Raw genomic sequence first — 461,373 nt, 5'->3', positions numbered from 1 at the left:
GAAGATTGATGCGAGAGTGCTGGAATTGGCAGACAGGCACGTTTGAGGGGCGTGTATCTTAGTGATGTGTGGGTTCAAGTCCCATCTCTCGCACCATAGCTTGAATTGTATTAAGATTTAATAAGTATATTTATGAAATCCAACATTTAACGCTATGTAAAACGATAAAAGCTATATATATTGAATTAATTAAAACCTAATAATGGATGAATGAAAAACTTGTTTTATTCAAAATAAGAGCTGTCTAAATTTAGATAGCTCTATTTTTTATAGGATAAATCAAATTTATTGGGTAATATAATAATGTGAAAGGGTGATTTTAATGGTGGGATGAGAAATATTAAAACTGCTATTTCTGTTGTAATTTGTATTATTATATCAAATATACTGAATTTGAATAATCCGATTTTTGTAATTATAGGTGCAATTGTAAGTATGCAAGGAAGTATAAATGAATCATACAAAAGTGGAATAAATAGAATTCTAGGAACAGTTTTTGGTGCAATGGTAGGTATGCTATTTTATCAAATTAGCCCTAACAATACTTTATTAATTGGTCTTGGAACTATATTTATAATTCATATAAATAATAAATTAAAGTGGAATAAATCTATTGTTATTACACTTATTGTTTTCTGCTCAATTATGTTAAATACTGAAGAAAATGTGTTTGTGTATTCAGCTTTTAGGGTTATTGATACAACTATTGGAATTATAGTTGCTTTTACTGTTAATTTATTAGTGTTCAGACCAAAACATAAAGAAAAAATATCAACTATATTAGAACACTTGATTAGCTATCTAGATAAAGAACTCTATGAATATTTTGTGCTTAATATTCCATTTGAACTAAAAGAATATAGTGGTAAGCTTAATGAAATAAATCAATCCTACGAAATTTATAAGTCTGAATTTTTAAGTGGAGAAAAAAATTATAAGGAAGAGGAACTAATTATTAAATCTCTTATGTTGCTCGATGAAATTTATCACAATATTAATATTATTCAAAACTTTGACAAACAAATATCAAAGAGCACAGCAAATATTATAAAAAAGCACCTTGAAATAGATATTTACAATACAATATCGTCTGATGATGATTTATTCATGGTATATAATTACCATATTAAAAACATAATATTTGATTTGGTGAAATTAAAAGAATTACAAGGATACAACTTATAGCGAAAAGTGAAGTTGCAATTTAATTTGATTTATAGTATAATTTAAAAATGTTAACCTTCACAATGATTATTTAGGTATTAATAATTAGTTTTAACATGACAAAACAACTAAAACATATATAACTTACAAAATAGTAATTTCAATAATAACATAACAATTTAAAACGCTTGAGGGTAAATCAAATTTAAATTAGGAGGTATCCGATGAAAAAAGGATGGTTACTATCGTGCTTGTTTACTACAAGTATAATACTTTCATTTCCGGCAATAGCGGATGCAAATCAATACGAAAAAGCAGTAGTGGAATCACCTATAATAGATATTAGACTTGATTCAAACTCAAATTCAGCTGTAATATCTAGAATTTCTAAAGGGCAAGAAATTTTAATTGTAGGTGAAGAGAATGGATGGACTAAGATTAAACTTGGAACAGGAATAGAAGGATTTATTGAATCCTCAGATAGTCAAGTTAAAAAAATAGAAGACGGCTTTATCACTAATAAGGGCGTAAACCTAAGAAGAAATGCTACTACTGAAAGTGAAGCAATTCATATTTTGAATACTGGAGATAAGGTCGAAATAATTGAAAAAAGTGGTCAGTGGACTAAAGTAAGATTAAATTCACTGATAGGATATGTACATAGCGATTATATTTCATCTGATTTAAACAAGTCTGCTACTGTATCAAGAGGAGCTTCAAGAGATATTAATTCTCTGATTGAAGTTGCAAAATCAAAATTAGGAACTCCATACAACTATGGAAGTTCAGGACCAAACAGCTTTGATTGTTCAGGTTTTGTTTCTTATTCATACAAGACATCTTTAGGAATTGACCTACCTAGAACATCTACTTCTCAGAGCAAGCAAGGAACTCAAGTATCTAAAGAGGAGCTACAAACTGGAGATATTGTGTATTTTGACACAGGCGGTGGTCTAGACAGAGTTAATCACGTAGGTATTTATTTGTCAGACGGAGAATTCATTCATGCATCATCAGGGAGGAATATGAAAGTGATGATTTCATCTCTAGATGAAAAGCATTATCGAAACTCTTATATGGGTGCTACAAGGATTATTGAATAACCGCTTAAATAAGCGGTTATTTTTTTTAAAAAAAATATTGTTAATAAAATATTTAAAATTAAATTTTTAAAAAAATGTAGTATACTTTATAAGGACAAGTGTAAATGAATAAAGTATACATTTTATTGCTATTTTATTCATTTATTTTAAATAAATATACGAAAAAGATTAAGGAGGGAACATTTATGAAGCTATTAAGCTTTAAAGGAGGAATTCATCCTCCACATAATAAAGAACTGACAGAACATCTTCCGGTTGAAAAGGCTATAGAAACTAAAATAGTGTACATACCATTGGCCCAGCATATCGGAGCTCCATGTAGCCCAGTTGTAAATGTTGGAGATATTGTGAAGGTTGGTCAAGCTATTGGAGAACCACAGGGTTTTGTTTCTTCTCCAGTTCATTCTTCGGTATCTGGTAAAGTTATAGCTATAAAGCCTATGACTACGCCAGGTGGACAAATGACAACTTGTATAGTTATTGAAAACGATTTTAATGATGAAATCCATGAAAGTATTATGCCGTACGGTGAGGTTAAAGACCTTTCCTCTGAGAAACTTTTAGAGATAGTTAAAAATGCTGGTATAGTAGGTATGGGTGGAGCAACTTTCCCAACGCATGTAAAACTTAGCCCGCCTAAAGAAAAAAATATTGATGTTGTAATATTAAATGGAGCAGAATGCGAACCTTATTTAACAGCGGATCATAGATTGATGCTAGAAACACCCGAGGATGTTGTAAATGGATTATTAGGAATAATGAAGATTTTAGGTGTAGAAAAAGGATACATTGGAATAGAAGACAATAAACCAGATTGTATTGCCAGTGTATCAAAGGCTGCTCAAGGGATTAATAGCATTGAGGTAGTTGGACTTAGGACTAAATATCCTCAAGGAGCTGAAAAACAACTTATATATGCATGTACTAATAGAGAGGTTCCTAGTGGGGGTCTTCCTATGGATGCGGGGGTAGTGGTTAATAACGTTGCTACAGCTGCTCAGCTTGCTAAAACTATAAGAACAGGTATGCCACTTATTGATAGAATATGTACAGTTACGGGTGGGGCAATTTCAAATCCTAAAAATATTCTAATAAAAATAGGAACTTTATACAGTGAAATAATTGATCAAGCAGGTGGATTTAAAACCCAACCAAGCAAAGTTATCAGTGGCGGCCCGATGATGGGAATAGCTCAATTTACTTTAGAAGTACCAGCAACTAAAGGTTCTTCTGGAATATTATGTTTTACATATGATGAAGCAAAGGCAAAAGAAGTTCAAAACTGTATGAGATGTGCAAAGTGTGTAAATATTTGTCCGGCTAATTTACAGCCGTTATTCATAAGCGCATATTCTTTAAAGAATGATTACAAAAAAGCAATGGAATTTAGAGCTCTTGATTGCATTGAATGTGGATCATGTTCATTTGTTTGTCCTTCAGCAAGGCCGTTACTACAATCAATTCGTGTTGCTAAACGTGAAATTTTAGCTCAGAAAAGAAAAGAATCTAAATAAATTAGGAGGGTGATATAAATGGAAATGCCAAAACTAACCTTGTCATCATCTCCTCATATACAGACTAATGAAAATGTTAATACTGTTATGAGAGATGTTATTATTGCACTTTTGCCAGCTACAATTGCAGCGATATATTATTTTAGATTTGGAGCAATTGTTAACATACTAGTTGCTGTTTTAGGAGCTGTAGCTGCAGAATATTTAATTCAAAAATTAATGAAAAAGCCAATTACAATTAAAGATTATAGTGCAGCAGTGACTGGACTTTTATTAGCTTTCAATGTTCCGTCAACTTTACCTTGGTGGATGACTCTTATAGGAGCAGTTTTTGCTATTGCTGTTGTAAAACAGCTATTCGGAGGTCTGGGTCATAACTTTATGAATCCAGCGCTTGCAGCTAGAGCAGTGCTATTAGCTTCTTGGCCAGTAGAAATGACATCTTGGGTTACTACAGGAACTGACGCAGTTGCTACAGCGACACCTTTAGCAGTAATTAAGGGAGCGGAAGCAGGAGCAGCTTCAGCATCTATGTTTGATTTATTAATTGGAAATGTTGGGGGATGTATTGGGGAAACCTCTGCAATACTACTTATAATCGGTGGAATATATCTGATTTATAGAGGAGTAATAACATATGTAATACCAACATACTACATAGGAACTGTTGCTGTTTTAACGTTTATTTTTTCTGGGTTTGATATTTCTATGTTAAGCTACAACATTTTAGCTGGAGGCTTAATTTTAGGAGCATTTTTTATGGCCACTGATTATACAACATCTCCTGTATCAAAAAAAGGTCAAATTATTTATGCTATTGGATGCGGTCTACTAACTGCAGTTATAAGATACTACGGAGGATATCCTGAAGGAGTTTCTTACTCAATTTTATTAATGAATGTAGCAACTCCACTTATAGATAAATATATTTCACCAAGAGTATTTGGGGAGGTGGCAAAATAATGAAAAATGAAATCGTAAAGTTGGGAATTATTTTGTTAATTATTACGGCTATTGCAGCAACATTATTAGGATTTGTAAATCAAATAACATTTCCTGTAATTGAAGCTCAGATAATTGAAGCGAATAATATGGCAAGAAAATCTATACTTTCTGATGCTGATAGCTTTGAGTTAATCCAAGATGACTTTGGAGGAGAGGTTTTAGAAGTATACAAAGGCTTAAAAGGCTCAGACATAGTAGGATATACTATAAAAACTGCTCCAAAAGGATATGCAGGAGCAATAGAAGTAACAACAGGAATTACTGTAGATGGAACGATATCTGGAGTATCTATTGGTACTATGAATGAGACCCCTGGTCTTGGAGCAAAAGCAAAGGACGAGGCTTTTATTAGCCAATATAATACGAAAATGACAAATGAAAATCTAGTTGTTATAAAAAATGGTATGCCAGCTGAGAATGAAATTGTAGCAATATCTGGAGCTACAATAACATCGGCTGCAGTTACAAAAGGTGTAAATACAGCAATTGAATTATTTAAAAATAACATACAATAGGAGGTGCTAAAGTGAATTTATTTAAGATAATTAAAAACGGAATTATAGATGAGAACCCAATTTTTTCACAAGTTCTAGGTATGTGCCCAACTCTTGCTGTTACAACCTCGGCGATGAATGGTTTAGGAATGGGTCTTGCAACAACTGCAGTATTAACAATGTCAAATTTAGCCATATCTCTATTGAGAAAAGTGATTCCTTCAAAAATAAGAATTCCTGCATATGTTGTTGTTATTGCAACATTTGTTACAATTGTAGGAATGTTATTAAAAGCATATGTTCCAGCTCTTGATAAGTCGCTTGGCTTGTTTATACCACTTATAGTTGTAAACTGTATAATCCTAGCTAGAGCCGAGAGCTTTGCTTCTAAAAATTCAGTTGTATCAGCAGCAGCAGATGGTATAGGTATGGGATTGGGATTCGCATTGTCGCTAACTTTGCTAGGATCTGTTAGAGAAATATTAGGAGCAGGCTCTATATTTGGGCTTATGCTTTTTGGTGAGGCTTTTAAGCCAGCAATTATCATGATACTTCCTCCAGGTGCTTTCCTAGCTCTGGGTATGATGCTAGCTATGTTTAAAAAGATTACTAAAGGTAAAAAAAATAAAAAACAAGAAATTCAATCTGCTAGTTAGGAGGAATAACTATGATAAAATCGATTTTGATTATAATGCTTAGTTCAATACTTGTTAATAACTTTGTATTATCAAGATTTTTAGGGATATGTCCATTTTTAGGAGTTTCTAAAAAAGTTGAAACAGCTCTTGGTATGGGGATGGCTGTAACCTTTGTTATGGTTTTAGCGTCAATATTTACATATTTAATTCAAAAATTAATTCTAGTAAATCTTGGGATTGAGTATATGCAGACCATAGCATTTATTCTAGTAATTGCATCACTCGTTCAATTCGTAGAAATGGTAATTCAAAAGACAAGTCCTACTTTATACCAAGCTCTTGGTGTATATTTACCTCTTATAACCACTAACTGTGCAGTTTTGGGGGTAGCGATTCTAAATATTCAAAGTGAGTATAACTTGATTGAGACTATATTTAATGGATTTGCTGCAGCTGTAGGATTTACACTTGCAATTGTTCTGTTCGCTGGAATCAGAGAGAGGTTGGAAATATCCGATATTCCTGAAATTTTTCAAGGATTCCCAATTGCTCTTATTAGTGCAGGTCTTATGTCAATCGCATTCCTAGGCTTTAGTGGCTTAGTAAAATAGGAGGTCAAACTATGAGTTCTATCTTAAATTCAGTATTAAGTCTTTCAGCTATGGGATTGGTTTTCGGAGCAGGTTTAGCTTATGCATCTCAGAAATTTGCTGTAGAAGTTGACCCTAAAGAAGAAGCGATACTAAACGCTTTGCCAGGTGCTAACTGCGGCGGATGTGGATTTCCAGGATGTGGAGGCTTAGCTACCGCTATTGCTAAGGGAGAAGCTGCTACTAATGCTTGTCCTGTAGGTGGAGCAGAGGTTGCAGAAAAAATCTCTGAAATAATGGGTGTAAATGCTTCAGCTGGAACTAAAATGATTGCAAATGTCATATGTAATGGAACTAATTCAAATGCAAAAAATAAATCTCTTTACAGCGGGATATTGGATTGTAAAGCTGCGTCATTGGTTGCAAATGGTCCAAAATCATGTTCATATGGATGTCTTGGGTTTGGTACATGTGAAAATGTATGTCCATTTGATGCTATTCACGTTTATGATGATGGAATAGCTCATGTGGATGAGGAGAAATGTGTAGGTTGTGGGAAATGTATAGAAGCATGTCCAAAAGCTGTTATTCATTGGATTCCATATGGACAGGAAGTATCTATAGATTGTAATAGTAAGGAAAAAGGTAAAGATGTAAAGGAAAAATGCAGTGTTGGTTGTATTGGATGCCAAATATGTGTTAAGAGTTGTCCTTTCCAAGCAATAACTTTTGAAAATAACTTAGCAAAAATAGATTATTCAAAATGTACTCAGTGTATGGTTTGTGTTGAAAAATGTCCGACAAAAGCAATTAGTGGAGATTTATCAAAAAGAAAAACTGCTAGAGTAATCGAAGATCTGTGCATAGGATGTACAATTTGTGCCAAAAATTGCCCAACAAATGCAATCGAGGGTGAACTAAAGGCGATACATAAAGTTGATCCAGATAAATGTATAGGTTGTAAAGTTTGCTATCAAAAATGCCCTAAAAAAGCTATAGAAATGATATAAGATTTAAATTTAAACAATAAGACCTTTGGTTTTATTGTTTTTTTTTTAATTGAATGATACACTAAAAAGAGTGCAATACTATGAAGTAAACAAATTAGGAGGATGAATATTTGGACATAATACTTGCTTCTGCATCTCCAAGAAGAAAAGATATTTTAGATATTTTTAACAAAGATTATATTATAAAGATTCCATGTGCGGATGAAACAATAAATAGTAAATTTCACCCTGCTATAAATGCTATGCATATTGCTTATTTAAAGACTAAGAATATACTAGATAATAATCCAAAAGCAACTATAATATCTGCAGATACTGTGGTAACCGTAGGTGATAAAATTTTTGGTAAGCCAAACAGTGCCAAAGATGCTTTTGATATGCTTACTCAGCTAAGTGGAAAAAAACATTCTGTTATAACTGGATTTTGCATAGCCAATTCTGAAAAGAATATTATCTACACTGACTATGTAAAGACTGATGTTACTTTTAGAAACATATCAAAAAAATCTATTGAAAGCTACTTAAGTTCAAATGAGTATGTAGATAAAGCAGGTGCATATGCTATTCAAGGGAAAGCGAGTGTTTTTATAGATAAAATAGAAGGAGATTATTTTAATATTGTTGGGTTGCCTATTTCAGAGATAAATAAAGTACTGACTGAGTTGTTTTCTTATAACTTGATTTAGAGATTAGGGGGCTAATATGATAGGTGGTAATCTCATAAAAGATATTATAAAAGAAGAAAGACCCAGAGAAACTTTACTTAAAAAGGGAGAAACCTATTTATCTGATTCTGAACTCTTAGCTATTTTGATTAACAATGGCACGAGAGATAAATCTGCGATTACTCTTGCTCGTGAAATCATAGAAACAAGTGATGGAATAAGAAATTTGTCAAATATCACAGTCGAAGAATTATCAAAAATAAAAGGCATTGGTCTAGCCAAGGCTTGTAGAATAATATCAGCACTAGAACTAGGCAGAAGAGTTTCTGTAGCTTCTGAGATGCAAAAATTTAAAATTTCTTCACCACAAGATATAGGTAATGTATATATGGAAGAACTTAGATACAAGAAAAAAGAAATTTTCAGAGTTGTACTCTTAAATACAAAAAATGTAATAATTGGGTCTAAGGATATTTCAGAGGGTAGCTTAAATGCATCGATTGTTCACCCGAGAGAAGTTTTTTTAGAAGCAATCAAAAAAAGTGCAAATAAAATGATTTTGATGCATAATCATCCATCAGGAGATCCTACACCAAGTAGTGAGGATATAAATATTACAAAGCGTCTTATTAGCGCAGGTCAAATTGTAGGGATAGAAATTCTCGACCATGTAATAATTGGAGATGGGAATTTTTACAGTTTTAAAGAGAATGGACAAATATAGTTTAGGAGATTATTTTATGCCTAATAAAAAAAAATATAGCAAAAAATTATACATTTATCTTGTGTTGATTTTTACACTGATAACTAGTCTTAGCTTATCAGTAAAAAAAGGGAATGACAATTTACTAAGTAGAATCGGGTTAGAATTGCTAGCTCCCCCGAATAAAATGATTTCGAGTATAAAAAACTCTTCTGTAAATTTTATGGGGAGTGTAATACCAAAAAACGATAAAGATAAGAAAATAGAAGATTTAGAAATAGAAGTAGAAAAATTAAGAACACAACTTATAAAAAATACAGTTACAGAAAGTGAACTTAAGCAGTTAAGTGACTTAAAACAAAGCTTAAACTTTATTGAAGAGGATTACGAAAAAAACTATGTTACAGCATCTATAGTGGGCAAAAATGATGGGAATTATTATACATCATTTACTATATCAGCTGGTAAAAATCAAAATGTTCAAAAGGATGGTATAGTTTTAACAGGAAAAGGTCTAGTTGGAAGAATTTATGAAGTTTCTGATAATTATTCAAAGGCCATATCTATTTTAGATAGTAAATCTTCTGTGAGTTTTCAGGTTTTAAGAGAAGAAAGATATACTGGAATAGCTAGTCAAAACGTAACTATGGATTATGAATATAAAGATTTTGAAGGGTATATTAAAGGCTATCTATTTGATATAAATTATAAAGTTTTGCCGGGAGATATTATTATAACTTCTGGATTAGGATTATATCCAAAAGGAATTCCAATCGGAAGCATTGATAAAATAATTGAAGATAAAAATAATCTTTTAAAATATGTTAAAATAAAACCTTATGTTAACTTGAAGAAAATTGATAAAGTAATGATTCTAAATCCTAGAGATTTTAATTAAAAGAGGTATAATTGTGAAAAATATTTTATACTTTGTAATTGGTTTACTATTAATAGTTTTTTCGAATACAATTTTAAATGATATAGATTTAATATTCTTTTCTTATAGACCAAATCTTATGTTAATATATTTGGTATTTATATCCATATATATAGGAGCAGAAAAGGCATCAATAATTGGTTTAGCGTTAGGATTGATTATTGATATAAGTGTTGGTAAGTACTTTGCCTACTATGGACTATTATTTATTTCTATAGGTTATTTGTATGGGAGTTTAAAAGAAAAGGTATTTAAAGAGAATATTTTTACAGTTATACTTCTTGTAGTAATTGCAACAATTATAGATAATTTGTTAATTTCAACTATTGTTGGATTTAGAGGTATAGAGTTAGGAATGTTTTTATTAAGAATAGTAGAAGCTGTATTTATAAATGGCATAATCTCAGCTTTTTTATTTTATCCATTAAATATCGTACTCAATAAGGTTGAAGAACAGTGGTGAACAAGATGAAGTTAGATACTAATAATAGATTTCAGATAATGTATGCATTTATATGCATAGTTTTTGTTGGATTATTTGTAAGAATGTCATATATGACAATAATTCAAGGTGACGATTTTTATTCTGTTGCTGAAAATAAAGTTTACAAAAAAATCGAATCTCAAGCTCCTAGAGGTGAAATCAAGGATAGAAATGGGAAACTTTTAGCTGGAAATCGACCAAGCTTTACAGTTTTGATTTCTCAGAATGAATTAGTAAAAGAAAAGATAAATGATACAGCCTTGAAATTAATGGAAATTCTTAGAAATAATAACGAAGCTGTTAGTGATGATTTTCCTATAAAAAATAATGGAACAGAATTATTTTTTGCTTTTGATGAAAAAATAAGCCAATGGAAAGAAAAAAACGATATTGAGACTAACAAGGATGCGAAAGATAGTTTCTTTACTGTAGTTCAGAATGCAAAAGACCAGGGTTTAATTGAAGTCACAGAAGAAGAGCATGCAGTTGATTTGCAAAAAAAACTCAATGACGCAGGGTTTTATCCACCTATTTCAGTTAGTAGATGGGAGTTTACAGAGGAGATTAGAAAGCAGGAATGGTTAGCAAAATATAAAATTAAGGATAAAAATATAGATGCAAGTGCAGCTTATAAATTAATTAAAGAATACTATGAGATACCAGACAATCTAAATGATACAAAAGTAAGGGATATTTTATTAATAAGAGATATGCTCAAATCAAAAGGATATTTTCAATATGAACCTGTGCAAATAGCTGTCGATGTATCTAAAAAAACTGTATCTACAATTGAAGAGCTTTCTATTGATATCCCAGGAGTGACTGTTCAAATCAATCCTATAAGATATTATCCAAATGGAAGTCTTGCATCCCACATACTCGGACAAATTGGAAGGATTTCAACACAGGAAGAAATAGCTAAATACGTCAATGAAAAAAAATACAATAGCTCAGATATAATAGGAAAAACTGGAATAGAAAAAAAATATGAGGAAATTTTAAAGGGTAAAAATGGTTACAGAAGAGTTCAAGTAGATGCTTTTGGAAGGCTTATTAACAGCATAGATTATGAAACGCCATTATCTGGAGATACGGTTTATTTAACCATAGATTCAGATTTGCAAAAAGTTGCGGAGGAATCACTTAAAAAAACTCTGGAATTAATTCAAACTGGAGGAACTTATGAAAGTGAATGGGGAAATGTAAGATTAAGAAAGAATAATAAAATTTATAATAAAGCTGCATCTGGAGCGGTTGTAGCTTTAGATGTAAAATCTGGAGAAGTTCTAGCTATGGCTAGCTACCCAGATTATGATCCAAATATTTTTACTACTGGAGTCTCAGCAAGCGACATGGATAATTTAATGCCAGAAAATTTAAATGATCCTTTATCGCCAAAGCCATTATATAACATTGCTACAATGACTTCAGTACAACCAGGATCAGCTTTTAAAATGATAACTGGACTAGCTGCTCTTGAAAGTGGGCTTGATCCAAACTATAGAATTAAAGATGAAGGCTTTATAGAGATGGGTGGAAGAAGATTCGGTTGTTGGTTTTGGAATGATTATGGTGGGAAACATGGCGAAGAAGATTTAGTCGCTGCACTAAGAGACTCATGTAATTATTATTTCTATAGCATAAGTGTAGGTTATGATTATGCAAAAGAGAAACCTCTGCCTGTTGAGATGAATTCTGGAAAAATCCTTGATATGGCGAAACTATTTGGTCTTGATGATTTTACTGGTATTCAAATTGAAGAGGTTTCTGGTAAGGTTCCAGACCCTAAGCAAAAGCTAGAGGAAACTAGAAAGGCTTTATACTATTCTATTAATGCAAAGATGAGAAATTACTTTACAGATATTACCAGCTCTAGTCCGTTATATGAGGAAAGAATAAACAAAATTGTTTCATGGATGGATGAAAACCCATCTAGAACAGAATTGATAAATAGAATGAAAGAGCTAAAGGTAAAGGAAGATTTAGCAGTTGAAATTGCTGAATACGTTAAATACAGCTATTACAATCAAGGAACCTGGAAAACTGGAGATACCTTTAACCTATCTATTGGACAGGGAGCCCATGCTTATACACCTCTTCAAATTGCCAATTATATTTCAGCTATTGCAAACAATGGATACTTAAACAGAGTAACTGTAGTTGATAGAATAGAGAAATATGATAAATCAGATATTGATAAAATTGAGAGAAAATCTGAAGAAATCCCTGTAAACAAAGATAATCTTGAGTATTTAAGAAGAGGGATGATTGATGTTACGGATGAAGGAACTGCAAAGGAAATCTTTCAGAACTTCCCAATAAAAGTTGCAGCAAAAACAGGCACAGCGCAAAAAAGTGGTAAAATCCCAGCTGTTGACGAAGAAGAGTATTTACTATCACATATGAGAGACTATAGAGTAGATAAGACTCAAGCAGTTAATTTAGCAAACAAACTCAAATCGGAATCAACAGAAAATCTTGCATCACATAGATATCTTAGAAGAGCGATATTGGAATTAAATCCTAGTCTATCAGATGAAGATATAAATAGGTTTAAAGACAACTATGACAATTTTGCGTGGTTTGTATCGTATGCTCCGCATGACAATCCTGAAATAGCTGTAGTTTCCCTGATATTTCAAGGAGGCAGTGGTGGCTATGCAGGTCCGGTAGCAAGAGAAATAATTGCTCAGTATTTTGGAATAAATAATCAAAATGAGGACATTACGACTTCAGAGCAAGAGCAAGTTGATGAGAATAGTACAAATTAACTAAACAATTGATAAAGTTTATAAAGAATAATTTTATAATATAGTATATAATATTTGGAGGACTAGTTGATGAAATCTTTAAAAGATACAATAGAATTTAAGGGTACTAAGGATGGATTCATTATAGTTATAAATAATGAAGCTGACTATGAAGAAGCTAGAAAAAATTTAATTGATAAAATTAATTCTAATTTATTTTTTTTCAAAGGCTCACAATTTTGTGATATTTATGCTACAAATCTAAACGAAAAAGAAAAGCTAGACTTAATCAATTTTTTAAAGGAAAAATATAATATTAATTTTTCAAAAAAAGAAAAAGCCATCATCAACAAGCTCTCTTCAGACACTATGTATTATAATACAAATGGAGAAAAGCCTACAAAATTTATAAAAAATACCATTAGATCTGGAGCTTTTGTAGAATATGAAGGGAATATAGTGGTTTTAGGGGATGTAAACCCAGGAGCGCAATTAATCGCAGATGGGAATATAGTTGTAATGGGAGTGCTTAGAGGGATAGCTCATGCTGGAAGCAAAGGTGATGAATCAGCTTTTGTTTCTGCTATAAAACTTAATCCTATACAACTTAGAATATCTTCAGTAATTGCAATATCTCCAGATGACGATACATATTCTTCAAATAGCTTGCCTCAGATTGCATTTGTACATGATGGACATATAGTTATCGAAAATTACCCTACAAAAATATAAAGATGATTTATTAGAGGAGGCACAAAGTATGTCTAAAGTTATTGTAATAACTTCAGGAAAAGGAGGAGTTGGAAAGACAACTTCTACAGCAAATTTAGGTACAGCTTTAAGTCTAGAAGGCAAAAGAACGATAGTGATTGATGCAGATATTGGACTTAGAAATTTGGATGTAGTTATGGGACTTGAAAATAGAATAGTTTATGATTTAGTTGATATTGTTGAAGAAAGATGCAAATATAAACAAGCAATGATAAAAGATAAAAGATTTGAAAATTTATATTTTAATCCCTGCAGCTCAAACAAGAGACAAGGACTCTGTAAGTCCTGAACAGATGAAAAAACTATGCGATACTTTAAGAGAAGAATTTGATTTCATACTGATTGATTGCCCAGCAGGTATAGAAAATGGATTTAAAAATGCTATTGCAGGTGCTGATGAGGCGATAGTAGTTACAACTCCTGAAGTCTCAGCTGTTAGAGATGCGGATAGAATCATAGGGCTTCTAGAAGCAAGTGAAATACATAATCCTAAACTTATAATTAATAGATTAAAAATTGATATGGTTCAAAGAGGAGATATGATGAATATCGACGATATTCTAGATATTTTGGCCATAGATTTGATTGGTGTAGTTCCTGATGATGAAAATATAGTTATTTCTACAAACAGAGGAGAACCTGCTGTTACAAATCAAAAATCATTAGCGGGGCAAGCATATAGAAATATTGCAAAGAGAATCCAAGGTGAAGAAATACCTTTTATTGACCTAAATTTAAACGAAGGTTTTATGTCAAAATTAAAAAAACTTATTGGACTAAAATAGTGAGGAGGTGCTATCATGCTTGATATCTTTAAGATTTTTTCAAACGACAAAAATTCTAGCAAAAATGTTGCTAAAGAAAGATTAAAGCTTGTCCTGATTCATGATAAGGGAAATTATTCTCCAACTGTTTTAGAAGCATTAAAAGGAGATATTTTACTTGCAATTGAAAAATATATGGAAGTGGACGAGGAACATATCGAAGTTAAGATGATAAAAACTAAGAGCCAAGATAACTCTGAAATGGTTCCAGCTCTTGTTGCAAACATACCTATCAAAAGAATGAAGTAGTCAAGATATTGAATGGAGCATTAATATGGATTTAAAAAAATATAAAGATTTTGACTTTATATTGTTTGTAATTGTTTTATTTCTTTTTAGCATTGGTTTAATTTTAATTTCCAGTGCAACTGGTGTTAATGAAGGTGGAAGCTACAAGAGGCTAATAATTCAAAGCGCATCATATATTATGGGCGTATTCTTTATAGTGTTTTTCATGTTTTTCGATTATAATGATTTTAAAAATTATGAAAAGCAATTGTATATTTTGGGGATAGGACTACTTCTTCTTGTATATATCCCAGGATTAGGAAAAGCACAATTTGGAGCTAGATCTTGGATTGATTTGAAAATAATAGATTTTCAACCTATTGAACTTGTAAAACTCACTTTTATTTTGGGTTATGCAAAATATCTAGAAGAAAGAAAAGATATGTTATATGATTTAAAAGAAATATTTTTAGCTGTTTTATATCCTCTTCCAATTATTATTCTCGTTATGTTGCAACCAGACCTTGGAGGAGCAATAGTTTTTTCTTTTATAATATTTGGGATGCTTTATATCTCAGGATTGAATTTGAAAGTAGTTTTATATGCGATATTGGGTGCGCTTGTCTTCTCTCCAATTATATACAACTATATTCTTAGACCTCATCAAAGAACTAGAATTGATGCTTTTTTAAATCCAGGAGATCCATCTTTTGAAGGAAATTTTCAAGTTATTCAATCGATGATAGCAATCGGTTCAGGAAAAATATTTGGAAAAGGATTATTTAATGGAACTCAAAATCAATATGGATTTTTACCTGTAACAGATAGCGATTTTATTTTTGCTGTTTTAGGTGAAGAATTTGGTTTGATAGGGATGTCAGTTGTTCTAATATTATATTTTGTTTTTTTTAAAAGGCTTTATGCCCTTGCAACTTCAGCTAAAGATTTTTATGGTACTCTTATCATAGTCGGTATTACTTCTATGTTTTTATATCAATTTGTTCAAAATGTAGGAATGACTATGGGAGTAATGCCAGTAACAGGGGTAACATTGCCATTTGTAAGCTATGGAGGGAGTTCTATGCTTACAAGCATGATGGCACTTGCTCTTGTATTTAATGTATCTGTCAAACGAAGGAAAATTAATTTCTAAATTAGGAGTGTATATTATGAACGTAGCATTAATTGCACATGACCATAAAAAAGATATTTTAATTAATTTTGTTCTTGCGTATTCAGAAATATTTAAAAAACATAATTTATTTGCGACAGGAACAACAGGACGATTAATAGAAAAAATGACAGGGTTAAGTGTTCATAAGTTCCTATCAGGTCCTCTTGGAGGAGATCAACAAATAGGTGCTAAAATTGCTGAGAACAATATGGATTTGATTATTTTTTTAAGAGATCCTCTTACAGCTCAGCCGCACGAACCTGATGTACAAGCTTTACTTAGATTATGTGATGTTCACGCAATACCACTTGCTACAAACCTTGCCTCTGCTGAGTTGTTCATAAATGGTTTAAAAAGAGGAGACTTAAATTACAGAGAAATAGATTAATTTTTAAATTTTTTAAATTTTCCTTTATTGACAATTATATAACTAAGGATTATAATCAAAATGAAAATTATAAAAATTCGTAAATAGAGGTGCAACAAGAAGGTAATACAATTATGCTAAGAGTAAGAACACTCGATGAATTGTACTAATGTCTTTGTTGCCGAAGAGACTTATTCGTTCTTGGATATTTCTTTGGTGGTAATGTTCAGCACTTACCATTGCCATGTTAATCATGGAGCGCTATTTACGTCATGCATGTCATGACGTAAATAGCGCTTTTTTAGTTTAATTTATTTTTTAAGGAGGCAATCAAAATGAAATCTGTACTTAAAATTAGAATGAGTGCTCATGACGCTCATTATGGCGGTGGTCTTGTAGATGGGGCGAGAATGCTTCAACTATTCGGAGACGTAGCAACTGAACTACTTATAATGAATGATGGAGACGAAGGACTTTTCAAAGCGTATGACATGGTTGAGTTTATGGCTCCAGTTTTTGCTGGCGATTACATAGAAGTTGAAGGAAGCATCACAGAGCAAGGCAATACATCAAGAAAAATGATTTTTGAAGCAAGAAAAGTAATTGTTCCAAGAACAGATATAAATGATTCAGCATGCGATGTACTTGAGACTCCGATTGTAGTATGTCGTGCTAGTGGTACTTGCGTAGTTCCTAAGGATAAACAAAGAAAGTAGGGATAAAAGAATGGAAAAGTTAATTATAACAGCTGCAATTTGTGGAGCAGAGGTTACAAAAGAACACAACCCAAATGTTCCTTATACAGTGGAGGAAATAGTAAGAGAAGCAAAATCAGCTTATGATGCTGGGGCAAGCGTTATCCACCTTCATGTAAGAGAGGACGATGGTACTCCAACTCAATCAAAAGAAAGATTTAAAATGTGTGTTGATGCGATAAAGGAAGCCTGTCCAGATGCAATAATTCAACCTTCAACTGGTGGAGCTGTAGGAATGACAGATGAAGAAAGGCTTCAACCAGTATTTCTTAAACCAGAGATGGCATCATTAGACTGCGGAACATGTAACTTTGGTGGAGATGAAATCTTTGTAAACACAGAAAATATGATTATAAATTTCTCGAAATATATGATTAAAAATGGTGTAAAACCAGAATGTGAAGTTTTCGATAAGAGTATGATTGATATGGCAATTAGATTAGCTAAAAAAGGTCATATCCAAACTCCAATGCACTTTAATTTCGTTATGGGTGTAAATGGAGGAATAAGCGCAACACCAAGAGATTTAGTATTTTTAATTGGAAGCATTCCAAGTGAATCATCATTTACAGTATCAGCAATGGGAAGAAATCAATTCCCAATGGCAGCGATGGCTATTATTACAGGTGGTCATGTACGAGTTGGATTTGAAGACAACGTTTACATAGAAAAAGGTGTTCCAGCTAAAAGCAACGGCGAGTTAGTTGAAAAAGTCGTAAGATTAGCTAAAGAATTTGGAAGACCAGTAGCTACTCCATCAGAAGCAAGAGAAATACTAGGAATTTCTAAATAGTTTTAAAAATATAAGTATAAAAAGTATAATAAATAAATCTAAATAATATAGTTAATAATAAAATTAATTTATATAACAATTGGAGGGATTTGTAATGAAAGGCTGTAAATATGGAACTCATCGTGTAATTGAACCAAAAGGATCACTACCACAACCTGCACTTAAAATTTCTAATGATATGAACATCTTCAGTAATGAGATACTAATAGATGTACAAGCATTGAATGTTGACTCAGCGAGCTTTACTCAAATTGAAGAAGAAGCTGGTCATGATACAAAGAAAATTGCTGCAAAAATTTTAGAAATCGTTGGAGAAAGAGGTAAAATGCAAAATCCTGTTACTGGTTCAGGAGGAATGCTGATTGGAACTATTGAAAAAATCGGTGAAGATTTAGAAGGCAAAATTGATTTAAAAGTAGGAGATAAAATAGCTACATTAGTATCGCTTTCACTAACTCCACTTCAAATAGACGAAATAATCGATATTAAGCCAGACATAGATAGAGTAGAAATTAAAGGTAAAGCTATATTATTTGAAAGCGGTATATATGCAAAGCTACCAACTGACATGAGCGAAACTTTAGCTCTTGCAGCATTAGATGTAGCTGGAGCACCTGCTCAAACAGCAAAGCTTGTTAAACCTGGAGATTCAGTTCTAATTCTTGGAGCAGCTGGTAAGTCTGGAATGATGTGTTGCTATGAAGCTAAGAAAAGAGTAGGACCAACAGGAAGAGTAGTTGGCCTTGTAAGAAATGAAAAAAGTAAAGCAAAACTATTAGAAATGGGTATAGTTGATGATGTAATAATAGCAAGTGCTCAGCTTCCAGTTGAAGTTTTAGAAACAAGTTTAGCAGCAAATAACGGGAACGAATATGATATATCAATCAACTGCGTAAACGTAGAAAATACAGAAATGTCTTCAATACTTCCAATCAGAAATGGCGGAACAGTATACTTCTTCTCAATGGCAACAAGCTTTACAAAAGCAGCTTTAGGGGCTGAGGGAGTTGGAAAAGACGTTGATATGATAATTGGAAATGGATACACAAAAGGACATGCTGAGATAACTCTTCAAATACTTAGAGAATCAGAAATAGTTAGAACTACATTTGAAAAGATGTATCTATAATTTACTAAGGTATTAGTTTATTGTTTATTATTTATTGTTTATTAACAAGGAGGTCTTGCTATGAGTTTAAAGGATAAGTTTTTTTCACATGTAAGCCAAGAAGATTGGAATGATTGGAAATGGCAAGTAAGAAATCGTATAGAAACTGTTGAAGAACTTAAAAAATATATTCCACTTACTCCAGAAGAAGAAGAAGGGGTAAAAAGATGTCTTGATACATTAAGAATGGCTATTACTCCATACTATCTATCGCTAATTGATGTAGAAAATCCAAATGACCCTGTAAGAAAGCAAGCTGTACCTCTTTCTTTAGAGCTACATAGAGCAGCGTCTGATCAAGAAGACCCACTTCATGAAGATGGAGATTCTCCAGTTCCAGGACTTACACATAGATATCCTGATAGAGTTCTTCTTTTAATGACTGATCAATGTTCAATGTACTGCAGACACTGTACTAGAAGAAGATTCGCTGGTCAAACAGATTCTGCTGTTGATACGAAGCAAATAGATGCTGCGATTGAATATATCAAAAATACTCCACAAGTAAGAGACGTTCTACTTTCAGGAGGAGATGCTCTATTAATCTCAGATGAAAAGCTTGAGTACACAATCAAAAGACTTCGTGAAATACCACACGTTGAGGTTATTCGTATAGGATCAAGAGTACCAGTTGTAATGCCACAAAGAATTACACCAGAACTAGTTTCTATGCTTAAAAAGTATCATCCAGTATGGTTAAATACACACTTCAACCATCCTAATGAAATTACTGAAGAGTCTAAAAGAGCATGTGAGTTACTTGCTGATGCAGGTATTCCTCTTGGAAATCAAAGTGTGCTTCTTGCAGGTGTAAATGATTGCATGCACGTTATGAAAAAACTAGTAAATGATTTAGTTAAAATAAGAGTAAGACCTTACTATATTTATCAATGTGACCTTTCAGTTGGAATTGAGCACTTTAGAACTCCAGTTGCAAAGGGAATAGAAATAATTGAAGGCTTAAGAGGACATACTTCAGGATACTGCGTTCCTACATTTGTTGTGGATGCACCTGGTGGTGGAGGAAAAACTCCAGTTATGCCAAACTATGTTATTTCACAAAATCACAATAAAGTTATTTTACGTAACTTTGAAGGTGTAATTACAACTTACGATGAGCCTGATCATTATACTTTCCACTGTGACTGTGATGTATGCACTGGAAAAACAAATGTTCATAAGGTTGGAGTAGCTGGACTTCTTAATGGAGAGACAGCGACACTTGAACCAGAGGGTTTGGAAAGAAAACAAAGAGGACATCACTAAAAAATGTCAAAAGTAATAAGTAACTCTCGCTCAACAGCAATAATTGGAATGGATAAAAACGTGGGCAAGACTACTGTATTAAATTATATTCTTAGTAAGACTAAGGGCAGTGATGTCCTTGGTCTTACTTCTATTGGAAGAGATGGAGAATCTGTAGATAGAGTTACTCACACGCCTAAGCCTAAGATATATGTAAAAAAGGATACTATACTTGCGACAGCTAAGATATGTATGTTTCAGTCTGATATCACTAAAGAAATTCTTGAATCTACAGGTATAAATACTCCAATGGGAAATATTGTTTTTATTCGTTCTAAAAGTGATGGATATATAGATTTAGCAGGACCATCTACTACTTCACAAATGAAAGAAATCGTAAGTAAGCTAAAAGAATACAAAGCAGATCAAATTTATGTTGATGGTGCTATTTCTAGAATGACTCAATGTTCACCTGCTATTGTTGATTCTGCTGTACTTTGTACTGGAGCTGTACTTGGAAATAATATTAAAACGGTAGTGGAAAAAACTGCTCATGTTGTAAAAATGCTCAGCTTACCAAGACATGAATTAAGTGATGATTTAGGAAAATTAGAATTATTACCAAGTCACAGGGCAGTAATTATAGCTAATGACCAATCCAAAGTGTTCCTTGAAGCGCAGACATCTACTGAGGTTGCTGAAAAAATAGATAGCTTTCTTGATGATAAAATTGAAACAATATATATTAAAGGAGTACTATCTGAAGGTCTTTCTAAAAAACTACTTTCAAAAAAACATAAAAATAAGGCCATAGACGTTGTTGTAGAGGATGGTACTAAAATTTTTATAGGAGTAGATGTTTATAATCAGCTGAAGAGGCACTCAATCAATATATATGTTCAGTACCCTATAAATTTAAAAGAATTATATTATAATCCCACATCTCCTACTGGAGCTAGTTTGGATGATGAAGATTTAAGAAAAGCATTGCAAGAAAGTACGGGACTTAATGCAATTAATGTATTTGGGAGAGATAGTTATGTATAAGCTGAAAAAAGAAGAAATAAGAGATATAGGCTTGAATTTTGTCTTTTCTCAAATGAAAATACTAACTCCTATGGGTAGAAATAGAATTAAAAATCTTGAAATATTTGGAAAAGATAACAAGGAAAAACTATTAGTTGAATTTAGTAATATATCGTATTGTTTAGATAATATAATAAATCGTAAAGAAGTTTACACACAGTTTGCTTCAATTTTAAGCAAAATTAAAGATATTTCTGGAACTATAACCAATTTAAAAAATCAACGAACTTTAGACATTGTTGAACTTTATGAAGTTAAATTATTTTCTTACTATGTAAATTCTTTAATTAAAGCCGTCCATACCAATAATATTTCAATTCAAAATTTTGAACTTGAAAGCCTTAATGATGTATATGCTCTTTTAGATCCTGAAGGTATGAAATTACCAACATTTATGATTTATGACGATTATTGTGAAAATTTAAGTAAAATTAGAAAAGATAAAAAAAGACTTGAGCAGGAAATCAGAAATGAAACAAATAGTGACTTAATTGAAAAAACCTTATCTAAACGACGAGATTTAGTTTATCAAGAAGAGATACGAGAGCAAGAAATAAGAAAAGAGCTTACAAAGAAGCTAGGACACTTTGCTTATATTATTGAAAAAAATATTAATTTAGTTACCTATTTAGATTTGCTTATCGCAAAAGCAAAGCTTGCTAAGGATTATAAGTGTAACTGTCCTAAAATAACGGATACATATGAAATTCATTTGGATAATATGAATAATCCGTATTTTAATAGTATTTTAAAGGAAAAAGGAAGCAGCTATGTTCCCGTTGGTTTAAAGCTTCAAGAAGGAGCGACTGTTATAACTGGAGCAAACATGGGAGGGAAGTCTTTAACACTTAAAACCTTGCTTCTAAATGTTACTTTAGCTCAACTAGGTTTTTTTGTTTTTGCGGATTATGTAAGTCTTCCGGTACTTGACTATATTTATATGATAATGGATGATTTGCAGTCTGTTAATAGAGGCTTAAGTAGTTTTGGCGCTGAAATTAAAGCTTTAGATGAAGCTATAGATTTGTCCCTTAGCGGGAGAGGCCTTATTGTCATGGATGAGCTTGCAAGAGGAACAAATCCACAAGAAGGAAAAGCTATTGTCAATGCAGTAGTGAGATTTTTAAATGATAAAGATACATTTTCCGTGATTAGTACTCACTATGACAGTATTGATTTAAAAGATGTGGTTCAGTATAGAGTACGAGGATTAAAAAATATAGATTTTGATAAGCTATCAGTTAGTAGCATTAGTGAATCATCAAGTAATCATGAGCTACTTCAGCAACTTATGGATTATACTCTAGAAAAATGTGAAGATGAAGCAGTTCCCAAAGATGCTTTAAACATCTGTAAATTTTTGGGTCTTAATCAGGAACTTTATTCTATTATAAAAAAGTATTATGAGGAGTGATATCTGTGGAAAGTAAATTAAATTTGGATTTTAATCTTGTAGAAAAAGCAAGAGCAAAGGCAAAAGCAATTGCAATTGATACACAGGAGTTTATTGAAAAACATACTACAGTTACAGTTGAACGAGCAGTTTGTCGTTTGCTTGGAATAGATGGAGTGGATACTGATGAGGTACCACTTCCTAATATAGTAGTAGATCATATAAAAGAAAACAATGGATTAAATCTTGGGGCAGCAATGTATATAGCAAATGCTGTACTAAATACTGGAAAGACACCTCAAGAAATAGCACAAGCAATATCAGCTGGAGAACTTGATTTAACAAAACTTCCAATGAAGGATTTATTTGAAGTTAAAACTAAAGCTCTTTCTATGGCAAAAGAAACTGTTGAGAAAATAAAAAATAACAGAAGTATAAGAGAATCACGTTTTGAAGAATATGGAGATAAATCAGGACCATTATTATATGTAATAGTTGCAACTGGTAATATATATGAAGATATAACTCAAGCTGTTGCTGCTGCAAAGCAAGGAGCTGATGTTATAGCAGTTATAAGAACTACTGGACAATCTCTGCTTGATTATGTTCCTTATGGAGCAACAACAGAAGGCTTTGGCGGGACTTATGCAACTCAAGAAAACTTTAGACTAATGAGAGAGGCTCTTGATAAGGTTGGAGCTGAGGTTGGAAAATACATTAGACTTTGTAATTACTGTTCTGGTTTATGTATGCCTGAAATTGCTGCTATGGGAGCAATTGAAAGACTAGACGTAATGCTTAATGATGCATTATATGGCATATTATTTAGAGATATTAATATGCAAAGAACTATGATAGACCAAAATTTCTCAAGAATTATAAACGGATTTGCAGGAGTAATAATCAATACGGGAGAAGATAACTACTTAACAACAGCAGATGCTTTTGAAGAAGCTCATACAGTACTAGCTTCTCAATTTATTAATGAGCAATTTGCTTTACTAGCTGGGCTACCAGAAGAGCAAATGGGACTTGGGCATGCTTTTGAAATGGATCCTGAACTAAAAAATGGGTTCCTTTACGAATTATCTCAAGCTCAAATGGCAAGAGAAATTTTCCCAAAAGCTCCTTTAAAATATATGCCTCCTACAAAATTTATGACAGGAAATATATTTAAAGGACATATTCAAGATGCCTTATTTAATATGGTAACAATAATGACTAACCAGAGAATTCATCTTCTTGGAATGCTTACAGAGGCTCTTCATACACCATTTATGTCAGATAGAGCTCTTTCAATTGAAAATGCTCAATATATATTCAATAATATGGAATCTATATCTGAAGAAATTCAGTTTAAAGAAGATGGATTAATACAAAAAAGAGCTGGATTTGTTTTAGAAAAAGCAAATGAACTGCTAGAGGAAATAGAGCAACTTGGCTTGTTTGATACATTAGAAAAAGGTATTTTTGGTGGAGTTAAGAGACCTAAAGACGGTGGAAAAGGTTTAAATGGGGTAGTTAGCAAGGATGAGAATTATTACAACCCATTTGTAGAATTGATGCTTAATAAGTAATTCATTGTATGGGAGGAAATTGAAATGAGCTCAGGTTTATATTCTATGGAAAAAAAGGAATTCGATAAGGTTTTGGATTTAGAAAGAGTTAAGCCTTATGGAGATACTATGAATGATGGAAAGGTGCAGCTTAGCTTTACTTTACCATTAAAAAATAATGAACGTTCGGCAGAAGCGGCAAAGCAAATTGCATTAAAGATGGGACTTGAGGAGCCAAGCGTAGTAATGCAACAGTCTTTAGATGAGGAGTTCACTTTCTTTGTGGTTTATGGAAATTTTGTTCAGTCTGTAAATTACAATGAAATCCATGTTGAAGCTGTAAACTCTGAAATCCTATCTATGGAAGAAACAGATGAATATATAAAAGAAAACATAGGAAGAAAAATTGTTGTTGTAGGTGCAAGTACAGGAACAGATGCGCATACAGTAGGAATAGATGCGATAATGAATATGAAGGGCTACGCAGGACATTACGGGCTTGAAAGATATGAAATGATAGATGCATATAATCTAGGAAGCCAAGTTGCCAATGAAGACTTCATAAAGAAAGCAGTTGAACTTGAAGCCGATGTACTTTTGGTTTCACAAACAGTAACTCAAAAGAATGTACATATTCAAAATATGACACATTTAATTGAACTATTAGAAGCAGAAGGACTTAGAGACAGATTTGTACTTCTTTGCGGAGGGCCTAGAATAAATAATGAAATAGCAAAGGAATTGGGTTATGATGCAGGTTTTGGACCTGGAAGATTTGCTGATGATGTAGCTACTTTTGCAGTAAAGACTTTAAATGATAGAATGAATAGCTAACTCTTTAATTTTAAGCCGATATATCTTTGGGTATATCGGTTTTTACTATCTTACTAGATATTTAGTCTATAGACAGTTTTTATAAAGTTAAGGTATAATGAAAAGCTGTAGTTAAATTATATTTCTTGAATTTAGGAGGGAAAAATGTCTATAAATTATAGAAGATTATTTGATAAGGTTGAAAAACCAGGAAGATATATAGGAAAAGAACTAAATAGTGTAATGAAAAACACTGATGATATAGATGTAAGGTATGTTTTTGCATTTCCGGATTTATATGAAATAGGGATGAGCCATTTAGGAATGCATATTCTTTATGGTGTATTAAATAGCATAGATGGAGTTTGGTGTGAACGTGTATTTTCAGTAGCTACTGATATGGAAGAAAGGCTTAGAGCTAATAATTTACCTTTGTTTTCTTTAGAGTCAAGAACTCCACTTCATGAATTTGATTTCATAGGATTTACTCTTCAGTATGAGCTTTCATATACAAATATACTAAATATTATGCAGCTAGGCAAAATTCCTCTTCGCTCTTCTGACAGAGACGAAAACCATCCAATCGTTATGATGGGGGGGCCATGCGCATATAATCCAGAACCTCTTGCTGATTTTGCTGACATGATTCTTCTTGGTGAAGGCGAAGAAATAATGCAAGAAATTATGGAGCTTTATAAAAAACATAAGAAGGCAAATTACTCTAAAAAAGAATTTCTTTTGGAAGCAGCTAAAAGTATAGATGGGGTATATGTACCAGCATTTTATAGTGTTTCATATAATGATGATAATACTATTAAAACTGTAAGCCCTTTGCATGCTGACATTCCGTCAAAAATAAAAAAGCGTATCATTAAGGATATGGACGGTGCATTTTATCCTGAAAATTTATTAGTACCAAATATTGAGATTGTACATGGAAGAATAATGCTTGAAATATTCAGAGGGTGTACAAGGGGATGTAGATTCTGTCAAGCAGGTATGATTTATAGACCTATTAGAGAGAAAAGTATAGAAAAGCTACTTGAACTTGCTGACAAAATATTTAAAGCTACAGGATATGAAGAAATGTCTTTATCATCACTTAGCAGTAGTGATTATTCTAAGTTAGGAGAACTTCTAGATGAATTGAATGATAAGCATTCTTCAAATATGACTAGTATTTCATTGCCTTCACTAAGACTAGATAATTTTTCTGTGGAGATGGCTGAAAAAGTCCAAAAAGTAAAGAAATCTGGACTAACATTTGCTCCTGAAGCTGGAACACAAAGGCTTAGGGATGTAATTAATAAAGGTGTAACCAATGAAGATTTGATGGAAACAGCCCATAAAGCATTTTCAAACGGGTGGAATAGGATAAAACTGTATTATATGATTGGACTTCCTACTGAAACCTATGAAGATTTAGATGGAATAGTTAAAATGGGCTACGATACGCTTAATGTGCATAAAACTATAAATAATGGGAAAATTCATCCTAGAACTGCCATTACTATGAGTTCAGCTTGTTTTGTACCTAAACCTTTTACACCGTTTCAATGGATGGCTCAAGACGATATAGAAACGTTAAGAGATAAGCAAAGATATCTTAAAGATAAGTTTAGAACTTCAAAAAACATAAGCTTTAACTATCACGCACCATTAACTAGTAGCCTAGAAGGGGTGTTTGCAAGAGGAGATAGAAGACTTGGAGCTGTAATTGAAGCGGCATTTAATAAGGGCTGTAAATTTGACGGATGGGATGAATTTTTCAGCTATAATAAATGGACAGAAGCATTTGATGAATGTAATATAGACATGAATTTCTACTCTACAAGAAAAAGAGAATACGACGAAATATTGCCTTGGGATCACATCGATTGTGGAGTTTCAAAAGAGTTTCTGATAAGAGAAAATGAAAAGGCTTTAAAAGCTGAAACTAGCCATGACTGCAGAAATGGTTGTTTAGCATGTAATATTAATGTTGATATTGCAAGGGGGTTATGCTAATGCTAGTAAGAATAAAATACAGTAAGCTAGGAGATATTAGCTACATATCTCACCTAGATATAATAAAGCTGATGGAAAGAATCGTAAGAAGGACTGGCCTTAAATTATCATATAGTGAAGGTTTTAATCCTCATCCTAAAACTGCATTTTCTCCAGCACTGCAGCTAGGAGTTCAAAGTCATTGTGAATATTTAGATATGGAATTTGACGAGGCTGTAGAAGAAGATTTACTTATTCAAAAATTAAACGAAAAAACAGTTGAAGGAATAAATTTTATTGAAGCTAAAATTTTAACTGATAAAGTAGATTCTTTAGTGGCATTTATAACTCATAGCAGGTATGAGATCGCAGTAGATGAGGAAGATGAAAACAAAATATCAAAAATTATATCTGCTATAAATAAAATAAACAATACAAATGAGATGCTTCTAACTAAAAAGACAAAAAAAGGAAACATAAAAGAATACAATGTAAAAGAATATATTGGAACTATTGATCTTGAAAGAAAATCTGATGGTCTTAGTATCTTTGTTGATATTTGCAGTGGCTCAGTTAAAAGCATTAATCCTAAAAAAATTATCGAACTAGTTGAATCTTTAGAAGACTTAAGTGGAATTGAATATGATTTAATTAAGCTTGAAACATACCATATAGATGAAGACACTGGAAAAAAATCTAATATTATGTAGAGGATATTTTAATGGATTTTATTATAGAAAAAGGAAAAGCATTTGATAAGTTAGCATGCATATCAGATGAAAAGCTTATAAGAGTAGATTTTGTATCTTCATCAGACTCCATTACAGAGGGAAATATATACAGATCAACTGTAAAAAAAATAAACCAGAATTTAAATTCAGCTATTGTTGATTTAGGTATATGTGAAGGATACTTGCAGGACAATTATTCTCTAGTGGGTTTGAAAAAAGGAGACGAGCTACTGCTTCAAGTAAAACGACCTGGAATAAAAAATAAAATGCCTAAATTAACGAGAGAGCTAAGCTTGATGGGAAGATATTGCGTCATGTTTCCTTATGGAAAGGATATCAATTTTTCAAATAGGATAGAGGATGATAGCTGGAAGCTCGAGCTTAAAGCTTATCTCAAGCAGAGCATAGGAACTTCTGTAGGCATAGTGATAAGAACCTTAGCCTATAATGTAAGTGAAAGTGAAATCAAAAGTGATATTGATAAGTTATTCGATATTTGGAATGAAATTGAGAAACAATCCAAGCTAGGATTAAATAATAAACTTATATACACTCAGTATGATCCTATAGAGCAATTCATTTTTAAGTCAAACCCTGAAAGTATTGATAAATTAATATGTAACGATAAACAGCTTTTAAAGCATATTGAAAATTCGCTAAAATCCAAAATTCAGATAATTACTCCAACTTTTATCGATACGGAGTTTTTATTTGATTACTTGAAGCTCACCTCTCAGATTAGAAACTTGTTTCAAAAGAAAGTTGAAGTTAATAATAATATATCTTTATTTGTAGAGAGTACGGAAGCATGCCATATAATAGATGTAAATAGTGGTAATGCTAACTATAAGCTTGGATTTGAGAAAAATGCCCTCGAAATAAATTTGATTGCTGCTGACGAGGCAGTAAGACAAATACTACTAAGAGATTTATCGGGAATTATTTTAATTGATTTCATGGATATGAAAGAGAACCAAAACAAAATTAAACTAATTAATAAGGTAACAGAGCTTTTAAAAAAAGATGGGAAAAAATCCTCAGTAACTTCAATAACAGAGCTTGGGATTATGCAGATTATTAGAAAAAGAGATAAAGAAAATATCTATGAGAGATATACTAAATCTTGTCCATTATGTGATGGACTCGGAAAGGTTTTAACCGATGAACTATATTTTAACCAGTTGTTTATAGAGCTTAGCAACGCTACTAAGCACACAAATCAAAAGCAATTTAAGATTAAGATACCATATATATTAAATGAAACGACAAAACAATATTTAAATGATATAGAAAACGAGCTTAACATAACTATTGAGGCTGAATTTATAGACGTAAAAAAATTGACTTTAAAGGCTCACTTTTAGGTTAATTTTCGTTGACAGCTCTATGGTCTTATGATATCATAAATATTTGTAAGAAGCCGCTCATTTGAGGTATTAATTTTCAATTATGAAAAACCTTACGTGGCGAGACTGGAAATAGGAGGTGCTGTATGTACGCAATCGTTGAGACTGGTGGAAAACAATATATGGTTAAAGAGGGAGATACTCTTTTCGTAGAGAAGCTAAACGCTGCTGAAGGAGATGTTGTAACTCTAGACAAAATTGTTGCTGTTTCTAAAGATGGTCAAATGATGACTGGCTCTGATGCTGCTGCTTATAAAGTGAATGCTAAGGTTTTAGCTCAAGGTAAAGCTAAGAAAATAATTGTATTCAAATATAAAGCTAAAAAAGACTACAGACGTAAGCAAGGTCATAGACAACCATATACTAAAATTACTATTGAATCTATAAACGCTTAATATGGTGAAAATAGTATTAAAGTTTAAAAAAAATGATATTAATGGTGTTGAAATTAGCGGACATGCTAACTCTTCAGAATATGGACAAGATATAGTTTGCGCATCAATATCTGGAATAACTCAAACGATTCTACTTGGGTTAATAGATATACTTGATGGAAACATTGAGTATAAAATTGAAAGCGGATACTTATATTTTAAACTTCCAGATGATTTAGAGCCTAGTATGCTTGAGAAAGTTCAAGTTTTAACTAATACGCTAAGATTAGGGCTAGATAATATTAAGGAAAACTATTCGGATTATATATATATAAGAAAAGAGGAGGTGTAATTCATGTTTAAAATGGATCTCCAGTTATTTGCAAGTAAAAAAGGGGTAGGTTCTTCTAAAAACGGTCGTGATTCTGTATCTAAAAGACTTGGTGTTAAAAGATATGACGGTCAAGAAGTATCTGCTGGTTCTATACTTGTAAGACAAAGAGGAACTAAAGTACATCCTGGAAACAATGTTGGAAAGGGTGGAGATGATACACTTTTCGCTCTAGTTGACGGAGTTGTAAAGTTTGAAAGAAAAGATAAGAAGAGAAAGCAAGTCAGCATATATCCTGCTGTAGCAGAATAAGAAACCAACTAATTTAAGTGATTTTAAATTGCTTACTTGGTTAGGGAACCTTGTTGTATACACATAAGATACTTATAGGAGTGCTTTTAAGCACTCCTAATTTTGTATATAGAAGAAAAAAGGTGAGAAAATGTTTGTAGATAAAGCAAAGTTATATATAAAAGCTGGAAATGGTGGAAACGGCGCTGTTGCTTTTAGAAGAGAAATCTATGTACCAGCAGGTGGACCAGCAGGTGGAGATGGCGGTAAAGGTGGAAATGTAATAATTATTGCAGATTCAAATTTACGTACTCTAATGGATTACAGATATAAAAGTAAATATGTCGCTGAACCAGGAGAAGACGGAAAAGGCTCTAATATGTTTGGAAAACATGGAGAAGATTTATATCTAAGAGTTCCAGTTGGAACAATTATTAAAGATGAAGAAACTGGTCTTGTTATGGCGGATTTGAAAAATGATGGAGATGAGTTTATTGCAGCAAAAGGTGGATATGGCGGAAAAGGAAATACTCATTTTAAGACGTCAGTAAGACAAGCCCCAGGATTTGCAAAAGCAGGCAAGGATGGAGAGGAAAAGAACATTATATTAGAGCTTAGACTTATAGCTGATGTAGGGTTAATTGGTTTTCCTAATGTTGGTAAATCAACATTCCTTTCAATAATATCTAAAGCTAAACCTAAAATAGCCAACTATCATTTTACAACTCTTACACCAAATTTAGGAGTGACAAAATTAAAAAATGGCGATAGTTTTGTGGTTGCAGATATACCTGGAATCATAGAAGGTGCAAACGAAGGGATAGGCTTAGGACATGACTTTTTAAGACATATTGAAAGAACTAAAGTTCTAGTTCATATTGTTGATATATCAGGAATTGAAGGAAGAGATCCTTTAGATGATTTTGAAAAAATCAATACAGAATTAAAAAAATATAATGAAAAATTATCATCTAGACCTCAAATAGTTGTCGCTAATAAGATGGATATTTTAGATGATATTGACATATATAATAATTTTAAGGCAGAATTAGAAAATAGAGGTTACAAGGTTTACAGCATGTCTGCTGCTACTCTAAGCGGAGTAGATGAAATTTTAAATACTATTTCTCAGATGCTAAAAGATGCAGAGGAAGTAGACTTATTTGATGAAGAAGATATTTACGATGAAACAAAGGTTATCTCTCAGAATATTGATGAAATTAAAGTCTATAAAGAAAATGACATTTTTATAGTAGAAGGTAATAGACTTGAAAAACTATTATATTCAGTAGATTTTGAAGACATGGAGTCTATAAGATATTTCCAAAGTATCATGGAAAAAACTGGAGTATTTGATAAGCTTCGTTCTATCGGAGTTCAGGATGGAGATACGGTAAGAATTTATGATTTAGAGTTTGAATATTATGAGTAGGTGATGAAATGCTAAAAGGAAAACAAAGAGCGTATTTAAAATCTTTGGCAAATAACTTAGAAGTAATGTCTCATATTGGAAAAGAAGGCATTACAGATTCTGTCAAGGCTTCTATAGAGGAAGCGCTTGAAAAAAGAGAAATACTAAAAATAAGAATATTAGAAAATTCTGGACTGGATACAAAAGATACAGCCAATACATTAGCACAAGAAATTAATGCTGAGTTTGTACAAGCTATAGGTTTTACATTTACACTCTATAAGAAGTCAAAAAACAATCCTAAAATCAAGTTGCCTAAATAAACTGTAAAGTTTTCGTTAAGAAAAATATATTTGACTTCATTTAAACTACCCGTAAGGGTAGTTTTTATTCTAGCTTGCATTAGAATTCCTTATTCTAGGAGTAAAGGTTGGTAAAATAAGATAATTAATGTATAATATATAGGTTAGTATAGATTATATTGATGAAACAGGAGCAATCAGATGAAAAATAAAAAAATAGGTATTATGGGTGGAACCTTTGATCCTATTCATAATGGACATTTATTTATAGCTGAACAAGTTAGAATTAAGTACAATTTGGATAAAGTATTATTCATCCCTTCTGGACAACCACCACACAAAGATGGGCTAAATGTCTCAGAAGCAATTCATAGATATAATATGGTTAATCTAGCTATCGCAAGCAATGATTATTTTTTTTCATCATTAATAGAAATAGATAGAAAAGGCAATACTTATACCATAGATACATTAAAACAACTTAAAACTGTTTACTTAGATAGCGAGATATATTTTATAGTAGGTTATGATACTATTGAAACCATTCATACGTGGAAAGATTATGAACTGCTCCCTGAATATACAAGATTTGTAGTTGTATCAAGAACTACTCAAAGTGCAGGAAATTTAATCAATTTGACTGAAGATTTTCTTGATAAAGTAGATTTTTTTGAAACTCCTGTTATTGATATCTCATCTACTGAAATAAGACAAAATATATACAATAATAAAAGTATAACTTACATGGTGGACAATCAAGTAGAGAGATATATTTATAAGCACAATCTTTATAGAGCTAGGTGATATATGGAAGATATAATGATAGAGCTAAAAAAGAATGTAAGCGAAAAAAGGTACATACATATATTAGGAGTAATCGATTCTGCAGATGAGTTAGCTGAAAAATTTTCAGTTTCAAAAGAAAGAGCAAGGCTAGCAGCAATATTTCACGATTATGCTAAAGGGATGAGCAAGAAGAATATGCTTGAATTTTCTAAAGCTAATAAATTAGACTTTGATGATATTGAGTATGGCAATAAAGAGCTAATGCATGGTAAAATTGCAAGACATATAGCTCAAAACAATTACAATGTTAATGATAATGATGTGTTAAATGCAATTGAGTTCCATACTACAGGAAGAAAAAAAATGAGCGAGCTTGAAAAATTAATTTGTTTGGCAGACTATATCGAAAAAAATAGAGACTATCCTGGTGTAGATAAAATAAGAAACTTAGTAGATATAGATTATAATTTAGCTTTATATACTGCCTTTAATGGAACAATTATACATCTAATTGACGAAAATAAAATTGTTCATACTAGGACAGTTGAAGCAAGAAATTATCTTTTAAGTATTCTAAATGAGAAAGGAGTCTGTGTGTGAAACATTTTCTAAAGATTTTTATAAGCTTTTTTATGATATTTACCTTAGTATTTGGAGCTGGATTTTACTTCTATTTCGAAAAAGATGAAGTTGATAAAACTATAGAAGCTGCAGTTAAAACTGAAGAATTGGATACAAAAGTAAAAAAGGAAAGAGTAAATATTCTTATGCTGGGAATTGATGCTCTTAACGGTAAGTATGAAGCGAATACTTCAAGAACAGATACTATGATGCTACTAAGTATTGACCCGAAGACTAGCACAGCGTTTATTTTATCGATTCCGCGAGACAGCAGGGTTAAGATTAGAGGAAGACAGGGTATGGATAAAATAAATCACGCTCATGCTTATGGAGGCGTGGATTTAGCTTTAAAAACAACAAAGGATTTGCTTCAGATTCCGATTCATCACTATGTTAGAGTGGACTACCAAGCCTTATTTAAAACGATAGATGATATAGGGGGAGTTGAGATTGATGTTCCTATGAATATGAAATATTCTGACCCTTATGCCACACCACCACTTAAAATAGATTTAAAAAAGGGAAGACAAATATTAGATGGACAAAAATCTATGGAGTATTTACGTTTTAGAAAAGGATATGCGAACCAAGATTTAGGAAGAATTAATGCTCAGCAAGAGTTCATACAAGCCGTACTAGAAAAAGTTATGTCACCTGCATCGATAATTAGAGTTCCTCAGTACATAGAAACTTTGTTTATGTATGTAGATACTGATATGAGCAAAAAAGATATGCTTGATTTAGCGAAAGAAGGTTTGAAAATAAAACCTGCTGAAATTCAAAAATCTGTTGTGCCAGGTGATGCTGCTACAATTAATGGAATTTCTTACTACAAAATAGATGAAGAAACTTTAAAAAGTGATTTGGAATTTCTAATGTCAGGAAATTATCCAGAAATTTTAGATGAAAATAGTACTGAAGAAAATAATTCTGATTCAAGTACGAATTCAAATCAAGCACTAGAAACACCTGTTGTTAATGAAAAAGATGCTCAGATTATTATTTTAAACGGGTCTGGTAAAAATGGAGTTGCTACACGTGCATCTGATCTTTTGAAGATTGAAGATTTTACTATATCAAAAACTGGAAATGCTGATAAATTTTCATATGATGAGACTATAATTTATTATAAGGACAATAAAAAATTAGCTAATACAGTCAAAAAGATTTTAGGCAAAGGTAAAATAGTACAGAAAGCTGAAAAATATCAAAATATAGAGCCAGATGTATTGATTGTAATTGGAAAAGATTTTTAGAGGAGGAATTAAATGAATATTGAGGAAAGCATAAAATTAGTTTACAAGGCAATTGATGATAAGCAAGGTGAAGATATAAAAATATTAAAAATTGGTAATATTTCATCGCTTGCAGATTATTTCATTATTACAAGTGCATCAAATGAAAGACAGGTTAAATCAATAACTGATAACATTGAAAAGGAACTTGAAGAGCATGATATTTTCGTAAGAGCTAAAGAAGGAACTTCTAGCTCGAACTGGATACTTTTAGATTATGGAGATTACATTATACACGTATTTAAAACAGAGGATAGACAGTTTTATAATTTGGAAAGACTATGGAAAGATGCAGAAGAGATTACTGTAGAAGCTATATAGTCGAATAATTAATTAAAATATATTTCAGAGGTGTTTTATGAAAAAAATAAGTGTATTTGATATTATAGGACCTATTATGATAGGACCATCTAGCTCCCATACAGCTGGAGCTTTGAGAATTTCTCTAATTGCCTATAAAATATTTAAAGGAACAATTAAAGAAGTGAAATTTACTCTTTATGGTTCATTTGCAAAAACCTATAAAGGGCATGGTACTGATAGAGCCTTACTAGGTGGAATAATGGGTTTTGATACTGACGATGACAGAATTAGAAATTCATTTGAGATAGCAGATAAAAATAATTTGAAATATTCTTTCGTTGAAGGAGAAACTACACCTGAGATGCATCCAAATACAGTTAGAATTGATATTCTAGGTGAGAACGCTTCTATGAGTTTGGTTGGAGAATCAATTGGAGGAGGCAGTGTATTAGTAAGACAAATAAATGGTATAGATGTTAAATTTACTGGAGAATATGCTACTATAATGGTTCAACAAATTGATAAACCAGGAGTAGTTGCTCATATAACAAAAGTTTTAAGTGAAAATAATATTAATATAGCTTTTATGAGCCTGTTCAGAGAATCTTTGGGAGAAAAAGCTTTTACTATGCTTGAACTTGATGAAAAGGTATCTGAAGATATATTACTTAAATTGAAGGAACATGAGTATATAATTGATACTTTTTTAATTTCTATATAATGTAGTATTTTTTAAAGAGGAGAGATTGTATGAAATTTAATAATGGAAAAGAATTATTGGATTTATGTAGCAAAGAAAATCTAATGATTTCTGATATTATGATTAAGCTTGAAATGAATAACTATAGTAAAACAGAAGATGAAGTCTTTGCTCAAATGCATAAGTCATTTATTATTATGAAGAATGCAGTTCACAAATCTTTAACAGAAGATATAAAATCTATGGGTGGATTAATAGGTGGAGAAGCAAAAAAACTTATTAAGCAAATTGAAAACAATAAAAATATAAGCGGACTTACAACGTCGAAAGCTATGGCATACGCAATGGGAGTGTTAGAAGTAAATGCTTCAATGGGTCTGATAGTAGCGGCACCAACAGCTGGTTCGTGTGGTATTATACCTGGAGTTTTAACTGCAATTCAAGAAGCTCATGGTTTTACTGATGAACAGATGACAAAAGCTCTATTTACAGCTGCTGGAATAGGAATGGTTGTAACTATGAATGCAACTGTTGCTGGGGCCGAAGGAGGTTGCCAAGCTGAAACAGGAAGTGCTGCAGCGATGGCATCTGCTGCAGTTTGTGAACTTATGGGTGGTACACCAAAGCAGTGTCTAGATGCTGCAGCAATATGTATCAAGAATATTATGGGATTAATATGCGACCCAATTGCAGGCTTAGTTGAAGCACCTTGCCAGAAAAGAAATGCTATTGGAGCTACAAATTCTCTTATTAGTGCGGAGATGACTTTAGCAGGTATCGATAGTATAATTCCTTTTGATGAGGTTGTAGAATCTATGTATAAAGTAGGAAGAAGCATGCCGGTAGAACTTAGAGAAACTGCTCTTGGAGGAGTTGCTGCAACAGCTACGGGTTGTACCTTATGTTCGAAAATATTTAATTAAAAAAATATTTAATAACCTTCATAACTAAAAAAGAAAAAATAAAAACACTTCTAATTTGAAGTGTTTTTATTTTTAAAATTATAAACTTACCTTTTCATAGTTATGAGAATATTTTTGAACTTTTTCTAAAACAGCTTGGTCATAAATGCTAGCTGAAATGATAATTTCAAACTCATGTTTATCTGATAATTTATCAATACCGTCAATAAACGATATTAAATCAGCAGACAAAGGATTAATTATCTTATCTAGACCGTCGATAAAGATTTTTTCAATATCGTAATTCTCGCTGACCAAGCCACAAATAAAGCCATAAATTGAAGAAAAAGTATCAAGATTAAAATCTTGAGTGGAGATAAATCGAATATCTCGATGAAGTTGATGCATATGCTTACTGCTTGATTCAATATAAACTAATTCGCCTTTTACTAACTCAATCGATTCATTTGCCATTTGAATCATTGCTTTTGTTTTACCACTACCAGCCTCACCGATTAATAATTTTACCATTGGAATTACCTCCTTGTAAAATTGGTTAAATTTTTTAAATATTGTGCTTATATATATTAAACCAAAAAAACGCAGAAATTAAAAGCCTTAATATAGTTTACGATAAGATTTTCTTTTTAATCTTTTTTTTCTCTTGCAATAAACATAATATCTAAATCCAATAAATAGAACAAATAAGCTTGATAATGAATAACCTAAATATTTTAGTATACTTGAAGAATTATATGTAAATATCTGTTTAATAAAGTTGAAATTAAATATAGACTCGACATTGTTAAGGGCAAAAAGAGTAAGTTCGTTTGTAGATTTATCATTACTAATAACTAGTTTTCCAACAATATCTCCCTTAGAAATAGGTAGTTTTAAATCATTTAACATAATTTTAGTGTTATATACTGGTAAACTAGACTTAAGATAAGGAACCACAAAATTTTCTTTAGTACCATATTCCAAGCTTCCTTGAGAGGAGTAGTTTATAGGCTGACTCCCGAGCACAGTATCCTTTTTTATAAGAGTTTTTTTCTCAAAATTATCAAAGCCATAATCAAGTAAAAGTCTAGAATCTCTGTAAACATCGTATCCGGAAGCTTTAAACACTACAGAAATTACTCTAATATCATTTTTCTTCCCACTTGAAACTAAACAATTGCCAGCTTCTCCTGTATAGCCGGTTTTAATACCGTCAACTACCTCATATTTTATTGGTATGTATTCGTTGTTATAGATTATTTTACTCGTAGACCATAAAAACCTGTTTGTATTTCTAAAATATCTTTTTTCTGGGGTTTGAGGCGTTTCATTAAGAGTTACATTTACTTGTGATACAAGCTCTCTAAAAGTAGCATTTTTCATAGCTTCTCTAGCTATTAAAGCCATATCATGTGCGCTTATTGTATGGCTAGGGTCATGAAGACCATTAGGGTTTGCAAAGCTTGTATTAGCACAGCCGATATCTTTTGCCCTTTGGTTCATCAAAGTTGCAAAGCTTTGAATATCACCTGATATAGTTCTGGCTAAAAGGACTGCAGCATCATTTGCTGATTTAACTAATAAGCCATCTAAGAGTTCTCTAACAGTGAATACTTCTCCAGGGAGCAGATACATAGCGCTTCCATCTGCTGGCCCCATATCTTCAGGGACTGTAATTTTATCTTCTAAATTTAAATGTTCAAGAGCTAAGAGTGCTGTCATTATTTTTGTAGTTGATGCTGGATACATTGGAGCATTAGCATTTTTTTCGTAGAGAATTTCTCCGCTATCTATCTCAATTAATATTGCTGCTTCAGCTGATATATCAGGCTCAATGGGAGATGCGAAGCTAGAGCTAATAAATAAGTTGAGAAATAATATAGTAATAATTCCATAAACAAAGCATAATTTAGTTTTCATTAAATACCTCCAATAACAATTACTAGAATTTAGTATAACATACTATGATAATTTGATTCTAGAACTAGAGAAAAAATTTAAAAAATAAAGGAGTTTTTGATTTTATGAAGAAATGTTTAACTATAAGAATATTAAAAGGGAGATTATTATGAAGAACAAAAATAAATATCTTTTAATAACTATTATTTTAGTATTTACTTTACTTACAGTTATGGTTATAAACCTTAATGCCAATAGCAAGGAATACATCATTGGAGATACTGATAGCTCTATAATGCAAGATGAATCTATAGCTGATGATACTGAAGAAGAAAATTATGAGCAAGAGGAAAACAGCAATGTAACTGTTTTTGTAAGCGGAGAAGTTTTAAATCAAAGAGTTGTTGAAATAGAAAAAGGAAAAAGATTAATAGATGCAGTAGAAATATGTGGAGGCCTTACGGAAAAAGCTGACTTAAATGCTGTAAACCTAGCTCTAGTATTAGAAGAGGAAGGACACTATATAATTCCTGCAATAGGAGATACGAATGTACTTAATGTCACAAATTTAAACCAGATGAATTCATCGTCTAACCTTGTAAATATAAATTCTGCAGATATTGAGTTATTAAAAACACTTCCCGGTGTTGGAGACGTCCTGGGGCAGAGAATATTGGATAAAAGAGATGAACTAGGCAAATTTACTTCAATTAATCAGCTTAATGATGTATCTGGAATCGGAGATAAAAAATTTTCTGATATTAAAGATAAGGTAACAATAGATTAGTAGCTTTTTTACTCTTAAATATAAACTAAAACTTCAATTCGTATTATAAATTTTTACTTTAGTTAATCTATGTAACTTTTATAAGTTTAATATTGATTATTTGGGTATATAAGATTTAGTGTGATAATTTAAGCATTTAATCATATTATCAAAGAAGGGAAGATTATAATGAATAAAAGACAAAATATAGTAACAATGAAAGGCAATCCTATAACTTTACTGGGAAACGAAATAAAAGTGGGAGATAATGCTCCAGATTTTACAGTAGTAGACAATGATTTAAATCCATTTGTTTTTAGTAGTGAGCCAGCTAGTGTAAAAATAATTAGTGTAGTACCATCTCTAGATACTTCAGTATGCGAATTTCAAACTACTCATTTTAATGAAACAGCTTCAGAATTAGGAGATGTAAAAATAATAACTATAAGTGTCGATTTACCATTTGCTCAGAAAAGATTCTGCGTAGGAAAAGGCATAGATAAAGTCAAAGTGTATTCGGATTATAAGGATTTATCATTTGGTTTAAATTACGGGTTTGTTATTGAAGAGCTTAGATTATTAGCAAGAGGAATAGTGGTTATAGATAAAAATAATAAAGTAACATATGTGGAATATGTAAAAGAAGCAACTGACCATCCAAATTATGATAAAGCAATTGAAGAAGCTAGAAAATTAATATAAAATCCAGACACCCCATTTATGGGGTGTTATTTTATATGGAGTTTATGATATATTATAAACGTATAAGTTTGAATATTGTTAAGAAAGTGAGAGAACAATGAAAAGTGTAAAATTGACTCAATTAACAAAATCAGCTGGCTGAGCAGCTAAAATAGGGCCAAAGGATTTGGCAAAAGCATTAGAAAAAATTCCACAAAAATACCATGAAAATTTAATCGTAGGCTATGAGCATTCTGATGATGCAGCTGTTTATAAAATAGATAATGACAAGGCATTAATACAAACTCTGGACTTCTTTACTCCTGTAGTTGATGATCCATATCTTTTTGGGAGTATAGCTGCGGCAAATTCATTATCCGATATTTATGCTATGGGAGGCAAGCCAATCTTAGCTATGAATATTGTTTGCTTCCCAAACTGCTTAGATATGGAGATTCTAGGTGAAATCTTAAGAGGTGGATATGAGAAGGTAGCAGAATCTGGAGCTATTTTAGTGGGAGGTCATTCTGTTGAAGATGATGAACCGAAATATGGTCTTTCTGTTACAGGAATGACAAATCCTAAAAATGTACTTACGAATGCTGGAGCAAAAGAGGGAGACCTACTAGTTTTAACTAAACCTTTAGGAAGCGGTATACTAAATACGGCTATTAAAGGAGATATTATAGAAAAATCTCATTATGAAGAAGTAGTTAAAATAATGAGTTACTTAAATATGTATGCAGCTATACCTTTTGAGAAGCTAAAAGTGCATGCTGTAACAGATATAACAGGATTTGGGCTTATAGGACATCTTGTGGAAATGGCTAAAGGTTCAAATACTACTATTGTTATTGAAACAAAAACTATTCCAGTCATTGATGGTGCCTTTGATTATGCGAAAATGGGAATTATTCCAGCTGGAATGTACAACAACAGAGAATACTTTGAGCATGAGGTTATATATCAAAATGATAAATTTAAGTCATCTATTCTATGTGACATTTTATATGATCCTCAGACATCAGGAGGACTTTTGGTAAGCTTGCCGGAGAGTGAAGCTATAGAGTATATGAAAATTTTAAATTCAACTCAAGCAATAAAATGCGAAATAATAGGTAGAGTAACAAGTAAGAAAGATAAATATATAGTACTGGAGTAGAATAATGAATAAAAGCATAGATAAAAATATTCTTATGAGAAATTTACCATCCATTGATAAATTGCTTCAAAGCTCAATTGCTGTAGATAGCATAAGTATAAATGGACACAATCAAACAGCTATATTGATAAGGAACACTTTATCAGCACTAAGGGATGACGTACTTAATGATAGAATAAAAATGGTGGAAGAGCTTGAACTTGAAAAAATATTATTAAGATTTGAACAACAGTTAAAGCAATATGAAAATAAAAAATTACAAAAAACAATTAATGCAACTGGTGTAATACTGCATACGAACTTAGGAAGAGCTCCTTTGTCAAGATACGTTACTAGATCAGCGCTAGAGACGATTGAAAACTATTCCAATCTGGAATTTGATATTGAGACAGGTAAAAGGGGATCTAGACATGACTATCTAAGAGATATATTATGTAGGCTTACAGGAGCAGAAGATGCTGTTGTTGTTAATAATAATGCTGCTGCTGTTTTGCTTATATTATCAACCTTTGCTAAAAATAAAGAAGTGATTGTTTCAAGAGGAGAGCTTGTTGAAATTGGAGGGTCATTTAGAGTTCCTTCTGTTATGGAGCAAAGTGGAAGTAAACTAGTTGAAGTAGGAACAACCAATAAAACTCATGCTTATGATTATGAAAATGCGATAACTGATGACACTGCACTACTTATGAAGATACATACAAGCAATTTTAAAATAATGGGCTTCACCCAAAGTTTAGAAATCAAACAGATTAAAGCAATAGGGGAGAAATATAATATACCTGTTGTGGAGGATATTGGCAGTGGAGTTTTGATTGATTTAAGAAAATTGAATATGCCTTATGAACCAACAGTTCAAGATTCTATTAATCAGGGGGCAGATATAGTTTCATTCAGTGGAGATAAGCTACTTGGAGGTCCTCAAGCTGGAATTATTGTAGGGAAGAAAGAATATATTCAAAAAATTAAGAAAAACCAGCTTCTAAGAGCGCTTAGAATTGATAAAGTTATGATATCTCTTCTTTACCATACCTTATTAGAATATGATAAGTTTGAACTGCCATACAATTCTATTCCTATACTTGATATGATGTCTAAACCGATAGATGAATTAAAACTAAAAGCCCAAGAACTGTATAATGTTTTATTAGAAGATATTAATTTTGATGGAATAGCAGAAGTAACGATTAATGAAACCAAGGCTCAGGTAGGAGGAGGCTCACTTCCAAATGAATATATAGATAGCTATGCTGTATGCTTGAAGCCATTAAAAATAAGTGTAGCAAAGCTAGAAGAGGATTTGAGAAAAGGGAAATATCATATCATATCTAGAATCCAAAATGATATGCTGATATTAGATGTAAGAACGTTATTTGAAGATGATTTTGAAAAAATATCAGCTGCCCTAAAGCAAATATTGTTATAAGAGGTATAAAAATGAATAATATAATAATTGGAACAGCGGGACATATAGACCATGGAAAAACAACTTTAATAAAAGCTTTGACTGGAGTAGATACCGATAGACTTAAAGAAGAAAAAAAGCGAGGGATTTCTATAGACCTAGGTTTTACAAGCTTTAAAATTAATCCTAATAAAACTGCTGGAATAATTGATGTGCCAGGTCATGAAAAATTTTTAAAAAATATGCTGGCTGGTGTTGCGGGCATGGATATCATTCTACTTGTAGTATCTGCTGAAGAAGGTGTTATGCCTCAAACTAAGGAACACCTAGATATATTAAATTTGATTGGTATAAAAAAAGGAATAATAGTATTAACTAAAGCTGACAAAGTGGATGATGAATTTTTAGAAATGGTAAAAGATGATTTAAGGGCTCATGTAAAATCATCATTTTTAGAAGATGCTGAAATAATTCCAGTAGATTCTATATCGAAAAGAGGAATTGATTTATTAATTAGCAAAATAGATAAGCTAACTGAAGAATTTGAGCCTAAAAACTTGAATGTTGCACCTAGATTGTTTGTAGATAGAATTTTTTCTATTAAAGGTTTTGGAAGCGTAGTAACAGGGACTTTAATTGAAGGCATTTTAAGAGTTGATGATTTGGTGTATCTATATCCTAAAAAAATTGAAAGTAGAGTAAGGGGTTTGCAAGTGCATTCTCAAAAAACAGATATTGCTTATGCGGGACAAAGAGTAGCAGTCAATCTAAGTAATATTTCTTTAGATGATGTACAAAGAGGAGATATTTTATCCTCTAATCAAAATCTTTCTGTCTCAATGATGCTAGATGTAAAAATTACTATGCTAAATGACATATCAAAGGACTTAGAACATTGGGACAGAGTCAGAGTCTATCATGGAGCTAGAGAAATTCTAGCTAGAGTGGTTCCTTTAGAATCTGATGTACTTGCAAAAGGGAAATCTGGGTATGTTCAATTAAGGTTAGAAGAGGAAGTGTCTTGTAAGGAAAAAGACCATATAATATTAAGGTTCTATTCTCCTCTTGAAACTATTGGAGGAGGCATAATCCTAGATTCTGACCCTGAGAAGCACACTATTAATACTTTAAATATAGTTGAAAAACTGAGTTTGAAGGAAAAAGGTACACTTTCAGATAGAATATTACAATTAATTCAAAGTAAATCAGTATTAGTTAACAAGGAAATATTAATTAAGGAGTTAGGAGACGAAGCATCTAAGATAGAAAATGAAATTCATTTAATGCTTGAAAATGAAGAGCTCATAGAAGTTGCTGGTCTTCTTATAGATACAAAAGGCTTAGATACTATAGTTGGCCAAATTCAAAAACAACTTAAGTATTATCACAGCAAATTCCCATTTAGAGCTGGAGCTAGTAAAGAAGAGTTAAGAACTAAAATAACATTTAAATTAAAACCTAAAGAATTCGATGCTCTAATGAACTTTCTGGAGAGCAAAAATATAGTTAGTATGAATGATAAATATGTTTCAAGTTACGGCTTTGAAGTTTGTTTTGATGATAAAGCACTAGCATTAAAAAATGAAATTGAGAGCTACTATATTAATAATAAAACGCCTTTTCAAACGGATAAGGTTATTGGCAATAGTTTAGAAAGTCTTGAAATGATTCATTACCTTATTGGTAAATCACTAATTAAACTAAGTGATGATTTGTTTTATGACAAGCTACTTATTGAAAAATATCAGAGTATAGTTAAAAAATATTTGGATAAAAATGGAGAAGTAAGTATAAAGGATTTAAAAGATGAGACAGAATTAAGCAGGAAATATTTAATAGCTATAATGGAATATTTTGATAGAATAAAATTCACAAAGCGAAGCGGTGAAGTTAGAATATCATATGATAGAAACTAAGAGGTGAGTTCATGGCAAATATCCTTGTCGTTGACGATGAGCCTTTGATAGTAAAAGGGCTGAAGTTTTCACTTGAACAAGGAGGTCATATAATTGATACATCATTTGATGGAAATGATGCGCTTGAAAATATTAAATCAAAGGATTATGACATTATACTTTTGGATTTGATGCTGCCAATTATAGATGGATTTGAAGTATGCAAAAAAGTCAGAGAAACCTCTGATGTTCCAATCATAATTTTAAGCGCTAAAGGAGAAGACATTAGCAAAATCAAAGGTCTAGAAATAGGTGCAGACGACTATATAACAAAACCATTTAACATAATGGAGTTAAAGGCTAGAGTTAATGCAATACTGAGGAGAATGGAAAAATCGAAAAAAATAGTTGCTCAAAAACATTTAGGGGATATTACTTTAAACTATTTAGACAGAAAAGTAACTAGAAACTCTGAGGAAATAAATTTGACCTCGAAGGAATTTGATTTGTTGTTTTTATTAATGGATAATCCTAATAAGGTTTTTTCGAGAGAGGCATTGCTCGAGAAGGTATGGAAGTATGAACATTTTGGGGATTTGAGAACAGTTGATGTGCATATTAGAAAATTAAGAGAAAAAATAGAAGATAACTCCTCGAATCCCGTTCATATTATGACAAAATGGGGTGAAGGATATTATTTCCAATTTAAAAAAGAATAGCATCATCATCAATATAATACTATCTTATATATTAACTTTGTATTTATTGTATACATTTACTAGTCAAAAGCAGTTGATGTATTCAGCGATAATTTTTATAGTTATACTGTTTCTTTCGCTCACTTCATATAATTATTTTATCAATAGAATATATTTAAATGATTTGCTAAGTGTAATGTCAAATATTGCAAATGGAAGATATGAAAAAAAATCTTTGGATGAAAACAAGCATACGGAAATGGATACTCAGCTTAACATGATATCAGCAAGAGTTGAAACCTTGGAAAAGCAGAAAGATTCCTTTATATATGATATATCTCACGAGCTTAGAACGCCACTTAGCACTATCAAGATATTATCTCAGAGTATACAATATTCTCAAAATGATGAAGTGGATATTTATAAGGAATTTTTTTCGGATATCGTAAACGAAATTGATAGAATGGATAATATAATAACTGATATGATGCAGTCTGTTGATTTAGATCCTAACAGCTATATAGTTAAACTAAGGCTTTCATATCTAAATTATTTATGTGAAAGCATAGTTAAACGATTACAGCCAATAGCATTTAAAAAAAATATAACGATAGAGTTTGTAGCTCTTTCTAATTTGCAGATTTATATTGACCCAACGAAAATAGATAGAGCAGTTTCCAATATAATTGAGAATGCTATTAAGTATAGCGAGAACGATTCCAAGATAGAAGTAACCCTATATCAAGAAAGAAACAGAGCATGTATTAGCGTTAGAGATGAAGGAATTGGAATATCTCAAAGTGAAATAAATAGGATCTTTGAGAGATTTTATAGAGTAAAAAAAGATAGAAGTAGAACTACAGGAGGAAGTGGTCTGGGTTTATATATTACTAAAAAAATTATTGATATGCATCAGGGTGAAATTGACATAAAAAGTATAGAAAATATAGGCAGTATATTTACTATAAAGCTTCCAATGAATCTATATTCTCAAACTATTTTTAATAAAAATAACTAAAATTTAAATTTTCTATTTAAATTTGATAAAAATATGATATAATTCAATAGTGTTTGAATGGGAGTAGATGGGTGCTGGTGTGTCCTCTGGTCTTCAAAACCAGTTTGAGGGGTTAGGAGCCTCTTAGGTAGGTTCGATTCCTACATACTCCCGCCAAAAATTATTGATGAATAATTATGTTATAATATAATAAAAAAATAGGGGGAAGAAGCATGAATGTACTTGTTATTAACTGTGGTAGTTCTTCATTAAAGTATCAATTTATTGATATGACATCTGAAGAAGTATTAGCAAAAGGGTTAGTTGAAAGAATTGGTATTGAAGGATCTATATTAAAGCACCAAACTACAGGAAAAGACAAAGTATCAATTGAACAACCTATGCATGACCATAAGATTGCTTTACAATTAGTTTTAGAAGCACTTATGAACTCAGAATACGGCGCAATCAAGGATTTAAAAGAAATAGCAGCAGTTGGACACAGAGTTGTTCACGGCGGAGAAGCTTTCTCGCATTCAGCTCTAATTGATGAGCATGTTAAAAAAGCAATTGAAGATTGTATTGAATTAGCACCACTACATAACCCACCAAATTTAATTGGTATAAATGCATGTCAAGAAATTCTTCCTAATGTACCTATGGTTGCAGTTTTTGATACAGCTTTCCACCAAACTATGCCAAAGTCTTCATATCTATATGGATTACCATATGAGTATTATGAAAAATATAAAGTTAGAAGATACGGTTTCCATGGAACATCTCATAAATATGTAGCTCAAAAAACTGCAGAAATCCTAAATAAGAATCTTGAAGATATCAATATAATTACTTGCCACCTAGGAAATGGAGCAAGTGTTACAGCAGTTGAAAAAGGCCATTCTGTAGATACTTCTATGGGCTTTACACCGCTTGAAGGACTTATCATGGGAACTAGATGTGGAGATATTGATCCAGCGATGGTTACTTTCCTAATGGAAAAAGAAAATTTAAGCACAGCACAAATCAATGATGTAATGAATAAAAAATCTGGTGTTTTAGGAATTTCAAAAGTAAGCTCTGATTTTAGAGATATTGAAACTGAAGCAGAAAAAGGAAATGAAAATGCTAAAATAGCACTAGAAACTTATTATAAAAAAGTTAAAAAATACATTGGAGCTTATATGGCAGAAATGGGAAGCGTTGATGCTATAGTTTTCACTGCAGGATTAGGAGAAAATTCATCTTCTGCTAGATTAGCGATTTGTGGTGGAATGGAAGGCATTGGCATAGAAATAGATGCTAAAGAAAACGATATGCGCGGAGAAGAAAAAGTAGTTTCTAAGCCTTCATCAAAAATATCTGTTTTAGTAGTTCCTACAAATGAAGAATTAATGATAGCTAGAGACACTTTAGAAATAGTAAAATCAATCTAATATGATTTTAATTTTGAAGCAGGGGGCTTTTGTCACCTGCTTCTATCAAGTAATTTTACTTGACAAATTTGCAATGAATTTGTATAATAAGCCTTGTTGATTATTGAGGTGAATGGTTATGATATCAATAAAAGATTTTAGAATGAGTTCTCAAAGAAATAAAGAAATAGATACGACACTTCCAATCTTAAAAAGAGATTTGGGGTATATCGATTTTCAATTTTCAGAGTTTCCTCATATAGTTGGAAAAATATATAAAGATTCTTCTGAAGTTTATGCTGATTTTAATGTCAGTGTATTTATAAAAGAGAATTGTTCTAGATGTTTAAAAGACATGATAGTTCACCACTCTGTTTCTATCAGTGGAGTACTTTCCAACGATGAAATTATGCAAGAAGATGAAGATGTAATTTTAACGCAAGAAGATATGCTTGATTTGGAACATATTTTAGATATGGCTCTAATAGATTACGCTCCTTCTAAGTTGTTATGTAAATCTGACTGCAAAGGCCTTTGCAAGAATTGTGGAGCCGATTTAAATACCACGACTTGCAGTTGTAACATTATGGATGAGAATATAGATCCGAGAATGCAAATACTAAAGGATCTTTTAAAAAAATAATGAAGGAGGTGCACTAAATGGCAGTACCAAAGAGAAAAACGGCTAAGTCAGCTACTCGTTCAAGAAGAGCAGCAAATATGCAGATAACAGCAAATGGTCTAGTTGAATGTCCTCAGTGTCATGAACCAAAATTATCTCATAGAGTATGTCCGGAATGTGGACATTACAAAGGAAAAGAAGTAGTAGCTAAATAAAAGAGGCATGTAGAAAACTACATGCTTTTTTTTTACCATAATAGATTGTATTGCTTGATATAAAAGGATCTTATTTTTCTCTCAAAAGTAGATTATATTCTAAGAGGGGAAATTATTTTGCATAAAAAGGAGTGATAATGGTATGAAAATTGCGTTGGATGTCATGGGTGGAGATAATGCTCCAAAATCAAATATTGATGGTGCAATAGAAGCGATTAAAGAGCTTAATGTTGAGATAATTTTGCTTGGAGATTCAGCTCAAATTCAGGAAATTATGCCTAAGGATGAAGCTGTAAGTTCAAAAATGACAGTAGTTCATTGTGATGAAACTATAACCTTTGATGAAAAACCTGTAAAAGCAGTTAGAACGAAAAAAAAATCATCCATTGTAGTTGGACTTAATATGCTTAAAAATAATGAAGTAGATGCTTTTGTTTCAGCAGGCAGTACAGGAGCAATATTAGCTGGAGGATTGTTTGTAGTTGGGAGAATAAAAGGTATTGATCGACCAGCACTAACAGGAGTTTTTCCAAACGAAAATGGCGGAAGCTTGATTATGGACGTAGGAGCAAATGCAGATTGCAAACCTAAAAATTTAGACGAATTTGCAATGATGGGTTCTATTTATGCACAAAATATACTCGGAAGAAAAAATCCTAAGGTAGCATTAGTAAACATAGGCTCAGAAGAAGGAAAAGGCAACGAACTATATAAAACTGCTTTTGAATTAATGAAAGCGAACGCCGATTATAATTTTGTTGGTAATATTGAAGCTAGAGAAATACCAACTTCTAATGTAGATGTCATTGTTTGTGATGGATTTACAGGTAATATAATTATAAAACTGACAGAAGGAATTGCATCAAGATTTTTTGACATGTTAAAAAAAGTTATGTTTGAAAATATTAAAACAAAGTTTGCAGCTTTGATGCTAAAAAAATCTTTGTATAATATGAAGAAAGAGTTAGATGCGGATGAACAAGGCGGTGTTCCGCTTTTAGGAATAGATGGAATAATAATAAAAGCTCATGGAAGTTCAAAAGCTAAGGCTATAAAGAATGCTATTAAGCAAGCAGTAAAATTTCATGATAGTAATTCTTTAACTACAATAAAAGATTATGCAAAAAAACACGTAAACAATGATATAATTTAAAATATAGATAATCTATTTTTAAGAACATTTTTGGAGGTATAAAATATGAATAGTAAAAATATTGGTCAAGTAAAAATATCTGAAGATGTTATATCGATAATAGCAAGTTTAGCTGCAACAGAAGTTGAAGGCGTAGCGCAAATGAGTGGGAGCATCACTGGAAATATTAGCGAAATTTTAGGCAAAAAAAATCATTCAAAAGGTGTAAAAGTGCAAGTGGCTGAAGATAAAGCAGAGATAGATGTATTTGTACATGTTGAATACGGAAGCGTGATACCAGATATTGCAAAAAAAATTCAGGACAATGTAAAGACAACAGTTGAAACTATGACTGGACTAGAAGTAACATTGGTAAATGTGTATATACAAGGGGTTACAACTAAGCATGAAAAAAATATAGAAACAAAATAAACAACCCTCTATTTTGAGGGTATTTTCTATTTGATAATATAGGAGGAAAAATGAAAAGAAAAGAGCTTAGAGAAGCGGCTGTAAAGCTGTTTTATGAAATGGATATTCAAAAGACTTTTGAACATAAGTTTTATAAAAATTTTTTGGCAGAAAATGAATTAGTTGCTTTAAAGGATAACTACCTGAAGGAAGTGTTTGATAACTTCTTATTAAATAGAGATAATATTGATGATATAATTCAAAAATCTAGTACTTCATGGGATATCAAGAGAATTGCTAAAGTGGATTTAAGTATTTTAAGAGTTGCAATAACTGAAATTTTATATCTTAGTGATATACCAGATAAGGTTTCCATTAATGAAGCAATAGATTTAGCAAAGAAATACGGAGATGAAAATTCATATAAATTTGTCAATGGACTTTTGGGGAAAATTGTCAAAAATGAAAACTAAAGTTTATTTAGGTTTGGATACAAGTTGTTATAGCACCTCAATTGCTGCAGTTGATATGAATAAAAATATAATTTTTAATAAAACTATTTTGCTTGATGTTAAAGCTGGGGAAAAAGGGCTTAGACAATCTGATGCTATATTTAAGCATATAAAAAATTTTACAACTATTGTAGATAAACAAAATATAGAAATTTTGGCTGTATGCGCATCTCAAAAGCCTAGAGATGTAAAAGGCTCCTATATGCCTGTTTTTATGGTTAGTGATTCCATAGGCCTTCTAATTGCCAATTTGGTAGGAGCGAAATATATTCCTTACTCTCATCAAGAAAATCATATTTCTGCGGTTTACAATCATTTGAATTTAAATCAAGATAATTTTTTGGGAGTTCACTTATCGGGTGGAACTACCGAGATACTTAAATGCAGTAAACATGATTATAAATACTCCACGGATATTATTTCTGCTACAATGGACATAAGCGCTGGGCAGCTTCTTGATAGACTTGCTGTTTCTATGGGATATTCATTTCCAGGTGGTAAATATATAGATGACTTAGCCTCGAATGTGTCAAATGTAAAAGAGCTATCTGAGATAAAAAAGAGAATTAATTTAAATATAAGTCTTAAAGAATATGGATTTCATTTTTCAGGGATAGAAACTAAATTAAAAAAATATATTGATATCTATAGTAACGAAGTAATTTCTAAGCTAGCAATAGATATAATAGGAGAAACTTTAGTTCAAGGCATAAAAAAAATGAATTGTTACATAGACAGTAGCATTATTTTTTTTGGTGGTGTAGCATCTAGTAAAGTTTTAAGAGAATATATTTTAAACAATGATACTTTCATTAACACAACTATTCATTTTGCTCCTAGTTATATCTCAAGTGATAATGCATTAGGTTGCGCCTTTGCAGCGAATGAATATATGAAAGGAAATTACAATGAAAATTAAAACTTTGTCAGTTACTGAATTAAACAATTATATATCTAAAATAATAAATTCTAATCCTCTCCTGCATAATTTTTCAGTATCTGGAGAGGTATTTAATTTAAAACAGACACAATATGGATATATATTTTTTTCTTTGAAGGACGAAAATTCAAAAATTAATTGCATTTATTTTTCTGAAAATAAAGTTACAATTTCAGATGGAGATAAATTAGTGGTTGAGGGAAAGTTAAATATTTATGAAAAAAATGGAACATACTCAATAATTGTGAAGAAATTTAATTCGATTGGATTAGGAGATTCTTATCTGGAATTTGAGAAAATAAAAAAAGCGTTAGAGGAAGAAGGCTATTTTGATAAATCAAATAAAAAACCACTTCCCAAACATCCTCAAAAAATAGGTATAGTAACTTCTATTTCAGGAGCAGCGATAAAAGATATTATTAAATTGGCACAAAAGAGATATCCAATAATTGAAATAGTAATATATAATGCAAAAATGCAAGGACAAGAAGCTGTAATAAATATAGTTGAAGGTATAAATATGTTAAATAATATAGAAGATATTGAGTTGATCATTTTGACGCGAGGTGGAGGGTCTTATGATGAATTGAGTATCTTTAATAATGAAATGATAGCAAAAAGTATTTTTGAATCAAAAAAGCCAATTATTTCTGCAATTGGACACGAAATAGATTTTGTAATCTCAGATTTTGTAGCTGATGCTAGAGCATCAACACCATCTTCAGCAATAGAGAACTTTCTACCGGATATAAATCATATTGAAACCTATATAATGCAATTAAAGGAAAAGATAGACTACTCTCTAAACAGAAAGCTTGAGTTTCATAAAATTAATTTGGGGAATATTGTTTCTATTCTTGAAAAATCAAATTTTAGTTATAAACTTGCCAATAATAGGAAAGATATATTTAATATGAAAATTAGATTAGATTATTCAATATATAAATCGGTTAATAAAGAGAAAAATTCAATTGAAAAATTTGGAGACAAGCTGAGTAGTTTAAATCCTATAGAAATAATAAACAAAGGCTATGCTATTATCGATAAGGATAAAGCTATAATAACTACTATTAATCAGATTTCAGTTGATGATATTGTAAATATAAAACTTAGCGATGGAATAGCTACAGCAAAAATCATATCAGTAAGAAATGAGGATAGAAAAAATGAAAAAAAATAAGGACTCCTTAGAAAGTTTAATGAAACAGTTGGAAACTATAACCAAGGAATTAGAAAGTAACTCCCTCAATCTTGAAGAAAGTCTAAAAAAATATGAAGAAGGTATTCGAATATATAAGCAATGTCATGATATAATAAATAGTGCAGAGTTAAAAATTAAAGTACTTAATGACGATAATTGTGATGGAGGCATCTAAGACATGAATTTCAAGGAATTAATGGAATTTGATAAGCAAATTGTAGAAAAGTATATGGATGAACTTTTATCTATAAATGTTATTTACGAAAAAAAATTAATTGAATCAATGAAATATAGTGTACAAGCAGGTGGAAAAAGGTTAAGGCCAATTCTATTTTTGGAAACTATAAAATTATTAAATAAAAATCCTTTTGATTTTATAGAAATAGCATGTGCTATAGAGATGATTCACACCTACTCCTTGATTCACGATGATTTGCCAGCCATGGATAATGATTCGCTTCGAAGAGGAAAGCCGACGAATCATGTGGTATTTGGCGAAGCTACTGCCATATTAGCTGGAGATGGGCTTTTAAATTTAGCTCATGAAATTATGATAGCTTTTGTATCAAAAAAATTGACTAAGAATAATATAAATGGGATAAATATAATTTCAAAAGCTGCAGGGATTAATGGAATGATTGCAGGTCAAGCGGTTGATATAGAGTCTGAAGGAAAAAGTATTGATATTGACACAATGAAATTTATACACAGCAATAAAACAGGTGCTTTAATTGAAGCCTCAATTGTTGCAGCAGCCGTCATGTCAGACGCAGATGATACAAGGATAGCTGCTCTAAAGACTTATGCGAAATATATTGGCTTAGCATTTCAAATTACTGATGACATACTTGATATAGAAGGAAATGAAGCCGAATTAGGGAAAAAAATTGGCAGTGATGAGCTAAATGATAAAGCAACCTATCCTAAATATTTTGGATTAGAGAAATCGAAGGAATATGCTAAAAATACGATAACAAATGCTATTGAAAGCTTAAATGTATTTGAACCTAGAGAAAAAACATTTTTCGTAGAATTAGCGGATTATATAATTTGTAGAAAAAAATAGGAGGTAAATCTTGAATTTTTTTAATGGAATAATTCATAATCAAGTTTTTATAGCTTGTTTTTTAGCTTGGTTTATAGCTCAATTGATTAAGGTTGTACTCACCTATTTTTTTGAAAACAGATTCGATGCTTCTAGATTTGTTGGGTCAGGAGGTATGCCTAGTTCTCATACTTCATTTGTTACTAGCTTAGCAACTGCAGTAGGTTTAGTTTCTGGATACGAATCTTCTGAGTTTGCACTTTCGCTAGTCCTTGCACTTGTAGTAATGTATGATGCTGCGGGAGTAAGACGATCAGTAGGAAAACAAGCTCAAATACTAAATGCAATTATTGATGATTTTCAAAAACATAGAAAAGATCCTCTAAATGAAGAGAGATTAAAAGAACTGATTGGACATACACCGATAGAAGTATTTGCTGGGGCTATCTTAGGTATTTTGATTGCACATTTAGTAGTTTAATTTAAAAGTTATGAAAGAGAGAGTAACTATGTATAAATATCTTGATAATATAAATAAGCCTAGTGATTTAAAGAGATTATCTTTAATTGAAATGGATGAGCTAGCAAAAGAGATACGCAAATTTTTGATAAAATCTGTTTCAAAAACAGGTGGACATTTAGCATCTAACCTAGGTGTAGTTGAGTTGACGCTTGCTCTTCACAGTGTATATGATACAACTAAAGATAAGATAGTATTTGATGTAGGGCACCAATCATATGTCCATAAGTTACTTACTGGGAGAAAAGAAAAATTCTCAACCTTAAGGCAATATGAGGGTCTAAGTGGATTTCCTAAAAGAAAAGAAAGTGTACACGATTGTTTTGAAACTGGCCACAGTTCTACCTCTATTTCAGCTGGACTTGGAATTGCACTAGGAAGAGATTTTTGTAAAGATAAATTTAAAGTAGTTTCAGTAATAGGGGATGGAGCGCTAACAGGCGGGCTAGCTTTAGAGGGGCTAAACCATCTTGGCAGTACAAATACTGATATGTTAGTTATTTTAAATGATAATGATATGTCTATATGTGAGAATGTTGGAGGATTATCAAATTCTCTTTACAATATAAGAATGACAAAAGCTTATAGAAAATTCTCTAAAAACATGATTAATTTTATTAGCTCTGTACCTGTTGTAGGAGTAAAGGCTACAAATGCTGCAGTGAGGATTAAAGATAGCTTGAAGCATATGGTAATGCCAGGAGCTTTCTTTGAGGAAATGGGTATAAAATATTTTGGTCCAGTAGATGGACATGATTATAAATCAATTGTACATGCTTTGAAGGAGTTAAATAATATAGAAGGACCTAAAATTCTTCATGTTTTAACTACGAAAGGAAAAGGGTATAAATATGCACAAGATAATCCAAGTGACTATCATGGTGTAAGCAAATTTGATATAGCAAAGGGAGTAATCTCAAGTTCTCAGCTTACATATTCAAGTGTAGCAGGAAATACACTAAATAGTATTTTTGAAAGAGATTCAAAAAGCGTTGCTATTACAGCGGCTATGATCAGTGGTACTGGACTTGATATATTATTTGAAAAACATTCTAAACGAGTGATTGATGTAGGGATTGCTGAAGAGCATGCTGTGACTTTGGCTGCTGGACTAGCAACCTCTGGGATAAAGCCATATTTTGTAGTTTATTCGACATTTTTGCAAAGGGCCTATGATCAAATTTTACACGATGTGGCTTTGCAAGATTTGCCTGTTACATTATTGATTGATAGAGCAGGATTAGTGGGAGAAGATGGAGAAACTCATCATGGGGTTTTTGATATTGGCTTTCTTTCGACTATACCTAATCTCACAATTATGTCGCCTCGAGATTTAATAGAGCTTCAAGATATGATAGAGTTTTCGCATTCATATAATCATCCTCTTGCTATAAGATATCCAAGAGGCAAAGCTGTGAATCTGAGTAGCCATGTTAGAGATTCAAGATTAATGAAGTGGGAATGGATTTATGAAGAAACCAAAATAGCAATTGTGGCTATTGGTAAAATGGTAGAAACTGCTATAAAAATAAGAGAAAGCATGGCTTTATTAGGAATTAAAATTGCTGTAGTAAATGCTAGATGCATAAAGCCGATGGATGATTTAAGTATTCAAAAATTATCAGAAACGATGGACTATATATTTTCACTTGAAGATCATGTTTATTCAGGTGGTTTTAGCTCAAAGTTAAAACAAAAGCTTTTCGATAGTGGATATATAGGAAAATTTAAGTCTTTTTCATTACCAGATGAGTTTATTGAACATGGGAACACTGAAATATTGCTATCAAAATATGGATTAGACAATAATACTATACACAAAAATATAATTGAGTGCATAAGATATAATGAAGGTTATGAGGAAATTTCATGAAAAAAAGATTAGATATATTATTAGTTGAAAAAAATATATGTTTGACTAGAGAAAAAGCAAAGCGAAATATAATGGCTGGAAATGTATATGTAAATAATTTAGTTTGTGATAAGGCTGGAACTTTAATAGATGAAGATGCAAATATAAATCTAAAATCTGAAGCATTGAAGTATGTAAGCAGAGGTGGATTAAAGCTTGAAAAAGCTATTGCTGATTTTGACATCGACTTAAAAAACAAGGTGTGTATAGATATAGGTGCTTCAACGGGAGGATTTACGGATTGTATGCTTCAAAATGGAGCGCAAAAAGTCTATTCGATTGATGTAGGTTATGGTCAGCTAGATTGGAAACTTAGAAATGACTCTAGAGTAGTTTGTATGGAAAGGACTAATTTTAGATATATAGACACTAATTTATTTGAAAATGAAAATGTTAATTTTGCAAGTATAGATGTATCTTTTATTTCACTAAAAATAATTCTACCTGTCTTAGTGAAGATAATATCAAAAGAACAATTTGATATTATAGCTTTAATAAAACCCCAGTTTGAAGCAGGAAGAGAAGAAGTTAAAAAAAATGGAGTAGTAAAAGATGCTTCAGTCCATAAAAGAGTCATACAAGAAATATTGATGTTCGCTCAAGGGATTGGGCTTGAAGCGCAAAATCTAGCTTACTCACCTATTACTGGACCTAAAGGAAATATTGAGTTTTTAGTACATTTTAAAGCTAGTTGTGAAAATAATAAGGATATTGATATTGATGATGTAGTAGGTATGGCGCATAACCAATTACTATAATTACAATAAAAATAAAGGGGGGAGCAATTTGAAACAACAAAGACATGCAAAAATACTTGAGATTATTGAAAATAATGAAATTGACACTCAAGATGAACTAGTTTTTGAATTAGGAAAAGCAGGTATTCAAGTTACCCAAGCTACTATATCAAGGGACATCAAAGAACCAAAACTTGTTAAGGTTTTAGGAGGAAATGGAGAATACAAATATGCATCACTAAGAGAATCAGATAAAAACTCATTTGATAAGTTAGTTAGATTTGTTAAAGAAGTATTATTATCTATTGACTACTCAGAAAATATAATTTGCCTAAAAACTGTTGATGGAGCGGGAAATTTAGTTGCTAAGGTAATTGATTCTTTAGAGGAAAAAGAAATTTTGGGGACAATAGGCGGAACAGATACAGTGTTTGTGTTAATGAAAAATAGAGAAGATATTCCAGGCTTTGTAGAAAGATTTGGAAAACTTCTTTAATCAGGAGACTATTCATGTTAAAAGAGCTATGTATAAAAGACTTTGCATTAATAGATTATTCTAAAATAAATTTTTTTGAAGGCTTTAATATTTTTACTGGCGAAACTGGTGCAGGAAAATCAATAGTCATAGATGCACTGCTTTTCGCACTAGGAAAGAGAGCTGATAAATCATTTATTCGAAAAAACAAATCAAAGACGACTATTGAAGCTATTTTTTATTTAGAATCAAATAATAAAGATGCTATAAAAAGTCTTTTAATCGAAGAGGGTATCGATTTAGATGAAGATATGATTATTCTAAGGAGAGAGATTTATGAAGATGGAAAAAGCACTTGTAGACTAAATGGCAAATTAGTTACTAGGAGCTTTTTAAGTCTAATTACTTCACTTATGATAACAATTCATAGTCAAAATGAATTTTCCGAGATATTGACAAAAGAGTCTCAGCTCAATATATTGGATGATTTTATTAGCTTAAAATCTGATGATGTTTATAATTCTTATAAAAAAATTTTTTTGTCATATAGACTAAAGCAAGAAGAGCTTAGCCAAATTTTAACTACTTATGATAACGCATTTATGCTAAGAGAGCTAGATATTATAAAATATCAAATAAAGGAAATTGAAGAGGCAAAATTAAATAAAGGGGAATTTGAAGGCCTTGAATCTAAAATAAATTTATTAGAACATTCAGAGGAAATTTCTTTGCTTATAAATAATATTTATAATGATTCTTATTCAAATTCTGATAACATACTCAAAAAGATAGATTTATTTAAAAATTCTTTAAGTAAGTTTTCTAAGTCTGATGAACTTATTAATAACTGGTATGAAGGTTTTAACGAAGTATATTATAAGCTTGAGGATATTACACTTACGATTAGGGATAATCTAGACAAATTCAGTTATGATTATGGAAAACTTGCAGATTTAAAGCAACGTTACAGTGACATTAATAAAATTCTTTTAAAATATGGCAAGGATATCGATTCGGTATTTGATTATCTTGGCGAAATGTACAGTAGAAAGAATTATTTAGAAAATATTGACTCAAATATTATAGATCTTAAAAAAGAAATTTCATCTCTTGAAATAGAACTTGAGAAATATTCAAAAAAAATATCTCAAAAGCGTTTAATTGGAATTTCAGAGCTTAAAAGCGCCATTGTTGATGAGCTAATATCACTCGATATGATAAATTCAAAATTTGATATCAAACTTGAGAATACAACTGAATTTGGAATAAATGGAAGAGATTCAATTTCTTTTTTGATATCATTCAATAAGGGAGAAGACCTAAAACCTTTTAACAAAATTGCATCAGGAGGAGAAATATCTAGATTCATGCTTGCGCTGAAAAAGGTGAGTGCAACATTTGATAATATTTCAACTATTGTATTTGATGAAATTGATACTGGAATTAGCGGAAAAGCTGCCAAGGTAGTGGGAGAAAAGCTAAAAGAAATATCAAAACATAGACAAATCATTTGTATTACACATTTGCCTCAAATTGCTGCAAAAGGAGATTATCATTTTGCAGTACAGAAATTAGAAAGTGGCGATAATACACATTCATTTATTACTCAGCTAAGCAAGGACGAGAGAATATCTGAAATAGCAAAGATGATTAGTGGAGATGATACTTCTACTACTTCCTATAAGTATGCAAAAGAAATGATAGAATTAAATTGAATTACTTATATAAACTCCTTAATAGGAGTTTTATTTGTTATTTTTTCTATGGAGTAATGTGATATAATAAGCTTTGAATGCAATTAATATATGCATAGTTTATTGGAGGCAATACATATGTTGTTTAAAGGAAATATAGCTAAAGATAAGAGAACTAAAGATTTAGCAAAAAGAATAAAGCCTGGTGAAATTGCTATAATTGACCACAAAGACTTAGATGAAATAGCGGCAAACTCGCTTGTAAATTCTAAAATTAAAGCAATAATAAATCAATCTCCTTCAATTAGCGGAAAATACCCTAACAAAGGACCTAGTATTCTTTTAGATAATGGAATATTTATTATAGATGTTGACTTTGATTTGATGGATAGGCTTGATGAGGGTGATTTAATCGAGATTGATGAATATGGGAATATTTTTAAGGATGAAGAAAAAATTTGTAACGGATTGATAATTGATAAAGAAAAAGTTGAGAGTTTGATAAAATTTGCATATGAAAATATTTCAGAGGAACTTGAAAAATTTATAGATAATACTATTGAATATGCAAAAAAAGAAAAAGGAATGATATTAGGTGATGTAGTTATTCCACCACTCAAAACGAAGTTTAATAATAAGCATGTATTAATTGTAGTAAGAGGGCAAAATTACAAAGAGGATTTATCTACAATAAGATCTTACATAGACGAAGTTTCTCCTATATTAGTTGGAGTAGATGGTGGAGCAGATGCTCTACTGGAGTTTGGGTTAATCCCTGACTTAGTTGTTGGTGATATGGATAGTATTAGTGATGAATGTTTAAAAAAGTCAAAGGAAATAGTTGTCCATGCTTATCCTGATGGAAGGGCTCCTGGTCTTTCTAGAATTGAAGAACTTGGATTAGAATCGGTTGTACTTCCTTCGCCTGGAACAAGTGAAGATATTGCAATGCTAATAGCATATGAAAATAATGCAGAGCTGATTGTTGCTGTAGGTACCCATTCAAATATAATTGATTTCTTAGAAAAAGGCAGAAAGGGGATGTCAAGTACATTCCTAGTTAGACTTAAAATAGGATATAAATTAATTGACGCAAAAGGGGTTAGTTTGCTTTATAAGGGCAGTTTAAAACTAAAATACGTTTGGTGGCTTTTTATAGCAGCTATGTTTCCAATATTGATTCTTATATATCTGTCTCAGCCTATGCAGCAGATAATAAAACTGTTGGAAATACAGCTTAAAATTTTATTGAATTTTTAATGGAGGATAAAATATGTTTATCAATATAAAATATTTTATTGTAACTATTGCGGCAGTGTTTTTTTCACTAGGCATAGGTATAATGATAGGCTTTAATCTCAATAATTCAGAAATATTTACTCAACAGCAAATAAAATTAGTAGATGATATGGATAAGAAACTTAATGAGCTTAGAGTAAAAAATGACGAAATGAACAATCAATTAGTAGAAAAGGATAAATCTATAGAAATTTATAATGAGTTTGTAAATTCTTACTATGAAGATTTAATTAAAGATAGATTAGTTGATAAGAACCTTCTAATAATTCAAACAACAGGTGATTATTTCTTTTCTGATATATCACAGTGGGCAGCTATATCCGGAGCAAATATTCATACCTACCTCACTATTAATTCAAATAATTTTAATAGCTTAACTATAGCTCAATACCCAGATTTGTTCACTGAAGACAGTCTAGATACTGAGAAGATTTTTAATTACATAATAAACTTAACTTCAGAGAACAACAGTTTAAAACTAGCTGAACTTGAACAACTGGGGATACTAAAGATAGTTTCAACTTCGAATAATCAAGAACCATTCAATCAAGTTATTTTACTAGGTGGAGAGCTTGAAGAAAGTAAAGAAAAAGTTGAAAAAGTAGATTTAGCTTTAGCAAGAAGCATTTCTTCTAAAAACATTCCAATAGTTTTTGCAGAAGAATCAAATGCAAATTATTCTTCGATTGAACAATTTAAAAACCTTAAAATTTCAACTGTTGATAATGTTGACCAAGCTATAGGAAGAATATCGTTATCTGTGGTTTTATCAGGGGTAGATGGAAACTATGGTATAAAAGATACTGCAAGTAAACTGTTTCCAACATACAAATAAATAAAAAAGGTGAAATTATGAAAATAGCAGTGTTAGTTCCAGCGTATAATGAGGAAAATCAAATTAGAAATACAATAAAAGGAATAATGGACATACCTTATGATATAGATCTATTTGTAATAGATGATGGTTCAACAGATAATACAGTAAAATATGTTCAGGAGTTTAAAAACGTTAACTTGCTTACTTATGAAGCCAATAAAGGAAAAGGGTATGCGCTAAATTTTGGACTTAAAAAAGTAATTGACAATTATGATATAATTGGTTTTTTAGATGGAGATATAGGTGAAACATCGTCTGAGGCTGAAAAGCTCATAAAACCAATTTTGTACGACAATATTGATGTGACTATTGCTCAGTTCCCCTCTGCAAAGAAAAAAGGTGGATTTGGATTTGTAAAGAGATTGTCCTTTTCGGGAATTAAATATTTTACTGGAAAAGAAATTTACAGTGGGTTATCTGGCCAAAGATTTTTTAAAAAAGAAGTGCTTGAAATTATAGAAGAGATTCCGTTTGGCTATGGAGTCGAAGTAGGAATGACTATTGATATTTTAAAGAAGGGCTTTACAATTAAAGAAGTTCCTGTTGTAATGACTCACAATGAAACAGGGAGAAATATTTCCGGTTTTATCCATAGATTTAAACAATTTTATCATATTATATTGATTCTTATAAAAAAATCGCTTAGGAATTAATTAAAGAAGGTTTATAAGGAGAGAGATATGCAATACGCTATTATAGGATTTGTTATAGCAGTGATGACAGGAAAGTTTTTTCTTAGTCAAATTTATAACATACTATTTGATTCAAATATGCTTCAAGAAAATTTCAAGGGAGAAAAAATACCCATCGGAATGGGACTTTTCTTTATACCATCATTAATTATTTTTTCTATGTTTTTTCAATTACATTATAACGATACTGGCATAAATCTGATTTTAGTAGGATGTATTTTGATGGCTTTTGTAGGATATTTGGATGATAGTACAGTAGATAAATCTAACAAAGGATTAAAGGGACATATAAAGCAGCTCTTTAAAAATAAAGTTACTACAGGAATGCTGAAAGCTTTGGCAGGATTTGGCATTTCATTATATATATCTCTTAGCATTTCCAATAGCCTACAAGAGATTATTATAAATACTTTACTAATTTCATTATTTACTAATTTTATGAATTTGTGGGATTTGAGGCCAGGAAGAGCTACTAAAGTGTTTATATTAATTGCAATTATTGGATTCTTTTTATCTATATCTTATACGCAGTACTATTTTGCATTATTTATATGTTTAAGTCTTATATATATAAAAGGAGATTTAACTGCAAAGTATATGCTTGGAGATACGGGCTCAAATTTACTTGGTATATTTTTAGGAATCTGCTTTGCCATTGATTTAGCATTTTATTATAAAATTGCTCTTGTAGTCTTCCTTATTGTGATGCATATATTCGCAGAGAAAGTGTCCTTTTCAAAAATAATTGCAAAAAACAAATTATTAAACAAAATTGATATGATGGGAAGATAGAAATGAATAGTATATCATGGAACGAAGGTATTGTAGTAGATATAATTAAATCATATGAGGATTATCAAGAAATAAATGTAAAAACAGATTTTGGAGTTAGAAAAGCTATTAATTATACTATATTTACGGGAATTGTAAATATAGGAGATCAGATAACAGTAAATACTACAGCGGTAGAACTAAGTCTAGGTACTGGAGGCTATGATTTTGTAGTGTTTAATCATTCTCTCAAAAACAAAGCATTAGATAAAGCTCCTGGGCATATAATGAAGCTTAGATACACTCCGTATCAATTCAAAACATTGTCTGTTGAAGAACAAGATAGTGATTATCATTTAGAAATAGAGAAATTTAATACTTTAAATAAATTTCCAATTGTTGTTGGAACGCTTCACAGTCAAGTATCGGTTTTCTTTGAATCGTATAAACATTTATCGAAGAAGGATACAACTGCAGTTTATATAATGACTGATGGAGCAGCCTTACCTATCCAGCTAAGTAACAATATAAGAGTACTGAAGTCTGAAAAAATAATAGACTATACTATTACAGTTGGCAATGCGTTTGGAGGAGATTATGAAGCTGTTAATATATATTCTGGAATAGTTTTTGCATATGAAGTTTTAAAAGCAGATATAATTATGATATGTATGGGACCTGGGATTGTTGGTACAGGAACGAAATATGGATTTTCTGGGATTGAACAAGGATATATTTTAGATGCAATAGAAAAGCTTGGAGGTACACCTATTGCTCTGCCTAGAATTAGCTTTTCAGATTCTAGAGATAGACATAAAGGACTTAGCCATCATAGTATTACAATTTTAAAAGATATTGTAAATGCGCACTGCATCATACCGTATAGTATTACTGATTTAGATAAAGACAGCTTTATAAATAATCAATTTACAGACAATGGGTTAGATTTAAAACATACTATTATAAATACTAAAGGCTATAACTACAATGAAATTGTTAGTGAATTTATAGTTAAACCAAAATCGATGGGTAGGACTTATACGGATGAACCTTATCTATTTGATGCTTGTATATCTGCATCAGAGTTTGTCTTAGGAGGAGAAGCTAATGCAAAGTATGCCAGAGAAAACTGTCTCGACTAAAGATATTTATACTGGAAAAGTAATTACAGTTAAAGTGTCTACAGTTGAAATTAAGGATCAAAAATATTCTCAGCGAGAAATAGTTACCCATCCAGGGGGAGCTTGTGTTGTTGCAATTAATGAATCTAAAAAAATAATATTGGTGAGGCAGTTTAGGAAACCAATTGAAAATTATACAATTGAACTTCCAGCTGGGAAATTAGAAAGTAATGAAGATCCGAAAAATTGTATAAAAAGAGAACTTCATGAAGAAACAGGGTATATATCACATGACATTAAATTCATACAATCTTTTTATACTTCACCAGGGTTTTCTACAGAGAGAATTTATATTTATTTTTCTAAGGTAAAAGAAAAGAATGAGCCAAATCCTGAAGATGATGAAATGATTGATGTGCTAGAAGTATCCTTAAATGAAGCTCTAGATATGATAAAAAGAAATGAAATTTCAGATGCTAAAACCATTATTGGAATAAACTGGTTAAAGGATAATGAAAATGAGCTTCTCTAATATTAATCAGTTACTAGATGATTACTATCTTTATCTATCTAAACAAAATATTAAGAATAACACTGTTTTAGCTTACTATTTTGATTTTAAAAATTATTTAGAAACATCAGAGCCTGTGGAACTTGATAATCTATTTAGGGTTGACCATCTGATAGAATTTATTAGTCAATCCTCAATTAGTGAATCGACTAAAAAAAGAAGACTAGCTTCAATAAAAAAAGCATATTATTATTTAATTCAAAATAATATTGTAGCTAATGATATAAAGTTTCTTTCGAATTTAAATTCTATTAATATTGAAAAAAAAAGTATAGTATCTAGCGATAACATACTTTCTGAAGAAGAAATTGATATATTACTGAATACGCCTAATGATTCTATTTCACTTAGAGATAAGGCTATTATAGAAACAATATACACATTAGGATTAAGAACATCTGAAATAGTAGAACTGAAAGTGCGGGATATTGATTTGAATCTTAATCTTATTAGTATTTATAGAAATTCAATAAAAAAAACATTCTCTCTCGATAGTGATATTAACTCATCATTAATCAACTATTTGAATTATGAAAGATTAGAATTTAAATTAGAGACGAATTATTTGTTTTTAAATAAGAATAAAGAAAAGCTATCAAGGCAGAGCGTATGGAAAATAATTGCAAAGTATGCAGAAAATCAAAATATTGAAACAAAAGTAAACCCTAAAATACTTAGGAAATCTTTTGCACTACATTTAATAAAAAATGGTGTTTCAATAAATACTGTTTCTGAAATTTTTGGTATTGATAATTTAAACTTTTTATTAAGAGAAGCTGATAATAAACAATCTTATATTGAAATAAAGGATTTTTTTAAAAATAAATAATTCTTTTTATAAAAGAGGTGCTATATGAAGGCTATAGATATTATAAGAAAAAAACGAGATGGACTAGAACTGACTAAATCAGAAATAGATTTCCTAATCGATGGCTACACTAATGATTTGATTCCTGATTATCAAATGTCAGCATTACTGATGGCGATATATTTTCAAAAGATGAGTAAAATTGAGACGGTATATCTAACTCAAGCCATTATAAATTCGGGAGAAAGAATAAACTTAGACCAAATTGATGGAATTAAAGTGGATAAGCATTCTACTGGTGGGGTAGGTGACAAAACTACTATAGCACTTGCACCTATTATTGCTAGTTTAGGGGCTCCTTTGGCAAAGATGTCTGGAAGAGGACTGGGGCATACTGGTGGAACACTAGATAAACTAGAATCTATTCCGGGATTATCTACAGATTTAGAAAAAGAAGATTTTATTAGAAATGTTAATGAGTCCAAAATAGCCATAGCTGGTCAAACTGGAAAAATCACACCTGCGGATAAAAAATTGTATGCGTTAAGAGATGTAACAGCGACTGTAGATAATATTTCATTAATTGCAAGCAGTATTATGAGCAAAAAACTAGCATCTGGTGCAGATGCAATAGTTCTTGATGTAAAAACAGGAAGTGGAGCTTTTATGAAAAGCTTACATGAATCCTTTTCTTTAGCAAAGGAAATGGTTGATATAGGAAATGAAATGGGGAAAAGGACACTAGCTGTAATAACAGATATGGATCAGCCACTTGGAAATGCAGTTGGAAATTCACTAGAAGTTATAGAAGCAATTGAGACTTTAAAAGGCAATGGACCGAGTGATTTTTATGAATTATGTGTTAACTTAGGTGTTCATATGCTAATTTTAGCTGAAATAACTGATAATATTGATGATGCAAAAAAAATGATTGAAAATTCGATTTCTAATGGTTCAGCTTTAAGAAAGCTAGAAGAATTAATTGAAAACCAAGGAGGAAATCCAAAGGTTGTTAATGATTATAGCTTATTTAAGCAAGCAGATTATAAAACGGAGGTTAAATCAATAAAATCAGGTTACATTAAAGGGATAAATGCAGAAATGATAGGAAGAGCAGCATTAGCAGTAGGAGCAGGAAGAGAAACAAAGGAATCGAAAATAGATTTAAGTGCTGGAATAATCCTTAATAAAAAAATTGGAGATATGATAGATTTAGATGAAAGCTTGGCGGTTGTTCATCATAATGATATGAGTAAATATGAAGAAGCTAAAGAGTTAATTCTATCAGCATATATTATTTCGTCAGAGAAAACGGCACCGAAAAAATTAATTCATGGTTTAGTTCTCAAGGATGAGATTATTAGATTTTAGAGGTAAAGGTGACTAAATGAAAAGTATTATTAAATTTTTGTTTTTGGGATTGGTTTTAATTTTTATTATAATTGGAGGTATATTCATTGGATATAAATCCTTGATTTCTCCAGTATCAAATGATACTTCCTTAATTGAAGTCGATATATCTGACGGAAGCAGTTTAAAAAGTGCTGCGAGACTTTTAGAAGAAAAAAATCTTATTAAAAACGAAACAGCATTTTTAATTTATGCAAAAATTAATTCTCTTGAGAATATAAAAAGTGGAAGCTATTCTCTTAATAAGTCCCAAAACGTAGAGGAAATTTTGCAGATTCTGAATAAAGGCTCTAAACCAATAGGGATAAAAATTACAATACCTGAAGGTTATGAAATTAGAAATATAGCTGAAAAACTAGAAAGTGCTGGGATAACTGATTTTGATTCTTTTATTAGTGATACAAGTAATGTAGATTTATATAAGTCGCAGTACCCTTACTTAAACCTTCCAGAAGTAAAATCATTAGAGGGTTTCTTATTTCCGGATACCTACTATATATCTAAAGAGGCTACGAATGAGCAAATAATAAAAATGTTTCTTGATAGATTTAGTGAAGTATATGAAGAGCAGCAGTTAGAATCTAAAATACAAGAAAGTGGTTTGAATATAAATGAATTTATTACCTTGGCATCAATTGTTGAAAGAGAAGCTGTAAAAAAAGAAGAAAGGCCAATTATAGCTGGTATTTTTTATAATAGGCTTAGCATTCAAATGCCACTACAATCTTGTGCTACAGTACAATATATTTTGAAAGAAAGAAAACCGGTACTATCTATTGCGGACACGAAAATTGATTCTCCATACAACACTTATTTAATTAAAGGCTTGCCACCTGCGCCAATTGCATCTCCAGGATTAGATGCTATATTGGCTACTTCAAATCCTCAGCAGACTAAATTTTTATATTTTGTTGCTAAAGGAGATGGGGGACACGAATTTTCTGAAACTTATGAGCAGCATTTACAAGCTAAGAAGAAATATTTAGGTGAATAATTTTTATTCACCTATTTAGATTAACAGGAGAGAATAATGTATATATTAGATACAATAAACCCTAGAATAGTAGACGATTTTATAAATAATTTATCATGTAATAAAAGTAATTTAATTCAAGATTTGCACCAATATGCAATTGAAAATAAGGTTCCAATAATTAAAGATGATGTATCTAGTTTTATTAGAAATATTCTATTGACAAAGAAACCTAAAAGAATTCTAGAACTTGGTACAGCAATTGGATACTCAGCTATATTAATGGCTGAAACTTTATCTGGAAATTGCACCATAGATACTATTGAAAAGAACAATGATATGTATGATATTGCTGTAAAAAATATAAAAACCTCTGGATATAAAATAAATCCGATACATGGGGATGCTTTGGTTGAGATAAAGAAGCTCGAAAATACTTACGATTTTGTATTTATTGACGCAGCAAAGGGTCATTATAAGGAATTTTTTGACCTTATTATTCCGAAGCTAAATAATGAAGCAATAATTATTGGCGACAACATTCTTCATAAGGGGTTAGTCTGTCTTCCACTTAATGAAGTTCCAAGGAGACAGAGGACTATCGTTAGAAACATGAAGGCATTTATTGATTATATTTACGCTAATGACAATATAAGAACAAGCATACTCCCAATTGGAGATGGATTAATGGTTAATAATATTTTAAATACTTTATAAGTTTAATTTGAAAGGTTATAGGTGATTTTTTGAAAAGAGTTGAATTATTAGCACCTGCAGGAGATTTAGAAAAATTAAAAATGGCCATTATTTATGGTGCAGATGCAGTTTATATAGGTGGAGAAAAATTTGGGTTAAGAGCAGCATCAAAAAACTTTACTGAAAGCGAAATGATTGAAGGGATAAATTTTGCGCATGAACATGAGAAAAGGGTTTATGTAACATGCAATATAATTCCACATAATGAGGATTTAGATGGAGCTTCAGAATATTTTAAGTATCTTGAAAGTATAGGGGTAGATGCAATTATTATTTCTGACCCTGGGTTTTTATTAATTGCAAAAGAATCTGTCCCAAGCATGGAGTTACATTTAAGTACTCAGGCAAATACTACTAATTTCAGTAGTGCTAAATTTTGGCATTCACAAGGAATAAAAAGGATTGTAACTGCAAGAGAGTTATCCTTAGGTGAGCTAAAGGATTTCAAAAATAATATTCCTTCAACGCTTGAATTAGAGGCATTTGTTCATGGGGCAATGTGCATTTCATACTCTGGAAGATGCTTAATCAGCAATTATTTTACTTCTAGAGATGCTAATAGAGGCGAATGCGCACAACCTTGCAGATGGAATTACGCTCTAATGGAAGAAAAGCGTCCAGGACAATTTTATCCAGTAGAGCAAGATGATAGAGGAACATATTTCTTTAACTCCAAAGATTTGTGTCTTATAGAATATATCCCTGAACTAATTAAATCAGGGATAGATAGCTTAAAAATTGAGGGAAGAATTAAGACTTCATATTATGTTGCAACTGTAGTTAGGGCATATAGAATGGCCATAGACGCATATTACGAAGATCCTGAAAATTGGAAGTTTAATGAAGCTTGGATGGATGAGCTTATGAAAGTGAGCTATAGGGATTTTACAACAGCATTTTTTGAATCTGACGATACATCTGAATCTCAAAACTATGGTTCAAGTTCATATATAAGGAATTTTGATTTTGTTGGTTTAGTTAAAAGTGGCACTAACCAAGAAGGCTATGCACTTATAGAACAAAGAAATAAGTTTTCAAAAGGAGAAATTGTTGAGATTATAGGACCTGATAGTAACTCGGTTTTGCTTTCTCAAATATTGGAAATTAAAGATATTAAAAATATCACACTTGAATCCTCAAATGTTCCGAAACAAGAGGTCTATGTAAAACTAGAAGCTAATGTGAAAGAAAATTATATTTTAAGAAGAGCAGTTGAGAAAAATGATTAGGACTATAGGAAATGGATTGTTAATGCTTTAAAATAAAAAAATACACTGCTAGATTTATCACTATTGTGAGTAAACTACAGTGTATTTTTTTATAAAACAATTTTGAAATCTATGGATTATCAAATATTGGAACTATATCCTCTCCAGCTGGTGGTGGACTTTGATTATTTTGATTACCATTATTTGAATTTGGATTATTATTCGGATTTCCATTTCCGTTGTTTGAATTTGGGTTATTCAAAGAATCATCATCTTCTTGGTCATCGTCTAAAAGCTCATCATCTGGGAATAAATCTTCATCAGTTAACTCTTCTTCAATAGGGGTATTTTCGTCATTATGGATTTCGCAATATTGTGTAGGAGCACTACCTGATTTAAAGAGCTCTGTTGTAGCAGTTCCAGCTCTACTGCATGCTTCAGTAAGTAAGCCGCCAGACAGCTTGCAGATAGATACTTCTGTGATGCCATTTGGTCTAGAAAATTCTTTATTATTTAAATCCTTATGAACCTGCTCCATAACATTTTTCCAAAGCCGAGCAGACATAGCACTTCCATCGGAGAGTTCTGTTGGCATATCTGTTCCAATCCATGTAGCTGCGGTATAGTAAGGAGTAAAGCCTACAAACCAAGCATCTTTTTTGTCTGATGTGGTTCCTGTTTTTCCAGCAGTAGTAATATTTGAAAGCTTTGCTTGCTTTCCTGAGCCATTTAGTACAGCAGTTCTTAGCATATCAGTTAAAATGTATGCAGTCTGTGAATCTGTAATTTCTTTGTTAATATTTTTGTTCTCAAAAATTATATCTCCGTTAGAATTTTCAATTCTAGTGAAGAATATTGGTCTAGACTGATTACCTTGATTAGCAATAGCAGTATATGCAGAAGTTATTTCAAGAGGGGTAAGTCCTTTTGTCATACCACCAAGAGTAAGAGATAAGTTCTCATCATTGACTCTTGAATTTTGATCTCTAGTAACTATGGTTGTGAACCCCATTTTTTGTAGATAGCTAATCATTGTATTAATTGATTGTTCAGGCGAAGAAGATAAACTCTCTCCTATTTTAACAGCACCTACATTCGAAGAACGTTCAAGTAATTGCCTAACAGTTGAAGGGCCGTAATATGAGCCAACGTTTTTAGGCCAGTATCCACCTTTACCATCTTCTCTTGGAGAATCATCATAGACGTCTGCTGCTGTAATACCTTTTGATAATGCTGGAAGGTATACCGCAAGAGGTTTTATTGAAGAACCTGGTTGTCTAGGATTAAGTGCTCTATTATAAATCCTATTTCCACCAATTCCTCTTCCTCCAACGAGACCTCTAACTTCTCCTGTGTATTGATCCATTATAACCATTGCGCCCTGAGGCTGAATTATGCCATTTTCATCGGTATATGAGCCTGGAAAATTGCTTTTGTTTTCGAATTCTTTTTCTAATATTTTTTGGATGTTAGTATCTAGTGTGGAATAGATTCTTAAACCGCCATTGTATAAAATATCAATTGCTTCATCTTCTGTATATCCTTTTTGCATGAAAGCTGTAATTACATCTTGTTTTAGCTTATCCATGAAGTAAGTCGAAATTCCTTGTTCTTTTTTCTTACCGATTTTTATTACTATTTCATGATTAATTGCTTCTTGGTATTCTGAGTCAGTTATATAACCTAATTCATTCATTTTAAAAAGAACTGTTTCTTGTCTTTTTTTAGACTCAGGATTTAAAACTGCTTTTCTTAAATATACATCGCCTTTTTTTAACAGGTTGTATTCAAAATTATCAATCTTTCCTATATTTAAAGCTTTTTCATATATTAATAAATCATTTTCTGTTGGAAGAGGAGTTTCCTCTGTGCTTGGCAATACTACAATTTCGAAAGCCGATAACTCATCAGTAACATCAATAGTTGAGGTTACGTATGGTGAAAACTTATAAGGATACTTAGTTATACCGGCTACCATAGCACATTCAGCTAAATTTAGTTCAGATACGTCTTTTGAAAAATAAGTTTGAGCTGCAGCTTGAACCCCTATAGCCCCTCTACCTAGAGACATAGTATTTAGATAAGCATGCAAAATTTGATCTTTATTAAGCTGTTTTTCTATTTCTAGAGCATAATATGCATCCTTAATCTTTCTGGTTATATCTTTCTCTGGAGATGTATAAAGATTTTTTGCTAACTGCATAGTTATGGTTGATGCACCTTGAGCTAAGCTTCTAGTTTTAATGTCATATAGAAGTGCCCCACCTATTCTTTTTATATCAACTCCTGGATGCTTATAGAATCTTTCGTCTTCGATTGCTATTACAGCTTCTTGTAAATGTTTAGGGATTTGATCTAAAGGTACAATTGTTCTATAGTTAGAACCATGAACTTTTTCAATCAAGTTGCCACTAGAATCATATATAAATGAACTTTCATCGAGCATATTTTGGATACTAGCAGCATTTATTGGTTGAGCTGTTTTTACGACTGCAAACAGTAATCCAAGGCCAAGTGCTGAGCCAATTATAAAAAAAGATAAAAAAACTAGTATTATTACTCTAAAAATACTAACTCTTTTTTTCTTTTTATTTTTGGAGACATTTTTAGCTTTAGTCTCTGTATTTTTACTACTCATATATTACCTCCTTAATTTCATCCAATATATTATATCATAAGTCTTTTCGTATAATATAAATTTTTATAAACTGTAACATTTAATAACTGTTGACTATAGGTTATAATATAAAAAACACTACTAAAAACGAGGTAAATCAAATGGAAGATAATATGAATAAATTAGAAGAAAGAATGATATTAGTTGGATTAAATGTTACAGACTATAAGAAGAATACATCTTCAACCAAAATTGAAGAATCTATGATTGAGTTAGAAGAACTAGCTAAAGCAGCTGGCGGTAATGTACTTGGGAGTATAATTCAAAATAGAGATAACTACGATGTTGCATATTATCTTGGCAAGGGAAAGGCTGAGGAAATAAAAGAGTATGCAAATAATATGCAAGCAAACTTAATTGTTTTCAATGAAGAGCTATCTGGAGCTCAAATTAGAAATCTTGAAGAAATTATTGGGTTGGATATTATAGACAGAACTGCGCTTATTTTGGATATATTTGCAAAAAGGGCTTTATCTAGAGAGGGAAAACTTCAAGTTGAACTTGCACAGTATAAATATCGACTTCCAAGGTTAATTGGTGTCGGGAAAGAAATGTCAAGGCTAGGAGGGGGAATAGGAACTAAAGGGCCTGGAGAAAAAAAATTAGAAACTGATAAAAGACATATAAGAGAAAGAATTTATGACATTCAAAGGGAATTAAAGGAAATAAAAAAAAATAGAGAGATTCAAAGATCTAAAAGATTAAAGTCAAATTTGCCAATAGTTGCACTGGTTGGATATACAAACTCTGGAAAATCTACCTTATTGAATAAATTGATTCAATCACACAGAGAATATAGCGCGGATAAAGATGTATTTGTTAAAGATATGCTGTTTGCGACTCTAGATGTTTCGCTTAGAAAAGCTATACTCCCTTCTAACAAAGAATATCTTATAACTGATACAGTGGGCTTTGTATCAGATTTGCCACACTATTTGGTAGAAGCATTTAAAGCTACCCTTGAGGAGGTAAGTTATGCAGATTTATTGTTACATGTAGTAGATTCTTCTAATGAGCATTTCAATTTGCAGATCGACACTACATTAGGTGTTTTAAAAGAAATTGGTGCTGCTGACAAGCCTATGATTTATGTATTCAATAAAGCTGATAAAGTAAACTATGAACTTGATTATAAGCCTAAGGATGAATATGTATTTATTTCTGCAAAAACTGGATATAATAATGAGCAATTACTACAAAAAATAGAATGTCATATTAATTCAAATTTAAAAAAAGTTAAGCTTTTGATTCCTTTTTCTAACGGAGAAGTTATAAATTCTTTACACAAGAAATATAATTTTGAAGAAAACTATTCTGAAGAAGGAATACTTGTTCAAATAGATATTACCGAGGAAGATTATGGCCGCTACAAAAAATATATTGTAGAAGAGGTTTTATAAAATGAAATTAGATTGGGAAAATATCGAGAACTTGAGTGATAATGAAATATCCTATCTTTTGTATTTAGAAAATAAAAGTATTTACCAAATATCGAAGATTAGAAACTTGGGCGAAGATATAGTCAAACTTCATATTTATAAAATAAAAAAAGACTTATTGTTGTCTGAAACGAAAATAGCGGATATTAATATACTATCGGAATATCTATCTCTTTCAAAACCAGAAAGAGAACAATATTTAGAATGCATTGATAAAGAAAACGAAAAATGTCTGTTAGATGAATTTAGCAAAACAATGATGGACATAGATAATATTGAAGACCTAATGGTGATAATATGGACTATTGGAGAACTTAAAACAAACTCTTTCAATGATAAACTAAAATTTTACGCTAGTCACCCGCATGGCAATATAAGAAGAATGACATACTCTGCTATGGGGAAAATAGGAAGCATGGAATTTTTACCATATTTATCAAATGGAATGAAGGATATAAAACCTCAAGTTAAGCAATACGCAATTATAGCTTTTGGAAAAATTGCTGATAAGGAATATATATATAAACTAAATGAGATATACACAAACAAAAATGAAAAAGAATATGTAAGAAGAGCAGCAAAACAATCAATTGAATTAATTTTAGACAGAATTAATAATGAGAGGTAATAAAATTGAATGAATATAAAACTGTTTTTGAATCAGGAGAATCAACAATAATTATAGAAAAGTCAAAATTTATTGGTTATAGTAGACATGTTGAAACTGAGGAAGATGCATTGACATTTATTAACGAGATAAAGAAAAAAAATAAAGATGCTACCCATAATGTTTCGGCATACATTCTAGGTGAAAAAATGAATGCACAAAAATATTCAGATGATGGAGAACCATCTGGAACTGCAGGAATACCTATTTTAGAACTTATGAAAAAGGAAGAATTAACTAACTCTGCTATAGTAGTGACAAGATATTTTGGAGGGATAAAATTAGGGGCAGGAGGATTGGTAAGAGCATACTCAAAATCAGCAAAATCCACCCTTGAAAACTCATTAATATCTCAAAAAAAAATATTTATTCCGATTGAAATTTTATTTGATTATAGCTTTTTAGGAAAAATTCAAAATGATATCAGTACAAGAAATATTCTCACTTCAAAGCCTGATTTCGAAGATGTGGTGAAATATACTATTTATGTTGATAAAGAAGAAATCGATTCGAGCATTAATCATATTAATGATTTAACCTCAGGTAATGTTATAATAGATATTAAAGATGAAGTTTTGTTAGATTTTGTAAATGATAACTATATATTACTTTGATTTGAATTCATTTAGGAGGAATTGATATGAATATGAACGAAATTAAAAAAACAATGTTAGAGAGCAAAAATTGGGCAATTTATGGAGCTACTCCTGATAAAAATAAATTTGGATACAAAATACCTACTAGAATGAAAAATCATGGCTACAATGTATTTGGGATTAATCCCAAATATAAGGGCGAAACTGTGAATGATGTTGAAATATACTCATCTTTAGATGAAATCAATGAAAAAATTGATTGTATAGATATTGTAGTAAATCCTAAAATAGCTATGATGGTTATAGATGAAGCAGTAAAAAATGGAATAAAATATCTTTGGTTTCAGCCTGGAACCTGGGATGATGAGGTTATAAAAAAAGCATTGGATAATAATTTAAACATAGTTTATGGACACTGCGTATATGCTATTCTTGGTATGGAGGAATAGTTAATGGAAGCTATGTTTAAAAAAATAGATTTGACTGTGGATTGGTTAAGGGAGAAGGTTAATGAATCAAAATCCAAAGGTTTAGTTGTAGGAATATCTGGAGGAATTGATTCAGCAGTTGTTGCTTATTTAATAAAAAAAGCTTTCCCAGAAAATTCTCTAGGAGTAATTTTGCCAATTAAGAGCAATCCGCAAGATGTAGAGCATGCTAATTTATTAGTTAACAAGTGTAGGATTGAATCTATGAATATCAATTTAACTAAAACTCACGAACTTTTATTTAATGAAATAAAAAATACAATGTCAAGTGACCAATTATGGAATCCAACCTATCAAAAAATATCTGATGCAAATCTAAGAGCAAGACTGAGAATGAGCACATTATATACTATTGCAAATAATTTAGGATATATGGTAGTAGGAACTGACAACAAGGCGGAAGTATATACTGGTTATTTTACGAAATACGGAGATGGCGGAGTAGATTTATTGCCTATAGCAAATCTTCTAAAGAGAGAAGTTTACGAGTGGGCGAAAGTACTTGGAGTTCCAAATGAGATAATTAATAAAGCTCCATCTGCGGGTTTGTGGGATGGCCAAACTGATGAACTTGAAATGGGGACAACTTATGATTATATCGATGCATATATAAGTGGAAATGAAATCCCTGAAAAAGACAGAGTAATTATTGATAAACTTCATATATCATCTGAGCATAAAAGAAGTGCTATTCCTACCCCACCAATCTTTTAGCTACAAAAAAAATCAAACCATTTACTATGAAATTTATTTATGTTAAAATTTTATAGTTAATTTGATTTAGCTTATTCAAGGAGGATTGAATGTGGGACGTATAGGAAACATAATCAACAAAAAGGGAAAACAAGATGCAAAACGAGCTAAGATTTTCACAAAATATGCTAGACTTATTTCGGTAGCTGCTAAAATGGGTGGAGGAGACCCTGAATACAATGCCAATCTAAAAAATGCAATAGAAAAAGCTAAAAGTGAAAATATGCCCAACGACAATATTGAAAGAGCAATAAAAAAAGGAATAGGCTCAGGAGATGGAGAAAGCTATGAGCATATAACCTATGAAGGCTATGGACCTGGTGGTGTAGCAGTTATAATAGAAACTCTTACTGACAATAAAAATAGAACTGCTGGAAACATGAGATACTATCTTGATAAAAATGGCGGAAATCTAGGAACTGCTGGATGCGTTAGCTTTATGTTTGATAGAAAAGGCCAAATTATAATAGAAAAATCTGATGATATATCTGAAGATACGCTTATGGAACAAGCTTTAGAAGCTGGAGCAGAAGATTTTGTTACTGAAGAAGATTGTTTTGTAGTTTTAACTGATATCGAAAGCTTCTTACAAGTTAAAGATGCATTATCTAGTCATGGCTATTCATTTGTTACGGCAGATATTGAAATGATACCTCAAACATATACAGCTATTTCTGATGACCAAAAGAAAAGTATGGATAAGATGATGGATATGTTAGAGGAAGATGATGACGTTCAAAATGTATACCACAATCTTGAAGATTAAATAATTTACTAGACAAAAAGTTTTCTTTGAATTACTATCAAAGAAAACTTTTTTTATTGTTTTGTATAACCAGAAGGGAGTATATAAAATGGGGAAAATTAAAAAAAATGATTTGCTTAAAATGAAATTTTTGTCTAATTTATCAATATCGCCTGATAATAAATATCTAGCAGTTTCTGTCTCTCAAGTAGATAGTGAAACAAAGGGATATGAAAGCAATATTCATATATATGATATTGAACAAAATAAGTGGGGTCAATATACTGGCAGTGGATTAGACAATAGTTTTATTTGGGATATGAATTTACCTATAATATATATAAATTCCTTGAGAGATGTTAAAGACAAAGAAAAGAGAAAAAACGGCTATGAAATATCAACAATTTATCAATTAGATCTGTTTAAGGGTGAAGCTATAAAGAAATATATTATTCCAAAAAATATTAAGTCTTTTAAACAGATTTCTGAATTTAAGTTTATATTTTCAGCAGACTATTTCCTTGGTACAAAAGACTTTTATTTATTATCGGATGAAGAGAAAGAACTAGAAGTAAAAAAAAGAAAAGATAAGGATGGTTTTGAGGTAATTGAAAATTTGCCATTTTGGGAAAATGGATCTGGGTTTATTCACAATTCTATAACTAAAATCTACACTTATGATGCAGAAAACGATAAGATTAAAAATATATCTGATATTTTGGGAGATGATATAGATGTATATGACTTCCAATTAGATCCAACAAAATCTAAAGTAGTTGTAATCTATGGAACTAAATTAGGTAAAATGGATTTAAAAAACAAATTAGCTATAATAGATATAGAAAATAAAAAGGTTATCTTTGATTATTCAGATAAAAAATACAATATAAGCAGTGCATTTATGTTTGATGAAAATAATCTTATAGTATCGGCAACTGCTATGGAAAATTATGGCATTAATGAAAATCCTAAATTTTATAAAGTCAATTTTGATACACTTGATTTTGAATGCTTGAACTCTGATTTTGACATGAGTTTATGGAATTCAGTTGGTACGGACATTAGGCTATATTCTTCTGAAAATTTAAAGCAGACTAATAATAAACTATATTTTATATCCACATTGGGTTATTCATCTAATATATTTGAACTTGATTTAAAAGGTAATTTAAAGCAATTGACGAATAATACAGGGTCGGTCGATGAATATGTAGTAACTGATAAAGGAATATTTTTCATAGGCTTAAGAAATATGGTGCCTCAGGAGATATATAGAGTTTCAAATTCTGAAGAAAAAATAAGTAATTTTAATGATTATATATCTGAAAAAAGAGAAATTATTTATCCAAACCATTTTTGTGTAAAGGATAGTGATAATTATAGTATTGATTACTGGGTTATGAAACCATATAAATTTAAAGCTGATAAGAAATACCCTCTAATCATAGATATTCATGGTGGTCCGAAGACCGTATACGGAGAAGTATATTATCATGAGATGCAGTATTGGGCAGCAGAGGGATTTGCAGTATTATTTTGTAACCCTAGAGGTTCAGATGGAAAAGGAGATGAATTTGCTGATATTAGGGGTGAATATGGTAAGGTTGATTATGATAACATAATGCTATGTTTGAACCAAGCTATAAAAACTAATCCATTTATTGATACTGATAAGATGTATGTAACAGGTGGATCGTATGGCGGATTTATGACAAACTGGATTATTGGACATACTGATATTTTTAAAGCAGCAGCTACTCAAAGAAGTATATCTAGTTGGACAAGCATGTATGGAACGACAGACATAGGTTATTATTTTGCTACTGATCAGACGGCATCTGACCCATGGAATAGCTACGATAAAATGTGGAGTCAGTCTCCAATGAAATTTTATAATAATATAAAAACACCTACTCTTATTGTTCATTCTGATCAGGACTATAGATGTTGGTTATCAGAAGCACTACAATTATTTACATCTTTGAAACACAATGATGTAGATAGTAAATTAATTATTTTCAAAAATGAAAATCATGAATTGACCCGTAGCGGAAGACCTGACAATAGAATTAAAAATCTAGAAGAAATAACTGAGTGGTTCAAAAAATATTTATAAGCATTTTGACTAAGTTTTACTTAAAACATTGTTCATATGAACAATGTTTTTTAGTTGCATTAGCAACTATCATATTGTATAATAGTTCATGCTTATGAATGGAGGAAACTGTAAATGAAGAAAACCTATGATTATCATGAGTTTAATCCGGGAAAATATATATCTATGCTATATAGGCATGGAAGATGCTATATGGATACTGCTATGAGTAAGTTTGAAATTGGAAGTGGACAATATACATTTTTATTTTATTTATATAAGGATAATGGTGCTAGCCAAGACGAAATAAGTAAAGCGCTTGATATAGATAAAGCCACTACAGCAAGAGCTATTACAAAATTAGAAGATAAAGGATTTATAACAAGAGAATCTGACGAGAGTGACAAACGTGTCAATAGGATATATCTTACAGAAAAATCTATCGAGATAAAAGAAGAAATGATAAATTTTTCTAAACAATGGAGTGAAATTATACTAGAGGATATATCTGAAACTGAAAAGGAAAATTTAAGAAGTCTACTGTATAAGATATCAGAGAATGCTTCAAAATATAAAAAAAATAGATGTAGAAAAGGTGAAAAAAATGACTAAACAATTAGAGCTAAAAGACGAAAAGATATGGAAGCTATTGCTTAAGTTCTCTATACCAGCAATAATTGGAATGATGGTTAATGCTTTATATAACGTTGTAGACAGGATGTATATAGGGCGTTTAGGAGCTTTAGCTATGACAGGTATAGGACTTAATTTGCCATTTATGACTATTTTGATGGCTTTCGGTATGCTCGTGGGTATTGGATCTGGAGCAATAATTTCAATCAGATTAGGCCAAAATAAGAAAGAAGAAGCAGAAAAAATTCTTGGAAATGCAGTTACATTGATTTTTATAATAATATCAATTGTTGTAGTGCTTTCTTATATTTTTAAAACAGATTTATTATATTTATTTGGAGCGAGCAGTGAAACTATTGGATATGCCGATGACTATATTTCAATTATCCTAGCGGGAGCACTTTTTCAGGGCTTAGGTTTTGGTATTAATAACATCATTAGAGCCGAGGGAAATCCTAAAATAGCAATGTATACAATGCTTATAGGCGCAATTATAAATATAGTTTTGGATCCTATTTTTATATTTACTTTCAATATGGGGATTAAAGGAGCAGCACTGGCTACTATAATATCTCAGTTTGTATCAATGGTTTGGGTATTTAAACATTTTTTATCTGAAAAAAGTAATTTAAAATTAAAAATTAATAATTTAAAACTAGATATGAGTATAATAAAAAATATTTTTGCAATAGGGATGGCCCCTTTTTTCATGCAAATAGCAGCTAGCCTTGTAACTATTATTTCTAATAATGCATTAAAGACTCACGGTGGAGATATGGCAATAGGAGCAATGACGGTGATAAATGCGATAGCAATATTTTTTCTAATGCCTATTTTTGGCATTAATCAAGGATCACAACCTATAATTGGGTTCAACTATGGTGCTGGAGAATATAAACGAGTTAAAAGCGCACTAAAGCTTGCGGTAGCTGCGGGGACAGCAGTTGCGACCTTAGGATTTATATTAACTCAGTTTTATACTGTAGGCTTGATAAAAATATTTAACGATGATCTTGAGCTTATAAAATTTACAACTACAGGAATGAAAATATTTTTAGCAATGCTTCCGTTAGTAGGTTTTCAAATTGTAAGCTCAAATTATTTTCAAGCAGTGGGAAAAGCTCCAAAATCCATGTTTTTAAGTTTGCTTAGACAAGTTATAGTTTTAATTCCTATGCTTATTATCTTACCTAAGTATTTAGGGCTTACTGGTGTATGGTTAGCTGGACCGATTTCGGATTTTACAGCTTCAATTGTAACTGCAGTTTTTCTTTACAATGAAATGAAGCATTTGAATGATTCTCATGAAAATAAAATTAAATCGGCGAATAGTATGGAAATTCCAAGCATATAGATATATAATATTAGTATATATTGAATAAAAGACTGCCTAGGCAGTCTTTATTTGTTGAATGGAGAATGCTCGATGATTGTTTTAGGAATTGACCCGGGAATAGCAATAGTAGGGTATGGAATTATAGAATATATAGGTAATAAATTCAAAGTTTTAGATTATGGAGTTATAAGAACAAAATCTGATTTATCCTATCCTGAGCGCTTAGAACTTATATTTAATGGACTGAATCAAATTATTTCTTCATATAATATAGATGAAATAGCAGTAGAAGAGTTATTTTTTTGCAAAAATGTCAAAACGGCAATTGATGTAGCTCATGCAAGAGGAGTAATTGTTTTATGTGGTCAGTTGAATAAAAAACCTATATATGAATATACTCCTCTTCAAGTCAAACAAGGAGTATCTGGTTATGGAAAGGCTGATAAAAGACAAGTACAAGAAATGGTAAAACTTTTGCTAAACCTAAAAACTATACCAAAACCCGATGATGCAGCAGATGCTTTAGCAATTGCTATATCACATTGCCATACTTCAAAAATAACAGGTATGTTTAGAGCATAGGAGCTGAAAATGTTAAATTATATAAAAGGAATTTTGGAAGAAAAGGCAGTTGACAAAATTGTCGTAGAAAATAATGGCATAGGCTATGAAATTTTAACTTCACTAAATACAATAGAAGAAATAAACATAGGAGAAAAGATAAAAATTCATACCAAGCTGCTAGTCCGCGAGGATGATATTCAACTAGTTGGATTTACAAGTAAAGAAGAATTATCTATCTTTAATTTACTTACATCGGTTTCTAAAATAGGACCAAAGCTTGCATTATCTTCTCTTTCAGTTTATAAATCCGAAAAAATTAAACTTATGATAGTAGAATCAGATATAAATTCTCTTGTTAAAATTCCTGGGATGGGTAAAAAAACAGCAGAAAGAGTAATATTAGAATTAAAAGATAAAATAGGAGTAGTTTATTTTACAGATTTAGAATCTAATAGTGAACCTCAGCTAAATATAGGACATCAGGCTATAGAGGCTTTAGTTAGTCTCGGATTTTCAAAAAAAGAATCTGAGGATGTAGTTAAAAAAATCATTAAGAGCGTAGGTAATGATACAGAATCTTTACATGTTGAAACATTAATAAAAAATGCGCTTTTTGAGCTGAGATAAAATAAGGATGGTGTATTATCCATGTTTGATATAAATCAAGATAGATTAATCGATTCATCATTAAAAATAGAAGATGAATCAGAGGTATCATTAAGACCACGGAATATAAGTGAATATATTGGTCAGACAAATGCTGTTAACCAATTAAATATTTTTATTGAGGCTGCTAAAAAGAGAAATGAAACTCTAGATCATGTTCTTTTATATGGACCACCAGGACTAGGAAAAACTACTTTGTCTCATATAATTGCTTCAGAAATGGGAGTTGATATTAAAGTTACGTCAGGACCAGCTATAGAAAGAGCTGGAGATTTAGCTGCAATATTAACTAATCTCAAGGATAAAGATATACTTTTCATAGATGAAATTCATAGGATAAACAGAAATGTAGAAGAAGTACTTTATCCTGCTATGGAAGATTATTGCTTAGATATAATAATTGGAAAAGGTCCTTCTGCTAGGTCTATTAGATTGGACATTCCTAAATTCACCCTTATTGGAGCTACAACTAGGACTGGTATGCTTACTTCTCCACTTAGAGATAGATTTGGGGTTATCTTAAATTTGGATTTATATTCTGTAGAGCAGCTACTTGAAATTGTTACTAGGTCCGCTAAAATATTAGATGTTCCTATTAATAATGATGCAGCTATAGAAATTGCTAGGAGATCTAGAGGAACCCCTAGAATTGCTAATAGACTTTTAAAAAGAGTGAGAGATTATGCCCAAGTAATGGGTGATGGGAAAATAACCCTAAAAATTGCTAAAGAATCTTTGCTAGTATTTGAAGTTGACGAAGAAGGACTTGATAAAGTTGACCAGAGACTACTTCAGTCAATAATTAAAAATTTTGCAGGGGGACCAGTAGGTCTAGATACTTTAGCAGCATCGATAGGAGAAGATAAAGAAACTATTGAAGAGGTTTGCGAACCTTTTCTCATTCAAAAGGGGTTTCTAAATAGAACTCCAAGAGGAAGAGTAGCTACGGATTTTGCTTACAAGCATTTTAATTGTAAGAGATAGGAGCTTGGTAATATGAAGTTGATAAATAAAGTATATATCATTATTGCAATTACGCTTGTTTGTTTGACATATTCACAAATTCCTGCCTTCTCAAATCAGTTGGCAAATCAAAATATACGAATTGGATTATTTTTTAATTCTACGGCATTGTCTCAGGCCAACCTTAAAGCATCAAATTTAAACATTTTAAATGAAAATAATTCTGTTTTAGGAACAATATTTGGAGATGCTTCATATACTATTAGTCCTGTAAATAAAGAAATTATATTACTTGATAAAACCTACTATGATTTAAACACAGCTTTAATTGAAATACAGACTTCTGGTGGCTTATTTAATAATAACTTCGTATACTTAACATCTGATGGGTATAAAACGGCTACTTACTCGATTCAAGCGGACAATATTTCTTCTATGATTAATAGCAAAAATATTGGATTGTTTTCCTCAGCTGGTAATCCAATTATAGTTTATGATAATTCAATGAAATTAAAATTTTCAAATTCAGACTATCAAAAGCATATAGAAATTCAAAATAAACCGTATAGAGGAAATATTAGCTTTCAATTAGATAGCTCAAATAAACTTACAGTTATAAATACACTTCCTATTGAGGATTATTTATATGGAGTGGTTGCAAAAAGAAATGCCTGCATCTTGGAATAAAGAAGCTTTAAAAGCTCAAGCTATTTCAGCAAGAAATTATGCAATTAAGAATTTAAATAAATACAAATCTTTAGGATTTGATTTATGTACTACTCAAAATTCTCAAGTTTATGGCGGTGTTGATGCTGAGCATGTTGATACAAATAAAGCTGTAGACGAGACTAGAGGGATTTTAGCGTATCATAGTGGAAATGTTGCAGATTTATTCTATCATTCATCAAGTGGAGGGAAAACTGAGAACTCAGAAAATATTTGGTCGAATGCAGTACCCTACCTTAGAGGAGTTGAAGATCCGTATTCACTAGGTTCTCCGAATGATTACTGGGAATATAAAATTTCAAAATCAGAAATAGAAAACCTTCTAAGAAGTAAAGGTAAAAATATAGGAAATTTTCTAGGAATAAGAATCGATAAAATTTCTGAAAATGAAAGAATTCTAAAACTGACCTTTGTTGGAGATAGCGGTGAAACAACCATTGAAAAGGAAGCGATAAGAGGTTTGTTTGGATATTCCAATTTAAAAAGCAATTGGTTTACAATAAACAGTCAGAACACAAAAAATACTCAAAGTATCGTAAGCGATTCTTATATTGCTGCTCTTAACGATTTACAGCTGTTTTTGAATAAATCAGAATCAAATAAAATAAATGGCTATTCAAATCTAAGTAATAATGATATTATTACTTCTCAAGATTATTTGTTTCAAGGCAAAGGCTATGGACATGGACTAGGTATGAGCCAATATGGAGCAAAAAAAATGGCAGAACAAGGTTACACCTTTGATGAAATTTTAAAATACTATTTTAAAGGAATAGATGTATATTAGAAAGGAAGAAATTATTGAAGACAAATGATTTTTACTTTGACCTACCTGAAGATTTAATAGCTCAGGTTCCACTCAAAAATAGAGATGAATCAAGATTAATGACATTAGATAAAAATACTGGAGAAGTTAAGCATAAAACCTTTAGAGATATTTTAGAATGTTTGAATGATAATGATATTCTTGTTTTAAACAATACACGTGTTATTCCAGCTAGATTATTTGGATTTAAAGCAGAAACCAATGCAGAAATTGAAATTCTTTTACTTTCCAGAAAAGATATAAATACATGGGAAGCTCTAACCAAGCCAGCAAAGAGATTGAAGCTCGGAACGAAGATAATCTTTGGAGATGGGTTACTTATTGGAATAGTAAAAGAATTACAAGAAGATGGTATAAGAACTATAGAGTTTGAATATGAAGGTATTTTTGAAGATGTTTTGGATAGACTTGGTAATATGCCACTACCTCCATATATACATGAAAAACTAGAAGATAAAGAAAGATATCAAACTGTATATTCTAAAGTTACTGGCTCTTCTGCTGCCCCTACCGCAGGGCTTCACTTTACTCCTGAAATTTTGCTGGAGCTAAAAAATAAAGGAGTGCAGATTGAATATGTAACACTTCATGTTGGATTAGGGACATTTAGACCAGTTAAAGCAGAGTCTATTTTCGATCATACAATGCATAAAGAATATTTTGAAATCGCAGAGGATGTTAAAAATAGACTAAATGAAGCTAAGAAAAATGGTAAAAGGATAGTGTGTGTAGGAACAACGAGTGTGAGGACTTTAGAGTCGTCTGCAAATATTTTAAATAATTTAGATAGAAATTCAGGATGGACGGATATTTTTATTTATCCATCATATGAATTTAAATTTGTTGATGCTATGATTACAAACTTCCATTTGCCAGAGTCTACTTTGATTATGATGATAAGTGCTTTTGCAGGGAAGACTTATATTATGGATGCTTATGAAGAAGCAATAAGAGAAAAATATAGATTTTTTAGTTTTGGAGATGCAATGTATATATTCTAATAGAAAGTGTGGTTTTTTAATGTCGGCAATAAGATATGAATTAATTAAAACATGTAAACAGAGTGGTGCTAGGCTGGGTAAAATTTATACTCCTCATGGAGTAATTGATACACCTATTTTTATGCCTGTTGGTACTCAAGCAACTGTAAAATCTATGACTCCAGAAGAATTAAAAGTAATGGATGCCAGAATAATTTTATCCAATACATATCATTTATATATGAGACCTGGTCATGAGCTTATTGAAAAAGCTGGAGGGCTTCATAAATTTATGAACTGGGATAGAGCAATTCTAACAGATAGCGGAGGGTTTCAAGTTTTTAGCTTAGGACCTCTTAGAAAAATAGTAGAAGAAGGTGTACATTTTAGATCTCATCTTGATGGCTCAAAACATTTTATAAGTCCAGAAAAGGCAATAGAGATTCAAAATTCATTAGGTGCAGATATAATTATGTCATTTGATGAATGTGCACCATATCCTTCTGAATATAATTATGTAAAAAAATCTCTAGAAAGAACAACAAGATGGGCAAAAAGAGGAAAAGAAGCTCATAAATATCCAGAAAAGCAAGCTTTATTTGGAATTGTTCAAGGTGGCATGTACAAAGATTTAAGAACTCAATCAGCAAATGAGCTAATGGAAATAGATTTCCCAGGATATTCTATTGGTGGGCTATCTGTAGGTGAACCTAAACCGATAATGTATGATGTTTTAGAGCATACTACGCCTCTACTTCCAAAAGATAAACCTAGATACTTGATGGGTGTAGGAAGCCCAGACGATTTAATTGAAGGAGTAATAAGAGGAGTAGATATGTTTGACTGTGTACTTCCTACTAGAATTGCGAGAAATGGAACGGCAATGACTAGCCAAGGAAAGGTTGTTGTTAGAAATGCTACTTATCAAGAGGACTTTACTCCACTTGACCCTAATTGTAATTGTTATACTTGCAAGAACTATTCTAGAGCGTATATTAGACATCTTGTTAAGGCAAATGAAATTTTAGCTTCTAGATTAATTACTAACCATAATCTACATTTTCTTTTAAATCTAATGCACGAAGTTCGTACAGCAATAAAAGAAGATAGGCTATTAGATTTTAAAAAAGATTTTTATTCTAAGTATGGCTTATAATTTTTTTATTAATAAAAAAGTGGATGAATTATTAAAAATAAGATATTATAATACTTGGAAAACATTCTCCTATTAGGAGGTGAAATGTAAATGAATGTTCAGCAATTAAGCAGTTTAGTTATACCTTTTATTTTTCTAATCATATTTTATTTATTGTTGATAAGACCTCAGCAAAAAAGGGAAAAATCTATTAAAGAAATGAGAAATTCTCTTAAAGTTGGAGACAATGTTGTAACAATAGGCGGTATGGTAGGGAAAATAGTAAAAATCTTTGAAGATGAAGTCACCATAGAAATCGGATCAGACAAAACTAAGATAACTCTTGAAAAATGGGGTATTGCGAGAGTAAAACAATAATTTTGTAGTCTTCCACTTCTAATAGACTAGTGGAAGATTTTTTTTGACATATAATAAATTCAGATATAAAAGTTATAAGAATTTTTATCATGTCAAACCATGCATATAAATATAAAAAGTAAGGAGGATATTATATGAAATTTAAAAATGTAAGTCTTTTTATATTAATAATATTAGTTATAGCTGGTTTTAGCTTTACAGCAATTAATGGACTAAATATTGGAAATATAAAACTTTCGCCAGTAGGAACACAAATTAATCAAGGATTGGACCTTAAGGGAGGAGTTTTTGTTGTATATGAAGCAAAAACTGATGCTAAGGGAGAAGAGTTAAATAAAATTATTGACCAAACAATTGAAGTTTTTAGAAAAAGAGTAGATGGTATGGGATTAACTGAACCTGTAATTGTAAAAGAGGGCGATAATAGAATTAGAATTGAGCTTCCAGGAGTAAATGATGCTCAGCAAGCTATAGAAACTATAGGGAAAACTGCTCAGTTACAGTTTATTTTGCCAGATGGAAATGTAGTAGTTTCAGGTGCGGAAGTTACTAAAGCTGATGTTATGATTGATAGCAGAAATAATCAACCATTTGTATCTTTAGAGTTTAATAGTGAAGGAAGTAAAAAGTTTGCAGAAGCAACTAGAAGCTTAGCTCCTACAAATGAGCCGATTTTCATAGTACTTGATGGTGAAGTTATATCAAGTCCTAGGGTTAACGAAGAAATACCTAATGGACAAGCTCAAGTAACTGGTAATTTTACAATAGAGAGTGCTTCAGAATTAGCCGGATTAATTAGGGCAGGTGCACTACCAGTAGATTTTGAGGAAGTTCAAAGCTCTACTATAACAGCTACTCTTGGTGAGGAAGCTTTAGATAAAAGCATATATGGAGCAAGCATAGGAATTTTATTGGTAATGCTATTCATGATATTTTACTATAGACTTCCTGGACTTGTTGCAGCTATTGCACTTGTAGCATATGTATTAATAGTCATATATACATATATAGGAATAAAGGCAACTTTAACTTTACCAGGTATAGCAGCAATGATTCTATCAGTTGGTATGGCTGTTGATGCGAATGTAATAATTTTCGAAAGAATTAAAGAAGAAATAAGAAGTGGTAAATCTATAAGAGTATCTGTAGATTCTGGTTTTCAAAAAGCTATGTCTACAATCATAGATTCCCAAATAACAACTTTTATTGCTGGTGTAGTGCTGTATAACTTTGGGACAGGAAGTATAAAAGGATTTGCTATAACTTTAATGATTGGTATTATGGCCTCAATGTTTTCTGCTATAATTATCACTAGATTTTTATTAAAATCTGTTATTGGAATTTCAAATATTAAAAATACAAAATTTTTTGGAGTATAGGAGGGAAAGCAAATGAATATCATAAAAAATAAGAAAATTTGGTTTAGCTTATCCCTAATTGTAATTATAGTTGGTATGTTACTTGGAATGATTAGAGGATATAATCTAGGTATAGATTTTACTGGAGGAACACTGATTGAAATTCAGATGAAAGACTATGTTGAATCTACTGAAATAAGAGAAATCACAGATGAAATTGATAAGAATGCTACCATTAATCATATTGGAGAGACAAAAGATATAATTCAAATAAGAACTACCGAAAATTTAAACAATGAAGCCAGAATGGAGCTATTTAAATTATTTAAAGAGAAATATAGTTTGGAAGAGAATCAACCACTTAGGTCTGAGCAATTTGGTCCAGCAATTGGTAAAGAAATTCAAAACAAAGCTATGCTATCAGTTATTATAGCAACTATTGGTATGCTAATATACATAACTTTTAGATTTCAGTTATCATATGGATTATCAGCTATACTAGCACTTGTTCATGATGTTTTATTTGTACTTTCTGTTTATGCTATTTTTAGAATTCCACTTAACAGTCCTTTTGTTGCAGCAATGCTTACTGTTGTGGGTTATTCTATTAATGATACTATAGTAGTATTTGATAGAATTAGAGAAAATATGAAGCATGCAAAGAAAAATGCTTATGAGGAAGTTGCAGAACTATCAATAAGACAAACTGTATCAAGATCAATTAATACTTCCTTAACTACTTTGCTTGCTATTGTTGCATTGTATGTTTTTGGAGTAGAGTCAATAAGAGAATTTACTCTTCCTTTGCTAACAGGTATAATGATTGGTACTTATTCATCAATTTTTATAGCAAGTCCAATATGGGTTTTAATTAAGAGTAAAAAGGGCAATATATAAATATTGCCTTTTTTTTTCGAATATTTTCTATAAATTAGCAAAATATATATTTGAATAAGAACAGTTAATCTATGATTATAAAAGTTTTCTTCAGGAGGTGTATTAATGAAATTTAAGTATTATAATCCTAAATATAATAACTTAAAAAGAACTTCAGAAATACTTCAGATACTTGGGAAGTATGGTTTTACTTTTTTTGCTGAAAAGATAAACCTTGAAGAAGTTTTTGGAAAAATTAAAATACCTGCTAATAGTAATATAATGAATATGTCGACTGGAGAAAGAATTAGATGTGCTTTTGAGGAATTAGGGGTTACTTTTATAAAATTAGGACAAATTTTATCGACAAGAAGTGATTTACTGGATTCATGTATTCTAACAGAATTAAAAAAACTTCAAGATGATGTAAATCCAAATTCTTACGAGGACTTAAATTCTGTATTTTTTAGTCAATTTAATAAAAATATAGAAGATAAAGTTAAGTATATTAATAAAAAACCATTAGCATCAGCATCAATTGGACAAGTTTATTTTGCTATATTAGAAACTGGAGATAAAGTAATAATTAAAATTCAAAGACCTAATATAGAAAATACTATCAGAATGGATTTAGATATTCTTAGAAGCATTGCTAGATTACTTGATGATCATTTAAATTATTCTGGAATAAGCTTTATTCAAATTTATGAGGAATTCTCGAACCAGATATTAAGAGAGCTAGATTATAATTTCGAAGCAAGAAACTGTGATAAATTTAGAGAAATTCATAAAAATGATTATAAAATTTATATTCCAGAAATAAATTGGGAATTAACTTCTCAAAAAGTATTAACTATGGAATGGATTGATGGAATAAAAATTAATGAAATTGAAAATAATGATAAATATTACAATAAAATTGAAATAAGCCAAGTTTGGATTAAAGCAATTATGAAACAAGTTTTTATACATGGATTTTTTCATGCTGACCCTCACCCTGGAAATATATTGATATTAAAAAATAATAAAATTGCTTTAATTGACTTTGGAATGGTTGGATTTATTGATAAAAACACTATAGAATTTATATCTGAAATCTTTATAGCTTTAACTATAAATGATACTCAAAGTATAGTAGATGCTTTGTTTGAAATGGATGCAATATCTATGGATGCTGATGTTCAAAAAATATACCATGATTTAAATATTTTTATTCATTACTATTATTCATTATCTTTAAGCAAAATAAACATTACAGAGCTGTTAACCGAGTTCTTAAGGTTCTGTAGAGAAAACAATCTTAAGTTACCTAGCCAAGTTTCACTACTTTCTAAAACATTAATAACATTAGAAGGTGGAGTAAGAGAAATAAATCCATCGATAAGCATATCTGAAATTTTAACAGAGTTTGCAAAGGATTTTTATAAAGATAAGTTAAGTTTGAAAAATATAGCTTTAGAATCAAAATATTCAATAAAGGGATTTTTATCTGATTTTAAAAGCTTGCCTAGACAGTTAAGAATTTTACTTAAATCAATTGAAAAAAATAATATAAAGATTGCTATTGATGATAGCTCTTTTGTGAAAATAGACAAGACTCTTAATCATGTAACAAACATAATATCTATTAGCTTAATAATAGCAGGTTTAATAGTAGGATCTTCACTGGTAATTACTACCAAAGTAGAACCTACTCTTTGGGGATATCCAGTTCTAGGGATAATTGGATACTTAGCCTCTGCTATCATGGGACTAGTTCTGATTATATCAATAGTAATAGTACAACGTAAGAGGTGAAATAATGAAGAATAAATGGCTGCTTAGAGAAAAAGGCCAAGAAGAAGATTTAAAATCTCATTTATTAAATGTAAGGCAAATAAATATTGAAGAGTCAAAATCATTTTTGAATCCAACAAAAGCGGATTTGATTTCTCCATATCTTTTAAAAGATATGGAGAAGGTTGTAAATAGGATAAATACAGCAAAATACAAAAGTCAACTAATATGTATTTATGGAGATTATGATGTGGATGGAATATCCTCTGTTTCCATTTTACTTAAAACTTTTAATTTCTTAGGTATTAATTCAATATTTTATATACCAAAGCGCATAGAAGAGGGATATGGAATTAACACTCAGGCGATAGATACAATTAAAAAAATGGGAGCAGATTTGATTATTACAGTGGATTGTGGTATTACCTCAGTCGATGAAATTGAGTATGCTAAAACTATTGATTTGGATGTTATAGTTACAGACCATCATGAATGTAAAGAAATACTACCTGATGCAATTGGAATAATTAATCCAAAGCAGGACGAATGTGAATATCCGTACAAACATTTATGTGGTGCGGGGATAGCTTTAAAAATTGCTCAAGCGTTAATTGAGGATAATGATAGCGCATTATTTGATGAACTAATAGAAATTGCTTGTATTGCGACTATTGCTGATATAGTTGAACTAAGCGGAGAAAATAGAGTTATAGTTAAAAACGGACTGTTATCTTTAAAAAAGACTATAAATATTGGATTAAAAGCATTGATGGAAGTTTCAGGAATAAATTCAAGCAATATTAATTCATCAAATATTGCTTTTATATTAGCTCCTAGAATAAATTCTACAGGTAGAATGGGCACTCCTGAATTAGGGGTAAGCTTGATTATAGAAGATGATTTTGAAGAAGCTGTTATTATGGCAAGAAAAATCGAAGAGCTAAATCGCGAAAGACAAACTGTTGAGCTAAAAATTTTTGAAGAAGCTGTAGCTCTTATAGAGCAGAAATCAAAAAATAATAAAATATTAATAGCCTCGTCAAAGAATTGGCATAGTGGAGTAATAGGAATAGTAGCTTCAAAGCTTACGGAAAAATATAATAAACCCACTTTTGTAATAGCTATCGAAGACGAGAATATTGGCAAAGGATCAGCAAGAAGCATTGATGGATTTAATTTATTTGAAAATCTATTAAAATTGGATGAATGCTTAATTAAGTTTGGGGGGCATAATCAAGCAGCTGGAATAACAATCCATGAAGATAGAATTGCCGAGTTCGAATTAATGATAAATGAAATTGCTGAAGAAATTTTAAACAAAAATCATTTCCAAAGAATAATTGAAATTGATTCAAAACTTAAATTGAAAGATATTAATTCTAATACCTTAAAAATATTAAACGAATTAGAACCGTTTGGTATTGGAAATAGAAAGCCTTTATTTTGTCTAACTAATTATAAATTATCAAATTATAAATATATTGGTAAAATGAAAAAGCACTTTAAAAGTGAAATTAATGATGATATAGAAATAATTGGATTTAACAAACATGAGCTTATTAATAATATAGATTTGAATTTTCCAGTAGATTTTGTATTTGAGTTAGAAATTAATTCTTTTAATAATAAAGATAAAATCCAATTATTATTAAGAGATTTAAGAAGCTCTTATAACTATAGTGAGGCACTTAAAATCATGCATGATTATATATTGAAATTCAAGGCTTTGACTCTAGCTAAGAATCAACTAACAAAAACAGATAAAGATAAAAAAATAAATTTTGATGAGATGTTATGTTTGTATGGCAAAAAATTACTGATAGTAAACACCTGTGAGAGTTATTTTAGCTTAATAGAAAGATTACATTTTTATAATATAAAGCCTACTGTAGATTTCGAAAATTCCATAAATGACTATACAATAATACTATCACCAATTATTGATAATTTAGACCTTTCAAGATATAATAATATTGTTATATATCAATCAGATAGTTTCTTATCTTCGATTAATATTGAAAGTCAAAATATTAAGGTTTTAAGTATTACAGATAAAATTATTCATACTAAGGATATAGTACCAAGCAGAGAAACTTTTATAAGCCTATATAAAGTGATAATGAATAAACTTAACATAAAGTTTTATATATTTGAAACCTGCGAATACTTTAGAATTTCTGAGTTAAGTTTTTTCGTAATCCTAGAAGTTTTTAAAGAATTAAGAATTATAGATTTTGAATTAAATTGCTCAGATGGATCTGTTAGTGTAAAAACTATAAATAAGTTGATTGGTAAAAAAAATTTAGATGAAACAAAAACTATTAAATCATTGGATTTTATTAATCTTTATGATAAATAATCTATTTTCTTAGGAGGAAAACAAGTGGATATAAAATCGAGAATTAGAGAAATCGAAAATTTTCCAAAAGAAGGAATTAATTTTAAAGATATAACAACTTTACTTAAAGACAGTGATTATTTTAAATACTCTGTGGATAAAATGGTAGCTGATCTAAAAGATAAAAATATAGATTATGTTGTTGGTCCAGAAGCAAGAGGATTCTTGATGGGAGCAGCTGTGGCTTATGCTCTGGGAGTTGGATTTATTCCAGTAAGAAAACCGGGTAAATTACCAGCAGCAACTGCTAATATAGAATATGAGTTAGAATATGGAGTTGATTCTTTAGAAATACATGTAGATGCAATTGAAGAAGGACATAAAATAGCTATTGTAGATGACCTACTAGCAACAGGTGGTACAGTTCAAGCTGTTGCAAAACTTATAGAACGTCTTGGCGGAAAAGTTGAAGCAATGGAATTTTTAATAGAACTAGAATTTTTAAATGGTAGAGACAAGCTTTCTGAATATCATATTAACTCTTTAGTAAAATATTAGTTATTTTAGAAAATATATATACTAGATATGTTATTATAACTTATCCTAATAAAGGATAAGTTATAATTTTTGTACCTAGGTGATTATGATATAATTATTATATTTAATAAAGCTCAATTTATGACTCTTATGTTAGTGGGTGATTTTATGCTTGAAAATTTATTATTGATGATAGAACAATATAATCCTGATGCAGATTTAGATATAGTTATTAAAGCTTACAACTATGCTTATAATGCTCATGAGGGTCAATATAGAAAATCTGGTGAGAAATATATTATACATCCGTTAGAGGTTGCTAAAATTTTAGCTGAACTCGAACTGGATGTTTTTACGATTGCCGCAGGATTAATGCATGATGTAGTAGAAGATACGGAGGTTTCGTTTTCCGACATAGAAAGACTATTTGGAACTGAAGTTGCAGAGCTTGTTGATGGAGTAACAAAATTAGGGAAAATTGAATATAAATCAAAAGAAGAAACTCAAGCAGAAAATCTCCGAAAAATGTTCATGGCTATGGGAAAGGACATAAGAGTTATTTTGATTAAGCTTGCTGATAGACTTCATAATATGAGAACTCTAAAGTATATGTCTGAGGAAAAAGCAAAGGAAAAAGCAACCGAGACAATTGAAATATATGCTCCAATTGCACATAGATTAGGAATATCCAGAGTAAAATGGGAAATGGAAGACATAGCTCTTAGATATTTAGATCCAGAGGGTTATTATGATTTAATTGAAAAAGTATCTAAAAAAAGAAGAGAAAGAGAAGCATATATTCAAGGGGTAATTGATTTACTTAAAAATAAATTAGAAGAAGCTAATATTGAAGGCGATATAAAAGGAAGAGCTAAACATTTTTATAGTATATACAGAAAAATGAAGTATCAAAGCAAATCTTTTGAAGAAATATATGATTTAATGGCTGTAAGAATTTTGGTAGACTCACTTAAGGATTGTTACGGGGTAGTAGGTATAGTTCATACGATATGGAAACCTATGCCTGGAAGGTTTAAAGACTATATTGCAATGCCTAAACCGAATATGTATCAATCACTTCATACTACGGTGCTAGGGCCAGATGGTGAGCCTTTAGAGATACAAATTAGAACTAAGGAAATGCACAGGACTGCAGAATTTGGTATTGCAGCACATTGGAAGTATAAAGAAGGAAAAATTGATCCTAATGAATCAGATATGGATAAAAAACTTTCTTGGCTTAGACAGATGATGGAATGGCAAAAAGATGTATCTGATCCAACTGAATTTATGGAATCATTAAAGATAGATTTATTTGTAAATCAAGTTTTTGTATTTACTCCAAAAGGTGATGTTATAGAATTGCCTGCTGAATCTACCCCGCTTGATTTTGCATACAAAGTCCATTCTGGAGTTGGAAATAGATGTATAGGAGCTAAAGTAGATGGAAGAATAGTTCCTCTTGATTACAAATTAAAAAATGGAAATATAGTTGAAGTTATGACCTCATCAAATTCCAATGGACCTAGCAGAGATTGGTTAAATATAGTAAAAAGCTCTCATGCTAAAAACAAGATTAGGCAATGGTTTAAAAAAGAAAGAAGAGAAGAAAATATTGAAAAAGGCAAAGAAATACTAGAAAGAGAAACTAAAAGACAAGGGTTTCCTATTGGAGATTTTCTAAAACACAAGTATTTAGTTCAAGTCGCAAAACTTGTAACACAAGGAAGCGAAGATGATTTATATGCTGCGCTAGGATACGGTGGAATCACACTTAGTCAAGTAATGCCGAGGCTTAAAGAAAAATATGAAGCAGACAACCATAAATTAAAAGAAGAGAAAATTCAAGAAAGAATCCAAGAAAAGACAATTCAAAAATCAGCGCAAAAGAAAAAAACTGGTAATCAAGGAGTTCATGTAAAGGGAATTGACAATATTTTGATTAGGTTTGCAAAATGCTGTAATCCTCTTCCAGGTGATGATATTGTAGGATATATTACAAAAGGTAGAGGAGTTTCTATTCATAGATCTGATTGTCCGAATACTTTAAATGACGATGATGCTTCAAGAGGGAGACTAATAGATGTTGAGTGGGATATTGATAAAAACAAAAATAAAAATTTCGAAGCTGAGATTCAAATTAAAGCAATTGATAGAAGAGGCTTATTTACAGATGTAAGTAGAATACTAGCTGATGAAAAAATAACAGTAAATGGAATTAATGCCAGAACTAGCAAGGATGGAACTGCGATTATGAATGTAGTTCTAGAAGTTTTAAGTAAAGAGCAGTTAAAGAGTATAATGAATCAAATTAGACGGGTAGAAGGAGTTATCGACATATTTAGACTATTTAACTAGGAGGTATAAATTGAGAGCTGTAGTTCAAAGAGTTAAAAAAGCGAGTGTTAAAATTCAAAATACTTCTGATGGAGATTATATTAATGGTGAGATTGACAAAGGTCTTTTAGTATTTTTGGGAATTACCCATGAAGATAATGATAAAGACTTAGACTATATCGCAGATAAAATATCAGGTCTTAGGATATTTGAAGATGAGCAAGGAAAGATGAATTTATCAATTGATGATATAAAGGGAGAAATTCTTTTAATTTCTCAGTTTACATTATATGGAGATTGTAGAAAAGGAAGAAGACCTGGATTTACAGATGCAGCAAGGCCAGAGATAGCAATACCACTATATGAAAAAATGATAGATACTTTAAAATTAAAAGGAATAAAAGTTGAAGTCGGTATATTCGGTGCAGATATGCTCGTAGACATTCAAAATGATGGACCTGTTACAATTTTATTAGACTCAAGTAAGTTATTTTAGGAGGAAGTACATGTTTTTGGAAAAACTAGAAGTAGGCGTCTATAGGGTTAACTGTTACGTAATTGCGGATAAAAATTCGATGAGCGCAGCTGTGATTGATCCAGGTGCTGATTTTGAGAATATAAGAGATATAATTGAAGACAATGGTTTTGATTTAAAATACATTATCCTAACACATGCTCATGGAGATCATATTGGAGCAATAAACTATTTAAAGGATACTTATAATCCCAAAATAGTAATTCATTATTTGGAAAAAGAAATACTTGAAAACCCAGACTATAATTTTTCAAAGCAATTAGGAATGAATTCAGTTTCTTCTAATGCTGATTTGATGCTCCACGATGGAGATACTTTGGAACTTGGGGATTTAAAGCTGGAAATTATGCATACACCAGGTCATACAAAGGGAAGTATGTGCATATTGGTAAATGAAATAATGTTCAGTGGAGACACATTGTTTGCTGGATCTATGGGAAGAACAGATTTATATAGTGGGGATTCCGATAGAATGAAAGCTTCGCTGAAAAAACTAAAGCAGCTTACAATAAATTATACTGTTCTTCCAGGACACGGCGCCGCAACAACTCTAGAGTATGAAAAAACCTCAAATCCATTTATGAGAGATGAGTTCCATGATTATTAAAGTTGACAATCAAAGTGTTGAATTTGAAGTAAAGCAACTCTTAAATTCATTTCATATTAGTGATGAACTTGAAATTGAAATGTTTAGGAGTGCTAAAGATATTTCAACTATTATAAAAAATGATGGCGAAAAGCTATGCTTTATAGAAAAAGTCGATGATGGCTTTAAAGAAACTATATCCTATAAAAAAGCGTTATTTAAAGCTCTAAAAAGTATTTATCCTAGTTCAAATCATCCTTGGGGGATACTCACAGGAATTAGACCAGTTAAAATAGCTCAGGATTTAATAAAGAAGAACATAGATAATATAACAATAAAAAAAATGTTGAATGAAATATATTATATTTCTGATGAAAAAATAGATTTGATGTTGAGAATAGCAAAAATTCAATCTAAATATCTTGATGATATAGAGAAATCATATTCAATTTATATAAGTATCCCATTTTGCCCTTCAAGATGTAACTATTGTTCTTTTTTTTCATGTAGCTTAGATAAAGAACAAAATTTAATAGATCCATATCTAGATAGCTTAGAAAAGGAACTGAAATTCTTTTATAGTAATAAGGTTATTTATGATAAAGAATTGTTGTCGATTTACATTGGTGGGGGTACCCCTAGTACTCTATCAATTAATCAATTTCAAAGACTTATTAAAATCCTTCAAACTTATGTTCCGCTTAAAAACGTTAAAGAGTTTACTTTCGAAGCAGGAAGACCTGATACTTTGGATAGGGAAAAACTCGAAGCTATCAAAATGTCGCCTGTAACTAGATTATCGATAAATCCACAGACTATGAACGACGTTACTTTAAAAAAAATTGGAAGAAATCATACAGTAAGTGATATTATAGAATGTTTTAAAATTTCTAGAGATATAGGCTTTGATAATATTAATATGGATTTGATTTTAGGATTAGAAGATGAGTCTATAGAAAATATAACTAAAACTTTAAGTCATATAAAAGAATTAAAACCAGATAGCTTGACTGTCCATACTCTAGCGATAAAAAAAGCTTCAACATTAATTAATGATTCGCAAGGGGCGTTAGATAAGTTAAGGACGTATAATATTGAAGACTTCATGAAGATATCCGCAGATGCAGCAGATTACTTAGGTATGAAACCATATTATCTATACAGACAAAAAAATATGTTATCAAATTTAGAAAATATAGGATATGCATTAGAAGACAAAATATCTCTATATAATATTGCAATCATGGAAGAAAAGCAAACAATAATTGCTTTTGGTTCTGGAAGTGTTTCAAAATTTACATATCCAGAAGAAAATAGAATTGAAAGAGTATCCAATATTAAAGATGTAAAATTGTATATAGATAATGTTGAACAAGTTATAGCAAAGAAAAATAAGGAGGTAGAAAAGTGGATATAAAGAGGCCAAGAGGAACTCAAGATGTACTGCCTAAGGATATAAATAAATGGAATTATGTAGAAACCTTATTTAAAAAAGTATGCTCGGATTTTGGTTATGGAGAAATAAGAACTCCAGATTTCGAATATACAGAGCTTTTTAAGCGTGGAGTAGGAGATACTACTGATATTGTTCAAAAGGAGATGTTTACTTTTGAAGCAAAGTCAAAGGAAAGTATAACTCTAAAGCCAGAAGGAACGGCTCCGGTTGTAAGAGCTTATATTGAGAATAAACTATATGCAGATCCACAGCCATCCAAATTTTTTTACATAACACCTTGTTTTAGATATGAAAAGCCACAAGCTGGTAGACTCAGAGCTTTCCATCAATTTGGAATTGAGATTTTTGGCACAGATAGCTCTTCAGCAGATGCAGAAGTTATTTCTTTAGCAGTAGAATTTTTTAGACGACTTGAAATTGATGATAAAATCGAGCTGAGGATAAATTCTGTAGGTACTTTAGAGAGTAGAAAAGAATATAATAAAATCCTTAGAGATTATCTTAAACCAAATTATGATAATCTCTGTCAGACTTGCAAGGATAGATTTGAAAAAAATCCAATGAGAATCATAGATTGTAAGAATGAAACCTGTAAAGAAATATCACATGATGCACCGCTAATGATTAACCATTTGGATGAAGAAAGCAAATTACACTTTGAAAAGCTTAAAAAATATCTTACTGCAATGAAAATAGATTATACAATTGATCCACATATTGTAAGAGGCTTAGATTACTATACAAAATCAGCTTTCGAATTTGTATCAAATGACATAGGCAGTCAATCTACAGTTTGCGGCGGAGGAAGGTATGATGGTTTAATAGAGGAGCTAGGTGGTCCTAAAATCCCAGGCGTAGGTTTTGGATTAGGGATAGAAAGATTAATATTGCTTTTAGATAATCTAGAAAAAGATATAAATCAGCAGCCAAGCTTAGATGTGTTTATAGCTTCTATGGGAGAAGCTGCCGAAATCGAAGCATTTAAAATTTTATATGATTTGAGAAAAGTCGGTATAAGCTGTGAAAAAGACCATGTTGGCAAGAGTATAAAAGCTCAGTTTAAATATGCTGATAAGCTAAATAGCAGATTCACTATTGTACTGGGTGATGATGAAATAAATAATCAGATAGTTACTGTGAAAGATATGTCAAATTCTACCCAGACTCAAATTAAGCTAGATGACATAGTAAATTACTTTAAAAATTTGAAATAAAGATAAATATCGGAGGGATAATATGAAAAGGACTCATTATTGTGGGGATTTAAGAAATGAACATATAAATCAAGAAGTTGTGTTAATGGGATGGGTGCAAAGAGCTAGAAATCTTGGTGGTTTAATTTTTGTCGATTTAAGAGACAGAGAAGGAATATGCCAAATAGTATTTGATGAAGAGATTGATAAGCAAGCATTTGAAAAAGCAAGTAAAATTGGAAGTGAATATGTAATTTCAATTAGCGGAATAGTAAGGGAAAGAAGTTCAAAAAATAGTAATATTCCAACTGGAGATATAGAAATTTTTGCTAATAGTATAGATATTTTAAATGAAGCAAATACTCCACCAATTTATATTAAGGACGATGATGATGTTTCTGAAAACTTAAGACTAAAATACAGATATTTAGATCTTAGAAAACCCAAAATGCAGAAAAATTTTATTTTAAGACATAAAGTAACTCAAATTGTAAGAAACTTTTTGTCTCAAGAAGGATTTATCGATGTAGAAACACCTATGCTTACTAAGCCTACTCCAGAAGGTGCTAGAGATTATCTGGTACCAAGTAGAGTTAGCAACGGTAAATTTTATGCACTTCCTCAATCTCCACAGCTATTTAAGCAACTTCTGATGGTATCTGGAATGGATAGATATTACCAAATAGTTAAGTGCTTTAGAGATGAAGATTTAAGAGCAGATAGACAACCTGAATTTACCCAGATAGACTGCGAAATGTCTTTCGTGGATATGGAAGATGTAATGCAAATTATGGAGAGATTAATAGCCAAGGTATTTGATGAAGCGCTAAATGTAAAAATAGATTTGCCATTACAAAGAATGACTTATGATGAAGCTATGTCAAGATTCGGCTCAGATAAACCAGATGTAAGATTTGGATTTGAAATAGTTGATTTAACTGAAGAAGTCAAAGATTGTGGGTTTTCAGTATTTGAAACTAGTGCTATGGAAGAAGGTAAAAGTGTAAGAGCAATAAATATTAATGGATATGAATCTAATTTCACGAGAAAAGGAATAACGGCTCTTGAAGATGTAGCAAAGACTTATGGAGCAAAGGGATTAGCATGGATTAAGCTTACTTCAGAGGGAGTTAATTCACCTATTTCTAAATTTATAAATGATGAAGCGATGAATAGAATTTTATCTAAAATGGATGCTAAAACTGGAGATTTAATCTTATTTGTTGCAGATAGAGATAAAATAGTTTTTGATTCATTAGGTCATGTAAGAATAGATGCAGCTAAGAAGTTGGATTTATTAAAGAAAGATGAATATAAATTACTTTACGTAACGGAATTTCCTCAATTTGAATATGATGAAGACAATAATAGGTATGTTGCTATGCATCATCCATTTACGAGTCCTCTTGATGAAGACATGGAGCTACTAGAAAGCAATCCTTCTAAAGTTAGAGCAAAGGCGTATGATATGGTTCTTAACGGAGTAGAGCTTGGTGGTGGAAGTATTAGAATTCATAATTCTAAAATTCAAGAAAAAATGTTTACGGCTCTTGGTTTTAGCACAGAAGAAGCTTGGGATAAATTCGGATTTTTATTAGAAGCTTTTAAATATGGGACACCTCCCCATGGCGGAATTGCATTTGGACTTGATAGGTTAATCATGTTACTGGCTGGAGAAGAAAGTATTAGGGAAGTAATTGCATTTCCAAAAACTCAAAATGCTTCATGTCCACTTACTAATGCTCCATCAGAGGCTGATAACACTGCGCTTTTAGAACTGGGAATTGGTTTACTTGATAATTAATATGTTTGGAGGCAGTAAATGCGAGAAGTAGGTTTAGTGGTTAATGTAGAAGCTAACAACGCATATGTACAAATTGATAGAAAAACAGCTTGCGAAAGCTGTAAAGCATGTGGTTTGGGTACTAGTGATGAAAAATCAATTATAGTCCAAGCAATAAATAATATAAAAGCTCAAAAAGGAGATATAGTTGAACTTGATTTAGAATCTCCAGATGTTCTTCTAGCGGCATTTATTATTTATGGAATACCACTACTTGCACTTATTTTAGGGATATTTGTTTCATATGTTGTAATGAAAGCTATTAACTATAATTCTGAGATATTAATGCTACTAACTGGAGTAGTATTTATGATAATTTCTTTTATAGTAATTAGACTATATGAGCCAAAACTAAAAGAATCTAAAAAATTTAGTTCAACTGTAGTAGAAATTAAAGGTAAATCGTTAATATAATTAATGTTTATATGGCTATGCAATAAAGCAGGATTACTTTTGTGATGAAGTTTCACAAATATAATCCTGCTTTTTTAACTATTATAATATGTTCTAATATAATCATAAAAAAATTTAGGTTTAAATTAACTAAATTCTTGGCAAGGTCATTGGCTTTTTTGTATTTTTTCTTTTCAAGATTTTTGCTATTGAAGAAACTAGAATTACTCCTATTGCTATAGCTCCTGAATTGAAAATAGTATTTAGACCTAGAGACAATCCTTGCTCTAAATTATTTTGAAGCAAATTGAGCATTGTACTATATATACCGTATCCTGGAACCAATGGTATTATTCCAGGTATGACAAATGCAGTAACAGGGTTTTTATTTATTCGAGCAAATAGCTCTCCTAACGCAGCAACAGAAATTGCAGCAATTAAGTTTGCGGGAGCTGGTGAAATTAATGATTGAAGAGCCGTATAAACAGTCCAACCAGTACCGCCACAAAGACCACCGTAAATAAGGGATTTCTTTGGAGTATTAAAAACAACAGCAAAACCAACTGTAGCAAAAAAAGAATATATAAAATGTAGTATTAGTGACATTAGATTACACCCCCAAGCATTATCAGCAGTTTAAGAGCGCTACCTATTCCTACAGCAATAGCAATGGCTGTAAGCAATGCTTCAGATACTCTAGATACACCAGAAATAAGATCACCAGATATGAAATCACGTATACCATTGGTTAAGGCAACGCCTGGAAGAAGAGGCATTATAGAGCCAACTATAACCATGTCAAGACTGTGACCAAACCCTATCTTTCTAACTACTATTGCAAGAATTCCTATAATGAAGCTAGCAGCAGCGTTTGCTAAAAATGATGTTTCTGAAAGTCGCTCTAATTTTTCAAAGCTAATCATGGCAATCATAGATATGAAAAATGCTACTATAAAATCGCTGATTTTACCGCCAAAAATAAGCGCGAACATTCCCGAAGCTAGACCTGCCCAAATCATTTTAGTAAGAGTTTTATATGAGGGAGCTTTGTCTATTTTTTTTAATTCCTTAATGCCTTCCCATATATCTAAATCATCTAATATAAATTCTCTTGAAAAGTCATTTATCATAGCCACTTTATTCAAATCAGTATTTCTAAATTTAATTCTTTTAATAAAGCTGTATCCATCAAATCTATCATCAGATACGATAATTACGGTAGGCGTAACAAAAGCACTTATATGCTTAAGTTTTTTTGATTTACAGATTCTTGTAATCGTATCTTCCACTCTATAGGTTTCAGCTCCATTTTTAAGCATGATTTCGCCAGCATATAATGCTAATCTTAAAATTTGTTTTTTTTGCATGTCATTTAGTTGAGTCATAACTCCACCACCTTATTTATTGTCCGTATAAAAATTATACAACGAAAACTACTATAAAAAATAAATATTTTTATATATTTCCATTTTTTTATGGTATTATATTGTTGAACAAGTCAAAAAATTTAAAATATTCCAAGAGGTGATAACATGAATTTTGAAAATTTAAAGAAGTTTGATCCAGAAGTCTATGAAACTTTAAAAACGGAATTAGAAAGACAAAGAACTAATATTGAATTGATTGCTTCGGAAAATATCGTGAGTGAAGCAGTTATGGAAGCTATGGGAAGCTATTTTACTAATAAATATGCAGAAGGCTATCCTGGAAAAAGATACTATGGTGGTTGCGAGCACGTAGATGTAATGGAAAATTATGCAATAGATAGATTGAAAGAATTATTTGGAGCAGAGCATGCTAATGTTCAGCCTCACTCTGGTTCACAAGCAAACATGGGTGTGTATTTTGCATTCTTAAAGCCAGGAGATAAGGTTATGGGTATGAATCTATCTCAGGGAGGTCATTTAACTCATGGATCTCCAGTTAATATATCTGGACAGTATTTTGATTTTACTGAGTACGGTGTAGCCAAAGAAGATGGCATGATTGATTTTGATGAAGTGAGAAGATTAGCACATGAAATTAAGCCTAAAATGATTGTTGCTGGGGCGAGTGCGTACCCAAGAGAAATTGATTTTAAAAAATTCAAAGAAATTTCAGATGAAGTGGGAGCATATCTAATGGTAGACATGGCTCATATTGCTGGTCTTGTTGCTGCAGGTATTCATAATAATCCTTGCGAGGTTGCAGATTTTGTAACTAGTACTACACATAAAACTTTGAGAGGTCCACGTGGTGGAGTAATTTTGTGTAAGAAAGAATATGCTACTAAGATTGATAAAGCTATTTTCCCTGGAATTCAAGGTGGTCCTCTAGAGCATGTAATTGCAGCTAAAGCAGTTTGCTTTAAAGAGGCACTTAGCCCAGAGTTTAAGGAATATCAAAAGAAAGTAGTTAAAAATGCAAAAGCTCTTTCAGATGCATTAATTAAAAGAGGATTTGATATAGTTAGTGGTGGAACTGATAATCATATAGTACTTCTTGATTTAAGAAGTAAAAATGTTACTGGTAAAGATGCTGAAAAATTATTAGATGAAGCACATATAACTGTAAATAAAAATTCTATTCCGTTCGACCCAGCTAATTTCTTAATAACTAGTGGTGTAAGACTTGGAACACCAGCTGTTACTACAAGAGGTATGAATGAAGAGGATATGGAAACTATTGCAGAAATAATTGAAGTAGTATTAGGTCAAAAGGATATCGAAAAAGCAAAACAAATGTCTAGAGCTCTGACTGATAAGTATCCTTTATACAAAGATGCAGTATTATAAAAAATTTATGTTAAAATAGGGTTAGAATTATTCTAACCTTATTTTTTTTGGAGGATATTAATTATGAAGAGCAAATTCCAGCAGATAGTTATGCAAAAAATTTTGCATCACATACAAGAAGGGGTACATGTAATAGATAAAGAGGGAAATACAGTAGTTTATAATGAAGCAATGGCTAGGCTTGAAGATATGAAAGAAGTAGATGTAATTAAAAAACCGTTGCTTGAAGTGTTTAAAGGAATGAAAATTAATGAAAGTACATTGCTTACTGCTCTGAACAATAAAGTTGACATTATAAATAAAAAGCAAACTTATTTAAATAAGGATGGTAAAGAAATTACTACAATTAATACAACTATGCCACTTCTTAATAATAAAGAGGTTGTAGGAGCGATTGAAATTGCTAAAAATATAACTGAAATTCAGGAAATGTCAGAAACTATACTTGAGCTTCAAAAAGAAATTAATACTCCAAACAGACGAATAAAGAAAATAAAAAAATATACATTTGAAAATATTTATGGCAAAGATTTAGAGTTTTCAGCCTCATTATCAATTGCTAGAAAGGCAGCAAAAACTACTGCATCTGTATTTATTTATGGAGAAACAGGAACTGGAAAAGAGCTAATTGCTCAAAGTATTCATTATGAGGGACCAAGAAAGGCTATGCCATTTTTGGCACAAAACTGCGCAGCTCTTCCTGAGTCTCTACTAGAAGGAATTCTTTTTGGAACCTCTAAGGGCGGATTTACTGGCGCAATAGATAGGCCAGGATTATTTGAACAAGCAAATGGAGGGACTTTGCTATTAGATGAAATCAATTCCATGCCATATGAGCTTCAAGCTAAATTACTTAGAGTGCTACAAGAAGGATACATAAGACGTGTAGGTGGAATGAAAGATATTCCTATCGATGTGAGAATAATTGCTACCACAAACGAACAGCCATCATTACTTGTAGATAAAGGAATACTCAGAAAAGATTTATATTATAGATTGAATATTATCCCCATTAATGTGCCACCACTAAGAGCTAGAAAAGTGGATATTGTTCCACTTAGTGAGAGATTTATAAAAAAATACAATGAAATATATGAGAAAGAAGTATGGCTTATATCTGATAAGGCAAAGGAAAAATTAATCAACTATTCATGGCCTGGCAATGTAAGGGAATTAGAAAATACCATAATGGCAGCACTATCTATGATTGATGATGAACATGTTATAAACGAAAACAATATTTTGCTACCTGAAACTGACAATAGTTTTGTAGGAGCTACTGCAAAACAAATTGATATATCTAAGAAAAATTTAAATCAAATTCTAGAGGAAATAGAAATGAGCTTAATAATGGATTCATTAAAGAGAAATTCTTTAAATATAAGCAAAGCTGCTAATGAACTAGGGATAAAACGACAAACCTTACAGCATAAAATTAAAAAATATAAAATTTAGCAAAATAATTTGCACCAAAGTGCAAATTATTTTGCTTTTTTCATATAAATACAATAATTTTATTCAAAATTTTCGGATTTTTTAAATAATAAATAAATGTCTTATTATAAGAATAGTCTTGAAAATGGCTTAATAACCACCTAAGACGTTATTAATTTTAAATAAAATTAGCAAAATTATAAATAATAAAATATTGGCATTGATATTGCTATTAACAAAAGATGTGTGTTAAATATGATTATTTACTTATATAAGGAGGAGGAAATTAATAATGGAAAAAGTTAAAGTAATAATAATGGGTCTAGGAGCTATGGGCGGAGGAATGGCCGATATGCTATTAAAGAAACAAGGAGTAGAAATCGTTGGGGTTGTAGGTAGAGGTAAAATGCTAGGAACTAGCATGTATGATCATATTTCAACTCCAAGAGGAGATAGAGAAGATGTAATTGTTGGAGCTATGGAAGATGTTATAACAGAAAAAGCTGCGGATGTAGTTTTACTTTGCACAGATTCATTTACAAGAAAAGCATTTGATAAAATAAAATTTATAGTAGAAAAGAAAATTAATGTTATTTCATCTGCAGAAGAAATGGCATATCCTATGGCACAAGAGCCAGAGCTAGCAAAAGAAATAGACAGATTAGCAAAAGAAAATGGAGTATCTGTTCTTGGAACAGGAATTAATCCTGGTCTTATTATGGATTTACTAGTGATACTTATGACTGGATGCTGTGAAGAAGTTCATTCAATTTTATCAAGAAGAGTAAACAGCCTTTCTCCATTTGGACCTGCTGTAATGGAAGAGCAAGGAATAGGAATTACAGTTGAAGAGTTTAACAAAGGAGTACAAGAAGGAACTCTAGCAGGTCACGTTGGTTTCCATGAGTCTATTGGAATGATTGCAGATGCAATTGGATGGAAGCTCAGCGCGCCAATTACTCAAAGTATGGAGCCAATTGTAACTGATGTAGATAGAAAATCACCATATGGATTTGCTAAAGCTGGCAATGTTGCTGGATGCGCAATGAAAGGATTTGGATACGTTGATGGTGAGCTTAAGATTGAAATGGATCATCCACAACAAATCGAGCCAGAGCAAGTTGGAGTTCAAACAGGCGATTATGTAATTATAAACGGTGTACCAAATATAAACATGGTTAACTCACCAGAGGTTCCAGGAGGAATTGGAACTATAGCAATGTGCGTTAATATGATTCCTCAAATTATAAATGCAAGACCAGGTCTTCATACTATGATAGATTTACCAGTACCAAGAGCAATCATGGGAGACTTTAGAGATTTAATATCTGAAGAAGCTAAAATCGTAAAATAAAAATATATAAAAAAATAGGAAGTGACTAAAATGGCAAAAAAAGGTGATTGGGTACTAATCCATAAGATAGTTCTTTCTCCTGAAGAAAGAGCGCCACAAGTTCCTGATGATACTAAAAAAGTACCTCTTGAGATGTGGATTAAAGGCTATCTTAATGAGGATGCTCAAATCGGAGATCAAGTATCAATTACTACAAGAACTAAAAGAGTAGAAGAAGGAAAGCTTTTAGAAGTGAATCCATATTATACTCATGATTTCGGAAAATTCGTTCCTGAGCTTTTAAAAATTTCTGAGCAGGTTAGAGAAATTACTTTTGGAGGTGAAGGAAATGAGTAAGGACATGTCATACAGTGGCGTTATGTCAAGAAGAAATGAGATAATGAAAAATGCTATTGGCATAGATTATACTACTTTTGAAAGTGGCTCTTTATCTTTCGACTATGAAAAAATGATGAGAGAAACTGGATACACCTTAGAAGAAATGCAAAAAATCCAATACTCTACAGGAGTAGGAAGAACTCCAGTTTTAGAGCTTAGAAATATAACAGCATTAGCAAGAAAATATGCAGCGCCAGGAAAAGGAGCTAGAATATTTATAAAAGATGAAGCTGGAAATCCATCTGGAAGTTTTAAAGCTAGAAGAGCTGCTAATGCTGTATATCATGCAAAAAAATTAGGATATAAAGGTGTTATAGCTGCCACAAGCGGAAACTATGGTGCGGCAGTTGCTTCACAAGCAGCAATGGCAGGATTAAAGTGTATTATTGTACAAGAATGCTATGACTCAAAAGGAGTAGGCCAGCCTGAGATAATCGAAAAAGCAAGAAAATGTGAAGCACTTGGTGCAGAGGTAGTTCAGCTATCAGTTGGTCCAGAGCTTTTTTATAAATTCTTATCGCTTTTAGAAGAAACAGGATATTTCAACGCTTCATTGTATACTCCATTTGGAATAGCTGGAGTAGAGACTTTAGGATATGAGCTTGCAGTTGAATTTAGAGAGGCTTATGGCAAGGATCCAGATGTAGTTGTTTGTTCAAATGCGGGTGGAGGAAATCTTACAGGTACAGCTAGAGGTCTTATTAAAGCTGGAGCACAGTCAGAAGTCGTGGCTGCAAGTGTAAATCTCCAAGGGCTTCATATGGCGTCAGATACTCAATTTAATAAGAAATCCTTTACTACTAGCCATACTGGATTTGGTATGCCTTTTGCAACATGGCCTGATAGATCAGATGTTCCAAGATCAGCGGCGAGACCACTTCGCTACATGGATAGATATGTTACGGTTAATCAAGGTGAAGTTTTTTATATCACAGAGACACTTGCTAGTTTAGAAGGACTTGAAAAAGGACCTGCAGGGAATACTGCATTAGCAGCAGCTTTTTCTTTAGCGCAAGAAATGGATAAGGACCAGATAATTGTAGTACAAGAAACTGAATACACTGGTGCTGGTAAGCATATTCAGCCTCAACTAGCTTTTGCTAGAGATAATGGAATAGATATTAAATTCGGTAACCCAAAAGAAGAAGTTGCTGGAATAAACATTATACTTCCAGAAAATCCTGGCATGATAAAAGCAGTTGACCATGAAATGAATAAACTTAGAAAATCACTGATAAAAAATGCATTAGCTAATTATCCTGATGCAAAATTAGATGATTCTGACATTGATTTCCTAGTTAAGGAAACTAAATCAGATACAGAATTTGTTAAAGCTACTATTAAAGAAATAAAGGGTTAATAAAATAGTTTTTATTTTAGGGAGGATTAGAATGAAAAGAGCAGACGATTTTCAACAAAGAAGAGCTCATTTAGCTAACTTAAGCGACGAAGAGCTTCAAACAAGATTTTGGGAAATGGCAGAAAAAATAGTTGATCCATTACTGGATTTAGGGAAAAAGAATACAACTCCTTCAATTGAAAGATCTGTACTTCTTCGTATGGGATTCTCATCTTTAGAAGCTAAAGCAATAGTAGATAAAACTATGGATAGAGGGCTTATGGGAAAAGGTGCTGGTCATATAGTTTACAAAATAGCGAAAGAAAAAAATATCTCTGTTAGAGAAGCTGGACTTGCATTAAGTGAAGGCAAGTACTGGGATGATGCTATTCAAATTTTCAAAGGAGGAGTAAAATAATGGAAAAAGATCTACAGTTAAGAGTTAATGAAAAACTTGACGTTGAAAATATATTAAAAGACCTTGATAAATATACTCCAAAAAGAAGAGGTTGGACATGGAGACAGCCAGCTGAAAATCTTCAAATGGGACCTTTTATTTATAAAGATGCTTCTACTCCTTTAGAAAATAGTGTTGCACTACCATCAGCAAAATATTTTGGTGATATCGATCCACAACCACTTCCAGTAATCACAACAGAGATTGCTTCAGGAAGATTTGAAGATGATATTAGGCGTATGAGAATGGCTGCTTGGCATGGAGCTGACCATATAATGGTTATCCGTACAGCTGGACAATCTCACTACGATGGTTTAATTGAAGGAACTCCTCAAGGGATTGGTGGAGTACCTATAACTAGAAAGCAAGTTAGAGCTCAGCGTAAAGCCCTTGATTTAATTGAAGAAGAAGTAGGAAGACCAATTAACTATCATTCATATGTTTCTGGAGTTGCAGGTCCAGATATAGCAGTTATGTTTGCTGAAGAAGGAGTTAATGGAGCTCACCAAGATCCACAATACAACGTACTATACAGAAATATTAATATGATTCGTTCTTTTATAGATGCTTGCGAATCAAAAACTATCATGGCATGGGCTGATATGGCTCAGATAGATGGAGCGCATAATGCAAACGCTACAGCTAGAGAAGCTTGGAAAGTAATGCCTGAACTTATGGTTCAGCATGCGTTAAACTCAATATTCTCGCTTAAAGTTGGAATGAAAAAATCAAATATCTGCTTATCTACAGTTCCTCCTACTGCTCCACCAGCACCGTCTATGTATTTAGATTTACCATATGCAGTGGCACTTAGAGAGATGTTTGAAGGATATAGAATGAGAGCACAGATGAATACAAAGTATATGGAAGCATCTACTAGAGAAGCTACTGTAACTCATGTTCTAAATCTTCTTATATCTAAACTTACAAGAGCAGATATTCAATCTACAATTACTCCTGACGAGGGAAGAAACGTTCCTTGGCATATATACAATATAGAAGCTTGCGATACAGCAAAACAAGCTCTAATTGGGATGGATGGATTAATGGATATGGTTCAGCTTAAAAGAGAAGGCGTTCTTGGCGACACAGTAAGAGAGCTTAAAGAAAGAGCTGTTCTATTTATGGAAGAAATAATTGAAGCTGGCGGATATTTCAATGCTGTTGAGCAAGGATTCTTTGTTGACTCAGGGTACTATCCAGAAAGAAATGGAGATGGAATCGCAAGACAAATAAATGGAGGAATTGGTGCAGGAACTGTATTTGAGAGAGATGAAGACTATATGGCTCCAGTTACAGCTCACTTTGGATACAACAATGTTAAGCAATACGACGAGGCATTAGTATCTGAACCTTCAAAGTTAATCGATGGTTGTACTTTAGAAGTACCAGAAAAAATTGTATATATCGATGAGCTAGATGAAAATGATAACGTTAACGTTAGAATGGAAGAAACTAAAGAGTTTAGACATTCCTCAATGATTAAACCTGAAGTTGAGTGGCAAGCAGACGGTACAGTTCTTTTAACTATGTTCCTTCCAACTAGTAAAAGAGTAGCAGAATTTGCCGCTATTGAATTTGCTAAAAAGATGAACTTAGAAGAAGTCGAAGTTATTAACAGAGAAGTAATGCAAGAAGCTGAAGGAACTAGAATAGAGTTAAAAGGAAGAGTTCCATTTAGCATAGATATCAACAGCCTTGTTATTCCTCCAGAGCCAGAAATACTTTCTGAAGATGAAATAAGAGAAGATATCGAAAAAACTCCACTTAAAATAGTTGCGGCAACTGTAGGAGAAGATGAGCATTCAGTTGGTCTAAGAGAAGTAATAGATATTAAACATGGCGGTATTGAAAAATATGGTGTTGAAGTTCATTATCTAGGAACATCTGTACCTGTTGAGAAGCTAGTAGATGCTGCTATAGAATTAAAAGCAGATGCTATATTGGCTTCAACTATTATCAGTCATGATGATATCCATTATAAAAATATGAAGCGCATTCATGAGCTAGCTGTAGAAAAAGGTATCCGTGATAAGATTATGATCGGATGCGGAGGAACTCAGGTTACTCCAGAGGTTGCAGTTAAGCAAGGTGTGGATGCGGGATTTGGTAGAGGTTCAAAAGGTATTCATGTTGCAACTTTCCTTGTTAAGAAAAGAAGAGAGATGAGAGAAGGGAAATAATGAAAATCGATGTTTTAGTTGCTGAAATAGGTTCAACAACGACAGTCGTAAATGCCTTCAATAATATAAATAGTCCTGACCCAGTTTTTCTGGGTCAAGGACAAGCACCTACTTCAGTTTTAGAAGGTGATGTTAGAATTGGCTTAAATAGTGCTATTGATGATTTGGCGGGGAGTTTAAATGCTCAGTCAATTGAATATACAGAAATGATTGCTACCTCTAGTGCGGCTGGAGGACTTAAAATGACAGTTCATGGACTTGTATATGACATGACTGCAAGGGCAGCTAAAGAAGCTGCGCTTGGAGCCGGGGCAATTATTCATCAAGTTACTGCTGGTAAACTAAGACGTACAGATTTGAAAAAAATCGAAGAAATTCATCCAAATATAATTTTGCTAGCAGGTGGAGTGGATTATGGAGAGAGAGATACAGCTATTTATAATGCAGAATTATTAGCAGGCCTTAATTTGCCTATTCCACTTATTTATGCAGGAAATGTTGAAAATCAAGAAGAAATCAAATTAATATTTGAAGGTACAAATTACAAACTTTATATTGTGGATAATGTATATCCTAAAATAGACGAGCTTAATGTTGAACCTACAAGAAAAGTTATTCAAGATGCATTTGAAGAGCATATCATTCATGCACCAGGTATGGAACACGTTAGAGACCTAGTTAATGGTCCAATTATTCCAACACCTGGAGCAGTAATGGAAAGCTCAAAATTATTGTATGAAAAAATTGGCGATGTAATGGTTCTAGATGTAGGAGGAGCTACTACAGATTTGCATTCTGTAACTAAGGGTTCGGAAGAGGTAGAAAGAATACTTGTGAGTCCAGAACCTCTTGCAAAGAGAACAGTTGAAGGCGATTTAGGAGTATTTGTAAATATGCCTAATATTGTTAAACAAATTGGCAAAGAAATACTTGAAAAAGAACTTAGTTTAAACATTGACAATATAATGCAAACCTATAAGGCTATACCTAAGAACCCTGATGAAGTGAAATTTGTCGAAAGATTGACAAAAGAAGCTGTTTTAAGAGCGGTGGAAAGACATGCTGGCAAAATCAGAAATGTTTATGGCCCTTCGGGTAGATCATCTCTGGCAGAAGGTAAAGATTTATCGGAAGTTAGGTATATTGTAGGAACAGGTGGAGCATTAACTAGACTTCCTAATAGAGTATCAATAATTGAGTCAATCGCTAAAAATAATCACACAGGTCTTTTACTATTTCCTACTGCTGAAGCAGAAATATTAATTGACAATCATTATATAATGGCATCTTTAGGGGTTCTTTCTAAGGTGCACAAGGATGCTGCATTTAAGCTTATGTGTGATAGCTTAGAAATTGACGAAAAATACTTTTTAAAAGGAGAAGAAGATGTATCCTAAAATTACAATAGATATTAATAAGCTAAGAGATAATGCTACCTTCATTAAAAATCTTTGCGAAAAAGGTGGATGCAAAACAGCTTTAGTAGTAAAGTCTATGTGTGCAAATCATGACATAGTTAAAGAGCTAGATTCGGTAGAAGTTGACTATTTCGCGGATTCGAGAATCCAAAATTTAAAGAAACTTAAAGATTTAAAAACAAAAAAAATGCTACTTCGCATTCCTATGCTTTGTGAGGTTGAAGATGTAGTTAAGTATGCTGACATAAGTATGAATTCTGAATTAGATACCTTAAAGGCTTTGAATAAAGCTGCTAAGACTCTTAATAAAGTACACTCAGTTATTATTATGGTAGATTTAGGAGACTTAAGAGAAGGTTATTTTGAAGCTGAAGATTTGAAAGAAAACATTAAAGAAATTATAAAGCTAGAGAATATAGAAATAAAAGGAATAGGAGTTAATCTCACTTGTTATGGCGCCGTTATTCCTAAAAATGATAATCTATCTAGATTATGTGATATTGCAGATGAACTAAGAACAGAATTTAATCTAGAGCTTCCAATTGTTTCCGGTGGAAATTCTAGCTCTATTTATCTTATTGATAAAGGCGAGCTTCCTGAAGGAATTACAAATCTCCGCGTGGGAGAGTCTATGCTTCTAGGTAGAGAAACCGCTTACGGCGAAGACATTATCGGTATGAATAACGATGTCTTTGAACTTAAGTGCCAGATTGTAGAGCTTAAAGAAAAACCATCACTTCCAATTGGAGAAATTGGTGTTGATGCTTTTGGAAATAAACCATATTACGAAGATAAAGGAATTAGAAAAAGAGCTATATTAGCCATTGGACAACAAGATACAGACATTTCTTCGCTTATGCCAATAGATGATAAGCTTGAAATTCTAGGAGCTAGCTCTGATCATTTAATAGTTGATGTTTCTGACAGCAACACTTCATATAAGGTCGGAGATATAATAACTTTTAGAATGGGTTATGGAGCTCTTTTAAAAGGATTCACAAGCGAATATATTGAAAAAGAACTTCTTTAAGATAAAAAAATTACAAATAAAAAGACAAGAGCGATTCTTGTCTTTTTATTTTGAAAATATAATGAAATATTAGTTACATCCACTACAGCTTGAGCAACCACTTTGCTCGCCAGTATTTGAAGGCTGAACAAAGATACCAGTATTTCCATTTTCATTGAAATATTCTATTTCAAATGTTCCAAATTGATCGTTTAAAGACTTTTCAACTAAAAAATTAAAATCTTCTACATTAGTTACTAAATCTTCATCTTTTTGCTCATCCAGAGCAAGGTTAAATGATGGGCCGCCTCATCCCATTCCAGATAGAAATACTCTTATAGAGTTGCTTTCTAATTTTTTTGATTGAAGTATATTTCTCAGCTCAGTTAGAGCTTCGGTACTAATACTGATTGCTTTCATAAAAGACCTCCTAATCGATAGATAAGATTAATTAAAATCATAAAATAATTTTATAGCAAAATGAATAAAAAGTAAATAGTTAATATTACTAAATATTAAAATATATAGATATAACGATATAAATTAAATTAATGGGGTTGGGTTATAGCAATAAATTTGATATGATAAAGATATAAACTACAAGGAGGAGATACGATGGTTTTTAGAATTTTATTGTATGTTTCTTTAATGTTTGTGGGCGTACTAGTTGGTAGGAGTGGAAAGTTAAGCTCTAAAATCCTGAATAAATTAGATTTAATACAACTCATTTGTCTTTTATTCTTATTATTTGCTATGGGTATCAGCATGGGAACCAATGAAAAAGTAATGAGTTCATTTTCTACTATTGGACTTAAATCAGCTGCATTTGCTGTATTCTCTATAATTTTTAGCGTTTTCTTTGTACTAATTTTCAACAAATTGCTTACATTAACGTTTTCTAGCAAAAAGGAAGTTCAGAAAGCAGGTGAAGGCTTTGACATTTAAAATAATAATTGCAGTAGTTTTAGGGATTTTTACAGGTAAATTTTTTGCAGGTGATTCTGTAGGACTTATAACAAATTTTATGGATATAGGATTATGTGCTTTATTATTCTTCGTAGGGATAGATATTGGAAAAAATAAAGATGTAATTTCACAAATAAAAGAAATCGGTATAAAAGCTATATCTACTCCAATACTTGTTGCATTTGGCAGTATTATTGGAGCGGTAGTATGTGGACTAATTTTTGGATACAATGTCAATGAATCAGCGGCAATAGGAGCTGGTTTTGGTTGGTATTCTTTATCTGCTATTATAATAGCTCCATATTCATCTGAGCTTAGTGCTTTATCATTTATGACAAATGTCAGTAGAGAGATTTTGGCAATTATGAGTATTCCACTTGTTGCTAAATACATAGGATTTAATGAGGCAGTAGCTCCAGCTGGTGCAACTGCCATGGATACGACTTTGCCAATTATATCCAAAGCTACTGATGGGAAAACTGCAATTATTGCTTTTGTAACAGGGTTAATACTTTCGATACTAGTTCCTATTCTTGTTCCGATTTTTATTGGGCTTTAATATATTGATTAAAATAGAAAAGGATAATTTCTATTATGATTAATTAATCTATAGAAATTATCCTTTAATTTATATTACTCTTCTATCCTGTACAACAAGATTTCCATTTTTATATACTTCCTTAACATGGTTAACACCAAAGTGATATAGTATATAGTCTATATTTGGAGCATCGAAGACTACGATGTCAGCGTTTTTACCAACTTCGAAGCTTCCAGTTTCATGTCCTCTTCCTAAGCTATGAGCACCATTAATTGTTACTGCATTAAATACTTCAATTGGACTCATTTTCATAGCAAGGCTACCTAACTGCATTATAAGCTGGATGTTTTCTGTTGGACAGCTTCCAGGATTGTAATCAGTTGAAAGAGCAACAGCCAAATTATTTTCAATCATTTTTCTAGCATCGGCATACGATGTTTTCATTAAACTGAAAGTAGTTCCTGGAAGAAGGTTAGCAATTACATTATTTTTTGCCATTAAAGAAATGCCTTCATCAGAAGCTGCCATAAGATGCTCAGCACTGTGTGCTCCCATTTCAGCAGCAAGTTCTGCTCCACCAAGCGACACTATTTCATCTGCGTGGATTTTTATTTTTAGATTATTTTCTTTAGCGCACTTTAGTATTGTTCTAGTCTGTTCTACACTAAACACTCCGTGCTCACAAAATACATCACAGAATTCTGCTAGTGAATGTTTTGATACTTCAGGAATCATAAATTCTGTAAGTTCTTTTATGAACTCTTCTGGATTTTCTTTGAGCTGAGTAGGAATAGCATGTGCTCCCATAAAAGTTGAAACCACTTCTACTGGATGATCTTCATTTAATTTTTTTGCGACTTTAAGTTGTTTTTCTTCAGTTTCCCATTCTAAACCATACCCACTTTTTGCTTCTACTGTAGTAGTACCATGAATAAGCATTGTATCTAAGCTTTTTTTAGCTTTAGTATACAATTCATCAAAGGTAGAAGTTTTTGTAGCATTTACTGTACTTAGTATTCCGCCACCTGCAGCTAGGATATCGAGATAACTTACACCGTTAAGCTTCATACTAAATTCATTTTCTCTACTTCCGCCGTGAACTAAATGTGTATGAGAATCTATTAATCCAGGAGTAACAGTAAGTCCTGATAAATCTCTTTTTTGGGTTTCATTAGAAATTAGAGATTCTGGAACCTCACCTTCACCTATAGCTTGAATTTTTCCAGCTTTTATAGCGATATACGCATTATGCATTATTTTAGCTGTGTTCATAGCCTGTCCTCTTAGAGGCTCATTATTATCAATAGGGCAGAACAATTCTCCTATATTATATAAAATTAAATCAGCAGACATTATATTCACCTCGATTATATTTTAAGTCTATCGTGAATTGATACCAATACTTCGTTTTTAAGATTTGTAACCTCCGACAATAATTGATTGCACTCTAGCTCTAATTTTTTCGCTCTTTCAATATCCATTACAGAGCCTAGATTAATTTTTACATTTAAAATTGCACCCTCGGCTCCAGTAGCACACATTAAATACCCTACACCTACATCAGTCAAAGCATTTTCGTTGCCATATTTATATATAGGATACATTTTTTTCATTGCTTCTAAAGAGAGTACTGCAACCCTATGAGGAACATCTATTGATTGCCATGTTGCATTATCGATAGCATCTTTTCTAAGAGCTTTTTCTTCATCAGTCTCTTTTGGCATTTTCATTGCTTTTACAACTTCATTAAAGGCTTCAGTATCTTTATCTACCAGTGATAGCATCTCATCTTTAATTTCTTTAAGAGCTTCAAAGCTGGTTTTTACCTCTAATTTTATGTTTTCTTCATTAAGCTCATATTTCTTTTTGCCAAAGCTTAAGTTAGCCATCATTCTCGATAAGCATATTCCGACTAGTGAACTATATGCTGAACATGAACCACCACCAGGGGCTGGAGATAATGATTCGACTTCATCTGCAAAATCTTTAAGATTCATATCTATAAGCTTCATTTATTCCACCTACTCCCATATTCTTGTTTCTAAAACTTGATCCATAGAGAAGTTGTCTAACTTAAGATGATAAATAGCTGTATCTATAAGTGCTTTCATTGGAACTAAACCAACTATCTCAGAGTCAGTAACGCTAACGCCGTAACGATGAGCTTCTCTTTCTACCATGTCAAAAACTCTAAAAATAGTAGTGTAATCAGGATTAACTAAGTTCATTGATACTTGAGCTTTTCCTGTTTCTTCAATTAGAAGACCCATTGCTTTACAAAATACAAATCCACCTTTAGCGCTTCTTATTACATTGGCAATATTCTTTGCTATTTTTACGTCATCTGTAGATAAGTTAATATTATATGCAATTAGTGGAGGCCTAGCTCCAACTGCAACCATTCCAGCTTTTGGATTGAATTCATTAGGTCCATAGTCTGGAATCCACATATCCTCCTTAATTTTTTCAGCCATAACCTCGTACTGACCTCTTCTTATATCGGCTAAATTTTGTCTATGTGGAGCTGAAGCAGAGTTTTCGTATAAAGTAACATGCATGTTGCATTCATTTGCTATACTTTCAGCTAATTTTTTTGATAACTCTATAGTCTCTTCTATAGTAATGTCTTTGATAGGGATTAGCGGCATTACATCAACCGCGCCCATTCTTGGATGGCCACCGGTATGTGTTGACATATCAATTAATTCTGTTGCAGCTTTTGCTAGCTTTAAAGCAGCTTCTGCTACAGCATTAGGCTCTCCTAAAAATGTTATAACAGAACGATTGTGATCTTTATCAGAAGAGTAGTCTAAAAGCTTAACGTCTTTTGTTGTTCTGATAGCATCTACAATTTTTTCAACTTTTTCTAAATCTCTTCCTTCGCTTATATTAGGTACACATTCTAAAATTGCTGGCATATTATCACCTCATAAATTTTTATTATCTGCATATTTAAATTAACATAAAACCCAAAAAATATAAAGTATAAATAGCAGATTAGGAAAGAAATATTTTATTATTATAAATTTTCTGCAAGATAAATGTCATAATATTTTATATATTACAATAATTGCATAATCGTATAAAGTATTTGTTTATTAACCAATATAATGATATAATCTCAAGAGAGTAGACTGAGCAGTCGCGTGATTCACTTCACGAGGAAAGTCCGAGCTCCATAGGGTAAGGATGCCAGGTAATGCCTGGTGGAGGCAACTCCAAGGATAGTGCAACAGAGATAAACCGCCATTATGGTAAGGGTGGAAAGGTGGGGTAAGAGCCCACCAGCAGTTAGGTAACTAACTGGCTATGTAAACCCCATCCGGAGCAAGACCAAGCAGGGGCCGATATAAAGATAACCCGTCTTTGTCCCGTAGGTAGGTCGCTAGAGGCTACTGGCGACAGTAGTCGTAGATAGATGACTGTTCAAGACAGAACTCGGCTTATAGGCCTGCTCATTTTAAGAATTACACAAGGAATATGATTATTGCTTGTATAGGGGCCTGAGGTTATGTATCAACTAGAACTTAGTTTGTACATACTTACAGGTCCATTTTTCTTATCATTTGAGCATTGATAAGTAAAAGTCTATACGGGGCATTTTTTAGAATTAGCCTGCAACTTTTACTATTTGATACTCTTAGCATTTCACTAAATTGAATAGATTTTCAGATGGGAAAAAGAATAAAATAAACTATATCTAGGTTATATACCCAAAGCAAAAAAGATGTAACATAAAAGTTACATCTTTTTTTATGAAATATTATACCATAGATTGTATCAATTAAAAGATTTTATGATTCTAATTAGATTCCTTTGAATTTAATATTATAAATTCAAACAACTTTTTTTCTTCCTGTAAAAATTCTTTTACAGTCATATTCCTTATATTGCAATAATGCTGTGCTAAAATTTCTGAAAAACTAATCTTAAAAGCCTTTTTAATTTCTTCCTTATTATTTCTACCTTCAAACTCTTTTCTAAAATCACAAACATATGGATTAATCAAATCCTCTTCACTTAAATCTCTTTGGCAAAGATAATTATAAAAAAAATTCTCAAGCCCTTTCTTATCTTCGATTAAAAGAGCTCCTTTAAAATATACACTTGAATAATCAATTCCTCTTTCCTCAAATTTAGAAAAATCATTTGCCATAATAAACTCCTCCATTTATATATACCACGCAAATGAAATTTCTTTTTTGTTACAAGATTATTACAATTTCATTACGGAGTTGTTTTTAGTTATTTTATTTTTAAAATGGATATTGAATTTATATATTATTTGGGAAAGTTTTTTATTTAAGGAGGTGTACTATAATGAGGGCTTATTTAAAATCTATACATCATATAAAAATCAAATATTTTATTAAACTATCAGAAAAAGCACAGTATTTGAGTTTTGAAGAAGATTCTAAAGCCTCAAAAGCTCTAGTTGATTCTATTATTCAAATTTTAGAAATCTATTCAAAACTAAGAAAAGTTATTAAAACAAGAAATGTGTTGCACATAGATAAGATAACTGAGGAAGAAATTATAGTCTTCGAATTTGATGCAGCTAATAATATAGAAACTCTTTGCTTAATACATGAGGATAGTTTGGGATATAAGTATATAAATGTTCCTGAAGCTTTTTTGAATAAAAGGGAAACTTGTTTTGAAACTGAAAATTTAGGTTCATCATTTATCCCTGAACTTGAAGTTACTAATATTTTCTATGATGCGGATGGGTTTATAATAGGTTAAGATGTGACAAATTTCGACAAATTTTTTAAAAATAAAGGAAAATATAAATAAAATTTTAATTTAAGTTATCCTTTTTTATGAGTCTTGAAAAGTATATAATATAGGTATATGTAATCATGAGTAAAAATAATTTATATTTCCATATTAAGACAAATTATGTCCATCTAATTTAATAAACTATTGTCATAGAAAAAAATAGAAATATGGCAGTTAGATTAATTAAATTAATATTATTAAAATAGAGTTGGGGGGGAGAAATGAGGGACTATAAAGAGAACAAAGGATTTAGGTTACTTGATATATATGAAAGGTTTAATAAAGGGGAAATTTTGAACAAATCAGACCTATGTAATCATTACAAGGTTAGTGAAAAGACTATTCAAAGGGATATTGAAGATCTCAGAGTATATCTTCAGGAAATTCACTATAAGCTTGATGAATCTTCAATAATTTATGATAAAGATAAAAGAGGATATAGACTAATAAAATATCAAAGAAATTGGATCACAAATGAAGAAATAATGGCACTTTGCAAAATACTATTAGAAAGTAGAGCATTTTGCAAGGAAGAATTAGATTCACTAATAGAGAAATTGCTTGAACAAAGTTATCCAGAAAATAGGAATGTAATTGAAAATATAATAGGAAATGAAAAACTAAACTATGTCCCATTAAAACATGGACAAAAGTTACTATCAAAAATATGGGAACTATCTGAAATAATTACAAATAAAGAAAGAATAGTAATTCATTATATAAGGCAAGATAAGAAGGAAACTATAAGGGATATAAAACCAGTATCCATAATGTTTTCAGAATTTTATTTCTATTTAATTGCATATATCACAGAATCAAATAAAGATATTCCAATAGTATATAGAATAGATAGGATACAAAAAATCGAAAAAACAAATGAAAAATTTATCATCCCATACGCAAATAAATTCCAAGAAGGGGAATTTAGAAAAAGAGTACAGTTCATGTATGCAGGGGAGCTAAAGAGAGTAAAATTTGAATTCACTGGCCCATCTCTAGAAGCTATACTTGATAGACTTCCAACAGCTGAAGTAGTAAGTAAAGAAGGAGATAAATATATAATCACAGCAGAGTCATATGGCAATGGAATAGATATGTGGCTTGGGAGTCAAGGGGAGAAGGTGAAAGTGCTTTAAGGAGAATCATTTTAACTTAGGAGGGTTTTTATGAGTGATAATAAAGAAATAAAAAACACTATAGAAATTATGAAAAATAAATCTATTATCAACCAAGAGTCTAATGAAAATTTAGGATTAACTAAAGAATACAATAAAATAAATAGAGATAAGCTATGGGATTGCAATAAAGCAAAAAAAAATTATAAAGAAAGTACTTTTGAAAATAGGAACACATATTTGGATCCTATTAGCAATAAAGTTCTTCATAAAAATCAAAAATCAGCTCAGAACAAGTACCACATGAAAAATAAATCAGGTGAAAATATTTCTACAAAATGGTCAAGTTATTCTGCTGAGGTTGATCACATAACATCTCTTAAAGAAGGTCATAGTTATGTTAAGAACAATCCTTTTTTATCAGACTCTGACTTTAAAGAAATTATGAATTCAAAAAATAATTTCAGAATTTTATCAAAGAGAGACAATGTGATTAAGGGCGAAAAGAGTGATTGGCATATAATAATGGATAAAAAGAATAATGTACCTATAAAAGCAAGAGTCTATATAGCAAAACAAAAAATAGGTTCTGACATAACGCTAAAGAAAAAATTTACAATAAGAACTGCTAAGAATATGGGGACTGAATTTTATTCTGGGGCAAAAGAAGCCTTAATTATGTCAGCTATCCCTCTAACCGCAGAAGCTGTTAGAAACCTTTCGAAAGTAGCTATGGGCAAAAAAAGCTTTGATGAAGCGGCAAAAGATATGGGAAAGACAATAATAGATGTATCTATGACAGGAGGAATGACTAAATTAGCAGCAGACTATATAAATAACAAATTAAAGGATAGTAAAAATGAAACTCTTGCAAACCTTGCAAAAAACAATAAATTATCACAGGTTTTTGTAATTGCATCTATAGCAAAAGAATCAGCTATGAAGTATATAAATGGTGAGATAGATGAGATTGAATTTATAAATGAAGTAGGAGAAAAAGGATTAACTATCATGTCAGGGATGATAGGAGGGGCATTCGGAAGAGAGGTTGGAATGTTATTAGGGGGAGCGATTGGTACAGCAATTAATCCAGGTACTGGAACTTTTGCAGGAATGGCTTTGGGGAGAGCAGTGGGAGAGTTTATTGGTGCTATAGTTGCTTCAGCAGCTTGTAGTGCAGTAATTTCTGGCATTAAAGCTGCTAAGTATTTAAACAATTATAAATTAAAAGAAAATCAACTAAATTTCTTGGAAAATCAAGCAATAAAAGAAATAGAAAAACAAAGAGAAACATTTAAAAATCTAGTTCAAGATGAATATAATTATTGGGACAAAGAAATTAGTGAAGGGTTTAATATGATGTTAGGATTTGCTTGTGAAGAAGCTTTTAATTTAGAAGGAGTAACAAACGGTTTAGATAAGATACTTCAAATATTTGGAAAAAGTGTTGCTTTCAAAACAATTGATGAATATGAAAATCAATTGGACAAACCGTTAAAGTTAAGTTTTTAAATCTTATATAAAAATATTACGAAAGGAGATATCTAGACAATGGTTAATGTTTAGATATAGAATTATGATTATTGGATCTTTAGCAGCTGGAGCAGTAATTAAAACATTCTACAATGTAGATAAATGCATTAAATTGGATGAAAAAGCTTTAAAAAAATATGCAAGTGCTTTTGAAATAAGCAAGGAAGCAGAGTTGGCAGTAATTAAAAAAGCTGAATTTACAGACAAAAGACTTATGAATGTTGCAAAAAAGAAAAGAGCCATAATTGAAGTTAGTATTCCTAAATTTATACAAGTCTATGAGAACATTCAAAAAATAGAAGTAGAAAATAAAGTCTTGATAAATGAACTAGAAATTCTTAAGGATTTCGACAAAGTATACAAGTTAGAGGTTTTTTCGCTATCCACAAAAAAAAGCTTTACAGACAAGGAATTAATTTGTGGTTTAGCAATGAAAGGATTGAGTAAAATGTGGGTAATGGATTCAGAAAGAAACTTATCAGCGGCAAATAATCAATTGAGCACTGCAAATGTACTTCAAGCTCAAGCTGAATCTATAGTTTCTATGTATGATGCTATAATAGCCCGTGCAGATAGATTATCAAATCTACTCATGGCGTTAAATGCATTATTTATAAAATCTATCCATGAAACAGATTGTACAATAAGAAAAAATGGTTTAGATATCAAAATCTATACTGATTATGAAAAAGGCGTATTGATGACATGTGTAAATATTGCAAAAGGACTATCAGAAATAATTGATGTAGCTGTTGTTGACGAAAATGGAAAGATTTTCCAATCGGGTTTAGATCTCATAATTAAAGGAGAAAAGCATTTAAATAGCATGAGAACAATATTAAATTCTTGAAAATCTGTTTAATGATATCAGTATGAAACAAGTAGTTATAAAAAACAAATATATTTATAGAGGAGAATTTTCATGATAAAGATTATTGTTAAGGATAATTGTAATGGTTGTGGATTATGTATAATGAATTGTAATTATTTGGAAGAAAATGCTGAAGGGAATGCCCAAGCTGTATCTGGTAAAATTATAAAGAATTCAGATATTGATAATTTGAAAAAAGTTATTTCTGAATGTCCAAATAAATCATTAGAATTAATTGACAAACAATTTACAAATAAAAAAGGTTATGACGGACTGAGTGATTTATTAGAAGTTTTAAAAAGAAAGTGCGATAATTTTAATGTTAATAAAGTTACTAATTTAGATGTTAAGCTTAATGTCAACAACTATGATATTAATACTCCTTTTTCTCCTAAAGAATATAGTTATTACACATCTGAAAGCTCTGCAAAATCAACAGCTAGAGATGAGTTTGACCGTCTTTGTTACTCACAATCAGCTTATAGACCAATATTGAAGAAACTATTTGTAGAATACAAAATAAATGTGCTTAAACCATTTTACTCATTTCCTGATGATTCAGAAAGTATATATTTCAAATATGTTGAAGAAATAAAGGACTTATTATCAGATATATATTCAGAGATTCAAGAGCAATTAGAACTTGGTAAAAATATACCTGAGGACTGGAAAAACTTCAATGTCAATTTTACTGATAATGATTTTTTTATAGAAAGACTTAAGGGGTTTGAGAATCGTAGTACAAGTTCTGGAATTATTGATGATTTTAAAAGCAGAGGAAAATACACTAGCTTAGGATGGTATATTGATAGGTTAGACATAGACTACCATGAAAATTATGCGGGAGAAGGACTTTTTGGAAGAACAAAATATAAAAAAGAGTGGTATTTCAGAGGATTTGAAAAAATTGCAAAAGAATATATAGATGACCTAAAAAATGCAATAAATTCTATGTCAAGAGATATAGAGGATGATGCAATTGATACAATAAATTATGGATTAGGCACATTTGAACAGAGGATAAAAGACGAATTGAAAATTAAGATATCCGAATTAGAAAATTATTACAAGAAGAGATAAAAGACAAATTGAATGCAAGTATTGCTTTACTTGGATTTAAGTCAGAAAATAGAGTGAAATACCAAAGGGGTTTTAATATTCCAATAAATTATGAAAAATAGAAAACTTGTAAATACTACTCCCACTGAATATCGAATTAATTGGAAAAGGGTTAACTGAGATATATGAATGGAAGAATTGTTATAATTTTAGGAATATTTGAATTGTTTGAGCGTGCATAAATCAAGATAATTATAAATATAGATAATTTGAGTACCCAGTATATTAGTGATCTAGAAACTAAGACAAGTTTACTTTATATTTAATTAAAAGGGGGTAATTTAATGACAAAGAATGAATACAGACAATTTATTACGGAAATAGAATTTGTTGGAAAAGATAAAAAATTTTCTGGAATTATAGATAAAATAGGCAAATCGATGAGTTTCAAATCTGCAAATAAAATTTTGGGAGATAAAAAAAAGGCATATGACTTTATGATTATTAATCTCTTTAGCAAATACAGGATTGATAAACCAGATTTATGTGATGATTTAGATAAAATATGGAAACAAGTTTATTGTGAAGACAATAAAAAAAATAGTAAAAAAAATAGTGGATTAAAAACTGGAATGAGATTAGCTACCTTATTGGGGCCAGCTGGAATGGCTTTTGGAGCTGTGACTGGACTAGCAATTAGTTCAACGGAGATAGCTAAAATGCAGATAGCTATGGATAATTATATTAAGAAAACTAGTGAATTTTGCAATGAATGTGGGAAGGATTATATCGATGAATATTAATGAAGAATTTAATACCTTATCTTCCAATTATATAAGAGAATTCGCTTATAAAAATGGCAATGAGATATATACATTTATGAATAAGAATAAAATAGGATACAGTTCTTATGGAAGGCTTATGGATAGTGCTGCAAAAGGGAAAGGGGTGATTGCCCACAGATTATATGGACACCATTTAGTATATGACTTTCCAATAAACAATTTAAATGAAGTAGCTCCGTTTCTTGAACACTTATTATCGGATTTATTTACAAAGCAAGGACTTCCTATTATTCCAGGAGAGATTCTAGAAAATTTAGGATTGCTTAAGTGTTGTGACAGTATAAAAAGAAGTTGGAATTTTGTCAATGGATTTGATATTTTAGCTGGTACAATAGCAATTTTTCAAGGTATAGATGATTTTAAGAGAATGTTTAAAGAAGGACATTCAATTGATAGTATCGAAGGTGTTGCAAAAACAATTGGAATTGGAGCTGTAGAACTTGCAATAGCGATGTCTACAGCTAATCCGTTTTTGTTTATTGGAGGCTTATTAAGCTTAACATCAGGATTAAAGGGCATGATGAACGATGGATCTGTAGTCTACTTTACCAACATTAATAAATGCTTATCTATCGAGTTTTCTGTAAATACATTGAACTTGGAGGAATATAAAAAAAGATATTCAATCGAAAATTCTCTAAAAAATTTATCTATAGAATCAAGCATAGCAAAAAATACATTTTCATATAAGTTTTAACTAAATCTCATATCGATTTTTGACCATATATAATTGTTTTGCCTGTTTTAATGAGTTTAGTTCACCAATATTTAAATAAAGCTTTAGTTATTGAAATAAAATCTACAATAAATTATAACCACCGTAAAAGGGTTAATTTGCTTTAACTCTACTAAAAAGATATGATGTCTATCATATCTTTTTACAATGAATTTTAGATAGGTGAAAATGATTGAAAAAATTAAAAAAAAAGAGCCTTAGAAGTCATTCTAAATGCTCTCTTTTTTGAGAAAAACTTACTGCTTTTTATTTTACACTTCTTCAGTAACTTCCAATTATAGGATAGTCTTTTTTTATGGAAAATAAGTAAATGTAGATGTTATAAAATTATAGAAAATCCTTATTCTTTAATATTCTTTTTTAGCAGTTTTGAAATTTCATTTATCAGCCTCTAAAGTGTTATTAATATTAGTATATAAATTAAGAATAAAAGCCATGTAGACTCTAAGGTTGATACAATATTTTACACTACTCAACTAACTGATGCATAAATTATTTTTCAAGCTCCTTGTATGCGTCAAGATTCTTAAATAGCATCTTTTTGCTTACTTCTTCCCATGTCTTTTCTTCTTGATTATTTTTTTCCATTTTAGAAAACTCTTCAAAATCTATAATGAGATACTTTGGTTTGTTTTGCTTCAAAACAACAACTATTTTTTCTTCATCAACAATTTTAGCAACTTTTGAGAAATTTTGATTGGCCTCAGTTATACTAACTTGGATTTTTGGATTATTTAACATATTTATGACCTCCTATATAATATATTATAAGGTAAAAATAGAATTACTTATACCTACCTTAAAAAGGAGCAAGAAAAATCAAAATATATCTGTATAATAAAAAGTAAGGTGAGATATAATATAGTTATACCATCAAAAATATAAAAATCATGAAATCCAGTTAAAACTATTTAAAAGAAATTTATATTTTTTGAAAGTATATTTAGAAAAAAATACGAACACAAAAGATAAATAGTACTGGAGTGAATCATATTGAAAAAAGAGAACTGGGCAACAGATTTTCTTACAAATCTAGCAAAAATTTATGCTGATGATGTAGATGTACTTGAAATAATAGAAGATACTATTGATTCATATGGAAACTATGTGACATATGTTTATAAAATGGAGTCACTAAGGTCTATTTTAAAGATAAAATTAGAGGCAGAAGAATATAAAGATACAGTTGAGGAAATGGATAAAACTAGAACTAAAATCCATAACTCAGCCATAGCATCAACCAAAATAATTAATAGGATGTGTGAATCAAGTGAGATTCCCCTTTTTTTTCAGGGGAATATAGAAGATAGAGTAGAAGTAGCAGAATTTATAAGGGATATAGTAGTTAATGTGTTTCAAAACAGAAGAATATAGTGAACTCAGTGCACAAAATTAAAAAAGAGAGGAAGATTGTTCAAACCTCTCCTCTCTTGCTATAATCTTAATATTAGCTTGAGAATATTTCAATTGGGACAAGATTACTTATGCTTTTAGCTAAGTCTGGAAGATAATGTAATGTAGCTTCATTGAGTTTTCCTTTTATAATGTGTTCACTAAAATCTTCAAAAGCTTTTATTTCTCTTCTTCTTATATCTATATACAGATCATCAGTTTTGTGCTCTTTGATTATTTCAAATGCCGCTTTTTTCAAAATCGCTTCCTCGCATTTATTTAGGTAATTAAATATAAGCAAGTCTGGGTTTTGAAATATAAATTTTCTTGAATCTATTGCTAAATAACAGCCCTTTGAATTTTTTGTTTTATTTATAGTAGTTCTAAATCTAATAAATCCACGAGTGCTCTTTTGGATTAAATTATTTATATCACATGCATCTTTTGAAGAAATATCTTTAAGTATACTCTTGATAAAACCTGAACTATTGTAAATGAGTGATGCTTCAATAACTTTTAAAATATTATGATTTGAATTAATATCAAATTTTTCAGAAATAACTTTCTTGATTCTTTTTAGCTCTTCTTCACAATTTAATTCTAATAGAGAATATAAATATCTAAGTTTAAAGTCAGCAAATTTATAAACTTTATACTCTTTCGATTCTAACTTTGTTCTATCTAAAGTTGATATAGTATCTTCTATATATATTGTCTCATGAAGATTTGAATTTCTTTTCATTATATTTTTTATCATGCAGTTAAAGTCAGCGAAATTATAATCACTTTCATTTTTTTCAGCTAAAGCTATTTTAGCTAAAGTATTTATATCAATAGTTTCAATTCCACTGATTTCTTTTATTGAAAACGCTAATATATCATATTTCTTTATTATATTTATATATTCTTCATTTAAATCTAAGCTCTCTTTCATATTTACTGTTCTAAATATATTAATAGAATTTATGAATACAAAAGAGGTTGGACACTTGTCTATGATAGCGTTAGTTTCTTTTACAATGTAAGCTATAAATAAAGAATACTGTCTAAAAGTATACTTATCTATTCTCCTCTTTAGTTTTTTATCAAGGTTTCTGTACTCATCTATTCTTAGAAAAAATAGTCTGAAAAATAATTCAATTCTCTTTTTATCATTTTTCAATTGGACTAGAACTCTTTGGTTTATATATCTATCAATCTCAACATTTCTTTTAAGAATATCTTCTTTTGATACAAAAGAATTGTGCAAAACCTCAAAAATACCTAGCATTTTCTTGTTTTTCTCATCCACTTTAAAACCTCCCTCTTGAATCTTTATATTAATTACACTATTTAAAATATTTATTTCAAATAAAAATATCTAGCTGTCGCAAAATACTATCTCGTGCGATAACTAGATATTTTTTTGTTTTTTATTTCATCTTAAAGCTTGTAATTAATATTACAAATCGTAGGAGGCATAAAAATGAGAACAAGTATAGAAATTATTGGAAATGATGATTTAGAAAAAATGTTAGAAGAAAGATCTAGGGAATTTGATGGAGATAAAGATTGTAGAAAAACTAGTTTAAAAAAGAAAGTGGATTTTATAAATGAAAATTTGCAAATGAAAGTTTCTTATAAAGACAGAACTGGAACGATTGAAAATTTTATTGATGAACTATCAAAAGACTTTAATAAAGCAGTAGAAGAGGAATTTAAGAAAAGGTTTAAAGAAAAGACTTTTAGCTATGAAGTTGAGTTAAGCAATCCAGTTTTCTTAAAAACATATATAGATTTATTAGAAAAGTTGCTGAAAAACGGATATATAAACTCTCTTTATATATCTACAGCAGCATTTAGAGTTGTAAATAGATACTACTCTAAAATTATTGAAAATAAAAATTTACTGAAGAATTTTTTCATACTCGAAAAAGAAAAAACTCATGATCAATACTTTGAAAGAATGGATATAAAAAAGGATTTCAAGTATTCGATTTTTAGCAATTATCTTGATTTAGAGGCACTAACTCACAATGAAATTAGATTTCTTCAGCTATATCAAGATTTAGATTTCCCTGAAATTATTTATAGCAAAGGCTTTGCAAGAGAACTAAATGTTTCTGAAAACACAATAGTAAGCATTAAAAAAAGACTTAAAGAGAAGAGGAGAATGATTAATGGAAAATAAAGTGAAAGTTATAGTAGAAAAAGTTACAACAATAAAACAATTTGATTATTTGATACATCTCAAGATTTTAGATAGAAAAGATATGGAAAAATTGAATAAATTGAGAGTTACCATCAAATTAGAAAGGTTAGACTTAGAAAAAAATGATGTACTTGAAATAAAACTTAGTGAAAATCAATATAACTTTAAGCATTTAAAAATAGAAGACTACAAAATAGTATCAAGAAACTCAGATGCTGAATTAGCAATTATTTTATGCAAAATTCTTAATATTTCAAAGCAATCAGCTCAAAATATTTCTAGAAGTTGTGAAAAGAATGTTTTTGAAAAGATTATAAATTCTAAATATTTGGAACATGATTTTGGGATTGATAAAAGTGAAGCTGAGAAAATTGAGGAAAATAAAAACAACTTAGAAGAGTTTTATGACTTATTAAACAACATAATTTTATTAAACTTAAGCTTTTTAGAAATTTTTAAAATGTATGAAAGATTTCAAGAAAGCACAAAAGCTGTTCTTTTTTCAAATCCATTTGTTTTTATAGAAGAAATTGGATATGATAAAGCTCTAAATATAGCTAAAATTGTTGGATTTCCTTTAAATTCTATGGAACATGCAATTGCTCTTCTTATTAATTCATTAAAAGAAGAGGCGAAAAATGGAAATTTGTATATGGATTTAGACAATCTTGTAGAAAAAATGAAAGAAAAAGAGCTGTCAATTGCGATGATTAATAAGGCAATTAAACATGCATACTCCAAATCTCTTATTTATATTTCAAAAGATGGGAAAGTTACGCTAATACAAACATATAAAACAGAAAAAAATACAGCAGCTCTACTAGAATATAAAATAAATAATACAAATATAAATATTATAGACTCTAAAAAAGTTGAGGAGTTTATATCAGAGTTTGAGGAGTCAAACTCTTTTAGTTTTTCAGATGAACAAAAAGATGCAATCAGAATGTTTGCAAAGAGTCCCATATTTATTTTAACAGGAGGCCCAGGAACAGGAAAAACTCAAACCGCAAAAGCAATAGTTGAGCTTTCTAAAAGATTTGGATATACTTTATCCCTTGCTTGTCCAACAGGGAAAGCTTCTGCTAGACTTTCAGAGGTTGTTGGGGAATATAGCTCAACCATTCATAGAGCACTTGAGATTGGATATTTTTTTACTGAAGCTAATAGGGAAATACAAGAGGATATAGTTCTAATAGATGAGATGTCAATGGTTGGTTCATTTTTATTTTATGAACTAATAAAAAATATATCAGATAACAGCAAAATAGTTTTCATAGGTGATGTGGACCAAATAGAATCAGTTGAAGCTGGAAATATACTTGAATCACTTATAGATTCAGGGAAAATTCCAACAACTAGACTTAAGAAAGTATTTAGGCAAGCAGAAGGGTCCAAGATAGTTGTAAACGCCCATAAAATAAAAAATAATGATCCAAACCTTGAATATGGGGATGATTTTAAGTTTGTAAGAAAAGAAACTGATGATGAAATCATGGCCCACATCCTAAAATCATATAAATATCTTAGAGAAAAACTTGGTTATGAAGCAAAAGATATAGCAATACTCTCTCCAACTAAAAAAACATCCATTGGGACACATGAACTGAATTTTCAAATTCAAAAACATTTTAATAAATCAGATGATTTCATAATATCTCCATCTGGAATAAAATTCTCACCCGATGATCGGATTATGCAAAATGAGAACAATAATGAAGAGGGGATATATAATGGAACAACTGGAAGCATAGCTTTTATAAATGAAAAATCAGTAACCCTTGAATTTGATGATGGAGCATGGGTTGACTACTTCAAAGAAGAGTTTTTCAATACAGTGATTCATTCATATGCATCAACAATTCACAAATATCAAGGTTCTGAGGTAAAGGTAGTGATTGTTCCCCTTTCATTTGCAGATAAGAATATGTGGAATAAGAAACTTTTCTATACTGCACTAACAAGGGCTAAGGAACTTTTTATAATGATAGGAAATGAAGAAATATTTAAAGATTACTGCATGAGAGAGCCTGAAAAAAGAAGGACACTTTTAAAAGAATTTCTTTAAAATATATAAGACCTAGACTATTCAAATCATGTAGAAATGTTTTGAAATAGTTTAGGTTTTTTTAAGTATATTAAATTTTATATTGCAAAAAATACTATATTATCAATATAATTAAATAAAAACAAAAGGGGAAAAAAATGGAATATGGATTAAAAGATTTGCTATATCAAGCTAATTTTTCTCTAAATTATACTTTTTTAGCTCTAGAAAAAACAAAAAATACAAGTGATAAATATCTTAGTATTTCGATTTTAGATGAATCAAAAAATCCATTTGGTAATTTATATATAAATTTTCCAATGAGAATTAATTCTAATGCTAGATACATTGAAAAAATTTTAAATAATAAAGACTCCATTGAAAATTTTTTTAGTATTTTCACTTCAAAGTTTCAAGCAAATTTTAAGATAGAGTTTTGGGAATTAACTGAATACATATCTTTAGATAATAATTGTAATATCATTTATTTTAGAGAATCCGAAAAAAAATATGTTAAATCACACAAGGTGAATACTAAAGAAAATTGTATAAGAATTGGAATCAACAAAAATTATGAAATGGGACTTTATACACTTACATGTGTATGTACTATAAATTTAAAGGATGTATACAAGAAGCAATTTGATGAAGAAAGAGAAAAAATCTTAAAAGAAATAAAAGAAAACATTGAAGCAGAATTATTAATTAAGAAATTAGATTTTAAAGAGCCTTTCAATAGAGTTAAAATAATACAAAACGATATCATTCAGAATGTTTTTAATAAAATTAAAAACAGCAAAACAAGAAGCACTGTTCAATGGGCATATAGTCCTGTAAGCGATTTTGCTTTTCAAGAGTTTGTTTTTTTGACAAGAAGAAATAAATATTATAATAAATATGCAGCTGATTATATTAAAAATATAATTAATGAAAAATTTACTTTTAAAAATAAAGAGCAGTTTTATGAAGAGAAATTCAATTATTCAAGTGAACATTTTTCAATTTTATACAATCAAAATTGTGATATTCTTAAAGCAAAAGTTATTTTAGAGATGCTTCGATTAAATAGAGATGATATAAAATTACATAGTGCTAGCTTTGAACTTGAAATAAAATTTTCTATTTTTGATGGTAGTGAGAAAAGAGAATCACTGCAATCTGATTATAATCTTAAAAAAATGTTTTACAAATATTTAGCTGAAGTAGAACATTTTAATAAATTAATTCAATTTTTCACTTATGGTGAGCAGGAACTTCAAATTGACTTTCAATTAAACAAAAGAAAGAAAACGGATGAAAATAAAAGAAGTTTAATAATTAAGAGTATAAAAAACACCTCCTAGAGTAAAGAGGTGTTTTTATTGTTATCATGATTTTCCTACATGAATATATAGTTTTATGCTAAATCTTTTTATATACTTATACTCTTTTCCCACTTGAATCTGAATAGTTCTTATTATTGATTAAATTTAACAATTTCTTTTCTCTTAATGTTTTTAATATCAATTTCCCAACTACTATTTTTCGTATTTTTCTCTAGAAATTCTTCAAATGTATTCGCATCTTTCATATAAGATAAAATTCTGCTTTCTTTTTTTCCAGCCATCATTAAATTGCTTTGATACATTTTTACCGCTACTTTTAAACTTTTAATTAGTAATTCCTCCTTGAATTTCCGAATTACTAATTACACTTTTTAAAAATAAATATAAAATTTAAAAATATCTACATATCGCACGCTTGATAAATGATATAATTTATATGAAAAATAAATAATATCGGAGGAATAGGGATGACAGCTTTACAAAGGCAAACAAATATTAATGTCCAAGAAAAAGCAGATATGATTTGGGGCATTGCAGATATAATAAGGGGGACTTTTAAACCTCACGAATATGGAAAAGTAATACTTCCAATGACGCTACTAAAAAGATTAAATGATACCTTACTAGAAACAAAAGAAGGTGTTTTAAAGAAATACGAAGAAGTAAAGAATTTTGAAGTTAAAGATGGTTTTTTAACTAAAGCTTCAGGGTATTCATTTTATAATATAAGTCCATTTACATTTGAAAACTTACTGAATGAACCTGAACATATAGAAGAAAACTTCAAGACATTTATTGCTGGATTTTCAGAAAACATCCATGATATAATTAAAAATTTTAAATTTGAAAATACCCTTAATGATTTAGTTGGGTCAACTAAAGAAGAAAGTAAACTATTTTATGTTATACAAGAATTTAATAAACCGAATGCGTATATGGGTGCAGATATTATAACAACTACAGATATGGGTTATATTTTTGAAGAATTAGTAAGGAAATTTTCAGAAAGTTACAACGAAGAGGCTGGAGCACACTTTACAGCAAGAGATATTATATATACCATGACAGATTTACTTATTGCTGAAGAAGAAAATGTTTTACAAGAAGATGGTTTAGTAAAAACTGTATATGATATGGCTATGGGTACATCTCAAATGCTTACCTCTATGGAAGAACGATTAAAAGAATTAGATGCAGATGCAGAGGTAACGGTTTTTGGACAAGAAATAAACCCTGAAACTTATGCAATAGCAAAGGCAGACATGATAATTCGTGGAGGAAATGCAAGTAACATGAGGTTTGGTGATACATTATCAAATGACAGATTTGAAGATTATGAATTTGACTATATTATTTCTAACCCGCCTTTTGGGGTAGATTGGAAAGCACAAAAAAGTGCAGTTGAAAAAGAGCATAAAAAGGGATCTAATGGTAGATTTGCACCTGGACTACCAAAAATTTCCGATGGCCAAATGCTATTCACACTAAATGGTATAAAGAAATTAAATGATACAGGAAAAATGGCAATAATTCACAATGGCTCACCTCTTTTTGTAGGAGATGCTGGCTCTGGACCTTCTGAAATAAGACGCTATATAATTGAAAATGATTTATTGGAAGCCATTGTGCAGCTACCTACGGACCTATTTTACAATACTGGAATTACAACATATATTTGGCTGATTTCTAAAAATAAATCAGCAAGGCGTACGGGTAAAGTTCAATTGATTGATGCATCGAATATGTATATTAAGAGGAGAACCTCTTTAGGGAATAAAAGGGTAGAGCTTGATGAATGTTGTAGAGAAGCAATTGTAAATGCATATGGAGATTTTGAAAATAAACACTATGAATATGATAAAAAGAGTGTAGAGTCCAAAATATTTAATAATGAAGATTTTGGATACTACAAGATTGTAGTTGAGTCACCACAAGTAGATGAATACGGAAAGATTATCCTTAAAAAGAAACAATCTGTTGCTGACCCTTCTAAAAGAGATACTGAGAATGTGCCTATGATTTTAGGTAAAGACCAAGATGAAGTTATTAAAGAGTACTTTGAGAAAGAAGTCTTGCCTTATAATCAAGATGCTTGGGTTGATGAAAACAAGACCAAAATTGGTTATGAGATTCCATTTACAAGACATTTCTACAAATATGTTGCACCTGAGAAGTCAGAAGTGATTGCTGAAAGAATTAGTGCTATTGAAAATGATTTGATGGGATCACTTAAATCACTGTTTGAGAATGGCGGTGAGTAGTATGAGAGAGATGAAAGATAGCGAACTATTGTGGTTAGGTGAGTATAATGAAACATGGGATTTAGTCCCATTAAAGCACTTAGTAAATATTACAACAGGCAAAAAAGATGTGAACCAAGGGCACCCAGATGGAGAATATCCGTTCTTCACCTGCTCGATGACACCTTATCGGAGTAGTAATTACTCTTTTGACAGTGAAGCATTACTTGTTGCAGGGAATGGTATGGTCGGATTTACACAATACTATAATGGGAAGTTTGAAGCTTATCAGAGGACATATGTTTTATCAGACTTCAAAGAAATTCATCCACTATATTTAAAACACTATATTACAGAACTTTTACCTAAGTACTTGACCGATAAGTCAGTAGGTTCTGTAATTGACTTTATAAAATTGGGCGATTTAAAATCATTTGGAATCGTTCGACCTTCTATTACTGATCAAAAAAAAATCTCATCCTACCTCGAACAAAAGGTAGCTCTCATTGACAATATCCTTGAGAAAACTAAGCAGTCGATTGAAGAGTACAAGAAGTACAAGCAATCGCTAATCACAGAGACCGTCACTAAAGGATTAAATCCAGATGTGAAGATGAAGGATATAGGGATTGAGTGGATTGGAGAGATACCTGAACAATGGAAAGTGTTGAAACTAAAGTGCATTTTCGAGATTTCTAAGCGAATTTCTGGGGAACTAGGCCATAGTGTTCTTTCAGTAACACAGAATGGTCTTAAAATAAAGGATTTAACCTCAAATGAAGGACAATTATCATCAGATTATAGCAAATATCAATATGTTTATAAAACTGACTTTGTTATGAATCATATGGATTTATTGACAGGATGGGTTGATTTGTCTCCATATGATGGTGTCACAAGCCCTGATTATAGAGTATTCAAAATGAAAGATGGATTGAAATATTCTAAAGAGTATTATCTATACATTTTTCAAGTTTGTTACTTGAATCAAATTTTTTATGGACTTGGTCAAGGGATATCAAACTTAGGTAGATGGAGATTGCAAACGGATAAGTTTATAAATTTTTCATTGCCAGTGCCACCAATAGATGAGCAAAAAAAAATTGCAAAATTTCTTCAAAACAAGCTAGGTGAAATTGAAAAATTTGTAAAGACAAAAGAAAGCCTGCTTAAAGAACTAGAAGCCTACAAAAAATCACTCATCTACGAAGTAGTAACGGGGAAAAAAGAAATTATATAATTGAAGAATTTGGTGATAAATAATGATAAAAGAAACTATTTTGGGAAAAATATTTGATGTAATATTAGGCCAAATATTAAAATTGCTTAAAAAAAGCATTTACTTAAGTCTAAATATTGAATATTTTAGGACATATTTTATAATAAAAAATACCAGTATGTCTCCAATTATTATAAGTGAAATTGGCTTTTTAGAGGATAAAAGGATGTTCAATTTAAAAGCAAAATGTCTTTATAGTATAAAAGTCAGAAAAAAAGTAGCTAGTAATGATTTTGCATCAATTGGTGTTAATAGCTATCTTATTAAAAACGCTTTATTAAGTAGTGAAAATACTTCTAATATATTTGTTATACCATATGTCAAGGACCATCAAGGGAAACTATATAAAATGAAAAAAATATATATGGATTTAAACAAATTAAGTGATAGATCGTTATGTAAATCAGATCTTGGACTTTAAATACTCTAAAACTATACAAAATGTAGGGGAGGGAGCTGGCTTGGATTACAAAGAAAAACGATTTGAGGAAGATATAGAAACTTATCTTTTGAATCATGGGGGATATATTCAAAAAAATATGGTGGGGTTTGATAAAGCCAACTGCATATATTTAAGTGAACTAATATACTTCATAAGAAGCACCCAAGAAAATGAATGGGAAAGATATGAAAAAATATATGGAGTAGAGTCAGAAAAGAAATTTTTGAAAAGATTCAATGAAGAGGTAAACACACACGGAATACTTCATGTACTAAGAAATGGTATAAACGACAGGGGAGTAAAGCTTAAAGTCTGTTACTTTAAGCCTGAATCAACTCTTAATCAAAAACTTGTAAAAAACTATAATTCTAATATTTTATCAGTAGTTAGGCAGTTTGCATATTCAGTTGAAAATAATAATACTATAGATATGGTTCTCACATTAAATGGAATTCCTTTGGTAGCACTTGAATTAAAAAATCAAATTACAGGACAATCAGTAGAAAATGCTAAAAAACAATTTATGTATGATAGAAATCCAAAAGAATATTGCTTTCACTTCAATAAAAGATTCTTAGTTTACTTTGCTGTTGATTTATTTGAAGTTTTTATGGCTACTGAATTAAAGGGTAAAGATACATTTTTTCTACCTTTTAATCAAGGATCTGGAGGAGCTGGGAAAGTTGGAGGTTCTGGGAATCCTGAAAATCCAAATGGTTATAACACATCGTATTTGTGGGAAAATGTTCTATCAAAAGACTCTTTTCTTAATATAATTCAAAGATTTCTTCATGTAAGCGTAGAACGAAAAAAGGTTCTAAAAGACGATAAGGAAATTATGAAATTAAGTAAGAAATTAATATTTCCAAGATTTCATCAACTTGATGTTGTAACAAAACTTATTGATGATGTAAAAATAAATGGCTCTGGAAAGAATTATTTAATTCAGCATAGTGCAGGATCGGGTAAATCAAATTCAATTGCCTGGAGCTGTTATAGACTAGCTAGCCTCCATGATGAACACAATAATTCCATATTTACTTCTGTAATTGTTGTAACAGATAGAAAAGTTTTAGATAATCAGCTTCAAGACACTATAAGTAGTTTTGATCACGCATATGGTCTTGTTGAAACAATAGGGGATGGGAAGTCATCAAAAGATCTTAAGGATGCTATAAATGATGGTAAGAAAATAATAGTCACAACACTTCAAAAATTTCCAGTTATTTATGAAGAAGTTGAAAATAATAAAGGCAAAAGATTTGCTATAATTGTAGATGAAGCTCATTCTTCCCAAACTGGTAGTAGTGCCCAGAAGCTAAAAACAGCCCTAGCCGACAATGAAGAGGCATTAAGAGAATTTGCTAGGATAGAAGGGGAAGAAGAAGCAAATATAGAGGATTTTGAAGACAAATTAATAAAAGAATTGCTTACTCATGGAAAACACAAAAATTTATCATTTTTAGCATTTACGGCTACTCCAAAACAAAAAACATTGGAAATGTTTGGAACTCAGCATACAGACGGAACATTTCATCCATTTCACATCTACTCGATGAAACAAGCAATAGAAGAAGAATTTATTCACGATGTTTTAGCGAATTACATGACTTACAAGACTTGTTTTAAAATAGCTAAAAGTACTCCAGATAATCCCGAGCTTCCAGAGTCAGAAGCAAAAAAAGCTATCAAGCGATATGAGTCATTACATCCATACAACTTGCAGCAAAAAACTGCGGTTATGATTGAATATTTCAGAGATGTAACTATGCATAAAATAGGTGGAAGAGCAAAAGCTATGGTTGTTACGGCATCTAGACTTCATGCAGTGAGATATTTTCTTGAATTTAAGAGGTATATAGATAAAAAAGGGTACAAAGATCTGGATGTTCTTGTTGCCTTTTCAGGAAGCGTAAAAGACAAAGACGAAGAATATACAGAAACTGGATTAAATATAACAAAGGAAGGTTCTAGAATCAGCGAAAAACAACTTCCAGAATTATTTAGTACAGATGAATTTAATATATTAGTTGTGGCGGAAAAGTATCAAACTGGGTTTGATGAACCTTTGCTACACACTATGTTTGTAGATAAAAAACTCTCTGGAGTAAAAGCTGTACAAACTCTATCTAGATTAAATAGAACAATGCTTGGAAAAACAGACACTTTTGTAATGGATTTTGTAAATGAAGCTGAAGATATAAAAGAAGCATTCGAACCTTTTTACAAAGAAACTGTTCTAGATAAAGAGATAAATGTAAACCTTATTTACGATACTAAGATTTCTATTAGGCAGTTCCTACTTTATAATGATTCAGATGTAGAAAAATTTAATAATATTTATTACAAAGAAAAGCAATCTAGCACTGATTTAGGAAAAATAACATCTCTATATACTCCTATATTAAAGCAATATAATAATTTGTCTTTAGAAGAGAGGTTCATGTTTAAAAAATCGGTTAGAAATTATGTTAAGTGGTATGCATACATTGTCCAAATTACAAGAATGTTTGATAAAGATCTTCAAAAGGAATATAACTTCTTGAAATATATGGATAAAGTGCTACCAAAAAATTCTCAAGAACAGGTAGACTTGGAAGACAAAATAAAACTAGAGTTTTATAAATTGGAAAAGTCTTTCGAAGGAGAAGTTATTCTTGGAAATGATGAAAACAAAGGCGTTTTAACAAATGTAGAAACAGTAGATGTTAGCAAGGGTAAAGATAAAAAAGATGAACTTTTGGAGAATATAATTAATCACATAAATCAAAGATATATGGGGATTTTTTCTGAAGGAGATCGGGTAATAGTTGAAACAATGTTCAATAAAGTAAAATTAGAGGATAAAAAACTTAAAAAGTATGCTAAAAAGAATAATATGGAAGTCTTTTCAGAAAGTATTTTCCCAAAAGTTTTTGCTGATGTTGCTCAGGAGTGCTATGAAGAGCAAATGGGTGCTTTTAAAAAGCTTTTTGAAGACAAGTCATTCTACACAGCTATAATGAATGAAATAGCTAAAGAAACATATAGAGAATTAAGAAATCAATAAATATTTTAAAAATAGTCTTGATATAAAATTTATCACTCCACCATTAATGCTAGTGAAAATTAGCCCTAATGGTGGAGTTTTTCAATTCATAACAATAATTAAAAATTTCATCAGATAGAATATAACTATTTTCACTTATCCATAAATTAATTCATAAACTTTAAAAATAACATATTTTTTTCTAAAAATCAATTTTTATGCGTGTAATGTATGTAGCAGCTAAATATCTTGGATAAGTCATTCAATTATCTTAGATAAATCATTGAAATATCATTGTTGCTACATAAATACATCATAGACAGGAGGGTAGAAGCTAGGTATTGCTAACACATAAAATTGAAAATTTTTTAAGGAGGACTTAAAATGAGCAAAGTAAATGTTTATGAAAGAGAAGAATATGAGAGAAGTATTATAGCGAGAGTAGAATATAATAACAATCTAGATTTTTGGGATGGAAGAAATATGTGCAATGGAGGAGCTGGAAGACACAAAGGAATCACAAAACTTAGAGATGGAAGATTTGTGATAATAGATGGAACAGATTGGCAAGGAGAAACCACCACAGCTTATGTTGTAAGCGATAGAGAAGCTTTAGAAGAAATTCTTGAAAGTGGAAATGTATACCTGCTAGAAAGCAGAAGATTTAAAAAACTAAAAGAAATGAGCGAGGAACTAGATGATATGGAAGAAGAGGATGAAGACTAACATATAGGAAATATATCAAATATTAATCATTTATTAATCATACAGCAAGCATATATCAATCATATATATAACATATATATGATATGTATCAATCCAAAATAGAGCATAGGTATATGCTTGTTGTATAAATAAATCCCTTAAAATTTAGAAGGAGTGATAAAAATGAAGTTTGATTTAAGAAAAGAGCATTTAGAAATACTAACTAGCCTTAAAGAGCTTGGAGCTACTAGTTTTTTAGACTCAGTTGCTGTAAAAGAAATTCAGGAAAAGATGAATGAAAAAGATATTAAAGCTAGTTCTCAATTTCTAAAAAAATATATAAAGATATTTGAAAGTTTAGAGATTGTAAAAAAAGGGCTATTAGCAAGGGGAAATGCTAAGACTTACTACCTGGATTTAGAAAATCATGAAGAGTTTTTGGTTAAAGTTAATGAAAAATACAACAAATAAAAGGAGGAAGTTTTTATGAAGAATGAAATGTTAGTACTTGGACTTGGTCAAGCAGGTGGGAATATGGCAGAAGAGCTATATAAAAGAGGATTTAATGTAATAGCAATAAACTCATCGACAGATGATTTAGATTCTCTTGACATAGAAAAAGAATTTAAGTTTCATATCAAAAATGGGGACGGAACGGCAAAGAACAGGACTTTATCTAAACAGCTAGTAAAATCTGTAGCAAAGCAGATTATAGATTTAATAAATCAAAAATACACTTCTATGAAGTACATCCATATTATGAGCTCTCTAGGTGGTGGAACTGGTGGAGGCTCTGTGGCAGGAATAGCTAATATGATGCAGTCTGTTTTTACAGATAAGCACATTTCTGTTTCAGCAATTCTCCCATCATCTTTTGAAAACATAAGACTAAAGAATAATTCTTTAGAAGCTTTTGCAGAGCTTGCAGCTATCCAAGATAAAATTGGCCCTTTTTTCCTTCTTTCCAATGAAAATGTAGAAAAGTTTAGGGTAAATAAGATGCATGCAGAGGTTTTAGATGATCTTGTTAATCTTAGAAGTTCTAATAAAAAAGGTTCTTTAGATGCTAAAGAACTAGAAGAGATAATGACATCTAAAGCAATACTTCTTCCATGCAAAATAGAGGAAACGAATGAAGGGAATAAGCCAGTTTTAATAGATTGCTATGCGAAAGTGGAGGGAAATGCAAGGCTAACAGCTCTATCGCTGTCTAAAAACTATAGGCAGGAAGAAATAAGCAAATTTGAAACATATAAAGGAATGAGCATTTCTAGCGTTGCAGCAAGATTAGATGATAAAAATTATGCATTTTACTGCTCAATAGATTTTAATGATTCTGCTATAAAAAATATAAATAATAGACTAAAAGAAGAAATAGAGCTGATGAAGAAACAAGACAATAAAGCTACAAGTTTAGAAATAGAGACATATGATTTATCTCATTCAAACTTAAAAATTGATACTAAATCAAATAAGACCACTATTTTTAATCACAAAAATCAAATTCAAGATGAAAATATTATTGAGGATGCTACAAATAATAAAAATAAAAAAGAGATGAATTTAGATATTTTTTTCAAATAATTTGACAATTTTTACAAAATATTGACATTTTTTAAAAGCCTTACAAAAATAAAAATGTCTGTGATATAATAAGCCAACTACTTAATTCCCCCCAGACTTAAGTAGTCTGGAAGAGAAAAATTCTTTTCCCATAAAGAATATGCAATACCCCAACCCCTAATCCCAAGTCCTTATTATGGCTTGGGATTACCCTTTTTTAAAAAAAGTATTCTATGGGGCTTTAATAAGGTTTCAAGCTTTCCAAGGACATATATAAGAAGACTTAAGTGATTTAAAAAGACTTTCTTTAGAAAAAAATAGTAATTGATAAAATAAGTCAAACTAATGAGAGTCTTAAATAAACTTTATTCAATATTTTGAAATGATATATTAAAGAAGTTTTTTCTGGAGTTGTGCTATGTTAACAGATATTAAAAACGAGGCTCATTTATTAGCTATAAAAACAGTTATGGAATTAATTGTTAAATTTGACAAGATTCTTATAGATGCAGAAAATATCGTAAAAAGTAGCAAAAGGGAAGAGTTTATCGTCCAAAATCCTATAACTCTCCACGAATCTGCTTATAATTGGGCTGTAAAATTATTAACAGAGATTGGAGATCTAGATACTTTAGAGAAATATTTGACATAAAAAGCATTATCAAGGTATTACTGCTTTTAATCTAAAAAGGATAAAGGCATTCATTCATTAGGAATTATTTTAACTAAAGAGATAAGAGAAATGGCAATATATAATAGTGTATGTATATAGAGGCATCGGAAGGATGGATTTAAAATCAAATTAGGTATTGCTTATTAGCTATATTTTATAAGTATAATTTTTTGTTTTTTTTATTTAAAGAAGGTTTTTAATTTTTCTTTTATAGTAGAGGAATCTTTAAACATTTAAAAAACCATTCATTTTTGCTTCAAGATAAACCTTATACAAATGTATAAGACATATTTCCCTAATTTTATACAAGAATATATGATAAAATATTATTAAAATCCAGTTAAAAATTTAGCCAATTAAATAATTCCATAAGTTTTAAAAATATAAACTTGAAATGTATATGAATACACATAATAACTATTATTTAGGAAACAGAATTAAATAAACAAGAGAATTATCTTAAAATTATGATTGGAATTTTAAGGTTTTAAGAAGATTTCTAAAATCTATAAATATACAGATTATCATATGCTATAATTATTCAAAAGAAAAATAATTCTAGACTTATTGTATACAAAATATTTAAAAGGGGTGAGGATAAATGGATAAGAAGAAAACCTTATCCTCAAGTATAATTGGGGAGCCAGAAAATAAAAATGTTAAAAATTTATTTCATGAAAATGATTTAATTTTAAAAAAACCAAGAGAAAAGAAAAAACCGTATATGGATAATTCCTTTATGGAAAATACAGTGCAAACTATTCTAATACTACTCATAATTTCGTTATTCAAAATATAAATAAACCTATAAATAAAAAAAATAATTATTATAAGGTTATATGTATACTTAAGAATATTCTTCAAAGAGGATGCCCTACAAAAGCCTCTCAATATTTAATTGAAAATCTAGGTGATATATACACTACAAAAGAATTTAACACTCCTTTATATTTAATATCAGATGAAGAAGCTCTATGGATTAAAACTATTAAGGGTGATGATTCCAAGGGTGATTACCCAGCACTTGTTTTTTTTGAAGAAATTATACCTAATTATCTTGGTGAATATAGTTTCATCCAAAATTTAATAATACCTGAAGTATCTTTTACAGAAATAATAATAAATCAAAATGAAGAGAATGAATCTTTTGTGAACCAACAAGTGGATTTTTATCTTGAACAAGCTAAACTAGTAATAGAAATTGATGGACAATCTCATAAGACTGATAACAAAACTCGTATAAATGACAAACAAAGAGACTTGTACCTTGCTAAAAACGGCATAAAAACTATTAGAATAGATGCTAAAGACATTAAAAGAAAAACTGAAATTTTGTTAAAAAAAATACATGAAATAAAAAATCATTTATCTTCACATGAAGAGAAATTATATAAGTACAAGTTTTTTTTAGAACTGCAAAAAGATATAAATACCTTTCGAAATTATGAATCTATATTAAAATATACAGCCATTATTAGATTTCAAATTTTAATACTTTCTCTTTTAGAAAAAGACATGCTTAAATTAAATGATAAAAATTGGATATTAAATATAATAGAAAGAGATATTAAAGATTTTGAAGAATTAGCATTAAATGACTTATTTATCTGGTTAGAACATTTGTGCAAATTAAATAAGCTGGAATTTAATAGGCCTATTATAAAAATATATAAAAGTACTAATGAAAAATTAGTTTTAAATAAAAAAGCTATAAATATTGATTTTTCCCTTTTTAAAAGATGGACAGATGAAAATGATATAGATGAAATTGAACGCAATAAAATATATGTTAGAAGCGATTATTTTGACGAAAATAATTATTTCAAAGTAAGTACAGATAAACCAATTAAATATCCTCTTGAAATTGGTGGAAGTTCTGGCGATTTAAAGTCATTAAAATTTATTTTAAAAAATATATTTGGATTTGATAATTTCAATGACGGACAACTTCCTGTAGTAGTAAATTCATTGAAAGGTGAGGACACATTAGGTCTTCTTCCTACAGGTGGAGGCAAATCGTTAATTTATCAGTTTGTAGGACTGCTACAGCCTTGTATCAGTTTTATAGTGGTTCCTATTAAATCTCTAATGAAAGACCAAAGAGATGGACTTGATAAGAAATCTATTCATAATACAAATTTTATTAATAGTAGCCAAAATGCATCTGAGAAGAATAAGATACAAAATGAATTAGGTTCAGAGAAATATCAATTCGTTTGGATTTCTCCAGAGCGATTTCAAACTGAAGAATTTCGCTTAAAGCTACAAAAAATAAGTAATTTTTCTAATTTTGGTCTTGCAGTTATAGATGAAGTTCACTGTCTTAGCGAGTGGGGGCATGATTTTAGAACATCTTATTTAAATTTAGCCAAAACTATTAAAGAGTATTGCAAAGGAACGAGAATTTTAGGATTAACTGCAACTGCATCCGTAAATGTGCTGAAAGATATAATGGTAGAATTTGATATCCCAAAAGAAAATGTTAAAACTAAATTGTCTTTTACGAGAGAAGAACTTAATTTTCATATAATAAATGATGATGGGAAGAATAAAAGAGGAAAATATAATGAATTAATTAAACTATTTAAAAAACTAATACATGAGAAAAATGACAATAAAGGCTCAGGATTGATATTTACACAATTTGTAAACAACGGCTTACTAGGTTGCTTCGAGCTTTCAGAATCTTTAAAAAAAGAATTTAAAATAGATGTGCAATGGTACTCTGGTTCAATTCCTAAAGGTTTGAAATATGAAATGAGAATGGATAAATTTCAAGAACATCAAGAACAAGTACAAGAAAGGTTTATAAATGATGAGTTTGATTGGCTTGTAGCGACTAAATCCTTTGGAATGGGGATTGATAAACCTAACATTCGAAATACTATTCATTTTGGAATTCCAAGTTCCCTTGAATCGCTATATCAAGAAGCTGGCAGAGCTGGAAGAGATAAACAAAAAGCTGATTGCTATATATTGTTATCAGAAGAATTTAAGGGGAAAGATTACTTTGATGATATTTTTACAGGAATTCCTAAAATTGAAGACATAAGTTCTAAATTAGAGGAACATAAGTATAATTCTAGAGATGTATTCAATAGCTTGTTCTTATTTACTTCAAGTGCAAAAGATATAAAAGATGAATTTAATATAATTAGACATATTTTCCACAGTTTTGCAAAACCAAACTATGAAGTATCAATTTCTGGAGTAGAAGATATATTAAAAAATAAAAAGGGATCAGAAGATAAATTCCTACTAAAAAAATCAGATTTAGAAAAAGCTATATATAAATTAAGTATTATAGGGATTGTAAAAGATTGGATAATAGAGAGTTGGGATGAACATCACCCACAAATTAAAGTAACTTTTGAAGATTATAGTCAAGAAAGTATAGAAACTAGCCTGATTAAGTATGTCAATAAATATGACAAAGAATTCAATTTTAAAAATAGTAACAAAGTTTCTTCAAATAAATATTTTCAAATCTATAAAAGGGAAAATTACTCTCATATAAACAAAATGATTCATATACTTCTTGAGTGGCAATATGAGAATATACTTTATCATAGACTACAATCAATATATACAGTTTATACTCAGTGCTCTAAAAATCAGTCTAAGGAAGAATTTAAAGCTTATATGGAACAATATTTCAAGTTTGACGAAGGTGTTTTTAAATTTGATTATATTTCTGAAGATCCTGAAAATAAAGATTTATGGTTTTCATTAATCTTTAATGAAAAGAATGAAATATTGAAAAAAGAAGAGCTTGAAAAATTAGATATATCACTAAGAAGGTTTTTGGAAAGTTTCAAAAACAACACAGGATTAAATTTTTTGTCAGGAATTATAAAACTATTAAATGATGATTATTTAAATGTAGACGGAAAAACTCGGTTGGAATCTTCTTTTGAAGAAATTCAAAATTTTCCTGAAAAAGAAAAAGATGAAATATATGAAAAATGTATATTGATTAGCAAACATTTAGACAATAAAAATAAAAACTATATTTCAGAATTACTGCATTTAAAGCTGAATAAAAATCCCATTAAAACATATAAAGCTATTAATGATGAATATAGCTTAAGTGAAGTATTAAAAGAATCTACAAAAAGAATACGAGCAATTGAGGGGGAAAGATTATGGTAGAAGTAGAGAAGCTTAATAGCACTATTGAAGAGTTTGAAGGGTATGTTTCAAATATAAAAACTGTTTCTCAAACGCTTAGTGAAATAGAACAATTATATCAACAAACTAAAATAAATAAACAAAATCTTGATAATACGATTAATTCAATAATAAAGATAGAAGATATGCTACAAAATAATTTAATGCATTATAAATTAGATACAACTAAAATAAATCAAGAATTAAGTAATTCTACAAAGGAAATGAAAGCGAAAATTGATGATTTATATACAGAAATAGACGATAAAAATTCATTTATGTTCCATAATATAATCAAGGAAAATAAAAAAAATATGGATATAGTAGAACAGAATATAATTCAATATATAGATATAGAAAACAAGTCTATAAAATCAAAGATAACAGACGAAATCCAAAGAATAAAATCAGAAAATGAGATTTTAAGTAATAAGTTATTTCGTAATCAAATTGTTAATTTAGGTTTAAGCATAGCGATAATAGCTCTAGTATTGTTTTTAAAATGATGATTATTTTATACAGATAAAATGGATGAAATATTAATTAAAAACAGGGGGAATTCATGAAAAACTTATCAAAAATCTCAATTTTATCCTTAATTATTTTCTTTTCATTTGCAGTTATTTCTTTTGCATCCACAGCAAGAGTAGACCTATTCGTAAACAACGCACAGGTTCATCCAGATTCACCAGCCTACATCTCTTCAACAAACAGAACGATGGTGCCAATATCGTTCGTATCTCAGGCATTTGGATTTAACACAACTTGGAATGGAAAGACTCAGGAAGTGAAAGTTGAAGCAGATGGCACAGTTGTAGTTCTTACAATTGGAAGTAAGTATGCAGTAGTTAATGGACAAAGGGTTGAAGTTGATCCAGGAAAAGGAACAGCTCCAGTTATAAGAAACTCAAGAACCATGGTTCCAGTTTCTTTTATCGCAAGCTCTTTTGGGGTTGAGGTAAAATGGACTGCTTATCCAGGTTCTGGGGGAAGGGTAAACTTTATTTCTAAAGATTTTACTCCTCCAGTAGTACCGCCTACTAATCTTCCAACTCTTCCAAATGGACAAAAGTTTGAAGAAGGAAAAGTGCTAACGCCAGACCAGCTTCAAGGAGCACTTGCACCACTTCCAGGCAATGACCCATCTGAATACAACATTACAGCAACAAATGCTGATGCTGTAAGGGTTACTTCCAGACTCACTCTTTACCCAAAGGACATCTTTGTTGCAAAAGCTGGAACAAGCGGAAAAGATTTCATCTTTATGAGAGCATCAGGTGGAGGAGCTGCAACTATGTATGCTTATAAAGGTGATGAATTAAGAAGCATAAATCCAGTTGGGGATAACTATAGTGGATGGATGATGATGGGAGAGAAAGAGGATTTTGGAAAGCTAGATTATCTTCTGTTTTACGGAACAGAACATAAGCTAGTTCCAATGCCAACAAGAGATATGTGGGATGGTGTAGTTTATCTTTCCATAGACGCTGCTAAAAAGGCTTGGACTAATTAAAGACTAAGGCTAAGAGTTAATCTCTTAGTCTTTTTTTATTCAAATATTACAAAATCATCACCTTGCCCCTATATACTGTGTCAGAATTTGAAAGTATGCCATATCGTGTGTTATAATAAATTATGGTTAAGTTCTCCCCTGAAGTTAGCCGTAAAAACTCCATTTTTTCTTTTTTCCCCAGAGCATAAAGAGCCTGGGGTTTTTTGTTTTTATTTTTCCTATAATTAGTTATAAATCTTACAGGTGAGCCGTCTTTCTTTTATAGCTAGTTCGTTTAGGGTTGTGGTAAAACGGACTGCTTATCCAGATTCAGGAGGAAAGGTAAACTTTATATCTAACAGATTTATTCTTCTAATAGTGCGACCTATTTTATGAAATTCAAAAAGAAATTTAAAGGCTGAGAGAATTAATTTATCTCAGCCTTTTTTAATAAAGGAAATAAAACTTATATATTTTAATAGCATTATTAAAAAGAGTTCTCAAATATATTATTATAACTTCTTTGAATATTAGTGAAAAAGCTCAACTATGAATTGAAAATAGGTTCTATATCGTATTTTATCATAACTTCATCTATGAAGTTAATATCATAAATATTTTTGTCAAAAAACCAAATTAGAAGAGAGTCCTTATTATTATTAGTAAAAGAGTGTCCAGCTTTCTTTAGAAGATTATTCATTTCTTCACAATCAAGATTCAGTGCTAACCCTATTCTTATCATTCTATACTTTGAAGGATTTTCAATTCTATTATTAATTAATTTATTCCAATAATCTTTAGATAGATTAGCTTTCATATATATGATAGGATCTCTTTTTCCTTTTGATTGCACAAGTCTTTGAATATATAGACCTAAGGATGTATTGTCTGATTTTTTTATCACTTGTTCAATTTCTGCTTTATGAGATAACGAAAGAGTAAGGTGGAAAACACACTTTGTCTTTTCATATTTGGATAAGATATTATCAATAAAGCTCTCTTTATCTTCGTTTTCAATAACTTCTCTTAGCAATTCCACATATTCCATAACATTCAACTCAAGATTCATAAAATCCCCCTTTTTAAAAGTAGCCTAGCATTCAACCTGGCTTATTTAATTTCACTGTATAATTTTATCCATAGTTAACTTTCCTAAACAAAAAATTAGAAAGGAATGATTTGATGAAAAATTTCAATTTATAAACTTTGAAATTGATGGGACTAATGTAAATAGAAAATAATGAAATTTCTAAAAAACTAAGGAGGAAGTAAAATGGTTAATATGAATAGTAACTTAAATTTTTTTGATGCTCAAGTGGAAAAGAACTGGCTAAATTATATTAATTTAGATGGAATAACTAAAAGGTATTCAGCAAAAGAGTTTTATGAAGAGATGCAAATTGATCCATCTGAAAGAGTAAGAGCGATTAATTTAATTAATTCTAAAGTACTTTCAACACTTACAGTGGGAAGCTTATTTAAGGGTGGTTTTACAAATTATTTTATAATCTGTGATCCTGCTTATGGAATTATATGTGAAAAATGCAATTCATATGGAGCAATAATATTGCTTTTAGATCAAAATTTGAAGTCAAATTTTGAGAATAAAATATTTCTTCCAGCAACGGAAAATTATATTAATTTTAGCACTGATTTATATTGGTTAATACTGCATCATTATCCTGCTATACCTGTAAATTACAAAACTGATTATTGGTACTGCCCTTACTGCAATGAAATGCATGGATTTGAATATGATAGCGATTACGGTCTTATGTATAATCAGGATGTAGTGAAAATTCTAGAATAAACTTTCATATATTACAAATACTATTTTCAATGTATTCACAAATTTAAAGTAAAAATTCAAGGAGGATATTTCAACATGATAAAAATATTAAACAAAATCACAAAGAATCAAACTATAGAGGCAAATAGCTTATTTTTCTACAGTATAGATAAAGAAGAAGTTAAAAAGAAAGATTTTAAGAGATTAGATGATGCAATAAAATTTTTTGAAACTGCAGGAGTAGATGCAAGAGGCAAGCTAATTATTACATTTAGTGGATATATGGATAATCCTTTAGAGATTTATCAAATAGATGAAATTAGAGATTATGTAAAAGAATTATATCAAAAGCATAGTAATTTATTTTATTTCTTGTCTGATTATATCACTACTAATCAATATATATGGTTATGTCTATGCAATATACAAGAGACCAGAACATTATCAAATTCAAGTATAAAAGCTTCAGAAATTAACATAGGAGAGAATTTTTTCTTAATAAACAGTGTGTATGATTCTTTTGTCAATTATGCAGATTCAATATTTGATTATAGTTATGAATCTAGCTTGTTATTAAGTAGTATAGGCTTTCTAGATGTAGATAAAGTAGTATTTTTCAGAAAAGCACAGAGAGTTACTAGATTATAGGATAGATATAACTGTAGTAACTTATTTTGGAAATTTTAACATAAGTGTAAACTTAAAAATAAAATTAAAGGAGAATATAATATGAATATATATCAAGTAGGTTCAAAGTATGATGAGTTAGTTGGAGAAGAAGGAATAAAGATTGATGTAACTGATAGCGGAATAATAATGAATGTGAAATTTTGTAATCCAAGCTCCCAAGAAATCAAAAATATAAGCAAGGATAAAGTTAAATTGGAACTTGTTAAGAGAAATGGAATATTATTCTTTGTTATAAAATTTGGGAATATGCAATGGATGGATGCTCCATATACTCCACATTTATCAAAAAACTTATCGCATATTAAAGAAATAAGTCAAAATCAAGGATTTTTATTAAATATAATTCTTTCAGATTCTAGGAATGGTGAGATAAAAAGCATGAGAGCAATTGGAGTAAGCAATTCAAAATCCGTTATGCTTAAAGAAATTATCGAAGATGAACTAAAGGAAGAATTTGACATAAGATTATATGATTTAAATTTGAGGAAAGTATATTCTAGATATTCTACTAAAGACTTATTAAAATATAAATTACAATAATTTAATGACAATGGACCCCTATATCAAACTATAGAGGTCCATTTTAGTTGCTGGAATATAAATGCTGTTTTCTATTTTTTGCTGTATTTCGTATATGAGAATCTAGAAAATCTTACTCCAAAAATAAATAAGATAGTATATATTCTACTGTTTTGAAAAATCTGATAATATATTGTATCATAGGTTTTAATCTATTCATACGGTTTATAAGCAAAATCAATTATTAAACTTTTTCTTCTAGAAGATAGTTTTTAAATTATTATTTAACGACCCCAATTTTTTAAAAAATAAAAATGTATAAATCTCTAGGTGTTGGTATATAAGGGCTTAAAGCATATAGAAAGTTGCGGAAAAGAGGTTGATATGCATGAAAATGTATAATTATAACATGGAATTTATAGTATCAAAAAATAAGAATATATGCTATAATAGTTGCAAATGCTATATCAATTGTTAAGATGGGTAAGAAACCACATTCCACTAAAACAAGGATTGAAACACGACAAAATGATATATTAGATAATAATTATCATTTTGAGTAAGAAACCACATTCCACTAAAACAAGGATTGAAACCAGAGTCCTTCTAATCGTGACTCTCTGTCACAATTAAGTAAGAAACCACATTCCGCTAAAAATATGATTAAAAACTAAAAACCTCTATAAAAAATGCAATTAATTTCACTTATCCATAAAGATAAATTTGATAGTCTGATAATTTGAATGAAGAAGAATTAGAAATAGATGCTGCCTAAGCATCTATTTTTGTATTTAATTACATCTTCCCATGAAAAATTCCTTTATTATGGTATAACTATAGTTAATAATTCAGAGTGTAAAAAAACACCTCTTTAATCTAGTAGGTGTTTTTTGTTTCAAAAACTATTTTTTTAATTTTATGTTAATTTCCAATTATAAAGTCAAGTGAACTATTATCAACAACATCTCTTAGATTATCAGCTTCAAAAACAATATATTTATTTAAAACATCTAGGGACTTATGTCCAGTATGCCTTTGTATATAAGCATCTTCAGTGTTTTTTATAACACTATTAGTAGTAAAAGTATTTCTAAGTGAATGTAAGCAAATATTCTCATCAATGCTATTGAGCTCTCTTATATTCTTAAAGTTTTTACTTATTGTAGATCTGTGTATTTGACCGTTTTGATTTTTATCCGATGAAAAAACCCATTCGCTTTTTCTATCAAGCTTATCAATTTGTCTCATATATTTATCATCAATCTTGAATACTTTAGCATCATTTCCTTTTTTATTGTTTATATAAATCTTATTTTCTTCTAAATTTACATCTTTCCACTTTATGGATAGAACTTCAGATATCCTAAATCCATACTCATGTTTAAGTAAAAGTATGAGCTTTTTCTTATTATTATTTTCAAAAGCTTTTAAAATCAAATTAAAATCTTTATCTTTTATGACTCCTCTTTTATTTTTAATAGTTCTTCTGGTAGAAATAATATGATTTATAAAATTCCTTGAAATAGAAATATTTTTTTGATTAATATATTGCATATCAATAACAAACATTACAAATTTTTTAATTGCATATAATTTAACTCTTATTGTCTCTGTTTTTTCATTTTTTTCAAATAAATGCTCTGAAAAATCAATAATTATATCGTGCTTGAGTATGCTGATAAATTTAGCCTTTTTATATTTAACTTTTATAAAATCAACTAGTTCGTCAATTGTTGCACTGTATTTTTCCTTTGTACTTTCAGCGAGATCTTCGCATTGTAAGAATTCCTTATATTCTTTAACTACTGTTTTTATTGTTCTCATGCATTTTCCTCCATAATTTATAATTTTATGCTAAATCTTTGTATATACTTAGAGAATCTACTCTTTTATGTCCAGTAAATTCAGCTATTTTGTGTAAACTTATGTTTTTTTTCAAATTTTCTATTATGAATGTAACTTGAAAGGCTTTTATTCCTCCAGTGATATTGATATTTTTAGAATTATTTTTATAAATTGATTTTAATGAATTTATTGACATAGCTTGATTCGGGTTATTTATAGAATTAAAAATATATATAGAATTAATCTTTTTTTCTTTCTGTAGGATATAATAAGTTTTAAGCTGATTCGCTAAGGATAAAGATATAGGAAGTTCAATTAATTCATCTCTTTGTATCTTGATGGTTCTCTTATTAAAATCCAAATCACTCCATTTGAGCTTAATTACTTCCTCAGCGTTTATTCCGACGAGCAGCAAAATAGAAAAAATTGATGTATTTCTAATTGAATCATTGGTTTTCCTAAGCTTGTCAAAAAACTCTAGAAGTGATTCTTGAGCAATTATTTTTTCTCTCTTAGATGTTTTAAGTGCTACAATATCTTTTTTCTTCCCAAAAGCTTCATTCAACATAAGATTTTCAACTTCAAACTGCTCATTTAAAAATTTGTAAAAAGTTCTTAATGAGTTAAATATTCTTTTTACGCTTGTATCTGAATAGTTCTTATCTTTTATTAAATATTGCTTGAATTTAACAATTTCTTTTCTCTTAATACTTTTAATATCAATTTCCCAACTGCTTTTTTTCATATTTTTCTCTAGAAACTCTTGAAATGTAGTAGCATCTTTCATATAAGATAAAATTGTGCTTTCTTTTTTTCCAGTCAACATTAAATCGCATTGATACATTTCCACCGCTACTTTTAAACTTTTCATTAGTAATTCCTCCTTGAATTTCCGAATTACTAATTACACTTTCTAAAAATAAATATATAATTTGAAAATATCTACCTATCGCAAATAGCGATAATTGGTTTAATAATTGTTTAAAGAAAGTTATTTCAAATAATGCAAATATAACTGATATGAGTAGTAGGTTTGATAAATCTAAAGATTCTTTATGGGAATCTTTTATGTGCAAATATCATTAATGTTTTTTCTTAATTTAAGAGGGGTTTTTAATTTTTCTTTTATGGTAGAGAAATCTTTAAACATTCAAAAAACCATTTATTTTAGCTTTAAAGATAAACCTTATAATATATAAGACATTTTTTCTTAATTTTATACAAGTATATGTTATACAATAATAAAAGTCTTGGAGTCAAATAGACTGATTATATAGGTCAAAGAGTATATGCATTAAAAAATCCTAGATTATTCTATTGGTTTACATATCTGTAAACTTTTAAATTGTCTAGGATTTCTTAAATTTACTATTTATTTTTGAGATAATACCAATTTCTCACAGTATCACCTTTAATTTATGCAATAAATTATGTTATCTTTAATATCTTTAATGAACTTTTCAAAAGATTTATTATTAGTTTCTTTGTTAACTTGAGTCATAATATCAACTGACTTATTAAAAGAATTTGTAGTACCAATTAATTGTGCACAGTATTTATTGTTATTTAGTTTAATTAATCTAGATTCATCATATTTACTTCTTGAAGAAATAGGTGTAAGCCTTAAAAGAGGATATTCCCTATATAAACAGTATTTGTCTTTAATAGAGTCTTTTTTTATTCGATCATTTAAAGATACATATTCATTAAACATTTTATTTTTTGAATTATCATAAAAATGAGAATCCAAATCTATTTCTATAATTAAAACAATGCTTTCATAATAGCGTAGAGCTAAATCAAATCTAAGTGGTTGCTTTGACTTACAATCTGGAAATTGAAGGTTTTTAGCTATATTTAGAACAAAATCGGGGTCAGGATTAAATCCAAATTCTTGAAAAGCATGCTGAACTATAGTTTCGTTTTTAGTAGAAATATCAAAAGAAATAGTATTGTTATGATGAATTATATTTTCGTACCTATTTGACTTAGAGACTTCTTTTGTTTTAGTATTTTCAATTACAACCTTATCTTTGGTAGTTCTAATATAGCTAAACCTTGCAACTAAATCTTGGTTATTTTCCTTTAATTTTTCGTTTAACTGATAAATTTTCAAACTTGACTCTTTTTTTAATTTTTCAATAGGATTACAACGAATGCATTTAATATTCTTTTTAGAGGTATAATTTAAATCAAATTCTGTATCGCAACTTAAATGCCTAATTCGCAGTGTATTATTTTTATGATTTAATAACTCAAAACCATTTTCATCTAAAAACTTTGATATTTTTATAATCGTAGATTCTTTCATTATTATTCCTCCTATTAAATTAAATGTGGGATAATGGGTGCTTATCTACACTATCTCTTAGATTATTCATATTTAAATGAACATATATTTTAGTACTATTAAAATCACTATGTCCCATTAGCTCTTTCACTATAGAAATATCTACACCTTGCTGAACTAAAAGAGAAGCATAGCTATGTCTTAACTTATGCAGAGTGTATCCTTTTCCAGATAGTCCAGCTCTTTTTATATATTTTTGAAATAAATTGTTCATACCTCTAAAATTTACTCTTTTATTATTACTAGTTATAAATAATGCTGTATTAGTAATGGGAAGGGAATTATTCATATATGCCAATAAGTCCTGATATAGTGTTTCTGGCATGGGAAGTATTCTCTGTTTTTTTCCTTTTCCCATAGTTACTTTTATTGTTTTTTGTCCAAAATCTACATCTTCCCAATTTAGATTTATTAACTCCATCCTTCTTAGTCCAGTCATTGCAAATAGAGATATTATAGCTTTATCTCTAATTGCATCCTTGCCGCCAGTTTTCATTATAGTATCAAGTAGAGTTCTAATTTCTTTCTCACTTAAATAAATCGGTAGTTTTTCTTCCTTTTTAGGTGCTCGGATTTTTGACATGGGATTTTTATCCATTCCTATATATTCATTTTCTACTAAAAACTTAAAAAAAGATCCTAGGGCATATATTTTTCGTCTTATCGTTTCATTTGTATATTCTTTCTCAAGTCTTAAAAAGTGAATGAAGGTCCTAATGGTTGCTACATTAAGTGTTTCTATGCTCACTTTCATATTTCTTTCTTTCAGGTATTCTTCTAAAATTCTAAAGTCACTAGTGTATGAAGAAATAGTAAATTTTGAAGCATTTCTTTCTACAGTCATATAAGCTAAGAATTCATCAAAATATTCTAGCTTTATTTTTTCTTTTTTTTCATGAACAAACATAAAATCATCTCCTAGTTTTCTTGCCTCTTGTGTTATAATATTTATGAAATAAAGTTTTTTAATAACACATAATCTGTGTTATAGGCATAGTCTATTTTATAGTGAGGTCAAGCTACTTATAGGTCTAAGAATGGATATGGCAAACTTCCAAGTATAGCAAATAGAAGTACTTGAAGGTTTACCACCAGAACTCGGCTTATAGGTCTACTCGTATAATTACAAAAATAAAAATCCATTAAGAACAGAAAATTTCTGCTTCCGTAATGGATTTTTTTATGCTTATTATCTTAAATCTAAATCTATATAGTTTATGTTTTTGTCTATGCTTTTGTAAGCTGGCCTCATTATTTTTTTGTCACTTATGATTTGTTCGATTCGATGAGCACACCAACCAGAAATTCTTGATGTAGCAAATAAGGCGGTATACAAATCATATGGGATATTTAGCAGCTCATATACAAAACCTGAATACAAGTCTACATTTGCAGAAATTACGGCATCTTCGCCTTTAAAGGTTTTATATATTTCTTTTGAAAGCTCTTCTATATTAGTGTAAAGTTCATATTCTTTTAAACTATCTTTTTCGCATGCAAGTTCTTTGGCTTTCTTTTTCAATAATTCAGCTCTTGGATCCGAAAGAGTATATACTGCATGGCCCATGCCATAAATTAGACCGGAATTATCAAAAGCATCTTTTTTTAGAATTTTAACTAAGTAATCCTTTAATAAGTTTTTATCTGACCAATTAGTTACATTTTCCTTTATATCAGCTACCATATCTCTTACTTTAAGATTTGCTCCTCCGTGTTTTGGCCCTTTAAGAGAACCGACTGCAGTAGCGATAGCTGAATATGTATCAGTTCCACTTGAAGATACGACATGAGTAGCAAAGGCTGAATTGTTTCCTCCTCCATGCTCAGCGTGTAAAACAAGGCTTAAATCTAGAGTTTCTGCTTCTGTTTTTGTATACGTGCTATCGGGACGAATCATATGAAGTATATTCTCAGCTGTGCTTAAATCTTTTCTCGGTGAATGGATAAATAAGCTGTTATCATAAAAATAGTGTGATTTAGCTTGATAGCCATAGGAAATAATAGTAGGAAATTTTGCTATCAAGTTTAAAGATTGCTTAAGAACATTTCTTACACTTAAGTCTTCAGGATTATCATCGCTTGAATATAAAACAAGGACACTTCTTTGCAATTTATTCATGATGTTTGAGCTAGGTATTTTTAAAATCATATTTTCAGTAAAGTGTTTCGGAAGACATCTCATTTCAGAAAGCAATTTGTTAAAATCATCTAGCTCAGTTTTGTTTGGAAGTTTTCCAAATAAAAGCAAATAAGTGGTTTCTTCAAAACCCATACGATTATCTTTTTGAAATCCATCTACAATCTCTTCGACATTGATTCCTCTATAAAAAAGTTTACCTTCTTTTGGGATTTTTTTATCATCAATAAGTTTATAACCTTCCACAGAACCAATTTTAGTAAGCCCTACTAGAACTCCAGTGCCATTTGAATTTCTAAGACCTCTTTTTACATTATATTTATCATAAAGCTCTGGTTCTATTAGGCTATTACTTTCTGTTAATATAGCTAGTTTATCAATTGCTGTTTCCATTTTTATTCCTCCAATTAAATTAAAGAGTTTGAATTGTTTCTATAACTTTTTGCGTAAAATCCGATGTTGATAGGTTGCCACCTAAATCGTATGTGAAATTATCTTCATAACATAAGACCTCATTAAGAGCATTCTTTAATTTCTTTGCTGCTAAGTTTTCACCAATATAATCTAGCATCATAGCTGCGCTTAGTGCTAATGCTGTAGGATTAGCTTTGTTAGCTCCTGCTATATCTAGAGCACTTCCGTGTACAGCTTCAAATAATGCAATATCTTTTCCTATATTTGCACTTGGAACAAGGCCGAGGCCTCCAATTAAGCCGGCGCATAAATCTGAGAGAATATCGCCATACAGGTTGGATGTTAAAATAATTTGATATCTAGAAGGATTTAAAACTAACTGCATACACATATTGTCAATTAGCAATTCCTCTAGCTCTATATTTGGATAATCTAATGCCACTTCTCTGACTGTATTTAAAAATAGACCATCTGTTAACTTCATTATATTTGCTTTTGTTACAACAGTAACTTTGGTTTTATTCATGCTTTGAGCATATTTGAAAGCTTCATGTGCAATTTTAAGTGTTGCTGATTTAGTAATTATTTTTAAGCTATGGCATTCATTATCGCTTATTTTTTCTTCTATTCCAGCATATAAATCTTCAGTGTTTTCTCTAAATATAACCAAGTCAATATTTTTATATTTGCTATCTATAACGCCTAGATTTTTTACAGGGCGGATATTTGCATATAGATTATATTTTGTTCTAAGAGTTACATTGATGCTTTTGAATCCATAGCCGATAGGTGTAGTTATAGGACCCTTTAAAACAATTTTATTTGTTTCAATACTGTTTAATGCAGATTCTGGCAAAAGTTCACCTGTATTATTATATGTATTAAGCCCTGCACTAACTATTTCCCATTCGATTGGCAAATTAAGTGAGTCAACCATCTGAATAACACTTTGAGTAACTTCTTCTCCTATTCCGTCTCCAGGAATAACTGTAATTTTGTACAAGGCAATCCCTCCGTTATATATTTCATTTAGATTATTAGAAATGATTATATTACTATAAAAATTAAAAATCAATACATTTTTTCGTAAAATTGCAATTTATATTATTCGATATGCAAAATTTATTTTTTATGATTATTCTGTATACACAACGATAACATTATTATTTGTTTATATTTAACGTATAAACCTAAAATTAATTTATCTGAATAACGAAAATTTAATATTAATAAATGCAATTATTGATTTAAAAATTGCATTTATTAAATTTTAAAATAATATTGTATACAAGAATTAAGTATTAAATTCTTTACTCATTTCAGTCTTATAATGTTATAATCTATCTATTATGTTATATAAAATAATTTATTAATTTATAGTGAAAATAAAGAGTTTCTAAAGGAGAATTGCCATGATTGAATTTTTAAAATCACATAATGTAGATGAAAAATTAATAGAAGACTTACTTCATTTTAGAAAATTTTATGATAATAAAGAAGAAAACCTTTTAAGAATCCCAAAACCAAGATTTTACTACTATGGAAGAGAAGTTTGGAATATGGCTATAGCTGCATTGTTAGAAGGAGAGCATATTTTAATTAGTGGACCAAAAGCCACAGGTAAGAACGTACTTGCTGATAATCTTGCTTGTGCATTTAATAGGCCTGCGTGGACAGTTTCTTTTCATGTTAATACTGATAGCTCGGCATTAATTGGAACAGATACCTTTGTAGATAATAGAGTTGATCTTAGAAAGGGTTCGGTTTATCAATGTGCTGAGAATGGAGGATTTGGAATTTTTGATGAAATAAATATGGCTAAAAATGATGCAGTAGCTGTACTTCACTCAGCGCTTGATCACAGAAGAATAATAGATGTGCCTGGATACGATAAGATATATCTTAATGAAGCTACCAGATTTATTGGGACTATGAATTATGGATATGCTGGAACAAAAGAATTGAACGAAGCTCTAGTATCTCGTTTTATGGTTATTGACATACCGCCTATGACAAAGTCTAAATTAACGAAAATATTACTATCTGAATTTCCTAATCTAAATGAAGAATATTTAGAGCAGTTCAGTGGATTATTTTTGGATTTACAGCTCAAATCTCAAAATTCTGAGATATCAACTAAAGCAGTTGATCTTAGAGGTTTGATAGGAGCGTTGCGAACAATCAATAGAGGACTCGAGCCATTGCTTGCAGTAAAAATGGGTATACTTGGTAAAACTTTTGATGAGTTTGAAAAAGAAATTATTTCTGATGTAATTGAACTAAGAATACCTAAATCCTTGGGAAAAGAAGATATTTTTAGGTTGTAGTAACTGTGAAAGAGGATGAATTATGGAAGATAATAATTTATTGAGACGAGAATCTGAAGAAAGGTTTTCAAATGTTGTATGGACTATTTCTGAGAAATATTCTATAGACCCTGATTTTACACTTGTAAAATTCACTGGAGATAGGAAAATAGATTTATATAATAATACTGTTTTAGGCGGAATTTATAGATTCTTTGATTATGAGATGATATATTCATATATTAATAAAATTAAGGTTGAAATTTCAGATCCTAAACCGTTTTTTCAAATTGCGGTACTTGTCTTAGAAGAAAATGTAATTAGTAATATTGAAATATCAAGACCCGCTATAAAAAAACTAAAAGAAGATGTATATAAAAAAATATTAAGTAGTTTCTTTTTTAATAAACCAAAGGATTCAGCAGATGAAATTAGATTTGCTTATTATTCTAGGAAGATTGGAAAATCTCCAGCAGTAAATTCAAAAGTATATAAGTTAGTTAAAGAAATTGATAAAGGTAAATCCATAAGTTCTACTATTGAGCTGATTGAATTTTTAAGTAAAATATTTCAAGACTACTTCCATTTTGAAAGCTATTTTGACAATGAAAATGTAGCTCCTGAGGAAAAAGAAGCATTAAGTGATAATACTGATACCACAACTAAGGATTCGCCAAATTCATATTTATATGATGAATTACAGGAAGAATATGTTTCGGCAGAATATAACCCAAATGCAAGTAAAATAGACCCTAAGGATGGATACGAGTTTGAAGATAATAAAATGAACTTTAATATTAATCCAGAGGTATACAACAAACTCACAGATAAAATTGAGCAGTATTACGGGGCATCAATAGTGTCTTTTGATGAACTTAGAAAACTAGAAAAAAAAATCTGTACTGGAATGCATAAAGGATGCCATATTCACATAACAGATGGAAATTTTAAGCTCAGTCATATTAATAATTACAGAGTCAAGTATGTAAAAAAACAAAAAGAAAAGAATATGATTGATTATAACGATCACTATAGAGTTTACAACAGAAATATAAGTAAGTTAAAAGATATAATTCAAAGAACCATACTAAGAGATACTGAATATAGTAAAAATATATCAGATAATGGAATGCTTAGAGGAGATATAATATGGAAAATTAAATATCTAAATAATTCCAAGGTGTTTGAAAAAGAGGTCAAAGAGGATATTGGAGATTTTGCTGTGGACATACTTCTTGATTCAAGCGGTTCTCAAATGGAGCGCCAAAGCCGAGTAGCTTCACAAGGGTATGTTATCTCACAAGCTCTGTCTCTTGTTAATATACCAAATAGGGTGCTAAGTTTTAATAACTTTTTAGATTTTACTATTATAAGAAGATTCAGAGACTATAATGATCCAATTATAAAAAATAAAAATATTTTTGAATACTATGCCACTGGAAGTAACCGAGATGGATTGGCTATAAGAGCAGTAGTTGAATCATTAGAAAAAAGACCTGAGGAGCATAAAATTTTAATTGTACTAAGTGACGGAAAACCAAATGATGTAAAGGTTACTAAAACCTCTTCTTTAGCTTTTAATAGAGATGCAGATTATAAAGGTATAAAAGCTGTAAAGGATACTGCTCATGAAGTGAGAAAAGCTAGAATGAAAGGTATAGCAGTGCTTGGTGTATATACTGGTGAAATAGAGGATTTGGACGCAGAAAAATTGATTTATGGCAAAGACTTTGCATATATTCATTCTATTGATAGATTTTCTGAAATAGTAGGGCTATATTTAAAAAGGCAAATTAATAATATGATTAATTAACTGATTCAATATTTATTATTGTATGGTTGTCATTTTTACTGATAACCATATTTTTTTTGGCTAAGTCAATATCCATATTTACAAAGCTGGAAAAAATATCTATATCCTTAAGCAGGTGTATGCAAATTGTCATGTTCTGATTTGTTATTCTTAGTAAGATGGCATAAATATGAGTAAATTGTATCCTATCGAAAATTTTAAAATCAGATACATTCAAATCTATAAGTCCGTTTTCGATAGGGATGATTATATCTTGGTCCATACCATCTTCTCTAATTATTCTATAATCTACTTTTATATTAATGTTTTTATTATACATTTGGCTCTCCTTAAAATTTTAGGTGTATTATATCATAGTATATTAACTATTCACATATAAATATGAATTTTGAAAGATAATAATCATTTTTTTAATATAATGATAGAAGTCTTGTATATTGTTGAGAATATAGTATAATGAAATTATATCATAGGAGGAGGTATTTATTAATGGAGTATTCTAAGAAGTATTCGGCTATTGAGCCCTCAATAACATTAGCTATAAGTGCGAAAGAGAAAAAAATGAAATCTGAAGGGATAGACATTATAGGCTTTAGCGTTGGAGAACCTGATTTTAAAACACCAGAAAATATTAGAAAAAAAGCAATAGATTCTATAGAAAATGACCCAATAGGTTATACTGCAGCAGATGGAATGCCAAATTTAAAAAAATCAATTATTAAAAAATTAAAAAATGACAATGGATTAGATTATGAACCTGGACAGATTGTGGTTTCAAATGGAGCAAAGCATTCTTTACATAATGCAATTGAAGCTATTGTTAATCCTGGGGACGAAATCATTGTACCTTCTCCATACTGGGTGAGCTATATTGAGCTAATTAATATGTCAGGAGCAAAGCCTGTAATAATTGAAGGATTAGAAGAAAATGAGTTTAAAATAACAGCGGCTGATATTTCTTCTGTGATATCTGATAAAACAAAAGCTATTATAATCAACTCCCCATCAAATCCTACAGGTGCACTCTATACTAGAGATGAGCTTATGAAAATCGCTGACTTAGCTATTAAAGAAGATTTAATAGTGATATCTGATGAGATTTATGAAAAATTAATTTATGATGGTGAGCATATTAGTATTGCATCATTTTCTGAAGAAATAAAAGAAAGAACTATTGTTATAAATGGTATGTCAAAAGCATATGCGATGACTGGATGGAGAATAGGATACACTGCATCAAACAAAGAAATTGCATCAATTATGAGCAATATGCAAAGTCATGCTACATCAAATCCTAATACTGTAGCTCAGTACGCTAGTATTGAAGCTTTAGAAGGAGATACTTCATCAATCGATAATATGAAAGCAGAGTTTAATTTAAGAAGAGATTTGATGGTTTCACTAGTTAATGAAATTCCTCTATTAAGTTGTAAAAAGCCTAAGGGTGCGTTTTATGTTATGGTCAATATTTCTAATGCTATTGGTAAAAAAATTAAAAATATAGATATAAATGGATCCATGGATTTTGCAAATTTATTGCTAGAAGACGCTCAAGTAGCAGTAGTTCCAGGTATAGCATTTGGAGTAGATAATTATGTGAGACTATCATATGCAACATCACAAGAAAAGATAAAAGAAGGTTTAAATAGAATAAAGAAATGCTTAGAATAATATAATAAATTTAGTAATTAATTATTTCTTAATTAAATATAGCCTTGTAAGCCTGTAAAGCTTATAAGGTTTTTATTTTTTAATTTAATAATAACGAATATTAAACTTTTTTTAGTGTTTATTATTTGATATAATACGAATATAAAAATAATTTTATTGAATAATTACTGTAATTTTGAAGGGAGAATAATATGATTAATAGGGAAGTATATCAAAATCCATTAAACGAGCGTTATTCAAGCAAAGAAATGAGTTATATTTTTTCAGATGAAAATAAATTTAAAACATGGAGAAAATTATGGATTGCACTTGCTGAGAGCCAAAAAGAATTAGGACTTAATATTGATGATAATCAAATTCAAAATATGAAAGACTTTGAATCTAATATAAATTATGATATAGCAAAGCAAATTGAAAAAGAGACAAGGCATGATGTAATGTCCCATGTAAAGGCTTTTGGAATGCAAGCTGAGCTAGCAAAAGGCATTATTCATCTAGGTGCAACAAGCTGCTATGTAGGGGATAACACAGACTTAATTAACATGTTTAAGGCTTTGGAGTTAATTGAAATAAAGCTAGCTTCAGTAATAAATAATTTATCAAAATTTGCAATAGAATATAAATCTGTTCCAACTCTAGGATTCACACATTTTCAAGCAGCACAATTAACGACTGTTGGTAAAAGAGCGACTTTATGGCTATATGACTTGTTGATGGACTTAGAAGAAGTCACTTATAGAAAAAATAAAATATATTTAAGAGGGGTCAAAGGAACGACTGGAACCCAAGCATCTTTCTTAGAATTATTCAATCACGACCATGATAAAGTTAAAGAGCTAGATGAAAAAGTCTGCGAAAAAATGGGTTTTAAAAAGTCGTATCCAGTTACAGGGCAAACTTACAGTAGAAAAGTAGACTCATATGTACTTTCATCATTATCATCGATAGCCCAAAGTCTTCATAAAATGACAAATGATATAAGATTATTGCAGCATCTTAAAGAGCTAGAAGAGCCTTTTGAATCAACTCAAATAGGATCCTCTGCAATGGCCTATAAAAGAAATCCAATGCGTTCAGAAAGAATATCTTCGTTATCAAAATACATAATAAATTTAGCTCAAAACCCAGCTTTAGTTCATTCTACTCAGTGGTTAGAGAGAACTTTAGATGATTCAGCAAACAGACGATTAGCAATTGGTGAAGCATTTTTAGCAACAGATGCTATTTTAGAAATTGCAATTAACGTTACCAATGGGCTTGTTGTGTATGAGAATATGATAAACAGACATATAAATGAAGAACTTCCATTTATGGCTACAGAATATATTCTTATGGAGGCTGTAAAAAAAGGTGGCGATAGACAAGAGCTACACGAAAAAATTAGAGTTTATTCTATGGAAGCAGCAAAAAATGTAAAAATAAATGGTGGACATAATAATCTAATAGAATTATTAGCAAATGATGCTGAATTTAATTTAGACGAAGTTGAGATAAAAAATGTACTTAAAGCTGAGAATTTTATAGGAAGATCAAAAGAACAAGTTGAAGAATTTATTTTAAATGATGTAAATCCTATACTAGAAAAATATAAGAATCTAGTTAAAGATGTAGAGTTAAATGTATAAAAAATAAAAAAATGGCCCTTAATTATAGAAAAATTATGTTAGGGGCCTATTTATTTAAGGATTCAACTAGTTTTTAAATGTATATTTAGGGAATAGTTTGAATGGATTTTTACTTACAGTGCATTTTAGCGAATTATTACTATTCTGTTTAAATCTAGCTTATAATATACTTGTCACCTTTTACTGGTCTAAAAAAACTAACTTAAGCTGGAGGTTTATTTCATGGTAAAAATACATAACAAATCTGACAAACCAGATAATATTGTTGCCAAACAACACCATATAATAGATAAATGTATAGAAATCGAAACTGCTCTGCCTCATTTTATGAAGGATTATTTTATATATTTAAAAAATGCAGTTTCTTTATCTACAAGGCTTGCATACCTCGAAGATATTGAATTTTTTTTAAAGTATTTAATCAGTAATGATGAATCATTCATACACTTGAACAATTTGTCTGAAATTACAATAGAACAATTTTCTAAGTTGAAAGCTAGAGATATTAACTATTATATTGGAGAATACTGTACAAGATATTTAAAATCAATAAATGGAAATGATTATTTATTTAAAAATGACAATAGATCTTTAGCTAGAAAAAAATCCTCTCTATCCTCTTTGTTTAAGTATATGTATAGAAATAATCAATTGGAAAATAACATAACTGATGGTTTTAATCCAATAAAATTGCCAAAACCTCAACCAGATGCTATAAAGAAGCTAGCAGTTGACGAGGTTGCCATTATGCTAGATATTGTATCCACAGGAGAAGGATTGACAGACAAAGAAAAAATATATTGGGAAAAGACTAAATTAAGAGATAAAGCTATTTTGCTTTTATTTGTAACCTATGGACTTAGATTGTCAGAAATACAGCAATTGAATTTGTCATCATTTAATTATGGTCGTGACGAATTTAAAATTTACAGAAAAAGATCTAAAGAAGCGTTAATGCCACTGAATTCAACAATAAAAAAAGCTTTAGATGATTATATATCCTGCGAACGACCAAATTCTGACTTACTTGATGAAAATAATGAGGATGCTCTTTTTTTATCCATACAAAATAAAAGGCTAACAATGAAAGCTATCAGAGAGCTTGTAAAGAAATATACTTCTCTTGCTATGGGTACTACTAGGGATAAAGGGTATAGTCCACATAAATTAAGAGCAACTGCAGCAAGCTCTCTTATTGACTATGGGTTTTCTATTTATGATGTTAAGACTTTACTTGATCATGAAAATATAACTACTACACAATTATATTCAGCGCAAAGGAAAAATTTAAAAAGAGATATAATAAAGAATTTTGAATGGAATGATGAAAAAAAATAAAGCCGCATGGCTTTATTTTAGTTGAAAGTACTTTCGATTGGAATAAGTAATTTTTGTCCTGGAATTACATTTAAAGATGTTAATTGATTTGCCTCTACTATCTTTTCGATAAAATCTCTTGTATCATCGCTCGGGTTTTTATATCTAGTTGATACATCCCATAATGTATCTCCTGATAGTATAGTGTAGGTAGAATATGATATTTGATTTGCTTCATTATTCTCACCTAGTGAATATATGCTAAAAACAGTGGAAATTAATATTATTAACAATAATATAGTTATGTTAACTTTGCTATTTATATAATGTCTATTTTTTTTTCTTCTAGTTTTCATTTTTATCCTCCTTAGATATAAAACGTATACGAACAGATGTTCTAATATCATTATACTAGAACGTCTGTTCGTTAGTCAATAGCAAATGTGAACAGATGTTTGTTTTTTTTGTTTCATATGTTATAATTGTTACTATAACAAAGACATGGAGGATGATATTATGTATTCTAAAATAAATCAGAAGCAACTAGAAATATTATTATATATAAAAGAAGAAATTCAAAAAAAGGGATATCCGCCTTCTGTAAGAGAAATATGTTCTGCGGTTGATTTAAAATCCACCTCTACTGTACATTCTCATCTGAATAAGCTGGAAGAGTATGGATACATTAAAAAAGACCCAACAAAACCAAGAGCAATTGAAGTTATTCTTTCGGATGATGAAGAAGGCTTTTATAGAAGAAGCTCAGTTGATATACCATTGCTAGGCGTAGTTACTGCAGGAGCTCCTATTCTGGCGGTAGAAAATATAGAAGAATTTTTGCCCATTCCTTCATCTTGGGTAAATAATGGAACATATTTCATGCTTAAGGTTAAAGGAGATAGCATGATTAATGCTGGAATATATGATAAAGATACTATAATTGTAGAAAAAACTGAATATGCTAAAAATGGGGATATTGTAGTTGCTCTTATAAATGATGATGAAACAACTGTTAAACGTTTCTTTAAGGAAAAAAATAGGATTAGACTGCAACCTGAAAATGAAGCATACTCTCCTATTTATCCTGAAAATATCTCTATATTAGGGGTTGTTAAAACACTTATAAGAACAGATGTATCTTAAAAATAAAACAAGTAGCTTGTAAAAAAATTCTATAATAAGAGCTTCACGTCTAAGGATAAAATAATTTTGATATAATCATAATAAAAAATAAACCCACCTTGTTTTGGTGGGTTTATTTTTTATTCATGAACTAAATACTTCTAAATTCAATAATACGCGTATTTTGATTAAAACGTTATATTGGGATAATCTAGAAGATGTTCTTTTTATATGCTAAATAAAGCTCTTTAAGTAATTTAACTTTATCGCTCATAATTTTTTGCAAGTTTGAAACTTCGTTTAGGTCATTGAGAAGGATTTGACTTCTAATATTAGTAAAGATAGATTTTTTATCTACACTATCCTTCATTAGCTCCCATCTCAAAGTATTAATTCTATTCCAGTTAACAATATCTAAATCCGAAATTTCGTCATCATGAACCTTAGCACAATTTCTCACTAAATTCATATTGTCTTCTATTATTCTTCCTCTAAGCTCGTTAATCCACATATCGATTGTTGAGGTTTTGTATGAATCAATAATAGCTTTTGTAAAAACCTCGCCCTCTATTAAAGTTTCAACTTTTTCAGGATAACTATCAAAAGCAATCACATTTTCATATACAGTAGCAGGAGGCTTTCCAAAAAGCTCAGATCTTTCAGATTCTGTGTAATGCTCAAATACGTCAAACTCGCTTCTGTACTCTCTATTTTTTTCTAAGTAAATTGATTCATCTCCAACTTTTTTTGAAAATTCCGCTTCTAATTGCTTCAAGCTATATTTTCCAGCAAGTTTGGATATACCATCAAGCATACATTGATAGCAGGAAGCTAATACTAGATAAGTATTAGAGTTAGGATTTGGAGCTCTAAGCTCAAATCTTGTTGATAAAGGTGTTTCTATATCTTTTATTAATCCAACTAGGATAGATCTATTTCTAGATGGAAACTCTGGCGAATGTCCTAGAGAAGATACAATGCAAACAGGAGCTTCGAAGCCTGGCTTTAATCTATTTAATGCGTCATTTGTTGATGTAACGAAAGGATTAATAACTTCGTAATTCTTTAGTATTCCCATTAATGATGAAAAGCCTATCGAACTCATATATTCTTCTTTGAAATTTTTATGAGCAAATAAGTTTACTTTAGTACCATCTTCAAGCTCTGCCATAATTCCTAGATGAGTATGCTCTCCACTACCAGCTACACCTTCTATTGGTTTGGCGGCAAATGTTACTTCTAAGCCATGGCTGTTAAATACGTCCAGAACTAAATGTCTTATAAAGTGCTCATTGTCTGCGCATTGAAGAGTGTTTGTATATTTCCAATCTATTTCAAGCTGCTCCATAATATGGCTTTGCTTTCCGCTTACATTGATTTGAGGTCTTACTCCTCCTACTTCTTTATGACCCATTTCTGGCTCGAAACCATATTTTTCCATCATCAATATGGTTTTTTCCATTGCAGTTCTTACGGTTCCTTCTGTACGTTTCCAGTATTGCTCCTTAAGCGTTTGAGAAGTTGATAGTTTTTCTTCGTCTGCTTTGTCTTCTGGTGTTTGAACCCAAAACTCTAGTTCAGTTGCTGAAGTCATGTGTATAGTTTTTATTTTTTTATCTTTAATGCCAAGCTCGTCTTTTAAAGATTCGCTATTTTCTATGATTTCAAGACAATTATTTTTAAATCTTTTAACTGCTTTTTTTAGTATAGATCTAGAACAAACCATTTTGTTATTATGAATTAAAAAAGCTGGTATTCTAAGCGTTCCGATAGGTAAACCAGTTATATGGTCTAAATGTCCGAAATTATAATCAACATGCCAATTTACCTTTAAATCTGGTAGAATTATAACTTTAGCATCATTTAAAGTAGCTATATTATGTAAAACAACACTTGAACCGTCAGTTTGAATTCCTAGGCTGAAGAAACTTTCCATGTCATCAAGCATGGATTGTATAGGGATTCTTTCGTCAGTACCGTTGCCTTTTAGATCCATACCTACTAATGAAACGAACTTAATTTCAGGGTGGTTGCTAAGTAAAGTTTTTAAATACTCAAAATCATGGTTTTCTTTTTTTATTACATAAAGCAAATTGTCCAAAGGTAAAAATTTTATTTCACTAGGCATCTAATCACTCCTTGATTTTTTTTATATTATTATAAGCCATTAAAGCTCCCAGCTTAGAATGTTCGTATGTAATTCCACCTTGAAAATATACAGTAAAGGGTTCTTTTATAGGCGCATCAGCGCTCAGTTCTATTGAAGATCCTTGTATAAAAGCTCCAGCAGCCATAATCACCTTGCTGTCATAGCCAGGCATATCCCATGGTTCTGGTGTCACATATGAATCCACAGGTGCGGCAGCTTGTATTGCTTTGCAAAACTCTATTACCTCCAGTTCTGAATTCAGGCCAATTGCTTGTATTATATCGCTTCTTGCTTCATCGTACACTGGATAAACGTCATAGCTGCTATCTTGAAAAAGCTTGGAACAAAAAATTGCTCCCTTTAGAGCTGAGTTTACAATGCTTGGAGCTAAGAAAAGGCCTTGTAGTGTCAATCTGTTGGTATTGAATGTAAGTCCGCATTCTTTTCCTATGCTCGGGCAGGTTAATCTTTGGGAAGCGAGCTCCACATAGCTTTTTTTTCCTACTATATAGCCTCCGGTTATAGCTAAGCCTCCTCCTGGATTTTTTATTAAAGATCCAGCCATTATATCCACGCCGACATCTGTTGGTTCACGAGTTTCGATAAACTCTCCATAGCAATTGTCAAGCATGATTATAACTTTGTGATTGATTGATTTTATCAAGTTACATATTTCTTCTAATGCATTTATAGTAAGACTTTTTCTTCTGCTGTATCCTTTTGATCTTTGGATATAAATCATTTTAATATTTGAATTAACTTTGAGGTGACTCACGATTGAATTTTTGTCAAAATTACCACTAGGAAGCAAATCTATTTGCTTGTATTTTATGTTATAGCTTTTTAGAGACAGAGGATGATTTGTTATTCCTATTACCTCATCTAAAGTATCGTACGGTTTCCCTGATATGGAAAGCATTGTATCGCCAGGCATAAGCAGAGATTGTAGACAAGTTGATAAAGCGTGAGTTCCATTTACTAATGTAGGTCTTACTAAAGCATCTTCAGTATTAAATACATTGGCATATATTTCTTCTATTTTTTCTCTTCCTGCATCATTGTAACCATAGCCTGTGGAAGAATTGAAGTGGGAATCGCTTAACTTTGTATCCTGCATTGCTTTTAAAACTTTTAATTGGTTAATTTCTTTAATTTTATCTAACTTGGAATAAATTTTAGAAAGACTTTTTTCTATTGATGAAGCTTGATTAATTAAGTCATTCGAAATTCCAAAATAGCTATAATAATTATTCGATGATATATACATTGTGCCCTCCTATATAAGTAATGATTTTAGTATTAAATGTATGAAATTGCAATAAATTTTTTGAAGGAAATCGATATCAGAATGAAAGTTTTCTTTTTAGTATAATTATGATATAATAAATTCAAAATTAGTTCGCATAATATGTATTATGCGAACTAAACCGGAGGGTTACATGGATAAAAATTTTCTGATACAAATTAATAACAAAATAGATAAAGAAATACCAAATGCTTTTAAAATGTATGTAAAGCTGTTCACGAATGCTCTTATTTCATCAGGAAAAAGCAACAACACTGTAGTTTCTTATTATTTAGATATAAAAACTTTTTTTGATTACTGTAGCATAAGCGAAATCCTTTCGCAAGAAATCACAGATATAAGGCCAATACATATAAATTCATATTATACTCATCTCGTTTCTGTTAGAGACAATAATTCAATTTCAATAAAAAGAAAAAAATATGTCATGAAATTGTTTTTTGATTTTTTAGAGGAACAAAATGAGATTAATAAAAATCCAATACCTAAAGATAGCGTTATAAAAGCAAAAATTAAAAATCCATATAAAGCGCCTACTTATTTAGAAATTGAAGAAATAAAAAAAATAAATAAAGCAATATTAGATACCAATAAAAATGAATTTACAAAAATAAGAAACTTATTCATATTCAATCTTTTAATCCACACGGGACTAAGAATAAACGAAGCTCTAAATTTAGATTTAAGCGATTTTGAACAAGGTATAAATACTAATCGTCTCTATGTAAAAGGTAAGGGCGAAAAAGAAAGATATTTGCCAATAGAGCTAAATTCCACTTTTTTTCAAATATACGAAGAAGGATTTGTTTATAATTTTGCAGAAAGATATTTTACGTTAAGAAATAAAACTAAAACTTCTAATTGTGCGCTGTTTATCTCTAAAAGAGGAGATAGATTAACAAGTCGTTATGTACAAAAAAATTTACAGGAATTAAGATTAAGTGCTAATTTAAATAAAAATGTAACTCCTCATAAGCTCAGACATACTTTTGCTACCCACTTATTAAAAAATGGCACAAACATAAGATTGGTTCAAGAATTGCTAGGTCATAGCTCTATATCTACAACCCAAATCTACACACATTCAAACTCTAAAGACTTAGATGAGGCTATAAAAAAATTCACAATAAAATACTAGGCATCTTCCTAGTATTTTATTGTGAATAAATTGAAGTCTCAATTATGTGAAGCTTTTTCAGTTAATTATAAAGCAAGTGAACTTATTCTTCATCTCCTACTTTGAAAGTAAGGACTTTAGCTGGGATTATAGTAGATACAGCATGTTTATATACTATATTTTGCTTGCCATCTGAGTCTAGCAAGATTACGTAATTGTCAAAACCCTTTATAGTTCCTTTGATTTGAACTCCATTAACCAAGAATATTGTTAGAAATATTTTTTCCTTCCTTGCTTGATTTAAAAGTTGATCTTGAAGATTTATTGAATTTTTCAAAATTAGCCCTCCCTGAAATTTTATTTTATATTTTATTATGTTAATACCTCATTACGATTTATTATAATCATTAAGAATCTGCTCTGTCAATTTTTCAATATCTTGCGACTCTACGTCAAGCCATTTCGCATCTTTATATTTTTTAAACCAAGTAAATTGTCTTTTAGCATATCTACGGCTATCTCTTTTTATTAAATCAACAGCATCATCAAGTGATAAATCATTAGTTAAATATGAGATGATTTGTCTATAGCCTATCGCCTTCATAGATTGATGCTGGTTAGTCAAGCCTTTCGAAAGCAAATCTTTTACTTCATCGACTAATCCATTATTTATCATGGTATCCACACGTGAGTTTATTCTATTATAAAGTATTGATCTTTCGAGAGATAAAATATAGATTTTACTATCATACTTAGAATATTTATTTTGAGCATTTTCAAAATTTGAAAAGTCATCTTTAGAATCTAATATTTCTAAAGCACGTATCACTCTTTTAGTATTATTAGGATGAATTGAGTTAGCTGCCTCAGGATTTTTTTTAGCTAAAATAGAATATAAATATTCAGGTCCTTGTTCCAAGAGAATAGTATTATATTGATTTCTTATTCCTGTATCAGGAGCTGAATTATTAAAATCCATTTCGAATACTATAGAATTTATATATAACCCAGTGCCACCTACTATTATAGGTACTTTACCTCTAGAAAGAATGTCTTCAATTTTTTCTCTAGCAAGTTTAGCATAATCAGCTACAGTGAAATCGTCTTGTGGAGATACAATATCGATCATATGGTGAGTTATTCCAGATGATTCAGAAGCAGTGATTTTAGCTGTTCCAATATCCATCTGCTTATAGATTTGCATAGAATCAGCCGATATGATTTCTCCGTTAATTCTTTTCGCTAAAGATACAGAAAGTGCTGTTTTTCCTACAGCAGTAGGTCCCGCTATAATTATTATTTTTTTATTTTTCATATTTACCTCATTATACAATTCTTTTAAACATTTTCTCGAGCTCGTATTTACTAAGTTCTATAGTTATAGGTCTTCCGTGTGGGCAAGAGTACTTATTTTCACAAGAATCTAAATCACTTAGTATTTGAGATATCTCAAGTCTAAGCAATTTATCATTTGCTTTTATTGCTGACTTGCATGCTTTAGATGCAATTTTTTCTTTTAGTTCATCAGATAGATATATTTGTTTTGAAAAATTATTAATAAGCTCATTAGCTAAATTTATTGCTTCATTTTGATTAAAAATATTTGGAATGGCTCTAATAACCAATGATTCTTGAGAAAATGGCTCTGCATTAAAGCCGTAATCATTAAGCAAATCAATTATATCATGAATATAAACTGAAACATCAAATGATATATTGATAGAAATTGGTATTAATAGATTTTGAGAGGATATTTTATCATTCTTGTAGGAGTTGAGATATTTTTCGTATAATATTCTCTCATGAGCAGCATGCTGGTCAATCACATATAGAGCTTCATTGTATTGTGTAATAATATATGAATTTATAAAAACACCAATAACGCTAAGATCTTTATAATTAAACTGATGGTTAGAATTAGAAGTAGTATTTAGATTAGTTTTATTAGAGCTAGGTTTTGAGCTTAAATCATAGTTATTATTTGGATTTTCATTAATAAAAAGATTGTTTTCGGCATTGGGTTTAGTATTTATTATGAAGTTTTCTAAATCATGAGATTTATCGTTTGTTGGCATTGAGTCTAATGTGTAATTATTAGAAGCTGGCTTCTTTACAGCATCTTGAGGAAACAGATTAGTCTCATTTATAAATAAATCAAAATTTATATTTTGAGGTTCGTCTTTTTTAACCTTATCATATTTTGAACTTAGATTTGATTTAGGAATCATTATAGATTCTGATAGCTTTGATTTAATATAATTAAATAAAATGTCTTTAAGCTTATTTTCGTTAGAAAACTTAACCTCTAATTTGTTTGGATGGATATTAACATCAATAAGGGCAGGATCTACGTTTAAATTAATTAAAAAAATCGGGAATCTATTTATAGTTATAAACTGACTATAAGCTTCTTCAACTACGGAAGTTATGAGCTTGCTTTTTACAACTCGTTTATTTACAAAGATATACTGATTTTTTCTATTATGTGACATAATAGAATTATCACCTAAGAAACCCTCAATACCATAGTCATCAATGTATTCGATTGGAAGTTCTTTGATAGATTTATCGTAGGCGTTATTATAAATATTATTCATAGACTCTGAAAAGGTTAAATTACTAGACGTTGTTAACATAACTTTATTATTGTTTATATATTTGAATTTTACAGAGTTATTAATAAGTGCTAGTCTCTCTACAATGTCATTAATTTTTGAAGTTTCTGCTTGGTTGCTCTTTAGAAAATTTTTTCTAGCAGGAGTATTATATAGCAAATCTTCAATTATAATAGTCGTACCATCTTTTGCTCCAACTTTTTCCTTTTTTTCGATTATACCACCTGTAATAATCAATGAGGTTCCTAAAAATGCTTCTTTGGTTTTAGTTGTAATCGATACTCTTGAAACTGCAGCTATACTTGCTAAAGCTTCTCCTCTAAATCCATTAGTATACAAATTGCAAAAATCAGTAAAAGATGTAATTTTACTTGTAGTATGTCTTTTGAAAGCGAGCTCAACATCAGCTTCGTCGATTCCAAATCCATCATCAGTTACACGGATATAAGATTTTCCACCATCTCGAATTTCTAAAACTATACTTGTAGCCTTTGCGTCAATTGAATTTTCTATAAGCTCTTTTACTATTGAGGCAGGACTTTCAACAACTTCCCCAGCTGCTATTAAACTAATAGTTTTGTCATCTAACTGTTTTATTTGATTTTTGTTCATCATACATCATCCTAACTTATTTTTTAAATTATTAAGTATAGTAAGAGCTTCAAGTGGAGTTGTATTATTTAAATCCAATGTTTTTATTTCTGAAATGATATTATCATAAAAATACTGCTCTAACGATAACTGATGATTTTCTACCTCAGAGCTTTTCTTAGTAGATTGAATTTTAGGTTTATAAACTGAAACGTTTGATTCTAAGCTTTCTAGCGTATCTTGCGCTAAATCAATTATTTGCGAAGGTAAGTTGGCTAACATAGCAACGTGAATGCCGTAGCTTTTATCAGCTTTGCCTTTTACTATTTTTCTTAGGAAATTTACATTGTCATTTACTTCTTCTACAAGCATAGAGTAATTTTGGATATTTTTTGATGAGTCTTCGAGTGATGTTATTTCGTGGTAATGTGTTGAAACTAAAGTTTTGGCTTTTATTTGATCTTCTATATATTTGATTACTGCAAAAGCTATACTCATACCATCGTATGTGCTAGTCCCTCTTCCTATCTCATCTAAAATAATAAAACTGTTAGAAGAAGCATTTTGAAGAATATTTGCAACCTCTATCATTTCAACCATAAAAGTACTTTGTCCCTGAGATAAATCATCGCTAGCTCCGATTCGAGTGAAAATCCTATCTATTAAACAAATTTCAGCTTTAGAACATGGTACAAAGCTACCGATATGAGCGAGCAGAACAATTATAGCTACCTGTCTCATATAAGTTGACTTTCCGGCCATATTTGGACCAGTAATTATTTGAATTATTCCATCTTCGATGGTTGTGTCGTTAGGGACAAACATATAATCAGATGTCATTTTTTCTATAACAGGATGTCTTCCGTTTTCTAATTTAATATATCCCTTATTATTAATTTCTGGTCTTACAAAGTTATTATTATTAGCTACAGTTGCTAAAGATTGATAACAATCTAAAATAGCAACTACCTTTGAAGCTGATAGTAGATTGTTTATATGGTTCTTTAGCTCCATTTTTATATTTTCAAAAATATGCTTTTCAAGTGAATCTGCTTTATCTTTAGCTGTAAGTATTTTCTCTTCCAATAATTTTAATTCCTCACTTATAAAGCGTTCTCCGTTTGTAAGTGTTTGTTTACGAATATAATCTGAAGGTATATCAAAATTCTTTAAATTAGCATGGGTTATTTCTATATAATAGCCAAAAACTTTGTTATAGCCTATTTTTAATGTTTTAATCCCAGTTCTAAGTTTTTCTCTTTGTTCTACACCTAAAATCATTTCGGCGGAGTGGTCAATTAAATTTCTAAGTTCAGATAATTCGTCATTAAAAGAAGATTTAATTATATATTTTTCTTTAGAATTAAAGTCCTTATTTATTATAGATGAATCAATTAGCTCAAAAACATACTCTAAATCTGGAATCTTTAAATAAAAATCTCTTAATAGCTCAAATTCGCTCATAGCCATAAATTTTTTTAATTCGATTATCATTGAAGTAGACTCTTTTAACCTAAGTATGTCGTCAGTTTTAATAGAATCATACGATAATTTCTGGCATATTCTTTCTAAGTCAGAAATATGATTTAAAATATTTCTCATTTTTAATGTAAAATCAGTGTTCTGAAAGAACAAATCAATATAGTTTAAACGAGAGTTAATAAGAGTCTCATTCTTAAGCGGATACAATAACCAATTTTTTAGCATTCTAGCTCCCATGGCTGTTTTTGTATCATCTAACACCCAAAATAAGGAACCTTTCTTTTTTGAACGTCTAATAGTCTCTATTATTTCAAGATTTTTTAAAGTAAAATGATCTATAATTAAGGCCTCGCCATTATCCTTTTTAGTCATGTTTAGATTAATAGATTTTTGAGTATGGTTGATATATCTAAATATTTTATATAGAGAAAGAGATATATTAGTATCAAGCTTATTATTGAGTAACCAGCTTTCATCTATGAGCTCTTCTGAAATATTCATAATAATATTATTTTCGGAAATATATGAGTTTATTAATTTAATATTTTTGTCTAAATCAGAATCTAGAATCTCTTTGCTACTTGCATTTGTTATAATTTCACTTGGATTTATTTTGAAAAATAAATCGCTTAATTCACTTTTGTTAATAACTGTAGTACTTAGTTCGCCAGTAGAAATATCTATATATGAAATATCAACATTAGTATTATTGATTAAAAATGATAATAGGTAATTGTTTTTTTCTCTATCTATAATATCCTCATCTATTATAGTTCCCGGAGTCACTATTTTAACAACTTCTCTTTTAACAATCCCTTTTGCTTGAGAAGGATCTTCTACTTGTTCACAAACAGCAACTTTTTTACCAGCTAGTATTAGTTTTTGAATATATCCTTGAGAGCTATGATAAGGGATTCCACACATAGGAGCTCTTTCTTTCAAACCACAAGCTTTGCCTGTGAGGGTTATATCTAGTATTTCGGATGCTGTTACTGCATCCTCAAAGAACATTTCATAAAAATCTCCAAGTCTAAAAAATAAAATACAATCCTTATGGTTTTCTTTTATTTCAAGATATTGCCTCATCATAGGAGTAAGCTTTTCCAAGAATATCACCTCTAATCTATTTAAAATAGCACTCTAATCGAGTGCTATTCCATTTAAAGAAAAAGACTTTGTCTCAGTAACCTTTACATTTACTAAAGATCCAATCATAGACTCATCGCCTATAAAATTAACTAATTTATTTTGTCTTGTTCTACCCATCAATCGGGTTTTATCTTTTTTGCTGAAGCCCTCTACTAAAACCTCAACGATTTCGTCCATATATTTGGAATTTTTTAATTCAGCTATCTCGTTTGCTTTAGAAAGAAGTCTATTAAATCTATCTTTTTTTACGGATTCATCAATGTGATTGTCCATATTTTCTGCAACAGTACCTTTTCTAACAGAGTAAATGAACATAAAAGCAGAATCGTATTGAACTTTTTCTAATACGTCTAAAGTATCTAAAAAATCTTCCTCAGTTTCGCCAGGAAAGCCTACCATAATATCTGTAGTTAGAGCTACATTTGGAACTTTAGTTTTAATCTTATTAATTAGCTCAATATATTGATCTTTTGTATAGTGTCTATTCATTTTTTTGAGCACAGCTGTACTGCCAGACTGAACAGGAAGATGTATACTTTCGCAAACTTTATCGAGATTTGCAACAGCATCTATGAGTTCTTCAGAAATATCTTTAGGATGTGATGTCATAAATCTTATACGCTCAATCCCTTGAATATCATTTAACATAGTAAGTAACTTAGCAAAAGAAACCTTGTTATCAAAATCATTGCCATATGAATTAACGTTTTGGCCGAGTAAAGTAATTTCCTTTACACCGTTTCTTGCCAAATCTTTTACTTCATTAATAACATCTTCTGGATTTCTGCTTCTTTCTCTACCTCTAGTATATGGAACTATGCAATATGTACAGAAGTTATTACAGCCGTACATTATATTTACAAAAGCTTTTAAGTCATATCTTCTAGCGGAAGGCAATCCTTCAATTACATTTCCGTCTATATCCCAAACATCAATTAGTGTCTTTGAGTCTCCAGACAGATATTTCAAAAGCAGCTCTGGAAATTTATATAAATTATGAGTTCCAAAAACTAAACTAACATGAGGAAATCTTTTTTTAATTTCATCTACAACGTGATCTTGTTGCATCATACATCCGCACACAGCTATTATCAAATCTGGATTTTTTACCTTTAGTTTTTTTAAAGCGTGTAAATTGCCATAAACCTTTAATTCAGCATTTTCTCTTACAGCGCAGGTATTGAATATAATTATATCAGCTTCTTCCATAGAATCAGCTAAATCTATGTTCATCATATCAAACATTCCAGCTAAATTTTCTGAATCGTGTTCATTCATTTGGCAGCCAAATGTTTGAATAAAATACGATTGATATCTGCCGTTTTCTTTAAAGAAATCTTCGTTCATTTGTGATAATGAATTTATATTATATTGTTGCATTAGTATCTCATCTTGTGATATTTGTTTTGCTTTACTTCTTTGCATTAACTTCAATCTCCGTTCTAATACATTAATTATTTAATTTGATTTAAGTGGTACTACTTCTATTTGGGTTTTTGTTGCCCCTAACTCTTTTCTTAACTTAAAGATAACACTGTCCTTTTCGTTTTGAAGTCTAGTTTCTCCTAAAATCATATAATCAATGTCATTTTCAATAGCAAATTTTGATAATGTTTTTAGAATATCATTAGATTTTAAAACAGTTACACTTGCACCGTATTTTTTTGATTCTTCAAAAATATATTCTAGTTCTTCAGCTGCTCTAGGATCTTCGATTACTTTTATATCTTTAGTTGCAACATGTAAAACAAAAATTTCTGTATCATTATCTTTAGTTAATTCAATTCCTTTTTTTATAAGTCTTTCGCAGGTTTTCTGTTCAGTAACACAAACCATAATTTTTTGCTTTATCATGATTTACTCCTTTGATAATAGTTCACATTTGATTATAACATAATAAAAGGACTAATACTAAATTAATCCTCTTTTCTATTTCTATTTATTTTATCCATAAGTAATACAAATAAATTATATCATATTAGTTAAATTTTATCTAGACAAAGCAACTTGAAGGCATCAGCTTCCTCTTTATAGCCTAGTTTTTTAAAAACGCACAATGAAGGTGCATTATTTTCCCTAACTAAAGCAGTTGATAAAGTTATACCTTTATTTTTAAATTTTTTTATAACTAGTTCAAGCATATGTTTTGCTATACCTTGATTTTGATATTGCTTGCAAACTGCAATTAAATCTATCCAAATACCTGAATAGTGGGGATTTTGAACTTCAAGAAGCCCTATGTATCCTACTGGGACATCTTTTATATATTGAATATATATATTATAATGTGTGTTTTTTTTCAATCTCATAGAAAGCTCTTCTGCACTATAAGGTATATCGTTAAAGGATTGTTCATCAATATATAGTAAATCACAAGACATTTGATGAGAGTGGTCATACTTTTTAAACATTATAAGGTTTGCCTCCTTTGTATTGTCTCTAAATCCCTATTTATTTAATAACAAAAAAACAGTGTAAATTATATCAATATATAATTTACACTAAAATTACATCAAATTATTTGATATTTTCATCATCTACCCATTCTTTTGCTTTTTCGACAGCTTCTTCTGTAGGTATATCTACATTAGTTTCTTTAATACGACACTTTATACTATCATACACATCTGTAGCAGGGGTTGTAGAGTCTGCAGTTTCATTTTCACAAATATCTGGATTTTTTTTGATTTTATCTTTATCTGACATAACTATTCCTCCTTATTATAATATAAATATTATATTAGCATCTAATTAAATAATTACCCTTATTTGATAAAATCAATCATTAATGAAATCGTAAATCATAATTTTAGATCTAAATATTTTTCCATGTTAAATTTTTTTATTAGACCTTTGTCATTCATATATCTTATCTTTCCAAAGATTTCTCTTTCTTTCCATGGTCTATCATGTTTACCATAGCACCATGCTATTCCAGCATATCCGTTTGCATCTCTTCCATCTATACTATATCTGTCATTTAAATAAAGAGCTTTTGAGAAAGCGTCATTTATAGTCAATGACCATTCAATTATTTTCTTCCCCCAGTACATCCTCATATATCCATGCATTTTTCCTGTAATAACCATTTCTTTTTGAGCTTTATTCCAAAACTCATCATGAGTTTTTGCATTTTCTAATTCTTCAAGCGAGTATAAATAGTCTTTTAAATCATTCTGATGAGATATTAAGGAATCATATGCCCAGCTTGGCAAAATTTTTTCAATATCACTATCATAATTTTTATTATAATATATATAGTTGATTGCAAGTTCTCTTCTTGTTATGAGCTCTTCAAGAAAATCTTTTTTAGATTTAATGTCACTTTTTATTATTTTAAGAGCTATATATAGAGGAGAAATTTGTCCGAAATGCAAATATGGACTTAAATTTGAAGAATAATTCATTCCAGGATGATTTTTTAGTTCAGAGTAATATTGAGCTTTATTTTCTATAAAATCTTTAAGATATTTTTCTGCTTCAACTGATCCACCCTTATAAATTGACTCATTAATACTTTTATCGATTTTCAAGCTATCAATAAATGAGTTTAAATCAGAGATATCCTCTGACTTAATAGGATAATCAATCGATGATTGCATTACTAGTCTAGAATTAAGCTCGATTAAATACTTGTCAATAATTTTATTAATTTTGGGACGAATGGTATAGGCTCCATATTCTTCTTTATTAGAAGTAACCTCCACAGGGATGATTACGTTGCTTTCCACACTGAGCATAGAGCAGTTTAATTGCTGTGCAATATTGGATTTCATAATAATCTCATGCTTTAAATAACCAAAATCAGTTATCAAAATTGATGCATTTTTAGATAGTTCATTTACTATAGGAAGAGCCTCACCTTTTCTAATTACCATTTTGATTTTACGAGATTTTAGCTGATTCATGACATCTTCTATACCTTCTAGCATGAAACGAAAATGACGAAAATTTGCTTTAGGAAAATCCTCCATTATAATAAAAAGAACTATAAGTGGAAGTTTAAGTTTATTTGAGTATTCAATTGAGTATTCCAGTGCATGATTATATTCAGATCTTTGCGATGCTTGCATCCAATATAAAACATAGTCTCCATTATTTATTTTCTTATGATTTAAGTTTTTTATTCGCTCATCGTATATCATATTTTCAACTCCTAAAATTTAATAAGAGAGCTGTTTGATTTTTTTCATTAATTTCAAAAAAAGCTATATCCAAATCAGAAAAAAATCTGATGGATATAGCTTTAAATGGGTAAATTATCTTTGAGCTTCGAAGGCTCTTAATAGTTTTACAAATAATTCAGGAATCTTTGCCATGTTCTCAGGAGACTCAACAAAAGAAATTCTGAACTGTGTGCTTCCAGGGTTAACCTCCCCTGCTTTTATATCATAGAAGCCTTTCATTGGAGCTACAAGTAAAGTAGTTTCTACTCCATCAATATTAATTGAGCCTTCTTGAGCACAATATAATACGAAATCTATAGCATCAAATCCAGGTTTAACAACGTTTCTAACGTCAATAACTGAGTAGATAGAAGCGTCAGGGCTAGAAACTATAAGTCCTGGCTCTTGTTCTTTTAAACCATTATATACCATCATGATTTGTTTTTTGTAGTATTCACGTAATTCTGAACACCAAGCAGCAATTTGCTCCTTGCTTTCATGAGCTAGAGCAGCAAATATGTACTGTCCGATAACGTTTGCACAAAGATTAGCAGTATATTCTGCGATTGATCTATTATTGAACTCAGCGCTATCAGTTATTACAGCACCAATTCTAAGTCCGCAAGCATTCCAAACTTTTGAAGCTGTTTCTATACTGATTCTTCTTCCTTCGATTCCAGGAACATCAGCATCTGTTAATCCCCAGATACTTACTAGAGGCTTGTCTTCTTGATAATATAACTCGCGGTATGCTTCATCACTTACCATCCACATATTGTACTTAACACAAAGCTTAGCAAGATCTTTCATGTTTTCATAATCATATAGCTGGCCAGTTGGATTGTCATAAGGTATTACTAGTAGAGCTCCAGGATTATGCTTTTGAATCATTTCTTCGATTTCGCTTACTTCAGGAAGAGTGAACTTACCATTGTCTTCCATTTTACGCTTAATTGTTACGGTTTTTCTTCCAACTCTTTCTGCAAAAGAAATGTAGTTTGTATAAGCTGGGTCAATCATCATCAAAGGTTTTTCGTCAGTACCTGCAGGACCACAAGTTCCAATTAGAAGAAGCTCCATTCCTGAAGAACCTCCATCTGTAACCTGAACATGCAATTTGCTAGTATCAAAGCCTTCGCATTTTAATATGTTTTTAAAAGCATCTTGGCATTCTGGAAGTCCAGCTGTACCTGAATATCTAATAACTCCATTTGCAAAAGGACTATCTGGCGCGTTTAAATTAAACATTCTTTTTTGCATAGCAGGATTTGTAGGCAGAGAAACATTACCAATACCTACATTGATAACTGCTTGTGGCTTAACTTTTCTCTCATCGTATTTCATTTGTGCTAAACGTACATCTGATGGTGTTCTTGACTCAAAATGAGCCGATAAAACTGGCTTACTCATTTTTAATTGACTCCCCTCTTAGATAAGATTTTATTTAATTTAATTAATCTAGAACTATAAATATACCAAACTAGGTACATTCACCCTTATTTTAACACTATATATAACTTATTTCACTAGTTAATTCTCAAATATGTCTATAAAAAAATAATTATATACATTTTATAATTAAAAACTTCCATAAATGATGTCTAATGACAAAATTACGGAAGTTTTTTGTGTATAAATAGGTTTTTGTATTTAAATAGCTTCTTTATAAATAGGTTTATTATATAACATCTGATTTATATCTAAACTCTCATATTTATTGTTGGAATAAACAACTGGAGATACTCTTCCAGATTTTACAGCTTCTATAAAATCTTTTTCATCTCTGATATTACCAGGGATTAAAGTAGCATATTTTCCTATAGCATCTATTGTATGAGCATCACTAGCTCCTAGAGCTGGAATACTGAGTTCTGATGATAAGCCATATGCATATAGATTATGATGTGGGAATGTACTTCCATTAAATGCCTCAATTCCTGATAAACCCTGTACATTTTTTATAAATTTTCCCATTCCTCTATTATTATGTCTAAATGGATGAGCACTTATAGCAACTCCTCCAGCTTTTAATGTAAGATCAATAAGCTGTTGAGCATGAATCTTTTCTTTTGGTAAATCATCTAACCCAAAAACAGTTATGTCTCCCTCATGCGTTAGTACTTCTGCACCTACTAGGATTAGAAATCCTGACTGCTTTGAAAATTGATGAGCAAAATCCTTAATTTCATTGCTTTCATGATCTGTAATACAAACGCCATCTAAGCCCATTGATTTAGATTTCTTAACTATATCTTCTAATGATAAAAAACTATCGGATGAATAAGTTTTTTCATGCATATGTGTGTCTATAATCATATGAATTCTCCTAATTGTAAATATAATCTAAAATTAAACTCTATAATAATAATATATTTAAAACTAAGAGTAATCCAATAGATTTGTTTTATATATTATATAAAGATAATCTATAGGTTAACATAACTTATATTATGTTTCGCTTAAAAAAGAAAACCATTCGTTTTCTTTAAAACCAACCTTAATTTTATCTTTATAAACTAGAAAAGGTCTTTTTAATAACATTCCATCTGAAGCAAGAAGTTCAAGCTTCTCATCAATTGTCATTTTATCAATATTATCTTTTAAATTTAGGTCTTTATAAACATTTCCAGAAGTATTAAAAAGCTTCTTAATATCTATATCACTATTGCCATACCAGCTTGCTAATTCTAGCTTACTAGGATTTTCAGTTTTAATATCTCTATATAAATATGTGTATTGATTTTCTTTAAGCCATGCCTCGGCTTTTTTACATGTTGTTCATTTAGGATAGCAAATTAATATCATATAACTCTCTCCTTCTTTTTTCTTTTAAGTATAACACGATTACGTATATATAATTATATATAAGAAACTATTTTGAATAGGATAATAGTCTAAACGCAAAATATATTTGATTTATATAAGTTAATTTTAGTGTTTTGTTAGCTTGTAGATATCTAGGCTAATAATATATAATTGTATAAAATGATTAAATATTCTGTAATTTAATTTTATGAAGCTTGAATAATTCATTTATAAGATTTACGAGAAAACAAATAGTATAATTTTATGATACAAATATATTCTATTGGGGGGAAAGTAAATGAATGAAGGTAATCATAATTTTGAAAGAGTTTTGTCAAAAAAAGACATAATCGCATTGGCTTTTGGAGCTATGATTGGGTGGGGATGGGTAGTACTCACTGGAGAATGGATAATGATGGCCGGAACACTAGGTGCAATACTGGGGTTTGTATTTGGTGGAATAATGGTTTTGTTTGTTGGTTTAATTTATGCAGAGCTAACTTCTGCTATGCCGCAGTGCGGAGGAGAACATGTTTTTAGCTATAGAGCTTTGGGTGAAAAAGCTTCATTTTTTTGCACCTGGGCAATTGTTTTAGGATATATTTCAGTAGTAGCATTTGAGGCAGTAGCTTTTCCTACTGTTATTGAATATTTATTTCCCGCGTATCTAAAGGGATATATGTATTCAGTTGCTTCCTATGACATATACTTTACTTGGGTTATTGTTGGCTCAGTTAGTTCAATTATTATAACATCTGTAAATTACATAGGCGTGAAGCCTGCAGCATTTTTTCAAGGAATAGCTACAATTATGATTTTAATAGTAGGATTAATGCTTTTTACAGGAGCAATATTTAGTGGACACTCAGGAAATATTACTCCTTTATTTTCCAATGGTAAAAGCGGAATATTAGCAGTAACTTTAATGACACCTTTTTTATATGTTGGATTTGATGTTATTCCTCAGGCAGCAGAGGAAATTAATGTCCCCTTTAATACCATTGGAAAAATTATAATATTATCTCTGGTTATGGCTATAGCTTGGTATACAATGATGATTTATAGCACTTCGGTTGGCTTATCTTATGAAGAATTATCACAATCAAAGCTTGCTACTGCAGATGCAATGAAAAATATTTACAACAGTCCTATCGCTTCAAAAATAATTATTATAGGAGGAATTGGAGGTATTTTGACAAGCTGGAACTCTTTCTTTGTAGGTGGAAGCAGAGCAATATATGCGATGGCAGAATCAAAAATGTTACCTAGTTTTTTAGCTAAATTTCATCCAAAGTACAAAACACCAGTTAATGCAATTTTACTTATAGGTTTAATCTCCACATTATCGCCGCTTTTAGGCAGAAGAATGCTTGTTTGGCTTACAAATGCAGGATCTCTAGGAATAGTAAACTCATATCTAATGGTATCAATCTCATTTTTAGTATTAAGAAGAAAAGAACCTAATCTAGATCGTCCTTATAAAGTGAAATATTATAAGCTTGTAGGAATAATGGCAATTATACTATGTTCTGCTATGATAATTTTATACTTGCCAGGCCAGCCATCATCACTAATTATGGCAGAATGGGCCATAGTAATCGGATGGATAATCTTTGGAATTATACTATATACTTATACTAAAATCAAAAATCGTAAAGCAAATTTATCCTAATTTTTCGATTAATCTAGCCAAATATTTAGACTGAAAAGTTTCGCTCACTAAAAGCTGGTTAACAAGAGGTAATTTAAGAAAAGCTCCAGTAAATGCAGCCATGAACTTATGGCTAAGCATAGCCTGATTATCAAAAATAAGGTTATGTAAAGTATTAGTTTCAATTGCTTCTAATACTAGCTTATGGACAGTGTTTACTGGGGTAAAAATTTTAACATCTCTCTTGCTCATTTCTATTGCATTAATGGAGCATACTCTTTGGCACACTCCACATCCGAGACAAAGCTCAGAATTCAGCACTACTTTATCTTTGTCATTAAAAACCTTAATTTCAAAGCATCCAACTGGACACACGGATACACATTTTTTACAGCTAATGCAGTTATCTAACTGATTTGCAATAAAGTTTGAGGAAGATATTGTTTGAGGAATTCCCATTTTTTTAACACTTTTTAGTGCTACACAGCAACAAGCGCAACAGTTACAAATAAAACCTACATCGTCCTTAACGTTTTCAGCAAATTGAATTAGATTATTATTATAAGCTGTTTTTAGTATTGAGAGAGCTTCATCATGATCTATAAGTCTTGCATACCCGTGCTTCGCTAAAGAAACAGAGAGGTTGTTTAGAGATAGACACACCTCCTGTGGAGCATTGCAATGCTGATTAAGGTGTTCAGCTTTATGTCTACAGTAACATCTGCTTACACCTATGCTTGTAGCATTGTTTAGAAGGCTAGTCGCCTTTTCATAATCTAGAACATAAACCTCATCAGTCTTATTAATAGCTTCTTCATTTATAAGAATTCTGCCTATAGGGGTCTTTAACGATAGAAGCTTTCTCATAAACTCTTCTTCAGTTTCGATATATTGATAAAATAACTCGCTTAATAATTTTTGATTAAAATGTCCTCCAGTTCTCATAAGAGCAAACTCAAAAAAACCTATCATAGGTGGTGGCATAACATACATTTGTTTTTTATTGTCATTCATATCTAATAATAAGGCTTTGCTTGCCAGATTTTCAAGAATTAATAAAGTTTCGTCCTGAGATTTATTCCAGATTGTCGATGCCATTTTTACATCAAAGGGTTTGATAGGCAGCATAGAAACTAATTGAGCTTCTTCCTCTGTAAAAAAGACTTTCAATATCTCATATAGAGTTTCAGACTCAGGGGCTCCTTGTGGAAACTTATTATATCTATCAATTAAGCTTTTATAGCCAGTTCTTCCTGTTAAGTGCGCCATTATACGTAATCCGCCTTTCATAATAAAGGTGCTATAGATAATAATATGTTATTTTAATCTTTTTATTATATTAATGCAATCATAAGAGGAATAAATTTTATTAATTAGAAAGACCACTTTTAGATTAACATCCATCAAGTGGTCTACTTATAATTTTTTAAAATATTCAGGTTTAATAAAAAAATTGAAGCTTATACATGCCAAATTTCCTTAGCATAGTCTTGTATAGTTCTATCAGAACTGAACTTGCCTGCATTACACATATTAATATAACATTTTTTTCTAAACTCATATTTGGATGAAAAATCACTATTTACTTTAATTCTTGTCTCTACATATGACATAAAATCATGTAGTAGGTAGTAGTGGTCAGCCGTATGCCAACTAGCACCTTTTAATATAGAATCGTAGAGCTCCTTAAAGCCTTTAGTTTTACCGTCTTTAAGGGTACCATCTATAAGCATATCTAATACTGCTTTAACTTTAGGATTTGATTTATAAATGTCTATAGGACTATATGATTTAGAAATGCTACTTATTTCATCAACAGTTGATCCAAAAATGTAATTGTTTTCCCTGCCTGCTTCTTGGACGATTTCGACATTTGCACCATCCAATGTTCCTAGTGTAACTGCACCATTAAGCATAAATTTCATATTTCCAGTTCCACTAGCCTCTGTTCCTGCTGTTGATATTTGCTCAGAAATATCAGCTGCAGCAACTAATTTTTCAGCATAGGATACATTATAGTTGCTAACAAAAACAACTTTGATTTTTGAACTTACTAGCGGGTCATTATCAATGAGATTGCCAACTTCATTAATTAATTTGATTATACTTTTAGCTCTCTTATATCCTGGAGCTGCTTTAGCTCCAAAAATAAAGGTTGTTTTATAAAAGTTATTCAAATTACCTGATTTAATTTCATTGTACATATATAAAATCGTTAAAATATTTAGCAATTGTCTTTTGTATTCGTGTAGCCTTTTAATTTGAATATCATAAATACTTTGAGGGTCAATTGCAATACCTTCTTTTCTAAAAATATAGTCAGCTAATTGGTGTTTCTTTATTTGCTTAATATTTGAAAACTCTTCAATAATAGAAGTGCTCTTAGAAAGCGGTTCTAATTTCTTTAAATCAGATAAGTTTGTTATCCAGTTTTCATTTCCAAGATTATTACTAATAAAGGAAGATAATTCTCTATTACATAATGCTAGCCATCTGCGTTGAGTTATTCCGTTTGTTTTATTTTGAAACTTGGAAGGATATAATTGATAGAAGTCTTTTAGTACATCACTTTTTATTATATCTGTGTGAATTTGAGCCACTCCATTTACATAGCTAGAACCGTAAATAGCCATATGAGCCATATGAAGTGTATTTTTATTTATTATTTTTGTTCTATTAGATAAAGCTTTACTAATAATTTTATTTTTTACTAAATCCTTTTTTTCTTCTTCAAAATTATTGTGAATTTGTTTTATAATTTCATAGATTCTTGGAAGGAGTTCTTTTATTAAGCCGATATCCCATTTTTCTAATGCCTCTTGCATTATTGTATGATTGGTATATGCAAAGGTTTTTTTACAAATATCAAGCGCAGATTCAAAACTAAGTTTTTCCTCATCAACTAAAAGCCTTATAAGCTCAGGAATTGCAATTGTAGGATGAGTGTCATTAAGCTGGATTACGTTATACTTAGCAAAATCTAATAAATCCTCAGAATGATTTCTTTTAAACTTTCTAATTAAATCCTGTAGTGAAGCACTACTGAAAAAGTATTGCTGTCTAAATCTTAATTTTTTTCCATCTAAAGTATCATCGTTTGGATACAAGACTCTAGAAATATCCTCAGCTTTATTTTTTTCTTTTACAGCCAAATCATAGTTTTGGTCATTAAATAAATTAAAATCAAATTCATTGACTGGCTCAGCTTGCCAAAGCCTTAGGGTAGAAATATTATTTCCCTTATACCCTATAATAGGTATATCATAGGGAACAGCAATAACGTTTTGGTCACTAAACTTTACTAACACTGAGTCTTCATATTTTCTTAATGACCATGGATCACCATATTTTGACCAATCATCAGCTTTTTCAATTTGAAATCCATCTTGAAATTCTTGTTTAAATAATCCAAACTTATATCTTATTCCATATCCGTCTAAAGGAATATCCATAGTTGCAGCACTTTCAATAAAGCAAGCAGCAAGTCTACCAAGCCCCCCGTTACCTAGAGCAGCATCTTCAATCTCTTCTAAAATTCCAAAATCAACATTAAGATCTTTTAGTTTATTGTTTATTTCATCAAGGATCCCTAAATTTAACAAGTTATTTTGAATTGAACGGCCAATTAAAAACTCGGCAGAAAAATAATATGCTTTTCTATTTTTATCACTCATTATTTTTAATTCCTGCCACTTACCGCCTATTTCTTCCCTTATTGACTCTGAAAGTGAATTGTGAAGCTGCCAAGCAAGGGCGTTTGAAAGCTCTTTTCCGTATTCAATTTTACATTTATCTTGTGCTGATTTAATCACTTTATTTATATCCATATATTTACCTCACAGCAATTGCGTTCTCAGTTTCAATATCAAAAAGATGAACATTTGTAGTATTAATTCCTAGGCTTACAACATCACCAATTTTTGCATTTGTTCTTGGAGGAATTTTGGCGATTGCTTTTTCATTATTTATATCAAGATATAAATAAACTTCGGAGCCCATAGGTTCGCTTAACTCGACTAAAGCATTAACAAAGCTTAAGGTTTCTTTAGCTTGAGTACTTTGCTCATCGTGTAATTCTTCAGGTCTAATGCCCATTAAAACCTCTTTGCCATCATAATTGCTCAAGTTCTTTGACTTATCAGTGCTCCAATTAATTGGTATCTTATAATCTCCCAATCTAGCTATAAAATTCTCATTATTCTTTTCAATCTTAACCTTAAAAAAATTCATTTGTGGAGATCCTATAAAACCTGCTACAAATAAATTTACAGGATAATCATATAAATTTTGTGGAGTATCAACTTGTTGAACTAAACCATCCTTCATGACTACGATTCTATCTCCCATTGTCATAGCCTCAGTCTGGTCATGAGTTACGTATATAAAAGTAGTTCCAAGTCTTTTGTGAAGTTTGCTTATCTCACTTCTCATTGCTGTACGTAGTTTTGCATCGAGATTAGAAAGTGGCTCGTCAAGAAGAAAAACTTTAGGATTTCTAACCATAGCTCTTCCAAGTGCTACTCTTTGTCTTTGACCACCAGATAAAGCCTTTGGTTTTCTTTCTAATAAATGTTCTATATCTAGAATCTTTGCTGCCTCGCGTACTCTTTTATCAATTTCGCTTTTATCAACTTTCTGTAAAGTTAAAGAAAATGCCATATTTTTATATACACTCATGTGAGGATAAAGAGCATAGCTTTGAAATACCATAGCAATATCTCTATCTTTTGGAGGAACATTATTTACTAATTTATCTCCAATATAAAGTTCGCCTTTTGATATATCCTCTAGACCTGCAATCATCCTAAGAGTAGTTGATTTACCACAACCAGATGGTCCAACTAGAATTATAAACTCTTTATCTTGAATTTCCAGATTAAAATCCTTTACAGCTGTAACATCTCCTGGATAAATCTTATGGATGTTTTTTAGGGTTATATTAGCCATAATTTTCTCCTATCTTTTTGTTATCTTAATTAAATTTTCTATTTTGTGTATTAAATCATCACTGATTTGATTTGGTAATAATCTCCAGCACCAGTTTCCACCAATGGTTGATGGAACATTCATTCTGGCAGAATTATCAAGCTCTAGATAGTCTTGTATTTGGAATATCACAGTATTTGCTTTTGATTTAAACCCAGATTCAATAACTTTCCACACAAAAAATCTATTCTGCTTAATATCAAGCATTTTTCTAGCTTTAGCTCTGGATTTAGAATCTAGGTTTTGAAAATATCCTCTAAGAGTTTCATTATCGTGAGTGCCACCGTAAACAACAGAGTTCGAAGGACAATGCTTAGCTAGATTCTCGTTTCTAGCATCTGAATCAAATCCAAATTGTAAGAGCCTCATACCTGGATAACCACTATCTTTTAAAAGCTGCTTAACCTTCTGGGTAACAACCCCTAGGTCTTCAGCAATGATTTTTGAACTTCCAATTTCTTCATTAATAGAATTAATTAAATCATGACCTGGGCCATCTTTCCAAAAACCATTCATAGCAGTTTCTTCACCATATTTTATAGAATAATAATGAACTATTCCAATGAAGTGGTCTATCCTTATGATGTCGTATAAAAGAGCTGAATATTTCATTCTTTTACGCCACCAGCTAAAGTTATCGGCTTTCATATAATCCCAATCATAAAGTGGATTTCCCCAAAGCTGGCCAGTTGATGAAAACATATCTGGTGGAACTCCAGCTACCATAGTTGGTTTTTTGCTCTCATCCATTTGAAACTCTTTTAAATTTGCCCAAACATCGGAACTGTCAAGAGCAACATAAATTGGTATATCGCCGATTATAGTTATATTTTTATTATGTGCATATTTCTTTAATTGATTTAGCTGAACAATGAACTTGAATTGTAGGAATTTCCAAAACATTATATCATCTGATAATTTTATTCTATAGTTTTCCAAAGCATCCTTATCTCTGTTTCTTATATCCTCTGGCCATTTAAGCCATTCTACACCTTTGAATAAATCTTTTATAGCCATATAGTCACTATAATCATCTAACCAAAAGCTATTAGCATCACAAAATTCAATAAAGGATTCATCAGATGTATTGAAATTTTTAAAGGCAACTCTTAAAACACTGTATCTATTCTCATATATCTTTCCATAATCGATTAGGTTTGGGTTATCTCCCCAATTTATTTTTTCGATATCCCTAATATCTAAAAGATTTTCTTCAATCAAGAAATCAAAATCTATAAAATATGGATTTCCAGCAAATGCAGAGAAACTTTGATATGGACTATCACCATAACCTGTAGGTCCAATAGGAAGTACCTGCCAATATTTTTGGCCAGATTTATGTAGAAAGTCAACAAAGTCATATGCGGCCTTACCAAATGTTCCTATTCCATAGTTAGACGGCAGACTTGCAACTGGAAGCAAAGTACCTGCGCCTCTTTCAAAAGGTTCTTGTATTTTATTTATCATGTATTTCAATTCCTTATCTTAATATATTATTTTAATTAAATCCGAATTACACTTTCACCTTCCATAAGTTTGAACGGAAGAACTTTATGAATAGGATCTAGATTTTTTTCAATTTGAGAAGTTATTATTTTAACTGCATTTAATGCTATTTGATCCTGTAACTGAAGTATAGTCGTTAATTTTGGATTGTAATAATTAACAAGCTCTATTCCATCATACCCAATTACTGAAATGTCGCTTGGAATAGAAATTTTTGAATCTGTCATTGCTCTCATTGCTCCTATTGCCATAACGTCACTCATTGCGAAAATAGCAGTTATTCCAAGTTTTTTGTTAATAAGTCTTTGGCAAGCTTTATAAGAGCTTTCAAAAGAATATCGAGCTGGTTCAAAATGTGATGAAATATCAAAGTTGATTTTATGTTTATATAATGTTTTTATAATACTTTTTAAGCGTACCTCACTAATATTAGAAGAATCAGCATTTCCACCTATGATTCCAATATTTGTATGGCCTTTTTCAATTAAATATTCAATAGCGAACTCAACGGCTTTTTTGTCATTCGTGGTAACGCTTGATAAGTTGCTAAAATTCAATTGACTAGCTGAGTTTGTAACTAAAATAGATGGAATATCAATTTTTGAAAAATGATCTTGAAAATTTTTCAGATTCCCACCTAAGAACATTATCCCTTGAGGTTTTTTTTCGTTACAGAATATTCTAGCTTGCTGAACCTCATTTTCATCCTCATCCAAATAATTCACTACAGTGATATAACCAGAATCTTCAATAAGAGGTTGAATTTTTTCTAAAATAGAATGGAAAAGAAAATTGAATGTTCCTTTAACAAATATTCCAATTGTATTAGTGTTTTGTTGCTTTAAATGCTTGGCATTACTGTTGGGCACAAATTTTCTTTTTTCAATTATATCTAAAACCTTTAATTTAGTTTTTTCACTGACATCAGGATGATTGTTCAAAACTCTTGAAACAGTGCTAACAGCCACACCTGCTTCTTTTGCTATATCTTTTATAGTCACCACTATAATCACCTACTATCCTTTAACTGCTCCAGAAATTACTCCCTTTATTATATACTTTTGCGCTGATAAATAGAAAACTACTATAGGAATAATAGCAAGGATTAACATTGCCATAAGTGATCCCATATCTCTTGAACCATATCCTCCTTGTAAATACTGAATTGCAACAGGAAGAGTTCTATACTTGTTTCCTATAACTAAATAAGGAAGCAAATAGTCATTCCAAATCCACATAGTATTTAATATTGATACTGTAATTGCTGTAGGTTTTAAAATAGGAAAAACTACCAAAAAAAATGTTTGAATTGGATTACAGCCATCTATCATAGCCGCCTCTTCAATTTCTAAAGGTATACTTTTAATAAATCCAGCAAACATAAAAACCGAAAGACCTGCACCAAATCCTAAATAAATGAGTATCATTCCAACTGGATTATCAAGTCTTAAAACATTAACCGTTTTAGACATGGTAAACATAACCATTTGAAAAGGTACTATCATACTAAAAGCAAAAAGATAATACATAAGTGATGTTATTTTACTTTTCACCCTTGTGATGTACCATGCAGTCATTGATGTACAAATAGTAATCAGCAAAACAGAGCCGACTGTAATGAAAAGGGAATACCCAAATGCTGAAAAAAAGTTTATTTTTTCTATACCATTTAGATAATTTGTAAATCCAACAAAAGTTTGCTCGGTCGGGAAAGAAAATGGAGCATCCGATATAAAAAATTGTCCTTTAAAAGAATTCATTAATACAATGAAAATTGGAACTAAAAATGTAATTGCTAAAATCGTCATAAAGAAAAATAATACGTTATTGCTCTTTTTTTGATTTTCAACCATCTTAACTCTCCACTTCCTTTCTTCTTGTGATATAAAGCTGAACAAAAGCTATCAATGCGACCATAATAAAAAATACAACGGCTTTTGCTTGTCCTACTCCCTCGAAACCTATTCTGCCATAGAAAGTATTGTAAATATCTAGTGCAAGCATAGCAGTTTGCTTTGCAGGTGCTCCACCAGTAAGTGCAAAGTTTTGGTCAAATAATTTGAAGGAATTTGTGAGTGTTAAAAAGGTACAAATTGTAATTGATGGCATTACCATAGGAATAGTTACATTCATAAGAGTCTGAAATGAATTTGCACCATCGATTTGGGCGGCTTCCTTAAGGTCAGAAGAAATATTTTGAATTCCTGCAATATATATAATCATCATATATCCTGCAAGTTGCCAATTCATAAGAACTACTAGCCCCCAAAATCCATATTTAGCACTAAAGGTTATATCCACTCCAAAGTTTAAAAGCACACCATTGATGATTATTTGCCATATATAGCCAAGAACTATTCCACCGATAAGGTTAGGCATAAAAAAAACAGTTCTAAAAATATTAGTCCCTTTTAATCCTCTGGTTAGAAGAAGCGCAAATATAAAAGCTATTAAATTTATAGAAATAACTGAGACTACAGTAAATTTTAATGTAAACCAAAGTGCATTTAGAAAATCAGGGTTTCCAACAAATGCCTTTTTATAATTTTCAAACCCAACCCAAGTACTATTAGTTACAGTAGTGAATTCTGTAAATGAAAGATAAATTCCTAAAAAAATGGTATTAAAAATGAAATTGCAAATGCAATTAAGGTTGGAAGTGCAAATATAACAAAATATTTTTTTAGTGCCCTTTCCATATTTTCTCCTTTATAGTTTAAATTTGTGTAAAAAAAGCCCCTGAGCATAAAACAGGCAGGGGCTAAAGTGAATAATAGTATTGAAATTAGTTACTGCTTTCAGTTTTCCAATCTGCAACAACTTTTGTTACTAAATCATCCCAAGACATACTTCCTTGAGCATACTGTAGTAATGAAGCTCCGAAATTATCTTTAAAAGTCTGGTTAGGGAAAACTGTAAAGTTCCAAGCTACAGAAGTAGTGCCTTCTTTTTCCATCCACTTAATTACTTCTTTTGCAAGTGGATCAGATGGTTTTTCTGCATCTGTAAATGTATCAAATGGAGCAATAAAATTTAATTCTTCAACTACAAATTTTTTACCTGTATCACTAGAGAATAACCAGTAAATAAAATCTGCTGCTAGCTTTTGATCTTCTTCAGAAGCTTTAGCGTTAATTGCATAGAAGTTTTCTGTTCCTGTGCATAGTCCTTGATTTTCTTCACCTTCCATACCAGTGTATATAGGCATGAATTTAATATCTTCTGGCTTGACAACGTTTCCTGCTACTTCATTGATTTGTGACCACGCCCAGTTACCATTTTGAACAAATACACATTGACCAAGTGCAAATTCAGCCATAGAATCAGCAACTTGCTTACTTCCTAATAGCTTTGGTTCTGTAACAGAATTGTTTATATATAAATCAAAAATATTTTTATAGTTTTCAGCATACTCAAATTTAATTTCTTTTGTAGCATCACTTGCTAAATCAATATTATTATTTTTGAATTCATAATAAACTGGTACGTTAGCTAAGTGTGTTTGCCATCTCCAGTCTTCACCTGGTTTTAGAGATGTGCTTGCAAAAGCTCCTTTAACTCCTAGTTCATCTTTTTTAGCTGTTATATCTTCAACAACAGCTTTTAATGTTTCAAAATTATTAATTTCATCAACAGAAGCTATTTTAGCTCCAGGTAGAGCAATATATTTGTTTATTAAAGCGTTGTTGTATATAATTCCGTATCCTTCAACTACATAAGGAATACCATATACTCCATCACCATCAGTTACTGCTAAGCTTTTGTCAGTAAGATGACTGTATAATTCAGTATTGCTTAAGTCAGCTGTATATTCTTTCCAGCTTGCGTAGCCTTTTGGCCCGTTAATTTGGAATAATGTAGGAGCGTCAGCTTTTGCCATTTCTGATTTTAAAGTTTGCTCGTAAGTTCCTGATGCGGCGGTAACAACATTAAGTTTAACTCCAGTTTCTGCTTCATATGCTTCAGCGATTTTTTCATATACTGGAGCAATTTCAGGCTTGAAATTTAGATAATATATTGAGCCGGTACTCTTGCCTTCTCCGGAATCTGCTGATTCAGCAGGTTCATTTGTGGAACCACAAGCTGCTAGAGAAAATGTCATAGCTGTCAATAATAAAACGGATAATAATTTTTTCATACTTTTCCCTCCTGTATGTTTTTTACAACAGGAATCGTTTCTGGAAACGTTTCCTGATATGTATATGTACATTTTACTACTATTAATTTTTTAAAGTCAAGAGATATTTTTTTATTCTAAGTATTCAAAAAATATTAAGCTTTGAAAACGTTCTCATTCCAATAATTACCCAATTTATTATTTTAAAACCAAAAAAGAGACCATCCAATATTTAATAAGGAATAGTCTCGAAAATAATATATAATCTAATATATAAATTACAAAAGGAGTAAACTAAATTTCTATTGGTTTTCCATCGCAATTAGGAAAGCTAATTCCTAGCAATCTAGCTATAGTTGGCGCTATATCAACCATAGCTAGATTTTCTAAGGAAGTATTATTTTTAATCATTTCCCCTGATATTAACAAGTTGCATTTATAATTATCTTTATTTTCTCTATAGCCATGAGTAGAATATTTTTTTCTTTGTGACTCTAAGTCTTCAATAGTTGTATTAGATATTGATTCATCAAAGCAATATCCTCGTTTTGCTTCAACCATATATTTAATACTTTTATGAATATGAAGCTTATCTAAGTCAGTTCTATCGTATAAATCTTCAATACCGTATTTTCCAACTGATAAAATCTCTTTTATTTTATTTAAAGTTAGCCTTTCTGCTTCTTGATCGTCTTTTTTGATATGGAGATAAGCTGAGCCGCCATTGCATTGAAAATATGCTCTCCATTTCATGGTTTTCCGATCCTCATAGATTAGACCCATTTCTTTCAATATATTGTTTAGATGCACTTTATATTGAATATCAATATGGCCATGGTCGCCAATAACCATAAAAGCGGTGTCTTTTTTAATTCCAGCTTCATCTACTGCTTTTATAATGCTCCCTAACCTTTTATCCATACGCAGCATTGCATTATTAACTTCGGTTCCTTTTGTACCGAAGTTATGCTTAGTATCATCTAAATCGATAAGGTGAAGTAAAAGTAGATTAGGTTTTTTCGATTTTATTGTATCGACTGCACACAAAGTCGAAAAATCATCTAAATTTGGCTGATTTACTCCATCCAAAACTTTTCCATACTTTAGGCTGAGTTTTGCACAGAAAAATGGGCTTCCATTTTTTAAAATTTTAAAAGCTTGATTTTCACCGTTTATTGCAACTACTTCAGGTAAATTATAATCTATCTTAGCTTTGCCAGTTACAGGCCACAATATTGCGGATGTAGTTAAATTTGCTTCTTTCGCAGCATCATAGATAGTCGTAGCATTGATATCTTTTCTATACCAAAACCACTCCTGATTTTTTTCGGAGATAAATGGCTGAAAAGGATTGTTGTGTACAATTTCATGTCTATCAGGATATACTCCAGTTACTAATGTAGAATGTACTACATATGTTAAACTAGGATAAATGCTAATTAAATCATTTGAATAAACTCCTTTTGATATTAATAGTGATAAATTTGGAAGTGAACTGGCAAAATCCCAATTATCTTCAGAAAAAGCATCATAAGAAATTACAATAACATGCTTTGCTCGCTTAGAACTAAAATCTTCCATCTGAGCTCCTCCTATACGATATCTCTTACTATATGCTCTTTAGGTAAAGTTATAAGAACTAACAAACCAATAATGAACAGAGGAATAATAGATAGAATACTATACCTAGCATTACCAGTAAGTGTAGTTGAAAATGCCATTACGGCTGGTCCTATTATTGCAGAAAATTTTCCAAAAATATTATAAAATCCAAAGAATTCATTGGAATTTTGCTTAGGGATAATTTTTGCGTAATAAGATCTACTTAGAGCTTGGATTCCACCTTGAGCAGAACCTATTAATGCTCCAAGTACGAAAATATGCCATGTATAAGTAATATAAAATGCTGAAATACAGGAAATAATATAAGTTATTATACCTATGATTATCATTAATCTAGCAGAATATTTCTTTGCTAGGTTACCGTAAATTATAGCACATGGAAATGCTATAATTTGGATTACTAGTAATATTCCAAGTAGAGTAAAGGTGTCGAGTGAGTCACTCCCTAAAATAGATGTAGCATAAGGTACTACCATTTTAATGATTGTATCAACTCCATCTATGTAAAAAAAGTATGCTATTAAAAAAATAGCAACAGTTTTGTATTTCTTGATATTGATAAATGTTGATTTAAGTCTGATAAAACTATTTTGAACTGGTCTTGGTTCTGGATTTATGAAATGAAGCTGATGTACGTTTTTTATAATGGGTAATGTTAGTAGTCCCCACCATAAAGAGGTAATTATAAAGCCTAGCTGATAACCAATTACTTTGTCCATTCCTAAAAAATATATAAAACCAAGACTAATTCCAAAAGGTATAATACTAGCTATATAACCAAATGCATAGCCTCTTGTCGACACTTTATCCATACGTTCATCTAAAGTAACATCGACTAAAAACGAATCATAAAAAACATTTGCACCAGAAAATCCAATAGCAGACAAAATATAAAATAATACTAAAATCTGCCAGTTTCCATTCTCGGGAGATACAAATGCTAGAGAAGTTGTAGTGAGCAGACCCAATAATGCAAAGAAAATAAAAAATCGTTTCTTTGTATCCTTGTAATCGGCTATTGTCCCAAGTATAGGACTAAGAATAGCAATAATTATGCTTGCAATTGAATTGAAATAACCTAAATCCATACTGCTACTAACATTATCAAACATACCAAAAACTATAGGTAAAAGGGATGTAGTAACCGCCATAGAATAAGCAGAGTTACCACAATCATACAGTATCCATGATTTCTCTTGTATAGTTAGCTTCATCCCTAACCTCCTATAAAATATTAGCTTTATAATTTATATATATAGATTTAAACTAGTATATAATAATGAGTATTTTAAATAAAACATATACGATAATTAAAAGAAAGTAAGGATGGATATCATGAATATTATTATTACTGAAAAGGCAAAAAATATACTTATAAAATTATACTCTAATAAAATACATCGTATTATGCCTAAGGTTATGACTTGAGCAGGAATAACATATGTGTTAGTTCAGGATGAACAGCAAAATGATGATAGCTTATATGATATAGATGGTTTGTTTTTTATTATCAGTAAAGAAGATGAAAAATATGTCAAATATATAGAAATTGATTATATTGATGATTGGTCAGGTGCGGATTTTGTAATCACCGCGGGATTTTAATTGAAGGATACAAATTTTATATTATAATTATTATCCTATTATATATAATTGACACATTAATTTATGTTAAATCACCAAGCGCCTTTGTAACCTAAAGTAATACTACTGCTAAGCGCTCCGTTTTTCATGCAACCTTCTATAGACACGCCGTTTAGAAGACTCATAAGAAAACCAGCGATATAACTGTCTCCCGCTCCCATACTGTCTATAACTTTACAATCAAAGATCCCAAATTCGAAAAAATTGTTTCCATCATATGCAATGCTTCCTTTAGTTCCCCTTGTAAAGATGACTATTTTAGGACCAATTTTTTTAATATTTTTCATTGCATTCTTTATATCCTCATCTTTGCTAAAATCGTCAGAAAAAAAAGCATAATCAACCCATGGCAGTGCTATTCTAGATATTTGATGGTTGATTTTATCTGCAAAATCGAAAGCTATGGGTACGTTTTTTGCTTTAAGCTTATATAAATCTGATTCAATCATTCCCCATATACCTGACACAACTAAATCATGACTACATAAAAAGTCAATATCTTTGTTTGATAATTTGAAATCAGCCATTACTCCTTCGTCATAATCACCCAGTATTCTATCACCATTTTTTATTTCTACATGAGTAACAGCGGTATTTCCAGGAAGTACTTTTAAATGAGATATATCTACCCCTTTTTTTGAGAGAGAATCAACCATGAACCTTCCAAACTTATCAGTACCAACAACACCTGTATAGGAAGAATTACCTTGCATTCTTTTTATATATACTGCAACATTAACTGGATTTCCTCCAGGAAAAAATTCTCCTGTATTATCATACAAATCAATACAGTTATCACCTACAGTAGCAATGTATATCTTTTTATTCATTTTAATCTCTACCTTTTTATATTTATTTTATTATATTTTATTTCTTAAATTTTCGAAAAAAACAGACTGCCTCAAGCTTGAGAAGCAGACTGTTATAAGTAAGAATTAGAAGTTATTAATAATCAAGTTGTCTGTAATATCTTCTAATTTCCATAGGATGACAGTTTAATTTTTCTAAATGGACATCTATTCTTGAAGTTATTACTCTCATCAGAAGATGAGATAGATGACCTCTAAATTTTTCACTAATCCCTTTTAATTCATAATCTTTTGTATCAATAATATTGTAATTAGCACAAATTCTTGGCAAAAAGTTCGCAACTCTTTCACTGAGTTTTCTTTGAGAGTCTTCGCCTATAAATACTGTAACTGCTGTATCTCTGTCTATTATTTCAAACATACCGTGAAAAAATTCTGCACTATGAATGGATTTTGTTCTTATCCAGTGCTGTTCTTCCCAATAGCACATTGCGTATGAATAAGTTGCCCCATACTGATTACCAGCACCTACAAAATAATGTATTTTATCATTCATATGCTTTTTAGCTATGAGTTCACCTAGCTCATCAGCTGATTTTTCCACTTGAACTAGGCATTGCGCCAGATGTTCATCGAGCTCATGATAGAGTTCATAATACTCATCAAATTCGCCAGCATTATACATAAATCTATCAGCAGTCATAAAAAATTTAAGCTGTTCATTTTTAGGATATGAAATCAGATAGTCAGACAATTTAGCAAGTTTAGTATCAGGATAATCAACAAACCCTATCACTTTTGCACCTGCATTCTTGGCTTTAATCACTCCATCAACCATTTCTGATGTGCTTCCAGTTACAGAAGATATAATTACAATGGTACCTTTACCAACTTTTTTATTACCTGTATGAATATACTCAGCAGCATTTTCAACAAAAAAGTTTAAGGCGGAATACTCTTTCATATGTACCTCAGCTTGTAAACAAGATGCATAGGTTCCGCCTATTCCTAGCCAGCATATATTCTTATATCCTTCATTACATATTTCATCAACTATTTTCTCAAGTTCTAATCTAATTGCCAAAGCTCCATTTACACTGTTTAACTCGTTTTTCTCGTCAAATTTTAGCATTATATTGTTCTCCTAACAAATTAAATTATTCTCCAACTTTTAATTTTTGATAATAATCATTATAAATTGTCATTGCTTCTCCAACATCTTTTTGGAAAAAAACGTTTTGCTTATAATCAAAATTTCTTGCAGGATCGTTCTTATAAGTATCAGAAGCCACCTCAACAGCTGCATCGTTAGGACATGAATACGGATATTCTATAAGGTTTTGTGCCATTACTTCAGGATTTGTAATATAGTTTAAAAACTTCTCAGCAAGATCCACATGCTTTGCCCCTTTTGGTATTACATAAAGATCAAATCCAAGTTGAACAGGATCTTTATCAAAATCAGCTATAACAAGATTATTTTTATCCCCTAATTCAGCCATTGCCCATGAAGCGTTTCCATCATAAGTAAAAGCTACAGAGGCAGTACCATTTGTAAGATTTTGCTCAGCATTTCCATATGCTACAACGTTTTCATTATACTTTACTAGCCACTCATATGCCTCAGCAATTTCGTTTTCATTTGTAGAGTTTGGGTCGTATCCAAGAGCAACGAGAGCTATAGGGAACAGATTTCTAGCTCCATCGATAGTTGCAATTTGTCCTTTTAAGGCTGGATTGATTAAATCATTATAGCTTTTAATTTCGATTGGAGATGTATCTTTATTGTAAACAACATAAATATAATTCATAAGGTAAGGAACGCAATATTCTTTAGCTGTCCAGTAAGATTCGTTAATATTTGAAGCATTAGGGATATTATCAAAGTTAAGCTTTTCTACATACCCACCCTTTACGAGAGATTCCATATAAGCGTCACAAGTCATTATAAGGTCGTATTCTTGACCTCCACCTGCAGTTAATTTGGTTATTGCATCTGCATTGTCACTCATGTATGAGAGATTAATTTTTACATTATTGTCCTTTTCAAATTTTGCAATTAAATCATCTGATATATATTGCTGCCACATGTAAATATTTAATTCTTTGCTTGAAGCTGTTTGGTTATCCTCATTGTCTGAACTTGAAGTGCTGCTTTTACAACCTACAAACGCACTAGAAACTAAAATCACAGTCAAAAAAATTAAAAAAGCTTTTTTCATAGTATTCCCTCCACTTTTCTGCGTTTTTTTAACGCATTATTAATTTTATTATTCAAAATCATTGCTATTACAATGATAAGAATCATGATTGTGGTTAGTGCATTAATATCTGGAGTAACCCCTGATTTATTCATTGATAGAATTAGAACCGGGAGAGTTGAATTCTTAGCGCCTGAAAGCATATTGCTCATTACAACATCATCTATTGATAATGTGAAAGATAAAAACGCTGCACTTATGACTCCTGGAAAAATAGAAGGAAGAGTCACATTAATAAATGTTTGAATTCTACTAGCACCTAAATCCATCGATGCTTCTTCTAAACTATAATCATCTCCACTTATCCTGCCTTTTATGGTTACAACTGCATAGGGTATACAAAATGTGCAATGACCAATAAGTATACTTCCCATACCAAGAGCAAATCCAACTTTCATGAATACAATAAGAAGAGCAACAGCCATAACTATTTCAGGAACTATTATAGGTATATAGAGCATGTTATTAATTGCTTTTCTCCCTTTAAATTCATATTTTCTTAATCCAAGTGCGCCAATTGTGCCTATGGTAACGGATATTAAAGTAGCCAAAACAGCAATTATTACTGAATACCATAAGCTTCCAATTACCGTAGAATTTGTAAAAAGCTTAGCGTACCATTGAGTAGTAAAACCATTCCAATAATAGTTATATCTTTGATTGTTAAAAGAAAAAATCATCATTACAAGAACTGGTATATATAGCACTGTATATATTGCTAAGGAGTAAATCATTCCTATTAAATTAGATAGGTTATTTTTTTTTCGAAGTTTAGAATTACTCACTTACAGCACCTCCATATCCTCAATCTTTGCAAATCTTGTATATATAAATATAAGAAGCCCTGTTATAACAATTAATAATACAGATAAAGCAGCACCAAGAGGCCAATTTCTTATTGCTCCGAATTGATTTTTTATTATATTTCCTATGTATAAAACTTTGCCTCCACCCAACATATCTGTAACTGTGTATATACCAAGTGATGGAATAAATACAAGAATGATTGATGATATTATTCCAGGAAAAGTAAGAGGAAGTGTTATTTTGATAAAAGTAGTTATTCTTGAGGCACCTAAATCAGCTGAAGCCTCTAAAAGAGATTTGCTTAACTTTTCAATTGAACTGTACATTGGAAGAACGGCAAATGGAAGCATGCTCGTTATAAGTCCAACCATTACTAATCCATCAGTGTAAATTAAGTTTAGAGGAGATTCAATAAAGCCTATATACTGTAGAAATTTATTTACAGGTCCGCTAGTTTGAAATAAAAGTAGCCAGCTATTTAATCTCATTAAGGAATTGGTCCAAAAAGGAATCATAATTAGCATAATAAGCTTTGATGCAATTTCCTTTGGTTGCTTTGCAATATAATATGCAAATGGATAACCGATTAATAAACATAATATAGTTGATATCGCTGCTGCTCGTATAGATTTAATAATAACTTTAAAATAAGTACTATCTAACAGAGTTTTATAGCTATCTAAAGAAAATTCATAAACAACTTCTCCAAAGACACCTCTAGACATAAAGCTTATATAAATTATATAAAGCATTGGCAAAGCTACAAATAAAATCATCCACAAAGATACTGGCCCAGCCATTGCTATCGCTGGAAGTGTTTTTCTAGTAAAGTTTGATTTTTGGTTCATAAACTCCTCCAAACTAAATTTGTGTTTTAATAGCTACGGCTTTCTCTGGATTCCAAAAGATATTTACAATATCACCTTCACAAAGCTCATCATCTTTTTCAAATCGGCTATATTTTATTTCAGAGTGATCTTTTAAGTCAACTGATGTTTTTACAACTGTACCCATATAAATAAAATCTTTTATTTTTCCTTTTAAATCAAATCCATCTATTATTACTTTACTTACTTTTATGTACTCAGGCCTAATAGAAACATAAATACTTTCGCCTATTTCAAAACCCTTACCTTTTGCCTTTATTATTCCAGACGAAGTTTCCACTGTTAAGATTTCGTTACTCAAATCTATAACTTTACCATTGAAGATATTTGATTCTCCAATGAAACCTGCAACAAATTTTGTAACTGGATGCTCATATATTTCTTTTGGCGAATCAATCTGCTCAATGATACCTTGATTCATTATTGCAATCCTATCACTCATTGTAAGAGCTTCTTCTTGATCATGGGTTACATAGATAAATGTAATACCAAGCTTTTTTTGAAGCCTTTTTAGCTCAACCTGCATCTGCTTTCTTAACTTCAAATCAAGAGCTCCTAGGGGTTCGTCTAAAAGCAAGACTTTGGGATTATTTACAAGAGCTCTAGCAATTGCAACTCTTTGTTTTTGCCCTCCAGATAAAGCATCAGGCTTTCTATATTCATAGCCATTTAATTGCACTAGTTCAAGCATCTCTTTAACTTTTTTTGCAATTTCATCTCTTGGCTTTTTTTTGATTTTGAGTGAATAGGCTATATTGTCAAAAACATTCATATGAGGGAAAAGAGCATAGTTTTGAAATACAGTATTAACATCTCTTTCGAATGGTTCTTTGTCTTCTACGCGTTCGCCCTGAACCATTATAATTCCAGAGGTCGCTTCCTCAAATCCGGCAATCATTCTTAGAGTAGTCGTTTTCCCACAGCCAGAAGGGCCTAAAAGTGTTAAAAATTCTCCTTGCTTTATTTCGATATTCATTTTTTGGACAACTTTATTTTTTCCAAAACTTTTTTCAACATCAATTAAAGTAACAATAGAATCAGACATCATTTCACCTCATAAATAAATGTTAGACTAGTTTTTATAATCAAGCATTTGGCCAAAGTTCTGTATAGAAGGTTGTTCTATCACCTATATTTAGAGACCTTGTAACCTCTACTATTTTGTCATTCGTATCATAGGATATTGATTCAAGTAAAAATGCTGGTGTATGTTCATCTACATCAAGAATTTTTGCTTCATTTTTATATAAAGTTGTGATTTTAATCCATTGCTTTGAATATTTAAACTTATAATTGTAAACGTTTTCAATGACCTCGTATAAAGATGTGTTTTCAAAGTCATATTGTAAAAGATTTTCAAATAGGTTTATAGGTAGATAAGAGTATTCAAGTGCTAGTGGTATATTATCTCCATATCTAACACGAACAATTTCATAAACTTTGGTTCCAATGGTTGTATCTAGAAGGGAAGCTATTTTTTTATTAGCCTCAATAATACCTAGTGTTATAACTTTACTTCTTGGCTTTATACCTTTAGACTTGAGCATATGTGAAAATCCAGTTAACTTAACAAAATCTCTTTCATAATTTGGAATACTTACAAAAGTACCCTTGCCTTTTACTCTATATGCATATCCAGAATCAACTAGCTGAGTTAATGCATTTCTAGCGGTCATTCTACTTATACTGTAGGTTTCACTTAGATCTCTTTCCGATGGAAGCTGACTGCCACTTTCTAACTCTCCTGAATTAATTTTTTCAATCAGGATATCCTTTATTTGGATATAAATAGGAGGAATATATTTTTTGTTCATAATAAAATCTTTCCCTTCATCAATGGTATAGTTGTATATACCACTTTAGTTATATTAACATAGTATAAAATTGTTGGCAATTAATTTATTGAATTTTTAAAAAATAATCAGAATAATATTTATTTGTACTTATTTAAAATCCTTTCATTAATAAACTCAGTAAGTGATTTTTCATAAATTAAATTATCGTTTTCTGAACGTTTTTTATGTTTTGGCCCTCTATTATTTTGCATCATTGAAACTTTATTATGATATCGTGTATCAAGTATAAAATCTATATTAGAAGGAGTTATCTCCTTTCCATTTTGATTAATACAAAATCCTTTCTTTGCGAGGACCATAGCAGCTAAACCATAATCCTGAGTAATAACTAAATCGTAGGTGCTAATGTTATTTGCTATATAATAATCTGCTGAATCTCTAGCTATATCAACGGTGACTATTTTAGCGTAATCACTTTTTAATTGCACGGAATAGTTTTTAACTACTATAACTGGTATAGAATTTTGTTTAGCAATATTGATAGTTGAATTTACAACAGGACATCCATCTGCGTCTATCCATATAGTAAATTGATTATCAATTTTATCATTCATATTTGAATCCTCCTTAAAAATTTGATGAGTTGTATTTACAATAAAAACTCTCATCTTTTAATATAATAATTAAAGGATGAGAGTTTATTTACTTAAACTAAGGAGTAAGCCATTCTAGCAATGCTTTAAAAAATAGCCTTAAATTTTCTAAGAATCCTTTGCCTTCTTCTGATGATAAAAATTCTGTAGCTTTATTACCGATGTCTTCAATTTGATTAGATACTCTATTCCAATCAATGTCCAGACTTCTCATTTTGCCAAAAAGTGATACTAGCTGCTCTATTTGTTCATCGGTTAAATTAATATTATAATTATTTACTATAATAATAATTATATCTCTCACTTCTTCAGTTGTCTTAGGGTTTTGCTTAGCAATTTCTTGTTTTATTTTATTAAACAATTCTACTGCCTTATCGTTTCCTATTACTTCCCCTATTTCAACAGTTCTTATCATCTCTTCATTAGCTGCTTTTTTTATACTATCGTCAATAACCTCTCCTGAAGATACCTCATATGCTTTCATAATACCAGTTAATGCTGCTGTTCCACTTGCATTTCTTGGAGAAGTAACTTTTATGTCTGCATCTTCCACTCCAGCAGTAATCAAAGCATTTATATAACTTTCATCAGTAATATATGTGATTTTGTCACTAGTATCTACCTTTAAACCGCTTCCTTTTTCAGTATAAGTTATCATAACCGATGATATAGCAAAATTTCCAATCTTGCTATTTGGAACTACTCCACCTAAATATTTATGTTCCTCTGCATTTGTTGTAACTATTTCTTGAACATTTTCTGGTGGATTAAACTCCTTAAATATTGAGTCCTTCTCACTTTCCGAAAGATCTGCACCAAATGAAATAATACTATCACCTACAGCGACATCTGCAAACGATGAAATTGTAAAATTTGCAGCAAATAAAAATAACAGCAAAAACATACTAAAAAACTTTTTATACATTTATTTACCTCCAAAAACTTTGGCAACGCCAATATAAAATTAACTCGGGTATCAAATGAGATACCTCACGAATTACTATTATATCATATTAATAAAATATAAGCTTTTCACATATTAATGGAAAGTTACTTTAAGCTTTTTTTGAAATCAAATAAAATATGAATCTGTTCAAATGATTCATTTGAGTTAAGTTCAAACACAAGAGGGAAAAATTTCAATCTATTTCCCATTTGCTTTGAATCATTAATCATCTGTTTAACCGTATTATTAAGTGGAAGGCTAAATAAATCATCACGAGCTTTTTCTGGGATATATATAGTTATTTTAAAGAAACCCTCCCAAATAGAAAGCCAAAAGACTGTAGTCACCTTTTGACCTCCCCGAACGCCTAACCATTTGTAGAGTCCTTTTCCTAACCAAGCTTTGCCGTCAGTATAATATCGCCATTCTAGTTTAATGTCTTGGTTTGCAAGTTCATTTAAAAATTTTATATAACTATCATTTGCATCTTGGAGTGCCTCAGCTATAATGTCACTTGTAGGCTGTATGTCTGGATTTCTAAGCAATTGTTTGTAATTAGATTTCATACTACATACCTCCAAATAAATAAGTGTAATCTAAATTGTAAATTCAACATTAGTAAATGAATCCTTAATTAGAGTGTATAAAGATATTTCCATATTATCTTAATTAATTTCATAGGCTCTTATTATATGCTCTTTAGATTTTTCAAAATCCTCAACATTTTTTATTGTAATTTCTACATCTCCAGTTCCCCAATGTCCGATGTTACTTACGTCTCTTGTAAATCCATTTTCAAATTTAAAATCATCAGGATTCAATCTTAGATATAGCATTATGCTTTTTACTCTAATTTCTATACATGCAATATTTTTTATTTTTTTAAATGCGCAATATAACTTCAACTTATTTTCAGTTACATCGTCGCCAAGCGCTAAAATGTAATCTCTAATAGAATAGTATAGTTCTTTTAAATTACCACTAGTTGATTCTAATTGTTCGTCAAATGTTTTATCTGTACTTTGCCTAACTATCTTTTCTGTAATACCTTCTTTAATTGGAGTAGCCACATTTGAGTTAATTAAATCAAACAATAGTAATTCATTACCAAATTTTTTATATCTGATAAGATCTATATTTCTATTAATTTGTTTTACAGCATATTCATCATATTTAGTAAAATCCCCAGCAATACAAATGAGGCGTGGCATCGTCCAATCGAGCTTATCAGAATACTCTTTGCCTAAAGTTTTCATTACCAAAAGTTCAAAATCAGCTTTATGGTCTAAAAGCCAATCCAAATAGAATAACCCTTGATTTATTACATTTTCATTGCTAGCCCTTTTATATTCAAAAATAACAGGACAATTATTATCATCTATCTCTAAGCTATCAATACGCCCCCCATTTGATGTTACATATTCAGTTTTAAGAAAGGTAACCCCAAAAAATATAGTCATATTCTTTTCAATTATTGTTTGTAGCTCTCTTTCAAGTGATACCCATGAAGCTGGTAATTCTTCCACACCAGTATCTATTTTAAATAACTTTATATCAGCCATTTAAACCTCTCCCAATATAATTAATTTTTATTATCTTTGAAATTAATTATATCACTTTCATAGATTCCTTACTATTTAATCTAAACTATAGATTTTTTTTAATAAGAAAAGAACCTTGATTTTTCAAGGTTCAAAGAATACTATTTTTGTAGTTTAACAATAGTTTCGCAATGAGGAGTGTTTGCAAATAAATCTACTCCCACTACTTCTTTAATTTTATATCCTGCGCTCTTAAGAACTTTTAAATCATGCATAAGAGCTTTGGGATTACATGATATATATAGTATTTCTTTAGAGTTAAATGATATGATATCTCCCATCGCTTTTGGATGTATCCCTGCTCTTGGAGGATCAAGTAATATTAGTTCAGGATTTTCTGATATTTTTGATACTTCAGTAGCTACATCACCAGCTATGAATTCGCAGTTTGTTATATTATTTTTCTTAATATTTTCTTTAGCTGCTTCTACTGCTTCTTCGATTATTTCTATACCCACAATTTTATTTGCTTTATCTGATACTGTTATTCCTATTGTTCCAGTTCCGCTATATAAATCAAATATTATATCTTTTTTATCTCCTATCATGTCCTTTACAGCAGAGTAAAGTACTTCTGCGCCATGAGTATTTGTTTGAAAGAAAGAAAACGGTGAAATATTAAATCTCTTATCTAGTAATATGTCCTCAAAGTCAGTAACGCCGTATAGCAGATTGATTTTCTCTGGAATAACAGCATCAGAAAGCGAATCGTTAAAAGTATGAAGTATGCCTTTAATTTCTCCGTTAAGAGTTAATTTTGTAAGCATATTCGCATATGTATCCATATCGAATTCAAGCTGAGTAGTAGTTACAATATTTACTTGAATATCTCCAGTATTCTTACCTTTTCTTAAAACTAAATGTCTTAAATAGCCTTCATGAGCGAGTACTCTATAGTGAGGAAGATTTGCATTTCTAAAAAATTCAGTTGTAGCAACTAATATTTTCCTATAGTCTTCATCTACAATCATGCAAGAATGAACATATTCTATTGACATTGGAGAATTTTTTGCGTGCATTCCCAGCATTAGTTCTCCGCCTTTTTCTTTATCTCCAAATGTAAATTCCATTTTATTTTTATATTCATATGGACTTGGGCTTTTTAAAACCTCTAAATCCGCTACTTCAGTATGTCCAGCTTCATTAAAAAGCTCAATTATCTGATTTTTCTTGATGCTGATTTGCTCATCATATGGTACAGAAAGCATACTACATCCACCACATATGCCATAATGGGGACATGTAGGAGACGTTTCTATTTCCGCTGGTTCTAGAACTGAAAGAATCTTTCCTTCTGCTTTAGTTTTTCTTACTTTTTTTACTAGCATCTTTACTTTTTGACCAGCAATTCCGCCTTTGTAGCTTAGTTTTATTCCATCAACTACAGTAGTTCCAGTTCCACCAAACTCCATATTTTCAACTTTAATCTCTAATATATCTCTTTTTTTCAATTTAGCACCTCTTCGTAAGTTTATTTACATATAATCATTAAGCATCTGCATTTCTTGCTCAGTTAACTCTCTATACTCGCCTAGCTCCAAATTTTCATCCAATTTCAGCGGACCCATGGTTAGTCTTTTTAAATAGGTAACTTCTTTTCCTATTGCTTCAAACATTCTTTTTATTTGATGAAATTTACCTTCTTTTATTGTCACATATGCTTTAGATATATCATTTGAATCTAAAATTTCTAATTTGGCAGGCATACATTCATACCCGTCATCTATAATTATATTTCCTGAAAAAGCATCTATATCTTCGTTTACTAGATGTCCGATAACTTCGACATAATATTTTTTCTCAACATGTTTTTTAGGGGAAAGCATGTTATGAGCTAGCTTGCCGTCATTTGTCAGTAGTAAAAAGCCTTCAGTGTCTTTATCTAATCTGCCAGCAGGGAATAAATCAAAATGAAGATATGAAGGGTCAAGCAAATCTAGCACAGTGTTTTGATATTTATCTTCAGTTGCAGATATTACTCCTTGAGGTTTATTCATCATGATATATACAAATTTTCTATATGATATTTTCTCTTCATCAAATATTATGTCATCATCTAAGTTTATAATAAGCCCATTGTCAGTAATATATACTCCATTTACCATTACACGCTTATTTTTTATATATCTTTTTATTTCACTACGGCTCCCAACACCCATATTAGCAAGATATTTATCAATTCTCATTTTTTCAACTTGAGCTTTCATTAGGTCATCCTCCAGTTTTTATTGTAGCCATTTTTCAGCTTACCATTTTGCAGCTTTCCATATCCCAGTGGATAGCCATTTACTCCTACTCCATAGAATCCGTCATCTTTATTATCTACAAATATAGTTTCACCTTTTAGATATTTTATAATCTGAGAATCGCTTGTATCAAATTCTAGATATTTTTTAAAATCGGATTTAGATAAAGTCATAATAAAGGCTTGAGATGGAATGAATTGTTCTTTCTTTATTTCTCCTACAAATAATCCATTTCGAATTACTTTAAAGCCTTTTATTAATTTTTGAGTATAAACTTCTTTATATAACTTATTGTCAGATATTATAAAGCTACCATCTAGCTTAATATTCAAATTTTCTTTCTCAAAATTAAGATACTGATATGGAAGCTTATCCCTAAGAAAATGAAATTTTGTTATTGGCTCAGCATTTTGAACTGAATTTGACTCAGGGGAAGAATTATCCTTATATGCCTTTCTTAGTAGGCACAGGAAATGCCCTTCTCCGTTAAGTTTATGAGGAAGTAGTCTAGCTGACTGAGGTAGTATATCTCTTGAAATCAAGCCATTGCATTTTGGGATTTCAATACATTCAAAATTATCATTTCTAGCTAAAAAATCAAGTATCTGTTTTTCGTTTTCATCTTCATTAAAAGTACAAGTTGAATAAATCATGATTCCACCGGGTCTTAGCATCAAAGCGCAGGAATCAAGAAGCTCTTTTTGAACTGGTATAGTTTCTATCACTGATCTTTCCCAGCTTTTTATAAGGTCTTCATCTTTTCGAAACATTCCTTCTCCAGAACATGGAGCATCTAGTATAATCCTATCAAAAAACTCTAGGAATACTTTTTCTAGCACATGATGATTTTCATTTGTAATTAGAGCGTTTGAAACTCCATAAAGCTCTATGTTCTTTAGTATAGCCTTAGTTCTTTGGTTATTTATATCGTTGCTTACAAGGAGTCCTTCTCCTTTTAGCTTTGAAGCTATGTTAATAGTTTTTCCTCCAGGAGCTGCACATATATCTAACACCTTCATTCCAGGCTGTATCTCGATATTATTAACGACTGCCATAGCTGACGGTTCTTGAATATAGTATAGTCCTGCATGATATAAAGGGGATTTAGCAGGTCTTTGATTTATGTCATAATAAAAGCCATCCTGACTCCATGGTATTTCTTCACCAATAAAATCAGCTATAGCTTTAAGTTCTAGCTTGGATATTTTTAAGGTATTTGCTCTTAGTCCATAATAACTTGGATTGTTATATGTATTTATGAATTTATCGTAGTCTTGTTTAAATAGTACCTTCATTTCGTCTAGAAATTTTTGAGGCAAGTTTTTCATTAGTTTACTCCTTATATTAATAAATACTATTATACTTTTTTTGCTTAGAATATACAAACTTAAAAAAGTTTAAGATATTATTATTAAAAATAGGGTAAATTTAGTATAATAATGCTAAAATAGTTTATGCATGTATATGAATTATTAATATACTTAGCACAATTTAAGCAAGGAGGTAGTGTAATGCCATTAGTTAATACTAAAGAAATGTTTAAACATGCCTATGAAGGAAAATATGCTATTGGGGCATTTAATGTCAACAATATGGAAATTATTCAAGGCATAGTAGCTGCAGCTCAAAAAGAAAAGTCTGCTCTTATTCTTCAAGTTTCTGCAGGTGCTAGAAAATACGCTAGTCCTATATATTTAAGAAAGCTAGTAGAAGCTGCAATTGAGGAAACTGACCTTCCAATAGCTCTTCATCTAGATCATGGTGATAGCTTTGAAATTTGCAAGCAATGTATAGATGATGGTTTTTCTTCTGTTATGATAGACGGTTCAGCTCTTCCATTTGAAGAAAATATAGCTTTAGCAAAAAAAGTTGCCGAGTATGCTCATGAGAGAAATGTTACTGTAGAGGCTGAGCTAGGGAAACTAGCTGGAATAGAAGATGATGTAAATGTATCTGCTGAGGATGCGAAATTTACTGATCCAGATCAAGCTGTAGAGTTCGTAGAGAGAAGTGGTGTTGATTCACTTGCAATTGCTATTGGAACAAGTCATGGAGCTTACAAGTTTGCAGGAGAGCCTAGACTTGATTTTGCTAGATTAGAAAAAATATCAGCTTTACTTCCTAATTATCCTCTAGTGCTTCATGGAGCATCTTCAGTTATACCTAAGTATCTTGAAATGTGCAACCAGTATGGCGCTGCTATTCCAGGTGCAAAAGGTGTTCCAGAAGATATGCTAAGAGAAGCTGCAAAATGGGGAGTATGCAAGATTAACGTTGATACTGACCTTAGAATGGCTATGACTGCAGCTATTCGTAAGGTTTTAGTTGAGCAACCAGCTGAGTTTGATCCTAGAAAATACCTAGGTCCAGGCAGAGATGCTATTGAAGAAATAGTTCAAAATAAGATTAAAAATGTATTTGGATGCTCTGGTTCAGCTTTAAAATAATTTAATTTTCCAATTGCAATTAAATTCATTGGAGTTATGAGATTCTATGGTTTAACTCTTTGATTTATAAAATAGAAATCCTAGATTATTCAACATTATCTAAAAAGTGATGTTTGAAATAATCTAGGATTTTTTAATTTCTTAGTTAAAATATTTTGAGGAACCAAGTAGCTGTCTTTTTGCAGTTATTCTAGTCAAATCAGCTAGCTCTTGACTACTGATATCCTTAAATGAAATTGACATTACAAATTTTATATCTGTAAAGCTTTCATTTAAATCATATATCTCGTGAGTCAGCTTTATTTTTTCAAATTTATATACTTCTCTCAAATCTTGCTCTATATCATCTGTTAGCTCATGGAGATACTCATTAATATCTTCAAAAAGTACTTGGTAATACTCCTCATCAATTTCAAATTCTTCATAAAGCTCTTCATCAAGAGGTTCAAACTTAAAAATGAAGTTATCGAGCTTGCAATCAAATATCATTACATCTTTTTCTTTAAGGGAATCAGATATATCACTGATAGACACTATATCAGCCATGTTTTTTAAAAGTTGCTGTACATTATCACTAGAAATGCTTTTTTTCCCAGTTTTATTTGTGAAAGTGATTTCTACCATTTTATTCCCTCCTTACTGCTTACTCAATTTATCAATATGAAGCTTAATGTCATTCCAATTCTGAACCCTAATGATATTTTTATGTGACAAGGTCTTATTATAATTAGTATCCATTAATAGGACTTTTATTCCTGATTCTGCAATTTCTAATGAGTTTTGTGGATTATCCTCTATAAAAACATCACAATTAAGCTCTTTTGCTTTATCTACTTTATAATAGCTTCCAAGTGAATGAAGCTGAACTTCAGGGATATCATGCTTTTCAAGCCATTCCTTAGTTATTTCTGCCATTCTCTCACTTCTAGCAGTTACTATATACAGGTTATGATAGTTTATTAACTCATCAAATACCTCTTTAACTTTAGGAAGGATAGTAGCATTTCTGTGCATATGTTCCCCTTCTTTTTCATAGAATATATCCATTTCTTCTCTATGAAGCTCATATAGCTCATCGATTCTATGAGTAGTGCAATCGTCTTGAGATAAATCTTTATTAAAATATTTATTAAAATAAGGCATAAAATAATATGGATCTGTCATTGTTCCATCAATGTCTATACAAATATTTAGTCTTTTCATTTATTCCTCCATCTTTCAGGCTATCTATATCAATAAACGTATTTTTCCATAGTTGGGCTAACATTAAATAACTTTTTAATATTATTATATTCTTCTCTAGCTTTTTCATTTGAATTAGATTTTTTTATAGCTCTAATCATAAGATTTTTAGGCGTGTCTATTGGAGATACATATTCTAAAGGTGTAACTTCATAGCCATGAGCTTCAATGAACAATGCTCTAAGCGAATCAGTTAAAAAATCGTTGAATCTAGATTTGAATATTCCATGCTTAATAAGTGGATCTATAGGAGAACTATTAATTTGATCTTTGAGTTCTTTATGACAGCAAGGAACTATCACAAGTGATTCGGCTTTACTTCTCATAGCTAAAGCTATTGCATAGTCTGTAGCTATATCACAAGCGTGAAGACTTATTACCATATCAATATGTCTATTTGGCATATAGGTTCTTAGATCCTCTTGGATGAACTCCATATTTTTATATCCGAGCCTGTTTGCTCTTTCTTTTGATGACTTAATTACATTTTCTTTATAGTCCACTCCTATAAAGTAACAGTTTTTCTTAAGAACTTCTTTTATATAGTAGTTGAGAACAAATGTAAGATATGATTTTCCGCATCCAGAATCCATTATGGTGATTGTTTCTCTATCGCTAAAGCTATTTAAAATTGGGTCAACTACCTCTACAAAATGATCTATTTGATTATATTTTCTAATCATATCATTTTTTATTTTTCCATCCTTGGTCATGATACCGATCTCTTTTAAAAGAGGTCCTGATTTAGATGACTTTATATAATATTCTCTTGAGTTACTTATCTGACTATCTGCATCAAACTCCTCAGAGGCGTCTTCATTTCTTGTAGTAACTTGCTTGTCATTTGCTTCTATAACCACTATTGTACCTCTTTGAATATATCTAAAGTTCAAAGAATCATATAGAGCTGCTTCGGACGTTAATTTATTTAACATATCCTGAAAACTCATACTTTGGCTTTCACCCTTAAAGATATATCTAAGCTCATCATTTATATTTACATACTCGCCTTTAAACTGCTTTGTTCCAGATGTAAAGGTAAATTCAGCTTTAATAAAAAAATCTTTTTGCTCTAAATATCTAGAGTTCATTCCCATAAAAAATAATTTCATTTTATCTAAAGCTTGCTTTTTCAATATTTTTCACACTCCAAAACTCAAAGTCTTTTTATTATATCAGATAGCAATATTTGATACAACAGTATATATGAGTAGATTATATTATAAAATTAAAACTTATTAGTGAGAATAAAAATATTACTAATAAGAAAACGGAGTTTTCAAAGCTGAGATTAAAATGTCTTAGCTTATATAATATCTTATGTTCTTTTTCTACATAATTTTTATTAATAAAAATCGCAAGTACTACGAAGATAAAGTATTCAAAAATCATAATTATATTTGGATTTCCAAAAAAATAATCAATTTTTATCATAAAAATATTTTCAATAAATGTAGGATTAAGTCCTAAAATCAGTGCTGGTATCAGTAAAATTAAGAAGGAGATTTTAGTTTTAATATTTATGTTATATTTTGTTCCTTTTCCTTTAAATATCTGGAAAAACTTTAAAGTGTAAATTAAGGTTCCAATATTTATAAATGAAAAAAGCAGATAAGCTATACCAAAATCCTTAACAGAGTATTTGACAATATCTTTGCTTATGTAACCACTAAACATAGGTAGGCCTATAAGAGAGAACAGACTTAATATCATAAGAATACTCATAAATGGCGAAGATTCATAAACTCCTCTAATTTCATTTAATCTTCTTTTGTTCGTTTTATTGATTATAAGACCAACAGTTAAGAAAAGTAAGCTTTTTGCAAATGCATGTGAAAATATATGGTAAACTCCACCGACTAGTCCATATCCAGATAATCTACTGATTGCCATAAGCATTATTCCTATTTGAGAAATACTGCTAAAAGCAAGAAGCTGCTTTATATCTTTTTGAGCTATGGCAAATATTGTTCCTGATAGAGAGGTTATTAAGCCTATATATAATAAGTATTCTTTTAGCAGCCATGGTTGAAATACTAAACCAATTTTTATAAACACATAAAGACCAGATTTTACTAATAATCCTGATAATAGTGCTGACACTGCAGCAGGAGCTGCCCCATGCGCTTTAGGAAGCCAGTTGTATACAGGAAAAAACGCTGATTTTACGCCCATAGATACTATTATAAAAATATATGACATTTGAATGAAGGGATTTGAAAACATAGAGGGTAGAATTTCTTTAGCGAGAGTCATATTGAGCGTACCTATAGATTGATAAATCACTGCTACTCCTATAAGGTAAAACATCATACCTATGCTATTAAATAAAAGGTAATAGAACCCCGCTCTAAAAGAATAACTATCACGTTTATATACTATTAAAATAGTTGAAATTATTGTCATTAATTCTATAAATACAAATATCGTAAAAAAGTCATTGGCTTGCAAGAATCCAAGAAAAACTCCCTCTAAAAAAATAAGAAAGAATCCAAATCTTAAATCATTTTTAATTTTATCGTAATTATAAAAAATAAGTGCCCACCATATGATAATAGCAAGGATACTAAATGCAAGTGCAATTCTATCCATTTTTAATTCTATTCCTGAAACTTTAGAATAGCCTCCAAGTACAAATGCAAATCCTTGACTATACCCAATTTTAGTATATGTATCAATAATTATAAATGTAATCGATGATTGCATTATTAAAACTAATTTTTCGATATGCTTAACTTTAAAGGAATAAATTGTTACAGCTGTTATAATTGGTAAAAAAATTAGAAATAGCGTTTGAGTCATAGATTAACCATCCTTTTCCATGATTTCTTGCCAGTTAAGAGTTTCATAATGATGATAAATTTTTATGCTAATCATAAGAGCAAGAGCTGAAATAGCACTTCCAATTATAATAGTTGTAATCATAAGGGCCTGAGGAAGAGGATCTACCATATTTGTAAGATTTCCAGGATGTATAGGAGAAATACCATTCTTTTTATCTGCAAAGGAAAGATATAAAAGTACGATTGCACTTTCCATTATTTGAAGGCAAATTATAGATTTAATTATATTTTTACTCATGGCTAAGCCATATAAACCCAAGGCAACAGTTAATAAAGACATAATAATTCTAAAATCCATCGTCTTCCTCCTCAATGAAGCTTTCTACTATACATATTAGACCTACACATACCTTTGCAGCTATTATAAGATTTAATAAAATAAAAAAAACTCTTTTTGAAATCATGCTATCGTTTAATATTGGATTAGTAAAGTAAACATCTTTTGATAGTACGCTTAAAAATCCTGCTATTATTAGTAGAAAAAATAATACCTTTTCAAACTTTACCCATTTAGTTAAATCTATATTTTTATCTTCTGAAATAAAATAAAATGCTAAATAAGCAGTGGTTAGTATAGCTCCACCTTGAAAACCTCCTCCTGGTGATACATCGCCAAAGGAAATAATATAGATGCCAAATAACATCATAAAAGGAAGTAAAAGCTTACTTATAGTTTTTAAGATAATTGAGGTTTTCATAATAATCACCTGCTAAAATTGTTCAAATTTTGATAGGAATAAAATTCCACTTACGGTTACTAGTAATATACTAGCTTCAAAAATTGTATCAAAATATCTATAATCTAAATATATTCCTGTTACTATATTTTTTGCTCCCACCTCATCTAAGGCATTTTCAATATAATATTCTCCAGATGAATTGCCGTTGTGATGAGGCATTTGATCTGATATCTTAAAAAAAACTAAAATAATAATAACTACCATTGATATGAAACTTACTCTTTTAATCATACTCCACCTCTTTTAAGCTAGTATAATTCTTTTTACTACTTTCATTTTCATCAATATTGGAGGCTGATTTTGAGTGCTTTGATATCGAAATAATATAAATCAAAGGAACAATAGCGCTTCCTATGGCTGCTTCTGCTAAAGCAACGTCAGGCGCATTGTATAAAAAATATAAAATAGCACATATAAGAGAAAATACTGAGCTATATATGACTATTTTCAAATTTTCTTTAGAAAAAATAATAACTATTAGTATGATTATAAGTAAAGCATGAAAAAAATATGTCATTTAATCAGCTCCTTTGTTTGGATTATAGCCCTGAACATAAGCTGAGTTTGCTATTATATGGTTGCTAACAGGACCAGTTAAAAGTACAAAAATAAGTATGAAAATAAGCTTAATTAGGGATTCTGAATTATTAACTCTTAGCATTAAGGCTATAAGTGTAGTAATAGCTGCGACAGTATCTATTTGGCTGCTTGTAAGGAGCTTTGAATAGGCATCAGGATATCTAAAAATACCTATAATTCCAAAGCTTATATATATTACCGATAAAACAAGAAGAAAATCAGATAAAAGAATTAATATCATTTTTGAAGTCCTCCTTTAAGAACAAACCTAGCTATGATAATTACTGTTAAAAAACCTATTATTCCATAGATTAATCCTATATCAAGAGACATGGAGTTTTGTTTATAGATTGCGTAGCTACATATAAGTAGAATTGTTTTTACAGAAATGAGATTAAGAGATAAGAGTTTTTCCCATACAGTTTCTCCTATTATAAATTTAACTAATATTGCAGCTATTGATATGCATAAAAAAATCATGAAAAATACTAGCATAGACCTCTCCTTATCCAAATATCTTATTATAATCATTCAAAATAGCTCTTTTGCTATGCTCTGGGTTACTATCAGAATCAATATCCAAAACAAAAAGAGTGCTTTCTTTTATATCAACAGTGATAGTGCCAGGTGTTAATGTTATGAAGTTTGCCATCATAGTTAAAATTACAGGATTAGTTGTAGGAAGAGTAATCTCAAGTATATGAGGATTCGACTGTTTTTTTATGATTCTTTTTATATGCAGATATGCATCTTTATATATAGCAGGAAATAGTAGTAAAATATATTTTATAATAATTTTTAGCCAACGAAAAAATCTATATACTTTATTTTTCATACCTCACCCCATTTTTGATTAAATTTAAAAAATGCAAATTTATTGGTAATCATTCATTTTATTATAACTTATACTATTATTTAATTAAAAATAAAGCGAAATCTATTATTTAGGATTTCGCTTTATTTTAATTCTAGTTATTTTTTTCTGGTTCGTTCTCTGAAGAGTATATATTTACAATCTTACTGTCCTTATATGCGAATCCATTAAAGCTTTTAATATAGAATAAATCTGACTCCACTAATATATCATTATCACCATCAGCATCTACATCTGAAATTTTTAGCTGTGGATTACTTCCTCCATCCATATCTTTGGGAAATCCAGTGTAGTATGCTCCTTGGCTATTTCCTATTAATATGAATAGTTTGTTATATGTAGTATCCGTATAATTTGATTTGCTTCCTATAAGTAAAATAGAATCGCTCTCACCGTCACCTGTTACATCTGAGCTAATTCTTTGAATCACTGTTGGTCTATCACCCATTTCATAATTATTTGGGTTATCATAGTAAGCAAGCCTAGCTTCAACCATTAATTTATCACCACTAGTTGTAAGCTCATAGCTTACTGAATCTTTAATCCAAAATGCTCTAGGCTTTTTCTCGTCAGAGTCTGTAAAACTATCAGAAAGAGGCTTTCCAAGCCACTTATTCATCTCAGCATAAAGTTTATCCTTATCATCTTGATTATATGTCAATACTGTTTTATATACCCTTTTTTGCTTACCATAGTAATATCTTGTATCAGCTTCGATAGAAAACCATTTTTGTTTGTAGTCAATATACTTTGTATCATCGCTCACACCTTCTCCTTGGCTTCCTTCACCAAATAAATCGATTATATTTGGCTTTAAGGTTGAATAGGCTATAAAAGGCTCAATAGGCGAGAAATCTGATTCCATAGAGGATTGATTTGTTTCTTTTTTTAATTCTCCAAAGCTATTGTAATAAAGTAGATATGCTCCACCTAAAACAATGGCTATTACTATAACAGAAATTCCAAGCAATTTAGTAAATTTATTTTCATCTAACATCAAGCTCACTCCTATAAAATATCATATATTAAGTCAAAATATATTAAACCCGTTGTTAATCAATCTAGGCTTATAATTATAGCATAATATTTTTGTTGATGCACTTTTGGACATCAAGTAAAAATTCGCTAGGAAAAGCTATTTTTCTTTTGTTCATGGATAAATAGCTTATATATAAATTTTTTTTAGCTCTTGATATAGCAACGTAAGCTAGTCGTCTTTCTTCTTCAATATCATTGGCACGAATATGGGGGAACTGGTCTTCATTTACAGATACCCAAAATATATTATCTGCTTCTAGTCCTTTGCTAGCATGTGCTGTGACTAATAAAACGTCACAAGATGAAATAGAATTGTTCAAAGAGGATATAATTTGACTTTTATATTCTTTTTCAAGCATATTAATCCCAGCTTTGATGCTAGTTTCATTATCAACTAAAGAATAAAAAACTTCAAAGAACTCATAAAGATATTCAATATCTATACCATACTTTTTTGAGTAGCTTATTAAGTAGTTATCGTAGCCTATAGTAGTTCTTATACAATCTACAGCATCGATGAAGCTAAGGTTTTTTAAATTTGAGATCTGATTTTTAAGTACACTTAGTTTTATTGTTTTTTTAATTTTTGATACAGATATACATCTAAAGTCATCATCGTTATGGATATAGTTTAGACCTCTGTCAGGTTTATTTCTAATTCTATTTATTTGATCCAATGAATAGTTTTGAGATAATTTTAAATATGACATTATATCTTTAAATATAAAATTAGAAAAGAAATTGAACTCTTTATCTTTTATCTTAAACTTTATATTATAATCTCTCATTGATTTTATGAAAGGCAATATTTCAAAATTAGTACGAGAAATAATCATGTTGCTAGTACTTTTTGACTGCTTAATTTCACTTGCGATATTCTTAGCTTGCTCGATTACATCGGTATATTTTATAATCCTAACAAATCCCTGATTATTTTTTCCTGATTCTATTGTTTTGCTAGTTCTAGATTTATTTTTTGATATTAGTTCGTTAGCAACATTTAGAATTTCAGGAGGACACCTATAACTTTTTATTATTGGATATATCTTTGCATTTTTAAAATAATTTGTAAAATTTACCATAAATACAGGACTAGCACCCCTAAAACCATAAATAGATTGGTCTTCATCTCCTACAACAAATAAATTTTCATCTGAAGATAAGAATAATCTTATTGTATCAAACTGAACTTTGTTAATATCTTGAAACTCATCAATTATAAAATACATGTATCTTTTTCTAATTAAATTTAATATATGAGGATTAGATTTTACCAGATGGTGAGTTTTGCTTAGAATATCATCAAAATCTAGTTTATTATTATCCTCTAGCCAGCTATTATACTTAATATATATTGTTTTAATAAAGTCATTTTCAAAATTTATTTTAGCATTCCTATTATCAAAATCATAATTTGAATTCTTAATTTCTGATATTTTTGAAGATATAATATCTAGAGCTTCATTTGGTATATAATTAGAGGATATAATATTAGATATTATATTTATTATGAGGTTATTTTTTTCTTCATTGCCTATAACTGAATCTTTAGGGTATGAAAAGTAATCTTTTAAAATACTTAAGAAAAAGCTATGAATTGTTCCAAAAAATACACTGCCTAAGCAAGAATCTTTTATTATTGTTCTTTGCTTTAGTTCACTCGAGGAATATCTAGTAAAGCTAAGTGCTACAATGCTCTTAGGGTCTATATTCAAAACATTAACCATATTATATATTCTTTCTGTAATTACACTTGTTTTTCCACATCCAGGACCTGCTATTACAAGAGCTGGTCCACTACTATGATATATAGCTTCTTTTTGTTCAAAATCCATATCAATCACATCCTTTGAATCAAAAGTATAGGTTTTGTACAGTTGTTTGAACGTAATTTGCTAGGAGGATTTATGCTAATAAAAGATTATTTTTTAATAAAAAATGATGAATACAAGATTTCAAAGAAATCTTTTTATTTTGACATTGAAACTACCGGATTGAATTCTAAGTATGATAGCATTATATTGATTTGTGCAGCTTTTTATTATTCCGATAATGAAATATTAATTAGACAATACTTTGCTGAGGACATTAAAGATGAAAAGAGTATTATATTATATTTCCTTGAGGATATTGCTTCTATGAGAAGATGCATTAACTTTAATGGAAATACCTTTGATTTGCCATTTTTAAAAAAAAGAATAAGTAACTTATCTATTAATGAACCCATACTTGATAATATGGAATCTATTGATATATTATCCTACCTCAGACCTTTAAAAAAAATATGGAATTTTGAAAACTTAAAACTCAAAACTGTAGAAAAATTTTTTTCAATAGAAAGGCAAGATACAATTTCAGGCAAAGAATCAGTTGATATGTATAAATTATATCAAAAAACAAAGAATGATAGTTTAAAAGAAAAAATACTGCTTCATAATTATGAAGATGTTAAGCATTTAATTTTGCTTGAAAATAAGATTAATAATGAGTCAAAGAAAAGAAGTAGAAAAATAAGTTCAAATTACGGAGATTTTTATCTTCATTTGTACGATTATAAAATAAATAAAAACAAAATAGAATTTATTTTCTCATCAGAGGAGCCTATTCCTAGTATGAACATTTTTAGTGATAATGGAGATAGTGTAATATCCTATGGTAAAACTCTTAGAATGACATTACTGGTAATGACAGGACAAAACGAAAACAATCAAGAAGTGGTATATTTAAATTTATTTGGAAAAAATATTCCTATTTTTATCGATAAAAGCTTATTTGAGGACGGTATTTTTTATGCACTAAATAGCTTTTTTAATGCTTAAACCCTCTATTATCGGGTAGATAAAATATGTGAGTTACTTATAATTTAATGGAGGTGTACTATAATGAAATATAACAAAAGAATGATGAAATCCAGACCAGACTATGATTTATTCAGAAATGATACCGAGGAAAAATATGAAATAGATTGGAAAAAAATCTTTTTTGGTTGGGTAATTGTGGATGTAATTGCAAGTGCTACTTTGCTCACATTATTTTTTAAAAAAAGAAATGAAAAACCTATAGACAAATATAAAAAGGATCTTTCTAAGTCCTATAAAAAATCAAAAAAGAAATTTTCAAAAAAAGCTGATAAAATACTGAAAAATTTAGAAAATACCGCGGAAGATGTTTACGAAAAAGCTTATGACCATGTTGATAATACAACTGCTAAAACAAAATCCTTTAAAGATAATACCCTCGAAAAAACTAAGCACACTTTATCAGAAATAGCTGATTCACTTGAGCAGATTTCAAATAAATTAAGAAAGCAAGATTAAGCTTGAGAAAATTTAAAAAGCCGACTAAGTTTATTAATAATCACATAATAACTTAGTCGGCTTTAATTAGTGTAAAAATAAATTATTATTCTAAAATGAGAATATATTACTAAATTATGCTAAATATAAGCATTAAGTTTTATAAAATATCTATAAAGATTTTTTTGCTTCCAATAGCATTTCGTTTGCCTTATCCATAAATTCTATTGCTTTTTGAATATAGGTTGCTGTTTCATGCTTTTGCATTTCATTTGCTTTATCTACCCATTCCTTGAATCCATCTTGATGGCTATTATTATGATCTACCCAGTGAGCAAGAAGAATCCTAAGGGTTTTCTCTTCTTTGCTTATACCTTCTAAATCATGCTCATGGTTGTGAGGATGATCATGATGGTGCTCATGAGTATGAATATGTCCATCTCCATGGTCATGCTCATGGATATGATTTGATGAATCATGGTGATTATGTGGTTTTTGACTTGAATATTTTGCTTTCATGGCTGTGACCTCCTAAAGGATTCGATTTATTTTATTGAAAACTCTTTTTTTATAATATCGATGGCGTCTTTTATCATTAAAAGTAGTGGTTTTGCCTCAAGTCCAATTACAGAGTAATTTTCAGGAAGTATTGGCAATATAATCTTATAAGCATCACTTTGAGTAATTGACTCTGATATTGATAAAGTTACTTCTCCCATCATGCTATCAGGAATAAGTAAAGAAAATGGACAAATAATAATATTAGCGTTTTTACTAGAAACTCTAATAGCATTTTCTCCAGTAGCGCCTTTATTTGCCTTTTGCTTCATCATTGCAGAGGTTGCTATAGCATTTGTGCCTAGTGCATATATATCTATACTCGAGGGCAGTTCATCTCTAAGAGCGTGAACTACTTGAGAGCCAATGCCTCCACCCATCCCGTCAATAACAGCTATTATCATAATGTCACCTAATTGCTTTCTATGATTATTTTATGAGCAATAAGCTTCATCTCTTTTATAGTGCCTTCAACAATTTTTTGCTCTCCAAGTAAATCTTCTAGATATACCTTACCGTTTTCGGGTTTAACAAAAACTACATTATCCATTATTTTTTTTTCACCTTCTGCAGTTAATAAATATGCTTGTGATTCACACATAACTTTATCCTCCTTAGTTTTACATCAGTGTCATACAATGCTTTATATTTCAAAACTAATTATAACATATATGAACCGTTGAATAAGCACATTTCAATGATTTTCTTTTTAGCCAAGAAGACTTGAAAGACTTGGAAAATCATCTGTATTTGTATGAGGCAAGAAGCAAGCTGATACAAACTCATCCATATATGAAGGATACACCGAAAGTTCTATATAGGTCATTTGTGATGCAATGCACTCCATTTTTTTTCTAGCATCTTCACTCATCAAAGTTAAATAAGACCCGATTAAAGAGCTGTTTCCAATATAGGAAAATTTATCTCTAGGTATGTCTGGGAGCAATCCTATTATAATAGAATTTTCAATATCCAAGCTGTTTCCAATTCCACCAGCAATCATAACTCTATCTAGTTCACTAAAGCTCATTCCAAGGCTTGAAATAAGTGTCGCAGCACCACTATATACAGCTCCTTTAGCTCTTATAAAGTTATCTAAATCAACTTCTGTTATACATACATCCTCATTGATATCTGGCCACTCTTCTTTGGAAGCAACAATATAGCTTCCAATTCCATGCTCGTCTACTTTTATTCTAGGATTTCCGTTATCTTTTATCAACTTTCCTCTTCTATCAATAATTTTATTTTTAAACATCTCTGCAATTAAATCAATTATACCTGATCCGCAAATTCCCTTCGGTGATTTTTCTCCAATTATTTTTATGATAGGAGCTGAAAATAAATCATTAATTTTAACTTCTTCAATTGCACCAGGAGCTGCTCTCATTCCAGAAGATATTTCGCCGCCTTCAAAAGCTGGTCCAGCTGAGCATGCACATGTCATAAGAAAATCTTGATTTCCAAAAACAATTTCTCCGTTGGTTCCTAAATCTATAAAAAGTGTATTTTGTGAATCTGCCCAAATGTAAGATGCTAGTACTCCAGCTGTAATATCTCCTCCAACATAAGATGCAATGTTCGGTGCTATATATATAAATGTCTCGGGATTTACTTCAAGACCTAGTTGTCCTGCCTGAATAAATGGTGCTCTTAAGAAAGCTGGAATATACGGCTCCATCCTTAAGAAATCTGGATATACTCCCAAAAATAAATGTGTCATAGTTGTGTTTCCAGAGGCAACAAAAGCGATTACCTCCTCCATATCAACATCTGCTTCTTTATACATTTTTTGAAGAAGTGGATTTATAGTGTCCTTGATTATCGCTTCATTTAATTTATCTAATCCTTCTTTTTTAGTTGAATATATTATTCTGTTTATTACATCAGCTCCGTATTTCATCTGAGCATTTCCTGCTGATGCACGTCCTATTAGCTTTCCAGAATATAAATCTACCAACGAAGCTGCTACTGAAGTAGTTCCTATATCTAAGGCTATTCCAAAAAGCCTATCTAAAGTGTTGCCTAATTCAATATTTACAACTGTTGTTCTTTTTCCCCGTGGTATATGAGTAACAGTAACTTTAAAATCACCATTTCTTAAAATAAATGGCATTTTTCTGAGCATTGGTAGACGCATAAAAACTTGAGAATATCCAAGCTTAGTTCTCATTTCTCTTTTTAGTCTATCAAAATCAGATATATTATCATCTAGATTTGGCAATCCAATTTCTATATAATCTTTTTTTACATATGTTCCAAACTCCATATCGTTGTCTATGAGTTGCTTTCTTGAATTCTCAAATATCAATTGGTCTCGCTCTGTTGAAATAGATTGAATTTGCATATTATTTAAAGCTGAAGACTCAATATTTATTAGCTCTACAGTTATGTCTGAAGATTTAATTCTAGTATCACATGACAAAACATAACCATTATCTATTTCTTCTTGAGTTATATGTAAGTTTTTTTGTGTATAGACTTCACCTGAAGATATTCTTACTTTACATTTTCCGCAAGTCTTACTTCCATTGCACGGAGCATCTATGAAAATATCATGTTTTCTTGCTACTTCAATTAATAAGTCTCCTTCGGTCGCTATTACCGTTTTATTTAAAGGCAAAAAAGTGACTTTTGGCAATTTACGTCCCTCCTTAAAGGAAATCCCCAAGGATATCCTTGGGGACTATTTTTCATTTAGAAAGCTAAATTATAATGCAGCTTTATAAGCAGCAACATCCATTAAGCCTTCAACTTGACTATCATCGCTTATCTTAACTTTAATAATCCAGTTTGCATAAGGGTCTTCGTTTATAGCTTCTGGCTCATCTTCTAATGCTTCATTGATTTCAAGCACTTCTCCATCGATAGGTGCTATTAAATCTGATGCAATTTTTGAAGACTCAGCAACACCAAAATCTTCGTCCTTAGAAATTGCATCTCCGATTTCAGGCATTTCTACATATAGTAGCTCGCCTAATTGAGATTGAGCATGATCTGTAATGCCTATAGTTGCAACATTACCGTCTACTGCTACCCAAAGATGTTTATCTGAGTATTTTAAGTTATCTGGAAAATTCATGCTTCTTCCTCCTTACATTAATGGATCTAAGCCAAGTGCTGGATGTCCTTTTTGAGAAAGGAAATCTATTAACGCCTCGCCATCAGCAGCAATAGTCTCATCTGCGATCATATCTGTGAAATTATCAATATCATAAAGCTCTTTTGCAGTTGCATTAAGCTTATCTTGAACATACTCTTTTAATTCTTTTGGCATCCATACTATTCTTTGGATTCCGCCTTCAGCTCTCATGAACTTCTTAGAAGAAATAAAATGTCTTCCGTGACCCATGAAGCCTGGAGTTTGAACTCCTCCACCTGTCATAGATGCAAGCTCTCCAAATGTCATACCTATTGGAGTAACTCCACCAAACTCTCTATTTACGATTACAACACCGTTAGACGCAGGCTCTATACCACAGATACACTCAAAGCATCCGCATGAAGTCATAGGGTCTTCCATGATTGAATATAAAGTTACACTATTTACAGCTCCTTGAGAAATTTCTGATACTGTCTCATTTACTTTTTCCCAAATTCCTTTATTTTCATCGATTACGCCTTCTTTAAGTATTGGTTGACAAGGCCCTGTTGCATCAAGTTCTTTAGTAGCTTTAGCATCTAACCAGCTTACTGCTCCACATAGTCCAAGTCTTTCAGGAGTAACTACGCAAACGTGAGCAGGTGCAAATGACTGGCAAAGGTTACAGCTGTAGAAAGTATCTACTGATTCATCAGTAAGAGAAGCAAGTCTTTCATCTCTAGCTTCATATTTAGGAGTTGCAATCTCGCCTTTTAGTGCTTTGATTTTTTCTTCATCAGTTATTATAGTGATTTCGCACTTGTCAACAACTGTATCAAACTCATCCATCATCTTAGCGTATAATACTTCTCCGATATGGTTTAATCTGAAGCCTTTTTCATATGCTTCTTTACCTATTCTTATCCATGTAATATCTCTTTGTCCTACGTGCATTACGCCTTCGATATAGTTCATGAAGTAGTGAATTCTTCTTTCAAGAACTGGTTCAAAGTCTGTTTGCATTGCTTTTCCAGCTATTTTAACAATAACTGCAAGTGGCATTCTTCCAGGAACATCAGTAACTGTATCAATATCTGGACCAATGATTTCTATCTTATGATCTTCAACCTCAGAAGCATCTTTCATAAGAACAATCTCAAATGACTCAGATTTTCCTCCACCAAATTCAACGAACATGTCACCTTTTCTGATTCTTTCACCTTCGAAAGCTGCTGCGAATGAAACTGGTATTGGAATTTCAGTTATTTTAATCTTAATGTTTCTAGCCTCTAATGAAGTAGCAACAAATTTATCGTAATCTTTTTGAGTTATTAATCTAGTAGGTACTTCCATTACATCTTGGTCAGTAATTACAGGGAAACCAAGAGCAATCGCTCCAGCTCCAGCAGAAACTACTAACTCAGAAAGAGGTCCAAAAGCATTTACAAACGCTGGCACTCTCTCAAGTGTGTACTTAAGAAGTCCGTCAAGATTTCCTGGCTCTAAGCCTCCAAATATAAGTGCTGCTCTAACAGCTACAGAAACAACGTGAATAACTGAAGTTACATCATAGCCTAGTGGAATAACTCTAAGGTCAAGGCCCATTTTTACATTAGCTTCAGTAGCTTGATCAATTACTTTTCCAACTAGGAAAGTAAGTAAGCCTTTTGATTGGTAATCTTTAATAACCTTAGCAGCAGTTTCAGCATCTGGGCACTCTCCAAGTACAACTGCAACACCTGGAATATCACCAGTTACAAGAGGTACTCCTAGAGAACGGATTATTGGGTCACTTATATGTCCTGCAAGAGGCGCAACATAAGGGGCTTCTTCTACAGAATATTTTGCTGCTTCTATAATTTCAGCAGCTAAAGCTGTTCCAAGTCCAGCATTTAAACCATTTTCTAATCTTTGCTCTTTTACTAAAAGACTTTCAACTATAGCTATAGCTTCTTGAAGTTCTCCTAGATTAGATATCTTTTTACCTGTTGCAGCGTAGATAACTGGTAGCGAATAAGCTGTATCAGGAAACGCAACTTTATGTTCTTTGCCTTTATCAGCAACTGCTTTTTCAACTACGGATTTTGCAGCTGAAAGAGCATCTGAAGTTCCTTGAAAAATAATATCAAATAAAGTCATTATATTACCCCCTACTTTAATTAGAAATAAAACCCCATAAATATGCTCAATGATTTTAAATTATAACTCTAAATATGAATCTGCATAAAGAGTATTGTTTTTGATAATATCAGCTGATTTAATAGTCTCCATTAATCTAACATCACATGGATTGATAATAGCTGAAGATAATCCGTTTTGCATTGCCATAGCGCACCATACTGCGTCAAGGATAGGTCTGATGTGCTTTGGAGCTCCATTAGAGATATTTGATAATCCTCCAGTAGTTTTAAGTCCCATATCGCTCATCATTTTGATAGCTTCAAGAACCTCTTGTTGTTTTTCTTGCATTCCTTTGATAACAAGCATTAGTGGATCGAAAAGTACATCTGTAGGCTCCATACCTGCTCCTAGTGCTCTTTCAAGCATTTCTGTACAATAAGCCATACGCTCATCGTTATCTCTTGGAATACCTTCTTTAGCACAAAGACCGATAACCATACATCCATACTCACCAGCAAGATCAATCATTTCGATTCTTGGTCCAGCATCAGCAGAGTTGATTATTGCTTTTCCATTTTCACTGTTATACACTTTTAATCCAGCTTCTATAGCTTTACGGTTTACTGTATCTAATGCTAGTGGAATATTATTGAATTTTTGCTGAATTGATTGAACCATCCAAGTCATTACTTCCTCGCCGTTTCTTTCAGCAGGTCCGATATTAACATCTACGTAATGTGCCCCAGCATCTATTTGCTCTTTAGCTCTGTGGAATATTGGCTCAAGATCTTTTTCTTCAATAGCTTTTCTTATTACAGGTGATATACAGTGAATTCTTTCTCCAATAATCATAAATTTATCCATTTACAATAACCCCCATCATATTATTTTAAAGAGGGAGATAACTCCCTCACTATATTTATGCGTTTTGATAAAGATCTTTTAGGAATTTAGGAAGTTGCATTGATTCGTTTGGTCCTACAACTACTTCCCAACCAGGTAGAGAATCCTCTATATCTCCCTTAAGTACAGCAACTTTTCCTGGAATGATTAGTTTTCTTGATTTTGTCTTTTGCTCTACTCCGCTTTCTTTTACAAAGTTAGCGATTATAGATCCACTGAACTTACCAGCAGCCCATGCTGTAAGAACTGAATATCCTCCAGCATCTGGAATTAGTAACCAAGTAGGAACCTTAGATTTTTCAATTTCCCCGTTAATAATGAAATAAGTAAGAGCAAAGTCAACTGTACAAAGTACTGGAGATTCGTCATTAGCATTGTTTACAGAGTATGCCTTAGGCTCAACACGCATTGGTCTTTGTGGGTCAGTGTAAATATTTTGTCTAAGAGCCCATACTGAATGTCCTCTAGCAAAATCCATATCCTCAATAACTAAAATTGAACCATATTTAATTGTAAATATTGAGCTAAGAGCTATTTCCATGAATTTGTTGTCTTTAGCTAAATCATTTACAAATATAATACTTGGGTATCCAAAAGTTCTATCGCCATCTTTAAGAGCAGTTCTTCTGATTTGAATTGCGTTTGTATATGCTTCCTTAATTGTTTTACTTCCAGCATCTAGAAGTAGCTCTTTATAATCTTTTGATTGAACTTTTGAAGTTAATTCATATAAATCTTCTAAAGAGTCAGCTCTAAGTCCAAGTGCATATTTTCCAGCAGCCGCTACATCAACCATTTGCTCATAGTTTGCAGCTGTCGCTCCGTGAAGAATAGGATTAGTGTCTTTTAATAGCTCTAATGCTTCTTTAGCAACTGCTACATCTTCACAAACTACCATGTATGCTAGTTCAGCTCCTGAAGCTAAAACTGCTTTAATATTAGCTATGTAAGCTTCTTTATTTCCAGTATAGATAAAAGCAGCAAATTCAGCTTTCATTCTTTCTCCGATTCTTTCAAAATCAACTTTTTTAATGTTTTCTATTTTGCTGTTTACTACATCAGCAGAATCAGTGTCTTTTATTGCAACTGCAAAACGGTTTCTGTTAACAAGAGTTTCTTCATGTCTAAATAGAACTGTTTCTCCACCTAGCTTGTACTCATTAGCTCCAGCTCCTACAGTTAGCGCTTTCATTGGAGGCGCAGTAGATTCTGAAAGTTTTGAAAGATTTTCTTCACTCATATGTGGACATTTTTCTATTTCTATTCCACCTGCTGCAACTTTCATTGAAAAAGCTAAACAAGTTGGGAATCCACAATCTTTACAGTTTTTCTTTGGTGTTAACTTAAAAATATCTAAGCCTGTTAATGCCATTTTAATTTCCCCCTAACCTCTGAATTGTTCTATATTAATTGATCAACTAATGTTCTAATAGTTTTAACACTCTCTGGATGTCTAAGTACTATAGCGTTAGCTCCAGATACTAGTACTGCAGATGCCGTAGATACCTCAAGAGCTATTCCACGATCCTCTCTGCTACCCCATAGAGGCTCATCTTCCTCAGAAGCTAGTGACTCTTTAACATTCCAAGTTTCAAAAGAAACAGGTGTAATTATAGGCATTTGAAGAGTTTTATCATTTTGTCCAAATGCAGCAAGTCTAATTCTATCAAATGTTGATGATACATATTCAAATCCATATCCAACAGCTGCGCAACCAACATGCATTACTATATTTTCAGGTTTAACACCTAGTTGTGTAAGTAGAATGTTTAATTGCTTTGCAAGGTTGATATCAACTGAAGACTCAGCTCCAACTTTATGGCTATAAGCCATTCCGCCTGCTGCTCCAACAGCTTTATAGTTATCTTCTGTTGCTGCCATTAATAATACATTTTTTCCATCTGTAGCAGCTGCAACCTTTTCAAATATTTTTGCATCTTTTTCATGGTTGTTTGTTCCTGCTACAACAAGCGGAATCTCAATAGCATCAGCTACTTTTTTTGCTATTTCAGCACAATCCTCAGCTGGTCTATCCATTCCGTTTGGATCTGCTCCTTCAAATCTTAAGCAAATAAAGTCAGGTGCATAAGTATCTTGAACAAATTTTGCCCAAGCTGCAGTATCAGAATAAACGTCTTTATAAGCTGTCTGAAGCTCATCTAGCCATCCTTCTGGAGCAACGTCAATAATTTCCATTCCTACTGCAGTTTTGTTTCCTATTTCCCCGTCGAAGCTATAAAATGGTAGTGTATTTTCTCCACCGATTTTTACTGCTTTTTCTCCCACTCCAAGTGTTACTTCTCCGATTCTACCTTGATATTTCTGTACTGATGTTTTAAATGCCACTAAAATCGCCCCCTAAAAATTGCGGTTTATTGTTATCATATATTTAAATTTGATAAAATTTCATGGAAAGTCTTCTTTGATGGAGAATCAATTGGTAAATCAACTAATGGTTTTCCATTAGAATCATATTCGTAAATATTATCATCCATCGGAACTACGCCTAGCAGGTTAAGGTTGTATTTGTTGATCTCTTCCATTATCCCATCATTTAACTGACCATTAGGAGCTTTGTTTACGATTAAATACAAATCACCTATTTTGAGTTTAAGTTCTAATGCAAGATCTCTTATTCTGGCAACAGCTTGTATACTTCTTCTAGAACAATCACTTACCAGAAGAAGTACATCTACTGATTTAGATGTTCCTCTAGAAAGATGTTCCATTCCAGCCTCGTTGTCTATTACTAGATAATCATAACTGTTTGAAATCGTATCTAGCTGTTCTCTTAGTATTCCATTGACATAACAGTAACAACCTGTACCTTCAGAACGTCCCATAACTAGTAGGTCATATCCATCACCTTCTGAGATAGCAGTGCTTAACCTGTACTTCATATACTGTGCTTTTGTCATTCCCCCTGGAAAACTATTCCCATCACGTTCTCTTCTATTTACATCTTCCTTGATAGCTCCAAGTGTTATATCTATTTTTTCACCCAGAACTTCATTTAAATTTGCATTAGCATCAGCATCAACAGCAATTACCTTGCCGCTTTTCTCTGTTGCTAAATAGTTGATTAACAATCCTGTTAAGGATGTTTTTCCTGTTCCACCTTTACCTGCTACTGCAATAGTCTTTCCCATGTTGTTTTGTCCTCCTATTATCTATTACACTTTATGAACACATTGACCATGAACATCATGTAGAGCTTCCATAAGTGCTTCTGATAGTGTAGGATGAGGATGGATGACATCTCCAACCTGAGCTGCTGTAAGTTTAAGATGAACTGCTAAGGTTAGCTCTGTTAATAAATCTGTGGCATGTGGTCCTACAACTGAAGCACCTACTATGACGTCGTTGTCATCTGTAAGCACTTTAACTGAACCTTGAAGTTTTCCAATTGCTTGAGCTTTCCCTAATCCTCTGAATTCAAAACTTCCCACATGATAAGCAATGCCTTTTTCTGTAAGTTCTCTTTCTGTCTTTCCAACTGCTGCTACTTCAGGATCTGTATAAACGCATCTTGGAACTGCATCATAATTTACAGATGATTTTTTGCCAACTGCATGGTCTACTGCAACTAATCCTTCTTTTGAAGCTACATGAGCTAGCATTGGTGAATTAATCACGTCTCCGATTGCATATATTCCATCAACGTTTGTCATCATATTTTCATCTACAATCAGTTTGCCTCTTTCAGAAGCTAATCCAAGCTCCTCTACTCCTAAGTTGTCAAGATATGGTCTTCTACCTACAGAAACTATCATAAGCTCTGCAGTTAGAGATTTTCCACTACCAAGTTCAGCAGTAACACCATTATCATTAACCTCAACCTTTGTTATACTATCGCTTGTCATGACTTTTATCTTATCTTTTTTAAATGAACGTGCAAGTTGCTTTGCAACATCATCATCTTCAAATGGTAGTAAATGATCTGCCATTTCAACAATAGTAATTTCTGTACCAAGTTTTCTGTAGAATTGACCAAACTCACATCCTATAACTCCACCCCCAACGATAATCATTGATTTTGGAATTTCAGTTAGGTTCATCGCTTCATCACTTGTTATAACCTTAGTTTTATCATAAGGAAACATAGGTGGAACTATTGGTGCAGAACCAGTTGCTATAATTATTTTATCAGCTGGTATTGTTTGAGTATTATTATCTTCATCAGTTACAAGCACTTCAGTTGAAGATAATATTTTTCCATGACCTTTTACTACAGTTATTTTCTTTTGTGCAAATAAATGCTCTATACCTTTTACAAGATTTGTTACTATCTTGTTTTTTCTATCCATTATTTTATTAAAATCAACCTTGATATCTGAGCCTATTTCTACACCAAAATCTTCAGCTTCTTTAACCATATCTATACGCTCAGATGCAGCAAGAAGTGACTTAGTAGGGATACATCCCCAGTTTAGACAGGTTCCACCTGGCTTATATTTTTCAATTACTGTTACTTCTGCTCCAAGTAAAGCTGCCTTAATTGCTGCGACATATCCTCCAGGACCTGCTCCGACTACTACTATTTTCATTTTATTTCCTCCTTACAGTCCAGCTGCATCTAATATAAGAGGAACATTTTCTTCAGCGCCAATCGCCATAATATGTACACCGTCACATAGTCCTTCTTCTCTTAGTTGTTTGATGAACTCTCCAGAGATTTTAATACCTTCCATAACCATAGCTTTGTTCTTTTCTTTCTTATCTTCTATTCCTTCAGCACTTGCTTTAAGTCTATCGATAAGCTCATCTGGAACAAAAATTCCTGGTACATTGCTGTTCATGAATTTAGCCATTCCTGGTGATTTTAGAGGTATAATACCAGCCATGATCTTGCAATCCATGTGCTTAGTTTTTTCTCTAAAATCTCTCATTGTTTCAATATCAAAAACTGCTTGAGTTTGGAAGAATTTTGCACCTGCAGCAATTTTCTTTTCCATTTTGAATATCTGAGCATCTACTGGATCAAATCTAGGAGTAACGCTTGCTCCAAGGAAAAAATCTGGTGTTCCTTGTAGTTCATTTCCTGCCATATCTTTTCCAGATTTAAGTATCTCAGCAGCTTGAAGAATTCCAATTACATCTAAATCATAAACTGCTTTAGCATTTGGATGATCTCCTACTACAGTATGATCACCAGTCAATGCTAGCATATTTGGGATTCCAAATAATCCAGCTGATAGCATTTCTCCTTGAATTGCTATTCTATTTCTATCTCTTCCAGTGATTTGGATTACAGGCTCAATTCCTTCTTCTTGAAGAACTTTACATGTTGCAAGTGAAGTTGCTCTCATAACAGCTGATTGAAAATCTGTTACGTTTGCGGCATGAACTCTTCCTTTTATTAGCTGAGCACAATGTCTAAGATGAGCAAAATCTATTCCCTTTGGAGGAGCCATTTCAGATGTTACAGCAAACTCTCCATTTTCAAATGCTTGTTTAAGTAAACCCATTTACATAACCTCCCCCAATTTTATCTAGTTAATTCTATTCTCTTTGGATGAACATTTTTTTGGAAATCTTTTGGTGGTCTGTTTTCAGTGATGTTACTTAATCTGCCTTCATCCTTTAGCTTGTTGTAAATTAAAATCCAAGCACAGTCATTTTCAGCATTAACTTCACATTTTCCGTTTTTAGCTCCACCACATGGGCCATTCATAAGGCTTTTTGCACATCTTGTTATCGGACAAATTCCCGCTGTCCATCCAAGCTCGCAATCTCCACATGCCAAGCAGCTTTCCTCATATTGTCCAACTCTTTCTATTTCACCAATAAACATTGTGTTATTTCCTGGGTAAACAGGTTTTGAAACGACTTTTGCTAATGTTTGAGTACCATCTCCACATGCTAGAGATACTATTGCATCAACTTCAGGCATTTGCTCTTTAAAAACCTTCATATCTTTTCTGGTTTTTAAAAGATTACAAGCTGGATCTAAAACTAAAGTACCTAGAACATTTTTCCCTGCTGCCTCTAGCTCAGTTTTAAGAGCTGCAATTTCTTCCTCTCCCCCAACTTTACATGTAGAAGCACATAAACTACATCCTGCAATTAAAACATTTTGTGCATCTTTTATAAAGTCCATCAATTCTTCTTTTGGTTTTGCCTGAGAAATAATCATTTTTATCCTCCTCCAGAATTCTAAGCTCAAAACTCTATTTATCTATTTTTACATCTAAGAAGGCAACGCCTCCTTAGATGTAATTTTTCTATAGCATATTCATTACCTTTTCGCTAATTGAGTCAGCTATAGAAATACCCTCTTTGACAAGCTCGCTTACCTTATTTTCAAGTTCTAAAGAATAGTTTTCATCCTTCATCATGCCAGTGTTAATTAGAACATTCATTTTTCCGCTAATAAGCGCGGCTCTTAGAAATTCTACCCCCACACCAACATCACTTATTGCAAGCTTTGAGCCTTTATCCATAAGCTCTAAATGAAGTTTTATTCCTTCATATGAACGTTCAACAATTTCAACTGGTACTTTGCATGCTTCCTTAAGTGCATCTTCCATTACTTTAGCTTTTTGTATTTTTTCTTCATCGGTATTAGCTGGAAGACCATATGCTTTTGCTAGAGGCGTGAAGTTGATTTTGTCTTCTTCAATCATATCTAAAAATCTTCTCTGAAGAGAAACGGAAGAATCTAAAATTCTTTTTAATTCTTCTTCAAATTCAGCATATTTTTTCTTTCCGATTGTCAGATTACAAACCATAGCAGATAATGCACATCCTTGAGCCGCTGTAAGAGCTGCAGCTCCACCACCACCTGGAGCAGGAGCTTTAGATGATAAAATCTCTACAAAATCTGTAAGTGACAACTTAGAAAGATTAGTTTCTATTTGTACTTCTTGAGTAATGTCCATACATACCACCTTAGAATAATCCTGCAATTTTTCCTGTGCTATCAACATCTATTTTTTCAGCTGCTGGTGCTTTAGGAAGTCCAGGCATAGTCATTATTTCACCAGTTAAAGCTACAAGGAATCCTGCTCCTGCAGAAACTTTAATGTTTCTAACAGTTATCTTAAATCCTGTAGGTCTTCCTAATTTTGTTTGGTCATCAGTAAGAGAGTACTGAGTTTTAGCCATACAAATTGGAAGCTTATCATAACCGATTTTTTCGATTTCTAATATTTGTTTTTCTGCATTTGGAGTGTAATCAACTCCATCAGCTCCATAAATTTTTGTTGCAATTGCATTTATTTTTTCTTTGATTGATTGATTTTCATCGTAAGCAAATTCAAATTTGCCTTCGTTTTCGTCAATTAGTCTAAGTACTTCTTTAGCTAATTCTTCTCCACCTTCTCCACCTTTAGCCCAAACTTCAGAAAGTGCAACATTAACTCCTAATTCTTTACACTTATCTTTTACAAGCTGAAGTTCTGCTTCAGTGTCTAGTGGGAACTTGTTAATAGCAACAACTGCTGGTAACTTAAATACCTTAGTTATGTTCTCAACATGTTTTAGTAGGTTTGGAAGTCCATTTTCAAGAGCTTCAAGGTTTTCATTGTTAAGTTGATCTTTTTTAACTCCGCCATTGTACTTAAGCGCTCTAACAGTAGCAACTATAATAACTGCATCTGGTTGTAAACCTGACATTCTACATTTTATATCAAGGAATTTTTCAGCTCCAAGGTCAGCTCCGAAGCCTGCTTCAGTAACAACATAGTCAGCGAAGTGCATAGCCATTTTAGTTGCTATTACTGAGTTACAACCATGAGCTATATTTGCAAATGGTCCGCCATGAACAAATGCTGGAGTACCTTCTAAGGTTTGAACTAGGTTAGGCTTAAGAGCGTCTTTAAGAAGTGCTGCCATTGCTCCGTTAGCATTAAGCTGAGCTGCAGTAACTGGCTCACCTTTTCTAGAGTATCCAATTATTATTCTTCCTAATCTTTCTTTAAGGTCTATAATATCTGATGCTAAGCAAAATGCAGCCATAACTTCAGATGCAACTGTGATATCAAATCCATCTTCTCTTGGGAATCCATTAGCTTTTCCGCCTAGACCATCAGTAATGAATCTTAGCTGACGATCGTTCATGTCCATAGCTCTTCTCCAAGTTATTCTTCTTGGGTCTATATCAAGTGCATTTCCTTGATATATATGATTGTCAATCATAGCTGCAAGTAAGTTGTTTGCTGCTCCTATAGCATGAAAGTCTCCAGTAAAGTGAAGGTTGATATCTTCCATAGGTACTACCTGAGCGTATCCTCCTCCAGCAGCTCCTCCCTTAACTCCAAATACTGGACCAAGTGATGGTTCACGAAGTGCAACTAAAGTATTTTTTCCAAGTTTTGCTAATCCGTCAGCTACACCTATAGTTGTTGTAGTTTTACCTTCTCCAGCTGGAGTAGGATTAATTGCTGTAGTAAGGATTAGCTTTGCTTTCTTACCTGTTTCTCTTTTCATAAGGTTGTAATCAACCTTAGCTTTATATTTTCCATAAAGATCTAAATCTGCTTCTGACAGATTTAATTTCTTAGCTATTTCCCTTATATCTTGGACCACTGCTTCCTGTGCAATTTCTATATCACTTTTAAAACCCATTTGAACTCCTCCTTAAATGATTTTTATTTTATTATACTATGAATCGTTTCTAACTGAGGACTCAATTGCATTTTTAATAATTTTTATTTCTTCTTTTAGATTTAGGTCTGCATCATATGCAGATTGATTGTTTCTATCAGAATCAATAACATCCTTACTATAATGGATAAATCCTAGTAAACTGTCCCCGACATTGTCTCTGATAAAATCCTCATCTTCTTTATTTCTAATCTTATTTGCTACTACTTTTATCTCCGATACCCCAATATCATTAGCTAGTTTTTTTACTTTTTCAAAAGTTTGAAGACTCCTAACCCCAGGTTCAATAACTACAATAAAAGCATCTACACCTGAAGCTGTACCTCTGCCTAAATGTTCAATTCCTGCTTCCATGTCCATGATTACCACATCTTTGTTTTGCAGCACTAGATGTGATGTTAATCTTTTTAAAAGAACATGCTCAGGACAAACACATCCGCTACCCCCTGTATCAACTGTTCCCATGGTAAGTAGTGATACTCCATTTAATGTTCTACAATATCTTTCAGGTATATCATCAACTTTAGGATTCATTTTGAAAAAGCTTCCGATACTCCCACTTTGAGCGCCAGTTCTTTCTGCTATTAAATCCTTTATCTCTGATATAGGTACTATCTCATCTATTTCTTTTTTGGTAAATCCTAAGGCTAAAGCTAAGTTTGCATCGGGATCAGCATCTACTGCCAAGACTCTATACCCTTCATCAGCATACAATCTACTTAATATTGATGATACAGTAGTTTTTCCAACTCCGCCTTTTCCAGTAATAGCAATTTTCATAGTCATTCTCCTAACTCTATATTCCTAGTGCTGTACGTTTTGCTTCTATTCTTTCAAGAACCTGCTCTGATAATTTAGCTGGGTCCATTTCAACTGTAAATTTAGCTCCAACGATATCTTCAACTCTATTTGTTAATAAATCAACCATTTCAGCTGAACCAGTTACTTGTGGATATACTCCAAGGAAAGTATCGATACCACTTCCTATTACATAGTTTCCTATAGCAACAGCTTTCTCGCTCATCCACTCAGGAGCTATACCTACAACTGGAAGCTTAGGAATATCCATGTTTAGATGTTTAGCTACAGCATTTACAAGTAAAATAATTCTACTTATATCTACGCATGAACCCATGTGAAGAACTGGTGGTATATCAACAAGCTCACAAACAGTTCTAAGTCCTTGCCCTGCAAGATTTCTAGCTTCTTTATCAAGAAGACCAGCTTTTGCTGCCGCTTGAGCCGCGCAACCTGTAGCAACAACTATTACGTCATTTGCTATCATGTTTTTGATAATTTCTATATGTGAATAGTCAGGTCTAACTTTAGGATTGTTACATCCAACAATACCAACAGCTCCTCTAAGAACCCCAGATACTATACAATCAGCAAGTGGCTTAACTGTACCTGTTTTATCTACGTGAGAGTTAGTAACTAAATCTAACTGTTTAATTATTGCTTCAATAGAATATCCAGCCATTGCTGTTTGTTTTGAATCTGGGATGTAAACTTTAGCTCTATCTCTATTTGCATAGTTATCTATAGCTTCTTTTACAATACCTTTTGCTGAATCAAAAGCATGATGCTCATCAAACTCAATATGAGTTGCTCCTGGGATTTTCGCTTTTGGTGATGTAGTTATAAATTTAGTATGGAAACAATCAGCAAGAGCTGCCATAGCTGGGAAGATACATTGCACGTCAACTATAACTGCCTCAACAGCTCCAGTTAGTACAGCGTTTTCCTGTTGTAGGAAGTTTCCTGCCATTTTAACTCCATGTCTCATTGTAACTTCATTTGCTGTACAGCATAGACCAGCTAAGTTTATTCCTTTAGCGCCTTTTTCTTTAGCATATGCAACTAGCTCAGCATCTTCAGATGCAAGCACTATCATTTCTGATAATGATGGGTCATGACCGTGAAGAACTATGTTTACCATATCCTCTTCTAAAACTCCAAGGTTACTCTCTGTTTGTGTAGGCGTAGGAGTTCCAAAAAGAATATCTGTAAGCTCAGTTCCTATCATTGAACCTCCCCAGCCATCAGATAATCCAGTTCTAATTCCCATTCTTACTAGTGATTCTGCTTCTGCTGTACATCCGATATGAGTAGAGTGCATTATTGTTGCAATCTCTCTATCTATAGCTCTTGGAGCCACTTTTTCTTTTTCCCAAGTTTCTTTTCTGCCATCTACAGCTCTGTCTAAAAATCTTAATGTTCCAAATGGCTTACCAAATTCCATAAGAGCTACTTCTGCAACTTCATGAGCTACATCATATAGATCTTTTCCTTCTGTTGATACTCCCCACTCGCCAGCAAGCTTATAAAGTTTATCTTTGTCTTTTACTTTATAGCTTCCATTTTCGCTTGACATATGTAAAACGTGTGCAATATCTCTTGCATGGTCAGAGTGAGCAGCAGCTCCAGCAGCAACCATACGAGCAAAGTTTCTTGCTGCTATAGTGTCAGCATTTGCTCCACAGATTCCTCTTGGTGCTTTTGGTGTAATTCTGCATGGTCCCATAGAACAAATACGGCAGCATACCCCTTCTTCGCCGAATTTACATGAAACTTTTTGTGCTTCTTTTCTGTCTTGCCAAGTTTCTGCTCCTGCCTCAACAGCTTTTTGTTTTAGCAGCGAATTAATCTCTTCCATTTGCTCGATGGATAAAAGTGTTTTTTCCATAGCCATTCCTCCATTTTTCCCACTTGTTAATTTTTAAACAAATTTGCTAAAAAAATAATTTTGCATAAATATGCAAAGTTGATAGGTTTTTCTTAATTCCAATTATAACATAAAGATAATGAATATAGTAACATAATATTAAATTAATTCTAAAAAAAATATTGGATTTTTTTATGCATGTAAATTCAATATTTATTTAAGTAAATAAAAAAACACCACAATATATACATATATCATGGTGTTTATATTGCTATTTTCAGAAAATTCACTGTACTATAGCTGTATTTTGTTAAAAAATAATTCTGCTAATATATTATTTAACAAACAATTTCTCTGATTTATTTTACAAACTCAATACCTTTATTTATTGCATTTAGATTTGAATCAAAAGTTTCTGGTCTTTTACTAGTAAGTTTTTTTATAGCATTTTCAATTTTAGGTAAATCTACAAGATTTAGACTAGGAATTAAAGCTCCAAGGCATACCATATTTGCAATACTTGAATTTCCAAGCTCATTTGCAATTTCTGTAGCCGGAATTTCTACAATCGTTATATCAGTTCTAGGATTTTCAATTTTTGCAAGCGATGAATTAACTATAAGAACTCCACCTGGCTTTATTCTAGATGAAAACTTTTCATAAGCAGGCTTATTGAGAACTATAGCTCCATCTGCTTTATCAATTACTGGCGAATGTATTTCCTCATCAGACAAAATAACAGAGCAGTTTGCTGTTCCGCCTCTCATCTCAGGACCATATGAAGGAATCCAGCAAAGTTCAAGATCTGATCCCATTCCAGCATAAGCAAGAAGTTTTCCTAGGAACATTACTCCTTGTCCGCCAAATCCAGCAAGTATCACTTTATCCATCATAAGCTTTTTACCTCCTCAGTTACCTTTAATTCTCCAAGCTCATAAATAGGCATCATATTATCTCTTAGCCACTGCATACTCTGCGCTGGAGAAAGTCCCCAGTTTGTAGGGCAGGTTGATAATACACTTACAAAAGCAAAGCCAAGACCAGCTTTTTGAACCATGAAGGCTTTTTTAATTGATTTTTTTGCTATGTTTATGTTTTTAGGCGAATCTACAGAAACTGATGCAACATAAACAGCTCCTTCAAGATTTGCAATTATTTTAGGAAGGTCAATAGGTGATCCTGTAAGCATCTTATCTCTTCCAAATGGACTTGTAGATGTTTTCATTCCTTCTAAGGTTGTAGGAGCCATTTGTCCTCCAGTCATACCATAGATTGCATTGTTAACCATTATTGAAGTTATATTTTCTCCTCTAGCAGCTGTATGGATTGCGTGCTGAGTTCCAATTGATGCTATATCTCCATCTCCTTGATATGTAAATACCATTTTATCAGGAAGAGATCTTTTTATTCCTGTACCAACTGCTTGAGCTCTACCATGAGCCGCCCCTACAAAATCACAGGTAAAGAAATTCTGACAAAAGCCTGCACATCCAACTGGTGATACTCCTATAGTTTCTTCTATTATATCGAGTTCTTCTAATGACTCAGCAATCAGTCTCATTATTATTCCGTGGGTACAGCCTGGACAAAATGAAAAAGAAACGTCTGTAAGCCCTTTTGATCTTTTAAATATCTGCTTTTCCATAAACTATACCTCCTTATCTGAGTTTAAGTTAAATTTTGATTCCACAAATTCTAAAATTTCAAATTCTGTTGGAAGCATACCACCTTGTCTTCTAAACAGATGAGTTTCTGGTTTGCATCTAACTGCAAGCTCTACATCTTCAATCATTTGCCCTGTATTAAGCTCTACAGTAACAATTCCTTTAACTTTGTCCATAAATGGTGCAAAGGCTTTCTTTGGGAATGGCCATAGAGTTATAGGTCTAATAAGTCCTAGCTTAATGCCTTTTTTTCTAGCCTCAATTACAGTACTCTTACAAATTCTGCCTGTAGTTCCGTAGCTTACTAGAAGATATTCTGCATCATCAGTTTGGAATTCTTCCCATTGTTGTTCTTGCTCTTCTATAGCTTTATATTTAGCTTCCCATCTTAAATTGTTTTCTTCACCGATTTCATTTGTAAGTGAATAGCTTGCTATGATCCTCTTTTCTCTTCCCTTTGCTCCATTTACAATCCAGCTTCTGTCATATTCTTCACTTGCAGGTTTTTCTTTTAAGATTACTGGTTCCATAGTCTGTCCTAGAAATCCATCACTTAAAATCATTACAGGGTTTCTGTATTTTTCTGCTAGATCAAATGCCATCATAGTGTAGTCGTAAAGCTCCTGAGCCTTAGAAGGTGCAAGCACTATTAATCTATAGTCTCCATGACCGCCACCTTTGGTAGCTTGGAAGTAATCTGATTGCGCTGGCCCTAGTCCACCTAGTCCTGGTCCACATCTGTTTACATTTACTACAACCATTGGAAGCTCAGCAGCAGCACTATATGAAAGTCCTTCTTGCTTTAAGCTTACCCCTGGGCTTGATGATGCAGTCATTACTCTATTTCCAGTACATGCTGCTCCATAGCACATGTTTATAGCTCCTATTTCATCTTCTGCTTGAACAATAGTTCCACCTACATCTGGAAACTTAGCTGATAAATACTCTATTACCTCGGTTGAAGGGGTAATAGGATAACCGAAAAACAACCTACATCCTGATCTTATGGCAGCTTCACCGATAATTTCATTTCCTTTCATCAATACTCTTTCCATATTTTATCTCTCCTTTGGCTCTATTTGTAAACTTCTATAGCTACATCAGGGCAAATAGTTGCGCAAAGCCCGCAACCTATACATTCATCCTGGTTAATACATACTGCAGTAAAATAACCTTTGTCATTTGCTGTGTCACCTATAGCTATTATCTTTTTAGGACATACTTCTATACATAGTCCGCAGCTCTTACAAAATTTCTCAATTACATTAATTCTTGGCAAGGGAATCTCTCCTTTTCTATTTACATTTGCTTGCAATATGTGAACCTAAAGCTATTGAATACAATTTAGTTTCATAATCGTCAGCTCTAGAAACTAGCACTATAGGTACTTTTGCTCCCATAATAATTCCAGCTGAGGTTGCTCCGGCTAAATAAGTAAGTGATTTTCCAAGAGCATTTCCCACTTCGATAAATGGTACTGCTATTATATCTACATCACCAGAAATTTCACTTTTAAAATTCTTCACTTTTGCAGCTTCACTTGAAAGTGCTAAATCCACTGCAAGAGGTCCTTCTACAATTATTCCATCTCCAAATTCATTATTATTGCACATATCTTGAAGTTCTCTGGCATCCATTGTTGCTGGCATTTTTTCGTTAGGTTTTTCTTTAGCCGCAATAACAGCCACTTTTGTAGTTTCTATACCTAGGGATTTTGCCACTTCGTGAGCATTTTTAATTATCATGGCTTTTTCTTTTACTGAAGGAGCTATATTCATTCCTCCATCTGTAAGAATTAATAATTTATGGTATGAAGGAACATCATAAAGCATAACGTGACTGATTAAATTTTCTGTCCTAAGACCGGTTTCTTTATTTAAAACAGCCTTTAATAAAATTGATGTATCAAGAAGACCTTTCATAAGAAAATGAGCTTTTTTTTCAACAACTAGCTCAACAGCTTTTTTTGCGCTTTCCTCTAAAGAAGTAGTTTCTATGATTTCATCATGATTTATTTTATAGTCTAGTTTTTCGCAAATTTCTATTATTGCTTTTTTATCTCCTATTAGTATAGGCTCTACTATATTATCCATAGATGCTTGTTTTAAGGCTCCAAGTACATCTTCATCCTCAGCTGCTGCTACTGCTAGTTTTAGTTTAGGGTTATTGGCAACGTTTTCCAACAATTCTGATAAGCGTTTTATCATAACATGCCTCCTTGATTTAAATTCAATATGTATTTACCTTATTTTTAAATTATACAATATGTAATAATTATATACAATATGTTTAAGTAATGTATACAAACATTTCTGAAAATATAAAAAAATCTTACTAAGTAGTACTATCCAGTATCTACTTAGTAAGATTTTTATTGTTTTTAATCCTTATATATCAATTTAATGCATTCCTGAACAATATCGTCATGGGGATCTATATTTTCAGCTAGATTAATATAGTATTTAGCTTTTTCAATATTTTCTAAATTATAATAAACCATTGAAATATTACATAATATCTCTATACTCTCAGAATCTAGTTCAAATGCATACTCAAGAAGCTCCAAGGCCTGCTCGAAATCGCCCAAAAATGCAAAACACAGAGCCATTTCATTAATAAGCTGAGGCTGAGAAGTATCAAGTTTATATGCAAATTCAAAATAATCTATTGCTGATTCATACTCTCCTTTTAATCTATTTATATAGCCTAGATAGAAATATGCTTCATATGAAGAAGTATCTTCATCAACTATTTCTTCTAAAATAGCTAGGGCTTCATCGTATTTTTCACTTTCAATGAGCTCACTAGATAGACTTATTTTTTCTGTAGTCTTAATTTTGACTAGATTATCCTTAGAGTCGTTTTCAAGAGAATCATCGAGTCCAAGTTCTATAGCTTTTTCAAAACATTTTTTTGAGGTACTTAAATCTCCATGCTGTAATGCAAAATATGCTAAATAATAATATGGCTTAGAAAATTCCGGATATAATTTGACTAGTGCATTAAAGCAATCCTCACTTTCAAGTTTGAAATCCACCTTTTTGCTATCTTCTAAAGCTTGCTCAGAAATTTCTTTACATAGCAGCGCATAGTTGAAGTATAAGTTCATTTCTGGTTCAAACATAGATAGATACCCTCTTGCAAATATCAAGCTCTCAATTAGATTGCTTTTTTCATATGCATCTCCAGCTAAGCTACTAGCTAGAGCAAGTGGATTTGAAGATAATTTTGTTATTATTGCTTTGTATTCTTTACTGTACTTAAAATAAGGGTCTATCCCTTGTATGAAAAGCATGGCACTTAATATATCTATTGTAGAAATTCCTTCTTTTTTTGAATTAGCCATGTCTATAAGTACAGATGAAAATACTGGAACCTCAATATTTTTATTAATGTTTATTCCTTCAATTTTTTTTAGAATAATATCATCTAAGGTTATAAAAACCAATTTATTTGTTTTTTCCAGTAAATATTTCTCAATTCTTGATTTGTTCATACAAACCTCCAGTAAACGTTACTTTATTCATAAAATCTTTCTCTCCACTATAATTAAACGCTATTATAGCTTTATGGTTTTTCAAATTCCCTTTGGTTTTTATATAGTCGATAATATCAAATTCAAATAGCTCAACATGAATTTTTTTTATTATTTCCATAGGATGTGAATTAGGATAACCAAGTTCAGATTTAATATAATCATTTGAAATCCAAGCTACAGCTTCTTCTCTTGTAATACTACTTAAATCATTTCTTAAAAATAAAGGAATAACTCTATTTCTTCCCATTCTTAAATAATCAAATCTAATTAGCTCTTTTATTTTATTTGTCTCATCTGAGCAAATCCTACTATAAAATTCATGTAAAAGTTTATATAGATCATCTCTAGATAAGGTTTTATTTTGGTAATATTCGTTTTTATATGCAAGTAAATCAGAAAATAATTTAAATCCATTATTATTGTAGTTATTGATATAAATATATTCTATACTAAGCATAAACATCCCACTGTTATAAAACAAGTCCACAATCTCTTCGATTTCTTTAAGAAATAAAATTTCGATTGCTGAAATGAATTTATTTGAAATCACTTCATAAGGTGGATAATTGCGATATCTATAATCAAATAACTCTACTTGACTCTTTATAGGACTACCCTTGAGCATTTTCAAAAATCCTAGTTGAAGTGCCTCAGGAAGTAACGCAAATACATCATTAAAGGATTTTTTAAAGCTCTCTAAATTTTCATATGGAAGTCCTGCGATTAAATCTAAATGCTGATGGATATTACCATATTTTTTTATTTGATTCACTCTTACAGACAATTTTTCAAAATTATCAATTCTATTTACAGTTTTAATAGTTTTACTATTTGTAGACTGAACTCCAATTTCAAATTGAAATAAACCATACCGTGCTTCTTTAATCTCTTTCATAAACTCGTCATCAAGCATATGAGCTGTAATTTCAAAATGAAAATTAATTTTGCCATTATCGATTTCCTTTAAAAATTTTATTAAAGCTAATGTAATTTCTTTATGGGAATTAAAGGTTCTATCTACAAATTTAATCTGTTTTGCATTTAAGACTACAAGTTTTTTCAAATCCTGCTTTACACTTTCTAAAGGAAAAAATCTGACTCCTTTTAGAGTTGACGATAAGCAATAAGAGCAATTAAATGTGCACCCTCTTGAAGTTTCAAAATAAACTATTTTATTTTCTATTTCCTCTTCAGTCACATAAAGATATGGGCTTTTTATCTGAGATAGATCAGCTATAGGAGGTGTATCCTTGTTCTCTATAAAATATATATCTTCATGTGTATTGTATCTATAATCTGAATATGGTGGTAGTTCGTTTGATTTATAAACGACTCCATCTATTTCTATATGTTTCTTAAATTTAGAAATAGAGTCAATAAGTTTTGGAAGAACTAACTCCCCTTCTCCTTTAATTATATAATCAATATATGAATGCTTATTAATAAAGTTAAGTGAATCAAAGCTAACTTCAGGTCCTCCAAGTATTATAATTAAGTCAGGATTAGCTTCCTTTAGTGTAGAACATAGCTTAAGAGTCTGCTCAACATTCCAAATATAGCAAGAAAAACCTACAATATCGTAATTTTTTTCGTAAATATCAGCGTATATCTTATCCAAGCTTTCATTTATAGTATATTCTTTTATATATGAATCACAGGTATCTTTTACACTAGAGTATAAATACCTTATAGATAGACATGTATGAATATATTTGGAGTTTAAGGTTGTTAATAATAATTTCATAATTTCTCACCATCTTCTTTTGATTTAGACTCATATTTTACCTATTTTATTAAGTTTATTCAACTATAAATATTATTTTAAAAATCCATTTTATGTTAATTTATTACTAATTATTGTAATTTATATAATAATCTTGTAAAATGGAATATGTAAGTTTTATTTAACTGCTAATTATATTTTTTATATATTTTGAAAGGGTGTATCTTTTGTTCATACCAACCCATAGAATTATAGCTAATCATATTTACGAGAATTTAAAAGACAGCTTAGATTTTAAACTTAGCAAGCCTATGCTTCAGTACGGAAATATGAAACCTGACGTGGCTCCAAGTTTAAAATCAAAAAAACATTATATGAATCCAACTTTTGATTTTGTTTTAGATGAAATTGTTAAGCTTATCGATGATGGACTACACGAAGATTTAATATCTATAAATGCTTTTTCTGTGAGATTAGGTGTAATCACACATTTTTTATCTGATTTCTTCTGCTTGCCACATCACGATAGAACTTATTTTTCTGACAAGTTAAAAGAGCACATGATTTATGAAAAAAATCTTCACTACAAATTCAAGGAATTTTCGGGATTAGACAAAATAACATTGCCCAGCTTAAAAACTTTAGATAAAGATGGAATTAAAGCTCTAATAGAAGAACTTCATCACGACTATGTTAATAGACCTAAAGGTTACGAAAATGATATAGTTAGTTCTATAAATGTGTCCTCTGCAATTGGTCTTCTAATTGTAGAAAACTCTATTTTATACGAGCCACAACTTATTGCAGTTTAATAACTCTTTTTATTACCCTAGTCCTTCTTTATTATGGTATAATATATTGTATTAAGAATATGGGCTAAGGAGTGGGTTTAAAATGATTAATTTTGATAAAATCTCTATAGATCAGATTTCCAAAAGAGATCTTCTGATAATAATACAGGCTCTTGATTATACTTACGAGAATACTAAAATAGAAGATTTTTCCAAATTGAAAGATTCTCTATTAGAGGAATTAAGATTACTAGCAGAAGTTCCTACACAAGATGAATTGATTAAAATTCTAAGTGCATAAAATATAGCCTCTCACTTGAGAGGCTTTTTTCTATGCTTTTTTAAATCTAAAAGTGTAGCTTTCAGATTTTGAAACAGCTTCAATTAATAAGATATTTTCATTGAAATATTTTTTTATAATTTTTATATTTCCAATCAGTGGTATTGTATATTCCTTATTAATTTCCATTTGGATGATATCAAGTGGATTTATCTTACCCTCATAAGCTTTTCTTTTAATTTTCATATTCCTTAGATTCAAGAGATAATCACTTAATACCTCTATATTAGAATTAAATTCTATTGTCTCTAAAGCATTTGTAAGCTTCTCTTTTACTATATCCCTAAGCCTAATAATAAGTTCTTTTTCTTTAATATAAAAACTTTTATCTTCCAAATTATAGAGGTTATTAAGAGCAAAAGTAAGAATTTTATCGTCATCGTCTAACATTAGCAGATTTATCTTGTATCTTTGGAATTCTATAATTTCTGATGAATCCTCCAGATCATTTTGATAAGCAATCAAATTTGGTTTTATCTGCTCATTGAGAATATATAATATAATTACATATATTGATAATGCAGTAGAGCTTGAGTTCTTGTACATTATATTATATGCAGTTACCGCCTCATTTAAAATTTCATTGATGTCTCTGTTTGCTATGATAATAGGAGCTAAGCATACAGCTAAGCTCCTATTATTCTTTATATCATAGTAATACTTCATTAAATTCAGTTCATCTTTCCATCTCGCCTTATCAACTTTGACACTGACAGTGGATGTGTCTGATGAAAGACTACGAACCAGAGACTTTAGCAAATAATTGTATTCATATTCAATTAAAATAGAAATAACTATATTTGAAAAAGCTTTGTCAACTATTAGCATTACATTCTCTCCGGCGCTTCCATTCCTAAAAGTTTAAGCGAATTCTCAAGTCCTATTCTCACTGCTTCAACTATAGCCAATCTAGCTGCTTTTACTTTTTCATCATCAACTAAAATTGGATTATCATGGTAAAATTTATTAAAGGCCTGAGCTAAATCCAAAATATATCTTGTTATATGATGAGGCTCATTTTTATCTGCTGCTCTTAACAGAACTGATTTAAAGCTGCCTAGTACTCTAATTACTTCCATAGCATCATTATTGTTGCCTAGCATTGAAAAATCTATTTCTGAACTAGGTTTCAAATTTGCTTTTCTAAGAACAGAGCAAGCTCTAGCATGAGTATACTGAACATATGGTCCAGTTTCACCTTCAAAACTAAGTGTTCTTTCCCACGAGAATGTATAATCTTTTATTCTGCTGTTTGATAGCTCTTGAAACACAACTGCTCCAACTCCAATTTGCTTTGCTACCTTATCAATATCTTCTAAGTTAGGATTTTTTTCAATTATAACTTCCTTAGTTTTTTGTATAGCTTGATTTAATACATCTTCAAGAAAAACAACTCTTCCTTTTCTAGTTGATAAAGTACCTTCCTCAAGACCAACCATTCCAAACTGAACGTGCTCACAATCATTCGCCCATTCAAATCCCATTAAATCAAGTATCTTCATCCACTGCTTAAAATGAAGAGCTTGCTGAGAGCCTACAACATAAATGTTTTTATAAAAATCATAAGTTTTCTTTCTATATATAGCTGCCGCTAAATCTCTAGTTATATAAAGAGTAGAACCGTCTCTTTTTTTAATAAGTGCAGGAGGCATTCCATAAGGCTCTAAATCAACTATATGAGCGCCTTGAGATTCTATAAGAACACCTTTTTCTTCCATTAGCTCAATAACTGCTGGCATTTTATCTGAATAAAAACTTTCGCCAGCATAAGAATCAAATGAAATTCCAAGCATATCATAAACCCTTGAGAATTCTTCTAGAGAAACCTCTCTAAAAAATTTCCATAGGCGAGTAGCTTCTTCATCGCCATCCTCTAATTTTTTAAACCATTCTCTTGCTTCATCCTCCATTTGTGGATTTGCTTCAGCTTTTTCATGATATTCTATATATAGCTTTAATAAGGTCTTAATTGGAGCATTTTTAACCTCCTCTTCATTTCCCCATCCTTTGTAAGCAACAATCAGTTTACCAAACTGAGTTCCGTAATCACCTAAATGGTTGATTCCAATTGTGTTATATCCTAAAAATTTATATAATTTATACAGTGAATTTCCAATAACTGTAGTACGTATATGACCGATATGAAAAGGTTTAGCTATATTTGGAGAGGAAAACTCAACAATTACATTCTTCCCACTTCCGATATCCATCTTTCCAAAATCTTCTTTTTTTTCAAGTACTTCTTTTATTACTTGAGAAGATAAAAGTATAGTATCAACATAAAAATTAACGTATCCTCCAGCATTTTCAATTGATTTTAAATATGAAGGTCTATTTAATTCTTGCGCTAATTCCTGTGCGATAATATTAGGCGATTTCCTGTATGTTTTAGCCAACTTAAAGCAAGGAAATGCAAAATCTCCCATTGCTGCATTTGGTGGAATCTCTATCATAGATAGGATTTCTTCATAAGAAAAATCGGATATTTTTTCTGATAATATTTTACTTACTTCAACTTTAAAATCCATAACTGCCTCCTAATATTATGTAGAATACAAAAAACTCTCGTCCTTGTAAAAAAGACGAGAGTAATCTCGTTTTATATATATAATAGCATAACTTATATAGTTTGAGAACAAGAACCTTAGGATTTGGTTGATGCACAATGTTTACAGATACCTCTTACAGTTAGTTCACTTTGGATAATTTCGAACCCTTCTAGATTATCTAGCTTAATATCAGAGTTATCTACTTCGAAATCAAAAATCGATTTGCATGAAAGGCAGATAAAATGTCCATGGGAATGTGAATTTACATCATACCTTGCTTCATTTCCATCTACGCTAAAGCTTTTTACAATATCATTTTCCACAAAGATATTAAGTGTATTATATACTGTAGTTTTAGATAGCGAAGGTATCTCATCAATAAGATCTGTGTATATATCATTTACTGTAGGATGATTTTTGTCAGCTAAAAGTCTTTCAAGTATTTTCACTCTCTGATAAGAGGGTTTGATTCCTTTTTCAGAAAGGAAATGACTTATTTCTTTAACACTATTCTCAATTTTCATTGTCATTCTCCTTTCATACCAAATTTGAATTCTTTACAAAATTATATCATATAAGTATAGTTTTTTAAAGAATTAATTAAATTAAATATCAAAATTATATGAAATCATATCTGAATTTATTTCGCCTATATTGTTTGCTCCGGTTAATATCATTGCTTGAATCAATTCATTTTTTAAATGGTTAATATAACTAGCTACACCTTCACTGCCGCCTCCAATTGCTCCCCAAATAATAGGTCTTGCGCAAAGCACGATGTCAGCCCCAGCTGCTATATATTTAAATATATCCCTTCCCGATCTTACACTTCCATCAGCCATAATAGTTATCTTTCCTTTTACTGCCTTAGCAATCTCAGGAAGGACTTCTATTGGAGCTAAAGTATCATCTAATATTCTTCCACCATGATTAGATACAACTATCGCTTTGGCTCCTATTTCTACAGCTAAAAGAGCTTCTTCTACTGTCATAATTCCCTTTAAAATTACAGGTAGATTTGTAGAGCTAATAATTTCTTTTAGTTCAGCCTTAGATTTTGGTCCTACAGGTTGCCCAAGTAAAGCCATAGTTACTAATCCTGCTCCATCTATGTCAACTCCTACAGCTAAAGCATTAGCTATTTCTGCTTTTTTTATATTTTCAATTATTTTATTATTTTCTCTTGGCTTGATTATTGCAATACCACATCCGTTTTCCTCTGTAATTGCATTTAAACCATCAATATAAAACTGTGGATTTCCACTATCTCCAATCATAGCAAAAGTATCGGCCATTTTTGATCCCGACACTACAGCTTTACAATAATCAGCTTCTGATAAATATCCACCCATATTTATTTCACTACCTGTAACAGGTGCACTAATAAGCGGAAGAGATAAATTTTGATTAAATATCATGATATTAGTCTCGGGCTTTTTTGCCTCATGAATAGTTTTTAGATTAAGCTTTACTTGAGAAATTTTTTCGTAGCTACGTTTCATAGCTCTTCCACTTCCAGTTCCACCCATACCTGGAACTTGTCCACTACAATAAATACCATTGCATTCACTGCATAAATTGCAAACACCTTTCATTCTGTCCTTTGCTAAGCTTCTTATCTCTTTGATATCCATTACAGCCTCCTATTAGCATTTATTTTAATTCAACTATAGTAACGCCCATTCCACCTTCACCATAGCCGCCATCTCTATAGCTTTTTACATGCTTATGACTTTTAAGCATAGCTTTTATACCATTTTTTAGAACTAAGGTTCCAACTCCATGAATAATTGTAACTCTAGGTAGTCCAGCAACATATGAGTTATCTAGATACTTATCTACTTCTATTCTTGCTGTTTCTAAATCCATACCTCTTAAATCAATTTCTAGCTCTGCAGTAGCTGTTTTATTTTTCATTATCTTACCAGCACCGCTAGATTTTACTATATCTTCATTTTGCTTTAGCCTTTCAAGAGATGAAAAAGGAAGATTGAGTTTCATTATTCCAATTTGAACTAAAGCTTCTTTTTTATCATTGTCGACTGAGACAACTGTAGCATTTTTTGAAAAACTCGGAACATATACTTCGTCTCCAGCAACTATTATATCTACTGGATTAATGACATCTTTTTCTGTTATTAAATCCTGATTTTTATATCCGTATTTATCCAGAGATGTTTTAATCTTTCTTCTAGAAGCTTCAATTTCTTTATTTATATTTTGCTTTTCTGCTCTTTTGCTCAGCTCTCTTAGCTCTTTTATAGCTTCATCAGCTTCTTCTTTTGCTTGCTGAAGTAATTTTCTCGCTTCATTTTTTGCTTCTTGTATGATTTTATCCTTTTGTGTATCTAATTTACTTTCTTTTTCTTTAAGACGTGTCTGAAGCTTTTTAGCATCTTCATATATGATTCTAGATTGTTCTCTTTCAGTCTCAATCTGTTTTCTATTATCATCAATCTCTTTTAGAACATCCTCCATTGAGATAGAATCTGAATCTAAATGATGCTTTGCTGCTAATATTATTTCTTCCTTAAGACCAAGTTTTCTAGATATTTCAAATGCATTTGATTTGCCTGGTATCCCTATCAAAAGTCTATATGTAGGACTTAGAGTCTGCACATCAAATTCAACAGATGCATTTTCTACTCTATTTGTTGTAAGAGCATAGTGCTTAAGCTCGCTGTAATGAGTTGTAGCGACTGTTATTAATTTGTACTCTCTTAGCCTATCTAAAATCGATACTGCAAGTGCTGCTCCCTCTAGTGGGTCTGTCCCCGCTCCTAATTCGTCAAATAAGACTAAGCAATTGTCTTTAACTTCGTCCAATATGTTTACAATATGTGTCATATGAGATGAAAACGTAGAGAGGCTCTGCTCTATACTTTGCTCATCTCCGATATCAGCAAAAATATTATCGAAAATACAAATTGATGTACCATAATCAGTTGGAAGGTGGAGTCCACTTTGAGCCATAATTGCAAATAAACCAATAGTTTTTAAAGTAACTGTTTTACCACCTGTATTTGGGCCTGTTATAACTAAGGTATCAAACTCTTTTCCGATATTTATATTTGATGGAACTACATTTTTAGGATCGATAAGAGGATGTCTTGCATTTTTTAAATTCATTACAAGATCAGAGTTAATAAATGGCTCTTGTGCTTTCATCTTAACTGATAGCTTTCCTTTAGCCATTATGAAATCTATTTCTGCTATCATTTGTTCATTAGTTCGTATTTCATGGTAGCTTAGACCTGCCATAGCTGAAAGAACAGTAAGAATTCTTTCAATTTCTTCTTGCTCTTTAACTTTATATTCTCTAAGTTTATTATTCATTTCCACAACAGCCATTGGCTCTATAAAAAGAGTAGCTCCAGATGAAGATGAATCATGAACAATCCCTGGAACATTTGAACGATTTTCAGCTTTCACTGGAACCACAAATCTGTCTTGCCTCATCGTTACTATTGCTTCTTGCAGATATTTCGAATACTGAGATGAAGAAACGATAGATGAAAGCTTTTGTCTTATTTGTTCTTTAGTATTTGTTATACTTCTTCTTACTTTGCTCAGTTCAGGACTTGCATTATCTGAAATTTCTTCTTCTGATATTATTGCATTATCTATTTCGTCTTCTAAATCTTTTAATATTGTTATGTTTTCACTTAATTGCTGAAGAATAGGGGTATTTTCTGAATCTCTTAAGAAATTTTTAACTTTCCTACAGATTCTTAGAGTGTCAGAAATTTTTAATAGCTGATAAGGCTCAAGTATAGCATCTATAGATGCTCTCTTTGCATATTCTGAGACTTGACCAAGAGCAGATATTGGCACATTTCCCCTTGTTAATATTATTTTTTGTGCTTCACTAGTTTGTTTTTGACTAAAAATTATATTCTCTCTACTCACAGATGGATATAAATTTTCTACATGCTTTTTCCCTAAGGTTGTAACTGTAAAATCCAGTAGCATGCTTTTTATACTATCAAACTCTAGTACTTTTAAGCTTCGTTTATCCATAATGTTTCCTTTCATATATTTAAAGATAGGATTCTAATATATTAATTGTTTCATCATATGATTCATTTAATAATTCAACTCTAAATTTACTAAATCCTTTATCTATAAAATTATTTACAGCGTTAATATTTATGTGCTTTGGTTTAGAAGGATATAGTATAGTTTTACAATTTATTGATTTTTTTAGTACATATTCATCGCTTTGTTTACTTGTTATTCGTGTATGCTCAAGCATACACTTTTTATATTTACAAGCTCCAGCATCATTTTTATGCGGACAATATTCAGTTATCATAAGCTTTGGATATAAATAAACCGGCATTTCCACCATTTGTATATCGTCAATATAATCTAAGCTACCACCGATTGAAAAAATCATCTCGGGTGTAATTGTAGTTTCACATGACTTCTTATGCATAAGATTGTGAGAAAATGAATTAAGTAAGTTTAGAGGATAGTCTAATACCACGTTCTCAAAAATCTGTGATTCAATATATCCTAGTGAAGAATGAAGAACTTTGATGTTGGGATTACTTTTTAGCATTTTATCAATTATGCTTATATCACTTTGTTTTATAACAGGTGGAAGTGCGTAATAAATGTTTTTATTTGGATATTTTTTTGATAGCAAACTATAAAGCTTATATCCATGAACATAGACTCTATCTACATTAAGTTTAATTGCAGCCTCAAACTGTTCTTGTTTATGAATTAGAACTGACCATTTTAGCTCTTTTTTTGATTTTTTAGAATGATTTATTTTAGCTGGATTAAATTCACTTTTAGATGCAATAACTCTTTTATTTGAATTAGACTGGGATTCAATTAAAAGTGAAACAGCCTCTCTCCTAAGTAAATTCAATGTTTTTATTGGTATAAATATATTCTCATCAATAGAAACTTCTATGCTATCAACAAAGAAAGGAGTATCTCCCATTTTTTGAATCTGGTCAATGATTGATTCTCTTGTTGTTGGTTTATTTAAAGCAGTAGCAGTATACTCTTCTAATTTATACTCGCCAGTGTTCCCTTTATAATCGTTCAATATTAATGTTGGATAGTTATTATTCCTAATTTCTACAAATGCTTTTATAGGTTTTTTCTTTTCTCTAGACATCCTGCTACTAACATCGTCCATAAAGATTTTATCAAATGTTTTATATACAATAAAACCAGGTTCAAATTTCTTTATAGAATCAATTGCTACTATTTCGCCTTTATCTGCACTTTTTACAATCGCATCTTTTTTTAGAATTCTACCTACAAATTCACCTGTATTAAGACCATCTCCTTTTGTAAGAGTATCAAGTAACTCTAGAATCAATCGTTTTGATTTTCTATCATACTCAATTACCTTTGCAACAGGCTTTCCAACATATTTTTGAAACTTATGGTTCATTATTTTACTACCCTTATCTTGGCCGATATAGCCTTTTGTAAAATCTCTATTAAATACTTTATCAAGCTCCAAAGCACCATAATTCATATCTAATGAAGATATACTAGGCTCATGTTTCATTATCGTATTATCAATCGCTTGTCTATAAGCACTAGTGACAGCAAAAACATATTCGCTTCTTTTCATACGACCTTCGATTTTTAATGAATCTATGCCTGCATCAATTAAATTTTCCAATATATCTAAAGTATTTAAATCTTTTGTACTAAAAACATACTCTTTATCAAGTAGGGGTTTATTTTCAACTGTTGCTTTATATGGCTCTCTGCATGGCTGAGCGCACATTCCTCTATTGCCCGATCTCATGCCATTCATACTGCTAAACAGACATTTCCCACTATAAGAAACGCATAAGGCACCATGCACAAAAGCCTCAACTTCAACATTTGTTTCAGTTTTTATAGCCGATATTTCATCGTAGCTGAGCTCTCTTGATAAAACAACTCGAGATACACCTAGTTCCTTTAAAAACAATACATCTTGAGCTGTACTTGCTGTCATTTGAGTAGATGCATGCAATTCCAAATCAGGAATTCTTTTACTTATTATATTGATCATTCCTAAATCTTGTAATATAACTGCATCTACACCAATCTCATACAAAAAATCAATATAATTTAGAAAATCACCTATTTCTTCATCCTTAATAATAGTATTGGCAGTAATATATATTTTGACCCCGATTTGGTGTGCGTAATCGACTGCATCTATTAGCTTATCGTCCTCAAAATTTCCTGCAAAAGCCCTTGCTCCAAATCTGCTTCCGCCCATATATACGGCATTTGCTCCTGCCATTATTGCCGCTTTTAATGCTTCTTCATCTCCTGCTGGAGCTAAAAGCTCAATTTTTTTCATTTAAACCTCCAATAAATAAACTAAATCATAATAGCAATCCTGCAAATTACTAATGGTATAGAAAACCTTACTATACTAATAATAACGTTTGTTAAAACTGCAAAAGAGCCTTCATTAATAATTATGAAGGCTAATTTGAATTAAAATATTCTATTGTTTTATTTTTTTTCCTCTAAGTCTACTATCTTTAATTGTAGCTCATACAGTCTATTTTGAAAGTCATTAACTATTTCTTCTGCCTCTATCAGTCTATGCTCAGTTTCGATAATATTAGATTTTAAGCTCGCAATTTCATTGTCTTTTTCAGTAGCTAAAACTTTCCATTCCTCTATTTTTATGTCTTTTTTCCCAAGCTCATCATCTTTAAGTGCAATTACTCTTTCAAGGCTTTTAATTTGATTCTGACAATCCTCAAGCTCCTTAATAGGCTCGCTAAGAGTTTTTTTGAATTCCAGATTTTTTCTTACTTCAGAATAATATTCATCCGCTATATTAATCGAAGTAAGTACGGCTGTCATAACCTGACTAAGCTTTGGATTAGCTTTGGCAGTAGCTTCAATCTGTTCATCCACATGAGCTGCTAGCTGTAATAAATATTCTCTCTTTTCTTCTCCAACTATAGTATATTCGTGATTCGCTATTTTTACAGTTACTTTGTTCATGAAAAAACCTCCACTGTTATTGTATCTTATGAGTTTATTTTACTATATTTGAAGAAGAATACAAATAAAAACTGCATAAAAACTAAATTTCTCTAAGATGCGCTCCAAGTTCATCTGCCAAATGAGTTAAAATCTTTGATTGTACTAAGTTTATTTCCTCATCTGTAAGAGTTCTATCTAGTGCTCTATAGGTTATTCCATATGCAACTGACTTCTTCCCTTTTGGAACTTGATCTCCCATATATATGTCAAATAATTCAACTTTCTCAATTAAGCTATTTCCTTTAGAAATAATTAAGTTTTCGATACTTCCTACTGCTATTTCTTCAGATACAACAAGAGCAATATCTCTTTTTATAGCAGGAAACTTAGGAACCTGCTTGTATAGCTTCAGCTTAGTTCTTATACCTGATATTATATCAAAATCTAAGGTAAATAAATAAACTCTTTTTTTAATGTCAAATTTTTCAGCAATAAGAGGGTGAACTTCTCCTATAAAACCTATTTGTTCATCTCCGGATGAGATTTGAGCACATCTCATAGGATGATATAACTCATTTTCTGAAAATGGCTGATAACTTCTAGATTCTATACCAATATAATCTAATACTCCTTCTAATCTTGATTTCATAGTAAAGAAATCTTCTTCTTTTCCATAAACCCCAGCCACTATAGCTCTCTTTTGAACAGGAGCATCAGGGTTAGAAAAAATATTTCCTACCTCAAAACCACTGAAGAAATCTACTTTTCTAGATAAATTTCTAGATAAAATATCTAGCATAGCTGGAACTAAACTAGTTCTCATAACCGAGGTTTCTTCACCGAGAGGATTAATAAGCTTAACTGCATTAGAAAGATTTTCTCCAATTTTTTCTAAAGATGTCGGGCTAACAAATGAATATGTTAAAACCTCTGTTAAGCCGTTTGACATCATTGCATCCTTAATATAATCTTCAAATATTCTATCCTCAGTTTTAACACCTGAAGTAAGCTCTCCAACTATATTTTGTGACAATATATTATTATATCCATATAATCTAGCAATTTCCTCTACAATATCTGCTTCCATATCTATATCTAATCTAAACTCTGGAACTTCAATACTTAGATTATTGCCTTGAATCTCAGTTTTGAATTTGAGTTTACTTAGAATTTCAGACATTTTTTCAGGGCTAAGCTTCTCTCCAAGCAGTTTATTAATTCTATCAATACTAACAACTACAGTTTTAACTTCAATCTCATTTTCTAAAGTATCTTTTTTTCCTGATAAAACCTTACCATATCCGTAGTAATCTATAAGATGACATGCTCTATTAATTGCTTCTTCAGCCCTAGATAAATCTATTCCTTTTTCAAATCTTGCGGATGCTTCCGTTCTTAAATTAAGCTTTTTTGAAGTATGTCTTATGTTATCTGCATTAAAATTTGCACTTTCAAGAACAATGTGAGTTGTTGTATCACTTACATCTGAATTTTGACCACCCATAACTCCAGCTATACCAATATTCTTTTGTCCATCAGTAATCATGAGCATTTCAGAATCTAGTTTTCTTTCTAAATCGTCAAGCGTGTAGAAAGAATCATTGTCACTTGCTCTTTTAATTACAAATTCCTTTGTCGAAAGTTTCGATGCATCATAAGCATGCAGAGGCTGTCCATACTCAAGCATTACAAAATTCGTAATATCAACTATATTGTTTATTGGTCTAATGCCAGACTCAATCAAGCATCTTTGCATAAAATAAGGTGAAGGCTTTATTTCAATATCTTTAATTTCTCTAATAATAAATCTAGGACATAAATCCTTATCTAAAACCTTTACTTCATACTCTATAGCCTTATCAATTTCCCTAAAATCACTCTCTGGTAGTTTTACATCCTTGTCTAATGTTGCAGAAACTTCATGTGCAAGGCCAATGATAGATTGGCAGTCTGGTCTATTTGATGTAAGCTCAAATTCAACTATGTAGTCATTTAACAATAATGCTCTTCTAACATCATCTCCAAGGGTATATTCTCCTCTTAAAAGCAATATTCCATCTCTAGATTCAATATCTACATACTTTTCGTCTATACCAAGTTCTATTGCCGAACAAAGCATACCTTCAGATACCTCTCCTCTTAATTTACCCTTCTTAATTTTGATTCCTCCAGGTAAAGTCGACCCGTGAAGTGCCACTGGTATTATATCTCCTACGCTAACATTTTTTGCTCCTGTTACTATCTGAACCTCTGAGCTTCCTGTATCTATTTTAGTAATGATTAGCTTATCGGCATCTGGGTGTGGAGTTATGCTTGTTATTTTACCAATAACAACATTGCTTATATCTTCTCCTACTTCTTCATAACCCTCAACCTTTGTTCCTGACATGGTCATAGCGTCAGAAAAAGATTTTACATCAACATCTATATCAACATATTTTTTCAACCATTTTAAAGGTGCTTTCATTGTTCATTCCTCCTTAAAATTGACTTAAAAATCTCATATCATTTTCATATAAATATCTAATATCATCTATTTCGTACTTAGTCATTGCAATCCTATCAACACCCATACCAAAAGCAAATCCGCTGTATATTTCTGGATCAATTCCACAGTTTCTAAGTACATTTGGATGAACCATACCCGCGCCTAAAATTTCCATCCAGCCTTCTCCTTTACATGTAGGGCAACCACTTCCTGAGCATTTGAAACAGCTTATATCCATTTCAGCACTCGGTTCAGTAAATGGAAAGTTATGTGGTCTGAACTTTGTCTTTGTGTCCGGTCCAAAAAATTTATAAGCAAATTCTTCTAGAGTAGACTTTAAGTTCGCAAATGTTATATGCTTATCTACCACTAAACCCTCTAACTGATGAAACATTGGAGAGTGAGTTGCGTCTGGAGTATCACATCTGAAACATCTACCTGGAGATATTACTCTAATTGGCGGAGTATTCTCTCTCATTGTTCTAACTTGAACAGGTGAAGTCTGGGTTCTAAGAAGTAAGTTTTCACTTATATAGAATGTGTCTGACATATCTCTTGATGGGTGATTTTGTGGAGCATTAAGCGCATCAAAATTATTCTCAATAGTTTCAATTTCAGGCCCTTCTACTACAGAAAAACCCATTGACATAAAAATCTGTTCCATTTCTCTTACAACCTTTGTAATAGGATGGATTTTCCCTACAAATTTTGTTTTTACTGGGATTGTAACATCTATCGATTCTGTTTTAAGCTTCTGGTTAATTACAGCAAGCTTTAGAGACGATTTTTTTTCTTCTATAATGCTTTCTATTTCTCCTCTAACTTCATTTGCAATTTTACCAATTACAGGTCTTTCCTCTGCTGATAGCTTTCCCATTTCTTTTAATATATTTGTTAGCTCACCTTTTTTCCCCATATATTGAACTCTTAAATTTTCTAAAATATCCATTTCCTCAACTGCACTTAAAGATTTTAAAGCTTCTTCTCTAAGCTGACTTAATTTGGTTTTCATTTTTACACCTTCCTTTGATAATTTAATGTATAAAAAAAGACCTTTAATAATCAGGGGCAATTAAATTGCGGTACCACCCTGAATCAAAGGACTCTCGTTGATATTTTATCGCTTTTTCTTGCGAAAAGCCTACATAATATTTTCAGCTTTTAGCTCAGAAGTGAACTTCTTCATTAACAGTCATAAGAACTTTCAGCAACCGTTCTCTCTCTGAAATGCTATTAATAAATACTTTTCTTCGTCATAGCTATATTTTATTTAGATATTTAAATATATTATCATAATTATTAATCTAAAACAACGTTCTTTCTTTAAGTTTGTACATTAAAATTCCTCCAGCTATTCCTACATTGAGAGATTCAGCTGCTCCATATAAAGGAATTTTAACCTTTATGTCAGAGAGGTTTAATAGTTTATCATCTATGCCATTAGCTTCATTTCCAAGCACTATAGCGACTTTAGACTGTATGGTGCTAAGTACATTATAATCTAATGCATTCTCTAATGATGACGAAATAATTTTATAATCATTTTTTTTAAGAATATTTAGGCTTTCATAGTCATCAATGAACAGAATTTTTAAATGCATAAGTGAGCCCATAGCAGATCTAACTACCTTTGAAGAATATATATCCGTTGTCCCTTTTGTGCATATTACAGTACTAATCCCTGCGGCATCTGCTGTTCTTAAAATAGTTCCAAGATTGCCGGGGTCTTGAATTTTATCTAATATAAGTATATCGTTATTAAAATCAATATCGTCAATCATAAAGCTTTCAAAATTGCATATGGCAACTATTCCTTGCGAGGTAACGGTATCGCTAATCGTCTCCATTAATTTACTTGGAACAACAAATGATTTATCTCCCGTATTTTTTATTATATTAGAATATCTAGGTTCATTTATCCTATCTTCTTGAATAAATATGAGATAAATTGTCTTAGGATTCTCAATAGCGAGTTCAACATTTCTTAAGCCTTCAGCTAAAAACATCTGATTTTTTTTTCTATATTTACTTTGCATAAGCGACATAGCTAGTTTGTATTTAGGATTATCAAAAGATTCAATACTTTTCATATTAGCCTCTTTCTTCGACTTTATTAATTTGTTCATTTTTTCCTATTACAACTAAGATGTCCCCAGGTTTCAATACATCATCAGCCTCCGGAGAAATATTAATCTGCATTCCATGCTTTACTGCCATAACATTTATTCCGTAATTAGCTCTTAAATCTAAAGTCCCTATTGTTTTTCCTATCCATTTTGAAGGAGCTACTATTTCAGCAATAGAATAATGTGGGTCAAGTTCAATGTATTCCAAAACATTTTGAGATACTAAATTGTGAGCTACTCTTATACCCATATCTCTTTCTGGAAAAACAACTCTATCCGCCCCTATTTTATATAATACTTTTGCTTGAAGCTCGTTTTGAGCTTTACAAAGTACATAATGAACACCCAGCTCTTTAGCTATCAAGGTAGCCATTATGGAGGACTGAATATCAGAACCTATACTTATTACTGCAACATCAAAATTTCTAATACCTAAAGATCTAAGCACATTTTCGTCAGTACAATCAGCTTCTACAGCATGAGTTACTTGCTCAGCTATATTTTGAACTTTTTCTTCATTTTTATCTATCGCCAAAACCTCATGGCCTAAACTATATAAGGTTTTTGCAACCGACGAACCAAATCTACCGCATCCAATTACAACATAGTTTTTCATATTAATATCTCCTAACCGACAATCACTTTTTCTTCTGGATAATTATATAATGATTTCTTTTCATTACTTGCTAGTGCTAGCAATATTGTCAAAGATCCTACCCTGCCAATAAACATAGTAAATATTACCAATATTTTACCTATATTGCTTAATGAAGATGTCATCCCTAATGACAACCCAACTGTTCCAAAAGCTGAAACAGTTTCAAACATTATAGTTAAAAAGTCCTGCGCTGGTTCAGTAAGTGATAATATCATAGTGCCACTTATAACTACAAATATTCCTATGAAAACTACAGCCAAAGATTTGTTTACCGCTCTATAAGAAATTCTTCTACCAAATATCTCAACATTTTCTTTACCCACAATTAGAGTTCTTACTGCAAGAATCAAAATTGCAAGTGTTGACGTTTTTATTCCACCTGCTGTTGAGGCTGGAGAGCCTCCGATAAACATAAGTATAATTGTTAATAACTTTGAGCTGTTTTCCATACCACCTAAATTAATTGTATTAAAGCCCGCTGTTCTTGGTGTTACTGACTGAAATAATGATGCTAGTACTTTTCCCTTAATAGATAGATTTTCCATAGTATCTGGATTTGAACTCTCCATTATAAAAAATAAAACAAACGATATAGCAATTAAAACAAAACTTAATGTAATAACTATTTTTGAATGTAAGTTAAGTTTTCTGAAACTTCTTTTAGCTACTACATCAAAAATTACGGTAAAACCAAGCCCACCTAAAATAATAAGTAACATTATAGTGATGTTAACAACACCACTATCTACAAAAGGAATTAGAGACCTTCCTCCGCCAATTAAATCAAATCCAGCATTACAAAATGCAGATACTGAATGGAATACTGAATAAAAAATACCTTTTTTAAATCCGTATATAGGAACAAACTTTAATGAGAGCATAAGTGCCCCTATAAACTCTATAAAAAAAGTACCATATAGCATTTGTCTAGTAAGTTTAACTACCCCTGATAATGTACTTTGATTCAATGATTCTTTTATTATAAGTCTTTCTCGTAAAGATATTTTTTTACCAAGTAGCATAGCTCCAAGAGTTGCAACTGACATGAAACCTAAACCCCCAATTTGGATCAAAAGCATTATTACTATTTTTCCAAAGGTTGTCCAGTAAGTTCCCGTGTCAACCACTACGAGGCCAGTCACACAAACTGCCGATGTAGCAGTAAATATAGAATTTAAAAATCCTACATTCTCATTATTTATAGAAGCCATAGGTAAATTCAGTAGAATTCCTCCAATAAGAATTACAATTGCAAAACCTATAACAATAATCTGCGATGCAGAAAATTCATATTTATGCTTATCTTTTGGTATCCTAATCATATCGTTCTCCTTTTTTTGTTAACACATTATATTATAACTCAAACAATATATATTTCAATCATGCTTTGAAAGTATTTTTATTTTTTGAAGAACTTAAATATTAATCTAAATAATCTGTAGAATACTCTTTCTTTTCATAATAATTTCATTATTAATCTGTATTATTATTTTTATCTATATAATTATTTTTTTATAGAAATACTTTATAGTCTGAAAATTAGCAATATGTTAAAATGAACTTGCAGTTTAATTTTTTTTACATTTGAGGGGGTTTTTCATTGTGGCAAAAAATCGAAGTCTGGTCAACAAGGTATTAATAAGCAGTCTATCTTTAGTAATTTTAGTTTTTTCTGTAACTTTTTATTTAAATATTAGCTCAAATATCAATTTTTCTAAAAAAACAGTTGAGCAAAACTTAATTTCGGAATCTTCTTTAATTTCTTCTTCAATAAATCAATTTTTTGAAAAAAGTGGTGCTTTAGTTATCCAAGGAGCTACCAATAGTACATTTAAGGAATTTATGAAAATAGCCGAAGACAGGGATCTGTTATCTACATATCCTGGCTACGCTGATGTTCTAAACGAGCTGAACATAATAAAAAGTTTAGATGAAAATATACTGTCTATTTATGTTGGTCCTATAAAAGCAAATACTATTTTGGTTCAAGATGGCTGGGTAGGAATGGATGATTTTTCGCTTAAGGATCGCGGATGGTTTAAGCAAATGAAGGAAGCTAACAAACTCATATATACAGATGCTTATGTAGATGCAATCACAGATAAAATGGTTGTTACTATTGCAACTCCAGTGTATGACAATGGTGAGCTACTTGGTGCTTTTGGAATAGACCTAGCTATAGATCAATTACCTTCTATAATTAGTCAACACACAATTAAAAACGAAGGCTATGCATTTTTAGTTGATACACAAGGGTTAGTATTATATCACCCTAATGAAGAAAAAATACTAAATGAAAATATAACAGAAATAAGTGGTAACCTAGGTGAAATTGGCAAGCAAATGATATCTGGTAATACAGGTATAGGAACTTATGATTATGATGAGAAAAATCATATCATATCATATTCTCCTTTGAACGCCAATGGTTGGTCGCTTGGTGTTACCGTCGATGAAAACATTGCAATGAAACAAGTTAACAAATCTACAAACCAAAGTATAATTATGGTTATATTAGGTATACTAGTAATTGGCGTTGTACTATATAGTGTAATTAAAAACTCTTTAAAACCAATCCCTAAGCTTGTAGAAACAATGCATCTTATTTCTTCTGGTGATTTAACTTCAAGAGTAAAGGTTACATCTAATGATGAAATTGGAGAAATTGCAACTACATTAAATCAAATGTTAGATAATCAGCAAAGCATAATTAAAGAGGTTGTAAGTGATTCAAAATCTCTTATGAGCGCTACAGAGTCTTTAGCTACTGCGATGGATTTGTCAAATGCAAGTATTGACAATATCTCTACTCAGCTTAACGATATGTCTGGTAGATTTCAAAATAATGCTAGTATAGTTGAAGAGGCAACTGCATCAATTAATGAAATTACTGATACTTCTCAGATTGTATTTGAACAAGTTAAGCAGGCTTCACAATCAACAGAATCAGCGTTAAATTCTGTTGACTATGGTAAAAAAGAAATGGTCGAAATTGTTTCTTCTATAGGTAAGGTTAAAGAATCTTCAAACGAAGTTTATAAGGTTATCGAAAAATTAAAGGCTTCATCTTTAGAAATAAGTGAAATAGTAAATATAATTACATCAATTTCAGAGCAGACCAATTTATTAGCCCTTAATGCATCTATAGAAGCTGCCAGAGCCGGAGAGCATGGAAGAGGTTTTGCAGTAGTAGCAAACGAGGTTGGTAAATTAGCCGAAAATAGCAATCAGTCAGCTCAAAAAATCAGTTCTCTAATTGATGAAATCCAAGTTGACATAAGCCAAGCAGATAAAATTATGTCTCAAGAAAATACTTTAGTTGAAGATAGTGTAGCAAAAGTTCATGATACTAACCAAGAATTTGGAAAGATATTTAGCGAGATAAAAAATATGGCTGAAAAAATAGCTATAATAACAGAATCATCAAGAAAGCAATTCGAAGTAACTGAGCAAATGCAGCAAGCTATGAATGAACTATCAGAAACTACACAAAACAATGCTATTTCAGTTGAAGAGGCAAGCAATGATATAGTATCTCAAGTTAAGAACTTTGATAATATATCAAATCAAATATCACAAGTTGAAGAAATAGCTAAATCATTAGAATCAGAAGCCTCTAAATTTACAATATAAAACTAAATATCAAATATATTATTCATTTAACTTAAATCTAATAATCATAAAAAAAGCCTTATTCCCAAGAATGAATTACATTCTTAGAAATAAGGCTTATTAATTTAAATTATTATGGTTTATACTTATTGCTCTTTTTTTGACTTCTTAAGTTCTTCAGTAAGAAGAGGAAGTACTTTTGATACGTCTCCTACTATACCTAAGTCTGCAACTTCAAATATTGGAGCATCTGGGTTTTTATTAATTGCTATAATTAGCTCAGACTCTTCCATACCAGCAATGTGCTGAATAGCTCCTGATATTCCACAAGCAAAATATAAATCTGGTCTTACAGTTTTACCTGTTTGACCTACTTGTCTGTCCTTATCTAGCCATGCGTTATCAATAACAGCACGAGAGCCAGAAACCTCTCCTTTAAGTTCATCAGCCAGATCATATAAAGGATTCATATTTTCTTTTGAACCAATACCTCTTCCTGCTGATACTAAAACTTTAGCATCTTCAATATTTACTTTTTTATGATCTTCCTTAACTATTTCAAGCACTTCAACATTTAAATCCTGTGCATTTAAACCAGCATCAAAATCAATTACATCACCTGTATTTGAAGTATTTCTTTCAAGCTTAAGCATAACTCCAGGTCTAACAGTTGACATCTGCGGTCTATGGTCAGGACAAATAATCGTTGCCATAATATTTCCACCAAATGCTGGTCTTGTCATCATTAAATTTCTTGTCTCGTCATCGATATCTAAAGAAGTACAGTCAGCAGTAAGTCCTGTATGTATTCTTGCAGATACTCTAGGTGCAATATCTCTACCTATTGATGTAGCTCCAACTAAAACAATAGCTGGTTTTTCATTATTAATTACAGCAGTAAGCGCTTTTGTATATGGCTCATTTGTAAAATTCTTTAGAACTTCATGATCAACTGTTATAACCTTTTCTGCTCCATGATAAATTAATTCATTAGCAAGAGCCTTAATGTTATGGCCTAAAACCACAGCACTTAGCTTTTCACCTAATTTTTCAGCTAACTCTTTTCCTTTTCCAAGCAATTCTAATGATACCTTTTGAATTTCTCCGTCTCTTTGCTCTATATAAACTAAAACTCCTTTATAATCTGCTAAATTCATTGTTTCAACCTCCTCACATAAATTATTATTAAATAATATATTTTTCCTTTAATTTGTCCATGATTATTTTAGCTGCTTCTTTTGAATCAACTTCAAATACTTTTCCTGCAGTCTTAGCACCTTTTGTAAATGATTTCTTAACCTTTGTAGGAGAACCCTTAAGACCTAAGTTTTCTGGATTGACTTCAATATCATTTACAGTCCAAATTTCAACCTTGTCATCAGCAAAAGCATCATAGATTCCTGAAACTCTCATATATCTTGATTCATTCATTTCTTTAAGAGTAGTTATAAGGCAAGGAGTTTTTACTTTAATTTTATGATAACCGTCTTCAAACGCTCTTTTTACTATTACTGAATCAGTATCAAGCTGCACGTCTTCAACGTAAGTTACTGAAGGTAATTGTAAATGCTCAGCTATTTGTGGTCCAACTTGAGCTGTATCTCCATCTATTGCTTGTCTTCCTGCTATTACTAAATCAAAATCTATTTTTTTAAGTGCACCAGCTATAGCTGATGATGTTGCCCAGGTATCTGCTCCAGCAAATGCTCTATCTGTAAGAAGTATAGCTCTGTCAGCTCCCATAGCAAGAGCTTCTCTAAGTGCTGCATCCGCTTGAAGAGGTCCCATAGTTATTACTGTTACATGAGCACCGTGCTTATCTTTTAATTGTAGAGCTGCTTCAAGTCCGCTCTTGTCATCTGGGTTTATAATTGATGGAACTCCTTCACGAATAAGTGTTCCAGTTTTTGGATCTAATTTAACTTCAGTAGTATCTGGTACTTGCTTTATACAAACAACTATATTCATTAGAAATAACCTCCTTTTTATTTTAATAATGCCGCAGAAATTACCATTCTTTGAACTTCAGAAGTTCCTTCATAAATTTCAGTAATTTTTGCATCTCTCATCATTCTCTCAACTGGATATTCTCTTGTATAACCATACCCTCCATGAAGCTGAACTGCCTTAGTTGTAACTTCCATAGCCGTTTCTGCAGCAACTAATTTTGCCATAGCCGCTTCATATGAATAAGAAAGTCCTTTATCTTTATTGTATGCTGCTTTATAAACTAATAGTCTAGCAGATTCAATCTTTGCTGCCATATCAGCTAACTGGAATTGTGTGTTTTGGAAATTAGCAATTGATCTTCCAAACTGCTTTCTTTCTTTTACATAATGAATTGTTTCATCTAGAGCTCCTTGAGCAATTCCAAGTGCTTGAGCCGCAATACCTATTCTTCCACCGTCTAATGTTTTCATGGCAACTTTAAATCCAATGCCTTCTTTACCTAATATATTTTCTTTAGGAATTCTGCAATTTTCAAAAATCAACTCACATGTAGCTGAGCCTCTGATTCCTAATTTCTTTTCTTTAGGTCCAACAGAGAATCCAGGTGTATCTGCGTCTACTATAAAGGCAGAAATTCCTCTTGTTCCAGCTTTTTTATCTGTCATAGCCATAATAATATATGTATGAGCATATCCAGCATTTGTTATAAATATTTTAGAACCGTTTAGTACATATTCATCACCATCTAATACAGCTGTTGTCTGTTGCCCTGCAGCATCAGTACCAGCGTTAGGCTCTGTAAGTCCAAAAGCTCCTAATTTTTCTCCTTTAGCTAATGGAACTAAGAATTTTTCTTTTTGCTCTTCAGTTCCAAACTCAAATATTGGATGAGCACCAAGTGAAGTATGAGCTGAAACAATAACTCCAGTAGTTCCACAAACTCTAGAAAGTTCTTCTACAGCCATAGCATAACCTAAATTATCTCCACCTTCTCCACCATATTTCTTAGGAAAAGGAATACCCATAAACCCCGCTTTTACCATTTTTTCTACTGTCTCAACTGGAAATCTTTCCATTTCATCAACTTCAGCAGCTAGAGGTTTAACTTCATTCTCTGCAAACTCTCTATACATTTGTTTTAGTAATGCATGCTCTTTTGAAAAACCAAATTCCATTTTTATTCCTCCTTTGTTAATTATTAATTTAACAATTAATAGTCCTTGTCTCCTTGATTATTAATCATCTTATTTATATTTTAGTTTTGCAATAAATTATAAAAGCAAATTTAATGCCAATTTTTTAACATAAATTATAAAAATTTTTATAGTGTATTTACTTGCTTTGAAATCATGGCTTTATCTACTAATTTAAATGGCTAATTTATAAACTATTATTTTATTTTAAATCCTACTCGTTATTCTATATAGTTTAAAAAAGCATATTGCTATTACTGAAGCATGACTTTTATTATAAAAATATAGATTAAGGAGTTATATAGTAGTTTAGAACTTTAATTTAATTTTTTCATACAGCTTTATGTTCATTTTTTGAACACAAAGCTGTTTATATGTTTATTAATATTACACATTTATTTATAAAATTAAAAAGTTGTAAATCAATGTTCATTTTATTTACACTAACTATTATTATTATAGATTAGAAATATATGAACAAAGGAACTGAGGATAATTGGCATACTACAATAATTGATTTTATATTACCTTTAATCAATCTATTCTATATAGCTCTTTATCATATCAGTTCCTTTTTATAGGTTAAAATTAAAATCTATTTACTTTGCTTTCATGATGTTATTATAAGTTTGAACTATCTGTTATCTTTTTACAACTATAGCCGTTCCCATTCCTCCACCAATACAAAGAGTAGCAAGTCCATTTTTTGCATCTCTTCTTTTCATTTCGTGTAATAATGTAGTAAGTATTCTAGCTCCAGAAGCTCCTACTGGATGTCCCAAAGCAATAGCTCCACCATTTACATTTACTATTTCCGGATTTAATTTTAAATCTTGAACTACTGAAAGTGACTGAGCTGCAAATGCTTCATTTGCTTCTACTAAATCTAAATCTTCAATCTTCATATTTGCTTTTTCTAATGTTTTTATTGTGCTTGGAACTGGTCCGTATCCCATTATAGCTGGATCTACTCCAGCAGATGAGTAAGAAGCAATAGTTGCCATTACTTCTAAACCTAGCTCATCAGCTTTTTCTCTCGACATTACTATCATCATAGCTGCGCCATCATTGATTCCAGAAGCATTTCCTGCTGTCACTGTACCATCTTTTTTAAATGCAGGCTTTAATTTTTGTAACTTGTCAATAGTCATGTCAAATTTTGGATATTCATCTTTATCAACTATAACTTCGCCTTTTCTAGACTTGATTACTACTGGAACTATTTCATCCTTAAACTTATCTTCCTCTATCGCTTTTTGTGCTTTTAACTGACTCGCTAGGGCAAATTCATCTTGCATTTCTCTAGTAAGATTCCATTTTTCAGCTATATTCTCTGCAGTAATACCCATATGATATCCATTAAATGCATCTGTAAGAGCATCATTAATCATAGTATCAACCATCTGAGTATTTCCCATCCTAGCCCCGCTGCGCATTGAACTACTACAGTAAGGAGCATTTGTCATACTTTCAGTTCCTCCAGCTAAAACCACTTCAGCATCTCCAAGCATTATAAATTGAGCTGCCATAGAAACCGCTCTAAGACCCGAGCCACAAACTTTATTAATAGTTAATGATGATGATTCATAGCTCATGCCAGCACCTAGTGATACTTGTCTTGCTATATTTTGTCCTAGTCCAGCTGAAAGCACATTACCAATTATCGCAGTATCAATCAATTTTGGGTCAATTTTTGCTTTTTCAATAGCCCCTTTTGCTGCTGTTATTCCAAGCTCAGCAGCAGAAACTCCAGCCAAGCTTCCGCCAAAAGAACCTATAGGTGTTCTAGCAGCACTTACGATTACAACTTCTCTCATAATTTAACCTCCAATTATATATTAATATTCATAAAATCCTTTTCCAGTTTTTCTTCCAAGATTGTTTGCTCTTACCATTTTCTTAAGTAATGGATGAGGTCTGTATTTTGAATCTGAAAATTCATTATAAAGAACTTCCATTATAGCTAGGCATACATCTAAACCTATAAGATCTGCTAAAGCTAATGGTCCTATCGGATGGTTAGCCCCTAATTTCATTGATTCGTCAATATCCTCTTTGGAAGCAACATTTTCTGATAAAATTCCAACTGCTTCATTAATCATAGGAACTAAAATCCTATTTACAACAAAGCCAGGAGACTCTTCTACTCTTACAGGAACTTTTCCTATATCTGAAGCTATCTTAAAAACTGTATCAAAAGTTTCAACTGATGTTTTTTGTCCTGTGATTATTTCTGTAAGTTTCATAACAGGAACTGGATTAAAGAAATGCATTCCTATAACTTTTTCTGGTCTTTTAGTAAAAGAAGCAATTTCTGTTATAGAAAGCGATGAGGTATTTGTTGCTAAAATAGTTTTATCCTCACAAATTTCATCTAGTTCTTTAAATACAGTCTCTTTCACTTTGATATCTTCTACTATTGCCTCTATAACTAAATCTGCATCTTTTATATCTTCATAAGATAAAGTAGTAGATATATTAGACATGGTTATATCTTTATCTTCACTTGTGATTTTTCCCTTTTCTACAAGCTTAGATAAACCCTTATCCAAGCTTGCTATAGCTTTATCTAGTGATTCTTGTCTATGTCCTTTAATTACTACTTTATGACCTTTTGTAGCAAATGTTTGTACTATGCCATTACCCATTGTTCCTGAACCAATTACACATATTTTCACAGTACTACCTCCTTGTTATTTGAAATTAGGTTTTCTTTTTTCTAAAAATGCTGTCATACCTTCTTTTTGATCTTGAGAAGCAAAGCAGAGCGCAAAAAGGTTTTTTTCTATTTCAAGACCAGTGTCAATGTCTGTCTGAATACCTTTATTAATTGCTGTTTTTGAATATTTTACAGCCATTTGAGATTTTGATGCTATATTGGATGCAAGCTCTTCTGCAGTGCTTATAAGCAAATCTGGTTCTACTACAGAGTTTACAAGTCCCATTCTATAAGCCTCATTAGCATCTATAATATTCCCTGTATAAATTAATAACTTGGCATTCGAGCTACCTATTAACCTAGATAGTCTTTGAGTTCCTCCAAAGCCTGGTGTTATTCCTAAGCCTACTTCTGGTTGTCCAAATTTAGCTTTACTACTTGCGATTCTCAAATCGCAAGCTAAGGCAAGCTCGCATCCTCCTCCCAAAGCAAATCCATTTACGGCAGCTATTACAGGCTTTTCTAAATTCTCTATATAAGTCATTAATTCCATTCCATGATTTGCAAATCCTCTAGCTCTATTTGGATTAATGCTGCTCATTTGCTCTATATCTGCTCCAGCTACAAATGCTTTGCCTTCGCCTATTAGAATTATCACCGAAACCTCATCATCCTTGCCCGTAGTCTCAAATGCATATTTAAGCTCTGAAATCAAATTTTCATCCAGAGCATTTAATGATTCTGGTTTGTTAATTTTTATCCATGCTACATCTGATTTTTTTTCAATTACAATATTTTGTAAATGCAAAGCTACACCTCCTAATAAACAACTAATTTCAAGTATTAATTATACAAAGCAAGTTCCATGCCATTTTTTATATTTACCACAATAATAAATTTTTTAACATAAAAAAAGCATCCAGATTATAAGTAATTTAACTTATATCTCGATGCCTTTTAAGCCTATAAATTATGCATTTAAAGCTTTTTTTGCTGTATTAACAAGGTTCTCAAAACCTTGAGGATCATTTATAGCCATTTCAGATAACATTTTTCTATTTAAGTTGATTCCTGAAATTTTAAGACCATTCATAAATCTTGAGTAGCTTAATCCATGCATTCTTGTTCCTGCATTTATTCTAGCTATCCACATCTGTCTGAAATCTCTTTTCTTTAACTTTCTTCCAGAATATGCATGCTTAAGAGCCTTCATTACAAAAGCATTAGCAGGTCTGAAAAGTTTACTTCTTCCACCTCTGAATCCTTTTGCTAGCTTAAGTATTTTTTTATGTTTTTTTCTTGCATTAAGTGCCTTTTTAACTCTTGCCATTTTATGTTAACCTCCTTCTTATCGTAGTTTTTATAGGTATGGTAGTAATTGTGCCATTCTGCTTTGGTCACCTTTAGTTACAATACCACTTTGTCTAAGTTTTCTTTTTGTTTTAGCAGATTTTTTTGTTAAGATGTGGCTAGTAAAAGCTTTGCTTCTTTTTAATTTCCCAGAGCCAGTAACCTTGAATCTTTTTGCGGCTCCTCTATGAGTTTTCATTTTAGGCATGTGTTTTTCCTCCTTCTAGTACTTTAAATGCTAATTTTTTTTAGGGTCTAGCATAACAATCATAGTATTTCCTTCAAGGCGTGGAGCTCTATCAGGGGTTCCTACTTCTTTAACTAGATCAATAAACTTATTTATTACTTCAACCCCTATTTCTTTATGTCCTAATTCTCTACCTCTAAAACGTACAGACACTTTAACTTTGTCTCCGCTTTCTAAGAATTTATAAGCCATTTTAGCTTTAGTAGATAAATCATGCTCTTCAATAGAGGGTCTAAGTCTTACCTCTTTGATTACAACTACCTTTTGCTTTTTCTTTGATTCTTTTTCTTTTTTGGCCATTTCGTACTTAAATTTGCCAAAATCCATAATTTTACAAACCGGTGGATTTGCATTTGGTGAAATTTTTACTAAATCCAAGTTTTTCTGTGTAGCCAAATTCTGAGCTTCTTTAGCTGACAGTATACCAAGCTGAGTACCATCTTCATCGATAACACGTAATTCTTTGTCGCGAATTTGCTCATTGATTTGTTGTTCCTTAATAATCATACACCTCCAAATTGGCCAATAAATAAAATATAGTATCATATAAAAAATGCGGATAGCATAAGCTATCCGCAAATAAAGACATAATAACATCCTTTATCATAACCTTATACGCTCATTTGCAATAAGGTGAGAAGCGGATACTTCTACTTCATTAATCAACCTTAGTAATTATATCAATATAATTCTGAGTTGTCAAATATTTTATTTAGTTATTCTTTTAATCCTGTAGCAATATCCATAAATATCCTCAAATTTAACTTTATCAAAGAGCTTATTCCCTGCTGTGTCTAAATAATCAACATCAGCTATTGCAATTTCTGCTCCTCTTTTTAAGGCATAGCTAAGCATGCTCATAAGAAGCCTCTTTCCATATGAAAGATTTCTAGTCTTCTTATTTATAACTATACTATTTATTATCATATAGTTTTCTTGAAATGTAGCATAAGCTTGACCTATAAGTGTATTTTCCTCTATAAGAGTAAAGGTACTGCAAGGTACTATAAGTCTTTTTATTGAATCTCTGAAAATTTTATCTTCTACTTGTGAATAATTCATGAGATAAGAAAAATCATCTATCCAAAAATCTTTAATTTCTTCTTCTATAAATACACCGTTTTGAATGAAATTCGCAAACGTAAATAGCTCATTTTGAAGTGGCTTTATATCTATCATTTTTACAGTTCCATGACCACTTCTTTCATAACCATTTCTGAAAAGCTCCTCATCAAATTCCTGATAGTCTTTTTGAAATACAATTCTATATTCAGGTATTTGATTGTAGTTTGCTAGAATAGCCTCAACACTAGCAATTCTCTCATGAATATTATGCTTCCTATCATATAAAGGGTGAATACTCTTAGTAAACTGGTTTATCCCTGCATAGTTTATAATTAAGCCTTCATATAATGTTGTAAATGCTGCTGGCTTTGAATTAAGGAGCAGCTCTTCATATTTTATAAACATAGCATTAATCCCCTTTTTATTACTGGTTAGTTTTTCTTGAAATAATTTCTTCATTCAGTTCTTTTAAGAAATCATCAGTATTTTTAAAACCTAAATCTCCTAAATCTCTTGAGCGAACAGAAATATTTCCTTCATTAAGCTCTTTTTCTCCTACAATTATCATGTAAGGCACTTTTTCAAGCTGAGCTTCTCTAATTTTGTAGCCTATTTTTTCTGCTCTATCGTCTAGCTCAACTCTTATCTTAGCATCATACATAGCTTTTTCTATCTGCTTAGCATAATCCATAAACTTATCTGATATAGGAAGGATCTTTACTTGAACTGGAGCTATCCAAAGCGGGAATTTTCCTGCATAGTGCTCAATTAAAATACCTATAAATCTCTCTATGCTTCCAAAGGCAACTCTATGAATCATTACTGGTCTATGCTTTTCTCCATCCTTACCAATATAAGAAAGTTCAAATCTTTCAGGTAACTGATAGTCTAGCTGAATAGTTCCGCACTGCCAAGTTCTACCTATACAATCTCTAAGATGGAAATCAATCTTAGGGCCATAAAAAGCGCCATCTCCTTCGTTTATGATATAAGGAAGTCCTAGCTCCTCAAGAGCTGCTTTAAGATTTGATTCTGCTTCATCCCACATAGAAATTTCGCCTAAAAATTTCTCAGGTCTAGTTGATAGCTCAAGATGATATGAAAAACCAAATGTCTTATAAATTTTGTCTATTAAGCTTACTACCCCTTTTATTTCATCTTTAATCTGCTCAGGTAGCATAAATATATGGGCATCGTCTTGAGTAAAGGCTCTTACTCTCATAAGTCCATGCAGAGCCCCTGATAATTCGTGTCTATGAACTCTACCTATTTCTCCCATTCTTATAGGGAAATCCTTGTAAGAACGCATTTTTGTTTGATAAACCAGCATCCCTCCAGGGCAGTTCATAGGTTTTATTGCAAAATCCTCTTCATCGATTTCTACAGTATACATATTTTCCTTATAATTAAACCAGTGGCCAGAAGTTTCCCATAATTGTCTATTTAAGATTATAGGAGTTTCTATTTCTACATAGCCATCTTCTCTATGAACTTCTCTCCAATATTCTAATAATTTATTCTTTAAAACAGTTCCTTTTGGTAAGAAGAACGGAAAGCCTGGACCCTCATCAAGAAGTGTAAACAGCTCCAGCTCTTTACCTAGCTTTCTATGGTCACGAAGTTTTGCTTCCTCCATCATCTGGATATAATCATCCAAATCTTTCTTTTTCTCAAAAGCAATACCGTAAACTCTTTGAAGCATTTTATTGCTTTGATCAGCTCTCCAATATGCCCCCGCTACAGATAAAAGCTTAAAGGCTTTTACTTTCTTTACATTTGGAAGATGAGGTCCTGCACAAAGGTCTGTAAATTCTCCTTGTTTATAAAAAGATATTGTACTTCCCTCTTCCAATCCCTCAATCAGCTCTACCTTATAGTCTTCACCTAGCTTCTTCATGAAGTCAATAGCTTCGTCTTTAGGAAGCTCATAGCGTTCAACTTCAAATTCTTCTTTAACTATTTTTTTCATTTCAGCTTCAATTTTTTCTAAATCCTCTGGAGATAATCTATGCTCTAAATCTATGTCATAGTAAAATCCATTTTCAATAGCTGGCCCAATAGCAAGCTTAGCTTCAGGATATAATCTTTTAATTGCTTGAGCCATAACATGAGTAGAAGTATGCCAAAATACTTCTTTTCCATCCTTATCTTCAAACTTTACAAATTCTAATTTAGCATCATCATTTATAGGAGTTTTCAAGTCCTTTACTTCACCGTTGATTTTAGCTCCCACTATAGCTCTTGCTAAGCCTTCACTTATGCTATTTGCTACATCTATGGCTCTGATGCCACTTTCAAATTCTTTTAATGAGCCATCTTTTAATTCAATCTTTATCATAACTTTTCCTCCTTTTATTAGTTAATATAAATTTTATACGATATAAGTTTTTATTAATTTGGGGTACAAAAAAATCACCCCAAATAATGGGGCGATTAATTATCGCGGTTCCACCCAAATTAACTTGATTTCTCAAGTAACTCTTGTAGGCTATAACGTGCCTTCACGTTCTCCTTATTTCGGAAAAAGCTCATAGGTGGTATTCATGGGTACATTCTAAGAGGCTCACACCTACTACCTCTCTCTCTGAAAGAAAGCAAATCCACTACTTATCCTAATCATAGCTGTATCATTTATTTGGATTATACGTAATTATAAATAAATTGTCAATAACTATCTCATCATTATGACAATTATACCCTGAATCAGTCCAATTAAACCACCAAGTATTCCACCCAAACGTTCTATATGCTTTAATTCTTTTTTTGCAATAGATAATATTATATCCTCTATTTTTTCCATTTCAAAAGCATTAATTCTGTCTTCTACCATTTCCTTGATATTGATTCTAGCTGTTGCTTTATGAATCAAATCCTCACTTAAGTCATTTATAAGAGAAGCAATTTCTTCTTCCACTACAGTATCAACATATTCCTTAATCATATTTTTAAAAGTAGATGGCATAATAGGAGGCATCTTATCGTCAATTATCATATTAACTCTTATTTTTATTGCTTTAACTATATTACTCTTATCTTCATCTTCAATCATTTTATTTAAGATATCCTCTATAGAAAGCAATTCTTCATCTACTGTTTTGCCTATATTACTTGCAATTTCAGCTTTTCTTTTAGGAAGAAGTCCTTGAATTTCATAATTAAGTAAAGGTATTTTATAAGGTCTTAAAGGTCTAAATAAAAGCTTAATAGCTAGGATGTTTGTAATCCATCCTATAACTGCACCTATAATTACCATGAACATTATTGTTACAAATTGCATTTATTCACCACTCCATCATTAATAGTATTCAATTGTTACAATTTTTCCAAATTCTTTTAGAATTTCTGCAAGCTTTTTTATTATATCATGTTTTGAACTTATGTCCTCAGGAAATCCTATTTCTGTATGAGCTGGATTTACTCTTCTTCCAAATAAAATCCTAATATGAGTAGCTTCATCTAGTAAGATTTTAAGTAGCATATACACAGCATTTGTGTTTTTATCGTTTGTAAACATGTCATCTATATGCGAAATTGAGCTTTTATAATCCTCGAGAATCTCGAGCGCTTTGGCTAATGTCAATACCCCTTCTGTAACCAAATCTATGCCTTTTATATATGCAATTGGAGGTATATCGGGATTGCTGTTGCTCATGTCTATATTAACAGGCTTTTCTAGTATCCTCGAAACAATAGAAGCTGCTGTGCCTCCACATACAATCTTTTTCCCTTTTCCATACATAAGCTCAGATACAATTTTAGTATCGTCATTTTTTTCTACTGGAGGTCCAGTAAATAAAGTTACTTTTTCTGGTTTTTGATATTTTAGTACCATGCAGCTAGCATCATCTTGAGGCAAATCTCCATAAAGATCGTTGCAGGTTGTAATTATTTTTTTTGCGATACTCATAGCGCTAAGCTCGTCTGGTAGTTTTGAAATATAGGCAGCTAATTCTGGTTCTTGCCACCCTAGATTCATTATTCTTCCGATGCCTGCGTGCAAAATACCATCGCTAATTGCAATTATAGTATCTCCATCCTTGATATTAAATTCAGCCTCTTTTACATTTTTATCAGCAATCTGAACATCATCACCTTCGATTAATGTGACAGCCCCATCTCTTTTTAAAAATACAGGCGGATTATCAAATCTAGCAATATAAACCTTGCCTGAATTAATGCCGTATATAATTGTAAATGTCGAATATGCAAGTCCTCTAACCTTACATACTGGTAGAGTATTTATAATGGTGTTTACAACCTCTTCAATTGTAGCCCCTTGCTTAAGCATTGTAATTGCAATTTTAGATGTCAATGTAGCTAAAATATTAGCCTTTACTCCTGAACCTAAACCATCAGATAAAATAGAGATAACCCCATGCTCTCTTGGAAGTATCTCCATTTTATCTCCACAAAGTTCTTCACCATATTTATTTAATTTAACATACCCTATATCAAAAAATAATTTATTTTTCATCACTACGCCCCAATTTTATTTTTAACTTTAAAAGTTTTTATATTATCAAAATTAAAATTTACCTATATTCCATTATACACAATAAACGTAAAAAGCTCTATATACCATAATGGTAATAGAGCTAAGTATATATAGGTTTATGCTTCCATAACCTTTAAATTTTTATCAATAATTAGAGTTGCTTCAGTTGCTTCTTGAATCTGCTCTACTGTAATGTCCTTAGCTATTTCTTTTAGTAATAATCCATTTTCAGTAACTTCCATTACTCCCATCTCAGTTACAATTAAGTTAACCTGAGCTTTGGCTGTAAGAGGAAGATTACAGTTTTTTAGAATTTTGTGCTTGCCTTTTGCTGTATGCTCCATAGCAACAATTACTTTTTTTGCTCCTACTACTAAATCCATGGCTCCACCCATACCTGGAACCATTTTCCCTGGGATCATCCAATTTGCAAGATTTCCTTTTTCATCAACTTGAAGTGCTCCAAGAACAGTTACATCTACATGACCACCTCTAATTATTCCAAAAGACATCGCTGAATCGAAAAATACTCCGCCTTTTTTAATACTAACTGGCTGAGCTCCCGCATTTACTAGATTAGGTATTTCTTCTCCCTGTGCTGGTGCAGGTCCAAGACCAACAAATCCATTTTCTGATTGAAAAACAACATCTATATCATCACTTACATAATTTGCAACTAATGTAGGCATTCCAATACCTAGGTTAACTACATCTCCATCGTGTAATTCCTTAGCTACTCTTTTTGCAATTATCTCTCTTGACATCTCTTATTCCCCCTTAACGATATAATCAACAAGTATTCCTGGTGTTATAATATGTTCTGCATCAATATCTCCAACCTCAACAAGGTTTTCTGCCAGCATAATAACTGTATCTGCTGCCATAGCCATAAGCGGATTAAAGTTTCTTGCAGATTTGTCGTAAAGAGTATTTCCTTTTTTATCAACTTTATGTCCAAGCAATAAAGCAACATCTGCCCTAAGTGCTGTTTCTAACAAATAAGTAACTCCATCAACTTCTATTTTTTGCTTACCTTCTTCTACCATTGTTCCAAGACCTGTAGGAGTAAGAACTCCACCGAGTCCTGTTCCTCCACTTCGTACTCTTTCAGCAAGAGTACCCTGAGGAACTAGCTCAACTTCCATTTCTTTTTCATTCATTTGTCTTCCAGTTTCTGGATTTGTGCCTATATGTGATGCAATTACTTTTTTAACCTGTTTGCTTTCTATAAGCCTTCCTAGACCTTTATCCACGAATGAAGTATCATTTGCAATAATAGTTAAATCCTTTATCTCTCTTTTAATCAGCTCATCTATAAATATCTCTGGTGTACCTACACCAAGAAATCCGCCAATCATAAGAGTCATCCCGTCTTTTACATGATCCATAGCAAAATCAAGTGATACAATTTTATTCATGTCAAACCTCCTCAAATTTTTTTAAATTTAAATTAAAGAGAGCCTCAGAATTCATTTAGGTTTATTTTAAATAAAGAGGAACCATACTTCCGTAATCCTGCAGTTTTGAATTCGCTAAAAAAACTGCATCGATTTCTAAGGAATTTAAGACGTTTATAATAGCTTTTCCATTATTATAATGTTCTAAGCTTCCCATGAAAGCAACTTTTTTATTATCAATTAATGAACTAGCTCCTCCAATAAACCCATACTCAAAGCCTTCTAATATTATATCTCCACTATTAATCATAGCAATATTCATGCCATATATTTCATTTATTGCCTTAAATATTGAAATATCCGATGTAACTAAATTATTAGAATCTAGTATCAGAGTTGAACATTTGCTATATCCTTGGTTTGTATTAATAAGTGAGATGTTTAAGCTTTCTAAAACGGTTACTATCGCTTTGTCCACGTATTTAAAACAACCTAAAGCATACCTTCCAAAAGTAGCAACATTGTATTTAATGTGATTGGGATAATCTTTTTCTATTAATTTATCTCCAATCTGTGTAGAAAATCTTTCAAAATCTTTATATTTTTTATTATAAAGATATGGCTCTATAATAGTAATATTCTTTAAAGGACACCCCATCAAATCAGGGTGTCCTTTAACAGCTTCATATAAATTAGGGTGAGCTACAGTTTCTACTATTTCTATACCAAATGATTCTATTTTATTTTTCATTTCAACTGGCAGTCTATAGTCTACCAATAGTGCATCTGGTTTCTTTTCGATACTGTACATAAATACTATCTTTCGCCCTTTTCATAAATTTCTCCGTTAGCTGCTGGTCCATTAGCTTGGCCTACAAAGAAAATTAAAACAAATAAAGTTATAAGATATGGAATCATCGACAATAGGTGTTCAGATATGTTTATACCAATAGCTGGACTTCCTAAAAATACAACTAATCCATTTGCAAATCCAAATAATAAAGAAGCTAGCATAGCACCCTGAGGCTTCCATTTACCAAATATCATGGCAGCAAGCGCAATAAAGCCTTGACCTGAAACAAGAGTTGGTCTGAATGTCGATACAATTGCCAAGCTCATAGAGGCTCCACCAAAGCCGGCTAATACTCCGGATAAGATTACACAGATATATCTCACCTTATGAACATTTATACCTAAAGTATCCGCTGCTCTAGGATGTTCACCAACTGCACGAATTCTTAATCCAAATCTAGTTTTATAAAGAACAAACCAAGCAATAGCAACAAAAATAAATGCTAAGTAGGTTGTCGCATAGGTATTGAAAACAGTATCTAAAAATCCACTTGGAAGTAGTCCATTTAAATATCTTGGCATTTTTTGATCAAGCGGAATACTTGGGGTCATAGTTGATCCATCAAACAGCATTTTAGACATAAATATTGCAATCCCTGGAGCTAAGAAATTAATTGCTATACCAGAAATAACTTGATTTGCATTAAAGCTTATAGATGCAATTGCATGAAGAAGGGCAAATAAACCTCCAGCTACTCCAGCTCCTATAAAAGCCATCCATGGATTTCCTGTAAATACAGCTACCGTTGCTCCTACAAAAGCTCCTATTGTCATCATACCCTCAAGTCCTATATTAACTACCCCAGAGTTTTCTGAAAATACGCCACCTAATGAGGTAAATATTAAAGGAGTGGAATACATCAATGTTGTACTAAGCAATATTGCTAAACTTGTCATTACACTATCCATTTTTTCTACCTCCTTTAACTTTAAACTTATTTATCAATATCTTAACTATAGAACTAGCTGCAATAAAATAAATAATAGAACCAATAACTATTGAAACCACTTCTGGAGGTGCTCCTATGGTTTGAAGCTTTGAACCACCATATTTTAGACCTCCAAATAGAAGTCCTGCCAACAATACACCAAATGGGGAATTTGCTCCAATAAGCGATACAGCCATACCATCAAATCCATAACCCTCAGCCGCAGCTAATATTGTGATTTTGTGTGAAACTCCAAGAACCTGAGTTACTCCAGCAAGACCTGCTAATCCTCCTGCAATAGCCATTGATATGACTATTGATTTGTTTACATTTATTCCGCCATACTCAGCGGCATGCTTATTATATCCAACTGCTCTAAGTTCATATCCTAAAGTAGTTTTAAAAATTATATAATAAACTAAAATTGCAGCAATAATTGCTATAACAATACCCCAATTGACTTTTGCTGTCCCAACTAGAGGCTTTAAAAATGAAATCCCAATAGAAGCTGTTTCTTTTATACTATAAGAAGCTTCGCTATTTGGAAGTCTAAATCCATCGATAGTAGTTACAAAATTTGATAAATAAAGAGCTATCCAGTTGAGCATAATAGTTGAAATTACTTCATTAATACCAAATTTTGCTTTAAGAAGTCCAGCAATTGCGGCCCAAAGTGCTCCTGCTAGACACCCAGCAATAATTGCAAGTGGAATATGAATAATTGCTGGTCCATCAAAGAAATAACCTACTAGTACAGCAGCCATTGATCCAATTATATACTGACCTTCAGCACCTATATTAAATAATCCTGTTCTAAAAGCAAAAGCAACAGAAAGTCCAGTAAGTATCAAAGGGGTTGCGTATACAATAGTCCATGCTATAAATCTAGGCTTACCTATTACTCCTTGTATCATAACACTATAAGCTTCTATGGGATTAAATCCAGCAATGGAAAGAATTACTGCTCCTACTAAAAAACCTAGAATAATAGATAGCAGAGTGTAAAGAAGCTGTTCATTTATTCTAAACTTTTTCATTATTTTCCTCCTCCTGCCATCATTAGTCCAAGTTGATTTTCGTTTGCATCTTTTGCATCAACTATTCCTACTATTTTTCCTTCATAAATTACAGCAATTCTATCTGAAACGCTCATGATTTCATCTAACTCAAATGAAACTAGTAAAACGCCTTTTCCTTTATCTCTTTGCTCGATAAGAGATTTATGAACGAACTCAATTGCTCCAACATCAAGACCTCTTGTAGGCTGAGTGGCTATCAACAAATCAGGGTCATTAGTTACCTCTCTTGCTATGATAACTTTCTGCTGGTTTCCTCCTGACAAGGCTCTCGCTTTTAAGGCATTATTTTGTGGTCTAACATCAAACTTATTAATGAGCTCATCTGCAAACTGTTTAATGTTTGAATCTAATAGCTTGCCATTTTTTGAAAATCTTTCTTTTTTATAGTTTTGCAAGATCATATTTTCTGATACAGTAAAATCTAAAACAAGCCCGTGCTTTTGTCTATCTTCAGGTATATTAGAAATGCCTGAATCCATTATATTTCTAGGATTGGTATTTACTATTTCTTTTCCATTTATCATTACAGATCCACTTTCAGCTTTTTTAAGCCCCGTTATTACTTCTACAAGCTCAGATTGTCCATTGCCATCAACACCAGCAATGCCTAAAATTTCTCCACGTCTTACTTCTAAGTCAAGTCCATTAAGTGCAAACAAACCTCTATTATCCTTAGCTTTTAAATCTTCTATTTTTAAAACGGTATCTCCATAAATGGCGTCATTTTTGTCTACTTTAAATGTTACTTCTCTTCCAACCATCATTGAAGCTAGTTGATTTTCATCTGTCTGAGACACATCAACAGTATCAATTCTTTTTCCTCTTCTAATAATAGTGCAGTAATCTGCTGCTTCTTTTATCTCTTTTAGTTTATGAGTTATTAAAATAATTGTTTTGCCTTCTTTTGTAAGATTTCTTATTATCTAAATAAGTTCTTTGATTTCTTGAGGTGTAAGAACTGCTGTTGGTTCATCAAGAATTAATATTTCCGCTCCTCTATACAGGGCTTTTAATATTTCTACTCTTTGCTGCATACCAACTGTAATATCCATAACTCTAGCTTTAGGGTCTACATAAAGACCATATTTTTCTGAAATAGCTTTAACATCAGCTATAGCTTTCTCCATATCTACTTGTTTAAACGTTTTCATAGGCTCCATTCCAAGTATAATGTTTTCTGCTACAGTAAACGGTGGAACTAACATAAAATGCTGATGCACCATACCTATACCTAGTGATATTGCCTTGTTTGGATTGTCAATAACTGCTTCTTTTCCTTCAATAAATATTTTCCCGTCAGTTGGAGTATATAGACCATATAAAATGTTCATAAGCGTAGATTTCCCTGCACCATTTTCTCCTAAAAGTGCATGAACTTCTCCTCTATGAACTGTCAAATCTATATTATCATTGGCTACAAAATCTCCAAATTTTTTGGTAATGCTTTTCATTTCCACAACTTTGTGAGAAAAATCAACATTGGCCTTAGTTGTTGTCACAATTTAACCTCCTTGAATCATATTGAATCAAACCATAATACTATTCTATCAGATACCAATTCTAAGTATATAGTAAACCTGATAGTAAATATTTCATATATAAAAATCTTTTTCTATTATATCAGAAATATGTATTAATTTACTAGATAAAAAATCCCGGTATCACTACCGGGATAAATTAATTACGTCAAAATTAGTTCATAGAGTTGAAAGCTTCTTCTGTTCCTGGAACTGTAATCTCTTTGTTGATAATCTTTTGCTTTTCAGCTTCAACAAACTCTAAGATATCAGCAGGTACATTTTTGCTTGTTGTAGGAGCTATATCAACTCCACCTTCAGCTAAACCAAATACGATTGTTGTTCCGCCAGCAAAGTTGCCATCTTTTAATTCTTTAGCAACGTTGAACATAGCGTTATCAACTCTCTTAACTGCAGATGTAATAACGTTATCTGGAGCTAGATCGTTTTGGTCTCTATCAACACCGATTACCCATTTGTTCTGCTCTTTAGCAGCTTCAATTGCACCGTTACCACTATCTCCAGCTGCGTGGAATATTATATCTACTCCAGAAGCATACATTTGATTAGCAACAGCTTTTCCTTTTGCCGGATCATTAAATGCATTTACGAACTGTACATCAACAACTGCATCTGGATTAGCAGCTTTAACTCCTGCTAAGAATCCAAATCTAAATCTATTGATTACAGGTACATCCATACCACCAATAAAGCCAATTTTATTTGATTGAGTCATTTTACCAGCGATTAAACCAACTAGGTAAGAAGGCTCTTCTTCTTTGAATAAAACGCCAAGTACATTATCAGGAGTAGCATCAGCATAATCGTTATCGATTATAGCATATTTTTGCTCTGGATAATTTCCTGCTGCTGCTAAAATAGCATCAGCCATTTTAAATCCAACACCCCAAATAAGATCGTTTTCTCCATCTACAAGTGTCTCTAAGTTTGGCTCATAATCAGCATCTTGCTTAGACTCGATATATCCAATTTCAATACCAAGATCTGCTTTTGCTTTTTCAAGACCTTCCCAAGCACTTTGGTTAAAAGATTGGTCTTTAACTCCACCAACGTCTGTAACCATACTAATTTTAAGTGATTCTGCTGCTGTTTCTTCTGCAGCTGGCTCTTCAGCAGGTGTTTCTGCAGGAGCACTAGAGCATCCAGCAAGAGTCATAATACCCATGATAGAAGCTAAGAATAAAGCTGTGATTCTTTTCTTCATTTTCCTATCCCTCCTAAAATTAAAATAAAAATCTTACAAATAAAATAATTAAGGCTCTATTTTATTTTAACAAAATTTTTACTTTTTACAAGTGTTATTTGTCTAGCAGATGTCGCCTTCTCCAGCTGCAAATCCAGCTTTAACTAAAATTTGTTGACATTCGCTTACTCTGTCTTCTGGGACAAGAACTATTGGACCTGTACAGCCCATGCCGCTTTCAGCATAAATACCATTTTTCCATAATAGCTGAACTGCATCTTCTAGTTCCATTATATCTATTCCTGAAATAGAACCAGTTACTACAACTTTATCAGGTTGTGGAACAACTTCTTCCTGAGCAGCTTTTTTCTCAACAGGCTTAGGAATTAAATCCATCCACTTCAGAGCATTAAGCTTTTTAAACTCTGCTTTAGCAATTTCTGTTATATCGTTGTTAGCGATTTCATGAGCATATTTTAAAGCGTTCGCAATTACTGGAGCACCTGATGCTCTTGATAATATAAGAACATTACGCTCATAGCCTTCGCCTACTCCAGGACCATAACCATATCCAGAAACCTCGTATTGTCCTCCGCTTGTAAAAGATGAGAACATTTTCATTAAAATATTTCCTGTAAGAGTATCTGTAACCACAACATCAACAGTTCCAAGAAGCAAGTCATTTCCTCTTAAAACTCTTCCGCCATCACTTCTTTGAGACTCACCAAAAGCAATATCATAGCCTTTAGCTTGAAGCTCAACTAAAACCTTTTCTACGCTTCTAGCTCCATCAACGTTCAAGATACCAACTGTTGGTTTTTCTATACCTGATGCTTTTGCAGCAATTACGCCATAAACAGCATTTTTAACCATAGCCTCTACTCTTTGAGCTGACGATGTTCCAGTAGTCGTAGCAATGAACATTTCTTTACCATGTGCAGGTGTTACAACTCTACCTACTGTAGAAACCCCTATTGGAAAGTTATAGTGCATAGTAACGCAAGCACCGATTTCTTTGCTATCAAGTTTTTCTTCCATTACTTTATACATTTCATCTTCAGAGCTTACTTCAATAGTTTCTAATCCAGAGTCATTTGCTGAACCAATTAAAACTATGTTAAGTTGAGGATAAAGTTTCTTAGCAAGCTTCGCGCCTTCTACAAGAGTAGCTTCTCCATGCTCACTACCAAGAGTAGTAAGTGCTACCTTTTTAGTTTTTCCAAAGCTTCCAGTTTGAATTCCATCGGCAATTTCAAGAAAGGCATCAGCTATTACTTTATTCAAGTTCATTATCGTTGCCTCCTTCTTATTGTCCCAAATTTTCAGCAAGCTTTCTCATCGCATCTGCTATCATAGATTTGATTTGCTGCTCATCAACTTGAGGTGCTTTGTCTTCACCTTTACCATCATTTTTCTCCATTACAAACGATACTCCATCGAACTGGTTTGTCATTCTTCCTAAGAAAAGACTTCCTTTTCCAACTATCATAACTTTATCTAGCTTGTTTTCTTTCATCTCATCAATTGCAAAACCTATAAATGGAACTCCTGATGGGATATGTCCTTGAGTAGGAGCGAATCCTGGCATTCCGTGTTCCTTGCCAAAAGTTGGAAGTGAAGATTTTTCTAAATCTCCTCTTTTTACTCCAAGAGCAGCTATCATCTTATAGTTGGCTTCTGGAACATCTCCAGCACCAGCAGGTTTAGTAATATCTGGATTTTGCATTTCTACAGAGTATTTACTGATATCTGTAATTTTTAAACCACCTTTATCTAATGGCATTGTGATTAATGATGTAATTACTGCTTGAGGAGATGAGCCAGTTCCTACTGTATGTCTTCCCACTAAATCAGTGTTGAACACTGGTGAAATTCCATCATCTTCTGAAACTAGAACTGCAAATCCACCAAGTACATCCTCTAGAACAGGAATATTTTTCTTAATATGGTCTTTTGCATTCATACCAAGTTTAGCAGTTGCTCCACCACCAACAACAACAACATGCTTATATACACCTGATTTAACAAGTGCAGCTGCATTTATTAATGCATGAGTAGGTCCAGCGCAGAATCCTCTAGTATCTGATCCAGTTGCATTAGTAAAGCTGCATGCTTCAGCAATTGATTTAGCGAAGTTTCCTCCACCTCTTTGGTTCATATCGCCACAAGCTTCTTCAGAACATTCTATAACATATTCAACTTCATCAGCTTTTACAGAAGAATTTTTCATTAAATGTTTTACTGCTAAAACTCCTGATGCCTTAACAACCAAGTTTTCAAACATAATATGAGCTGTTAAGCTGTTATCTACTTCATGAGCTCTCTTTACGCATCCAACTAGCTCACCCATGTTATATAGTCCTTCTGCATGATGCTCGTTTACAAAAGTTTTAATTGAATCAATTTCTTCAGAATCTTTAAATTTCTCAAGTTCAGCATCACTGAATAATTCATGAGCTTTTAGTTTCTCAACAACAGCTTTAGAAAAATCAGCAGTAAGCTTAACAAGGTCAAAAGAATCAGCTATTTTTAACATACCTATAAATTCATCCTGAGGCATGATTTCGCCAAATCTACCTTCTCTAGTTCCTTGAACTGGATTTTCAAACCAAGGAGTAGCTATATCATTTAGTTCTTCAGGCTTTTTGTTTCCAATATATACTTGGTTAGGAGCGTAATTCACAACTTCTTCATAATTTCTGATAAAATTTCCCACATTTTTTAGGAATTCTGAGTCTGGATTACCTAGTTTTTCCATTTGGTAAGTTGTTCCATTGTGGATAATCATATCAGGAGTATGAACTAAAATATAACTTGCATTTTTCAAAACAGGTTTTGTCATAAGAAGCCTCCAATTTTACTTTAATATTAAAATTAGATGGGGTTTTTCTCCCCATCTAATTTATGAACAAAATATTTTAATAGCAAATTTATTTATCTTAGTCTTCAAAAACTGTTTGGTCTTCAACTTCAGTTTCTAAAGCTTTAAGAGCTTTTTCAACAAGCTTTCTACGAAGCTGTTTTTCTTCAGCTGCATCTAGTGCAGGATTTCCAAGTGGGTGAGGAATAGCAATTGTAGGAATTATTCTATTTGCACCAACTGTTAGAGATATTGGAACTACTGTACACATATGAACTACAGGAATACCAGCTCTCTCGATTTCTTTAACCATCGTTGCGCCGCAACGAGTACAAGTACCTCAGGTAGATGTTAAGATAACCGCATCTACTTTGTTTTCAAGAAGCTCTTTAGAGAATTCTTGAGCAAATTGCTTAGAATTTGCAACAGAAGTACCATTACCTACTGTAGTATAGAAATATTTAAATAATTCTCCGATTTTGCCTTCTTTTTCTAAATCACGAAGTACATCAACTGGAAGAACTCTGTCTGGCTCGTTATTAGCATATGTTGGGTCATATCCACCATGTGCAGTTTCATGATCAGCTTCTGATAGTTTATCAAAGCTAGAGATATCATATCTTCCGTATTTAGAAGCTGAAGATGACTCTATATGATCAGGATTGTGCTTAGGTACAATACCACCAGAAGTTACTAAAGCAATTTTTGCTTTTGTAATATCTTTAACTGCTGGATTTGGAGCTACTCTATCAAATACTGGCATTGGATACTCAGTTTCAAACTCTTCACCTTTAAGCTTTTTAACTAGCATTTTAACAGCACGCATAGATCCTCTTTCATCTACGAATGCGTTAACACGAACTCCTCTTGCAAAGTATCCATCTTCTTGTGGAGAAAGAATTTCTTCACCTTTAGCTAATTTAGTTGCAAATTTCGCTACAGCTGGAAGAGCTTTTCTCATACCTGCAGCTGAATCAGAAGTAGGAATTACATATACTTCTTTTCTAAATACATCTAAACCAGGATTTTCTTCATACATAGCTGTGAAAGCTTTTAGGTTTAATTCATCTTGAACCATCTTAACAACAGTTCCGCAAGCCATTCCGTATCTACCAGCATTAAACGCTGGGCCAGCGATTAGTATATCTGGATTAAAAGATTTAATCATCTCTAAAACTTTAGCTTTAGCTTCTTCAAGATTTTCATTGAAATATGAATCTCCACAAACTACTACTCCTACTATCTCAGCATCTTCTTCAATTAACTTTTGAAGTTGTTGAGATATTGGAGGTTGACTTTCAGCAATATGTGGAAGAGTATCTGCCTTTTCTTCTCCGCCTATACCAGCAAAGAATTGATTTAGATAGTGTACAACCTTAACTTTTCCCATCAATAAACGCCTCCTTCCTTATTAGTCGTTAAATTTACAAAACTGACTTCTAATGCTTTGCATTTCTTCTATGATTTCATCAACGTTAAGAACCATTTCCATCATTCCAACTTGATCATCAAAGATTTGAGCATCTACTTCATCTTTGAATTCAGGCTCAACTGCGTGATAAACTCTTAATCCAAGCTCAACACCAGCAAGAGGACCAGCAAAAGTAGGGTCACCCGCTGTAACTGTTTCAGCTGCTAGACCAGCAGCTTCGGCTTCTGCAGCACCTATTAAAACCACAAGATTTTCAGCTCCGAATTTCTCAGTAGCTTCTTTAATTCTCTTTTGGTTTTCTAGGTCCATAGCCCCAGCAGCAGTTCAGACAAAGCATTCTGTTGATGAAAATATAACTTCACAATCGATAGGCTTAAGACATTCTTCAATAGCTGGGCCAGGAATTCCGTCTCTATCGCCGATAATAACTATTTTTTTTCCAGTAAAACGGCTCATATTTTCCTCCTTAAATTTTCATATTGTATTTATAATAATATGGTTAAATTTTTATAATTAATAAGTTTTTGCTGTCATCTTGTTGAATCCAACTTCACTAGTAGCTCCAGTAATAGCCTGAATTTCAACTTCAATTGATCCATCAGCGCGTAGAGAACCATCAAATCCTCCAGCAATAACATCTATAACATCCTTAGATACATGTCCAATAATTTTATCAAGCTTTGGTAAAACGATTGTCATGTTGGCATTACCACCAGTTACGCAAGCATCTGCAGCAGCATCTGCATCAGCTAGTGATTGAGATGCTCCATCTCTACCTGCATACTCATCAGTAAGAATAACTGTTTTAATACCTTTTTTAGTTATCTTTTTGCAGTTCATGATTAGGTCAGTATCTGGGTTTCCAAATCCTTCTTCAGATATGATAACTCCATCTAATCCAAGGTATTCAGCCATCTTTGCAGTCCAGTTAGATGATCTTTCTTTATCAGCTAGATATACGTTTTCGTTAGTTATAATTACACCAACAAAGTTGTACTCTTTTCCGTGAAGTTCGTATAAGTCATGGATAACTGGGTTGTTCATATGAACGTATGTTGGGTTTTTGTCACAAGCAGATACGCAGTTTCCTGATAATATTGCTCCATCCATTACTTCTGTTGGATAGATTAATGTAGGAATAATTTTCTTCGCATCAACGCCATATACATAAGTATCATGTAATAGTCCTTGAGTTTGAAGCATATATACATACGCAACCTTAGGAAGATTAGGATACTCTTTTACTGATTCGAATATTGGCTTAGTCTCATATACTTTTACTTCATCTGGAGTAATGTTTCTTCCAGCTTCGCCTAGGTATTTTCCAGCTTTTAATCCAACCATTCTAAGAGCAGCTTCGTGGTCATGTTGCTTAAGGCCATCAACTGGCTCAGCTATAATAACTACGTTGCAAGTTTTAGAAAATGGAGTATAGTCAGCTCCTGGACCAGTCATATCGATAATTCCTTCTTGGAATCCAACAACTTTTCCAGTTGTAACTACTGCTGCACCCTTAAGTACATTTGTTTTTCCTTCTCCAACAGTATCAACTTTGCTAAGGAAACCTGGGAAAATTCCTCCGTTACCTTCAACTTTGACTCTTGGTTCTATAACATCTTTAACCGGAGCTATTCTTACACTTTCTCCTGGTCTAACGATTTCCATATCAATTGACTTGATATGCTCATCACTTGATAATTCACTGATTAGTTCTTGCTTGTTTACATAAAGAACACCATTTTCAACTTTAGTGCTGTCACCAAATTGGATATCCTTTATAAAAATATTACCAACTTCAAGACGCATAGAGTCACCTCCTAATTCAAATAAATTAAATGTATTTTTTTACCATAGCTTCTACATTTGCAGCTGTTGCATCTTCCTTTGTAAGTTCGTCAATTTTTTGACCATCTTTGTAGATTGCTATAGTAGGAAGACCTAGAACTTTTTCCTTTATTGCTAATCTTCTTGCTTTAGTTGTGTCAAGTTTAGTAAATCTAACTTGCTCACCATAAGTTTTTTCCATTTCCTGAATATCAGGCATTAAAGCTTTACAAGGCTCACAACCTTCACTCCAGAAATCAACAAGAACATATCCAGTTCCTTGAAGTACTTCAGTTTCAAAAGTATCTTTATCAAGTTCGAACATAACGTTTTCCTCCTCTGATTTATTATCTCAATTTATTTAAACTAAAAACTATATTGATGTATTAAAATAGTTTTTTTAAATTGCCGTATTTTTAAATTGCCGTATTAATAATGCTTTCTTAATTATGTTGTATTATAATGACTTTTCTATCTGTTAACTCCTACAGACCTTCGTGCTCAATATACTTTTCTGCCATGATTGCAGCGATTGCTCCATCTGCAGTTGCAGTTACTACTTGTCTTAATACTTTTTCTCTACAATCTCCAGCAGCAAATACTCCAGGAATATTTGTTTCCATATTTTGATTTGTTACAAAATAGCCTGATTGGTTCATGTCTACTTTATCTTTGAATATATCAGTTTGTGGTATATATCCAGTAAATACGAATATTCCAAAAGTTCCAAATTCTTCATCTGCAAAATGCTCTGAAAGCTCACCTGTTTTAGTGTTTTCAAATACAACAGATTCAACTATTCCATCACCTTTAATTTCTTTTATAACTGAATCCCATTTAAAATCAATCTTAGGATTTGCAAACGCCTTATCTTGAATTGATTTAGCTGCTCTTAAGCTGTCTCTTCTGTGAACTATAGTTACTTTAGAAGCGAATTTTGTTAAATACATAGCTTCTTCTACTGCTGAATCTCCACCACCAACTACAAACACTTCCATATCTTGGAAGAAGTCTGCGTCGCAAGTTGCACAGTATGACACACCTTTTCCTGTTAACTCTTTTTCTCCAGGGCAATCTAATTTCTTTGGACTAGCTCCTGTAGCTACTATTACAGCTTTAGCTTGATATTCAGCTTTTGTTCCTTTTAAAATTTTGATTTTCCCAGTGAAATCAAAGTCAACTATGCTATCTTTAATTCTTTCTGTACCAAATTCGTCTGCTTGTTCAGCCATTCTAGCAATAAGAGATGGTCCAGAAGCGTCGTGAATAGAACCAGGATAGTTTGCAACTTCTTCAGTTGTTACTATTTGTCCTCCAGTTTTATCCTTTTCTATTATTAAAGTACTCATTTTACCTCTGGCCCCATAAAGTCCCGCTGAAAGCCCAGCTGGTCCAGCGCCAATAATTACTAAATCGTAAATTTTTGACATAATTTCACTCCTTAATTAAATTTTTAAAGCATGTTTTATTAAATCAAGATCTATGACCTTGAAATCTTCCAATACAGTTTCTGTCCAGTTTGGTGTAATTGAGTCGTTTTGTAGCTTTGAGTATGTGTAGATAGCGTTTTCAATCATCTCAACTGAATTAAAATCTAGCTTATCGCCTATTTCTAATGCAACACTTTTAAATGGTGTTTCATTAGGCTTTACACTCCCTGAAAGTGGATGAGTTAATAATTTATAATTCTTGTGGACGTAATCTCTAACGCTGTAAAGCACATCTTGATAACTACCTTCAAGTAACTCCACGTTTTTTCCACCATAATACTCGTCTACCAATTTATTGTTTGTGATAATAATCATTAGTCACCTCATAGCAGCTATAAAATAGCCCATCATAAACATTTTACCCTTATTTAAAAATAATATTCAAAAGAGCTCGCCAAAGGTTAATCTTATTCCCATCAAATATTTTTATATTTACAATAAAAAAAACAGGGAAACAATAGAGCCTTGTTTCCCTGTTTTATCAGAGTTCTGTCCAAGCAAAATCCTTTTGCCTGAGAATTTCATTTATATTTGGCAAATATAAACTTGTCCCTTCGGCGATCAAACGATTCTCTCTTTTGCTCTTCATTCAGAATTATTTATTTGTTAAATACTCTTTATAAGCTTATTCTATAATAGATTAAAAATTTAATCAATCATTTTTTTATTGTTTTTTACATTTTTGTTAAAAAATAATCTTTCTACCTTAACCTCTTATGAATTCTTATATTCAACTATATAAAATTATTTTTTTGTTTTTTCGTAATATAGAGCTACTGCACTAAGCCCTGAATACGCTGCTACTGTACACCCTACCTCGGAATAAATAGTTTCTGATGGTATATACTTTGATAAAACAGCCTCTTTTAACTCTTCCAAATAGCTTTTATCATTAGCATGATTCATACCGATTACTCTTCCATCTAGAGTAGATTCATTTTTTTCGATGTAATCAATAATATATTTTATTGCTTTTTTTCTTCCTCTAACTTTTTCCCTTGCTACAACTTGGCCATCTTTCATAGTCATTATGACCTTGATGTTCAAAAGGTTGCTCATCATATACTGTGATTTGCTGATTCTTCCACCTTTATATATATATTCAAGAGTATCAAAAATAATCAGATACTCCATGTTATTGACTAAGTCTCTAACTCTTGATTCTATATCATCTATCCCTATACCATTACTTGCCATTTTTGCTGCCTCAATAACTATCATCCCATAACCAAGAGTTATTGCTTTTGAGTCTATAACTCTTATTTTATTTGCGTCAAATTCACGGCTTGCGATTAATGCACTATTATAGGTTCCACTAAGAGCTGATGACATAGTAATACATATTACTTCATTGCCTGAATTTACAACTTCGCTGAATTCTTGCTCAAACTCTGCTGGAGTAACTTGAGAAGTTGTTGGATATTCATTTGTGGTTTTTAGTCTATCAAACATGGTCTTTGTATCTATATCTATTCCATCTCTATAAACTTCATCCCCGAAAATAACCTTTAATGGCAATACCTTTATATCGTACATATCAATATACTCTTTTGGGATATCTGAAACGCTGTCGGTAATTATTTTAACCATAAAATTGCCCCTATCTTAATTCTTTATAATCAATTTGTCGTATTGCTTCATATGCTGCTATTGCTACTGAGTTAGATAAGTTTAAAGACCTCACTCTGTCCATATTAAGCATTGGGATTCTAACATTGTTATTTGGATTAAGCGATAATATTTCTTGAGATAACCCCTTAGTTTCTTTCCCAAAAACAATATAGCTTTCATCTTCATACGTAGCCTCTGTATGGTTTTTTTTAGCTTTTGTTGTAAAAAAATAGAATTTATTAATATCCTTATCTTCTATTAGCTCTTCGAAAGAATCATAATAATTAATTGAAACTAAGTCCATATAATCAAGCCCTGCTCTTTTAAGCTGCTTTTCATCCATAGAGAAGCCCATGGGTTTAATTAAATGTAATCTCGCATTTATGCAAGCACAGGTTCTTATAATATTTCCAGTATTTTGTGGTATTTCCGGTTCTACTAACACAATATTTAAAGCCAATTTTCATCCCTCATCACTTAAATAAATTCATAATTGCTTTAGCAACCCCATCCTCATCATTTGATGAAGTTACAAGATTTGCATATTTTTTTACATTCTGCTCAGCATTATCCATAGCCACACCAATTCCTGCTTCGACTATCATGCTTATGTCGTTATGTTGATCTCCAATCGCCATAATTTCGCTAAGATTAATATTGCATTCTTTTGCTAAAATCTTAAGTGCATTTCCTTTAGAAATATTTTCTGACATTATCTCTAAATTATTATGCCAAGATTGGCTTAATTCTAAGCCCTCTATATCTTCTAACATTGCTCTAGCTTTTAACAATTTTTCTGGATGCTCATCTTCTATGGCAACAAACTTTAATATACCATAGTCTTCTGTGCATACATTAGAAAAATCTTCAATTACTTCTATGTCAATTTTATCCTCATCTGAAGCAGTCTTATTATTATTCCAGTAGCTTAATGAGGTATATTTAAGCTCCTTCGTAAAGAATCTATCCTGAGTGTACATATGATAATATAATCCACATTCTTCTAATACTTTATAAAGTAAATCAGCGGTTTTATAGTTTATGCTCTTCTCATAAAGAACTTCATTGCTTGTATGTTTTTTTATCAAAGCTCCGTTACATGCAATTATAGGTTTTTCTATATTAAGTTGCCTTGCAAATATTGCTGCTGAAGAATACATTCTTCCAGTGGCTAATGTAAAGTCAACTCCCATTGTTTTAGCAAACTTTATAGCTTGACTTGTTTTTTGAGATATTTTTTTTGATGAATTTAGTAAAGTTCCATCCATATCACTTACTATTAATTTAATCATTTAAGCACCTCAAGTGATTTGTATCATTCATATAATTAATTACTCCAAAACCTTCATCATAAGTTATTTTAGAAATGCTGCAATTATCTATTTGGAAATTCCAGTGATATTTATATGACTCACCAATAATTTCAGATAAAATACATCTAATCGTACCAGAATGAGAAACTATTGCTATTCTGTTGTCATGATTTTGTGACACAATATCATAAAAACAAGCTTTAACTCTATCGTGAAAATCTATCAAACTCTCTCCATTTGGAAACTTGTACTCAAAACCATGCTTAAATAGCTTTGAAACCTCCTCAGGATTTTTATCTTTTATTTCTTCTAAAGTTAAGCCCTCAAAATCTCCAAAATTCATTTCAATTAGATTATCACAAGTTATAAGGTTATTAGAAAATGAGTTTCCTGTTAAAGTAGCTCTTTCAAGAGGAGAAGAATAAACATAATCGACTTTTATATTTTTCATCTTGTCAGATAGCTTTTCTAACTGTAAAAATCCAAAGTCACTAATTTTGCAATCAGTATACCCAGAAAATTTTTTACTTAAGTTGTCTACTGTTTGAGCATGTCTTATTAAATAAATAACTGCCATAAGGTTACCCCCAAATAATACATAAATAAATAAACTACTTCTGCTAATTCGCAAATAGCTCCTAGAATATCTCCAGTCAATCCATCTATTATTTTATACACATGATTCATATAGTCTAATGTAAGTATAATCACAATTATAACTACAGTAACATTTATAATTGCAATACTATAATCTTTAATTAATATCGAAGGCAAAACCATAGCAAGAATACCAATTCCAAGTGCTATATAAAAATCTATAGCCGAAACCTTACCTATAAATGCATTCCCCATTCCATTTTTTTTTGCTGTTTTGCCTTTATAGCAAGCAAGAACTGAAGCCATTTTTCCCATTACGGGCATAAAAAATAAGCCATAGTAATAACCCTGTGATATAAATTTATCTGCCAGGGCTATTTTAAAAAGTATGAGAATCAGAATTGCTAAAAGTGCATTTGTCCCCAATCTAGAGTCTTTCATAATTTCTAGGATTCTATCTTTGTCTCTATAGCTGTAAAGTCCGTCAAAGGTATCTCCTAGCCCATCTAAATGTAATCCTCCAGTTAAAATAATATTTGTAGAAATAAATACAAGTGCCCCGATGTGCGCACCAAATATTTTTGAGGTGGCTACACCGAATATTAAATAGAAAATTCCTAAAACAATTCCAACTAACGAGAAATATTTTGCTGATTTATGAAATTCTTCATCAAGCTTACCAGATGTCTTAACTGGAATTCTAGTTAGAAAGGAAAGTAGTGTTATAAATCGTTCCAACTAAATTACCCCTTTATTTTCTGACTTATTCCAGAAACAACAAAATATACTTCATCGCTATATCTAGCTGCCACCTGATTTATCCTTCCAATAATATCTCTATATATTCTAGATAATTTGTTTTCTGGAACTATCCCCATCCCTAGCTCATTCGTAACCATAACTAAATTAAGCTTGTTGTATTTTAGAGCTAAAATAAATGATACTAACTCTTCCTGAATTCTTTTTTCTAATGAATCTATTTCTGCTTGTGTTGCATTTTCAACATCTACATCAGAATGAAATATTAAGTTATTTGCCATAACAGTAAGGCAATCTAAAATAACTGTATCTGAACTACTTGACATATCTGGAACCAGATCTTTAAGATTTTCGAAGGCTTCATAGGTTTTCCAAGATGATGGTCTTTGCTCCTTATGCTTCGCTACTCTTGCCTTCATCTCATCATCGAAGGCTTCACTTGTAGCAAGATAAGAAACCTTTTCACCAATATTTTTACATAGCTGCTCTGCAAAATAGCTTTTCCCAGACCTAGCTCCTCCTGTGACTAAAATAACTTTATGCATTATCTTCCTCCAAAAATAGAATCTATTATTGTATTTTCTTGATTTTGTGTATTTACAGATTCATTTATTGCCTCTGGGTTTAAATTTACTGCTGGAGCCTCTGCTGGTCCAGTACCGACTTTAATAACCTTGGTTTTGGCTGGATAATGATCTCTAGACACAACTTTTGTTTGGCCATCAACATTTTCATATGTCACTGATTTTATCCCATCTCTACCTGGGTCATCAATTACTTCTTTACCTAGCGGCAAGGTTGGATCATTGACATATTTTACTTGTCTAGGAATCTGCTCTACAACTTGTGATGACAAAGTCTTATTTTTATGCTTGGTTGTATCTCCATATATCCTAGCTGTAACTTTATTGCCAGAAACGAAAGCTTTTATATACACTGGGTAATCATGAGAATTTCTAAATACAAAATCAAGCGAGCCATAGGCTACAGCTGCATCTCGTCCTATAGATACGTAGCTAGAAGGTATAGAATGAGCTCTTCTTTGAACTACATCAAGTCCTGCATATAAAACAGAGTTGTATAAAGTAGTTGAAACCTGACATACTCCTCCACCTACTCCCTCTTGTAACTCTCCCTTTACAATTACAGGGGCATTTTTATATCCTGCTGCCAATGTTATTTTTCCGGTGGCATTGTTAAAGCTAAATTCTTGACCTGGCATTAGAAGGACGGAATCCACTTTGCTAGATGCCAATCTTATATTTGTGCTTCTTCCTGCTACCTTAGCATTGAAGGTTGTAGTAAATTCTCCTATTATTCCATTAATTGATGATAATTGCTCTCTTTTTACACTGGCTTGAGTTACCTTAACAGGCACTTCAATTATAATATCTTCGTTTTTATCTTTTAATTCTGTTATTAATAAATTTTTTAGCTTATCTATGTCCACTTCGTAGCCGTCTTGTTCTGGAGTAATAGATATAGCAGTATTTATAGAGATGTCTGCATCAACTGCTTGACGATCTACCTCTGATTTAATTTTAGAAAATATTTCATCAAAATTCTCATATTTATCAGTTCTCGATAATTCCAAATTAATTTGTTTATTATTATTTAGCTTTAAAACAGTTATCCAATTTTCTAGTATATTATCACTACGACCAATTTTAAATGCTTCATCAATTGAGCTATCATAATCATACTCAAATCCCAGCTCTTTCAAATCATAATTCCATTTTTTTTCATTATGGGTAAAGCTAACTTTCCCTACTTTAGCTCTGTCTTGCAGAACCTCTTTTGCTTGTGTTACTGTAAGCCCACTGACATCTACGCCATTAATTGAAATCCCAGGATAAATGAAATTATCTTGTGTCAAACTATTAAGGTACATAGCAGCAGATGTAGCAATCAGTATAAAGCTTATTACTAATATAATGCCAACTTTTTTCACTAAAAACCTTCCTTTCTACCCCTTTTTCTTTTTATAAAATTTACAATAGCTTTGTACTGAACATAGCTCACAAATTGGATTCCTTGCCTTACAAATCCTTCTTCCATGAAAAATAAATGCATGATGAGCATCGGTCCAGTATTTTTTCGATATTTTCTTCATTAAATCTTGTTCAACTTGAAGAGGGTCCTTTTTATCAGAGAAGCCCAGTCTTGTAGACACTCTAAAAACATGAGTATCCACAGCTATAGCAGGAACTCCAAAGCAATTGCTAAGTACTACATTTGCAGTTTTCCTTCCCACACCAGGTAGTTTTAAAAGTTCATCCATTTCATCTGGCACTTGACTGTCATAATTTTGTATCAGCAAATGTGATAATGCTATTATATTTTTTGATTTGACATTATAAAAGCCTATACTTTTTATGTACTCCATCAATTTTTCTTCTCCTAGCTTAAGAATTTTTTCAGGAGTATTATAGTTTTTAAAAAGCTCTTTTGTAACAATATTGACTCTTACATCCGTCGATTGAGCACTTAAAACAGTAGCCACCAATAGCTCGTAAGGTGTTTTATATTCAAGCTCACATTTTGCATCAGGATAAGTATCAAGTAATGTCTTTACAATAATATTATACTTACTCATTTAATATATTTTCCCCTTTTTATAATCAATACCATTTTATCATAGATAGTAAGTCAATCTCCAATAATATTAAAATTCCTCACTAATATATTTTTGCCTCTCCATGCAAAAGCTCTATTTCCAAATTTTTTTTTAAATTCTTTATTACTTAAGCTGGCAATATCATTTAGATTAAGTCTTTTTATAACATCATTAATTTCTTGAGATTTTTTTATATCTCTATTGTGAGGGCATACTATTTGGCAAATATCACATCCATATACTTTATTACTTTTTTTTAAAATAGCTATTTCACTATCACTTAGCTCTGTTTTCTTTTGAGTAAGATAAGAAGCACATCTTTGTCCAATAAAACCTTTTTTATAATTTAAAGCCTTTCCGGGACAATATTCTATGCATTTTCCACAATTAATACAATTTTTTTTAGGAAGCCTCTTCTCCTTTAACACTAAGTCCGTGACGATTAGACCTATAAAGCCATAGCTTCCATACACTTCATTTATTACCATATTATTAATTCCTTTATAGCCTAAGCCTGATTCCAAAGCAAAAAATCTCTCATTTAGTGGTCCATTGTCAACTTGAATAGAAAAAGTGCTATTTGGATATTTTATTTGAAGTTTTTGCACAATTCTTTTTAGCTTGTCTTTTGCCCAAATATGATAATCTATACCTTGAGCGGATACGGAAATATTAGAATCGAAGCTATGACTTTCTGTAAGATAAGGGAAAAATATACATATTATACTACTTGCAGGTTTATTATTTATATCTAATTTTAGCCTCGAGACTAAATTTTGCTCTTCAAGGTCCAATTGAGCTCCTAATAATTTTCTTTCTTCAAGATAAAAGCTGAATTTATCAAGACTATCTTTTATTGAATTTACGTTTATAATAGTATATTGATCTATATTTTCCTGGTTTATTATATCAATCATTATTATTGTTCCTCCAACTATTCACTAGTATAATATACCATATGTTAAAAAAAATAATTATATATTTGTGCTATTTTTAGTCGAAAGGATTTAAAATGCTAAAGTTCATAATACCTGGCAGACCTATAAGTAAATCTAACTTCAAATTATCTAATAAAAGCGGGCAAGCTTGGCTACCTCACAAGGGAAAATATTCAAAATATGCAGCCTACGAGAACTACATAGCGGGAATCATAAATCAAGAATATTTTGGTCCTCCTCTAGAAGAAAATCTAATTACTATATTAAAGTTGTATTTTCCAAATAAGCGCATGGGCGATATTCATAATTATCCCAAAAGTATTTGCGATGGTATTGAAAAAAGCGGAATAATTCTCAATGATAAACAACTGAAACCATTTTTGATTTTAGATTATATAGATAAGGATAATCCTAGAGTTGAAATCGAATTATATAAGAGCTCTGAATATAATCTTATTTATCAAATTCAAACAAAATAGTGCAAGGATTCCCCTGCACTATTTAAAATTATTAGCCCTTTGATTTTTTCTTTTTTTCTTTTCTAACATCTGGGATTGCTAGTGTAGCAAAGTTATACGGTCTTGTACCTTCTTTTTCTGGCTTCTTTTGCTTCCCATCTAGCAGTTCTATAAGTCTCTTTTCCAGTTCATTCATAATTTCTTTTGCTTCATCCTCAGTAAGATAATATTCATTGTAATGTCTAAGGTGCTTTGTTCCAACTTCATTTGTCTCAGCTGCTCTATAATAATCTTCACTTACTTTCTCAAACAAAGAAAGAGATGCTTGATTTATTGTTTGGGCCACTGAATCGCTAATTGGAAAGTTTAAGATACTTTTATCTATTACTACCATTTTAGCTTTTGGTAAATAATATTTTTCAATTATCCCAGATTTTACTCTTTCTTCCACTAGTTCTAATATCCCAGCTCCAAGTAAAATTTTAATGTAATAATTGATTTTTGCATGAGGCTCTCCTAAAATTTCTGATAATTGCTTAGCAGAAAGTGGTTCTTCAGCAAATGCTTCTAAAATCTCAACTCTATAAGGATGTGAGACAGCTTTAATCTCTTCTAATTCTCTTAATACCATTATATCTTTCATTAATGCCCTTCCCCTCAATAAAGATTTTCTCCATAATATACTATGTTAAAAATAAAACTGTACATATAGGAGAACCGTAAATTACTTATATATATTATAATGATTAAATATATAATTGTCAAAGAATTCTATACTATTTGAAATTTTGGATTAATGCACCAATTTACTTCCACCTATAAATTCTCTAAGAAGTGATGTGTTGATGATATCTGATTCGTCATTAATATCAACAAAATACTGGAGAAATTTAAGTAGCCTTTTTGCTTCTCTAAAAACAGGGTCGTCTTCCTTTATATCCTCTAAAAGAGGCACCACATGCTTTTTTAAAACAGCCAGCTCATATATAAGAGCGGAGTTAAACATTATATCAGCATTTTCTTGATAAGGGAAAATATTTTTTCGCTCTCCTCTATTTACACTTTGCCACATTGATAAAGTGGAAGATGCAGAATACGATCTGTGATGATAATCCCTAACTATCCTTCTTATAAGTCTTAAGTCAGTAGTCGGAATTTTGTTATGTTCATCTAGGTTTAGCTGAGTTAGAGCACTTATATAGATTTTAAATTTATTTCCATCAGGTATTGATTGTGTGAGAATAGGGTTAAGAGCATGTATTCCTTCTATTATTAGTGGCTGATTTTCCTCAATAGAAATTTTTTTTTCTTCAAAGTATTCTCTAGTGCCAGTTTTAAAATTAAAGCTTGGCAAATTAACTTCATAGCCTAGGATAAGCTTTTCAATATCTTCATTAAATGTTTTTAAATCTATAGCATAAATAGACTCATAATCCTTTTCCCCATACTCGTCTAGTGGAGTTATATCCCTATTTACAAAATAATCATCGACAGATAAAGACACTGGAGATAAACCATTTACCATAAGTTGAAGCTTGAGTCTTTGTGCAAAGCTTGTTTTTCCTGAAGAAGATGGCCCTGCAATTAAAATTATCTTTCCTTTTTCTGAATCTTTTTTTATCATATCAGCAATATCGCAAATTTTCTTTTCATGATATGCTTCAGCAAGTCTTATAATCTCTGGGTGGTTATTATTTTCTACTAAAATGTTTAGTGATGCTGCATTTGGTAGATTAATTATTTTGGCCCAACGTTTAGCTTCTTTATATATTTTAAATAATTTAGGCTGATGTATAAACCTACTAACTTTATGAGGTTCTTTTATATCAGGTCCTAGTAACACTATTCCATCATTGTATAACCTTAATGAAAATGTGTGAAGCATAGCTGTCGATGGAACCATGTAGCCATAAAAATAATCCTCAAGCCACCCACATCTATACAAATGAACTGTCGACGTGTTTTTATACTTTAATAAATTCAATTTTCCTTCGCGATTTTGTTTTTTATATATATTAATTGCTTCTTCTTTTGGAACTCTGAATCTAATTATTTTCTCATTTGAATCTACGAATTCTCTCATTCTGAGCTCAATCTTTTGAACATCATCTACATTTAACTTTTCTTCATACTCAACTTCGCAAAAAAATCCATTGCTAAGGGAATGCTGAATTTTCGTCACAGCTCCTGGGAGCAGTTCTTCCAATGCCCTGATAAATAAAAAAGTAAGACTCCTCATATATGTTCGTCTTCCATCAGGGTCAGTAATATCAATCCAATTAACAAATGAGTCTTCCTCTAGTTCATAGCTAAGCTCTCTAAGATTATTATTTACTAGACCCAAAGTAACTGGATATAAAAAATCCATTCTCTCCATGCTTAAAATTTGCTCTAAGGTAGTGTTTTTTTCAACTTTAAATTCACCCGACTGAGTAGTTATAGTAATCAAGACTATCATCTCCTTTAGAGTTTATTTAATTCTAAAATTTCTATAGTTTCCTTTGCTTTTGAACTATCAAGTTCTAAAACTATATAACTAAAACCATACTTATCTATAAGCTCATAAAAAAATTTCTTTGTATATTTACCCGTTTTTGAAAGCCCTAAATGCTGATCTGAGGTTTTATCATTTAAGTTAAAATGAAGCATAGAATTATAGTTTTTGATTACATTGCTAAAATCTTCATCTTGAATCAATGCGTGCCCTAGGTCAAAGCAGAACCCTAACGATTTATTATTCGCTATTTCAAACAAATCCATGAATTCTATAGGCTTAGTACCAACAGCACATAAATCACTGCTAGCTTGATTTAAAAAACTATAAACATTTTCTGTGTAGATATTTATATTAGGAAATTCTACTAATAGTCTTTGAATAAACTCATTTGCTTTTTGGATATAATTTTTATAATTTGAAGTATATTTACTATAAAATACATTTCCTAAATGAGTATTAAAATAGAGAGGTTTCAAATAGCTAACCTCTCTAATAATATTACTAACATAGTTAAAATTGGCATCTCTAAGAAACCCTATATCTTCTACAAGGTTAGTTTTCAATGGCAAATGGATGCTGATTTTTATATCTTTATTCTCTTTTTTGCTCATATGATGGTTCAAAGCTTCGATATCTGTAGCTTCATCTATCCCATATTCAATAAATTCTATATCCTTGTATTCATGAAACAAAGTAATCTTTTGTTCTAAATCGTAACTCAAAGCACTAATTCCTATCATTGCCACGTCACCTAACTATAATGTAGTAATCTTATTAAATGGATAAAGTCTAATAAATACTTTTCCTATAATATCATCTAAAGGAATCATCCCCACGGACTCTTCTCTACTATCTAAGCTATTGGGTCTATTATCTCCCATAGCAAAAATATATCCATCAGGTACTATTTCATCTACATTTCCATCTGTATAATTTCCATTAATATAGGCTTCACTTAGCTCCTCATCATTGACAAATACTTTTCCATCCATTACAACAACATGGTCGCCAGGAACTCCTATAACTCTTTTAACTAAATCTTTTTCTTTCCCATTTGTTTGTAGTAAATGCGATTTAAAAACTATGATATCTCCATGCTCTGGCAGGTCACTTCTATATGCCTGTCTATAAATAAGTAAATAATCATTTTCTTCCAAAGTTGGAAACATAGACACTCCTCTAACCAGTGTAGGTCTTACAAAGCTTGTTATAAGCAGAGCCATCGCTCCTGCTATCGCTATAGTTTTAAGCCATTCAAAAATTTCTTTTTTTACATTATCGCTCAATAAACTCACCTCATAGTCTAATCTATTACTTTGCCCATGTTTAAATAGTCGACAAAATCTCCATCAATAAACAAAGCTCTTTTATTCTTACCCTCAATTTCAAAACCAAATTTTTTATAGAGAGCAATCGCATACTTATTATCTATTCTAACCTGTAAATCAATCTTTGCAATATGCTCACTATCATATACAAACTCCATGGCCTTTGACATCAAAGCCGAGCCAATTTTATTATTCCAGTACTCTTTTTTTACTCCCATTCCTAAATTACAAATATGGTGAGTCCTTTGTCTTCTCCCACCTTCTAAGTAAAGTATTCCACAAAGCTCATTTTCTATAAAAGCACCTAAAAATATGCAATTATCTAAACTATTCATATAGTTTATGAATGAGCGCTGGTTCTCAATCGACATAGCATAATCTTCAGATGTAAATGGATAATTGTCTGATTCATCAGCCATCTCTAAAACTAATTTTAAGGTTATCACAGCATCTTCTTCAAGAATTTCTCTGATTTGGAGTTTTGATAACTGATTATTAATGTCCTTGTGCATATTTATCTCCTTTGTTACTTCATAATTGCTACAATTTATTATATAATAGAAAAATACAATTGACTATTTTTAATTTGAACACGAGGTGTAAAGGAAATGGATAAACTAAAAGATTTTATATATGAGATTAGTGATTTAATTTTTGGAGGAGCAGTTTTATTGATTATTATATTAATTTCGACATATCAGCTCCATGGATGGTTTAATATATCTCTACCTGAAAATATTGAAAAAATTATTCCTATTTCTACTAGCAACGATTTAAATTCTACTGAAACAAATACAGAGATAGCTCAAAACAGCTCTAGCTCAGAGGATACAAACAAAGTACCTGAAGCTTCAAACGATACTACTGATAAAAACGAAGTATCTAAAGAAGATACTACTAATAATGTTACCTCAGATAAACAAACTGAAAATATATCAGCCCAAGCTGAAGTGACAATCAGAAATATTTCGATTGCTCCTGGGAGCTCATCTGACAAAGTTGCAAATGCTCTTTATGAAAACAATATTATTTCATCTAAAGAAAGCTTTATTTCAAGACTTATAGAGCTAAATGCTGAAACAAAAATTAAAGCTGGTACATTTAGAATACCTAGTAATGCTTCACTTGATGAGGTAATAAAGATAGTAACTCAATAAAGAAAAAAGCCCTTTTAATTGAGCTCATTTGGTAAAGTTAATTCAAAATTTAACTTTTAGCAAATGAGTTCATATTTAAAGGGCTTTATTTTTGTTTAATTAATTCATATAACTTTTACTGAGTTATATATCCCGTCATAGACATCGCACCCATGAGACATTTATCATTGAAGGCTTTTATGTTATCAGCTAAGTCGCATGAGCCTAGCATATACAGCAATGGAATATAATGATCTGGAGTATAAAATGCTTTCTCTGCACAGCTTCCTGCATTCTTATAATTTATTACGTCATCAAAATTTTTAGAAAGAATATTTGATTTAATATAATCATCAAATTCCTGAGCCCAAGAATATCCATTATCCATCCCCCAGTTTATAAGTGAAAGATTATGAACAACATTACCGCTAGAAATTAGCAGTATAGACTCATCCCTAAATGATTTTAACATCTTTCCAATTTCATAGTGCTCTCTAAATGATTTGTTATGGTCGATGCTTATTTGAACAACAGGAATATCTGCATCTGGAAACATTCTACATAATACAGACCATGTACCATGGTCTATTCCCCAATCGTTATCTATTGATATTAAATCGCTAGTTTTTTCAATAATTCTACTAGCTAATTCATCAGACCCTTTTACGGGATATTTTAAATCGTAAAGTTCCTTAGGAAATCCATACATGTCATAAATCATTTTTGGATCAAGTTCATTTGAAGTATAGCTTCCTTTTGTATACCAGTGGGCAGATATAACAACTATTCCAGCTGGCTTAACAAGACTTCTGCCTAATTCTTCCCAAGTTTTCGTAAATTCATTGTCCTCAATAGCATTCATAGGAGAACCATGACCTACAAATATCACTGGCATCTTCATGACATATCCCTCCATTTTTGGGGCTTATGATATTAAATATTAAATTTCACTATCAGCTTTTCATCTAGCACTCTAAAAGTCAATGACTCAGTTATAAATAGCTTTATTTTTTTATCATCATGATTTTCATATCCTATAGAAAAATCTTGACCTATAGTTAACTCTATATCTTCATGGTCATAAGGCATTAAAAACGCCCCTTCTACAGCTTCGCTAAGTATTACTTTGCCATCAATTATTGAAGAAACTGTTTTTATAAGCGGATAGCCTTCATGAACAGTATTTAAAAGTTTATAAGCCTCTCTACCTACCACTAGAGAATAAGGTTTCTCTACATAGGATTCCATAAGGAGAAATCTAGCTTCAGAAATTGCCGATAAAATTGAAACTGCATCTTTACCAAAACCTAAATTATGTGCAGCAACTTCTTTTAATCCTTTTATATCTGCTTTCTCATAGCCGTTGTATATTAGATTTTCTTCAAAAAGTGCTAGCTTTTTTGTAGCTTCTTCAAGAGCTTCTAAATCTATATCCTTCGCTCCTCTTGTTATATTGTCGAGTTCCCATCTATCAAGCTCAAAAGAAATTCTTGCTTCAAGTAGTGGCTTAACTCTATATGTTCCCACACTGACATCAGAGTCTTCATTTTTATCTATGATATCGAGCCTTCCCTCTGGCACTACAGCATAATCCCATCCCATAGGTCCTTCAACATGAACAACTTTTCTTGCTGAAAGTATGTTCGTAAGCACAGTTTTAGCTCTTTCATCTATTTCGTCCCAAACCTTAGATGGCATAGGTGCTATATTTCTTTTTAACATGCTCATAATAAATCCTCCTTTTATTTCATTTTACCAATGTTTAAACCATTTCCTGAATTTGATGGAGCATCACTTGCTTGTTCTTGACCTTCAATTGAAGTAATAGGGCCACTTGTAAATAAGTAAGTTTTTAATTCCTCATCCCATCCATCCATATTTCTTCTAAGCCATTCCAAAGTCATACAAGCATGTTCTATTTCTTCATCTCTATTATGTGCCATTATTGCTTTTAATTCCTCATCACTAGATGCCTCAACTCTCTGATTATACCAATCAACGGCTTCTAACTCTTCTTTCAAACTGTTGATGGCTCTTGTAATATTTCTTGTTTTTTCGTTTAGTAATTCTACAGGTTCATGATAATTACTCATATTAAGCCTCCTCAATTATTTTTTACACATTTTTGTATTTACCCTATTTATTAAAAAAATAACATTTAGAAAACTTTTTTTAACTCATCTAAACATTTTCCACTGGAATAGATAGTTAAATCATCGATTATCAAAATTTCGCCGCCTGCTTCTTTAATAATTAAGCTTCCAGCCAAAACATCCCAAGGATTAGAAAAAGCATATAATAGAGCATCTGTTTTCCCCGATGCTATACAAGCGAGGTCATAGCATGCAGCTCCAAATATTTTTGTTCTCATGGTGAGTGGTGAAAGCTGAGCTGTTATTTGATTTAACAGCTCGTTGTCTCTTTGTTTCATTTTTTCATCTCTTCCAATATTAAAATCTCCAAGGCCAATAATAAAATCTGATAGCTTGCTACGACTGGAAACTGTTATTTGCTTACCGTTTAAAAAACTTCCTCCACCTTTAACTGCATAATAAATTTCATTAAACATAGGAATATAATGAACTCCTACGATTGGTACCTCATCTTCTAGTACAGCAAGAATAACACCAAATATTGGTATCCCTTTTGAAAAATTTACAGTTCCATCTAGTGGATCTACTACCCATTTATACCTTGACTCTTTATTTAGCTCTCCAGCTTCCTCAGATAAAATGCTGCAATTTGGATAAAGTCTTTTAATTTCATTAATGATAATCCTTTCAGCGCCATAATCAGCATCAGTAACTAAATCGCTATCTCCCTTATACTCTATATTAAATTGAGAATGAAACATTTCCTTTAAGTATTCTCCTGCTTTTTTTGCAATTTCAATTGCATCGTTTAACATAGCCTTATTTTCATATGAATTCACCATAACAATACTTCCTTTCCTAATAAAAAAAATTAAATACAATTTCAACTTTACAATTTAATCTAGTTATCAATCATGTTTTCATACTCAGATTCATTTTTTGATTCTAGCTGATATATCTTTAGTCTTTTAATACTCACAGACCATAGGTATATCAAATATGGTATAAATACAATAATTAGCAGAGGATGATTTGAAAGCAATATAAAATTAAATGTCCCGTGCAGAATCATAGGCACTATTAAAGATTTTTTATAATATTTGTTTGCATCATAGGTGCTACTGGCATATTTGCTACGTGAAAGATAGTAACCCATACTTATTCCAAATAACATATGAGCAGGCACAGATAAAAAAGCTCTTGTTATTCCTACATATATATCATCTTTAAAAGAAATTGCCACATACATAATGTTTTCTACAGTAGCAAATCCCAGCGAAGCCATAACACTGTACACTATGCCATCTAACTTTTCTGAGTAATGCTGATTCTTAAATGCAATTTTCATAACTACTAATCTTTTAAAAAATTCCTCTGTAAAACCTGCAACTATAAATGAAACATAAAAAGCTGAAGCGAGTCCTGGAAAAATATTAAATGTCATTAATAAATCTTCTACATAAACAATTGGTACCACAGCTAGGGCTCCAAAGAGAAAAACTTTTAAAAGCAATGAAATTGGTTCTTTATCGTGTTTATCAAAGAAATATATAAATAAAACCAATGTTATTGCAGGTGCTACAGCTAAAATTACTAATTTAAAATCCATAATTCCTCCTAGTTTTTAGTTTTATTATTGCTTAATTCGGATATAATATAACTTAAAGTTTCATAAAATATTTTTAAAGGAGAATCAAAATGGAAAAAATCATACTTTATGGTCTAAATGATGAAAGAACTAAGCAAATACATGAATTACTCAATAACCATGGTTTTGAAAATATAAAATTTATTTCTAATGAAATGTCAAACTGCATAACTGGCTTTTTGCACGACCTAGATGGTTATACTCCTGATAGAAAAGATGGAGTAAAAGCACCAGAAATTGAATTTATGATGATTAGTGGCTTTGATGGTGAAAGAATAAACCAGCTAGTAAGTGCATTTAAAACAAATCAAATCGAAAGACCAGTCACTTCCGCTCTCACCCCTTCTAATAAAGACTGGATATTTGCTGACTTAGTTAATGAGGTGTATGAAGAGCATCTATATATGACCTCACAAATGAATAATCAAAAATAGCATATTTATATTAAAAACCTGAATTCTATAGCTGCCAGTTAATTGGAGCTATAGAATTTTTTATTAAAAACTTATTTGCTTTCGAAAAATGTCCACACCCAAGAAATCCTCTATGTGCTGATAACGGACTAGGATGTGGTGCTTTTAGTACTAGATGTTTACTAGTATCTATAAGAGCTTCTTTTTCTGCAGCATTTTTTCCCCACAATAAAAATACCATAGGCTTTTCTCTTAAGCTAAGAAGTCTAATTACTTGGTCTGTAAATACTTCCCATCCTTTTCCTCTATGGGAGTTTGCCATCCCAGCTCTCACAGTTAATGCTGTGTTAAGTAAAAGTACTCCTTGCTTTGACCAGTCTACTAGGTATCCATGATTTGGAATTCTAAAATTTATATCACGCTCTAATTCCTTGTATATGTTAAGAAGTGATGGTGGAATAGGCACTCCGATTGAAACAGAAAATGCCAGTCCATGTGCTTGATTCGGCCCATGATATGGATCCTGTCCTAAAATTACAATTTTTACATCTTCATAATCAGTCAATTTAAGTGCTTCAAATATTTTATATTTATCAGGATATATCAAATGGCTCTTGTATTCCTTAATTAAAAATTCTCTTAACTCTAAATAGTATTGTTTATCAAATTCATCTTTTAAAATATCATCCCAATTATTATTAAATGAAATCATATATAATATCTCCTTTTGTAATTGATTTTGTCTATTATATTATACCATTTCAAATAAAGCTCTAAGCTTATAATATAATTTTATGCCTTGTTTAAAATAATATACTTAAACTGTATATTATTTTTTAAATTGGGTATCAAATTATCAATAAGTATTATAAAAATAAATTTCTAAAAATATATACTTGGAGGTAAACCATGAATGAATCAAATATAAAAGAAGCTGTTTTTGCTGGTGGTTGTTTTTGGTGTATGGAGACACCTTTTGTTTTAACTCCTGGAGTTTTAAAAGTAAAATCAGGTTATACAGGCGGTGATAAAAAGTTTCCTACCTATGAAGAGGTTTGTACTGGTTCAACTGGCCATTATGAAGCTGTAAAGATTTGGTATGATGGAACTGAGGTTTCATATAAGAATCTTCTTGGAGTATTCATTCAAAGTATGAATCCTACCGACCCTTATGGACAGTTTGCAGACAGAGGCTCACAGTATCTTGGAGCTATTTTTTATGCTAGTGATGAAGAAAAACAATTAGCTAACAAATTATTATCAGAACTTGATAAATCAAATATTTTCGAAAACCAAGTGGCTATAAAGCTCCTTCCTCAAGCTGATTTTTATGAAGCAGAAGAATATCATCAAGAGTACTATAAAAAAAATAAGCTCCATTATAAAGCATACAGACGTGGTTCTGGAAGAGCCCCATTTCTAGAGAAAATTTGGACACAGGATAACATAAATAAACTTAATGAAATACTAAGTAAATTACAATAATATTCATGCCTACAATCAATTCATATATTTATAATTTTAATTGCTTCTTATCATAAAAAATCAAAATTAACTATTAGCATTTACTATAATTATGGTATAGTAAGTCTAAATGAAAATTATTCATAATAATATGTTATAGGAGAGCTGAATGAGAAATATTAAAATTGCGTTACAATACGAAGGTACAAGATATTTGGGATGGCAACGTTTAAAGGACCAAGACAACACTATTCAAGGTAAGCTTGAGGATTTACTAAATAAAATGACTGATGAGGAAGTTCAAGTGATTGGATGTTCAAGAACAGATAAGGGTGTTCATGCAAAATCACTAATAGCAAATTTCCACACTAATTCAAAAATGACTCTACATGAAATTCAAACATACATGAACTACTATCTACCTGAGGATATTAGAGTAACATATATAGAAGAGGCTGATGATAAGTTTCACGCTCGACACAATGCTAAAACAAAAGTATATAGATTTACTATTGATAATAACTCGTTTGCTGATGTGTTTACAAGAAAAACAGCTATTCATCAACCTAAGCAATTAGATATCAAGGCAATGGAAAAAGCTGCTAATTACCTTATTGGAACCCATGACTATGATGCTTTTACCACAATGAAATCTAAGAAAAAAAGCTGTCGAAAATCAATAAAAAGCATAGCTATTACAAAGAAAAATAATTATGTTTATCTAGAATTTGAAGGAGAAGGTTTTTTGCATAATATGATTAGAATAATAACTGGAACCTTGATTAGAGTTGGAACTGGAGAAATATCTCCCGAAGAACTTGCTAATATTTTAGCATCAAAGGATAGAAGCCTTTCTGGTCCAATGGTAGAGGGTAAAGGTCTTATGTTAATGCAAGTAAATTACTAAAAAATATATGCCAAGTTTCTATACTTTCAAGAAACTTGGCATAATTTATTTTGAATACAAAAGAATTACTGAAACACATGAAGCTTTAATCTATTCCATAGGACTTTAACTTCTGATATAGGCTAGTCCTGCTCATATCTAAATCATTTGCTGTCTTTTGCTTATTTCCTTGATTCTCATTCAAGCATTCAAGAATTATACTTTTTTCTACATCGTATAGCTGCTCTTTAAGAGTGCTTCCAGCAATATATACATGGGTTTTATGGGACTGAGTAATATGAACAGGTAATGTAGAAACCTTTATTATTCTATCTGAATCGAGTAGGTTTATAGACCGCTCGATGACATTTTCTAATTCTCTTATATTTCCCGGCCAGTCATATGCTTCTAAAGCTGCCATAGCCTTTTCACTTATGCTATCTACGTGTACTCCCATTTGACTTGAAAGTTTCTTTACTAGAGCTTTTGCAAGTGGTCTTATATCATCCTTTCTTTTTCTTAGGGGCTCTATATTAACGCTCATTACATTAAGCCTATAATACAAATCTTCTCTAAAATTACCAGACTTAACTTCTTCTTCGAGGTTTTTATTGGTTGCCGATATTATTCTTACATTAATAGGTCTAGTTTTAGTTGAGCCAATCCTTTCAATTTCTCTTTCTTGAAGAACTCTAAGAAGCTTGACTTGCATCTGAAGAGGCATATCTCCGATTTCATCTAAGAATATACTTCCTCCATTTGCAAGCTCAAATTTACCAACCTTGCCTTCTTTCTTTGCTCCAGTAAAAGCTCCACCTTCATAGCCAAATAACTCAGATTCTAAAAGCTCAGAAGGGATAGCTGCACAGTTTATCTTAACAAAAGGTCCAGAAGCTCTATCACTTGCGTTGTGAATTGCATGAGCAAAAAGCTCTTTTCCAGTTCCACTTTCTCCCATAATAAGTACATTTGAATCTGACATTGCTGCTCTTTGACAGATGTTTTTTACTTCCATAAGAGATTTGCTCTCACCAATTATATTTGAAAATGAGTATTTAGCACTTTTTTGTTTTTTAAGCTGATCCTTATAATATTTAATTTCTTTTTCCATAGTAATGATTTTTTTTGACATATCATAAAAATCAGTTATGTCCTTGAATATAACTTTCCCTATTGCTCCTATAATTTTATTGTCTTTAATAATAGGAAGCCTTGAGGCTATAACCTGCTGACCTTTAATTATCTGTATTTCTCCAATTTGAGTTTTTCCAGTTTTAACAATATCATGAAGTTTTGTATTTTCAATAACTTCTGTAACATGCTTGCCTTCAGGTACCATATCTCCTATAAATTCCTTATAGCCTTTGCTCATCATCATGATATAGCCTTTATCATCTATTATTACTAGCCATTCATAAGCATTATTAAGAATAACATTTAATATTTCTTTATAATCCAAATTATCTTTGTTTTCTTTTAAGAATATGTTGTTTTCATTATCCATAAAAGTATTATCCCTTCTAAATCCTATAATTATAATTTTAAGCAGATTGCTTATTTAAAGAAAATAAGTTGATTTGATTGATTTTCTTTGGATCGAATTTAAAAAATTTGTATATCGCTCCTAGTAAAGGTCCTCCTAAAAATGTATTTACAATTGTTCCTATTCCAAAAGTACCTCCTAGTAATATTCCTAAAACTAGAACAGTAGCTTCAATTATTGTTCTTATGTATGAAACTGGTTTTCCCGTTATTTTTATGAGACCTATCATTAAGCTGTCTCTCGGTCCACAGCCAAGCTCGCAGCTCATGTACATATAGCCTCCGAGGTGAAAAATAAAGAGCCCTACAAATAAGTAAATAAGTCTAGTAGGCATATCTTCAGGAATCCCAATAAAAGTTAATGAATCGACAATATCAATAAAAAGGCCAATAAAGTACATGTTTAAAATAGTACCTATTCCTGGATAAATTTTAATAAAAATAGCTATAATAAGAACTGCTATACCTATCATTTGGTTAATTCTGCCAAATGATATGCCTGTAATCACAGTTAGTCCTTCATTAAACGCTCCCCAAGAATTTAAACCTAGTTTTGAAGCTTTCATTATATTTGTACCAATTGCAATGAGTATAAATCCCATCATAAGCTTTGGCAATCTTTTAAATATAACATCCAAATTCTGCAACCCATCATCTCCAGTATTATATTAAAAATAATACTGCAGCTGTCAAAACAGTGCAGTATTACAGTAAAGGTCTTTATTTGTGATTTATTTTTTATTAAATGAATCTTTTAAAGACACTATTCTATTAAAAACAAGATGATTTTCTGTTGTATCTTTCGTATCAACAACAAAGTATCCATGTCTGTTAAACTGATATTTATCATCTTTTTTTGCATCCTCAAAGCTTTTTTCTAAATAACATTCGTCTAGAACTTTTAGTGAATTAGCGTTGTAAACATAGCCTTCCTCATCATTCTCGCTTTTCACAAAAAGATAATCATAAAGTCTAACACTTGCTTTAACATTATGAGTAGCACTCACCCAGTGGATAGTACCTTTCACTTTTCTACCTGTAAAGCCAGTTCCTGATTTAGTCTCAGGATCATAGGTGCAACGCACTTCTACTATATTGCCTGCGTCATCCTTAATAACCTCTTCACATTTAACAAAATATGCATTTCTAAGTCTAACTTCATTTCCTGGGAATAATCTATAATATTTTGATGGAGGATTTTCCATAAAATCATCTCTCTCAATATATAGCTCCTTAGTAAATGGAATCTTTCTATTACCTAGTTCAGGATTTTCTGAATTATTTTCTGCATCCAGATACTCTACTTCGCCTTCAGGATAATTAGTAATAACAAGCTTGAGAGGGTCTAGTACAGCCATTTTTCTGTGGGCAGTAAGTTTTAAATCTTCTCTTATGCAATGCTCTAAAAGGGAAATATCAACTTCACTATTTGCTTTTGATACGCCTATCTTCTCAGCAAAGGTTCTTATCGATGACGGAGTATATCCTCTTCTTCTAAGTCCTGAAATAGTAGACATTCTTGGGTCATCCCAACCTTGCACTAGTTTTTCATCAACTAATTTTTTGAGATATCTCTTACTCATAACCATATTAGTCATCTCTAACCTTGCAAACTCTATTTGCTTTGGTGGATTATTCCACTCAGTTTCAATTAGTACCCAATCATAAAAAGGTCTATGCGCTTCAAATTCGAGTGTACATATAGAATGAGTAATCCCTTCAATTGCATCTTCAAGTGGATGAGCGTAATCATACATAGGGTAGATGCACCATGCATCGCCTGTTCTATGGTGACTAGCGTGAACTATACGATAAAGTGCAGGGTCTCTCATATTCATATTAGGAGAAGCCATATCTATCTTAGCTCTTAGAGTCATTTGTCCTTCTGCAAATTCTCCAGTTCTCATTTTTTCAAAGAGATTTAAGCTTTCTTCTATTGGCCTATTTCTATAAGGGCTGTCTTTTCCAGGAGTATCAAAGTTACCTCTATATTCTCTCATCTGCTCAGGAGTAAGCTCACAAACATATGCTTTGTCCTTTTTTATTAGCTTTACGGCTAGCTGATACATTTCTTCAAAATAATCAGATGCAAAAAGAAGCTCGTCCCATTCAAACCCAAGCCATTTTACGTCTTCTTTTATAGATTCTACATACTCAACTTCTTCTTTAACTGGATTTGTATCATCAAATCTCAAATTGCATTTTCCATTGTATTTTATTGCAGTTCCAAAGTTAAGGCAAATGGATTTTGCATGACCTATATGTAAATAACCATTCGGCTCTGGAGGAAATCTAGTGTATACTTTCTGACCATAAGTACCTTTTTTCAAATCTTCATCTATGATGTTATGAATAAAATTAGATTGAATAATAGCAGATTCTGCACTCATATTTTTATCATTACTGTTCATAATTTCACCCCTTAGTTATTTTAATATTTAATTTATTATAGCATTATAACAAAAAATATACTAAATGACTAGACAACTACGAATTAAGTTGCATACAAAATACTTAAAATATATAATTGTTTGATAGAACTAGAAAATAAAAAATCAAGGTGGTACCTATGTTCGAAATTGCAAAAAATTTAATAAATAGTTTAAACTTTGTAATTATAATAACTTTTATAATTTCTAATCTTCCTGCATTTAAAAGATTTATTCAGAAAGATGAGTATTCACGATTTGACCTAGTTATATTAGGGATAATTTTTTCTTTCTTCGGTATAGCTGGCACCTACCTTGGTACCAATGTAAATGGTGCTGTAGCAAGCACTAGGATAATTGGTGTCATGGCAGGCGGGATTCTATACGGACCATTTGTTGGCATTGTTTCTGGAATAATTACAGGCATACATAGAATACTATACGATATACAAGGCATAACCTCTATTGCTTGTGGACTTACGACTATGATAGCTGGCTTTGTATCAGCTTTTATATATACTCGAGATAGAAAGTATTCAAAATGGGTTTATGGTCTAATTGGAGGAATATTTGTTGTAAGTATAGAAATGTTACTAGTTCTGTTTATATCAAGGCCTACATACATGGCTTTTAATATAGTGAAAAGTATCTATCTTCCTCTTAGTTTCGCCAATGCAATTGGGATATGTATTGTTATCCTTTTAATACAGAAAATCTTTGATGAAAAAGACCAGGCTTCAGCAATTCAGGCTCAGCTTTCTTTAGAAATAGCTAATAAAACACTACCCTATTTTAGAGATATAAATGATGAATCTCTTCAAAAAATTTGTTCTATCATAAAGGATTCAACTGATTTAGCTGCTGTATCTATAACAGATAAACATAGAGTACTTGCATATAGCGGTTTAGATTGTGACTACCATAGCAAAAAACATCCTATTAACCCTCTAACAACAGGAACCGTTTTTGATACTGGCAAGCATTTAATTTTGAACACCTCTGAAGAAATTAAGTGTCAGAATTTAGACTGCAATTTAAAATCATGTATCATAGTCCCATTATACGAAGGCAACGAAGTAACAAAAACTTTAAAACTATATTCAACAAAAGAAAAAGGTATATCCTATACTCATGAAAAATTGGCTTTAGGATTATCTCAACTCATGTCAACCCAAATGGAATTAAGCAAAGTTACAAACCTTAAAGCGTTGGCTTCAAAAGCAGAAATTAAGGCTCTACAAGCTCAGATTAACCCTCATTTTTTATTTAACTCCCTAAATACAATAGTTTCTTTTGTAAGAATAAATCCGGATAAAGCTAGAGAGTTAATAGTTAACTTATCCGTGTTTTTAAGATACAATATTGAGGAATCAAATGGTTTCGTAGATATTAGTAAAGAAATAGAACAAGTAAAAGCATATATTGCTATAGAACAAGCAAGATTTGGAGATAAACTAAAAATTGAATATGATATCGACAAAGATATTAAACTTACAATTCCTTCATTGATAATTCAGCCCATAGTAGAAAATGCTATAAAGCATGGTGTTTTAGAATCAAAGGGAAAAGGTAAGGTTGTTATAAGTATTAAAAAGCAATCTGAGAATTCAGTTTTAGTAACTATTGAAGATGACGGTTTTGGAGTTCCAGGTGAAGTGATAGATAGTTTGTCATCAGAAACTCAGAGTCAAAACAAAATTGGTATGGCTAATGTACATAATAGACTTAAGCATCTTTATGGTCATGGACTTAAAATTGAAAATTTAAAAATTGGTACAAAAATTAGCTTTGTTTTAAAGCAAAAGGAGGCTGTATTGTGAATTGCATCATTGTAGACGATGAGTTTCCAGCTATCAAAGAATTAGAGTATTTCATTAAAAACTTTAGTACAATTAAAATAGAAAATACATTTGAGAACAGTATTGAAGCCTTAGAATACATACAAGAAAAGTCTGTTGATGTTATATTTTTAGATATACATATGCCAAAACTAGATGGAATGAGTTTTTCTAGGGTGATAAAAACCCTCAAAATAAAACCTCTAATAGTATTTATCAGTGCATATAGCGACTATGCCGTTGAAGCCTTTGAAGTCTGCGCATTTGATTATATTCTTAAACCTTATTCTCAAAACAGAATAGTAGAAACCCTCTCAAAGCTAGAGCAAACTTCAACCTCTAGCTGTTTACAGAATACTATAACCCTATGGCAAAATGAAAAATTTATTGTTCTTGACTATAATCAAATTTATTTCTGTAAGGCTAACAAACATGAAGTCCACGTGTATACAAAAACAGACGAATATATACTCCATACCTGCTTAACTGATTTTTATTTAAAACTTCCTCATGATAAGTTTTTTAAAACGCATCGATCATATATTGTGAATTTAGATAAAATATCTGAAATAATTCCTTGGTTTAATAACACCTATGTATTAAAGCTAAAAGGACTTAATGAAGAAATACCAGTTAGTCGTCAAAATATATCCCAATTCAAAACTTTAATGCGCATCTGAGTGTAACTCAGGTGTTTTTTTTGTCATTTCATGCTTGCATTATTAATTTTTAGAATATTTTGTTTATAATTCGAAGTAGTGGCCTAACTAGAAAATTATTATACGAGGAGGTGAATCCATGATATATGAGGATTATATAAAGATACTAAAAAATAGATTCGCTAAACATTTTCATATTAATACAGACGTTGAAATACTAGGAGAAAAAGTAGACTTTCAAGCAAATTTTTCCCAAGTAAGCGGAAGAACATTTGTAACTCAAAATGATATCATCGATAGGTATGAAAACTACGAAAATTGTTATATAAAATATATTCCTGCATTAGATTTAACTAAGGCTACTATGTATACAGAATTCTTAAAGAATATTGTTAATGAAACTGTTAATCCAAGCCAAGATCATATGAGTACATACATTACAGGTGTAATTCTTTCAAATAATGTAGACCCAGAAACTATATACTTCATTAATAATTTTAAGTTTAGCAAGGTATACTCATTTTATCTTAAAGGCTGGTGTGATATTCGCTTAATTTGTGTAAATCTCGAAACTCAAGAAGTCATTTCAAATAAGCATGGCAAAAAGGTTAAAGAAGCCTACAAATTAACTTCGTAAAATATAGCACTTTACATAACAAACTTATAGAGGATTTATTTAATAAAACTAAATTTAAAATATAGCTCGGGGAGGTATAAAATGAATTCATTAATACTTTTATTCATAGGAATTATTCTTTTTTTAGGAGCATACAGCATTTATGGAGGCTTTTTAGCAAAAAAATGGGGAGTAGATTCAAAAATAAAAACTCCTGCTCACACCTTGCGTGATGATATAGACTATTGCCCAGCTAGTGCTAAAGTGCTTCTTGGCCATCATTTTTCATCTATTGCTGGTGCTGGTCCAATAACAGGACCAATACAGGCAGCAGTTTTCGGATGGCTTCCTGTATATCTTTGGATATTACTTGGTAGTATCTTTGTCGGAGGAGTTCATGATTGGGGAGCACTATTCGCTTCAGTAAGACATGAAGGAAAATCGATTGGAGAAATAATTAGAGTAAATATAGGCGAAACAGGAAAAAAACTTTTTAATTTCTTTGCGTACTTAACTCTTATTCTTGTAGTTGCTGCATTTACTGATATTTGTGCTGGCACCTTTGCTTTTGATCCTGCTGCTCCAGAGAATTTGACTGGTGCTAGAGCTGGTACAGCTTCTATTTTATTCATAATGTTAGCAATGAGTTTTGGATATTTTGTATATAGAAAAGGTTCAAGTTTACTCTTTTCTACTGTAATTGGAGTACTATTATTATTTGGATGTATTTATCTAGGTTATCAATTCCCAATTCTCAAACTTTCAAAATTAACTTGGGATATTATACTTCTAGTTTACATATTCCTAGCATCTACTATGCCTGTTTGGTTGCTACTTCAGCCAAGAGACTACCTTTGTTCATTCCTACTATATGCTATGCTAGCTGGATCAGTAATTGGGATACTTATAGTTAGACCTACAATGGTAATCCCAGCTTTTACAAGTTTTTCTGTTGGGCAGGGAGCTCAAACTCAATACCTTTTCCCTATGCTATTTGTTATCGTTGCTTGCGGAGCTGTTTCAGGCTTTCACTCTTTGGTTGCATCAGGCACAAGCTCAAAACAACTTAACAGTGAATCAGATACGAAGCTAATTGGATATGGTGCTATGCTAATCGAGGGAATAGTTGCTATAATTGCACTTATCGCTGTAGGATATGTTAAAGAAGCTACTGGAACTCCTGCTCAAATTTTTGCAAGTGGAGTAGCTGAATTCATGAGCAAATTTGGAATTCCTACTTCATTAGGTTCAGTATTTATCATATTAGCTTTCTCAGCATTTGCTCTTACTAGTCTTGATACTGCAACTAGAATAGGTAGATACATGTTCCAAGAAATGACTACAAAGGAAGATGGAAGCACAACTGTTTTAAGTAACATGTATGTTTCTACTGCTGTAACAGTTGGATTATCTGCTTTACTTTTATCTTTTGGATACCAAAAAATTTGGCCTATATTTGGATCAGCAAATCAGTTATTAGCAGGGCTATCGCTACTTGCTGTCTCAGCATGGCTGGCAAAATCAGGTAAAGATAATAAAATGACTGTTATACCAATGGTATTCATGTTTGCAGTAACCTTATCAGCTTTAGCATTAGTCGCTAAGAATAACCTTCTTGGAGGAAATTTAGTAATCGCCGCTATAGCAACAGTCTTATTCATATTAGCAATTGTATTGATTGTAACAACTTTCAAATTATTCTTTGGTAAAAAAAATAATAATTCTCATAAAGCTAGTGCTTAAATTAATTGTAGAGTCTCTCCTTTATTGCAATCAAAGATTGCTAATGAGGTATTATAAGATTCTAAGGAAGGCAAAGCAACCAGAAAACTTCTTAATCTAATCAAAATAAAAGGTGGTTGAATTTTAATTAAATTCTAACCACCTTTTTATAAATCAATAACTCTAACTTTTGTATTACATTACTATATGGTTATTAGCCTTCTTGCTCGTATTCACTGATTACTTCAAAGCTTATAGCTACTTTGAACAAATCCCCATCTATATAAATGTTAAACTCTCCTCCTTGCAATTCTGTAAAGCTCTTTGCAATTGATAATCCTAATCCTGAGCCATCTGTATTTCTAGATTTATCTCCCCTAACAAATCTTTCAGCAATATCATTTGGATTAAAATTCATCTCATAGGCAGATATATTTTTAAATACAATTAAAACCTTATTCATATTTAAGCTCACATCAATATACACTCTAGAGCTTGGCAAAGAATATTTGAGAATATTGCTTATTAAATTATCAAAGATTCTATAGGTTCTTTTCCCATCTAAATTACATATGATTTTTTGTTCTGAATCAGGAAGCTGAATTTTAAATAATAAACCACTGGCACTTATTTCATTTTCATTTTCAGCGATTGTCTGTCTTAATAGCGATACTAAGTCCAATGATGATTTATTAAAGCTTATATTTCCACTTGCCGCTTTACTTGCTTCAAAAAGATCTTCTATCAGTAAAGTCAGCCTTTGTGATTTCTGCTCTAAAATTTCTATATATTCCTTTTGGGTTTCAGACATATCATTCTCTTTTTTCAATAAATCAATATATGAAATTATAGATGTAAGAGGTGTTTTTAAATCATGAGAAACATTTGAAATAAGCTCTGTTTTAAGATTTTGACTTTTAATTTCTTCATCTACTGCAATTTTAAATCCTTCACTAATACTATTTAGCTTTTCTAATATGGGATTAAAAATCCCAAGATTCAACTCCATATGCTGATTAAAGTTTCCAAGAGAAATCTCATCTGTCACCATATATAATTGTTCTAGCTCGCACATTCTGTCTTTTAGATAACTAAAAATAAACAAAGAGTAAATTATTGCAATGCACATCCCAAGTATAACAGAGCCAAATAGTGAATAACTACCACCCATTCCAAATACAATATAGAGAAAAACAAACGATGTAAAAAAAACAATTATCCATACTATTATAAGATTAATTCCAAGCACAAGCATCAGCTTCCTATTTTTAGTATTTGATATATCAAAGCTTATAAGTTTACTAAAAGTACTATTAAGTTTTTTAAATAGTTTTAAGAAAAACTTTCCTATTAAGCTCTTTTTTATACATGACTCATATATTCCAGAATTAAATACGTTTTTTATATCAGAAACCAAAATATATAAAGCCGTATATAAAAATATAGTCGCTGGTATTCCAATTAAGTAGAAAAAAATATTTGCATCTGAAATTATGGTTTCAAATTTGAGTTTAGGTGAATAGTACCTCGATAAATTATCGTTGAATAAAAGCTCCATTGTAAGTGCAAAGCAAACACCAAAAAGTATATATATCAAACATTTAACTTCAATTGGAATTTTATTCATAGCCTTAATAAAGCTATTATTTTGTTGCCTTAAAGTGTTTGTAAACCCAGCCCAAACTAAGATTAAAAACATAATTATTGAGCCTATTGCTAATATTAAAATCATATAACGTTCCAAATAAAAGTTCTTTATATTATCTTCTAAAGCGCCATTTTTCAAATAAACATCCTTAGGAATCATTAATAAAAGCTCAATTTCTTTTCCTTTTATGTCTTCTCTTGAAGCTAGTAGTCTCTCAAAGGTTATAACTATGTTATCCTCCCAAGCCTCATCCATTGATGATTCCTTAGATATAGCTTGCAGATTTTCATCTAGCTTAATATGGATATAAAAGCTTGATGATTGCTTTGACTTGCTTAGAATCTGATTTGGTAATAAATTTGCATTTGTAACAGGAGTAGCTAGCTCATCTTTAACTTGAAGATAATAGGTAATATCTTTATATTGATTCTTTTGATAAAAATCAAATTCATCTTTTGAAGAATTTCTTTCTAATAAATCCCAAGTCATATTTTCTATATAATTTACAAAGCTTTCGCTTGATTGATAGGTATTAATATATTGATTATCTGGAAAAATTATAGACTTTAATGGATTGTATAAAGCTACAGAAATCAACGCCAACAAAATAATAACCGATATTAGTTTTATTCCAGAATCTGACGCCTTTTGTTTTATTAGTTCTTCACTCTGATTCAAATTTGTATCCAATTCCCCACACCACCTTTAAATATTTTGGTTCTTTAGGATTAATCTCCAGCTTTTCTCTAATCCTTCGAATATGAACAGCTACAGTATCAGGACTGTAGGCTGGCTCATTCCATACTTTTTCATATATTTCATCTATAGAAAATACCTTTCCTGCATTAGACATGAGTAAGTATAAAATCTTATATTCTATTGGAGTTGTTTTAACTGGAGCTCCTAAAACAGATATTTCTTTCCTCTCATCATCAAGAGCAATATCTCCTATCGAAATCAATTTTGAGTTTTTGTCGCTCTCTTTCTTCATAGAAAAATTTACATATCTTCTTAAATTAGAATTTACCCTTGCTATAAGCTCCATTGGATTAAATGGCTTTGTTACATAATCATCTGCCCCTATATTCAGACCTGCTATCTTATCCATATCTTCAGATTTTGCTGAGAGTACAATTATAGGAACTGTGCTACTTTGTCTTATCTTCATTATCGCAGTAAATCCATCCATTACAGGCATCATAACGTCCATTATAATTAGATGAATTACTTCTTTTTCAAAAATATCAATAGCTAGCTGACCATTATGGGCTTTAAAAACACCGTAGTTTTGATTTTTCATATAGATTTCAATGGCATCTGCTATTTGTTTATCGTCTTCAACTATTAATATATTATATGTATACATATGTTCCTCCATAACAAGATATCTTAAGTAAATAATAACATAGAGTTTTTAATATTCTTTTACTATAATTCTTACAAATTTCTTAAGAAATGAAAAAACTTCACAAACCAGTATATTAAATAAACTGATTTGTGAAGTTAAATAGTTTTTATAGACCTTTATTTACATTTCTCGATAAAGAATTCAAAAACCTTTTTTTGCTCCTCATACTCAATATACATAAACTCTGGCTGCCATTGAATTCCCATAGCAAAAGAAGTTCCTGCATATTCTATTGCTTCAATTACTCCATCAGATGCTCGAGCTGAAACAATTAAATCTTTACCTAACTCCTTTATTGCTTGATGGTGAAAGCTGTTTACAAAAATCCTGTCCTGAGCAAATATTTCATACAAATAAGTGCCTTGCTGTATCTCAACTGAGTGAGATTTCTCACTCATGATTGAGCTTTGAAAATGTTTTATATGATTACCTTCTATATAGCTTATGTCCTGATGCAAGGAACCACCAAGAGCAACATTTAATACTTGCAATCCTCTATCGATACCAAGAACTGGAATTCCTCTTTGAATTGCTTTTTTTGTAAGCTCAACATCAAAGAAATCTTTTTTTGTATTAAAGTATCCAAGCTTTTCAAGAGGCTCTTCTCCATAAAACATAGGATTTATGTCTATTCCTCCAGTTAAAATAATCCCATCAACTAAATCTAGATATCTTTCAAATGTTTCCGTGTCGTGAGTGTGAGGAAACAAAATAGTACTTCCTCCTGATTTTTCAATGCTTTTAACATTTTCACTGACTAGGAAGTATCTTTCTTGACCCTTTGTAGGCCCTTCATTGGAAATGATAAAATTTGTGGTAAGTCCAATAAGTGGTTTCATAAACACCATCTCCTTTGATAAATCAATTTATTTTATATATATCCCTCAAATTGATTTATATCCACTAAATTTTAAATCTCACAAATTTTTTAGCTGGTCTTCTTGTATTGATTTGACCTTCATTTATATTTGTGTGCTTTGGATTTAACATATTATCAAATGCTGATGAAAGCATAAGCTTAATTCTATTTAACTGATTAACCTCGCTTGCTCCTGGGTCATAGTCGACAGCAACAATGTTTGCCTCAGGATAAATTCTTTTAAGCTCCTTCATCATTCCTTTGCCAGTAACATGATTAGGAAGACACGCAAATGGTTGCATACAAATTATATTTTCTACACCTTCTTCAATCAGCTCTATCATCTCTCCAGTTAAGAACCAGCCCTCGCCTGTCTGATGCCCTAGTGACATAACTTGCCTAGCTCCTGAGGCTATTTCCTTTATTGTTTTTGGATGATAAAATCTTTTACTGGATTTTAATGCCTCTGTGTAAACATTAATATAGGTTTCAATAAACAATATTAAAGCATCTCCAAGTAGCTTAGATTTGAGGCTCCCACATAAGTAGTTATAATTGAAATCTCTATTGAATGCACAGTAGGATACAAAGTCCATGAGCGCAGGCATAACCGCCTCTGCTCCTTCTCTTTCAACTAAATCCACAACATTATTATTCGCTAATGGATGATATTTTACTAAGATTTCTCCCACTAAACCAACCTTAGGTTTCTTAATATCAGCTAGAGGAAGTTTATCAAAATCTCTTACTATAGCATAGACCGTTCTTCTAAAATCTGTTTTACTAGCGCGCTTAAGCTTACGTTTACATATATCTGACCATTTCTTGTGAAGAGCATTTGCCGAGCCTTCGTTAAGCTCATATGGCCTTGTTCTATAGAGCACATTCATAAATAAATCTCCATATACAATAGCCATAAGGGCTCTATTTAAAAGTGAATACGTCAACTTAAAACCAGAATTTGTTTCTAAACCACTTGCATTTAATGAAATTACAGGAATTTTTTCAAATCCAGCATCTTTAAGAGCTTTTCTTAAAAATCCAATATAATTTGTTGCCCTGCATCCTCCACCAGTCTGCGATATCATTACAGATGTATTATCTAAATCATATTTCCCCGATATAAGCGCTTCAATCAATTGCCCAATTGCAATTATTGCAGGATAGCAAGCATCATTATTAACATATTTTAGACCAACTTCCACAATGTTTTTTGACTCATAAGGAAGTATTACTAAATTATATCCTGAATACTTAAAAGCTTCTTCTAACAGTTCAAAATGCATAGGCGACATCTGCGGCACCAAAATAGTATGTTTTTTCTTCATATCCTTTGTAAATTCAATTCGAGGATAAGATAATTTAGCATCACTTATTTTTATTCCTTTATTCTCTCTTTCTTCGATGGATGCCTTAAGAGAACGCATCCTTATTCTTGCGGCTCCAAGATTATTTCCCTCATCTATTTTTAAGCAGGTGTAAAGCTTACCTCGAGCAGTTAATATTTCCTGTACTTGGTCAGTAGTAACAGCATCTATTCCACATCCAAAGGAATTGAGCTGAACTAATTCCAAATTTTTCTTTCTAGATACATACTCTGCTGCAGCATATAGCCTCGAATGATAAGCCCACTGATCAACAACCCTAAGCGGTCTACTAGTATCAGCAAGATGGGCTATGCTGTCTTCTGTCAATACAGCCATTCCAAGTGAATTAATCATTTCAGGTATTCCATGATTAATTTGAGGATCAATATGATATGGTCTTCCAGCTAAAACTACAGCTTTTATATTCTGCGCTTCAATAAAGTCAAGTGTGTCTTCAGCTACTTTTCTAATTTCAGCTTTAAAATTATTAAGCTCCACAATGCCCAGCTTTGCAGCTCTAGATACTTCATCAGCAGATAAGCCTATAGATGATAATTCAACTATAAGTCTTTTTTCTAACTTTCTATCAGAGTCAAAAGGAATAAATGGATTCATAAATCTTACATTATTTTCTTTTAAATCATCTAAATTTTTGCTTATTACCTCAGGATATGAAACTACTATGGGACAGTTAAAACTATTATCTGCATTTTCATACTCCTTTTTTTCATGAGGTATACTAGGGTAAAATATAAACTTGACCCCTTTTTCAATCAGATTCTTTATATGACCATGCACTAGCTTTGCTGGATAGCAAACAGATTCTGAAGGTATAGTTTCCATTCCTTTTTCAAATATTTCATTTGAAGAGGGATCTGATAATTCAACTTTATATCCTAACTCAGTAAAAAAAGTAAACCAGAATGGATAGTGCTCATACATATTTAGAACTCTTGGTAGTCCTACCATTCCTCTAGGAGCTGATGTAAGTGGTTTATACGAGAATATTTTTTTATATTTGTAATCATATAGGTTTGGCAATACTTTTTGGTTCTCAGAAAATCTATTTCCCTTTTCACATCTATTGCCGGATACAAAATATTTATCATTATTGAACTGACTTATTGTTAATAAACAGCTATTTGAACAACTTCTGCACCTTGTGCTTTTGTTATCAACACTGAAGTTTCTTAACTCTTCTTTTTTTAGGATTTTACTTTGTCCAAAAGTATATTTTTCTTTAGCTATAATTGCGCAGCCAAAAGCGCCCATAATCCCAGATATGTCTGGTCTTATTACTTCTCTTTCTGATAGAAGCTCAAAGCTTCTAAGCACAGCATCATTATAAAAAGTTCCACCTTGAACGACTACCTTAGCTCCTAGTTCCTCAGGAGTCTTTAATTTTATTACTTTATATAGTGCATTTTTTATAACAGAATAACACAGCCCTGAAGCAATATCTCCAACTGTAGCCCCTTCTTTTTGAGCTTGTTTTACTCTTGAATTCATAAAAACTGTACATCTTGAACCTAAATCAACAGGATTTGTTGATTTTATAGAAACATCTACGAAATCTGTAATACTCATCCCAAGTGACTGAGCAAAAGTGTCTAAAAATGAACCACATCCAGATGAGCATGCTTCATTCAATAAAATAGAATCAATGCTAGAATCCTTTATCTTCAGACATTTCATGTCTTGCCCACCGATATCTAAAATAAAGTTAACGCCTGGACAAAAAAATTCTGCTGCCTTGTAATGTGCTATAGTTTCTATTTCACCTATATCAATTCCTAGAGCCGTTTTTATAAGTGCTTCCCCATATCCTGTTACTGCAGATGAAGCTATAGTAGCTGAATCTGGAAGCTCAGAGTATAAATCTTCTAAAAACTCTACTGTAGACATAAGTGGGTTCCCTTTGTTGCTTCCATATCTAGAATATAAAAGTTCTCCTTTATCGCTGATAAGAGCAACCTTTGTAGTAGTAGAACCAGCATCAATTCCTAAATAACAATTTCCTTCATAGAATTTAAGTTCTCTCGTTTTTATCTTATTCTTATCATGTCTTAATTTAAAATCATTATATTCGCTATCTGACTTGAATAACCTTGGCAATCTATTCGATTCATCCAAAGTGCAATCTTGCATGTTTTTAATGTTTCCTAGTAAATTATTTAATTTACAGACCTTGCTTTCATCGGCACATAGTGCAGCGCCTAGGGCTACATAAAGCTGCGAATTCTCAGGAAAAATAACTTGATGTGGTTCAAGGTTAAGGGTACTTATAAATCTATGTCTTAAATGCGACAAAAAGTATAGAGGCCCTCCCAAAAATGCTACATTCCCTCTAATTGGTCTTCCACATGAAAGCCCACCTATTGTTTGAATTACAACTGCTTGGAAAATTGAAGCGGCAATATCTTCTTTTTTCGCTCCCTCATTGAGCAGAGGCTGTACATCTGTTTTGGCAAAAACTCCACAACGTGCAGCTATAGGATATATTCTATTTTGATTGCAAGCAAGCTCATTAAGACCAGAAGCATCTACTTTAAGTAATGATGCCATCTGATCTATAAATGATCCTGTCCCACCAGCACAAGTTCCGTTCATTTTTTGTTCTAATCCACCTGATAAATATGTAATTTTAGCGTCTTCTCCACCTAGTTCAATAGCTACATCTGTATGAGGATGATACCTCTTAATAGCTTTTGTAGATGCTATTACTTCCTGCACAAAATCTATGCCTAGGTAATTAGCAAAGCTAATTCCCCCCGAACCAGATACTACTACTGATAAATCAGTATCCTGTAATATAACATAGGCATCGTTTAGTACGCTGATTAATTTATTTTTTATATCAGCATAATGTCGTTCATATCTGCTGAACAGAATTTCTTCTTTGTAATTTAAAATAACTACCTTAATGGTAGTGGATCCTATATCTACGCCAACACGCAGTAATTTATTCATAATGTTCGCAGCAAATAAGCTACGTTCGCCTCCTTGATAAGATTCCACATTCAATAATACAATCTATGATTGTTAATATGACTGGGAGTCTTGGTGTAATCATAATAAAATCTAAACTTTATCCTGATAAGATTATAGTCCAAAAAAAATTAAAATCAATAAACAAAACTCATCAAAGTGTTGATTATGTAAAAACATTTTAGTTGCTTTATATTACTTAATTTCATTATAATGTTTATATCTATATATTAAGAAAAAATACCCTATATTTTTATAAAATAACAATAGGCTGCAATTATTTTTTTCTTTACAGCCAAGGAGTCTCATATGCGTAGCTTTTATAACGATGAACGAGTGATTAAAACTAAGAAATTAATCAAAACTGCTTTATCTGAATTGATACAAGAAAAAGGCTTTGATCATGTATCAATAACAGATTTGACACAAAGAGCTAATATAAATAGAGGAACATTTTATCTACATTATCAGGATAAATATGATTTATTGGAAAAATTTGAAAACGAAGTTTTAGATGATATCAATACCAATGCTGAAAATTTTATAAAATCCATAAAAGACATTGATTTTTTAGGAGAAGATTTTTCTAATGAAATAAAGCCTTTTATCAATAAGGTTTTTACATATATAAAGGAAAATTACATAATAATGAAAGTAATTTTAGGTCCGAAATCTGATATGAGGTTTCAGAATAAAATAAAGAAAGCTTTAAATATTTTATTGACTGAAAAAGGTTGGGATAATTATTTCGACTCTCAAAATACGTTTGTTTCAAAAAATTATTTTATTTCCTATCTTGTTTCTGCTCATATTGGAGTTATAAGGCAGTGGATAGATAGTGGAATGAATGAATCTGCGGAAAATATGGCTGAAATGATTTCTAAGATGTTCTTTTTAGGACCATTTAATTCTATTAAAAACAAATAGAATTCCAACCATTTGAGTAATTTTGATTGCTAATGGTTTTAAGAAATATTATTATATTCACAATAAAAAAATATTCATATGCGAGGTAATGAATGTGAGAGAAATTAATGTTAGTCTTATCGAAACTACTATAGAGAAAATGTGTATAGATGCTAATTATTATCTGAATAAAGATATAAAGGATGCTCTAGTAAAATCATCACTTGCAGAAGCTTCTCCACTAGGAAAAAGCATCATAAATGACATACTAGAAAATGCAAAGCTAGCAGAGGAAAAAAATGTTCCTATGTGCCAAGATACTGGAATGGCAGTTATTTTCATTACCATAGGACAAGAGGTACATTTTGTTGGAGGAAATTTAACAGAAGCAATAAATAATGGCGTAAGAATGGGATATTCAAAGGGATATCTTAGAAAATCAGTTGTAAAAGATCCATTAAATAGAGTTAATACCAATGATAATACTCCAGCTATAATTCACTATGATATAGTTCCAGGTGATAAAGTAAAAATAACTCTTGCGCCCAAAGGCTTTGGGAGCGAGAATATGTCTAAAACCAAGATGCTGGTTCCTTCTGATGGTATAAATGGAGTAGAAGATTTTATTGTTGAAACAGTATCATTAGCAGGCTCTAATCCATGTCCTCCTATAATCGTAGGTGTTGGAATTGGTGGAACTTTAGAAAAAGCAGCAATTTTAGCAAAAAAAGCTTTAACCTTAGATATAGATAAAACTAATCCAGATGAATATTATAGAGAGATGGAAACTAGATTGCTTAAGAAGATAAACAACTTAGGAATAGGTCCTCAAGGGCTTGGTGGAAATACTACTGCACTTGCTGTAAAAATCCTCACATACCCAACTCATATTGCTGGCCTTCCTGTTGCTGTAAATATTAACTGTCATGCAGCAAGACATATTGAAATTGAATTATAGGAGAAGAAGATGGCTAATAAAATACATATTACTACACCACTAACTGACGAAATTATATCAAATTTAAAATCAGGAGATGAAGTCTTAATTTCAGGAACTATATATACTGCAAGAGATGCCGCCCATAAAAAACTAATTGACTCCATTAACTCTGGTGAAAATCTTCCCTTTGATATTAAAAATACCATAATATATTATGTCGGTCCCTCTCCTAAAAAACCAGGAGATGTAATTGGTTCAGCTGGCCCGACTACCTCATATCGAATGGATGCTTACACTCCTACTCTGCTTGATTTAGGCTTAAAAGGCATGATAGGAAAAGGAAGCAGAAATAAAAATGTAGTAGAATCAATCAAAAAAAATCATGCGGTTTATTTCGCTGCAATCGGAGGTGCTGGTGCCCTTATTTCTAGCACTATCAAATCAAGTGAAGTAATAGCATATGAAGATCTCGGACCTGAAGCAGTTCATAAACTGACTGTTGAAAATTTTCCAGCAATAGTTGTATTAGATTCAAATGGGAATGATTTATATACAATTGAAAGAGAAAAATATAAAAAATAGTATGGGAGATTACTCCCATACTATTACACCATCCTCATCTGTATCGTACTTATCATAATCAACCTCAAAAGATATGCTAAGTTTTTCCTGCAAATCAATTCTCAGATATCTTCTATCCCATGTTTTAGAATAAAATATCAAAGATTTTTCAATATTTATATCTCCATTTACATCTTCATACTCATCATCTAAATACTCCATCTCACTTATTTTAGTTCCGTCTAAAGCAAAAATTTGATAATCTTCATCATCAAAATATTTTAATGATATAAAATTATCATCGTCGCACTCCAGTAAAACTGACTTTGAGAAGGTTATGTTTGAAGAGACTTTATCAAGCTTAACTTTATTATCAATAGTATGTATAATATAGCTATATACTCCCTCTTCATCACAGATAACATCAAGATTAAATTTATCGTTTAAAAATTTACTTATAGTCATAGTTTTTCCTCCTAGGATTTACATTTTAGTATTTCAAATTATTATTATTTCAATATTAATATTAATATATACTTACTTATCTATTATAAAGTATAATTGTTCATATTCCTATAAAATCATGCTCATACTCTATTCGCTATTTTAAAATCTATTTATATACCTAAAAATGTTGATTTTTTATGTAAAGAAATGCTTTAGTTTTAAGATTAATTATAGAAAGAGTGATATAAGTGAAAATTCTACATGTATATGCTCAAAAACCTGACCACACTGGAAGTGGAGTATATATCCAAAATCTGATAAAAAACCTACATTCTCAAGGGATAAGTAATTATTTGATTTGTGCTACTTCAGTGTCAGATGATATCGACAAAGACCTATTACAAGCTCTTGATAAAATTGATGTGATAAATTTCGACACCAAAGACTTGCCTTTTCCAATCCCTGGGATGAGCGATGATATGCCATATAAAAGTTCGATTTACAGTAAACTGTCCAAAGAGGAGCTTAATCTTTGGCAAAATGCATTTTATAACAGTTTGAAAAAAGCAAAAGCATATAAGCCAGATAAAATAATAGTTCATCATTTATGGGGACTTGTTCCGCTCGTTTTAGATAACTTTGACTCTAAATTAGTAACTGCTATTTGCCATGGTACTGATATGAGACAATTAAAGTTATTTAAGCATTTAAACAATACAAACATTGATTTCATAGAAAATATACTTAGTTCAATTCAAAAGCTAAACGATATAGTAGCTTTAAACGATATTCAAAAGCAAGCAATCATAAATAATTATAAAGTAGATTCACATAAAATACGTACCATAGGCTTAGGCTTTAATCCAAAACTTTTTTTCCCTGAAAAACTTCCTAACACTACGAATAATGAATTTGAAATATCTTATGTAGGTAAAATAACTCCCCAAAAAGGAGTTGGTGAATTAATTTCAGCATTTAAGCATCTTCAAGCAAAAAATAAATATAATATGAGATTATCACTAATCGGATCTGCTGATTCTATAAATCTAGATTATTATAAAAGCTTAAGTAAAACACATGAATCTCATATCCACTTCTTAGGTGCTTTGAAGCAACATATTATGGCTCCATACTTGAGAAATTCAAAGGTTTTTGTTCTTCCATCCTATTATGAGGGAGCCTCAACAGTTACTCTAGAGGCTTTAGCGTCAGGAAATAGAATTGTAGTTAATGACATTCCAACTATTAAGCCTTGGATTCCTCAAAAGGCTATAGAATCAGGTCGTGTACTGTTTGTAAATCTACCAAAATTAATTGAAGTAGATAAGCCCTGACCATCTTGTCTAGACAACTATATAGAAGAGCTTAAAGATACTATAGATATACAATTAGAAAAAACCATATCAGATTTAGAGTTTTCATCTAAAGCCGAAAGAGACAGGCTTGAAATATATGAAATATTACAATCGAAATATTCTTGGACTTCAATTTCAAATCAAATTATAAATATTTAATTCAAAAGGGACTGCCAAAAAAGTTTAGAAAATATACTGAAATGCTGAAAATCTGTATATCTTACTATTCTTTTATTTGACGGTCCCTTTATTAAAATCATGAAAGTAACCAAGGATTTAAATAGTGAAGTACAAAGGCTAAAACTATTAAGAGCCCAATAATAATATGAGCTTTTCTAGAAACTTTATTTCTGCTTTTCTTGTAATAAAAACCAACGCCTCCATTAATCACAAGCATTAGTAGCAATATACTTCCTGTATGAAGGATTAATTTTCCTCCAAGCATAATATATCCATGAAATGCTCCTATTGCAATTACAGTAATTCCTATATATGGATGAGCCTTTCTGGCATACTTTAGCATTTTATTATAATTCTTATTTTTTCCTTTTAAATATTTTTTGTTTATCTCTAGAAAAATAGGAAAAAGTAATAATAGTGTTAATAGCAGTACATTTAACCAGATAACCCAAAACATATAAACCTCCTACTCTGCAAGTTTCCCTACCACTGGAACTCTATCGAGCATCTTTACGCCATGAGGAGAAACATTTTTAATTTCATCAGTTAAATCATTCCCTGCTTCAAATCCATTATGATCACCATTTTTCCATTTATCAGAAGCAGAAACATCATACACAATTCCATCAACAGCAACATATGCAGGTTTACCATCTTTTCCGTTATATTGTTTTAGCTCATCAAGAGTAAATATCTTTTCATCTGACACAGTGCTTTCATCTTGCTCACTTGGTTCAGTTACTTCAGGAGTAGTTAAATCTTGAGGCTCGTTTTGCGCACACCCTGAGATTAAAAAAATTGCTACTGCCATGAAGGCAATCACCATAACTAATTTATTTCTACTCATAAACAAAACCTCCTTTCACTTGTATTAATAATTATTCTCAAATTTTCAGAATATAAACAGAGAATTTTTAAGTTATTAATCAATTACTTTCTTAGAAAGCTAATTAAAGCCTTATGAAGTAAAATTTTCTAGCCATCTTAAAACTAAAAAAGCAAGTAGTGAATTAAACTACTTGCTAATCTTAGTATTATATATAAAACATAATTAATATAATATAAATCGATATTTAGTTACTTTATGCTTAAAATCTATTTAAAGTTACAATTACAATTGCTTTTTCCACTTGATGGGCATCCAATACATTTAGCACCGTTTTTTTTCTCGATAACGATTTTTCGTATAGACGCAGTTACAATTAATGCAATTATGATAAACACAATTAGATTTGCCATTATTGACCTCCTAGATAGCCATCGCTAATTTTTCATCTGCCAGTTTGTTTCCTTTTTTCATCAAATATCCTATATAAGAAATCAATAAAGCTACAACTATTAAGCCGGCAGCAAATCCAGTGCCTAGACTACCAGTAGTTATAAAAGTTCCTGCTTGATATGTTATAAATGATACTACATAACCCATACCAAACTGAAAAGCAATCGCAGCTCCAAGCCATTTTTTACTACCAAGCTCAGAGTTCATAGCTCCTATGGCTGCAAAGCATGGTGGAGTAAATAAATTGAACATCAGATATGATAAGGCTGCTACTGAAGTAAGCCCCATTACTTGAGCCACATCAGAGGCTCCTGTAACTAATGCCAATTCCTCTGTGTCAATAAAGTTTGTAATTCCATAAACTACAGCTAGAGTTCCTACGACATTTTCCTTTGCAATAAAACCAGTAATTGCCGCTGCTGCTAATTGCCATGCGCCAAAGCCAAGTGGTATTAATAGAAATGCAAATGGGGAAGCAACAGTTGCTAATATACTTGTACTTTCTGCTCCTTCTGCCACCATTTGAAACTTCCAGTTAAAGCTTTGCATTATTTGTACAGTTGCATTTGAAAGCAGTATAATAGTTCCAGCCTTAACAATAAATGCTTTCCCACTTGATAACATAGATATTGTAGCTCTTTTAATACTCGGTATTCTATATTCAGGCAGCTCCATAATAAAGAAAGCTCTTGCATTCTTCTCTCCTGTTATTCTCACAATAACAAGAGCTCCTACAAATATAATAGCTATACCTACAAAATACATTAACGTCCCAACCCAAGCTGCATCATTAAAAAATGCTCCTGCGAACAATGCAATAACTGGTAGCTTTGCTCCACAAGGCATGAAGCTAGTTAGCATTGCAGTAGTTCTTCTTTGTCTTTCATTTTTTATCGTTCTAGTTGCCATAACTCCTGGAATAGCACAGCCAGTACCTATAACCATAGGAATAATAGACTTTCCAGATAGTCCAACTTTTTTAAAAAATCTATCCATTACCACAGCTACTCTAGCCATATACCCACAATCCTCAAGCAAGGCTAAAAGGAAAAACAGTACCATGATAAGCGGTAAGAAGCCTACAACAGCACCTACTCCTCCTATTATTCCATCGAGTAGAATTGCAGCTAAAAGAGGTGATACCTCATCTCCTAGCATGCTCTCAGCAATAGCGTAAACCGAATCAATCCACCCAACAAGAGTATCAGCAAAAAATGGCCCTACATATGTCTGGGATATTGAAAATACTAACCACATTATAAGTGCAAATATAGGTATGCCTAGCCATTTATGAGCTATTATTCTATCTAAGGAGTCTTGATTAGTTTTCTTATCACTAGCTATAGACTTAATTTCTACTTTACCAACTATATCCTTTACAAACTCATAGCGTTTTTTATCTGATTCTCTAACAGAAGACTCATCTGCCAAATTTACACCCTTGCTGTCAAACGGAGCCTTTTGACCAGTTCCCTTAATTTCAACAGCTTTCGCAATAAGCTTTTCTAACCCATTGTCACTGCCTTGGGTAGATATAGTTTCGATTACAGGGCAGCCTAGTAAAGAAGATAATTTACTTATATCAATTTTAGTTTTTTTCTTTTTTGTTAAATCACTTTTGTTAAGAGCAACTACAACTGGAATATTTAACTCTAGAAGCTGAGTAGTAAAAAACAAGCTCCTGCTTAGATTAGTTGCATCTACTATATTAATAATGGCATCTGGATTTTCATTTTTAACAAAGGTACTAGTAACACTTTCTTCTGAAGTAAAAGGAGACATCGAATATGCTCCTGGTAAATCTACTGCTGTAATATGTAAATTAGACTTATTTAAATTAGGCTTAATATCGCCCTCTTTTTTTTCTATAGTAACTCCTGCCCAGTTACCTACTTTCTCAATCTTTCCTGTAATAGCATTAAACAATGTTGTTTTTCCGCTATTTGGATTTCCTGTCAATGCTATTTTAACTATGTCTTGCCTACTCATTAATGCATCCCTCCTATTATTAATTATATTTATAGAAATAAACTAAATTAAAATTGCTTCTGCTAAATCCTTATCAATACTGTATCTTGCATCCTTTACTGAAATTACATAAATCTCAGCTAACACTGAAACAATAGTAACTGATTCACCTTCATAGCACCCTAAAGTGAATAAAAAATTCTTAATTTCCTCATCATTTGTTTTGATATCTTTTACTATGTAGCTTGTATTTAGTTTTGCCTGGGATAAATTCATTGCCTTTCCTTCCAATCTATCTACTCTATTAAAAAAATTTGGAATTGAAATGTTTCTTAATAAACTTTCCACACTACCCCTCCTTAGAAAATTAGCAATCGTGTTTAATAAACCATACTATTTGCATTGGTTTTTTATTCAATAACAATTATCATTACTAATAAAATAACATAAATGATTCTAAATTTCAATTGATTTAATTTATTTGTTAATAAAAATTCATAAAAAAGAATTAAGACAAAATTAAAAGGACTGTCCCCTGCTGATTACAGGAAACAGTCCACTTGATAATATTTTTAGTTCGTTTTTATGGGTTCTTTAAAATTTCTTGGTTCTTTTACTTAATTATGATGCGATTTTTTTACTTGATTTCTCAGTATTTACTGAGTCTTCTTTTAAGGCCTTTAGTAAGGAGAAGCATGCAAATACCATTACAATTGCAAACGGAAAAGCTGCTGCTATAGAAGCTATCTGAAGTACACTTAATCCCCCTGCCATCATTAATGAAAAGGCCATTAGTGACTGAATCGTTCCCCATATAAGTTTTTTCTGAGTACTTGGATTTAAGTCTCCATTTGAAGATAACATTCCTAGTACAAACGTTGCTGAATCTGCTGATGTAACGAAGAATGTACATAATAGTAATACTGCTATCATAGATATCAAATTACCATATGGCATATGCTTCATAACAACAAAGAATGCTGTTTCAGTTACTTGTATTGCTTCTGATGCAATTTCTGGTCCAAGATTAATTCCTATTGTACCAAATATTGCAAACCAAACAAAAGATCCAAGAGCCGGTACCAAAGTAACCCCGATAATAAATTCTCTTATAGTTCTTCCTTTAGATATCCTAGCAATAAATACTCCAACAAATGGTGCCCAAGCAATCCACCATGCCCAGTAGAATATTCTCCACCCTCCAAACCAACTATTATCTCCAAATGGTTCAAGATTCATGCTTTCCTGAATAATATTGCCTAAATACATTCCTAATCCATTAGTCAGAGAGTTTAAAATCATAACTGTAGGTCCTACAATTAGAGCTAAAATCATCAATATTGTCGCAAGTCCAATATTTGCATTTGATAGGAACTTAATTCCTTTATCCAAACCGCTAACTGCTGAAATCATAAATAAAACAGTTACTGTTACTATTATAATTATACTTACAGTTGTATTAATTGGTATTCCAAATAAATAATTTAAACCACCATTTATTTGAAGAACTCCAAGTCCAAGTGAAGTAGCTACCCCTGCAACTGTTGCAAAAATTGCAAGAATATCTATAGTTTTTCCAATAGGTCCTTTAACCTTTTCTTCTCCTAGTAAAGGTATGAAAATACTGCTTATTAATCCCGGCTTTCCTTTTCTAAATTGCATATAAGCTAGAGCTAAAGCTATAACAGAATAATTTGCCCATGGATGAATCCCCCAGTGGAAAAACGAAGTATATATAGCAAAATTTGCCGCCTCCGACGTTCCAGCCTCCATATTCATAGGTGCCATGAAATGATTAAGTGGCTCTGCTACGCCCCAAAATACTAATCCAATTCCCATTCCTGCTGAAAAAAGCATTGCAAACCATGATATATAGCTATATTCTGGTTTTGAATCATCATCTCCGAGTCTAATTTGCCCGAATTTACTTACTGCAATACCAAACATGAATATAACAAAGAAAAACATTGCCAATAGATAAAACCAACCAAATTTATCTGTTAAAAAAGCAAATAGTCCATTTGCCACTTGACCAAATCCCTCAGGTGCTAGTATTCCCCATAATGATATCGAAAAAACTACTATAAGCGAAATTAAAAATACAGAATTATCTTTTCCCTTCATATTCTTTCACTCCCCTTGGATTTGTCTTATATTTTAACTTTAAATACCGTTTGCTCCTTTATATCTGTCGATAAAGCATCAAGAGCTACACCAACTCTGTGATATCTCAGTTTGAACTGCTCTTTTGAAGTTGTTGCAGGATCTCCAAGAGGATATGGTATAGATATTGTTGGTACAATCCTATTTGAACCTACTGTAAGTGCAACTGGAACTAAATTTGCCATTTGAACTATTGTTATTCCAGCTTTTTCTATTTCTTTTGTCATCGTTGCTCCGCAACGAGTACAAGTACCTCATGTAGATGTGAGAATTACAGCTTTTACTCCTGCTGCAAGCAATTCATCAGCAATTTCTCTTCCCATTCTAGATGCTTCAGCTTGAGTTGTTCCTGTTCCAACTGTAGAATAAATGTATTTGTATACACCCTTAATTCTACCTTCATTTTGATATTCTCTTAACGCATCTAAAGGAACGATTACATCTGGGTCAGCATTTGCCGCTGCAGGGTCAAAGCCTGCATGAATTGTCATATACTCACCTGGTAACAGATCATTTAGCTCAGATACATCATATTTCCCCCATTTTGTTGCTGATGCTGATTGTATTCTATCAGGATTGCCAACTGGAACTATACCGCCTGAGGTAACTATAGCAACTTCCATATTTTTCAGTTCATCAATAGATATAGCTGGTGCTATAGGTACGAATTCTGAAGGTGGTATTGGAAGCTCTGTTTTAAACTCCTCATTATTAATTTTCTTTAGAAGCATATCAATTACTCTATCTGTTGCCTTGATTGGAGGATTCGTCCATACTTGTCTTCTTATGCCTCTACCAAAATATCCTTCTTCCTCTGCTGAAAAAACCTCTTCATTACGGAGTAATTTAAGAGCATAGCTAGCCATAGCTTTGATATCAGCTCTCATAGAAGCAGCACTAGCTCCTCCTTTAAAAATGATTAGCTCCTTTTTAAACATTTCAACACCTGGATTTTCATCATTCATTGATGTTAATACAGGAATATTAAATGATTTATTTACAGCTTTACAAATATTACCACATGCCGAGCCATATCTACCTGCTCTAAAAGCTGGTCCTGCAAAGAATATATCTACTTCTTTATCTTTAATGAATTCTAATATTCTTTTAATAGCTTCATCTTGATTAGAACCCATAAAGTTGTCTCCACAAATTATAGTATGTGTAATTTCAACTTCATCTCCTAGCTGCTTATTTAGTTCTAAAGCTGGTCCTACGAGTCCTTCTCTGATTTCAGGTTCATATCCAGCCATCTCTTCTCCACCAATTTGACCAAAAAATTGATTTATATAAAGAATTCCTTTTTTCATTTTATCTCCTCCTCTAGAATTCAACCATTGTTTTAGTAGACCATCCAGATACCCTATCTCCACAGAACATAGCATTGTTTTCCATAATAATCGATCCGTCTTCTCTTACAGATGATCCAAGAATTTCATCATTTCCCCAGCCACCTGATAATCCATCTCTTGCTAAAGACTCAAGATCTCCTATAACTGTTTCCATAGGTGGAAGAATTATTAACTCGGAAACATTTCCACACGAAACTATCGCATCAGCTTTTTGATCAAGTGTAACTAATGGCTGTGACGCTCCATCTCTTCCTGTACACTCATTTGTTACTCCTACAGTTTTTATTCCTGCATTTTCTAATGCAACTATGCAAGCTATAAAATCTGCATCTGGATTTCCGTAGCCTTCTTCTGCAACTACAGCTGCATCAACCCCTAATGATTTTGCTATTTGTGCTACGAATAAAGCCGCTCTTTCTTTTTGCTCTAAGGCAACATTTAAGTTAGACATTATTACGCCTACAAAATTAATAGTATTTCCATGTTCTTCATAAAGTCTTTTTATCATTGGATAATTTTGAAAATCATAGGTCGACCATTTTGATGAACAAGGCATAAATGAGCCTGAAATAACTGCTCCATCTAATATTTCATTTGGATGCATAAATGTAGGAAGCATATGGTTTGCATCCCAGCCATAAACCAAGTCATTATATCCCATTTCTTCCATTTGGGACTGTGGTTGCATCACAAAGGCTACATTTGGAAGCATATTTTCTTTTTCAGTTCTTTTTGTAAGTGGGTTTAGCTCATAAACTTCTATATCTTCTGGCTCTAAATTAGCAACCGTTTTCCCTAAGTATTCAGAAAGTCTCATCCCAGCCCATCTTAGTGCTTTGTTTTTCTTTTGTTGCTCATTTTTTTCAAAATCCTCATTCGTGTCTGCAACAAGACAAATATTTAGCAGCTCTGAAAATAATGTATATTTTGCTCCTTCTCCGCTCATATCAATTAGACCATCTTGGAATCCGCCCCATTTTTTCCCTACTACAAGCACGCTCGAATTCTTTAGTGCATACGTAGCGCCGTTTCCAGCTTGCATAAGCTCACCTGTTACTCCTGGAAAAACCGGTCCTCCTTCAACTCTATATCTAGGCTCTATCGCTTCCTTAACAGGTACTATTCTCACCTTATCTCCTGGTTTTGCTATTATCAAATCAGCATCAGTGATATTTTCATCTTCATATACTACTCTCAAAGCCTCTTCCTTATTTATTTGTAATATACCTTGCTCAAACTTTGTTGTTTCACCAAAAATAATGTCTTTAACATAAAAATTGCCTATTTTCAGTTTCATGCATTTTCCTCCTTTGATAGAAAAACTTTATAAGGCTAATAACATTTCGTTATAAATATAACGTTGTTAAAATAATACTATTATTTAGATTATTCTGTCAACATAATTATAAAATAATCATGATTAAATAATGATAAATAATTTATTTTCTTTTAACATAATCTTTATATGGATTATAATAAAAGTATGTCTCCTGCTTATATTGACTAAATATTAAAATTGAGAGGTTTATTATGACAGAAATAATAGATAAAAAATTAATACAACGAAGAAGAATAATGAAGTACTATATCGAAGCTACATATAAAATAATGGAAGAAGAGGGAATTGATATGGTAACTATTAGAAAGATATCCGATATCGCAGGATATAATAGTGCCACCCTATATAATTATTTTGAAAATTTAGACCATCTTATTGCTTTTGCATCACTAAAATATTTAAAATCCTATGCTGATAATTTGATCAACTATACGAAAAAATCAAAAAACTCATATGATAAATATTTGAGAATATGGGAATGTTTTTGTTATTATTCTTTTCAAAATCCCGTTTTATATCATAAGATTTTCTTTGAAGAGTTTGGCAATAATTTGAATGTTGCCCTTAGAGAATACTATGCTATTTTTCCTGACGAACTTACTCCAGATGACGATATAGATTTAAAAAATATGCTACTTCAATACAATATTTACGATAGAACTGCTCAATCTCTTGAAAAATGTGTAAAAGATGGTTATCTAAATCAAAATTACATAGATAAAGTAAGTGAGCTTTCACTTCTTATTTACGAAGGAATGTTAGACAGAATAATATCTAAAATGTGGAAAGGTACTTTAGAAGAAGCCACGGAAAGAACAATATATTATATTTCCAAGTCCATTGAAGCATATAAAATAAATGATTAGCGTTGTATTCACAATAAAAAACGTATACAGTTTTTAAAATTAAAAACCTGTATACGTTTATATTGTAAAATCAACTAAGTTTTCACTAAATATGGGCTATTTATATTTGTTTAATGGGTCTGGTTCTTATTTAATTTATAATGATATTATTGTGGGCTTATGATTTATATAGGGAAGAAATTTATCAATTAAATCATTAGTTTTAATCTTTAGGTGGCTAGTATTAACTCCTGGATTACATCCAAACCAATCATTTTTTGCTACTTCATCGTCAATTACAAGCTGAACCCTATTATCCTTATCGTTAATAAGACTCATTACACTTGCATTCCCAGGGAGAACACCTAAATATTCTTCCATAAGCTCTCCAGATGCGAATGATAGCCTTGGCACATTTAAGGCTGCAGAAAATACTTTTGTATCAAAAGCTTTGTTTGCTGGCATGATAAGCAGAAAAAACATGTTTTTTTGTCTATTACACAAAAAAATGCTTTTCCTTATTTCTGCTCCTAGTTTTTCTGATATTTCAGTGCACTCTTCCATAGATGAAACTTCGTCATTGTCCACCCATTCATATTCCAAACAAAGTTCATTTAAAATTTCATGGCTTTTTAATTCAATATTAGTTCTTTTTCCTTTTGGTAAATCTGATTTTATTTCGCTTATGTTTATCATCCTTAATCCCTCCTAAGAATTACATTCATAAATGAAATTGAACATTGATTTTGATTAAATATAAATTTGTGCACGAAAATAAGGTATAATCATTATATAAGAATATTATACCTTATTTTACTAGTTATGAAATTATTATTTAGCTCTTGAAATATAGTCCTCTTCTATACGTTTCTTCCACTCTTTAGTCATTTTCTTATTTGATCTAAAACAAGTTAGCGCTTCGCTTACAACTTCATAATTTAATGACACTCCTTGGCTATCAGCCTTAAAATTAGTAGCCATATCCTTATTAATTCCAAACCTCTGTGCTGTATCAATTGCATCAATATTTGCACCTAAAAATATAAATTCCCATCCATACTTTTCTTTTTGATATTCTATCATTTTCTTGATTTTTTTATAGCTATACTCTACGCTCGCATTTTCCATTCCATCAGTTGTTATCACAAAAATTACTTTATTAGACTTTGCATCCTTATTGACAGTTTTTGAAATAGATATCATCAGGCTTAAAGTTCTCCCTATTGCATCTAGCAGTGCCGTAGTTCCTCTCACAAAATATTGCTTTTCAGTGATTGGCTCTACCTTTTCAATATCTAATCTCTCATGAATTAGTTCGTATTCATCATCAAATAAAACTGTAGTGACTTTAGCACTTCCATTTTGATTTTTCTGTTTTGAAAGCATGGCGTTATAACCGCCTATTGTGTCACTTTCAAGTCCTCCCATAGAGCCACTTCTATCTAGAATAAACACAAGTTCAGTTAAACTTTCTTTCATAAAAAAACCTCCAATCATTTGGTATGATTAGAGGATATCATTTTTTATATTATTAATGGTCGCCTAGTAAGCGACAAATCATCATCCTCCGAGGAGATTTTGATCAAACGCAAATAGCGCTTCATTTATTTCAAATATATCATAATTTTTATTTTGAATAAAATATTCTATAATCAAATCAAACTTATTGCTATGAGATAATGCATACCCTGCTCTAAGAAGTAAATCTTTAGTTTCATCTAAATTAAGCTCTAGGGCAATAGCAAAAGCAATAGCTGTAGGTTTACTAGGTCTGTAATAAATATCATTTCTAATTTTAGAAAAAAGCTTTCTGTCTATATTAGCTCTTTTATAGGTCATTGCATCAGTCAGTTTTTTCTCATCAATAAGACCGAGCAATCTTTGTGAAAAAGTATCATCTAGCTGATTTACAACCCCAGCTAAATTCCTTTTATATTCTTTTTCTACTGATTGTTGATATGACTTCTTTACAGTTTCTTCATATACTTTATTTAAATAAAATACTCCTGCTTCTCTATTTATATCTCTACTTTCATAAGGTCTATCTTCAATATACCTATCATCTATATATTCTTCTATCGATGAAAAAAGCTTTTCAGATATTGTAAATGCTGCCTTATCATAAACAACCAATATAATTTTCATATCATTTTCTAAAAGAAAATCACTAATTGCTGATATAGCTATTTTTAATGCCCTTGCCTTTGGATAACCAAATGCTCCAGATGAAATAAGTGGAAAAGCAAGGCTTTCAAGGCTATAGTTCAAAGCTAGAGCTAAAGAATTTTTGTAGCAATCATATAAAAACTCATCCTCATGAAGTCCTCCACCCTGCCATACAGGCCCAACAGTATGAATGACATATCTTGATGGCAGGTCATACCCTTTTGTTATCTTTGCTTCGCCTACCTTACATCCACCAAGTCCTCTGCATTCTTCTAGAAGTTTATAGCCTGCAGCTTTATGGATTGCACCATCCACCCCTCCTCCTCCAAGCAGAGAAGAGTTCGCAGCATTTACAATGGCATCTACGTCAACCTTCGTTATATCGTCTCTTATAATTTCAAACGGCATTATAATCCCCCTAGCTCATGTATGGAAAATATAAGCTAATCAACTAAAAGTTTTGTTTTCCACTTCCTATTTTCCATTTGCTTTCTAAATAGTAATCTTAATATCAAATCCTTCTGACCTGACTGGATATTTAAATATCTGCATATAAAAGTGTACCCATATCCTAAATAATATTTTACTATTTTAATATTTAAGGTAGTATCTAATTCTATTTCATCAATACTTTCCTTGATATGAATTTGAAACTCTCCTTTAATATTATCCAATAATTCCCGAGCTAAGTCACTATTTTTATCAACAGTAAATATCACTGCATCTCCGCCAAGCTTTATAATATCAACTCTATTCCTTTTATTCAGTTCTTTATTATATAAAATAGCACTATTATTCCATACCATAGAAAAGGTTGTATCTGTTGGCAAAAATCTAATATTATCTAGATAAAGTCTGCCATCTTCAATTTTCTTAACTAGTACCTTGTATTCAAATATTTCACCATTTTTAAAAAAACTAATTGTACTGTTTAGCATCGCATTAATTGAATAAATCTTGTTATCGTAATCATGAATAACAAAGGTTCCTGAATTACCTCTTAGAATTAAGTTGCCTGTTAATGATTTTATATTAGTTTTTTCCATATAGGAAAAGCTAAATGAACACTGAGGAATATAAATTGTACTCCCTGTATTTTCTTCTATAAGATTTTCATTTTCAGTTACTAATATCTTAATCATGGCTTTAGCTAAAGCTGGGTCATAAATCTTACCACTATTTATTTTAAGCTCTTTTATTATGCTATCTACTACTCCTCTTGTTTTGTATGCATTTTTTGAAGAAATTTTATCTACTGCGTCTGCAACTTTTAGAACCCTACTCAAATATGGTATACCTTCTCCACTTAGTCCATCTGGATATCCTGAACCATCGTAATTTTCATGATGGTGTCTCACTATTTTTGGTATATCCTCAAACAAAGTCATACCATGAAGTATAGTTTTTAACATTTCTTCACTTTTTCGTGCATGTATTTTAAATATATTTAGCTCATCATCTGTCAATTCCTCTTCTTTATTTATTATTGCCTCAGGAATAAAAAGCTTACCTATATCATGCAGTAGCGCTGAAAAGTAAAGTAAGGTTTGGTCTATAGGTTCTAGCCCTAAAAATATGGAGAGCTCTATACAATTGTTTGCAACTCCTGTCATATGGTAAGGCATAATAGTATCTTTAGATGCCATAACCTCAGTAAAAGTATCAACAATATAGTAAATTTTCTCATAGTTTGATAGGACAGTCTCAATGTGATAAACAATTTGCAAAAAATACGGTAAATTAAATACACTATTTTCACAGGAATATGAAGGTGGTATATCTGAGCATACAATTAAAGAACCTAGTATATCTGTACGATTACTTGCAGGATTAATGGCATTAATCATATAAACATTTTTCCCGCATTCAAAAGGAGGATTATTACATTTTCTAATTTCACTTATATGGTTTTTTTCGACTATCTCTGAATCAGATATCATACTCTTTATTAAAGAAGCAGTCAAAACATCACTGAAGTTATATTTATATTTATAGTTTATCCTAGTTGTATTGTCATTAAAAATTGCAAAATAAGCACTAGCAACATTAGTAAAATATGAATTTCTTTTTATAAACTCTTTAAAATGAACTTCAAAATCAAAAAATTGAGATAGTGTTGTATTTTCCATATAATCCTCCTAGAAAAAACTCAAGCTTAGTAAATATTATTTACCCTGTAATAAGTAAATTATATCATATATGATTCCCTAGTTCTATATTATTAATCAAAAAGTTGTAATAGATAGAATTTTATTTTAATTATCTAAGATATTAATAAAAATAAGATTTTTTTATAATCAATTTACTTGACTTAGATATTTATCTAATTTAATATATAAATATCTAAATAATAATTATTTTTTAGGTAAATATCTTATGGAGGTTTTGAGATGAATATTTTAAAAGAAAAAAACTTTAGAAATTTAATGATTGGAAAATTCAGTTCTCTATTAGGAAGTAATATGCAACAGTTTGCTTTATCCCTGTATGTATTATCCATCACAGGCTCAGCTCTTATATTTTCAAGTATGCTTGCAATTTCAATAATTCCTAGAATATTATTATCACCTGTAGGTGGAGTTTTTGGAGATTGGTTTGATAGGAAAAAAACTATAATAAGATTAGATTTAATTAACGGTTTTCTAATCGGGGGATTTGCTTTATACTTTTATATAAACGGTGGCATGAGTTTAATAAGTATCTATGTTTTAGTTTTCTTATTAGAAATAGTTGAAATATTTTTTGACAGTGCCATGGGAGCAGTTATTCCTAGTATTATGCCAAAAGAAAGATTACTTGAAGCCAATAGTATTAAATCGATGATCGATAGTATTTCAAATATAGCATCTCCACTAATAGCATCTTCACTTTACGCTTTCTTCGGGATGCAGCTTCTATTGATAATTAATTCTATAAGCTTTATACTATCTGCAATTTTAGAAATGACTATAGAAGTTCCAAAATATAATAAGGAGCCTGAAAAATTAGATTTTAATAATTTTAAAAAGGATTTTATTTCAGGAATTACGGTTTTAAAAAAACATAAAATTTTAGTAAATATAATAGGCTTTGGTGTGTTTTTAAATTTTTCAATCGGTCCTCTTCTAAGTGTAGGATTGATATTTCTGTTCTTTAAAGTCTTCCATAGTACTGAGATTCAATATGGAGTACTTACTACCTGTATTGGAATATCCATGCTACTAGCTCCTGTAATAGTTGGAAAAAAAGCAAAGTCTATGGATATTGGCAAACTAGCAATTCAAACCTTTTTCGCCATAAGTATTATTATTTTACTAATTGCATTCTTTTCTAGTAATATTTTTATTAATTACTTTGATACAACGCTAGTCCCAATGTTAGCTATAGGCATCATGGTATGTATAGTAACCTTGCTTTCGACAATCGTAAATATTTCTTTAGGAACTCTTTTGCAGACTATAGTTCCTAGAGATTTTATAAGCAGAGTCGGATCAGTGATGAATTTAGGTCTACTTGCTTCAATCCCTTTGGGGCAGATTTTATTTGGATTATTAGTAGAAAAGGTATCTATTTCATTAACAATTATTTTTGTTGGGATTATAGTCCTGCTTGCCACTATATATTTTAAGAAGCCATTTATAACTAATGAACAAGAGGAGGAGTCATGCAATATAAATTTTTCGCCACTGAAAGCAAAATCATAGACTTAATTACTTTTCCAGAATGCTTAAGATTTTCAGAAAAAAAATCTAGAGATTTAGATATTGATTATTACAATGACTATATTTTAGAGGATACATTTGAGTACTATGAAGCCCTTGCAACTAAGCTGAAGCCTTTTGAAAAAGAAATTAACAGATTTTATTTTTCGAATTTATCTATGCCTGTGATGCTAACTAAGCTAAATTCCTTTTTCGGCTATGATTCTGTTGATTCTTATCTTAACAAACTAAAAAGTCTTACTGAAGACGAGCTATTAAGAAGCTTTCTGTCAAAGATATACGCTAGCATTACTGAAAATGATAAGATTCTTCATGCAGAGGATATATACGATGATGTTACTAAGTATATGAATGATAAAAATAAGCAGATTGATTTACTAGAACAGCTTGATGCCAACGATGAAGAAAAATGGAAAATTTCTTCACTTCTTAGGCAGCCAAAAACCATGACCAATGAGTGGATTTCATTAATTGAAACTCTTATTCCATTATTTGAAAACGAATATAGACTTAAAGAATCTAAGATAATTGAATTTGGAAAATTTGTAGAAAAAAAGCTTAATGATTCAAATGGAGATGCTTTACCTACTATGACAGATAATTTACTTAATAAAAAGCTTCTTCCTAGTGGTAACATTCTCATATCCTTTATAAATTCATATGCTTTAGAAATTAATACTAGTGATAAAACGCCTTATCTAAGGTGGGGAATTGATGTCGAGGATTTTCTTGAGCTGATACAAAACGCAAAAGAAAACGAACTAAAGGATCGTGTGCTTTTATTCAAAAACCTAGGTGATAAAACTAGATATGAAGTTATAAAGCTCATAGCTCAAGGAGCTACATCTGCAAAAGAAATAGCAACTACGCTCAATGTCTCTCAAGCTACTATTTCTTACCATTTAAACAACCTTATTTCTTCAAAGCTACTTATTTTAGAAAGAGATAACTCAAAGTATAGCCATAAAATTAATTTTGATATTTTAGAATCCGCTTACAAATCTATGATAGCTGATTTTACTCCTAATCAAATCAAATAAAGCTATATTCTATACGATTAATAAAGCATTTTTATAGTCAAAAAAAAGCTACTTAGAAAAATAAATTTAATGCAATATATTGATACTAAGCATCATAACAATCAATATACTGCTCAATTTTTTTCTAGGTAGCTTTTTCTTATTTTAAAAATTCAATAGCTTTCTCTTCATCCAGAGGTCTGCTTATAAAATAGCCTTGAATCCTATCACAGTCAGAGCTTTTGAGATAATTCATTTGCTTTTCATGCTCCACACCTTCAGCTACTACGCTATGTCCCAGTTTATGAGCCATTGATATAATATCTCCTGTAATTGCTTCTTCTGGAGATAAATACATAAGCTTATCTATGAAGGATTTGTCTAACTTCAAGCAGTCAATATTCAAGTCTCTTTCTCTAGATAAAGATGAGTATCCAGTCCCAAAATCATCGATAGAAATTTTCAATCCTATCCTCTTTAAATCATTTAGTATTATATTTAAATAATCATAGTCCGATGAATAAATAGATTCTGTTATTTCTAAAATAATATTTTGTGGATTTACATTTTTCTCTTTAATTATTTTAAATAGCTTTTCGGGAAAATCCTTCTTAAATAACTGAATTACAGAGAGATTAATTGATATATCTATATCATCAAAGCCAAGAATATTTAATCTGAATAAGAAATCTAGCGATTTTGATATTATTTTTTCTCCTATAGGAATAATAAGCTTTGTCTCTTCTGCAATTGGAATAAATTCAAGAGGCGAAATAAATCCTAATTTTTCACTGTTTATTCTAGATAGTGCTTCAAATCCAGTAACTTTATTTGCTTTCAAATCAAAAATTGGTTGGTACTGTATATATAAACTGCCATCTATATGAAGCTGAGATATTTTAGTTAATTCATGTTTGATTTCTTGTTCTCTCATTACCTCTGTTTCTAATTTATTATCATATACACATACCCAGTAATCTCTGTCATTTATTTCTATTGCTTTTTCTGATGCTATTAGCAGTTTTTTAAATAAATTATCTACATTGTGTTCTTCATAGCCAATTTCAAGTATTCCTATTCCTACGCCTACTCTTTCTGCGGAAATATATGGCTCCAAGGTTTTTGCTAAGCATTCTCCAAACTCTTTTAGTTCTTCAATATCTTCGTAATTATTTACATAGAAAACAAATCTATTTTCATATGTGCTAAATAACAATCTTTCCTTCGTTACGTGGACATTTAAGTTTTCTACAATTACTTTAATTAACTCTTGAATATATTGAAAGCCATACATTTTATTAAGAGAACTGACTGCACTTAAATTGATTCCAACTAAAGCTAGATTTGCTTTCGATTGGCTTTTTATATCTCTTAAAATCAGCTCCTCTAAATAGTTTCTGTTATATAGGCCAGTCCACCGATCATGTTCATTACTATATTTCAGCTCATTTTCCATTGCTTTTCTATATGAAATGTCAATTACAATTCCCTCTAATGCTTCTATATTGCCATCTTTGTCAAATATCCCTTCGCCTAACTCTATCACCCATTTTTTTTCTTTTGTTGAAGTAATAATTTCGTATTCATAGCTAAAGCTATCTCTATTTCTTAGCACTGTCTTCCATTCATTACTTAGAATTTCTCTATATTCAGGAGATATTATATCATTATATGATAATTCCTTGTTATGAAGTAAGCTATCAGCTTTATACCCTGTAAGCTCATAGCAGCCTTCCGATACAAACTGCATAGTCCAGTCATCATCATAATTACACCTATATGCAAGTCCTGGAAGATGGGATAAAAGCACTGATTTACTTCTCTCACTTTCAATTAATGCATTTTCAAATGACTTTCTTTGTGTAATATCTTGAATCAAGCAAATTTGATTACAGGGACGTTCAGGAGAAAGATAGATATTTGACATAATTAGGTGAACCCATACAACTGAACCATCAGGTTTTATAATTCTTTTATCAATAGTATAGCTTTCGAGCTCTCCAGTCCTAAGCTTATTATTATAAACAAGCTCATCATCTAAATCATCTGGATGGGAAATATTTTCCCATCCTAGGCTAATCAATTCATGCCTGCTCCTTCCAGTTATGTTTAGAAACATTGGACTAAAAATGCAGTATTCATCCCTCCAGATATTATTTAAATCCGAGCTATAGGAGATAGCAATTCCAATAGGTGCTTGATTAATAATCAAATCTAATGTAAGCCCTTGTTCTTGTAACTGCTGTTCTAGAATTCTTTGAGTTTTTAATAATTGAGCATGAACTTCTATCCTAGCCTTTAAAGAATTCATATGAATTGGCTTACGAATATAATCAACTGCTCCCATCTGTAAACCTCTTATTTCATTATCAATTTCGTCATAGCTAGTTAATATAATGGTTTTGATATTTTTATCCTTATATCTTGAATTTAAAATTTCGAGTACTTGAAATCCATTCATATTTGGCATATTTAAATCCAAAATCATTAAATCAATATCATCACAGTTTTCTATATATTCTATGGCTTCAATTCCATCACAAGCAGTATAGATACTATAATCCTGTAGCATATTTTTAATTATCATACGATCTGAGGCTGAATCATCTACTAATAATATTTTTACAAACATAACCATCCTCCTATAGCTAAACCAAACTGCTCGCAGTTAAATAATTCCTTCAATTTCTTTCATCAATTTATTAAATAGTATTGTAAAATTCAATCTATTAACTTCTATAGCTTTATCATTATTATCAGATAGAGATTTTTGTAACCTAATAGCAGCTTCGTAAAGGCTTTTAGCTCCAATACTGCCTGAACTACTTTTTATTTTATGAACTAATTTTTCTGCATCATCATATCTTCTATCATAAATTGCTTGAGAAATTAAATCTGCTGTATTTTTATTTTCTTTTAAATATTCATTTAAAATATCATGATATAACTGTCTATTTCCTCCCATATATTTAAGGCCAGCTTCTTCATCTAGTACTTTCTCGTTGTAATCATTTGTATTCTCTGCTTTATTAAGCTCCTTCATATTAGAATTTATAATAATCTCTTTTACAAGTGAAATTAGCTTATCTGGAGCAAAAGGCTTGCTTATATAGTGATATATTCCACTTTCTTCACATTTTTCTCTCACTCCTAAAATTACATCTGCAGTCATAGCCACAATAGGTATTTCACTTGATATCTTTCTTATTTCATTTGCTGCTTCATATCCATTCATAACTGGCATATGAAGATCCATCAATATCAAAGAAATATCATTCATATGAATTTTGAATTTTTCAACTGCAATTTGTCCATCGTTAGCGACTATACATTCTATCCCAACCTGTTCAAGGATTGATTTTGCTATCATTTGATTTGTTTTATTATCCTCAACCAACAAAACCTTATATATTTTATCTAATTTTTCTAAATCATTTGATTTAGTTGTGCTTATGCTTGATGCTGAAACAGCTGTTAGATTAAATATATCGAAAATAGCATTAAGTAAGATTGAAGGAATAATTGGTTTTCCTATACCCACATCTATATTGTGCTCATTTAGATTGTCAAATAAATCCTCTCTCATCATTGGAAGCAAAATGATTATCTTAGGCATTTTGGCAATTTTAGTATTGCTATGAACCACATCCACAAATCTAAATCCTCCAGATGCAGGAGTATTGTAATCTATAATAATCAAATCAAATGGCTTTGCAAACTTTCCATCAGCTGCTTCTAACATACTAAGAGCACTTTCTTCTGAACTAGTAAGCTCACAGTGCATCCCAAAAGAGCTAAGATAACTATCGATTAAATTCATACTTGTTCCTGATTTTTCTAAAACCAATGTCCTCAAACCGCTAAAATGTTTAGTTGATAATTTAGCTAAATATTCATCTTCTTTAATTTTATCAGCTCTTAGAGATAAATTTATAATAAATGTAGAGCCTTCATCTGGAGTAGAAAAAACATTTATGCTTCCACCCATCATTTCAACTAGATTTTTAACTATTGATAGTCCTAACCCTGAGCCTCCAAACCTCCTATTAATACTACTGTCTCCTTGCACAAACGGACTAAACAATTTTTCTACTTGCTGCTGAGTCATTCCTATTCCTGTGTCTTTAATGTTAAATGATATATGATAAATATCACTTTCTTTAGCTATTAATCTTATATCCAAGGCTACCTCACCTTTTTGAGTAAATTTTGCAGCATTATTTAATATATTAAGTAGAACCTGCTCAATTCTTTTTGGATCCCCAATAAACCAATTTGGTAGCTGAGAGTCTTTTGACAACCTAAACCCTATCTCTTGTTCCTCTATTTTATATGAAACAATATTTACTACATTTTGAATTATATCGTCTATACTAAAAGAAGCTTCCTCTATTTCAACTTTTCCTGCCTCTATCTTAGAAAAATCCAAAATATCATTTATTATGCTGAGCATGTTGTTAGATGCTTGAGTTATCCTGTCCACATACATACTCTGGGTTAATGAAATATCAGTTTTTTTAAGAAGATATGCCATGCCTGTAATTGCATTAAGAGGTGTTCTTATCTCATGGGACATCCTAGCCATAAATCCTGATTTAAACTCATTCGCTTCATCAGCTTCTTTTTTTGCTTTTTTCAAGTCTTTCTGGATTTGCTCTCTAACCCTAATCTCTTTTCTTAAACGAATTATCCAATAAAAAGAAACTCCTAAAATAGCAGCTACAAACGAACCAATAATCAATATAAGCCTTATAATTGGCCCATAATCTAGCTCTACCTCGAACTCAATCCACTTATCATTAATGGCTATTTTATCTTCTTGAGTTATAGAGTCTAAGGCTTTATTTAGTATACTTGTAAGCTCTGGCCAATCTTTTCTCACCGCAAAATACAAAGCCTGTTGTTTTTCAGCTTCAAATGCTATAAACTTTAGATTTGTAATTCCATTGGATTTAATTAAGTAATTTGTAGTAGCTAAATTTCCAACAAATACTTTTTCACTTCCATCCGCTACAGCTGTAAGTGCAGTTTCAACAGAATCATACAGACTAAGATTTATATTTGGATAGGACAAAAGATAACTGTGATGAGAACTATTCCTTTGCACTGCTACAGTCATATTTTTTAAATCTTCTATACTGTTAATTCCACTAATATCATTTCTTGTAACTATGACTCTTTTGAAATAATAATAAGGCTCAGAAAATATAAAATGCTGCTCTCTTTCATCGGTCTTTGATACAGCTGGAAGAACATCAATCTCTCTGGAAAGAGCTTTGTCATATGCCTCTGGCCAAGTCAAATTTCTTTGAATTTCAAACTCAAGCCCTGTCTTTTGTCTTATTAGCTCTAAATAATCAGCTGTAATTCCTTTATATTCATTATTTTCATCATAAAATTCAAATGGAACAAAATTTGGATCTATTCCTAACTTAATAACTGGATGATTTTTTATAAATTCAGTTTCTTCTTTTGTGAAATTCAAGCCTTCAGCCGCAAAAATATTAATTGGATATATAAGTATAAGTATAGTAAGAAAACATAGCATAATTACTTGTTTTTTCATGGTATAACCCCCTATAAGTAAAAAGCTTTTAATCTTTATACCCTTTTTTTATTTCAATACATATTTTTTCAAAAAAATACATATTTATGAAGTACTCTTTATTTCGAGAATCATAAATATGTATTAAATATATTTATATATTAACAACTTGGTTAGATGACCTTAAAATATTCATAGGCATTTTGTTATCTAACTTATATATGATACTAATAGGAGCTGAACCTTCGTGCGAAACATAAGAAGCAAGACCTAGACATTTAAAAGTCTCAGTCGCTCCATATGAATCAGATTTTTCTTCTCTAACTAATAATAATACTTTACTTTTGTTCTCTTTCATATTGATGTATCTTCTTCCGGTAGAACTATTTACAGTAGTTCTACTCTGTGATTGCCAGTGAAAAAGTTCTTCGTTAATTGCATAGTCTTCATACATAGTAGATTCCTTGAACAATTTATCACTTTTATTTAAAGTTATAAAAAATACATCTAGATTTAGTTCTTCTATATATTTGACTCCCTCTCTAAAAGGAGCTTTTTTGTCAGTTGTATGAACACCTAGTGCTGATAAGACCTGATCGGTAGAATATGAAGCATGTAGCTCAAGTGGAACATCATCTGATATATTAATTATATTTGGTAGATGGTCAATTTTACTTAAATTGTACTTTACTAAATCCTTTAATTCCTCATACAAGGCCTTGTTTTGCTTCATACTTTGAAATACTTCTACAATATCTTGCTCTGGTTCATTTTGAAACATAGTATAATAAAGCATCAAAAGTCTTCTCTTGTCTTTTTCAAGTAATATTTTATCTGGACTAGCTAAAAACTCATCTAAAAAATTCAACCATCCATAATCATTAATCTTACTTACTTTCATAAAAGGAGACTTTAAAACCTTAATATTATCAAAAATAGATGAACTCGCTTCATACGAAGACGAAAGCTCTGATAGAGTCGATGCTTTATAAAGCACCTGCGGGGTTAAATTATAATGCTCTAGAAAATTAATAAGATTAAATGGCAAACTGCAAACCAAAGGAAAAGCATTTACCATTTGTTTTAATTTATTTTTGTTACAATATGAGCTAGATATATTATCAAGTATTATATCTCTTGCAACCTTTTCAAGCTGAATAAAGCAAGTTTTGGGCAAAGTTGGGAAATCCTGATTTATCTCTTTGTCAATTGAATGATGTAATCTCCCAATCATAGATTGAAACTTAACTTGATAATTATATTCCTTTCTGCCTTGTCCTATAAAATCAAGTACTGTAAGTACATCTTTGCTCTCATGTAACCTAAGCCCTCTCCCTAACTGCTGTATAAATACTGTTGCTGACTCTGTAGGTCTAAGAAATAAAACTGTATTAATCTGTGGTATATCTACGCCTTCATTATATAAATCCACAACAAAAATAAACTTTATATCACCAGATATAAGCTTATCCTTTGCTCCTCTTCTCACTTCATCACTAGAATCAGAATCTAACGAAATAGAAGAAATACCTTTTTCATTAAAACTATTAGCCATATACCTTGCATGCTCTTTGCTTACACAAAAACCTAGGCCTTTAATTGAGTTCCTAGATGTAACATATCTATCAATAGCAGAAACAATTCCTATATCTCTAGCTAGATTCCCTATGTACTTATCACTTAATTCAAGAGTATCATAACGACCATTTTGCCACTTAACATTGCTCAAATCTACAGTCTCCGAAACTCCAAAATAATGAAAAGGACAAAGCAAATTTCTCTCTATCGCTTCTCTTAGTCTTATTTCATAAGCGATTCTATGATTGAAAAATTCTAAAATATCCTCTCCATCAAGTCTTTCAGGTGTAGCTGTCAGCCCTAGCATAATCTTAGAATCAAAATGACTTAGTATCTTCCTATATGAGCTTGCAGTAGTGTGGTGGCTTTCATCTAGTACAATATAATCAAAATAATCACATGCAAACTCTTTGTACTGCTCGTTACTATTCAATGTCTGTATAGAAGCAAAAACATGATTAAAAATAGATGGTCTGTGGTTGCCTACCCATAGCTCACCAAAGTTGGCATCCTTTAATACTCCTCTAAACGCCATTACACTCTGTGATAAAATCTCTTCTCTGTGAGCTAGAAATAGAAGCTTTGCTGATGGATTATCTTTATAAAAATTCTTAAAATCAAAAGCAGAAACCATGGTTTTCCCTGTTCCTGTAGCTGCTACTATAAGATTATAATAAGAATTGTAAACCTCTCTTTCTATTTCCAATCTATCTAAAATTTCCTGCTGATATGCATAAGGAACTAAATCAAAGAAATATTCATTCGATTTCTCTTCGTGTTTTTCATTAGATAATGCATGTTTTAATTTCTGTACATCAAGTAAATTATCTGGATTGAAAACTTGAAATTCATTTAAATTCCAATAAGTTTCAAATGTAACCCTATACTTATTAATAATTTCTGCAGAAGTATATTCAGAGACTTTCATATTCCACTCTGTACCCTCACTTAGAGCAGCTTGAGATAAATTAGATGAGCCTATGTATGCAGTACTAAATCCAGTATTTCTATGGAAATAATATGCTTTTGCATGTAATCTAGTCCTATTAGTATCATAAGATACCTTAACTTCAGTATTTGGAAGCTTTGCAAGTTCTTGGATAGCTTTTAAATCAGATGCTCCCATATAGCTAGTAGTGATAACTCTTAATTTCTTTGATTTAGTATGCTCTTTCAAATCATCATAAATCAGTCTAAGACCACTAAACTTTATAAACGATACTAACAAGTCAATACGGTCAGCCGAAGCTATTTCTCTCTTTAATTCAGCATATACTGGTGGCTCATGTATTGCTCCAGTAAATAAACTACTACTTGCTACAGATGTCTGTGGTAACCACTGCTTTATGTTGTCTTTAGCTGCAAGTTTATCCCCTATAGCCTTTAGCATATACTCTTCTGTTAATGAATATTTTTCTAGCTCAGATTCTTCGACTAATACACTTAAATTTTCAATTATTTTATTTGTAATCTCAATTTGCTTAGATAAATCATCATTATCGGACTTATAATGCCTCAGTCCCTTCTCTACAATCATCTTGATATATGACGCAATAATAGAGCCTGATGTACCAGGCTCTAATTTTTCTTTATAAATTGAATTTGAGTTAGCCTTCTGATTTAGCTCGTTTGATAGAATTTTATTAATCAAAGACTCATAAACCTCTATATTTTTCCCCATAATTATGCCCCTTTATATAAAGTTAGTGATTATTATTACATGTTAGTACTAACCTAGCACTATTTAGTTAGGTCAAGAACCTCCTGGCATATAAACTTTTTCCATTAAAAAGTTTTCGAAAGTTTGCAAATCTGCTGAGTATCCATACAAGTTATCTATATGACTATCTTGTATCTCTTTTCTGTCGTAATGATGGATTTCAGGCTCTGCACTATCGTCATCAATCAATTCAAAATCAATATAATCTACGTTTTCTATCAAGGAAAAAATAATTAGAGCATTATTGTAAAATTGATTTTTTAAATCTGAAATATTTACAGCTGAATCACCAATATTATATATAACCTTTAGTCCGTAGGGTTTATCAGATGTTGAGAGCTCTATGCTAGTCTTATACTCAGAATATGGAAGTAAATTTAGTAATCCTGATATATTACTGCTGTCTCCTATATACTCAGATTTATGAGCATATAGCTTATCTGCATTAGTTTCTTCACTTGTATCAGTTTGTTTAGTTTTATCCATAATAAATATAAAGGTCATACTGATAATTAATATAATCAGCGCTACGATAATAGTCTTATTTGATTTATTTTGGTCCACAATTCTCACTCTCCTAATATGCAGAATTTCCAAAATCTACTTAAGATACATTATGCCTCTTCTTCTCAATTCTTTCATGCTAACTGAATTCCCATGCCCAGGATAAATATTAATATCATCCTCCCATAGTGAAATTTTATTTGAGACTGATTTTTTCATAAGGTCTTCATTTCCACCTTCTAAATCAGTTCTTCCTAATCCATCTTCAAATAAAGTATCCCCAGTGAATGCTAGCTTTTGTAGCTTTGAATAAAGGCAAATCCCTCCTGGTGTATGTCCTGGAGTATGAATAGTCTCTAAATATATATCATCTGTTATATTTATTTTCGAACCTTCACTTAGTAAAACATCAGGAGTTATAGATATAGCTTTTCTTCCTAAAGTTTCAGTATGATTTATCTTTGGGTCCTGTAGACCTTTTAGCTCTTTTTTATGAGCATAAATAGGACAGTCAAAAGCCTTCTTTAACTCTAAAGCTGCTTCTATATGATCACAGTGATAATGAGTAAGTGCGATTGCTACAATCGATAAATTATTTCTTTGAACTTGCTTAATAATTCTACTAGCTTCACCACCTGGGTCAATTATTAGAGCCTTATTATCCTCACTTACAATATAGCAATTTGATTCATGCATTCCTATTACTAGCTTTTGTATTTGCATTTAATCCTCCTAATCATTTCTTACTTTTTATAACTAAGTTCGCAATAGCAGCAACAGCTCCAAATAATACCCCAGCTACTGGCCATATCATCCAGCTCTTATCCCATGCTCCATAGTAGAAGCTAATAAATAGATATAAAGCTGTAGTAAGGAGCCAGTATATTCCTGCAATACTTCCAACTACTTTTGATTTCGCCTTTCCCTCTACAGAATACTCTCCTTCTTGAAGAAGTACATTAAAGCTAGACCATATAGTTCCTACTGTAACTAGCATGAAAACTCCAACAGCTACCATAAATAGTGTTCCTATAACTCCTATTCCATCTGTTAAATCTTTATCTGCAAATGAAGATAGTATTACTGGAAGCACCGAAAGTATACATAAAGTTACTCCTATAATATTGTACTTACTATATGTTTCTTTATATGCTTTCATTTTGGATTTAACCATACCTGATACACCATATTCAGTTTCTATAGGTTCAGTTTTTAGGTATTCAAAATCCTTGAATTTCATTCCAATACTTATAAATATAACAACTGCACTTGCTATTGTTATAAAAAATAATGTCAATGCAATTGCTTGTGATTGATTTTCAGAAAACGAAAATTGTTCAAGCAAGTATAAATTTGATAGAGTTATTATTATTGCTGGTGACATTATGCACATAGCAACTCCAAGAGCCATTTTATGAGCTATATTTTGAGTCAAATCCAAATATGAATTAGCCTCTTCCATTGATACATATCTCATACTCGATTCTTCGCTTTTGGATTCTTGCTCTACATATTCTTCTAGCTCTATACTATCCTTTAGTAAATAATCCGTGCTTACACCGAAAATTTCACTTAGTTGAAGTATTTTATCCATACCAGGAACCGATTGAGCGCCTTCCCATTTTGATATAGATTGTCTAGATACATTCAATTTTTCTGCTAGCTCTTCTTGTGACCATCCACTTTTCTTTCTTAATAAAATAATCTTGTCCGCCAATATCATTATCCTTACCTCCTATATTGTTACATATCAAAATAATGTTTTCTTAGTTTAATAATAATATTTTGGGCAGTTGCACTCTACCAATTAGACTTTGTAATTTGTCAACTGGCAGTTGCAAGTAAGTAAAATAGCGGATTATAATTCAAGTACAGAATCAATTTCACACATGGCATTCAAAGCAAGCTCAGCAAATTCTTCAAATGAAATATCGAGAAGCTCTATTGATTTCATTGCCTCTCTATTTGCTCCAGCTGCAAATCTAGTTTCTTTCATGCGCTTTACTATAGACTTAACCTTTACACTTTTAATTTTTTTATCTGGGTATACTAGTGCAATAGCATTGATAAATCCAGTTATGGGATCAGCTGCGTACATTGCTCTTTCAAATGTACTTTCAATCTTACTTCCATTTGCTGGATTATGCGCCAAAATAGCTCTATACATCTGTTCATTTCCTATACCCTCTACCTTCATTACTTCCACAGTTTTCGGGCCATGAACTGACATATCACTTTCCCAGTCCACCAAATCATTGTCTAAATCATGTAATAGTCCAGCTATCCCCCAGTCATCAATTTTCTCTGGCTCTAGTTTCTCAGCTAACTTTCTCATTACAGCCTCCACTGCATAGCAATGTCTGATGATATGAGGAGTAGTAACGTGTTTTTCCAATAACTCTATAGCTTTTTCTCTTTGCATTTTCTATCCTGCTCCCTTAAATTTATTTTAAAAGTTCATCTTCAATCCTAATAAGCTTTATTGACTTTGCCTCTAATTGACTAACTCCTTTAAATAATTTTTATTGATTTTTAGTTCCTATTGTTATATTATATAATAAATTTAGTAGAAATTATTCAAATAGTGTGATAAATTCATAAAACATTGAATGGAGAATTCAAATGACAATGCAAATCCTATCACAATTAAATAAATTGCATCATCATCGCTAGAGGCTTGGTCTACTTCTGTAGATACAGGTCTATATCTGTTTGGACCTATATCTCCAGTGATGATAATAAATTAAGTTAGTTTATTATAAGCTATGTGAGATATACACTCACATAGCTTTTTTTAATATAAAAAAGGGGGAAACTTACATGAGTAAAAACTTTATTAAACCGTCTATACTACCAGGATTTATGGAACTGCTTCCAAACGAGCAGAGAATATTTGATGATATCGCTACAAAAATATTGAAGGTATATGAAAAAAATGGCTGCTATCCTATTGATACACCAGTAATAGAAAAAGCCGATGTACTATTAGTAAAATCTGGAGGCGAGACAGAAAAGCAAGTTTATGCATTTCAAAAAGGAAAAAACGACCTTGCTCTTAGATTTGATTTAACTGTTCCATTTGCCAGATATGTAGCACAGCACATAAACGAATTAGAATTTCCATTCAAAAGATATCAGCTAGGGAAAGTCTATCGCGGCGAAAGAAATCAAAGAGGGAGATATAGAGAATTTTATCAGCTAGATATCGACGTAATCAATAAAGACAAACTAAGTGTAGACAACGATGCCTGGGTGATTAGCTTAGCATCTCAAGCTTTCAAAGAAATAAAGCTTCCTAACTACAAATTTCAAATCAGCAACAGAAAAATACTCAGTGGAATATTTGAATATCTACAAATAGAAAATTCATTTGAAACTATGAACTTAATTGATAAATACGATAAGATGCCAACAAATGAGTTTAAAGCCGAATTAGAAAAGCTAATAGGAGAAGAAAAAAGCAGTTTTATAAATAAAATTATGAGCATAGATGGTAGTTCAGTTCAAATTATAAATCAGCTTAAAGCTTTTAATATAAATGAAACCTATGCTGAGGGTGTAAATGAAATCGCTAGAGTAGTAAAAATGCTAGATATTCTAAAAGTTGATGAAAAAGAATATGACATAAACTTAAAAATCATTAGAGGCCTAGATTATTATACTGGTACTGTATTTGAAACAAAGCTCATAGGAAATGAGAGCTATGGCTCTATATGTTCTGGAGGAAGATATGATAACCTAGCTGAAAACTATACTGATACTGTTCTTCCTGGGGTTGGAATATCAATTGGACTAACAAGATTATTTTTCGTACTCCAAGAAATAGGCTTCATAGATACCTATAACCTAAATAGAAGCGATGACTTCATTATACTTCCTCTAGGTGATACTATGGATTACTGCTCTATCATACTTGATAAGCTACTAGCTAATGGCTCTAGAGCTTCGATATATTTTGATGATGCCTCACTTAAGAAAAAACTGAAATACGCAAACAACCTAAAAATTCAAAAAGTAATTATAGTAGGCGAGGAAGAAGTAAAAAATAAAATAGTCAAAATTAAAGATATGCTATCTGGAGAAGAAAAAATAATAAAAATTGATGACTTATAATAAAATCACCATTTATAGCAATCAAGATTCCTTATTAATTTTGCTCATTTTAACCTAACTCAAAAAACTAAAAAAGTGCATTTAGAGAATCAAAATTTTAAACTATCTAAAATTAATAATTCGCTAAATGCACTATATTGTAAATTAAATATATAAAATCATCAAAATAACTTAACTTATTTAGTCAGATTGGTATTTAATTTTTCCAAGAAATCTTGGACATTTGTAACCATAGTAACAACTTCTAGACTGCCTCTATCCTTTAATTTATTTACTGCGAACTCTGAAATATCTATTGTGTAGAAGTTAACCGGCCTTATTTTATCTTTCTCAACTCTATATGATGGTGTCATATTTCCTATCGCTATAGTATGAAGCTGAGTGGCTAAGCATATCACAGTAGTAGCTTTATTTACATGCTTTCTCATCTCATCTTGAAACTTATATACATCAGCTATAACAATCGGAAGAGGTCCATCATCTCTTATAGATCCCCCTAAAACAAGAGGCACATTGTTTTTTACACATGAATAAATTATTCCTTCAGTAATATTCTCTTGCTTTATCAATTCCTCAATAGAGCCAGCTCTACTTGCTTTGTTTAGCACATCCAAATGATTATAGTGACCATCCTTTACAGACTCTTGAGTATATATATGCTGTCCTAGAGCGGTCTGAAATAATGACCCTTCTAAATCATGAGTTGCTATAGCATTTCCTCCTATGAGGACATTAGCATAACCATTGTCAATCAAGCTAGCCATAGCTTCTCTAGCCCCCTTAGAAAAAACAGCAGCAGGTCCTAAAACCCAAACTATATAGCCATTTTCTTTCTCATATTTCAATAGCTCATATAGTTCTTCATAATCTTTAGTATAAGATGTTTCTCTAGATCTACCTGCCCTAAAACAAAATGCATCATTAGTACATGGGTTATTGTCTTCAAAGCATTCAAAATGTACATAAATTCCTTCACTAGCATCTTCTGTTCTTCCAACGATTACCTTGTCCCCAGTTTTTAATCTCCTAAACTCAACAATATCAATTGAGTTATCTTCTCTTAGTACTGGTACACAGTCCATTCTGCTTTCTTCTGCCAAAATCCACTTACCATCTATTTTAAAATATTCGGGATATATCGACATCGCATGGTAGTTATCGGGCGCTACTCTGTCCTTTTCTACTAGTTCATACTTAGCATTTTGCGCATTTTTGAATAAATCATCATTAAAATCTAATTCCTTATACTTCCTTAATTCGTAACTCATCTGAAAACCTCCATTAAACTGTTTAAATACTAGTTTAACACCAACACAAAAAGGTTTCAAATTTATATATATAATTTTTTTTATTTAATCATATACTTAGTATTCACACCTTGACCTGTCTTTAAAACTAAGTTGTACTCTCTAAGTTTGTTTATTATCTGAAGTATTTGAGATTTTTTCAAATCTATTTTCTTTTCAATATCGCTTCTTTTTATTTTCCCATTGTCTTTAATAATGTAATATAGAAGTAACTCATTGCTATTTAATCTATCTAGATTTATTTCATTAACATTTTTAATCACTTTATTTATTCTTGGAAGTATAACTGTAATACTATTTTCAGTTATTATAAAATCTGGTTTAGCATCATACTCTCTATAATATTCTTTAATCCTCCTTATACCCGTTCCTAACTTTTCAATTATTTTTAGTCTTAAAAAAATATCAGCTATAATTCTATTTCTAGGGATTGATAGTCTCCCCTCAAGGTATTCATCTTCAAGTATGCCAATTGGTAGCCCTCCAGGAGACACTATCTCTATCCTATCTGAAAATATCTCTATCCTAGAATCAACATTCTTCATATAATCTCTATGAACTATTAAATTTGCAATAGATTCTCTGTATGCAACTAAAGGTACTTCTTCAACCGTCTTTCTGTAAGGCCCATCTATAATTTCTGATATATTTATATGCTTTTTATAAAAATCTAAACATTCATCAAATTGTTTTAAAATGGATGTATTTTTAGATTCAACTTTATCTTTTATTCCTAAAACAGTTGTATCATTATAGGCAATCATTTGGATAATTGAAGAATCAACTGGATTATCATCAGAAAAAAGAGCTGCTGCATTATTATATTTCCTATTCTCCATCAAACTTAAAGAGATTAATAAGTCTTCTGATAGAGAATTAATACCTAAAATTTTTCTCATTTTTGATTCAAGATAGTTAAAATAAAGTTCTTGTACTGATGATATAAGACCATCAAAACCTTTATTTCTTCCTGCTAAAATCAGATTCTGATATAAGAACTTATCTACCTGAACAGTTGCTGTATCCGACCTTTTATATGCTTTATTATTAACTGTATATGGAGTATTGTCTCCTTTGTATACTGAAATAACCAAAATTGTTTTACTTTCAATTATTTGAGTACTAATTTCATAATATGGACATGGCTGCAGATTATCATTAATACTATTTTCAATATTAAGTCTTAATTCTTCAGGATTATCTACTCCTACTAAAGTTTTATCATCAGTTATTCCAATAACAATCATTCCATCATGAAAATTTGCAAAAGCACTTACAGTTTTAAGTATATTCTTTGTGAATGTACTCTTATATTCTAAAACTTTTGATTCCCCTAATAATATATCCATCTACATCTCCTCCAAACAGCATCCGGGCGAAAGCTTTTCTTCCGATTTATAGATATTATACCATTTTAAAAAAACATATACCACGTTTTCTATAAATTAAAAAACAACTCTGTTTATTTACCTACTTTTTTATATCCACATTTTGTATACATGTCTTTGATATTAGAATCCCAGAATTATATACTCTATCCCCCAAAGAGGAATATTCTTTAACCAATCTTCATGTTTATACTCTTTCATTGCTATTCTTACAGAATAGAAGGCTTAAATTATTATTTTTTTTAAAGCTTAAATACATTTTTTCAAACGAATTAATGTATATCATTACATTTTTTCAATTGAATAATTGTAAAAAAGCAACCTTTCGGTTGCAATTTATCACTCTACCCCTAGAGCCTTAAAAACTGCCTCTTGAGGTGTATTATAAAATATAATGCTAAATGCTCCCATCAGCTCTGGTGGGACTGTTGCCATATCCACTGCTGAGGTAATAGGTAGGAGGATTTTTTTTGCTCCACTATCTAGGCAGACTTGCAAGGTGTTTGCTAGTTCTTCTACCTTGAATATACTTCCACTGATACTGATATCTCCCAGTACTGCTAGGCTACTAAGTGTAGGTTTGTTTAGAGCAGCAGAAGCTATAGCTATCACTGTAGGAAGTGTAAGGTACTTTGTCATGCCAACACCATTTAGGTCTTGATAGTTGATGATGTAGTCTTTAGTAGTTGTACTTATGGAGTTACTGATAGAATGTCCATGGGCTTTGAGATAATTAAATGCAGTATTTGTCGCTTCTTTTGCATCTCTATCTGAGCCTAGTCCTGTTCTTTCTATTTTTCCATTTCCAGGTAGAGCTTGAGTTTCTAGTCTATATACCCCTACCATTCCTGTTTTTCCTCTAGATATGGTATAGATATGCCCTGGATTTATGATGCCCTCAGGGATGAGTTTTCCTCCTCCTTGCTCTGATACTCCTACATAATGCTCCTCAAAGGTATCATTATCAATATATGAAAAGTTGACATCATAAAACTCCATGCCACCTATTTTTTTGAGTTGCTCTTTTACTCTTCTTCTTAGCTCTAGTGAGATATCTAGTATCTCAGCCATATCTTCCTTAGAATACTCTCCATCTGGATACAGCAATTTAGTAAATCCTGATACCATCTTTCTTACAGCTATCACATCTCTTTGATTTAGATTATGTCCGAACTTAAAGTATCTATCACAAGCATCAGAAAATTGCTCTTTTCTCATTTCTCTCATAAATTCTGACAGATAATCTGTAATAAATGCATAGTCGTTTGTAAAGAAATCAGGTCTGTACTTTGGAATCTCCCACCCCGGCACATAGCAATGCATCCTATCTAGAAATGCAGTATCATATGCCATAGCTTCTGGAAATGGCTCAAACAAATGCGAGGTCTTTAACAGTACATCTACGCTTTGGTTGACATTGCCCACAAATACCATGGAAGCACTAGCTGCTTTTTCTTCTTTTCCTCTAGCAAATGACCCTGAAGCCATATAGTCTTTCATAATTTGGATTCCGTCTTTGTCTTTAAAAGTAATCCCAGCTACTTCATCAAACGCCACGCAGTCCCACATACCAACTAGCCCTACAGATTTGTTTGCCATATTATAAAAAAGGTTGGCAACAGTAGTTTGACCACCTGATACTAGGATACTGTTCGGTGATATTTCTTTATATATATGAGATTTTCCTGTACTTCTAGGCCCTAGCTCGCACAGATTAAAGTTGTTTTCTATAAGAGGAATCATACGAGCAAGCAGTAGCCATTTTTGCCTAGTATTGAACTTACTAGGCTCCATACCAGTAGACCTGATAAGGACATCTAGCCATTCTTCCTTCGTAAATTCCTTTCTAGCTGACTTAATCTCATCTAGCTCTATATGAGGCATCTGGATAGGAGTTAGCTTTCTGATGCGGATAGGATGAGCTCTCTTATCTTCTTCTAGATACTCATACTCTAGCTGAACTATGCACCAGATTCCACCACATAGGAGTCTATCATACTTAGAAACATACATAGGATCTAGCAAGATTTCTCTTACCCCTAGATTCGAAAACTCAGTCTCATATCTATCCTGCTTTATATTTAGCTTTGCAGTGATTCTATCTATCACAGTGTAACTACCACGCTCTCTGAGTATAGATAGGACTTTTTGAGCTTCATCTGGTCTTACGAAATTCTCTGATAGGATTTTCTTAACTGTCTTTACTCCATCTTCTATTATCTCAGGGTCATCAGAGCTGCAATACTGCCCTAATAAAAACTCCAGCACATATACAGGCACATTTGCTCCTTCCTTGATAGATTTTGTCAGGTCTTTTCTCACTATCTTCCCATCAAAATACTTTCTTAGCTTTCTATTTAATAATGCATTTGGGCTTTCATTATCCATCAACATAGTATCCATCATAAAAGCTACTTCCCCCAGTCTTAGAGATTGAATTCAAAGTCATCAGCAAAAGCTAGGTCCATCTGGATTTCATGGCGTATTACTTCTAGGTCATTTTTTTCATCATAGGCAACCAAATAATACTTATTTGACTTGTCATACTTTTTATTTTTAAAAGTAAATCTCAGCCTAAATACCCTCTTACTTGCATCAATATCCTTTTTATCTGCTACATAAATATTTTCATTTGATATCTTTTCATTATCATCAGAAATAAAATAAATCTTGTAATTAGTTTCTTTATTTACATCACTGACAGCTTCTGTCTGGATGAACTCTAGATTTGTATTTAGATTAGTAATCTTACTCACTAGGCTGATAAGAGAAATCTTGACTGCCTGAGTCTGAGTGTAGCCTTTGTTTGTCTTTACATCTAGCACTGGCACTATCACCTCTTGCAAGCTAGAGCCACCATGCACGAAATTCTGTCCTCCACCAGCTACTTTGAACACATCAGTGCCTAGTGGAAGCGATATAGTCCTCTCATCATCACTACGCATCACATCACCTAGAGTCATACTGCATACTCCCTCAGATGAAACCTTCTGAGCTGACACTATATACCTTCTCCCTACAAATGCACTCTCCTTATCAAACCCACTAATCTTATCACTCTCATCTAGCTTATCTCTTTTGTATATAAAGCCATGATCAGCAGTTACTAGAAACCTAGTGTTGTTTGCATTTGTAAGCCTTTTAATCATCATATGAATCTCTTTAATAGCTTCCTCACATGCGATAAAGACTTCGTTTTCAGTATTTAGCTTATCTCCTCTTGCATCTATTTGATTGTGATAGATATATACTACCTCTTGCCCTGTAAATAGTTCCTTGAGCTGAGTCATCTTCATACCCTTGATATCATCAAACTGCAAGGCTCTGCTGTTTTCATTATATGACTTTAGGATTTGCTCTCTGGATTTTAGATCATCACATATCTTGCCATCTACAGTAACCCTGTAATCCTCAGTCATATCTAGAGACTTGTGAGGAAGAAGTGCTGACATCCCAAATCTAGTATATGAAGGAATCATGCTCATCATAGCCTGAATACTTGCAGTGCATTTTTCATCTTCCATAAGCCTTTTGAGTAGAGTCTGCCCTACTTCATATCTAAAGGCATCAGAAATAATAACAACTGTTCTCTCTTTAGAATTCTTTACAAATCTACTATAAAAATCCTGCTGACTAGTAAGACTTATCTTAGCCTTGTTTTCACATAAAGCCCTGCTAAATGCTACAGCTAGAGGATTTAGGAATCTATTTGTATATACATTTTCAACTAGCTCTCTTAGATTTTCATAAATAGAGCTGTCTGGCACATTATCATAATGATAATAGAAATAGCGATACTTCTGGTCTATGATATAGTCCTTTGTAATATAGTTTTTAGTTATTTCTTCTAGTTCTTCTGCTGGCTTGTATCTAGCTTCTTTCAGTAAATAGTAAGCATTTTCTAATATATAATAATGTGAGCTAAACACATGCTTAAAATGCATTTTTCTTCTTTTCTTGCATATATCAACTATAGAATAGTCATTTAGCCTAGCATCTAGGTCATCATGCTCTAATCTATCTATCATCCACTTCAAAATAAAAACATCGGTTTTTTTGAAAATCTCTAGCTCTATCAGCTGAGATACATCTACACTACTTAGCACAGTTTCGCCATCTAGAGTGCTATATACCATATCAGACAAACCATCAAAATCCCCACGATAAATCATGCTATTCATCAGACTATCTAGAAAAGCAATGATATTGCCTGATTTATGAGAGCAGTAATTTCTCCATGCAGATGGTAGCTCGCTCATGACTACCTTTGAAGTATAGGTAGTAAACATAGTATTGACTAGCTTTACAAGAGAAGGCGAAGAAAAATTGCCTCCAAAAGTCTCCTCGCACATCTGCCAGAAAGCACTGAGCAAATCATACTTTTCAAACTCCTGTAAATATCTATTATCTTCCAAATCCCTAGCAGTAATTACAGTTCTTACTACCTCTTCAAAAGAAACTACCTTGCTCTTACATAGTACGCTCATAAGAGCTGTTTCTATGATTCTTTGATTAAATCTTTCTATCTCTAAATCATAGAACTTTTGAGTTCTGTCTTTTGATGCAAAAAACTTGATATATTTTTGTAGTACCTGCTTGTATTTTTCATCTATCCCCAAATCCACTGCAAGAAGTGAAGCTCTATCAGCAAAAAACTCCTTTGAATACTTTATAGTATCTGCCAAATGATTATCCCGAAGGCTAGGCTTTGCAAATGGAGCATAAATCAAGTAATTTGTACTAGTATCTTGTCTTTCTAGTAGATACTTGATATAAAACTGGTTGTCAGGCTCTAGCTTTATAATCTTTGCATTTTCAAGCTCCATACTATCTATATCTAAAGCAAAATCTCCTCTGGCATCGTACCAAAATATAAGCCTACGAACATCAGAAGAAAACTCTGAGCTTAACTTGTCAGTTATTTGTTTTAAATTAAGTTCTGCCATTAGTACTTACTCCGTTTCTCATTAAATAAATCCTACTTTTTACATCATATTTATTTAGCTAATCTATATTTTTTAGCCAAATCCGATATAACCATATTAGACTCTTTTATTCTAATCATGACTTCATCTCCATGTTCATTTCATCCTGATATAGCTGAATAAAAGTATCCCTAATAGTATTTATTTCCAAATTCTTAAACTTATTACTACTTTCGCATTTTACTCCATCATCTGTTTTGTACAATGAAAAAAATTTAACTGAGTTTTTATCCTTAGAATTAATATCAAAGTATTTTGATAAAGTGTAGTCATGGGTAGATATAAAAATCTGAACACCATTTCTTTGAAATTCAAGTAACATATCTACTATGAAAGGTATATGAATTGGGTTAATATTAGCTTCTGGCTCATCCCAAAATAATACTGAACCTTTTTTCAAGACTCCATTTTTGATAAGTTGCCATATTAAGGCTATCTTTCTTATTCCTTCTGCTACTAAATTAAATTCTAATTTCGTGCTTTTTTCTTCTATATAAAATTTATCTTTTTTGCTGTCAAATATTACCTTACCATCCATAATTTTTTCAAGCTTTAAAAGTATATTTTCAAAAATATTTTCTTGTGTTTCTGAAATATCAACTTTCGCTGAATGCAATATATCAATATAGGTATCATCAAACTCCACATTGTTCTTTTCATTTGCAGAGATTATATTATATGAATTTGACAAAATTTCCTTTGCAGGTATAAATATACTTTCTAAATCATCAAAAGTAGTTTCCCATTGTTGTTCCTCATAAACATCAGCATCCCATTTAGAAGTTTTTGTATTGAATTCTATCCCTATATTTTGTTCTATTTTATTTTTTATTGCAGTAATTTTTACTTTTGATTTAGAAATACCTTCCTTACGTGAAATCAATCTGCTAATCTTATAGTCTTCGGGCTTAAAAGTATTTACTATCTTTTGAGAAAAAGAATCCTTAGGATTAGTGGCTTTACATGCTGAATAAATAAGCTTCATAATATGAGTTTTTCCTGTTGCATTTTCACCTATAAAAATATTTATACCATCACAAAACTCAATATTCAAATCCTCAAAAACTGTAAAATTAGTTAGTTCAATTTTCTTGATACTCATCCATACACCACCTAATCTTTTTTAAATATCAAACTATATAAAGCAAATAGCTATTTTGCATTCTATATTTTATTTTTTAATTTCTTATTAAATTGTCAACTCACCTTCGAGTTCACCCTTACTATTTCTAATCATTTTAATCGCTCTATGTGGAAATATCATCTCTATCATACATTGTTAATCCTCCTGAAAAGCATAGACTTCTTGAACTATGGACTGTAAGGCTTCATTAAATGTAGGAACTACGAATCCATTATCATTTGATTCAAGTCTATAAATTGAAGTTTTTTGCTTTTCATCTTGTGAAAACTGATACATTGTTACATCTTTTATATCAAGTAAATCAATTTCGGAATAATTAAATTCTTTGCATAGATTTTTAGAATTGCTATGATTTCTTAGTTTTAACATATTATTAATATGTTGTAATATAGTTTCACTATGAGTAGTAATCCATACATTAACACCACTATTCATAAGTTGAATTATTACTCTAGCTATCTTTTGTTGTAATTCTGGATGAAGGTGTGCTTCTGGCTCTTCAATTACAATAGTGTTAAAATTAATATCTGATTTTAGAATAAGGGAAAGTGAGGATATCTCTGATACCACTGAAGAAGCAGCATACAAAGGAAATTCTTTACTAGACCCTTCTGGTTTATACTTAATAACTGGAGAAAACTCTTTTTTCACATTCAAGCTTCCTCTAGTCATTTCTTTTTCAATAAAGTCTACTATATTGTTGAATTTAAATTTATTTTTTTGTTCAAATCTAATGATTAATTGTAAAAAATCAACATAAGGAAGTGTTAAAGTACTGCCTTGATTCTCAGCTAATCCTGAAAAACTATTTAACACAGATTTTTCTAATAGCTGAGTATAAGTCAGCATAAAACCAGTTCTAGAAGCAGGAAGATAAATCGGTTCTCCATTTCTTTTACCACTTATAACTGGAGTGTATAAAGGTGATGCAATACCTTCCATGAGCAAATTCCAGCAAATATATGAATTCATTCTTAATAAATCTTCTTTAGAATACTCTTCACTTATTGGAAATTTTATAGTCGTTTTAGTTGTAGAATATCTTTTGGCTTGCTTGTCCCATTTTAAAATTTGATTAGTTGTTCTACTATAATTTTTAATTTCTATTTTTTCTGCTTCAACATCATAATTAAATAGTCTTTTGAGTAAATCCTTTTTATTGCTTGATAATAAATCATTGTACCAATCCAAATACATACTAATAGCGTATTCATCAATTATAGTTTCTTTATTAAGATTATTAATTAACCATTGCTCACACTTTTTATATGATTTAGCTTCTGAACTTGTTTTTGGAAATATCTCCTTACCTAATTTCAATATCCCCCAAAGCAAACTCATCAAATAACTTTTACCAGAGTTATTGTCACCGACAAAACACATAAGTGGAGAAATTTCAATCTGAGCAGATTTTATTTTAGCAAAATTCTCAACATATAAACTCCATTTTTTATTCATAATGCACCACCTTTCTATAAATATACTAAATAATCTATATTTTGCCCAGTATCTCTAGTTTCTTGCCGTCTTGTGCTGTTTGGACTTTTTCATAGTTTACTTTTACTCCGTCATCTAGGTCTATTGCTATACGGCTAAGTGCAAGGTGGGCGATTTTTTCGTCATATTCTTTGGTTTCTTTTAGTTGTTTTATTAGCTTTTCTTTTCTTTTTTCTGCTTGTGCTACTTCTCTAGCATTGTCACTGTTTTCTGCCATATCTTTCATTCTGTCTATCTCACTAGTATATATCTTTTGGATTTTGTGCAAGTAATCTACACGCACTATACCAGTAGTATCAGCAGTGTATCTATGCATATACACTAGAGCCTTGAATCCATTTTGCTTGCCACTATCATATAGCCAGTAGATAGGGCGTTTCTGATAGGTCTTTACATGGTCTTTGTAAAAATCCTTCACAAAATAATTCCTAATCATCTCTCTAGAAGTATTTCCTTTAGTTTCTAGTGCATCCGCTATAAAGTCTAGGTTCTCCTCTAGAGTATCAGCTCCATAGACTACCTTTACAAACTCTACAAATCTACCAACTATATCATCTTCTAGGTACTCTTCATCTGTGATAGGTATACAGTTATCTCTATCTGGAATAAAAAGAGAATACTTGCTATCATCCCAGTCCCCACCAGCATATGCTAGTCCCTCTACATCGAGAGAATACCTACCAAACATACACCCTACAGCATAAGAAACAAAGCTAACTATCACATCATGCTTTGTAAGAGAATACCTACTAGACTTCATACTTTCTGGTATAGCTTCATTACTATCAAAAATACGATATATAGTTACATCCTTATCCTCTACATCAGGGGTAAGCTCATCCTGTAACCCATAGATATCTATAAAGATTCTATTTAGTTCTTCTTCATTTGATTTTAATTTATTAAACTGTCTTTCAGTAAAATCTCTATACATTTCATATGAAGTTGCTATACGGCTACTTACTATATCTACTCCAGTATCAAAGAAAATCTCAATCTCAGGACTCGTTTCTAAATCTGAACTATTATCCATTTCTTCCCAGTCATCCATATCGGATATAAGGAGAGCTTCGTCTATCAATGGATGCTTTCTAAAATCCCATGAGGTTTCGAAGGAGTCCCAGTCGGTTTTGGAAATTCTTACACAATTATTGATGTCATAATTAATGTCTAAAAAAGGTAGCTTTTCAATTGTTCCAAACCTATAATCTAATGTTGGGCAAACAAATTTTAAAAGTTTATTAAGAATTTTTGAATTCAAATAGCATAATATATTCTTCAATTTTATATCAGAAAAAAACATTGTTCCCTTACTATCAAAAGCAAATCCTTCTTCAGAATATCTTGCTGATAATCCACCTGATGTTAATGCTGAAAATGTCCCACCTTCTTTTCTCTGAAATCTGAAATTTCTAAAAGATGAGCCAGTATATTCTTTTATACATATCCCATCATTTTCCCAGTTAATAACATAATCTCTATTTCCATACCATTTTCGATATGTTCCACCTTTATTATATGGTATCCACTTAAATGTTTTATTTTTTGTGGAAATTGAAAATTCTAATTCAGAAACTTCAAACCAATATCTCAAAAATAAATCATTGTTTGCAGTTGTTATTCCCTCTTTAAATGTTGCTACATCTTTTAATTTTACTTGATTAAATAGCGATAAAATTTTGTTGCTTGCCCAATACGCAATCGGTGAACCAGGGATTTTTGAGAAGTTTTCTTTGATTGCTGTATGTATATTCTGATGTGCAAGAAAAGCTTCTTGTTTTAAAATTTGAGAATTAAAATCTACTAGTCTTACAAAGTTAGCTTTATAATCTTTAATATCTGAAGTTCTTAATACAAATGATGTGGTCTGAACTACTTCTCCACCTATTTCTTCAAATGCTCTAGCTCCTAGATGAGCCATAGATATAAAATCATTTTTAATTATGTTTGAACGTAGTTTTTCATAGCTTGATAAAAACATCCATGCATGTTGAGTTATCATAGATTGAAAAGCATTTTTCTTTGTCATGTTCATGCATTTCTCTATAAACACAGCAAATAAATCAGATTTGCTATCTGGGTAGTGTTTTTTTACATAGTTTGATACTTTTGTATTCATACCACTTCCACCCATATACAGTGGATTTGTAATTACTACATCATATTTCTGTGCCATAGCATGAGCTATAGGTATAAGTTCTTGGAGTGATTTTTTGGTGTCTTCTGCTCCTACTGAGTCTAGGCTCATCTGACCTTCTATATTAAAATCCTCTATAAATCTATACAGTAGTTCCCAGTTGCAATTATCTACATTAAGAATAGAGCCATATTCTTTGGCATCTATATATGTATCTATGAGATATTCTACCTGTGATGTTGCTAGGTTTTTTTCTATATCGCTTAGTGAATTTCCGAAATATTTCAGATGGTTTTTGTTTATTTCATTACTTTCTTTTATTGCATAGAGCTTTGGCTTTATTTCTTTTGTTAGGAATCTTCTATCGTATTTTCTAGCTTTCATCATCACAGCAAAATAAGCTAGTTGATAGGCTCTGTCATCTATATCTAAACCATAGAGGTTATGCTCTATGATTGAGTTTGCGGCGTCTCTTTGGGTGTAGCCTTGGCTTTCATATATCTGCATGAGTACATCAAAGGCATAGACTAGTATGTGACCACTTCCCATACAGGGATCAATCACTTTTATATCTGTTGGATTTAGTTTTTTGTATTCTTCTCTTATTTTTTCTAGCTCTTGTTTTACATGGTCTTCTTGCTCTGCTTCTTCTAGGTAGTATTTCCAGTTTGATTGTAATTCATTGTTTGGATGTCCTTCTACCCATAATTTTCCTAGGGAGTTTTCCACCATATATCTTACTATCCAGTCTGGTGTAAATAGCTGAGTAGCTGCTGGTATACGCTCTTTTGTGATTTTTACATTCTTTTTAAGTAGTGCAAACACTTCATCTTTCGGCTCAGTGTTATAGTACTGATACAGCCACCCTATTATCTCTACTGCTTCTGTGAAGTCTTCTTCTGGGATATCGTTTACTAGGTGGCTTACTATGCCATCGCTATCTGTAAATGATATGGTAAGTAGTAGCTCTGTGTAGTCAGAGGTTTTTTCGAACAGCTCTGGTAGTACTGCATTTAGGGTATTGCACTGCTTTATAAATAGGAATCTAAATAGTTCATCTAGCTTGTTGTCATGTTTTAGGCTGATGATGTAGTCTTTTTCCTCTGATGTAAATTCCATATCTGTATCAAATGGAGATGTAACCATATCAGGCTCTATTTTTCCTTTTGTTTCACTTGATAGAACTCTTGTTTTTGATGGGAGATAGTCATTTACTTCCATGAATCTGATAGCTATGAGTCTATTAAACCAAGTGTAGGCTATTTCTTCTATGATATAGTTAAATGCAGTATTGTAGTCTGAGGTAGCTTCTTTTTCTTTTATTCTCTTTATGTAGGCATCTCTTTGTTTTATTTCTCTATCTTTTATTTCATAGGGTTTTTCTGTTCCTATGTTAAAATGCTGGATATTGTCAGTAGAAGAATCAAGGGGATGTGATATCCCCTTGTCTGTTATTCCTATGAGTCCTGATTTGTATGTGATTTCATTTATTAGTTTAGTCCTCGCCCATATTGCAAAGCTCTTTATGGCTGATTTGTTCATGAGATCCTCCTTGTTAGAACTCTATGTTTAGTATTAGGTCTTCTTTTAGGTTTTGCTTTAGTTTCTGTCTGAGTGTGTCTATATATTTATCTATGTCTGCCTCTGATTCTAGTATCCATGTACTTTCTGAGTTGATGTCTTTGATACTGATAATATGATGTTTTTTAGTTTTTGGTGGTGCTACATAGGTAGGTGGGGTTGAATTTCCACCAGCATCAACAACTAATCCTGTTTCATTTTGTTCTTTCAATCGTTTTGCTAGTATTTTCTGATATTCTTCTCTTATCTCTTCTAGAAGTCTTACTTTTAGTGTATCTGCTTCTATTTTTATATTTTGTAGAGTGGCTACATTGTTACAGGTTTTGGTTTTTTCTTCTAGTGCTGAGAATTTTGCGTTTATTTTCGCTAGGAATTTTTGGTTTAGCTCTTCATCTTTTAGTTCTTCTAGTACTCTAGCTTTGCACTCTGATATTACTGTATATACTGGGCCTTCCATTTCCTCTAGCAAGTCTCCGTACATATCTAGATAGCTCTGTAGTAGTTCTGGGAGCTTCTTGATGTCTTGGTAGGGTTTTGGTTTATCTATGATGGTCTGTATGTCTGCTACTATTTCTTCTATTTCTTTTTTTGCTATGAAGGTCTTACTTTCTTGGTAGATTTTTAGTTTGTCTATGGTTTTGTCCCAGATTGTTTTTTGCTCTGAGCCAAAGAAGGCTTTGACTGGTTCATAGTCTTCTGCCATGTCTAGTAGGTCATCTTGGGATTTTTCTATGGTTTTGAAAAACTCTGGTGTAGCTTTGATTGATAGTATGTTTATGAGCTGATTTTTACCTTCTTTTACTATGGTTTGTCCTGGGTATTTATGAAGCGGGCTAGATGCATAGTGGATTTCTAGTTTTTCTAGCTCTGATTTTAGTTTGCCTGCGAACTGATGAAAGCTAGCTAGCATAGTGTCATCTTCATCACTAGGTGGCATAGCATTAAATAGTTCCTTCATCACTTCTCTTACTATTTTCTTTTGCTTGTCGTTTGCTTTTTCTCTTTTTTCTGTAAGTAGCTTTTCTAGGTATTCTTTTCTTGTGATGTATTTGTAGATTTCATCTTCTGATTTTGTGATGAGGCTTACTACATCATTGTTTACATAAAAAGCTATATCTCCGTCTTTGAATAGTTTTGCCACTATCCACTGCACATCGTACTCTATGAAGCCATATGGAGCTTTTGTAAATCTATCCATTATGGTTTTCATTGAGGTTTTGGCATGTCGCTGTGAGTTTAGACTGATAAAGTCTAGTACATCAGCTAGTGCTAGGTGGTTAGGAACTGAGGATGTCTCATCTAGGGATATCTGACTGCTAGAGCTTCCTTTTAGGACTGCTTTTATGTCTGCTTCTCCCATTGCCTTATTTATATATGTTATTTTGTGGTAGGTTGTTGCTACTAGTTTGCCCAGAGCCTCATTTATTTTTGACGAGATTTCTTTTGCTGATGACTGGATTTTGTCACCATTTGCATAGATGCTTGCATTTTTTAGGGATTGCTCTAGGAATATTCTGGCATTGTTGCTTCTTTCTCTCATCTCCGAACGCTTTGCATCTTTTATTTGCTCGTATTTTGTGACTGTATTGCTATTACTTAGTCTTAGGTATTTTTCTATTTTGAGGGCATTTCTGATTTCATCTAGGAAGGCTTTGTCATCTGGCAGTACCACTAGTACGCTTTTTGACTGTCCACTTTGCATTCTCATAGTTGTTTCATCTGTGCCGTTTTCGTAGTTTGGTGTTAGGATTCTAAGTGAGATATCGTTGTTTTGGTTTGCTTTGTATGGTCTATCATCTACTAGCTGGTTGAATCCAAAGGTATATCTACCACCAAAGGCTGGATATTTATATTTTTTCTCGTCATAGATTCCGTCAAATATCATCTCTGATACCTTGCCTATGACTTCTGATATCTCTACTGCCTGACTATCTATTTCTCTGTTTATCTCTTGCTCTTCATCTGTTAGAAATACATAGATGTCCCCTGTTTTTTGTACTAGGGTCTGACGCACTAGTTTTTTAAGGGCTTCTTCTACTTTTGTTTTTAGCTCTATTCTGTCATCATCTATATGAGATACCATGAGGCTAGTTATGTTCTCTAGGTTTGCCACTACTTCTTTGACATATTTGATCATAAAGAGGGTCTTGAGTACATCTACATCAAAGCAATCCTCTGATTTGTCTGGATTTATGAGTTCATTGTTGTAGGCTCTTATTATTACGCCTTTGTGGCTGTGGTCTAGGAACTGCTCTAGTGCATCATAGAACATATTAAATGGAACTATAGCTCCTTCTGATTTGTCCATGAGTTTTACTGCTGATTCTTTGAACAGTGCTAGCATAGAGCGTTCACCTTCTGCTAGATGCTTTCCACTTGCTCCATGAGTCCTGATAGATGTAAGCACACTGCCTAGCAGGTCGAACTGATATGGCACAAATGGATAGACTTCTGCAAAGTTGTAACGATTTGAGTAGAGCTTTTTTTCTATACCATCGTTAAATATTATGAGGTTTTTGATTATGGTTTCTTTCTCATCATATAGCAGTCCTAGGGTATCATTTGCTGTTTCTGTTTTTTCTAGGATTCTCTTTCTGATTACTTCATCTACATTGGCAGATGATAGAGATAGCCTAGTGTCAAATCTACCTTGGATTTTTGAAAAGTCATTGCCTTTTGTTTTAGTTATGCTATCTATGTCTTGCTGACTAGTAACTACTACCCAAGCTTTGCCATGACAATGGGTGCTGAGGTCTTCTGTTACTGTCTGAAGGTTGAGCATGAGCTTGGAATCATCACCGATGTACTGACCGATTTCATCTACTAGAAATATTACATGATGGTTAGCTCCTTTTTTCTCTATGTAGGAATTGACCATGGAGGCAAAGGTAGTCACATCTATGTTATATACTCCTGTGGATGTATCACACCAGTTTTTTGCAGCATCCATACTCATGTATCCTATGTCAACTAGAGCCTGGCATACAGAGTCCTGGATGAATCTAAACATATGCCTAGTATCTATCCATTCTTTTCCTCTTATTTTTGCAAAGGCTTGCTTGAATTCCTCGTATTTTCCTTCATCTGAAAGATGTCTTTCTAAATCTGCTAGAAAAGGATTAGCTCCATAGTAGCCTAGTTTTTGGTTGAATACTTTTAGAAAGACTGAAAGTATAGCTTCTTTGTTGTTTTGGCTGTCTGCCATGCCACTTTTGGAATCTATGTTAAAAAGTATGACATCAGTAGAAATATTCGCCGCTTTTTTCATATTTGCTATTACAAATTCATCTACTATTTTATTGTCATCTAGGAAATAGTCTAGTGCAGGTTTATTATCCACTACTTTGTTTTCTAGTAGGTAGGAAAGGATTTTTAGAAAGTGGGACTTACCACTTCCAAAGAAGCCCGATATCCATACCCCCATCTTGTCTGTTTGTCCTGAGATGGATTTAGTATAGCTCGCAAAAAAATCTGCAAAATGTTTTTGCAGTTCCTTGGTTACGACATATTCTTCTAGCTCTTGCTTTATATTTTCATCATCTTTTTGTCCTACTTTGATTACACCTTTTATATCTCTATCTATATCCTTTGCAAACATATTTTTAATATACATAGCAATATCCCCTTATATTTGTTTTGAAATATCTCGCATCTAGTCTACTAGCTTGAAAGCTCGGTAGTAGTTATCATCCTTTATCTCATCGAATAGCATCAGTGATTGCCCATCGTATTTCCCTGGAAAAAATAGTACTACTGGTACATCATCTATATATTGGTGCAGGTTATTGAGTATTTTGTGTGACCTAAGTATAGGAAAGCACTTGCCTATGCCAGTTAGGAAGATGATAGAGCCACTTTTAGTATTGTTTTTGATGTGGGCTATGATTTCATTACTTTGATTGTCCTCTTCCATTCTTAGCATTTCATTTACTGCTTTTGTGATTTCTGTAAAGCCTTTGGTCTTTTCAAACTCCATGCATATATCTAAGAAGCCTTCTTTTTCTAGTATGTCTATGATGATGTCATATAGGTCGTATACTACGATATTTAGCTCACTATTTTGGCTGTATTTGGATTTTAGATATGAGATTCTATTTCGAACTTGAAGCTCATGCTCAGCACTATAGTCAAATACATAGTAGCCTACTTCATTTCCTAGTCCTTTGTTCTTTCTAAAGCTATCTTCTTTTATTTTATCCTCTAGCTGGTTGAGTCTGTTCTCTAAATTCTGCATCTATCTACCTCCTGTCAGAGCTTTTAGTAGAGTTATTTCATTATGAGCTACAAGGTAATTTTCTAATACTATATCTAAAATGGGCAAGGTTATGAGTCTCTTTTTATTATGAAGTCTCACCATGCCTGCATCTGTTAGAAAGTTCATATATGTACTTCTTAATCTGCGAAATGTCACATCTGTCCAGGTAGCTATATTGGAGTCTTGGAGCTGTTTGTCCTTGAAAAATATATTGATATCACTAGGTGTCAGCTCACTATGCCCTATGATGGCTTTTTCTCTATATACTTCATAGAGAAATTCTAGAAATAGTTTGTTTTTTCTAGCTACTGAGATGATGTTTATTAGTTTTTGTGTTTCTAAATCCGAGCTCAAAAAAATCTCCATAAGCTCTTTGTCTATGCAGTCTACCCTACCTTTTAGGTAGCCATATATTCTAATCGATCTGCTCTGTTTTGCTATGCCTAGTAGGTTTTCCTCTACGCAAAGTTTTTTAATCTCATCCCATGAGACATTATTGTATCTGAGCTTGATGATTTGCTTTAGCTCGGTAAACCAAAACGACTCAGCAACTAATCCTGAGCTGTATTTTTCCATATTATGTTTCCTCTCTTAAGTGGTGCTAGGTTATTGAAATTATTAGATTACTCTATATCATCACTACATATACTAGTTTTTTCTTTGTTTTCAAAAGCATTTCTGCGTTTACTTTCCTCTAGAATAATAGGTGAGAGCAGATTATATAGTCCCTCAGAATCTTTATTAGCAAGGAATCTGATGTAATCTGACTTTAATTCTACAGGTATTATCATAGGAGAAATATCGTGTTCTAATAAAGAGTAGATAATCAAAAGTCTTCCAGTTCTTCCATTACCATCACTAAATGGATGGATTCTTTCAAAATCTATATGCATTTCTAGAATATGTTTGATTTTTTCTTCATCAGTTTTGGATTGATGTAGCCTATAGTTTAAATTATCTATCCATTGTTTCATTAGATATGGCACATCATGAGCAGATGCAGTATTAAAATCAGCCCCTACTATTGCATTATCGTGTGTTTTCCACATTCCTCTATCAAAATTAAGGTGGTCCATAAGCTGTGTATGAATCCCTCTAACAATATTTAATGATAAAGATTCGTTGTTTTCGAGCTGATCAATAACATATTCAAGAGCTTGCTTATGGTTTTCTATCTCATAAAATTCTCTTTTGCTTACTTTTCCTGGTATAGTTTCATGAAGAAGTATGGTTACTGTATCTGCTAGAGATATAGTATTACCTTCAATGGCTGAGGAGTGATATGCTATTCTTACTAGTAAATCATCAATATACTCTCTTGGTAAATACATCATAGTTTTCTCCTACAAATTCATATATAAAGTAATGCAAGGTTATTGAAATTATTAGATTTATCCTATTTTATTATAGCATTTAATAGGTTAATTGGAATAGTAATTGAGATTAATAATTTAAGATTGGCTTTACTTATCTTTAGATATAAACTCGTTAAAATCATATCTTCTTACTTTCTAAATCTTTCTTAATCATATCTATGCTTAAAACTCTCATTGTGTATGCTCCATTTCAGTATGGTTATAAATTTTATAGCATTGTTTAAATGGAATTAGGGTTGAACCTGGTCCTATGTCAATATTTATTCATATTATTTACTTATATCAATTTTTATATTTCCCTCTATATATTTTTACTAGTTTTTTACTGGATGTATGTTGAGGTTTGATTATCTTGGGTATATTATTAGAATCAATATACATATATCACATATGAGGAGGTATGATTTTATGAAAAGAGCACATGAGGTAGATTTCAAGGTTCATGGAGATGATATGCAGTTTGTAGAAATCCAGCTAGATCAAAACGAAACTATCATAGCTGAAGCAGGTGCTATGATGTATATGGACCAAAATATTCGTATGGAAACTATTTTTGGCGATGGTTCTGGCAGTGATGAAGGTAAAGGTCTCATGGGTAAGGTTCTAGGAGCTGGTAAAAGGGTTCTTACTGGCGAGAGTTTATTTATGACTAGCTTTACAAATACTGCTCCAGATAGAAAGTCTGTTGCATTTGCTGCTCCATATCCAGGTAGAATCGTCCCTTTAGATTTAGCTGAATACTCTGGAGAGATTATATGCCAAAGAGATGCATTTTTGTGCGCCGCAAAAGGTATAAGAGTTGAGATAGCTTTTCAGAAAAAAGTTGGCGCAGGCTTATTTGGTGGTGAAGGCTTTATAATGCAAAGACTTCTTGGCGATGGTCTTAGCTTCCTGCATGCAGGCGGAACTATAATACAAAAAGAATTGGCACCTGGAGAAGTATTAAAGCTTGATACAGGTTGCCTAGTAGCTATGACAAATACTATAAACTACGATGTTGAGATGGCTGGAAATGTTAAGAGTGCATTATTTGGCGGCGAGGGATTATTCTTGGCAACACTTAGAGGTCCAGGTCATGTTTGGCTTCAGTCCCTACCATTTAGTAGACTTGCTAATAGAATGTATGCTGCTAGTGGTGGCATGGGCGGCGGAAAATCTAAAGACGAAGGCAGTTTACTTGGAAATATAGGTATAGGAGATTTATTTGGAAGAGATTAAAGCTTAGAATGGAGTATTGCTATGAAAACTAAGGAAAAGGTGAGGTCTAAAATCAAGTTAGTAGAATTTGACCCGTGGCTAGAACCTTATGAAGACCATATAAAAACTAGGATTTCTAAATACAAAAAAGATAGAAAGAAGTTACTATCGGATGCTGATGATTTTACTGATTTTGCAAATGGTCATCTTTATTTTGGATTTCATAGGTCAAATAAAGGATGGTACTATAGAGAATGGGCTCCTGGAGCCGATTCTCTACATCTTATAGGTGAGTTTAACAACTGGAATCCAAGCTCTCATCCTCTTACCCATTTAGGTAATGGTTACTGGGAGATTTTTTTAGATGGAAAAAAGTCTCTTTGGCATGAGTGTTTAGTAAAGGTAAGAGTTACCAAAGATAATATAAGTCATGATAAGATTCCACTATATATTAAACGTGTAATTCAAGATCCAAATACACTTAATTTTACTGGTCAAATCTACTGTCCTGATAATGACTACAAATGGATGAATCCTTCTTTTAAAATTCCTAAAAAGCAAGATTTACTTATTTATGAGGCTCATGTAGGAATGGCTCAGGAAAAAGAAGCTATAGGGAGTTTTTCTGAGTTTACAAATATTGTTTTACCTAAGATAAAGGAAAAAGGCTATAATGCAGTTCAGCTTATGGCTGTCATGCAGCATCCATACTATGCATCCTTTGGCTATCATGTTTCTAATTTTTTTGCTGTTTCGTCGTGGTTTGGAACTCCAGATGAGCTTAAGGTTTTAATCGATACGGCTCATAGTATGGATATAGCTGTGTTTATGGATATAGTCCATTCTCACGTTGTAAAAAACACTGATGACGGAATAAATGAGTTTGATGGAACTAGTTATCAATTTTTTCATGAAGGAGCTAGAGGAAACCATCCTGCTTGGGATTCGAAGCTTTTTGATTACTCAAAGCCTGAAGTGATTCACTTTTTGCTTTCAAATATCAAGTACTGGATGGATGAATATCATTTTGATGGATTTAGATTTGATGGTATTACTTCCATGCTTTATCTAGACCATGGATTGGGTAAGAGTTTCACTAATTATGACCAGTATTTCTCTGATAATACTGATTTGGATGCTGTAACTTATCTTCAGTTTGCAAATGCTCTTATTAAAAAGATTAAACCCACTGCAATAACTATAGCTGAAGATATGAGTGGTATGCCTGGAATGTGTCTTCCTATTTCTTACGGTGGATTGGGATTTGATTATAGGCTTGCTATGGGACTTCCTGATTTTTGGATAAGGATGCTTGAGCAAAGAGATGAAACTTGGAATATGTATACTCTCTGGTATGAAGCCGTTTCAAAAAGGCCACATGAAAAACGTATAGGTTACTGCGAATCTCATGACCAAGCTATGGTTGGAGACAAAACTATTATGTTTAGGTTATGTGATGAGGTTATGTATTGGCATATGCATAAATCTGATAACCACTATGTAATAGATAGGGCTATAGCTCTTCATAAGCTGATTAGATTTTTTACCTTGACGGCTGCCAGTGAAGCTTATCTGAATTTTATGGGCAATGAATTTGGACATCCAGACTGGATAGATTTTCCAAGGCAAGGAAATGATTGGAGTTACAAGTATGCTCAGAGGAGATGGAGCCTTGAAGAGAATTTAGAATTAAAGTATGAATATTTGAGTACTTTTGATAGATTCATGGTGTATTTTGCTCAAAATCATGATATTCTAAAGAAAAGCGAGTTTATTCAGGACTTATTTATCGATGATACTAGGAAGCTAATCGTATTTAAAAAACAGGATTTAATTTTTATTTTTAACTTCCATCCTACAGATTCATATTCTGATTTATGCTTCCCTACTAAAGATTCTAATTCATACAAGGCTGTTTTCGATTCTGATTTGGATATCTTTGGAGGCTATAACAGAGTAAGCCGAGACATAGTGTATCATAGTATAAATAATCTTAAGTTCAATGAAAACTGTATTACAATTTATAGCCCTAGCCGAACTTGCATAGTCCTAGAAAAGCTTTAAGGAGATGGTGTTTTGAGTAGTGCTTCACCTATTTATAAATTTATAAGATTATTTTTTGGTCTATTTTTATATTCTGTTGGCATAGTTATGACAATAAATGCAAATCTTGGGCTTGCACCATGGGATGTATTTCATAAAGGTCTAAGTACTACTTTTGGAATCACTATGGGGCAAGCAAGTATTGCGGTAGGTTTTATGATTGTTATTATTGCCTTTTTTTTAGGAGAGCGTATAGGCTGGGGTACCGTATTTAATATGTACTTCATAGGTTATTTTATCGATATCCTAATGCTTAACAATTTAATTCCTATTTTCGATTCCTTTATTCCTAGTCTAATTATGATGCTAGGTGGAATGTTTGTGATAGGATGTGCCACTGTAGCCTATATAGGCGCTGAGCTAGGCTCAGGCCCTAGAGATGGTCTTATGATTGCTCTTACTAAAAGAACTAATAAATCCGTGAGATTTATTAGAAATACTATCGAAATTTGTGCTTTATCAATAGGTTATCTTTTAGGTGGAACCTTAGGTATTGGTACTGTTATTATGTCATTATGTATAGGATATTTTGTTCAGTTTGCTTTTAAACTTCTGAAGTTTGATGTTACAAAAATCCATCATAGATATATAGATGAAGATATTATTTTTTTAAAGAAAAGATTTGCTACTAGTGAAAAATAAAAAAAGAGTCAAGAGGATATTTGTGTTATATTACCCCCAAAATATAGATTTTTGGGATAAGCACAGTCCTTTTGGCTCTATTTTATTTTTTGGATTTGTTTTATCATTAGCTCTTTTATAGTTTTATGAGATATTCCAGCTTCTTTCATGAGATTTATTTCATCAATTATTCCATTTGGGTGCTCTACCATATAGGCTCCAGCATCGCTTCCAAGTCGCACTTCTATGTTGTTTTCAAGAGCAAATTTTAAATTTTCTATCTGAAGCTGATATATTTTATTAACTGTATCCAGCTGATTTATCATAGCTTTTGGCTTATATTTCAGTATATTTCCAAGCGGTGCAAGGGTAGGCACCCATGTTGTACTTGAGCCTATGAACTCTTTTAGGGTTTGTTTATCTAGTAAATAACCATGTTCAATAGTATCAGCACCTGCGTTAATAGCCATCTTTACTGCTTCATTTCCATTTGCATGAACCATGACGTTTAGGTTTTCTTCCTTCGCCCTTGATATCATGTAAATTAACTCTGATGATGTAAACTGAGTTTTTTCGTAATATCCAAAGTTATCAAAATCCATAATACCAGTTACTATAAGCTTTAAGTGATCTATATCTAGGCTAAGAAGATACTCAAATAATCTATCAAAATCTCCCATGTTTTTTATACTTTTTCCGAGAAAGTCTCCATAGCTACCTTCTTTATATATGGCAAATCCAGGAGTTTTATAGTTTATATCATGCTTGTCTGCTAGTTTTTTTGCATAAAGGGAGACGCCATATGCATCTCCCCCATCTTTTAGATAGATTATATTATTTTTCTTATATTTTTCTAAAATAGAAGAAATCCAAGCTGTTTTTTGGTTATCATCTGCCATGCTCCACTGCTTTATTGTAAATCCTGATTTAAGTGAAAGATGTACATGGCAATCTGATAAGCCATTTTCTATTCCCATATCTATTTTCATTTTTTAATCATCCTACTGTAGTTCAATTAGTTCATAGTCTTTAGAGCCAAAACCAATTTTTACAGCGTGCTCTATAGATTCTCTTCCATCGTCAAATAGCTTATCGTCACTTTGATTTTGAAGCATATCTATACAGGCAGTGTCTATTGCTACAGGATCCTTTGAAATAAATACTCCAATATCTGATGCAACCTCGTCCATATGCTGGCCCATGCAGTCACATTCTTTAGTTATATTAATCAAATAAGTGATGTATACATTATCTTTGTCTTTTTGAGCTGCATACGCATATTCTGCGAGCTTTTCTTTAAAGTTTACTTCTGACCAGTCATTTACTATGGCTCCTACTGGGCATACTGCTATACAGCCTGCACATCCTACACATTTTTCTGAGTGAATAAATGCTTTTTCTTTCATTTCTATTGCTTCTACATCGCATTTTTTTACACAAAGACCACAGGATATACATTTTTTCTCTATTACCTTTGGACTTATTCCAGAGTGCTGTGCTAGTTTTCCTCCTCTAGCGGCAAAACCCATAGCAAGCTGTATCATAGCTCCACCAAATCCTGCTGAGCCATGGCCCTTGAAATGTGCCATAACTAGGAATTGATTGTATTTTGAAAACTCTGTTCCTATTTTACAAGTTGAGAAGTATTCTTTATCTATCTTTATTTCATCATAAGCTTCTCCATGATCCCCATCTGCTATGATTATTGGAAGCTGAGTGAATCCGTGCTCTTTTGCAAGCTCTATATGACTACCTCTAGTAGTTCTTGAACCTCTGTAGAGTACATTTGTCTCTATGTAGGCACTTTCTATTTGATTTTCTCCCATATATTCTATTACATCCTTGTAACAGGCTGGTTTTATATATGTAGTGTTGCCTTTTTCACCAAAATGAACTTTCATAGGGACTGTTTTTTCCCAGGTATGATTTTCATTTTTTACTAAAACTTCAAGTAGCTCTCTAGCCGCTTTGCTTAGTTTTTCTTCAGATTTATCAGTAACTTTTTTAAAATAGACTTTTGACATAAGTAATACCTCCATTTTTTATATTATTCTTTTTTGAAATATTTTAAATGAATGGCTATTTTATAGCTTTCTAATTATATTTTATCATATTTATTATTTTTTAGCCTCATTGGATTATATTATAGAAATAAAGTTATTTTATTTTGTTTATTGTATACTTATTTGTGTGTTACAATATTTTTGTATGTTTATTAATTTTGATAAGTGCAGGTGATGCTATGATTTTATCTACTCACTGCTATATAGAGCGTGATGACCAGATATTGATGATGCATAGGATAAAAAAGAAAAACGACATTCATATGAATAGATGGGTGGGGCTAGGTGGTAAGATGAATCCTGGCGAAACCCCTGAGCAGTGCATCATAAGAGAAATCTACGAAGAGAGTAATCTAAAAGCTAATAGTGTAAAGCTTCATGGCTTTATCACCTTTCCTGACTTTATGGGAGATAACGACTGGTATATGTTTTTGTTTTCTTGTGATGATTTTTCTGGAGATGTAATTGAGAATGAAGAAGGAAAACTAAAATGGATTTCAAAATCAGATATCAATCAGCTTAATATGCTTGAAGGTGACAAGATTTTTATGGAGTGGATGAATAAGTACAATTTTTTTACTGCTAGGTTCACTTATAAAGACGATGATCTTATAGACTACAGTCTTGATACAATTATTTAATTTTTTCATAATATATTATTTTGGAGGGTACGCTATGAATGTTAGAATTGATGAAAAAGTAAAAGAAATACTACCTAATCTACAGCTAGGTATAATTGAAGCAAATGTTGTGGTTTCACCTAGTGACGATGAGCTATGGGGCATGATTGACTCTGTTTATAAGCATCTTCAGGAAACTCTTACTTTAGAGGATGTACTTAAAATAGAAAGTATTCAGGCTGCTAGAAGATCATATAAAAAATTAGGCAAAGACCCTAGCAGATATAGAGTTTCTTCAGATTCACTTATTCGCCGTATTCCTAAAGGAATGGATTTATATAAGGTAAATAATATAGTTGATATAAACAATCTTATTTCGCTAGAAACTGGCCATAGTCTTGGGTGTGTAGATTTAGCTAAAGTTAAGGGCGATGTAGTATTCACAAAAGGAAATGCTGGAGACTATTATGAGGGTATAGGAAGAGGTCAAATTAACCTTGAAAATATGCCTGTTTTTAAGGATGATGAGGGTTACTTTGCTTCTACTACATCAGATTCTGTTCGAACTCAAGTAACTGAAGAAAGTAAGCATATCATGATGATGGTGATATGTTTTGAAGGAGATTCAAAGCTTAATGAGTATATAGAAAAAATAAACAGCCTGATGACAAAATATGCCGATGCGAATATTCTGGAAGCTAAAATTGTAGAGTAATATTATTATATTTATTTTTTACACAATAATAGAGGGACATCCTAGAATAATTTAATTTTCTGGATAGTCCCTTTAATTTTTGTAGTTTATATGCATTAGAAATAGTTGCTTGCTAATAGACATGGCTATTATTTTAAAGCCAAGCTAAGTACTTCGCCTACGCTATCTCTAAATACTAGTTTTGCTTTGCTTTTTTTATAAACCTCGCCCTTATTTATGAGTATAAGATTATCTCCTCTATAGTAATCAATAAGACCTGCTGCAGGGTACACACTTAAGGAAGTTCCACCTATTATTAAGGTATCTGCATTTTGAATTGCCGATACTGATTTTTCTATCACTTCGTAATCAAGCCCCTCTTCATATAAAACTACATCTGGTTTTATTATTTCAGAGCATACATCGCATAGAGGGACATCCTCTGAGCTTAATACATAGTCAAGGTCAAAAAACTTATGACAGCCCATACAGTAATTTCTATGAATACTTCCATGGAGCTCTAGTACATTATTTGAGCCAGCTGCTTGATGAAGTCCATCTATATTTTGAGTTATTACTGCATTTAGCTTTCCCATTTGCTCGAGCTTTGCAAGTGTATAATGTGCTAGATTTGGTCTTGCATTTGGAAATATCATCGAGGTTTTATAAAAGTCATAAAAAAGTGAAGTTTGATTTATAAAAAAGCTATGGCTGAGCATGGTTTCTGGAGGGAAATTGTATTTTGATTTTATGTTGTATATGCCTTCCTCTGAGCGAAAATCTGGGATATTGCTCTCAGTTGACACTCCTGCTCCACCAAAAAATACTATGTTTTCACTAGCTTGGATGATTTTTGATAGTTCATAGATAGCTGTCTCATCCATAAAATCCCCTCCAGTCCCTGCTTTAAAAAATTTCAAATTCTTTAGATTATTTTTTTAGTATATCCTTAGCATCCATTATACTTAGTATCGCTAGCTCTAAGTCTTTTTCATTTTTTCTAATTATATAGGTTCTTGATTTATTTTCTTCAACTAACATATAGTCTTGATTACTATTCATTCCTATTATTACGTCTTCTATGCTTTTTAAATAACCCAGAACTTCATCTAGCTCTATTCCATCTAGTAATACCTCTGCTATTTTTACTGTCCAGTCTTTTTTGCCTAATTTTAATTTGTTCATTTTAAATTTACCTTCCATTCCTTTAAATAATTTTAATTATTGTGGTAATATTAACTTTACTGTGAGCCCTTTGCTTTCATTTATATATGCAGAAGCACTTCCACCTAAAAGTATCATGTTTGTGCTTACAATATAAAGTCCTAACCCATCTCCTTGAGTTTCTTTATGCTCATTGCTTCTATAGTAAGCAGCAAATATTTTATCTAGTTCTTCTTTCTTTACTCCCATTCCACTATCAGCTACCTCAATTGTAACAGAATTATCTAGTTTTTTTACTGAAATATCTACTTTACCACCATATGGAGTAAATTTATAGGCATTTGTGAGTAAATTATACACTGATTGATTTATTTTATTTTTATCTGAATGTATTAGTAGTTCGTTTGAAAGACTCGATGTAAGCGCAATATTTTTTTTAGTATATTGCAAACTAAGACTTTTTATAATATTTTTTATTTCTTTTGTTAAGTCAAGTTCAGATAGTTCGATGGAGGTATCATCACTATCATCCGTTATTATATCTGAAATATTTGTCATCATTTCAGACAAAGTATCTATCTGTTCTAGACATAGACTTAGATTTTGCTCATCTAATACTATCACTTCATCTATAGCTGCTTCTATATTTGATTTTAAAATAGTGAGAGGTGTTCTAGTTTCGTGAGAAAGCTTGTCAGCTTTTTCTTTTCTTATTTTGGTCTTAAGTTTTAGTCTAGATGCAAGATTTAGTAAGGTTAGCTGAATTTGCTTAATCTCTACTGTTTCTGAAAGTGGTATATCAACCTGATCATCTTGCTCTATTTTGCTTGCATAATAAGCAGTGTCTATCAGCTGCTTTGAAAACTTAGTACTTACAATCCAAATAATTAATCCTGCAATAATAGCAACAGATATAAAAGCAATAGCTGCTCCACTATATAGTGCTTTATTAAAAAGCACTGAGGTTTGCCAATTTTTTACATCCTTATTTCTAATTATTTCAAGACTTCCTATTTTTTGGTTTTCATCATTTGAAACATCAAATATATCAGTCTCAAGCTGCAAACTATTTTCGTGGTCGCTTCCAAAGTTCATATGCCCTTGTCCCATCGCTCCACTTGATGTGAATATTAGTCTGCCTTGATTTGAGTATATGTTTATCTCTATTATAGGGTCACTCATATATGATGATAAAGTCCTTCTATATGACATCTGTGACATCATTGGTCTTGAGTTACTTGAGCTTTCTTTATCAGCTATTATCTCTTGAGCTATTAGTGATATTCGAGCTATATTTTGATTATATTCCTGGACTATATAGCTATTAAAGTAGTTATCTATATAATTACTCGCTATAAAAGACTGGATTAATACTCCTGCGGAAAGTATTGCTATTATAATAATAATGAGTTGATTTCTAATCTTCATCTGAGCCTCCAAATATATATCCAGCTCCATATTTTGTTTTTAAATATTTAGGGTTTTTAGTATCCTCTTCAATCTTGTGACGTATTTTTTTAATATGCACATCTATAGTTCTATCAAAACCCTCAAAATCGTTGCTAAATGCAAGCTCTATAAGCTGCTCTCTAGATAATATCTGTCTAGGATTTTTAAAAAAAGCATATATTATTTGAAATTCCTTTGATGTTATATCAATTTCCACTTCATTTTTATACAACTTTTGCTTATTTAAATCTAGCTTTAATTCACCTTCAATTAATACTTGTTTATTCTCTATTGTTTTATAAGTTCTTTTTAGCATAACCATTACTCTTCTAACTAATTCTTTGGGACTAAAAGGCTTTGTAACATAATCATCTGCTCCATTTTCAAAGCCTTTTAGTCTATCTACTTCCTCTTGCTTTGCTGTGAGCATAATAACTGGTACGTCTGATATAAGTCTTATTTCTCTGAGTACTTCCAATCCATCGATTGTAGGCATCATAACATCGGATATGACTAGATCAGGATTTGAATCTCTAAATAAGGCAAGTCCTTCTATTCCATCGTTTGCAATTAGGGTAGAATAGCCTTCTTTTTGCAAATATTTTGCTACTATTTCACTGATATTTTCCTCATCTTCTATTATTAATATTTTAAATGACATTGTAATTTTTCTCCTATCAGAATCATTAATTTACTATATAGTCCATTCATCGTGTATAATTCCTATGATATAAAGCTGAGAGTTATATTCTTCCATAACTATTCTTAAGCTAGTCCAGTCCATACCTGTATACTGTGGATCAAATCCTGTAAAATGAAACTCCACAAACTGAGCATTTGGATATACTTCTTCAATATTATTTATGGTGTTTCCAGTTTGAACTATTTGATTATTTCCTATAATATGAGGGTTTGCAAAATCCTGATTATATATAAATCTATCATAGTAATCTGAAAAATTAAGGTCTATAGGTTCCCCTGTGACGTCATAGCTTCCCCAAGTATAAATATCAGAAGAATTCATGTAGGTCTCTAGGTCATTGGCAGTTACTATTATATCATTTGTTTCATCTATATATGCATATGGTGAAAATCTAATTCCTTTTTGAGGATGTGCATAGTTTTTAAGTTCATTCATATCTCTTGCTTTTAATATGTTTACTACCTCAACAGCTAGAGATAAAGATGTCATTGTACCAGCCTCATTATTTGCACCATCATTTAATTGCTCTTCTAAGCTACTAATCTTTTCTTGCAAAATTTTATTCTCATCTTTTAGTGAAGCGAGCTCTTTAGATAAATCCTCTGTGTCTTTTGGAGTGCAAGCACTAAATATCAGCATGAATATTAAGCCTAAAGCTAAAATAATATTGTTTTTATACATAAAAACCAACCTCCTTTTAGATAATTTACCCTAAAATCATAAATTCATCCAAAATTTAGATTGGTTTAAAATTAACTACTATTTTACTTCTTTAAATAATAGAAATAGTCCATTTGCCAGTCTGACCAAGTAATATATCCATTTGCTTTTAAATTTTCTAATAGCTGAGGCTTTTTTAGATTTACTGTAGTGTATGGTGTAAATCCAGTTTTATTTTTTTGATATAGATAATCGCTAAATATCTCTATAGTATCTATATCTTCATCTACAGCCACAAAGCAGGTTTCCACTTTATAGTAGATAATGCCTTTTTTTCCGTTTATTTCCCAAAAAGCATCTTTTTTTATAAGTATATCGTACAATTCTTCTGATACATCCATAAAAGTGAAGTCACAGTGAAATACCATATCTCTTGATTTAAAATAATCTAAGTTCATAAACTCCTCTAGTGTAGGCTTCCACCTAGTAACTACAAATGACTTAGTCGTTATCACTGCATTATTCTCTTCATATGGCTTCATAACTATCATATGCTGTTGCTCTATTTCAAAGCCTGAGGATTCAAGCATCTTGCGACTAGCTACATTATTAAGATGAGTACAGGCTCCTAATTTATTTATTTTCCCTTCTTCAAGATATTTATTTGCCAATTCACTCATATATTCTTGAATTCTTCTTGCTAATTTTTGGCCTCTATATTCCTCATGTACTCTAAGTCCCTCAAGCCACCCCATTTGCTCTGGCAGTATAGAAAACTTTGAAATTCCAGCTATTTTATTCTTAGCCTTATCTATTATACAAAAAAATTCTCCTTTTTCATCATCAACCCAGTTATGAAAAACCAATGGCATATAATCAGTTCCATCCCATATGTCTTTGCACATTTCTTTTACTTCCTCGTAATCGTAATGGGTTAATAGTCTAAATTCGTAGTCCATATTATGCTCCCCTTTTTCTATGTATAGTTTTGTTTATATAAAATGTTATTTTTGTACGAATTATATTATACCATTATAAAAGTTTTTAGAATATTCAATTTTGATTTTTCTTCGGGACAAAAATAAGACATAATGATATAATATTTCGTTGAAAGATGAGGTGTAAAAATGTCAGAACTAGCAGGAAATGGTTGTGAAGTTTTGGTGCCTTTTAATGAAAGAAGGCCCTTAGATGTAATTGAAAGAAGTATAATAAAAACCTATAGAAAAGGTATATGGTCAAAATTTTTAAAGGCATTAAATGACTACGAAATGATTCAGCCAGGTGATAGAATTGCTGTTGCTATATCAGGCGGCAAGGACAGCATGCTTATGGCTAAATTATTTCAAGAGCTTCAAAAATTCAGCAAGATTCCTTTTGAGGTTGAATATATAGCTATGGATCCAGGTTATCATCCAAGCATAAGGGAGCTTATGATGGATAATTTTAACTATCTTAATATACCAATTAAGGTATTTGAAACTGATATATTTAAAATTGCCGATAAAATAGCCCAAGACTATCCTTGCTATATGTGCGCAAAAATGAGGAGAGGCGCTCTATATAACAAAACTAAGGAGCTAGGCTGTAATAAGCTTGCTCTAGGACATCACTTTAACGATGTCATAGAAACAACTATGCTAAATATGCTCTATACAGGAGCATTTAAAACCATGCTACCTAGACTCAAGTCTACAAATTTTGAAGGTTTAGAGCTCATTAGACCTCTTTATTATGTGGAAGAGGTATTTATTGAGAGATTCACTCAAACAAATGGAATCTGGCCCCTTAACTGTGCATGCATGGTAGCGGCTAAAAAAACTGGCAGTAAACGTAAAGAAATGAAAGAGCTTATTGCTAATCTAAAAAAGAATTTTAATAATGTAGATAAATCTATTTTTAAAGCTGCCGAAAATGTGAATTTAGACTGCGTTCTAGGCTGGCAGCAACATGGAGAAAGCTTTTCCTTTTTAGATGAATTTGATTCAGCAGATGAGTAAGGATTAAAAAATGAATATTGGGAGGTTTTTATGAAAAAGAAGGATTTAGTAATGGCTTTAATGGTTGTCATCATATGGGGAGTCAACTTTACTGTTATTAGATTGGGGTTAAATGGTGTGCCTTCTATGCTATTGGCAGCACTTAGATATACCTTTGTACTACCTGCTCTCTTTTTTGTTAAGCGTCCTAAAATCGACATGAAATACGCCATCGCCTACGGATTATCTGTAGGTGTTGGTCAATTTTCATGTCTTTTTTATGCAATGCAAATAGGTATGCCGGCAGGATTATCTTCAATCACTCTACAATCAGCAGCATTTATGACTCCACTACTTGCTTTTTTATTTCTACATGAATCCATAAAGCCAAAACAAATAATAGGGCTTTTTATAGCTGCTATTGGACTAGCTTTTATTGCAAGCAATGCTGGCAGTATAACTGCTGTTCCTCTTCCTGCACTTTTGCTTACATTATTAGCTGCATTTTTCTGGGCTCTATCAAATATTGTGCTTAAATTCGCTTCAAACAAAGCTGAAGCTTTAGGTGAGAAAATTGATATGCTTGGGGTTGTAGTATGGACTAGCTTAGTCCCTCCTATTCCACTTTACATTTTTTCATTTATACTAGATGGTCCAGATGTTATGCTAAAAACTGTAACTTCTCTTAGCGCAATTTCTACTTTCTCTATTTTCTATTTAGCATTTGGAGCTACTATTTTTGGTTATGGAACTTGGAGCGTACTTCTTGGAAAATATCCAGCTTCAAAAATAGCTCCTCTTTCACTTATGGTTCCAATAACAGGACTTCTTAGTTCTCAAATTATTTTAAAGGAACAATTATCTACTTCACAGTGGACTGGTGGATTTATAATACTGCTTGGACTTATATTTTCTACTCTAGATATAAAATCATTAATTAAATTTAATAATAGATAAAAATCTTGCAAATATAGTTATTACAACGTCGTTATTATTTTATTTAATTTGACACTAATATTTTTAAGGAGTATTATCATATGTGGAATTTTTATAGATAAGGATGTGATGTATTGTTTGCAAGTGCTACTGCAATACCAATTACTATTTTTTTAGTAATTTATGGTATTATCATTTCGGAACGAATTAATCGTACTGCTATTTCTCTCTTTGGTGCTATAGTGATGATAGTGATAGGTATCATCAATCAAGAACAAGCTATCGAGCACATCGATTTTAATACCATTGGACTTTTAGTTGGTATGATGATTATTGTTAATATTTTAAAAAGAACAGGTGTATTTGAATACTTAGCGATAAGAGCTGCCAAAAAAGCTAAAGGTGACCCTTGGAAAATACTAGTTTTATTTGCAATTATAACAGCATTATCATCAGCATTTTTGGATAATGTTACTACAATTTTATTAATTGTACCAGTGACTTTAGTTATCACTGATACGCTAGACACTAACCCTATTCCATTTATGTTTACAGAAATACTAATAGCAAATATCGGAGGAACTGCAACACTTATAGGTGACCCTCCTAATATTATGATAGGTAGTGCAACAGGTCTTGGATTCGTAGACTTTTTAGTCAACCTTGCTCCTGTAGTTATAGTTATTTCGTTTGTCGTTTTATTTTTACTCAAGCTGATTTATAAGGATTTTTTAAAGGCAAAAGATGAAAACAAGCAAAAAATAATGAAAATGGACGAAACAATAACTATAAAGGATACACTCCTTTTAAAAAAGAGTTTAATAGTATTATTTATTACTATTCTAGGATTTATGGTTCATGCCCAGTTTCATTTAGAATCGGCAACTGTCGCTCTTGGTGGTGCTGCATTACTACTCGTTATAAGTAAAATTGATCCAGAGGAAATATTATTTGAAGTAGAATGGACAACAATTTTCTTTTTTATGGGGCTATTTATTTTAGTTGGTAGTTTAGTAGAAGTTGGAGTTATAGATAATCTGGCAAAAAAAATGTTAGAACTAACTAAAGGTAATCTATTTATAACTACTATAACTATTTTATGGATATCTGCAATTGCTTCTGCATTTTTAGACAATATTCCTTTCGTAGCAACTATGATACCTCTTATTAAATCAATGACAGCTTCCGGGCAATTGGATGCAAATCCCTTGTGGTGGGCACTTGCACTAGGCGCATGTCTAGGTGGAAATGGTACTATAATTGGAGCCTCTGCAAATGTTATTGTTACTGGCATCATGGCAAAAGAAGGAAGACCTGTAAGTTTTATGAGTTTTATGAGAATTGGTTTCCCTATGATGATTGTTTCGATTATAATTTCTACTATTTACCTAATACTTTTTTATGTATAAAATATATATAAAGATATTTTTATTCTAACTTTTAAAAAAACAAAGCTTATGCTATTTTATACATCTAATTAGTATTGAGGAGGTAGATTTAAAGTGAAAAAATACATAATAAGCACTGAAGCTGCTCAGCATTCTATGAAATTGACTCAAATGGGTGCAAATGTAAAACAAGTTAGCGGAAAATTATGTTATGTTTCGTTCGATTTAGGTTATATAACACTAGAATATGTATATAATATAAATGCTAAAGGCAAGTACTTCTTAGAAAGAATAAAACCATACCCACTTCCAATCAAGGCTTATGATAATGAGGATGACGTGATTGATATAATAGAAATAGATGTAGAGCAGTTTAGAAATGCCGCTAACTCATCCCATGTAAGCGAATTTATTACTATAAGTAACAAACTCCATGAAACTATAAAGAAATTTGAGGATTTGTTTCTCTACTATAATGTACCAGCTGAACAAGTTCAACTTTTATTAAAAGAAGTAAATGAGATGAACGATACGATTATGGAAACAAAAGTAAATAGTAAACGAGTTTACACAAAGAAAGAACCAGAGACATTAAAATAAATATTATTATGTTTTCGAAACTTTATTATATGTAAAAATTAAAGCAGCCTATTGTTAACTCTTGTATTACTAAGTAGCTTAACCCTATTTAGTAATACAAGAGTTTTATACAATAAGGCTGCTTTATTTACTTTATAATATTAACCTAATAATGGTTTTAGTTTCTTTTCTCTTTCAAAATCTTCATTTGGCTCCAATAAGCCTAGTTTGTCTGCAAACATTTTTGTAGTGCTTGCTTGTATTAGAAGCGTTACAAGTATCGTCATAAATACTGCCGATGAAATAATATCACTATAAGGCATTTTCATAGCTACAATCATAGATGATAAAGCGGCTGGTATAACTCCTGTCTCTCTCACCCACATTATAAACATAAGCTCTTTTGATGACCATTTTACTTTTCTATCAGGCAAAGTACATATTAAGACAGATATTGGTCTAGCTACGAGCATAAGAAGTAATACAAATACAAGTGACTGCTGCCAGTATTTTGCTAAACTTACAAAATCAACATGTGTTCCAAGAAGTACAAATATAGACATTCTCATTAAAAGTGCCACTGTTTCCCTAAAATGCATTTGGGAAACAAAATCAGTTTCTGGAACCCAAAGCTTAAATACTTTTTTATTCCCGCAAATAAGTCCAGTAACAAATGTAGCCATGTAACCACTTCCACCTAGTTCTTCTGCTAGAACAAATGATGTAGCTACTGTAACGAGCGAAAGAATCGGTGCAAAATCATGGAAATATCCATATTTTGTATCTGAAATTAAAAACGAAAATAATACTCCTACTGCTATTCCTACTCCAACTCCTCCAAAAATCATTATTCCTAACGTCTTTAGGTTCCCAACTAAGCTAAATGTTCCAGAGTTAATTACTGCTAGTATAGCTACAACTAATATTGCACCTACTGCATCATTAAATGCTGATTCACTGATAACTGTCTGTTTTACTCTTTCTTTAATTTTTATCTTTTTAAATACAGGAACTAGTGTAGCTGGATCAGTTGAAGCTACTACTGCACCAAGCAAAAGTCCATAAATCATAGGAATTTTAAAAATATAAATTGCAGCAAACCCTACTAATGTTGCTGAAATCATCACTCCCAATGTGGCTAACAATGAAACAGATGTTTTTATATCATTTAATACTCTAAGCTTAACCTCTCTTCCACCTTCATACAAAATAAAAGCTGAACCAAAGGTCAAAATCAGCTGATTTCCAAGAGGGTAATGATCTATACTTACTAAGTTAAGCATAGATGGCCCGATTATAATTCCGGCCAATAAATAAAGCACCACATCGGGTACTTTTAAGAATTCACTTATTCTTGCGAATAGCATTGCAGTAATTACTAAAATTACAAACATAACTAAAATTTCACTAGTCATAATCATTGCTTGAGTCTGCATTTAAGATACCTCCATTTATAATTGCTTAATGAACAAATGAAAGTATACTCTCATGATACCCAAATAGCAAAATCGATTAAAGCTAGGATTAGACTATTATACACTGAATATGATAAATGATATCGATTTCCTCATATTAACTCTAATCCAAGCTTAAATTTCCTTTGATTATCTCTATTTCTCTATTATTTTTCATATATATTATTTAAATTTAATAAACTTTAATGTAAAATCCATAAATTCCTCTATGCTATCTATGTATCCTGGCTTAGTTTTACCTCTATGCTCTTTGGTTTGCCACATATACAAAATTTCAAAACGTTTCATACATATGTCTAGCTCTTCTTTTCCAAAAATTATATAGTTTGATTCTAAATCTACTTCTAACTCAGGATATTTTGATATAATCCTATATAGCAAACAAACACCATGATACATAACTTCTGCATCAAATACTTCTCTTATCTTTGAAGTAATTATAGGTATAGATTCTCTAACTATTCCTATATCATTTGGAATTGCTACTGTGGATTTAAAAATAGTTTGAGTCTGTATGTTATTACACTTGCCAGATAATATTTTGATAACTTCAGAATAGAATTCAGGCGCAGCAATTTTTTCTACCATTTTAAAGCATATAGTTTGCTTTGGAGTATTTTCATTTACAGCATTAAAAAATATTTCAAGGAAATCTGCTACTTTTTCTGGGTTTCCTATCATTTTATTAAATGATAAAAGAGGAATTCTATCTATATGATTTGCATTTGAAATTAATTCATTCATTGGTTTAATAATATAATCTCTATTCATAATTTTCCTGATTAAATATCAGTATCTCCCCTTTGTATATTTATTTTCTTTCTTAACTATTTTCTAGAACTGTTTATGAATTATTTTTAATTTTCTTATATTTATATAATAATATATTTTTGTTAATAATTATACAATTTTATACATAATTATATTAGGAAATAAATTATATTCTTTAATATAAAAATTAGTATTTTAAAGAAAAAGCGTCTTAAGTGTTTCTCTTAAGGCGCTTTGAATGCATAATCGATATATTCTTAACTGATGATTAAAACCGGTACATTTGAATTATGAACAACTTTATTAGTTACGCTTCCTACAAAGAATCTTTTTGTAGAATTTATATTTTGAGTATTCATAATAACTAAATCAAACTGATCTTCTTCAGAGTATCTAATTATTTCATCAGCTGGATTCCCCTTTAATATAACTGTTTGAGCATTAATGTCTTTAAGTTTGAATCTTTCAGCAATGTCTTTTACAATCTTCTCGGCATATTCTACAAAATGCTCATCTTTCATGTCTAATAAATTAGATAATTGAGGGTGTGAATGTTTATCAGAAAAAGGAACTACTGATAGGATAACTAAAGATGCATCAAGCTTTTGTACTAAGTCACAAGTGATTTTAAAAGTTTTGTCACTGAGTTTTTCAATGTCAACTGGCAATAAAATTTTTTGCATTAATCTTACCCCCTCTAATAAATTTGAAGCTATATCAGCTTATTTTATTTATACCCATTCAAAAATATACTTATACAAAATTTGTCATTTTATTATTAATAATTAATTAATACACATTTCCCTAGTTATAATCTCATTAAAGTGGTAAAATAGCATAAATTGAAAACTTTTAAGGAGGATTTTGTAGTGATTTTCGATGATAGAATGGATAGATTAAAAAGAAGAGCTGAACTTGCTAGTGGAAAGCTTCTTCCAGATATGGTTCTAACAAATTGCAAGGTTATAAATGTTTTTAATGGAAAAATAATCCATGGTAATATTGCTATAGATGGTGGAAAAATAATAGGAATAGGTCCATATGAAGCTAAAGAAAAAATTGATTTAGGTGGTGCATATGTAGCTCCAGGCCTTATAGATGCACACATGCATATGGAATCTACTTTAGTTACTCCTGGTCAAATGGCTAGAATAATTGTTCCAAGAGGAACCACTACAGTTGTGGCTGACCCACATGAAATTGCCAATGTTTTAGGAATTGAAGGCGTTGAATTTATGCTCGACGCCACTGAAAAAACTACTTTAAATGGTTTTTTTATGCTCCCTTCATGTGTTCCGTCTACTGATTTCGAAACATCTGGTGCAAAACTAAATGCAGATAAGCTTTCTGAACTATTTAATCACCCAAAGGTTTTAGGCCTTGGTGAATTAATGAATTATCCAGGGGTTATAGCCGGAGACACTGATATGCTAGAAAAAATGAATATGGCTCAAAGTAAAATTATAGATGGCCATGGTCCAGAGCTAACTGGTAAAGACTTAAATGCATATATGATTAATGGTGTTAGAACAGAGCATGAATGTAGCACAATAGAAGAAATGCAAGAACGTATCGGTCTTGGAATGTATATAGCAATAAGAGAAGGATCAGCTGCTAAAAACCTTGATACTCTCATAAGAGGGGTAGACGAATATAATAAGCATATGTGTATGTTCTGCACAGATGATAAAAATCCTGAAGACATCTTAAAGGAAGGTCATATAGACTATAACGTAAGAAGAGCTATAGAGTTAGGGGTATCTCCTATTACTGCTATTCAAATGGCTACTATAAATCCCGCCAGATGCTATAATTTAAGAGATATAGGTGCTATTGCTCCTGGATACGATGCAGATTTAATAGTGTTTGATGATTTAAATACTTTTGAAATAAAAACCGTTTATAAAAAAGGCATCAAAGTAGCTGAAAATAAAAATGCATTATTTGAAACTCAAGTTATAGACACAAGTAATGTTACTAAAACTGTTAAACTTGAAAAAATAACTTCTGATAAGTTCAAGCTCTTCTTGAATTCAGATATTGTTAATGTAATTAGAATTATACCAAACAGTATAGTCACTGAATCTGTAACAAGAAGAGTATATCTAGACCAAGATAACAATTTTAAATCAAATAAGCTTCTTGACGTTGTCAAAATTGCTGTAGTTGAAAGACATAAAAATACTAAAAATATTGGAATTGGTCTAGTAGAAAACTTTCATCTTCAAAACGGCGCTATAGCAACTACTATCTCGCATGATTCTCACAACATAATAGTTATAGGAGATAACGATGAAGATATGGCTCTCGCTGTAAATACTTTAATAGACTTACAAGGTGGAATTGTCATAGTATCTGAAAATGAAATAAAAGCATCTCTTGCCCTGCCTATAGCTGGTTTAATGTCAGAAAAATCCATGGAAGATGTTTGCTTGGATTTAAGAAAATTAAGAGAAGTCGCTATGAGCATTCTTCATATTCCTCATTCTCTAGAGCCATTTATGACTCTTAGTTTTATGGCTCTACCAGTTATTCCAGAGCTTAAAATAACTGATAAAGGATATTTTGATGTTAAAAGCTTTAAGTTCAAAGATATTGAAGTCCAGCAAGGCTAGTTTTCAACCATATATTTCCATATAAAAATTATAAACGCTACCATGCGTTTATTTTTTTATATGGAAATAAATATTTAAAATATTGATTTTACACATTTACAAATAAATTTTTATGATAAAATTATTTTTTAATTATATGAAATTTTCAAAATATATAGAATTTTTAATCAAAACCATTTATAATGCTAATAAGTGTTATTACACACTAAGTTACATAATAAAGGGGGAAATGTTGTGAAAAAACGTTTAATCGGATTAGCTTTAGCAATGTTAATGGCAATTCCAATGGCTGGTTGTAATACTCCAGCTGCTACAGAAGAACCTGCTGCTGAACCAGCTGCAGATGCTGCTGCTAGTTACAAAATTGGTATTATGACAGGTACTGTATCTCAAGGTGAAGAGGAGTATCGTGCTGCAGAGCAAATGAAGGAAAAGTATGGTGATCAAATTATTCTTCAAACTTATCCTGATAACTTCATGAAAGAACAAGAAACAACTATTTCAAACGTTGTAAGTATGGCTTCTGACCCTGATGTTAAAGCTATTATCGTGGTTCAGGCTATACCTGGTACATCTGCTGCAATTGATAAAGTTCGTGAGATGAGAGATGATATTTTATTCATCGCTGGTGTTCCTGGAGAAGACCCTGACATGATAGCTAGTAAAGCTGATGTAGTTTTCCAGGCTGATGAGCTTGGAATGGGTACTTCTATCATTGAACAAGCTGAAAAAATGGGTGCTAAAAACTTTGTTCACTATTCATTCCCAAGACATATGTCTTATCAGCTTCTTGCAATGAGAAGAGATCTTCTTAGAGAAACTTGTGAAGCAAAAGGAATCAACTTTGTAGATGCTACAGCTCCAGACCCAACAGGAGATGCTGGTGTTCCAGGTGCTCAGCAATTTATATTAGAAGATGTGCCTAGAAAAGTAAAAGAACTAGGAGCAGACACTGCATTTTTTAGTACTAACTGTTCAATGCAAGAACCTCTTATAAAATCAGTTCTAGAGCAAGGTGCTCTTTATCCTCAACAATGTTGTCCATCTCCTTACCATGGATATCCAGGAGCTCTTGGAATTGAGATTCCAGATGATAAAAAAGGTGACGTTGATTATGTAGTAGAGCAAATCAGCGCTAAGATAGCTGAAAAAGGTGGAACAGGGAAATTCTCTACTTGGCCAGTTCCTGTAAACATGCTATTTGTTGAAGGTGGAGTAGAATATGCTAAAGCTTATATCGAAGGAGATATAACTGAGAAGGTTGACAAGGCTAAATTAGAAGAAATCTTCAGTGAAATCGCAGGAAGCCCTATTACACTTTCTACATTTACTAACGAAAGTACTGGAAATGAATTTAATAACTTCTTTATGTTCCTTTCTGAATACATCACTTTCTAAATTAAAACCTAACGATTTTTGTCTGTGCTGCCACACAATGTGGCAGCCTAATTTTAGTCCAAAATGACAATTTACAGCTTAGGGGGAAAATATGCAAAATCAAGAATATATAATACAGATGAAGGATATACGCAAAGAATACTTTGGTAATCCTGTTTTAAAAGGTGTAAACCTAAATGTAAAAAAAGGTGAAATTCATGCTCTATTAGGTGAAAATGGAGCTGGAAAATCTACACTTATGAATATACTGTTTGGAATGCCTGTTATTCATTCCACTGGTGGTTTTGAAGGAGAAGTAACTTTTGATGGAAATATTACAAATATAGATTCTCCAAATACAGCTATGCATCTTGGGATAGGAATGGTACATCAAGAATTTATGCTTATTCCAGGTTTTAGTATAAGTGAAAATATAAAATTAAATCGTGAAATATTAAAAGCAAATATATTTAGTCCAATTATAGGTGAACAAGCTAAAACACTTGATTTCAAAACAATGGACCAAGAATCTCAGGTCTCACTTGACACTTTAGGATTGAATTTAAAAGTTCAAAGTAAAGTCGAAGGACTTCCTGTTGGTTTTATGCAATTTATAGAAATCGCAAGAGAAATTGATAAAAAAAATATGAAATTAATGGTTTTTGATGAACCTACAGCAGTGCTTACTGAAAGCGAAGCTGATGCTCTTTTGAAAGCAATGCGTAGAATTGCTGATAGAGGTATTTCTATACTCTTTATAACTCATAGATTAGATGAAGTAATGCAAGTATCTGATTCTATTACAATTCTTAGAGATGGAGAGCAAGTTGCAAGCCTTGATACAAAAGATACAAATGTTGTCCAACTAGCTGAAATAATGGTTGGAAGAAAAATTGAAAATATGGCTCAAAGGGAAGAACATGAGTCTTCTAGTGAAGTTATAATGAAGATTGAAAATCTTGTAGTTGATATGCCTGGTGAAGAAGTAAAAGGTGTTAATTTAGAGATTAAAAAAGGAGAAATATTAGGAATCGGCGGACTAGCTGGTCAAGGCAAAATTGGTATTCCTAATGGAATCATGGGAATTTATCCTTCTAATGGTGTTGTGACTTTTAATGGTCAAAGTATTCCTCTTAATAACCCTGCTCAATCTTTAAAAAGTAAAATTGCCTTTGTATCTGAAGATAGACGTGGCGTTGGTTTACTACTTGATTGCTCTATAGAAGAAAATATAGTTCTTACCTCTATGCAGATTCAAAATAAATATATCAAAAATTATGGTATAGTATCACAAATTGACAAAAAAACAATTCGTTCTCATGCTTTAGATATGATATCAAATTTAGACATTAGATGTACTGGTCCAGAGCAACTTACAAGACGACTAAGTGGTGGTAATCAGCAAAAAGTGTGTATTGCTAGAGCCTTAACACTAGATCCTGAGATTATATTTGTTTCTGAGCCAACTAGAGGTATTGATATAGGCGCTAAAAAACTGGTTCTCGATACACTAGTTGAACTTAATAAAAGACTAGGCATGACAGTAGTTGTAATATCAAGTGAGTTAGCTGAACTTAGATCAGTATGTGATAGAATAGCTATTGTTACAGAAGGAAAAATCGAAGGTATCCTATCTCCTACTGATAATGATGCAGATTTTGGATTAATGATGTCTGGAGACTATCATAAAATTCATGGAAAGGAGGTAGGTTAATATGGAGATTTCTACTAAAAAAGTCATATCTACCCTTGGCATTCCAAGGCTTATAATTATAACTTTTATGATTGTTCTTTGTATTATGGCAATATTTTTAAAACTTCCATTAAATGACCTACTATCTGATACACTTGTCAGAACTGGTATGAATGGAGTACTAGTTTTAGCTATGGTTCCAGGTATTTTATCTGGAATAGGCCTTAATTTTGGTCTTCCACTAGGAATAGTTTGTGGTTTAGTTGGTGGACTAGTAAGTATAGAAATGGATTTAACTGGATATACAGCATTTTTAGTTGCTATATTAGTATCTATTCCTATATCTGCTATAGTCGGTGCCCTTTATGGCTACTTGCTAAATAGAGTTAAAGGTTCTGAGATGATGGTTGCTACATATGTAGGTTTCTCAGCTGTTTCTCTTATGTGTATAGGATGGCTTCTAATGCCATTTAAAGCAGAAGAAGTGAAATGGCCAATAGGTGATGGATTAAGAACTACTATTGCACTTACTGGTCGCTATGATAAAATATTAGATCATACTTTATCATTTGATATATTGGGCGTAACTATCCCTACTGGATTATTGCTTTTCTTTTTTCTTTCTTGCTTTTTAATGGCTCTTTTCTTAAAAACAAAAACAGGTATGGCAATGAAGGCTGCTGGTGATAATCCTAGGTTTGCTGTTGCATCTGGTATAAATGTAGATAAGCAAAGAATCGTAGGAACTATGATTTCTACTATTTTAGGTGCCGTAGGAATAATTGTCTATGCTCAAAGTTTCGGTTTTTTCCAATTATATCAAGCTCCTTTGATGATGGGCTTTGCTGCAGTTGCTGCTATATTAATAGGTGGTGCATCTGCAAGACGTGCTAATATGATTCATGTTATACTCGGTACATTTTTATTCCAAGGACTTCTTACTATTTCCCTTCCTGTTGCAAATAAAATCATAACTGAAGGTAACTTATCAGAGGTACTGAGAATAATAGTACAAAATGGTATAATTTTATATGCACTTACAAAAGTATCTTCGGGGGGTGACTAGAATATGGAAGCAGAAAAAATTGTTTTTGAAGAAAACAAATCCGAGAGTATGGGTTCAAATATAAAGAAAATATTATTTGACAATTCTGTTACATTCATTTTTATAATACTATGTTTAGGTGGTATATATTTATCAAAACAACCTGTTCCATTTATTGTAAATGAGCTTATTCAGCGTATTACTAGAAACTCATTTTTAGTTTTATCTCTGATTATTCCAGTTTTAGCGGGTATGGGATTAAATTTTGGTATAGTTTTGGGTGCTATGGCTGGTCAGATTGCTCTAATTGCAATAACTCATTTTAAAATTGGCGGAATTACTGGTTTTCTTTTAGCCGCTTTACTTACCATACCTTTAGCTTTACTATTTGGATATTTTACTGCCAAGTTACTTAATAAAACCAAAGGACAAGAAATGATTTCTGGTATGATTCTAGGCTTCTTTGCTAACGGTTTATATCAGCTACTATTTTTGTTCTTGGTCGGAACTATAATACCTATGGACAACCCTACTTTGGTACTTAGTAGTGGTGTTGGTATAAAAAACACCTTAGATTTATCTGGTCCTGAAGGTACAAAATATGCCTTGGATGCTATAGCCAAAATTCCTTTCATTAAATCTACAATCGTCTTTTCACTAGCAGGAGCTGGCTATTATGTATATAAATTTATCCAAAGTAAAAAAGATGAAAGATTAATGATGCAAAGAAATGGTTTTATTATTAGAGGCTTTTTATTTACTATATTATTAGTAGTATCATTTTATGTAAGTACTGTTAAATCACTTGTAAATAATATTACAGTACCTCTAGTTACTATTTTAATTATAGGTTTAATCTGCGTATTTAATGTATTTATTTTAAGAACAAAAGCAGGCCAAGATTTTAGAAGTGTAGGCCAAGATATGAATATTGCTAAAATATCTGGTATTCCAGTTGATAAGATACGTATAAGAGCTATCCTTATTTCTACTGTACTTGCTGGTTGGGGTCAGCTTATCTTCTTGCAGAATATAGGAACTCTTAATACTTATGGAAGTCACGAGCAAGTTGGTACATTTGCAATTGCTGCTCTTCTAATAGGCGGAGCTTCTGTTACAAAGGCAACTATAGGACAGGCAATAATCGGAACAGCACTGTTCCATACCCTATTTATAGTTTCTCCTCAAGCTGGTAAAAACTTATTTGGAAATGCTCAAATTGGTGAGTATTTCAGGGTTTTCGTTGCTTATGGAGTTATAGGAGTATCCCTTGGGCTACATGCTTGGAAACAGCTTTTTGACAAGAAAAACAAGAAATAATATAATCAGATAAAACCCCGTATTCAAATTGTATACGGGGTTTTTACATCCAAATATTAAGCTCCAAATAGGGGGATTTTATGAGCACAGAATATAAAATTAAAACATTTTCAGTTTTAACTGAGAAAGAAGTATCAACCTTATATGAATTTTGTCGTTCTCATCAAACAGAGGATTTTTATTCTGATTTAAATGAAATGAAAAAATACTATTCTTCAAATGTATTGAATAAAGGAGAAAACCACTTTAGCCTATGGGTAAATGATGATATTAAAGCATGCGGCGGATATGTGGATTTGATGGCTAAAGAAAAAAATGAAATCTACATTACTCAAGCTTTTTCCGCAGAAGATGATAAAAAGTACTGGGAGCTACTTTATTCTAATCTTTTAAGTTCTATGAGTAAGCGACTTAATCCAGCAGTGTTAGATAAGGTTTATATCAAGCTAGGACTAAGAGGTAAAAGTAGTCTTATTTATAGCTGGAGCATAGATGAAAATTTTATAGAGGATTTTGATATGCTAAAGCTAAAATATGTTTTGTCAAAAGCTTCTACTTTTGAAGATGCTCAAAATTTAGTTTATCATGAGAACCTATCTCTTGAAACCTGGGAAATATTTAGAGATATTCACGATAAAGCTTTTGTCCCAATTCCAAACGGTGGTAGATTGGATTCAGATTCATACGAGGAATATATGACTACAGTTGATGATACTACTTCTAATTTGATTTATTACTATAATAATGTTCCTATTGGAATATCGATTTTTGCTAAGGATGATTCAGAAATATTTCTCGATGCTCTAGCTGTAAATCCTGAGTTTCATTCAAAAGGCTATGGGAAATTAATCCTTAAGTATTTAAGTGGCAATCTAAAGACTCAAGGCTATAAGAACATTAAATTAATTGTTGCTAATAATAACGCTCCTGCTTATAATTTATATCTTAAGTATGGCTTTCTTCTTGATAAGATCTATGTTAAATGGATGAAAAAATCTTTTAAAAAATAAGATTTCAATCATTAGTGCAATACAAATTGCTAAATGTTACTCAAAAATTATTTTATCCACAATAAAAAAGCTACTAGAATGATTAATTTCTAAGTAGCATTTTTTATTAGTTTATAATTAATGATGCTTATTTTAAATAGCTATCTATATCTAGCATTATATGTTATGAATAGCCCTAAGTGCTTCTTTATGGCACATAATAGTATATTCAAGCTCTTCATCAGTTATTGCAGTGTTTACAAATAAGCCTTCAAATTGAGCTGGTGGAAGCAAGATTCCTTTGTTTAGCATAAATCTGAAAAACTCTCCATATTTATCAGTATCAGATTTTTGGACATCTTGATAATTTGCAATTTCTCCCTCTGCAAAGAAGAATGATATCATGGATTTCACTCTAGTTATTGTGTAATTAAGTCCAAGGTCAGATAAATTCTTCTTAAAGCCTTGCTCTAGTTTTATAGCTTTTGCTTCAAGGTCACTATATATGCTTGGATTTTCTCTTAATCTTTGAAGAGTTTTAAGTCCCATATGCATAGCAAGTGGATTTCCTGATAAGGTTCCTGCTTGATATACTCCACCTAGAGGCGAAACTACCTGCATGATTTCTCTTTTCCCTCCATAAGCACCTACTGGAAGTCCTCCTCCGATTATCTTTCCAAAGCATACCATGTCAGGCTCGATACCATACACTTCGCTCACACCGCCATAAGCTATCCTAAATCCTGTTATTACTTCATCTAGGATAAGAAGTATCCCTTCATCCTTCGTAAGCTTTCTAAGCTGTTTTAAGAAGTCTGGGCAAGGTGGCACAACTCCCATGTTTCCTGGAACTCCTTCTATTATTATTGCTGCTATTTGGTCTTTGTTTTGGTTTATTGCGGATTTTACTGATTCTATATCGTTAAATGTACACACTATTGTGTCTTTTATTACATCCTCTGGCACTCCAAGGCTTGTAGGAGCATTAAAGGTAAGCGTTCCAGAGCCTGATTTTACAAGTAGGCAATCTGAATGTCCATGATAGCACCCCTCAAACTTAATCAGCTTGTCTTTTCTAGTGTATCCCCTAGCTGTACGAATTGCACTCATAGTTGCCTCTGTTCCTGAGTTTACCATTCTAACCATCTCACAAGCAGGATATGCTTTAACTATTTCTTGAGCCATATCTACTTCAATATATGAAGGAACACCGTATGTAATGCCTTTTTCAAGAGATGATTTAAAGGTCTCTATCATTTCAGGATCATTATGCCCAAAAATAAGTGGTCCCCATGATGAAATATAGTCTAAATATTTATTGCCATCTATATCGTAAATATAGGCTCCATCAGCTCTATCTACAAAAATTGGAGCTTTGTCTACTGAGCCAAAGGCTCTTACTGGGCTATTTACTCCACCTGGAATATAGTTTTTAGCTTTTTCATACAAAGCATTTGATTTATCTCTATTCATAATAAGTCTCCTTTAGCTTGTTTTATAGCATTTTTGCAATATCTTTAGCAAAATAAGTTATTATTATATCTGCTCCCGCTCTTTTTATACTAACCATTGTTTCATAAATCACAGATTCATTCATAATACCTTGCTCTACTGCCATCTTTAACATAGCGTATTCTCCGCTTACATTGTATGCAGCTACTGGTATGTTGTATGAGCTCTTTACTCTACTAATCACATCCATATAAGACATAGCAGGCTTTACCATTACTATGTCTGCACCTTCTTCTATATCCAGCTCAACTTCTCTTAAGGCTTCATCAGTGTTATGAAAGTCCATCTGATATGTTTTCCTGTCTCCAAATCCAGGTGCAGATGAAGCTGCTACTCTAAATGGTCCATAGTATGCAGAAGCGTATTTTGCACTATATGCCATTATCGGAGTGTTATAAAAGCCGCTCTCATCCAGTAGGCTTCTAATTGCCCCTATTCTTCCATCCATCATATCAGAAGGAGCAACCATATCTGCTCCAGCTTTAACATGGCTTAGAGCAATCTTAGCAATATAGTCTATTGTTACATCATTTAGCACTTCTCCAGCTTCAGAAATAATTCCACAATGTCCATGCGTGGTATATTGACACATACATACATCCGTTATTACATAAAAATCTGGAGCATAGCTCTTTATTCTTCTTATTGCCTTTTGAACTATCCCGTTTTCATCATAGGCACTAGTAGCTTCTTCATCTTTTAATTCAGGTATACCAAAGAGCATAACTGAATTTATACCAAGGCTCTTTAGCTCTTTTATTTCGTCATCAAGCATATCCACAGAGTAATGATAGCAATCCTTAAGAGAGGAGATTTCACGTTTTATTCCCTCTCCTTCTACTACAAATATAGGATATACAAGTCCAGACTTATTAAGATGAGTTTCTCTTACTAAAGCTCTTACATTTGCTGTACTACGAAGTCTTCTAGGTCTTTTAATCATTTTATTTTTGCGCCTCCATCAAAATTGTCTCAAGTACTCCGTCAATACTGTAGGACTCAGCCTGAGCATGAACTTTTTTCCCATGCTCCTTTATAGTTTCACTTGTTATAGGTCCAATAGAGATTATTTTAGTTTCCTCAAGTTTTTTTAATATATTTTCATCTATCATTTCATAAAAATTACTAACTGTAGACGAGCTTGTAAAGGTAATATAATCTGCTCCATCAAGAAGCTCATTTCTAGTTTCTTCATCAAGCTCTTCTATCTCGGATTTATATATTTTAACTTCATCTATGGTGCATTTATCTTCTAGCATTTTTATTAATACATCTCTTGCCCCTTCTGCTCTTGGAAGTAAAATTTTACTGTCTTTTGTCACTTCTTCCAGTAATAAGGCTCCCAGCTCTTCTGCAACAAATCTTTTTGGCATGAAATCATACTTTATACCATAGCTAAGCAGCTCTTTAGAGGTTGCTTCTCCTATAGAAGCAATCTTTAAGTGACTTAATTTTCTTGCGTCAAAGCTTTCTAAAAGCTCATCCATAAATATCCTTACTCCATTTTGACTTGTAAATACAAGATGAGTATAGGAATCTAATTTAGCAATAGCTTCTTTTAGCTCGTTATTATTTTTCTCAACTATTTTAATTGAAGGACATTCAATAACCATAGCTCCTAAATCCTCAAGAGCTTCTACTAGAGAGCTTGCTTGATTTCTAGCTCTAGTTACTATAACTCTTTTAGAATGAAGTGGTTTAGATTCAAAAAAATCAAGCTCTTTTTTTAGATTTATTACTGTTCCTACTGCAATCAAGCTAGGCGGCCTAACTTCATCAGTAAATCTGTCATTTATTATTTCATCTAGAGTAGTAGTAATAGTTTTTTGGCTAGGGTGAGTCGCCCATGAAATAAGTGCAACCGGAGTTTTAGGATCCTTACCATAATCACATAGACCTTTAGCAATATTTTTAAGATTTGCAACTCCCATATAAAACACCAAAGTTCCATCTAGCTTTGCTAAAGCATCATAATTTAACTCATCTTCTTCAGATTTTAAATGTCCCGTAATAAGATGAAGTGATGATGCATGGTCTCTATGAGTTATAGGAATCCCCGCGTAAGCTAGCCCTCCTATTCCTGAAGTAATTCCTGGTATTATTTCAAAGTCAACATTGTTTTGGTAGAGAAGCTGGCCTTCCTCTCCCCCTCTTCCAAAAACATAAGGATCTCCACCTTTTAATCTAACAACTGTTTTTCCTGCTAGTGCTTCATCTACAAGAAGCTGTGATATATCCTCCTGCTTCATTGTATGCTCTTTAGATGCTTTTCCAACATACACTAGTTTTGCAGATTTCTGATTGTATTTAAGAAGCTTTGGATTAGCTAGTCTATCATAAACTATTACATCAGCTTTCTTTATCGCATTCATACCATTTACTGTTATAAGTCCTGCATCACCAGGTCCTGCACCTACTAGATATACTTTACCTTTTTTCATAGCTTTCCTCCAATGCAAGTTTCATTTTCTTAGCTAAGGTTCTTCCTAGTTCATCTGCATTATCTGTAGCTCCAGTTATATTATCTCTGATTAATTTATTACCTTGTTCATCTCCATAAACAGCATAGATAGTAATTTTATCACCGTTTATTTCGCAGTATGCTCCTACTGGAGCATGGCATCCGCCTTCGATTTCTTCTAGGTAAGCTCTCTCTGCTATGTACTGAATTCTAGAGCATCTATCCTCCACTTTGCTAAGTACTGCAATTACTTGGTAGTCATTTGTTCTGGTTTGAAGTGCTAGGATTCCCTGACAGGGTGCTGGAATCATAGTCTTCTCATCAAAATAATGAGAAATCTCGTTTTCTCTACTTATTCTCTTTAGCCCCGATGCTGCTAGAATAATTCCATCTAAATTTTGTGTATGAAGCTTATTTATTCTAGTATCTATATTTCCACGTATAGGCTCAAATTCTGCTTTTGGATAGGATGCTTTAAATTGATAGCTTCTTCTTTTACTTCCTGTTCCAATAATCATAGTTTCGAGCATGCTAAGGTCTTCTAGCTTAAGATTGTTTTTTAAAATAAGTGCATCTCTTGAGTCTTCTCTTTTAGGAATGACTGGAAATACTAATCTCTCATCCATTTTAGTAGGCATGTCCTTCATAGAGTGAACTGCCATGTCTATTTCATAAGATATAAGCTGCTCCTCTATCTCTTTTACAAAAATACCTTTATCATTCATTTTATCAAGTGGTATGTCTTGAATTTTATCCCCTTTTGTCTTTATTACTTTAATCTCAAAATCAACATTTGGGTTTAGTTTGCTTAGCTCATTGACGATAAGCTTTGTCTGAGTCAAAGCTAGCTGACTTCCTCTACTTCCAACTATTATTTTCATAATATCTCCTCGCCGATTATATCTTCTAACTCTTCTTTGCTCATATGGACTAGCTTTTCTAAAAGCTTCGCCTTGGTTTCATAATCATTTTGGGATTTAATTTTTTTTCGTGCTAAATCTAGTAGCTTAAGCTTGTCTATATCAAGGGTTTCTAATACCTTTTCTATCTCACTTTTTAAATACTGGCAATAAATAGGACTTGCTCCAGATGTTGATATAGCAAGCAATAGCTCTTGTTTTTGTATAGTAATAGGATTTATAAAATCTGAATGCGTAGCATCGTCACAGCGTAAATACCATATCTTATTTGATTTTGCATAGGTTTCTATTTCTTGATTTAATAAAATATTATCAGTACAAATAAATATAATGTCAGAATTTTCAAGATATTTGTAGTGCTTGTTTAAATCTAAAGCTTCTTCTATTATCATGATATTTGTATCAGACTGAGCCTTTAATCTGTTTACCTGCTCCTTGGTTTCAAGCTTAATTTCCTTTGAAATAACGTAAATATTTGCTGATTTATCTACTAAACCTTTTAGCTTCCTTAAGCCTACTGCTCCTAAGCCGATTATAAGAGCAGATTTCGTGGTTAAATTCAGCATAACAGGATAATAGTTTTTTTTATCCAAGGTCAAAAAGCTCCTCAATTACTTTCATATATTCTGATTGCTTTTTATCTTCATCTATTTGTTTTAATGCTATTATCGGCTCTCTAATTAGTCGTTTAAGTGCAGAGTCTAGCATTTTTTCTACTATTCTCTTCTCTCTGCAAGGCAAATCCATTTTTCTATAGATGTAAGAAATTGTATCTCTGTGTATTTCTTCGCATCTCTCATTTAGAGATTTAATAGTATTGTCTACCTTTATTGTCTTTTTCCATTTATGAAACTCTGATATGCTTTCACTTATTAAGCCTTGAGCTTTTTCAGAAAGTTCGTTTCTTAGCTTTTCATTTTCTTCTGAGGTCTTTTTTAAGCTGTCAATATCAAATAACACTATATTTGAATCTAGTGCGATATCTGGGTCTATATCTCTAGGAAGTGCCAAATCAAGAGCATAGAGTTTTTTTGTTATAGGCGGAAGATCTAGTTTTTTTACTACGGTATGAGTAGATGCTGTAGCACTTACTAGAATATCCATTTGAGGAATATAGTCATATCTATTTTCGTACTCAACTTGGATTATAGATGGATATACCTCTTTCAGCTCTTTGATTTTCTGAGGATTTCTATTGCAGCAGTAAATCTTCGTAACCCCTTCATCAAGTAAATGATTAAGAGCTAGCTTTCCCATTTTGCCTACTCCGATTATAAAAGCTTTTTTATCAGATAAATCTCCTATCTTTTCTTTTAGAAATTTTACACCTATATAGCTAATAGAAAGTGGATTTTCCGAAATTTTATATGTGGATTTTATATTCTTAGCCGTAGTTATAGCTTCTCTAAAAAGCTTGTTCATGAACTTCTTACTCGCATCTAATTCCATCGCTGTCATAAGTGCATCTTTAACCTGACCTAAAATTTGGTCTTCTCCAATAACTATAGAATCTAACCCACTGCACACCCTGTACAAATAATTGATTGCTTCATCTTTTTTCTTAATAAAAATATAATCTGAGATTTTATCGCTTTTAAAATACCTAGAATAAAAATCCTTAACAAGCTTTATATCTTCATCTAAAGTACTAGAAGCTATATAAATCTCACTTCTATTACATGTTGACAAAATGATAACTTCTTCTATCCCAAGGTCAAGAAGCATAGATGTAGCTTCAATTTTTTTTGCTTCTGAAAAGGAAGCCATTTCTCTTATTTCTATTGGTGCCTCTTGGTGAGACAAACCTATAACAGCAACATTCACTGATTTCACCTCTATTTTTCTCTAATAACCCTTTTTAACACTTCTATATCGTTAAACATTAATGGATAATTTACAATTGGTCTTTGTACTACTATTAATTTTACATCTAGTTCAATACATGCTTCAAGCTTATCCATGAAGCCTCCAAGGTTTCCGCTTTCCTTAGTGATGAGTACCCCTGCGTTTGTAGATGTAAGCATGGCTTTATTTAAAGCTTTAGAAAAAGGACCTTGCATAGCAATAATATTGCTATTTTTAAATCCTAAATCCTCACATTTTTTCACAAGGTCACTTTTTGGTAGTATTCTTATAAATATATCTACGCTTTGATTATAAGGAGCGTAAATATCTGCATTGTTGCTACCCACAGTAAGAAATATTTTATCTGATAGAGTCATGGCTAGCTTTATCGCTTCCTCATGAGTTTCAACGTAATATATATTTTCATCAGAATAAGCTGATGAGCTTTGTCTTTCATATCTTAAGTAACTTATTCCCATCTCACTTGTTGCCTCAATAGCATTTTGCGACACCACAAATGCATATGGATGAGTTATATCTACTATTAAATCAACATTATTTTTTTCACAGAAATTAATTATACCATTTTTGTCCAGTTTGCCAACTATCATATATTTATCATATGCTTTAAATATATCAATGGCATAATCTGTAGCAACAGAAAGATAAAACTCAATTTCTTCAGCAATTAGGTAGTCACATAGTTCATGCGCTTCTTTAGTACCACCTAGCACCAATATCATATTTTGTAGCCCCTAGGTGTAATCATTAAATCATCAGCTTTATAGGTAGAATTATTTCCTACTATAACTATAGAGGTCATATCTACTAAGGTATAATCTATCGCTTCTAAAGTTGTAATTATCTTTTCTTCATCTTCTCTAGCTGCATTTTTTACTATGCCAACTACAGTATCAGCAGATTTATATTTTTTTATAAGTTCAAATGCTCTTTCTAAATGATGCTCTCTGCCTTTACTTCTAGGATTATAAAAACAGATTACAAAATCGCCTTGGGATGCTAATTCAACTCTTTTTTCTATTAAGTCCATAGGAGTTAGCAAATCACTTAGACTGATATGGCAATAATCATGCATAAGAGGTGAGCCAAGAAGCGCTGCTGCTGCAGTGCTCGCAGTTACTCCTGGAATAATATTCACTTTTAAATCTAGCTTTTCAACTTCTAATAGCTCTAATATAAGTCCTGCCATTCCATATACGCCTGCATCTCCACTGCTAATAACTGCAACTATCTTGCCAGTTTTAGCAATTTCTATAGCTTCCTTGCAACGCTCTATTTCCTGCTTCATTCCATTTGAAACTATTTCTTTGTCCGATAAAATAGGTTTTATAAGATTAATATAGGTTTTATACCCAACGATAACCTGAGAATTGTCGATTGCTTCCTTTGCTTGGAAGGTCATCATTTTTAAATCTCCAGGTCCTATGCCAACTACATTTATCACTATGCTTCCTCTTTTCTATATTTTGTTATTATTCCCAGTGAAAAAGTAACTCCATTAATAATTTGTTTTGGAAGAATTATTTTTCCCTTTGATAGCTTATAGGCACTTGCTTCGGCTACTGATGAAACTCCAGCTATGCTCTTTACAAAGTCTGAGGCTTCAATAGTATCTGTACTACTTATAGCCTTATCAAGTGTTGCCGTATCATAGGTTATAAACGGAGCTGAGAGCTTACTAGCTAATTCAATTATCCCAGACTCATTTTTTTTAAGCTCTATACTTGCTATTGTTTTAATTTGACTTTCTTCTAGTAAATATTTATCACAAAGAGCATTTAGTCCCTCTTGGATTTTTTCATAGCTTGTATTTCTTCTACAGCCAATCCCTAAAACAAGATTTTGAGGTTTTATCTCATAGTAGCTAGTGTTTTCTTGAACTATTTTTAGTATAGCTTTATCTCCATGAAAAGCCCCTCTAATATGAATTACATACTCATCTTTGTCTAGGTCAAGTGCATCCTGAAGGGTTATAATTTCAAAGCCTCTAATATCTAAGTTTAAAAGATTTAAATCAATATCAGAAAGCAAGTAGACTTTCTTGCCAGTTGCTAGGTTGTAGTTTATAGCTTTATAGATATCTCTTTGAGAATTATCATAAGCTCCTAGCTCATGAGCCATTATATCTAAGGCTCCTTTATTATTTACATCAGTAGCAGTAGTAATTACAGGAATGCAGCCTATAAGGTCAGCTAGCTGATTTGCAAGCTGATTTGCACCTGCTATATGCCCCCCAAGTAAGCTGATACAAAACTTTACCTCCTCATCCATTACTACTATAGCCGGATCTAAGGTTTTGTCCTTAATCATATGAGCTACGCTTCTTACTACTATGCCTGTAGCCATTATAAAAATAAGCTTACTATGAAGTTTATAGGCTTTATCAACTATAGATGAAAATTTTTCATCATAAAAATCCACTTTAAACTCACTATCAGCTTTTAGCTTTGATGGTGCGTATATTGTAGCATCCTCAAGCAAACTCTCGATTTTAATAGCGTTTGCTAGAGCTTTATTTGTCAGTACTAGAATCCCTGTACTCATGAGCAAACTCCTTGTCATACAGCTTAGAATTGTAATAGGTATCTCCTAAGAATTTTCCAACCAGTATCAATGCTGTTTTCTTTATTCCAGCTTCTTCTACCTTTTGAGCTATATCACTTAGCATTCCTCTTACTACTTGCTGGTCTGGCCATGTAGCTTTGTATATCACACAGCAAGGTGTATCAAGAGGATAGCCACCTTCTGTTAGCTCTGATACTACATCTGATATAGCCTGAACTGACAGAAATATTGCCATCGAGGTGTTGTGAGAAGCAAAAGATCTTATGCTTTCTTTTGCCGGAACTGGGGTTCTTCCTTCCATCCTTGTTATAATAACACTTTGAGATATTTCAGGAACTGTGTATTCTACTTCTAAAGCTGAGGCTGCTCCTAAAAATGAGCTTACTCCAGGAACTAGCTCATACTCAAGATTTAGTTTATGTAGCTCTTCAATTTGCTCTCTAACCGAACCGTATATAGAGAAATCACCAGTTTGAAGTCTTACTACGTTTTTTTGTTCTTTAACTCCTCTGTGCATTACTGCTATAATCTCATCTAAATCCATATATGCACTGTTGTGAATCTCACAATTTGGCTTGCAATAATCTAGTAGTTTTGGGTTTACCAGCGAGCCAGCATATATTACTATATCTGCATTTGATAAACGATTGTATCCTTTTAAGGTTATAAGTTCTGGATCCCCAGGTCCTGCTCCTACAAAACAAATTTTCATTAGTTTTCCCATCCTTTATTTATAAGTATAGTTGTAAAATATGATATATCTTCAGGATTAATATTTTCAAAGCTTCTATATACGGTTTTGTTATCTTTCGATGAATTGCTAACTACTATAGAGCATTTTTCTAAATTGTATTTCTTGATAAGCTCAACAACCTCAGTAAAATTCTTGTAGACTTTCATTATCACTAGAGAGGTCTCATTTTTTATATAGGTTTCTAATTTTTCTATTCCTATTGTAGCCGGTATGATTACAAGAGGATTTTCTCCTTCTACAAGTGGGAAATTTTCACTTGAAGCTATATCTAAAAATGATGTGATTCCAGGTAAAGTCACTATATCTATTTTTGATTTTAGAATTTTAAGCAGATATATGTAGGTGCTGTATACCATAGGATCTCCTATAGTTACGAAGCCTACATTCTTCCCTTTTTTTACTTCCTCTTCTATCTCGCTTGCTATAGAATTCCAAGCACTATTTAAATCATCTTGATTGTAATTCATAGGAAAATGTCTTTCTCTTATTTCCAGATACTGAGAAATATATGGCTTTACAATATTATGTGCCACGCTTGCCGATTCTTTTTTTGCTGTAGGAACATAAAGTATATCTAACATTCCAAGTGTTTCTTTTGCTTTTACCGTAACTGCCTTTGAGTCGCCTACACCTACTCCGATTCCATAAAATACTGCCATTTTACACCTCTTATAATTTTATTGTTTTTAAAATAAATGTTGGATTATTTGGTTTCATATATTGATAAGGTCCTATATCAGCAAATTTATTGATGTTGACTAGCCCTCCTTCTGCTTTTGCAAATCCTCTATGCTCATTTATATATGATAGTGATTCATAAAAATTTTCAATCGTTATGAAGTTCATCACTAGGATTCCATTTTCTTCTAGTAAATCGTAAGACCAGTTGATTATTTCTTTTACATTGCTTCCAGTTCCTCCAATAAAAATCCTATCAAACTTTTCTTCAATCTCAGCTGTAGGAGCTTTATCGTTTATGAGTCTTATTCTATTTGAAATATTTTTTTCTTGCTCATTGAATAAGTCCATATTGGCTAAAAACAAATCATAAGCCGCTTTATTTTGCTCTATAGCCGTAAGTAGAAGATGTTTATTTGAAAACAAAGCTTCAAAACTCACACTTCCAGTTCCAGCACCTATATCTAGCATTTTTTTTGCATTATTTATTTCTAAATATCCAAGCGATATATATCTGATTTCTTCTTTTGTCATAGGAACCTTATCTTCTCTTTTGAATGCACTATCTCTCATAAGCATCCTCCTTGATAACTATTACGACATTCATATCATAATATTTCTCTTTATCTAGCTTTGATGCCTTTGAAAGAGTAATACATTCATCCTCATAAGCCAGATTTTCTCCTACTATAATATAGGGATCTAACCCAGCGTCAAGGTACCTATTTGCAATATACACTGGACCTCTATTACTGTCTGTAACATAAGCTACCTTATCCATATTTATAACTGTATCAAAGCTTAAGTCTTTGCCATGAGTTGATGTTATGTAAATATCATTCATGGATTGCTTTATTTTTGAGAATAGATAAGCCACTGAGCTTATTCCTGGTATTATTTCAACCTTCTGCTTATCTTCACCTGCAAATTTATCCATAAGATACTTTGCAATTCCATAAAGTGATGGGTCTCCCGATGCCAGAACAGCAATATTTTCATATCCTTTGGTGATACTTTCGCTAATCATAGCTGATAGTTCTCCAAGCTTCACATAGCTGGATTTTGATGCCTTGGTTTTTATATCACTGATTATATCTATATGTCTTTTAGCTCCGTAAATTACAGAAGCTGACTCAATTATAGCTATTGCTTCATTTGTTAAATATTTTGACTGCCCAGGACCTAGTCCAACGATTGTTATCATCTTATCAGCTCCTCAAGTAAAGTATTTGCCCCATTGCTTTCGCATATGAGATTTCCTTTTAAGTCAAACATCATTGTCTCAACCAAAATTTCGTTATAGGTGTGAGCATGAGATTTTTGTGCAGCTTTTTGAGCCAATATATCAAAGACTTCATTATATCCATACTCTCTAATTGATGATATGCTCTCTTCTGCAGTTAGACACTGCATAACTTTTTCAATAAGTGCTTTAGGTGCACCGAGTAAAGCTAAATTGGCTGCAATAATTTCGTTTTTTGCATCAGCAATATGGCTATGGGTATTAAATATACCTCCAGAAAGCTTCACCATCTTACCTAGATGCCCAGATAAAAGTACTTTTTTTACTCCAAGCGAACTCGCTTCTCTTAGCATATAGCCTATAAAGTTACTGCAGATGCAAATTTTATCCTCAGCTACCCCTCTTGCTATGAGATTTTTTTCTCCCATATTTCCAAAGGTAAAGCACAAAGCCTCTGATTTTTTTTGCTTTAACTCTTCTAGTAAAGACCTTTTGAAAGCATCCTCACTCATCGGCTCTACTATACCAGTAGTTCCTAGGATAGATATTCCTCCTACGATTCCAAGCCTTGGATTAAAGGTTTTTTTTGCAACCTCCTTTCCATTTGGCACGCTAATTTCAATATTAAGACCTAAATTTTCGCTCTCATTTTCAAATTGACTGAAGATGAGCTCTCTTGGTTTAGGATTTATTGCTGGCTCGTTTATACCTAGCTGCAATCCATTTCTAGTTATTATTCCTATGCCCTCGCCAGCAGTCAGCTTTATTATTGCTTCATTTGAATAGCTCACCTTGGCTACTATTTCAAGCTGGTTAGTTACATCTATATCGTCTCCAGCATATTTTTTTACTGAGCAAAATGCTGTATTAGTATTAGAATCATAATTACAAGTATCTGTAATTATTTTAAGTATCAGACCTGATTGTAGCTTTACATCTACAATATCTGGGACTTCTCCAGTAGAAAGTAGTAAATAAGCTCCCTTTGCAGCAGCTGCTGCTGCTGTTCCAGTAGTAAACCCTCTTCTTAATAGCTTGCCATCAACACTTACGCTACCGAGCTGTTTTTCATAAAACTCCATTTTAATCCCTTTCAACCATCTGATATAAAACAGCATTTACTATAGCTGCTGCTATATTACTTCCACCTTTTCTTCCTAGTGCTGCTATATGCGGAATATCAAATTTAGCTAGATAGTCCTTGGACTCAGCTGCACCAACAAAACCAACGGGAACACCAATTATTGCTTTAATAGAGGTATCTCCCTTTTGGATTTCTTCCATAGCTTGAAACAAATAAGTAGGAGCATTTCCAACAACTAAAATCTTATCTTTTTTTTCTTCAATCATTCTAAGAACTGAAGCCATTGATCTTGTTATACCTTTTTCTTTAGCTATTTCAGCTGTTTTTGGTTCAGCTACATAGCATTTAACTGAAATCCCTAGCTTAGAAAGAGCTGATTTGTTAATTCCAGATAATGCCATATTGGTATCCGTGTAAATATCAGCTTTATTTTTAAGTGCTTTTGTTATTGTAGCTTGAAAATCTTCACTTATCTTAAGATTGTCTAAATAATCAAAATCTGCTGATGTATGAATGCATCTTTTAATTATTGCTTCTTCAAATTCATTTTTAAATTGATAGTTTTCTCTTTGTTCATCAATAATGCTTTGAATTATTTTAAAGCTCTCATCTTCAATTTTCATTGGATTCTTTATATATTCCATTTAGCTCATCCTCCCATAATTTATACCGCCATCTATTACTGGAAGACAGTACATACGTCCAAAATATTTTGCCAAGTTGTTGTTAATAAGCTCACTTTTGTAATTTGCAGAGCTATCATTTATATCGAGTAATATTCCCACAACGCTTCCACTATGAGCTATATTAACACCATAAGCCCCTAGACTCATTGCTATATCCATCACTTCCTTAAGATATGGCTTAGGAAGAAGGTGTTCATTTAATAACGAGCTTTTATTTACAGCTTTTCCAAGCTCCTTTAGATTATTTGATTTTATTGCTGATTCAAAATCTCCTAAGATTTCGTTATATTTTAAAATATTTGACTTTTTAAACTCTGAATAACCTAATTTATTTCTTACATCTTTAGTTTTTATCTTAGCTCTAGGCTCTAATATAAGAGTTTTTAGGCCTCTAATATTACCTATATTTTTTATTAGATTCCCATTTAGGGGATTCATGGCAACCAAGCTTTTGTAGTAAATTGAATCTGTCGGTTCTATTTTTGCTGCTATCTTAGAAGCATCATCTGGCGAAATATCTATTCCAAGATAAGCGCACGAAGCTCCAATAACCGCTCCTATATCAGCAGTAGAACTAGCCATTCCTTTACTTCTAGGTATATTGCTAACCATCTCTAGGCTAAGATTTTTTAAAGCTTTTTCCTCATTAAAAAACTCAAAGGTTTTTTTCATAGCCATAATCGACTTTGGATATGTAGTTAATCTAGTATTTGAAGAGGTTTGCTCTGTTATTATAGCTTTTGAATATAATGAAACACAGTAAGAAGATAAATATTCTCCTGACTCTATTTGCCCTTGAATCAGCTCTCCACAGGAGGCTGGACAAATTCCATAATATTGCATCAAATCACCTCCATGCAAAGTATTTGTCTTATAGCATTAGCAAGAAGTGTATTGGACTTTGAATCCTTAATTGCGATTCTTATATAGGTATCGTCTAAGCCTCTAAAGTCCGTACATGTTCTTATTAACAATTTGTAATTTTTGAGAAGTACTGCTTTTATAGCAGTCCCACTAAAGCCTGTCGGTAGTCTTAAAAGCAAATAATTTGTTACTGATTGCTTTGTCTTTACATTCATATCTTCGTAAATTGAAATCAAGCGTTTAATTTCGTCTTTATAATAATAATGTGTTTTACTTGTTATAATCTCTGTTTGTAAATGCTTTACTAACTGCTCTGCAAACACATTTATTGTCCAAGGCTCTTTATACTGCCAAAGCATATCAATAAGCTTTTCATTTGATGTGAATATGTAGCCTAATCTTGCTCCTGGCATAGCATAAAACTTTGTTATTGCTTTTAAGATAATTACATTATTATAATTATTTATTTGACCTAGCATCGAATACTCTTTGTTGTCAGTAAAATCGATAAAGGTTTCATCTACAAATACGAGTGTACTATTCTTATTTGCAATATCTATAAGCTTTGAAAGATTTTTTATCTCACCAGTTGGGTTGTTAGGATTGCATATTACTACCATATCCAAATCCTCAATAGCATTTTGAAGTAAAGCTTCATTTTCTTGCTTTAACAAGTCAAAACTTAAATCCACTGGATTCTTGCCTGATATTTTTGCCGCTCTTTCATATTCACAAAAGGTTGGATGAAATATTCCTATTTTTTCAATTTGAGGTAGCTTCATTATCAAATAAATTAATTCTGTTGCTCCATTTCCAGGTATTATATTAGATGATTTCACATTGTAAATATTTGATAAAGTGTTTCTAAGCTCTTCATAATTAATATCAGGATATTTATTTAGGGTGGTTGTAATATTTGAAAAAATAGCCTGAAAATCTATTTGTGAGGTAAAAATATTAACATTTGAACTAAAATCTATTATTTCAGATTCATCTATATTGAGCATCTTTGAAGAAGCCTTTGTATCAGCTCCATGTACTCTATCTGATAGCTTTACCTCTTTAGCCATTTTGCTATTACTCCCTTCTGATTTGGCATATTTGATACCTTGTCTATAATTAAAGCTAGGAAGGTGTTTATCGCAAGCATGATTAAAACAGTTTTTGACATTTCCATTGCTGCTTCATAAGTATAAAACGCTCTGATTGAAAAAAAGGTTATTATACTAGGTACTACAGTTATCGCTACAGCAGCTAAATTGGAGTTTTCATATTTCTTATTAGCTACTCCAAATAGGTACACTCCTAGTCCTACTCCAGCGGCAATTATTGCTCTAGCTAATAAATTTTGGGGAGAGCCTTTGTAAACTCCAGTCATCAAAAATACAAGAAAAGATAGACTGGCACCAGAAATATTGGACCCTGTTAATGTATATAGAATAGACGGCAAGCTTGTGAATGAAAATGTACTATTTCCTATATATAAAAACGAAAGTAAGTAAGAAACTATTAAAAACGCAAGGTATTTTAAGCTTAGCTTTGGTATTTTCATTTACATAAACTCCTTTATTGCTAATAAAGCTGTAGTTGTAATTACAGCAGACGTAGCTGTCATATACATAATCTTACATGTGGACAAAATATCGCCATTATTAATCTCTCTTAATTTATCTCCTATTGTTGGCTTATATACTTCTTGGCCGAAATATACGTTTGTTCCTCCAAGCTGTATTCCTAAAGCTCCAGCTACTGCTCCTTCAGCAAAAGCACAATTAGGACTTTTATGATTTTTTCTATCTCTGATACTTATAATAAAAGCTTTTTTTACATTTTCTCCGGCTAGTAAGCTTCCTATACTCATAAATAAAGTACTGAGTCTAGCTGGAACAAAGTTTGCAATATCGTCTGTTTTAGCAGAAAAATAACCTAGATTTATATACTTGTCATTTTTATACCCAACCATAGAATCAAGTGTATTTATAGCTTTGTACGCCATAGCAAGAGGCGCTCCACCAATTGCTGCGTAAAACAGTGGCGAAAGAAATCCATCTACTGTATTTTCAGCCACAGTTTCTACTACCGCTCTAATTATCTCCTTGAATTCTAGATTTGTAGTATCTCTGCCTACTATATAAGAAAGTGCTAGCCTAGATTTTTCTATATCGCCAGTTTCCAAAGCTTTATATATCTTTACGGCTTCATCTTTAAGGCACTTAACGGAAAAAGTAGTGTAAAGTATAAAGCCTTCTATTAATACACCTACAGACTCATTTATTCCAAAAGATAGCTTTACAAGTGAGAATGTAATTGCATAAGTTAAAGCAACTGTAGTTAGCATTAGAATAAATCCAGCTAATTTGAGCTGAGATGGAGATTTAAAGCTCCTTCTTAGGCTGGCTTCCATAAAATTTATGTATTTTCCTATAAATCTAGTCGGATGTGGAAAGCTGTAGGGATCTCCAAATATCAAATCTAGTATAAAAGCTATTAGGATGCTATAAATTAGATTCACTGTATTCCTCCAAAGCTGAGCAAAATTTATATATAAGATTGTAGTCTGAAGCAAAATGAGTATGAAGATAGGTTCCAAATGTATTTTTGTACCTATATCCTCCTGCCCAGGTTTTTATACTATAATCTGACAATTCTTTTTCCATACTATATACAGGCTCTAAATCTGTTATAAATTCTGAATGGTGAAATTCATGCCCTCTTACTATTTGCCCTTTTTCTCCTATTATGGTTGGCTCATTAAGTTTTCCTTGGCAGTATCCGAATCTTTGGAGCTTTGCGCTCATCTTACTGTATCCAGATAGAATTCCAGTCATATCAAATTTGTCGCCATCACTATCTATCAGATAATCTCCTAAATACATAAGTCCGCCGCATTCTCCATAAATAGGCATGTTATTATTAGAAGCCTCTTTAATACTAGCTCTCATTTTAGTGTTATTAGATAGCTCTCTAGCAAAAACCTCCGGATATCCTCCTCCAAAATATATTCCATCACATTTTGGAAGCTCTCTGTCACTTATCGGGCTAAAATATTCTAGCTTTATACCTGCAAGCTTAAATATATTAAGCGTATCTGGATAATAAAAGTTGAAAGCTTTATCGAAAGCAACAGCTAGCGTTAGGTTCTTATCACTTCTTTTTATTGCTCTCTTAGACTCCCAAGTTGATTTTGCTTTGCTTATTTTTATAATTTCATCTAAATCCAAATATGTAGCAACCAAGTCTGCCATTGTCTGCAATTTTTGCTCTGAATCATCCAGCTCTGATTGCATCACTAGTCCAAGATGTCTAGATGGTAATGATATATCTGAATTTTTAGGTATCCTACCTAATACTTTCACATTTACATTTTTCTCTATTGCCTGCTTTAATATGTCATAGTGATTCTCGCTAGAAACATTGTTTAAAATTACTCCCACTATATCGAGGTCTTTATCAAACTCAACGAAGCCTTTTACTAAAGCAGCCGCTGAACCTGCCATAGCCCTTGCATCTATTACTAAAATAACAGGGCAATTTAAAATTTTTGCCATAGACGCACTAGAACAGTAATCACTGTCTGATTGATAGCCATCATATACGCCCATTACTCCTTCTATTATTGATATATCCGATGTCTTTGCATAGGCTGCAAAAATATTTCTTATTTCATCTTTTGGAAGTATGAATTCGTCTATATTATGTGAATCTAATCCAGAGGCCTGTTTATGGTAGCTTGTATCAATATAATCTGGTCCTACTTTATATGGCTGAACTTTTAGACCTTTATCCTTAAGCGCACGCATCAATCCACTTGTGATTGTAGTTTTTCCTGCTCCACTATGAGTTGCAGCTATCATAATCCTATCCATAATTTCCTCCCAATTTCACAAAATTTCAATCTATTAGAGCAATATAAATCGCTCATATCTCATGTATGTTCTGCTATATTTACAATAAAAAAACCAGACCTAAGGCCTGGTTCAACATTATATCTTTACTTAATTTTCATTTACTAATTAATGCTATATCTAAGTAAATTAAATTTAAAACTAGATATGTGTGAATCCTTCCTCCCCGAAAGTATCATGCATGTACAGGCAGGTCTCCTGGCTAAGAATCAACCTCTTTCGTACCTTCCCACTTTTAAAAAAAGCAGTGGCATCAACGAAATCGTCATCTTTTACAGTAGCGGGGGCTGCAGAGGAATACCTCATTTCCCTATTAAGCTATCTAGCACCTGAACATCGTATTATTTTATTTACTCATTTATAATACCATAAAGAAAAACTAGAATCAATCATATAATGAATTTTTATAAGCTTAGATACAAGTTATTGCAATGGATTTGCATTAAACCTCTGCTAAATCGATGCCAAAAATTCTGAAAACCTGCTCTCTTTTGATTCAGCATAATCATATATTACTGGATAAGGAAAAACAAATTCGTTTACTAAGCTTAAGCCACCTATAGTTTCTAAAACCTTAAATCCAACTTTATACGTTTTAGAATCAAGTGCTGCAAAGACAAGCTCGCTTTCTGTCGTAAAAAAAACAGCCTCTAAATCGTCGCTTATATTATATTCTTCTTCCTTAACATGGTCATTATGAGGCTTAAACTTTGTGTACATATCCCCTTTGTCAAAAGGCACTTTGTATAAGGTTGGATATGCCTTTTTTAAATTATGCACTAGCTCTTCATCTTGAATTTTATAGTGAGCTATATACTCAGGTCTACTTATCTCTTTTCTAACACTTTCACTGTCAACTAGCTGTTTTTCTCCTGCTAATATGGACCTAAGCTTAAATGGATTTTCATCTATTATAGTAAATCCGAGCTTAAGCTTATAGTAGCCTGTAGCATCTTCAATTATCGCATTTGAGTAGTATCTATTATCATTCATTTTGCTAACAGTATTTTTTAAAAGCACGGCTCCCTTTGAGGATACCTCAGGATAAAGAGGTTTTTTTTCAGACGAAAAATATCTTAGAGCTTTGCTATCTTTAGCTACTAGTCTCATAGTCATATAATTAATAAACTCTATAGGCTCCGATATAGCTACGCAGGTTTTGAAAAAAAGTTTTTCTTCGTCCACAGTAGTATCTCTTTTTAATAAATATTCATATTCTAAAAAATCTCCTGGAAAAGACAGCGAGCTTTTAATATTAATTCTTGCATATTCATACAGTAAGTTAAGCGCTTCTTTTTTTGTTATTCTTATTATACTAGAGCCCAGACCACCCATAAGTCTATTTTCTTCAATAAATATATCCTTTAGACTAGCATTACGAAGTCCTACATAATCAGCTATTCCATCTTCTTCAGCATCCAATAAGAAGAATTGATTTAGTGTTTCTTTTTCATCCTGCCATTTTATATGTAACCCAAGACTCCCCATTAGGCGTGACTTGGTTATCTTTGCAAATTCAAATTTCATTGGTTTAGTCCTCCATTTTAAAGGTATACTTAGTATAATAGTTTTTAGTAGTTTTATATACTTTTTGTTTTATACCCATATATCTATTATACTATTAAAAACAGCCAAGTGATTATAATTCTGGAGGTGCTTGCATGAAAAAAATTGCAGCTTTTTTTGATATAGATGGTACTTTTTACAGGGATTCTCTAATGACGGAGCATTTTAAGAAATTGATTAAATACGATATCATAGATCCTCTAATGTGGCATGCTCACGCAAAGGAAGCTTTCAATGACTGGGATAAGCGTCAGGGTAATTATGATGATTATCTTCTTGAGCTAGCTGGAGTTTATATAGATACTCTTACTGGAGTGCCTAGAGAAAGTATTGAGTTTACAAGTCAAAATGTAATAGACCAGAAATCAGAACGAGTATATAGATACACTCGTTCAAGAATAAAGTGGCATAAAGAAAGTGGTCATACCGTAATATTTATTTCCGGAAGCCCTGATTACTTGGTTAAACGAATGGCAAAAAAATACAATGTAACTGAATACAAAGCTACTGAGTATATATTTAAGGATGATATTTTCACTGGCAGAATAGTTCCTATGTGGGACTCAAAAAGCAAAGACAAAGCTATTGATTATTTTGTTGAAAAACATGATTTAGACCTTTCTAAGTCCTATGCTTATGGTGATACTCATGGAGATTTTTCAATGCTAAAGCGCGTAGGCTATCCTATTGCTATAAATCCAGCTAAAGAGCTACTAAACGATATAAAAAATGATGAAGGCTTAAGAAAAAGAGCTGAAATTATAATAGAAAGAAAGGATGTAATTTATTCTTTCACTCCTGACCAAATTACCACTTTATTATAATTTCTACTTGACTATTAAATATAAATTGTGTACAATTTAATTGTAAACAATTTATATTTAATTTAGGAGGTTATTTATTATGAACATTTATGATTTTACTGCTAAGGATATCGATGGTAATTTAGTTTCTCTTCAAGATTATAAAGGTAAGGTACTTATAGTTGTAAACACGGCTAGCAAATGTGGCTTTACTCCCCAATACGAGGATTTGCAAAAGCTATATGATAATTACAAGGACAAAGGGGTAGAGATTTTAGGTTTCCCATGTAATCAATTTATGGATCAAGAACCTGGAACAAACCAAGAAACAAAATCTTTTTGTTCTCTTAACTACGGTGTTAACTTTCCACTATTCGAAAAAACAGATGTAAATGGGAAATTTGCTCATCCATTATTTAAATATTTAGTGTCTGAAGCTCCATTTAAAGGTTTTGATATGTCAAATCCTACAAACAAAATGCTAGATGCTATGCTAAAAGATAAGTTCCCTGAATTTGCTGTAGGCGATGCTGTAAAATGGAACTTTACAAAGTTTATCATCGATAAAGAAGGTAATGTAGTTAATAGATTTGAACCTGCTACAGAGCCTATGGATATGGTTTCCACTATAGAAAATTTATTATAATAAAAAAGGAAAATTACTATGAAACCTGAAGATAAATTAAAGCTAGATAATCAACTATGCTTCGCAGTATATGTGGCATCCAAAGAAATAATAAAGCAATACAAACCTTTTCTGGACCCACTAGGATTGACTTACACTCAATATATAACCTTGCTTGCTCTTTGGGAAAAAAGTGATATTTCTGTTAAGGAATTAGGACAAAGATTATTTTTAGATTCTGGTACCTTGACTCCTTTGCTAAAGAAGCTAGAAGCCATGAATTTAATTGAGAGAGTACGCTCAAGCGATGATGAAAGACTAATAATCGTTTCTTTGACAAAAAAAGGGCTGGATTTAAAAAAAGAAGTTATTGATATACCTGATAAAATCATATGCTCAACAAATTTAAATATAGAAAATGCAGTTTCTTTGAAAAAACATCTTGATATATTACTTGACGGTATGTGTAAATAAATATAACTTAAGCTTTGCTATTTTCAAAATATAATTAAGGACTATAAGGAAATAAAATTCGTTTCCCTATAGTCCTTGTTTTGTAATTTAAATCTAAATTTGAAATTTTTTATTAATCCTCTATTCCTCTTCTCGCTGGAATTCCTTTTTCAAAAGGATGCTTGATTGGATTTATTTCTGAAACGTAATCTGCAATCTCAACAATTTCAGCTGGAACATTTCTTCCTGTAAGTACAACTTCCATATGAGGCTTTCTATTTTTTAGCATACTTACTAGCTTATCAACATCTATCAGCTTGTTTTTTATGCTTCCCATAACTTCATCTAAAATCAATAAATCGCAATCTCCTGATTCCAATCTATCCTTTACAAACTGCATTGCTTTATCAATATCTTCTTGAAGCTCAAGCTTTTCTTTATCATTTAGAGTCCAAAAAAATCCTCTTGGTCTTTCAAATCTATGAACCTCAAAATTATCAAGCTTTTCTATAACTTTAAGCTCCCCTGTATCAGAAGATTTTAAGAACTGAACCATAACAACTTTGAAATCTCTGCCTGCCGCCCTCATACCTAGTCCAACAGATGCAGTAGTCTTACCTTTTCCATCTCCAGTATAAACGTGAATTAAGCCTTGATTTTTCATTATGTCCTCCTGTTTTGATTATAATTATGTTCTTTTTAAAGAAAATGTATTTAAATAAGTGTAGTCAGATGTTCCAGTTATTACTCCTCTACCCGTGTTTATTATAAAGCATCCATCTATTTTTTCATTATTTAGCAAAGTATTAAAAATATTTGAGCTCTTATAAACTGCTTTTGTTACTAAATCCTGCTTGCTTATAACCTCTGGTAAGCTATAGTCCTCTATATACATAGGAACATCTATATGACAAACTTCTTTTAGTTTAATTTCATAGCTGATTCTAACAACTTCTTTTGTAAGCGAGTTGCATATATATATTTCATCTGGGATATAGGCAATCATATTGTACATATGATCATTTAATTCAAATTTAGATTCAATCTTTCCTCTGTAAATAGGTATTTGGTTTTCAACTACCCCATATAGGCTGAAAAAAGGACATTCATCTAGCGTTATTAAGCTATTGATATAAGCTAAAATCTCTCTTGCTATTTTATTTTTTTCCTTGTAATCATCTTGAATTTCTATTGGAAAAATAAAACTAATTTTATGCTTTTTTCTTTCTAATGTAAAAAAAGAAAATTTTGAGCTGATTTGGTTAAATAGAAACTCCATTTTATGCATGCCCTTATAATTAAGTGCAACTATTTCAATTTTTTTGTCTATGAATCTTATTTCTATAGGTGGATTTTTGAAGCCTATCTCATTATATCCAAGATTATCCGCAGAATCCGAGTTAAAAATAAGCATTCCTTTTTTTATATCAAGCTCTTCTAAAAGCAAGCTCTCTAATGACTTATCTATGTTAACTCTTTCTAATAACACTGTGATATGATTGTTGTTTTTTAGTTTACATTCCAACACCATAGTCATTCCTACTTTCATCTATAATTTTATAATATAGTATACACTAAGCTCAGATATTTTTGAATATATAATATATACTATATTTAATTAATATATACTATTTATTTTTTATTTTCTTTAAAATTTGTATTTATCCACCTACTACCTCATTGTCTATATGCTTTACTTCCATGTGTGAGTTTTTGAAAGGCTATTTGCATCTATTAAAAAATACTCGTATCTTTTAGCTATATCCTTACTCGCCCATGTTGTATCTATATAGTAATTGTCCTCACCTAGCTTAATTTTATTCCAAATGTGTAAATCGTTCCCCGCTTCTCCAATTACATAGCTTACATCAAATCCAGCTCTTTTACTCATCAAATAAAACAACTGAGAATAGCCCGCGCACATGGTTCTTCTTTGCTTTAATGCCTGATATGCAGAATTGTTAACCGTAGAATAATCATAAGTTAAGTTTTCTACTACATAATCATAAATTACTTTTAATTTTTCTCTATCTGTATGTTCTGGTTTTATTATAGTTTTTAGAGCAATATCTATATTGAGATTTACATATTTCAATTCTTCTCCAGTAAGTGCTACTAATCTAGGATCTAAATTTATTCTTCTATATCCAATCTTCTCTCCAGCAATAGACAAGGCTTGTGCAACTGATTCTCTTGTTTTTTCCTTCACTCCTAAGGAATAAATTTTTTGAGTAAACGAAGATGCCATAACAAGGGTAAGTCCTAAGAAAAGCATTCCTCTGAGGTTTTTATCTAATTTATTTTTCATACAAAAACTCCTTCAATTCTATGCTTTAACAATTAATCGCTAATTTAATGTTAAATTATGACTTATATTATATCACCTTGGGTTTTTATTTAGGTAAAAAAAGGGTAAAAATATACTATAAAAATTAATACTTGATATAAATTCAATTTTGGTTATAATTAATATCAATTCAATTGTCTTTAGTAAGGGGTGAAAAAGATGGAAGATAGAAGAAAACATAATCGTATACCATTTAAAGTAAGTTTAGTAGTAGATTCCCTTTTCAAACAAAACAATACTAAAATTGAGAATTTGGATGCTGAAATAACTGTTTACGATATATCTCCTAGAGGTGTTGGTTTTTACTCAAAAGCAGATTTGCCTATCGATTTTTATTTCGATGCTGAAATTTCTTTTGATGAAAACAGACATTTTTTGACAGTTCTTCGAATAGTTAGAAAAACAGATATAGAAGATGGCTATAACTACGGATGTGAGTTTGTAGGATTGGCTGATAATTTAGCACTCATAATAAATGAGTATGCAGAAGTTCAAAAGCAATAGAAGCTTCAAAATTTTGCAATTAAATATTTCTAATGAATCCAAGAAATCATGTTAGATTCGTAATAACTAAAAAATCTCGATAGCCCTTATTTGGTTATCGAGATTTTTATTGTTTTATATAATAAGGCTTCTAGAACCAACTAGCAATCTACATTGCTTAATTAGGCTAAATTCTTATTTGTAACCTAATACTTTTTATTTAGATGAGCCTTTTCTTGGGTTTGTTCTTTTTTTCCCGCTTTTTCTTGCATTTACTAATGAAGGCTTAGATTTAGTAGTTTTTCTATATCTAACTTCTTTAGTTTTAACTTTTCCCTCTAATAAGGTTTCTATATTCATTCTTTTTCTTTCATCAGAACTTCTATCATATACTTCAGGAATAGAAATTCCAACTGTCTTTTGAATTTTTTTCATTTGCTCTACTTCTTTATCAGCTACAAATGAAACTGCAATCCCCTTTTCTCCTGCTCTACCTGTTCTTCCTACTCTATGAATATAGTATTCTATTTGTCTTGGAATATCGTAATTGAATACATGAGTTATTCCATCTATATCCATTCCTCTAGCTGAAATATCTGTAGTTACAAGAAAAGGAAATTTCAGTTCTCTAAATCGTTTCATTATATTTTCACGCTTGTTTTGCGAAAAATCTCCATGTAAGATTTCTACATCGTATCTAAGATTTACCATATTGTCATAAAGTTCATTGGCTCTTTCTTTTGATTTACAAAATATCATAGCCATAAATGGTTTAAATTCTTTTAATGCCATTTCTAATGATTGAAGTCTTCTTTCTTCCGTTGTTCTGACTACAACTTGTCTTATATTGTCAATTACTACGCTCTCTGGGTCTATATCTATATTAATAGCATTATTCATTATTTTTCTTGCTAGCTTTCTTATCATATCAGGAATAGTAGCAGAGAAAATCATCTTTTGAATTTTTTGTGGAGTCTTATCAAAAAGTAAATCAAGATCCTCCATAAATCCAAATGCCATCATCTGGTCAGCTTCATCTATTACTACATGCTTTAGATTTTTGAAGTTTATGCTGCCTTCTCTTATGTGATCCAAAATTCTACCTGGCGTACCTACTACAAATTGTGCATTGTTTTTTAATTGGTTCTTTTGCTTTTCAACATCATGGCCTCCATAAACTGATACCACATCAAAAGCCGAGTCCTTAAGCAATTCTTCAACAACAGTAGTAATCTGAAGTGCCAATTCTCTTGTAGGTGTTAATATAAGTACTTGAGGTATAGATATATTTTCATCTAGCATTTGAATTAAAGGTAACACAAATGCCAAGGTTTTTCCTGTTCCTGTTTGCGCTTTTCCAATTATATCCTTTCCCTTAAGAATAAGAGGAATAGCCTGTTCTTGAATTTTTGTTGGTTTAGTAATATACATATTTCTCAGTTTATCTATATTATCTGTATTAATACCTAAATCGTAAAATGTTCTCATATTATATTTTTCTCCTTCTATTATCATGACTTTATATTATAACATAAATAAGACTTAAAGGCACTAATAGTTTCCTATTTAGTGCCTTTTTATTGTTAATAAATCCAAAGTTAAGTTACCCTAATGGGTTATTATATGCCTAATTTTTATTGCATTCTTTTTATAATTCTTGAAGATTCTCCCTCGATAATAAGCTCTAATCTATCCCCAGTTACAAAAAGTTCTTCACCTGTTAATAAATCAACATATTTTTTAGAATTTGTCTCGATAATAACTTCCTCTGAAAGCTCCGAGCTGTTTGCAATCACAAAGATTTCGTTTTTATCATCAAATCTTCTATACGCTATTGATCTATTCGAAAGAACCAAATAGCTAACATTACCTTTTTTTATGACAGACTCGTTTTTTCTAATTTCAAGAATTTTTTTATAATGGTTAAAAACATTAAGATTTTTTCTAGGATTGGTTTTGTATTCATATTTAAACCCTAGGTGCTCATATGAATCCCATGGATAGGTGGCTCTGTTTTCAGGGTCTTTTCCACCAGTGAGCCCAACTTCATCTCCATAATAAATAAGAACAGGACCTAAAAAAAGTAGCTGCATTGTAACTGCAAGTAAAAATTTCTTTTCACTTCCAAGCTCAGTCATTGCCCTTTGAACATCATGGCTTCCTATCATTTTTAGAGCTGACTTGTAGTATTCCTTAGGATAGTTTTCTTTGAACATAGTACAAATATTATAAAATGTCTGAGCACTTATTTCTCTGTTTATAAAATTAAACAAAGTTCTTCTATATGGATATGCAGTTACAGAATCTAGTGACTCTCCTAGCATGTACTGTCTTCTTTCTCCATATGATATTTTATTTGTTGCATCTTCCCAAACTTCACCTAAAAGTACACTATCCTTGTCTATTGATTTCATTCTTTTTCTAAGAATCTTAATAAATTCCTCTGGAAGTTCATCTGCTACATCTAGTCTGAAACCCTTAATTCCCATTTTCATCCACTTGGCTACTATTCCTTCTTCACCTGTTATAAACTCAAGATACGAGGGCTCCATTTCATTTACATTTGGCAAATCACCTATCCCCCACCACGAATCATAGCTTTCTGGATGATTTTTAAATTTAAACCAGCTGAAGTACTTAGATTCTTTGGATTGATAAGCTCCTACACTAGAAAAACTATTGTACTTATTAAAATAAATACTATCACTACCCGTATGACTAAATACTCCATCTAAAATAATATATATATTCTTATTTTTAGCTTTTTCTATTAGCTCTTTAAAAAGCTCTTCATCTCCAAACATGGAATCAATTTTTGAATAATCTGCTGTATCATATTTGTGGCAACTTCTTGCTAAAAAAATTGGATTCAGATAAATACAAGTTACACCAAGCTGCTTCAGATAATCCAGCTTATCTATTACTCCTTTTAGATTTCCTCCATAAAAATCCCATCTTAGTATCTCTCCATTTGGTCCTTTTATGTAGGAAGGTGTGTCCTCCCAAGATGAATATATATAGCTATTTGGCTTTATATCTAATAGCTGGCCGTTTTCATTTCCATTTGAAAATCTATCTACAAAAATCTGATAAACAGTCCCTTCACTATAAAATTCTGGGACCTTTTCTATTTTTCCATGAACAGTAAGCTGGTATGATGGAGCCTTTTCATCTTCATAAATTAACGCTAGCCCTCCAGTCGCTAAATACTCTGGTCCAAGAAAGTATCTATGGTGGTCTATATAAATTACAAATCTATAAAAATAAAGCCCTATATGTTCAAACTTCCAGCTTATATAATAAAACTCACTGTCATAGTTCATTTCTATAAACATTTTCTTATCTTCATAGAAAAGTTCCATGTCTATTCTATTTATTTTACTCGAAATTGTAGGTTCGAAGGATATTTTAAAATCTACTTTTGAATTTCTTTCAATTGCTCCAAAAGGTTTTTTAAAAGTTTCGTCCCATGAATCAAAATAAAGTCCTATGTCAGAGGCAGGCTTCATATCATTCACTCCCTCCTAGAAATGTTCACCTATTCTAGTGCTCCAAATACCGTTAGCATATGAGGTTATTGTTCTATCACTTGTAAATTGACCTGATGAAGCTATGTTATCTACACACATTTTATTCCAGGTATCTTTTTTCTTATAAAGAGAATCTATTTTCTGGTGAGCTAGCGAGTATTCCTTGAAATCTCTTAATACAAAAAAAGAATCATTGTGTGTTATAAGATGGTGATATATATCTAAGCCATCATCCACACTAAAGCCTGGAATAAATCCATTGATTAGATCATCAATTACCCTTCGTAGAGCATGGTCTCTATGATATATATCTACAGATTTATAATCATTGTTCATCTCATGAGATAAAACCTCTTTGGCCGTAAGTCCAAAAATAACTATATTATCATTTCCCACTTCATTAAATATTTCTACATTAGCTCCATCCATAGTTGCTAAAGTAACTGCTCCATTCATCATAAATTTCATATTTCCTGTTCCAGAAGCTTCTTTTGAAGCAGTAGAAATCTGCTCACTTACATCTGCAGCAGGAATTATACTTTGAGCTAGAGTAACAGAGTAGTTCTCCATGAATACTATCTTTAATTTTCCCTTGACTCTTGGGTCATTATTTATCATATCTGCTATAGAGTTTATAAACTTAATAATTTTTTTTGCTAGATAATATCCTGGAGCTGCTTTAGCTCCAAATATAAATGTCCTAGGATGCATGTCATAGCTAGAATCTTCAATTATTCTATGGTATAGATGAAGTATGTGAAGAGCATTCATCAGCTGCCTTTTATATGCATGAAGACGTTTAACTTGGACATCAAATATCGAACTTGGATCTACAATAATTTCATTATTTTTAAGAATCACATCCGCTAGCTTAACTTTATTATCATACTTTATCTGCTCTATTTTTGATAAAAAAGCTGAGTCTTCATTATATTCTTTAAGCTTAATCAAATCTGTAGGAACTCTCTTCCATATATCACCTATAGTTTCCGTCACTAGATTACTAAGATTTGGATTTGCAAGCATAAGCCATCTTCTATGAGTTATCCCATTGGTTTTATTATTAAATCTAGCAGGATACATCTGATAGAAATTATTTAGCTCTCTATTTTTCAAGATTTCAGTATGAAGCTTTGCTACTCCATTTGTACTATGACTTCCAACTATGGCAAGATTTGCCATTCTAACAGTAGAATGAGCTATAATTGCCATAGCGTTAATTTTATCTTGGTTATCTGGGTTTAGTTTTATGAGCTGCTCGCAAAATCTTCTGTTAATTTCTTCTATTATCATATAAATTCTCGGAAGTAAATTTCTCATTAAATCAGATGACCATGTTTCTAAAGCCTCGCTAAGTATTGTGTGATTAGTGTATGACATAGTCAAAGTAGTGATTTCCCATGCTTTATCCCAAGACAAATAATATTCGTCTAAAAGTATACGCATAAGCTCTGGTATACAAAGGGCAGGATGAGTATCATTTATATGAATAGACACCTTTTCATTAAACTCTTCTATTGGTAAATTCAACTTCTTATATCTTCGTATTATGCTCTGCACCCCAGCTGATACCATAAAGTACTCCTGTTTTAGTCTTAGAGTCTTACCTTCTTCGCTAGAATCATCTGGATATAATACCTGTGATATAGACTCAACAGAGTACTTATAGTCTAGTGCTTTTTTATAATCTCCATGACTAATCTGAGCAAGGTCAAAATCGTCTGATGGCATTTCAGCACTAAATAATCTAAGATTGTTTACCGTATTATTATCAAATCCAATAACTGGAGTATCATATGGAACTGCAAGAACAGGTTCATAATTTTTATGAGTTACTTTAAATTTTCCTTCTTCTTCTTTTATATCAAGCTCGCCCTTAAATTTAACTAGAACCGCTTTGTCTGGTTTTCTTACTTCCCATACATTACCTTCTCTAAGCCAATTTTCAGGAACTTCAACTTGATATCCATCTATAAATTTCTGCTCAAAAAGTCCATATTTATATCTAATCCCACAACCATGTCCTGGGATTGCTAGAGCTGCCATTGAGTCTAAAAAGCAAGCTGCTAATCTTCCAAGTCCACCATTGCCAAGCCCAGGTTCTGGTTCGTAGCTTTGAATTTCATCTAAATCAAAGCCCATCTCAGAAATCGCATCATCACAGACATCTAATATCCCTAAATTCAATAGATTTGCTTTGAGCATTTTCCCCAGCAAAAACTCTATAGAAAAATAATATACCTGTTTTTCTTTATATTTTTCATAAGTTTTATTTGTATCAACCCAGCCTCTTGCACAGTAATCTCTTATAAGATTGCCTAGTGCTACAAATACCTGCTGACCAGTAGCATCCGTTATATCCACTGCAAATAAGCTCAGTATTTTAGCTTCGATATCTTTCTTTACCTGTTCTTTTGTCAAATACATATTCTACTTCTCCTCTAAAACACTATCATATACCCTAAGATATTCCTTAGCTGAGTGTTCCCAGCTAAAATCAGAGTTCATAGCATTTTTAATTAATTGACTCCATACTTTCTTATCTTTATAAACATCCAAGGCATATTCTAATACGTGTAGCATCTCATGAGCATTGTAGTTACTAAAGGAAAACCCATTTCCTTTTACTGTAGTTTTATCATATGGTATTACAGTATCCTTTAGTCCTCCAGTTTCTCTAACCAGTGGCAAAGTTCCATATCTAAGAGCAATAAGCTGACCTATTCCACAAGGCTCAAACTGAGACGGCATGAGCAGCATATCAGCTCCTGCATAAATCCTCTGAGCAAGTGTATTGTCAAATACTAATTTAGCGCTACATTTTTGAGGGTAAGTCATTGAGTAATAATGAAAAACACTATGATATTTTTCATCTCCTGTACCAAGCAGTACAAATTGGATATCTTTATCTAGTATCTCTCTCATAACATGAGTAACTAAATCTAAGCCTTTTTGAGAAACAAGCCTAGTAACCATACCTATCATCATAACATCTTTATCCTGAGGAAGCCCTAATATTTTTTGGAGCTTGAGCTTATTTTCAAGTTTTTTCTCAGTAGTGTTGATGTCGTAATTTTCAAATATGTGAGTATCAGTAGTTGGAGAATATATATGGTAATCTATACCGTTTAATATTCCCTCAAGTTTGTTTGATTTTTTATTTAACAGCCCATCTAGTTTTTCTCCAAAATATGGTGTCCTTATCTCATCAGCATAGCTAGGACTAACTGTTGTTATATAATCAGAAAAATTAATTGCGGATTTCATAAAATTTACATCACCGTAGAATTCTAAGCCATCTTCAACCATCATATGTTCTGGAAGTCCAGCCACATCATGTAAAACTTCTTTGGAGAACACCCCCTGATATTGAAGATTGTGTATTGTAAATACAGTTTTGATATTAGTTTTCCCTAGATGCTGGTAATTTTCCATTTTTAAATAAGCAGGAATAAGTGCAGTATGCCAATCATTAAGATGGATTATATCAGGAATAAAATTCATGCGCTTTACAAATTCAACTGTCGCTCTTGAAAAGAAAGAAAATCTTTCTGCATCATCAAAGTATCCATAAGCATTTTCTCTTTTAAAGTAATACTCATTGTCTACAAAATAAAAATCTAAGCCTTCAAATTCTAAATGCTGTACTCCACAGTACTGATTTCTCCAGCCAACTGGAACTGAAAAAACATCTACTTGCTCCATCTTATCTTTATAAAATTCTGGTATTTGTAAATATTTAGGAAGCATAATTCTCACATCTACTCCTAGGCTTTTCAAAGCCTTTGGAAGTGCAAAAGCCACATCTCCCAGCCCCCCAGTTTTTATAAAGGGATAGCTCTCTGCACTTACAAACAAAACTTTCATAATCGTCCTCCTCTATATTAAATAGTTCTATTTTTATCAATCACCAATGGTACTTTTTTATCCCCTTTTAGTTCTTTATTTTCTGATATAACAACGCCTTTATCCAAAACTACATTTTGTAGGTTTGCATTAGATTTAATTAGCCCATTTTGCATTACTATTGAATTCTCAATTTTTGCTCCTTTTTCTACGTGAACTCTTCTAAAAATTACAGAATTTTTTATTTCACCTTCTATTATGCATCCATTTGCAATTAAAGAATTTTCAACTATAGCCTCTTTTGAATAGAAGGTAGGAGATTCATCCTTGACCTTAGTATAAATTTTTCTTTCTGAATAAAATATTTCTTCAGATACCTCTGTACTTAAAAAATCCATATTAGCCTCAAAATATTTTTCTATGCTGTTTATACATTTTACATAGCCATTATGTTTATATGCAGTGATTTTAAGAGTATTTATACATTGATTTATTGCATCGTTAAGATAAAAATTCTCACCCTTTGCTATGGAATCCATAATAATATCTAAAAGTAGTTCTTTTTTCATAAGGTAAATTTCCATAGATACGTCCGCAGTTTTCCTATGTCCCATATTGACTCCGACAGATACTACTCTTCCAGTTTTCCCAAGGTTTAATAGATAGCACCTTTCGAAATCTGTGTCAGCATTTTGAACGCTTGTATATGCTATACTAATATCAGCTCCATCCTTAATATGGTTCTGATACATTGATTTAAAGTCTATATTTGCAATCATATAACTAGATGATATCAGAACATACTCCTGTTTGCTTAGTTTGATATAATCCAAATTAGAGTAAAAATTATGAATATCTCCTCTAGGTACGCTAGATGTAAAAGGATTAAAATTAGGAGAAAAAATAAATAAGCCATCTATCTTTCTATCCAAATCCCAAGCTTTGCCATTACTTGTATGATCTAATAAAGACCTGTGATTATAATCAGTAAAAACTCCTATATTTTGAATACCTGCATTTACCATATTTGAAAGTACAAAATCTATTACTCTATATCTTCCTGCTATAGGAATAGATGCTATCGGTCTGTCATTTACCAGTTTTTTTATATTGTATTCATTTTCACTAAGATTGATGATTCCTTGACAATTTTTAAGCATTAATAGCACCTTCTTCCTCAAAGCTAAGTGATATGTCTTCTTTTGGCTTTTGCTTGTCTTCTCTAGCTGGACTAATTACTGTGCCTTGCTCAATAAGTGAAATCTCTCCTGATTCATCAAAAATCTTTGTTCCTGATTTTATTACTACCCCTTCACCTATTATCGACCTTTCTATATATACATTATCTTCAATGATAGCATTTGGCATGATTACCGAATCTTTTATTACAGAACCTCTTCCCACTTTTACACCATAAAATAATACACTATGGTTTACTTCTCCGCAAACTATACATCCCTCTACAACTAAGGAATAATTGACTTTTCCACCATGACAAATGTATTGTGGTGGCATAATAGGATTTACTGAGTAAATTTTCCATTTATTGTCATGCAAATCCAATGGGTTTTTAGGGTCAATTAAATCCATATTAGCTTCCCATAAACTTTCTACTGTTCCTACATCTTTCCAGTAGCCTTTGAATCTATATGCAAATAAATCTATTCCATCTTTTAGCATTTTAGGTATTATGTCTTTACCAAAATCGTCAGCACTTTTATCTTTTTCACCATCAGTGAGATAATTTCTTAATATCTTCCAATCAAAGATGTAAACACCCATAGATGCTAAATTTGACTTTGGTTTTTTAGGTTTCTCTTCAAATTCATATATCCTGTCGTCTGGAGTCGTATTCATAATTCCAAAGCGCTTAGCTTCTTCTATCGTTACCTCAAGCACAGCAATAGTAGCTTTTGATTTTCTTTCTTTATGGTACTCTAACATCTTGTTGTAGTCCATTTTATAGATGTGATCTCCCGATAAAATAAGTACATATTCAGGATTGTACTGCTCAATAAAATTGATATTTTGATAAATAGCATGAGCCGTCCCTCTATACCAGCTTCCCTCAGTTTCATTCATATATGGAGGCAAAATTGAAACTCCTCCTGTTTTTCTATCCAAATCCCAAGGGCTGCCTATTCCAATATGAGTATTTAGTATTAGGGGTCTGTATTGAGTTAATACTCCAACCGTATCTATTCCTGAATTTGAGCAGTTACTTAGCGGAAAATCAATTATTCTGTATTTCCCTCCAAATGGAACTGCAGGCTTTGCCAGTTTTTTTGTAAAAATACCTAGCCTACTTCCCTGTCCTCCTGCTAATATCATTGCTATCATTTCTTTTTTAAACATAAAATGCACCCCTTTTTATTGGATAATCTACACTGATATAGTTAATAGTTATTTAAAGTCTTTACTTATATACCCACTCTCAAAAATATAATAGTATTTTTATAATAATTTTTTGTAAAAAAATAGACCAAATCCTTGAGGTGTAAGATTTGGTCTATTTTTAAAGTTATGGGTAAACCACGTATAAGGGTGAGCTTACATAGTGGTATACAGCTTTTTTATTGTACTTTGAACTGCATTTGAAAGCTTAATTTCATTTTCTTGTGCAGAAGGTACGTTTGTTTCACTAAAAATCAAGTTGATGTATTCACCATCATAATCAACTGCATCTATAAAATTATAATCTTCTAAAGCATTCTTAAAAAAGTTTTCAACTGCAAAATAATTGTAATTATCTCCATCGAACTGACATGTATATTTTAATATCATGATATCCTCCTTAGAATCTCAAAAACTAATAATTCTAAATATAAAAAAATTGAATTAAAAAAGCTCCACCTCTAAAAACAAGAGACGGAGCACCGCGTTACCACTCTAATTGACGAAAAATACAAATCATTCTTCGTCCACTCAAAACATTTAACGCATGTATACGTACTGCACTACTATCCCGGGGTTCGCACAGTCTCCTCCTTGGTCCTCTTCATTATCCATAGACTATCGATCTCACACCTACATCGACTCGCTGAAGCCATCTGAAAAACTACTCTCCAAATCATTGGATTTATTATCATATTGTGAGTATTATTATATTAAAATAATTTAACTATGTCAACTTAATAAATAAATTTTTATAAAAATGTTTTATAAGTGATTTTATTAGCTAGCACCATAATTACTTTGCATAGGATTTAATAACTTCAATAACTGTTTCAACAGCCTTGTACATATCTTCTACAACAATTGCTTCATACCTTCCATGATAGTTAAATCCACCAGTGAAAATATTTGGAGTAGGCAGACCCATAAATGAAAGTCTCGCTCCATCAGTACCACCTCTGATTGCTTTTATATTCGGCTTAACTCCTATTTTCTCCATAGCAGCAACAACTGAATCTACAACATGCATAACAGGTAGAATTTTTTCTTTCATATTGTAATATGAGTCTTTTATTTCTACTACTGCAGTATCTTCCCCATATTTTTTATTTATAAATTCACAGGCAGTTTGTAAAAACTCTTTTTTCTTAGTAAATTTAGCCATATCATGGTCTCTTATAATATATCCAAGAGTAGTTTTTTCTATATCTCCATGAATTTCATCAAGCATAGTAAACCCTTCATAGCCCTCTGTGAACTCTGGTCTTTCAAACGCAGGAAGCAAGCTTTGAAGCTCCATTGCAATTAGAACTGAATTCTTCATTTTATGCTTAGCAGAGCCTGGATGAATGTTTACACCTTTTACTACAACTGTAGCTGATGCAGCATTAAAGTTTTCATACTCGATTTCACCTAAAAAAGAACCGTCTAGTGTATAAGCAAAATCTGCACCAAACTTCTCAACATCAAATTTATCCGCTCCTCTTCCAATCTCTTCATCAGGAGTGAATGCGATTTTTATATCTCCATGTTTTTCCTCTGGGTGATTAATGAAATATTCAATAACAGACATAATTTCTGCAATACCAGCTTTATCATCAGCTCCAAGTAAAGTGGTTCCATCTGTAGTTATCAAAGTCTTACCTTTAAAATCCTTTAGGTATGAAAAATCTGAAACCTTCATAACTATATTCTTATCTTTATTTAGAACTATATCTTCTCCGTCATAGTTTTCAACTATTTGTGGCTTAACATTTTCCCCTGGCATGTCAGGACTTGTATCTAAATGAGCAATAAGTCCGATTTTTGGAGCATTGTCTACATTTCCTTTTAGCGTACCCATTACATAACAATTTTCATCTACATGGGCATCTGTTATTCCAAGTGATTTAAGCTCATCAACTAATAAATTTCCTAAATCAAATTGAATCTTAGTGCTTGGTATAGATTCTGAAGCATCATCAGATTTAGTATTGATTTTTACATATCTAAGTAATCTCTGTTCAACTTTTTCCATTTCATAACCTCCTATACAATATACATAAAATTATAACTAAAGGGATTATAAGTCATAAACTTAATAATCCCTTAAATTTATATTCTAGATAAATGCCTGAAGATATAGCATAATAGCTGCAAATACAGCAATAATACCCATCAATGGCATAATGAACTTAAGCCATTTGTCATATGTTACGTCAACCATAGATAGAGTTACTAGAATTAATCCTGTTGGTGTAATAAATGCCATTAGACCTTGACCATATTGGTAAGCACTTACGATTACTTCTCTTGGTATACCTACTGTATCAGCAAGAGGAGCCATTATTGGCATAGAAAGTACTGCTAGTCCTGAAGATGAAGGTATGAAGAATCCAAGCACTAAGAATACTACAAGCATTATAAGTGCAAATATTCCACCATTCATACCGCCAACGACATTTGTTGCTCCATTTAGTATTGAGTCAGAAATTAGTCCGTTGTCCATAATTATATTAACAGCTCTTGCAACTCCTATTGTAAGTCCAACTCCTACAAGCTCAGATGCACCAGTAACAAACTCTGATACAGCTCTCTTTTCTCCAAGTCCTGAAAGGAAGCAAATGATGATACCAACAACAAAGAATAGTGCTGTCATTTCTAGGAACCACCAGCCTTGAGTTGATACTCCCCAAATCATAACTGCAAATGAAAGTGCAAATATTGAAAGCATTAGCTTACGTTTTACTGTAAATTCTGGCACTTCTTTATTTTCATGCAAAAATCTCTTCTCTAGGTCAGCTTTCTGAGAAAAAATAAGAGATTTTGAAGGGTCTTTCTTCACTTTTTCAGCATATTTAATAATATATGCTATTGTGATAATAGTAGCTATAACAAGTCCTGCTCCTCTAAATGCTATACCATTCATAAATGAAATACCAGCAGCATTTGAAGCTATAACTGATGAAAATGGATTTACAGTAGAGAACATTGTACCTATAGAAGAACCCATATATAAAGCAGCTATACATACTATTGCATCGTATCCTGCCACCATAAATACAGGAACTAGTATTGGATATAAGGCAATCGTTTCCTCAGCAAGTCCAAATGTAGTACCTCCAAGTGCTATCAAGAAAGTAACTATAATAATAAGTAGATATTCTTTTCCCTTTGTTAATCTAGAAAGACTAGCAAATCCAGCATCGAAAGCCCCGCTGTTATTTAAAATTCCAATGATTCCTCCGATGATAAGTACGAAAATCATAATGTCTATTGTTTCATAAACACCTTCAATAGGTGCCTTTATAAGCTCCATAATCCCTTGAGGATTGCTCTCTAATTCCTGATAAGTGTTAGGAATAGCAACTGGCTTATAAATACTTCCATCTGTGAATTTTTCTACATCAACTTGAACTCCAAGCTGATCTAATGTGCTTTGAGTAGCTTCAAGCTCCTGTGTTTCTCCATCTGGTGTAGTAACTACAAATGCTTGAACTGACTCATCAAATAATAGTGTTGAATACTTTCCTGCTGGCACAACGTGAGTAAGTGCTGCAGCTAAAATTAATACAATAAATAATACCGTGTAGGCAGTAGGGAAACTAAGCTTCTTCTTTGTTCCAGTACTTGACATAAATATTTCCTCCTTGTATAAATTGTTATTACAGAAATTATTTATTTGATTTATACAATTTAGTCTTAATCATAATTAATAGTTTCAAAATATTATTTACTGCATTAACTGCTTTAAATATAGATTTTACTGCTAAAACTATAATTATTTCCTATATGTATAAATAAGTTAAAAAATTGAAATTTTTTGAACATTTAATAATTTCTATATGTATAACAATTTTATATCAAAACCTTAAAATATTCAGTCGCCTAGGTAACATTATACCCTCAATAAAAGTTAACAAAATTTAATAATATAATTATATTGGAATATTTGTAAGCGATTTAAGTGCATCTATATCATTGATTATTATTTCTTTCCCACTAATAGTTATATAGGCTTTTTCCTTAAATTTATTCATTATTTTTGTCACTGTTGCTCTATTTAATCCTATTCTGTTTGCAATTTCTTCATGAGTTAGCACTATACTTATATGTTTTTTCATATCCATGTTTATATCTTCAGTATAATAAAGCCTGATTAAAAAATCAGCTAGCTTACCTTCAGAATCATTAAACTTATAATTACTTATTTCCATCATAATCATCCTATTTTTTATTACCATGCTCTGAAGAAAGCACCTATACAGCTTTGGATTTGACTCAAGTATAATATCAATTTCATTTTTACTTATCATTTTTATTGTGGAGTTTTGAAGAGCTTTATAAATAACTGACGTCCTTTTTTCATCAAAGAAATCCTCTTCTCCAAATATACTACCTTTTGTGATTCTAAAAAAAATTATTTCATTTCCGTCTTTAGAATACATTAATTGATTAACTTCTCCTTCTAAAACTAGAAAGATATAGTTTGAGCTATCTGGATTTATAATTTCACCTTTTTTGATCTCGCACGTCATTCCACAGTCTCTTAGTGCTTCTAAAAAACAATTATCTAATTCTTTTTGTGATTTATGGTCAAATATATCTTTATACATTATTAATAGCACCTTTCTCAATAAATCATTTAAGTAGCTTTAGCAGTAATGATTTTTTTATATTAACAGCATCAGCTGGGCATACTTCATGACAACAAAAACAACTTATACAATCCTTTAGATTTACAACTGGTTTATTGTCTACCATAGATATAACATTTGCTGGGCAATTTCTTTTACAATGTCCACAGGATATACATTTACTATGTACAAATTCTGGTTTGGCTTTTAATTTCTTTATTATAATTTCTTTTAGCTTTGCAGGTGTATTTTGGGGAAGAAATGTTAAGTCTACAGAATCTGGCAATTTAAATGGCGCAATATTTAAAGCTTTATAATCAATCCCCTCTACTACTATTTCATTTTTATTAAAAATGTTTCTAGATTCTGCAAGATAAAGTGTAGGAACTAGCTTGAATGCAATAGATACTAAATCACAAGCTATAAAATCTGCTTCATAGGCATTATCTGCACCAATAAGTACTCCAAGATATCTTTTTATGCCATTAGATGGTCCATTTCCCTCCATAGCCTCTATACCGTCAATAATCGAATAGTCTGGCTTTACATATCTTTCAATATCGATAAGGTGATGAGCAAAGTTCTCTTCATTCATAAGCTTAAAATGATACTCAGCCTTAATTAGTCCTGGTATGACTCCAAAAAGATTTTTTACAGCTCCTGTGAATGTCATCATCCCATGAGTTTTTAGTTTAGCAGCAGAAATTACAAAGTCTGCATTTTTTACTACATCAATAACGTTAAAGGTTTTTAATCTCATTGAATCACTAGGACTCACTTCTGAAAAGCTTACGTTATAATTTAAAGTTGCACCACTATTTTGAGCTGCTTTTACCATTCCTGAAGCTTCATAAATCCCTTCTAGAGATGTTTTCGTAAATGGTCCCGCAGGTGAATCAGCTATAATTACTTCACAATTGTATTTAACAAAATAGTTTGCTAGACATTCAATGATTATAGGATGAGTAGTGACTGCCTGCTCAGGTTTTTTCTTCATGAGCAAATTAGTTTTTATCACTACCTTCGCTCCATCAAACAGTTTTTTTGATAATAGGCTATTATCTAGCATTGAATTTATGCTAGTTTGTATCATATCAATGTTATTATAAGACTCAATCTTAGTAAGTTGTACTTTACCCATAATTCCCTCCCAAACATCTAAAAAGAAAAATCTCCTACTGCTAAGCTAATGCAACAAGAGATTTTTTCTATTAATTAAATTTTAAAGATTTTCATTTTATTATTTAAGTTTTCTGTAGTTATATGTAGTTCATCAGCATCATTTCCAACAATTTCACTGTTTTGTGTTACACTTTGGGCATGAGATGAAAGATTTTCAGCTGTTGCTAATATCTCTTCAGAAGCTGCAGATTGTTGCTCAGTAATTGCTGCAACAGAAGCTGCAACATCATCAACCTCTTTTATTTTCTCAATCATTTCATTTACAAGGATATTACTTTGATTTACTTGATTATATATTTTATCAAAAGTTTCACTTGCTGTCTCTACTAAATTTGAACTCTGCTTGATATTTTCAGAGCTTTTTTGAGTATTCTCAACAGTATCGTCCACCAAGCTCTTTATATTACTGGTTAAATCCGCAATTCCTCTAACCGAATTTTCACTTGTTTCAGCTAATTTTCTAATTTCATCTGCTACTACAGCAAATCCCTTGCCTGCTTCTCCAGCTCTTGCAGCTTCAATTGCGGCATTAAGGGCTAAAAGATTCGTTTGATTTGCAATTTCTCCTATTAAGTTAACAATATCGTTTATTTTAAAGGTAGATTCACCAACTAGCTTAACTGTACCTTCTAATTCTTCAATCGAAGATTCTACACTCTTTATTGCAGTATTTACTTCAATCATATCAAGTTTTCCCTTTTCAGAAATACTTACTGTATCTAACATTTTTTCCTTAGCCAATTCACCTTTTTTACCTGTATCAGAAACAAACTCAGATAGTGATGAAGCATTTTCAGCAACCTCACCTACAGCTCTTGCTAATTCCTCAACAGTTAAATTTAGTTCTGACATAGAAGTTGACTGAGTCTGAGCTGAATCATATAGTTCAGATGCTATATTTTTACTATTAATAGATTGATTTTCAAGCCTCATAGACATATCTTTGACCTGTGATATCATATCTCTCATAGTAGCAATAAAAGTTTTCATACTTTTTCCTACACTTGCAATCTCATCATTTCCTTTTACATCGATTTCTACTGTAAAATCTCCTTGAGTAATTTTTTCAATGGTCTCATTTAAGGTTTTTACTGGCTTAATTATATGATGAACTACTCTTTCTATCAAAACTATAAGTATAATCATCGCAATTACAAATATAGTTAGTAGGAGCTGCCTTAAATTATTTAAGCCTCCTAGAATTTCATCCTGAGATACGTATGATACAATTTGCCAAGGTGTATTATCTATAGAGTCTAGCGCAACAGAATAATAACCTTCAGATGTCTTAACTTCATATATTTCTTCCTTATTTAAATCTATATTTTTAGCTATTTCTGATATTAAAATATTTTCATTATTTGAATCGAACTTAGTGTTTAACACCTTTTCATCATCTATAGCTAGTATTGTTAAATCTTGCTTATCTATTAAAAAGGTCTTGCCTGTATTTAAAATTTTCTTTGTACTTATCATTTCAGAAATATTATCTAGTAAAACATCAGCTCCTGCCACCCTAGTACTACTGTCTATAGGATTCAATTTAGCTGAAGCCGTCACCACATAATTTCCTGTGTCAACATCTAAATAAGCTGCCCCAAATTTAAAGCTTTCATTATTAACTCCATCTATAAACCAATCTCTTTCCTTAACAATATAATCTGCTGCTGGAACAAATCCAGATGGATCATAAAAAGCCTGAGAATCATGACCTATATACACTCCATTTGGATAGCTATCATTATAATTCATATTGCTTGCTAGATAGCTCATAAGCTCATCTTCTGTCATCTCTACATTATCTAAAGTATTTTTTAGTTGATTAAGTGACGATAATATAGTTTCTGACCAGGTTTCTACTTCATGCGAATTTGAAGCAGTAGCAGATTGTACTAAAGCATTCGCATATCCAACTATTATTTTCTTTGTATTGAAATACATTGTGAATACTAAAGATGCTATAGTTATAATTACTAGTGGAATTATAATAGCTATTAGCTTTGCTTTCATACTAAAAAGCTTTTTGTTGTCTTTTACTAATTCTTGATTTGAAACCATGATTTTGCCCCCTCATTAAAGTTTAAATTTGATAATTAAATTGATATATATAATTATTAACAATACACTAACATTTACTATTATATCAAATTTAATTGCAATAAAGTAAAATTTTTTATCAAATTATCATTTAATAAGTATTTTATTTTTCAAATTCTCCATAAGTTATTGATAAATTTTATTTTCTACTTATATTGCTCATGTCTTCTATTTCTTATCTCTATAATAATTTACTTTATTTCACATATTTTTTTGCATTAAAAAAACCACAGAAATCATATTCTGTGGTTAGTCAATTGGCTACGTCCTACTCTCCCGGGACCCTGCGGTCCGAGTACCATCGGCGATGAAGAGCTTAACTGCTGTGTTCGAGATGGGAACAGGTGTATCCTCTTCTCTATAATAGCCATATTGTTAGTGTTTGCACACTAAAAACTGCATATCATAATCCTAAGTTAGGTCAAGTCCTCGACCTATTAGTACTCTTAAGCTCAATACATTACTGCACTTACACCTAGAGCCTATCAACCAGGTAGTCTTCCTGGGGTCTTACCCTTGCGGAGGGAAATCTTATCTTGAGGTTGGCTTCGTGCTTAGATGCCTTCAGCACTTATCCATTCCGCACGTAGCTATCCAGCTGTGCCACTGGCGTGACAACTGGTGCACCAGAGGTGCGTCCATCCCGGTCCTCTCGTACTAAGGACAGATCCTCTCAAATTTCCTACGCCTGCGACGGATAGGGACCGAACTGTCTCACGACGTTCTGAACCCAGCTCGCGTACCACTTTAATGGGCGAACAGCCCAACCCTTGGGACCTACTACAGCCCCAGGATGTGATGAGCCGACATCGAGGTGCCAAACCTCCCCGTCGATGTGGACTCTTGGGGGAGATCAGCCTGTTATCCCCAGGGTAGCTTTTATCCGTTGAGCGATGGCCCTTCCACGCGGTACCACCGGATCACTAAGTCCGACTTTCGTCCTTGCTCGACCTGTATGTCTCGCAATCAAGCTCCCTTTTGCCTTTACACTCTACGCACGATTTCCGACCGTGCTGAGGGAACCTTTGAGCGCCTCCGTTACATTTTGGGAGGCGACCGCCCCAGTCAAACTGCCCGCCAAGCAGTGTCCCAGATGAGGATTCACTCATCGTGGTTAGAATCCAGATAGTACAAGGGTGGTATCCCAAGGATGGCTCCAGCAAAACTGGCGTCCTACTTTCAAAGCCTCCCACCTATCCTGTACATATACTACCTAAATCCAATGCTAAGCTACAGTAAAGCTCCATGGGGTCTTTCCGTCCTGTCGCAGGTATCCGGCATCTTCACCGGAATTACAATTTCACCGAGTCTGTTGTTGAGACAGCGCCCAAATCGTTACGCCTTTCGTGCGGGTCGGAACTTACCCGACAAGGAATTTCGCTACCTTAGGACCGTTATAGTTACGGCCGCCGTTTACTGGGGCTTAAGTTCAGTGCTTCGATTGCTCTAACACATCCCCTTAACCTTCCAGCACCGGGCAGGCGTCAGCCCCTATACTTCACCTTGCGGTTTAGCAGAGACCTATGTTTTTGGTAAACAGTCGCTTGGGCCTATTCTCTGCGGCCTCTTCATGCGTTAACACTAATGAGGCACCCCTTCTCCCTAAGTTACGGGGTAATTTTGCCGAGTTCCTTAACAACAGTTCTCTCGCTGGCCTTGGGATTCTCTCCCCACCCACCTGTGTCGGTTTGCGGTACGGGCACCTTTTATCTCGCTAGAAGCTTTTCCTGACAGCGTGAAATCAACGACTTCGCTACTAAATTTCGCTCCCCATCACATCCCAGAATTGTAACCGCGGATTTGCCTGCGGCTACTTCCTCAATGCTTGGACACACAAATCCAACTGTGTGATCGCCTATCCTTCTGTGTCACTCCATCACTCAAACGATAATTGGTGGTACAGGAATCTACACCTGTTGTCCATCACCTACGCCTTTCGGCCTTGGCTTAGGTCCCGACTAACCCTGAGAGGACGAACCTTGCTCAGGAAACCTTGGGTTTTCGGCCTGGATGATTCTCACATCCATCTCGC

At 31.6% G+C, this 461,373-nt stretch carries 430 protein-coding genes, 2 tRNA genes, 2 rRNA genes, 1 other RNA gene, 2 pseudogenes, 3 riboswitches and 4 other annotated features (1 of these 444 cut by a window edge); of the genes and pseudogenes, 193 read left to right on the top strand and 244 right to left on the bottom strand.

Going from position 1 to position 461,373, the window contains the following annotated elements:
- The first annotated feature begins 10 nt into the window (after positions 1-10).
- From CLOST_RS07180 to sdaAA, 41 genes and pseudogenes are all read left to right on the top strand, one after another.
- Positions 11-96: transfer RNA gene (locus tag CLOST_RS07180), tRNA-Leu, on the top strand.
- 234 nt (positions 97-330) lie between these two features.
- Positions 331-1,185, top strand: a complete 855-nt coding sequence (locus tag CLOST_RS13565) for an FUSC family protein (RefSeq protein WP_013361617.1) — start codon at positions 331-333, stop codon at positions 1,183-1,185.
- Positions 1,186-1,388: 203 nt separating this feature from the next.
- Positions 1,389-2,267 (top strand): C40 family peptidase, encoded by an 879-nt coding sequence (locus CLOST_RS07170; RefSeq protein WP_013361616.1) that lies wholly within the window; start codon positions 1,389-1,391, stop codon positions 2,265-2,267.
- Between the two features lie 185 nt (positions 2,268-2,452).
- Positions 2,453-3,781, top strand: a complete 1,329-nt coding sequence (gene rsxC, locus CLOST_RS07165) for an electron transport complex subunit RsxC (protein ID WP_013361615.1) — start codon at positions 2,453-2,455, stop codon at positions 3,779-3,781.
- Positions 3,782-3,799: 18 nt separating this feature from the next.
- Complete coding sequence (locus CLOST_RS07160; RefSeq protein ID WP_013361614.1) at positions 3,800-4,744, top strand: RnfABCDGE type electron transport complex subunit D; 945 nt, start codon at positions 3,800-3,802, stop codon at positions 4,742-4,744.
- Entirely contained in the window at positions 4,744-5,301 is a 558-nt protein-coding gene (locus CLOST_RS07155; RefSeq protein ID WP_013361613.1) for an RnfABCDGE type electron transport complex subunit G, read from the top strand. The genes CLOST_RS07160 and CLOST_RS07155 overlap by 1 nt, the downstream gene beginning before the upstream one ends.
- A gap of 11 nt (positions 5,302-5,312) precedes the next feature.
- Positions 5,313-5,936 (top strand): electron transport complex subunit RsxE, encoded by a 624-nt coding sequence (gene rsxE, locus CLOST_RS07150; RefSeq protein ID WP_013361612.1) that lies wholly within the window; start codon positions 5,313-5,315, stop codon positions 5,934-5,936.
- Between the two features lie 11 nt (positions 5,937-5,947).
- Positions 5,948-6,529: an electron transport complex subunit RsxA gene (rsxA, locus tag CLOST_RS07145; protein ID WP_013361611.1), complete on the top strand. Its 582-nt coding sequence runs from the start codon at positions 5,948-5,950 to the stop codon at positions 6,527-6,529.
- Between the two features lie 11 nt (positions 6,530-6,540).
- The gene (gene rnfB, locus CLOST_RS07140; protein WP_013361610.1) at positions 6,541-7,518 is read left to right on the top strand and encodes an RnfABCDGE type electron transport complex subunit B; all 978 of its coding nucleotides are present in this window, start codon (positions 6,541-6,543) and stop codon (positions 7,516-7,518) included.
- A gap of 110 nt (positions 7,519-7,628) precedes the next feature.
- Positions 7,629-8,204 carry a Maf family protein gene (locus tag CLOST_RS07135; protein ID WP_013361609.1) on the top strand — a complete coding sequence of 192 codons (576 nt, stop codon included), beginning with the start codon at positions 7,629-7,631 and terminating at the stop codon, positions 8,202-8,204.
- Positions 8,205-8,220: 16 nt separating this feature from the next.
- A complete protein-coding gene (gene radC, locus CLOST_RS07130; protein WP_013361608.1) occupies positions 8,221-8,907 on the top strand; it encodes a RadC family protein in 687 nt (228 codons plus the stop codon).
- Positions 8,908-8,923: 16 nt separating this feature from the next.
- On the top strand, positions 8,924-9,784 hold the full coding sequence (mreC, locus tag CLOST_RS07125) for a rod shape-determining protein MreC (protein WP_013361607.1): 861 nt from the start codon (positions 8,924-8,926) through the stop codon (positions 9,782-9,784).
- 13 nt (positions 9,785-9,797) lie between these two features.
- Entirely contained in the window at positions 9,798-10,286 is a 489-nt protein-coding gene (gene mreD, locus CLOST_RS07120) for a rod shape-determining protein MreD (RefSeq protein WP_013361606.1), read from the top strand.
- 5 nt (positions 10,287-10,291) lie between these two features.
- Complete coding sequence (locus CLOST_RS07115) at positions 10,292-13,078, top strand: penicillin-binding transpeptidase domain-containing protein (RefSeq protein ID WP_041487141.1); 2,787 nt, start codon at positions 10,292-10,294, stop codon at positions 13,076-13,078.
- Positions 13,079-13,147: 69 nt separating this feature from the next.
- On the top strand, positions 13,148-13,789 hold the full coding sequence (minC, locus tag CLOST_RS07110; RefSeq protein ID WP_013361604.1) for a septum site-determining protein MinC: 642 nt from the start codon (positions 13,148-13,150) through the stop codon (positions 13,787-13,789).
- Between the two features lie 28 nt (positions 13,790-13,817).
- Positions 13,818-14,613 (top strand): annotated as a pseudogene (gene minD / locus CLOST_RS07105) (septum site-determining protein MinD).
- A gap of 15 nt (positions 14,614-14,628) precedes the next feature.
- A complete protein-coding gene (gene minE, locus CLOST_RS07100; RefSeq protein ID WP_013361601.1) occupies positions 14,629-14,901 on the top strand; it encodes a cell division topological specificity factor MinE in 273 nt (90 codons plus the stop codon).
- A 25-nt stretch (positions 14,902-14,926) separates the two neighbouring features.
- The gene (rodA, locus tag CLOST_RS07095) at positions 14,927-16,033 is read left to right on the top strand and encodes a rod shape-determining protein RodA (protein ID WP_013361600.1); all 1,107 of its coding nucleotides are present in this window, start codon (positions 14,927-14,929) and stop codon (positions 16,031-16,033) included.
- Positions 16,034-16,049: 16 nt separating this feature from the next.
- Entirely contained in the window at positions 16,050-16,442 is a 393-nt protein-coding gene (gene mgsA, locus CLOST_RS07090) for a methylglyoxal synthase (RefSeq protein WP_041487139.1), read from the top strand.
- A gap of 76 nt (positions 16,443-16,518) precedes the next feature.
- Positions 16,519-16,693: riboswitch (Lysine riboswitch) on the top strand.
- A gap of 63 nt (positions 16,694-16,756) precedes the next feature.
- Positions 16,757-17,137, top strand: coding sequence for a 3-aminobutyryl-CoA ammonia lyase (kal, locus tag CLOST_RS07085; RefSeq protein ID WP_013361598.1), 381 nt, complete (start codon positions 16,757-16,759; stop codon positions 17,135-17,137).
- Between the two features lie 10 nt (positions 17,138-17,147).
- The gene (gene kce, locus CLOST_RS07080) at positions 17,148-17,969 is read left to right on the top strand and encodes a 3-keto-5-aminohexanoate cleavage enzyme (protein WP_013361597.1); all 822 of its coding nucleotides are present in this window, start codon (positions 17,148-17,150) and stop codon (positions 17,967-17,969) included.
- Positions 17,970-18,063: 94 nt separating this feature from the next.
- Positions 18,064-19,098, top strand: a complete 1,035-nt coding sequence (gene kdd, locus CLOST_RS07075; RefSeq protein ID WP_013361596.1) for an L-erythro-3,5-diaminohexanoate dehydrogenase — start codon at positions 18,064-18,066, stop codon at positions 19,096-19,098.
- A 60-nt stretch (positions 19,099-19,158) separates the two neighbouring features.
- The gene (kamA, locus tag CLOST_RS07070; protein WP_013361595.1) at positions 19,159-20,403 is read left to right on the top strand and encodes a lysine 2,3-aminomutase; all 1,245 of its coding nucleotides are present in this window, start codon (positions 19,159-19,161) and stop codon (positions 20,401-20,403) included.
- A gap of 3 nt (positions 20,404-20,406) precedes the next feature.
- Positions 20,407-21,429 (top strand): lysine 5,6-aminomutase reactivase subunit KamB, encoded by a 1,023-nt coding sequence (gene kamB / locus CLOST_RS07065; protein WP_013361594.1) that lies wholly within the window; start codon positions 20,407-20,409, stop codon positions 21,427-21,429.
- Positions 21,422-22,882, top strand: coding sequence for a lysine 5,6-aminomutase reactivase ATPase KamC (gene kamC, locus CLOST_RS07060; RefSeq protein ID WP_013361593.1), 1,461 nt, complete (start codon positions 21,422-21,424; stop codon positions 22,880-22,882). The genes kamB and kamC overlap by 8 nt, the downstream gene beginning before the upstream one ends.
- Before the next feature lie 5 nt (positions 22,883-22,887).
- The gene (gene kamD, locus CLOST_RS07055) at positions 22,888-24,438 is read left to right on the top strand and encodes a lysine 5,6-aminomutase subunit alpha (RefSeq protein WP_041487138.1); all 1,551 of its coding nucleotides are present in this window, start codon (positions 22,888-22,890) and stop codon (positions 24,436-24,438) included.
- A gap of 24 nt (positions 24,439-24,462) precedes the next feature.
- On the top strand, positions 24,463-25,251 hold the full coding sequence (gene kamE, locus CLOST_RS07050) for a lysine 5,6-aminomutase subunit beta (RefSeq protein WP_013361591.1): 789 nt from the start codon (positions 24,463-24,465) through the stop codon (positions 25,249-25,251).
- A gap of 144 nt (positions 25,252-25,395) precedes the next feature.
- Positions 25,396-27,237 carry a TIGR03960 family B12-binding radical SAM protein gene (locus CLOST_RS07045; RefSeq protein ID WP_013361590.1) on the top strand — a complete coding sequence of 614 codons (1,842 nt, stop codon included), beginning with the start codon at positions 25,396-25,398 and terminating at the stop codon, positions 27,235-27,237.
- Positions 27,237-27,926, top strand: a complete 690-nt coding sequence (locus CLOST_RS07040) for a TIGR03936 family radical SAM-associated protein (RefSeq protein WP_013361589.1) — start codon at positions 27,237-27,239, stop codon at positions 27,924-27,926. The genes CLOST_RS07045 and CLOST_RS07040 overlap by 1 nt, the downstream gene beginning before the upstream one ends.
- A gap of 11 nt (positions 27,927-27,937) precedes the next feature.
- Positions 27,938-29,311 (top strand): ribonuclease E/G, encoded by a 1,374-nt coding sequence (locus tag CLOST_RS07035; RefSeq protein ID WP_013361588.1) that lies wholly within the window; start codon positions 27,938-27,940, stop codon positions 29,309-29,311.
- Between the two features lie 128 nt (positions 29,312-29,439).
- Positions 29,440-29,748 carry a 50S ribosomal protein L21 gene (rplU, locus tag CLOST_RS07030; RefSeq protein ID WP_013361587.1) on the top strand — a complete coding sequence of 103 codons (309 nt, stop codon included), beginning with the start codon at positions 29,440-29,442 and terminating at the stop codon, positions 29,746-29,748.
- Between the two features lies 1 nt (position 29,749).
- On the top strand, positions 29,750-30,079 hold the full coding sequence (locus CLOST_RS07025; RefSeq protein WP_013361586.1) for a ribosomal-processing cysteine protease Prp: 330 nt from the start codon (positions 29,750-29,752) through the stop codon (positions 30,077-30,079).
- Between the two features lie 3 nt (positions 30,080-30,082).
- The gene (gene rpmA, locus CLOST_RS07020) at positions 30,083-30,370 is read left to right on the top strand and encodes a 50S ribosomal protein L27 (protein ID WP_013361585.1); all 288 of its coding nucleotides are present in this window, start codon (positions 30,083-30,085) and stop codon (positions 30,368-30,370) included.
- Between the two features lie 130 nt (positions 30,371-30,500).
- Positions 30,501-31,781, top strand: a complete 1,281-nt coding sequence (gene obgE / locus CLOST_RS07015; protein ID WP_013361584.1) for a GTPase ObgE — start codon at positions 30,501-30,503, stop codon at positions 31,779-31,781.
- An 8-nt stretch (positions 31,782-31,789) separates the two neighbouring features.
- Entirely contained in the window at positions 31,790-32,083 is a 294-nt protein-coding gene (yhbY, locus tag CLOST_RS07010) for a ribosome assembly RNA-binding protein YhbY (RefSeq protein WP_013361583.1), read from the top strand.
- 180 nt (positions 32,084-32,263) lie between these two features.
- Complete coding sequence (nadD, locus tag CLOST_RS07005; RefSeq protein ID WP_013361582.1) at positions 32,264-32,866, top strand: nicotinate-nucleotide adenylyltransferase; 603 nt, start codon at positions 32,264-32,266, stop codon at positions 32,864-32,866.
- Between the two features lie 3 nt (positions 32,867-32,869).
- Positions 32,870-33,448 (top strand): bis(5'-nucleosyl)-tetraphosphatase (symmetrical) YqeK, encoded by a 579-nt coding sequence (gene yqeK / locus CLOST_RS07000; RefSeq protein WP_013361581.1) that lies wholly within the window; start codon positions 32,870-32,872, stop codon positions 33,446-33,448.
- Entirely contained in the window at positions 33,445-34,725 is a 1,281-nt protein-coding gene (locus tag CLOST_RS06995) for an LCP family protein (protein ID WP_013361580.1), read from the top strand. Before yqeK ends, CLOST_RS06995 begins: the two co-directional genes overlap by 4 nt.
- Before the next feature lie 12 nt (positions 34,726-34,737).
- Positions 34,738-35,085 carry a ribosome silencing factor gene (gene rsfS, locus CLOST_RS06990; protein ID WP_013361579.1) on the top strand — a complete coding sequence of 116 codons (348 nt, stop codon included), beginning with the start codon at positions 34,738-34,740 and terminating at the stop codon, positions 35,083-35,085.
- 37 nt (positions 35,086-35,122) lie between these two features.
- A complete protein-coding gene (gene sdaAB, locus CLOST_RS06985; protein WP_013361578.1) occupies positions 35,123-35,788 on the top strand; it encodes an L-serine ammonia-lyase, iron-sulfur-dependent subunit beta in 666 nt (221 codons plus the stop codon).
- A gap of 29 nt (positions 35,789-35,817) precedes the next feature.
- On the top strand, positions 35,818-36,690 hold the full coding sequence (gene sdaAA / locus CLOST_RS06980; RefSeq protein WP_013361577.1) for an L-serine ammonia-lyase, iron-sulfur-dependent, subunit alpha: 873 nt from the start codon (positions 35,818-35,820) through the stop codon (positions 36,688-36,690).
- Between the two features lie 78 nt (positions 36,691-36,768).
- Here the strand turns inward: sdaAA and CLOST_RS06975 are convergent, their stop codons facing one another.
- Positions 36,769-37,200 carry a hypothetical protein gene (locus CLOST_RS06975; protein ID WP_013361576.1) on the bottom strand — a complete coding sequence of 144 codons (432 nt, stop codon included), beginning with the start codon at positions 37,198-37,200 and terminating at the stop codon, positions 36,769-36,771.
- Between the two features lie 87 nt (positions 37,201-37,287).
- Entirely contained in the window at positions 37,288-38,589 is a 1,302-nt protein-coding gene (locus CLOST_RS06970; protein WP_013361575.1) for a D-alanyl-D-alanine carboxypeptidase family protein, read from the bottom strand.
- Positions 38,590-38,737: 148 nt separating this feature from the next.
- Between CLOST_RS06970 and CLOST_RS06965 the strand changes: the two genes are divergently transcribed.
- From CLOST_RS06965 to CLOST_RS06800, 34 genes are all read left to right on the top strand, one after another.
- Positions 38,738-39,355, top strand: coding sequence for a helix-hairpin-helix domain-containing protein (locus tag CLOST_RS06965; protein ID WP_013361574.1), 618 nt, complete (start codon positions 38,738-38,740; stop codon positions 39,353-39,355).
- 168 nt (positions 39,356-39,523) lie between these two features.
- Positions 39,524-40,036 carry a thiol peroxidase gene (gene tpx, locus CLOST_RS06960; protein WP_013361573.1) on the top strand — a complete coding sequence of 171 codons (513 nt, stop codon included), beginning with the start codon at positions 39,524-39,526 and terminating at the stop codon, positions 40,034-40,036.
- 97 nt (positions 40,037-40,133) lie between these two features.
- A complete protein-coding gene (gene selD / locus CLOST_RS06955) occupies positions 40,134-41,177 on the top strand; it encodes a selenide, water dikinase SelD (protein WP_081455094.1) in 1,044 nt (347 codons plus the stop codon).
- 4 nt (positions 41,178-41,181) lie between these two features.
- Positions 41,182-42,600 (top strand): L-seryl-tRNA(Sec) selenium transferase, encoded by a 1,419-nt coding sequence (gene selA / locus CLOST_RS06950; RefSeq protein WP_013361571.1) that lies wholly within the window; start codon positions 41,182-41,184, stop codon positions 42,598-42,600.
- An 11-nt stretch (positions 42,601-42,611) separates the two neighbouring features.
- A complete protein-coding gene (gene selB, locus CLOST_RS06945; protein ID WP_013361570.1) occupies positions 42,612-44,495 on the top strand; it encodes a selenocysteine-specific translation elongation factor in 1,884 nt (627 codons plus the stop codon).
- A gap of 11 nt (positions 44,496-44,506) precedes the next feature.
- Positions 44,507-45,193 carry a response regulator transcription factor gene (locus CLOST_RS06940; protein WP_013361569.1) on the top strand — a complete coding sequence of 229 codons (687 nt, stop codon included), beginning with the start codon at positions 44,507-44,509 and terminating at the stop codon, positions 45,191-45,193.
- Positions 45,194-45,368: 175 nt separating this feature from the next.
- Entirely contained in the window at positions 45,369-46,190 is an 822-nt protein-coding gene (locus tag CLOST_RS06935) for a sensor histidine kinase (RefSeq protein WP_162091642.1), read from the top strand.
- A gap of 59 nt (positions 46,191-46,249) precedes the next feature.
- Positions 46,250-46,346 (top strand) — tRNA-Sec (locus CLOST_RS06930).
- Between the two features lie 56 nt (positions 46,347-46,402).
- On the top strand, positions 46,403-47,602 hold the full coding sequence (locus tag CLOST_RS06925; RefSeq protein WP_013361567.1) for an acetate/propionate family kinase: 1,200 nt from the start codon (positions 46,403-46,405) through the stop codon (positions 47,600-47,602).
- 118 nt (positions 47,603-47,720) lie between these two features.
- Positions 47,721-48,224 (top strand): YceD family protein, encoded by a 504-nt coding sequence (locus CLOST_RS06920; protein ID WP_013361566.1) that lies wholly within the window; start codon positions 47,721-47,723, stop codon positions 48,222-48,224.
- 17 nt (positions 48,225-48,241) lie between these two features.
- Positions 48,242-48,418 (top strand): 50S ribosomal protein L32, encoded by a 177-nt coding sequence (gene rpmF, locus CLOST_RS06915; RefSeq protein WP_013361565.1) that lies wholly within the window; start codon positions 48,242-48,244, stop codon positions 48,416-48,418.
- A 142-nt stretch (positions 48,419-48,560) separates the two neighbouring features.
- Positions 48,561-49,571, top strand: coding sequence for a phosphate acyltransferase PlsX (gene plsX / locus CLOST_RS06910; RefSeq protein ID WP_013361564.1), 1,011 nt, complete (start codon positions 48,561-48,563; stop codon positions 49,569-49,571).
- A gap of 45 nt (positions 49,572-49,616) precedes the next feature.
- Positions 49,617-49,982: an Asp23/Gls24 family envelope stress response protein gene (locus CLOST_RS06905; protein WP_013361563.1), complete on the top strand. Its 366-nt coding sequence runs from the start codon at positions 49,617-49,619 to the stop codon at positions 49,980-49,982.
- 50 nt (positions 49,983-50,032) lie between these two features.
- Positions 50,033-50,434 carry a transcription antitermination factor NusB gene (gene nusB, locus CLOST_RS06900; RefSeq protein WP_013361562.1) on the top strand — a complete coding sequence of 134 codons (402 nt, stop codon included), beginning with the start codon at positions 50,033-50,035 and terminating at the stop codon, positions 50,432-50,434.
- Between the two features lie 55 nt (positions 50,435-50,489).
- Positions 50,490-51,392 carry a tRNA (adenosine(37)-N6)-threonylcarbamoyltransferase complex transferase subunit TsaD gene (locus CLOST_RS06895; RefSeq protein WP_162091641.1) on the top strand — a complete coding sequence of 301 codons (903 nt, stop codon included), beginning with the start codon at positions 50,490-50,492 and terminating at the stop codon, positions 51,390-51,392.
- Positions 51,382-52,593 carry an exodeoxyribonuclease VII large subunit gene (gene xseA / locus CLOST_RS06890; RefSeq protein WP_013361560.1) on the top strand — a complete coding sequence of 404 codons (1,212 nt, stop codon included), beginning with the start codon at positions 51,382-51,384 and terminating at the stop codon, positions 52,591-52,593. Before CLOST_RS06895 ends, xseA begins: the two co-directional genes overlap by 11 nt.
- 19 nt (positions 52,594-52,612) lie before the next feature.
- Positions 52,613-52,789 carry an exodeoxyribonuclease VII small subunit gene (xseB, locus tag CLOST_RS06885; protein ID WP_197532980.1) on the top strand — a complete coding sequence of 59 codons (177 nt, stop codon included), beginning with the start codon at positions 52,613-52,615 and terminating at the stop codon, positions 52,787-52,789.
- A 3-nt stretch (positions 52,790-52,792) separates the two neighbouring features.
- Complete coding sequence (locus tag CLOST_RS06880; protein ID WP_013361558.1) at positions 52,793-53,680, top strand: polyprenyl synthetase family protein; 888 nt, start codon at positions 52,793-52,795, stop codon at positions 53,678-53,680.
- 10 nt (positions 53,681-53,690) lie between these two features.
- On the top strand, positions 53,691-54,140 hold the full coding sequence (locus tag CLOST_RS06875; protein WP_013361557.1) for a divergent PAP2 family protein: 450 nt from the start codon (positions 53,691-53,693) through the stop codon (positions 54,138-54,140).
- Between the two features lie 28 nt (positions 54,141-54,168).
- Positions 54,169-56,052, top strand: coding sequence for a 1-deoxy-D-xylulose-5-phosphate synthase (dxs, locus tag CLOST_RS06870; protein WP_013361556.1), 1,884 nt, complete (start codon positions 54,169-54,171; stop codon positions 56,050-56,052).
- Complete coding sequence (locus CLOST_RS06865; protein WP_013361555.1) at positions 56,049-56,849, top strand: TlyA family RNA methyltransferase; 801 nt, start codon at positions 56,049-56,051, stop codon at positions 56,847-56,849. Before dxs ends, CLOST_RS06865 begins: the two co-directional genes overlap by 4 nt.
- A 28-nt stretch (positions 56,850-56,877) precedes the next feature.
- Positions 56,878-57,324, top strand: coding sequence for an arginine repressor (gene argR / locus CLOST_RS06860; protein WP_013361554.1), 447 nt, complete (start codon positions 56,878-56,880; stop codon positions 57,322-57,324).
- Positions 57,325-57,338: 14 nt separating this feature from the next.
- Positions 57,339-59,018, top strand: coding sequence for a DNA repair protein RecN (recN, locus tag CLOST_RS06855; RefSeq protein WP_013361553.1), 1,680 nt, complete (start codon positions 57,339-57,341; stop codon positions 59,016-59,018).
- 117 nt (positions 59,019-59,135) lie between these two features.
- Positions 59,136-60,257, top strand: a complete 1,122-nt coding sequence (steA, locus tag CLOST_RS06850; RefSeq protein ID WP_013361552.1) for a putative cytokinetic ring protein SteA — start codon at positions 59,136-59,138, stop codon at positions 60,255-60,257.
- 13 nt (positions 60,258-60,270) lie between these two features.
- Positions 60,271-61,131 (top strand): copper transporter, encoded by an 861-nt coding sequence (locus CLOST_RS06845; protein ID WP_013361551.1) that lies wholly within the window; start codon positions 60,271-60,273, stop codon positions 61,129-61,131.
- 17 nt (positions 61,132-61,148) lie between these two features.
- On the top strand, positions 61,149-61,826 hold the full coding sequence (locus tag CLOST_RS06840; protein ID WP_013361550.1) for a glycosyltransferase family 2 protein: 678 nt from the start codon (positions 61,149-61,151) through the stop codon (positions 61,824-61,826).
- A 27-nt stretch (positions 61,827-61,853) separates the two neighbouring features.
- Positions 61,854-62,657 (top strand): MraY family glycosyltransferase, encoded by an 804-nt coding sequence (locus tag CLOST_RS06835; RefSeq protein WP_013361549.1) that lies wholly within the window; start codon positions 61,854-61,856, stop codon positions 62,655-62,657.
- 2 nt (positions 62,658-62,659) lie between these two features.
- Positions 62,660-63,778, top strand: coding sequence for a DUF3866 family protein (locus tag CLOST_RS06830; protein ID WP_013361548.1), 1,119 nt, complete (start codon positions 62,660-62,662; stop codon positions 63,776-63,778).
- Positions 63,744-64,289, top strand: coding sequence for an NUDIX hydrolase (locus CLOST_RS06825; protein WP_231853126.1), 546 nt, complete (start codon positions 63,744-63,746; stop codon positions 64,287-64,289). Before CLOST_RS06830 ends, CLOST_RS06825 begins: the two co-directional genes overlap by 35 nt.
- Positions 64,276-65,157, top strand: a complete 882-nt coding sequence (locus CLOST_RS06820) for a tyrosine-type recombinase/integrase (RefSeq protein ID WP_013361546.1) — start codon at positions 64,276-64,278, stop codon at positions 65,155-65,157. The genes CLOST_RS06825 and CLOST_RS06820 overlap by 14 nt, the downstream gene beginning before the upstream one ends.
- A gap of 24 nt (positions 65,158-65,181) precedes the next feature.
- Positions 65,182-66,507 (top strand): pyrimidine-nucleoside phosphorylase, encoded by a 1,326-nt coding sequence (locus CLOST_RS06815; protein ID WP_013361545.1) that lies wholly within the window; start codon positions 65,182-65,184, stop codon positions 66,505-66,507.
- 16 nt (positions 66,508-66,523) lie between these two features.
- Positions 66,524-67,540, top strand: a complete 1,017-nt coding sequence (gene mltG / locus CLOST_RS06810) for an endolytic transglycosylase MltG (RefSeq protein ID WP_013361544.1) — start codon at positions 66,524-66,526, stop codon at positions 67,538-67,540.
- A gap of 36 nt (positions 67,541-67,576) precedes the next feature.
- A complete protein-coding gene (locus CLOST_RS06805; protein WP_013361543.1) occupies positions 67,577-68,236 on the top strand; it encodes an O-methyltransferase in 660 nt (219 codons plus the stop codon).
- A gap of 29 nt (positions 68,237-68,265) precedes the next feature.
- Positions 68,266-69,504, top strand: coding sequence for a peptidase U32 family protein (locus tag CLOST_RS06800; RefSeq protein WP_013361542.1), 1,239 nt, complete (start codon positions 68,266-68,268; stop codon positions 69,502-69,504).
- Between the two features lie 109 nt (positions 69,505-69,613).
- Here CLOST_RS06800 and CLOST_RS06795 read toward each other — a convergent pair whose 3' ends face one another.
- Positions 69,614-72,121: a transglycosylase domain-containing protein gene (locus CLOST_RS06795; RefSeq protein WP_013361541.1), complete on the bottom strand. Its 2,508-nt coding sequence runs from the start codon at positions 72,119-72,121 to the stop codon at positions 69,614-69,616.
- A 140-nt stretch (positions 72,122-72,261) separates the two neighbouring features.
- Between CLOST_RS06795 and hflX the strand changes: the two genes are divergently transcribed.
- From hflX to CLOST_RS06655, 29 genes are all read left to right on the top strand, one after another.
- Entirely contained in the window at positions 72,262-73,560 is a 1,299-nt protein-coding gene (gene hflX / locus CLOST_RS06790; RefSeq protein WP_013361540.1) for a GTPase HflX, read from the top strand.
- A 1-nt stretch (position 73,561) separates the two neighbouring features.
- On the top strand, positions 73,562-74,227 hold the full coding sequence (locus CLOST_RS06785) for a HEAT repeat domain-containing protein (RefSeq protein ID WP_013361539.1): 666 nt from the start codon (positions 73,562-73,564) through the stop codon (positions 74,225-74,227).
- Between the two features lie 5 nt (positions 74,228-74,232).
- Positions 74,233-74,880, top strand: a complete 648-nt coding sequence (locus CLOST_RS06780; RefSeq protein ID WP_013361538.1) for a YigZ family protein — start codon at positions 74,233-74,235, stop codon at positions 74,878-74,880.
- A gap of 26 nt (positions 74,881-74,906) precedes the next feature.
- Positions 74,907-75,311 carry a CoA-binding protein gene (locus tag CLOST_RS06775; protein ID WP_013361537.1) on the top strand — a complete coding sequence of 135 codons (405 nt, stop codon included), beginning with the start codon at positions 74,907-74,909 and terminating at the stop codon, positions 75,309-75,311.
- Positions 75,312-75,314: 3 nt separating this feature from the next.
- Entirely contained in the window at positions 75,315-76,064 is a 750-nt protein-coding gene (nadE, locus tag CLOST_RS06770; RefSeq protein ID WP_013361536.1) for an NAD(+) synthase, read from the top strand.
- 91 nt (positions 76,065-76,155) lie between these two features.
- On the top strand, positions 76,156-76,869 hold the full coding sequence (locus CLOST_RS06765; RefSeq protein ID WP_013361535.1) for a YebC/PmpR family DNA-binding transcriptional regulator: 714 nt from the start codon (positions 76,156-76,158) through the stop codon (positions 76,867-76,869).
- Between the two features lie 88 nt (positions 76,870-76,957).
- Positions 76,958-78,964, top strand: coding sequence for an alpha/beta hydrolase family protein (locus tag CLOST_RS06760; RefSeq protein WP_013361534.1), 2,007 nt, complete (start codon positions 76,958-76,960; stop codon positions 78,962-78,964).
- A gap of 114 nt (positions 78,965-79,078) precedes the next feature.
- Positions 79,079-79,555, top strand: coding sequence for a MarR family winged helix-turn-helix transcriptional regulator (locus tag CLOST_RS06755; RefSeq protein WP_013361533.1), 477 nt, complete (start codon positions 79,079-79,081; stop codon positions 79,553-79,555).
- Complete coding sequence (locus CLOST_RS06750; protein ID WP_013361532.1) at positions 79,548-80,930, top strand: MATE family efflux transporter; 1,383 nt, start codon at positions 79,548-79,550, stop codon at positions 80,928-80,930. Before CLOST_RS06755 ends, CLOST_RS06750 begins: the two co-directional genes overlap by 8 nt.
- Before the next feature lie 72 nt (positions 80,931-81,002).
- Positions 81,003-81,494, top strand: coding sequence for a crossover junction endodeoxyribonuclease RuvC (gene ruvC, locus CLOST_RS06745; protein WP_013361531.1), 492 nt, complete (start codon positions 81,003-81,005; stop codon positions 81,492-81,494).
- Positions 81,495-81,503: 9 nt separating this feature from the next.
- Positions 81,504-82,103 carry a Holliday junction branch migration protein RuvA gene (ruvA, locus tag CLOST_RS06740; protein WP_013361530.1) on the top strand — a complete coding sequence of 200 codons (600 nt, stop codon included), beginning with the start codon at positions 81,504-81,506 and terminating at the stop codon, positions 82,101-82,103.
- Between the two features lie 21 nt (positions 82,104-82,124).
- Positions 82,125-83,126: a Holliday junction branch migration DNA helicase RuvB gene (ruvB, locus tag CLOST_RS06735; protein WP_013361529.1), complete on the top strand. Its 1,002-nt coding sequence runs from the start codon at positions 82,125-82,127 to the stop codon at positions 83,124-83,126.
- 12 nt (positions 83,127-83,138) lie between these two features.
- Entirely contained in the window at positions 83,139-83,792 is a 654-nt protein-coding gene (locus CLOST_RS13560; RefSeq protein ID WP_013361528.1) for a SpoIID/LytB domain-containing protein, read from the top strand.
- Positions 83,752-84,618: a SpoIID/LytB domain-containing protein gene (locus CLOST_RS06730; RefSeq protein WP_049779765.1), complete on the top strand. Its 867-nt coding sequence runs from the start codon at positions 83,752-83,754 to the stop codon at positions 84,616-84,618. Before CLOST_RS13560 ends, CLOST_RS06730 begins: the two co-directional genes overlap by 41 nt.
- Positions 84,619-84,632: 14 nt before the next feature.
- Positions 84,633-85,658, top strand: coding sequence for a tRNA preQ1(34) S-adenosylmethionine ribosyltransferase-isomerase QueA (queA, locus tag CLOST_RS06725; RefSeq protein ID WP_013361526.1), 1,026 nt, complete (start codon positions 84,633-84,635; stop codon positions 85,656-85,658).
- 19 nt (positions 85,659-85,677) lie between these two features.
- On the top strand, positions 85,678-86,793 hold the full coding sequence (gene tgt, locus CLOST_RS06720; RefSeq protein WP_013361525.1) for a tRNA guanosine(34) transglycosylase Tgt: 1,116 nt from the start codon (positions 85,678-85,680) through the stop codon (positions 86,791-86,793).
- A gap of 90 nt (positions 86,794-86,883) precedes the next feature.
- The gene (gene yajC, locus CLOST_RS06715) at positions 86,884-87,150 is read left to right on the top strand and encodes a preprotein translocase subunit YajC (RefSeq protein ID WP_013361524.1); all 267 of its coding nucleotides are present in this window, start codon (positions 86,884-86,886) and stop codon (positions 87,148-87,150) included.
- 134 nt (positions 87,151-87,284) lie between these two features.
- On the top strand, positions 87,285-88,529 hold the full coding sequence (secD, locus tag CLOST_RS14090; protein WP_013361523.1) for a protein translocase subunit SecD: 1,245 nt from the start codon (positions 87,285-87,287) through the stop codon (positions 88,527-88,529).
- Positions 88,530-88,541: 12 nt separating this feature from the next.
- The gene (secF, locus tag CLOST_RS14085) at positions 88,542-89,405 is read left to right on the top strand and encodes a protein translocase subunit SecF (RefSeq protein ID WP_013361522.1); all 864 of its coding nucleotides are present in this window, start codon (positions 88,542-88,544) and stop codon (positions 89,403-89,405) included.
- 105 nt (positions 89,406-89,510) lie between these two features.
- The gene (locus CLOST_RS06700; protein WP_013361521.1) at positions 89,511-91,181 is read left to right on the top strand and encodes an ABC1 kinase family protein; all 1,671 of its coding nucleotides are present in this window, start codon (positions 89,511-89,513) and stop codon (positions 91,179-91,181) included.
- A gap of 4 nt (positions 91,182-91,185) precedes the next feature.
- Positions 91,186-93,519: a single-stranded-DNA-specific exonuclease RecJ gene (recJ, locus tag CLOST_RS06695; RefSeq protein ID WP_013361520.1), complete on the top strand. Its 2,334-nt coding sequence runs from the start codon at positions 91,186-91,188 to the stop codon at positions 93,517-93,519.
- 24 nt (positions 93,520-93,543) lie between these two features.
- Positions 93,544-94,056 (top strand): adenine phosphoribosyltransferase, encoded by a 513-nt coding sequence (locus CLOST_RS06690; RefSeq protein WP_013361519.1) that lies wholly within the window; start codon positions 93,544-93,546, stop codon positions 94,054-94,056.
- Positions 94,057-94,203: 147 nt separating this feature from the next.
- Positions 94,204-96,393: a RelA/SpoT family protein gene (locus CLOST_RS06685; protein ID WP_013361518.1), complete on the top strand. Its 2,190-nt coding sequence runs from the start codon at positions 94,204-94,206 to the stop codon at positions 96,391-96,393.
- A 10-nt stretch (positions 96,394-96,403) separates the two neighbouring features.
- Positions 96,404-96,868, top strand: coding sequence for a D-aminoacyl-tRNA deacylase (dtd, locus tag CLOST_RS06680; protein WP_013361517.1), 465 nt, complete (start codon positions 96,404-96,406; stop codon positions 96,866-96,868).
- 10 nt (positions 96,869-96,878) lie between these two features.
- A complete protein-coding gene (locus CLOST_RS06675; RefSeq protein WP_013361516.1) occupies positions 96,879-97,514 on the top strand; it encodes an MBL fold metallo-hydrolase in 636 nt (211 codons plus the stop codon).
- A complete protein-coding gene (hemZ, locus tag CLOST_RS06670; protein WP_041487137.1) occupies positions 97,504-98,910 on the top strand; it encodes a coproporphyrinogen dehydrogenase HemZ in 1,407 nt (468 codons plus the stop codon). Before CLOST_RS06675 ends, hemZ begins: the two co-directional genes overlap by 11 nt.
- The gene (gene hisS, locus CLOST_RS06665; protein ID WP_013361514.1) at positions 98,901-100,163 is read left to right on the top strand and encodes a histidine--tRNA ligase; all 1,263 of its coding nucleotides are present in this window, start codon (positions 98,901-98,903) and stop codon (positions 100,161-100,163) included. The genes hemZ and hisS (CLOST_RS06665) overlap by 10 nt, the downstream gene beginning before the upstream one ends.
- Before the next feature lie 22 nt (positions 100,164-100,185).
- Positions 100,186-101,946: an aspartate--tRNA ligase gene (gene aspS, locus CLOST_RS06660; RefSeq protein ID WP_013361513.1), complete on the top strand. Its 1,761-nt coding sequence runs from the start codon at positions 100,186-100,188 to the stop codon at positions 101,944-101,946.
- Between the two features lie 18 nt (positions 101,947-101,964).
- Complete coding sequence (locus CLOST_RS06655) at positions 101,965-102,399, top strand: SoxR reducing system RseC family protein (protein WP_013361512.1); 435 nt, start codon at positions 101,965-101,967, stop codon at positions 102,397-102,399.
- Positions 102,400-102,528: 129 nt separating this feature from the next.
- Here the strand turns inward: CLOST_RS06655 and CLOST_RS06650 are convergent, their stop codons facing one another.
- Positions 102,529-102,984 (bottom strand): threonine/serine exporter family protein, encoded by a 456-nt coding sequence (locus CLOST_RS06650; protein ID WP_013361511.1) that lies wholly within the window; start codon positions 102,982-102,984, stop codon positions 102,529-102,531.
- Positions 102,984-103,763, bottom strand: coding sequence for a threonine/serine exporter family protein (locus CLOST_RS06645; RefSeq protein ID WP_013361510.1), 780 nt, complete (start codon positions 103,761-103,763; stop codon positions 102,984-102,986). The genes CLOST_RS06650 and CLOST_RS06645 overlap by 1 nt, the downstream gene beginning before the upstream one ends.
- A gap of 147 nt (positions 103,764-103,910) precedes the next feature.
- Between CLOST_RS06645 and CLOST_RS06640 the strand changes: the two genes are divergently transcribed.
- The 11 genes from CLOST_RS06640 to CLOST_RS06590 all read left to right on the top strand — a co-directional run bounded on the left by CLOST_RS06640 (position 103,911) and on the right by CLOST_RS06590 (position 116,249).
- On the top strand, positions 103,911-105,152 hold the full coding sequence (locus CLOST_RS06640) for a serine hydroxymethyltransferase (protein WP_013361509.1): 1,242 nt from the start codon (positions 103,911-103,913) through the stop codon (positions 105,150-105,152).
- A gap of 63 nt (positions 105,153-105,215) precedes the next feature.
- Positions 105,216-106,607, top strand: a complete 1,392-nt coding sequence (locus CLOST_RS06635; RefSeq protein WP_013361508.1) for a sigma-54 interaction domain-containing protein — start codon at positions 105,216-105,218, stop codon at positions 106,605-106,607.
- Between the two features lie 271 nt (positions 106,608-106,878).
- Positions 106,879-107,940, top strand: a complete 1,062-nt coding sequence (gene ord, locus CLOST_RS06630; protein WP_013361507.1) for a 2,4-diaminopentanoate dehydrogenase — start codon at positions 106,879-106,881, stop codon at positions 107,938-107,940.
- A gap of 30 nt (positions 107,941-107,970) precedes the next feature.
- Positions 107,971-108,276 carry a 2-amino-4-oxopentanoate thiolase subunit alpha gene (ortA, locus tag CLOST_RS06625; protein ID WP_013361506.1) on the top strand — a complete coding sequence of 102 codons (306 nt, stop codon included), beginning with the start codon at positions 107,971-107,973 and terminating at the stop codon, positions 108,274-108,276.
- On the top strand, positions 108,269-109,678 hold the full coding sequence (ortB, locus tag CLOST_RS06620; RefSeq protein ID WP_013361505.1) for a 2-amino-4-oxopentanoate thiolase subunit OrtB: 1,410 nt from the start codon (positions 108,269-108,271) through the stop codon (positions 109,676-109,678). The genes ortA and ortB overlap by 8 nt, the downstream gene beginning before the upstream one ends.
- Positions 109,679-109,709: 31 nt before the next feature.
- Positions 109,710-110,075, top strand: coding sequence for an ornithine aminomutase subunit alpha (locus CLOST_RS06615; RefSeq protein WP_013361504.1), 366 nt, complete (start codon positions 109,710-109,712; stop codon positions 110,073-110,075).
- On the top strand, positions 110,075-112,297 hold the full coding sequence (gene oraE, locus CLOST_RS06610) for a D-ornithine 4,5-aminomutase subunit OraE (protein WP_013361503.1): 2,223 nt from the start codon (positions 110,075-110,077) through the stop codon (positions 112,295-112,297). Before CLOST_RS06615 ends, oraE begins: the two co-directional genes overlap by 1 nt.
- Positions 112,297-113,694: a GlmL-related ornithine degradation protein gene (locus CLOST_RS06605; protein ID WP_013361502.1), complete on the top strand. Its 1,398-nt coding sequence runs from the start codon at positions 112,297-112,299 to the stop codon at positions 113,692-113,694. Before oraE ends, CLOST_RS06605 begins: the two co-directional genes overlap by 1 nt.
- Complete coding sequence (orr, locus tag CLOST_RS06600; RefSeq protein WP_013361501.1) at positions 113,684-114,745, top strand: ornithine racemase Orr; 1,062 nt, start codon at positions 113,684-113,686, stop codon at positions 114,743-114,745. Before CLOST_RS06605 ends, orr begins: the two co-directional genes overlap by 11 nt.
- 594 nt (positions 114,746-115,339) lie before the next feature.
- Complete coding sequence (locus tag CLOST_RS06595; RefSeq protein ID WP_013361499.1) at positions 115,340-115,669, top strand: LysO family transporter; 330 nt, start codon at positions 115,340-115,342, stop codon at positions 115,667-115,669.
- Positions 115,650-116,249: a LysO family transporter gene (locus CLOST_RS06590; RefSeq protein ID WP_013361498.1), complete on the top strand. Its 600-nt coding sequence runs from the start codon at positions 115,650-115,652 to the stop codon at positions 116,247-116,249. Before CLOST_RS06595 ends, CLOST_RS06590 begins: the two co-directional genes overlap by 20 nt.
- Before the next feature lie 69 nt (positions 116,250-116,318).
- On the opposite strand, the gene hutI is transcribed toward CLOST_RS06590, so the two are convergent.
- Genes hutI through ftcD form a run of 3 tightly spaced genes read right to left on the bottom strand, consistent with a single transcriptional unit; the run spans position 116,319 to position 119,149 of the window.
- A complete protein-coding gene (gene hutI, locus CLOST_RS06585; RefSeq protein ID WP_013361497.1) occupies positions 116,319-117,584 on the bottom strand; it encodes an imidazolonepropionase in 1,266 nt (421 codons plus the stop codon).
- Between the two features lie 14 nt (positions 117,585-117,598).
- Entirely contained in the window at positions 117,599-118,243 is a 645-nt protein-coding gene (locus tag CLOST_RS06580) for a cyclodeaminase/cyclohydrolase family protein (RefSeq protein WP_013361496.1), read from the bottom strand.
- Positions 118,244-118,252: 9 nt separating this feature from the next.
- Positions 118,253-119,149, bottom strand: a complete 897-nt coding sequence (gene ftcD, locus CLOST_RS06575; RefSeq protein WP_013361495.1) for a glutamate formimidoyltransferase — start codon at positions 119,147-119,149, stop codon at positions 118,253-118,255.
- 208 nt (positions 119,150-119,357) lie between these two features.
- On the opposite strand from ftcD, the gene rnpB reads away from it, so the two are divergent.
- Positions 119,358-119,693, top strand: an RNA gene (rnpB, locus tag CLOST_RS13700) — RNase P RNA component class A.
- 340 nt (positions 119,694-120,033) lie between these two features.
- Here rnpB and CLOST_RS06570 read toward each other — a convergent pair.
- A complete protein-coding gene (locus CLOST_RS06570; RefSeq protein ID WP_013361493.1) occupies positions 120,034-120,387 on the bottom strand; it encodes a hypothetical protein in 354 nt (117 codons plus the stop codon).
- Positions 120,388-120,551: 164 nt separating this feature from the next.
- Between CLOST_RS06570 and CLOST_RS06565 the strand changes: the two genes are divergently transcribed.
- The 7 genes from CLOST_RS06565 (at position 120,552) to CLOST_RS06535 (ending at position 127,133) form a co-directional block, all read left to right on the top strand.
- A complete protein-coding gene (locus CLOST_RS06565; RefSeq protein ID WP_013361492.1) occupies positions 120,552-120,977 on the top strand; it encodes a hypothetical protein in 426 nt (141 codons plus the stop codon).
- 257 nt (positions 120,978-121,234) lie between these two features.
- A complete protein-coding gene (locus CLOST_RS06560) occupies positions 121,235-122,149 on the top strand; it encodes a helix-turn-helix transcriptional regulator (RefSeq protein WP_013361491.1) in 915 nt (304 codons plus the stop codon).
- Between the two features lie 30 nt (positions 122,150-122,179).
- Positions 122,180-123,640, top strand: coding sequence for a hypothetical protein (locus CLOST_RS06555; protein WP_013361490.1), 1,461 nt, complete (start codon positions 122,180-122,182; stop codon positions 123,638-123,640).
- A gap of 46 nt (positions 123,641-123,686) precedes the next feature.
- Entirely contained in the window at positions 123,687-124,511 is an 825-nt protein-coding gene (locus tag CLOST_RS06550) for a hypothetical protein (protein WP_162091640.1), read from the top strand.
- 72 nt (positions 124,512-124,583) lie between these two features.
- Positions 124,584-125,612, top strand: a complete 1,029-nt coding sequence (locus tag CLOST_RS06545) for a ferredoxin (RefSeq protein ID WP_013361488.1) — start codon at positions 124,584-124,586, stop codon at positions 125,610-125,612.
- 323 nt (positions 125,613-125,935) lie between these two features.
- Positions 125,936-126,394, top strand: a complete 459-nt coding sequence (locus tag CLOST_RS06540; RefSeq protein WP_013361487.1) for a hypothetical protein — start codon at positions 125,936-125,938, stop codon at positions 126,392-126,394.
- A gap of 76 nt (positions 126,395-126,470) precedes the next feature.
- Positions 126,471-127,133, top strand: coding sequence for a hypothetical protein (locus CLOST_RS06535; RefSeq protein ID WP_157858288.1), 663 nt, complete (start codon positions 126,471-126,473; stop codon positions 127,131-127,133).
- 531 nt (positions 127,134-127,664) lie between these two features.
- Here the strand turns inward: CLOST_RS06535 and CLOST_RS06530 are convergent.
- On the bottom strand, positions 127,665-127,913 hold the full coding sequence (locus tag CLOST_RS06530; protein ID WP_013361485.1) for a type II toxin-antitoxin system Phd/YefM family antitoxin: 249 nt from the start codon (positions 127,911-127,913) through the stop codon (positions 127,665-127,667).
- Positions 127,914-128,165: 252 nt separating this feature from the next.
- Between CLOST_RS06530 and CLOST_RS06525 the strand changes: the two genes are divergently transcribed.
- The gene (locus CLOST_RS06525) at positions 128,166-128,546 is read left to right on the top strand and encodes a DUF3232 domain-containing protein (RefSeq protein WP_013361484.1); all 381 of its coding nucleotides are present in this window, start codon (positions 128,166-128,168) and stop codon (positions 128,544-128,546) included.
- A 73-nt stretch (positions 128,547-128,619) separates the two neighbouring features.
- Here the strand turns inward: CLOST_RS06525 and CLOST_RS06520 are convergent, their stop codons facing one another.
- Complete coding sequence (locus tag CLOST_RS06520) at positions 128,620-129,855, bottom strand: hypothetical protein (RefSeq protein ID WP_013361483.1); 1,236 nt, start codon at positions 129,853-129,855, stop codon at positions 128,620-128,622.
- Between the two features lie 174 nt (positions 129,856-130,029).
- Between CLOST_RS06520 and CLOST_RS06515 the strand changes: the two genes are divergently transcribed.
- From CLOST_RS06515 to CLOST_RS06505, 3 genes are all read left to right on the top strand, one after another.
- Positions 130,030-130,734 carry a hypothetical protein gene (locus CLOST_RS06515; RefSeq protein ID WP_013361482.1) on the top strand — a complete coding sequence of 235 codons (705 nt, stop codon included), beginning with the start codon at positions 130,030-130,032 and terminating at the stop codon, positions 130,732-130,734.
- On the top strand, positions 130,724-132,823 hold the full coding sequence (locus CLOST_RS06510; protein ID WP_013361481.1) for an AAA family ATPase: 2,100 nt from the start codon (positions 130,724-130,726) through the stop codon (positions 132,821-132,823). Before CLOST_RS06515 ends, CLOST_RS06510 begins: the two co-directional genes overlap by 11 nt.
- A gap of 137 nt (positions 132,824-132,960) precedes the next feature.
- Complete coding sequence (locus CLOST_RS06505) at positions 132,961-134,145, top strand: hypothetical protein (RefSeq protein WP_013361480.1); 1,185 nt, start codon at positions 132,961-132,963, stop codon at positions 134,143-134,145.
- Between the two features lie 113 nt (positions 134,146-134,258).
- Here CLOST_RS06505 and CLOST_RS13875 read toward each other — a convergent pair whose 3' ends face one another.
- Positions 134,259-134,411 (bottom strand): hypothetical protein, encoded by a 153-nt coding sequence (locus tag CLOST_RS13875; RefSeq protein ID WP_157858287.1) that lies wholly within the window; start codon positions 134,409-134,411, stop codon positions 134,259-134,261.
- 183 nt (positions 134,412-134,594) lie between these two features.
- On the opposite strand from CLOST_RS13875, the gene CLOST_RS06500 reads away from it, so the two are divergent.
- The 12 genes from CLOST_RS06500 (at position 134,595) to CLOST_RS06445 (ending at position 149,740) form a co-directional block, all read left to right on the top strand.
- Complete coding sequence (locus CLOST_RS06500; protein WP_013361478.1) at positions 134,595-136,388, top strand: type I restriction-modification system subunit M; 1,794 nt, start codon at positions 134,595-134,597, stop codon at positions 136,386-136,388.
- Positions 136,375-137,607 (top strand): restriction endonuclease subunit S, encoded by a 1,233-nt coding sequence (locus CLOST_RS13555; protein WP_081455089.1) that lies wholly within the window; start codon positions 136,375-136,377, stop codon positions 137,605-137,607. The genes CLOST_RS06500 and CLOST_RS13555 overlap by 14 nt, the downstream gene beginning before the upstream one ends.
- Before the next feature lie 22 nt (positions 137,608-137,629).
- Entirely contained in the window at positions 137,630-138,067 is a 438-nt protein-coding gene (locus CLOST_RS06490; protein ID WP_013361476.1) for a hypothetical protein, read from the top strand.
- 40 nt (positions 138,068-138,107) lie between these two features.
- A complete protein-coding gene (locus tag CLOST_RS06485; protein WP_013361475.1) occupies positions 138,108-141,137 on the top strand; it encodes a type I restriction endonuclease subunit R in 3,030 nt (1,009 codons plus the stop codon).
- 363 nt (positions 141,138-141,500) lie between these two features.
- A complete protein-coding gene (locus CLOST_RS06480; protein ID WP_013361474.1) occupies positions 141,501-141,842 on the top strand; it encodes a hypothetical protein in 342 nt (113 codons plus the stop codon).
- A gap of 162 nt (positions 141,843-142,004) precedes the next feature.
- Positions 142,005-142,292, top strand: a complete 288-nt coding sequence (locus CLOST_RS06475) for a hypothetical protein (protein ID WP_013361473.1) — start codon at positions 142,005-142,007, stop codon at positions 142,290-142,292.
- A gap of 15 nt (positions 142,293-142,307) precedes the next feature.
- Entirely contained in the window at positions 142,308-143,405 is a 1,098-nt protein-coding gene (locus CLOST_RS06470; RefSeq protein ID WP_013361472.1) for an FtsZ/tubulin family protein, read from the top strand.
- 397 nt (positions 143,406-143,802) lie between these two features.
- A complete protein-coding gene (locus tag CLOST_RS06465) occupies positions 143,803-144,036 on the top strand; it encodes a hypothetical protein (RefSeq protein ID WP_013361471.1) in 234 nt (77 codons plus the stop codon).
- 622 nt (positions 144,037-144,658) lie between these two features.
- Positions 144,659-144,856, top strand: coding sequence for a hypothetical protein (locus tag CLOST_RS06460; protein WP_013361470.1), 198 nt, complete (start codon positions 144,659-144,661; stop codon positions 144,854-144,856).
- Between the two features lie 350 nt (positions 144,857-145,206).
- Positions 145,207-148,209, top strand: a complete 3,003-nt coding sequence (locus tag CLOST_RS06455; protein ID WP_013361469.1) for a RecQ family ATP-dependent DNA helicase — start codon at positions 145,207-145,209, stop codon at positions 148,207-148,209.
- Complete coding sequence (locus CLOST_RS06450) at positions 148,203-148,733, top strand: hypothetical protein (RefSeq protein ID WP_013361468.1); 531 nt, start codon at positions 148,203-148,205, stop codon at positions 148,731-148,733. The genes CLOST_RS06455 and CLOST_RS06450 overlap by 7 nt, the downstream gene beginning before the upstream one ends.
- Before the next feature lie 56 nt (positions 148,734-148,789).
- The gene (locus CLOST_RS06445; RefSeq protein ID WP_013361467.1) at positions 148,790-149,740 is read left to right on the top strand and encodes a copper amine oxidase N-terminal domain-containing protein; all 951 of its coding nucleotides are present in this window, start codon (positions 148,790-148,792) and stop codon (positions 149,738-149,740) included.
- 526 nt (positions 149,741-150,266) lie between these two features.
- Here the strand turns inward: CLOST_RS06445 and CLOST_RS06440 are convergent.
- Positions 150,267-150,788, bottom strand: a complete 522-nt coding sequence (locus tag CLOST_RS06440) for a hypothetical protein (RefSeq protein WP_013361466.1) — start codon at positions 150,786-150,788, stop codon at positions 150,267-150,269.
- Positions 150,789-150,992: 204 nt separating this feature from the next.
- Between CLOST_RS06440 and CLOST_RS06435 the strand changes: the two genes are divergently transcribed.
- The 3 genes from CLOST_RS06435 (at position 150,993) to CLOST_RS06425 (ending at position 152,738) form a co-directional block, all read left to right on the top strand.
- Positions 150,993-151,529 carry a hypothetical protein gene (locus tag CLOST_RS06435; protein ID WP_013361465.1) on the top strand — a complete coding sequence of 179 codons (537 nt, stop codon included), beginning with the start codon at positions 150,993-150,995 and terminating at the stop codon, positions 151,527-151,529.
- 75 nt (positions 151,530-151,604) lie between these two features.
- Entirely contained in the window at positions 151,605-152,156 is a 552-nt protein-coding gene (locus tag CLOST_RS06430; protein ID WP_013361464.1) for a hypothetical protein, read from the top strand.
- An 81-nt stretch (positions 152,157-152,237) separates the two neighbouring features.
- Entirely contained in the window at positions 152,238-152,738 is a 501-nt protein-coding gene (locus tag CLOST_RS06425; RefSeq protein ID WP_013361463.1) for a hypothetical protein, read from the top strand.
- 900 nt (positions 152,739-153,638) lie between these two features.
- Here CLOST_RS06425 and CLOST_RS06420 read toward each other — a convergent pair.
- The 6 genes from CLOST_RS06420 to CLOST_RS06395 form a co-directional block, all read right to left on the bottom strand.
- On the bottom strand, positions 153,639-154,541 hold the full coding sequence (locus CLOST_RS06420) for a tyrosine-type recombinase/integrase (RefSeq protein ID WP_013361462.1): 903 nt from the start codon (positions 154,539-154,541) through the stop codon (positions 153,639-153,641).
- A gap of 25 nt (positions 154,542-154,566) precedes the next feature.
- Positions 154,567-155,433 carry a tyrosine-type recombinase/integrase gene (locus CLOST_RS06415; protein ID WP_013361461.1) on the bottom strand — a complete coding sequence of 289 codons (867 nt, stop codon included), beginning with the start codon at positions 155,431-155,433 and terminating at the stop codon, positions 154,567-154,569.
- Positions 155,434-155,973: 540 nt separating this feature from the next.
- Complete coding sequence (locus CLOST_RS06410; protein ID WP_013361459.1) at positions 155,974-156,873, bottom strand: hypothetical protein; 900 nt, start codon at positions 156,871-156,873, stop codon at positions 155,974-155,976.
- Between the two features lie 19 nt (positions 156,874-156,892).
- Positions 156,893-157,819: a tyrosine-type recombinase/integrase gene (locus CLOST_RS06405; RefSeq protein ID WP_013361458.1), complete on the bottom strand. Its 927-nt coding sequence runs from the start codon at positions 157,817-157,819 to the stop codon at positions 156,893-156,895.
- A gap of 282 nt (positions 157,820-158,101) precedes the next feature.
- Complete coding sequence (locus CLOST_RS06400; protein ID WP_013361457.1) at positions 158,102-159,442, bottom strand: citrate/2-methylcitrate synthase; 1,341 nt, start codon at positions 159,440-159,442, stop codon at positions 158,102-158,104.
- 19 nt (positions 159,443-159,461) lie between these two features.
- Complete coding sequence (locus CLOST_RS06395; RefSeq protein WP_013361456.1) at positions 159,462-160,466, bottom strand: isocitrate/isopropylmalate dehydrogenase family protein; 1,005 nt, start codon at positions 160,464-160,466, stop codon at positions 159,462-159,464.
- Positions 160,467-160,875: 409 nt separating this feature from the next.
- Between CLOST_RS06395 and CLOST_RS06390 the strand changes: the two genes are divergently transcribed.
- Together CLOST_RS06390 and CLOST_RS06385 are read left to right on the top strand one after the other, a co-directional pair.
- A complete protein-coding gene (locus CLOST_RS06390; protein WP_013361455.1) occupies positions 160,876-161,790 on the top strand; it encodes an AAA family ATPase in 915 nt (304 codons plus the stop codon).
- 22 nt (positions 161,791-161,812) lie between these two features.
- Complete coding sequence (locus CLOST_RS06385; RefSeq protein ID WP_013361454.1) at positions 161,813-163,582, top strand: vWA domain-containing protein; 1,770 nt, start codon at positions 161,813-161,815, stop codon at positions 163,580-163,582.
- Here the strand turns inward: CLOST_RS06385 and CLOST_RS06380 are convergent.
- A complete protein-coding gene (locus CLOST_RS06380; RefSeq protein WP_013361453.1) occupies positions 163,575-163,901 on the bottom strand; it encodes a hypothetical protein in 327 nt (108 codons plus the stop codon). The two genes, CLOST_RS06385 and CLOST_RS06380, sit on opposite strands and share 8 nt — an antisense overlap.
- Before the next feature lie 170 nt (positions 163,902-164,071).
- Between CLOST_RS06380 and CLOST_RS06375 the strand changes: the two genes are divergently transcribed.
- From CLOST_RS06375 to CLOST_RS06365, 3 genes are all read left to right on the top strand, one after another.
- Complete coding sequence (locus CLOST_RS06375) at positions 164,072-165,253, top strand: pyridoxal phosphate-dependent aminotransferase (RefSeq protein WP_013361452.1); 1,182 nt, start codon at positions 164,072-164,074, stop codon at positions 165,251-165,253.
- Between the two features lie 191 nt (positions 165,254-165,444).
- Entirely contained in the window at positions 165,445-166,878 is a 1,434-nt protein-coding gene (gene purB, locus CLOST_RS06370) for an adenylosuccinate lyase (protein ID WP_013361451.1), read from the top strand.
- Positions 166,879-167,100: 222 nt separating this feature from the next.
- Positions 167,101-168,216, top strand: coding sequence for a tyrosine-type recombinase/integrase (locus tag CLOST_RS06365; RefSeq protein WP_013361450.1), 1,116 nt, complete (start codon positions 167,101-167,103; stop codon positions 168,214-168,216).
- A 17-nt stretch (positions 168,217-168,233) separates the two neighbouring features.
- Here CLOST_RS06365 and yneA read toward each other — a convergent pair whose 3' ends face one another.
- Positions 168,234-168,551, bottom strand: coding sequence for a cell division suppressor protein YneA (gene yneA, locus CLOST_RS06360; RefSeq protein WP_013361449.1), 318 nt, complete (start codon positions 168,549-168,551; stop codon positions 168,234-168,236).
- A 160-nt stretch (positions 168,552-168,711) separates the two neighbouring features.
- On the opposite strand from yneA, the gene lexA reads away from it, so the two are divergent.
- Complete coding sequence (lexA, locus tag CLOST_RS06355) at positions 168,712-169,338, top strand: transcriptional repressor LexA (RefSeq protein ID WP_013361448.1); 627 nt, start codon at positions 168,712-168,714, stop codon at positions 169,336-169,338.
- 190 nt (positions 169,339-169,528) lie between these two features.
- On the opposite strand, the gene CLOST_RS06350 is transcribed toward lexA, so the two are convergent.
- Together CLOST_RS06350 and CLOST_RS06345 are read right to left on the bottom strand one after the other, a co-directional pair.
- A complete protein-coding gene (locus CLOST_RS06350; protein ID WP_013361447.1) occupies positions 169,529-171,445 on the bottom strand; it encodes a type I glutamate--ammonia ligase in 1,917 nt (638 codons plus the stop codon).
- A 4-nt stretch (positions 171,446-171,449) separates the two neighbouring features.
- Entirely contained in the window at positions 171,450-172,733 is a 1,284-nt protein-coding gene (locus tag CLOST_RS06345) for a methionine gamma-lyase family protein (protein WP_013361446.1), read from the bottom strand.
- Positions 172,734-172,905: 172 nt separating this feature from the next.
- Here CLOST_RS06345 and CLOST_RS06340 point away from each other — a divergent pair, with 172 nt between their 5' ends.
- Positions 172,906-173,910 carry a tyrosine-type recombinase/integrase gene (locus tag CLOST_RS06340; RefSeq protein ID WP_013361445.1) on the top strand — a complete coding sequence of 335 codons (1,005 nt, stop codon included), beginning with the start codon at positions 172,906-172,908 and terminating at the stop codon, positions 173,908-173,910.
- Between the two features lie 82 nt (positions 173,911-173,992).
- On the opposite strand, the gene hfq is transcribed toward CLOST_RS06340, so the two are convergent.
- The 12 genes and pseudogenes from hfq to CLOST_RS06280 form a co-directional block, all read right to left on the bottom strand.
- Entirely contained in the window at positions 173,993-174,226 is a 234-nt protein-coding gene (gene hfq / locus CLOST_RS06335; protein WP_013361444.1) for an RNA chaperone Hfq, read from the bottom strand.
- A gap of 51 nt (positions 174,227-174,277) precedes the next feature.
- Complete coding sequence (miaA, locus tag CLOST_RS06330; protein ID WP_013361443.1) at positions 174,278-175,204, bottom strand: tRNA (adenosine(37)-N6)-dimethylallyltransferase MiaA; 927 nt, start codon at positions 175,202-175,204, stop codon at positions 174,278-174,280.
- 10 nt (positions 175,205-175,214) lie between these two features.
- A complete protein-coding gene (mutL, locus tag CLOST_RS06325) occupies positions 175,215-177,116 on the bottom strand; it encodes a DNA mismatch repair endonuclease MutL (protein WP_041487133.1) in 1,902 nt (633 codons plus the stop codon).
- A gap of 6 nt (positions 177,117-177,122) precedes the next feature.
- Entirely contained in the window at positions 177,123-179,693 is a 2,571-nt protein-coding gene (gene mutS / locus CLOST_RS06320; protein WP_417202831.1) for a DNA mismatch repair protein MutS, read from the bottom strand.
- A 24-nt stretch (positions 179,694-179,717) separates the two neighbouring features.
- A complete protein-coding gene (gene miaB / locus CLOST_RS06315) occupies positions 179,718-181,151 on the bottom strand; it encodes a tRNA (N6-isopentenyl adenosine(37)-C2)-methylthiotransferase MiaB (protein ID WP_013361440.1) in 1,434 nt (477 codons plus the stop codon).
- 33 nt (positions 181,152-181,184) lie between these two features.
- Positions 181,185-181,580, bottom strand: coding sequence for a universal stress protein (locus tag CLOST_RS06310; RefSeq protein ID WP_013361439.1), 396 nt, complete (start codon positions 181,578-181,580; stop codon positions 181,185-181,187).
- Between the two features lie 128 nt (positions 181,581-181,708).
- Positions 181,709-182,137 (bottom strand): GNAT family N-acetyltransferase, encoded by a 429-nt coding sequence (locus CLOST_RS06305; RefSeq protein WP_013361438.1) that lies wholly within the window; start codon positions 182,135-182,137, stop codon positions 181,709-181,711.
- 106 nt (positions 182,138-182,243) lie between these two features.
- A complete protein-coding gene (locus CLOST_RS06300) occupies positions 182,244-182,432 on the bottom strand; it encodes a CDIF630_02480 family spore surface protein (RefSeq protein WP_013361437.1) in 189 nt (62 codons plus the stop codon).
- A 95-nt stretch (positions 182,433-182,527) separates the two neighbouring features.
- Positions 182,528-183,871: a deoxyribodipyrimidine photo-lyase gene (locus tag CLOST_RS06295; RefSeq protein WP_013361436.1), complete on the bottom strand. Its 1,344-nt coding sequence runs from the start codon at positions 183,869-183,871 to the stop codon at positions 182,528-182,530.
- Positions 183,872-183,985: 114 nt separating this feature from the next.
- Entirely contained in the window at positions 183,986-185,302 is a 1,317-nt protein-coding gene (locus tag CLOST_RS06290; protein WP_013361435.1) for a pyridoxal phosphate-dependent aminotransferase, read from the bottom strand.
- A 240-nt stretch (positions 185,303-185,542) separates the two neighbouring features.
- Positions 185,543-186,208, bottom strand: a complete 666-nt coding sequence (locus CLOST_RS06285) for a PHP-associated domain-containing protein (RefSeq protein ID WP_013361434.1) — start codon at positions 186,206-186,208, stop codon at positions 185,543-185,545.
- 132 nt (positions 186,209-186,340) lie between these two features.
- A pseudogene (locus CLOST_RS06280) lies at positions 186,341-186,658 on the bottom strand (Spx/MgsR family RNA polymerase-binding regulatory protein); the annotation flags it as partial.
- Between the two features lie 337 nt (positions 186,659-186,995).
- Here CLOST_RS06280 and CLOST_RS06275 point away from each other — a divergent pair.
- Complete coding sequence (locus tag CLOST_RS06275) at positions 186,996-188,369, top strand: APC family permease (protein ID WP_013361432.1); 1,374 nt, start codon at positions 186,996-186,998, stop codon at positions 188,367-188,369.
- Here CLOST_RS06275 and CLOST_RS06270 read toward each other — a convergent pair.
- The 10 genes from CLOST_RS06270 to CLOST_RS06225 form a co-directional block, all read right to left on the bottom strand.
- Entirely contained in the window at positions 188,361-189,617 is a 1,257-nt protein-coding gene (locus tag CLOST_RS06270; protein ID WP_013361431.1) for a 4Fe-4S dicluster domain-containing protein, read from the bottom strand. The two genes, CLOST_RS06275 and CLOST_RS06270, sit on opposite strands and share 9 nt — an antisense overlap.
- 191 nt (positions 189,618-189,808) lie before the next feature.
- Positions 189,809-192,175, bottom strand: a complete 2,367-nt coding sequence (locus CLOST_RS06265) for a glycogen/starch/alpha-glucan phosphorylase (protein WP_013361430.1) — start codon at positions 192,173-192,175, stop codon at positions 189,809-189,811.
- Between the two features lie 4 nt (positions 192,176-192,179).
- Entirely contained in the window at positions 192,180-193,295 is a 1,116-nt protein-coding gene (locus CLOST_RS06260) for an ABC transporter ATP-binding protein (protein ID WP_013361429.1), read from the bottom strand.
- A gap of 9 nt (positions 193,296-193,304) precedes the next feature.
- Positions 193,305-194,801, bottom strand: a complete 1,497-nt coding sequence (gene malQ, locus CLOST_RS06255; RefSeq protein ID WP_013361428.1) for a 4-alpha-glucanotransferase — start codon at positions 194,799-194,801, stop codon at positions 193,305-193,307.
- Positions 194,802-194,836: 35 nt separating this feature from the next.
- Complete coding sequence (locus CLOST_RS06250; protein ID WP_041487402.1) at positions 194,837-195,841, bottom strand: LacI family DNA-binding transcriptional regulator; 1,005 nt, start codon at positions 195,839-195,841, stop codon at positions 194,837-194,839.
- Positions 195,842-195,856: 15 nt separating this feature from the next.
- A complete protein-coding gene (locus CLOST_RS06245) occupies positions 195,857-196,693 on the bottom strand; it encodes a carbohydrate ABC transporter permease (protein WP_013361426.1) in 837 nt (278 codons plus the stop codon).
- 1 nt (position 196,694) lies between these two features.
- On the bottom strand, positions 196,695-197,240 hold the full coding sequence (locus CLOST_RS14375; protein ID WP_330360767.1) for a sugar ABC transporter permease: 546 nt from the start codon (positions 197,238-197,240) through the stop codon (positions 196,695-196,697).
- A 385-nt stretch (positions 197,241-197,625) separates the two neighbouring features.
- Positions 197,626-198,978 carry an ABC transporter substrate-binding protein gene (locus CLOST_RS06235; RefSeq protein WP_013361423.1) on the bottom strand — a complete coding sequence of 451 codons (1,353 nt, stop codon included), beginning with the start codon at positions 198,976-198,978 and terminating at the stop codon, positions 197,626-197,628.
- Positions 198,979-199,251: 273 nt separating this feature from the next.
- Positions 199,252-200,538 carry an alkaline phosphatase family protein gene (locus CLOST_RS06230; protein WP_013361422.1) on the bottom strand — a complete coding sequence of 429 codons (1,287 nt, stop codon included), beginning with the start codon at positions 200,536-200,538 and terminating at the stop codon, positions 199,252-199,254.
- 11 nt (positions 200,539-200,549) lie between these two features.
- Entirely contained in the window at positions 200,550-201,794 is a 1,245-nt protein-coding gene (locus CLOST_RS06225) for an MFS transporter (RefSeq protein ID WP_013361421.1), read from the bottom strand.
- A 229-nt stretch (positions 201,795-202,023) separates the two neighbouring features.
- Between CLOST_RS06225 and CLOST_RS13870 the strand changes: the two genes are divergently transcribed.
- A complete protein-coding gene (locus CLOST_RS13870; protein ID WP_013361420.1) occupies positions 202,024-202,185 on the top strand; it encodes a hypothetical protein in 162 nt (53 codons plus the stop codon).
- A gap of 71 nt (positions 202,186-202,256) precedes the next feature.
- Here the strand turns inward: CLOST_RS13870 and frlD are convergent, their stop codons facing one another.
- From frlD to CLOST_RS06155, 14 genes are all read right to left on the bottom strand, one after another.
- Positions 202,257-203,054: a fructoselysine 6-kinase gene (gene frlD / locus CLOST_RS06220; protein WP_013361419.1), complete on the bottom strand. Its 798-nt coding sequence runs from the start codon at positions 203,052-203,054 to the stop codon at positions 202,257-202,259.
- A gap of 115 nt (positions 203,055-203,169) precedes the next feature.
- Entirely contained in the window at positions 203,170-204,165 is a 996-nt protein-coding gene (locus tag CLOST_RS06215) for an SIS domain-containing protein (RefSeq protein WP_013361418.1), read from the bottom strand.
- Positions 204,166-204,190: 25 nt separating this feature from the next.
- A complete protein-coding gene (locus CLOST_RS06210; RefSeq protein ID WP_013361417.1) occupies positions 204,191-205,255 on the bottom strand; it encodes a polyamine ABC transporter substrate-binding protein in 1,065 nt (354 codons plus the stop codon).
- Entirely contained in the window at positions 205,252-206,079 is an 828-nt protein-coding gene (locus CLOST_RS06205; RefSeq protein WP_013361416.1) for an ABC transporter permease, read from the bottom strand. Before CLOST_RS06205 ends, CLOST_RS06210 begins: the two co-directional genes overlap by 4 nt.
- Positions 206,080-206,949 carry an ABC transporter permease gene (locus tag CLOST_RS06200; RefSeq protein WP_013361415.1) on the bottom strand — a complete coding sequence of 290 codons (870 nt, stop codon included), beginning with the start codon at positions 206,947-206,949 and terminating at the stop codon, positions 206,080-206,082.
- Between the two features lie 13 nt (positions 206,950-206,962).
- Positions 206,963-208,033, bottom strand: coding sequence for an ABC transporter ATP-binding protein (locus tag CLOST_RS06195; RefSeq protein ID WP_013361414.1), 1,071 nt, complete (start codon positions 208,031-208,033; stop codon positions 206,963-206,965).
- A gap of 40 nt (positions 208,034-208,073) precedes the next feature.
- A complete protein-coding gene (locus CLOST_RS06190; protein ID WP_013361413.1) occupies positions 208,074-208,802 on the bottom strand; it encodes a GntR family transcriptional regulator in 729 nt (242 codons plus the stop codon).
- A gap of 119 nt (positions 208,803-208,921) precedes the next feature.
- On the bottom strand, positions 208,922-209,398 hold the full coding sequence (locus CLOST_RS06185; RefSeq protein WP_013361412.1) for a YaiI/YqxD family protein: 477 nt from the start codon (positions 209,396-209,398) through the stop codon (positions 208,922-208,924).
- Positions 209,399-209,495: 97 nt separating this feature from the next.
- Positions 209,496-210,362 (bottom strand): DUF1002 domain-containing protein, encoded by an 867-nt coding sequence (locus tag CLOST_RS06180; RefSeq protein ID WP_013361411.1) that lies wholly within the window; start codon positions 210,360-210,362, stop codon positions 209,496-209,498.
- Positions 210,363-210,487: 125 nt separating this feature from the next.
- The gene (locus CLOST_RS06175; RefSeq protein ID WP_013361410.1) at positions 210,488-210,949 is read right to left on the bottom strand and encodes a DUF3788 domain-containing protein; all 462 of its coding nucleotides are present in this window, start codon (positions 210,947-210,949) and stop codon (positions 210,488-210,490) included.
- Positions 210,950-211,048: 99 nt separating this feature from the next.
- Complete coding sequence (locus CLOST_RS06170; protein WP_013361409.1) at positions 211,049-211,945, bottom strand: DUF5655 domain-containing protein; 897 nt, start codon at positions 211,943-211,945, stop codon at positions 211,049-211,051.
- Between the two features lie 140 nt (positions 211,946-212,085).
- Positions 212,086-213,435 carry a 23S rRNA (uracil(1939)-C(5))-methyltransferase RlmD gene (gene rlmD, locus CLOST_RS06165; RefSeq protein ID WP_013361408.1) on the bottom strand — a complete coding sequence of 450 codons (1,350 nt, stop codon included), beginning with the start codon at positions 213,433-213,435 and terminating at the stop codon, positions 212,086-212,088.
- A gap of 24 nt (positions 213,436-213,459) precedes the next feature.
- Entirely contained in the window at positions 213,460-214,191 is a 732-nt protein-coding gene (locus tag CLOST_RS06160) for a pseudouridine synthase (RefSeq protein WP_013361407.1), read from the bottom strand.
- Positions 214,191-215,558: an RsmF rRNA methyltransferase first C-terminal domain-containing protein gene (locus CLOST_RS06155; RefSeq protein ID WP_013361406.1), complete on the bottom strand. Its 1,368-nt coding sequence runs from the start codon at positions 215,556-215,558 to the stop codon at positions 214,191-214,193. Before CLOST_RS06155 ends, CLOST_RS06160 begins: the two co-directional genes overlap by 1 nt.
- A gap of 183 nt (positions 215,559-215,741) precedes the next feature.
- Here CLOST_RS06155 and fba point away from each other — a divergent pair, with 183 nt between their 5' ends.
- Complete coding sequence (gene fba, locus CLOST_RS06150; protein WP_013361405.1) at positions 215,742-216,677, top strand: class II fructose-1,6-bisphosphate aldolase; 936 nt, start codon at positions 215,742-215,744, stop codon at positions 216,675-216,677.
- Between the two features lie 141 nt (positions 216,678-216,818).
- Here the strand turns inward: fba and CLOST_RS06145 are convergent, their stop codons facing one another.
- The 13 genes from CLOST_RS06145 to CLOST_RS06085 all read right to left on the bottom strand — a co-directional run bounded on the left by CLOST_RS06145 (position 216,819) and on the right by CLOST_RS06085 (position 225,828).
- Entirely contained in the window at positions 216,819-217,301 is a 483-nt protein-coding gene (locus CLOST_RS06145) for a hypothetical protein (protein ID WP_013361404.1), read from the bottom strand.
- A 12-nt stretch (positions 217,302-217,313) separates the two neighbouring features.
- Positions 217,314-217,880, bottom strand: coding sequence for a 5' nucleotidase, NT5C type (locus CLOST_RS06140; RefSeq protein ID WP_013361403.1), 567 nt, complete (start codon positions 217,878-217,880; stop codon positions 217,314-217,316).
- Positions 217,881-217,909: 29 nt separating this feature from the next.
- Entirely contained in the window at positions 217,910-219,031 is a 1,122-nt protein-coding gene (locus CLOST_RS06135; RefSeq protein ID WP_231853146.1) for a class I SAM-dependent methyltransferase, read from the bottom strand.
- Positions 219,032-219,134: 103 nt separating this feature from the next.
- Entirely contained in the window at positions 219,135-220,721 is a 1,587-nt protein-coding gene (locus CLOST_RS06130; RefSeq protein WP_013361400.1) for a complex I subunit 5 family protein, read from the bottom strand.
- A 3-nt stretch (positions 220,722-220,724) separates the two neighbouring features.
- Positions 220,725-221,060, bottom strand: coding sequence for a sodium:proton antiporter (locus CLOST_RS06125; protein WP_041487132.1), 336 nt, complete (start codon positions 221,058-221,060; stop codon positions 220,725-220,727).
- Positions 221,050-221,460 carry an MnhB domain-containing protein gene (locus CLOST_RS06120; RefSeq protein WP_041487131.1) on the bottom strand — a complete coding sequence of 137 codons (411 nt, stop codon included), beginning with the start codon at positions 221,458-221,460 and terminating at the stop codon, positions 221,050-221,052. Before CLOST_RS06120 ends, CLOST_RS06125 begins: the two co-directional genes overlap by 11 nt.
- Positions 221,461-221,472: 12 nt before the next feature.
- On the bottom strand, positions 221,473-221,733 hold the full coding sequence (gene mbhE, locus CLOST_RS06115; RefSeq protein ID WP_013361397.1) for a hydrogen gas-evolving membrane-bound hydrogenase subunit E: 261 nt from the start codon (positions 221,731-221,733) through the stop codon (positions 221,473-221,475).
- Complete coding sequence (locus CLOST_RS06110; protein WP_013361396.1) at positions 221,726-222,019, bottom strand: Na(+)/H(+) antiporter subunit B; 294 nt, start codon at positions 222,017-222,019, stop codon at positions 221,726-221,728. The genes mbhE and CLOST_RS06110 overlap by 8 nt, the downstream gene beginning before the upstream one ends.
- Entirely contained in the window at positions 222,020-222,322 is a 303-nt protein-coding gene (gene mnhG / locus CLOST_RS06105) for a monovalent cation/H(+) antiporter subunit G (RefSeq protein WP_013361395.1), read from the bottom strand.
- Positions 222,319-222,576 (bottom strand): MrpF/PhaF family protein, encoded by a 258-nt coding sequence (locus CLOST_RS06100; protein ID WP_041487130.1) that lies wholly within the window; start codon positions 222,574-222,576, stop codon positions 222,319-222,321. Before CLOST_RS06100 ends, mnhG begins: the two co-directional genes overlap by 4 nt.
- 10 nt (positions 222,577-222,586) lie before the next feature.
- Positions 222,587-222,916 carry a Na+/H+ antiporter subunit E gene (locus CLOST_RS06095; protein ID WP_013361394.1) on the bottom strand — a complete coding sequence of 110 codons (330 nt, stop codon included), beginning with the start codon at positions 222,914-222,916 and terminating at the stop codon, positions 222,587-222,589.
- Between the two features lie 133 nt (positions 222,917-223,049).
- Positions 223,050-223,952, bottom strand: a complete 903-nt coding sequence (locus tag CLOST_RS06090) for a hypothetical protein (protein WP_013361393.1) — start codon at positions 223,950-223,952, stop codon at positions 223,050-223,052.
- A gap of 76 nt (positions 223,953-224,028) precedes the next feature.
- Complete coding sequence (locus CLOST_RS06085) at positions 224,029-225,828, bottom strand: ATP-dependent helicase (protein ID WP_013361392.1); 1,800 nt, start codon at positions 225,826-225,828, stop codon at positions 224,029-224,031.
- 72 nt (positions 225,829-225,900) lie between these two features.
- On the opposite strand from CLOST_RS06085, the gene CLOST_RS13550 reads away from it, so the two are divergent.
- Both CLOST_RS13550 and CLOST_RS06075 read left to right on the top strand, forming a co-directional pair.
- Positions 225,901-226,812, top strand: a complete 912-nt coding sequence (locus CLOST_RS13550) for a ribonuclease H-like domain-containing protein (RefSeq protein WP_013361391.1) — start codon at positions 225,901-225,903, stop codon at positions 226,810-226,812.
- 63 nt (positions 226,813-226,875) lie between these two features.
- Entirely contained in the window at positions 226,876-227,310 is a 435-nt protein-coding gene (locus tag CLOST_RS06075) for a hypothetical protein (protein WP_013361390.1), read from the top strand.
- 150 nt (positions 227,311-227,460) lie between these two features.
- Here the strand turns inward: CLOST_RS06075 and CLOST_RS06070 are convergent, their stop codons facing one another.
- The 24 genes from CLOST_RS06070 to CLOST_RS05955 all read right to left on the bottom strand — a co-directional run bounded on the left by CLOST_RS06070 (position 227,461) and on the right by CLOST_RS05955 (position 252,171).
- Positions 227,461-227,808, bottom strand: coding sequence for a DUF8180 domain-containing protein (locus CLOST_RS06070; protein WP_013361389.1), 348 nt, complete (start codon positions 227,806-227,808; stop codon positions 227,461-227,463).
- A gap of 26 nt (positions 227,809-227,834) precedes the next feature.
- Positions 227,835-228,251 (bottom strand): DUF3842 family protein, encoded by a 417-nt coding sequence (locus CLOST_RS06065; protein WP_013361388.1) that lies wholly within the window; start codon positions 228,249-228,251, stop codon positions 227,835-227,837.
- Between the two features lie 8 nt (positions 228,252-228,259).
- A complete protein-coding gene (locus CLOST_RS06060; protein WP_013361387.1) occupies positions 228,260-228,448 on the bottom strand; it encodes a CooT family nickel-binding protein in 189 nt (62 codons plus the stop codon).
- Positions 228,449-228,556: 108 nt separating this feature from the next.
- On the bottom strand, positions 228,557-230,488 hold the full coding sequence (acsV, locus tag CLOST_RS06055; RefSeq protein ID WP_013361386.1) for a corrinoid activation/regeneration protein AcsV: 1,932 nt from the start codon (positions 230,486-230,488) through the stop codon (positions 228,557-228,559).
- Between the two features lie 69 nt (positions 230,489-230,557).
- Complete coding sequence (gene gcvH, locus CLOST_RS06050; protein ID WP_013361385.1) at positions 230,558-230,929, bottom strand: glycine cleavage system protein GcvH; 372 nt, start codon at positions 230,927-230,929, stop codon at positions 230,558-230,560.
- Positions 230,930-230,941: 12 nt separating this feature from the next.
- Entirely contained in the window at positions 230,942-233,068 is a 2,127-nt protein-coding gene (gene acsB, locus CLOST_RS06045; protein WP_013361384.1) for an acetyl-CoA decarbonylase/synthase complex subunit alpha/beta, read from the bottom strand.
- Between the two features lie 60 nt (positions 233,069-233,128).
- Complete coding sequence (gene acsE / locus CLOST_RS06040) at positions 233,129-233,914, bottom strand: carbon monoxide dehydrogenase/acetyl-CoA synthase methytransferase subunit (protein WP_013361383.1); 786 nt, start codon at positions 233,912-233,914, stop codon at positions 233,129-233,131.
- A 55-nt stretch (positions 233,915-233,969) separates the two neighbouring features.
- The gene (gene acsC, locus CLOST_RS06035) at positions 233,970-235,325 is read right to left on the bottom strand and encodes an acetyl-CoA decarbonylase/synthase complex subunit gamma (protein ID WP_013361382.1); all 1,356 of its coding nucleotides are present in this window, start codon (positions 235,323-235,325) and stop codon (positions 233,970-233,972) included.
- A gap of 29 nt (positions 235,326-235,354) precedes the next feature.
- A complete protein-coding gene (gene acsD, locus CLOST_RS06030; protein ID WP_013361381.1) occupies positions 235,355-236,299 on the bottom strand; it encodes an acetyl-CoA decarbonylase/synthase complex subunit delta in 945 nt (314 codons plus the stop codon).
- A 35-nt stretch (positions 236,300-236,334) separates the two neighbouring features.
- On the bottom strand, positions 236,335-237,102 hold the full coding sequence (locus CLOST_RS06025) for an ATP-binding protein (protein WP_013361380.1): 768 nt from the start codon (positions 237,100-237,102) through the stop codon (positions 236,335-236,337).
- Between the two features lie 24 nt (positions 237,103-237,126).
- Positions 237,127-238,500 (bottom strand): dihydrolipoyl dehydrogenase, encoded by a 1,374-nt coding sequence (gene lpdA, locus CLOST_RS06020; RefSeq protein WP_013361379.1) that lies wholly within the window; start codon positions 238,498-238,500, stop codon positions 237,127-237,129.
- 12 nt (positions 238,501-238,512) lie between these two features.
- Positions 238,513-239,421 (bottom strand): methylenetetrahydrofolate reductase, encoded by a 909-nt coding sequence (locus tag CLOST_RS06015; protein WP_013361378.1) that lies wholly within the window; start codon positions 239,419-239,421, stop codon positions 238,513-238,515.
- A gap of 20 nt (positions 239,422-239,441) precedes the next feature.
- Positions 239,442-240,089: a methylenetetrahydrofolate reductase C-terminal domain-containing protein gene (locus CLOST_RS06010; RefSeq protein ID WP_013361377.1), complete on the bottom strand. Its 648-nt coding sequence runs from the start codon at positions 240,087-240,089 to the stop codon at positions 239,442-239,444.
- Between the two features lie 88 nt (positions 240,090-240,177).
- The gene (locus CLOST_RS06005; RefSeq protein WP_013361376.1) at positions 240,178-240,834 is read right to left on the bottom strand and encodes a cyclodeaminase/cyclohydrolase family protein; all 657 of its coding nucleotides are present in this window, start codon (positions 240,832-240,834) and stop codon (positions 240,178-240,180) included.
- A gap of 10 nt (positions 240,835-240,844) precedes the next feature.
- Entirely contained in the window at positions 240,845-242,521 is a 1,677-nt protein-coding gene (locus CLOST_RS06000) for a formate--tetrahydrofolate ligase (RefSeq protein WP_013361375.1), read from the bottom strand.
- A 36-nt stretch (positions 242,522-242,557) separates the two neighbouring features.
- Entirely contained in the window at positions 242,558-243,340 is a 783-nt protein-coding gene (locus CLOST_RS05995) for an ATP-binding protein (protein WP_013361374.1), read from the bottom strand.
- A gap of 16 nt (positions 243,341-243,356) precedes the next feature.
- Positions 243,357-245,246 (bottom strand): anaerobic carbon-monoxide dehydrogenase catalytic subunit, encoded by a 1,890-nt coding sequence (cooS, locus tag CLOST_RS05990; RefSeq protein ID WP_013361373.1) that lies wholly within the window; start codon positions 245,244-245,246, stop codon positions 243,357-243,359.
- 338 nt (positions 245,247-245,584) lie between these two features.
- Positions 245,585-246,118, bottom strand: coding sequence for a 2-oxoacid:acceptor oxidoreductase family protein (locus tag CLOST_RS05985; protein WP_041487128.1), 534 nt, complete (start codon positions 246,116-246,118; stop codon positions 245,585-245,587).
- Positions 246,115-246,870, bottom strand: coding sequence for a thiamine pyrophosphate-dependent enzyme (locus CLOST_RS05980; RefSeq protein ID WP_013361371.1), 756 nt, complete (start codon positions 246,868-246,870; stop codon positions 246,115-246,117). Before CLOST_RS05980 ends, CLOST_RS05985 begins: the two co-directional genes overlap by 4 nt.
- A 3-nt stretch (positions 246,871-246,873) precedes the next feature.
- Complete coding sequence (vorB, locus tag CLOST_RS05975; RefSeq protein ID WP_013361370.1) at positions 246,874-247,944, bottom strand: 3-methyl-2-oxobutanoate dehydrogenase subunit VorB; 1,071 nt, start codon at positions 247,942-247,944, stop codon at positions 246,874-246,876.
- A 20-nt stretch (positions 247,945-247,964) separates the two neighbouring features.
- Positions 247,965-248,168: an indolepyruvate ferredoxin oxidoreductase subunit alpha gene (locus CLOST_RS05970; protein WP_041487127.1), complete on the bottom strand. Its 204-nt coding sequence runs from the start codon at positions 248,166-248,168 to the stop codon at positions 247,965-247,967.
- 16 nt (positions 248,169-248,184) lie between these two features.
- Positions 248,185-249,096 carry a bifunctional enoyl-CoA hydratase/phosphate acetyltransferase gene (locus CLOST_RS05965; protein WP_013361368.1) on the bottom strand — a complete coding sequence of 304 codons (912 nt, stop codon included), beginning with the start codon at positions 249,094-249,096 and terminating at the stop codon, positions 248,185-248,187.
- Between the two features lie 173 nt (positions 249,097-249,269).
- Complete coding sequence (locus CLOST_RS05960; RefSeq protein WP_013361367.1) at positions 249,270-250,385, bottom strand: tetratricopeptide repeat protein; 1,116 nt, start codon at positions 250,383-250,385, stop codon at positions 249,270-249,272.
- The gene (locus CLOST_RS05955) at positions 250,366-252,171 is read right to left on the bottom strand and encodes a B12-binding domain-containing radical SAM protein (protein WP_013361366.1); all 1,806 of its coding nucleotides are present in this window, start codon (positions 252,169-252,171) and stop codon (positions 250,366-250,368) included. Before CLOST_RS05955 ends, CLOST_RS05960 begins: the two co-directional genes overlap by 20 nt.
- Before the next feature lie 206 nt (positions 252,172-252,377).
- Between CLOST_RS05955 and CLOST_RS05950 the strand changes: the two genes are divergently transcribed.
- A complete protein-coding gene (locus CLOST_RS05950) occupies positions 252,378-252,962 on the top strand; it encodes a zinc dependent phospholipase C family protein (protein WP_013361365.1) in 585 nt (194 codons plus the stop codon).
- An 82-nt stretch (positions 252,963-253,044) separates the two neighbouring features.
- Positions 253,045-253,242, top strand: coding sequence for a hypothetical protein (locus CLOST_RS05945; protein ID WP_013361364.1), 198 nt, complete (start codon positions 253,045-253,047; stop codon positions 253,240-253,242).
- Positions 253,243-253,272: 30 nt separating this feature from the next.
- Here the strand turns inward: CLOST_RS05945 and CLOST_RS05940 are convergent, their stop codons facing one another.
- The 12 genes from CLOST_RS05940 to CLOST_RS05885 form a co-directional block, all read right to left on the bottom strand.
- Entirely contained in the window at positions 253,273-254,109 is an 837-nt protein-coding gene (locus CLOST_RS05940; RefSeq protein ID WP_013361363.1) for a hypothetical protein, read from the bottom strand.
- Positions 254,109-255,809 (bottom strand): arginine--tRNA ligase, encoded by a 1,701-nt coding sequence (argS, locus tag CLOST_RS05935; RefSeq protein ID WP_013361362.1) that lies wholly within the window; start codon positions 255,807-255,809, stop codon positions 254,109-254,111. Before argS ends, CLOST_RS05940 begins: the two co-directional genes overlap by 1 nt.
- 116 nt (positions 255,810-255,925) lie before the next feature.
- Complete coding sequence (locus CLOST_RS05930; protein ID WP_013361361.1) at positions 255,926-256,354, bottom strand: Fur family transcriptional regulator; 429 nt, start codon at positions 256,352-256,354, stop codon at positions 255,926-255,928.
- Positions 256,355-256,435: 81 nt separating this feature from the next.
- Positions 256,436-257,464 (bottom strand): alpha-hydroxy-acid oxidizing protein, encoded by a 1,029-nt coding sequence (locus tag CLOST_RS05925; protein WP_013361360.1) that lies wholly within the window; start codon positions 257,462-257,464, stop codon positions 256,436-256,438.
- Between the two features lie 19 nt (positions 257,465-257,483).
- Entirely contained in the window at positions 257,484-259,850 is a 2,367-nt protein-coding gene (locus CLOST_RS05920) for an endonuclease MutS2 (RefSeq protein ID WP_041487126.1), read from the bottom strand.
- 19 nt (positions 259,851-259,869) lie between these two features.
- Complete coding sequence (locus CLOST_RS05915; RefSeq protein WP_013361358.1) at positions 259,870-262,164, bottom strand: peptidase U32 family protein; 2,295 nt, start codon at positions 262,162-262,164, stop codon at positions 259,870-259,872.
- 158 nt (positions 262,165-262,322) lie between these two features.
- Positions 262,323-262,826, bottom strand: a complete 504-nt coding sequence (locus tag CLOST_RS13545; protein WP_013361357.1) for a cell division protein ZapA — start codon at positions 262,824-262,826, stop codon at positions 262,323-262,325.
- Between the two features lie 82 nt (positions 262,827-262,908).
- Positions 262,909-265,275: a phenylalanine--tRNA ligase subunit beta gene (gene pheT, locus CLOST_RS05905; protein ID WP_013361356.1), complete on the bottom strand. Its 2,367-nt coding sequence runs from the start codon at positions 265,273-265,275 to the stop codon at positions 262,909-262,911.
- 13 nt (positions 265,276-265,288) lie between these two features.
- Positions 265,289-266,308 (bottom strand): phenylalanine--tRNA ligase subunit alpha, encoded by a 1,020-nt coding sequence (gene pheS / locus CLOST_RS05900; RefSeq protein WP_013361355.1) that lies wholly within the window; start codon positions 266,306-266,308, stop codon positions 265,289-265,291.
- Between the two features lie 49 nt (positions 266,309-266,357).
- Positions 266,358-266,562: a binding site (T-box leader), on the bottom strand.
- Between the two features lie 38 nt (positions 266,563-266,600).
- Entirely contained in the window at positions 266,601-267,386 is a 786-nt protein-coding gene (locus tag CLOST_RS05895) for a TrmH family RNA methyltransferase (protein ID WP_013361354.1), read from the bottom strand.
- Between the two features lies 1 nt (position 267,387).
- Entirely contained in the window at positions 267,388-268,038 is a 651-nt protein-coding gene (locus tag CLOST_RS05890; protein WP_013361353.1) for a potassium channel family protein, read from the bottom strand.
- Between the two features lie 11 nt (positions 268,039-268,049).
- On the bottom strand, positions 268,050-269,402 hold the full coding sequence (locus CLOST_RS05885; protein ID WP_013361352.1) for a TrkH family potassium uptake protein: 1,353 nt from the start codon (positions 269,400-269,402) through the stop codon (positions 268,050-268,052).
- A gap of 280 nt (positions 269,403-269,682) precedes the next feature.
- Between CLOST_RS05885 and CLOST_RS05880 the strand changes: the two genes are divergently transcribed.
- Positions 269,683-271,713, top strand: a complete 2,031-nt coding sequence (locus CLOST_RS05880; RefSeq protein ID WP_013361351.1) for a methyl-accepting chemotaxis protein — start codon at positions 269,683-269,685, stop codon at positions 271,711-271,713.
- 125 nt (positions 271,714-271,838) lie between these two features.
- Here CLOST_RS05880 and CLOST_RS05875 read toward each other — a convergent pair whose 3' ends face one another.
- From CLOST_RS05875 to CLOST_RS05690, 38 genes are all read right to left on the bottom strand, one after another.
- Positions 271,839-272,849, bottom strand: a complete 1,011-nt coding sequence (locus CLOST_RS05875) for an electron transfer flavoprotein subunit alpha/FixB family protein (RefSeq protein WP_013361350.1) — start codon at positions 272,847-272,849, stop codon at positions 271,839-271,841.
- A 28-nt stretch (positions 272,850-272,877) separates the two neighbouring features.
- A complete protein-coding gene (locus tag CLOST_RS05870) occupies positions 272,878-273,660 on the bottom strand; it encodes an electron transfer flavoprotein subunit beta/FixA family protein (RefSeq protein ID WP_013361349.1) in 783 nt (260 codons plus the stop codon).
- Between the two features lie 17 nt (positions 273,661-273,677).
- Positions 273,678-274,817, bottom strand: a complete 1,140-nt coding sequence (locus tag CLOST_RS05865) for an acyl-CoA dehydrogenase (RefSeq protein WP_013361348.1) — start codon at positions 274,815-274,817, stop codon at positions 273,678-273,680.
- Between the two features lie 659 nt (positions 274,818-275,476).
- Positions 275,477-276,652 (bottom strand): acetyl-CoA C-acetyltransferase, encoded by a 1,176-nt coding sequence (locus CLOST_RS05860; protein WP_013361347.1) that lies wholly within the window; start codon positions 276,650-276,652, stop codon positions 275,477-275,479.
- 21 nt (positions 276,653-276,673) lie between these two features.
- The gene (locus CLOST_RS05855; RefSeq protein ID WP_013361346.1) at positions 276,674-277,513 is read right to left on the bottom strand and encodes a 3-hydroxybutyryl-CoA dehydrogenase; all 840 of its coding nucleotides are present in this window, start codon (positions 277,511-277,513) and stop codon (positions 276,674-276,676) included.
- A 15-nt stretch (positions 277,514-277,528) separates the two neighbouring features.
- Positions 277,529-278,302 (bottom strand): enoyl-CoA hydratase-related protein, encoded by a 774-nt coding sequence (locus CLOST_RS05850; RefSeq protein WP_013361345.1) that lies wholly within the window; start codon positions 278,300-278,302, stop codon positions 277,529-277,531.
- A gap of 162 nt (positions 278,303-278,464) precedes the next feature.
- On the bottom strand, positions 278,465-278,824 hold the full coding sequence (gene rplT, locus CLOST_RS05845; RefSeq protein ID WP_013361344.1) for a 50S ribosomal protein L20: 360 nt from the start codon (positions 278,822-278,824) through the stop codon (positions 278,465-278,467).
- Between the two features lie 30 nt (positions 278,825-278,854).
- The gene (gene rpmI / locus CLOST_RS05840) at positions 278,855-279,052 is read right to left on the bottom strand and encodes a 50S ribosomal protein L35 (RefSeq protein ID WP_013361343.1); all 198 of its coding nucleotides are present in this window, start codon (positions 279,050-279,052) and stop codon (positions 278,855-278,857) included.
- Between the two features lie 30 nt (positions 279,053-279,082).
- Positions 279,083-279,598, bottom strand: a complete 516-nt coding sequence (infC, locus tag CLOST_RS05835; protein ID WP_013361342.1) for a translation initiation factor IF-3 — start codon at positions 279,596-279,598, stop codon at positions 279,083-279,085.
- Between the two features lie 34 nt (positions 279,599-279,632).
- Positions 279,633-279,753 (bottom strand) — a sequence feature (ribosomal protein L20 leader region).
- A gap of 46 nt (positions 279,754-279,799) precedes the next feature.
- A complete protein-coding gene (locus tag CLOST_RS05830; RefSeq protein WP_013361341.1) occupies positions 279,800-280,561 on the bottom strand; it encodes a GNAT family N-acetyltransferase in 762 nt (253 codons plus the stop codon).
- Positions 280,562-280,580: 19 nt separating this feature from the next.
- The gene (thrS, locus tag CLOST_RS05825) at positions 280,581-282,494 is read right to left on the bottom strand and encodes a threonine--tRNA ligase (protein WP_013361340.1); all 1,914 of its coding nucleotides are present in this window, start codon (positions 282,492-282,494) and stop codon (positions 280,581-280,583) included.
- 84 nt (positions 282,495-282,578) lie between these two features.
- Positions 282,579-282,785: a binding site (T-box leader), on the bottom strand.
- A 42-nt stretch (positions 282,786-282,827) separates the two neighbouring features.
- Positions 282,828-283,433: a DUF445 domain-containing protein gene (locus CLOST_RS05820; protein WP_013361339.1), complete on the bottom strand. Its 606-nt coding sequence runs from the start codon at positions 283,431-283,433 to the stop codon at positions 282,828-282,830.
- Between the two features lie 18 nt (positions 283,434-283,451).
- Positions 283,452-284,630 (bottom strand): SpoIIE family protein phosphatase, encoded by a 1,179-nt coding sequence (locus CLOST_RS05815; protein ID WP_013361338.1) that lies wholly within the window; start codon positions 284,628-284,630, stop codon positions 283,452-283,454.
- A 137-nt stretch (positions 284,631-284,767) separates the two neighbouring features.
- Entirely contained in the window at positions 284,768-285,415 is a 648-nt protein-coding gene (locus CLOST_RS05810) for a 3-oxoacid CoA-transferase subunit B (protein WP_013361337.1), read from the bottom strand.
- Between the two features lie 3 nt (positions 285,416-285,418).
- Complete coding sequence (gene atoD, locus CLOST_RS05805; RefSeq protein ID WP_013361336.1) at positions 285,419-286,069, bottom strand: acetate CoA-transferase subunit alpha; 651 nt, start codon at positions 286,067-286,069, stop codon at positions 285,419-285,421.
- A 61-nt stretch (positions 286,070-286,130) separates the two neighbouring features.
- Positions 286,131-286,859, bottom strand: a complete 729-nt coding sequence (locus tag CLOST_RS05800; RefSeq protein ID WP_013361335.1) for a DUF6873 family GME fold protein — start codon at positions 286,857-286,859, stop codon at positions 286,131-286,133.
- 5 nt (positions 286,860-286,864) lie between these two features.
- On the bottom strand, positions 286,865-287,809 hold the full coding sequence (locus CLOST_RS05795) for an ABC transporter permease (protein ID WP_041487125.1): 945 nt from the start codon (positions 287,807-287,809) through the stop codon (positions 286,865-286,867).
- Entirely contained in the window at positions 287,802-288,866 is a 1,065-nt protein-coding gene (locus CLOST_RS05790; protein WP_013361333.1) for an ABC transporter permease, read from the bottom strand. Before CLOST_RS05790 ends, CLOST_RS05795 begins: the two co-directional genes overlap by 8 nt.
- On the bottom strand, positions 288,866-289,705 hold the full coding sequence (locus CLOST_RS14370) for an ATP-binding cassette domain-containing protein (protein WP_013361332.1): 840 nt from the start codon (positions 289,703-289,705) through the stop codon (positions 288,866-288,868). The genes CLOST_RS05790 and CLOST_RS14370 overlap by 1 nt, the downstream gene beginning before the upstream one ends.
- Before the next feature lie 126 nt (positions 289,706-289,831).
- Positions 289,832-290,407: an ATP-binding cassette domain-containing protein gene (locus tag CLOST_RS14365; protein ID WP_013361331.1), complete on the bottom strand. Its 576-nt coding sequence runs from the start codon at positions 290,405-290,407 to the stop codon at positions 289,832-289,834.
- Positions 290,408-290,600: 193 nt separating this feature from the next.
- Positions 290,601-291,650: a BMP family lipoprotein gene (locus CLOST_RS05780; RefSeq protein ID WP_013361330.1), complete on the bottom strand. Its 1,050-nt coding sequence runs from the start codon at positions 291,648-291,650 to the stop codon at positions 290,601-290,603.
- A 102-nt stretch (positions 291,651-291,752) separates the two neighbouring features.
- Complete coding sequence (gene grdD / locus CLOST_RS05775; protein ID WP_013361329.1) at positions 291,753-292,919, bottom strand: glycine/sarcosine/betaine reductase complex component C subunit alpha; 1,167 nt, start codon at positions 292,917-292,919, stop codon at positions 291,753-291,755.
- A 16-nt stretch (positions 292,920-292,935) separates the two neighbouring features.
- Positions 292,936-294,471, bottom strand: a complete 1,536-nt coding sequence (gene grdC, locus CLOST_RS05770; protein WP_013361328.1) for a glycine/sarcosine/betaine reductase complex component C subunit beta — start codon at positions 294,469-294,471, stop codon at positions 292,936-292,938.
- A 97-nt stretch (positions 294,472-294,568) separates the two neighbouring features.
- Entirely contained in the window at positions 294,569-295,879 is a 1,311-nt protein-coding gene (gene grdB / locus CLOST_RS05760) for a glycine reductase complex selenoprotein B (RefSeq protein ID WP_013361327.1), read from the bottom strand.
- Positions 295,880-295,900: 21 nt separating this feature from the next.
- On the bottom strand, positions 295,901-296,377 hold the full coding sequence (gene grdA, locus CLOST_RS05755) for a glycine/sarcosine/betaine reductase complex selenoprotein A (protein WP_013361326.1): 477 nt from the start codon (positions 296,375-296,377) through the stop codon (positions 295,901-295,903).
- Between the two features lie 57 nt (positions 296,378-296,434).
- Positions 296,435-297,727, bottom strand: a complete 1,293-nt coding sequence (locus CLOST_RS05750; protein WP_013361325.1) for a glycine/sarcosine/betaine reductase component B subunit — start codon at positions 297,725-297,727, stop codon at positions 296,435-296,437.
- Between the two features lie 25 nt (positions 297,728-297,752).
- Positions 297,753-298,070 carry a thioredoxin TrxA gene (trxA, locus tag CLOST_RS05745; RefSeq protein ID WP_013361324.1) on the bottom strand — a complete coding sequence of 106 codons (318 nt, stop codon included), beginning with the start codon at positions 298,068-298,070 and terminating at the stop codon, positions 297,753-297,755.
- A gap of 160 nt (positions 298,071-298,230) precedes the next feature.
- The gene (gene trxB, locus CLOST_RS05740; protein ID WP_013361323.1) at positions 298,231-299,175 is read right to left on the bottom strand and encodes a thioredoxin-disulfide reductase; all 945 of its coding nucleotides are present in this window, start codon (positions 299,173-299,175) and stop codon (positions 298,231-298,233) included.
- 15 nt (positions 299,176-299,190) lie between these two features.
- Positions 299,191-299,550 (bottom strand): GrdX family protein, encoded by a 360-nt coding sequence (locus CLOST_RS05735; RefSeq protein ID WP_013361322.1) that lies wholly within the window; start codon positions 299,548-299,550, stop codon positions 299,191-299,193.
- A 175-nt stretch (positions 299,551-299,725) separates the two neighbouring features.
- Positions 299,726-299,824: riboswitch (glycine riboswitch) on the bottom strand.
- Positions 299,825-299,979: 155 nt separating this feature from the next.
- Positions 299,980-300,825: a DegV family protein gene (locus tag CLOST_RS05730; protein ID WP_013361321.1), complete on the bottom strand. Its 846-nt coding sequence runs from the start codon at positions 300,823-300,825 to the stop codon at positions 299,980-299,982.
- A gap of 10 nt (positions 300,826-300,835) precedes the next feature.
- Entirely contained in the window at positions 300,836-301,306 is a 471-nt protein-coding gene (gene trmL / locus CLOST_RS05725; protein WP_041487121.1) for a tRNA (uridine(34)/cytosine(34)/5-carboxymethylaminomethyluridine(34)-2'-O)-methyltransferase TrmL, read from the bottom strand.
- A gap of 13 nt (positions 301,307-301,319) precedes the next feature.
- Positions 301,320-302,138: a Cof-type HAD-IIB family hydrolase gene (locus tag CLOST_RS05720; RefSeq protein ID WP_013361319.1), complete on the bottom strand. Its 819-nt coding sequence runs from the start codon at positions 302,136-302,138 to the stop codon at positions 301,320-301,322.
- Positions 302,131-302,736: a histidine phosphatase family protein gene (locus CLOST_RS05715; RefSeq protein WP_013361318.1), complete on the bottom strand. Its 606-nt coding sequence runs from the start codon at positions 302,734-302,736 to the stop codon at positions 302,131-302,133. Before CLOST_RS05715 ends, CLOST_RS05720 begins: the two co-directional genes overlap by 8 nt.
- Entirely contained in the window at positions 302,718-303,494 is a 777-nt protein-coding gene (cobS, locus tag CLOST_RS05710) for an adenosylcobinamide-GDP ribazoletransferase (protein WP_013361317.1), read from the bottom strand. The genes CLOST_RS05715 and cobS overlap by 19 nt, the downstream gene beginning before the upstream one ends.
- A gap of 5 nt (positions 303,495-303,499) precedes the next feature.
- Positions 303,500-304,060, bottom strand: coding sequence for a bifunctional adenosylcobinamide kinase/adenosylcobinamide-phosphate guanylyltransferase (cobU, locus tag CLOST_RS05705; protein ID WP_013361316.1), 561 nt, complete (start codon positions 304,058-304,060; stop codon positions 303,500-303,502).
- Entirely contained in the window at positions 304,060-305,466 is a 1,407-nt protein-coding gene (locus CLOST_RS05700) for a VanW family protein (protein ID WP_013361315.1), read from the bottom strand. Before CLOST_RS05700 ends, cobU begins: the two co-directional genes overlap by 1 nt.
- A gap of 15 nt (positions 305,467-305,481) precedes the next feature.
- Positions 305,482-306,111, bottom strand: a complete 630-nt coding sequence (nth, locus tag CLOST_RS05695) for an endonuclease III (RefSeq protein ID WP_013361314.1) — start codon at positions 306,109-306,111, stop codon at positions 305,482-305,484.
- A gap of 53 nt (positions 306,112-306,164) precedes the next feature.
- A complete protein-coding gene (locus CLOST_RS05690) occupies positions 306,165-307,049 on the bottom strand; it encodes an epoxyqueuosine reductase (RefSeq protein WP_013361313.1) in 885 nt (294 codons plus the stop codon).
- 95 nt (positions 307,050-307,144) lie between these two features.
- Here CLOST_RS05690 and CLOST_RS05685 point away from each other — a divergent pair, with 95 nt between their 5' ends.
- The gene (locus CLOST_RS05685) at positions 307,145-307,549 is read left to right on the top strand and encodes a RusA family crossover junction endodeoxyribonuclease (protein ID WP_013361312.1); all 405 of its coding nucleotides are present in this window, start codon (positions 307,145-307,147) and stop codon (positions 307,547-307,549) included.
- Positions 307,550-307,580: 31 nt separating this feature from the next.
- On the opposite strand, the gene CLOST_RS05680 is transcribed toward CLOST_RS05685, so the two are convergent.
- The 5 genes from CLOST_RS05680 to CLOST_RS05660 all read right to left on the bottom strand — a co-directional run bounded on the left by CLOST_RS05680 (position 307,581) and on the right by CLOST_RS05660 (position 311,865).
- A complete protein-coding gene (locus tag CLOST_RS05680; protein ID WP_013361311.1) occupies positions 307,581-308,171 on the bottom strand; it encodes a winged helix-turn-helix domain-containing protein in 591 nt (196 codons plus the stop codon).
- A gap of 150 nt (positions 308,172-308,321) precedes the next feature.
- Positions 308,322-309,986: a nucleoside kinase gene (locus tag CLOST_RS05675; RefSeq protein WP_013361310.1), complete on the bottom strand. Its 1,665-nt coding sequence runs from the start codon at positions 309,984-309,986 to the stop codon at positions 308,322-308,324.
- A 5-nt stretch (positions 309,987-309,991) separates the two neighbouring features.
- Positions 309,992-310,765 (bottom strand): TIM barrel protein, encoded by a 774-nt coding sequence (locus CLOST_RS05670; RefSeq protein ID WP_041487120.1) that lies wholly within the window; start codon positions 310,763-310,765, stop codon positions 309,992-309,994.
- 15 nt (positions 310,766-310,780) lie between these two features.
- The gene (gene lepB / locus CLOST_RS05665; RefSeq protein WP_013361308.1) at positions 310,781-311,311 is read right to left on the bottom strand and encodes a signal peptidase I; all 531 of its coding nucleotides are present in this window, start codon (positions 311,309-311,311) and stop codon (positions 310,781-310,783) included.
- Between the two features lie 17 nt (positions 311,312-311,328).
- Positions 311,329-311,865 carry a GNAT family N-acetyltransferase gene (locus CLOST_RS05660; protein WP_013361307.1) on the bottom strand — a complete coding sequence of 179 codons (537 nt, stop codon included), beginning with the start codon at positions 311,863-311,865 and terminating at the stop codon, positions 311,329-311,331.
- A 96-nt stretch (positions 311,866-311,961) separates the two neighbouring features.
- Here CLOST_RS05660 and CLOST_RS05655 point away from each other — a divergent pair, with 96 nt between their 5' ends.
- Positions 311,962-312,510 (top strand): MltG/YceG/YrrL family protein, encoded by a 549-nt coding sequence (locus tag CLOST_RS05655; protein ID WP_013361306.1) that lies wholly within the window; start codon positions 311,962-311,964, stop codon positions 312,508-312,510.
- A gap of 115 nt (positions 312,511-312,625) precedes the next feature.
- Here CLOST_RS05655 and ygiD read toward each other — a convergent pair whose 3' ends face one another.
- From ygiD to CLOST_RS05630, 5 genes are all read right to left on the bottom strand, one after another.
- Positions 312,626-313,390, bottom strand: a complete 765-nt coding sequence (gene ygiD, locus CLOST_RS05650) for a 4,5-DOPA-extradiol-dioxygenase (RefSeq protein ID WP_013361305.1) — start codon at positions 313,388-313,390, stop codon at positions 312,626-312,628.
- A 32-nt stretch (positions 313,391-313,422) separates the two neighbouring features.
- Positions 313,423-314,217, bottom strand: coding sequence for a family 1 encapsulin nanocompartment shell protein (locus tag CLOST_RS05645; RefSeq protein WP_013361304.1), 795 nt, complete (start codon positions 314,215-314,217; stop codon positions 313,423-313,425).
- Positions 314,218-314,231: 14 nt separating this feature from the next.
- Positions 314,232-314,582, bottom strand: coding sequence for an encapsulin-associated ferritin-like protein (locus CLOST_RS05640; RefSeq protein WP_013361303.1), 351 nt, complete (start codon positions 314,580-314,582; stop codon positions 314,232-314,234).
- A gap of 65 nt (positions 314,583-314,647) precedes the next feature.
- Positions 314,648-315,424, bottom strand: coding sequence for an inositol monophosphatase family protein (locus CLOST_RS05635; RefSeq protein ID WP_013361302.1), 777 nt, complete (start codon positions 315,422-315,424; stop codon positions 314,648-314,650).
- A gap of 59 nt (positions 315,425-315,483) precedes the next feature.
- Positions 315,484-316,191, bottom strand: coding sequence for a PrsW family intramembrane metalloprotease (locus tag CLOST_RS05630; protein ID WP_013361301.1), 708 nt, complete (start codon positions 316,189-316,191; stop codon positions 315,484-315,486).
- An 89-nt stretch (positions 316,192-316,280) separates the two neighbouring features.
- On the opposite strand from CLOST_RS05630, the gene CLOST_RS05625 reads away from it, so the two are divergent.
- Complete coding sequence (locus CLOST_RS05625) at positions 316,281-316,664, top strand: DUF3783 domain-containing protein (protein WP_013361300.1); 384 nt, start codon at positions 316,281-316,283, stop codon at positions 316,662-316,664.
- 25 nt (positions 316,665-316,689) lie between these two features.
- Here CLOST_RS05625 and ung read toward each other — a convergent pair whose 3' ends face one another.
- The gene (gene ung, locus CLOST_RS05620; protein WP_013361299.1) at positions 316,690-317,355 is read right to left on the bottom strand and encodes a uracil-DNA glycosylase; all 666 of its coding nucleotides are present in this window, start codon (positions 317,353-317,355) and stop codon (positions 316,690-316,692) included.
- 197 nt (positions 317,356-317,552) lie between these two features.
- On the opposite strand from ung, the gene msrA reads away from it, so the two are divergent.
- Positions 317,553-318,128, top strand: a complete 576-nt coding sequence (gene msrA / locus CLOST_RS05615; protein ID WP_013361298.1) for a peptide-methionine (S)-S-oxide reductase MsrA — start codon at positions 317,553-317,555, stop codon at positions 318,126-318,128.
- A gap of 148 nt (positions 318,129-318,276) precedes the next feature.
- Complete coding sequence (gene truA / locus CLOST_RS05610; protein WP_013361297.1) at positions 318,277-319,014, top strand: tRNA pseudouridine(38-40) synthase TruA; 738 nt, start codon at positions 318,277-318,279, stop codon at positions 319,012-319,014.
- Between the two features lie 85 nt (positions 319,015-319,099).
- Here the strand turns inward: truA and CLOST_RS05605 are convergent, their stop codons facing one another.
- From CLOST_RS05605 to CLOST_RS05595, 3 genes are all read right to left on the bottom strand, one after another.
- Complete coding sequence (locus CLOST_RS05605) at positions 319,100-320,497, bottom strand: sigma-54 interaction domain-containing protein (protein ID WP_013361296.1); 1,398 nt, start codon at positions 320,495-320,497, stop codon at positions 319,100-319,102.
- A gap of 37 nt (positions 320,498-320,534) precedes the next feature.
- On the bottom strand, positions 320,535-321,182 hold the full coding sequence (locus CLOST_RS05600; protein ID WP_013361295.1) for a YczE/YyaS/YitT family protein: 648 nt from the start codon (positions 321,180-321,182) through the stop codon (positions 320,535-320,537).
- 84 nt (positions 321,183-321,266) lie between these two features.
- On the bottom strand, positions 321,267-322,946 hold the full coding sequence (locus CLOST_RS05595; protein WP_013361294.1) for a glutamine--tRNA ligase/YqeY domain fusion protein: 1,680 nt from the start codon (positions 322,944-322,946) through the stop codon (positions 321,267-321,269).
- A 158-nt stretch (positions 322,947-323,104) separates the two neighbouring features.
- Here CLOST_RS05595 and CLOST_RS05590 point away from each other — a divergent pair, with 158 nt between their 5' ends.
- The 4 genes from CLOST_RS05590 (at position 323,105) to CLOST_RS05575 (ending at position 327,820) form a co-directional block, all read left to right on the top strand.
- The gene (locus CLOST_RS05590; protein WP_013361293.1) at positions 323,105-324,784 is read left to right on the top strand and encodes a sensor histidine kinase; all 1,680 of its coding nucleotides are present in this window, start codon (positions 323,105-323,107) and stop codon (positions 324,782-324,784) included.
- The gene (locus tag CLOST_RS05585) at positions 324,781-325,482 is read left to right on the top strand and encodes a LytR/AlgR family response regulator transcription factor (RefSeq protein ID WP_013361292.1); all 702 of its coding nucleotides are present in this window, start codon (positions 324,781-324,783) and stop codon (positions 325,480-325,482) included. Before CLOST_RS05590 ends, CLOST_RS05585 begins: the two co-directional genes overlap by 4 nt.
- A gap of 118 nt (positions 325,483-325,600) precedes the next feature.
- A complete protein-coding gene (locus CLOST_RS05580; RefSeq protein WP_013361291.1) occupies positions 325,601-326,098 on the top strand; it encodes a DUF8052 family protein in 498 nt (165 codons plus the stop codon).
- 81 nt (positions 326,099-326,179) lie between these two features.
- Positions 326,180-327,820 (top strand): carbon starvation CstA family protein, encoded by a 1,641-nt coding sequence (locus tag CLOST_RS05575; protein WP_013361290.1) that lies wholly within the window; start codon positions 326,180-326,182, stop codon positions 327,818-327,820.
- A gap of 193 nt (positions 327,821-328,013) precedes the next feature.
- Here CLOST_RS05575 and CLOST_RS05570 read toward each other — a convergent pair whose 3' ends face one another.
- The 4 genes from CLOST_RS05570 to CLOST_RS05555 all read right to left on the bottom strand — a co-directional run bounded on the left by CLOST_RS05570 (position 328,014) and on the right by CLOST_RS05555 (position 336,051).
- Positions 328,014-330,137 carry a sensor histidine kinase gene (locus CLOST_RS05570; protein WP_049779759.1) on the bottom strand — a complete coding sequence of 708 codons (2,124 nt, stop codon included), beginning with the start codon at positions 330,135-330,137 and terminating at the stop codon, positions 328,014-328,016.
- The gene (locus CLOST_RS05565) at positions 330,112-330,813 is read right to left on the bottom strand and encodes a response regulator transcription factor (RefSeq protein ID WP_013361288.1); all 702 of its coding nucleotides are present in this window, start codon (positions 330,811-330,813) and stop codon (positions 330,112-330,114) included. Before CLOST_RS05565 ends, CLOST_RS05570 begins: the two co-directional genes overlap by 26 nt.
- A 158-nt stretch (positions 330,814-330,971) precedes the next feature.
- Positions 330,972-331,694 (bottom strand): gamma-glutamyl-gamma-aminobutyrate hydrolase family protein, encoded by a 723-nt coding sequence (locus CLOST_RS05560; protein WP_013361287.1) that lies wholly within the window; start codon positions 331,692-331,694, stop codon positions 330,972-330,974.
- A 64-nt stretch (positions 331,695-331,758) separates the two neighbouring features.
- Entirely contained in the window at positions 331,759-336,051 is a 4,293-nt protein-coding gene (locus tag CLOST_RS05555) for a 2-hydroxyacyl-CoA dehydratase (protein WP_049779758.1), read from the bottom strand.
- 327 nt (positions 336,052-336,378) lie between these two features.
- On the opposite strand from CLOST_RS05555, the gene CLOST_RS05550 reads away from it, so the two are divergent.
- From CLOST_RS05550 to CLOST_RS05540, 3 genes are all read left to right on the top strand, one after another.
- On the top strand, positions 336,379-336,996 hold the full coding sequence (locus tag CLOST_RS05550; protein ID WP_013361284.1) for a TetR/AcrR family transcriptional regulator: 618 nt from the start codon (positions 336,379-336,381) through the stop codon (positions 336,994-336,996).
- A 94-nt stretch (positions 336,997-337,090) separates the two neighbouring features.
- Complete coding sequence (locus CLOST_RS05545) at positions 337,091-337,933, top strand: fumarate hydratase (protein WP_013361283.1); 843 nt, start codon at positions 337,091-337,093, stop codon at positions 337,931-337,933.
- 9 nt (positions 337,934-337,942) lie between these two features.
- Complete coding sequence (locus CLOST_RS05540; protein ID WP_013361282.1) at positions 337,943-338,497, top strand: Fe-S-containing hydro-lyase; 555 nt, start codon at positions 337,943-337,945, stop codon at positions 338,495-338,497.
- A 9-nt stretch (positions 338,498-338,506) separates the two neighbouring features.
- Here CLOST_RS05540 and CLOST_RS05535 read toward each other — a convergent pair whose 3' ends face one another.
- The gene (locus tag CLOST_RS05535; protein WP_013361281.1) at positions 338,507-338,941 is read right to left on the bottom strand and encodes a hypothetical protein; all 435 of its coding nucleotides are present in this window, start codon (positions 338,939-338,941) and stop codon (positions 338,507-338,509) included.
- Positions 338,942-339,171: 230 nt separating this feature from the next.
- Here CLOST_RS05535 and CLOST_RS05530 point away from each other — a divergent pair, with 230 nt between their 5' ends.
- Positions 339,172-340,257 (top strand): glycosyltransferase family 4 protein, encoded by a 1,086-nt coding sequence (locus CLOST_RS05530; protein WP_013361280.1) that lies wholly within the window; start codon positions 339,172-339,174, stop codon positions 340,255-340,257.
- A 277-nt stretch (positions 340,258-340,534) separates the two neighbouring features.
- Here the strand turns inward: CLOST_RS05530 and CLOST_RS05525 are convergent, their stop codons facing one another.
- From CLOST_RS05525 to CLOST_RS05490, 8 genes are all read right to left on the bottom strand, one after another.
- Entirely contained in the window at positions 340,535-340,915 is a 381-nt protein-coding gene (locus tag CLOST_RS05525; RefSeq protein ID WP_013361279.1) for a hypothetical protein, read from the bottom strand.
- A gap of 9 nt (positions 340,916-340,924) precedes the next feature.
- Entirely contained in the window at positions 340,925-341,305 is a 381-nt protein-coding gene (locus CLOST_RS05520) for a cytochrome b5 domain-containing protein (RefSeq protein WP_013361278.1), read from the bottom strand.
- Positions 341,306-341,553: 248 nt separating this feature from the next.
- Entirely contained in the window at positions 341,554-341,697 is a 144-nt protein-coding gene (locus CLOST_RS13765) for a FeoB-associated Cys-rich membrane protein (RefSeq protein WP_013361277.1), read from the bottom strand.
- Positions 341,698-341,707: 10 nt separating this feature from the next.
- Positions 341,708-343,726 (bottom strand): ferrous iron transport protein B, encoded by a 2,019-nt coding sequence (gene feoB, locus CLOST_RS05515; protein ID WP_013361276.1) that lies wholly within the window; start codon positions 343,724-343,726, stop codon positions 341,708-341,710.
- A 42-nt stretch (positions 343,727-343,768) separates the two neighbouring features.
- Positions 343,769-344,053 carry a FeoA family protein gene (locus tag CLOST_RS05510; RefSeq protein WP_013361275.1) on the bottom strand — a complete coding sequence of 95 codons (285 nt, stop codon included), beginning with the start codon at positions 344,051-344,053 and terminating at the stop codon, positions 343,769-343,771.
- Between the two features lie 273 nt (positions 344,054-344,326).
- Positions 344,327-345,829: a glycine betaine uptake BCCT transporter gene (locus CLOST_RS05505; RefSeq protein WP_013361274.1), complete on the bottom strand. Its 1,503-nt coding sequence runs from the start codon at positions 345,827-345,829 to the stop codon at positions 344,327-344,329.
- Positions 345,830-345,855: 26 nt separating this feature from the next.
- Entirely contained in the window at positions 345,856-347,178 is a 1,323-nt protein-coding gene (gene grdH / locus CLOST_RS05495) for a betaine reductase selenoprotein B (RefSeq protein WP_013361273.1), read from the bottom strand.
- 13 nt (positions 347,179-347,191) lie between these two features.
- On the bottom strand, positions 347,192-348,517 hold the full coding sequence (locus CLOST_RS05490; RefSeq protein WP_013361272.1) for a glycine/sarcosine/betaine reductase component B subunit: 1,326 nt from the start codon (positions 348,515-348,517) through the stop codon (positions 347,192-347,194).
- A 233-nt stretch (positions 348,518-348,750) separates the two neighbouring features.
- Between CLOST_RS05490 and CLOST_RS05485 the strand changes: the two genes are divergently transcribed.
- Entirely contained in the window at positions 348,751-349,425 is a 675-nt protein-coding gene (locus CLOST_RS05485) for a TetR family transcriptional regulator (protein ID WP_013361271.1), read from the top strand.
- Between the two features lie 135 nt (positions 349,426-349,560).
- Here the strand turns inward: CLOST_RS05485 and CLOST_RS05480 are convergent, their stop codons facing one another.
- From CLOST_RS05480 to CLOST_RS05465, 4 genes are all read right to left on the bottom strand, one after another.
- On the bottom strand, positions 349,561-350,100 hold the full coding sequence (locus tag CLOST_RS05480) for a prolyl-tRNA synthetase associated domain-containing protein (RefSeq protein WP_013361270.1): 540 nt from the start codon (positions 350,098-350,100) through the stop codon (positions 349,561-349,563).
- Between the two features lie 135 nt (positions 350,101-350,235).
- On the bottom strand, positions 350,236-350,883 hold the full coding sequence (locus CLOST_RS05475) for a vWA domain-containing protein (protein ID WP_013361269.1): 648 nt from the start codon (positions 350,881-350,883) through the stop codon (positions 350,236-350,238).
- Positions 350,884-350,964: 81 nt separating this feature from the next.
- Entirely contained in the window at positions 350,965-351,978 is a 1,014-nt protein-coding gene (locus tag CLOST_RS05470; RefSeq protein ID WP_013361268.1) for a macro domain-containing protein, read from the bottom strand.
- 35 nt (positions 351,979-352,013) lie between these two features.
- Complete coding sequence (locus CLOST_RS05465) at positions 352,014-353,699, bottom strand: HD-GYP domain-containing protein (protein WP_013361267.1); 1,686 nt, start codon at positions 353,697-353,699, stop codon at positions 352,014-352,016.
- Between the two features lie 261 nt (positions 353,700-353,960).
- Here CLOST_RS05465 and CLOST_RS05460 point away from each other — a divergent pair, with 261 nt between their 5' ends.
- Together CLOST_RS05460 and CLOST_RS05455 are read left to right on the top strand one after the other, a co-directional pair.
- On the top strand, positions 353,961-355,253 hold the full coding sequence (locus CLOST_RS05460) for an MFS transporter (RefSeq protein WP_013361266.1): 1,293 nt from the start codon (positions 353,961-353,963) through the stop codon (positions 355,251-355,253).
- Complete coding sequence (locus CLOST_RS05455) at positions 355,214-356,311, top strand: ArsR/SmtB family transcription factor (RefSeq protein ID WP_013361265.1); 1,098 nt, start codon at positions 355,214-355,216, stop codon at positions 356,309-356,311. Before CLOST_RS05460 ends, CLOST_RS05455 begins: the two co-directional genes overlap by 40 nt.
- Positions 356,312-356,450: 139 nt before the next feature.
- Here the strand turns inward: CLOST_RS05455 and CLOST_RS05450 are convergent, their stop codons facing one another.
- From CLOST_RS05450 to CLOST_RS05420, 7 genes are all read right to left on the bottom strand, one after another.
- Entirely contained in the window at positions 356,451-358,922 is a 2,472-nt protein-coding gene (locus tag CLOST_RS05450; protein ID WP_013361264.1) for an EAL domain-containing protein, read from the bottom strand.
- A 36-nt stretch (positions 358,923-358,958) separates the two neighbouring features.
- Positions 358,959-361,856, bottom strand: coding sequence for a transporter substrate-binding domain-containing protein (locus CLOST_RS05445; RefSeq protein ID WP_013361263.1), 2,898 nt, complete (start codon positions 361,854-361,856; stop codon positions 358,959-358,961).
- A gap of 133 nt (positions 361,857-361,989) precedes the next feature.
- Positions 361,990-365,094: a DUF3427 domain-containing protein gene (locus CLOST_RS05440; RefSeq protein WP_013361262.1), complete on the bottom strand. Its 3,105-nt coding sequence runs from the start codon at positions 365,092-365,094 to the stop codon at positions 361,990-361,992.
- A gap of 72 nt (positions 365,095-365,166) precedes the next feature.
- Positions 365,167-365,697 (bottom strand): DUF4825 domain-containing protein, encoded by a 531-nt coding sequence (locus tag CLOST_RS05435; RefSeq protein WP_013361261.1) that lies wholly within the window; start codon positions 365,695-365,697, stop codon positions 365,167-365,169.
- Positions 365,698-365,733: 36 nt separating this feature from the next.
- Complete coding sequence (locus CLOST_RS05430; RefSeq protein WP_013361260.1) at positions 365,734-366,360, bottom strand: MBL fold metallo-hydrolase; 627 nt, start codon at positions 366,358-366,360, stop codon at positions 365,734-365,736.
- A gap of 13 nt (positions 366,361-366,373) precedes the next feature.
- Positions 366,374-367,360, bottom strand: coding sequence for a helix-turn-helix domain-containing protein (locus CLOST_RS05425; protein ID WP_013361259.1), 987 nt, complete (start codon positions 367,358-367,360; stop codon positions 366,374-366,376).
- Between the two features lie 135 nt (positions 367,361-367,495).
- The gene (locus CLOST_RS05420) at positions 367,496-368,059 is read right to left on the bottom strand and encodes an HD domain-containing protein (protein WP_013361258.1); all 564 of its coding nucleotides are present in this window, start codon (positions 368,057-368,059) and stop codon (positions 367,496-367,498) included.
- A 398-nt stretch (positions 368,060-368,457) separates the two neighbouring features.
- Here CLOST_RS05420 and hisS (CLOST_RS05415) point away from each other — a divergent pair, with 398 nt between their 5' ends.
- Positions 368,458-369,750 carry a histidine--tRNA ligase gene (gene hisS, locus CLOST_RS05415; protein WP_013361257.1) on the top strand — a complete coding sequence of 431 codons (1,293 nt, stop codon included), beginning with the start codon at positions 368,458-368,460 and terminating at the stop codon, positions 369,748-369,750.
- Between the two features lie 176 nt (positions 369,751-369,926).
- On the opposite strand, the gene CLOST_RS05410 is transcribed toward hisS (CLOST_RS05415), so the two are convergent.
- From CLOST_RS05410 to CLOST_RS05360, 11 genes are all read right to left on the bottom strand, one after another.
- The gene (locus CLOST_RS05410; protein WP_013361256.1) at positions 369,927-371,018 is read right to left on the bottom strand and encodes a putative NPN-dependent ornithine cyclodeaminase; all 1,092 of its coding nucleotides are present in this window, start codon (positions 371,016-371,018) and stop codon (positions 369,927-369,929) included.
- 80 nt (positions 371,019-371,098) lie between these two features.
- The gene (locus tag CLOST_RS05405; protein ID WP_013361255.1) at positions 371,099-372,406 is read right to left on the bottom strand and encodes an RNA-binding domain-containing protein; all 1,308 of its coding nucleotides are present in this window, start codon (positions 372,404-372,406) and stop codon (positions 371,099-371,101) included.
- Positions 372,407-372,784: 378 nt separating this feature from the next.
- A complete protein-coding gene (gene brxL, locus CLOST_RS05400; RefSeq protein WP_013361254.1) occupies positions 372,785-374,851 on the bottom strand; it encodes a protease Lon-related BREX system protein BrxL in 2,067 nt (688 codons plus the stop codon).
- A gap of 20 nt (positions 374,852-374,871) precedes the next feature.
- Positions 374,872-377,391, bottom strand: coding sequence for a BREX-1 system phosphatase PglZ type A (gene pglZ, locus CLOST_RS05395; RefSeq protein WP_013361253.1), 2,520 nt, complete (start codon positions 377,389-377,391; stop codon positions 374,872-374,874).
- A 115-nt stretch (positions 377,392-377,506) separates the two neighbouring features.
- Positions 377,507-378,532, bottom strand: a complete 1,026-nt coding sequence (locus CLOST_RS05390) for an AAA family ATPase (protein WP_013361252.1) — start codon at positions 378,530-378,532, stop codon at positions 377,507-377,509.
- A 177-nt stretch (positions 378,533-378,709) separates the two neighbouring features.
- The gene (locus tag CLOST_RS05385) at positions 378,710-380,032 is read right to left on the bottom strand and encodes an AAA family ATPase (protein ID WP_013361251.1); all 1,323 of its coding nucleotides are present in this window, start codon (positions 380,030-380,032) and stop codon (positions 378,710-378,712) included.
- Between the two features lie 34 nt (positions 380,033-380,066).
- Positions 380,067-383,750 (bottom strand): BREX-1 system adenine-specific DNA-methyltransferase PglX, encoded by a 3,684-nt coding sequence (gene pglX, locus CLOST_RS05380; RefSeq protein ID WP_013361250.1) that lies wholly within the window; start codon positions 383,748-383,750, stop codon positions 380,067-380,069.
- Positions 383,751-383,763: 13 nt separating this feature from the next.
- Positions 383,764-387,402: a BREX system P-loop protein BrxC gene (brxC, locus tag CLOST_RS05375; RefSeq protein ID WP_013361249.1), complete on the bottom strand. Its 3,639-nt coding sequence runs from the start codon at positions 387,400-387,402 to the stop codon at positions 383,764-383,766.
- A gap of 39 nt (positions 387,403-387,441) precedes the next feature.
- Positions 387,442-388,023, bottom strand: coding sequence for a DUF1788 domain-containing protein (locus CLOST_RS05370; protein WP_013361248.1), 582 nt, complete (start codon positions 388,021-388,023; stop codon positions 387,442-387,444).
- The gene (locus tag CLOST_RS05365) at positions 388,024-388,620 is read right to left on the bottom strand and encodes a DUF1819 family protein (RefSeq protein ID WP_013361247.1); all 597 of its coding nucleotides are present in this window, start codon (positions 388,618-388,620) and stop codon (positions 388,024-388,026) included.
- Between the two features lie 47 nt (positions 388,621-388,667).
- A complete protein-coding gene (locus CLOST_RS05360) occupies positions 388,668-389,378 on the bottom strand; it encodes a Fic family protein (protein ID WP_013361246.1) in 711 nt (236 codons plus the stop codon).
- A gap of 450 nt (positions 389,379-389,828) precedes the next feature.
- On the opposite strand from CLOST_RS05360, the gene CLOST_RS05355 reads away from it, so the two are divergent.
- Genes CLOST_RS05355 through CLOST_RS05345 form a run of 3 tightly spaced genes read left to right on the top strand, consistent with a single transcriptional unit; the run spans position 389,829 to position 393,362 of the window.
- Positions 389,829-390,638, top strand: coding sequence for a TIGR00266 family protein (locus CLOST_RS05355; RefSeq protein ID WP_013361244.1), 810 nt, complete (start codon positions 389,829-389,831; stop codon positions 390,636-390,638).
- Between the two features lie 21 nt (positions 390,639-390,659).
- Positions 390,660-392,681: an alpha-amylase family glycosyl hydrolase gene (locus tag CLOST_RS05350; RefSeq protein ID WP_013361243.1), complete on the top strand. Its 2,022-nt coding sequence runs from the start codon at positions 390,660-390,662 to the stop codon at positions 392,679-392,681.
- A gap of 12 nt (positions 392,682-392,693) precedes the next feature.
- Positions 392,694-393,362, top strand: coding sequence for a YczE/YyaS/YitT family protein (locus tag CLOST_RS05345; protein WP_013361242.1), 669 nt, complete (start codon positions 392,694-392,696; stop codon positions 393,360-393,362).
- Between the two features lie 77 nt (positions 393,363-393,439).
- Here CLOST_RS05345 and CLOST_RS05340 read toward each other — a convergent pair whose 3' ends face one another.
- Both CLOST_RS05340 and CLOST_RS05335 read right to left on the bottom strand, forming a co-directional pair.
- Positions 393,440-394,330 (bottom strand): amidohydrolase family protein, encoded by an 891-nt coding sequence (locus tag CLOST_RS05340; protein WP_013361241.1) that lies wholly within the window; start codon positions 394,328-394,330, stop codon positions 393,440-393,442.
- Positions 394,331-394,342: 12 nt separating this feature from the next.
- Positions 394,343-395,365 (bottom strand): DUF362 domain-containing protein, encoded by a 1,023-nt coding sequence (locus CLOST_RS05335; protein WP_013361240.1) that lies wholly within the window; start codon positions 395,363-395,365, stop codon positions 394,343-394,345.
- 218 nt (positions 395,366-395,583) lie between these two features.
- On the opposite strand from CLOST_RS05335, the gene CLOST_RS05330 reads away from it, so the two are divergent.
- Both CLOST_RS05330 and CLOST_RS05325 read left to right on the top strand, forming a co-directional pair.
- On the top strand, positions 395,584-396,045 hold the full coding sequence (locus tag CLOST_RS05330; protein ID WP_013361239.1) for an NUDIX hydrolase: 462 nt from the start codon (positions 395,584-395,586) through the stop codon (positions 396,043-396,045).
- A 34-nt stretch (positions 396,046-396,079) separates the two neighbouring features.
- Positions 396,080-396,739, top strand: coding sequence for a B3/B4 domain-containing protein (locus CLOST_RS05325; RefSeq protein ID WP_013361238.1), 660 nt, complete (start codon positions 396,080-396,082; stop codon positions 396,737-396,739).
- Between the two features lie 128 nt (positions 396,740-396,867).
- Here CLOST_RS05325 and CLOST_RS05320 read toward each other — a convergent pair whose 3' ends face one another.
- The 6 genes from CLOST_RS05320 to CLOST_RS13540 all read right to left on the bottom strand — a co-directional run bounded on the left by CLOST_RS05320 (position 396,868) and on the right by CLOST_RS13540 (position 401,653).
- Positions 396,868-397,602: an NAD-dependent protein deacylase gene (locus tag CLOST_RS05320; RefSeq protein WP_013361237.1), complete on the bottom strand. Its 735-nt coding sequence runs from the start codon at positions 397,600-397,602 to the stop codon at positions 396,868-396,870.
- A gap of 46 nt (positions 397,603-397,648) precedes the next feature.
- Entirely contained in the window at positions 397,649-397,903 is a 255-nt protein-coding gene (locus CLOST_RS05315; RefSeq protein ID WP_013361236.1) for a hypothetical protein, read from the bottom strand.
- A 36-nt stretch (positions 397,904-397,939) separates the two neighbouring features.
- Positions 397,940-399,310 carry a sensor histidine kinase gene (locus tag CLOST_RS05310; RefSeq protein ID WP_013361235.1) on the bottom strand — a complete coding sequence of 457 codons (1,371 nt, stop codon included), beginning with the start codon at positions 399,308-399,310 and terminating at the stop codon, positions 397,940-397,942.
- On the bottom strand, positions 399,300-399,992 hold the full coding sequence (locus CLOST_RS05305) for a response regulator transcription factor (protein WP_013361234.1): 693 nt from the start codon (positions 399,990-399,992) through the stop codon (positions 399,300-399,302). Before CLOST_RS05305 ends, CLOST_RS05310 begins: the two co-directional genes overlap by 11 nt.
- 33 nt (positions 399,993-400,025) lie before the next feature.
- Entirely contained in the window at positions 400,026-400,715 is a 690-nt protein-coding gene (locus CLOST_RS05300) for a hypothetical protein (RefSeq protein ID WP_013361233.1), read from the bottom strand.
- Between the two features lie 83 nt (positions 400,716-400,798).
- Positions 400,799-401,653: a GNAT family N-acetyltransferase gene (locus tag CLOST_RS13540; RefSeq protein ID WP_013361232.1), complete on the bottom strand. Its 855-nt coding sequence runs from the start codon at positions 401,651-401,653 to the stop codon at positions 400,799-400,801.
- Positions 401,654-401,821: 168 nt separating this feature from the next.
- Between CLOST_RS13540 and CLOST_RS05290 the strand changes: the two genes are divergently transcribed.
- The 4 genes from CLOST_RS05290 to CLOST_RS05275 all read left to right on the top strand — a co-directional run bounded on the left by CLOST_RS05290 (position 401,822) and on the right by CLOST_RS05275 (position 405,597).
- Positions 401,822-402,694 carry a tRNA 2-thiocytidine(32) synthetase TtcA gene (locus CLOST_RS05290; protein ID WP_013361231.1) on the top strand — a complete coding sequence of 291 codons (873 nt, stop codon included), beginning with the start codon at positions 401,822-401,824 and terminating at the stop codon, positions 402,692-402,694.
- 30 nt (positions 402,695-402,724) lie between these two features.
- On the top strand, positions 402,725-403,630 hold the full coding sequence (locus CLOST_RS05285; RefSeq protein ID WP_041487115.1) for an EamA family transporter: 906 nt from the start codon (positions 402,725-402,727) through the stop codon (positions 403,628-403,630).
- Positions 403,631-403,743: 113 nt separating this feature from the next.
- Positions 403,744-405,018 carry an ArsB/NhaD family transporter gene (locus CLOST_RS05280; RefSeq protein ID WP_013361228.1) on the top strand — a complete coding sequence of 425 codons (1,275 nt, stop codon included), beginning with the start codon at positions 403,744-403,746 and terminating at the stop codon, positions 405,016-405,018.
- Positions 405,019-405,111: 93 nt separating this feature from the next.
- Positions 405,112-405,597: a hypothetical protein gene (locus tag CLOST_RS05275; RefSeq protein ID WP_013361227.1), complete on the top strand. Its 486-nt coding sequence runs from the start codon at positions 405,112-405,114 to the stop codon at positions 405,595-405,597.
- A gap of 140 nt (positions 405,598-405,737) precedes the next feature.
- Here the strand turns inward: CLOST_RS05275 and CLOST_RS05270 are convergent, their stop codons facing one another.
- From CLOST_RS05270 to CLOST_RS05260, 3 genes are all read right to left on the bottom strand, one after another.
- Complete coding sequence (locus CLOST_RS05270; protein ID WP_013361226.1) at positions 405,738-407,012, bottom strand: cation:proton antiporter; 1,275 nt, start codon at positions 407,010-407,012, stop codon at positions 405,738-405,740.
- Positions 407,013-407,213: 201 nt separating this feature from the next.
- The gene (locus CLOST_RS05265; RefSeq protein WP_013361225.1) at positions 407,214-407,822 is read right to left on the bottom strand and encodes a hypothetical protein; all 609 of its coding nucleotides are present in this window, start codon (positions 407,820-407,822) and stop codon (positions 407,214-407,216) included.
- Between the two features lie 257 nt (positions 407,823-408,079).
- Positions 408,080-408,505, bottom strand: coding sequence for a universal stress protein (locus CLOST_RS05260; RefSeq protein WP_013361224.1), 426 nt, complete (start codon positions 408,503-408,505; stop codon positions 408,080-408,082).
- Between the two features lie 186 nt (positions 408,506-408,691).
- Between CLOST_RS05260 and ade the strand changes: the two genes are divergently transcribed.
- The 6 genes from ade to CLOST_RS05230 all read left to right on the top strand — a co-directional run bounded on the left by ade (position 408,692) and on the right by CLOST_RS05230 (position 416,882).
- The gene (ade, locus tag CLOST_RS05255) at positions 408,692-410,437 is read left to right on the top strand and encodes an adenine deaminase (RefSeq protein WP_013361223.1); all 1,746 of its coding nucleotides are present in this window, start codon (positions 408,692-408,694) and stop codon (positions 410,435-410,437) included.
- A gap of 234 nt (positions 410,438-410,671) precedes the next feature.
- On the top strand, positions 410,672-411,835 hold the full coding sequence (locus CLOST_RS05250; RefSeq protein ID WP_013361222.1) for a DUF3798 domain-containing protein: 1,164 nt from the start codon (positions 410,672-410,674) through the stop codon (positions 411,833-411,835).
- A 91-nt stretch (positions 411,836-411,926) separates the two neighbouring features.
- Positions 411,927-413,528: a sugar ABC transporter ATP-binding protein gene (locus tag CLOST_RS05245; RefSeq protein ID WP_013361221.1), complete on the top strand. Its 1,602-nt coding sequence runs from the start codon at positions 411,927-411,929 to the stop codon at positions 413,526-413,528.
- A gap of 1 nt (position 413,529) precedes the next feature.
- Complete coding sequence (locus CLOST_RS05240) at positions 413,530-414,573, top strand: ABC transporter permease subunit (RefSeq protein WP_013361220.1); 1,044 nt, start codon at positions 413,530-413,532, stop codon at positions 414,571-414,573.
- Positions 414,574-414,576: 3 nt separating this feature from the next.
- On the top strand, positions 414,577-415,872 hold the full coding sequence (locus CLOST_RS05235; protein WP_013361219.1) for an ABC transporter permease subunit: 1,296 nt from the start codon (positions 414,577-414,579) through the stop codon (positions 415,870-415,872).
- 80 nt (positions 415,873-415,952) lie between these two features.
- Positions 415,953-416,882 carry a GNAT family N-acetyltransferase gene (locus CLOST_RS05230; RefSeq protein ID WP_013361218.1) on the top strand — a complete coding sequence of 310 codons (930 nt, stop codon included), beginning with the start codon at positions 415,953-415,955 and terminating at the stop codon, positions 416,880-416,882.
- 156 nt (positions 416,883-417,038) lie between these two features.
- Here CLOST_RS05230 and hemL read toward each other — a convergent pair whose 3' ends face one another.
- From hemL to CLOST_RS05125, 21 genes are all read right to left on the bottom strand, one after another.
- Positions 417,039-418,334, bottom strand: a complete 1,296-nt coding sequence (gene hemL / locus CLOST_RS05225) for a glutamate-1-semialdehyde 2,1-aminomutase (protein WP_013361217.1) — start codon at positions 418,332-418,334, stop codon at positions 417,039-417,041.
- Between the two features lie 22 nt (positions 418,335-418,356).
- Complete coding sequence (hemB, locus tag CLOST_RS05220; RefSeq protein ID WP_013361216.1) at positions 418,357-419,316, bottom strand: porphobilinogen synthase; 960 nt, start codon at positions 419,314-419,316, stop codon at positions 418,357-418,359.
- A gap of 1 nt (position 419,317) precedes the next feature.
- Positions 419,318-420,814 carry a uroporphyrinogen-III C-methyltransferase gene (gene cobA, locus CLOST_RS05215; RefSeq protein WP_013361215.1) on the bottom strand — a complete coding sequence of 499 codons (1,497 nt, stop codon included), beginning with the start codon at positions 420,812-420,814 and terminating at the stop codon, positions 419,318-419,320.
- The gene (gene hemC / locus CLOST_RS05210) at positions 420,801-421,715 is read right to left on the bottom strand and encodes a hydroxymethylbilane synthase (protein ID WP_013361214.1); all 915 of its coding nucleotides are present in this window, start codon (positions 421,713-421,715) and stop codon (positions 420,801-420,803) included. The genes cobA and hemC overlap by 14 nt, the downstream gene beginning before the upstream one ends.
- Positions 421,712-422,347 (bottom strand): precorrin-2 dehydrogenase/sirohydrochlorin ferrochelatase family protein, encoded by a 636-nt coding sequence (locus CLOST_RS05205; protein ID WP_041487114.1) that lies wholly within the window; start codon positions 422,345-422,347, stop codon positions 421,712-421,714. The genes hemC and CLOST_RS05205 overlap by 4 nt, the downstream gene beginning before the upstream one ends.
- Positions 422,340-423,587, bottom strand: a complete 1,248-nt coding sequence (hemA, locus tag CLOST_RS05200; protein ID WP_013361212.1) for a glutamyl-tRNA reductase — start codon at positions 423,585-423,587, stop codon at positions 422,340-422,342. The genes CLOST_RS05205 and hemA overlap by 8 nt, the downstream gene beginning before the upstream one ends.
- A 2-nt stretch (positions 423,588-423,589) precedes the next feature.
- Positions 423,590-424,342, bottom strand: coding sequence for a precorrin-6A reductase (gene cobK / locus CLOST_RS05195; protein ID WP_041487112.1), 753 nt, complete (start codon positions 424,340-424,342; stop codon positions 423,590-423,592).
- Positions 424,339-425,064, bottom strand: a complete 726-nt coding sequence (gene cobJ, locus CLOST_RS05190; RefSeq protein WP_013361210.1) for a precorrin-3B C(17)-methyltransferase — start codon at positions 425,062-425,064, stop codon at positions 424,339-424,341. The genes cobK and cobJ overlap by 4 nt, the downstream gene beginning before the upstream one ends.
- Positions 425,064-426,164, bottom strand: coding sequence for a cobalt-precorrin 5A hydrolase (locus CLOST_RS05185; protein WP_013361209.1), 1,101 nt, complete (start codon positions 426,162-426,164; stop codon positions 425,064-425,066). The genes cobJ and CLOST_RS05185 overlap by 1 nt, the downstream gene beginning before the upstream one ends.
- Positions 426,133-426,897, bottom strand: coding sequence for a cobalt-precorrin-4 methyltransferase (locus tag CLOST_RS05180; RefSeq protein ID WP_013361208.1), 765 nt, complete (start codon positions 426,895-426,897; stop codon positions 426,133-426,135). The genes CLOST_RS05185 and CLOST_RS05180 overlap by 32 nt, the downstream gene beginning before the upstream one ends.
- Entirely contained in the window at positions 426,897-427,598 is a 702-nt protein-coding gene (locus tag CLOST_RS05175; protein ID WP_013361207.1) for a cobalt-factor II C(20)-methyltransferase, read from the bottom strand. The genes CLOST_RS05180 and CLOST_RS05175 overlap by 1 nt, the downstream gene beginning before the upstream one ends.
- Positions 427,599-427,608: 10 nt before the next feature.
- Entirely contained in the window at positions 427,609-428,190 is a 582-nt protein-coding gene (gene cbiT / locus CLOST_RS05170) for a precorrin-6Y C5,15-methyltransferase (decarboxylating) subunit CbiT (RefSeq protein ID WP_013361206.1), read from the bottom strand.
- On the bottom strand, positions 428,180-428,821 hold the full coding sequence (gene cbiE, locus CLOST_RS05165; protein WP_013361205.1) for a precorrin-6y C5,15-methyltransferase (decarboxylating) subunit CbiE: 642 nt from the start codon (positions 428,819-428,821) through the stop codon (positions 428,180-428,182). The genes cbiT and cbiE overlap by 11 nt, the downstream gene beginning before the upstream one ends.
- A complete protein-coding gene (cbiD, locus tag CLOST_RS05160) occupies positions 428,818-429,942 on the bottom strand; it encodes a cobalt-precorrin-5B (C(1))-methyltransferase CbiD (protein WP_013361204.1) in 1,125 nt (374 codons plus the stop codon). The genes cbiE and cbiD overlap by 4 nt, the downstream gene beginning before the upstream one ends.
- A gap of 1 nt (position 429,943) precedes the next feature.
- Positions 429,944-430,588 carry a cobalt-precorrin-8 methylmutase gene (locus tag CLOST_RS05155; protein WP_013361203.1) on the bottom strand — a complete coding sequence of 215 codons (645 nt, stop codon included), beginning with the start codon at positions 430,586-430,588 and terminating at the stop codon, positions 429,944-429,946.
- Positions 430,589-431,473 (bottom strand): GHMP family kinase ATP-binding protein, encoded by an 885-nt coding sequence (locus CLOST_RS05150; protein WP_013361202.1) that lies wholly within the window; start codon positions 431,471-431,473, stop codon positions 430,589-430,591. It abuts the gene before it with no gap.
- A complete protein-coding gene (locus tag CLOST_RS05145; protein ID WP_013361201.1) occupies positions 431,473-432,564 on the bottom strand; it encodes a pyridoxal phosphate-dependent aminotransferase in 1,092 nt (363 codons plus the stop codon). The genes CLOST_RS05150 and CLOST_RS05145 overlap by 1 nt, the downstream gene beginning before the upstream one ends.
- Complete coding sequence (locus CLOST_RS05140) at positions 432,549-433,046, bottom strand: hypothetical protein (protein ID WP_013361199.1); 498 nt, start codon at positions 433,044-433,046, stop codon at positions 432,549-432,551. The genes CLOST_RS05145 and CLOST_RS05140 overlap by 16 nt, the downstream gene beginning before the upstream one ends.
- Complete coding sequence (cbiB, locus tag CLOST_RS05135) at positions 433,047-434,006, bottom strand: adenosylcobinamide-phosphate synthase CbiB (RefSeq protein WP_041487111.1); 960 nt, start codon at positions 434,004-434,006, stop codon at positions 433,047-433,049. It abuts the gene before it with no gap.
- Entirely contained in the window at positions 433,990-435,360 is a 1,371-nt protein-coding gene (locus CLOST_RS05130; RefSeq protein ID WP_013361197.1) for a cobyrinic acid a,c-diamide synthase CobB, read from the bottom strand. Before CLOST_RS05130 ends, cbiB begins: the two co-directional genes overlap by 17 nt.
- A gap of 210 nt (positions 435,361-435,570) precedes the next feature.
- A riboswitch (cobalamin riboswitch) is annotated at positions 435,571-435,747 on the bottom strand.
- 105 nt (positions 435,748-435,852) lie between these two features.
- Positions 435,853-436,926 (bottom strand): hypothetical protein, encoded by a 1,074-nt coding sequence (locus tag CLOST_RS05125; protein WP_013361196.1) that lies wholly within the window; start codon positions 436,924-436,926, stop codon positions 435,853-435,855.
- 134 nt (positions 436,927-437,060) lie between these two features.
- Between CLOST_RS05125 and CLOST_RS05120 the strand changes: the two genes are divergently transcribed.
- From CLOST_RS05120 to CLOST_RS05110, 3 genes are all read left to right on the top strand, one after another.
- Positions 437,061-437,789 carry an HAD family hydrolase gene (locus tag CLOST_RS05120; RefSeq protein WP_013361195.1) on the top strand — a complete coding sequence of 243 codons (729 nt, stop codon included), beginning with the start codon at positions 437,061-437,063 and terminating at the stop codon, positions 437,787-437,789.
- 79 nt (positions 437,790-437,868) lie between these two features.
- Positions 437,869-438,414: a glutathione peroxidase gene (locus CLOST_RS05115; protein WP_013361194.1), complete on the top strand. Its 546-nt coding sequence runs from the start codon at positions 437,869-437,871 to the stop codon at positions 438,412-438,414.
- 18 nt (positions 438,415-438,432) lie between these two features.
- Positions 438,433-438,867 carry a MarR family winged helix-turn-helix transcriptional regulator gene (locus CLOST_RS05110; protein ID WP_013361193.1) on the top strand — a complete coding sequence of 145 codons (435 nt, stop codon included), beginning with the start codon at positions 438,433-438,435 and terminating at the stop codon, positions 438,865-438,867.
- Between the two features lie 112 nt (positions 438,868-438,979).
- Here CLOST_RS05110 and CLOST_RS05105 read toward each other — a convergent pair whose 3' ends face one another.
- From CLOST_RS05105 to CLOST_RS13535, 3 genes are all read right to left on the bottom strand, one after another.
- Positions 438,980-439,510, bottom strand: coding sequence for a cob(I)yrinic acid a,c-diamide adenosyltransferase (locus CLOST_RS05105; RefSeq protein ID WP_013361192.1), 531 nt, complete (start codon positions 439,508-439,510; stop codon positions 438,980-438,982).
- A gap of 24 nt (positions 439,511-439,534) precedes the next feature.
- Positions 439,535-440,395 carry a hypothetical protein gene (locus CLOST_RS05100; protein ID WP_162091639.1) on the bottom strand — a complete coding sequence of 287 codons (861 nt, stop codon included), beginning with the start codon at positions 440,393-440,395 and terminating at the stop codon, positions 439,535-439,537.
- Positions 440,396-440,539: 144 nt separating this feature from the next.
- Positions 440,540-441,154, bottom strand: a complete 615-nt coding sequence (locus tag CLOST_RS13535) for a transglutaminase domain-containing protein (protein WP_013361190.1) — start codon at positions 441,152-441,154, stop codon at positions 440,540-440,542.
- A gap of 198 nt (positions 441,155-441,352) precedes the next feature.
- Here CLOST_RS13535 and CLOST_RS05090 point away from each other — a divergent pair, with 198 nt between their 5' ends.
- Positions 441,353-441,697, top strand: a complete 345-nt coding sequence (locus CLOST_RS05090; RefSeq protein WP_013361189.1) for a PilZ domain-containing protein — start codon at positions 441,353-441,355, stop codon at positions 441,695-441,697.
- A 195-nt stretch (positions 441,698-441,892) separates the two neighbouring features.
- On the opposite strand, the gene CLOST_RS05085 is transcribed toward CLOST_RS05090, so the two are convergent.
- The 14 genes from CLOST_RS05085 to CLOST_RS05020 all read right to left on the bottom strand — a co-directional run.
- Positions 441,893-443,164, bottom strand: coding sequence for a DEAD/DEAH box helicase (locus CLOST_RS05085; protein ID WP_013361188.1), 1,272 nt, complete (start codon positions 443,162-443,164; stop codon positions 441,893-441,895).
- Between the two features lie 146 nt (positions 443,165-443,310).
- Positions 443,311-445,185, bottom strand: a complete 1,875-nt coding sequence (locus CLOST_RS05080) for a glycoside hydrolase family 13 protein (protein WP_049779756.1) — start codon at positions 445,183-445,185, stop codon at positions 443,311-443,313.
- A gap of 15 nt (positions 445,186-445,200) precedes the next feature.
- Positions 445,201-447,633: a glycogen/starch/alpha-glucan phosphorylase gene (locus CLOST_RS05075; protein ID WP_013361186.1), complete on the bottom strand. Its 2,433-nt coding sequence runs from the start codon at positions 447,631-447,633 to the stop codon at positions 445,201-445,203.
- A gap of 3 nt (positions 447,634-447,636) precedes the next feature.
- A complete protein-coding gene (glgA, locus tag CLOST_RS05070) occupies positions 447,637-449,073 on the bottom strand; it encodes a glycogen synthase GlgA (RefSeq protein ID WP_013361185.1) in 1,437 nt (478 codons plus the stop codon).
- Between the two features lie 17 nt (positions 449,074-449,090).
- A complete protein-coding gene (gene glgD, locus CLOST_RS05065) occupies positions 449,091-450,212 on the bottom strand; it encodes a glucose-1-phosphate adenylyltransferase subunit GlgD (protein WP_013361184.1) in 1,122 nt (373 codons plus the stop codon).
- Positions 450,205-451,407, bottom strand: a complete 1,203-nt coding sequence (locus CLOST_RS05060; RefSeq protein ID WP_013361183.1) for a glucose-1-phosphate adenylyltransferase — start codon at positions 451,405-451,407, stop codon at positions 450,205-450,207. Before CLOST_RS05060 ends, glgD begins: the two co-directional genes overlap by 8 nt.
- 195 nt (positions 451,408-451,602) lie before the next feature.
- Positions 451,603-451,836 (bottom strand): hypothetical protein, encoded by a 234-nt coding sequence (locus tag CLOST_RS05055; RefSeq protein WP_013361182.1) that lies wholly within the window; start codon positions 451,834-451,836, stop codon positions 451,603-451,605.
- A 77-nt stretch (positions 451,837-451,913) separates the two neighbouring features.
- Positions 451,914-452,135, bottom strand: a binding site (T-box leader).
- Between the two features lie 107 nt (positions 452,136-452,242).
- Positions 452,243-453,463: a peptidase T gene (gene pepT, locus CLOST_RS05050; protein ID WP_013361181.1), complete on the bottom strand. Its 1,221-nt coding sequence runs from the start codon at positions 453,461-453,463 to the stop codon at positions 452,243-452,245.
- A gap of 84 nt (positions 453,464-453,547) precedes the next feature.
- Positions 453,548-455,062, bottom strand: a complete 1,515-nt coding sequence (locus tag CLOST_RS05045; RefSeq protein ID WP_013361180.1) for a YfcC family protein — start codon at positions 455,060-455,062, stop codon at positions 453,548-453,550.
- A gap of 301 nt (positions 455,063-455,363) precedes the next feature.
- The gene (locus tag CLOST_RS05040; protein WP_013361179.1) at positions 455,364-456,041 is read right to left on the bottom strand and encodes a Crp/Fnr family transcriptional regulator; all 678 of its coding nucleotides are present in this window, start codon (positions 456,039-456,041) and stop codon (positions 455,364-455,366) included.
- Between the two features lie 25 nt (positions 456,042-456,066).
- Positions 456,067-457,203, bottom strand: coding sequence for a DUF362 domain-containing protein (locus CLOST_RS05035; protein ID WP_013361178.1), 1,137 nt, complete (start codon positions 457,201-457,203; stop codon positions 456,067-456,069).
- A 74-nt stretch (positions 457,204-457,277) separates the two neighbouring features.
- Positions 457,278-459,302, bottom strand: coding sequence for a methyl-accepting chemotaxis protein (locus tag CLOST_RS05030; protein WP_013361177.1), 2,025 nt, complete (start codon positions 459,300-459,302; stop codon positions 457,278-457,280).
- A 294-nt stretch (positions 459,303-459,596) separates the two neighbouring features.
- Positions 459,597-459,713: ribosomal RNA gene (gene rrf, locus CLOST_RS05025) — 5S ribosomal RNA — on the bottom strand.
- 45 nt (positions 459,714-459,758) lie between these two features.
- Positions 459,759-461,373 (bottom strand): 23S ribosomal RNA (locus CLOST_RS05020); it runs 1,303 nt beyond the window's last position.

Source organism: Acetoanaerobium sticklandii, assembly GCF_000196455.1.
GTDB classification, from domain to species: Bacteria; Bacillota; Clostridia; order Peptostreptococcales; family Filifactoraceae; genus Acetoanaerobium; species Acetoanaerobium sticklandii.
The sequence above is the reverse complement of the archived record's forward strand: the minus strand, read 5'-3'. Positions and strand labels throughout refer to the sequence as shown.

Coding starts and splice junctions, on each gene's coding strand:
- CLOST_RS13565 (WP_013361617.1), top strand. CDS start 331: ATGAGAAATATTAAAACTGCTATTTCTGTTGTAATTTGTATTATTATA.
- CLOST_RS07170 (WP_013361616.1), top strand. CDS start 1,389: ATGAAAAAAGGATGGTTACTATCGTGCTTGTTTACTACAAGTATAATA.
- rsxC (WP_013361615.1), top strand. CDS start 2,453: ATGAAGCTATTAAGCTTTAAAGGAGGAATTCATCCTCCACATAATAAA.
- CLOST_RS07160 (WP_013361614.1), top strand. CDS start 3,800: ATGGAAATGCCAAAACTAACCTTGTCATCATCTCCTCATATACAGACT.
- CLOST_RS07155 (WP_013361613.1), top strand. CDS start 4,744: ATGAAAAATGAAATCGTAAAGTTGGGAATTATTTTGTTAATTATTACG.
- rsxA (WP_013361611.1), top strand. CDS start 5,948: ATGATAAAATCGATTTTGATTATAATGCTTAGTTCAATACTTGTTAAT.
- rnfB (WP_013361610.1), top strand. CDS start 6,541: ATGAGTTCTATCTTAAATTCAGTATTAAGTCTTTCAGCTATGGGATTG.
- radC (WP_013361608.1), top strand. CDS start 8,221: ATGATAGGTGGTAATCTCATAAAAGATATTATAAAAGAAGAAAGACCC.
- mreC (WP_013361607.1), top strand. CDS start 8,924: ATGCCTAATAAAAAAAAATATAGCAAAAAATTATACATTTATCTTGTG.
- CLOST_RS07115 (WP_041487141.1), top strand. CDS start 10,292: ATGAAGTTAGATACTAATAATAGATTTCAGATAATGTATGCATTTATA.
- minC (WP_013361604.1), top strand. CDS start 13,148: ATGAAATCTTTAAAAGATACAATAGAATTTAAGGGTACTAAGGATGGA.
- minE (WP_013361601.1), top strand. CDS start 14,629: ATGCTTGATATCTTTAAGATTTTTTCAAACGACAAAAATTCTAGCAAA.
- rodA (WP_013361600.1), top strand. CDS start 14,927: ATGGATTTAAAAAAATATAAAGATTTTGACTTTATATTGTTTGTAATT.
- mgsA (WP_041487139.1), top strand. CDS start 16,050: ATGAACGTAGCATTAATTGCACATGACCATAAAAAAGATATTTTAATT.
- kal (WP_013361598.1), top strand. CDS start 16,757: ATGAAATCTGTACTTAAAATTAGAATGAGTGCTCATGACGCTCATTAT.
- kce (WP_013361597.1), top strand. CDS start 17,148: ATGGAAAAGTTAATTATAACAGCTGCAATTTGTGGAGCAGAGGTTACA.
- kdd (WP_013361596.1), top strand. CDS start 18,064: ATGAAAGGCTGTAAATATGGAACTCATCGTGTAATTGAACCAAAAGGA.
- kamA (WP_013361595.1), top strand. CDS start 19,159: ATGAGTTTAAAGGATAAGTTTTTTTCACATGTAAGCCAAGAAGATTGG.
- kamB (WP_013361594.1), top strand. CDS start 20,407: ATGTCAAAAGTAATAAGTAACTCTCGCTCAACAGCAATAATTGGAATG.
- kamC (WP_013361593.1), top strand. CDS start 21,422: ATGTATAAGCTGAAAAAAGAAGAAATAAGAGATATAGGCTTGAATTTT.
- kamE (WP_013361591.1), top strand. CDS start 24,463: ATGAGCTCAGGTTTATATTCTATGGAAAAAAAGGAATTCGATAAGGTT.
- CLOST_RS07045 (WP_013361590.1), top strand. CDS start 25,396: ATGTCTATAAATTATAGAAGATTATTTGATAAGGTTGAAAAACCAGGA.
- CLOST_RS07040 (WP_013361589.1), top strand. CDS start 27,237: ATGCTAGTAAGAATAAAATACAGTAAGCTAGGAGATATTAGCTACATA.
- CLOST_RS07035 (WP_013361588.1), top strand. CDS start 27,938: ATGGATTTTATTATAGAAAAAGGAAAAGCATTTGATAAGTTAGCATGC.
- rplU (WP_013361587.1), top strand. CDS start 29,440: ATGTACGCAATCGTTGAGACTGGTGGAAAACAATATATGGTTAAAGAG.
- CLOST_RS07025 (WP_013361586.1), top strand. CDS start 29,750: ATGGTGAAAATAGTATTAAAGTTTAAAAAAAATGATATTAATGGTGTT.
- rpmA (WP_013361585.1), top strand. CDS start 30,083: ATGTTTAAAATGGATCTCCAGTTATTTGCAAGTAAAAAAGGGGTAGGT.
- obgE (WP_013361584.1), top strand. CDS start 30,501: ATGTTTGTAGATAAAGCAAAGTTATATATAAAAGCTGGAAATGGTGGA.
- yhbY (WP_013361583.1), top strand. CDS start 31,790: ATGCTAAAAGGAAAACAAAGAGCGTATTTAAAATCTTTGGCAAATAAC.
- nadD (WP_013361582.1), top strand. CDS start 32,264: ATGAAAAATAAAAAAATAGGTATTATGGGTGGAACCTTTGATCCTATT.
- yqeK (WP_013361581.1), top strand. CDS start 32,870: ATGGAAGATATAATGATAGAGCTAAAAAAGAATGTAAGCGAAAAAAGG.
- rsfS (WP_013361579.1), top strand. CDS start 34,738: ATGAATATTGAGGAAAGCATAAAATTAGTTTACAAGGCAATTGATGAT.
- sdaAB (WP_013361578.1), top strand. CDS start 35,123: ATGAAAAAAATAAGTGTATTTGATATTATAGGACCTATTATGATAGGA.
- sdaAA (WP_013361577.1), top strand. CDS start 35,818: ATGAAATTTAATAATGGAAAAGAATTATTGGATTTATGTAGCAAAGAA.
- CLOST_RS06975 (WP_013361576.1), bottom strand. CDS start 37,200: ATGGTAAAATTATTAATCGGTGAGGCTGGTAGTGGTAAAACAAAAGCA.
- CLOST_RS06970 (WP_013361575.1), bottom strand. CDS start 38,589: ATGAAAACTAAATTATGCTTTGTTTATGGAATTATTACTATATTATTT.
- CLOST_RS06965 (WP_013361574.1), top strand. CDS start 38,738: ATGAAGAACAAAAATAAATATCTTTTAATAACTATTATTTTAGTATTT.
- tpx (WP_013361573.1), top strand. CDS start 39,524: ATGAATAAAAGACAAAATATAGTAACAATGAAAGGCAATCCTATAACT.
- selA (WP_013361571.1), top strand. CDS start 41,182: ATGAATAAAAGCATAGATAAAAATATTCTTATGAGAAATTTACCATCC.
- selB (WP_013361570.1), top strand. CDS start 42,612: ATGAATAATATAATAATTGGAACAGCGGGACATATAGACCATGGAAAA.
- CLOST_RS06940 (WP_013361569.1), top strand. CDS start 44,507: ATGGCAAATATCCTTGTCGTTGACGATGAGCCTTTGATAGTAAAAGGG.
- CLOST_RS06935 (WP_162091642.1), top strand. CDS start 45,369: ATGTCAAATATTGCAAATGGAAGATATGAAAAAAAATCTTTGGATGAA.
- CLOST_RS06925 (WP_013361567.1), top strand. CDS start 46,403: ATGAATGTACTTGTTATTAACTGTGGTAGTTCTTCATTAAAGTATCAA.
- CLOST_RS06920 (WP_013361566.1), top strand. CDS start 47,721: ATGATATCAATAAAAGATTTTAGAATGAGTTCTCAAAGAAATAAAGAA.
- rpmF (WP_013361565.1), top strand. CDS start 48,242: ATGGCAGTACCAAAGAGAAAAACGGCTAAGTCAGCTACTCGTTCAAGA.
- plsX (WP_013361564.1), top strand. CDS start 48,561: ATGAAAATTGCGTTGGATGTCATGGGTGGAGATAATGCTCCAAAATCA.
- CLOST_RS06905 (WP_013361563.1), top strand. CDS start 49,617: ATGAATAGTAAAAATATTGGTCAAGTAAAAATATCTGAAGATGTTATA.
- nusB (WP_013361562.1), top strand. CDS start 50,033: ATGAAAAGAAAAGAGCTTAGAGAAGCGGCTGTAAAGCTGTTTTATGAA.
- CLOST_RS06895 (WP_162091641.1), top strand. CDS start 50,490: ATGAATAAAAATATAATTTTTAATAAAACTATTTTGCTTGATGTTAAA.
- xseA (WP_013361560.1), top strand. CDS start 51,382: ATGAAAATTAAAACTTTGTCAGTTACTGAATTAAACAATTATATATCT.
- xseB (WP_197532980.1), top strand. CDS start 52,613: ATGAAACAGTTGGAAACTATAACCAAGGAATTAGAAAGTAACTCCCTC.
- CLOST_RS06880 (WP_013361558.1), top strand. CDS start 52,793: ATGAATTTCAAGGAATTAATGGAATTTGATAAGCAAATTGTAGAAAAG.
- dxs (WP_013361556.1), top strand. CDS start 54,169: ATGTATAAATATCTTGATAATATAAATAAGCCTAGTGATTTAAAGAGA.
- CLOST_RS06865 (WP_013361555.1), top strand. CDS start 56,049: ATGAAAAAAAGATTAGATATATTATTAGTTGAAAAAAATATATGTTTG.
- recN (WP_013361553.1), top strand. CDS start 57,339: ATGTTAAAAGAGCTATGTATAAAAGACTTTGCATTAATAGATTATTCT.
- steA (WP_013361552.1), top strand. CDS start 59,136: ATGTTGTTTAAAGGAAATATAGCTAAAGATAAGAGAACTAAAGATTTA.
- CLOST_RS06845 (WP_013361551.1), top strand. CDS start 60,271: ATGTTTATCAATATAAAATATTTTATTGTAACTATTGCGGCAGTGTTT.
- CLOST_RS06840 (WP_013361550.1), top strand. CDS start 61,149: ATGAAAATAGCAGTGTTAGTTCCAGCGTATAATGAGGAAAATCAAATT.
- CLOST_RS06835 (WP_013361549.1), top strand. CDS start 61,854: ATGCAATACGCTATTATAGGATTTGTTATAGCAGTGATGACAGGAAAG.
- CLOST_RS06830 (WP_013361548.1), top strand. CDS start 62,660: ATGAATAGTATATCATGGAACGAAGGTATTGTAGTAGATATAATTAAA.
- CLOST_RS06825 (WP_231853126.1), top strand. CDS start 63,744: ATGCAAAGTATGCCAGAGAAAACTGTCTCGACTAAAGATATTTATACT.
- CLOST_RS06820 (WP_013361546.1), top strand. CDS start 64,276: ATGAGCTTCTCTAATATTAATCAGTTACTAGATGATTACTATCTTTAT.
- CLOST_RS06815 (WP_013361545.1), top strand. CDS start 65,182: ATGAAGGCTATAGATATTATAAGAAAAAAACGAGATGGACTAGAACTG.
- mltG (WP_013361544.1), top strand. CDS start 66,524: ATGAAAAGTATTATTAAATTTTTGTTTTTGGGATTGGTTTTAATTTTT.
- CLOST_RS06805 (WP_013361543.1), top strand. CDS start 67,577: ATGTATATATTAGATACAATAAACCCTAGAATAGTAGACGATTTTATA.
- CLOST_RS06795 (WP_013361541.1), bottom strand. CDS start 72,121: ATGAGTAGTAAAAATACAGAGACTAAAGCTAAAAATGTCTCCAAAAAT.
- hflX (WP_013361540.1), top strand. CDS start 72,262: ATGGAAGATAATATGAATAAATTAGAAGAAAGAATGATATTAGTTGGA.
- CLOST_RS06785 (WP_013361539.1), top strand. CDS start 73,562: ATGAAATTAGATTGGGAAAATATCGAGAACTTGAGTGATAATGAAATA.
- CLOST_RS06775 (WP_013361537.1), top strand. CDS start 74,907: ATGAATATGAACGAAATTAAAAAAACAATGTTAGAGAGCAAAAATTGG.
- nadE (WP_013361536.1), top strand. CDS start 75,315: ATGGAAGCTATGTTTAAAAAAATAGATTTGACTGTGGATTGGTTAAGG.
- CLOST_RS06760 (WP_013361534.1), top strand. CDS start 76,958: ATGGGGAAAATTAAAAAAAATGATTTGCTTAAAATGAAATTTTTGTCT.
- CLOST_RS06755 (WP_013361533.1), top strand. CDS start 79,079: ATGAAGAAAACCTATGATTATCATGAGTTTAATCCGGGAAAATATATA.
- CLOST_RS06750 (WP_013361532.1), top strand. CDS start 79,548: ATGACTAAACAATTAGAGCTAAAAGACGAAAAGATATGGAAGCTATTG.
- ruvC (WP_013361531.1), top strand. CDS start 81,003: ATGATTGTTTTAGGAATTGACCCGGGAATAGCAATAGTAGGGTATGGA.
- ruvA (WP_013361530.1), top strand. CDS start 81,504: ATGTTAAATTATATAAAAGGAATTTTGGAAGAAAAGGCAGTTGACAAA.
- ruvB (WP_013361529.1), top strand. CDS start 82,125: ATGTTTGATATAAATCAAGATAGATTAATCGATTCATCATTAAAAATA.
- CLOST_RS13560 (WP_013361528.1), top strand. CDS start 83,139: ATGAAGTTGATAAATAAAGTATATATCATTATTGCAATTACGCTTGTT.
- CLOST_RS06730 (WP_049779765.1), top strand. CDS start 83,752: ATGGAGTGGTTGCAAAAAGAAATGCCTGCATCTTGGAATAAAGAAGCT.
- tgt (WP_013361525.1), top strand. CDS start 85,678: ATGTCGGCAATAAGATATGAATTAATTAAAACATGTAAACAGAGTGGT.
- yajC (WP_013361524.1), top strand. CDS start 86,884: ATGAATGTTCAGCAATTAAGCAGTTTAGTTATACCTTTTATTTTTCTA.
- secD (WP_013361523.1), top strand. CDS start 87,285: ATGAAATTTAAAAATGTAAGTCTTTTTATATTAATAATATTAGTTATA.
- secF (WP_013361522.1), top strand. CDS start 88,542: ATGAATATCATAAAAAATAAGAAAATTTGGTTTAGCTTATCCCTAATT.
- CLOST_RS06700 (WP_013361521.1), top strand. CDS start 89,511: ATGAAATTTAAGTATTATAATCCTAAATATAATAACTTAAAAAGAACT.
- recJ (WP_013361520.1), top strand. CDS start 91,186: ATGAAGAATAAATGGCTGCTTAGAGAAAAAGGCCAAGAAGAAGATTTA.
- CLOST_RS06685 (WP_013361518.1), top strand. CDS start 94,204: ATGCTTGAAAATTTATTATTGATGATAGAACAATATAATCCTGATGCA.
- CLOST_RS06675 (WP_013361516.1), top strand. CDS start 96,879: ATGTTTTTGGAAAAACTAGAAGTAGGCGTCTATAGGGTTAACTGTTAC.
- hemZ (WP_041487137.1), top strand. CDS start 97,504: ATGATTATTAAAGTTGACAATCAAAGTGTTGAATTTGAAGTAAAGCAA.
- aspS (WP_013361513.1), top strand. CDS start 100,186: ATGAAAAGGACTCATTATTGTGGGGATTTAAGAAATGAACATATAAAT.
- CLOST_RS06655 (WP_013361512.1), top strand. CDS start 101,965: ATGCGAGAAGTAGGTTTAGTGGTTAATGTAGAAGCTAACAACGCATAT.
- CLOST_RS06650 (WP_013361511.1), bottom strand. CDS start 102,984: ATGTCACTAATACTACATTTTATATATTCTTTTTTTGCTACAGTTGGT.
- CLOST_RS06645 (WP_013361510.1), bottom strand. CDS start 103,763: ATGACTCAACTAAATGACATGCAAAAAAAACAAATTTTAAGATTAGCA.
- CLOST_RS06640 (WP_013361509.1), top strand. CDS start 103,911: ATGAATTTTGAAAATTTAAAGAAGTTTGATCCAGAAGTCTATGAAACT.
- CLOST_RS06635 (WP_013361508.1), top strand. CDS start 105,216: ATGAAGAGCAAATTCCAGCAGATAGTTATGCAAAAAATTTTGCATCAC.
- ord (WP_013361507.1), top strand. CDS start 106,879: ATGGAAAAAGTTAAAGTAATAATAATGGGTCTAGGAGCTATGGGCGGA.
- ortA (WP_013361506.1), top strand. CDS start 107,971: ATGGCAAAAAAAGGTGATTGGGTACTAATCCATAAGATAGTTCTTTCT.
- ortB (WP_013361505.1), top strand. CDS start 108,269: ATGAGTAAGGACATGTCATACAGTGGCGTTATGTCAAGAAGAAATGAG.
- CLOST_RS06615 (WP_013361504.1), top strand. CDS start 109,710: ATGAAAAGAGCAGACGATTTTCAACAAAGAAGAGCTCATTTAGCTAAC.
- oraE (WP_013361503.1), top strand. CDS start 110,075: ATGGAAAAAGATCTACAGTTAAGAGTTAATGAAAAACTTGACGTTGAA.
- CLOST_RS06605 (WP_013361502.1), top strand. CDS start 112,297: ATGAAAATCGATGTTTTAGTTGCTGAAATAGGTTCAACAACGACAGTC.
- orr (WP_013361501.1), top strand. CDS start 113,684: ATGTATCCTAAAATTACAATAGATATTAATAAGCTAAGAGATAATGCT.
- CLOST_RS06595 (WP_013361499.1), top strand. CDS start 115,340: ATGGTTTTTAGAATTTTATTGTATGTTTCTTTAATGTTTGTGGGCGTA.
- hutI (WP_013361497.1), bottom strand. CDS start 117,584: ATGTCTGCTGATTTAATTTTATATAATATAGGAGAATTGTTCTGCCCT.
- CLOST_RS06580 (WP_013361496.1), bottom strand. CDS start 118,243: ATGAAGCTTATAGATATGAATCTTAAAGATTTTGCAGATGAAGTCGAA.
- ftcD (WP_013361495.1), bottom strand. CDS start 119,149: ATGCCAGCAATTTTAGAATGTGTACCTAATATAAGCGAAGGAAGAGAT.
- CLOST_RS06570 (WP_013361493.1), bottom strand. CDS start 120,387: ATGGCAAATGATTTTTCTAAATTTGAGGAAAGAGGAATTGATTATTCA.
- CLOST_RS06565 (WP_013361492.1), top strand. CDS start 120,552: ATGAGGGCTTATTTAAAATCTATACATCATATAAAAATCAAATATTTT.
- CLOST_RS06560 (WP_013361491.1), top strand. CDS start 121,235: ATGAGGGACTATAAAGAGAACAAAGGATTTAGGTTACTTGATATATAT.
- CLOST_RS06555 (WP_013361490.1), top strand. CDS start 122,180: ATGAGTGATAATAAAGAAATAAAAAACACTATAGAAATTATGAAAAAT.
- CLOST_RS06550 (WP_162091640.1), top strand. CDS start 123,687: ATGTTTAGATATAGAATTATGATTATTGGATCTTTAGCAGCTGGAGCA.
- CLOST_RS06545 (WP_013361488.1), top strand. CDS start 124,584: ATGATAAAGATTATTGTTAAGGATAATTGTAATGGTTGTGGATTATGT.
- CLOST_RS06540 (WP_013361487.1), top strand. CDS start 125,936: ATGACAAAGAATGAATACAGACAATTTATTACGGAAATAGAATTTGTT.
- CLOST_RS06535 (WP_157858288.1), top strand. CDS start 126,471: ATGAATAAGAATAAAATAGGATACAGTTCTTATGGAAGGCTTATGGAT.
- CLOST_RS06530 (WP_013361485.1), bottom strand. CDS start 127,913: ATGTTAAATAATCCAAAAATCCAAGTTAGTATAACTGAGGCCAATCAA.
- CLOST_RS06515 (WP_013361482.1), top strand. CDS start 130,030: ATGAGAACAAGTATAGAAATTATTGGAAATGATGATTTAGAAAAAATG.
- CLOST_RS06510 (WP_013361481.1), top strand. CDS start 130,724: ATGGAAAATAAAGTGAAAGTTATAGTAGAAAAAGTTACAACAATAAAA.
- CLOST_RS06505 (WP_013361480.1), top strand. CDS start 132,961: ATGGAATATGGATTAAAAGATTTGCTATATCAAGCTAATTTTTCTCTA.
- CLOST_RS13875 (WP_157858287.1), bottom strand. CDS start 134,411: ATGATGGCTGGAAAAAAAGAAAGCAGAATTTTATCTTATATGAAAGAT.
- CLOST_RS06500 (WP_013361478.1), top strand. CDS start 134,595: ATGACAGCTTTACAAAGGCAAACAAATATTAATGTCCAAGAAAAAGCA.
- CLOST_RS13555 (WP_081455089.1), top strand. CDS start 136,375: ATGGCGGTGAGTAGTATGAGAGAGATGAAAGATAGCGAACTATTGTGG.
- CLOST_RS06490 (WP_013361476.1), top strand. CDS start 137,630: ATGATAAAAGAAACTATTTTGGGAAAAATATTTGATGTAATATTAGGC.
- CLOST_RS06480 (WP_013361474.1), top strand. CDS start 141,501: ATGAGCAAAGTAAATGTTTATGAAAGAGAAGAATATGAGAGAAGTATT.
- CLOST_RS06475 (WP_013361473.1), top strand. CDS start 142,005: ATGAAGTTTGATTTAAGAAAAGAGCATTTAGAAATACTAACTAGCCTT.
- CLOST_RS06470 (WP_013361472.1), top strand. CDS start 142,308: ATGAAGAATGAAATGTTAGTACTTGGACTTGGTCAAGCAGGTGGGAAT.
- CLOST_RS06465 (WP_013361471.1), top strand. CDS start 143,803: ATGTTAACAGATATTAAAAACGAGGCTCATTTATTAGCTATAAAAACA.
- CLOST_RS06460 (WP_013361470.1), top strand. CDS start 144,659: ATGGATAAGAAGAAAACCTTATCCTCAAGTATAATTGGGGAGCCAGAA.
- CLOST_RS06450 (WP_013361468.1), top strand. CDS start 148,203: ATGGTAGAAGTAGAGAAGCTTAATAGCACTATTGAAGAGTTTGAAGGG.
- CLOST_RS06445 (WP_013361467.1), top strand. CDS start 148,790: ATGAAAAACTTATCAAAAATCTCAATTTTATCCTTAATTATTTTCTTT.
- CLOST_RS06440 (WP_013361466.1), bottom strand. CDS start 150,788: ATGAATCTTGAGTTGAATGTTATGGAATATGTGGAATTGCTAAGAGAA.
- CLOST_RS06435 (WP_013361465.1), top strand. CDS start 150,993: ATGGTTAATATGAATAGTAACTTAAATTTTTTTGATGCTCAAGTGGAA.
- CLOST_RS06430 (WP_013361464.1), top strand. CDS start 151,605: ATGATAAAAATATTAAACAAAATCACAAAGAATCAAACTATAGAGGCA.
- CLOST_RS06425 (WP_013361463.1), top strand. CDS start 152,238: ATGAATATATATCAAGTAGGTTCAAAGTATGATGAGTTAGTTGGAGAA.
- CLOST_RS06420 (WP_013361462.1), bottom strand. CDS start 154,541: ATGAGAACAATAAAAACAGTAGTTAAAGAATATAAGGAATTCTTACAA.
- CLOST_RS06415 (WP_013361461.1), bottom strand. CDS start 155,433: ATGAAAAGTTTAAAAGTAGCGGTGGAAATGTATCAATGCGATTTAATG.
- CLOST_RS06410 (WP_013361459.1), bottom strand. CDS start 156,873: ATGAAAGAATCTACGATTATAAAAATATCAAAGTTTTTAGATGAAAAT.
- CLOST_RS06405 (WP_013361458.1), bottom strand. CDS start 157,819: ATGTTTGTTCATGAAAAAAAAGAAAAAATAAAGCTAGAATATTTTGAT.
- CLOST_RS06400 (WP_013361457.1), bottom strand. CDS start 159,442: ATGGAAACAGCAATTGATAAACTAGCTATATTAACAGAAAGTAATAGC.
- CLOST_RS06390 (WP_013361455.1), top strand. CDS start 160,876: ATGATTGAATTTTTAAAATCACATAATGTAGATGAAAAATTAATAGAA.
- CLOST_RS06385 (WP_013361454.1), top strand. CDS start 161,813: ATGGAAGATAATAATTTATTGAGACGAGAATCTGAAGAAAGGTTTTCA.
- CLOST_RS06380 (WP_013361453.1), bottom strand. CDS start 163,901: ATGTATAATAAAAACATTAATATAAAAGTAGATTATAGAATAATTAGA.
- CLOST_RS06375 (WP_013361452.1), top strand. CDS start 164,072: ATGGAGTATTCTAAGAAGTATTCGGCTATTGAGCCCTCAATAACATTA.
- purB (WP_013361451.1), top strand. CDS start 165,445: ATGATTAATAGGGAAGTATATCAAAATCCATTAAACGAGCGTTATTCA.
- CLOST_RS06365 (WP_013361450.1), top strand. CDS start 167,101: ATGGTAAAAATACATAACAAATCTGACAAACCAGATAATATTGTTGCC.
- yneA (WP_013361449.1), bottom strand. CDS start 168,551: ATGAAAACTAGAAGAAAAAAAAATAGACATTATATAAATAGCAAAGTT.
- lexA (WP_013361448.1), top strand. CDS start 168,712: ATGTATTCTAAAATAAATCAGAAGCAACTAGAAATATTATTATATATA.
- CLOST_RS06350 (WP_013361447.1), bottom strand. CDS start 171,445: ATGCCTAGTGAAATAAAATTTTTACCTTTGGACAATTTGCTTTATGTA.
- CLOST_RS06345 (WP_013361446.1), bottom strand. CDS start 172,733: ATGTATATATCATCGAATAATTATTATAGCTATTTTGGAATTTCGAAT.
- CLOST_RS06340 (WP_013361445.1), top strand. CDS start 172,906: ATGGATAAAAATTTTCTGATACAAATTAATAACAAAATAGATAAAGAA.
- miaA (WP_013361443.1), bottom strand. CDS start 175,204: ATGAAAAATAAAAAAATAATAATTATAGCGGGACCTACTGCTGTAGGA.
- mutL (WP_041487133.1), bottom strand. CDS start 177,116: ATGAACAAAAATCAAATAAAACAGTTAGATGACAAAACTATTAGTTTA.
- miaB (WP_013361440.1), bottom strand. CDS start 181,151: ATGCAAAGAAGTAAAGCAAAACAAATATCACAAGATGAGATACTAATG.
- CLOST_RS06310 (WP_013361439.1), bottom strand. CDS start 181,580: ATGATAAAGCAAAAAATTATGGTTTGTGTTACTGAACAGAAAACCTGC.
- CLOST_RS06305 (WP_013361438.1), bottom strand. CDS start 182,137: ATGTTTAAAAAGTATGACCACTCTCATCAAATGTCTTGTGATTTACTA.
- CLOST_RS06300 (WP_013361437.1), bottom strand. CDS start 182,432: ATGTCAGATAAAGATAAAATCAAAAAAAATCCAGATATTTGTGAAAAT.
- CLOST_RS06295 (WP_013361436.1), bottom strand. CDS start 183,871: ATGATATACGATGAGCGAATAAAAAACTTAAATCATAAGAAAATAAAT.
- CLOST_RS06290 (WP_013361435.1), bottom strand. CDS start 185,302: ATGAGTAAGCCAGTTTTATCGGCTCATTTTGAGTCAAGAACACCATCA.
- CLOST_RS06285 (WP_013361434.1), bottom strand. CDS start 186,208: ATGATTATAGACACACATATGCATGAAAAAACTTATTCATCCGATAGT.
- CLOST_RS06275 (WP_013361432.1), top strand. CDS start 186,996: ATGAATGAAGGTAATCATAATTTTGAAAGAGTTTTGTCAAAAAAAGAC.
- CLOST_RS06270 (WP_013361431.1), bottom strand. CDS start 189,617: ATGGCGCACTTAACAGGAAGAACTGGCTATAAAAGCTTAATTGATAGA.
- CLOST_RS06265 (WP_013361430.1), bottom strand. CDS start 192,175: ATGGATATAAATAAAGTGATTAAATCAGCACAAGATAAATGTAAAATT.
- CLOST_RS06260 (WP_013361429.1), bottom strand. CDS start 193,295: ATGGCTAATATAACCCTAAAAAACATCCATAAGATTTATCCAGGAGAT.
- malQ (WP_013361428.1), bottom strand. CDS start 194,801: ATGATAAATAAAATACAAGAACCTTTTGAAAGAGGCGCAGGTACTTTG.
- CLOST_RS06245 (WP_013361426.1), bottom strand. CDS start 196,693: ATGGTTGAAAATCAAAAAAAGAGCAATAACGTATTATTTTTCTTTATG.
- CLOST_RS06235 (WP_013361423.1), bottom strand. CDS start 198,978: ATGAAAAAATTATTATCCGTTTTATTATTGACAGCTATGACATTTTCT.
- CLOST_RS06230 (WP_013361422.1), bottom strand. CDS start 200,538: ATGGAAGATTTTAGTTCTAAGCGAGCAAAGCATGTTATTGTAATTTCT.
- CLOST_RS06225 (WP_013361421.1), bottom strand. CDS start 201,794: ATGAAGCTAACTATACAAGAGAAATCATGGATACTGTATGATTGTGGT.
- frlD (WP_013361419.1), bottom strand. CDS start 203,054: ATGAATAAAAAGATATACATTGCTACTGTAGGTGATAACTGTATTGAT.
- CLOST_RS06215 (WP_013361418.1), bottom strand. CDS start 204,165: ATGCTAAAATTTGACGAGAAAAACGAGTTAAACAGTGTAAATGGAGCT.
- CLOST_RS06210 (WP_013361417.1), bottom strand. CDS start 205,255: ATGAAAAAAGCTTTTTTAATTTTTTTGACTGTGATTTTAGTTTCTAGT.
- CLOST_RS06200 (WP_013361415.1), bottom strand. CDS start 206,949: ATGAACCAAAAATCAAACTTTACTAGAAAAACACTTCCAGCGATAGCA.
- CLOST_RS06195 (WP_013361414.1), bottom strand. CDS start 208,033: ATGTCTGATTCTATTGTTACTTTAATTGATGTTGAAAAAAGTTTTGGA.
- CLOST_RS06190 (WP_013361413.1), bottom strand. CDS start 208,802: ATGAACAAAAAATATATTCCTCCTATTTATATCCAAATAAAGGATATC.
- CLOST_RS06185 (WP_013361412.1), bottom strand. CDS start 209,398: ATGAATGATAAAATTGATAATCAATTTACTATATGGATAGACGCAGAT.
- CLOST_RS06180 (WP_013361411.1), bottom strand. CDS start 210,362: ATGTATAAAAAGTTTTTTAGTATGTTTTTGCTGTTATTTTTATTTGCT.
- CLOST_RS06175 (WP_013361410.1), bottom strand. CDS start 210,949: ATGAAATCTAATTACAAACAATTGCTTAGAAATCCAGACATACAGCCT.
- CLOST_RS06170 (WP_013361409.1), bottom strand. CDS start 211,945: ATGGCTGATATAAAGTTATTTAAAATAGATACTGGTGTGGAAGAATTA.
- CLOST_RS06160 (WP_013361407.1), bottom strand. CDS start 214,191: ATGAAAGCTCAAGTTGAAAAAATGAGAATTGATAAATATCTTGCTAAT.
- CLOST_RS06155 (WP_013361406.1), bottom strand. CDS start 215,558: ATGAAAAACTTGCCTCAAAAATTTCTAGACGAAATGAAGGTACTATTT.
- fba (WP_013361405.1), top strand. CDS start 215,742: ATGCCATTAGTTAATACTAAAGAAATGTTTAAACATGCCTATGAAGGA.
- CLOST_RS06145 (WP_013361404.1), bottom strand. CDS start 217,301: ATGGTAGAAATCACTTTCACAAATAAAACTGGGAAAAAAAGCATTTCT.
- CLOST_RS06140 (WP_013361403.1), bottom strand. CDS start 217,880: ATGAAAAGACTAAATATTTGTATAGACATTGATGGAACAATGACAGAT.
- CLOST_RS06135 (WP_231853146.1), bottom strand. CDS start 219,031: ATGAAATTATTTTTTATGGGAATGAACTCTAGATATTTAGAGCAAAAA.
- CLOST_RS06130 (WP_013361400.1), bottom strand. CDS start 220,721: ATGACTCAAACGCTATTTCTAATTTTTTTACCAATTATAACAGCTGTA.
- CLOST_RS06125 (WP_041487132.1), bottom strand. CDS start 221,060: ATGGATTTTAGAATTATTATGTCTTTATTAACTGTTGCCTTGGGTTTA.
- CLOST_RS06120 (WP_041487131.1), bottom strand. CDS start 221,460: ATGAAAACCTCAATTATCTTAAAAACTATAAGTAAGCTTTTACTTCCT.
- mbhE (WP_013361397.1), bottom strand. CDS start 221,733: ATGATTAAAAGAGTAAGTTTCATATCAATGGTAGTTATTATTATTTTA.
- CLOST_RS06110 (WP_013361396.1), bottom strand. CDS start 222,019: ATGACATATTTTTTTCATGCTTTACTTATAATCATACTAATAGTTATT.
- mnhG (WP_013361395.1), bottom strand. CDS start 222,322: ATGATATTAATTCTTTTATCTGATTTTCTTCTTGTTTTATCGGTAATA.
- CLOST_RS06100 (WP_041487130.1), bottom strand. CDS start 222,576: ATGCTAGTATTTTTCATGATTTTTTTATGCATATCAATAGCTGCAATA.
- CLOST_RS06095 (WP_013361394.1), bottom strand. CDS start 222,916: ATGAAAAATAAAGTATATAGATTTTTTCGTTGGCTAAAAATTATTATA.
- CLOST_RS06090 (WP_013361393.1), bottom strand. CDS start 223,952: ATGTTAGATGAAAATAAATTTACTAAATTGCTTGGAATTTCTGTTATA.
- CLOST_RS06085 (WP_013361392.1), bottom strand. CDS start 225,828: ATGGATTTTGAACAAAAAGAAGCTATATATCATAGTAGTGGACCAGCT.
- CLOST_RS13550 (WP_013361391.1), top strand. CDS start 225,901: ATGCTAATAAAAGATTATTTTTTAATAAAAAATGATGAATACAAGATT.
- CLOST_RS06075 (WP_013361390.1), top strand. CDS start 226,876: ATGAAATATAACAAAAGAATGATGAAATCCAGACCAGACTATGATTTA.
- CLOST_RS06070 (WP_013361389.1), bottom strand. CDS start 227,808: ATGAAAGCAAAATATTCAAGTCAAAAACCACATAATCACCATGATTCA.
- CLOST_RS06065 (WP_013361388.1), bottom strand. CDS start 228,251: ATGATAATAGCTGTTATTGACGGGATGGGTGGAGGCATTGGCTCTCAA.
- CLOST_RS06060 (WP_013361387.1), bottom strand. CDS start 228,448: ATGTGTGAATCACAAGCATATTTATTAACTGCAGAAGGTGAAAAAAAA.
- gcvH (WP_013361385.1), bottom strand. CDS start 230,929: ATGAATTTTCCAGATAACTTAAAATACTCAGATAAACATCTTTGGGTA.
- acsB (WP_013361384.1), bottom strand. CDS start 233,068: ATGACTTTATTTGATATTATTTTTCAAGGAACTTCAGATGCTCTTTCA.
- acsE (WP_013361383.1), bottom strand. CDS start 233,914: ATGGATAAATTTATGATTATTGGAGAAAGAATTCACTGTATATCACCT.
- acsC (WP_013361382.1), bottom strand. CDS start 235,325: ATGGCATTAACAGGCTTAGATATTTTTAAGTTAACACCAAAGAAAAAC.
- CLOST_RS06025 (WP_013361380.1), bottom strand. CDS start 237,102: ATGGGAAAGACTATTGCAGTAGCAGGTAAAGGTGGAACAGGAAAAACA.
- lpdA (WP_013361379.1), bottom strand. CDS start 238,500: ATGAAAATAGTAGTAGTCGGAGCAGGTCCTGGAGGATATGTCGCAGCA.
- CLOST_RS06015 (WP_013361378.1), bottom strand. CDS start 239,421: ATGGGTTTACTTAAACAAGCATTTGAAAATGGAGAGTTTGCTGTAACA.
- CLOST_RS06010 (WP_013361377.1), bottom strand. CDS start 240,089: ATGATTATTTCTCAGGCAAAACCAAAAGAAGAATTGATGGACTTTATA.
- CLOST_RS06005 (WP_013361376.1), bottom strand. CDS start 240,834: ATGGACATTACTCAAGAAGTACAAATAGAAACTAATCTTTCTAAGTTG.
- CLOST_RS06000 (WP_013361375.1), bottom strand. CDS start 242,521: ATGGGTTTTAAAAGTGATATAGAAATTGCACAGGAAGCAGTGGTCCAA.
- CLOST_RS05995 (WP_013361374.1), bottom strand. CDS start 243,340: ATGAAAATTGCTATTACTGGAAAAGGCGGAGTTGGAAAAACTACTGTA.
- cooS (WP_013361373.1), bottom strand. CDS start 245,246: ATGGAAAAAACACTTTTATCCATCGAGCAAATGGAAGAGATTAATTCG.
- CLOST_RS05985 (WP_041487128.1), bottom strand. CDS start 246,118: ATGATGGATAAAGTGATACTTGCTGGATTTGGCGGACAAGGAGTAATG.
- CLOST_RS05980 (WP_013361371.1), bottom strand. CDS start 246,870: ATGGAAAAGCAGATATTTAAAAGATCAAAAGGGCTTACAGACGTTTCT.
- vorB (WP_013361370.1), bottom strand. CDS start 247,944: ATGGAAAGAGTATTGATGAAAGGAAATGAAATTATCGGTGAAGCTGCC.
- CLOST_RS05965 (WP_013361368.1), bottom strand. CDS start 249,096: ATGATAAAACGCTTATCAGAATTGTTGGAAAACGTTGCCAATAACCCT.
- CLOST_RS05960 (WP_013361367.1), bottom strand. CDS start 250,385: ATGAACAAATCAAGAATTGAGAAATATTTACTGGAAAAAACAAATAAA.
- CLOST_RS05955 (WP_013361366.1), bottom strand. CDS start 252,171: ATGAAATTATTATTAACAACCTTAAACTCCAAATATATTCATACATGT.
- CLOST_RS05945 (WP_013361364.1), top strand. CDS start 253,045: ATGATTAATTTTGATAAAATCTCTATAGATCAGATTTCCAAAAGAGAT.
- CLOST_RS05940 (WP_013361363.1), bottom strand. CDS start 254,109: ATGCTAATAGTTGACAAAGCTTTTTCAAATATAGTTATTTCTATTTTA.
- argS (WP_013361362.1), bottom strand. CDS start 255,809: ATGGATTTTAAAGTTGAAGTAAGTAAAATATTATCAGAAAAAATATCC.
- CLOST_RS05930 (WP_013361361.1), bottom strand. CDS start 256,354: ATGAAAATTGAGAATAGTGTTAAAGAAATAAGTCATTTCCTTTCTGAA.
- CLOST_RS05925 (WP_013361360.1), bottom strand. CDS start 257,464: ATGGATATCAAAGAGATAAGAAGCTTAGCAAAGGACAGAATGAAAGGT.
- CLOST_RS05920 (WP_041487126.1), bottom strand. CDS start 259,850: ATGGATAAACGAAGCTTAAAAGTACTAGAGTTTGATAGTATAAAAAGC.
- CLOST_RS05915 (WP_013361358.1), bottom strand. CDS start 262,164: ATGAAAAAAATTGAGCTTTTAGCTCCAGCAGGAGATGAAGAAGCATTA.
- CLOST_RS13545 (WP_013361357.1), bottom strand. CDS start 262,826: ATGAACAAAGTAACTGTAAAAATAGCGAATCACGAATATACTATAGTT.
- pheT (WP_013361356.1), bottom strand. CDS start 265,275: ATGAAAGCACCTTTAAAATGGTTGAAAAAATATGTTGATATAGATGTT.
- pheS (WP_013361355.1), bottom strand. CDS start 266,308: ATGAAAACCAAATTAAGTCAGCTTAGAGAAGAAGCTTTAAAATCTTTA.
- CLOST_RS05895 (WP_013361354.1), bottom strand. CDS start 267,386: ATGAAAAGTATTGAATCTTTTGATAATCCTAAATACAAACTAGCTATG.
- CLOST_RS05890 (WP_013361353.1), bottom strand. CDS start 268,038: ATGAAAAACTATGTTGTAATTGGATGCGGTAGATTTGGTTCGTCGGTT.
- CLOST_RS05885 (WP_013361352.1), bottom strand. CDS start 269,402: ATGATTAGGATACCAAAAGATAAGCATAAATATGAATTTTCTGCATCG.
- CLOST_RS05875 (WP_013361350.1), bottom strand. CDS start 272,849: ATGAATTTAGCAGATTATAAAGGAGTTTTAGTTTATATAGAGCAAAGA.
- CLOST_RS05870 (WP_013361349.1), bottom strand. CDS start 273,660: ATGAATATAGTTGTTTGTATAAAGCAAGTACCAGATACTACTGAAGTT.
- CLOST_RS05865 (WP_013361348.1), bottom strand. CDS start 274,817: ATGGAATTTGGTTTTTCAAAAGAGCATGCATTACTAAAACAAATGTAT.
- CLOST_RS05860 (WP_013361347.1), bottom strand. CDS start 276,652: ATGAGAGAAGTTGTAATCGTAAGTGCTGCTAGAACACCTATAGGTTCT.
- rplT (WP_013361344.1), bottom strand. CDS start 278,824: ATGGCAAGAGTTAAAAAGGCACTTAATGCAAGAAAAAAACATAAAAAA.
- rpmI (WP_013361343.1), bottom strand. CDS start 279,052: ATGCCTAAAATGAAAACTCATAGAGGAGCCGCAAAAAGATTCAAGGTT.
- infC (WP_013361342.1), bottom strand. CDS start 279,598: ATGATTATTAAGGAACAACAAATCAATGAGCAAATTCGCGACAAAGAA.
- CLOST_RS05830 (WP_013361341.1), bottom strand. CDS start 280,561: ATGTTTATAAAATATGAAGAGCTGCTCCTTAATTCAAAGCCAGCAGCA.
- thrS (WP_013361340.1), bottom strand. CDS start 282,494: ATGATAAAGATTGAATTAAAAGATGGCTCATTAAAAGAATTTGAAAGT.
- CLOST_RS05820 (WP_013361339.1), bottom strand. CDS start 283,433: ATGCAATTTGTAACAATAATGTTCATGGTAATTATAGGTGCAGTTATA.
- CLOST_RS05815 (WP_013361338.1), bottom strand. CDS start 284,630: ATGAAAAATAAATTATTTTTTGATATAGGGTATGTTAAATTAAATAAA.
- CLOST_RS05810 (WP_013361337.1), bottom strand. CDS start 285,415: ATGTCAAGAGAGATAATTGCAAAAAGAGTAGCTAAGGAATTACACGAT.
- atoD (WP_013361336.1), bottom strand. CDS start 286,069: ATGAATAAAATTGTATCACTTGATTTTGCTATGGATCATGTAAAAGAC.
- CLOST_RS05800 (WP_013361335.1), bottom strand. CDS start 286,859: ATGTACAGTATCGAAAAGAAACCAGATGCACTATTGGTAGACTATAGA.
- CLOST_RS05795 (WP_041487125.1), bottom strand. CDS start 287,809: ATGGATAGTGTAATGACAAGTTTAGCAATATTGCTTAGTACAACATTG.
- CLOST_RS05790 (WP_013361333.1), bottom strand. CDS start 288,866: ATGAAAAAGTTTAGAATAAATGAACAGCTTCTTTACACTCTGCTATCT.
- CLOST_RS05780 (WP_013361330.1), bottom strand. CDS start 291,650: ATGAAGAAAAGAATCACAGCTTTATTCTTAGCTTCTATCATGGGTATT.
- grdD (WP_013361329.1), bottom strand. CDS start 292,919: ATGAACTTGAATAAAGTAATAGCTGATGCCTTTCTTGAAATTGCCGAT.
- grdC (WP_013361328.1), bottom strand. CDS start 294,471: ATGACAAAACCTGTTTTGAAAAATGCAAGTTATATTTTAGTTCATACT.
- CLOST_RS05750 (WP_013361325.1), bottom strand. CDS start 297,727: ATGCGTCTTGAAGTTGGTAATATTTTTATAAAGGATATCCAATTTGGT.
- trxA (WP_013361324.1), bottom strand. CDS start 298,070: ATGTTCGAACTTGATAAAGATACTTTTGAAACTGAAGTACTTCAAGGA.
- trxB (WP_013361323.1), bottom strand. CDS start 299,175: ATGTCAAAAATTTACGATTTAGTAATTATTGGCGCTGGACCAGCTGGG.
- CLOST_RS05735 (WP_013361322.1), bottom strand. CDS start 299,550: ATGATTATTATCACAAACAATAAATTGGTAGACGAGTATTATGGTGGA.
- CLOST_RS05730 (WP_013361321.1), bottom strand. CDS start 300,825: ATGGTTAAAATAATTACCGACAGCGTTTCAGATATCCCAAAAGAGTAT.
- CLOST_RS05720 (WP_013361319.1), bottom strand. CDS start 302,138: ATGATTAAATTAATAGTAAGTGATATGGATGGAACTTTACTAAATTCA.
- CLOST_RS05715 (WP_013361318.1), bottom strand. CDS start 302,736: ATGGCAGTTATTTATTTAATAAGACATGCTCAAACAGTAGACAACTTA.
- cobU (WP_013361316.1), bottom strand. CDS start 304,060: ATGCATAAAGTTATTTTAGTCACAGGAGGAGCTAGGTCTGGGAAAAGC.
- nth (WP_013361314.1), bottom strand. CDS start 306,111: ATGAGTAAGTATAATATTATTGTAAAGACATTACTTGATACTTATCCT.
- CLOST_RS05690 (WP_013361313.1), bottom strand. CDS start 307,049: ATGATTGATATAATAAACCAGGAAAATATAGATCAATATACTATTATA.
- CLOST_RS05685 (WP_013361312.1), top strand. CDS start 307,145: ATGCTAAAGTTCATAATACCTGGCAGACCTATAAGTAAATCTAACTTC.
- CLOST_RS05680 (WP_013361311.1), bottom strand. CDS start 308,171: ATGAAAGATATAATGGTATTAAGAGAATTAGAAGAGATTAAAGCTGTC.
- CLOST_RS05675 (WP_013361310.1), bottom strand. CDS start 309,986: ATGATAGTCTTGATTACTATAACTACTCAGTCGGGTGAATTTAAAGTT.
- CLOST_RS05670 (WP_041487120.1), bottom strand. CDS start 310,765: ATGATAGGAATTAGTGCTTTGAGTTACGATTTAGAACAAAAGATTACT.
- CLOST_RS05660 (WP_013361307.1), bottom strand. CDS start 311,865: ATGCACAAGGACATTAATAATCAGTTATCAAAACTCCAAATCAGAGAA.
- CLOST_RS05655 (WP_013361306.1), top strand. CDS start 311,962: ATGGATAAACTAAAAGATTTTATATATGAGATTAGTGATTTAATTTTT.
- ygiD (WP_013361305.1), bottom strand. CDS start 313,390: ATGAAGATGCCAGTGATATTTGTAGGTCATGGTTCTCCTATGAATGCT.
- CLOST_RS05645 (WP_013361304.1), bottom strand. CDS start 314,217: ATGAGCATGTTAAAAAGAAATATAGCACCTATGCCATCTAAGGTTTGG.
- CLOST_RS05640 (WP_013361303.1), bottom strand. CDS start 314,582: ATGAGTAATTATCATGAACCTGTAGAATTACTAAACGAAAAAACAAGA.
- CLOST_RS05635 (WP_013361302.1), bottom strand. CDS start 315,424: ATGGTGAATTCATATGAAAATAAGGCTATGTTAAACGATGCAATTGAA.
- CLOST_RS05630 (WP_013361301.1), bottom strand. CDS start 316,191: ATGGATTTTAAATTAGTAATTTTAGCTGTAGCACCTGCAATAACATTG.
- CLOST_RS05625 (WP_013361300.1), top strand. CDS start 316,281: ATGGAAAAAATCATACTTTATGGTCTAAATGATGAAAGAACTAAGCAA.
- ung (WP_013361299.1), bottom strand. CDS start 317,355: ATGATTTCATTTAATAATAATTGGGATGATATTTTAAAAGATGAATTT.
- msrA (WP_013361298.1), top strand. CDS start 317,553: ATGAATGAATCAAATATAAAAGAAGCTGTTTTTGCTGGTGGTTGTTTT.
- truA (WP_013361297.1), top strand. CDS start 318,277: ATGAGAAATATTAAAATTGCGTTACAATACGAAGGTACAAGATATTTG.
- CLOST_RS05605 (WP_013361296.1), bottom strand. CDS start 320,497: ATGGATAATGAAAACAACATATTCTTAAAAGAAAACAAAGATAATTTG.
- CLOST_RS05595 (WP_013361294.1), bottom strand. CDS start 322,946: ATGAACAGTAATGATAAAAATATGAGTGCAGAATCTGCTATTATTCAA.
- CLOST_RS05590 (WP_013361293.1), top strand. CDS start 323,105: ATGTTCGAAATTGCAAAAAATTTAATAAATAGTTTAAACTTTGTAATT.
- CLOST_RS05580 (WP_013361291.1), top strand. CDS start 325,601: ATGATATATGAGGATTATATAAAGATACTAAAAAATAGATTCGCTAAA.
- CLOST_RS05575 (WP_013361290.1), top strand. CDS start 326,180: ATGAATTCATTAATACTTTTATTCATAGGAATTATTCTTTTTTTAGGA.
- CLOST_RS05565 (WP_013361288.1), bottom strand. CDS start 330,813: ATGTATACATATAATATATTAATAGTTGAAGACGATAAACAAATAGCA.
- CLOST_RS05560 (WP_013361287.1), bottom strand. CDS start 331,694: ATGAAACCACTTATTGGACTTACCACAAATTTTATCATTTCCAATGAA.
- CLOST_RS05555 (WP_049779758.1), bottom strand. CDS start 336,051: ATGAATAAATTACTGCGTGTTGGCGTAGATATAGGATCCACTACCATT.
- CLOST_RS05550 (WP_013361284.1), top strand. CDS start 336,379: ATGCGTAGCTTTTATAACGATGAACGAGTGATTAAAACTAAGAAATTA.
- CLOST_RS05540 (WP_013361282.1), top strand. CDS start 337,943: ATGGCTAATAAAATACATATTACTACACCACTAACTGACGAAATTATA.
- CLOST_RS05535 (WP_013361281.1), bottom strand. CDS start 338,941: ATGACTATAAGTAAATTTTTAAACGATAAATTTAATCTTGATGTTATC.
- CLOST_RS05525 (WP_013361279.1), bottom strand. CDS start 340,915: ATGTTTTGGGTTATCTGGTTAAATGTACTGCTATTAACACTATTATTA.
- CLOST_RS05520 (WP_013361278.1), bottom strand. CDS start 341,305: ATGAGTAGAAATAAATTAGTTATGGTGATTGCCTTCATGGCAGTAGCA.
- CLOST_RS13765 (WP_013361277.1), bottom strand. CDS start 341,697: ATGGCAAATCTAATTGTGTTTATCATAATTGCATTAATTGTAACTGCG.
- feoB (WP_013361276.1), bottom strand. CDS start 343,726: ATGAGTAGGCAAGACATAGTTAAAATAGCATTGACAGGAAATCCAAAT.
- CLOST_RS05505 (WP_013361274.1), bottom strand. CDS start 345,829: ATGAAGGGAAAAGATAATTCTGTATTTTTAATTTCGCTTATAGTAGTT.
- CLOST_RS05490 (WP_013361272.1), bottom strand. CDS start 348,517: ATGAAACTGAAAATAGGCAATTTTTATGTTAAAGACATTATTTTTGGT.
- CLOST_RS05485 (WP_013361271.1), top strand. CDS start 348,751: ATGACAGAAATAATAGATAAAAAATTAATACAACGAAGAAGAATAATG.
- CLOST_RS05480 (WP_013361270.1), bottom strand. CDS start 350,100: ATGATAAACATAAGCGAAATAAAATCAGATTTACCAAAAGGAAAAAGA.
- CLOST_RS05475 (WP_013361269.1), bottom strand. CDS start 350,883: ATGAAAGAAAGTTTAACTGAACTTGTGTTTATTCTAGATAGAAGTGGC.
- CLOST_RS05470 (WP_013361268.1), bottom strand. CDS start 351,978: ATGCCGTTTGAAATTATAAGAGACGATATAACGAAGGTTGACGTAGAT.
- CLOST_RS05465 (WP_013361267.1), bottom strand. CDS start 353,699: ATGGAAAATACAACACTATCTCAATTTTTTGATTTTGAAGTTCATTTT.
- CLOST_RS05460 (WP_013361266.1), top strand. CDS start 353,961: ATGAATATTTTAAAAGAAAAAAACTTTAGAAATTTAATGATTGGAAAA.
- CLOST_RS05455 (WP_013361265.1), top strand. CDS start 355,214: ATGCAATATAAATTTTTCGCCACTGAAAGCAAAATCATAGACTTAATT.
- CLOST_RS05450 (WP_013361264.1), bottom strand. CDS start 358,922: ATGTTTGTAAAAATATTATTAGTAGATGATTCAGCCTCAGATCGTATG.
- CLOST_RS05445 (WP_013361263.1), bottom strand. CDS start 361,856: ATGAAAAAACAAGTAATTATGCTATGTTTTCTTACTATACTTATACTT.
- CLOST_RS05440 (WP_013361262.1), bottom strand. CDS start 365,094: ATGGGGAAAAATATAGAGGTTTATGAGTCTTTGATTAATAAAATTCTA.
- CLOST_RS05430 (WP_013361260.1), bottom strand. CDS start 366,360: ATGCAAATACAAAAGCTAGTAATAGGAATGCATGAATCAAATTGCTAT.
- CLOST_RS05425 (WP_013361259.1), bottom strand. CDS start 367,360: ATGATATTGGCGGACAAGATTATTTTATTAAGAAAGAAAAGTGGATGG.
- CLOST_RS05420 (WP_013361258.1), bottom strand. CDS start 368,059: ATGCAAAGAGAAAAAGCTATAGAGTTATTGGAAAAACACGTTACTACT.
- hisS (WP_013361257.1), top strand. CDS start 368,458: ATGAGTAAAAACTTTATTAAACCGTCTATACTACCAGGATTTATGGAA.
- CLOST_RS05410 (WP_013361256.1), bottom strand. CDS start 371,018: ATGAGTTACGAATTAAGGAAGTATAAGGAATTAGATTTTAATGATGAT.
- CLOST_RS05405 (WP_013361255.1), bottom strand. CDS start 372,406: ATGGATATATTATTAGGGGAATCAAAAGTTTTAGAATATAAGAGTACA.
- brxL (WP_013361254.1), bottom strand. CDS start 374,851: ATGATGGATACTATGTTGATGGATAATGAAAGCCCAAATGCATTATTA.
- pglZ (WP_013361253.1), bottom strand. CDS start 377,391: ATGGCAGAACTTAATTTAAAACAAATAACTGACAAGTTAAGCTCAGAG.
- CLOST_RS05390 (WP_013361252.1), bottom strand. CDS start 378,532: ATGAGTATCAAGAAAATTGAACTAACTAATTTTACAGTTTTTGAGGAT.
- CLOST_RS05385 (WP_013361251.1), bottom strand. CDS start 380,032: ATGAATAAAAAATGGAGTTTATATGTTGAGAATTTTGCTAAAATAAAA.
- pglX (WP_013361250.1), bottom strand. CDS start 383,750: ATGAACAAATCAGCCATAAAGAGCTTTGCAATATGGGCGAGGACTAAA.
- brxC (WP_013361249.1), bottom strand. CDS start 387,402: ATGTATATTAAAAATATGTTTGCAAAGGATATAGATAGAGATATAAAA.
- CLOST_RS05370 (WP_013361248.1), bottom strand. CDS start 388,023: ATGCAGAATTTAGAGAACAGACTCAACCAGCTAGAGGATAAAATAAAA.
- CLOST_RS05365 (WP_013361247.1), bottom strand. CDS start 388,620: ATGGAAAAATACAGCTCAGGATTAGTTGCTGAGTCGTTTTGGTTTACC.
- CLOST_RS05360 (WP_013361246.1), bottom strand. CDS start 389,378: ATGATGTATTTACCAAGAGAGTATATTGATGATTTACTAGTAAGAATA.
- CLOST_RS05355 (WP_013361244.1), top strand. CDS start 389,829: ATGAAAAGAGCACATGAGGTAGATTTCAAGGTTCATGGAGATGATATG.
- CLOST_RS05350 (WP_013361243.1), top strand. CDS start 390,660: ATGAAAACTAAGGAAAAGGTGAGGTCTAAAATCAAGTTAGTAGAATTT.
- CLOST_RS05340 (WP_013361241.1), bottom strand. CDS start 394,330: ATGAAAATAGATATGGGAATAGAAAATGGCTTATCAGATTGCCATGTA.
- CLOST_RS05335 (WP_013361240.1), bottom strand. CDS start 395,365: ATGTCAAAAGTCTATTTTAAAAAAGTTACTGATAAATCTGAAGAAAAA.
- CLOST_RS05330 (WP_013361239.1), top strand. CDS start 395,584: ATGATTTTATCTACTCACTGCTATATAGAGCGTGATGACCAGATATTG.
- CLOST_RS05325 (WP_013361238.1), top strand. CDS start 396,080: ATGAATGTTAGAATTGATGAAAAAGTAAAAGAAATACTACCTAATCTA.
- CLOST_RS05320 (WP_013361237.1), bottom strand. CDS start 397,602: ATGGATGAGACAGCTATCTATGAACTATCAAAAATCATCCAAGCTAGT.
- CLOST_RS05315 (WP_013361236.1), bottom strand. CDS start 397,903: ATGAACAAATTAAAATTAGGCAAAAAAGACTGGACAGTAAAAATAGCA.
- CLOST_RS05310 (WP_013361235.1), bottom strand. CDS start 399,310: ATGAAGATTAGAAATCAACTCATTATTATTATAATAGCAATACTTTCC.
- CLOST_RS05305 (WP_013361234.1), bottom strand. CDS start 399,992: ATGTCATTTAAAATATTAATAATAGAAGATGAGGAAAATATCAGTGAA.
- CLOST_RS05300 (WP_013361233.1), bottom strand. CDS start 400,715: ATGTATAAAAACAATATTATTTTAGCTTTAGGCTTAATATTCATGCTG.
- CLOST_RS13540 (WP_013361232.1), bottom strand. CDS start 401,653: ATGGACTACGAATTTAGACTATTAACCCATTACGATTACGAGGAAGTA.
- CLOST_RS05290 (WP_013361231.1), top strand. CDS start 401,822: ATGTCAGAACTAGCAGGAAATGGTTGTGAAGTTTTGGTGCCTTTTAAT.
- CLOST_RS05285 (WP_041487115.1), top strand. CDS start 402,725: ATGAAAAAGAAGGATTTAGTAATGGCTTTAATGGTTGTCATCATATGG.
- CLOST_RS05270 (WP_013361226.1), bottom strand. CDS start 407,012: ATGCAGACTCAAGCAATGATTATGACTAGTGAAATTTTAGTTATGTTT.
- CLOST_RS05265 (WP_013361225.1), bottom strand. CDS start 407,822: ATGAATAGAGATTATATTATTAAACCAATGAATGAATTAATTTCAAAT.
- CLOST_RS05260 (WP_013361224.1), bottom strand. CDS start 408,505: ATGCAAAAAATTTTATTGCCAGTTGACATTGAAAAACTCAGTGACAAA.
- CLOST_RS05245 (WP_013361221.1), top strand. CDS start 411,927: ATGCAAAATCAAGAATATATAATACAGATGAAGGATATACGCAAAGAA.
- CLOST_RS05240 (WP_013361220.1), top strand. CDS start 413,530: ATGGAGATTTCTACTAAAAAAGTCATATCTACCCTTGGCATTCCAAGG.
- CLOST_RS05235 (WP_013361219.1), top strand. CDS start 414,577: ATGGAAGCAGAAAAAATTGTTTTTGAAGAAAACAAATCCGAGAGTATG.
- CLOST_RS05230 (WP_013361218.1), top strand. CDS start 415,953: ATGAGCACAGAATATAAAATTAAAACATTTTCAGTTTTAACTGAGAAA.
- hemL (WP_013361217.1), bottom strand. CDS start 418,334: ATGAATAGAGATAAATCAAATGCTTTGTATGAAAAAGCTAAAAACTAT.
- hemB (WP_013361216.1), bottom strand. CDS start 419,316: ATGATTAAAAGACCTAGAAGACTTCGTAGTACAGCAAATGTAAGAGCT.
- cobA (WP_013361215.1), bottom strand. CDS start 420,814: ATGAAAAAAGGTAAAGTATATCTAGTAGGTGCAGGACCTGGTGATGCA.
- hemC (WP_013361214.1), bottom strand. CDS start 421,715: ATGAAAATAATAGTTGGAAGTAGAGGAAGTCAGCTAGCTTTGACTCAG.
- cobK (WP_041487112.1), bottom strand. CDS start 424,342: ATGATATTGGTGCTAGGTGGTACTAAAGAAGCGCATGAACTATGTGAC.
- CLOST_RS05185 (WP_013361209.1), bottom strand. CDS start 426,164: ATGAGTACAGGGATTCTAGTACTGACAAATAAAGCTCTAGCAAACGCT.
- CLOST_RS05180 (WP_013361208.1), bottom strand. CDS start 426,897: ATGAAAATTTGTTTTGTAGGAGCAGGACCTGGGGATCCAGAACTTATA.
- CLOST_RS05175 (WP_013361207.1), bottom strand. CDS start 427,598: ATGGCAGTATTTTATGGAATCGGAGTAGGTGTAGGCGACTCAAAGGCA.
- cbiT (WP_013361206.1), bottom strand. CDS start 428,190: ATGAGAGATAGTGCATTCAAAAGAGAAGATAAGGTTCCTATGACAAAA.
- cbiE (WP_013361205.1), bottom strand. CDS start 428,821: ATGATAACAATCGTTGGACTAGGTCCTGGGCAGTCAAAATATTTAACA.
- cbiD (WP_013361204.1), bottom strand. CDS start 429,942: ATGGAGTTTTATGAAAAACAGCTCGGTAGCGTAAGTGTTGATGGCAAG.
- CLOST_RS05155 (WP_013361203.1), bottom strand. CDS start 430,588: ATGGAATATATAAAGAATCCAATGAAAATTGAAGATGAGAGCTTTAAA.
- CLOST_RS05150 (WP_013361202.1), bottom strand. CDS start 431,473: ATGCAATATTATGGAATTTGTCCAGCCTCCTGTGGAGAGCTGATTCAA.
- CLOST_RS05145 (WP_013361201.1), bottom strand. CDS start 432,564: ATGGCTAAAGAGGTAAAGCTATCAGATAGAGTACATGGAGCTGATACA.
- CLOST_RS05140 (WP_013361199.1), bottom strand. CDS start 433,046: ATGAAAATACCAAAGCTAAGCTTAAAATACCTTGCGTTTTTAATAGTT.
- CLOST_RS05130 (WP_013361197.1), bottom strand. CDS start 435,360: ATGGATAGGATTATGATAGCTGCAACTCATAGTGGAGCAGGAAAAACT.
- CLOST_RS05125 (WP_013361196.1), bottom strand. CDS start 436,926: ATGAAATTTGAATTTGCAAAGATAACCAAGTCACGCCTAATGGGGAGT.
- CLOST_RS05120 (WP_013361195.1), top strand. CDS start 437,061: ATGAAAAAAATTGCAGCTTTTTTTGATATAGATGGTACTTTTTACAGG.
- CLOST_RS05115 (WP_013361194.1), top strand. CDS start 437,869: ATGAACATTTATGATTTTACTGCTAAGGATATCGATGGTAATTTAGTT.
- CLOST_RS05110 (WP_013361193.1), top strand. CDS start 438,433: ATGAAACCTGAAGATAAATTAAAGCTAGATAATCAACTATGCTTCGCA.
- CLOST_RS05105 (WP_013361192.1), bottom strand. CDS start 439,510: ATGAAAAATCAAGGCTTAATTCACGTTTATACTGGAGATGGAAAAGGT.
- CLOST_RS05100 (WP_162091639.1), bottom strand. CDS start 440,395: ATGAAAGTAGGAATGACTATGGTGTTGGAATGTAAACTAAAAAACAAC.
- CLOST_RS13535 (WP_013361190.1), bottom strand. CDS start 441,154: ATGAAAAATAAATTAGATAAAAACCTCAGAGGAATGCTTTTCTTAGGA.
- CLOST_RS05090 (WP_013361189.1), top strand. CDS start 441,353: ATGGAAGATAGAAGAAAACATAATCGTATACCATTTAAAGTAAGTTTA.
- CLOST_RS05085 (WP_013361188.1), bottom strand. CDS start 443,164: ATGAGAACATTTTACGATTTAGGTATTAATACAGATAATATAGATAAA.
- CLOST_RS05080 (WP_049779756.1), bottom strand. CDS start 445,185: ATGAAGCCTGCCTCTGACATAGGACTTTATTTTGATTCATGGGACGAA.
- CLOST_RS05075 (WP_013361186.1), bottom strand. CDS start 447,633: ATGTATTTGACAAAAGAACAGGTAAAGAAAGATATCGAAGCTAAAATA.
- glgA (WP_013361185.1), bottom strand. CDS start 449,073: ATGAAAGTTTTGTTTGTAAGTGCAGAGAGCTATCCCTTTATAAAAACT.
- glgD (WP_013361184.1), bottom strand. CDS start 450,212: ATGCTTAAAAATTGTCAAGGAATCATCAATCTTAGTGAAAATGAATAC.
- CLOST_RS05060 (WP_013361183.1), bottom strand. CDS start 451,407: ATGTTTAAAAAAGAAATGATAGCAATGATATTAGCAGGAGGACAGGGA.
- CLOST_RS05055 (WP_013361182.1), bottom strand. CDS start 451,836: ATGATATTAAAATATACATGTCAGTTCGATGGAGATAATTACAATTAT.
- pepT (WP_013361181.1), bottom strand. CDS start 453,463: ATGGAAAAAGTTGAACAGAGATTACTTAGATATGTAAAAATCAATACT.
- CLOST_RS05045 (WP_013361180.1), bottom strand. CDS start 455,062: ATGTCAAGTACTGGAACAAAGAAGAAGCTTAGTTTCCCTACTGCCTAC.
- CLOST_RS05040 (WP_013361179.1), bottom strand. CDS start 456,041: ATGTATAAAGATATATTTGACCATAAATCACAAAAAGAATTAGATAAT.
- CLOST_RS05035 (WP_013361178.1), bottom strand. CDS start 457,203: ATGGGTAAAGTACAACTTACTAAGATTGAGTCTTATAATAACATTGAT.
- CLOST_RS05030 (WP_013361177.1), bottom strand. CDS start 459,302: ATGGTTTCAAATCAAGAATTAGTAAAAGACAACAAAAAGCTTTTTAGT.